This window comes from Rhizobium sp. WSM4643, assembly GCF_025152745.1.
Classification (GTDB): domain Bacteria; phylum Pseudomonadota; class Alphaproteobacteria; order Rhizobiales; family Rhizobiaceae; genus Rhizobium; species Rhizobium leguminosarum_I.
In genome coordinates, this window is record NZ_CP104040.1 from 1228503 (window position 1) to 1687881 (window position 459379).

Here is a 459379-nt window from a genome sequence, read left to right on the forward strand (position 1 = left end):
CAATCCAATGAGAGCAATCGAAATCAGAAGGCAACAAACCTCAATAAAAACAATATCTTGTGTCTCAATTTCGACCTGATCCTTACTTTATGAATTATTCATATATGAAAGATTTAGGGCACGATTCGACATATTCCAAGCAACCTTCGGTGGAATTATGACATTCTCCATGGAAATTTAGCTCAGCCACGGATAAAGGCGAGGGGAGGCGGAATGAAAAACTTGTATTTGCCCGGTTTTAATTGTATCGGGCGTGTTAATCCCGAAATGACGACCGTAAAGGACAGGCAATGGCCCGTGTCACAGTTGAAGATTGCATCGACAAGGTGGAGAACCGCTTCGAGCTGGTTCTGCTCGCCAGCCACCGCGCCCGGCTGATTTCCCAGGGTGCCTCGATCACCATCGATCGCGACAACGACAAGAATCCTGTGGTGGCCCTGCGCGAAATCGCCGACGAGACGCTTTCGCCCGACGACCTCAAGGAAGATCTGATCCATTCGCTGCAGAAGCATGTCGAAGTCGACGAGCCCGAGCCCGATCCGGCAAGCATGATCGCCGCCGGCGGTGCCACTGCGGCCGACAGCGAAGAGCAGGACGACGTGCCGGAGACGATCACTTTCGACCAGATGTCGGAAGAAGAGCTGCTTGCCGGCATCGAAGGCCTCGTGCCGCCGGAAAAGAGCGACGACTACTAAGCGCGCAGGCGGGATCTCCGGTCGCGTCGGTCAGATGCGATCCGGAAAAAGCGGCATGCGACGCAAAAGAGCGACGATTACCAATCGTCAATCTTGCACCTTTATTGCTTAGGCATATTATTGCCCATGTGTGCGCCAATCGTTGATTGGCGCGCTTTTATTTTTATCGGAGTGGCTTTGGAATGATGCGGCAGTACGAGCTCGTGGAGCGGGTTCAGCAATACAAGCCCGATGCCAATGAAGCACTGCTGAACAAAGCCTATGTCTATGCCATGCAGAAGCATGGCCAGCAAAAGCGCGCGAGCGGCGATCCCTATATTTCCCATCCGCTCGAGGTCGCTGCGATTCTCACCGACATGCATCTCGATGAATCGACGATTGCGGTCGCCCTTCTGCACGATACGATCGAGGATACGACGGCGACGCGCGCCGAGATCGACGAGCTGTTCGGCGAGGATATCGGCCGGCTGGTCGAGGGTCTGACGAAGATCAAGAAGCTCGATCTCGTCACCAAAAAGGCCAAGCAGGCGGAAAACCTGCGCAAGCTGCTGCTCGCCATATCAGACGATGTGCGCGTGCTGCTCGTCAAGCTTGCCGATCGCCTGCACAATATGCGCACCCTCGATCACATGTCGGCCGACAAGCGTGCCCGCATCTCCGAGGAGACGATGGAAATCTATGCGCCGCTCGCCGGCCGCATGGGCATGCAGGACATGCGCGAGGAACTCGAGGAACTCTCCTTCCGCCATATGAACCCGGAAGCCTACGAGACCGTCACCAAAAGGCTGGAAGAGCTTTCGAAGCGCAACGAGGGCATCGTCAAGAAGATCGAGGCCGAACTGCGCGACCTTCTGGTCGCAAGCGGCCTGACGAGCGCTTATGTCACGGGCCGGCAGAAGAAGCCCTATTCGGTCTTCCGCAAAATGCAGTCGAAGTCGCTTTCCTTCGAACAGCTTTCCGATGTCTACGGCTTCCGCCTGATCGTCGAGGACATCCCGTCCTGTTACCGGGCGCTCGGCATCGTCCACACGCGCTGGCGCGTCGTGCCCGGCCGCTTCAAGGACTATATCTCGACGCCGAAGCAGAACGATTACCGTTCGCTGCACACCACCATCGTCGGCCCCTCCAGCCAGCGCATCGAACTGCAGATCCGCACCAAGCGCATGCACGAAATCGCCGAATTCGGCATCGCCGCCCACACGCTCTATAAGGACGGCGCCACCAATGCCGATGGCGATATCCTGTCCCGCGAATCCAATGCCTATTCCTGGCTGCGTCATACGATCGAGGCCCTGGCCGAGGGCGACAGCCCGGAAGAGTTCCTCGAACACACCAAGCTCGAACTCTTCCAGGACCAGGTTTTCTGCTTCACGCCGAAGGGCAAGTTGATTGCCCTGCCGCGCGGTGCCACCCCGATCGATTTCGCTTATGCGGTGCACACCAATATCGGCGATACCACGGTGGGCGCCAAGATCAACGGCCGTATCATGCCGCTGGTGACGCGGCTTGCAAATGGGGACGAGGTCGAGATCATCCGCTCCGGCGTGCAGGTTCCGCCCGCCGCCTGGGAGGAGATCGTCGTGACCGGCAAGGCGCGCGCCGCCATCCGCCGCGCCACTCGCATGGCGATCCGCAAGCAATATGCCGGCCTCGGCCACCGCATTCTCGAGCGCACTTTCAATAGGGCCGGCAAGATCTTCTCGCGCGAGGCGATGAAGCCGGCGCTGCCCCGTCTCGGCCAGAAGGATGTCGAGGATGCGATCGCCGCCGTCGGCCGCGGCGAGATGTCCTCGCTCGACGTGTTGCGCGCCGTCTATCCCGATCATCAAGATGAGCGCGTCACCGTGAAGCCGTCGGGCGATGACGGCTGGTTCAACGTTCGCAGCGCCGCCGGCATGATCTTCAAGATCCCCGGCAAGACCAAGACAGGGCACGACGGCGGCCATTCGGAAATCGACGCCGATGCCGATATCGGGCCGATCCGCGGCCTGTCCGGCAATGTCGACGTCAAGTTCGCGCCGACCGGCGCCGTGCCCGGTGATCGCATCGTCGGCATCATGGATCAGGGCAAGGGTATCACCATCTATCCGATCCAGTCGCCGAGCCTGCAGCGCTTCGACGATCAGCCCGACCGCTGGATCGACGTGCGCTGGGACCTCGACGAAGCCAACAAGTCGCGTTTCATGGCGCGCATCATGGTGAATGGGTTGAATGAACCCGGTACGCTTGCCAAGGTCGCACAGACGGTTGCAGGCCTCGACGTCAATATCCGCTTGCTGAATACGGTGCGGGTAGCCGCCGATTTCACCGAAATGATGATCGAGGTCGAGGTCTGGGACCTGCGTCAGCTCAACCAGTTGCTCGCCCAGATGAAGGAACTGGATTGTATCGCCACGGTCCGGCGCCTCTACGAGTAAGCTTTTGTTAAGCCGCCCCAGAGGGTTGGCCGAAAAATTGCACATTTTATAATCGGAGCGGCGCATCAACGGGGCAAGAGATGCGTTGAGTGCATGGCTGCGTCCATGTTGCGGCGGTGGTAATTAACCTCTTTCGGGCCTATCTTCTGGTCATCGAAACGTAAACAGAAGATGAGACAAGATAATGTTTGACCCTATCAAGAAATTCGCACGTGCCTTCCGCGCTCCGACCACACAGGAACGTGAAATGGCTTATTTGAACGGCTCGCTCGATCGTATTGATCTCGAGTTTCGTCAGCGCCAGGTCGACCGCGGTCTGTTCCGCAATCGCTGATACCGAACTTTATACTTGAGACGAGTGAGGGACGTTATGCATAACGGACGCCCCTCGGCATGAAGAAGCTCCTCTTCGCAGAGAGAAATGAGGGGTGGTTTTTTGAGCGGTATAATTTGCCGCTCTTGTCATGGTGGTGTGCGCTGCACTAAATACCGGCCATGTTGTTTCGCCGTCGCAAGCCTGCAGGATTCAAGGAAAAGATGCGGGAGCTTTTATGGCCTCGCAAAGGTTTCCTTCGCCCGATCCGTTACCTGACAATGCGCATCCTGCGCCTGAGCGCTTCGCCGCATGCGGTTGCCGCCGGCGTCGCTGCGGGTGTCTTCGTCTCGTGGACGCCTTTCATCGGCGTGCATTTTGTCATGGCTTTCGTCATCACCTATTTCCTCTCCGGCAGCATGGTGGCCGCCGCCCTCGGTTGCGCCGCTTTCGGCAATCCGCTGACCTATCCCTTCATCTGGGGCATCACCTGGGAAATCGGGCATTTGCTGTTGAACCGCGAGGATCATCTGGCCGGTCAGACGGTGGATCTCGCTGCCCTTTTTCACAAGCTGAACTTCGCTGAGCTGTGGAAGCCGGTGCTGGAGCCGATGCTGGTCGGCGCCATTCCGCCGGCGATGATCACCTCCGTTGCGCTCTATGCGCTGACGTTCTACACCGTGAAGGGTTTTCAGACGCGCCGCCACATACGGCTGATGGAGCGGGCGCGCCTGCGTCTTGCCAGTCCGGCCGGCGACATGCCAAGCGTATGAACCCGATCGAGAATTCTTAAGCGACGGAAGGTTCCGCATGATCATCGGCATTGGCAGCGATCTGATTGACATTCGCCGTGTCGAGAAATCCATCGAGCGCTTCAGCGAGCGCTTCACCCATCGCTGCTTCACCGAGATCGAGCGCGCGCGTTCTGACCGCCGGGCAAATCGTGCCGCATCCTATGCCAAGCGTTTCGCCGCCAAGGAGGCCTGTTCCAAGGCGCTCGGCACCGGCATGGCGCAGGGCGTCTTCTGGAAGGACATGGGCGTCGTCAACCTTCCGAGCGGCAAGCCGACCATGCTTTTATCAGGCGGCGCCGCCCTGATCCTCGAATCGCTGCTGCCCGCGGGCCACAGGCCCGCCATTCATTTGACAATAACGGATGATTATCCCTTGGCGCAGGCCTTCGTCATTATCGAGGCGTTGCCCGAGAGCCTTTGATCGCGACCTCGGGAGCTGTTGATCGCGACCTCTCGTCGCTTTTGGTGTTGTCGCCATTGCCGCAACCGACCGAAGCCGCTAGAGAGAACGACAGAAAGAACTGCGCCGCCGCGGCGTCTTGAAGGAATAAGACTGCGTGTCCGAAAAAGTCGAAGCCAAGCCGAATGCCCTCTGGGAAAATATCAAAGTCATCATCCAGGCGCTGATTTTGGCGATGGTGATCCGTACGGTGCTGTTCCAGCCCTTTACCATTCCCTCCGGTTCGATGATGCCGACGCTGCTCGTCGGCGACTACATCTTCGTCAATAAGTTCGCTTACGGCTATTCGAAATATTCGCTGCCCTTCTCGCCTGACGTCTTCAGCGGCCGCCTGTTCGGCGCCGATCCGAAGCGTGGCGACATCGTCGTCTTCCGCTTCCCGCCAAACCCCGAGATCGATTACATCAAGCGCTGCATCGGCCTGCCGGGTGACCATATCCAGGTTACGGACGGCGTGCTCTACGTTAACGGCAAGCCGGTTCCGAAGGTGGCGGACGGCAGCTTCACCTCGGATTACAAGCTTGATCCGGGCGCAGATGTGCCGGTGTTCCGCGAAACGCTCGACAACGGCAAGACCTATGACACGCTTGATCAGTCTCCGGTATCGCGCGGCGACAATACCCGCGAGTTCATCGTGCCGGAAGGCCACTATTTCATGATGGGCGATAACCGCGACAACTCGCTCGACAGCCGCTTTGACGTCGGCTTCGTGCCTGCGGAAAATCTTGTCGGCCGCGCCAGCGTCATCTTCTTCTCGCTCGGCAACGATACCTCCTTCCGCGAAATCTGGAAGTGGCCGACGAACATGCGTTGGGACCGCCTATTCAAGGTTGTTGAATGAATAAGGCGCAGACGCTTTCTGCGGCGGAACGCGCAAAGCTTGAAGGCCTGATCGGTCATGACTTCGCTGATAAGGAACGCCTGGACCGCGCGCTGACCCATGCCAGCGCCCGCACGGAAAAGGGCAGCAATTACGAACGGCTGGAATTCCTCGGCGACAGGGTCCTCGGGCTCTGCATCGCCGAGCTTCTGTTCCGCACTTTCGGCACGGCGGGAGAAGGCGAGCTCTCGGTTCGCCTCAACCAGCTCGTCAGTGCTGAAACCTGTGCGGCGGTCGCCGACGAGCTCAATCTTCACCTCTATATCCGCACCGGCGCCGATGTGAAGAAATTGACCGGCAAGCGCATGATGAACGTGCGCGCCGACGTCGTCGAAAGCCTGATCGCCGCGATCTATCTCGACGGCGGCCTCGAAGTTGCCCGCCGGTTCATTCTGCGTTACTGGCAGGGCAGGGCGGTGCGGGCCGATGGCGCCAAGCGCGACGCCAAGACCGAGCTGCAGGAATGGTCGCACGCGAAATTCGGCGTCACGCCAATCTACCGGGTTGATGAACGCAGCGGACCGGATCATGATCCGCGCTTCAAGGTGACGGTGGAAGTTGCTGGCATTAAGCCCGAAACCGGCGTAGAGCGGTCGAAGCGTGCCGCCGAACAGGTCGCGGCAACGAAGATGCTTGAGCGCGAAGGCATTTGGCAGCAATCGCCTGCCGGAAACTGACGGGACAATGACACAAGAAGAAGATATCGCGGCCGAAGCTGCCGCAGAAACCAATGGTCCGACGCATTCGGGCTTCGTCGCGCTGATCGGGCCGACCAATGCCGGCAAGTCGACGCTGGTGAACCGCCTCGTCGGCGCCAAGGTCTCGATCGTCAGCCATAAGGTGCAGACGACGCGGGCCATCGTTCGCGGCATCGCGATCCACGACAATGCCCAGATCGTCTTCATGGACACGCCTGGTATCTTCAAGCCGCGCCGCCGGCTTGACCGTGCCATGGTGACCTCGGCCTGGGGCGGTGCGAGGGATGCCGATCTGATCGTGCTGCTGATCGACAGCGAGCGCGGCCTGCGCGGCGATGCAGAAGCCATCCTCGAAGGCCTCAAGGAAGTCCGGCAGCCGAAGATCCTGCTGCTCAACAAGATCGACCGCGTCAACCGTGAGGATCTGCTGGCACTGGCCGCCGCCGCCAACGAGAAGATCGCTTTCGAGCGCACCTTCATGATCTCCGCCGAAAACGGCTCCGGCTGCGACGACGTCATGGACTATCTGGCAAAAACGCTCCCGGAGGGGCCGTGGTATTATCCGGAAGACCAGATCTCCGATCTGCCGATGCGCCAGCTCGCCGCCGAGATCACCCGCGAGAAGCTGTTTCTGCGCCTGCATCAGGAGCTTCCCTATGCCTCGCATGTCGAAACGGAGAAGTGGGAAGAGCGCAAGGACGGCTCGGTGCGGATCGAGCAGGTGATCTATCTTGAGCGCGACAGCCAGAAGAAGATTGCGCTCGGCAAGGGTGGTGAAACCATCAAGGCGATCTCGACTGCGTCCCGCAAGGAATTGTCGGAGATCCTCGAACAGCCTGTCCATCTCTTTCTGTTCGTCAAGGTTCGCGAGAATTGGGGTGATGATCCCGAGCGGTTCCGCGAAATGGGTCTCGATTTCCCGAAATAAGCATGGCAAGGATGTCACCGGGTAGACGCTGGCCCCTGCTGGCGCGCCGGTTTTGCGACGGCAAGGGTACGTATGGCGACGTCGAGACCCATCAATTCGTTCAAAACCCCATGCGAGCAATGTCCTTTGCGGCCGCTGCCGCATTTCAGGGAGTTCAGCCGCGACGAGCTGGAATTCGTCTCGAGCTTCAAAAGGGGTGAGCTTGCCGTCGATGCCGGCTCCACCATTCTCGTCGAGGGAGCCCATAGCGCTCATCTCTTCACGGTGCTCTCCGGCTGGGGCTTCCGCTACAAGATGCTGGAGGACGGGCGTCGCCAGATTCTGAACTATATCATGCCGGGCGACCTGATCGGACTGCAGGGAACCATCGGCGGCGAGATGCAGCATTCCGTCGAAGCGCTTTCACCCGTTTCGCTCTGTGTCTTCGAACGAGACAGGCTGATGACGCTCTACAACAAGCACGCCTCGCTCGCCTTCGACATTACCTGGATCGCCGCGCGCGAGGAGCGCATCCTGGATGAGCATCTCTTGAGCATCGGCCGCCGCACGGCGCTGGAAAGAGCAGCCTACCTGATCGCTTTCCTGTTCGAGCGCGGCCGGAAGCTCAATATTTTCAACGGCCGCAAATTTATCCCCATCACCCAGCAGCACATTGCCGACACGCTCGGTCTCTCCATCGTTCACACCAACAAAACCTTGAAAAAGCTCAGCGAACGTGGGTTGATCCGCTGGCAGGAGCGCGGCTGCGAGGTGCTGAACGGCGAGGAATTGATGGTCATCGCCGGCTGGGAAGGGCTTGGAGAGGGCAAACGCCCGTTCATCTAAAGCGCGTCGCGATCTTTCAGATTCGCTCCTGGCGCTTCAGGTCTTTGTTTTACGCATGTCGTTGTCGCAAGACCGCTGCACGGTTTTGCCCGACATGCTTTAGCCAAGCGGTCTGGTTATGTCTTTTTTAAATGCAGATTAGCAGCAGGGAAAATAAGGTCAGTCGACATCTTTCCTCCGATTTTGATTCTTATCGACCGGGCAGAAAAATGGTTTATTCAGAAAAGGTGGCGGAATTCACCGATAGCGTGCCATGCGGGGCACCGGAGGGCAATGATGTTGGCGAAATGGCCGGGGCGCTGCGACAGGTGCCCGACGAGGGGCATGGAATCATGAGCGCAATCCGTGTTCTGGTTCTTGAAGACAGTCTGATCATCGCGATGGAGGCGGAAGATATTTTGCGCCTGGCAGGCGTCGAGAGCATCGATATCGTCGGCAGTTTGGACCAGGCGAGGGCTGTCATCGCTGCGGAGAAATATGATTTCGCCCTCCTCGACGTCAATCTCGGCGAGGGCATGAGCTTCGGATTTGCCCGCCATCTTCTCGATCTCGGCATCCCCTTCGGCTTCGTCAGCGGCTATTCCGATACCGGCGATTTCCCGTCCGACCTGCAGCACATACCGCTTCTGGTGAAACCTTTCGACGAAACGGCGATGCGTGAATTCCTGCAGAGGCTTTTCCCGACTGTAGCCTGACCCCATCCATGACAGGTGGTCCATGACAGAAGTGGTCCATGACAGAAACCGGGCCTTGGATTAAGATGGATTCGTCAGCCGCAGGGACTTCTTTCGATGCAATGGCAGGATCAGGCGATCATTCTGGGCGTCAAGCGCCACGGCGAGACGAGCGTCATTGCCGAGGTGATGACGCGTGATCGCGGCCGTCATCTCGGCCTGGTGCGTTCCGGCCGCTCGCGCGCCATGCAGCCGGTGCTGCAGGCGGGCAATGCCGTCGAGGTCATCTGGCGTGCCCGGCTTGATGAGCATCTCGGCGAATTCCGCGTCGAACCGGTGACGCTCCGCGCCGCCCGACTGATGGAAACCGCGACCGCCGTCTACGGTGTCCAGGCGATGGGCGCGCTGCTGCGGCTGCTGCCGGAGCGTGACCCGCATCCGCACCTCTTCGATGCGCTGGAGGTCATCCTCGATCACCTGCACAACCCGGCCGATGCCGGCGAACTCTTCGTACGCTTCGAACTTGCGGTGCTGAATGATCTCGGCTTCGGCCTCGATCTTGCCGAATGCGCCGCGACCGGTGTCCGTTCCGATCTCGCCTATGTTTCGCCGAAATCCGGCCGCGCCGTCAGCCGTGCGGCGGGTGCGCCCTGGGCCGACAAAATGCTGCTCCTGCCGCCGTTCCTCAGCGTCGAAGGCAATCATGCGGCCGACTTCGATAGTCTTTCAGCCGCATTCCGTCTGACAGGGTTCTTTCTGCATCGCCATGTCTACGAGCCGCGCGGCATCGAGGCCGCAGCGGCCCGCGACGGCTTCGTTCAGGCGGCGCTCAAGGCGCTTAATCCGGCCTTGCGGACGCTTTCCGGCCCGAATGGTATTTCAGCCTGACCTCGTTTTTTACGGGTGCAAAACATCCTCCGGATTTGGCGGTTTACCTGCCCATGAGCGCTTCCTATGTCTTCACAGGATTGCCAATTAAGGAGGACCTCATGCTGACCAAGACCGCATCACCGACGACGATCACGCTCTGGAACGGCCGCGAAATTCCGCGCCTCGGCATGGGATGCTGGGCGATCGGCGGTCCCTTCTTCGCCGGCGACACCCCGCTCGGCTGGGGCGATGTCGACGACGATGAATCCGTGGAAGCGATCAACCGTGCCATCGAACGCGGCATCCGCTTCTTCGATACGGCCTCGAACTACGGCGCCGGCCACTCGGAGGAAGTGCTCGGCCGGGCGATCGGCAATCGCGACGATATCGTCGTCGCCACCAAGTTCGGCTTCGCCACCGATCCGGAAACCAAGCAGGCAACCGGCGCCTTCGCCGATGAGGCCTTCATCCGCCGTTCGGTCGAGACCTCGTTGCGCCGCCTTAAGCGCGATCGTCTCGATCTCCTGCAGTTCCATCTCAATGATTTTCGGCTGGATCAATCGAATGCCGTCTTCGATACGCTGGAGGCGCTGCGCGCCGAAGGCAAAATCGACGCGTTCGGCTGGAGCACTGATTTTCCCGATCGCGCCGCCCGTCATACCGACCGCCAGGGCTACGTCTCGGTCCAGCATACGATGAACGTCTTCGAGCCGGTGCCGGAGATGATCGCGGTGATCGAGGGGAAGGGGCTTATCTCCATCAATCGCGGTCCGCTGGCCATGGGTCTGCTGACCGGCAAGTTCACCGCTGACAAGGCAGTGGGCGCCAAGGACGTCCGCGGTGCAGCCCTCGACTGGATGGTCTATTTCAAGGATGGCCGCATGGCCCCGGAATTCGCCGCAAGGCTCGATGCCGTCCGCGATCTCCTGACATCAGGTGGCCGCACGCTGACGCAGGGCGCGCTTGCCTGGCTCTGGGCACGCTCGCCGCGCACCCTTCCCATCCCGGGTTTCCGCACCGTCGCCCAGGTGGAGGAAAATGCCGGCGCGCTGGAGAAGGGACCCCTGCCGGCCGATGTCATGGCGGGGATCGATGCCGCGCTCGATCGCGTGTGACGCTCTTCGTTTTCACGCAATTCCGGACGAAAAACCGCTTCGCACTTTTCCTGGAGTTGTTTTTATGCCGCGACACGACGCTTGAGCGCCCAGCCTTCCGGCCTCTCTTCAATGATGCTGACGGTGTCACCGATCGTGATCCTGCCACCGCCGCGTGGCGTGACATTCCAGCCGAAGAGCGGGCCGGGCACGCGCCGGTCGGCCGACATGCGGATGCGGCCCATGGCCGGCATCGGGTTTGGTCCCTCGCGTGAACCGGTCATCTGGTCCTGCGTCGTCATGATGCAGCGGGAGCAGGGTTTGACGAGATCGAAGCGGATACCGGCGATCTCGATCGCCGCCCAGCGGTCCTCCGGCCAGGCTTCGTCGGTATCGATGACGATGTTCGGACGGAAGCGTTCCATGCCGACACTGCCTTCGCCATGGGCGGCGAGGTCGGCATTCAATGCCTTCAGCGAGCCCGTCGTCGTCACCAGGATCTGATAGCCGTCGGTAAAGGTGACGGGCGTGCCTTTGCCGGCCCATTCGGCATTCGCCGTCCGCCGCGCCTGGCCGTCGAAAAAGACTAGGCGCACCTCACGACCAAGCCATTCGGAAAGCTGCCGGTTGCTCTCTGGATCGGCGGCGGCGGCGCTGACGGCGGATTTCCACACGATCACATCCATGCGGGTTTCAGGCTGAGGCGCTGCTACCGATATGTCCGCTTTCCCCTGCATCAGCAGCCGAAAGGCGCTTGCCTCCGGTCGCACCTCGATGCGTGCGAGATCTGGCAGTTCGCGTTGGGTGATGAAGTGACCCTGCGCATCGGTGATCATCGCCCGCCGGTCGCCGGGAAGCCCATAGGCGTCGATGTCGGCGGCCGGCAGCGCAATGCCGCGGGCGCTCTTGAGCGGGTAGATGAAGAGGTCGCTGACACGCATGTTATGCTCCTAGATCTCATCCATGAAGGCCGAGAGGAAGTCGCGCAAGCTTTTGTCACGCGCAGCCGCCAGCCTGCGGCCGGTCTCGGTCTGGAATCCTTCCGCCAGTTTGAACAGCTTCGTCTGGAAATGGTCAATGGCATAACGCTTGTCATCGAGCGGGCGGTCTGCCGCCGCGGGGTCGATCGGATCGTAGAGCCCAGATCCCAGTCGGCCGGCAATATAGAAGCAGCGGGCGACGCCGATCATGCCGATCGCATCCAGCCGGTCGGCATCCTGCAGGATCTTCGCCTCCAGCGTCTGCGGTGCCACCCCGGCCGAGAAACTGTGCGCGGTGATTGCGTGGGCCACGGCTTCGATATCCGTGGCGCTCCAGCCGAGTTTCGCCAGGATCGCCGAAGCCTTCTGCGCCGCCAAAGCCGACGCTTTTGCCCGCAGCGGCGAATTCTTCTCGACGGCGACGCAGTCGTGCAGCAGCACGGAAGCGGCAAGCACCCGCCCGTCGCCGCCTTCTCCCTCATGGATGCGCATGGCATTCCTGAAGACGCGCAGGATATGGGCAAGGTCGTGCGAGCCGTCGTCGCCGTCGGCCGCATGCGCAATCAACGCCGCGGCAAGCGTTTCGTGTGGAGAGAAGGCTTCAGTCTCGAACATTGCGCCACCTGTCATGAGGAAGATCGTTTTTCCGCCGACAGGGCATCGGCGCGGAAGTGGATGTGGGCGGGTAAAAGAATGCGACAACCAGATCTCGGAATCACAGCCGATTTTCTGGAGCATGATGCCGAAAAGTGTGAGCGGTTTTCGGGCGACATCATGCTCTAACTATATATTGTAGAACAGGATTCAGATTGTAGGCCGACTCGGCCTGAAATCATCCTGTTCTAACGGCTTGCCGTGCGAGTCGCAATCGAGGGGGATCTCAGTGCTTGGCTTCAGGAAGACGCATCATGCCGCCGTTCTTCGGCGACAGGGAGAGAAGATGAGGCACGTCATGCGCCGGTCTCGGCGGACTGATGTGATAGCCCTGGATCTCGTCGCATTCCTCGCATTCGAGCAGCGCCAGTTGCGCGGCCGTCTCGACGCCCTCGACGGTGACGCGCATGCCGAGCGCATCGCAAAGCAGGATGATCGCGTGCATGATCGCATGCGCTTCCCTATTGTCGACGATGTCGTTGACGAAGGATTTATCGATCTTGATCTTGTCGAAGGGGAAGCTCGAGAGGTAACTCAATGAGGAATAGCCGGTTCCGAAATCGTCCATCGAGATGCGGATGCCGCGCTCCTTCAGCGCATGCAGGATCGGCAGCACTTCGCTCAGATTTTCCATCAACACGCTCTCGGTGATTTCGAGTTCAAGCCGCGACGGCGACAGCGCGGAGGCGGCAAGCGCCTCGCCGACATCTCGCGTCAGGTCGCTGCTGCTGAATTGGATTGCCGAAACGTTGACGGCGACCTTGATGTCCTGCGGCCATTGCGCTGCATCGTTGCAGGCCCGGCGCAAAACCCAACGGCCGATATCGACGATGAGGCCGACTTCTTCGGCAAGCGGAATGAAATCCATCGGCGGAACGCGGCCTCGAACCGGGTGGTTCCAGCGGATCAAAGCTTCGAAGCCGCAAATGCGCCGCTGCGAGAGGTCATAAAGCGGCTGGTAATGCAGCTCGAATTCCTCGTTCCCTACGGCTGCTCTGAGGTCCGCCTCCAGCGCGTGGCGCAGTTGCATCTGCGCTTCCATCTCGCTGGCGAAGAAACGCTCTTGTTTGCGCCCGTCGGCCTTGGCATGTGACAGCGCCACGCCGGCATTCTTCAGCAGGATATCGGTTTCCTCGCCATCATCAGGGGCGATTGCGATGCCCATGGAAACGCTGAGCTCCACCCGTTTTTCGCCGTGGAGGAATGGTTCGGAAAGCTCACGGCGGATCCGTTCGACAAGCGCCGTCACGTTCCACGGCTGCTGCTTGCCCGCCTGCAAGATGGCGAATTCGTCCGAGCCGAGGCGCGCCAGGGTGTTTTCCGAACCGGCGGCGGCGCGGATGCGCTCGGTGACCTGCTGCAGGATCTTGTCGCCGACCGACACGCCCATCGTGTTGTTGATCGATTTGAACCGGTCGAGATTGAGGTGAACAAGGGCGATCTGCTGATCTGGCCTGCGCTCTGTGAGCGTCGCATCGACCTGCTCGCGGAAATGGATGCGGTTCGGAAGGCCGGTCAGCGGGTCGTGGTGGGCGAGATAGGTGATACGCTCGGCCGCCCTTCGATCCTCGGTAATGTCGGCATGAATGGAAATGTTGCTGCCGTCGGAAAGGATGGTCACCATGCTCTGGATGATGCGGCCATCGTCCATCAACCATTCGCGCCGACGGAGACGACTGCTTCTTGCGGTTGCGGAGGAATGTCGCCCGGTCCGTCGGCGGAGCTTGGCGCTGGCGCTCTCAGTGCCGCGCATTTTGGCCGTGAGATCGGCGATTGTCGCGCCGGCAGTGACATCTTCGTCTGTCAGGTCGAAGAGCTGACGGAAACGGATGTTGGAAAGCGTCAGCCGTTGTTCGGCGTCGAAGACGCTGAGACCGAGCGGCAGGTTGTTGAGAATGATTTCGAAGAGTTTTTTCTGTCCGTCGAATGCCTGACTGAGGGCTGATATATTGCCTCTCAGCACATGGTTTTCCCGCAGCAGCGTTTCCGCGCTTCTCTCGATTTCGTCATAGTCGCTTTCATGGACGCGATAGGTCGCGATCACAAAATCCATCAGGCGCTGCGCATCGATCGATCCATCGTCGGTGACGGCCTGGGTGCATTGCTGCCAGAAAAGCGCCTCAGCTTTCATGTGCACGCATCTTGCGCAGCAATCGCGATCGCAATGACCAAAAGCGTCTTTAGTTGATGCACGTGCCTCACTGCGCCGGACGTGAAAGACCTCTAAAGGAACACAGAAATTGCTTTTTTATAAGCCGGGACCGTCTGGTGGTAGTTGTGTGACGCCCATTTTCTATGGGCCGAATTAATATTCGGTTGCAGTGCAGCAGCGACTTCACTTCGTCAGACAATTGGTTTGTATGTGAAAAATCGCTGAAATATGTGGGAAATCGGCCGGCTGGCGCAGGCGGAAGGTCACTCTCACGGCGCCGCGTTAACTTTTGTCAATCATCGTTAATGAGAAGTTAACAGCTTATTGACGCACTGCGCAAATCAGTTTAACCACCGAGTCAGCACTGATTTTCCACGTTCGTATTGCGTACAAACACCACCGGCAAAAGGCGGTGAATGGAGGTTTGTATGACCAGCACCACATCCGTTTCAGAGACGTCATATGCCTATCTGGCGACGCTTTCGCGGCTCGACGCCAACGGCGATGGCGTCCTCAGCCGCGGCGAACGTGCCGCCGATGAGAAGCCCGGCATCATCAAAGAAATCCTGGAAGACGACACCAGCAGCGACACGCAGCCGAAATTTTCCGGCAGCCTGATTGCTCTGATGATGGACACGCACGATAGCGGCACGGCAAACAGCATCGCCGTTTCCTATCCGTTGCAACAGATCGCGCCGACATCAGGCAATCGGTCCGACGATCTCTACCGCAACACTTACGGCCAGTTCGATTTCGACGCCGTCGCCTGAGCTGCGATTCAATTCGGGTGATCTGCAAGCCGGCCGTTTGGCCGGCTTTTCTCGTTCGATGGTCTCTAATCAGGAACACCTTCCAAGCTGACACGTTCAGAAAGACAATCGGACGGAAGGAGATCTCCATGAAAGCCATGTGCACCATCGCCGCCTTGAGCCTGCTTGCGGTTGCATTGCCGGCAGGCGCTCAGGACAAGCAGACGGCGGTCGCCAATTTCGTCGACAAGGACGGCAAGGAAGATGGCCGCGCGCAGCTGACGGCTGCTGCCAATGGCGGCGTCCTGATCGAAGTCGAGATATCGGGACTGCCGGCGAACAAATGGGTGGCCTTCCACGTTCATGAGACCGGCCGCTGCGACGCCGCGACCCACCTCGAATCGGCGGGCGGTCATTTCAATCCCGGGAAGGCGGAGCATGGCCTCCTTGCCGCCAACGGTCCGCACGCAGGCGATATGCCCAATCAATATGTCGGGCAGGACGGCGTGCTGCGGGCACAGATCTTCAATACCATGGTGACACTCGACGGCAAGACCGACGGCATTCGCGGCCGCGCATTGATGGTGCATGTCAATTCGGATGATTATCGCAGCCAGCCGTCAGGAGATGCTGGTGAACGGCTTGCCTGCGGCGTTGTTCAATAGCTGCCGTCTCACTGCCGCGCCGATGTCGGTTTTTCGGCCGCCGCCCTGCCGTTTTGCTTTTTTTCTGGAGTTGCGTCTGATGCATCCGGCACAGCGGCGGGATTGTCCTTCTCATCGAAGGCGAGTTTCACGCGCTTCACCATGTCACGGCTGACCAGCCACCAATCGCCGGTCTTTGCCCAGTAGCGCAGCGTTACGGAGATCGCGCCGTCACCGAGGCTGTCGATGAAGACGCTGGGTGCCGGTGACATCAGCACTCTGGAATCGGCTTTGGCAAGGCCCATCAGCCTCTCCATCGCCAGATCGATGTCATCCTCATGGGCGACGCTGATTTTCAGCTCGTCCCGCCGCGTGGGCTCGCGGCTGAAATTGGTAATCGGTGTGTTCCAGAGCGTCGAATTCGGCGCCAACCGATAGAGCCCGTCGCCGGTTCTGAGCTCGGTTGCAAACAATCCGATTTCGCGCACCGTGCCGGCCACGCTGCTGGTCTCAATATATTCGCCGACGCGGAAAGGCCTGAGGATCAGCAGCATGATGCCGGCGGCGATATTCTGCAGTGTCCCTTGCAGCGCCAGTCCGATCGCCAGGCCTGCTGCGCCGAGGGCTGCGATGATCGAAGCGGTCTGGACGCCGAATTGACCGAGCACGGTGATGAACACCAGGATGAGCAGGGCGTAGCGCAGCACATTGGTGAAGAATCGCGCCAGCGTCTCGTCGATGCCATGAACGCGCGACAGACCTTCATAGGCCCAGCGGCTGGTAAAACCGGCGAGCGCCCAACCAAGGACGAGCAGGATCACCGCCCCGAGGACGGAGAAGGAATACTGCACCGCAAGCGCACTTGCCTGGCTGAGTGCCGTTTGCGTGGCGAGGAGGACATCGGCTGCCTGTTGTTCCATGATCTGGCCCTGTCGACTGTGCGTGGTCGGGGCCTAAATGGAGCGGCTGGCGGCAGCGTCAACCGCAGGCGGCGTCCCGGATCGCAAGCACGAAGGGCGCGTTGGCGTCGGCATCGGCGCCACGCCCGATTGCCCGTACTGCTGCGACCAGCCGGCCGCTGCGGCCGAGCAGCACGTCACCGATCTCGATCAGCCGAGCATTCGGCGTCGCGAACGGTGAAGCGGCCCGGAGCCGGCCGGCAAGCGTTTCCTCGCTCTGATCGGGTGCCAGCGACAGCGCGACGATGAGGGCTGCGGCCGGCGATCTCGACACGCCCATCCAGCAATGGATGAGCAACGGCGTCTCCTGTCGCCACGAGGCCGCAAAGTCGACAATTGCTCGCACATGCGTCTCGTCAGGCGCCACGAGATCGCCGGTGCCCTTGAAGACGATGTCGTTCATGCCAAGTGTCAGATGACGTTCGGCCGCGATCACGCCCGGTCGGTGAAAGGCCTGCTCCTTGGCGATCAGGCTGATCATATCACGCGCCTTATGGCGCACTGCCATTTCGGCAATGCGCGACAGCGGCGAGACGACGACAAAGGTCACGACACCATCTCCCGCTCGGCCTCGATCGCCGCGAAACGCTCGCAGAACAATCGCTGCGCCTCGATCGCCGGCAGGGGCTCGATCAACAGCATGTCCTTGCTGATTCCGCGCGGCTGGCCGAAGAATTTCTGTGCCTCGGCGGGGGTGAAGCCGGCAAGCACCGTCGCCTCAAAATAGGCGGCGATCGTGTCGGCCTTCTTGATCCGGTCCTTGAGATCACGCGAGGGATGCGGCGGCAGGCCGAAGCGCAGGTGCACGGCAGCTTCCAACCGCTTTTCCACCGTTTTATAGCCGCCGCCGACCACCGATTTGAACGGCGAGATCATGTCGCCGATCACATATTCGGGTGCATCGTGCAGCAGCGCCATCAGGCATTCCTGCGGCCGAGCGTCGTTGAAGCGGCGAAAAATATCCTCGACGACGAGACTGTGCTGGGCCACCGAAAAAGCATGATCGCCGGAGGTCTGGCCGTTCCAGCGGGCGACGCGCGCAAGCCCATGAGCGATGTCGGCGAGTTCGACATCGAGCGGCGAGGGGTCGAGCAGGTCGAGCCTGCGCCCGGACAGCATGCGTTGCCAGGCACGCGGCGCTTTCGTCGTTGTCACGCGCTGGCCTCGTCGGCGCTGGCGGGAAAGACAAGGCCGGACCATGCCGGCAGGGTGAGAGAAACGGGCGTTTCTCCGGCCAGCAGAGGCGTGCCTGCGGCCATCGCCGCGCCGGCGCGGTCGATGCGCACGATCGCAAGTCCACTGCCGCCTTCGACCGAACCGAGCGTTCCCACAGGCTTGCCGCCAGCGGTAATCTCTGTCCCTGTCGCCGGCAAGGCTGTTGCGGCGGACACCGTGACGACGCGCCGGCGCGCGGTGCCGCGGTGCTGCATGCGCGAGACGACCTCCTGGCCAACATAGCAGCCTTTCCTGAAGGAGAGCCCACCGTTGAAATCCATCAGCACGTCATGCGGGAAGGCGTCCTGCAGGGCAAAGTCCGATCCTGACGTGACGATGCCGTGGCTGATGCGCAGCGCGTCGTAGAGCGCTTCTTTGCCATCACCATGTTTGCCGGGCCGGCGGATCAGCGTGACGCCCGCCTTGGCGAAACGGCTGTCTCGGGCGCCCTGGCTGCCCCGGACGCCCTCGGCATCCTCGCCCCAGCAAACGGTGACGCCCTCTTTGGTGCTTGGGGCAAGTGTGACGGCGGCGCGCAGCTTGTACATCGTCAACCGCTTCAGCAGGCTGTCGCGCTGGCCGGCATCGGTTTCGATCATGTAACCGTCGCCGTCCTGCCAGATCATGAAATCGAACAGGATCTTGCCCTGCGGCGTCAAGAGTGCCCCGGGCCGCGCCTCGTCGGGCCCAAGCGAGCTGATATCGGTGGTGATCAGGTTTTGCAGGAAGGATTGGGCGTCCGCGCCGCTGGCGAAGAGCAATGAGCGGTCTTTCAGGAATACGGCTGGCATGGCGGAACCTGTCGCGTTGATCATCGCTCAGAGGTATGTCTTCATGAGCTGGATCGCAAGCGCCATGCGAGACGTGAAAGGCGCAGCCAAGATGAGTGTCAGTCGCCCGCCGTGAAGAATTTCCATTTGCCCTCAGGCGTAATGCCGAGGCGATAGAAATTGTATCCGCCGAATTCCTGCATGTCGGAGAGATCGCCGGCCGTGACGATGCGCAGCAGCTCGACGCGCTCCGGCGGTGTCAGCGACTTCAGGTCTTTCTCGGCAAAATAAGGCCAGACATACATGTCTTCTGCTGTGCCCTGGCCGACATGCACGAAGCCGGTCGAGACAATGTCGAGCATGATGGCAAGGATCTCGTCTCCGTCGGGATCGCCCGAAAGGTCCTTCAGCGTGCCGATAGGATCGTCGGTCGGCTCGCCCACAGTCACCTGCGTCTGGTCGGCGCCGGTGCCCATCAGCGGCCGCAGCCGCTCGAGATCGCCGGAGGCGGCCGCCTCGACGATCTGCTCGCGCAACTTTCGAACCGGCTCTGGCACCTTGCTGATGTCGTAGATCACCTCGACGGGCTTGGAGCTGTCCTGAGCGCCCGGCGTCTTGTCGGCACCCTGATTGTTCTGGCTGTTGACCAGCGGATCGGCCATGGGAACGCCGGGAGTGGTCCCGCCCTGCGGCTGGCTCTGTCCCTGAGCGCTTCCCTGCGCGGGCGGCGTGTCGTTGGCCGCCTGGCCGGGGATCTTGTGCAGTTCGGAAAGCGCATAGGCTGCCGGCGCAAGGAAAATATTGCCGGCGGCGAGGCTGAACGCAAGCAGCACCGGCGCGAGCGGAATTCGCGAAACTTTCTCTCTACCGGTGTGCATCAAGCTCTCTGATAACAATTATTGCAGGGTGCGGTTTGCGGAGAATTCGCCGGCAAGCATGCGCTCACGCAGCGAATCGAGCAGGGCTTCCGCGCTCTTTTCCCCATGCAACCTGATCGTCTCGCGCAACGCATGCGCAATGGCGGCATCAGCGATGATTTCAGGCTCGATACCGTCGGCCATGCCATCGGCCCAAGCCTCGTTCTGGTACTCCAGAGCCGCCTGCATCTTTTCGTGGACGATCATGTCGTCGATGTCGTTGAGGCTTGCTTCCATTGTCTTTTCCTCAGAACTTCTCATGTCTTACTGCACCGTTAACAACACTAACAGCCTTTTCCCAAAACGACACGTCCGCATGCGAAAACAGGTTAATTAAACGTCAATTTCCAAAGCGCGAGGTAATTTCTGTGGCAAGTGTTGCACCTTCGTTACGGTAGCGCTCTTCTGCCACGATGGCCGCCGGGGTGCAATCCGTATAGACCGAGGCGAAGGCGCGATAGCCGCGATTGAAGGCCGCCGTGAGCCTTTCCTTGCGCTGCGGCTCGTTGCCGGTCTCCGAATCGAGCAGCTGCTGCATTCCGTTTCGCCACTCGTCGCCGCCAGGCGCCTTGCAGAGCGTTCTCAGATAATGCACCGAACCCAGCACCTCGGCGAACCGCGCCAGCTTGTCGTCATAGGGAACGCTCACGATCGGCGGCGCAATCTCCTCCTCCTGTGGAGGCGGCGTATTCTTGCCCTGCGCCATCGTAGGGCCGGCGAGCACGAGCAGGGACAGGAAAACGCGTCGAACGGGAATCATGCTCCCAGTTGATACGCTCAGCATGACAGCAACAAGGCGTGCTTCAAAGTTTCCACGTCTATTCGCCGCCCGCCAGCCGCTCTGCGCATTCGAGCACGCTCTGCGGCACGGGCAGTTGCCGGATTTCCTCCACCGTGAACCAGCCGAGGGCTGCCGCGTCGTCGGCGGCTTCCGCCACCGCGTCTTCATCCGCATCGACCCGAAAGACCGACAGCAGGAAATGGCTGTTGACGCTGCCGTCGGCCGCATGCGTCTTCAGCTCGTAGGTCGAAAACAGCCGCGGATTCCATGCCGAAATGCCGGTCTCTTCATGAAATTCGCGCAATGCCGTTTGCTCCGGCGCTTCGCCGGGCTCGGCCCGCCCGCCGGGAAAGGCGTACATGTCGGCGGAAGGCGGATTGCGCCGCAACACGAGCAGGAATCGCCCGTTGCGTTCGAGAATGGCGGAGGAGGCGGCTCTGGCGGTGGAGGTCATCGGGGCCTGCTCTTGCTGTGATCGCCCATCTTATCGGATGAAGAGTGCGGCGGAGATTCGAAAGGTGCTTCCATGACCTACATCATATTTGCGTTTGCCGCTCTCTTCGAGATCGCCGGCTGCTTTGCCTTCTGGACATGGCTGAAGCTCGAAAAGCCCCTCTGGTGGCTGGCACCGGGCATGGTCTCCCTGGCGCTTTTCGCCTGGCTTCTGACGCTGGTGCCGAGCGAGGCCGCCGGCCGCACCTTCGCGGCTTATGGCGGCATTTATATCCTCGCCTCGCTGCTCTGGCTGTGGCTGGTCGAGAGCCGCGTGCCTGATCGTTACGATATCGGCGGCGCGCTGATCTGCCTTGCCGGCGCCAGCCTCATCCTCTTCGCACCGAGAGGCTGAGGCGTCTTGACCGGACATGAGCCGGGTGCAAAGACAGGCCGATGTGTGGACGTTTCGCCCTGACAAGCTCCAGCGCCGACCTGAGCGACGTCTTCTCCGGTCTCGATCTCGACGATTTTCCGGCGCGCTACAACATCGCGCCGACGCAACCGATCCTCGTCGTCATATCCGGCGAGGGCAGGGAGCAAGGCAGCAACTTGGCCGACCGGCGCGCCGTGCTCGTGCGCTGGGGCCTCACGCCGGGCTGGGTCAAGGATCCGAGAGATTTCCCGCTGCTGATCAACGCGCGCTCTGAAACTGCGATTGGCAAGGCCTCTTTCCGCGCCGCCATGCGTCATCGCCGCGTGCTCATTCCTGTCTCCGGTTTCTATGAATGGCATCGCCCGTCGAAGGAAAGCGGCGAGCGGCCGCAGGCCCACTGGATCAGGCCGCGCCAGGGTGGGGTCATCGCCTTTGCAGGGCTGATGGAGACATGGTCCTCGGCCGACGGCTCCGAGGTCGATACCGGCGCGATCCTGACGACATCCGCCAATTCAGCCATATCGGCGATCCACGATCGCATGCCTGTCGTCGTCAGACCTGAGGATTTCTCGCGCTGGCTCGATTGCAAGACGCGGGAGCCGCGCGACGTGGTCGACCTGATGCAGCCCGTTCAGGACGATTTCTTCGAGGCCGTCCCGGTCTCCGACAAGGTCAACAAGGTCGCCAATATGGGTCCCGACCTGCAGGAGCCGGTCGTCGTCGAAAAGCCGCTGAAGGCGCCCGAAAAGCAAAAGCCTGACGACGGCCAGCTCAGCTTCTTCTGAACACTATCCGCCGTACCAGCAAGCCAGTCGGCGGCCTATCGGCGCCGACGTCTCACATAAGCGGCGGCGATGCGTCGCTCGTCCATCAGGTTTTCGGGTTGTGCTTATGTCGCCCGAGCGTTGTCAGGAGACTTCCGGCAATTGCCTCGTCATTCACTTCGTCAGCGGTGCCTAACGCATGTAACCCGAAAGCACGCATGATTCCAATGTGAAGCCTTCCGCCTCAAGCGGATTTCTTGACGCTGGCCGGCTTATGCTTCGCCATCAGCGATGCTGCGGCAACAGCCTTCAGGCCGACGGGGCGATAGTTGGCGGCGAGATCTGGCTTGGCCGCCTGCTGTTCGCCGGTACTGCTCTTCTTCGAAGTCACGATACTCTCCTTACGTGGTTCTTCCCTGGGTATTTTATGGTTTGATGTTTCGTCACGAATAGCGACAAAATGGGGGCGCAGGTGATCAGGATTTGTAAACGCGCACCATAATTCGCGAGGCTTAACTGAAGCCTACGTTGGTTAATACTTACTGAAGAGAGCAGTTCCAATAAAAGTGCGAAAGCGGTTTCTGGGGAAAAGCGCGGAACAGTTTTCACCCGGATAAGCGCACCGTTTCTCCGGGGAAACGCATGCTTTTCCCGGAGGTCCGTCAGAACGAAGGGAGAGAAGCATTTCCGTCATCTAAAGCATGCCGCGCAAAAGTGTGCAGCGGTTTTACGACAACGACATGCGTAAAAACAAAGAGCTAAAGCGCGAGGGTGAATCTGAAAGATCGCGACGCGCTTTAGAGAAATCCGGAAATGCTGGCAGATCAGATGTGCCGGCCGATATCGTCGTCGCCGACGCCGGGTTCCTCGATCGTCAGCGTCCCATATTTCCGCTGCCATTTCCGCGCGCCGAAGGGAAGCGATACGAGGTAGGCGGCAACGGTGAAGACCATCACCTCCCAGGTGTAGCTCATCAGCAGAGCCACATAGAGCACGACGCCGAGCATCATCGGCAGCACGAGATCGCGCCGCAAGCGGTTGCCTTCCGATTTGCCCGACCAGACCGGCAGCCGGCTGATCAGCAGGAAGGCAATAAGCACGGTATAGATCGACGAGAGATAGGCGAAGGTGCGGTCCGTCGCCAGCCCGAGGAAGCCGAGATAGACCGGCAGCAGCACCAGCATGGCGCCGGCCGGCGCCGGCACGCCGACGAAATATTCCGATTGCCAGCTCGCCTTGTTTTCGCGTTCGGCCATGACGTTGAAACGGGCAAGGCGAAGCCCGGCCGCGATCGCATAGATCAGGGCGGCGATCCAGCCGAGTGAGCGTGCCTGGTCGAGCGCGAAGACATAAACGACGAGGGCGGGTGCGACGCCGAAATTGACGATGTCGGCAAGCGAATCCATCTGCGCGCCGAATTTGGAAGTCGCCTTCATCAGCCGCGCCACGCGCCCGTCGATACCGTCGAGGAAGGCGGCGAGCAGCACCATGGAGACGGCGAGCTCGTAACGATTCTCGAAAGCCAGCCGGATGCCGGTCAGCCCGGCGCAGATCGCCAGAATGGTGATGAGGTTCGGAAAGACGAGCCGGAGCGGGATTTCGCGCAGTCGTGGGCCGCGGGCGGAATCATCCGGCCCATTGGGCTCGAAAGGAGGAAAAGGCGTTTCCATATCGCGTTCCAATCGTTCCTAAAGCAATTCCAGCAAAACTGCGCAGCGGTCGCTTCCGTGAATCTGAACCGCTCTAGCTGCGGCGGCTGATGACGGGACCCTTGGCGGAGGCGAATTCGGCGATGACGGTTTCTCCCGCAACCGCCGTCTGGCCGAGCGAGACGCGTGGCGCAGTACCGGCGGGCAGGAATACGTCGAGCCGCGAGCCGAAACGGATCAGCCCGAAGCGCTCGCCGGCATCCACCGGCTCGTTGGGGTTTGCCCAGCAGAGGATACGCCGCGCCACGAGGCCGGCGATCTGCACGACGCCGATCTGGCCGTGGCGGGTTTCGATCACCAGTCCATTGCGCTCATTGTCCTCGCTCGCCTTGTCGAGTTCGGCGTTGACGAAGCTGCCGGAGCGGTAGTTGATGCTGACGATGCGCCCGCGCATCGGCGCCCGGTTCACATGGCAATTGAAGACGTTCATGAAGACCGAGATGCGCAGCATCGGCTCGGAGCCCAGATTGAGCTCTGCCGGAGGGGTCACCATCTGGATCGCCGAGACCTTGCCATCGGCGGGAGAGATCACCAGATCGTCGTCCTGCGGGGTCACGCGCTCGGGATCGCGGAAGAAATAGGCGCACCAGAGCGTGAAGATCATGCCGATCCAGAAGAGCGGTTTGAAGATCCAGCCCAAGACAAGCGACGCGACGAAGAAGGCGGCAACGAAGGGATAACCCTCCTTGTGCACGGGGACGATCGTGTTGCGAACCGTGTTGAACAGGCTCATGGCTGCCGGTCTCCTTGCGTTTTCATTTTTGCTGGTTAGCGAAAAACCGTCTCCGGGGCAATGCTGCGGCCTCGGCCCTGGTTTCCACGCCGGGGTTCTGAACAACAAAAGCCGGCCGGCGTCGGTTTCCCCCTCAGCTTGCCGGAGCAAGCCGACTTATGACCCCCAGCTCGTCGCTTTCGCGCACCTGCTTCAGATGTTCTTCGGCCTGCGTCGCCTCGCGCTGGCGGTTCCACATCGAGGCATAAAGGCCGTTTCTTTCGAGGAGGGCGGCATGTGTTCCGCGCTCGGCAATCTCGCCGCTTTTGAGCACGATGATTTCGTCGGCGCTGATGACCGTCGAAAGCCGGTGGGCGATGACCAGCGTCGTGCGGTTCTTCGAAACCAGGTCGAGTGCCTCCTGGATTTCCCGTTCCGTCGTCGTGTCGAGCGCCGACGTCGCCTCGTCGAGGATCAGGATCGGCGGTGCTTTAAGAATGGTGCGGGCGATCGCCACCCGCTGCTTCTCGCCGCCTGAAAGCTTCAGCCCGCGCTCGCCGACCTTGGTTTCGAACCCCTCGGGCAGCATTTCGATGAAATGCGCAATCTGCGCCACCTCAGCCGCCGCAAAGACCTCGCCCTCGCTGGCCGATGTGCGGCCGTAGCGGATGTTGTAGGCGACGGTATCGTTGAACAGCACGGTATCCTGCGGCACCATGCCGATCACCGAGCGCAGGCTCTTCTGCGTCACCGTGCGGATATCTTGACCGTCGACGGTGATCGCGCCGCTCTGGATATCGTAGAAACGATAGAGCAGGCGCGACAGCGTCGATTTGCCCGCACCCGACGGACCAACGACGGCGACCGTCTTGCCAGCCGGCACCTCAAATGAAATGCCCTTCAGGATCGGGCGGGCCGGATCGTAGGCGAAGTGCACGTCCTTGAAGGAGATCGCGCCCTGGCCGATCCGAAGTTCTGTCGCATCGGGCGCATCGTTGACCTCGGCCTTCACCTCAAGCAGGTCGAACATCTGCTCGATATCGGTCAGCCCCTGGCGGATTTCGCGGTAGACGAAGCCGATGAAGTTCAGCGGTGCGGAAAGCTGCAGCAGCATCGAATTGACGAAGACGAAATCGCCGACCGTCTGCTCGCCGCGCTGCACGGCCAGCGCCGACAGCACCAGCATGATCGTCGTGCCGATGCCGAAGATGACGCCCTGGCCGAAGTTCAGCCAGCCGAGCGAAGTCCAGACGTCGGTCGCCGCCTTCTCGTAGCGTTCCATCGATTTGTCGAAGCGCTTTGCCTCCATCTCCTCATTGCCGAAATATTTGACGGTCTCGAAATTGAGGAGGGAGTCGATCGCCTTGGTGTTGGCGTCGGTATCACTGTCGTTCATCGAGCGGCGGATGGCGATGCGCCAGTCGGATGCACGGATCGTGAACCAGATATAGGCCCAAACGGTAAAGGCGGTAACGGCGAGATAGGAGAAGCCGTAGCCCCACCAGAAGATCACTGCCGTCAGCAGGAATTCGATGACGGTCGGGACCGAATTGAGGATCGTGAAGCGCACGATCGTCTCGATGCCCTTGGTGCCGCGCTCGATGATGCGCGAAAGTCCGCCGGTCTTGCGCTCCAGATGGAAGCGCAGCGACAACTCGTGCATGTGCACGAAGGTTCTGTAGGCAAGCTGGCGAACCGCATGTTGTCCGACGCTGGCAAAGAGCGCGTCGCGCATCTGATTGAGGCCAAGCTGGATCAGCCGGGTGATGTTATAAGCAATCACCAGCGCGATGGCGCCGGCCAGCAGCGGCGGCACGGAGCCGGCAAGATCCATCCTGCCGTTCAGCGCATCGGTCGACCATTTGAAGAAATAGGGAACGAGCAGCAATACGAACTTGGAGATCAGCAGAAAGACCGAGGCCCAGACGACGCGCATCTTGAGGTCGCGCCGGCCGGCCGGCCACATATAGGGCCAGAGGTTGAGAAGCGTCTGCAGCAGGTTGGATTCCGAGACTGTCTTGCCGTTTGCCATGCTTGTCTCCAGCCCGGATGGGCTTGCCGCGATTGCGGCGCTTCGATACCGGCAAAAGCACGGAACCGGGACGTGCCTGAAAGCGCTTCCCACAACCCGCAGCCGCCACCGCCAGATAGGGTGCCAGGCGGACGAATACAACAAATGCAGGGGTAAGGAAACGACGAGGCCGGGCGCCTATCCCACCCGGCCTCGTCGTGTTGTTTTGCAGTTTAGAGATGCTGGCCGGACATGCGCTTGCGGTGCAGCTCTTCGGCATTCGGCAACACATCCTTCGGTAGGCCGAAGATCTGACCGGGCCGGATGCGATCGGGATTGACGATCTTGTCCTCGTTGGCGATGTAGATCGTCGTGTAACGAACACCGAGGCCATAGGTGCGGCGCGAGATCTGCCACAGCGTGTCGCCGCGGCGAATGATGACTGCCGCGTTGTTTGCCGTCAGCGGCGCCTGTTCGATCGTCTTCGGCTGGCTGCTTCCGACATCGTTTGCGGACGGCGCTGCCGGCGCGGGTGCCACGGAGAGTTCGGCGATCATCGCGCCGAGCCTGTCGAGTGCGCTGCCCACGGATTTCGCATCCTTCGGCAGGCCCTGTAGCAGTTTCAGCGCGTTGCCGGCGATCTGAGAGGCGGAGCCTGACGTCTGCTTGAAGACATCAGGCGCATCGGCCGCAGGCCGGAAATCGGCGACGGAGCGAAGAGCGAATTCCGTTCCCGAGCGCGCCGCGGCGAGCTGCTCGGCGCCTGGCAGCTTGCCATCGGCAAAGAGCCCCTTAAGCAGGCCGAAGGCCTTGCCGACTTCGGCTTTGAGTTTGCCGAGTTCGCCTTCATCGAGCGGTACCATCGAGGAAGCGCCGTTCGCATCGGCGGGGACCGATTGCGCGGCGACCCTGACCTGATCGCCGGCCGGGCGATTGAAATTCACCGCCGCGCGCACGATCACCTTGCCTGTGGGATCAACGACATCGACGCGGATCTTGTGGTCGCCGACCGAGAGCGCCACCACGCCGTCGATGACAAAGTGGCCGTCGGAGCCGGCGGTATCCTGGCCGACGAGGCTGTCATCGGCATAACCGATAACCTTGGCGTTGGGGCGCGTCGTGCCGGCAATAAAGATCTTGTTGCCCTCGATTTCGACGGCATTGACCATCACATCGGGCACATTCGTCTTATCCGATGGCGTAGCTGCGCCGCCGGAGGAGGTGTCGCTGAGGTTCGGCGTCTGCAACGCGAGCTCGCCGGTTGGTGCAGCTGTTGCGGCAGGCGCAGCCGAGCTTTCGCCCGTTGCCGGCTTGTCTGCAGGCGGCGCCATCGGATTGGAGGCATCGGCAACTTCGGTTCCGGCCTTCGGCGCGGTGATGATGCGGCTCGCCGTCCCGGGTTTGGAGACCATGGCGAGCAGATTGGCGCCATTGCCGTCCTTCGGCACGGAAATGGTCGCGACTTCTTCGGAAAGCGTGCTCTTGCCGTCCTTGCCCGTGAACTTGAGCACGAGCTGGTGGTCGCCGGCCGGAAGCGGATCGTCGAGAACGGCAGCAAAATCGCCGCTCGCATCGACATTGGCCGTCGTCACCACCTTCTCGCCGTCGAGCACCTCGAGCTTGCCGTTCGGTTCGGCGGAGCCTGCGATCACCGTCGAGCCGTCGGGCTCGACGCGCAATACGTCGAAGGCCGGAAGTTTCGGGCCGGTATTCTCCGCTGTCGTGTTCGCCTCAGGGGCGGTCTCCGGCGCACCGGTCAGAGCAGCCTCTGCCTTGGCGATCGCGGCAAGCGCATCGGCAATGTTCTCAGGCAGCGACTGGACGATGGCCAGCGCCTTTGCGCCGCCGTCCTTGGCCTTGGCGGCAAGGGTCTGGGTCGCGGGATCGAGGCCCTCGGGGATTGTAAAATCGGCAAGCGCGGTCAGCGCGCTGACGGCCTTGGTCTTGGCGGCGGTGAAGACATCGATGGCAGGGCCTTTGCCGTCGGCAAACAGCGCCTTGAGCTGGCTGAGCGACACGCCGGCATCGGCCGATAGGCGGCCCACCTGGTCGGCGACCGCAGCCGCGTCGCCCACAGCGGAGCGTGATGTCTTTGCCGCCTCGTTAACCGTGTTCTTGAGCTCCGTGCTCGCTTGGTTGATGGCGTCGCCGACCTTGGCTGCATCGCCGCCGATGCGCGGCATGACGAAAAACACCATCAGTATGATTGCGATTGCGAGGACTGCAAGAGCCAGCAAGCCGGCACGGTTCTTCATCATTATGTCTCCCAGAGCGGCAATTTGCCGTAATACCCAAAATTGCTAGCGATTCCCGTTGCTTTCCACAAGCATTCAAAGCAATTAGGCAAGCTAGGCACGCTGCTTTTCAGTCAATTTTCTTGACTGCATTGAAATGGAATAGTTGTTTTGCCCTCATGACCGAACAATCTGTATCGATTCGATCCATCTGCGTTTACTGCGGCTCAAGGCCGGGACGCGATCCTTCCCACATGGCGGCCGGGCGTGCTCTCGGAAGAGAGATCGCCGAATACGGCCTGCGCCTCGTCTATGGCGGGGGTACCAAAGGCATCATGGGCGCGGTTGCCAGCGGCGTGCTTTCAGGCGGCGGTCAGGTCACGGGCATCATTCCCGAATTCCTGATCGATATGGAAGCGACTCGCCACTCGCTCGGTCAGCTGAACGAACTCATTGTAACCCCTGACATGCATGCGCGCAAACACACCATGTTCGAGCGCTCCGATGCCTTCGTCGCGCTGCCCGGCGGCATCGGTACGCTGGAGGAGATCGTCGAGATCATGACCTGGGCGCAGCTCGGCCGCCACGAGAAGCCGATGGTCTTTGCCAACGTCAACGGTTTCTGGGATCCGATGATGGAACTGATGCGCCATATGACCGAAGAAGGCTTCCTGCACACCGCCCACCGGGTGCAGCCGCTCGTCGTCGACGAGATCTCCGGCATCATTCCGGCGATCATGGCCCAGGCTGCCCAGCTCGCCGCCGATCGTGACGGCGAGGACGAGGTGATTTCGAAGATGTAGGCGGGGCAGGCGGCCCTGGCGCGGTCAAGCTATTTTGCAAGCAAATTCAGCTATAAGCCGAAACAAGCTGCGTCACCTGAGATCGTATCCATCTATTGGCGGGATCATTGTCGCTTGCTGCCGACCAGACCGTCGATATCGGGCTTACCGTTAAATCGAGGGGAACGTCGGCGACTGCCAAGCCAAACAGGCCGGCATACCGCTTCACAATTCTGGTCGGCAGCGTCGCGATCAAGGGCGCTTCCAGGACAGCCGTCAGCACAGTCAGGAATTCCGGCGCTGCCACCGACACGTCGAGCCGCACGTTGATCCGCTTCAACGCATCATCAATGCAGCCTTCGATGGCATCCTTCTGTGAAACCAGTGCATGCTTCAGCCCGACATAGCTGTCGCGGTCCAATGCTTGGGGAAGATCGAGAAGCTTCGGATTGTAGCAGCACATCAGTGATTGTTCGAACAGCAGGCTGCGCCGATGTCTATTGTTGCCGTCATCGTAGCAGCCGACGCCGAGATCGATGACGTTGTCGTCCAGAAGCTTGTGGACCATCTCGGGATTGACCGCACGGGCGAGCACTCTAATGCCGGGCGCCGTCTCGTTCAACATAGCGGCGAGACGCGGCACGAGCAGCACCTCAAGCTCGCTGGAAAAGCCGATACGGAATATCTGCTCGGCCTTGCCGGGCTCAAAGGCATTAGGCGTTACGATCGCCTGCTGCGTACGGCTGAGTATCTGCTCCACCGCCTCGGCGAAACGCAGCGCGCGATGGGTCGGCTGCATGACCTGGCCGACACGCACGAACAGCTCATCCTGAAGCAGTGTGCGAAGAGTTCCGAGATTGTGGCTCATGGCAGGCTGCTGGATTTTCAGACGAACAGCAGCTTTCGTCACGCTCCGCTCCTTCATGAGCGCATCGAATGCGACGAGCAGGTTCAGGTCAAAGGACCACAAATTGAAATGATCGATGGAGACAATTTCATTCATCGATTTGATCGTTGCACGAAATCTCCCTATTGTCCATAGGCATCAGACAGCGCTGTCCCCGGTTCCAGTTCAACTCGAAAGGAAATTCCATGAGCGATCTTGGAAAGGAATATCGTATTGCCGGCGTGACGGTGAGGAAGGTGCAAGAGCAGTATCTGCACAACGTCCCGCCCTCGTTTCTCTATCCGGCTGCCGCTTCTGAGGAACTTAGGGCGGTCGAGCCGCGGCTTTCCGCTGTCGATATGGAAGAGGGCCGCGATGCCCTTGTGGTGAGTATACATACTTGGCTTGTAAGGACGCCCGACCACATCATCCTCATCGATACCGGCTCGGGCAACGACAAGGAAAGACCGCGTAATCCCAGCTTCCACCATCAGACCATCCCGTTTCTCGACAGGCTGCGCCAGGCGGGTGTCGGGCCGGAAGACGTCGACTTCGTCATCAATACCCATCTCCACGTCGATCATTCCGGCTGGAATACCGTGCTTGAGGACGGAAGATGGATTCCCACCTTCAAAAATGCGCGCTACATCTTCCCCCGCGCCGAGCAGGAATATTACTCGTCAACGGCAAGCCACAACGACGTCAACATTCCCAGTTCCGGCGTCTATGAAGACAGCGTGCGGCCCGTGATCGAGGCGGGGCTTGCTGATTTCATCGACAGCGCAGGCGGTCCTTTCCTGGATCGATTCACCTTCTTGCCGACACCTGGCCACAGCATCGGCCATATGTCCGTTATTCTGGAATCGGACAAGGAAGCGGCGTTTTTTGGCGGCGATGTTATGCACCATCCGATCCAGGTGGAGCGTCCCGACATCAACACGGTGTTCTGCGAATTCCTAGATCAGGCTGCCCAGTCCAGACGGCGTGTCCTCGAGTTCGCAGCCGATAATCGTGCCATTTACTTCTCCACGCATTTCCCCGGCTCGTCTGCTGGTTATGTGACCCGCGACGGCGAAAAATTCAGGTGGTCCTATGTCTGAGAACAAGCTCGCATCTTCAGCTTTTGACGCACGCGAGATCGTATTCGACGAGCATTACGTCGATAGCGGAACCGATGGCATCAAGCTCTATCTCCGCAATAAGCGAAGGAGAGATCACAAAGCCTTTCTCGCGGAGAAAACAATCGTAATGGTGCACGGGGCGACCTTCTCGTCCGGAAGTCTTTACGATGTTCCCTTCAACGGGATGTCTTTCATCGACTTCCTCGCCAATCAAGGCTTCGATGTCTTTGCGGTTGATGTCCGGGGCTATGGAAAGTCGACCCGCCCGCCGGAAATGCAGGCGCAGCCCGATCTCAACCCGCCGCTTGTCGGCACCGACACTGGCGTCGAGGACTTCGCAACGGCTGTCGATTTCGTCCTTCGGCTTCGCGGTCTCAACGCCGTCAGCGTCTTCGCAATGTCCTGGGGCGGCACCGTGGCCGGCGCATATGCTGCGCGCAACGGCGACAAGATCGTCAAGCTGGCACTGCTCGCGCCGCAATGGCTGAGCGACGTTCCCATCCCGATCGATCAGGGTGGGATCCTCGGTTCCTATCGGGTTGTCCCAGTCCATGCGGCCTTGCTGCGTTGGCTGAGCACCGCACCCGAATACGCGCGTGACCGACTTGTGCCGGAGGGCTGGTTCGACCTCTGGGCTAAACTGACCCTTTCGGAAGAGACGTCGCAGGCTGACAGGGAGCAAGGCAAACTTCGGGCCACGAATGGGCCGATCCAGGACATCCGCACCTACTGGCGATCTGGAAATCCCTACTATCGGCCGAGCGAGATTCGCGCCCCGGTGCTGCTGTTGCATGGTGAATGGGACATCGACGTTCCGCCTGATCTGGCGCGGACCTATTTCGAGCAGCTGACCGGCGCCTCCTACAGGCGATGGGTGGAAATCGGGGAGGCGACGCACCTCGCTCTCATGGAGACCAATCGCATGCAGGCCTATTCCGAGGTTCAGCGCTTTTTCGATGAATCCTTCCAACCGGAATAGAATTTGAACGGGCTCCGGGATCGGATTTCGGAGCCCGCTTCCTCCGTTAGTCCGCTGCAAGTCCGGCGCCGCCACCAAGCCACTCGTTCCATGACAATTCTGATCACCGCCATTCTGGATGCCGGGCGAAGTGCCGTCGACATCGCGATATTCACCTTTCTGCCGTTGATGATCGTGACCTTCTCGCTGATGCGCTATCTCGAAGGCATTAGCGCATTGCGATGGATCGCCGGCAAGGCCAATCCGCTCTTCGGATTGTTTGGTCTGGACGGTTTCGGAGCCTTGGCGATTATCCAGCTCAGCCTCGTCAGTTCGGCTGCCCCGGTCTCGGCCCTGTCGCTCATGGCGCACAAGGGGACGTCGGAGAGATGTCGGGCCGCTGCCTTTGCCGCGGTGCTTGCGGCCGCGCCGGCAAATGCCAGTTTTCCGCTCGCAAGTCTCGGTGTCGATCCCGGCTTGATCATCGTGAACGGTATTTGCGGAGCGCTTGTGGCCTCCACTCTTGCCTGCTGGCTGGTTGGGCTCCGTTTCCAGTCTGGACAGATCTGTTCCTGTTACAAGGCGGATGAGCCCGTCGCCGCAAGGCTCGATCTGCTGACGGCGATCAACCGCGGTGGCGCAGACGCCGTTCGGGTCATTTCTGCAATCCTGCCGGTGCTGGTGATCTCACTTCTAATGGTCAGGCTTATCCAAACCACAGGCGCACTTTCGGCCTTCACGTCCGTCGCGCTGCCATTGCTTCAGTTGCTCAGCGCTTCGCAGCAGGATGTCCTGTTCTTCCTCACAAAGTGCCTGGCAGGATCAAGTGCAGCGGTCACCCTGTTACTCGACGTCCACAAGGAGCTACGTCTTCAGCCTGAGAAAATAATTCGCGGATCCGCATTTCTGGTAAACGCTCTCGACCTTCCTGGTCTTTCCATCCTTATCGCTTCGGTGCCAGCGCTCCGGTCGGTGGCAGGCGTTGCCATCGTGAGCGCATTGGCGGGAATCCTTGTCCGCACGGCGCTGGTGTCCTGGCTTTGAGTCAACACGCTCCTGCTTTGATGGATCGTTACGGAGCACCGACTACATGCTTTGGGTGTGGCCAGGAAAAGCCCGCAGCTAACGCCCGCGGCTTCCCTTCAGCATCGACCAGCTATAGAGGAACAACCCCGCCCAGATCAGCGGGAAGGCGATCATGCGCGCCGTGCCGAATGGCTCGTGGAAGACGAAGACCGCGATCAGGAAGATCATCGTCGGCGCGATATACTGCATGATGCCGATCGTCGAGAGTTTCAACAGCTTGGCGCCGTTCGCATAGATCATCAGCGGCACGGCGGTGATGACGCCGCAGCCGAGCAGCAGGGTCGTGTCGGCAAGACCGGTGCGGTAGAGGTGGCCCTGGCCGCCGAATTCGAGATAGAGAATGTAGAGGAGGGCCGGTCCGCTGAGGATCAGCACTTCGAGGAAGAAGCCCTGGTTCGGCCCGAGCGGCAGCGTCTTGCGCAACAGGGCGTAGAACCCCCAGCTGATCGCCAGCGTCAGCGCCACCCACGGGATGCCGCCGCTGTCCAGCGCTAGAATGGCGACGGCAAGCGCCGCAAGCGCGATCGCCGCGATCTGCAGCGGCTGCAGCTTTTCCTTGAGGAACATAGCGCCGAGGAAGATGCTGAACAGCGGATTGATGAAATAGCCGAGTGCTGCATCGAGCGAATGACCGGCGCCGATCGCCCAGACATAGGTGCCCCAGTTGACGGTGATCAGCGACGCCGTCAGCGCCGCCATCGCCAGCATGCGCGGCGAGCCGAGTGCCGTTCGGATGTCTTGCGTGCGACCGAGCACGATCAGCACAATGCCCGCCAGCGGCAGCGACCAGACGATGCGATGGGCGATCACCTCGGCCGGCGAGATATGCGCCACCGCCTTCATGTAGATTGGCAGGAAGCCCCAGAGCAGGTAGGCCGTCAGCGCGAAGGCGAACCCGCGCGGACTGTCTTCGTTCTTGGCCAAAGGAACGGATGCATCGGTCGACATCGGTGTTTCCATCTTTGTTCTTCTTCTGATCCGGCCTAGCTTAAGCGCCGTGAATAGGCCAATTCATTTCGTTGAATGAAGGGTGAGAGGATTTGAAGCGGGAGACGACGCGATGATCCGGCGCCCTGCGGTGGAGGGCGGCGTCCGAAGGAAGCGAATGGTATTCGGGCTGGGGTTTTTACGCCAGACCGACGGAATAGTTTTATTCCGCCGCGATCTTGCCCGCCAACTGCCGGTTCTTCATCAGCTTGTAAATGACCGAATCCATCAAAGCCTGGAACGAAGCGTCGATGATGTTCTCGGAGACGCCGACCGTCCACCAGCGCACGCCGTCGCTGTCGGTGGATTCGATCAGCACGCGGGTGATCGCCTCGGTGCCGCCATTGAGGATACGCACCTTGAAATCGGCGAGCACCAGATCGTCGATCTCGTGCTGGTACTTGCCGAAATCCTTGCGTAGCGCGAGGTCGAGCGCGTTGACCGGGCCTTCGGCATCGGCAACCGACATCAGCGTCTGGCCGTCGATGGTGATCTTGACCACCGCCTCCGAGACGATCTTCACGCGGCCGAGACTGTCGAAGCGGCGCTCGATCATCACGCGGAAGCCTTCGATGGTGAAGAATTCCGGGATCGTGCCGAGCGTGCGGCGGGCCAGCAGTTCGAAGCTCGCATCCGCGCCCTCATAAGCATAGCCGATGGATTCACGTTCCTTGACGATGGAGATCAGCAGGTCGAGCTTCGGATCGTCCTTGGCGACCGCGATACCGCGCCGTTTCAGCGCATTGATGAAGTTCGCCTTGCCGCCCTGGTCGGAGACCATGACCTTGCGGAAGTTGCCGACGGTTTCCGGCGGCACATGTTCGTAGGTCCGTGGGTCCTTGATCAGCGCCGATGCATGGATGCCGGCCTTGGTGGCGAAGGCGGAGGCGCCGACATAGGGCATCTGGTGGTCGGGCGAGCGGTTGAGCAGCTCGTCGAAGGCATGCGAGAGCCGGGTGAGGTTGAGCAGCCGCTCCTCATCGATCGCCGTTTCGAAACGTGTGTTGTAGTCGCTCTTCAGCGCCAGCGTCGGGATCAGCGTCACCAGATTGGCATTGCCGCAGCGCTCGCCGATGCCGTTCAGCGTACCCTGGATCTGCCGGACGCCGGCTTCGACTGCGGCAAGCGAATTGGCAACTGCCTGTCCGGTGTCGTTATGCGCATGGATGCCAAGACAGTGGCCGGGAACGCCTGAGGCGATCACCGCCTCGACGATGGCCCGCACCTCCGGCGGCTGTGTGCCGCCATTGGTGTCGCAGAGCACGACCCAGCGGGCGCCGCTCTCATAGGCCGTCTTGGCGCAGGCGAGCGCATAGGCCGGATTGGCCTTGAAGCCGTCGAAGAAATGCTCGCAATCGACGATCGCCTCCTTGGCCGCGCCAACCGCTGCCTTGACGCTTTCGGCGATGCATTCGAGGTTTTCCTCATTGGTGCAGCCAAGCGCTACCGCGACATGATAATCCCAGCTCTTGGCGACGAAACAGATGGCGTCGGATTTCGCCTGCAGCAGCCCGGCAATGCCGGGATCGTTGGAGACCGAAACGCCCGCCCGCTTCGTCATGCCGAAGGCGACGAAACTGGCTTGGCTGGTGCGTTTCTCGCTGAAGAAGGCGGTATCCGTCGGATTGGCGCCGGGATATCCGCCCTCGACGTAATCGATGCCGAATTCGTCCAGCATGGCGGCGATCGCGATCTTGTCCTCGACGGAAAAATCGATGCCGGGCGTCTGCTGCCCGTCCCGGAGCGTCGTGTCGAAGAGGTAGATTTTTTCCTTAGTCACCACGATGCCTCCCAGGCATTGACTGCTTTTATTCGGGTAGCCACAGCGTGCGACATCAGTCTTTCTTCCCCGCAAACCTATCTGTCGCCCGGATCAGCCGATCGAGAATCCCAGGCTCCGAATAGGCATGGCCCGCGCCCTCGATCAGGTGGAACTCCGCCGTCGGCCAGGCCTTGTGCAGCAGCCAGGCATATTTGGCCGGGCAGGGCATGTCGTAGCGGCCATGCACGATCACGCCGGGAATGTCCCTGAGCCTGCCAGCATCGCGGATCAGCTGTCCCTCGTCCATCCAGCCGGCATGGACGAAGAAATGGTTCTCGATGCGAGCAAATGCATAGGCGAATTCCGGCTCCTCGAATTTGAAGCTCGTCGAAGGTTCCGGCAGCAGCGTGATCGTTTCGCCTTCCCAGATGCTCCAGGCCTGCGCGGCCGCGAGGCGCACATTCTTGTCCTCATGCGTCAGGCGACGATGATAGGCATGCATCATCTCATGCCGCTCTTCCCTAGGAATGGGAGCGATGAACCGCTCCCACTTGTCAGGGAACATTTCCGAGACGCCGAATTGGTAGTACCAGTCGAGCTCGGCCTTGGTCAGCGTATAGATGCCACGCAGGATGAGTTCGGAGACATGCTCCGGATGCGTCTCGGCATAGGCGAGCGCCAGCGTCGAGCCCCAGGAGCCGCCGAACACTTGCCAACTGTCGACGCCTATCATCTCGCGCAGCCGCTCGATATCGGCGACGAGGTGCCAGGTCGTATTGGCACGGAGTTCCGCATGCGGCGTCGACCTGCCGCAACCGCGCTGGTCGAACAGCATGACGTCGTAGAGAGCGGGATCGAAAAGCCGGCGATGGGCGGGCGAGATGCCGCCGCCCGGGCCGCCATGCAGGAAGACGGCGGGCTTGGCGCCAGGCGTTCCCGAGCGCTCCCAATAGATCACATGGCCGTCGCCGACATCGAGATGGCCGGAAGCATAGGGTTCGATTTCGGGATAGAGCGTGCGCAGGATCTCGGTCATATCTTCACGCCTTTCGCGGGCCAGACTTCGGTGTCGTGATCGGGATGCTGGAAGGAGATGATCGCCTCCTGTCGTGAGTAGAAATCCTGATCCTTCAGCACCGGCGCCTCGAAGATTTCCTCGACCCAGGGAAGGCGGGCCTCGTAATTGACCTGGATCAGCGGTGCGAGGTCGCTGCGGTCGTCGAAAGTGCCGATCGCAAGCTCCAGCCCGCCCGGATGACGATAGGTCATCGGCGTGCCGCAATTGCTGCAGAAGCCGCGGTCGATATTGACCGAGGACTGGAAGTAGCTCGGCTCGCCACGTGTCCACTCCATCCCTTCCTCAGGCGCGGTGACGAGCGCCGAGAAGAAGCCGCCGAACTGCTTCTGGCACATGCGGCAATGGCAGATCGAGGGTCGCCCCAGTCTGCCCGAGATGCGGAAGCGCACGGCACCGCACTGGCATCCGCCTGTCTTTATCGTGTCCGTCATGAGGTTTCTCCGAGGGGCCAGCTTTTCGTGTCGTGGTCGGGGTGCTGATGGTTGCTTGCCGCGATCGCGTTCTCGCGATCGCGCGTTTCAGGCTCTGGTTCCAGCGGCAGGCCGTCGAGCGTATGAAACCAGGACATCTTGCGGCCGGTGTTCGATTGCATCACCGGCTTGATCGCATCGGGATCATCCAGTGAGCCGAGCATGATATTGATGAATTCCGCTTCCGGAATGTCATAAAACAGCGGCGTGCCGCAATCGCCGCAGAAGCCGCGCCGCACCAGATCCGAGGACTGAAACCATTTCGGTGCGCCGCGCGTCAGGGTAAAGTCGCTCCGCATCGCGGCGGCAAGCGGCATGAAATAATTACCGGCCGCCTTCTGGCACATGCGGCAATGGCAAAGATGGGGATAGCCGAGTTCGCCTTTGGCGCGGTAGCGCACCGCGCCGCACTGGCACCCGCCGCTTCTGTCTGATTCCGCCGTCATCCGAGCTCCTTGGGTGGCCGTGCCTGCGTCTCGTGATCGGGATGCTGTTGGGAGACGAGCTCAAGCAGGAAGGGAGCAGCCTGCGCATCCTCCTCCGTTCGGTGCCCCGGCAATTCGTGCAGATGATCGACGAAACCGATCTTGCCTTCGATCCCGAATTGGACCACCGGCGGAAATGCCGAGGGATCGTCGAAGGCGCCCGCGGCAATCGCTATTCCATCCGGCGCCTCATAGGTGAGTGGCGTGCCGCAATCGCCGCAAAAGCCGCGCTCGACGAAATTGGAAGAGCGGAATTTTTTCCGCTCTCCACGTATCCATTCGAAATCGGCGCCGCGCACCGAGACCAGCGGTGCATAATAAGCCCCGAACGCCTTCTGGCACATGCGGCAATGACAGATCGACGAATCCTTGATGTCGCCGCTGACGCGAAAACGGATCGCTCCGCATTGGCAGCCGCCTGTATAGGTTGTCATCGAGTATGTCTCCCTTGGGATTTCAGCCTAGGCGCCAAGACCCCTCCCAACCCTCCCCACAAGGGGGAGGGCTCTCTCGTGGCACCGCCTTCGCTTCCGCCTCGAATGTTTGCGGTCGTGGTGATCTCGCATCGGAGCAGCGCGGCACCGTCGCCCCTCCCCCTTGTGGGGAGGGGTCTTATCCCAACACGCCACTCTCACCGTTTGACCTCCCACGTCGTCACCCGCTCGCCGGTCACCGGATCCTTGCCATCCTTCAACTGGATGCCCTTCGCCGTCAGTTCGTCGCGGATCTTGTCAGCCTCGGGGAAGTTCTTCGCCTTCAGCATTTCGAGCCGCATCGCGACGAGCGCATCGACCGCCGATGCGACGGCTTCGTCGATCTCCATCTTTTTCGGCAGCAGGCCCAGAAGGTCGGCCGTTGCGGCAAAGACGGCGCGGGCTGCGGAATCCGCATGGGCAGCCTGCGCCAGCGCATGCAATGCCTGCACCGCCGCGACGGTGTTGAGGTCGTCGGAAAGCGCGTTCAGCACGGTTTCATCGGGCGGCGCATCGCCGGCTTCTGCCGCCGGCCATTTGGCGAGCAGACGTTCGGCTTCTTCCAGTCGCTTGATCGAAAAATCGATCGGCTCGCGGTAATGCGTCATCAGTATGGCAAGGCGCAGCACCTGACCCGGCCATCTGCGACCGCCGAAGATTTCCGTCTGAAGCAACTCGTTGATGGTGATGAAATTGCCTTCGGATTTCGACATCTTGCGGCCTTCGACCTGCAGGAAGCCGTTATGCATCCAGACATTTGCCATCACCTCGGTGCCGTGCGCGCAGCGCGACTGGGCGATCTCGTTTTCATGATGCGGGAAGATCAGGTCCAGCCCGCCGCCATGAATGTCGAAGATATCGCCGAGATAACGCTTGCTCATCGCCGAGCATTCGATGTGCCAACCGGGCCGGCCGCGGCCCCATGGGCTCTCCCAGCCGGGTTCGCTGTGGCTCGACAGCTTCCACAGCACGAAATCACCTGGGTTCCTCTTGTGCGCGTCGACGGCGACGCGGGCGCCGGCCTGCTGCTCGTCGAGCGGACGTTTCGAAAGCTGACCGTAATCCGCCATGGATTTGGTGTCGAACAGCACTTCCCCTGATGCGACATAGGCATGGCCGTTGCCGATCAGCTTCTCGATGATCTCGGTCATCTCAACGATATTGTCGGTGGCGCGCGGCTCGAAGCTCGGCTCCAGGCAGCCGAGTTCGGCGACATCGGCGTGATATTGCGTCTCCGTCTTTTCGGTGACCGCGCGGATCGCTTCATTGAGCGGCAGGCCCGGATGGTCTCGAAGCGCCCGCGCATTGATCTTGTCGTCGACGTCGGTGATGTTGCGGACATAAGTGACGTGGTCTTCGCCATAGACATGGCGCAGCAGCCGGAACAGCATATCGAAGACGATGGCTGGCCGGGCATTGCCGATATGAGCGAAGTCATAGACGGTCGGGCCGCAGACATACATGCGGACATTGTTGGGATCGATCGGCGAAAAGACCGATTTTTCCCGTGTCAGCGTGTTGTACAGCTTCAGTTCCGGCGTCGCGTCCATTTCACTCTCCCAAATGCACGATCAGAAAAATAGTGCGACCGGCGGACCGGGGCGTTTCGCATCTTGACTATTTGGGAGACGAAAACGGCCGGGCCAGCGCTCGCGCTAGCGAATAATCTTCCGGCAGATAATGCAGATAACCGTTTTCATGGCGCGTTTTATGGCCCGGTTCGTGCTTCCGGTCAAGGGGCGAAGAGCGATCCAGCGGCAACGGGATCATCTATCCGGTGAATCGATTGCAGCAACCAACGTCTTTGAAACCGATCAGCGCGCTCCTTGAAATTCGTCCGCCATTTTCGGAGCACAAATCTCGCATAGCCAGTTGAGAAGCTGTTGAAAATAGGGGGAAGGGATGCGGAGACTTGCGCGATCGACGATCGGAGCGACTGCGGTTCTGGTGGTCGCATTCGCTGCATATTTCGCATACGATTTCGGGATGCTTCGCTTCAACAACCCCTCTCTCGGCAACTATCCAATCCAAGGCATCGATGTCAGCCATCACCAGGGCGATATCGATTGGAAGGTTGTTGCCGCGCAGCCGAATGTCCGTTTCGCCTTCATGAAGGCGACCGAAGGCGGAGACCATCGGGATTCCAAGTTCGCCGACAACTGGCAGCGCGCTGGAGATGCTGGAGTGGTCAAGGGCGCCTATCATTTCTTCACCTTCTGCCGCCCGGGCAAGGATCAGGCGCAGAATGTCCTGGCGACCGTGCCGAAGGAGCAGGGAACTCTGCCGATCGCCGTCGATCTGGAGTTTGTCGGCAATTGCAACAAGATCCCGACGCTCGAGGAAATGGTTGCCGAGGTGAACGCCTTTTTCACCGAGCTGAACGGCACTTTTCCGGAAAAGCCTATTTTCTACGTCACGCAGGAGTTCTTCGATCAATATCTGAAAGGCAATGAATCACGCTTCCCCGACCACTATCTGTGGCTGCGCAGCGTGTTCAGAGAGCCGAGGCAGGAAGAGTGCAGTCGTTGGTCGATCTGGCAATTTGCCGATAACGGCACCTTGGACGGCATCCAGGGACCGGTTGACCTGAATGCGCTATGCCCGTCGGAAACGGGCCTGGCGCAGCTGTTCCCAGCCGTTGCAGCGAACTGAACGTCAAGCTTATTCCGGTAGGCGATAATCGACGAGCTTGTTCTCCCGGATGATGAACAGCTTGCCCGTCTCCGTCACACCAGGCCCCAGCAACGGCAGGATTGCCTTTGCGACCTCGGAGGGATGCGGCAGCGTCTGCGGATCTTCGCCCGGCACTGCCTGCGCCCGCATCGCCGTGCGTGTCGCCCCCGGATCGACGCTGGTGACCCGCAGCGGTGTGCTTTGGCTCTCGCCGGCCCATGTGCGTGCCAGCGCTTCGACCGCAGCCTTGGAAGCGGAATAGGCGCCCCAGAAGGGGCGGCACTTGTGGGCAGCACCCGACGAGATGATCACCGCACGGCCGGCATCCGAGCGGGCCAACAACGGGTCAACCGAGCGGATCAGCCGCCATGTCGCGGTGACGTTGATGGTCATCACCTTCTCGAACACTTTCGCTTCGATATGGCCGATCGGCGAAATGACGCCGAGCACGCCGGCATTGGCAACGAGGATGTCGAGCTTGCCCCAGCGCTCGAAGATCGAGCCGCCGAGCGCATCGATCGCATTCATGTCGGCAAGGTCGAAGGGCACGAGTGTTGCCGTGCCCCCGACAGCCTTGATCGCATCGTCGAGTTCCTCGAGCCCGCCGACCGTGCGGGCGCAGGCAATCACATGGGCGCCGGCTTTGGCAAGTTCCAGCGCCGTGAAATAGCCGATGCCGCGCGACGCACCGGTGACGAGTGCGATCTTGCCTTCAAGATTGATATTCATGATGCCGTGTTCCCTCACGAAGGGAGAGGGGTTCGATTGAACCCCTCGGGATGGGACAATGGAAAAGCCGGCGCGCCGTGTCAGCCGTTGCTGGCAAGCATCGAAATCTTGTTGCCCATGGACTCGCCGTTCTTGTCGAGCAGGCGGGTCGGATAGTCGCCGGTAAAATAATGGTCGGTGAACTGCGGCCGGGCCGGGTTGCGGTCCTCGCCGCCAACGGCGCGATAGAGGCCGTCGATCGACAGGAAGGCGAGCGAATCGGCGCCGATATATTTGGCCATGGCTTCGACATCGGCATATTGGTTTGCCAGCAGCTTGTCTGCGTCAGGGGTGTCGATGCCGTAGAAATCCGGGAAGAAGATCATCGGGCTTGCGACGCGGACATGGACTTCGCGCGCGCCGGCTTCGCGGATCATCTGGACGATCTTGAGAGACGTCGTGCCGCGCACGATGGAATCGTCAACCAGCACCACGCGCTTGCCTTCGATCATCGCCCGGTTGGCCGAATGCTTCAGCTTTACGCCGAAGGCGCGGATCTGCTGCGTCGGCTCGATGAAGGTGCGCCCGACATAGTGGTTGCGGATGATGCCGTATTCGAAGGGAATGCCGCTCTGCTGGGCATAGCCGAGCGCTGCCGGCGTCCCACCATCCGGCACCGGCACGATCACGTCGCCATCGACGGGCGATTCCTTGGCGAGGTTCATGCCCATGCTCTTGCGCGTCGTATAGACGTTGCGGCCGCCGACCACCGAGTCCGGGCGAGCGAAATAGACATATTCGAACAGGCAGAGGCGTTCCGGCTGCGGCTTGCTGGGCTTGCGCGCATCGATGCTGATCGAGCCGTCCGGCTGGATTTCACAGATGATGACCTCGCCGTTCTCAACGTCACGGATGAACTTGGCGCCGATGATGTCGAGTGCGCAGGTCTCCGAGCAGAAGATCGGCTTGCCGTCGAATTCCCCCATGACGAGTGGGCGGATGCCGGTCGGGTCGCGCGCGGCAATCAGCTTGGTGCGCGTCATGGCGAGCATCGAATAGCCGCCTTCCATCTGGCGAATGGCGTCGATGAAGCGGTCGGATGTCGAAGCGTGACGGGAGCGGGCGATGAGGTGAAGGACGACCTCAGTGTCGGAGGTCGACTGACAGATGGCGCCGGTCGCGATGATCTGGCGGCGCAGCGTCAGGCCGTTGGTGAAATTGCCGTTATGGGCGATGGCGATGCCGCCTTCTTCCAATTCGGCAAAGAGCGGCTGGACGTTGCGCATGGCCACTTCGCCGGTTGTCGAGTAGCGGGTATGACCGATCGTAATGCTGCCGGGCAGGCGGGCAAGCGTCATCGGATTGGTATAGTGGTCACCGACGAGGCCCATGTGGCGCTCTTGATAAAAGCGCTTGCCGTCGAAGGAGACGATGCCGGCCGCTTCCTGTCCACGGTGCTGCAAGGCATGCAGGCCGAGAGCCGTCAGCGCGGCGGCATCGGGATGTCCCAGAATTCCGAAAACCCCGCATTCTTCATGCAGCGTATCTCCGTCGAGCGGATCGTCGGTCGGGAAGGAATGGGACTGGTTCATTTCTGCGGGCCTCTGCTCTCACAAGAATGGATCGGCATTTCCAGAAACAGCTGAGCCCGGCGGAGCTGGAATGCCCGGCCGGACCCTCATTTCATGTTCCGCTCAAATGGCAACTGCCGGAAGGCGGGTCAAGCTCTTGAACACTGTGTCAATTCGCCGGCTGCTGTGCGCCGCCTGCCGGCGCGGTCGGTGCGTCTTCCGCCGGAGCCTGGTCGCCCGTCGGCGGAGTGGTGCCTCCAGCGCCCTGTGCCGGTGGCTGCAGCTTATCACGGATGCTTTCCGGTATCATCTGGGCAAATTGCTCTGGCAGAACCGATTTCAGCTTCACGACCATCGAATCCAGGAAGGGCTTTGACTTCGCCTCATTGACCCAGGCCGGACGGTGGTCGACATCGACGAGCCAATTCCAGAAGGCGACGGCAACGACCAGGAGCAGCACGCCGCGCGCTGCCCCGAACAGGAAGCCGAGCGTGCGGTCGAGCGCGCCGACACGGCTGTCGATGATGAAATCGGCGACCTTCATCGTGATGAAGGAGATGACGATGAGCGCGATCAGGAAGACGACCGCTGCCGAACCGACGATCGCGATACGGTCGTCATCGGTATATTTCTTCGCATAAGGCAGCAGGTACGGATAAAGGTAATAGGCAGCGGCGGCCGAACCGCCCCAGCTTGCGATCGAAAGGATCTCGCGCGAAAAGCCGCGGACCATCGCCAGCACGGCGGAGAAGAGCACGACGCCGATGACAATACCGTCGAAAATCGTAATGGGCATGTAAATTCAACTCCAGGACTGCCGCTTGGCGGCCGTGTCGTGCCTTATCGTGTGCTCCTATATCATCACCGTTCACGGCAATGAAAGGATCAAACCTCGTCTTCCACACGCAGCGCTCCCTTCGATCCGGCGATGCGCGCGACCAGATCCGGCAGGCTTCCGACTTCGCTCCAGCGCCCGCCGGAGCCTTTCGGCAGTTCGGCGGAGGCGGATGGAAGCAGTGCTGCAGAAAAACCCAGCTTCTCGGCTTCCTTGAGGCGCTGGGCGGTGTGCGCAACCGGCCGGATGGCGCCCGACAGGCTGACTTCGCCGAAATAGACGCAATCGGCGGGAAGGGCAATACCGGCAAGCGAGGAAACGAGCGCCGAGGCGACGGCAAGATCGGCCGCCGGTTCGGAGATGCGGTAACCGCCGGCGACGTTGAGGTAGACGTCGTGCTGGCCGAGCCTGACGCCGCAATGGGCTTCGAGCACCGCCAGGATCATTGACAGCCGGGCCGAGTCCCAACCGACCACGGCGCGCCGCGGCGTGCCGAGTGAGGTCGGCGCTACCAGCGCCTGCACCTCGACGAGAATGGGACGCGTGCCCTCCATGCCGGCGAATACGGCAGCGCCCGGCGATTTCTCGTTGCGTTCGCCAAGGAAGAGTTCCGAGGGGTTGGCGACTTCGCGCAAGCCTTTGTCTGACATTTCGAAGACGCCGATCTCGTCGGTCGGGCCGAAGCGGTTCTTGACCGTGCGCAGAATTCGGTAGTGATGGCCGCGATCGCCTTCGAAATAGAGCACGGCATCGACCATGTGCTCGACGACGCGTGGCCCGGCGATCTGCCCGTCCTTGGTCACGTGGCCGACGAGCACCATGGCTGCCCCCGTCTGCTTGGCGAAACGGATCATTGCCTGGACGCCGGTGCGCACCTGCGTCACCGTTCCCGGCGCGGATTCGGCAAGTTCGCTCCACAGCGTCTGGATGGAATCGATGATGACGAGGTCCGGCCGCTTGCCCTCGGCGAGCGTCGCCAGAATATCCTCGACATTGGTTTCGGCCGCCAGCATCACGTCGGTATCGGCCGCCGCAAGGCGTTGCGCCCGCAGCCGGACCTGCGCCACGGCTTCTTCGCCTGAGACGTAGATGATCTTGTGGCCGCGCCGCGCAAGGGCGGCGGCTGCCTGCATCAACAACGTCGATTTGCCGATGCCGGGATCGCCGCCGATCAGCACCGCCGACCCGCGCACGAAGCCGCCGCCGAGCGCCCGGTCGAGCTCCGGCATGGCGGTATGGATGCGTGGCGCCTCCTCGATTTCGCCGGAGAGCGCCGTCAGCGCCACCGGCCGGCCCTTCTTCGGCGTCTTGCCGGGACCGGAGCCGATCCCGCCCATCGGGTCTTCCTCGACGATGGTGTTCCACTCGCCGCAGTTCTCGCATTTGCCAGCCCAGCGGTTATGAACCGTGCCGCAACTCTGGCAGATGAATTGTGTCCTGGCCTTCGCCATCAATTACTCTTTCAGTCCGGGTTTCCAAGTGAAGCAGACGCGCCGCATCATCGAATCAATATCGCGCTTGAGATAATGGCTGTCGCGACGGATCAAAACTAATGATTTCCCCATCAGCGCACCCGTGCCTATCCTTTGCCTCTGGCGCATCGGGCCGATGCGAGATTGAAAGTGTTACGGCGCCCTTTGCGCGTCTCAAAAGACACGCGGCGCTGTAGTCCGGGAATGGTGAAGATGTTCGATTATTCGTTTGCGCACTGGTTTGCATTTCTGTCGGCGGCAGTTCTGCTCAATCTCTCGCCCGGTCCCGACATCGCCTTCATCCTCGGTCACACGATGAGAAGCGGAAAACGCGCCGGTTTTTCGGCGCTGTTCGGCGTCTGGTCCGGCGCCTGCCTGCATGTGCTGATGGCGGCACTCGGCCTCTCGGCCATACTTGCCGCTTCCGCCGTTGCCTTCTCGACAGTCAAATGGATCGGCGCCGCCTATCTCGTCTGGCTCGGCATTCAGGCTTTGCGCTCCGGTGGCGGCGATGGCCTGATAAAGGCCGTCGGTGAAAGGTTGCCGGTCGCAAGGATCTACCGACAGGGAATTCTGGTGTCGCTGCTCAATCCGAAAGTGGCGATATTCTTCCTGGCCTTCCTGCCGCAATTCGTCGTCGAAGGGGCAGGGCCGGCATGGGCCCAACTCCTGCTGCATGGCGGGCTCATCATCGTCGTTGCCGCCTTCATCGAACCACCGCTCGTCCTTCTCGGAGGGCGCCTTGCTGACGCGATCAGGCATAATCAAAAAATCGGACTTTGGCTCGATCGCGGCCTCGGTGCGCTTTTCCTCGCGCTCGGCGTCCGTCTCGCCCTCAGCAGCCGCTGAACATGGCGGCCGTTATTCCTCGGCCACGTAGCGCCGCTCGTGGCGGAGCCCCATGCTGGTCAGGATCTCGTATCCGATCGTGCCGGATGCCCGCGCGACATCGTCCACCGGCATGTTCTTCCCGAACAGCTCGACATAATCCCCGGCGCGCACGGCATTGTCAGGCAGGTCGGTGATATCGAAGATCGTCAGGTCCATGGTGATCCGGCCGGCAACCGGCACCTTCTGTCCGGCGATGAAACCTTGCCCGCCTTGCGGCACCACCTGGCGCAGCGGCACGCCGCCGCTCGACTGGCTGCGCATGTAGCCGTCGGCATAGCCGGCCGAGGCGATTGCCAGTCGGCTTTCGCGGCGAAGCTGCAGCGCCCGGCCATAGCTGACGGTCTCGCCGGCCTTGACGCTGCGCACCTGAATGATGCGCGCTTCCGCTGTCGCGACCGGCCGCATCGGGTTTGCCATGCCGCTGACCGCTTCGCCGCCATAGAGCGCGATCCCGGGGCGGGTCAGGTCGAAGTGATAATCCTCACCGAGAAAGATGCCGGCCGAGGCGGCAAGACTTGAATCGATGCCTTCATAGGCGGCGCTAACCCTGTGGAATGATTCGAGCTGCTGCCGGTTCATCGCATGGGCGGGATCGTCGGCGCAGGCGAGGTGGCTCATGACAAGCACGGGCGCGAAGCTCGCCGGCCGCGAGACGTCGTCGGCGAGCGCGATCGCATCGTCGATATGCAGTCCAAGCCGATTGAAGCCGGTATCGACATGCAGTGCGCAGGGGTAGTCGCCGTAATCGGCAAGCACCGCCATCCAGAAGGCGAGCTGTTCGTCGGAGGAAATCACCGGCACCAGATCATTGTCGAAGAAGCGCCGCTCGGTGCCCGGCCAGATGCCGGAAAGCACGAAGATGCGCGCCTCGGGCGCATAGAGGCGAAGTGTTACGCCCTCGTCGACGGTCGCGACGAAGAAGTCGCGGGCGCCGGCCATATACAGCGCTTCGCCGGCATCCTCGATGCCCATGCCGTAAGCATCGGCCTTGACGACCGCCGAGGCGCGCGCCGCGCCGGAGCGGCGCGCCATGTCGCGCCAGTTCTCCGTCAGGGCGGTCAGGTCGACGGTCAGCCGCAGGCCTGCCGAGGCAAAATTGTCGTCTTCGGGGGCGTTGAAAAATTCGCTCATGATCCACATCGAAAAGAGGCCGGAGAAGGATTCACCGGCCAGTCTAAAGATCAACTATGTCAAGGGAAAGCCCGGCGCTGCATTGCAGCATCCGCGCGATCAGTGCTCTTCATATTGGATGAAGGAGGGATCGGCGAGATCGGCAAAGCGCGTGAATTCCGCCTGGAAGGCGAGCTTCACCGTGCCCGTCGGCCCGTGGCGCTGCTTGGCGATGATGACGTCGGCCGTGCCCTTCACCTTGTCGAACAGTGCCTCCCACTCCGGATATTTCGGATCGTGGATATCGCGCGGCTCCGAATTCTTGACGTAATATTCCTCACGGAACACGAAGAGTACGACGTCGGCATCCTGCTCGATCGAGCCGGATTCGCGAAGGTCGGACAGCTGCGGCCGTTTGTCGTCGCGGCTTTCGACCTGACGCGAGAGCTGCGACAGCGCGATGATCGGAACGTTGAGCTCCTTGCCGAGCGCCTTGAGGCCGGTGGTGATCTGGGTGATTTCCTGCACGCGGTTGTCGCTGGATTTGCCCGAGCCGGTCATCAGCTGAATGTAGTCGACGACAAGCACGTCGAGGCCGCGCTGGCGCTTCAGACGGCGCGCGCGGGCCGAAAGCTGGGCGATCGAGATACCGCCGGTCTGGTCGATATAGAGCGGCACCTTCTGCATCATCATCGAGCAGGCGACGAGCTTTTCGAAATCGGCATCGTTGATGTCGCCGCGGCGGATCTTCGAGGAGGAGACTTCCGTCTGCTCGGAGATGATACGGGTGGCGAGCTGTTCCGACGACATTTCGAGCGAATAGAAGCCGACAACGCCGCCGTTCTTCGCCTTTGTTGAGCCGTCCGCTTGAATGTCCGGCTCGTAGGCGGCGGCGATATTGTAGGCGATGTTTGTGGCAAGCGAGGTCTTGCCCATGCCGGGGCGTCCGGCAAGCACGATCAAGTCCGACCGCTGCAGGCCGCCCATCTTGGAATCCAGCGAATGGATGCCGGTGGAAATGCCGGAAAGCCCGCCGTCACGTTCCTTGGCGACGGCCGCCATGTCGATCGCCAGCGCAACCGCATCGTTGAAGGCCTGGAAACCGCCATCGTAGCGGCCGTTTTCCGCCAGTTCGAAGAGGCGGCGTTCGGTATCCTCGATCTGCGACTGCGGCGGCATGTCGAGCGGCGCGTCATAAGCAATGTTGACGACGTCCTCGCCAATGGTGATCAGCGCCCGGCGCAGTGCCAGGTCGTAGATCGCCCGGCCGTAATCCTCGGCATTGATGACGGTGACGGCATTGCTGACGAGGCTCGCCAGATATTGCGAAACCGTCATGTCGCCGACCTTCTCGTCGGCCTTCAGGAAGGTCTTGATCGTCACCGGATTGGCGATCTTGCCCATGCGGATGATATCGCCGGCAACCTCGAAGATCTTCCGGTGCAGCGGTTCATAGAGATGGATCGGCTTCAGGAAGTCCGACACCCGGTAATAGGCGTCGTTGTTCATCAGGATCGCACCCAGAAGCGCTTGCTCGGCTTCGATATTGTTGGGTGCTTCGCGATAATGCTGCTCCGCCGGAGCAACGGCTGCAATCTTTCGAGCGGCGTCGTTCATCATCATCCGTTCTGTCTTTTTCCAGCTCCGGAGTTGCAATTCCGGACGCGAAAATCAAGAGGCTACGAAAGGAGCGGGGGCTCGCTTCGCCTAAATCCTGAACGCTGTGCACGTTGTTCGACTTCTCCACAGTCTTGGGCGACACAAAGGAGAAATACTGGCAGTGTCACCCGCACGACACGGTATGGCGGCGACTCAGCCCATCCGTTTCGGAGAATGTTATTTTAGCGTGATGCGATAAGGCACGCAGCAAAAACATCCGGAAAATCCCCTTAAAAAAGCGACCCGATCAGCTGCTCATATCGAAGGGGTGAAAACGAAAAAGCCCGGCGCGGTGGCCGGGCTTTCCTCTCGCGGATCGCTCCGGCGAAATTATGCTTCGTCTTCGTCGACGCCGTCAGCTTCCGGATCGAAGAAGTCTTCCGGACGCAGCGCGTCTTCGTCGACGCCGTAGATCGCGTCGACCGAGGTGAGTTCTTCGCCCTTGGACTGGCGCTCCGCTTCTTCGGCAGAACGGGCAACGTTCAGCTCGACGTGGATTTCGACTTCGGCATGCAGCTGCAGCTCGACCTTGTGCAAGCCGATCGACTTGATCGGCGTGTTGAGATGAACCTGGTTGCGGCCGATGTTGAAGCCTTCGGCGCCGAGAATCTCGACGACGTCACGGGCAGCAACCGAACCGTAGAGCTGGCCGGTCTCGCCGGCGGAACGCACGACGATGAAGGACTTGCCGTCGAGAACGTCGGCGATCTTCTGGGCTTCCGATTTGCGCTCGAGGTTGCGGGCTTCGAGCGTCGCGCGCTCGGCTTCGAAGCGGGTCTTGTTGGCGGCGTTGGCGCGCAGCGCCTTGCCGAGCGGCAGCAGGTAGTTACGGGCAAAGCCGTCGCGAACCTTTACGGTTTCGCCCATCTGGCCGAGCTTGGAGATGCGTTCGAGAAGGATGACTTCCATTTTCTTTTTCCTTTCTTGTGTCTCAGATTTTCGTATCGGATTGGTTAGGGGCATCAGCATCTTTCGTCGGGGTCAGCGCGATCGCCTTCCGCGTATCGCTGAGACCGAGGACGAGGATGAGGAGAGCTGGCAGCAGCATGAGCATCGAGGCCAGGTAGCTGAGGATGAGAGCCGGTATGCGCCAGTCCTTGCCGCGCGTGCGGAAATGCAGCGAGGCGAAACCGGAGAGCATGAAGCCGGCGCCGAAGGTGCCGATCAAGGTCGCACCGACCAGCGCCGGAACGCCGCCGAAAAAGCAGGCGGCAAGCCCGGCCAGGAAGATGAAGATCGAGTTGCGGTTCATCCGCAGCGACGAGGGAATGTCCTCGCGCGGACGAAGGCCGCGGCCGGACGCGGCAACGATGCGCACGGCGAAATAATAGGCGGCAAACAGCATGCTGACCCACATGCCGCCCTGCAGAGCCGGCAGCATCAGCAGGATTAGCGACTTGGTCTGTGCGGTCGCTGCCGGATCGGGCATGAATTCCGGCTGCTGCTGCTTGACCGAGGTGATCAGCAAGTCGACGATCGGATCGGTGATCTCAGGCCCGTAGCCGATGATCACACCGATGACGATGACGGCGAGCGTCACCAGCCCGCAGAGATGCAGCAGGATATCGGAGAGCGGATACCAGGCAAGCAGATGGTCGGGGCCGCCGAGTTCGGAGGCCGGACGCGCCAGATTGGCGAGATGGCTGAGCCAACCGGCCGGCAGAAGCGTCACCAGCGTCATGATCAGCGCGAAGGACGGCGAGATCAAGATCGCGCCGAGTGCTGCAGCGGTGACGACGGCCGAGACCGCGGCGGCATTGCCCCAGCCGAGCCCGACGATCAGGATCGGCAGCGCCGATGCCGTATAGAGGAGCGCGCTGAAAAACGACGGCTGCATGCTCGCGCCCAGCACCAGCAGGGCGGCGGTCAATCCGGCGAGTGCGCCGATCAGCAGCGTTCTAATGTTCGGTCGTTTCAAGGTCGCTGTCCTGCTTCATCAAGCAGTTAGAGGATGTTGCTGAATCAAATTCAGAAACGTCTCAACATGGGTTTTAAGAGTTCCGATCCGCGCCCATCGCGGAAGGGAGAAGGGAAGGCACGAATGCCTTCCCTCAAAGGTGTGGGCGTCGACCGATTAGGCGACGACGTAGGGCAGCAGGCCGAGGAAACGGGCGCGCTTGATCGCCTGGGCGAGTTCGCGCTGCTTCTTCTGGGAAACGGCCGTGATGCGGGACGGGACGATCTTGCCGCGCTCGGAAATGTAGCGCTGCAGCAGGCGGACGTCCTTATAGTCGATCCGCGGCGCGTTGGCGCCGGAGAACGGGCAGGTCTTGCGGCGGCGATGGAACGGGCGGCGGACCGGAGCGGAGGAAGTTTCAGACATATCTCAGATCTCCCTTATACGCGATCTTCGCGCGGACGGCGCGGACGGTCGTCACGGTCGCCGAAGCCACCTTCACGCGGCGGACGCGGACCGCGGTCACGATCGCCGAAGCCGCCTTCACGCGGGCCACGGCCGCCTTCACGCGGACGGTCGTCACGGTCGCGCTTCTGCATCATGGCAGACGGACCTTCTTCATGCTTCTCGACGGCGATCGTCATGTAGCGAAGAACGTCTTCGCTGATGCGCATCTGACGTTCCATTTCCTGGACGGCAGCAGCCGGTGCATCGATGTCCATAAGGGCGTAGTGCGCCTTGCGGTTCTTCTTGATGCGGTAGGTGAGGGACTTGAGGCCCCAGTTCTCGATACGCCCGACTTTGCCGCCATTCGCTTCGATCACACCCTTGTACTGTTCTACGAGGGCATCGACCTGCTGAGCGGAAATATCCTGCCGGGCAAGGAATACATGTTCATAAAGAGCCATGACAGCTTTGCCTTTCTTGCGTTTGGTTCAACCCGATATTCGGCGGCTAAGCCTCAACGACTGCTCCTGATTGGGCGGACCCAGGCAAGAAAGCGTTTCCGAGACGGTCGAGAGCGGAGACACGGGAGGCTGGAACGCTTCCGTTCCGAACGATTTCCATGAGGAAACCGGCCCTCCGTTCAGCCACCAGCCAGAAGACCGGGTTAACGAACAGGGCGGCTTATACGGATTTTTTGGGCAAAGGCAAGCGCAATCGGACACCCGAACCCGATGCCGGCCATGGTCGGCATCGGGCAGGCGCCAAACAAATAGGATCAAAGCGTCAGCGGATACTGCCGGTGCACCTTGGCGATTTCCGCCAGGATCTCGTTCGAAAGCGTAATGTCGGCCGCGCCGATATCGATTTTCAACTGCTCCATCGATGTCGCACCGATGATGACCGAGGCCATGAAGGGACGTGACAGGCAGAAGGCGAGCGCCATGGCTGCCGGGTCGAGACCGTAGGTTGCCGCGATCTCAAGATAGGCTTTGGTCGCCGGCTCCTGAAGCGGCTGCAGACGGCCGCCGATATCGGGATTGATCGAACCGCGCGAACCCTTCGGCCTGCCGCCGTCGATATATTTGCCGGAGAGGATGCCGCCGGCGAGCGGCGAATAGGCGAGCAGCCCGACATCCTCGTGATGCGAGAGCTCGGCGAGATCGAGGTCGAAATGGCGGTAGAGCAGATTATATTCGTTCTGGACGCTGGCAACGCGCGGCAGGCTCTTCTGGTCGGAAAGCGTCAGGAATTTCTGTATGCCCCAGGTGGTTTCGTTGGAAAGGCCGATCGCGCGGATCTTGCCCTCCTTCACCAGCGCGCCGAACGTTTCCAGGATGTCGAGCATATTGGCGACGGCCTTGTCGCGATCCTGGTTGAAGGGATTGTAGCTCCAGTTCTGGCGGAAATGGAAATGGCCGCGGTTCGGCCAGTGGATCTGGTAGAGGTCGACGTAATCGGTCTTTAGCCGCGCCAGGCTGGCCTCGAGCGCCAGGCGGATATTTTTCGCATCGGCACCTTCGCCGCCGCGTATATAGTCGCGGCCGCGGCCTGCGACCTTGGTGGCGAGCACGATATCCCCACGCTTGCCGGTCTTCTTGAACCAGCTGCCGATATAGTCTTCGGTCCAGCCCTGTGTCGCGGCCGAAACCGGGGTGGTTGGATAAAGCTCGGCCGTATCGAAGAAATTGACGCCCTTGTCGACGGCGTAGTCCATCTGCGCATGCGCATCGGCTTCGCTGTTCTGCGAGCCCCAGGTCATGGTGCCAAGGCAGATCTCTGAAACGGAAATCTCGGTGCGGCCTAGTGAATTGTACTTCATGGAAAAACCTTGGGAGAGAGGTGAAAGCCTTGGGGAGGTCCGGGCAAATCTAGGCTGGATTTGGCCGAGCGCAAGAGCAAAAACCGGGCCTTTGCGCCGGTGCGAAAGGCTTTGCGGAGAATGGGCCGCCACTTGACTCTGTCGGAAAGAATGTCAATTGGAGGCAAAACAGCCTTAAGGGGCGCAATCAGGGGCAGGAGCCAGGGACACGAGAATGACCATTGCTTTCACTTTTCCCGGCCAGGGCAGTCAGGTCGTCGGCATGGGCAAGGATCTCGCCGAGAATTTTGCCGAAGCCCGAGCCGTCTTCGAAGAGGTCGATGAGGCGCTCGGTGAAAAGCTTTCGGACGTCATGTTCAACGGTCCCGATGATAGGTTGACATTGACGGCGAACGCCCAGCCGGCGCTGATGGCCGTCTCGATCGCCGTTGTCCGCGTTCTGGAGGCCAAAGGGCTGGATCTGAAGTCGAAGGTCGCTTACGTCGCCGGCCACTCGCTCGGCGAATATTCGGCACTTTGCGCCGCCGGCACCTTTTCGCTCACCGATACCGCGCGGCTGCTGCGCATTCGCGGCAATGCCATGCAGGCGGCTGTTCCTGTCGGCGTCGGCGCCATGGCCGCGATCATCGGCCTCGAACATGCCGACGTCGTTGCCGTCTGCGAGGCAGCCACCGCTGTCGGCGCCTGCCAGATCGCCAACGATAATGGCGGTGGCCAGATCGTCATCTCGGGCGAGAAGGCAGCCGTCGAAAAGGCCGCCGGGCTTGCGACCGATAAGGGCGCCAAGCGTGCCATTCTGCTGCCGGTCTCCGCTCCGTTCCATTCGACACTGATGGCGCCGGCCGCCGACGCCATGCGTGAAGCGCTGGCAACGGTTTCGAAATCCGATCCCATCGTGCCCCTCATTGCAAATGTCCGTGCCGCTCCCGTGACCGGCGCCGACGAGATCGCCAGCCTCCTGGTCGAGCAGGTGACCGGTCAGGTCCGCTGGCGCGAGACGGTGGAGTGGTTCGCTGGAAATGGCGTCACGACGCTTTATGAAGTCGGTTCCGGCAAGGTACTGACCGGCCTTGCCCGCCGCATCGACAAGACGATCAACGGCATCTCCGTCAACGGTCCGGCGGATATCGACGCGGCCGTCGCCGCCCTCATGGCCTGATTGGTATTGCCAGATATAAGGAACGTTTCCATGCTCGATCTCTCCGGCCGCAAGGCTCTCGTCACAGGCGCATCGGGCGGTATTGGCGAGGAAATCGCCCGCCTTCTTCATAAGCAGGGCGCCATCGTCGGCCTGCACGGCACCCGTGTCGAGAAGCTGGAAGCGCTGGCGGCCGAGCTCGGCGAGCGTGTCAAGATCTTCCCGGCCAACCTCTCCGACCGCGATGAGGTCAAGGCGCTCGGCCAGAAGGCCGAGGCCGACCTTGAAGGCGTCGACATCCTCGTCAACAATGCCGGCATCACCCGCGACGGCCTGTTCGTGCGCATGAGCGACGAGGACTGGGACAGCGTCCTCGAAGTGAACCTGACGGCGACCTTCCGCCTGACGCGCGAATTGACGCATCCGATGATGCGCCGCCGCTATGGCCGCATCATCAACATCACCTCCATCGTCGGCGTCACCGGCAATCCGGGCCAGGCCAATTACTGCGCCTCCAAGGCCGGTATGATCGGCTTCACCAAGTCCCTGGCGCAGGAAATTGCCACCCGCAACGTGACGGTCAACTGCGTCGCGCCGGGCTTCATCGAGAGCGCCATGACCGGCAAGCTGAACGACAAGCAGAAGGAAGCGATCATGGGAGCGATCCCGATGAAGCGCATGGGCACGGGCGGCGAGGTCGCTTCGGCGGTTGCTTACCTCGCGTCCTCCGAGGCTGCCTATATGACCGGCCAGACACTGCACGTAAACGGCGGCATGGCGATGATCTGAAACGACAAACCGCTGGCATGGGAATATTTCCGCCAATAGCATGTTGAGCAATCACGAACCGTTGATTTTCTGGCTTTGCGGCAGACTTAAAGCATGTTAAGCGGGCCATGACTGTGAACAGTCGTCCCGAGAAAGCAGACGGACCGGCGGGCTTTTTGCAAGCCTGGAACATCTCTGAAGCCGGGTAAACGAGTTTGCCGAGGATGTCTGAAAACATCGCAGGCTGAAACAGGGTAGGGGTGCCGCAACGGCATTCCGATCAGGACATAAGGTCGAGGAAACCGACATGAGCGATATCGCAGAACGCGTAAAGAAAATTGTTATTGATCATCTTGGCGTCGATGCCGACAAGGTCGTCGAGAGCGCCAGCTTTATCGACGATCTGGGCGCCGACTCGCTCGACACGGTCGAACTTGTCATGGCTTTCGAAGAAGAATTCGGCGTTGAAATTCCTGACGACGCTGCCGACTCGATCCTGACGGTTGGCGATGCCGTGAAGTTCATTGAGAAGGCCCAGGCCTGATCCTGTGAAATTGAGAAAGGGCGGGCCTGGAGTCCGCCCTTTTCTTTTCGGCATATTTCTCCATAGAACATAAGAGACGGGGGAAAGCACGCGATGAGACGTGTCGTCATCACCGGTACCGGCATGGTATCACCCTTGGGATGCGGAACAGAGGTGACGTGGTCGCGGCTGCTTGCCGGCCAGAACGGCGCCCGCCTCGTCACCGAATTCGAGGTCGATGACCTTCCCGCCAAGATCGCCTGCCGTATCCCTGTCGGTGACGGCACCGACGGCACCTTCAATGTCGATCAGTGGATGGAGCCGAAGGAGCAACGCAAGGTCGATCCCTTCATCATCTACGGCATGGCCGCCGCCGACATGGCGCTCGCCGATGCCGGCTGGCATCCCGAAACCGATGAGGACCAGATCGCCACCGGTGTGCTGATCGGCTCCGGCATCGGCGGCATCGAAGGCATTGTCGAGGCGGGTTATACCCTGCGCGACAAAGGCCCGCGCCGCATATCACCCTTCTTCATTCCTGGCCGCCTGATCAACCTCGTCTCCGGCCAGGTCTCGATCCGCCACAAGCTGCGCGGACCCAATCATTCGGTCGTCACCGCCTGCTCGACGGGTGCGCATGCGATCGGCGATGCCGCGCGGATGATCGCGCTCGGCGACGCCGACGTCATGGTCGCCGGCGGCACGGAATCCCCGGTCAGCCGCATTTCGCTGGCAGGTTTTGCCGCCTGCAAGGCGCTGTCGACCCAGCATAACGACGACCCGAAAAAAGCGTCGCGTCCTTATGACCGCGACCGCGACGGCTTCGTCATGGGCGAGGGCGCCGGCATTGTCGTGCTCGAAGAACTGGAGCACGCCAAGGCGCGGGGCGCCAGGATCTATGCCGAAGTCGTCGGCTACGGCCTGTCGGGCGATGCCTATCACATCACCGCACCCTCCGAAGACGGCGAGGGTGCTGGCCGCTGCATGGCGATGGCGCTGAAGCGCGCCGGGCTGACGCCGGCCGATATCGATTACATCAACGCCCACGGTACCTCGACCATGGCCGATACGATCGAACTCGGCGCCGTCGAGCGGCTGGTCGGCAATGCGGCGTCGAAGATCTCGATGTCCTCGACCAAGTCGGCGACAGGACATCTTCTCGGTGCTGCCGGCGCCATCGAGGCAATCTTCACCACGCTCGCCATCCGCGACAATATCGCGCCGCCGACGCTCAACCTTGACAATCCCGAACGTGAGACGGCGATTGATCTTGTTCCGCACAAGGCTCGTGAACGAGACATCAATGTGGCGCTGTCCAACTCGTTCGGATTCGGCGGCACGAACGCGTCTCTCGTGCTGCGCCGTTACGCGCAATAAAAGCCCTGTGCGGTGTAGCGGGTCTCCCTTACATCGCAAACCGGCCGTCCCCTATCTTGCGTAGGAGGGCGTGCGAAAGCATAACGACCGGCAACGGCGTCGTTGAACGGCGGCAGAACCTGCTTTTGCCGCATTGCTTCGCGAAATAGCGAAGTGAGGGTCAAGTTTTAGAGGATTGCCGGTGAGCGATACGACGAACCAGAGCAACGATACCCAGGCGCAGAAGGGACCGATCATCCCGAAGTCGCCGAGCGAAGCCCTGCGTCCTGAGCGCGTTCCGGAGCCGCCGAAGCGGTCCAAGAAAGCCCGCGGCCAGATCGTTCTTTTCCTGAATTTCATCATGACGATGGCGGTTCTGGTCTGCGTCGTCGCCGTCATCGGCTTCTACTACGCCACATCGACCTATCGGAACCCCGGTCCGCTGCAGACCAACACCAATTTCATCGTCCGCAACGGCGCTGGGCTGGCCGAAATCGCCTCGAACCTCGAGCGCAACGCGATCATCAGCGATGCCCGCATCTTCCGCTATCTCACGGCAACGCATCTGTCTGCCGGTGAAAGCCTGAAGGCGGGTGAATACGAGATCAAGGCGAGGGCCTCCATGAGCGATATCATGGAGCTCCTGAAATCGGGCAAGTCCATTCTCTATTCCGTTTCCTTCCCCGAGGGTCTGACGGTCCGCCAGATGTTCGACCGCATGCTGCAGGATACCGTGCTGGAAGGCGACTTGCCGGCCGCATTGCCGACCGAGGGCAGCCTGCGTCCGGATACCTACAAATTCTCGCGCGGCACCAAACGCTCGGAAGTCATCGACCAGATGGCGGCTGCGCAGCAGAAGCTCGTCGATCAGATCTGGGACAAGCGCGATTCCTCGCTGCCGCTGCGATCCAAGGAGGAATTCGTGACACTCGCCTCGATCGTCGAAAAGGAAACTGGCGTTCCCGACGAGCGTGCGCATGTCGCCTCCGTTTTTTTGAACCGGCTCGGCAAGGGCATGCGCCTGCAGTCTGATCCGACGATCATTTACGGCCTCTTCGGCGGCGAAGGCAAACCCGCCGACCGGCCGATCTACCAGTCGGACCTGAAGCGGGACACACCTTACAACACCTATGTCATCAAGGGTCTGCCGCCGACGCCGATCGCCAATCCCGGCAAGGATGCGCTGGAAGCCGTCGCCAATCCCTGGAAGACGCAGGACCTCTATTTCGTCGCCGACGGCTCCGGTGGCCATGTTTTCGCCGCCACGCTCGAGGAGCACAATGCCAACGTCAAGCGCTGGCGCAAGCTCGAAGCCGACAAGGGCTCGGATCCGAACATCGCAGTCGACGGCCAGCCGGAAGAGCAGCCGGCGGATAATGGCGCGACCGTCGCGCCGCAGAAGAAAAAGAAGATCAACTGAGACTTTCGGGAGGCTCGCATGGCTTTGCAGTCCATGACTGGTTTTGCGCGGCGCGAGGGAACGAGCGGCCGCTGGCGCTGGGCATGGGAGCTGCGCTCGGTCAACGGCAAGGGCCTCGACCTGCGCCTGCGTCTGCCGCCCGGGCTTGAACGCATGGAGGCGGACGTCCGCCGCCTCACCGGCGAAAGCTTCAGCCGCGGCAACCTGCAGGCATCGCTGTCCGTGACGGCCGACGAGAACCGCTTCGACGCAGTGCTGAACAAGCAAGCGCTCGCTGCCGTGTTGGCCATGCGCGAGCAACTGGACGGCGTCATCGATCCGGCGCCGCTGAAGCTCGATACGCTGCTTCTGGTGCGCGGCATCGTCGAATTCCGCGAAAGCGAGGATGGCGAGGAGGCGCTTTCCGCCCGCGACGCAGATATCGCTGCCGGCCTGCTGGCCGCGCTTGCCGATCTGAGAGCAATGCGCGAACAGGAAGGGTCGGTGCTGGCCCGCATTCTTCACGACCACGTCACGACGATCGAAGCCCTGACACGGACGATCGAGGCCGATCCGTCGCGCTCGCCGCAGGAGATCGCTGCGCGGCTGGCCGCGCAGGTCGCCTTGTTGATGGATGGCATGGCCGCACTCGACCGCGACAGGCTGCATGCCGAAGCCGCGCTGCTGGCGACCAAGGCGGATCTGCGCGAGGAAATCGATCGTCTGAAGGCTCATATCGCCGCAGCGCGCGATCTCCTGGTGAAGGGTGGCCCCGCCGGGCGCCGGCTTGACTTCCTTGCACAGGAATTTAACCGCGAATCGAATACCATCTGCTCGAAGTCGAATGCTTCGGCGGTTACCGCTGCCGGCATCGAGCTGAAAGTCGTGATCGACCAGTTCCGCGAGCAGGTCCAGAATTTGGAGTAAGACATGAAACCGGCGAAATCCTCGCCCGTGCAGATCGCCCGCCGCGGTCTGATGCTTGTCATCTCGTCGCCGTCGGGCGCCGGCAAGTCCACCATCGCGCGCACGCTGCTGGAGACCGACAGGCAAATCGGCCTTTCCGTCAGCGTCACCACGCGCCAGCGCCGCCCAAGCGAGGTCGAGGCTGTGCACTACCACTTCAAGAGTGTGCGTGAGTTCGAGCGGCTGCGCGATAGCGACGCGCTGCTCGAATGGGCCGAGGTGCACGGCAATTTCTACGGCACGCCGCGAGAGCCGGTCGAGCAGGCCATGGCTGAGGGCCGCGACATGCTCTTCGATATCGACTGGCAGGGCGCCCAGCAATTGCAGGAGAAGATGTCGGCCGACGTCGTGTCGATCTTCGTGCTGCCGCCGACCATGACGGAGCTGCAGTCGCGGCTGCACCGTCGTGCCGAGGATTCCGAAGAGGTCATCCAGACGCGCCTCGCCAACAGCCGCGCCGAGATCGCCCACTGGCGCGAATACGACTACGTCATCATCAATGATGACCTCAACGCTGCCTTCGACGCTGTCCAGTCGATCGTCAAGGCCGAACGCCTGCGCCGCGATCGCCGCCATGGTATGTTCGACTTCGTCCGCGAACTCTTGGAAGAGACGCCGTCGCTTTAAACCGCGATACCGCAACGTGTGCGGTTTCGGATGACGTCATCCTGGATCTAACCCGGAAAGGCTCTAAAGGCAGTTCGCCAACAGGCAGAATTCCTCGACGGAAAGGGTCTCAGCCCGTCGCGCCGGGTCAATCCCGGCCTTGACGAGCAGGCTCTCGCCGCCGAGCGGTTTCAGGCTTTGGCGCAGCATCTTGCGACGCTGGCCGAAAGCGGCCTGCGTCACTTTTTCCAGATTGGCGACAGCGCAGGGGATGGGGTTTTCGCGGGGGACCAGATGCACGACCGTCGACGTCACTTTCGGCGGCGGTGTGAAGGCTTGTGGCGGCACATCGAAAGCCATGCGTGCCTCCGTTCGCCAACCGCAGAGCACGCCGAGACGGCCGTAATGGTCGTCGTCTTCGTTGGCGACGATGCGTTCGCCGACCTCCTTCTGAAACATCAGCGTCAGCGACTGCCAGAACGGCGGCCAGGCTTTCGGCAGCAACCAGTTGACCAAGAGCTGCGTGCCGACATTGTAGGGGAGGTTGGCAATGATCCTGATCGGGCCTTCCGGCGCCAATGTCTCGAAATCCGTCTTCAGCGCATCGCCTTCGATCACTTCCAGCCTGCCGGGATAATGATCGGCGATCTCGGCCAGCGCCGGCAGGCAGCGTGTATCCCGCTCGATGGCGACAACCTTCCTGGCGCCGAGCGCCAGGATCGCGCGCGTCAGTCCGCCGGGGCCGGGGCCGACCTCGAAAACGGTCGCGTCATCGAGTGCCCCCGCTGTGCGGGCGATTTTCTGGGTGAGGTTGAGGTCGAGCAGGAAATTCTGCCCGAGCGCCTTGCGCGCATCGAGGCCGTGACGCTGGATGACGTCACGAAGCGGCGGCAGGCCATCGAGTGCTGCCATCAGCGGCGGCTTTCCGCACTGCGCCCGAGCTGGGCGGCGAGCTTCAGCGCTGCAACGAGGCTCTGCTCGCGCGCCAGTCCCTTGCCGGCGATGCCGAAAGCGGTGCCGTGATCCGGCGAGGTGCGCACGAAGGGAAGCCCGAGCGTCACGTTGACGCTGTCGTCGAAACCGAGTGCCTTGGCTGGGATCAATGCCTGATCATGATACATGCAGACGGCGACGTCGTATCGCGCCCGCGCCTCGTCATGAAACATCGTGTCGGCGGGCAGGGGGCCGATCGCATTGACGCCCTCGTCGCGCAGGCGCTCGATCGCCGGTCGGATGACGTCCTCGTCCTCCTTGCCGATCGCCCCGCCTTCACCCGCATGCGGGTTGAGGCCGGCAACGGCAAGCCGCGGCGCCTCGATGCCGAAGCGATGCCTCAGGTCTTCATGAGCGATCCGGCAGGTTTCCATGATCAGTTCGCCCGTCAGCGCCTGCGGCACATCCCGGACCGGAATGTGGATGGTGACGGGAATGGCCCTGAGTTTCGGTCCGGACAGCATCATGACAGGTGTCACCGGCCGGCCGGTCGCCCTGGCGGCGAGATCGGCGAGAAATTCGGTATGGCCGGGAAACCGGAAACCCGCCTCGTAGAGTACGGCCTTGGCGATCGGGTTGGTAACGACCGCGAGCGCCTCGCCGTTGATGACAAGCGACACGGCTTTTTCGATCGCCATGATCGTACCTTTCGCCGTTGCCGCATGCGGCTCGCCAGCCACGACCTCGATGCCGGCCGGTATGGTCATGACCGGCAGTGCGTCAGCAAACATGCCAGCAGCCTCGCTGGCGCTATCGGTCTCGCGGATCGACACCGCCAGATTAAGCTCCCGGGCTCTCAGCGCCAAGACATCGGGATCGCCAATCAGGAGGAAGGGCGGCAGCCCGAGTTCACGCCGCCGGAGCCAGGCCATCAGAGTAATGTCCGGCCCGATGCCGGCGGGGTCGCCCTGGCTCAGCGCAAGCGGTCGAGAAAACGGTATCGCCATTGTCGGTCAGCGATAGGCGATCTGCGCCTTTTTGCGCAGTTCATCCAGGTATTTCTTGCTGTTTTCGTTTTCCGGGCTGGCGTCCTTGCCGCCCTTGGACTTGTCGAGATCTTCCTGGCGGAAGACCATTTCGGCTGCCTGGTCGTCGGAGACCTGCCGCTGGCTGCAGATTGCCAGATATTCGACACCCTTGTCGGTAACGCGGGTCCCTGTCGTGTTGCCCTTGGTCTGCTCGACCAGCGGCTTCCAATCCGGCGGGATTTCGGGGGCGAGCATGCGGCCGAGATCGCGCACCGAAACGTCGCGCATCGTCGCAGCAAACACCTTTGCCTGATCGCAGCCCGGAAATTTGGAGCGCGACGCCTCGGCCTCGCTCTTGCGCTTGCCGGTGATGGCCCCGCGCTTGGCTTGCGGAATGACGAAGATGATCTGCTGCAGCATATATTCCGTCGTCACCGGCTTCTGCTTGTTGTTTTGCATCATGCGCGACACGAGATCATAGTTAGACAGCCGCGAGGTCGAGCCGTAGCGGGCGTTGACGACACGCGGCCAGCTCATCTGCACGGCGATGAAACCCTTGAAATGGTCGACGCCGACGCCGGCGCGATCGAGGATCTGCGACATCTGCTCGGGGGAAAGCTTATTGCCGCTTGAAAAGCGCGCGAAAGAGGCATCGACGTCCTGCTGCGACACCGACATATGAACGCGGGAGACTTCCTGCCGCTTGAGCGCCTCGTCGATCAATTGCTCCTCGGCGGTCTTGGCGTCGGCCTTCGTATGCTGCAGGCGCAGGAAGGCTTGGCGCTTGGCGACATCGCCGCTGGTGATGGCGGTGCCGTTGACCACGGCCTTGACTTCACTGACCGCGAGCGCTGGTCCGGCAAGGCCTGTCAGCAACGCAAGCGCTGCCCCGGCGAGGAACTTGGTTATGGCTTTTTTCGCGTCAATCATCTGTTGACCTCCCGATAGCGTCGCGAGCCGTTGTTCGCGGCGTTCTTACCACAGTACGAGACACGCAGAAATCGCTTCCCTCACGGCGCGAAACCCCTATGCCTCAGATACCGACTGGCGGCAATGTCCTGCACAGGCTTACGGCGAAAGAATGGCTTCAGGCTCTGTTTGCGCCGATCGCCCGTCATTCGAGGGTGTCGGAACCGATCTTGATGTCGCCGAGCGTGCGGAAGGTCAGCCGTGCGCCGATCGTCCAGTCGCTTCCCGACTCGTCTTCGGAATCTCTGCTGTCCGTATAGGCGATCGTGAAGATCGTGCACTCGTCGTCATAAGAGAGGCCGATCGTCCGCCGGCTGATCACATCGTTGTTCAGATCCCAGGCAATGCCGCCGAAGATCGACCAGTAATCCTTGAATTTGACGCGGCTGTTGGTCTGGATCTCGTCATTGTCCTCGGCAAAGCCATATGCCGGCTGGGCGCTGAGATGGGTGTAGGTCAGTTGCGTCGCGAAGGTGTCGTTCTGGTAGGCCGTCGTCAGATCGCCGCGGCGAAATTCGAAATCTTTTTCGTCGAGCCGGTAGGAGGCTGCGACGGAAACGCCGTACGGTGTCTCGACGCCGCCAAGGCCGACATAATCGGAGCGGTCGGTTTCAAGGCCTGAATCCGCACCGACATTGACGAGGTCATCGGTCGCAAACGAGTTCTGGCCGGCGATCTGATAGGATTGGCCGAAGATGCCATGCAGCTTGTAGCCGCTGTCGAATGAACCGGTGTACTGGATGCCGAGATTGGCGCGGGTCCCCCCTTCGACGCGGTCGTAGCCCGAGAACTTGTCGCGGTCGAACAGCGAGGTGGCGTCGAAGACGAAGCTCTGCGCGTCCTCATTCGGCAGGCGGCCTGCCAACTGCTCGTCGGGGCGGGCATAGATCTGTGCGATCGGCTCGAGGATATGGGTGCTATTGTCCGTCGTCATCAGGATCGGATAACGCATCTCCAGCCCGGCGGTGAACATCGAGCGGGTGGCTGAATTGCCGTCGTCGTAGTTGCCGGCGTAACCTGTGGGGTCGTCCATGTTCAGCGCGAAGGCATCGCCGCGCGCGGCCAGCAGTGGCGTGATCACCAGGCCGGTCGGCGTGACATAAGTGCGCTTCCACTGCAGCTCGGCAGTCAGCCGCGAGGTTTGTCCCTTCAGGCCGCGGAAGCGGTCGAAGCCGTCGACGGTATAGAAGTCGTCATGGGTGCGCGAAATATTCGTCAGGTTGACATCAGCCGAAAGCTCGCCGCCTGCAAGCGGTTGCGGCGCCACGTAATGATAGTCAAGCGACGGATAGACGATCGCCTGCTGTTTTTCGGCTGTGTTCGTCCGGTCGGCATCCTGGACGTCGAAATAGAACGCCCGCATGTCGAAATAATTACGTTTCCCAAGTCCCGTCAAATAGATCTGATTGGTCCGATCCGTACTGGCCAGGCCCCGCAGCTTATATGTTTTCGAGAAATTGTTGTCGCTCTGCATCATGACGTCCCAGCCGAACGTCCAGCGCGGATTGATGCGGAATTCGGCCTTCGATGCCACCATGCCACGCTGGCCGGCTTCGGCGTCGCTGGTGCCGGAGCTGAAGTTGCCCGGCTTTGCCTGGTCGATGCCGGCGACGCGCAGAATATGCGTGCCATTTTCGAAGCGTTGGCGAAATTCGCCCTCGATGAGGAAGCCCTGGGCGGTGTAGCCCGTGGCGGTGACCGTCGCATCCATGCTCGGCGAGATCACATAGTAATAGGGAACGGAAAGACCGAAGCCGAGATTCTGCGACAGGCTCATCGTCGGAAACAGAAAGCCGGACTTGCGTTTCACCGTATTGTCGGGAACTTCGATGAACGGCAGGAAGGCGATCGGATGGCCGAGCAACTCGAAGCGCGCTCTCTCCAGACGGATCGTATGCGTCTCGCCATTCTGGATCACCCGCTGGGCCTTGACCTGCCAGAAAGGGGCGCGCTTCGGATCTTCGGCGCAGGGAAGGCAGGCCGTGTAGACGCCCTTGTTGAGAATCATCTTGGTGCCGCCGACGCGCTCGCCGGTTTCGGCGGCAATACGCGTATTGTCGGCGGTTTCGATCCGCAGCGAGTTTATGAACCCGTCGGCGAAATTGTCCGTCACGTCAAGGTTGTCAGCATAGATACGGTTGCCGTCGGGGCTGACCAGCTCGATATTGCCGATCGCCATCATCCGGCCGGTCTTCTGATTGTACTCGACCTTCTGCGCGACCATCTTGTAGCCGGCATAATTGATCTGAACGCCACCGACCGCCGACACCAGATCGGCGTCACGGTTATAGACCAGTTCATTGGCCGAAAGCAGAAGCTTGGCCCCTTCGGGAATCTTCTTCTCTATATTTTGTTCGGGCGCGCTGGCCTGGCCGAAAGAGGCCGGGGCGCTGCCGAAATAGGAACATAAAGCCGCGCCGACAAGCAGGGCAACCAACTGTTTACTAAAATACTTGCGGTCGCCTGCCGCCACTAGCCGTCCTCCTGATGAAGCAGAATAGTCGCACCCAAGGCCAGCGCGACGACCACCGGTATCCACGTCGCCACGAAGGGGGGCACGACTCCACTGCTTCCGAATGCCTTTACAAGCACGGTGATGACATAAAGCATGAAGCCCGAAAGGATGCCACCCAGAATCACGGAGCGGGATTGGTTGAACCGGCTAAATTTTAGGGACACTGTTGCAGCAATGAAAGTCATGGCTACCAGCAGCAATGGCTGGGACAACAAGGAGTTGAATTGAGTCTCCAATGCCTTGGTCGAGATGCCGAAGGATTTGGCCGCCGCGATCCGATTGGAAAGGTCAAAGAAACCAATTGTTTCCGGCGCTGTCAGCCGCTCCTGGACGAAGTCTTGTTTCAGATTGGTGCGAAGTTGAACCGAAGCTGTGCGCACGGGGATTTCGCCAGGCTTGCGCTCGACAACATTGTTAAGTTGCCAGTAACCATCTTCCAATTTTGCCGTCGCGGCGTCCTGTCTCAGAATGACCTGACCACTTGAATCGAAATGGATCAGCACGGCGTCGATCAGCTTGGTTCCGTTCTCCTGGACCGTATGCGCGCCGATGATGACATCGTCGCGGCCGCTGATCTGGCGCAGCCACGGAATCTGCGGCGCCTTGCGCAAAACCGCGTTCTCGCCGCGCCAGTCGGATTCGACCAGCAGCGCCTGGCGCTGTCCCCAGGCGGCAAGCGGGTTCAACGCCGCCATCGTCAACAGGCCGAGCGCCAGCGAGCCGGCGATGAAGGGGAACATGAACTGCCAGACCGAAATGCCGGCTGCGCGCGTGACGACGAGTTCATATTTGCGGTTGAGCCCGATCAGCACCGTCATGCCGACGAAGAGAGCGATGAACGGCACTGTCTGCTGCAGGATGAGCGGCAGGCGCACCGCAGTCATCAGGACGCCGCCGCCGATCGTGTAGCCGGGAAGGCCGGACATGCGGCCCGCCGTCTCACTGAAATCGAGGAGGAAGGAAATCGCCGAGACGCCGATCAGGAACCAGCCCGTCGTCACCAGGTAGCGGCGAAAGAAATAACGCGACAATGTCCCGAACATCATTGGGCAGCGCCCCCGCCGGTCCTGCCGGTCACGGCAAGCAGCCTTTCCTGCATCCCTCTCCAGAAGGACGAAATCCGGTCCCGAATGAACGAAGGCATGACCAGTCGCTTATGCAGGCCGAGGAAGGCGATCGAGACGACGCTGCTGACGATCGGAATGGCGTAGAGGACGGCGATATATTCAGGGTCGGTGTCGATCTGATTGGCCGCGTAGAAGGCCGCCCACCGCATCGCGAAGGCATAGGCAAGCGCGCTCACCATCGGATGCAGCCGCGCTTCGCGGTGTGAGCGCGCATCGCCGGCGATCGCCAGTGAAAACAGCGCAAAGACGACGGGCAGGATCCAGTCCGTCAGCCGCCGGTGCAGTTCGGCGCGGTAGCTCTGCGGCCGGATCGTATAGTCCTTGTCGGCCGGATCTGGATTGAACAGGAACCACAGGTCGCGGTCACTGGCACGCAGCGTCGCCTGACCGCGATTCTCCGTCATGTCCGAAAGGTCGAAGGAATAGGAATCGAAATTGATGACCGAGACGTTGCCATCGGGCGTTTTGCGGTGGACTTCGCCCTCATGCATGATCAGCGTCGTGCCGGTATCGTCGACGGCGCCTTCCTTCGCATAATAGATCAGTTCGTAGGCCGGGTCGCGCTCGTCGGCGACAAAAAGGCCCTTCAGCATGCGGCCGGCCATCCGCTTCGAGATCTGCACGTAAAGGCCTTCATCAAGCTTGCGGAAGGTCTTTTCCTCGATCACCGAAGAGAGAAGGTCAGCATAGGTCTCGGCGATCATCTGGCGGACGACGGTCTTTGCGCGCGGCTCGACGACGTTGTCGACGAAGAAGGAAAGGGCGCTGATGACGGCGGCAAGCAGCAGGATCGGTCGGATCAGCACGCTGCGCCGCGCCCCGGCCGCGTCGATGACGGTGAGCTCGGAATCGTTGTTCATCGTCGTCAGTGTCTGGGTGATCGCGATAACGAGGGCGAAGGGCAGCACGACGGGGATGATCGACGGCAGGATCATCGTTGCCAGCTTGGCGAACGAGCCGATCGACTGGCCGCTGTCGGTGACCAGATTGATGCGCTGCAGAACCTGTGTCGTCCAAATGATCGCCAGAACGGGCAGGAGCGCCACGAGAAACATCTGGCCGACGCGCCGCAATATGTATGTCTCGAGTAGTTTCATGCCTGCCCTTGAAAGCACCTACACGCCCAAACGGCTTTGCAGGAGAATCCCTCTACGCTCTTTGTCGCGCTTTTGCGACAAGCTGGTGTCAAAAATTCATTCAAATTTCAGAATTTTTTTGATGCTGTTGCGACTCAGTTAACGCCAGCAACGCGGCGAAGACGACAAGCGACGAAAGCCATCCAAGAACGACGTCGGAAAGGTAGTGCGCGCCGAAGGATAGCCGCATCGCCGGGGTGAGGATCGAGATCGCCGCCACAGGCGCCGCCAGCGCATAACGCAGCCGTTTCGGAACGAAGAGCAGAAGGCAGATGAGCCAGCCGGCGCTTGCTGCCTCGCCCGAGATGAACGAACAGTTCGAAACGCATTTGCCGGCAAGCGAACCGGCCTCGACGAAATGCAGCGCACCACCGAATATGTCCGTCTGTATCGGCCGCGGCCGGCCCCAATGTTCCTTCAGGATGACATTGACGAGCAGCACCGGCCCGATCAGCAGCGTTCCGAGCGCGACTTTGAGCTTTTGCGCCCGCTCGGCGTTGAAGGTCGCACCGTGCTGCTGGTAGCATTCGACGAGTTTCCACAGCATCACGATCGCCACCACATAGGGCAGCCGGAAGAAGACGGTACGCAGCAGGTCGAAGGTCGCGACGTCGCGATAGGGAAAGCCGCCGCAGATGCTCCCAGTGGCGGCCGTCGCGTCGCAATCTGCACCCACGAAAAAAAGCTGGGAAAAATAGATGTCTATTCCGGGGAAGGCGCGGAACACCACAAGCAGCGCCCACCACGTCCAAAACAGCAGCATGAAGGCACCGAAAGTCGTTTTCGGCAGGCGGATTGCCAGGTCCGGCCATCGATTTTTCGAAAAAACTGTCAACGCGAATATCTACGAAACTGACGAAAACATGAGGGCCATGATGGCCGCGGGCGACCATAACAATTGTCGCAAGCCATTGACAGACCCGCCAAACGCGAAATTATCCGCGAGGGACGGATTTCAAAGAATCCCAGCGGAGAAGACATGTCAGTAAAGTTGGAAATTTCATTCTCGAAGTCGGCAAAGCTCAATGGCGGCCTGGCGATCCTGTTGAAGACTGCGGAGGCCGACGGCGCTGCCGGCGCCGAAGCGGTCGATCCGGCAGGCGTGATCGCCAAGGCTGCCAGGATCGCCCGGTTCTCCGCGAAATCCATGGGCGCGCTCGATATCGTTGCCCCCGAAGGCGCGCCCGTCGAGCGCATCGTGGTCGTCGGGCTTGGCAAGGCCGCCGAACTCACTGCCCATGACTGGCTGAAGGCCGGTGGTGCTGTGGCATCGAGAATCAAGAATACCGACAAGGCTGCTGTCTTCATCGACGTGCCTGGGCTTGAGACGAACGCGCGGGCAGCCGCCGATTTCGCGCTCGGCATGCTGCTGCGCGCCTATAGCTTCGATACCTACAAGACGAAGAAGGGCGACGAGGAGGAGAAGCCGGCGAAATCCGTCAAGGTGACAATCGTCACCGCCGATCCGGGCGGTGCCAAGAAGGCGTTTTCCGATTCCGAAGCGATTGCCGGCGGCGTCAATCTCGCCCGTGACCTCGTCAACGAACCGCCGAACGTGCTCGGCCCCGTCGAATTCGCCGCCAAGGCGAAGGAACTGGAAAAGCTCGGCGTCGAAGTGGAAATCCTGACGGAGCGGGAGATGCGCCGTCTTGGGATGGGCGCCCTTCTCGGCGTCGCCCAAGGCTCCGTGCGCCCGCCGCGCCTGGCGGTCATGCAGTGGAACGGCGGCAAGGGCAAGGATCGTCCCGTGGCTTTCATCGGCAAGGGCGTCGTCTTCGATACCGGCGGCATTTCGATCAAGCCGGCCGCAGGCATGGAGGACATGAAGGGCGATATGGGCGGTGCGGCAGCCGTCACCGGCCTCATGCATGTGCTCGCCTCCCGCAAGGCCGCCGTCAACGCGGTCGGCATCATCGGCCTGGTCGAGAACATGCCCGACGGTAACGCCCAGCGTCCGGGCGACATCGTTACGTCAATGTCCGGCCAGACGATCGAGGTGATCAACACCGATGCCGAGGGCCGCCTCGTGCTCTGCGATGCGCTCTGGTATTGCAACGACCGCTTCAAGCCGCAGTTCATGATCAATCTCGCCACGCTGACCGGGGCAATCGTCGTCGCGCTCGGCAATGTGCATGCCGGCCTGTTCTCCAATGACGACCAGCTTTCCGCCCAACTGACGGCCGCCGGCCTTTCGAGCAATGAGAAGCTCTGGCGGATGCCGCTCGGCAGGGACTACGACAAGCTGATCGACAGCAAATTCGCTGATATGAAGAACACCGGCGGCCGACAGGCCGGCTCGATTACGGCCGCGCATTTCCTCAAGCGCTTCGTGCAGGAGACGCCGTGGGCGCATCTCGATATTGCCGGCACGGCGATGGGCTCGCCGCAGGACGAGATCAACCAGTCCTGGGGTTCCGGTTTCGGCGTGCGCCTGCTCGACGAGTTCGTTCGCGCCCATTATGAATCCTGATGACGGACGTTCTCTTCTATCATCTGACCGAAACCAGGCTGGAGGACGCGCTTCCGCCGCTCATCGACAAAAGCGTCGGGCGCGGCTGGCGCGTTGTCGTCCAGACGCGCGAGCCGGCGCGGCGCGATGCTCTCGACCAGCATCTCTGGACTTTCCGCGAGGAGAGTTTCCTGCCGCATGGTACCGACGAGGCCGATTTTGCCGAAAGCCAGCCGGTGCTTTTGACGGTGACGCCAGACAATGCCAATGCAGCGACCGTGCGTTTCATCGTCGATGGCGCCGAGCCGCCGCCGGCCGACGCCTATGAGCGCATCGTCTTCATGTTCGACGGTCACGATCAGGAGCAGCTGGAAGCCGCCCGTGCGCAGTGGAAGAAGCTGAAAGGCGAGGGGCATAACCTCACCTATTGGCAGCAGACGTCAGAAGGGCGGTGGGAGAAGAAGGCCTGACCGTTTTGCCACGACACTACAGCATGGCGCGTCTTTTCAGACGCGCCAGGACGCCGTAACGCTTCGAATGCCGCTTGAAATCTTCCAGCTTCGTTGTCGCGCGCCGGCGCCGTTATCTACGACCCTTTGTCCTCGTCGAGGTTCGTCAGGATGTTGAGGGGGACGATCCCTCCCGCACCTTCCGACGGATTAAGCGCTTCCACTGCCAAAACCCGCTTTCCATTCGGACTGACAAAAGCGAAGGCCCACGCCTTGTCGGCAAAGGTGCTGACCGGCATTTCCGCCCAGCCGGCTTGATGGACAAGGCGGTCGGCATAATAGGCCTTGATGGTCTGCGGGTCGGTGGTGCTGGCGAGATTGCGGGCCAGTATCCGCACGGACTTCTCTCCGAACCGCCCTTCCAGTTGGCCCAGCACTTTTCGGGTGGCCTGCCAATCCTGAGCCTGGGTCGCCGATCCGAAGGAATATTCCTCGGATCGGGAAACGCCCGGTGCATCAGGAGGCATGACGTCCAGTTCGCTCGAACATACTGCAAGGCCGAGAAGCGGCACCACAAGGATGCCAATCTTCAACACGCGGAAAAATCGGCCCTTGCGGCGGATTTTGTTGCTCATGAGCGGCTGCCCCCGAACATAATTGCCATAGGCCGGCAAATCTTGCCGGTTTCTATGACGTTATTGCGACGCTCAGTCGTGGAACGCGTCGACGAATTTCCGCTTGCCGAGCATGAAGGCATCGGCGACGTGGCGCAGCGGCGCGAGGTCGACATCCGATTTGCCGGCCTTGATGATTTCGGCGAATCGACGGTAGAGCGAGGGATATTCCTGCTCCGGCTCGGCGAATGTCGGAGCGCCGTCGACCAGAAGCTTGGCGCCGCCCTCGGCGAGCACCATCTGGCCGGCTGCCGTCTCCGCGACGATATCCCAGCTTTGCTTGCCGGTCTGGCGCCAGTCGAATTCGGCGTGAACCGGCAGGCCGTCGGCATTGCGGAAGCGAATGTCGGCCGCGATCGGCGCATCGCGATTCTCGGGAAATTCGAGCACGGCCTCGGTGATGAAGATCGGCCGCGGCAGGATATGGGTGACGATCGACAGCGCGTTGATACCGGGATCGAAAACACCGAGGCCGCCGGCCTGCCAGATCCAATCCTGGTTCGGATGCCAGTGGCGGACATCCTCCTTCCAGATCACATGCGCGCTTTTGATCGTCGTCGAAGCAAGAAATGCCTTGGCGGCCTCGACGGCCGGCGCATAGCGCGAATGCCAGCTGGCAAAGAGCGACGCACCCTGCTTGCTCGCCAGTGCTTCGAGATCGGCCACTTCGCTCAGCGTCGCGCCAGGCGGCTTTTCCAGGAAGACGTGCTTGCCGGCGACGAGCGCCTTATAGGCGGCCTCGTAGCGATATTGCGGCGGCATGCAGAGCGAAACGGCATCGATCGAGGGCTCGGCGTCGAGCATCGCCTCGATCGTCGTATAACTCTTGACGCCTTCGACCGTGCCGTGGCGGCTTGCCGTGGCGACGAGTTTGAAATCCGGGTTCTTGGCGATGGAGGGAAGGTGCTGGTCGCGGACGATCTTGCCGACGCCGACGATGGCGAGGTTGATTGGAGACATGGTGTTTCGCTCGAGCCTGTATGAAAAGTATGATTATTGACTTGGTTTGTATCAGAAAGAGGAGCGCCGACAAGCTCTCCTGCTCCATTCTATCGCATGATGGTTTGGCGAAGGAAGCTGTAACCCATTGCTGCGCGGGCGGCGCGCTCTTCGGAATTGCCGTCGCCGCCATGCCCGCCCGAACCGAATTCATGGAAGAGCGGCCGGTGTCCTTTCTCCTCCAGCAGCGCGGCAAAGCGGCGCGCATGCGAGGGATGCACGCGGTCGTCATTGGCCGAGCTTTCGACGTAGATCGGCGGATAGCTGACCTCGGTCGCCGGCTTGACATTGTGAAGCGGCGAATAGCCGAGCATGAAATCCCGGTCCACGGGCGTCTCCGGGTCGCCGTACTCGTCCATCCAGGCTTGCCCTGCGCTGAACAGGTGGAAGCGTGTCATGTCGAGAACCGGCACCTGGCACCAGACGGCACCGAAATCGTCGGGATAACGCGTCAGCATCACGCCGGTCAGCAGGCCGCCGTTGCTGCCGCCCTGGCAGGCAATCCGCGACGGTACGGTGTAGCCGCGGGCGACGAGATCGCGAGCGATGGCGACGAAATCGGCAAACGCCCGGTCTCGCCCCTGCCGCTTGGCGCTGCGATACCAGTCCGGCCCGAATTCGCCGCCGCCGCGGATATAGGCCTGCACATAGGCACCGCCTTGCTCCAGCCAGCGTCCTGTCACGCCTGAATAGCTCGGCGACAGCGAAACATCGAATCCGCCATAGCCGTACAACAGGACCGGCAGCGCGCCCTTGGTCCACTGCTTCGGCAGGACCAGCCGGTAGGCAACCCTCGTTCCATCCTCGGAAACAGCCTCCAGCAGTTCGGATGACATGTCGGTCGCATCGAAATAGCTTGGCGCCGCGGCGACGAAAATCAGTTCGGCCTGCTTGCTGCGATCCGACAGCTCGAGGCGATAACAGGCGGGAGGCTGCAGGAAGCCCTGGCCGACGATGTGGAGCGTATCGTCGCCAAGATGCAGATCCGCATGGAGCGGCCTGAAGTGAGCCGTCTGCATGTCCGCCGGTAGCGCGATCTCGCGCTGTTCGGCATCGGGCCTCGTCAGGTCGAGCACCATGAGACGCGGACGCAGCCGATCGGAGATGAGGAAGACGCACCATTCGCGCATCAGCATCATTTGCGAAATGGACTGACCCTCGGCAGGCTGAAACAGGATCCGTTCCGGCCCGAGCAGGGCCGTCTCAGAGCCGGGATCGAAGCGTTGCAGCACGAGGCTGCCGGTCGCAACGCGCTCATCGGTCTTTGCCCGCCAAAGGCAATGATCGCGATTGAACTGGAAATCGGCCTCGGCGGGCAGATCGATGCGCCGCCGCGTCCCGTCGCTGGCGATCAGGAAAGCGCTGGCGACGCCGATCTCGTGGGCGGCGACGAAAATGTCGATCAATTCGTGACCCGCCGAAGCGCCTGACAGGGCAGGGTCGATGACGAGATTGAAGCCGTAGACGTCCTCATCTGCTGCTTCGAACATGACGGCGGCATCCTCCGGCCGCTGCCCGCGCTTCAATCGCCGCCCGACCCGCGGCCACCCGGAACGGGTCGCCGAAAACCGGTCGATGGAACCGAAATAGCAGATTTCGTCGCGGCTCAGCCAAGTGGCATGCGATCGTGCAGCCGGGGTGTCGAAGCCGCCCTCGACGATCTGTCTCCGCTCGGCATCGAATTCGAGCAGCCGGAGAAGGTCGGAGCCGCCGTCCGAAAGTGTGAGCAGCACCCGCGTGGGTTCCCACGGGCAGGTGACGGCACCGCGCCAGTTCCAGCGCTTGCCTTCCCTCACGCAGAAGGCGTCGAGATCGAAGGCCGGCTCCCAGGCGGCGTCCGGCAGCGGCTCCTGGTCCGCCGGCAGGCGGAGCCAGATGCCGAGAGGATTGTCCTTGCTCTGGCGGAAATCGAACAGCCACTCGCCTCGGCGCATCGGAACGATCAGCCTGTCCTGCCGCTCGATCAGCGCCTTGATCGCGTCGCGATCCCTCTCGAATTCAGGTGTTCTCAGTGCCGCGTCGGAAACCCGGTTGTGCTCGTCGATGAACTGGCGGGTGCGGGGATCGTCGTCCGTTTCGAGATGAAGGTTCATGTCCGGCCTGCCAGCTTCCGTTGATGTCGGACAGATCTAGGCAGCCGGTCCCGACTTGGCAACCCGCCTTATAGCACCGCGCGTCTCTTCAGATGCGCGAAGGACGCCGTAACACTTTGAATCTAAGCATAGGCCCGAAAATGGATTTCGATTTTCGGGCTCATGCGCTAGCGGGTTGTCACGAAATCGGCCGAGGCGACGACGGTGTTCGGCACCTCGGTCTTCTTGAATTTCAGCGTCACCACCTTGTAGCCTTCGGCTTCGAGTTTCGAGAGCAGGGTTGGCAGCATCGTCGCCGTGCGTTTGTGGATGTCATGCATCAGGATGATGCCGCGGCCGCGCTTGTGCAAGAGGTTCATCGTCCGCTGGGTTATGGAGACCGGCGTCGTGGTGAAGTAGTCCTTGCTGTCGATATCGACATCCATGACCACCATGTCGCGCATGGCGATCGCGGCGCGCAGCCTATGGCTCTCGGCAAGATAAGGGAAGCGGAAGAAGGAGACGTCGGTTCCCGTCGCCTTGGTCACCGCCAATTCGCCCTTGATCACCTCGGCCATCGCCGCGTCGAAACTCAGTGAACTCAGGTTGGCATGGTCATAGGTGTGGCTGCCGATCGTGTTGCCGTCCTGGGCGACCTTGCGGGCGAGTGCCGGATGCATATCGGCCATTTCGCCGACCATCATGAAGGCACCCTTGACGCCGAACTGGTCGAGGATTGCCAGCACCTTGTCGGTCCGGCCAGGGATCGGGCCGTCGTCGAAGCTGAGGATCACTTCCTTGTCCTGCAGCTTGAGATCTGCGAGCGAGGAGACCTCCAGTATCCGTCCGGCCAGATGATGCGGGCCGGCAAGGCGCGGGGTCGCATCGTCGCCGGCATAGGCAAGTTTCCGCTCTTCGGGCGCGATCACCGACGAGGTCTTGATCGTGGTATCGGGAGCGGCTTGTCTGGCGGTGCTGCAGGCGGAGAGGGCGGCCGTGAGGGCCATGCAGGACAGAACGAAAAAACGATACATGGAAAGGGCTCAACAAATCGGTAACGAATGTTGAGACAACCTTTCGGATTATGGTTAACGATCGGTTGAGATCGGCAAAAATTGCGGTGTAGCGCGGCAATTCGCCACGCTTTCCTTAAGACTTGTGGCTATCCCGCCATCGCTTCTTCGTATTCGGCCGATAGCATCAGCCAGTCTTCCTCGGCGGCAGCGAGTTTTGCCGCAGCTTCGCCACGCTGCTTTGCCTTCTCGGCGGCTTTAGTGGGCGTCTTTTCGTAAAGGGCCGGGTCCGCAAGTTCCGCGTCAAGCGCCTGAATCTGTTTCTCCAGCTTCGCCGTCAAGGATTCAATCTCATTGATCTTTTTCCTGAGCGGCGTCAGCGAGGCGCGACGTTCGGCATTGAGCTTGCGCTGGTCGGCCTTCGACGTCGCGTCTTCAGTTAGCTGCGGCTTTTCTTCTTTTTTTTTACCGGAAGTGACGATGAGGTCGCGGTACTCGTCCATATCGCCTTCGAAAGTCGTCACCGTACCGCCATTGACCAGCCACAGCCGATCGACCGTCGCCTCGATCAGATGGCGATCGTGCGAGATCAGGATGACGGCGCCTTCGTAGTCGTTCAGCGCCTCGATCAGCGCGCGGCGGCTGTCGATGTCGAGGTGGTTGGTCGGCTCGTCGAGGATCAGCAGATTGGGCGCATTGAAGGCGGCAAGCCCCATCAGCAAGCGGGCTTTTTCGCCGCCGGAAAGATCCTTGGCGGCCGTCGCCATCTTCTCGGTTGCAAGCCCCATCTGGGCGACGCGGGCGCGCACCTTGGCTTCCGGCGCGCCGGGCATCAGGCGGCGCACATGCTCCACCGACGATTGCTCGGGGATGAGGTCGTCGAGCTGGTGCTGCGCGAAGAAGCCGATCTTCAGGCTCGGCGCGATCTTCACTTCGCCGCTCTCCGGCGCGAGCCGTCCGGAGATGAATTTGGCGAAGGTCGATTTGCCGTTGCCGTTCGAGCCGAGCAGGGCGATGCGGTCGTCATTGTCGACGCGCAGATTGAGGTTCTTCAGGATCGGATTGCCGGGCTCGTAGCCGACGGCGCCGCTCTGGATCGCGACGATCGGCGAAGCCGGCTGCTTTTCCGGCTCGGGAAACGTGATCGGCTGCACATGGTCCTCGATGACAGCGGCGACCGTTCCCATGCGCTCCAGCGCCTTGACGCGCGATTGCGCCTGCCGGGCCTTCGAAGCCTTGGCCTTGAAGCGATCGATGAAGCCCTGCAGATGTTTGCGTGCCGCGTCGTTCTTGGCTTTGGCTTTCGTCTGCAATTCGTCGGCTTCCGCCTTCTGCCGCTCGAACTGATCGTAACCGCCGCGATAGAAGGTGAGTTTCTTCTGGTCGAGATGGACGATCGCATTGACCGCGTTGTTCAACAGGTCGCGATCGTGGCTGATGATGATGACGGTATGCGGGTAGCGCCTGACATAGTCTTCCAGCCACAGCGTGCCTTCGAGGTCGAGATAGTTGGTCGGCTCGTCGAGCAGAAGCAGATCCGGCTCCGAAAACAGCACGGCGGCAAGGGCGACGCGCATGCGCCAGCCGCCGGAGAAGGAGGAGGCGGGGCGGGCCTGCGCCTCTTTGTCGAAGCCGAGGCCGGCAAGAATGCTCGCCGCACGCGCTTCGGCCGAATGCGCGTCGATATCGACGAGGCGCATCTGGATTTCGGCGATGCGGTGCGGATCGGTTGCCGTTTCCGCCTCGGCAACGAGGGCCGTGCGTTCCTTGTCCGCGGCAAGGACGATCTCGATCAGCGCGTCTTCGGTCGCCGGCGCTTCCTGCGCCACCTGGCCGATGCGTGCGGCCTTCGGGATCGACACCGTTCCGCTCTCCGAGCCGAGATCGCCGGTGATGACGCGAAAAAGCGTGGACTTGCCGGCGCCGTTGCGCCCGACGAGCCCAGCCTTCGTGCCTGAAGGCAGCGAAACGCTGGCATTGTCGAGAAGCAGGCGCCCGGCGATGCGGGCGGAAATATCGGTGAGCGTGATCATGGCCGGCGTTTTGGCTGAAAGCGCTCGCCAAGGCAAGAGCGCTTATCCCCGCGGCAAGCTTGCTTGTCCCGCACCAAGCTTGCTTGTGCGCTGACAAGCTTGCTTATCCCGCGGCCAGAACACGTGTCCGCCGCCTCAGCGGCCGAAAGCCTGCACCGGCAGTCGGGGGTTCGACTGCGCGGCGAGAAGCGCCACGCGGGCATTGGCCTGCAACTGCCCTGGCGTTGCCGCATCGGTGCTGAGCGCCACGCCGATCGAGATGGTGAGCCTGCCGCGATCGGTCTTGTCGGATGTGGCGAAGACCAGATTGTCTTCGACGGAGGCGCGCAGGCGCTCGGCAATAGCCATCGCATCCTGCATGCCGACATTGGAAAACAACAGGGCGAATTCGTCACCCTCGGTGCGGGCAATGAAATCGTTTTTCTTGATCGACTTCTGAAGGAGGCCGGCGAGCTTCTTCAGGAGCTTGTTGCCTGCCGGCGTGCCGTATTTGTCGTTGAGATCGGTGAATTTGTCGATATCGATCATGATCAGTGCGCTGCCGGCGGCACCTTCTTCCCGCTCGTAGAGATCGGCGGTCGTCCGGTTCAGCGCAATGCGGTTCGGAAGTCCGGTGATCCTGTCGGCGATGGCGGCCGACTGCATCGCCGAAATGCCGCGCTCCAGCGTTTCCAGCGTTTTGATATCGTCCTGCAGTTTCGCGCCGATTTCCATCTCGGCCGCAAGAACGGTCGAAAGCGACGCAGTGAGATAATCGACCTCGCTGAGGAAAGCGGCAAGGCTCTGGTCGCTCTGGCCGGAAACGGATTTCAGGATAGCGCTGCAGGCGCGCGCAAAGGTATTCTTGTGCTTCAGCCCTTCGGCAAGCCTTTCCGCCACATCGCGCAGCATTCGGCTCGCCTCATTCCGTGAGGTCTCGCCTGCCAGCCCGCAATGGCCGACGAGGCGGTATCTCAGGCCGAGCTCGTCGAGCATGGGCTGTTGCGGCTGCGGTCCGAGTGCTGCGATATCCTGCGCAAGGCCGGCATTCAGCCCGACGATCGCCTCGTGAAAGAGCTCGTAATTGCGCGGCAGCGCGGCGACGTTGAGGCGCGTCATGTACTGGGCGATCTTCTGAATATCCGCCTTCGGCGCCGGGCGCACAGCCTCGCGCGGCACCAATGCGTTTGCGCTTGCATTCTGCATGACGATCCCTCGCGACCCAGCCTCATCTCTCACATCACGTTATGCCCGTAAGCTTTTAAGAGAGGCTGAACTTTCGCCGGGAAAGCCCAGGATTGGCGGCAGAACCGGCAAAGGCAGTTAATTCAGTCTTGATGGCCGGAACATGACGCCGAAAAGTGTGAGCGGTTATCGGATGACATCATGCTCTAATTTTGTAGTTTGGATCGTGCCTCACATCCACTCGCAACCCTCGCTGCGCAGGAAGTAGATGAGATCAAGCGTAAGGCTCGGCTTGCCGAGCGCCGTCAGCGTCATGTGGCACTGGCCGCGATGATGGGTCTGGTGGTTGAAGAGATGCGCAAGCGCTGGAGCCAGCGGCTGGGTGAATTCGCCCGGCTGCGTCACCGGCACATAGGTGAAGTCGGCGGCAAGAGCTGCCTCGTCCAGCGTGTCCATCCAGGCAATGATACGCTCGTCCTCGATTTTGCGTGCGGCGGCAAGCGCATCCAGATCTTCGAAGAGCACGGCATTCAGCGTCGTCGGTGCCTCGCCGGTACCGGTGAAGCGCTTCATCCATATCCGGTCTGCGACGAGCAGATGATTGAGCGTGCGATGCAGCGAGCCGAAGAAGGCGCCGCGGTCGCTGCGGAATTCTGCATCGCTGAGTTCGGCCGCAACCGCATAGACTTGGCGGTTGGCCCAGCGATTATAGGCGGCGAACATCTTGTAATGTCTGAGCATCCTGCCCCTCCCGTGTCGTATCGGCAGTCTAGCCGGTTTCCCCAGAAAGCCGAGTGATGACGCCATGAAATTTCCTGATTTGATCGCAGGCGCTTTCTGTCGTGGAATGGATAGAGCTGCGATCTCGAAAGGACTGTCATGACCAGAGCCCTCTATTCCCTCTGCGGCGCCGACGAGCGGCGCTTCTTTTCGCCCCATTGCTGGAAGGCTGTCATGGCGCTCGCGCACAAGGGGCTCGATTTCGAGGAGATTCCGACCACCTATGCCCGCATCAGCGCGATCGGCGGCGGCGTCTCGTCGATCGTGCCCGTTCTCGACGACAATGGCCGGCTGGTCTCCGACAGCTTCGACATTGCGCTCTATCTGGAGGAGGCCTATCCCGAGCGGCCGTCACTGTTCAACGGCGAAGGCGGCAAGGCGTTGTCGCGGATGGTGGAAGGCTATTCGCAGATGATCATCCATCCGGCGATCATGCGCATCGCCCTTCTCGACATCCATGCGAACCTCGACGAGGGAGACAAGGCTTATTTCCGCGAAAGCCGGGAGGCTCGGCTCGGCAAGCCGTTGGAAATGGTTGCCGCCGATAGCGAGGTGGAGAAGGCCGCCTTCGGCGCCAAGCTGGAGCCGCTCCGGCACATGCTGAAATTCCAACCCTTCATCGGCGGGCAGACACCGCTCTTTGCCGACTATATCGTCTTCGGCGCGCTGCAATGGCTGCGTGTCTCCGCCGGTCTCGCCATGCTGGCTGCCGACGATCCCGTCATGGCCTGGTTCGAACGCTGCCTCGATCTTCACCAAAGCCGCGGCAGGACTGTGACAGCGGCGTGAAATTGCCGCCTACCTCTTGTTTTCGGGCGTTGGGGCGGGTAAAGACCGCCCACTTTTCCCGAGAAAACAGAGGATTTGACTATGGCGATTGAACGCACCTTCTCGATGATCAAGCCTGATGCAACCAAGCGCAACCTGACAGGCGCTATCACCAAGATGCTCGAAGATGCCGGTCTGCGTGTCGTCGCTTCCAAGCGCGTCTGGATGAGCCGTCGCGAAGCCGAAGGCTTCTACGCCGTTCACAAGGACCGTCCCTTCTTCGGTGAACTGGTCGAAGGCATGACCTCCGGCCCGACCGTCGTCCAGGTGCTGGAAGGCGAAGGCGCAATCCTCAAGAACCGCGAGATCATGGGCGCGACCAACCCGGCAAACGCTGACGAAGGCACGATCCGCAAGGTTCACGCTCTGTCGATCGGCGAAAATTCCGTTCACGGCTCGGATGCTCCTGAAACAGCTGCCCAGGAAATCAAGTACTGGTTCTCCGATACCGAAATCGTCGGCTGAGGCCACGCTTCGGCATTCGCCGGCAATGCCTTGAATTGACTCTCGAAAGCCGGGGCCTTGCTCCGGCTTTTTCTATACATTTCTCTATGCCGGGCATTTGTCGGTATTCGAGAAATCGACACTGCCATCAGGCTTGAAGACCTCCGGGTTCTTGTCATAAAGCGCGCCGACGACGAGCGGCTTGCTCGGCAGGACGGTCTGGTCGAGGTCGGACCGGAACTGCGTCTTCAATTCCTGCAGCACCTTGCCGTCTTTGTCGACCAGCCGGACACTGACGGAATAGGGACGGTCCTTGTGCACGCAATGCAGGTTCTCGCTCTGCAGCGCGATCTTGTCGTCGATCGGATAGATCTTCTGGTTCAGCACCAGCGGATCGCCTCCTTGCGGATTTTCGAATTCGGCGATGATGACCGAGCCGTCGGGGATGGGGCCTGTCTTCTTCAGCGTCAGCAGATAGGTGGCGCTCGCCACCCGATAGTTGAAGACGAAGAGATGGCCGGTGACCTCGACCAGGTTTTCCGCCTGTCGCTGGCAGGCGGACAGCAGAAGGGCCGCTGCTGCGACCACTACGATCATATATTTCTTCATGGCGTCTCCTCCTTCTTGCGGCGATAGTGACGGTTCGCCTTGGCGCGGTTGCCGCAGACCGCCATGTCGCACCAGGCCCGGCTCCTGTTCTTGCTGCGGTCTATGAACAGCCAGCCGCAATTGCCGCAGATCTTCATGCGCTCCGGATCGGGCATGGCGATCAGCCGCAGTGCCGAATGGGCGGTCGCCGCGGCTAGGCTGTCGGGGCCCGCGTCGCGCAATGTCTTCGCCAGCGCTTCCAGCAGCCCGGCCAGCAATTGGTCGTCGCCGCCATTCAGTATACGCTCGCGGAAATAGACGTCGATCGCTTCCCGCAGCGCGATGAAATCCGCTTCGCTTTCCGCCGCCACCGGCGCGATATCGCCGAAAAGGGCACGCTCGGCGCAGAATTCGGCGGCGGCGCGCGGAAAGCTCCGCATTTGATCCCTGACCGCGAAGCGGTCGATCCGCCGCGTTGCATCGTGGCGCAGAACGACGCTGTTGACGACATCGAGCGCCAGTGCGCCGCCGGCAAAGCGGTGAGGGGTCCAGGAAAAGCTCATGATGAAATTATAACTAGCGAAATAGGTTTTACCAGTTATAATTTTAATGACGCGGAGTGTCTCGAATGGCCTATCTTCTGCAGCAGCTGGCGAATGCGGTTCCACTTGCTGCCCTCTATGCCGCGCTTGCCTTCGGTTATGCCGTCGCCTTCGGCGTGACGAAGCGGGCCGACATCACCTATGGGGCGATCTTTGCCTTCGCGGGCCAGATCCTGCTGCTCTTCACCGAACTTGCTTTCAACCGCTTCTGGTTGGTGCTGCCGGCCGCCCTTGCCGTCGGCGCCTGTGCTTCCATCGTCTATTCGCTGGGGGCGGGCCTATGGATCGGCCGCTCGATCATGCTGCCGCTGGTCAGCAAATCGCCGAATACGGTCATCGTCGCCGCCCTCGGCATGATGATCGTGCTGATGGAGACTGCCCGGCTTGCCGCCAATACCCGCGCCATCTGGCTGCCGCCATTCCTGAACGACACGGTCGTCTTCTGGAGCGACGGCCCCTTCAAGGTGACGCTCACCCATATCCAGTTGATCGACACGGCGCTGATGTGCGCCATCGTCGCGATCGGTACGCTGATCCTCAGGCGCACGGCCTGGGGCCGCATCTGGCGCGCGGTCACCGATGACCCGCTGGCAGCCGAACTCTGCGGCACCAGCGCCGACCGCGTCTTTCTCGTCGCCTATGCGGCAGCCGCTCTCGTCGCCACGATCTGCGGCATCCTCGCCACCTTCTATTACGGCTCGATGGATTTCGGCTCCGGCCTGATGTTCGGACTGAAGGTGCTGTTGATCGCAGCCGTCGGCGGCTACTCCGATCCGCTGCGCTCGGCCGGCGGCGCGGCCGCGCTTGCCGTCGTCGAAACCATGTGGGGCGCCTATGGCCCCTTCGTCTGGCGGGATCTGGTCATCTTCTCGCTGCTCGTCCTGCTACTGGTCATGAGCCGCAGGGAGCGTGTGGTGCTCTAATTTACTAATTTACTTCCACTTGTCGCGCGCTGCGTCGTCGGCGTCCTTCGCCGCGACCCAGTCGCCGGTGGCACCATCCCTGGCGTGCTCTTTCTTCCAGAAGGGGGCAGCAGTCTTCAGGAAATCCATGACGAAATTGGCGCCGTCGAACGCCGCCTGCCGGTGCGGTGCGGCCGCGACGACGAGCACGATATTCTCGCCGGCGGCGATCTTCCCGTAGCGGTGGATGGCGGTGAGGCCGAGAAGTCCGAACCGCGCGATGGCCAGATCGCCGATGCGCCGCATCTCCGCTTCAGCCATGCCAGGATAATGCTCGAGTTCGAGGGCTGCCAGCGTCCCGCCTTCATCGCGGCAGAGGCCGGAAAAGGTGACGACGGCGCCGATGCCGGATTTGCCCTTGGAGAGGCGATCGACCTCGGCCCGCAGGTCGAAGTCCTCATGCTGAACGCGGATGGCGGGGATGATGGTCAATACAGCCTCCCTCTTCTCCCCAGCGGGGAGAAGATGTCCGAAGGACAGATGAGGGGGGTGAGTGGCGCAAGCCGCGAACGCACTGAGCGCAAGCGAAGGGCAGTACCTGCCGGGGCGGCCCCCTCATCCGCCCTTCGGGCACCTTCTCCCCGAGGGGAGAAGGGAAGGGAATATGCCGCACCGGATCTCATACCAGTCATCCCCCCGTCATCGGCGGAAATATCCCGATCTCTTTCGCCCCTGATATCGGCTCGTCATGCTCGACATGCTCCATGTCGAGCGCCACGCGGATCACGTCGGGATATTGAAGTGCGGTCTCATATTCTTCGCCCAGCGTCTTCAAATGAGTGAGGAGATCGGCAACGGTGACGACGGAGGCGGGGAGGTCGATCTCCTCCTCGCCCTTGCCGATGCGCTCGCGCACCCAAGCGAAATAGATAAGCTTCGTCATTCCTCGTCATCCACGATATGTTTCAGTCCGGCGCGGAAATAATCATAGCCGGTATAGATGGTCAGCAGCGCCGCGATCCACAGCAGCGCGATGCCCATCTGCGTCGTATAAGGGAAAATCTCGTCGCCGGCAGGGCCGGCGAGCAGAAAGGCGATGGCGACGAGCTGCAGCGTCGTCTTCCACTTGGCGATCCGCGTCACGGGTACGCTGACCTTCAGCGCCGCCAGATATTCGCGCAGTCCCGAAACCAGGATCTCGCGGCAGAGAATGGTGATCGCCGCCCAGATCGACCAGCCGGCGATGGTCTTGGTCTGGTCGGCTGCGAGCAGGAGAAGGATCGAGGCGACCAGCAGCTTGTCGGCGATCGGGTCGAGCATGCGGCCGATATTCGACGTCTGGTTCCAGATGCGCGCGAGATAGCCGTCGAGGAAATCGGTGAGCGAGGCGATGACGAAGATCCACAGCGCCACCCAGCGCGCCGTGTTGCTGATCGCCAGTTTACCCTCGAGGAAGAAACACAGAACGATCAGTGGCACGGCGAGAATGCGGCCGTAGGTCAGAAGATTGGGAATGCTGTACGTACGCGATGCCATGGAATCGTTTCTCTGAATTGATGCACCGCTACAGCGCCGCGCGGCTTTTCAGACGCGCAAAGGACACTGTAACACTTTAGAACCTCCGCATCGTGCTCGGGCCGTTGCGGTAGATGACGGCTTTGGCCGCGGACCGTCAACATTCTTTCTGTCTTTTCACCGCCTTTGCGTGGAATTTGCGACGGACGCCGGTTATTTCGCGGCGTCGTCGTGGAAATGGTTATAGACCTGCCTGGCGACGGCTTCCGATATACCTTCCACCGCCATCAGGTCGGACAGGGCGGCGCGCGAAACCGCCTTTGCCGTGCCGAAATGCTGGAGCAGCGCGCGTTTACGCGATGGGCCGATGCCGCCGATCTCGTCGAGCGGGTTCTTGATCATTTCCTTCTTGCGCCGCGCCCGGTGGGAGCCGATCGCGAAACGATGCGCCTCGTCGCGCATCCGCTGAATGAAATAGAGCACCGGATCGCGCGGCGGCAGCGTGAAGCTTTCTCGTCCCGGCGGGAAGAAGCGTTCGCGCCCGGCATCGCGGTCGATGCCCTTGGCGATGCCGATCGCCGTCACGCTCTCGGTGATGCCGAGTTCCGCAAGGATGGCGCGCACTGCCGTCATCTGCCCCTGGCCGCCATCGATGAGGATCACATCGGGCCAGGTGGGGAAGGGCATGTCGGCAGCGTCGGGTGTGGTCGCCGCCTGCGACGCAGTCCGGTCAGGAATACCTTCCTCCTTGATCAGCCGCGAGAAACGCCGCGTCATCACCTCCTTCATCATGCCGAAGTCGTCGCCGGGCGTGATGTCGGTCGATTTGATGTTGAACTTGCGGTACTGGTTCTTGACGAAACCTTCCGGCCCCGCGACCACCATGCCGCCGACGGCATTAGTGCCCATGATATGCGAATTGTCGTAGATCTCGATGCGCTGCGGTGTATAGGCAAGCTTGAACGTTTCCTTGAAACCTTCGAGCAGCCGCGACTGCGACGCCGTCTCGGCGAGCTTTCGCCCATGCGCCTCGCGCGCATTGCCGACGACATGGTCGACGAGATCGCGCTTCTCGCCGCGCTGCGGCACGAGGATGGAAACCTTATGGCCGGCCTTTTCGCTGAGTGCTGCGGCGAGCAGTTCCAGCTCCTCGACCGTCTGCGACAGCATGATCTGCTTCGGCACCGGCTTATCGTCGTAGAACTGTGCGAGGAAGGAATTCAGCACTTCGGCGCTCGAAAGCTGCGGATCGGCCTTCGGGAAATAGGCGCGGTTGCCCCAGTTCTGGCCGGTGCGGAAGAAGAACACCTGGATGCAGGAGATGCCGCCCTCATGATGGATGGCGAAAACGTCAGCCTCCTCGACGCCGGCCGGATTGATGCCCTGATGGCTCTGCACATGCGACAGTGCCGCCAGGCGATCGCGATAGATCGCCGCTCGTTCGAAATCGAGGTCCTCGGCCGCCTGGTTCATCGCCTCGGCCATATGCGACTTCACCTTCTGGCTCTTGCCGGACAGGAAGTCCTTCGCCTCCTGCACCAGTTCGCCGTAACCCTCGTCGCTGACCTCATGCGTGCACGGACCGGAACAGCGCTTGATCTGGTAGAGCAGGCAGGGCCGCGTGCGCGTTTCGAAGACGCTGTCGGTGCAGGTGCGGATCAGGAAGGCGCGCTGCAGCGAGTTGATCGTCCGCCCGACTGCGCCGGCCGAAGCGAAAGGTCCGAAATAGTCGCCCTTTCGCGCTCTCGCACCGCGATGCTTGAAGATCGCCGGCGCCCGGTGGTCGCCGGTAATGAGAATATAGGGAAACGACTTGTCGTCGCGCAAAAGCACGTTAAAGCGCGGCCGCAAGCGCTTGATCAGATTCGCTTCCAGCAGCAGCGCTTCGGTTTCCGTGCGCGTCGTCACAAATTCCATGTTGGCCGTCTGGCGCACCATCTGGGCGATGCGGTTGGAATGCACGCGGCCGACGGCGTAATTGTTGACGCGCTTCTTCAGACTGCGCGCCTTGCCGACATAGAGCACGTCACCCTCGGCGTTGAACATGCGGTAGACGCCGGGGCTGTTGGGGAGCCGCTTGACGAATTCGGCGATCAGTTCCGCGCCGATAAGCCCGGTCTCGTTGAGGCTGCCCGCGTTCCAGTCGACCGCAGCCGCAAGCGGGGCGACGGCGGAAACGTCTCCTTCCACTTCGATATCGTCTTCGCTCTCATCCGTCTCGTCGTAGAGAACGCCGCCATCCGGCAGCTTTCGTCCATTCATTCCGTAATCTCCGCCACATCGGGCGTCTGCCAGGCGAGGTGCTGGCCGCCGTCGAGGGCAATCATCTGGCCGGTGATCGAGGGCGTGTCGTAAAGGAAGCGAATCGTTTGTCCGAATTCCTCCAGCGCCGGCCCTCGCTGCAAGATAAGGGCTGAGACCTGCGCTTGGAAGTCCTCCATCGCCTGCCGCTCGCTCGGCATCGAGGGGCCGGGGCCGATGGCATTGACGCGGATGCGTGGCGCCAACGCCTGTGCAAGCGTCTGCGTCGCCGTCCACAGCGCGGATTTGGAGAGGGTATAGGAATAGAAGCTGGGCCTCAGCGCCCAGACCCGCTGGTCGATGATATTGACGATCAGCCCTGCTGCCTCAGCGGGCATCTGCTGCGCGAAGGCCGCCGCAAGGATAGAGGGCGCGCGGACATGCAGGTCGAAGTGCAATGCCCATGTGGCGGCATTGAAACTACGCGCGGAATCATGCTGGAAGACCGACGCATTATTGACGAGCAGATCGAGCGGTCCGAGCGCTTCCGACGCCTTCGCGACCAATGCGCCCGTTTCGCCGAGATCGCTAAGGTCGGCCTGCAGCGCGATCGCCCTTTGTCCCTTTTGCCGCAATTCCGCCACCAGCTCTTCGGCCTCACCGATGGAGCCGTTCGCGTGGATCGCAACGGAAAAGCCATTTGCGGCAAGGTCTTCGGCGATTGCCCGGCCTATTCTTTTTGCAGCCCCTGTTATAAGGGCCGAGCGAAGTCTTTTGTGGTTCAAAATCTTGCCTTCTGATCCCGCGAGTCTGTCAGCAGACTATATAGGGGCGGGCGGAGATTATATAAATAGGCCGTTGCGGTTGCGTCGGAGAGCCGGATATTCTATGTATTATTTAAGAATGCGATTTCCTAAAATAGGTATTTTAAGTTTAACTCTTCGGTAGGGTTAACAAAGTGTATGTTGCGCCAAAGCAACATCGAATTTCAGCCATGCGGCAGCCACAATGATATCACAATTTGGCTCTTTCAAATCCGCATTTCAGTTCCAATTTCAATCTCGATCCGGAAGGGACATCTGGCAATATCCCGCCAATGCTTCACTGATAGACAGATGGTAAGCGGCGCGGGACTGAAAGGAGACTAAGTATGCGTGTACTCATTGCTGGCCTCATGGCCTCCGTTTTTGCAATTGCGGGCGTCTCGGCAGCTCAGGCGGCCGATGCCGTCGACCAGGTTCCGGAAGCACCGGTCGCCCAGGAAGCTCCGGTCAAGCCGGCTGGCAACTGGGAAGGCTTCTACCTCGGCGGCGCCGGCACCTACAACATGGGTAACTTCGGTTCCGACCGTCACACCTACGGTTTCGGTGGCCAGGTCTTCACCGGCTACAACTGGCAGCAGGGCCAGATCGTTTACGGCGTTGAATCCGATCTCGGCTACAGCGGCGACGATGTCTCCTCAGGCGGCGTCAAGAACAAGTATGGCTGGAACGGCTCCGTCCGTGGCCGCGTCGGTTACGACATGAATCCCTTCCTGCTCTACGGCACAGCTGGTCTTGCCATCGGCGACGTCAAGGTTTCCGACGGTACCTCGGACGAAAGCAAGACGAATTACGGCTATACGGTCGGCGCTGGTGTCGAAGCCTTCGTGACCAACAACATCACGACGCGCTTGGAATATCGCTACACCGACTACCAGAGCAAGGATTACGACCTCGACTCCGGCAGCTTCTCGCGCGGTTACGACGAGAACAGCGTCAAGCTCGGCATCGGCGTCAAGTTCTAAGCGAGTTGAATATTCGAACATGGAAAAGCCGGGCACGTCGCCCGGCTTTTTGCTGTCTGTTTGCTCTTCCCGTCGTTGAGCCCTGGGCTTTGAGCGCTCAGCCCTCAGACTTGAGTTCGCTGTGGGCAGGGAATTTCTTGTCGAACTGCAGCTGCCAGTCGATCAGAGGCGCATGATCGGCTTCCCATTGGTCCTTGAAGCGCAGCTCTAGATAATCGAGCGTCGCGGCCAGCGCGAAATGCCCGCCATTGAGCTTCTTGCCTGTTTTCGGTGGATTGGCGCTGAGATGAGCGAGCCCACTCGTCGCCTTCTTCCACTGCCGGTCTATCCACGGCTGGTGAATTTTTTCCTCGTCGCGGAAGCGCCGCTCGTAGACGATCGCCAGCAGGCAGTCGCAGATGCCGTCGCACAGCGCCTCGAGGATTTCCGCATCCGTGCGCTTGCCTTTCTTCGAAGGGTAGAGCCCACCCTTCGTCAGCCGGTCGAAATAATGCATGATCGCTACGCTGTCGTATATCGAGATCCCGTCATCGTTCAGAAGCGTCGGGATCTTGCCGAGCGGATTGTTGTCCACCAGGATCGCCGGTCCGGTATTGGTGTCGACCCGGATGGCGTTTAACTCCAGCCCCAGAAAATGCGCGGCCATCCGCACCTTGTTGGAATAGGGCGAGGCGGGCGAACAAAGGAGCTTCATGGGACACCTGATGAGATTGTGGAACTGCGGCGCGGACTATTCCTGAAGGCGATTGGCTGGTCAATCGTCCTTGACGGCCTTGTTTTCGCCGCGCAGCCAGAAGGCGCGGTGCGAGGCGAAACGGTCTTGCGCCAGGTGATCCTTCAATGCGGGCAGCAATTGGTGCAACTCGTCCTTCAGCGTGAAGGGCGGGTTGACGATGACGAGGCCTGAGCCCGTCAGCCCCGTAATGCCGCGGTCGCTGCGAACGGCAAGTTCGGCGCAGAGCATTTTCGTGATGTCGAGCGCCTGCAGGGTCTCGTGGAACTCCTTGACCGGCGCGCCCTTCTTCAGCGGATACCACAGGCAATAGGTGCCGCCGGGAAAGCGCCGATAGGCCTTTTCCAGCCCCTCGGCCAGCCGCTGATATTCGTCCTCTTCCTCGAAGGGCGGATCGACGAGCACGATGCCGCGCTTCTCCTTCGGCGGCAGATGCGCGCCGAGCGCCAGCCAGCCGTCAAGCTCGGTGATGCGGGCATGGTGATCACCCTCGAACAGCCGGTGCAGCCGGGCGAAGTCTTCGGGATGCAGTTCCATCGCCGACAGCCGGTCCTGCGGCCGGAACAGCATGCGCGCAAGTTTCGGCGAGCCGGGATAGAAGCGGATGCCGCCCTCAGGATTGAGTTCGCGGATCGCCGAGAGGTAGGGCTCCAGCAGTTCGGAAACTTGAGGGCCGAGGTCCGCCTCCATCAGCTTGCCGATGCCATCGAGCCATTCGCCGGTTTTCTGCGCTTCTTCGGAGGAGAGGTCGTAGAGCCCGATGCCGGCATGCGTGTCGAGCACGCGGAAGCCGCCATCCTTCTTCTGCATGTAGCGGATCAGCCGCGTCAGCACGACATGTTTCAGCACATCGGCAAAGTTGCCCGCGTGATAGATGTGGCGGTAGTTCATTTTTGCTGATGTCCGTATGAATTCGCGTCATGGGGAATTTTTGTGGCTTTTGGCCGTGCAAGCCTTGGAATATACAAATGCCATGAACATTGCGACCCCCATCCACGCCAAATCATCCAAGCCGGAGAATAGGGTAGGCCACACCGCCTGTCCGCATGACTGTCCCTCCACCTGTGCGCTGGAGGTCGATATATCAGAGGATGGGCGCATCGGCCGTGTCCGCGGCGCCAATGACCATTCTTACACGTCGGGTGTCATCTGCGCCAAGGTCGCCCGTTATGCCGAGCGGCTCTACCATTCCGACCGCCTGATGCATCCGCTACGCCGCGCCGGCGCCAAGGGGGCAGGGCAGTGGCAGCAGATTTCCTGGGACGATGCGCTGGATGAGATCGCCGAAGCCTTTGTCAAGTCCGAGGCAAGGGACGGCAGCGAAGCGATCTGGCCCTATTTCTACGCCGGTACCATGGGCTGGGTGCAGCGCGATTCCATCGATCGCCTTCGTCATGCCAAGCGTTACTCCGGCTTCTTCTCCTCGATCTGCACCAACCCCGCCTGGACCGGCTTCACCATGGCGACCGGCACGTTGCGCGGCCCCGATCCGCGCGAGATGGGCCGCACGGATTGCGTCGTCATCTGGGGCACCAACGCGGTCTCCACCCAGGTCAACGTGATGACCCACGCCATCAAGTCGCGCAAGGAGCGCGGCGCGAAGATCGTCGTCATCGACATTTACGACAATCCGACGATAAAGCAGGCCGACATGGCGCTGATTGTCAGGCCAGGCACCGACGCCGCACTCGCCTGCGCCGTCATGCACATCGCCTTCCGCGACGGTTACGCCGACCGTGACTATATGGCGAGATATGCCGATGATCCCGCCGGTCTCGAGGCGCATCTGAAAACCAAGACGCCGCAATGGGCCGCTGCCATCACCGGCCTTTCGGTCGAGGAGATCGAAGCCTTCGCCAGCCTCGTCGGCACGACGAAGAAGACCTTTTTCCGCCTGGGTTATGGCTTCACCCGCCAGCGCAACGGCGCGGTCGCCATGCATGCGGCCGCCTCGATCGCCACCGTTCTCGGTTCCTGGCAATATGAGGGGGGCGGCGCCTTCCATTCGAACAGCGACATCTTCCGCATGAACAGTGCCGAACTGACCGGCCGGTCGATGAAGGATGCGGATGTCCGCATGCTCGATCAATCCCAGATCGGCCGCGTGCTGACCGGCGATCCGGTGGCGCTGCGCCATCGCGGCCCGGTGACGGCGATGCTGATCCAGAACACCAATCCCGCCAATATCGCGCCCGAACAGCGCCTGGTCAGGCGCGGCTTTGCCCGCAACGACCTCTTCGTTGCCGTGCACGAGCAGTTCATGACCGAGACAGCCGAGATCGCCGATATCGTCATACCGGCGACGATGTTCGTCGAGCATGACGATATCTACCGCGCCGGCGGCCAGAACCATATCCTGCTGGGGCCGAAGCTGGTCGAGCCGCCGCCAACCGTGCGCACCAATCTCTTCGTCATCGAGGAATTGGCAAAACGCCTCGGCGTCGCCGATCGCCCCGGCTTCGGCTTCACCGCCCGCGAGATGGTCGACCGCATTCTGGAATCGAGCGGCCTGCCGGATTACGACCATTTCCTCGAACACAAATGGTTCGATCGTCAGCCCGCTTTCGAGGAGGCGCATTATCTGAACGGCTTTGCCCATCCGGATGGCAAGTTCCATTTCCGCCCGGACTGGATCCATCAGCCGGCGCCGAACAAGCCCCCGGCTTCTATCGGCGCGCTCGGTCCGCATGCCGCGCTTCCGGCCTTCCCCGATCAGGTCGATGTCATCGAAGTCGCCGATTACGAACATCCCTTCCGGCTCGCCACGTCGCCGGCGCGCAACTTCCTGAATTCGAGCTTCTCCGAGACCAAGACCTCTCGCCAGAAGGAAGGTCGTCCTGAAGTGATGATCAATCCGGCCGACGCCGAAGCCAATGGCATCGGCCATGGCGATCTCGTCCGTATTGGCAACAGCCGCGGCGATCTGCGCCTCCATGCCCGCATCACCACCGAAGTCAAATCCGGCGTGCTGATCGCCGAGGGGCTCTGGCCGAACAAAGCGCATGTCGACGGCGAGGGCATCAACGTCTTGACCGGTGCCGACCCCGTCGCGCCCTATGGCGGGGCGGCCGTACACGACAACAAGGTCTGGCTTCGCAGGGACGCAGCATGACGCAGCCGAAATCACGCGTGAAGATCGTCAGCGAAGAAATCCTGTCGAATGGGTGGACGCGGCTGAGCAGCTACCTACTCGACTATATCGACCGCAGGGGCGCGACCCAGCGGTTGAAGCGGGAAGTCTATCACCGCACGCCGGCCGCCTGCATCCTGCTTTACGATCCCAGGCGCGACCTCGTCGTTCTCGTCCGCCAATTCCGCCTCGCCGTTCATCTCAACGGCGATCCCGGCTGGATCATCGAGGTGCCTGCCGGCCTTCTCGACGACGACCATCCCGAGGCGGCGATCCGTCGCGAGGCGATGGAGGAGACCGGCTATCGCCTACGCGATGCGCGCTTCCTGTTCAAATCCTATCCCTCGCCGGGCGCCGTCACCGAAGTCGTGCATTTCTTCGCAGCCCTCATCGACATCGCCGACCGCGTGGCGGAAGGCGGCGGCCTGGATGAGGAGCACGAGGACATCGAGGTCCTCGAAATCCCGCTCGACGAAGCGGCGGCGATGATCGAAACCGGCGAGATCTTCGACGTCAAAACGATCGTGCTTCTGCAATGGGCGCTGTTGAACAGGGGAACGCTTTTCTAACCCAGCCCGAAGGTGAGACTTTCCGCAGACGCGGCACGTTCCAGTCTGGCATCCAGCGTCGCAAGCGATACGTTCTCTGCGACCGCAAGCGCCAGATAAGCGGCGTCATAGGCCGATAGCTGATATTTTCCGGCAAGCCGCAAGATCGGAAGATGGTCTTCGCTTGAGACAGTGCGCAGCGGCAGGCTGGTGAGTCGCATGAGACAAGCGAGCACATCCTCGTTGGAGATGCGTTTCCGCCGTTCCGCGGTCAACAGGATGTTGCGTATCTCATGCCAGAAGAGATCGGGCACCAAGGCATCTTCCGTTTCGAGAAACGACAAGGCTTCTTCGGCAGTCCGGCTTTCCTCATCGACAAGCAACCAAGCCGCCGCAACCGAAGCATCAACCACGAACGGCATCAGCGTTGGCCTTCGCGCCGCCAGGCTTGAATTTCGGCCGCGGTTGCTCCGGCGCGTTCTGCCCGTTCGCTGCGGAGTGCACGGATGGCGTCGAGCCTCTGGCGATGGTCATCGATCTTGATCATGCGGGCGACCGCGTTGTTGCCGCGTGATATCACCACATCTTCGCCTGCTTCCACCTTTGTCAGAAGCTCCGAGAGATGCGTTTTTGCCTCTGCCACTTTCACTTTGATCGTCATAGCCACCGTCCATTTGTGTTTAATGTAATGTCACGTCAAAACTTGGTCAACTGATTGGTCAAGTATGGCGAAGCAAGAACGGAAAGAGTAAGAAGTTTGGAAGTTCTTCATGCAGTTGTCACGAAGCAGTTCTATGCGCTGCGGTTTGTCAATCATCGGATGCGGTCAGGAGAAAGCCCATGTGGCTCAGCAATTTCACCCTCGTTCTCCCAAACGAGGTGGTGAGTGAAGGTTCCGTGCGTGTTGAGGATGGCGCCATCGCCGAGATCAGGCCGGAGCCGGTCGCCGGTGCCGCCATCGATGGCGGCGGACGGCTGCTGATGCCCGGATTCGTCGATCTGCACGGCGACATGATCGAACGCGAAATCGCCCCGCGGCCGAACGCAACGATGCCGATCGATTTCGGCATCCACGAACTTGACAAGAAGCTTGCCGCTGCCGGTGTCACGACGGCGTTCGCCGCCGTCTCCTTTGCAACCGAAAGCGTCTACGGTCACGTCCGCTCGCTGGAGACGACATCGGCGGTGATCGAGGGCATCAACCGCCTGCGTGACGATCTGCTGATCGACCACCGCGTCCACGCCCGCTACGAGATCACCAACGTCGGCGCAGCCGCGGCACTCGAGCGCCTGCTGAATGCCGATCAGATCGACATGGTTTCGCTCACCGACCACACGCCGGGCCAGGGCCAGTACAACAACCTCCAAAGCTATATCCTCAGCATTTCCGAGCGCCGCGCCGTCTCCGAGGAAATGGCGGCGGAGATCGTCGCCAAGCGCATCGCCATGCGCAGCAATCCTGACATCGAAGCCAAGCTGAAGGAGATCGTCGCGCTGTCGCTGAAGCACAAGCTGTCGCTTGCCTCGCATGACGATGACAGTGTTGAAAAAGTCGCCGAAATGCACGATCTCGGCGTCACCATCAGCGAGTTTCCGGTCACCGCACCTGCGGCCGAAGAGGCGCGACGTCGCGGTCTCTGGACGTTGATGGGCGCGCCGAACGCACTCCGCGGCCAGTCGATGTCGGGCAATCTCAGCGCGCTCGATGCTGCGAGGGCCGGTCTGCTGAGCGTCATTGCCGCCGATTATCATCCGGCTGCCTTCGTACCCGGCATCTTCAAGCTTGCCGACATGGTGGAGGGCGGCCTGCCAGCCGCCGTTGCCATGGCGACCGGCAACGCGGCCCGTTCCGCAGGCCTATCGGATCGCGGCGAGATCGCCGTCGGCCAACGCGCCGATCTGGTCGTGGTCGAGCCTGGCGATATCAACCGCATCCGCGCCACCTTCCGCGCCGGCCGCTTCGTCTACAGCGACGGCACGCTGCATCCGCTACGGGCTCTGGCGGCTTAATGCATGTCGCCCAAAAAATGCGATTTTTGGGACGACGATATGCATAAAGCAATGAAAGATGGCTGCCCCTCACCCTAGCCCTCTCCCCGTAAACGGGGCGAGGGGACGTGCCATACGACAGGTTGCGGGGAACGGAGAGGTTGCGGCATGGTCCCTTCGTCCCGTTTACGGGGAGAAGGTGGCGGCAGCCGGATGAGGGGCGGCCATTCGAACCAGGCGGCAAGCTGGCCGACTTTGTCACCAGTCTGAAGCGCGTCGTGTGGTGATGCGCTTAGGCGCGGTCGCCGATCAGCGAGATCAGTTGAGCCTCGGCTGCTGCGGTCGAGGCCTCCGCCGCACCGACGGCCCTGCCGCCTTCCATCGTCACGCGGCCTTCGGCAAAGAGCCGCAGCGCTTGCGGATAGATCTGGTGCTCCACGGTGAGCACACGCGCTGCAAGGCTTTCGGCCGTGTCGCCGGAAAGAACGGGTACGGCCGCCTGGCCGATCACCGGCCCCTCATCCATGCCTTCGGTGACGAAATGCACCGTGCAGCCGGCGATCCGCATGCCGGCGTCGATTGCACGTTGATGGGTATGCAGGCCGGGAAATAGCGGCAGCAGGGAAGGGTGTATGTTGAGCATCCGGCCTTCGTAACGCTGGATGAATGTCGGCGTCAGCAGCCGCATGTAGCCTGCGAGGCAGAGAATGTCGGGCGAAAGTTCGTCGAGAGCCGAAAATATCGCCGCCTCATGCGCATCCTTGCTGGCATAGTCCTTGCGGGGGAAGGCGAAGGTGGCGATGCCTTCGGCGGCGGCCTTGGCAAGCCCGCCGGCATCCGCCTTGTCGGAGATGACGCCGACGATCTCGGCCGGGTAGCCGGCTGCCTTTGCCGCCGCAACCAGCGCCATCATGTTGGAGCCGCTGCCTGATATGAAGACGACGGCGCGTTTGCGCGGCGAGCTCATATGGCAAGCGTGCCCTTGTAGACCGTGCCGGCAGCGCCCTCGTCGCGGGCGATCATGCGGCCGAGCGTGACGACAGTCTCGCCCTCGGCTTCGAGTGCGGCGGAAACCGCCGCAACATTCTCGCTGGCGACGACGGCGATCATGCCGACGCCGCAGTTGAAAGTGCGCAGCATTTCCCTGGATTCGACACCGCCCGTCTTGGCGAGCCACGAAAACACCAGCGGCACCTGGACGGCGGCAAGATCGATCTCGGCCGCCAGGTGCTTCGGCAGCACGCGCGGAATATTTTCCGGGAAGCCGCCGCCGGTGATGTGCGCCAGCGCCTTGATGGCGCCGGTCTCGCGGATCGCCTTCAGAAGCGGCTTCACATAGATGCGGGTCGGCTCGAGCAGCGCTTCGCCGAGCTTCTTGCCTTCGGCGAACGGTGCCGGCGCATCCCAATCGAGACCGGACAATTCGACGATCTTGCGCACCAGCGAGAAACCGTTGGAATGGACGCCGGAGGAGGCAAGGCCGAGGATTACGTCACCCTCGGCAATATCGCCTGATGGCAGGAGCTTGCCGCGTTCGGCAGCACCGACGGCAAAGCCGGCGAGGTCGTAGTCGCCGGAGGAATACATCCCGGGCATTTCGGCCGTCTCGCCGCCGATCAGCGCGCAGCCGGCCTCGCGGCAGCCGGCGGCAATGCCGCTGACGATTGCCGCACCCTGATCGGGGTCGAGCTTGCCGGTCGCGAAATAATCGAGGAAGAACAGCGGCTCGGCGCCCTGCACCACGAGATCATTGACACACATGGCGACGAGGTCGATGCCGACCGTGTCGTGATAGTCGGCGTCGATCGCAATCTTCAGTTTGGTGCCGACGCCGTCATTGGCCGCGACGAGAACCGGATCGGTAAAGCCCGCCGCCTTGAGGTCGAACAGCCCGCCGAAGCCGCCGATCTCCCCGTCGGCGCCGGGACGGCGCGTCGAGCGCACCGCCGGCTTGATCTTCTCGACGAGGAGGTTGCCGGCATCGATGTCGACGCCCGCATCGCTATATGTCAGGCCGTTTTTCCCAGACTGGCTCATGCTGGTCTCCGATGGCTATTTCAGGCGGCAAACGTGCCGCGTCATCTGCCGGTCGCAATTGCATGACAGGGGCGTTTATGCAAGCGTTGCATGGCAAAAGCCCCCAATTTCCCGCGTCTTTCCTGAGCCTTTGGGGGATTCGCCGCGGCAGGGTTGACCATCTTTGCGCCTGCATCCTATGTGCTGAATGGCCGCTTCGGATCGGATGCGGCGCCAGGCGGCGGCGAGCGACCAACGGGGAAGGCAATGCCACAGCAAGTCAGTGGAAACATTCTCAAGCGTCAGATATTCTTCTGGCTGGCGGTGCTCGTCTTTTTCATCGTCTTTCTCTATGTCTTCAGCTCGATCCTGCTACCCTTCATCGCCGGCATGGCGATCGCCTATTTCCTCGATCCGGTGGCCGACCGGCTGGAGCGCCTGGGTCTGAGCCGCATGATGGCGACCATCGGTATTCTCGTCGCCTTCGTCATCGTCTTCGCGCTGGCGCTGATGATCCTCATTCCGGTGCTGATCAGCCAGTTCAACGATTTCGCTCAGCGTCTGCCGGGTTATATCAGCCAATTACAGCAGTTCATCGCGCAGGCGCAAAATTCGCTGCTGCCGGACTGGGTCGAGAACCAGATGGGCACGATCAAGGACAATCTCTCGGGCATCCTGTCGGAGGGCATGGGCTTCCTCACCGGGCTCTTTGCGCAGATCTGGAATTCCGGCAAGGCGATCGTCGACGTCATATCGCTGCTCGTGGTCACCCCCGTCGTCGCCTTCTACATCCTGCTCGACTGGGACCGCATGGTTGCCAAGGTCGACCAATGGGTCCCGCGTGATTACGTCCGCGATGTCCGCCAGATCGCCAAGGAGATCGACCAGGCGATTGCCGGTTTCATCCGCGGACAGGGCTCGCTCTGCCTCATCCTCGGCATCTATTATGCCGCCGGCCTCTCTCTCGTCGGGCTGAATTTCGGCCTGCTGATCGGTCTCTTCGCCGGCATGATCAGCTTCATTCCCTATGTCGGCTCGATGGTTGGGCTCGTGCTGGCCGTCGGCGTCGCGCTTGTGCAGTTCTGGCCGGATTATCCGTGGATCGGCCTGGTGCTCGTCGTCTTCTTCAGCGGCCAGTTCCTCGAAGGCAACATTCTGCAGCCGAAGCTGGTCGGCTCGAGCGTCGGCCTGCATCCGGTCTGGCTGATGTTTGCGCTCTTTGCCTTTGGCGCGCTCTTCGGTTTCGTGGGGCTTCTGGTCGCCGTGCCGGCGGCGGCGGCCGTCGGCGTCCTTGTCCGCTTCGCACTTTCACGCTACCTTCAGAGCGATCTTTATTTTGGCGGGTCGCCCAGTAACCGCGCCCGGAAGACGAAATCAGTTCCTAATGAATGACGTGAAGAACGCTGATCCGAAGCGCAAGGCCGGAGAGCAGCTGCCGCTGGTCTTTTCGCACGATGCCGCAAGCGGGCGTGACGACCTCCTGATCTCGGAGCGTCTCGCCGCCGCCGTTTCGATCGTCGACGCCTGGCCGGCATGGCCATCGCCGGTCGTCGTGCTTGCCGGCCCCGTCGGCTCGGGAAAATCGCATCTCGCCCGCATCTGGCGGGAATTGAGCGACGCGGTGAGCATCCATCCCGAGCTTGGCTCGGATGCCGCGGTTGCCGCCGCCGCCGGGCCGGTGCTGTTCGAGGACGCCGACCGTATTGGTTTCGACGACAACGCGCTCTTTCACGTCATTAACAGCGTCCGCGAAAATGGCACCAGCCTGTTGATCACCAGCCGTCTCTGGCCGATGTCGTGGCCGGTTTTGCTGCCCGATCTGCGCTCGCGCCTGAAAGCAGCGACCGTCGTCGAGATCGGCGAACCCGATGAGGCGCTGTTGTCGCAGGTGATCGTCAAGCTCTTCGCCGACCGGCAGCTTTATATAGATGACAAACTCGTGCTCTATATCGTCAACCGGATGGAGCGGTCGCTGAACGCGGCCCAGACGATCGTCGAAAGGCTTGACCGGCTGGCCCTGTCGCGGGGCACGAAAATCACCCGGTCTCTTGCTGCCGAAGTATTGAATGAATTGGGAAATTCGGAACCAGCCGATTGACTGTCACAGTTCCGTCGTCAAACTGATATAATTGCCTTTGGCGATTGAAAACGGGGTAAGCGGACCATGGACAGCGCAGTCGCAGAACATCAGGAACTCACTCCGGAAATCAACGACAACACCCCCCCGCTGGAAGAGCTGCTCAAGAGCCCCGAGCGCTTCATCAATCGAGAATTCTCCTGGCTGCAGTTCAATCGCCGTGTCCTGGAAGAAACGTTGAATACCGAGCATCCGCTGCTCGAGCGCGTCCGTTTCCTGTCGATTTCGGCCGCCAACCTCGATGAATTCTTCATGGTGCGTGTCGCCGGCCTCGAGGGCCAGGTACGCCAGAATATCGCCATCCGCAGCCCCGACGGCAAGACGCCGGCCGAGCAGCTCGATTCGATCCTGCAGGAGATCGACCATCTGCAGATGGAGCAGCAGGCCTCGCTCGCGGTGCTGCAACAATATCTCGCCAAGGAAGACATCTTGATCGTGCGCCCCGGCGCCTTGAGCGATGGCGACCGCCAGTGGCTGGCCGCCGAATTCGAACAGGCGATCTTTCCTGTTTTGACGCCGCTATCGATCGATCCGGCCCATCCGTTCCCCTTCATCCCGAATCTCGGCTTCTCGATCGGTCTGCAGCTCGTCAGCAAGAATGGCCGCGAACCGATGACCGCACTGCTGCGCCTGCCGGTGGCGCTCGACCGCTTCGTCCGCCTGCCGGATGATGGAAACACCATCCGCTACATCACGCTGGAAGATGTCGCCAACATCTTCATCCACCGGCTCTACCCGGGTTACGAGGTGCAGGGCTCCGGTACGTTCCGCGTCATCCGCGACAGCGATATCGAAGTCGAGGAAGAGGCCGAGGATCTCGTCCGCTTCTTCGAAACGGCGCTGAAGCGCCGCCGTCGCGGCAAGGTCATCCGCATCGAGACCGACTCGGAAATGCCGGCCTCGCTGCGCCAGTTCGTCGTCCAGGCGCTGAGTATCCCCGACAACCGCGTCGCCGTTCTGCCGGGTCTTCTGGCGCTGAACACGCTGTCGGAGATTACCAAGGCGCCGCGCGACGATCTCAGGTTTGCCCCCTACAATGCGCGATTTCCCGAGCGCGTCCGCGAGCATGCCGGCGACTGCTTCGCAGCCATCCGGGAAAAGGACATGGTTGTCCATCACCCCTACGAATCTTTCGACGTGGTGGTCCAGTTTCTTCTCCAGGCTGCGCGCGATCCTGACGTCCTGGCGATAAAGCAGACGCTTTACCGCACCTCCAACGACAGCCCGATCGTTCGCGCGCTGATCGATGCCGCCGAAGCCGGCAAGTCGGTGACGGCGCTGGTCGAGCTCAAGGCCCGCTTCGACGAAGAGGCGAACATCCGTTGGGCGCGCGACCTCGAACGTGCCGGCGTCCAGGTCGTCTTCGGTTTCATCGAGCTCAAGACCCACGCCAAGATGTCGCTGGTCGTCCGTCGCGAGGATGGCAAACTGCGCACCTATTGCCATCTTGGCACCGGCAACTATCACCCGATCACCGCGAAGATCTATACCGATCTATCCTACTTCACCTGCAATCCTGTCATCGCCCACGACATGGCGAACATCTTCAACTTCATCACCGGCTATGGTGAGCCGGAACAGGGTATGCAGCTCGCGATCTCGCCCTATACGATGCGCTCGCGCATCCTGCGTCACATCGAGGAAGAGGTCCAGCATGCCAGGAACGGCACGCCGGCAGCGATCTGGATGAAGATGAATTCGCTTGTCGATCCTGACATCATCGATGCGCTCTATCGCGCCAGCCATGCCGGCGTCGAGATCGATCTCGTCGTGCGTGGCATCTGCTGCCTGCGTCCGCAGGTGCCCGGCCTTTCGGAAAAGATTCGCGTCAAGTCGATTGTCGGCCGCTTCCTCGAACACAGCCGCATCTTCTGCTTCGGCAACGGCCACGGCCTGCCGTCCGACAAGGCGCTGGTTTACATCGGCTCGGCCGACATGATGCCGCGAAACCTCGATCGCCGTGTGGAAACGATGGTTCCATTGACGAATCCGACGGTTCACGAGCAGGTCTTGTCACAGATTATGCTCGGCAACGTGATTGACAATCAACAAAGCTACGAGATATTGCCCGACGGTACGTCGCGACGCATGGAAGTGCGCAGGGGCGAAGAACCGTTCAATGCGCAGCAATATTTCATGACCAATCCGAGCCTGTCAGGCCGTGGTGAAGCTCTGAAGTCCAGTGCGCCGAAGCTGATCGCCGGCCTGCTCGAAGGCCGCAACAACAAGTAAAACTGGACCTAAATGGTTGAATCTGAAGCCCAGGGGCGCCTTCCGGGGATCGCCCCGGTCTCCGTCGTCGATATTGGATCGAATTCCATTCGTCTTGTCGTCTACGAAGGCATGTCCCGTTCGCCAACCGTCCTCTTCAACGAAAAGGTCCTCTGCGGCCTGGGCAAAGGCGTCGCCCTTACCGGCAAAATGGACGAAGACAGTGTCGGCCGGGCTCTGGCGGCGCTGCACCGTTTCAAGGCTCTGTCAGATCAGGCGCGCGCCGCTACCATGTATGTGCTGGCGACGGCGGCCGCGCGCGAGGCGAGCAACGGTCCTGATTTCATCCATCAGGCGGAAACCATCCTTAACCGCAAGGTCCGCGTGCTCTCGGGCGAGGAGGAGGCAAAATTCGCCTCGCTCGGCATCATCAGCGGTTTCTATAATCCTGACGGCATTGCCGGCGATCTCGGCGGCGGCTCGCTGGAGTTGATCGATATCAAGGGCAAAGAGGTCGGCAAGGGCATCACGCTGCCGCTCGGCGGCCTGCGCCTGTCGGAATATGCCGGCGGCTCGCTTTCCAAGGCCCAGACCTTTGCCCGCAAGCAGCTGAAGACGGCAAAACTGTTGTCGAAAGGCGAGGGGCGCACCTTCTACGCCGTCGGCGGCACCTGGCGAAACATCGCCAAGCTGCACATGGAAATCACCCATTATCCGCTGCACATGATGCAGGGTTATGAAGTGCCGCTCGAAGGAATGATGCAGTTCCTCGATCAGGTGGTTGCCGCGCGCGATTCCAGGGAGCCGGCGCTGCAGGCCGTTTCCAAGCACCGCCGGTCGCTGCTGCCCTTCGGCGCCGTCGCCATGAAGGAAGTGCTGAGCGCGATGAAGCCGTCGTTGATTTCCTTCTCGGCGCAGGGTGTGCGCGAGGGATATCTTTATTCGCTGCTGTCGGAGGCCGAGCGCCGCCTGGATCCGTTGCTTGCCGCCGCCGGCGAACTGGCGATCCTGCGTGCCCGTTCGCCGGAGCATGCGCGCGAGCTGGCGGAATGGACCGGCCGGATGATGCCCCTCTTCGGCATCCAGGAAACCGAAGAGGAAAGCCGCTACCGTCAGGCCGCCTGTCTGCTTGCCGACATCAGCTGGCGCGCTCATCCTGACTATCGCGGCCTGCAGGCGCTGAACGTCATCGCCCACTCTTCCTTCGTCGGCATCAGTCATCCCGGCCGCGCCTTCATCGCGCTTTCCAATTATTACCGTTTTGAAGGCCTGCATGACGACGGCGCTACCGGTCCGCTGGCGCAGATCGCTACGCCCCAGCTCGTCGAGCGCGCCAAGCTGCTCGGCGGCATGCTGCGCGTCGTCTACCTCTTCTCGGCTTCGATGCCCGGCATCGTCAAGAACCTGACCTTCCGCAAATCATCGAGCCCAGACCTCGACCTCGAATTCGTCGTGCCTCCCGAATATCGCGATTTCGCCGGCGAACGCCTGGACGGCCGCCTGCAGCAGCTGTCGAGGCTGACGAACAAGCGGTTGGCATTTCGGTTCGAATAGGTTTGATTTACAACTCGACTCGTGCCGAGCAGGCCCCCCTCTGCCCTGCCGGCCATCTCCCCCACAGGTGGGGAGATCACAAGTGGCATGACCTTCCCGCATCCTGAACGTCAAGCCGAGCTGAGCCGCTGTTGTTTTGGGCGAGTCGTTGCGCCCAGCCAATCTCCCTACCTGTGGGGGGTCCGAAGGACGGGTCGAGACGCGTGGCTCGACCCTGGGCCCGGCAGGGCAGAGAGGGGCACACACGGCATTCCGCCAAATATCAACCACCAAAAAGGGCGGCGCCCACGCACCGCCCTCTATCTATATCAACCCAAACTACTTCGCGTTCAGGAACTCCCCGACTTCCAGCAGGCTGAACTCGTTATTGTCAGCCTTGTCGACGGCGCGGCCGGCCGAGAAGGGCAGGTTGTTGTCGTTGCCGATGATGATGTGCGTGGCGTCGACGCGGTCGACGTTTTCGATCGTCACGAACGGCATGTCGTAGACGCCGTCCTTGCTGCCGGCCTTCTTCTTGTTGTCGGGGTCCTGGATGTTCAGCAGGTCGATATAGCCGATCTTGCGGACGGCTTTGCCGACATTGGCATCGTTGAACTCGATCTTATAGACCCGCTTCAGCACGGCCGGAGCTTCGAAGCAATCCGGCTTCGGCTGCTTGGGATCGGCGCAGGCCTTGTCCGCGGTACCGGCGCCGTTATCGCGCTCGATGACGAGAGCGGTCGTCTCGTCGAGCATGTTGAAGTCGCCGATCGACACTCCCTTGTCTTCGAACGGATAGAGCCAGCTGCGGCCGGTCCACTTCTTGGAGGCGACATCGAACTCGATGACGCGGACGGCGGTGTGGCCATCGATGGTTTCCACCGTGCCGTCATCCTTGTAGATAGCGCCTTCGAGCAGGCCGTAGAGCTTGGCACCGTCCTTCGACATGGCGAGGCCTTCGAAGCCGCCGGAGCGCTTCAGATTGAAGACCGGCATCTTGGCGGCCGGGTTTGATGGAACCGAGAGAAGCGGATTGTCGGGCGAAAGCACCGGCTTGCCGTCGAGCGTCGTCGCAATGACGTCGGTCAGGCGGCCTGATGTGTCGAACTTCAGGATGTAGGGACCGAATTCGTCTCCAAGCCAGAAGCCGTCGGCAACCGGCTGGATCGATTCGATGTCGAAGTCGGCGCCGGTGAGATAACGCGTGTCGCTGCCTTCAAGCACGATCGGGAACGGGGCGATCTTATTGGGGTCGGAAAGGAAGAGGTTCTTGACGACTTCAGCCTTGTTGCCGGCCCAGTCGAACTTCATCTGGTGCAGGAAGAGCATGGAATCCGACGAGTTGGACTTCGAGCCGAAGCCGTTGTCGGAGAGTGTCCAGAAGGTGCCGTCGGCCATTGTCTTGACGCCCGAGAAACCCTGGATCGGCTGGCCGTCGAAGGGAAGCTTCAGATCGGTGATGCGGGCGCCGTCCTTGCCGGGAACCGTGCCGAGCGCTTCGGTGCGCTTGCGGTCCGGCGTCGTAAACTTGCCGGAATGCTTGAGGAATTCGGGGGCATCGGCCGGTGCCGGAACGACGGTGTTGGCAGGCAGGATCGCCTGGCCGGCGAGCTTGGCCGGGAACTGCTGTTGGTCGGCCGATGCGGAGCCTGCGACCAAGATGAAAAGCGATGCGGAAGCAAAAAGGGCGTTCTTCATAATATCCCCGTGGAACGGATTGCAAAGGCCTTCCGCTTAGCAGGGCTTCCGTGTCAGCGAATTGACGGTTGGGTGAAGCTTTGGTGACGTACTACAGCGCCGCGCGTCTTTCTCAGACGCACAAAGGACGCTGTAACACTTTGAATTTACGCATCAGCCGTGCAGAACGACCGCCGGCGTGTTCAGCACGGTGACCGCGCGCGAGGTAAGCGCCATGACGCCGAGCGCCTGGCCGCGTCCCTTCACAGCATGGGTGCCGAGATCCTCGCAGGTGATGTCGTCGGGAAAATTCATGCGCCGGGCAAGCTCGCTGGAGATCAGAACCGATCGGTTCAGACTGCGGCAGAGCGTCTCCAGCCGGGCGGTGGTGTTCACCGTATCGCCGAAATAGCTGATCTTGTGATGGTCGACGCCGATTTCGGCGGTGATGATCTCGCCGCCGTGAAGGGCGGCGCGGAGCTTTGGCACCTGCCCGTAATTTTTCCGCCAGCCGCCGGCATTGGCTTCGATGTCGGCAAGGATATCGAAGATGCAGCGCACACAACGTGCATCCTTGACGCCGCGGGCAAGCGGCCAGGTGATGATCGCCGCATCGCCGACATAGTCGTTGATCATGCCCTTGTGGCGCCTGACGGGCTCGGCGAAGGTCGCAAACAGCGAGTTCAGCAATTGTTGCGCCCTGAGGTCGCCATGCTTCTCGGCAAAAGCCGTCGAATCGACGAGGTCGATGAACAGGAAGACGCGCTCTTCCTTGACCGGATTGCGGTAGCGGCTGATGAGCATGCTGAGGAAGACTTCACGACCAAGCAGTTCTCGCACGCGCAAGACGAAGATCAGCATCGTGCAGACCGCAAGCGCATACAGGAACACCTCGAACGGCATGATGACGAGGTCGAGGAGCGACGCCGGCTTCAGCATGCCGAGCGACCAGAGCAACAGGCCGGCGCAGGCAAAGCCGATACTCATCAGGATTTCGTAGATCACCAGTTCGGTGATGATGAAGGCGAAGGTCGGCAGCTTTTGGATGCGTCTATAGAGCGCCCGAAATAGCACCTTGCGCTCGAAGGCGAGAATCGGCATGCCGATGAACAGCGCGAAGATCGCCCCGATAACCGGCGTCTGATTGGAGTAGAACATCAGATCATAGACGACGCCGCTGGCCGCGAGGACGATCGCGATGAGGATCCAATTCTGTGTCGGAGATATTTCCCGCATGCCGCCTCTGCGCCGTGAGTTTTCCCGGCCATTGTTTCAGGCCGGAAAAAACCGTCAAGCGAATTCGAAACTACTGCGTCCTTAGCGTGTCTTTTCGAGAGCCGCTAAAGGACGCCGTAGCACTTTGAATTGCCGCACAATTATCCGCAAATCGATTTAGATTTAAGGAATTCTGCAGCCGTCTCAGAGGCTGACGGTTTCGACCTTCCGCCCGACGAAGCGCAGGGCGATCGCGCCCTGGATCAGCTGCAGTGCCGGCTCGCCGAAAAGATCGCGCCGCCAGCCGTGCAGGGCAGCGACTTCCGCCTTCTCGCCCTCGGCGGCGATCTTGTCGAGATCCTCGCTGTTGGCGATCACCTTCGGCGCCACGCCGTGTTTTTCCGAAATCAGCTTCAGCAGCACCTTCAACAATTCGACGGCAGCAGCGGCCCCTTCGGGCGCCTGCGCCTGGCGCGGCACATGCGGCATATCGGCCTTCGGAAGATCAAGAGCGGTGTTGACGGCCTCAATGACCGCAGCGCCGGAGACCGAGCGCTCCCAGCCCTTCGGAATGGTGCGCAGCCGGCCGAGCGCCTCGGTATCCTTGGGCTGCTGCTGGGCGATTTCGTAGATCGCATCGTCCTTCAGCACCCGCGAACGCGGCACGTTGCGGGCCCGCGCCTCGCGTTCGCGCCAGGCGGCGACGTATTTGAGGATCGCCAGCTCCTGCGGCTTGCGCAGGCGCATCTTCAGCCGCTGCCATGCATCGTCGGGATGCATGTCGTAGGTTTCGCGCGACTCGAGAATGTCCATTTCCTCGGAGAGCCAGGAGGTGCGGCCTTCGCGATCAAGTTCCGCCTTCAGCGACAGGTATACGTCGCGCAGGTGGGTGACGTCGGCCAGCGCATAATCCAGCTGTTTGTCCGACAGCGGCCGGCGGCTCCAGTCGGTGAAGCGCGACGACTTGTCGATATGCACGTTCTTGATACGGCTGACCAACTGGTCATAGGAGACGCTGTCGCCGAAGCCGCAGACCATGGCGGCGACCTGCGTGTCGAAGATCGGATGCGGAATGAGATTGCCGCGATTGAAGATGATTTCGATGTCTTGGCGGGCCGCATGAAAGACCTTCAGCACCTTCGTATCGGCCATCAGCTCGAAGAAGGGGGCGAGATCGATGCCCTTGGCCAGCGGATCGACGAGAACTTCCGTCGTCGGGCTTGCCATCTGAATCAGGCAGAGCTCCGGCCAGAAGGTCGTTTCGCGCAGGAATTCGGTGTCGATGGTGATGAAGTCGGACTTGGCCAGCTCTTTGCAGGCGGCCGCCAAATCGGCGGTGGTTTCGATCATATCATTTCATTCGCAAGGAAAAGGTCGGTTAAACCTTCCTTCTCCTTTCGGTTCGATATGTCAATACAACAGCATACGCTTCGAGCATTGCTGGCTAAGAATCACGTCCAAACTGAGGCAAGGCGCCAAGCACAGCCCAACCGCAGTGAAAGCGCACTGCCTCAGCTTACCCTGAGATAGCTCGTCATCCCCGTCTTCTGATGCTCGATGATATGGCAATGCAGCAGCCAGTCGCCGGGATTGTCGGCGACGAAGGCAAGCTGCACCTTCTCGTCCGGCTGGATGAGATAGGTATCTGACACCAGCGGCATTACCTGCCGCGTCGAGGAGGAGATCACCGTGAAGCTCATCCCGTGCAGATGGATCGGATGCGCATGCGGCGTGGTATTTTCGAGATTGAAGACATAGCTCTTGCCGAGCTTCAATTCCGCAAGCGGCGCTGTCGGATCGGGCGTGTCGCCTGGCCACGGCACCTTGTTGATTGCCCAGAAACTGTAGCCGAGCGTGCCGCAGATGCTTTCGACGCTAGCATTCTCGGCAGTGGCGCTCAGTATCAGCGGGATCTGCTCGGCGGCGGTTAGATCGGCCTTCTGGACGGGGTTGTCGACAAGCGGCCCGAGATCGCCGATGGCGCGCTTCAATGATGATCCGACCGCGCGCAGGCTGGCGATCGTCTTCGGCGTCGTGCCGCGGATATCTTCCAGCGTCGCGATCGCGCCTTCGCCGTCGGGCATGCGCACGGCAAGATCGAGCCGCTGGCCCGGTCCGATCTGCAGCAGGTCGAGGGAAAAACGCTTCGGCACCGGATTGCCGTCGATCGCAATCACGGTGGCGTCGGCGCCTTCCATCTTCAGGGAGAAGATCCGCGTTACGTCGGTGACCGCGATGCGCAGCCGAACCAGCCCGCCGGCTGGCGCGTCGTATCGCGGTTCCTGATGCCAGTTGGCGGTGCGCACCGTGCCGTAGGTGCCGGTCTTGGCCGCATCGCGCGGGCGGAAGGGGGCGATGAATTGGCCGTCGCCGCCGAGCCGCCAGTCGCGCAGGTTCAGCACCACCTCCGCATCGAACTCCGGATCGGCCGGGTTCTCGACGACGATGACGCCGGTCATGCCGTGTCCCATCTGCGTCAGCGTGTTACAATGCGGATGATACCAGAAGGTGCCGGCGTCGGGCGGCGTGAAGGCATAATCGAAGCTGTCGCCGGTATAGACGTAGGGCTGCGTCATGAAGGGCACGCCGTCCATTCGGTTGTCGATGCGAAGCCCGTGCCAATGGATCGTTGTCGGCTCGTCGAGCCCGTTGGTCAGCCGTGCCGCATAGGGCCGGCCCTTGGTCATTCTGAGAACCGGCGGCATGCCGTCATTGCCCCAGCTCATGATATCTTTGGTCGGGCCCGCTTCCGTCAGCATGGCCTCGGTTTTCAAGGCTTTCAGCAGCTGCGGCTCCGGTGCCGCCTCCGCAAGCCCGAATCTGCCGGCGATGCCGATGCCCACTCCATAAGCGCCGGCGACGGCGGACGCCTTCAGGAGATTGCGGCGGGTGAGAAGAGGCATGGGATGCTCCGCGGTGACGATGCCGACCCTTTTAAAGTTGACTGGGGCCTTCAGCAATACGCGAAGCGCAGCCAAACTGCAGCAGTGCTCTCCGCCGCAGCCTCGCCATAAACGCCTGCCAAACGTCCGGCCGCGTCCGCCAAGCCTTGACAAATCGGAGCGTCCATGCGCTTTTCCGCCCGATTTTCTTGTCGGCGCTTGAGGGTTCTTGGAACCCTTGCTGCCGTCTCAGCATAGCCCAGGATTTGAGATCATGCATCGCTATCGCAGCCACACATGTGCCGCCCTCCGCAAGTCGGATGTCGGCTCGACCGTCCGTATTTCCGGCTGGGTCCACCGCGTTCGCGACCATGGCGGCGTTCTCTTCATTGACCTTCGCGACCATTACGGCATCACCCAGGTCGTTGCCGATCCCGACAGCCCGGCCTTCAAGATGGCGGAAACTGTGCGTGGCGAATGGGTCATCCGTATCGACGGCCTCGTCAAGGCCCGCACCGAAGATACCGTCAACAAGACCATGGCAACAGGCGAGATCGAGCTCTACGCGCAGGAGATCGAAATCCTCTCCGCCGCCAAGGAATTGCCGCTGCCGGTCTTCGGCGAGCCGGACTATCCCGAAGACGTCCGCCTCAAATATCGCTTCCTCGACCTTCGCCGCGAAACGCTGCATCGGAACATCGTCAAGCGCACCCAGGTCATCTCGGCCATGCGCCGCGAAATGAGCAACGTCGGTTTCACCGAATATACGACGCCGATCCTGACGGCCTCCTCGCCGGAAGGCGCGCGCGACTTCCTGGTGCCGAGCCGCATCCATCCCGGCACCTTCTACGCGCTGCCGCAGGCGCCGCAGCAGTACAAGCAGCTGCTGATGGTGGCGGGTTTCGACCGCTACTTCCAGATTGCGCCGTGCTTCCGCGATGAAGACCCGCGCGCCGACCGCCTGCCGGGCGAATTCTACCAGCTCGACCTTGAAATGAGCTTCGTCACCCAGGAAGACGTCTGGAACACGATCGGTCCGTTGATGACCAACATTTTCGAAGAGTTCGCCGACGGCAAGCCGGTCACCAAGGAATGGCCGCGCATCCCCTATGACGAGGCGATCCGTAAATATGGTTCGGACAAGCCGGACCTGCGCAATCCCATCGTCATGGAAGCTGTGACCGAACATTTCGCCGGCTCCGGCTTCAAGGTCTTCGCCGGCATGATCGCCTCGAACCCGAAGGTCGAGATCTGGGCGATCCCGGCAAAGACCGGCGGTTCCAGAGCGTTCTGCGATCGTATGAATGCCTGGGCGCAGTCGACTGGTCAGCCTGGTCTCGGTTACATCTTCTGGCGCAAGGAAGGTGACAAGCTCGAGGGCGCCGGCCCGCTTGCAAAGAACATCGGTGAGGAGCGCACCGACGCGATCCGTACCCAGCTCGGCCTCGATGACGGTGACGCCTGCTTCTTCGTTGCCGGCGATCCGGCCAAGTTCTACAAGTTTGCCGGTGAAGCCCGCACCAAGGCCGGCGAAGAGCTGAACCTTGTCGACCGCGACCGTTTCGAACTCTGCTGGATCGTCGACTTCCCGTTCTTCGAATGGAGCGAGGAAGAAAAGAAGGTCGATTTCGCCCACAATCCGTTCTCGATGCCGCAGGGCGGCCTCGATGCGCTTCAGAACCAGGATCCGCTGACCATCAAGGCGTTCCAGTATGACGCCGTCTGCAACGGCTTCGAAATCGCCTCGGGGTCGATCCGTAACCAATCGCCGGAAACCATGGTCGCCGCCTTCGAGAAGGTCGGCCTCAGCCAGCAGGATGTCGAGGATCGTTTCGGCGGCCTCTACCGTGCCTTCCAGTATGGCGCGCCCCCGCATGGCGGTGCTGCCTTCGGTATCGACCGTATCATCATGCTGCTCGTCGGCGCGAAGAACTTGCGGGAAATCTCGCTGTTCCCGATGAACCAGCAGGCCCAGGACCTTCTGATGGGTGCGCCGAGCCCGGCAACGCCGACGCAGCTTCGCGAGCTCTCGATCCGGCCGATCCCGCCGGTCAAGAAGGACTGAGATCGCCTGATCCCGAGTGCAAACGCCCGACAATCGCCGGGCTTTTCTTTTGGTTCGGTCGCTCAGGCGCCATCATCCAGGGAATGTCGGTGCAGGCGAGGGACGGAGCATCCCGCGGGCAATTGCTTGATATCGCAGCCATTGCCATTTCTGAAGTCGCCCGCCACCGCGCCTGAATACGAAAAGGCCCGGCAGAAGGACTGCCGGGCCTTTCATCGCAAGATCGAAGCGATCAGTCGTTGGCGGTCACCTTGACGCCAAGCACCTGCGGCAGCGTATTCGGAGCGCCCATGGCGGCGCCCACGATCGTCGGGAACGGCACCGGCTTTTCAGGAGCGGCCTTGACGGTCAGGCTCTTCGGGTCGTCGAGGAAGGTGTTGACGGCAGCCGAAACGGCGTTCTGCAGTTCCGGGATATTGAGCTGCGCCAGCATGATCGGCGTCATCGCCTTCAACGAATCCGCCATCTGCTTGCCCGATATGTTCTGCTGCGAACCGGCATAATCGAGCGCGCGCTTGGTGATCGAGGCATCTTCGAAGCGCACCTGCGCCGCCTCGAAGGACAGCTGCTGCATCAGGCCGAGCATGGCAAGGCCAAGCGCCTGCTGCGACTGTTCCTTGTTCGCACCGGCTTCGGATTGCTTCATCGCATCCTGCATCGATTTCATGAAGGCCATCGTGTAGCCGGAGAATTTGAAGCCGAGGTTCAGCTTGCCGATGTTGGTGAAGTCGAACGCCAACTCAGAAATGTCGATCGTGCCGGGGGCGAGTTCCCAGGCGCCCTTCATGGTGATGTCGCCCTGGATGTGCTGCAGGGCGAGCTTCTCGATCGCGTCCTTGCTCTGCGGATCTTCGGCTTTGCTGAGATCGGCCTTCATGCTTTTGAAGGCGCCGTCAAAATCGAAGCCGGATTCGTCTTCACGCAGTGTCAGATTGACGTCGCTTTCGAGCAGCGAGAACATTTCCTCGCCGTCCTTGACCACCTTCAGTGGGCCGGTATGGGCGGTCTCGTAAAGCATCATGGCATCGAGCGTATCGCCGCCCGCCGTTGCCGGGACCGAGATGCCGCCAAGCGTCAGTCCTTCCGCCGTCACCGTGACGCCGTCTTCCGTCTTGTTGATGTCGGGGAAGGCGGCTTCTTCGATGTAATAGCCGCCATCCTCGTCTTCTTCGACGCCCGATAGGGTGACCTCGCCGATGGGCAGGCTTTCGCCGTTGGCCGGTTTGACGCTGACATTCTTCAATGTCACGGTCGTGCCATCGATATCGACGCCGTCGGCCGAAATCGTTCCGCCCTGCGCGGCATAGGCAGCGTTGATCTTTTTCAGCAGGTCGGCGCTGTCGAGAGCGAAAGCCGAGCCGGCAAGTGAGAAAAAGGCGGCGCCCGACAGCATCAGCCGCGTTGTCCGGTAAAAATTCATGGGGTGATTCCTCTGGTGGCGTGGTGGCGGTTGGAAATCTGCAGTGACGCTACTACGGATTGGGCCCACTTTATATTTGCGGATCTCTAAATTTCTATTGAGAGGAACGGCAAACGAAGTCCAAATTGCGGCGGAGCGTTTGTCTCATCCTTTGATGTCAGTCCCAAGACTTCATCCACAGCTGCAACGGCCCGGTTTCCTTGCCCGCCGGCCGCTTCTGAGCTAGTCAGAACCTATGGGACAAGAGATTTTGCCGCCTTCAGGCGGAGACGACGATCACATCCAACCGGTCGACCTCAAGGCGGCGCTCGAGCAGCGTTACCTTGCCTATGCGCTGTCGACCATCATGCACCGCGCCCTGCCTGATGTGCGCGACGGGCTGAAGCCTGTCCATCGCCGCATCGTCTATGCGATGAACGAGATGGGGCTGAGGCCGAACTCGGCCTTCAGAAAATGCGCCAAGATCGTCGGCGAAGTGATGGGCAATTACCATCCGCACGGCGACCAGTCGATCTACGATGCGCTTGCCCGTCTCGCCCAGGACTTCTCGCAGCGCTACACGCTGGTCAACGGCCAGGGCAATTTCGGCAATATCGACGGCGATAGCCCCGCCGCCATGCGTTACACCGAATCGAAGATGACGGCGGTCTCCGAACTGCTGCTCGAAGGCATCGACCAGGATGCCGTCGATTTCCGCGACACTTACGACGAATCGAATTCCGAGCCGGTTGTCCTTCCCGGCGCCTTCCCGAACCTGCTCGCCAACGGCTCCTCCGGCATTGCCGTCGGCATGGCGACCTCGATCCCGTCGCACAATGCCCACGAGCTTTGCGATGCCGCCCTGCATCTGATCAAGCATCCCGATGCGACCGTCGAAAAGCTCGTCGAATTCATTCCCGGCCCGGATTTCCCCACCGGCGGCATCATTATCGACAGCCGCGACAGCATCATCGAGAGCTACCGCACGGGGCGCGGCGGTTTCCGCGTGCGGGCGAAATGGCAGACGGAAGATCTCGGCCGCGGCGGCTATCACATCGTCATCACCGAAATTCCCTTCCAGGTGCAGAAATCGCGGCTGATTGAGAAGATCGCCGAGCTGCTGATCGCCCGCAAGCTGCCGCTGCTGGAAGATATCCGCGACGAATCGGCCGAAGATATTCGTGTCGTGCTGGTGCCGAAGACCCGCAGCGTCGATCCGACGATCCTGATGGAATCGATGTTCAAGCTGACGGAACTGGAAAGCCGCTTCCCGCTCAACATGAACGTGCTCTCCATGGGCCGCATCCCGCGGGTCATGGCGCTGACCGAGGTGTTGAAGGAGTGGCTGGACCACCGCCGCGAAGTTCTGAAGCGCCGTTCGCGCTTCCGTCTGGCGGCGATCGATAGGCGCCTCGAAATCCTCAGCGGCCTGCTGGTCGCCTACCTCAACATCGATGAGGTCATCCGCATCATCCGCGAGGAGGACGAGCCGAAGCCGGTCATGATGGCGCGCTGGGATCTCACCGACAATCAGGTCGAGGCGATCCTCAATATGCGGTTGCGCGCCTTGCGCAAGCTCGAAGAGTTCGAGATCCGCAAGGAATTCGACGAACTCACCAAGGAGAAGGGCGAGATCGAAGCGTTGCTTTCCTCCGACGACAAGCAGTGGCAGACGGTCGCCTGGGAAATTGGCGAAGTGAAGAAGAAATTCGCCAAGGCGACCGAGGTCGGCCGCCGCCGCACCCAGTTTGCCGACGCGCCCGAGACCGACGAGGAAGCAATCCAGCAGGCGATGATCGAGAAGGAACCGATCACCGTCGTCATTTCCGAGAAGGGCTGGATCCGCGCGTTGAAGGGCCATATCGCCGATACGGCGACGCTGACCTTCAAGGAAGGCGACGGCTTGAAGATCGCCTTCCCGGCGCAGACGACGGACAAGATCCTGATCGTCACCACCGGTGGCAAGGCCTTCACGCTCGGCGGCGACAAGCTGCCGGGCGGTCGCGGTCACGGCGAGCCGCTGCGCATCATCGTCGATATGGACAACGACCAGGCGGTGCTGACCGCTTTCGTCCATGAGCCCTCGCGCAAGCAGCTGATCGTCTCGACCGCCGGCAACGGCTTCGTCGTACCGGAGGCCGAGCTGGTCGCCAATACGCGCAAGGGCAAGCAGATCATGAACGTCGCGCTGCCCGAGGAAACGCAGCTGCTCGTGCCCGTCAGCGGCGACCATGTCGCCGTCGTCGGCGAAAACCGCAAGCTGCTGGTCTTCCCGCTGGCGCAGGTGCCGGAAATGTCGCGCGGCAAGGGCGTGCGTCTGCAGCGTTACAAGGATGGCGGCATTTCCGACGTCCGCTGCTTCGCGATATCGGACGGTCTCGTCTGGGAAGACAGCGCCGGCCGCACCTTCACGAAGAACAAGGACGAGCTCGCCGAATGGCTGGCCGACCGCGCCACCGCCGGCCGCACCGTGCCGAAGGGCTTCCCGCGCAGCGGCAAATTCGCCGGCTGAGGCCTAAAAATTCCGCGCCCGACTCTTGGCGGGCGCGGCAATGCCTCTATTTCTCTCCTGTTACCAAAAATACAAACAGGCCGGCTCCGAGGGCGGACGGAATGGCCGCGGCCCGTGCGCTTGGGGAAGTGCGCGCGCCTTAACGGAGGAAAATCGATGCCCGCCAGCACCATCAAATTGCATGTCACGCACACCTATAAAGCGCCGCCTGCCGTTGTCTATGACGCCTGGCTCAACCCCGAAATAGCCCGCCGTTTCCTGTTTGCTACTGACGAGGGTCATGTCATCCGCGCCGATATCGATCCCCATGTCGGCGGCCGTTTCTTCGTCGTCGACCGCCGCCCGACCGGCGACGCCTTTCACCAGGGCGTCTTCCTAGAGCTGAAGCGCCCGCGACGCATGGTCTTCAGCCTTTCCGTCGAGGAGCACGATCACAATTGCGACCGCGTCGAGATCGACATCGAACCTCTCGGCAGCGGCAGCCGTCTGACGCTGACCCATGAAATGTGCGCCGAATGGGCAGAACACGAGGAAAAGACCCGGAAGGGCTGGGCGCATGTGGTCGAGGGGCTTGGCAGGGAACTGGAGCAGCAGCAGTTCAAGGCGACGGGTTGAGCGGTATGCAGAAATCCCGCAGGAAGCGGGTCGCACCTTCTTCGTCGATTTCGCCGGCGGCGACGGCAAGAACGAAAGCGTAGAGATTGGCATCGGTCGTTTCGATCTCGTAGCCGTTTTCGAGAAGAAACACACCGGCAGTGACGATGGCGATCCGCTTGTTGCCGTCAGCGAATGCGTGGTTGCGGGCAAGACCGAAAAGATAGACGGCGGCGAGCTCAATGACGTCGTCGCAGCCATAATTTGCCTTGTGCATCGGCCGGCCGAGCGCCGATTCCAGCGCGCCTTCGTTACGCAGTCCTGCGAGACCGCCGAAGCGCTCGATCTGCATTTTCTGCAGGCTCTCCACCAATGGTCTCGTCAGGAATTTGAAGGCCATTATTCGGCCAGCTTTTTCAAGGCGACCTTATATTTGTCCATGAAATATCGCGCCGCCTCGAGTTGACGAGACAAATCCTCATCGGCCGGCTTCAAAGTGATGCCGCCGTTTTCCATCTGCAATTCCAATGAATCGCCGGTCTTCAACCCAAGACGGTCGAGGGTTTCCTTAGGGATGATAATACCCTCTGAATTGCCGATCTTGCGGATTGTGACGTTCATCGCTTTGTCCTCTGTGGTAACGGAGTTATAACATGAGGCCGAGCGGGCAACAACGTCCTATCCTGCCATTTGCCTGATGCTTTTCCTCCGCACCATCCAGACCGAGTGCGCCGCGATCGCCGTCACCAGGATACCGCCGCCGACCAGCGTCATCGGCGTCGGCGTTTCCGCAAAGATCAGCCACACCCAGATCGGTGCGAGTACGGTTTCGAGCAGGTAGAACATGCCGACCTCAGGCGCGGAGAGGTAACGCGGCCCGGTCGCCAGGCACCAGAAGGCAAGCGGCATCATGACCGCACCGTTGAAGAGGATCCAGGCGGGATGCTCGATCGAAAAACCGCCAGCCGGCATGACCGACATCAGGCCGACCGCCGCCGGCAGCACCGTCGAAAGCAGCGAGACGAAACCCATCTCCCGGCGGGAGGCGCGGCTGATGGTGATGGCGGCGGCGATGATGAGCGCGGTAAGCAGCGCCATGATATCGCCGAAGACATGGCCGCCCGAAAGCCCGTCCCGCACGATCAGGCCGACGCCGAAGATCATCGCCGCCATGGCGATCAGCGTTGCTGGCGCCGGCCGCTCCTTGAGGAAAATCCAGGAAAGCAGCGCGGCGAACATCGGATTGAAGGCGACTATGAAAACGACATTGGCCGTCGAGGTGTTGAAAACGGCTAGAAGGAAGATCACCGTCGTCAGCCCGTAGAGCAGACCGGTGACGAGGCCCGGCCAGCCTGGCACGAGCACTGGCCATCGCCCCTTGGCGATCCTGAGCGCGGTTGCGACCAGAAGCGTCACGCCAAGGGTCGCTATGCTTCTTACCGCAAGGATCGACCACAGCTCGCCGTCGGCGAGCCTCATCAGCGGGATATCCAGGGAAAGCGCCAGCCCGCCGATTGTCGTCAGCAGCAGGCCCTTCCGATGGTCGGAAAGAGCGGTGGGGAACATTCAGTCGTGGGTGCTCTCGGGCATGGACGAGGGATCGAAGCGTTCCCAGCCGCGCGGGGTCAGGTGCTCCTGCGGCTGAAAGCGCGTCTTGTAATCCATTTTCCGCGACCCTTGAACCCAGTAGCCGAGGTAGACATGCGGCAGTCCCAGCGCTTTCGTGCGCCTGACATGATCGAGAATCATGAAGGTGCCGAGCGAACGGCGCTCGAGTGCCGGATTGAAATAGGAATAGACCATCGACAGCCCGTCGCTCATCGTGTCGGTCAGCGCAGCGCCAAGCAGCTCGCCCTTCGGGCGCTGCTCCAGTCCTGAGCCTTCCTCACGCAGGCGATATTCGATGATTCTCGTATTCACATGCGTGTCTTCCACCATGATTGCATAGTCGAGCACGGTCATGTCGGACATGCCGCCCTGCTGGTGGCGAAAATCGAGATAGCGCCGGAAGAGCGAATATTGCTCGCTGGAAGGCTGGGCCGCGAATTCGGTGGCGATGACGTCGGAATTGGCGGCAAGCACCCGTTTCATCGATTTGGTCGGTTCGAATTCCTGGGCGAGAATTCGCACGGAAACGCACGCGCGACAGGATTCGCAGGCCGGGCGATAAGCGATGTTCTGCGAGCGGCGGAAACCGCCCTGTGTCAGGATGTCGTTCATCTCGGCGGCGCGCGGGCCGACCAGATGGGTGAACACCTTGCGCTCCATCTCATGCGGCAGGTACGGACACGCAGCCGGAGCCGTCAGATAAAACTGCGGGGATGGCGTCGTCTGCGTATTCATTTGTCGCGGAAATTTCCCTGTCGAGACCGTGCCGTTTCCTGACAGCATGACCTAAGAATAAAAAACGTCAACAGCGGGGCGCGTTTCGCCCTTCATATCAGTCTTCTAATTTCAGATATGGAGCGCCTGCACCCATCGGCAAAGGGAGGGCGGAGACTTTATTTGGTCTCCGCCCGGGGTCACAGTTAGGGTCTCAGGCTGTGCGCACCGTCGCCGTGCCCACAAGCAGGTCGTGAACGAGACGGCTGCGTTCGATGAACAGGCCGGCAAGCAGGATCAGCGGCGTCAGCACCGAGTTGAGGATCCAGAACAGTGCCAGATGCACGATCGCTGTCATGAAATCCATCGGCCGTCCGTCGACGCGCACGATTGCGATTCCCATGGCCCGCATGCCGAGCGAGGCCTGGCTCGGCCCGCCCACCGTCAGGCCGAAGTAAATGCCGGCGACGATGACGAAGAGGGCAGGGTAGAGAAAGAAGCCGAGCCCCAGCGTGACGATCGACACGAAGAACAGCACGATCGCCGCGGGAATGCAGAGCAGCGCCACGATGACGTAATCGAGGATGAAGGCGAAGACCCGGCGGCTCAACACGCCGCTATAGGCGCGCCAGTCTTCCGGTGCGGCATAAAGCGGATTGGGGTTGTAGCTCATCTCAATCTCCTCAGGAAAAGCGATGCCGCTGATATGGTATCGGCAGGGCCAAATGCAATAATCTGCCCCAAAATCACCGCTTTGCGAGAATTTTCGCCACTTCGACCGCGAAATAGGTGAGAACACCGTCGCACCCCGCCCGCTTGAACGACAGCAGCGTTTCGAGCATCGCCCGCTCGCCGTCGATCCAGCCGTTCATCGCCGCCGCCTTGATCTGCGTATATTCGCCGGACACCTGGTAGGCGAAGGTCGGCAGGCCAAAGGCCTCCTTCATCCGCCAGCAGATATCGAGATAGGGCAAGCCGGGCTTGACCATCAGCATGTCGGCGCCTTCCTCGACGTCGAGGGCCGCGTCGCGGATTGCCTCGGTGCCGTTGGCGGGGTCGATATAATAGGTCTTCTTATCACCTTTCAGCAGCCCGCCCGTCGAGATCGCCTCGCGATAGGGGCCGTAGAAGGCGGAGGCGAATTTCGTCGCATAGCTCATGATGCCGACGCCCTGGTGGCCGGCCGCATCGAGCGCCATGCGGATCGCGCCGATGCGTCCGTCCATCATCTCCGACGGCGCGATGATGTCGGCGCCCGCATCCGCCTGCATCACGGCGGCGCGTGCCACCTGGTCGACCGTCTCGTCATTGACGATCTCGCCGCCTCTGAGGATGCCGTCATGGCCGTGGCTGGTGAAGGGATCGAGCGCGACGTCGGTGATGATGCCGATATTAGGTACCACCTTCTTGATCGCCGCCGTCGCCCGATTGATCAGGTTGTTGGCTTCGAGGCTGTTCGAGCCGGTCTCGTCACGCAGTTCCATCTCGATATTCGGAAAGGTGGCGAGGGCCGGAATGCCGAGGCCGGCCGCTTCCCGCGCGGCTTCGACAGCCTTGTCGATGCTCATGCGGTTGACGCCGGGCATGGCCGCGATCGGATCGACGATGCCGGAACCCGGCATGATGAAGATCGGCCAGATCAGGTCGTCGACCGTCAGCCGGTTCTCCTGCACCAGCCGGCGTGTCCAATCCGCCTTGCGGTTGCGCCGCATGCGGCGATGACCGGTGATGTCGTCGACGAGATGCGTCCTGTCCTGCATGATATCTGTCCTTGGCCCATTCCATTTATTGGAGCGCTCATTATCATGGCGCCTGGAAAATCCAAACCGGACGATTGGCCGCGGCGGAAAAACCTATTCATGTCGCCCGGAAGCGTGCAGCGGTTCCGGGATAGCGACATGCATAAAAACAAGGTGCTTTTATCGCATAACCTCAAAAATCGGAGTGGATTTTCGGGGGTATGCGCCAACGCAGTGTTATAGAGCGTCTTTGGCGCGTCTTGTCAGGCGCGCGGCGCTTTTGCGAAGATGCAACCCCGAACCGATGTCTGCGCTATGGAAACCGAATCCCCGACGATACCGAAACACACACTGGCGGATATCCTCTTCATTCTCTTCCTGAGACTGGTTGCCGTATCCTGCTTCTGGTTCGGCCTGCAATATTGGGCGATGCTCGTCGGCTACTCGCTGGTCGGTGCCGGCCGCTTCGATCTTTTGAGCCTGCCATGGAAGGTGGCGAGCACCAGCCTCGCCGTGCTCTTCCCCGTCGCCTCCCTCGGCCTCTGGCTCACCGTCTCCTGGGGACCGGTCATCTGGGTGCTGGCCGCCGGCGGGCAGATCCTCATGTATGGCCTGCTGCCGGATATTTTCGGCCCCAACCAACTGATCATCCTGCTGCATGTCATGGTCGCCGTCGTCTACTTGATTTTCCGCCTGCTGCTGTGGCTGGAAAAGCGCCGGCACCGCCGCCAGGTAAGTGTTGATTTACCCTGAGACAACGTGGGGTTACCGGTAAGGCTCCGTTAAGCCTGCGGTTTAAGTCGAATTTTATATGTATTCGATAGGGTCTCACTCAAGGCGGGAAGAAAACACACCGCCAAACAAACAGTGAGGCAGTCAATATGAACACGAAAATCAAGCCGCAGGCGGTATCGACCTTCCGTGACCAGCAGGACCACGACATCCGTGATCTTTACATGGAATCCCTTCATCTCGTTGAACGTCTGCACCGTCGTCTTCTCGACGTCATCAAGGACGAATTCGACCGTCAGGGTCGCAGCGATGTCAACGCCATCCAGGCGCTGCTCCTTTTCAACATCGGCAATTCCGAGCTGACCGCCGGCGAGCTGCGCTCGCGTGGCTACTATCTCGGCTCCAACGTTTCCTACAACGTCAAGAAGCTGGTCGATCTCGGCTTCATCAACCATCAGCGCTCGCGTATCGACCGTCGCTCGGTCCGCATCAGTCTGACCGAAACCGGCCAGGACATCGCCGAAACGGTGGCCAAGCTCTACGAACGCCACATCGCCTCGATCGACAAAGTCGGCGGCATCGGCACCGACGAGTTCACCCAGATGAACAAGCTGCTCCAGCGCCTGGACCGCTTCTGGAACGACCAGATCCTGTATCGCCTGTGATCTGCTAAGCTATCTTCCCCGCTAGCTTACCAGAGCCTCCTAACTGGCGCGACGAGGCGCAACGGTGCTTGAAAAGGTGTACCGTTGTGCCTGTTTGCACGCCAGTTGTACGACAGCGTCAAAAGGGAATATCGTCGTCCAAATCACGCGAGAAGTTGCCGCCCTTCGGCCCTTCAATTTGCTTCCGGGGCGCCTCGATACGCTTCCGGTCCTCCGGAGGGGGCAGTTGGGATTGCTCAGGCTCTTTCGCCTTCTCACCCCCGAGCAGCTCGTTGATGCTGCGCACGAAGTCCGTAGCGGGCTTTATGGCTTCTCCGAACTCCTTGGCGAGATGTGCAACGTCGATGCCCATCAGCATTGCGTTGTCGAAACCGGTACGAGCTTTGTCCACATCGGCCGCGAACGCATTGAGCTTCTTATAAAGAGAATTCTTTTTCCGCTCCTCAAGGCCCGCCTTTTCCACCACTTCACGAATGCGGCCGATGAAAAAATGAATCTGGGTCTTGATGGTGGGTGGAAGCTCGACCGAGTAAACCTTGGCGGCTCTCGATTTCCGGATTTTTAGCCCGGTGAGATATCGCTGGAGCGCGAAAACAAACTCATCGAATTCATCAAAGATGCGGCCACGAGGCGGAACCTCCCACTTCGCGAATGGCTCAATGTTCAACTCGCCTGCCGCCGCAAGAACCTTGTTCATGAACGTGTAGTGGACATAGGTGGTATCGGCTCGCTCGTCCATCTCGGCCATGTTGCGGTCGAATTCGGACTGATACCCCTGAACCAACTCTGCGAAGGCTATCTCATCGTCGGGATGTAGATTTTCGAACTCTTCAAGGACAAAAGACAATTCAGGCTCCTCATCTCCACAACCATAAAATAGATGGAGTATGATTCCGCTACAATGTCGGGAGACGCCTATCCAGCGCGAATTTTGTTCTTTTTCTGTTCCAAGGTCAGTCTTGTAAGGTCAAATCCTCATTCAAGGGTAATGGCGTATGATGCATTCGACGCTCAGACGCGCTTGGATTAATCCACAAGACCTCTGTGCGTTCGAGTGCTCCATCCGCGAAGGTTTTAACTTCGATCCGCTCGCAGTCATCAAGGATGGTATCGTAAATGGCGTTGGCGTAGCCGCTCAAAACGACCATGCCGACCAGACCACGCAAGGCATGTCGGCGCGGTCTCCCCGCTCTTGTGGAAATGCACGTTCATCATATCCCCCGGATTTGGCTGAATCCTCAGAATAAGAGAAATTTACGTCCGGCGGATCCCCCTCTAGCCGGACTCTTTTTGGCACAATTCGAGGTAGTGCAGAACCTGGCTCGACGGTAATGTAGGGCACACAGGCCTCTGTCACTTGCACCCGTGAGGGTGGAAGGGGTGGGCGCGAAGCGCGGGTGCCAATAACTAATTCACATATTCCGGTGGGTCTGGGTCGAAGATAATCCGCCAGTAATCGAGTAGCAGTTGATTGCAATGAACGTGATCGAGATAGAGTTTAGGCTTTTGGTTATCCAACGTAGTGAATTCTCGCGTCAAGTAACTCGATATTTTCTCGGCATTCGCCTTTGAAATTCCGCTGACGGTGCCAAAAATCTCTTTATAGACGGTATTATCTTCCGGAAGAAGCAGTTGCATGTTGAGGTCTTGAAAGGCGAAGCCCATAAAGACGAGCCGTTCTGCCTCGGCCACAAGCCTGCGCACCCGGTGAAGAATAGCCTTCTCTGTCGCCTGCTCAGTGAAGGTGTGAAGCGTGCTCATCGCCGTCGCAACGCTCTCGCCGCTGGTAAGCTGACCGAATGGCACCTGTTGCTGCCCCGTTGCGCGCCAAGGGAGATGCCCCAACTGTCCGTAGAGATGCACGACCGTAAGCCTTCGCGCCAACTCGTAGGCTTCTTCTATCGGCTTGACGTAGTAAGTTGCTAGATGGTGGGCGAGATAGTGCTCGATGCATCGGTCATAATTGAAGGTGATGATGGCGACGTTATCGAAAATGTCCTCAAAATCCCCGTCCTGAACCTCCTCCGTGAGAAATCTGCAGAAGCTGTTTAACCAGTAGTTCTCAGTCTTGATGAGGTCAATTCTGTTATTCTCCAATCTCAGATCGCTTGTGTATTCCGCGTCCAAAAGAGTTGCCGCGATGGCGAGTTTGCCCATGGTAACGACTTGGGGCTTCTTGGCGTGAGTAAACAGGAAGTGATCGATGGAGTGGGAGACAGGCATTGCATTTGCAATGTATTCGGCTGCCTCAATATATGGGCCAGTCTCAATTCGCTCCCGATTTCGCTGGAGGTGGGAAACCAGGCCATCGCGAATATTGTAGTTGTTAAAATTGTAATTCGAGGTCCCCAGATACTCCCGAATTTTCGTCTTGAGCTGAGCACCTGTTGGCAACCCCACGTCCACGCTAGCACCTGCGCCAACGATAAAAACCGTCTTGGTGTTAAACATCCCGACCTCGCGTGTGCTGCCACTGCTACTAAACGCTGAGTCGCACGCATGGAAAAGCCCTCCGAAGCAGAGGCAACCCGCCATGTGAGTGGGGAGACTACCCGCGAGACGAACATGGGTCGGATTCAAACCGCGTCGCCACAGTCTGGCGGGGCTTCGAACGCTACTGGAATAGCCCTGATTGCCGAAAACCCCTCAAGCGAGACTGGTTGGGCACTTGGCAGAATTGGTGCGATCGAGAGGCCCAGAACGGCAGACGAGGCGGTGGCGCTGGCGGAGCGGCTGGGGGGACTTGCTGCCGCCATCCATGGTTTCGTGGCTCGCGGCGACAGAAAACGGAAATCAGGACGGGCATGCAGCCGTTCCCACGGGTGGTGGAACCGGAACGAATGCAGGAGATGATGGCCGCCGTTACGATGGCACTGAAATCCCTTTCTGAGGTTCTGGAGCCAGCTGCCAAGCGCCGGCCGGAACTGGCGGTGGAGATCGCTAATCTGTTTGCCGCCTTCAACCTCTACACCGGCGATGCTGCCAAATCCGCCGCCCAGGTCGAGGTGTGGGGGGAGCAGTTGGGCGAGTTTCCGCTGTTTGCGATCCGGAAGGCCTATCGCTGGGCGGTGAGGGTGAGGGGAAGATGCCATCGCTGGCATCCTTCATTGCGGACATCAGGATTGCGCAAGATATGCGCGTAGGTAATAGAAGGCTATTGCTGGAGCGCTGGATGCGCGGTGCCTGATGCAGGCGGTTTGCGAGGGGTGGGATGGAAAAATATCGATGGAGGTCACAATATCCGGTCCTACCGTCCTTGCCATGTCCACGCTGCAAGGGAACCGTCAGCCTCGCCAAGGATAGCCTCAGTCTTCGCGAGCCTCAGTATTCCCAGTCAGCGCGATATAAGGAGAATTGGCACTACTACGATGTCGATCAACGGTTTACCTGCTTTCTGGTGTGTGACCAAAGATTTTGCGGAGAAGCCGTAGCTGTTTCGGGAGTGGTCGGCCACGATGTCGAGATTGTGGACGGCGAATATGGGCCTGAGACCGAATACCCCAGCTTCTATTACCCTAAATCGATGGTGCCAGCGCCAAGGCCATTCACGGTGTCGAAAAAGCTGAGCGACGAATGCAAGGCAGACCTTTACAATGCCTTCACACTCATCTGGGTCGATGCGGCTGCATGCGCAAACCGGCTGAGGAGTTTCGTTGAGCACCTGCTCGATCAGCTTGGGGTTCCGAGAAAGGTTCCGAAAACGCGCTCCACGCTTGATGACCGTATCAAGCTGTTCGGTGCGCAGCATCCCGACCATCTCGAAATTATGCAGGCACTCAGGGAGGTCGGCAACGCAGGGAGCCACGGCGGGCGGTCGGCCTTCGACGACATCATCGAATGCTTCGTACTTGCGGAGTGGCTCATCAAGAACCTCATCGAACGGGAAATCGATGAGATCACTGCCATTGCGCGAAAGCTAAGCCAAAAGCACGGTCGGAAGGGTGTTGACAAAAAGGAACAGAAATAGAACATGCGCCCATGTCCCGACGCAAAGGTGAACTCACTCCAGCCGGAATCGACCGTGGCTGGCTTTTCCAAATAGCCCTTCCGGGCGAGCTGTCCCTCGGGAAGCTGGGCGAAGAGCAGGATACATCCTGCGCCAAGCTGATGCGCTGCACCCGATATTACTCGGTGTTTCATGAGGACAAACACTACCTCGTCCACTGCTTCGCGACTAAGGCGGGTGCCGAGGCGTTCCGCGCGAACGGGGCAGGGGTGTGAACTGGAGCCGTTGGAATAGGGGTTCAGCGAGCGCGAAACCCCCGCACAATCCATAGGACGAGGAATCCGAGCGCGAAAAGGATCGCGGGCGGAACGAGGGCCAACCATGCCGCGCCCTTCAGCGCCTCTGTCCGCTTCTTGGTGATGACCAGATTGCGGACCTTCGACGCCAGCTCATAGACCTCCTTGGCCTGCTGGGTCTTCACTGCCTCAGGCTCGCTCTTGCCAACAAACAGAACGGTGTCCGGCACACCCACGTCAATCTGCTCGCTGACCCCACCACGGGTTATGCCTTCTTCAAGGGTGCGGTAGGCATCGGAGTAGCGCTCCACCACGATCGGTTCTTTGACGAAGTTTATGGTCCCGATAGCTGCGAGTACGCGATTGGCCGCGTCCTCTCCGGATGAACCGGTCATCGAGTAGACGAACCCGTCAGGCGTGTTAATCGCGTAGTTGGACCAGGCTGTACTCGCGCGGCTCTTTTCCAATTCGGCCTGCTGGCGCGCAGGCGATATGTCCTTGCGGAAATAGTAGCCCGTTCCCGTAGCGTAGGGTTTGGCGACATCGTCGTACACCAGTAGGCCAACGATAATCACCCACAAGCCGCCCGTAACGACCCACAGCCTTACCAAACCACGCGTTATATTCATGAAGACGCCCCAACCAGAGGCCACATTATGCACTACGCCGGTTAAACGTCCAGATTGACGCATTGCGTGGCTTCCCCTCAATATCAGGGGGTGAAAGCTTCCGATCGCGCCCACCTTTCCCGCGTCGCCGCACTCGGCTGCATCGTGGTGTTCCCGGATTCGGGCGAGCGCTGTTGTACCCCGGCCGAGATCCATCATCCGCGTGACGGGCAGGGTATGGGGCAGCGTGCCGACCATTCTCAGGCCATTCCGCTGTGTTTCAACCACCATTCCGCTCAATCCCCGCTGCCGTACGGTCATGCCATTCATAAGGGCACGAAGACATTTGAGACGACGTATGGGACGGAGGCGGAACTGTGGGCGCGAACGCGGCAGTTGTTAGGTCTAGAGTGAGGCCAATCCCTCAGTCGCATATCCCTCGGCCAGGACACGGGTCTCTTCGTAGAAAAGGACGACCTTTGGTGGCGGATTCCAGGACGAAAGGAGCGAATCAATTGTCGTGAACGCGCCGAAGGTAACCGCAATCATGCTAATGACTAACGGCAACAAGGATTGCAGCAGGGTAAAGACACGCTTCCGTGGGTTTTGGCCTGCCAGTTGTTGTGCTGAATTATCGTCCACGCTGTCCCCTCCAAGTTGCAACAACGGTCTAGCAGATTCTATCGGCTAGTTGCGAGGACGGAGCCTTACGAAGCTCGAAGCCGCTATTCCAAATGTTCGCACCTACCGTGTGGGAGGATTTTTGTAAATTCGGCGACCTTCGAGCCATTCACCTTTGACAGCCATGTCACCAATTATCTCGCTCGCTTTCGTTGGCGTAAGCGCTTCTTCACGAAATAAATTCCAGTAACGCCTCTTACAGCTATAATATACCCAAAAGAACTCAGCGACTGTGTATATCGCCGTGAGTTTCATAAAGAACGCGAAAGCTCTAACGTATATATCGGGTTTAGCGTAGGAGAGACTAATACCAAATTCGTTGAAGAAATCTAGAAGAGGGAAGCTTATAAGTTTTTCGAAGCAAAATATAAGAGTATCCACTATACCAGTCGTGTTTAGGTGCGAAGGAAACCAGGCATAAATCACGATACAACTGCTGACATAGAAAACGACAGACCAAATGCCTGCGGCGAGGGCCCAAAGTTTGTAGTCCATGAATGTCATGGCGTAATCAGTCCGCCGGATGAGGTGTCTGGGTGGCAGTGGCATGTTCTGAATCGTTGGATGTGGTATATTATAGAGCGGCAATAGAGCTCGTCGCCTCATGCAGAACATAAGGAATTGTTTGGAACCTGTTCCAAAAGCGAGTGCGGTTGTTGTCAGGGTCATTGCGACAAGACATACCAAAATCACCACGTGACCGCTTCTGGGATATATTAGTGTTTCAGCGAAAAGATAAGAGATTACGGCAATAGGACCAAACCATTGCATGCAAATCATAAATGTAACTGACAGAGTAGATGGAAGCTGGATGTAGAAATCAAACATGGGAATGGTTTTCTTCATGAAATCCCCGCGCATCCCAATCGCCAAACTTCAATACTGATGAGATTCCGCTAAAATTGCAATCTTAACTTTGGTGTGCCACGATTCCACTATGGCTAACAGCGGCAAAGCAGCGGCCCGGCGTCCCGATGGGATGCAGGTGGGCATGGCGAACGATCCTTGCCGCAGCAACGCTTAGAGGCGGAGACTTAGTCGTCCAGCAGCAATGCCCTTCGGGTTGAAGAATTCGCGTACCGCTCTTCGCGGGCTCTCTCAGCGGTTACGCGATCCTCGGTGACGGTCACGCTCACTACACCGGCTGTGAACTTGGCGATTTCCCCCATGATGGTGCCGATGGGCGTACTGGCGGGAAACGTCCATGTCTCGCGGCTTGGGTAAGAACGGTATAGCGGCGACCCGTCCTGCGGGTCTTGGCCATCCTGCTCCCGGTTCATGATGCTGCGGTGATCACGTAAAGCACTTCAGTCAAGACATCTCCTCGGCCGCTTCGCTCGACGCAGCGAGAATAGAGAACAAAAGGTGATTTCGGCAATGGCTCTGGATCGAACCAGCCAATGATATGCGGATTCGGTTGGTTCCCTGCGTTCAGAGGTAAGGTCGATCATCCGGATTCTTGGTTTTGTTCCACCAAGGCAGGATTTCGCCAACGTCCAAAGGGAAGCGCCTGCGTACCAGCGGTACGCCGCACTGTCGCGTTAGTTCAAGCAGGCCATAACCTTCATATCTCTCGTCCACGGCATGCTTAAGCACCTCCATGAAGGTATCGGTCTCGGTCTGAGCGAAACAGTCGTTCAGCTCTTGTATCGAAGCGAAAATAACCATCCGCATATCTGCCTCGATGATATCGGGGTCGGAAGCGGCCAACTGCCTGGCCTGCTCAAGCGCCAAACGCCTCAGCTTCGTAGCCATCTGCATCCAGCCATCCATCGTAAGAACGATTCCGTATGCGGCGGGGGACACGGTGTTGGCTGAGTAAATTCCTCGACGCGCATGCGAGAAGAACCGCCACAGCTGAAAGATTCCTTTGGCAACCTGATCAAAACCCTGCTTTGCCGCAATCGTTGGGTTGTCCGAAAACTGGGCTTCAAAAGTAAGCTTGGTCGCTTTGCACTCAATCGCTGCCGTGATCTCCGTTCCGTCCTTGATAAGGCAATCCGGAGGATCGATAAGCGTAGCCTTGCTGCGCCCGTATGGCAGGCCTTTTAGGGCGTGGAAGCGCGGATGATAGGCCACGACGAGCTTTCGAATGTAGTCTTCGAAACGAGCATTGGCATCGGTTAATAGGCGAGTTGGACCTTGTTTGATGTCGTAGTAGAGACCGGAAGTAGCTCGGTTCATGATGAGCGGCGGTAGGGGCGCTATGTATATCAAATGTCGATGCTTGACGCAGATGATTGGATGCTGGCGGAGGACGCTTGGCATGTAAGCCGTTCTGAGAGGTGCCCCAAGAACTCTTACTGCATCTGCGTTCATCCTTGCTGCCTTGGCGCGGGCCTCAGAAAGCCCAATGCTATGAAGAGCAAGCGTTTTTGCCATGTCTGATTGGGGTAAGCCGAGTGAAGATGTGTCGGGTTCGGTGGTCCACGGCTTTTCGGGAGTGAGTCCAAAAAGGGCGAGGCTCAAAAACAGGAAGTTGGCAACTGATATTCCATTCCTCTCTTCGAAGAATGCCCCGCACTCGCCTAGTCCGTAGACATACGCGTAGCGATATAGCTGCTCGGCGTTGTAGCCGCGTTGCCATGCGAACTGCCTCTGGCCAATCCGGTACATTTCTTCCCAGATATTGTCGGCCGTTCCGGTCATCGCGTATTCGCCATTCTCCATCTCCCTCAAGAGGTTGACCAGGGCGCCCAAAGACCCGAATTTCGTAAGGTTTGTGTATTTGTAGCGACCGTTGCGGTGTTTATCCTTCGAAGTTGTCAGCAGAGACGTAACGATTGTCTCTAGTTCCCATTTATAAATGGCATATTGGTCGACCATATTGTCGATCACTGCCTCTTTGGGAAACGCGATGTACCGAGCCGCTAGCTTTGCTTTTCCGGATTGCACCGCATTAACGGCCCAAATCAGGGCAAGTGCGTCGACGTCATTCGCGCGTTCTAGCCACTCCCGGTAGCGTTTTTTGACGATCGTCAGTTTAAAGCGAGAGGTCGTGTTTTCCATCCCCTATGCATACCAGAAGTAGTTGCCAAGATTCGAGGGGTGGGTCATCGTTATCCCGTGAGTAATTCCGTAGGCCGCCCATCCACCTTCCAACCTGAGTATGTAGATCAGGTGGAGCGGCTGCCGAACCGGTGCCATCGACACCGATATCGCCGAATTCTTCAACGTTGCCGTTTCCACGGTCTATGAGTGGAAGAATGCTTATCCGGAATTTTCGGAGGCCATTAAACGCGGGAAGGCCAAAGTTGACCGCGAAGTGGCCGATAAGCTGATTGATCGGGCCATGGGGGCGAAGTTCGTCATCCAGAAGGAAGTGAAGCTCAAGTCCGTCGGGTGAATACCTGCGATCGCCAACATTTTTCCCGCGTCGCAGCCCTCGGCTGCATCGTAGTGTTTCCGGATTCCGGCGAACGCTGCTGCTCACCAGCCGAAATCCATCATCCACGAGACGGGCAGGGACTGGGGCAGCGTGCCGACCACTCTCAAGCCATTCCGCTGTGTTTCAACCATCATTCTGCCCAGTCGCCCCCGCCATACGGGCATGCTATCCATAAGGGGACGAAGACGTTTGAGGCGAGGTATGGAACGGAAGCGGAGCTGTTAGAGCGAACGCGGGAACTTCTTTGAGAGGCTGATTGAAGCACCATTACATCCCGCAGTTCTATCTGAAGCAGTGGGAAGGCAAAGACCGAAAGCTACAAGTCTATTGTCGGCGGGGCGACGGCCTCCTGACCACGACCCGCCTTGCCCGTAAGGCGACCGGCTATGAAGTCGATCTGTACAAGCTGCCGGGGGCGACTCCCGAGCGAGAGCACGAAGTCGAGCGGATGTTTATGGCGCTGGTAGATGATGAGGCCGTGCGCGTCAGGGATGGCATGCTGACTTCAGTGCTGCCGAAAGACCAACGGAAGCGCTTTGCGTGGGCGCGGTTTGTCCTCTCGCTGGTTGTCCGCAATCCCGAAGAGCTGAAGCGCTTCAAAGTCGATTACGCAAGACATCTGTTGATGCCGGCGCCTGAGTTTCAGACGCGCTATGCGGCGATGCGGAAAGAGGGTGATCCCGAGCTGTTTGAAGAGTGGATGGTACAGATGGACCCGACCTATGGGGAGCGTCAGGCGGTTGTCACACTGACGAAGCTCATCGAAAACCATAGTGTTCTGAGGCTGCTCCGTACAATGCATTGGCGTGTCATTGATACCAGCCGGGCCTCGCGTCGGCTGCTGACATCTGACCGGCCGGTGGTGGTGACGAACGGGATGGTTCACTACAACGGGCATTATGCACTTCCTCTTAGCCCGACGCGCCTGTTCTTGGCTACGACGGCAATCCAGTTCGCGGACGAGTTCTGTGCGCTACCAGCGAGCAAGATTGCGCGGGAAGTGAATCGACTGGTGATCGGGCAGGCGCGACGGTTCGTCTATTCTCTCGATGACCGGAACCTGGCGGAGGTGAGACGTGGATTTGGAAAGTTGGAACCACCCTCTTTGCTTCCGAGCATGAAGCCAAAATAACTCGTCCGGCGTCACTGGATATGTGTGGAGGAAGATTGCTGCGGGGCTAGGCCGCGAAGAACATCATTCAAGACCAGATTCTGTACCGTCTCTAAGACCCCTGACCTCCTTTCAGGGTTGCAGAAAATCGGACGTGTCCCTGCACGTCCGATTTGCCGTTTAATCTGCGTGGCATCTTTGCAACGCATTGCAGGCAAACGCAAAGCCCGGTATTCAAGCCGTTTTTTAGCCGTTATTAACCGGCACGCTTTACCCCGTCATATGGTTCGTTGCGTCGTGTTTCCGGTAGCCGGCAGCCCTTCTACCCACCCGGCAACACGAATTGGCCATATTGGTGTGGCAGCGGAAGGCTTAACAACCGGCGCTTTCAATAGACCGATCAGGAATGTTCAGGCTGCCGCATCGCAATCTTGTGATGAGGCAAGTGGAATTTTTCGGTGCGCCGGGACAACGAATGGACTGGGATCTGCGTTGAAGCGCAGTGATATCGCAAAGAGCCGCAGATTCTCTTTAATAGCGGCATTCAGTGGTTGGGACTATGTCGAAGAAAAACGGAATTGAAGCTCTCTCGCGCCGCGCTTTCCTGGCGTCCGCGGCAACGATTGGCGCCGGCGCGCTTGCCGCGCCGGCATTCGCGCAATCGGCGCTCGATACGCTGATCAATGCGCCGCGCCGCGGCAACTGGGACGACCAGTTCGACGCCAAGGCGGCGTCGCGCACGGCGACCGCCATGGTTTCCAACACGCCGATTCTCGGACCCCAATCGGTCGCAAGCGCGCAGCAGGCGATCATGCAGTATCAGCAGATTGCCGCAGCCGGTGGCTGGCCTGAGGTCAATCCCGGTGACCAGCGTCTGCAGCTCGGCGTCAACTCTCCCGCCGTCCAGGCGCTGCGCCAGCGCCTGGCGATCACCGGTGATCTGCCGCGCGAGGCCGGCCTGTCCAATGCCTTCGATTCCTATGTCGATGGTGCGGTCAAGCGCTTCCAGGCCCGCCACGGTCTGCCGTCCGATGGCGTTCTCGGCGAATTCACGCTGAAGGCGATGAACATTCCTGCCGATGTCCGCCTGCAGCAGCTGAACACCAATCTGATTCGCCTGCAGACCTTCCCCGAAGACATGGGCCGCCGTCACCTGATGGTCAACATCCCGGCCGCCTATGTGGAGGCTGTCGAAGACGGCAGTGTCGCGACGCGCCACACCGCGGTTGTCGGCCGTCTCAGCCGCCCGACGCATCTCGTCAATTCGAAGATTTACGAGGTCATCCTCAATCCTTATTGGACGGCGCCGCGCTCGATCGTCGAGAAAGACATCATGCCGCTGATGCGCAAGGATCCGACCTATCTCGAAAAGAACGCCATCCGCCTGATCGACGGCAAGGGCAATGAAGTCGCCCCCGAGACCGTCGATTGGAACGGCGAAGCACCGAACCTGATGTTCCGTCAGGACCCCGGCAAGATCAACGCCATGGCGTCGACAAAGATCAATTTCTACAACAAGAACGGCGAGTATATGCACGACACGCCGCAGCAGGGCCTGTTCAACAAGCTGATGCGCTTCGAATCGTCGGGCTGCGTCCGCGTCCAGAACGTCCGCGACTTGTCGAACTGGCTGTTGCGCGAGACCCCCGGCTGGAACCGCCAGCAGATGGAGCAGGTGATCGCAACCGGCGTCAACACACCGGTCAAGCTCGCCACGGAAGTTCCGGTCTATTTCGTCTACATCTCCGCCTGGGGCATGCCCGACGGCATTGTCCAGTTCCGCGACGACATCTATCAGATGGACGGCAATGCCGAGCTGGCGCTCGACACCACGGCCGGTATGGAACAGCCGGTCCAGTAAGCGGCGACTCTGCATCGTGATTTGAGAACCGCGCTTTTGAACTGACCTCCGAAAGTTGGACATCCAACCTCGGGGGTCAGTTCATTTCGGGCGTGTTTTTTTATGTCCGAGGAGACGCTCCTTGATGCGGTCGCCAAGGATCGGCGCGGCGCGGCCGCAAAAGAGCGCGAGCGCGCGCTTTGCTCAGCAAATGTCGTTCTCCGTATTGCTCTCGCCACAGCGGAAGGCTAATACCTCAGCGCATTCCAGTTGAGGAGCCCGCCCATGACCAATGCTTCCACCGAATCCTTCTTCAATCGCTCGCTTGCGGACGTCGATCCGGACATTTTCGGCGCGATCGGAAAGGAACTCGGTCGCCAACGGCACGAGATCGAACTGATCGCTTCTGAGAACATCGTCTCCCGCGCCGTGCTGGAAGCCCAGGGCTCCATCATGACCAACAAATATGCCGAGGGTTATCCCGGCAAGCGTTATTACGGCGGCTGCCAATTCGTCGATATCGCCGAGGAACTGGCAATCGAGCGCGCCAAGAAGCTGTTCGGCGTCAATTTCGCCAACGTCCAGCCGAATTCCGGTTCGCAGATGAACCAGGCCGTGTTCCTGGCGCTGCTACAGCCCGGCGACACCTTCATGGGTCTCGACCTGAATTCGGGCGGCCACCTCACGCATGGTTCGCCGGTCAACATGTCCGGCAAGTGGTTCAACGTCGTCTCCTATGGCGTGCGCGAAGGCGACAACCTGCTCGACATGGATGAAGTTGCCCGCAAGGCCGAGGAAACCAAGCCGAAGCTCATCATCGCCGGCGGCACTGCCTATTCCCGTATCTGGGACTGGAAGCGCTTCCGCGAGATCGCCGACTCGGTTGGCGCCTATCTCATGGTCGACATGGCCCACATCGCCGGCCTTGTCGCCGGTGGCGTTCATCCGTCGCCATTCCCGCATTGCCATGTCGCCACCACGACGACCCACAAGTCGCTGCGCGGCCCGCGCGGCGGCGTCATCCTCACCAATGACGAGGATCTGGCGAAGAAGTTCAATTCGGCCGTTTTCCCGGGTCTGCAGGGCGGCCCGCTGATGCACATCATCGCCGCCAAGGCTGTGGCCTTCGGCGAGGCGCTGCAGCCGGAATTCAAGGATTATGCCGCCCAGGTCGTCAAGAACGCCAAGGCGCTGGCCGAAACGCTGATATCGGGTGGCCTCGACGTCGTCTCCGGCGGCACCGACAACCACCTGATGCTGGTCGACCTTCGCAAGAAGAACGCCACCGGCAAGCGCGCCGAGGCAGCGCTTGGCCGCGCCTACGTCACCTGCAACAAGAACGGCATTCCCTTCGATCCGGAAAAGCCCTTCGTCACCTCGGGCGTGCGCCTCGGCGCACCGGCCGGCACGACCCGCGGCTTCAAGGAAGCCGAATTCCGCGAGATCGGCAATCTGATCGTCGAGGTCCTCGACGGCCTGAAGGTCGCCAATTCCGATGAAGGCAACGCTGCCGTCGAAGCCGCGGTGCGCGGCAAGGTGGTCAACCTCACCGACCGCTTCCCCATGTATGATTACTTGGGATAAGGAGTAGGGATGCGCTGCCCCTATTGCGGTTCGGAAGATACTCAGGTCAAGGATTCGCGCCCGGCGGAGGACAACACGTCCATCCGCCGGCGGCGCATCTGTCCGGATTGCGGCGGCCGCTTCACGACGTTCGAGCGCGTGCAGTTGCGCGAGCTGATGGTCATCAAGAAGACCGGCCGCAAAGTGCCCTTCGACCGCGACAAGCTGGTGCGCTCCTTCGAAGTGGCGTTGCGCAAGCGCCCCGTCGAGCGGGACCGCATAGAGCGCGCCGTCTCAGGCATCGTCCGCCGGCTTGAAAGCTCCGGCGAGACCGAGATCTCCTCCGAGCAGATCGGCCTGCAGGTGCTGGAAGCCATGAAGAGCCTCGATGATGTCGGCTTCGTGCGCTACGCCTCGGTCTACCGGGATTTCTCGCTTGCCGAGGATTTCGAGAAGGTCATTTCCGAGATCAACGCCAAGATTGCCCGCGACCCGCTGGACAGGTGAGCCATGAGCATCACGCCGCATGACGAACGTTTCATGGCGGCGGCGATCCGCCTGTCGCGTTGGCATCTCGGCCGCACCGCCACCAACCCCTCCGTCGGCTGCCTGATCGTCAGGGATGGCGTCATCGTCGGCCGTGCGGTGACGGCGCTCAGTGGCCGCCCGCATGCCGAGACGCAGGCACTCGCTGAAGCCGGCGCGCTCGCCCGCGGCGCCACCGCCTATGTGACGCTCGAACCCTGCTCGCATCATGGTAAGACGCCGCCGTGTTCCGAGGCGCTGATCGACTATGGCGTTGCCCGCGTCGTCATCAGCGTCACCGATCCCGATCCGCGGGTTTCAGGCCGCGGTATCGCCATGCTGCGTGAAGCCGGCATAGAGGTGGATGCCGGCGTGCTGGAGGCGGAGGGCCGGCAGTCGCTCGCCGCCTATCTTACCCGCCAGACGAAGAACCGGCCCTATGTGACCGTCAAACTTGCCGTTTCCGCCGATGGCATGATCGGCCGCGAGGGGGAGGGGCAGGTGGCGATAACAGGCCCGGAGGCCCGCGCCCAGGTGCAGGCGCTGCGCGCCGAAACCGATGCCATCCTGGTCGGCATCGGTACCGCGATTGCGGATGATCCGCTGCTGACGGTACGGACGCCAGGTCTTCAACCGCAATCGCCGATCCGCATCGTGCTTGATCCGTTTCTCGCATTGCCGCTGACCAGCAAGCTTGTCGAGACGGCGCGGGAAGTGCCTGTTATCGTGGTGGCGAGTGAGGAAGTGTGGCCGTTGTCATCGGATGCGGAGGGATTACCCCCCTCTGCCCTGCCGGGCATCTCCCCCACAGGGGGGGAGATCGGCAAGAGGCGCGATCCGAATTCTCAAGCTGGCTCGTCATCACCAGCGACGGGAGATATAGGACGGGGAGGAAGCCCCGAGCTAATCTCCCCACCTGTGGGGGAGATGCCCGGCAGGGCAGAGGGGGGTAACGCACCCACAGACGCCACCGAGATGGACTCCCGCCGTGCCGCGCTAGAAGCCGCCGGCGTCGAGGTCGTCCATTGCAATCCCTATCATCCGGAAGTCCTGCTGCCCGCGCTTGCGACGCGCGGTATTTCTTCGCTTCTGGTCGAGGGCGGCGCTAAGACGGCGCGGCTTTTCCTCGAGGCTGGCCTCGTTGACCGCATCCAGCTTTATCAGGCGCCTGTCGTCATCGGCGAGCGCGGTATTGAATCGCCGCTGACGAGATCCGACATACCATCGGGTTTTGCCCATACGGGTACGCTGATGTTCGGCGGCGATCGCCTGGACGAATACGAAAGAGGGCTTTGATGTTCACTGGAATAGTCACCGATGTCGGCACGGTTGAATCCGTTTCTCCCCTGAAGGAAGGCATCCGCCTGCGGGTCGCGACCGCCTATGATCCCTCAACCATCGACATGGGTGCCTCGATCTCCCATGCCGGCATCTGCCTCACCGTCACCGGCCTGCCGCAGCAAGGCAGCAATGGCCGCTGGTTCGAGGTTGAGGCCTGGGAAGAGGCGCTGCGGCTGACGACGATCGCCACCTGGCAGGAAGGCAGCCGCATCAATCTCGAACGGTCGCTGAAGATCGGTGATGAACTCGGTGGCCACATCGTTTCCGGCCATGTCGACGGCAAGGCGGAAATCCTCTCGGTGACAGCAGAGGGCGACGCCACCCGCTACCGCCTGCGCGCGCCCGAACATCTGGCGAAATTCGTCGCCCCCAAGGGTTCGATTGCACTCGACGGTACTTCGTTGACGGTCAATGCGGTCGACGGCACGGATTTCGACGTGCTGCTCATCCGCCACACGCTCGAAGTCACCACCTGGGGCGAGCGCAAGGCCGGTGATTTCGTCAATTTCGAAGTCGACACCATGGCGCGCTACGCCGCCCGGCTGGCGGAATTCCCTGCTGGATAACGCCGCCAACCGGAATTGGACGCGGCGCTCTAACACGTAAATCGAATGATCTCGCCGTTGTACTGCGCCGGCCGGATAGCTCACCAATCCGGGGACAGCTTCGTCAGATACTGGCCGTAGGCGCTCTTACCGAGCTTCTCGGCGAGCTTGGCGAGGTCGTCCTGCGAGATGTAGCCCATGCGCCAGGCGACTTCTTCAGGGCAGGCGATCTTGAAGCCCTGGCGTTTCTCCAGCGTGCTGACGAAACCTGCGGCATCGAGCAGGCTGTCCGGCGTGCCGGTATCGAGCCAGGCATAGCCCCGGCCCATCAGCTCTACAAAAAGCTGGCCGCGCTCGAGATAGGTGCGGTTGACGTCGGTGATTTCCAATTCGCCGCGCGGTGATGGCTTCAGGTTGGCGGCGATATCGACCACCTGCTGGTCGTAGAAATAGAGGCCGGTCACCGCCCAGTTCGATTTTGGCTCCTTCGGTTTCTCCTCGATCGACAGCGCATTCATTTTTTCGTCAAAGCCGACAACGCCATAGCGTTCCGGATCGGTGACGTGATAGGCGAATACCGTCGCGCCTTCCCGCCGACTCGTGCCGGATTTCATGATTTCCGGCAGTCCGTGCCCGTAGAAGATGTTGTCGCCGAGAACGAGTGCCGAGCTGTCGCCGTGCAAGAAGTCGGCGCCGATGATGAAGGCCTGGGCGAGGCCGTCCGGGCTCGGCTGTACGGCATAGGTCAGCGAAATTCCCCATTGCGAGCCGTCGCCGAGAAGGCGCTTGAAGGCTTCGATGTCGTGAGGCGTAGTGATGATCAGCAACTCCCTGATGCCGGCGAGCATCAGCGTCGTCAGCGGATAGTAGATCATCGGCTTGTCGTAGACCGGCATCAACTGTTTCGAGACGGCCTGCGTGATCGGATGCAGACGCGTGCCCGTTCCGCCGGCGAGAATAATTCCCTTCATACCCATCTCCCTAAAGACCTTTATTCAAGAGGTCTTGCATGACAATCTTCATAGACTGCTTCCACCCCGGCAGCCGGATTCCATATGTTCTGGCGAGCTTGTCACCGTTGAGACGTGAATTGGCGGGACGCTTGGCCGGTGTCGGATAGTCCGCGGTCGGGATGCGCTCGACGCCGACGTTTCTGCCTCCGGATTGGGAAAGCTCCGTGAATATCTCTTCGGCGAAATCAGCCCAGCTTGCTTCGCCGCTGCCGGTCAGGTGAAAAGTGCCGCGGAGCGATGGCTCAGGGTCCGCTACAACTCGGGTTGCGATCGCAACAATCGCATCGGCGATGTCGAGTGCCGAGGTCGGGCATCCTGTCTGATCGGCGACAACGCGAAGATGATCGCGCGTCTCGGAAAGCCGCAGCATTGTTTTCAGGAAATTGGTGCCAAAGGGCGAGTAGACCCAGGCGGTGCGCAAGATGACGTGGTTCGGGTTCGCCGCCGCGACGGCCTTCTCGCCTGCGAGCTTCGAACGCCCATAGACGGAGATCGGCGCCGTCGTATCCTCTTCGGAATACGCAGAGGTCTTGTCGCCGCTGAAGACGTAGTCGGTCGAAATGTGGATGACCGGGGCCCCGATCCGCGCGGCAGCCTCGGCAACCGCCCCGGCGCCTGCTGCGTTGACGGAAAAAGCAAGCTCGGGTTCGCTCTCGGCCTTGTCGACCGCCGTATAGGCGGCGGCGGAGACGATCACATCCGGCCGCAGAGCCGAGAAGGCGGCTGCGATGCTTGCAGGATCCGCGAGGTCCATTTCCGGGCGCCCGACCGCGCTGATTTCGACGCCCATTTCGGCGCCACGTCTGAGCAGCGACTGAACGACCTGGCCCTGTTTGCCGGTGACGGCAATGCGCATCGCTTATCGTCCCTTGAAAACGCCGAGGCGTTCGCCGGCGTAGACGTTTTCGCGTAGCGGCCTCCACCACCATTCGTTTTCCAAGTACCAGTGCACGGTCTTCTCGATGCCAGTTTCGAAGGTCTCTTGCGCCTTCCAGCCGAGTTCGCTTTCGAGTTTGGAGGCATCGATCGCATAGCGTGCGTCGTGTCCGGGGCGATCGGTGACGTTGTTGATCAGACGTTTATGCGGTCCCTTGTCACTGTAGACGTCGTCGAGAATAGCGCAGATGCGATGAACGACATCGATGTTCCTGCGCTCATTGCGACCGCCCACATTGTATTTTTCGCCGGGGCGCCCTCTGGATGCGATCGTGAACAGCGCGCGGGCGTGGTCTTCGACATAGAGCCAGTCGCGGACATTCGCGCCATTGCCGTAAACCGGAAGAGGCTTGCCCTCCAGTGCGTTCAGGATCATCAGCGGAATGAGCTTTTCGGGGAAGTGGAACGGGCCGTAGTTGTTGGAGCAATTGGAGACGACGACGGGCATGCCGTAGGTTCGGTGCCAAGCGATCGCCAGATGGTCGCTCGCGGCCTTGGAGGCGGAATAGGGCGAGGACGGATCGTAAGGCGTCGTTTCCTCGAAGAGGCCCTCGTCGCCGAGCGAGCCGTAGACCTCATCGGTCGACACCTGCAGAAAGCGGAAGGCACTCTTGCGGCCAGCCTCAAGCCCATCCCAATAGTGCCGTGCGGCATCCAGCAGACTGAATGTGCCGACGATGTTGGTCTGAATGAAATCGTCCGCGCCCGAGATCGAGCGGTCGACATGGCTCTCGGCCGCGAGATGCATGACGGTATCAGGGCGGAAGGACGCGAATGCTTCCTGCATCCTGGCGCGGTCGCAGATGTCGGCGTGCAGGAATTGATAGTTCGGCGCCGATTCGACGGATTTCAGCGATGCCAGATTGCCGGCATAGGTCAGCGCGTCGACATTCAGCACCTCGGCGCCGATCCCGCTGACGAGATGGCGCACCAATGCCGATCCGATGAAGCCGGCTCCGCCGGTGACGAGTATGCGCATCGGCGATCAATCCTCGGCTTGCTGTGCTGAATAGGAAAAAGGACTTGGCAGTTCGGCGAGCCGCGGCAGCGTCTTGTCCTTGTCGGACGATACCATATCTCGCTCATTGAAGGGCCAGCGAATGCCGATCATCGGATCGTTCCACGCGATGCCCCGATCATGCTGCGGGCTGTAGGGTGCGGTTACCTTGTAGCTGATGACGCTGTTCGGCTCGATCGTTGCAAACCCGTGTGCGAAACCGGCCGGTATCCAGAGCTGTTTGCCGGTTTCCGGCGAGAGCTCCTGAGAGAGCCATTTGCCGAAGCTCGGCGATCCCTCGCGAATATCGACGACGACATCCATGATCCGGCCGGCAAGGCAGCGCACCAGCTTGCCCTGTGCGAGGGGCGGTATCTGGAAATGCAGCCCCCGAACGGTACCCGCCTGCGCCGAAAGCGATTCATTGTCCTGGATGAACGTGACGTCAGCCACATTTTCCCGGAACCAAGCATCCTTGAATACCTCGGAGAAGTAGCCGCGGTGATCGCCGAAGCGTGGCGGCGTGATCGCAATGATGCCCTCGATGACCGTGGTCTCAATACGCATGATTTACCTTTTCTGCGGCCTTCATCAAGCGTCCGCCCTCATGACGCTCATCAGCATGTCCGCCTGCGAGCGGCTCTGCATAGCCGCAAAGCCCTTCGCGGCAATGGCATGGCGCTCGTCGGCATCTGCGACCAGCTTGTAGCAGCGCTCGATCATGTCGCCATAGGGCTCAATTGCCAAGCCGCCGATGAAGGGCTGAAGGTCCGGATCGCGGATGTTGCCTTCCGTCAGCACGCAAACGCGATTGGCGAGCAGATAGGAAATGCGCACGATCTCGAAGACGCCGCTCGCATAATGATGGATGTTGATCACGATCTTGGCGCGCGCAATCGCCGCATCGCGTTCCGCGCCATAGATGTTGAAGAGATGCGCGACCTCGAGCCCGCCGTCCTTCAGCGTCTTCAGGATATGGTGGCGGCGTTCGTTCATCGAGCCGTAGAAGAGCACGTCGATATCTTTGACGGCGGCGTGCTGTATCTGGCTGAGGCAGCGGCTATAGCCGATTTCGAGCACGCCGGCGTGATCAATGCCCTTGGCGGCGAGATTTTCCCGGTTGCGCGGGCTGTAGTCGAGAACCGGAAACGACTTCAGGATCGAGGTGTAGCGCGAATTGATCCAGATGCTTTCTTCGGACACCTGCTCGAGATTGATGACGACACTGTCCTTCGGCAGATGGCTGACGATTTCGGCCGGGAGAAGATTGCCGCCATAGATGATCGGCGCACGACCGGCGAATGCGTTCATGTCCCGGGTGATCGGTGCCGAGCCGCCGAGTTCCTCGAAGGCGCCCTGTAGGCCAAGCGCGACTTCGTCGAAGGCGTGGCTGTGATTGTAGTTGTCGGGCGTCACGATCCAGATGCAATGACGGTCCCTGTGTGCCTGCCATCCGCCGGCAAAGGGCTGCAAAAGGTTGCGGAGCGGCTGCTCGATCTTCGGCGCGGCTGGTATCGCGGGCCTTTCCGTCCGCACCGGCTGCTGCGGTATCGGGGAAGCGCCTGAGGCCTGCTGGGCATAGGCGCGCATCAATTCGCGGCCGCCAATAAATTGGCCGCGCGGCATCCAGCCTGGCGGATCATCAGCTCCCCAGATCAGGTGCGGCTGCTTGATGAGGGGCTGGCGGCCTTGCTGCCACGAGGTCAGGAGAGCCTCCTCACGGCTCCGCAGAAAAGCTTCCTTGGCGGCGAAGAGGCCATGTAGCATTCGGCCGAGGCGGACACCGAACTTCCATTCGAAATCGGCAACGGTTGGTACGAAGGCGGCGATCTTCAGTCCGGATGCGATAGCCTGCTGGACATAAAGTCCGAGCAGACGCTCGATCACGAAGGGGCGCATCTGCGCGCTGGCATCGCGGGAATAGTGAGCTGAACCGGCATAGGCGGCGCCCGCCGCCGTGCCGGCGCGGGCTTGGTTTTCCAGCGATTCCAGAATGCGTTCGCAAAAGGCGAAATACCCCGACCAGAATTTGCGGTTGCCGCAGAAATAGTTGCAGAACATGAAGGCAGTCTTGTCCTGCGGCGGTGCGATCGGATAGCCGAGCTCCTGAATATGCAGAAAGATCGGCTCCATGCCGGGGTGACCGCCAAGCAGTGAATGCTCCCAGACGTTGCTGTAGATCGCCGCGTGGCCGATCAGCGGGTTGTAAAGATAGGCGTCAGCACCTTCTGCCCTGGCCTTTTCCGCCTCCGTGACAAAAGATGGAAAGCTCGTCACCGACTTCATCTCGAATTTGCTGGAGAGCAGCCCCCAAAACACGTCGTCACCGAGGCCGATCGCCTCGTGATGCTGATGCAGGGTGAGGAAGAGTTCATATTCGCGGGTCGTAGCCTGCGTATTGAACGAGATGTCGAGCGGCATGGCAGCCGCATCGAGCTGGCTGCGCTGCGAAAGATCGAGATAAGGCTGATAGACAATGACGGATCCCGTGCCCGCAGCCTTCTCCGTGAGAAGCGCCAGGTCAGGAAGACCGGCCGGCAAAGAAGAAATGGGCTGATTGATCGTCAAGGTATGTCCTTTGCGAAGAGCGGCCGTCTGCATGGGAAATCCGCAGAACGGCAATTCGAGCCTGTTTGATGCCTACTATTTGAGATGAAGCTTGCGCCACACTGTTCGCAGAACTTTTCGCTGGTCAGCATGGAGCGGGTGTGGGCGCTCGACTTCCGTGCTCAGTTTTCTCTAGCCAGCTTTATTGGCTCAGCCGCTTCTGCTGCCAGTATCGCAAAGAACTGCGATGGCACGTTTGGAATTGGGCCGCCTCGGATTATACGCCGCTTTTGTAGACCCCATCATTCGACACGGTAGCCAATTCTCATTCCCTACCGCGAAAACTGGATGATCTCGCCGTTGTACTGCGTGCGCGCCGTCTCGCGGAATCCGAGCTTGGTTGCGACCCGTAGCGACGCCTGGTTCTCGGGACTGATGATGCAACTCATTTGTTTTTCGGGAAAATGCGTTTCCGCCCAGCCGATCAGGACTTTCAGCGCCTCAATGGCATAACCGCGGCCATGCGCCGAGGGCATCAGCGCCCAGCCGACCTCCATCGTCCCCTCGATCGACGGTTCCAGCTCGCGCCGGGATTCCTGGAAGCCCGCTTCACCGATGAACCGGCCGCTCTCCTTTTCGACGATCGCGAGAAAGCCGAAGCCCATGTGATGCCACATGCCGGCGACGCGCAGCATGCGGCTCCAGCTCTGCTCGCGCGTCGACGGCACGCCGGTGATGAAGCGCACGACATCCTCGTCCGCCCACAGTGCCGCATGTGCGTCGAAATCGTCGAGGCGGTGAGGGCGAAGCGTCAGCCGCTCCGTTTCGAGGATTGGAATGTCGGTCACATCGGTCCTTAAAAAAACACGTCCTCAGGCGCCGGGCTCGCCGTCCCAATAGTCGAGATCGCCTTCCGGCCGTCCGATATGACGAAAGCGCTTGTTTTCTGCACCGTCCCTATTCGTCTTGGCAAGGAATTTTCCGGAATCGGGATATTCGACGATCTCGGTCTTCGCCATCGTCGAAATGCCGAGATAGACGAGTGTGGCCATGCCGGTATTGATGATCTGGTGCGCCGTTTCAGGCCCGCCGGCCGGCGCGCCGAGTACGTCGCCCGCCTTGATCGCATGGCGCGCGTCGCCGAAGCGGTATTCGCCGGTACCCGCGATCACATAGAAGAGCTCGTCTTCGACGTGGTGGTTGTGGAAGGGGCAGCCCGATTTGCCCGGCGGCACCTCGTTGTAGCTGACGCCGAGGCCGACAAGGCCGATAAGCGTGCTGAAAGAGGTGTCGGTGCTTTCATAGAGCTCGCCCTGTTTCCAGTGGTCGAGCTTGAGATCGGCGGTATTGATCACCGCCTTCGATTCCGTCATGACGTCCTCCCGTTTCAGCAAGAGAAGCCGTCATCCCAGGAAAATTCAATGATTATCTGGGCCCATCTCCGATATCCCCAGCATGGGCGGAGAGGAGACCGCGCCCATGCTTTGAGAGCCGTGCGTCGAATGGAAACGCGAGGGACGCTCGATCACTCAACCCACGCATACCCCCGATGATCGATTCCGGCCTCGGGTGGTATGCGCTGGCGCGTCAGCGGACGTAGAAGGTCAAGCTTCCGTCGGCTGCCTGCTCGGCGTTGACGATGTTGCGGACGTCGACGCCTTCGTTGTTAAGCCTGTGGGCAAGCGACCTGTTGGCGTCGATCGAGGCCTGGATGCCGTGGACGGCCTGGCTGGAACGTTCCGGTGCCGAGCGCGGACCGGTCGTCTCGTCATCGAGATTGCGCCAGTTATGGACCTGCTCGACATTGAAGTCATTGCCCTGGAAGGTCCTGAGTGTCCGCTCGATGCCCTGGGCCGTGTTCATCCCAAGGCTTTCGGCCCGGCTGACGCCGGCAAATGCGAGAGAGGAGAGGGCTGCAGCGATAGTAATGGTGACAACGCGGTTCATGATGGTATCCTTTCATCTGCTTAGACGGTCGGCTGTCGTTGCAGGGATCGTCTGCGTCACGACATGGAATTGGCTCTCTCCGTTCCGCGATTCAATGGGTTAAGCCACTGAAAACCCATTAAGAATTGTTCATGAAAGCCGCCTTCGAATTGTCGCTTTCGAGGCGTCGGAGAAAGCTGATTTCAGAGGCTTGCCCAGCTGTGCATCTGTGGTGCTGCTATCCCCTTGCAGATATTTCCTCTTTCCTGTTGCGGCATCGGGCGAAATTGCTTGCCATTCGGACGAAGGCATGTTTTGACCGCGGGCTGCCGCGTGGGTAAATGTCCCGCCAACCGAAGGTGAACCATGCCGAGAGAGACCGCTCCCCATATTTTGATCGTTGAGGCCCGCTTCTACGACGACATGGCCGACGCCCTGCTCGAAGGCGCGACCTTCGCATTGACAGAGGCCGGCGCTACATTCGAGGTCGTCACCGTTCCCGGCGCACTGGAAATTCCGGCGGCGATTGCCATGTCGCTCGATGGAGAGGACAATGGCGGAACGCATTATGACGGCTACGTCGCCCTCGGCATGGTCATTCGCGGCGAGACCTATCACTTCGATATCGTCTCGAACGAATCCTCGCGCGCCTTGATGGATCTCGCGATCAGCGAGTCCCTTGCCATCGGCAATGGTATCCTGACCGTCGAAAACGACGAACAGGCTTGGGTGCGCGTGCGCCGCTCGGAAAAGGACAAGGGCGGATTTGCCGCTCGTGCAGCTTTGACCATGATCGAGCTGAAGCAGAAACTGGGTGCATAACGAATGAACGACGACAAGACGGAACGGCCGGTCAAGACTGCGAACCAGCGGGGCGCTGCCCGTCTTGCTGCCGTTCAGGCCCTGTATCAGATGGATGTCGGCGGTACCGGCGTTCTGGAGATCGTGGCTGAATACGAGGCGCATCGGCTTGGTCAGGAAATCGATGGCGCGACCTATCTGAAGGCCGATGCCGCCTGGTTCCGTTCCATCGTCTCCGGTGTCGTGCGCGATCAGGTTCGTCTCGATCCGCTGATTGCCGCAGCCCTGCAGGATGATTGGGCCTTGTCACGCCTCGACAGCACCGTGCGCGCCATCCTGCGTGCCGGCGTCTTCGAGATCACCGACCGCAAGGACGTTCCGGTGGCGGTCATCGTCACCGAATATGTCGAGATTGCCCAGGCCTTCTTCGATGACGATGAGCCGAAGCTCGTCAACGCCGTGCTCGACCGCATCGCAAAGCAGGTCCGCGGCGAGGCGAAGAAATAAGTCTTTAGTCGCCAAACAATCCGCCTGCGTCTTTCTTCGCACCGCAATAGTTTTCGCCCGTTGCGGTCTTGACGCCACGTGATCGACCACGCAATCTCCGCACCGCTTAGCTGTGGCATTTCTGTGGAGAGGAAGGCGATTCGGCGGCGTATCTGCCGGAGAAGGAGTGAGCTCCGGCCTTTGGGAGGAAAGAGCGAAATGACGATTCTTTTATGCGTAATCGCATGCGGTCTGCTCTCGGTGGTTTATGCCGCCTGGGCAACCCGGTCGGTGCTTGCTGCCGATCAGGGCAATAGCCGCATGCAGGAGATCGCGGGCTATATCCGCGAAGGCGCTCAAGCCTATCTGACGCGCCAGTACAGAACCATTGCCATTGTCGGCGTTGTCGTTTTCATCTTAGCCTGGCTGCTTCTTTCCGCCGAGGCCGCGATCGGCTTCCTGATCGGTGCCCTGCTTTCCGGTGCTGCCGGTTTCATCGGCATGCACGTCTCCGTCCGCGCCAATGTGCGCACCGCCCAGGCGGCTTCCGTCAGCCTTTCCGCCGGCCTTGACATCGCCTTCAAGTCGGGTGCGATCACCGGCATGCTGGTGGCCGGCTTGGCGCTGCTCGGCGTCTCCATCTACTATACGGTATTGACCGTCGGGCTCGGCCATGAGAGCGGCTCGCGCGAAGTCATCGATGCGCTGGTGGCGCTCGGCTTCGGCGCTTCGCTGATTTCGATCTTCGCCCGTCTCGGCGGCGGCATCTTCACCAAGGGCGCCGATGTCGGCGGCGATCTCGTCGGCAAGGTGGAAGCCGGCATTCCCGAAGACGATCCGCGCAACCCCGCAACCATCGCCGATAACGTCGGCGACAACGTCGGCGACTGTGCCGGCATGGCCGCCGACCTTTTCGAGACCTATGCGGTTTCGGTCGTCGCCACCATGGTTCTCGCCTCGATCTTTTTTGCCGGCGCGCCGATCCTCCAGTCTGCGATGGTCTATCCGCTGGCGATCTGCGGTGCCTGCATCATCACCTCGATCATCGGCACCTTCTTCGTCAAGCTTGGCGCGAACGGCTCGATCATGGGCGCTCTCTACAAAGGCCTCATCGTCACCGGACTGCTGTCGATCGTCGGCCTTGGCGCTGCTACCTCGCTCACCATCGGCTGGGGATCGATCGGCTCTGTCGGAGGCGCCGATATATCAGGCGCGCACCTCTTCTTCTGCGGCATCATCGGCCTCGTCGTCACCGCGCTGATCGTGGTGATCACTGAATATTATACCGGCACAGGCAAGCGCCCGGTCGTCTCGATCGCCCAGGCATCGGTCACCGGTCATGGCACCAATGTCATCCAGGGTCTCGCCGTCTCGCTGGAATCGACGGCACTGCCGGCGATTGTCATCGTTGGTGGCATTCTCGCCACCTACCAGTTCGGCGGCCTGTTCGGCACCGGCATTGCGGTCACGGCGATGCTCGGCATCGCCGGAATGATCGTCGCGCTCGACGCGTTCGGACCCGTGACGGACAATGCCGGCGGTATCGCTGAAATGGCGCACCTGCCGCCGGAGGTGCGCAAATCCACCGATGCGCTCGATGCCGTCGGCAACACGACCAAGGCCGTCACCAAGGGATATGCCATCGGTTCCGCCGGTCTCGGCGCACTGGTTCTCTTTGCAGCCTACTCCTACGACCTCAAATATTTTGCGGCGAATGGCGACAAGTTCCCTTATTTTGCCGGCATCGGCGAAATTTCCTTCGATCTTTCCAACCCTTACGTGGTGGCTGGATTGATTTTCGGAGGTCTCATTCCCTACCTCTTCGGCGGCATCGCCATGACCGCCGTCGGCCGGGCGGCCGGCGCGATCGTCGAGGAAGTACGTCGTCAGTTCAAGGAAAAACCCGGCATCATGCAGGGCACGGAAAAGCCGGATTACGGCAGGGCGGTCGACCTTCTGACCAAGGCCGCCATCCGCGAGATGATCGTGCCGTCGCTGTTGCCGGTGCTGGCGCCTATCGTCGTCTATTTCGGCGTGCTGCTCATCTCCGGCTCCAAGGCCTCCGCCTTTGCCGCCCTCGGCGCATCGCTGCTCGGCGTCATCATCAACGGCCTCTTCGTCGCCATCTCGATGACCTCGGGCGGCGGTGCCTGGGACAACGCCAAGAAGAGCTTCGAGGACGGTTTCGTCGACAAGGACGGCTTGCGCCACATGAAGGGTTCGGATGCGCACAAGGCTTCCGTCACGGGCGATACAGTCGGCGATCCCTACAAGGATACTGCCGGCCCGGCCGTCAACCCGGCGATCAAGATCACCAACATCGTCGCGCTGCTGCTGCTCGCCGTTCTCGCCGGATGAGGCATGCCGCCCGGCTCGGCGCGGCAAACTGGAACAGCGACTATCAAAAAACCCCGCCGGAGCGATCCGGCGGGGTTTTCGTATAAGGCGTATCGGATATCAGCGCAGGCTGCTTGGGTTCTGCGGCGTGCCGCCGGCACCACCGCCGAACAGGCTGCGGGCAGCACTCGCGGCGCTGCCGCCGGAAAGCATCTGCTGCAGGAAGGTGAGTTCCTTGCCGCCGGTCGGTGTGACCCGCCCGATCGTGTCGAACACCTTGCCGTCCTGCAGTGTATAGTTGGCGCGGCGGCTGACGACGCCGTCCTTGTCGAAATAGATGGCCAGAACGCTCTGATCGACGACCTTCAGTTTCTGGAAGGCGACGGCACGCGTGCGCCGCTGCGAGATGTAATAGAAGACTTCGCCATCGAATGTTGCCGTCGTCGACGGGGTGCCGAGCGAAAGCAGCACCTGCTCGCGGCTGGAGCCTTCCGGAACGAGGTTCAGCGACTGCTGGTCGGCGACGTAGCCGCCATTGAGCACGGTGCTGGTCTGGCAACCGGAAAGAGCTGATGTGGAGGCGATTATGAAGGCAATGGCCGCACTGCTGAAGAATTTCACGTCAGACTTGAAATACCGTTTATTCAACGACATCTACTCCCTTGAGTGTCGATAGCAGCCATTTGGGGCCTTGCACGCTTTCCTCCTGCAAAACCATTGTGGCCATTCCGGGTCGAATGCCCCGAATTCGCTTCGCTGACGCATCGAAGGCGTCGTCCCGAAACTGGCCATGATCGGCATTGCAATTCGCGCCTGCTTCGGTAAACCAGCTTTCGAAATCATGCAACAAGGCCAGGCGCCAGCCGGCATGAAGAATGAGGCATTTCCGGAAAAAACAATGATCTTCGGGCTCTTCCGCAAGAAAAACAACAACCAGGCGATCGTCGATCGGCAATATGCGGCGTTAGCGGCGGCTGCGCGCATGCCGGAACTCTACGAGCGGCTCAATGTGCCGGATACGGTCATGGGCCGTTTCGAGATGCTGTCGATAGCCATGATTCTGTTTTTTCGCCGCACACGTGCTTCGACCACCAGCGGCCAGGAGATCGCCCAGGAGATCGTCGATGCTTTCTTCCAGGATATCGACTATTCGATCCGCGAACTCGGCATCGGCGACAACAGCGTGCCCAAGCGCATGAAGAAGCTCGCCGGTATGTTTTACGGCCGGCTTGAAGCCTATTCGAAGGCGATGGACACAGGCGATGCCGAAGCGCTCGCTCTCGCTCTTCAGCGCAATATCTACCCCGAAACCTCGGCGCCTGCAGATATGTCCGGCCTCGCCGGATGGATGATGGCCGCAGAATCGCATCTGTCTGCCGTCCCCGAAGAGGTGATCGCTACCGGTTCGGCGACGCTCCCGCCGGTCGCCCACCCACCGGTCACCTGAAGGAGGAAACGATGAAGAACGATCGGGACGGTGTTCCCTTCTCCTATTACGTCAAGGTCGGCCACATCTCGGCCAACCCCGTCGAGGTTCATGTGGAGGCCGACACCAGCGAACTGAAGGCGCTTGCCGAGACCTGGAACGTCGTCTCCGTGGATGATTTGCGCGCCGATCTGCAGATTGCCCGCTGGAAGCGCGACGGCGTGCGCATCAAGGGCCGCGTGCAGGCGAAGATCGTCCAGTCCTGCGTCGTGACGCTGGAACCGGTCGAATCAGCCATCGACGAGAGCTTCGAGCAGATCTTCGTGCCGGAGGGCTCCAAGCTTGCCCGCCAGGCGGGTAACGACGCCGGCGAGATGCTGCTTGATCCGGATGGTCCCGATCTGCCCGAGACCTTCGTCGGCGATACGATCGACGCCGGCGAGGTGGTTGCCGAATTCGCCGCTCTCGCAATCGATCCCTATCCGCGCAAGCAGGGCATCGAATTCGCCGGCCATGTCGAGGACAGCGGCGAGGACGACAAAAAGCCCTCCGCTTTCGCAGCCCTCAAGGACTGGAAAAAGGACTGAAGCCCCGCTGGCATTTGACACAATTCAGTTGTAAGCGACGCCAAAACCGGTATTTTGGCCGAAATTTCGCCCTCGGCGAAAAGAAGGATCAGGGACGCGTGATCAGAATATCTCTCGACCTCATGGGTGGCGACTTTGGTCCCCAGGTTGTCATCCCCGGGGCCGCCAAGGCGCTGGATCGGCATCCTGATATGTCCTTCGTTCTCTATGGTCTCAAGGAACAGTGCGATCCGGTTCTCGCCAAGTTTCCGAAGCTCAAGGAAAAGTCGCTCTTTCACGACTGCGAGCTTGCCGTCGCCATGGATGAGAAGCCGAGCCAGGCGCTGCGCCGTGGCCGTTATATCTCCACCATGTGGCGTTCGATCGAGGCGGTGAAGACGGGTGACGCCGATGTCGCCGTCTCGGCAGGCAATACCGGGGCGCTGATGGCAATGGCGAAGTTCTGTCTGCGCACCATGGCCAATATCGAGCGTCCGGCGATTGCTGCGATCTGGCCGACGCTGAAGGGTGAGAGCATCGTGCTCGATGTCGGTGCAACGATCGGCGCCGATGCACAGCAGCTGATGGATTTTGCCCTGATGGGCGGCGCCATGGCGCGCGCGCTTTTCGAGGTCGAACGTCCGACGGTCGGCCTTCTGAACGTCGGCGTCGAGGAGATGAAAGGCCAGGAGGAAGTCAAGGAGGCCGGCCGGCTGTTGCGCGAGGCGAACATCGATTCGCTCGAATATTCCGGCTTCGTCGAGGGCAACGACCTTGGCAAGGGCACGGTCGACGTCGTCGTCACCGAAGGGTTTTCCGGCAATATCGCCCTCAAGACGGCCGAAGGCACCGCCAAGCAGATCGGCGAATATCTGCGTGCCGCCATGTCGCGCACGCTGCTGGCCCGCATCGGCTATCTCTTTGCCAAAAGCGCCTTTGATATGCTTCGCGAGAAGCTCGATCCGAGCAAGGTCAATGGCGGCGTGTTTCTCGGCCTGAACGGCATCGTCATCAAGAGCCATGGCGGGGCGAATGCCGAAGGCATCGCAGCCGCCATCGAAGTCGGCTACGACATGGCCAAGAACGGCCTCAATCAGAAAATAGAAAACGATCTTAAGAAATACCATGCCAAGCGGCTGCCCCCGATGGGCCCGGAAGCGGCATGAGCGATAGGGTTCAATCAAAGATGATCCGTTCAGTGGTTCGCGGGTTCGGAGCCGCACTTCCGAAGCGCGTGATGACCAATCGTGACATGGAGGCCATCGTCGACACATCAGACGAATGGATTGTCCAGCGCACCGGCATCCGCCAGCGTTATGTCGCCGGCGATGACGAAACGACGGCGTCGCTGGGCGAGGCCGCCGCACGCGCAGCCCTTGCCAATGGCGGCCTGACGCCTGCCGATATCGATCTTGTCATCTGTGCCACCTCGACGCCGGATAACACCTTTCCGGCAACGTCGGTCAACATCCAGAACCGCCTCGGCATGAGCCACGGCTTCGCCTTCGACGTCCAGGCCGTCTGCACCGGTTTCGTCTACGCGGTGACGACCGCCGATGCCTATATCCGTGGCGGGCTTGCCAAGCGCGTTCTCGTCATCGGCGCCGAAACTTTTTCGCGCATTCTCGACTGGAACGACCGCACCACCTGCGTGCTTTTCGGCGACGGCGCCGGCGCGATCATACTCGAAGCGACCGAAGGCGAGGGCACAGTTGCCGATCGCGGTGTGCTGACCGCGCATCTGCGCTCCGACGGCTCGCACAAGGAAAAGCTCTATGTCGATGGCGGACCGTCGACGACGGGCACTGTCGGAAAGCTGCGCATGGAAGGCCGCGAGGTCTTCAAATACGCCGTGGGCATGATCACCGATGTCATTCAGGCGGCTTTCGATGCGACCGGGACCACCGCCGATGATCTCGACTGGTTGGTACCGCATCAGGCCAATCGCCGCATCATCGACGGTTCGGCGAAAAAGCTGAACATCGATGCGGCGAAGGTCGTCATCACCGTCGACCTGCACGGCAATACGTCGGCCGCCTCGATCCCGCTGGCACTTGCCACCGCTGCCGGCGACGGCCGCATCAAGAAGGGCGACCTGGTGATGCTCGAAGCGATGGGCGGCGGTTTTACCTGGGGTGCGGTTCTGCTGCGCTGGTAGGCACGAATCCTAAAAAACTGGCGGCGAACAAGAGCTTGACCGTAAGGCGCAAGACAAATACTCTTCGTGCGATTTCACAAAATATTTTGTATGGGCGGGGAAACCATGACCGGAAAAACAGTGACGCGAGCAGACCTGGCGGAATCCGTTTTCCGAAAGGTTGGGCTGTCCCGGACCGAATCTGCCGAACTGGTCGAAACTGTCATCGACGAGATCTGCAACGCGATCGTGCGTGGTGAAACCGTCAAGCTTTCCTCCTTCGCCACCTTCCAGGTGCGCGACAAGAATGAACGAATCGGCCGCAACCCTAAGACTGGCGAGGAGGTTCCGATTTCCCCCCGCCGGGTCATGACCTTCAAAGCGTCGAACGTGCTGAAGACGCGGATCCTCAAGGCGCATGTCGCTCGCAAGATCAAGCTGAAGCCGCTGAATCCGTCTCCTTGATAATCGGCTTCCCGTTTCGAAACGGCTTTTTTCTCTCTCGCACTGACCATCCTTGTGCGCAACGTCGAGACATGACTTGAATTGTCGGCGCCAAACCGTTGAAATATGATGAGTCGCCGTAGGATCGAGCCGCGAGGTCGCGTAGCAGTATGACGTTGGACAAGAGCCCCGATGCCTTTCGCACCATCAGCGAAGTCGCAGACGATCTTGATCTGCCGCAGCATGTGCTGCGCTTCTGGGAGACGCGTTTTCCCCAGATAAAGCCGATGAAGCGCGGCGGCGGCCGTCGCTACTACCGGCCGGAGGATGTGGATCTCCTCAAGGGCATCCGGCATCTGCTCTATGATCACGGCTATACGATCAAGGGTGTGCAGAAGCTTCTGAAGACCAACGGCAACAAGTTTGTCATATCAGTCGGCCACGGCGATCTCGCCAGCGTCGAGGCGCTTGCGTCGGGCGTGCAGGAGGTGGGTGCCGGGGAACCGCGCGTCGGCATGGCTGATGAAGACCAGATTGTCGGCCGCGCCAAACCGCCGATCACCCGCAGGTTCTTCAACTTCGTCGCTGGAGACGACGAGCAGGAAGTCTCGATCGGCAAATCGAGCGTTGGCAAGGAAGACCGAGCGCTGCTGCAGGAGGCGCTCTACGACCTTCTGGAATGCAAGCGTCTGCTTGATCAGGTGCGTTGAACAGGAACTCAAGTTTCAGTAAGCCGCTTCATCGCCTGTTCGAGTTCGCTGAGCTGGAAGGGTTTTTGCAGCACGGGCAGCATGCTTGGGCCGCTGCCATCAGGCGGCGCGCCATATCCCGTTGCATAGAGATAGGGTTTTCCGCGTTCGTCGAGCAGCTTTGCGACCGGCAGCGAGCTCTGCCCGGCAAGCGAGACGTCGAGGATGGCAGCGTCGAACTCCGTATCCCTGGCGGTTGCAAGCGCCCGTTCCAGATCGGGCGCGCTTGCGCAGACCCGGTAACCCAAATCGGCGAGCATGTCCTCAAGCAGCATGGCAATCAGCGTGTCGTCTTCGACGATGAATATGTCTTTCATGATCCCGTCCACCCATTGCCCCCTTGCTAAAGCATGTCGCGCAAAAGTGTGCCGCGGTTTTGCGCTAACGACATGCGTAAAAACAAAGACCTAAAGCGCGAGGAGCGAATCTGAAAGATCGCGACGCGCTTTAGGCACGGAGATTTATGTGGACTGCCTGCACGGCTCGTCAAGACGTTGTGCCCGCCAGTACGAGAAACAGCATATTGCCGGTTGAAATTCGATGTGCAAAAGCTGGGATGCCGTTTTCCGCAACGGCTCCTGCATAATTCCTTAAACCGGCATCGATTCGAGGAATAAAATTATGCAGCAATTCAAAGCGTTACAGCGTCATTTGCGCGTCTGAAAAGACATGGCGGCGCCGTAAGAAGGGGTGTCGAATGGATTTGCTGAGTGCCACGGATTGGCTGCGTCACAGGCCGGGTTATACATATCCGCTGGCCATTGCCTTCGTTGGCCTGACGTTTCTTCTAAGGCTTGCCGCCAGCGACACTCTCTCCGGCTTTCCCTTCCTAAGCTTTCTTCCGGCGATATTGCTCGCCAGTTTCATAGGTGGCGTGGGGCCGGGCCTTGTCGCGGCCTTGGTTGCCGGTTTCATAGTCCAGCAGTTTTTCGTCGAGCCGCACAATGTCTTCTGGCCGGTCAGCGCCAGCCAATGGGTCGGCCTTTCCACTTATTTCATCAATGCCGCGATCATCGTCGGCCTGATGGAGATGATCATTATCGCACATGAGCGACAGAGCCGCCTTCGCAGCGAACTCAACAGCTTCAACACGCGCCTCGAAGAGACAGTGGTTCAGCGCACTGCTGAGCTCAGGCATGAGATGGAAGAGAATGCTGCCGCTCAGGCGCAGGTCCGCCAGTTGCAGAAGATGGAGACGATCGGCCAGCTGACCGGCGGCGTCGCCCATGATTTTAACAACATGCTGGCGATCATCATCGGCAACCTCGATCTCGCGCAGCGGCGCCTGAGCGGCAGCGAGGATCCCCGCCTGCCATACTCCATCCAGAATGCCAAAGACGGTGCGCAGAGGGCGGCGGTACTGACCGCGCGTCTTCTTGCTTTCTCGCGCCAGCAGCCGCTCGCCCCAGAGGTGATCGACCTCAACAAGCTGGTCGGCGGCATGTCTGAGCTCTTGCGGCGCACGCTCGGCGAGCAGATCCGGATCGAGACCGTGCTTGCCGGCGGTCTCTGGCCGAGCTTTGCCGATTTGAGCCAGCTCGAAAATGCCATCTTGAACCTTGCCGTCAACGCCCGCGATGCTATGCCGGGCGGCGGAAATCTGACGATCGAGACAGCCAATACCGAACTCGACGAGCGATATTCGCGCATGCATTCGGAGGTCGAGGCAGGCCAATATGTGATGGTCAGCATGACGGACACCGGCACCGGCATGTCGCCGGAAGTGATCGAGCGCGCCTTCGACCCGTTCTATACGACCAAGGGACCCGGCAAAGGCACCGGTCTCGGTCTCAGCCAAGTCTATGGCTACATCAAGCAGAGCGGCGGCCACATCAAGATCTATTCGGAGATCGACAGGGGCACGACGGTGAAGATCTATCTTCCCCGTCGTGTCGCCATAACGGACGCCCGGTCGGGCGCGGCCGGCGCCCAGCCGATTCCTCACGGCAGTGTCAATGATACGATCCTGGTGGTGGAGGACGATGAGCACGTCCGCACCATGACCGCCGAAAGCCTGCATGAACTCGGTTACACCGTATTGCAGGCGGCAAGCGGCATCGAGGCGCTTCTGTTGCTCGAAGAAAATCCGGCAGTCGACTTGATCTTCACTGATATCGTCATGCCGCAGATGAGCGGACGTCAGCTTGCCGATGTCGTCCAGGAGAAATGGCCGACGATCCGGATCCTTTACACGACGGGTTACACCCGTAATGCCATCGTCCACAATGGTGTGCTCGATCACGGCGTTTCCCTGCTCGCCAAGCCCTTCAGTCTGGAGCAGCTCGCCCACAAGATCCGCGAACTTCTGAATGTACCGGCGAGGGTGGGAGACGATCGGACGTGAAGCCGGAATACGGCCGCACGTCCACAATTCCCGATCGCGTTATTCCAGGACCTGGATAATGCGGTGCGTCTTCGGCTCGACAATCACGCGCCGCTCATTGACGACGGCATAGCCGTAGCCGTCGTTATTTGGCACGGTGTGCACTTCGACGGTATCGGGCAGCGTCGTGCCGACCGCGATATCGCCGTCATAGGCGACGGACGGTGTGTTTTGCTCCATCACGTAGGTGCGCACCTCGCCGGGCAATACGACGGAGCCGGTCGCGGCGGGATCGGTGACGATGACAGTGCTCTGCGCGAAGGCGGCGGAGCTGATGGTCAGTATGGCGGCCGCAGCCAGCATGGTCTTGCGCATGGGATTTACTCCTTTTTCTACCCCAGACATCAAGGCAACGCCGGCCATGCGGCATGGTTCCCCGCGAGCTCTTCGCAGCAGCGGAAGACAGATGCAATGAGAGTAATTAAGTTGTTACTAAATTAATTTGTGCGTCATACGGTTGAGCTGTCTGAACAAAGTTCGAAAAGACTCCAGCCGATGATGTTAGAGCCCGCTTGTTTACTTTTCGCTAACCATGTTGGACGTTTATTCTGAACGGACGGCCAACCGGTCGTTGATTCGACGATCCGTCGCGTTTCGGCTTGCGAATGGATCTCTAGAGAGACGATTGCGGCGGCTCGAGACATGCGCTTGCGGAAGACCATATTGCTGTTGGCCGTGGCGGGCGTGATGGCCGGCTGCACATCGACAGGCGGCGTACGCCAGCTTTCCGGGCCAGAGACGGTGGCGCCTGAAAAGGCGCTGGTCCTGCCGCCGCCGGGCGGCCCGTCGATCGTCAGCGTCATCGAGCGCAAGCGCGGCAACGGCGTCGAGCAGACGATCTCGCTGTTTACCTCATCCTCCGTGCCCGGCCAGAATTTCCTGAAGGTCCAGTTCTTAGGCGCTTCCGGAGCCAATCCCGGTGCCGGCAATGCCGGCTTCAGCATGATCAACGAGAGCGGTATCAGCCGCGAGGTGGCCCGTTCGGCGCCCGGCGTGCGGATGGCGACGTCGGCGACCTTCTTGCAGAACGCCTATGGCCCCTTCGGTTATGCCTCCGGCCGCAGCCGTGCCGGCGACACCTGCGTCTATGCCTGGCAGCAGATCCGCTCCAGCACCGCTGCCAATACCCAGGCGCGCAATTTCGGCATGATCCAGCTGCGCCTGCGCCTTTGCGATGCCAGAGCGAGCGAGCGCCAGTTGCTCGGCATCGTCTATGGCTACACCGTCACCGGCACCTTCGAGGGCGAGGTCTGGAACGCTTACGGCAATCCGCCGCCCGCCGACGCAGCACTCGGGCGCACCGGAGAGCCGATCTATCCGGACGAGGGTGGTTACCGCGCCAGCCCGATGCCGATCGGTTACGAGCCGGCGCCTGCCTTCGTCAGCCGGCCGCGGGCCGCTGCCGTTGGCAGCGCTGCGACCTCGCAACCGGCTCAAGGCGCCGCATCGGTGCCTGCACCCATCGGCCCGCGCGTGCCGCTGCCGGGCGAGGCGCCGCAGACGAGCGCAAGGCCGAATGCGGCCGCTGCGCCAATCGAACAATCGGTAAGGGCAATCGGCGTCACCGTGCCTTCGCCGGACTGCATAGGCGACGCGGCCATGACGGCCGCCTGCCGGAGATAATGAGCATGCCCGCGGGCGCCCTTTGGTGCCCCGGTTGAGCAATTTCGAAGGAACGTCGATGCGCAAAGCCCGCAGTGTCATCATATGGGCCGTGGTTTCGCTCTGCATGATCGTGCTGATCACGCTGCCGGTCAACCTGCAGACCCAGCTCATCACCAGCATCACGGTCGTGACCGTCATGGCGCTGATCAAAGTTTTCAAGGGTGAGGGGACGTGGCGCCTGGTGGGGCTCGCCTTCGGCACGTCGATCGTGCTGCGCTATGTCTACTGGCGCACCACCAATACGCTGCCGCCTCTGAATCAGTTGGAAAACTTCATTCCCGGCCTGCTGCTCTATCTGGCCGAAATGTATAGCGTCGCGATGCTGGCGCTCAGCCTGTTCATCGTCGCCACCCCGCTGCCGTCGCGCCCCTCGCGTGCCGCCAATCCCGGGCGCCTTCCTCATGTCGACGTCTTCGTGCCATCCTACAATGAGGATGCCGGTCTTCTCGGAAACACGCTGGCCGCCGCCAAGGCCATGGACTATCCGGCCGAGAAACTGCATGTCTGGCTGCTCGACGACGGCGGCACCCTGCAGAAGCGCAATTCCGGCAAGCTGCTCGAAGCCCAGGCGGCGGCTGCCCGACATATCGAGCTGAAGCAGCTCTGCGACGATCTCGATGTCCACTACCTCACGCGCGACCGTAACGAGCACGCCAAGGCGGGCAATCTCAACAACGGCATGAAACATTCGACCGGCGAACTTATCGCCGTCTTCGATGCCGACCACGCGCCGGCCCGCGATTTCCTGCTCGAGACCGTCGGTTACTTCGAAGACGATCCGAAGCTCTTCCTCGTCCAGACCCCGCACTTCTTCATCAATCCCGATCCGCTGGAGCGCAACCTTCGTACCTTCGACAAGATGCCGAGCGAGAATGAGATGTTCTACGGCATCATCCAGCGCGGCCTCGATAAATGGAACGCGGCCTTCTTTTGCGGCTCGGCTGCGGTTTTGAGCCGTAAGGCGCTCGAATCCCAGAATGGGTTTTCCGGAATCAGCATCACCGAGGATTGCGAGACGGCGCTGGCGCTCCATGGCAGCGGCTGGAACAGCATCTATGTCGACAAGCCGCTGATCGCCGGCCTGCAGCCAGCCACCTTCGCAAGCTTCATCGGCCAGCGCAGTCGCTGGGCGCAGGGCATGATGCAGATCCTGCGCTTCCGCTTTCCGCTTCTGAAGCGCGGCCTGACGATCCCGCAGCGCTTCTGCTACATGTCCTCCACGCTGTTCTGGCTCTTCCCGTTCCCGCGCACGATCTTTCTGTTTGCGCCGCTCTTTTATCTGTTCTTCGATCTGGAAATCTTCACCGCCTCGGGCGGCGAGTTCCTCGCCTATACGCTTGCCTATATGCTCGTGAATCTGATGATGCAGAACTACCTCTATGGGTCATTCCGCTGGCCCTGGATTTCCGAGCTCTACGAATATGTCCAGACCGTACATCTGCTGCCGGCTGTCGTCTCCGTCATGCTCAATCCGAGGAAGCCGACCTTCAAGGTCACCGCCAAGGACGAATCGATCGCCGTCAGCCGTCTGTCGGAGATCAGCCGCCCGTTCTTCGTCATCTTTGCGGTGCAGATCGTCGCGCTCGTCATCACCATCTACAAGATCTATGCCGAGCCCTATAAGGCCGACGTCACGCTCGTCGTCGGCGGATGGAATGTCATCAACCTGATCATGGCCGGCTGCGCGCTTGGAGTCGTATCGGAGCGCGGCGAGCGCGCCTCCTCCCGTCGCGTCCGCGTCAACCGGCGCTGCGAATTCGGCGCCAACGGCAAGTGGTACACGGCCTCGATCGAGGACGTCTCCGTGCATGGCGCGAGGCTGCACATCTTCAACAAGCATCTCGACGAGATGCTGGTCGGCGCCGTCGGCGAAATCCGCTTCCGGCCCTATAGCGGCGCGGATCTGGAAACCCTGCCGCTCATCGTCCGCAACATCGAGCCGTCGGGCGACATCAGCAATGTCGGCTGCCAATACGTGCCGAAAAGCGCGCTCGACCATCGCCTGATCGCCGATCTGATGTTTGCCAATTCCGACCAGTGGACCCAGTTTCAGGCCTCGCGCCGCCGCAATCCGGGCCTGATCCGCGGCACCATCTGGTTTCTCGGCATGGCGTTCTACCAGACGAGCCGAGGCCTCGTTTACTTCTTCCGCAGCATGCGGCCGGAGCGGGAAGCCCAGCAGCAGGCGGCAAAGGTCAACGCCGGATGAGAAGGATCGTCGTCGCCTCGCTTTTCCTGCTGAATGCCTCCGCCTTCGCCCAGGCGCAGACGGCGCCCTTCGACATGTCCGGCGAGCGGCCGCCCGGTGCGTCCGTTACCCCGAGGTTGACGCCGCCCACACAGGCCGCGCCGCCTGCGGTCATTGCGCCCGTTCCCCTCACGCCTCCAGTTCCCGTCGTACCCGCGCCTGCAACCCCGGGTGCTCCCCCTCCTGCAACCCCGGCTGCTCCCCCTCCTGTTACTTCGCCGGTTGCCACTCAGGCGCAGCCGGCGATGCCTGCGCCCCGGCCTGCCGCAGCCGCAAACAGCGTTGCGCCGCTGAATACAGGCGATGTCCGTCGCTTTGTCGTGCCCTTTTCGAAACTTGGCCTTGGCGGCGAATACGATCGCCGGTCATGGACTGTTTATCTGACACCGGAGCAGGCGAGGGCCAAGGCAAGCTTCACCTTCGCCTACCAGAATTCGATCGTCGTTGCGCCCGAGGCCTCCGCGCTGACCGTCTATCTCAACAATCGCCCGATCGGCCAGCAGCGCGTCGGCTCGCCGGATGGCTCTTCGGCCGTCACCTTCGAGGTTCCGCCCGGTTTGCTGCAGCCGGGCGCCAACCTCGTCACGTTCGAAGCCGATCAGCGGCATCGCACCGATTGCAGCATCCAATCCACTTATGAACTGTGGTCGAATATCGATCCCGCCGGAACCTATCTGAGCTTTGCCGGCAGGGACGCCGCCCAGCTATCGAGCGCCGATGCAATCCGCGCCATCGGCGTCAACGGCGCTGGCAAGACGGAGTTCGACTTCGTTGTCCCGGCACTGGAGCAGCCGGGAACCACCAAGCCGCTGCTACGGCTGGCGCAGGGCCTGTCGGTGCTGAGCAGTATGCCGAACCAGATTTTTGCCTTCAGCACCGCGTCGCTTCCGGCCGCCGGGCCTGGTAAGCTCAGCGTGCTCGTCGGCACCGCGGCAGAACTGCGGCCGCTCTTTCCCGACCTGCCACCCGGCGCCGAAAGTGCGGCACTCGCCGCTTTCGTCACCGACCCGCGCAGCGGCTCGCCGATCCTTCTGATCAGCGGCCCCTCCTGGCAGGCGGTCTCCTCGGCGATCGACACCATCGTTTCACCGACAGACCGGTCCTCGGATGTTCGCCGCGACGTGCTGACCACCGAGCGCTGGAGCGCGCCGAACGCGCCGCTGGTCTTTTCCGATACAAACATCGCCTTGTCTCAGCTCGGTGTGAAGACCACCGAATTCTCCGGCCGGCGGTTGCGGACGAGTTTCAATATCGCTGTGCCGGCCGATTTTTATGCCAATGCCTATGGCGAGGCGAAGGTGCTGCTCGACGCCGCCTATACCGATAGCGTGATGCCCGGCAGCCACATCGATATCTACGTCAACGACAACATCGCCTCCACCGTCCCGATCACCACGACATCAGGCGGCATTCTGCGTCATCTGCCGATCCGCGTGACGATGCGGCACTTCAAGCCAGGTCTCAATTCGGTGGCGATCGAAGCGATCCTGATGACCAAGGACGATGCCGTCTGCGCGCCGGGCGCGGCTACCGGCACCACCCCGCGTTTTGCCCTGTTCGATACCTCCGAGCTGCAGATTCCGGATTTCGCCCGCGTCGGTCAGCGTCCGAATCTGGCGGCAATGGCCGGCACTGCCTATCCCTATGGTCGGGTCACGGAACCGACGCCGCTCTTCATCGACCGCGTCGATGCCGATACGCTTTCGGCCGCCGCCACGCTGCTCGGCCAGATGGCGATCACCGCCGGCCATCCGATCGTCGTCGAAACCGTCGCCTCGCCGAATGCGATCGGCGATCGTGACGCAATCTTCATCGGCTCCATCTCGCAGATGCCGACAACGGCGCTGTCACAGACCAACATCTCCACGGCGAGCCAAGCCTCGTGGCGTTCGGTGGTGGATACGCAGGTGGGCGTCGTCGATACCGGTACGGCCTTCGAGGAATGGAATTCCAAGATCAGCGGCGGTGTCTTGCGCAGCCGGATCACGGCTATCCGCGAGTGGCTGTCGCGCAATTTCGATATCTCCCGCAGTTCGCTGCAATTCATCCCGGGCGCCGAGCAGATTTTCACGCCGGCCAACGCCGACACGCTGCTGGTTGCCCAGGGCTCCAGCCCCGCAGGGTCCGGCGCCTGGACCGTGGTGGCGGCGCCGTCGGCAAAGGACCTGCGCGAAGGGCTCGAGGTTTTGACCGCGCAACTGAACTGGCCGCAGATATCGGGCCACATCACTACCTATTCGAGCAAGACAGGCAAGATCGAAACCCTGCCCGTTACCCGTTTCGATTTCGTGCCGTCCACCCCCTGGTCGATCGCCAATTACCGTCTGATTGCCGCCAACTGGCTATCGACGAATATCCTCTCCTACTCCTTCCTGCTGGTCGTCTTCGTGCTGCTTATCGGGATCACCACCTCGAGCATGCTCAGAAAACTGGGCCGGTCCAAATGAGGCAGTGGCGCGCGCTCCTGATGGCGGCAACGGTCGCGCTTGCCCCGGCAGGCCCGCCCGCTGTTGCGCAGCAAGCGATGATCAATGCCGGCGCATGGTCGGCCTACAAGGCGAAGTTTCTCGATGCGACCGGCCGCATCATCGATAACGGCAACGGCAATATCAGCCACAGCGAAGGGCAGGGCTATGGCATGCTGCTCGCCTATCTCTCAGCCAGCCCCGCCGATTTCGAACAGATCTGGTATTTTACCCGCACGGAGCTGCTGCTGCGCGACGATGGCCTGGCCGTGTGGAAATGGGATCCGAACGGCAAGCCGCACGTCACCGACGCTAACAACGCCTCGGACGGCGACATGCTGATCGCCTATGCGCTGGCGCTTGCCGGCACGGCGTGGAAACGCAACGACTATATCCTCGCCGCCTCCCGAATGGCGCAGGCGTTGCTTGCCGAAACCGTCGTGCACTCGGCCGGCCACACACTCCTGTTGCCGGGGAGCCAGGGTTTCGCCGCTACCGACCGTGAGGATGGCCCCGTCGTCAACCCGTCCTACTGGATTTACGAGGCGATCCCGGTGATGGCGGTGCTCGCTCCGTCGGACGCCTGGCAAAAACTGTCGGATGGTGGCCTAACGCTGTTGAAGACGATGCAGTTCGGCCCGCGCAAACTTCCCGCCGAATGGGTGAGTCTCAGCGGTCAGCCGCAGCCGGCGCAGGGTTTCGACGCCGAATTTGGCTATAACGCCATCCGCATCCCGCTCTATCTTGTTCGTGGCGGCGTCACCGACAAGGCGCTGTTGACCCGTCTGCAGCAGGGGATGTCGCAAGACGGCGTTCCCGCCACCATCGATCTGACCACCGGCCGGACGAAGACCGTGTTGCCGGACCCAGGTTATCGAATTGTTAATGATGTTGTGGCCTGTGTGGTCGATGGGACCAAGTTGCCGGTCTCGGCCCTGCAATTTGCGCCCGCACTCTATTATCCGTCCACGCTTCAACTGCTGGGGCTGGCCTATATTGGGGAGAAGCATCCGGAGTGTCTGTGAAGTCTTCTCTCGTGGCGGTTTCAGCGGCAGTCGTGGTGGCAACCCTCGTCACCGGATTGAAAGATCGTGTCGCTCTGCAGGAAAAGTTCGGCCTTGAGTCTGCCGGCAAGCCGGCACCGGAGCTGATGATGATGGGCCGCATCAAGCCGACTGATGCTTCCGCCGGCAATCCTGAATTCAATGCGCAGCTGGTGGCCGACAAGATCGAGGCGATCACATCTCCGTCGCCGCCAGCACCGGACGTGCGCGAGCCGGATGCCGCAGCACCGCAACCGGCGGCACCGCCCGCGACACCTCAGACGGTCGCCCAGCCGGCGCCGGTCACGCCGCCCATCGTTTCCGCGCCGCCAGCACCGCAACAGGCGGCCGCGCCTGCGCAGCCTGCCGTCGATGAAAGTGCGCTTCGTTATTTCGCCAGCCGCGGCGACAAGGTGCGCCTGCAGGCCGAAATCTCCCGCCTTCAGGCGCTCTACCCAAACTGGGTTCCGCCGGCCGATCCGCTCGCCGTGCCGCAGAATGGCGACAAAAGGCTTGAGGCCATGTGGCAGCTCTATTCCGATGGCCGCTATGCGGAGTTGCGCAAGGCCGTCGCCGACCGCCAGGCAGCCGATGCCGGATGGCAGCCGCCGGCCGATCTGCTCGACCGGCTCGACGTCGCCGAGGCCCGTGCCCGTCTCGTCAATGCCTCGGACCTCAAGCAACATGCGACGGTCGTCGATATCGCTGCTGCAACACCGAGCCTGCTCACCTGTAGCGAGATCGATGTCCTCTGGCGTGTCGCCGAAGCCTTCATCCGGACGGAGAGGGTGCAGCGCGGCCAGGATGCCTACGCTTATATCCTGAAGAACTGCACCAATCCCGCCGAGCGGCAGGCGACGGTCGAAAAAGCCTCGACGCTGCTTGGCTACCAGCCGATGCAGGCATTGCTCACGCTGGAGAGGCCTGCTGCCGACGGCAGCAAGGAATTCGATGCGATCCGCGGCAATCTCACCCGACGCTTCGTGGCCGAGGGCAATGACGATCTGAAGCTTGTTATCGCACCCGACTACATCGCCCGTCTCGAAAAACTCGCCGAGACCGAGGGGCTCGCCTCCGACGCGCTGCTGCTCGGCTGGTATCAGCTTCGCCGCAACAACGATGCCGATGCCGAGAAGTGGTTCCGCGCTGCCCGAGCCAAGCAAGATTCGGCGGCCGCTTCGCAGGGGCTGGCGCTGGCGCTGATTGCCCGCAAGGCGCCTGAGGAAGCCGAGGACGTGATGTTCCGCTGGCGCGCCGATTCCGAGGATGCGACATCAACCTATCTCGCCGCCACCGCCAACCTGATGGCGTTACAGCCGCCGGCCGATCTGGCCGAAGACGTGCTGCACCGCATCGCCACCGAGGTCATCGCCCGGAAATATGTGCCGACGGCGCAGCAGTTCGGCTGGTATGCCCGCTCCCTCAACCAGTTCCAGACCGCCGCGCGTTGGTTCGAGACGGCGCTTGCCTGGAAACCTGATGACGAACCGTCCGCCTATGGCCTTGTCGTCACCCGCGAGCAACTGAGCGACCGCAAGGGCGTGCTCGACCTTCAGCGCGCCTGGGCCGGCCGGTCGAGCCGGATCACCAATCTCGAAGACACGTCCTCCCTAATGCCGAATGCCGTCACGCCGCCGCCGGAGAAGGGCGGGCTTGCCGCACAGCAACCGGCGCAGCCGACGCAGCGTCCCCCGACCGAGCCGCTTCCGGCCGATCGCCGCATCACCCTGCAGCCGGGGTCGGAAGTGGTCGTTCGCGCGGCGAGGCCGGCGATGGAGACGGTGACCGTCCCGCGCGGTCCGCGCCAGACGCGCGGCTGCTCGACGACAATCGATGCGGCGCAGCTTGAGCCGGCCGATGCGCTGTCGCGCGGCTGGTGCCTGATGGATATCAACCGGCCGATGGAGGCAATCTCGGCGTTCGAGGCGGCATTGCAGAGCCCCGCGCGCAAGGTCCGCGAAGACGCAGCCTACGGCCAGAGCCTTGCCTATCTCCGCGCCGGCCTTTCCACCAATGCCGCCGTCGCGGCCAGCAAGGCGCCGCAGAACCGGCAGCGCGCCGCCGAACTCCAGGTGGCGATCCTCGCCGACCGTGCGCTTTCAGCCTTCGACGCCGGGCGTTACCGCGAAACCCTCATCTATCTCGATCAGCGCGCCCAGCTGCAGCAGGAACGCATCGACCTGATGGTTCTGCGCGGCTACTGCTACCTCAATCTCAAAATGTACGGCGATGCGACCCGCATCTTTGAGGCCGCTGCGGCGACCGGCAGCCGCGATGCTGCCCGCGGTCTTGCAGACGTTAGAAATGTCACGCATCCCGACGTCAACGACTGACGTTGACGCCGCCGCCGCTCTCCGCTACTCGCCTGCGCAGGGGCGCGCCTTGGCCTCATGCCCAAAGGAAACATCCGTGTCCGCTCTCCATAACATCCTCGACAGGTCCTATGACGCCTTCCTTTTCGACATGGACGGAACGCTGCTGAATTCCATCGCCGTCGTCGAACGCGTCTGGAGCGAATGGGCAAGACGCCACGGCTTCGAGCCGGAGGTCTTCCTGAAGACGATCCATGGCATCCGCGCCTCCGACGTGATCCGCGGGCTCGGCCTGCCCGGCGTCGATCCCGCCCATGAGGCGGATCTGCTGCTCGTCGAGGAGATGGAGGATGTCTCCGGCATCGTCGAGATCCCCGGCGCCGTCCGCTTCCTCTCCGCCATTGCTGAGGGCAGATGGGCAATCGTCACTTCGGCGCCAATCGAGCTCGCCAGGCGCCGCATGGCCGCCGCCGGCATCCCGATGCCGAGGGTCATCGTCAGCGGCCAGGAGGTCAAATCAGGCAAGCCCAGCCCCGAAGGTTATCTGCTCGGCGCAAGCCGCCTCGGCGTCGATCCGAAAAAATGCCTGGTCTTCGAAGATGCCGTCGCCGGCATTCTCGCCGGCGAAGCCGCCGGCGCCGATGTTACCGTCATCACCGAAACCCATGCCACGCCCTTCGAAACACCACATTTTTCGATCGTCAACTACCAGACATGGCAGCCCCGCCAGACCGCCGAAGGCCAGTTGGCGCTGGCTGCGATCTGACCATTCGGGCAAACCGCTGCCTTTTTGTTGGAGGCAAGATTTTTCCGCTCGCCTTGCACGCGCTGAAAAACTAAAGCGCAGCCCAGTAGCGCACTTGACTGGGGGAACGACACCCTTAGTCCCGGCTCTTCTTTCTTTCGAGGCTGACAGAGAGCCAGCCATTGAACTGTGATATCTCGACTTTATTGCGGGTTTCAGGTGCAGTCTGTGAAAAGACGTAACGCAGCTGGGCTGCAAGCGGTCGACGGTCCCAATTTGGGGGCCGGAGGACGGCCAAGAATGGGCGCTGAAGCTGAAAAGGGGCCTGCCCGGCGGCTGAATGTTGGACCGCCGGGCCGGGTCCTGCTACTTGACGACATTCACATTTATGATGGTCTCGTCGACCCTCCCATTTCCGGAGGGAGATCTGACAACGACTTTGTCGCTGCCGATGTAGCCTGGTTCCGAAATATAGTAACCAACCTCGCCTTGCACCTTGACCGTTCGGCATTTCGCAAGCTCTCCCTTTTCGTAGGGAAAGACCGGCTCGCGGACGAGCTGGAAACGCCCGTGCTTGGGTTGTTCGATGACGTGAGTAGGCAGATAATCGACAAAGCTGCAGTCTTTGTTGACATGCCAGGTCTGGCCCAACTTCGTCTTCTCACCGGTGAGCACCGTTTTGGATACGGACTTCTGCCGAAAGCTGTCGGAGGTTGTGGTGCAGCCACAAAGTGCAATCATCGCCCCTGCAATTAAATAGGAAAAAATACTTTTCACTTTATACCTCAATTTTTGCGTGAAGAAACATTGAATTTCTCGGGAAGTCAAGCAGAGTACAGGCTCTGAATTGAACCTTGTTTCGCTTCCAGGAACTATTGGGACGAAGGCAATGCTATAAATGCGGAACACCGCTCAACGGTCTCCCGGGGCGGTCCGACGCTGCTTATGGTGTCGCCATTCCCCATTTTGACGGAGAGGAAGCCGAAAGTATGCAGCAGCTCAGTCAAAAACAAGAGGTGGCGTATGCGGCAGTGCAGGAATATGCCGCGCAGATGGAGATTACGACCCGCGTGCTGCAGAAGTGCGCGCGTTAACGGTAAGCTGCGTCATGCTCCCACAAGGGACTGCGGGAGGCGAAGGATGAGGCCGTGCTCAGCGAGCGAGCATATCGTTGTTCTCTAGCATCCTGACTAGCTCTTGTTGGAATTCGTCTTGATTCATTCGTGCCACTAGAAGACGGAGACCTGTTGCTGACGTGCGCCGCCCAGAGAACGCAGCGGCAACATCGCGTGGGGCTTCGGTGGGACTCTTTGCACCGAACCGTGCATAACTGCCCCTTCCGTTCCATTTTTATTCTCGCGACCCTCATTTTCCCCTTGCGCTCTCAAAGCCGATTTCATAAAGCAATCAAGCCGTTTCGGCAGGTCGGGGCGTAGCGCAGCCCGGTAGCGCACTTGACTGGGGGTCAAGGGGTCGCTGGTTCGAGTCCAGTCGCCCCGACCATTTATCCCCTTGAAGTCCCAGTCAGAATGTCACTTTCTTCGTCCCGCTGGCGGCGGAAAACGGAACGAGACATCGGCGGAAATGCTGAAACGGGAACTGAGAGTCCCGAACGAAAATGTCATTTGTTCATGTTGCGGGCGAGGCTATAGCGCCGCCATTGCAAAGAACGGTGAGCCTTCGACCGCCTTCAGTGCGGTTTCTGAGCGATCGCGATCATCGATTTCGCCAGCAGTGGAATTCTCCCGACATATTCGAAGTCGACGTCTTCGAAGCCTGTTTCAACCAGGAGCGTGCTGAGCGTTCCGGGAGACCAGAATTTGATATGGCCATGGTCCTTCAGAGGCATAAAATGGTCGTCCATCTTTCCGCTCACGGCCAGAGCCAGATTTTTCCAGTAGCCGTGGAAAGGCGTCGATACGACCGCGATGCCGCCGGGCTTCACCAGATCGTAAATGGTCGTCGAGAAGGCCTTGGGATCATAGATATGTTCCACCACTTCAAGACTGATCACCGCGTCGAAGGTCCCATACCGGCTGGAAAGATCCTCGTAGCCGGAACCGATTTCCAGCGGAAGATCGGGGTGGGCCGTTCTCGCTTTCGCGATGCCGTCCTTCGACGGATCGACACCGACGACGTCATAGCCTTTTTCTGCAAGCACAGCTGCAGCACCGCCGGTGCCGCAACCGAGGTCGAAGACAGCCGTTTCATTTGCCTCCTGGAAACTGTTCTCGAGAACATCGACAACGGCCGGCAAAATATAGGAATGGGCAGTCGCCGGCTTGGCGTGTACATAGGTAGTAGCGTCTAGTTCGATAGACATTTTACCTCCTGAAAAGCTGAAGAAGTGAGCTGCCAATGGTACGGCGGACTTTGACCGGAGTGTGGTGCCGTTGTGGTATTAAGGTGATTAAGGCCGAAGGTATTCGCGGGAGGCCAGCCGCCGATTGGCTGTATCGACCATGCGAGACATCCTCCAGTGTGCCCAACGCTCGCCCTGGAGAAGATCCCGAAGCTGATTGACAGGGTGCCGAGAAGATGCTGAAAACGGGCCGCGTCCGGGTCTACCGTATTCTCGTCAGTCAATGGGCCGCTGCATCGGCTCCGGGCGCTTCGACCATTTAAACTAAATAAAGCGATGAAATACCCTTTGAAGGTGCGTCGCAAATAAATCCTTTAGTTCTTTTTGGTGCTCCCTTAGTTGGGATAGACGGTATTTGTCGATTTTTGTTAAGGTTATACAAAGATTAGAAGTGAATAAACTAATTTTGAATTGAAACAAATCCGAAACCTCTTCGCATTCTCGCGAACTTGTGTAGATTAACATTATCCCTGTCACAGATAGCCTAGTGCGAGCGCATGGCGGATATGAAGCACAATCTAACTTGCAGACAGAGTCTCGCCAACGCGTTCCAGGCTCTGTCGGACGAGGCCGTCAAAGCCGGCTGGTCGGAGGGCGATGTCGCCCTCGCCCTCGCGCTCGCCGAACTCGCCGAGGAGCGGGTGATCGAAGTGACCGCCAAGGTGATCATGGAAGGTTTCATCCATCCCCAGCGCATCGCCGCCGGCGGTCGTAACGGCTAACCGATCTTAAACCAGCAATCCTGCGGTTTTCGCTGCCGTGACGAAGGAAGCCTGCGCTGCACGCGGGCTGCGCAGTCCGTCGAGCGCATCCAGGCAGTGCTGGCGCGCAATGCGATAGTCGCGCCCACGCTTGCTCGGCCACCTTTTCAGATATTCGACTGCCTCCCAGACAGTCGAAACGATCAGGCTGCTGTTTGGAGAAAGGACCCGGACGGGGGAGGGAAAGCGTTTTTCACTCACGTCTGCACTCACTGATTCCTGCCACAAAACGCGCTCACAACGCGCAGGACAAAATTTTGTTCCATAATTTTGTCCCGCTGAAATTTGCGCGGTTGCTAAAGTTCAGGCCCTCGCGCATAATGGCTTTATGACGGTTGCGGAGGGCGGCCGGCGATGCAAGCGTGGATGCGTTTGCCCTCGGAGGATATGCGGCGTGATGTTACGATCATCAATTCATCCGCATGATTTACCGCTATTTTCGGAAGATCTCGATCTGCTTTCGCAGGTGCTCGACAAGGTCTGCGACGAACGCGGCCTCGTCAAAACGACGCCGGAGGCCGAGCGGATCGGTGCGGTCATCATTCAGCTCTACAGGCAGGGCGTGAAGGATGGCGGCAAACTCGCGGATCTTGCAAAAACTTATCTTTGACGATTAGTTCTGCTCGATCGAGACACCGTTCTTGCCGATGACCCCCGATATATTATGGGACAGCGAAACGCCCGGGCGCCCGATTAGCTCCGTCAATCGTCGTTGGCGGCGTTGAGGTTTTCGGGCCGGATGCCGTCATCGCTGAAGGTGCGGGCGCGTAAGCGGATGCCGGGTCCGCCTTCATCCTGATTACCGCTCGACAGGAAGATGATGCCGTTGGCCTCGAGCGTGCTGCGCACATCGAACAGCGCATGTGGCTCGCCGGCGAATTCGCCGTTTTCCAGCGCTCTCACAGTCTCGACCGGCAGGCCGCTGGCGGCCGCGAGCTCTTCGATGCTCATTCCGATCATGGCGCGCGCGCCGCGTATCTGCGTTGCTGTTATCATGATGGAAATCTAGCGCATTTCCAGCACTTCTCAAGTGGCCGCGCTCTCACGTTGGGCGGTTTCGGTGCCGAAGGCACTCGCTCTTCAAACTTCCCTCAATTTTACACCAAAAAGATCGTCATGCATGCGTTCGACCGCGATCCCCATTCCTCCCATCAGGGCGGCCCGGTTCCCAAAGCGACTGATCTCGATGCGCGGCGGATAAGGCGTACAGCGCGGCAGGAAACCACGGATGGCGTTTGCGAGTTCCGGTCTTGCTCCGATGCTGCCACCGGTGATCACCAGTTCAGGATCGAGAGCCGCTCCGATTGCCGCAATGGCGACCGCGACCAGCCTTGCCGTCTCTTCGATTGCAGCCGCGGCGCTTGTCTCTCCTGCACTAAACGCGGCGAAGAGATCGGCCACGGTGGATGCGTTGCGCCCGCCGAAACCGACGTAGCGGCGCAACATCGCGGCGCTGCCGACCGCACTCTCAAAGGTTCCAAGCGTAAATCCGCCAGGATCAAAAACGTCTCCGCCGATCGGAAGATAGGCGATTTCGCCGGCCGCCCCACGCGCGCCGCGCAACAGAGTTCCGTTGGCGATGATGCCCATGCCGACGCCCGTTCCGAGAGCAACGAAAGCAAAATTGCTGGTTTCGATACCGTGTCCCCGCCATCTCTCCCCTTGCGCGGCCAGGTTGACATCATTTTCAACGATCACGGGTATACCCATTCGGTCGCTGAAGACTTGCCGCAGATTGATTGCGTCGATGCCGGGGATGCTTGGCGCTACGTTGATATGTCCGGTGGCCGGATCGAGCACACCGGGACTGCCTAGAACGATGAGGCGCAGTTTGTCGGCACTCGTCCCGGCCGCAGACGCGAGTTCCACGATAAGATCGCTGAACTGATTGACGAGATGCATTCCGCCGCGCGGGTCGGTGGATACTTTGGTTTCAGCAACCACATTCCCCAACAGATCGCAAATAGCCGCAGCAATCTTGGTGCTCCCGAGATCTATAGAGACGGCCAGTCCCGCCCTGGCATTGATTTCATAGGTGATCGCATTCCGGCCCGGGCGGCCATCAGTCTGCCCGACTGGTTTCAGCCAGCCGTCATCCTCAAGGTCGCGCACGACATCGGAAATCGTCTGCTTTGACAAGCCGGTTAGCTTGGCAATATCGGCGCGAGAGATCGACCCGTTCGCGAACACGGTTCGGATGACGGCATTGGTTGAAATTTTTCGTGCGATCGGAGTCTGTGCGACAGAAGATGTCATTGCCATCCGGCTAGCTCAGTCCAATTAGTTCGGAGCACATACTTAATGGGGCGATATTGAGTTCACAACTATCGCGGCCAACCGGATTTCAATACATCGAAGCAGGCAATTTGTCTATGTCCTTGACAAATGGGAGGCCAGCTGTAGGCTTTGGATTAACGTGCGATGAAAATGCGCGATGAAATAAAGAGGGTCGAGTAGAAGTATGCGCCATACGTATCGTCTGGTTAGCCGTGCGCCCGTCAAGATAGCTCGAAGAGGAACTGGCCTAGGCCTACCTGGCTATTTCCTTATTTGCGTTCCGCCGACTCCTTGAACCTAGCTGCCGAGGATTTGCTCATGATGAAGCCCTCGATTGATAGAGCCGAGAAACCTGTTTTACTGCCGATAACGGCGCCACGCCTTCTGGCGGACGTTCATCCAGACGGGTCCGCTGATCTCGCCTTGTGCGGGGCAAGCAGCTTTGGCCGTGTGAGATTTTCGCCAATCAAGGGTTCTCGTACCTACGAGCCAGGGCCTTTCCATGCCTCGGAGAAACCAGGAAATGCTTCAACCCAATCCCTGATCAATCCGCATAGCAAAGGCGACGGAGCCGTCCCGCTCGAATTCGGAAAAGCCCAGGTGACGGTAAAAACCCTTGGCGCGTTCGTTGTTTGGGTCGACCCCGAGATGCACGGCTCCGACCCCGTGATTCCGAAGCGCTTGAAGCTCCGTGTCGATCATCCTGCGCCCCCAACCGCTTGCCTGAAGTCCGGGAAGAATGTTGATGTGAAGATGCGCCGGGTACTGGTCTTGAAGCCACGCCGTTCCGCTGCGCGGATTTTGAATTCGTTCCATCACGTCGGCGTCGCGCGGACGGGTGGGTGCCAGTCCCGCAATCTGCTGGCGGACGAACGGCCACCAGTTTGTTTGCAAGTCTCTGTCGAACCCGCCGGTGTCCGGCACCCCTACAACGTAGCCGACCGGCCGGCCGTCCTGAACGAGAACAAAGGCAAAGTCTTTGGCGAATTTGAGGTAGGGTACCGACCAGATGTAGCCGGGCAGATGCGGGTCGCTATAAAGCACGCTGGCATCCTGACCGCCATTCGCGGTTTTCAGGCAGATGTCGAAAAGAGCGTCGATATCCGCTTCAATCGCGGGGCGGATGAAGCAGCTGGTGTCCATCACTTTGCCACCTCCTGCGTGGCGCTTGGTCATTTTAGGTCGCGAGAGGAGCCGATGCATTGACGATTACCTCAGATTCGCCAGCCAGGCAAAGCTCTGGGGGAAGAAAACGTTCGGCCGGTGCCTAGCACAAGGCCTGGGCGGAGAGTGGAGAATAAACCAGATGAGGTGGAGCAGATGAACAGAACCGTGAAATCGATCAGCATACTGCCGGCATACCGATTGAAAGCAGCTGTCGCGCTTGCTGGCGCGGCGCTTTTGAGTTTTGGCCTTTCGGCAGCCGCGCGTGCTGACGACCTGGCTGTGTGGGACGACCAAACCTATGAAGGCCAGAGTGCGGTCATAGAGCAACTTAACAAGGAGTTCGAAGCTGCCCACCCCGGCGTCACGATCAAACGCACCGCCCGCACCTTTGATGACATGAAGTTGACGTTGAAGCTTGCGGTTTCGGCAGGTGATGGCCCGGTCATCACGAAGGTCAACCAGGGTGCTGGTGACATGGGGGCAATGGTCAAGGAGGGATTGCTCCTGCCGGTCGACGACTACATCAAACAATATGGCTGGGATAAGCTCCAGTCGGATTCCGTGCTTGCTCGAGACCGCTGGGAGGATGGAAAATTTGGGGTCGGTAAGACCTACGGCATATCGGGCCTCGGCGAGATCGTTGGCCTCTACTACAATAAAAAGATCCTCGGCGATGCGGGAGTAGCGCTGCCGCAAACCTTCGAGGAGCTTCTAGCCGATCTCGACAAGCTGAAGGAAAAGGGCATTGCGCCCTTCATGATGGGCTCGGCAAAGCAGCATCTGGCCTTGCACATGATCGGCGCCATCGACCAAGCGCATATCCACGCGAGCAATCGCGCCGAGCTTGACGACCTGATTTACGGCCGTGGCGGCTCCTGGAACACCAAGGGAAACATCGAATCCGCCAAACTCGTGCAGCAGTGGGCACAGGGCGGTTATTTTTTCCCCGGTTTCGAAGGCATCTCAGGTGACGACGCCGTCCAGCTTTTCATTTCCGGGCAGGGCGCGTTCCTGATCTCCGGGACCTGGTATTTCGGTGACATGCAGCACAATCCGGATATCGGCTTTATGGCCATTCCCGCCCCGAAAGGCATTTCCAAGCCCATGAGTGTCGGGGGCGTGGATCTTGCCTGGGCGATAACGAGCCTTGCCAAAACGAAGCCGACACAGGACCTAGCCGGCGCATATATCGACTATATGGTCTCAGAAAAGGCTGCTGAAACCTGGGCCAATGCTGGCTATCTCCCGGCAACTTCGCTCGCGGCTGACGCAAAGCCAAAGCTCACGCCGCTCCTCAGCTCCGGCATCGAAATGTGGAAGACACTCAACGCAAATGACGCTCTCGGCCATTACCCCGATTGGTCGAGCCCAACGATGCTGAAGACAATAGACGACAACACGCCGCTTCTCCTGTCCGGCAATATCACGCCCGAAGCCTTTGTCGATGCTATGGACAAGGATTATCAGGCCTACCTGAAGGATAAGAAATAAAGATTGCGACGCAGGTCACGGCCGTCCCCTGCGGTCGTGACCTCAGTCTCGTCGATCGAGATAAATGAACATTGCGATCGGCTTGCTGCGCGATGACCACAGCTTTGGCTTTATGGAGTACTGGATGAAACGCTCCGCACTTGATGGCTCGCAACATGCCAATTTTATCTATTTATTGCCTGGATTGCTGTTCTACGCGGCTTTTGTCTTTGGACCGATCCTCGCGGCTTTGGGTTTGAGCCTGACCAGCTGGGACGGCTTGGCCATGCCCAAATGGGTTGGTTTGGGCAATTACGCCGATCTCTTTTCTGACAGTCGTTTTTATACTGCCTTGCGTAACAATGCCGAGCTTATGATCTTCTACTGTGTCCTGCCGCTCGTGCTCGGTATCGCTCTTGCTGCTTGCGTCTGGAATCTGAAGCAACGCGAACAACTCGCCCTGCGCACATTCTTGTTCCTGCCTTATATCATGCCGACTGCCGTGTTGGGCATCATCTGGGCATGGCTCTACAATCCTGCATTCGGCCCATTCAATCAGTTTCTCAGAGCAGTCGGGTTGGGCGCCTTCGCACTCCCGTGGCTGGGAGATTTCAATTTTGTTCTTCCCGCGGTCGGGATCGTTGCCACTTGGTATTTCTTTGGTTTTTGCATGGTCATTTTCCTGACCGGAATCCAGCGCATCGACCCGTCTCTTTTCGACGCTGCCAAGGTCGATGGTGCTTCGGCGCGAAAAACTTTTTTCTGGATAACGCTGCCGCTTCTATTGCCTGAAATAAGGGTGGTTTTGCTTTTGACGGTCATAGCGTCGATCAAAAGCTTCGACCTGATTTTTACAATGACCCGGGGCGGACCCGCCAACGCTACGCTCGTGCCGAACATCTACATGTATCAGCTCGGCTTCGAGCTCAATCGGTTCGGCGCCGCGGCGGCCATCGCCATTGTCGGCGCGATACTGACATTCGTAATCAACTATGCGATTCACCGATTTGTAGGATCGCAGCATAAAGGATTGGCTTGATGAGCCGTTCATTTAACATTTCTTCCGGTCCGCTATTCCTCCGCATTGTCCTCTGGCTTCTTGCTTTCGTCACGATCATCCCCTTCCTGCTCCTGCTTCTAACCTCAATAAAGAGCAAGGCCGACGTTCTGCAGGGTGCATTCGCATTGCCGGCATATCCACATTTCGAAAATTACGTCGATGCTTGGAATGCCGGACATTTCAACATTTACTTCTGGAATTCGATCATCGTTGTCATACCCGTCGTTGCTGCAAGCGTCATTTTAGGCCTGCTGACCGGTTTTGCCTTCGCATACCTGTCATTTCCGCTGCGGCGTACGCTGTTCGCCATCCTGACGCTCGGCATGATGGTGCCGGCGGAAGCCTTCATCATTCCGCTTTATTATGAAATGCGGTATCTCGGACTGATCAATACCTATGCGGCTCTCATTGTGCCGCAGATCGCGATGTCGATACCATTCTCGACGATCTTCCTCGCCAGCGCGATGCAGCAACTGCCGGAAGAAGTTCTCGAAGCGGCAGTTCTCGATGGCGCCGGACGCTTCTATATCCTGCGCAAGATCGTTATCCCGCTCATGGTGCCGGCGATGTCGACGCTGGCGCTGTTTCTGTTCATATGGACCTGGAATGAGTTTCTCATTCCGTTCATTCTGGTCAATGACGACGCTTATCGGACGCTGCCCCTCGGCATGCTGTTTTTCCAGGGGCGTTATACCGTCAACACACCGGTTCTGACCGCCGGTGCGGTGATCGTGATTTTCCCGCTCATCCTGACTTATCTGGTTTTCCAGCGACGGTTCATTGCCGGCCTGACGGCAGGAGCGACAAAATAAACAGCCATATGCGAAGGTGTCGTTTCGGAGCCACACGCCTACTTGGACAGCAAGACGTCACGCTTCCCTTCGTCTTTGTTCGCGCTTGTGGCGCACTTCCAGCGCCGCGCAGCCCCAGACCGTGCCAAGAAGCAGATAGACATGGCGCCAGTGGTCGATATCGATGACGTTGCCGATTGTCGCATGGCCGAGAACCGAGATCCAGGCGATCATCAGGAAGGGCTGCCACGGCCGGTCGAGCAGCAACTTTCGGAAGCCGAGAGCCAGCGTCCAGAGAAGCATGCCGACATAGCTGACGAAGCCGAGCCAACCATAAGAAGTGAGCGATTTCAGCCAGATATTGTGCTCGTCCTCGGGAAACATCGTGCCGAACACCAGCGGCCCGATGCCGAGCGGGCGCTCCATCATCATGGTGAAGCCGATCCGGTGGCGCTCGAAGCGGCCGAGATGTTCGCCGTCATATTGCTGCACCAGCTGGGCGCGCGCCGAAAACAGTTCGGCGACCTTGGGGATCTGCAGCGCCACCAGCAGCGAGGCGACCAACATGATGATCGCCGCCAGCGACAGGACCAGAACCCGCAGGCGAAAAGCGCCACTGCGCTCCTTCAGCAGCATGATGAAGATCAGCAGCACCACGCCAAGCGCGAAGAGCCCCCAGGCGGCGCGGGAAAAGGAGAGGAAGATGCCGAGCGCAAGCATGAGCAGGGCGGCAGCCTTCAGCGGCGATTTCTTCAGGTCGCCGGCCAGGATGCCGTGGACGAGATAGAGCGATGGCGGCACCAGGAAGGGACCGAAGACGTTGGGATCCTGGAAGGCGCCCTTGGCGCGGTCGTAGAGCGTGAAAATTTCCGCGCCCGGAAAGGCATGGAAATAGCCGAGTGTGCCGAGCGCGGAGGTGGCGACAGCGGCAAAGGTCCAGGCGTTGAAGATCAGCGGCAGCCGCTTGTGGCTGTCCTCGATGATTGCCGCGTAGAAGACCGCCGTCAGCGCCAGAAAGGTCGACACTGCGATATACATCGGCGCCGTTGCCAGGTCCTTCATCTGCGTCAGCGACAGCATGCCGCCGATATTGAAGGTCAGCAGCAGGGCGAGCAGTGGTGCTACGCCGCGCGAAATCCGGAGGCCCAGGATGAACCAGAGGCCGATCAGCCCGGCCATCCAGAGTTCATAGGGCGCCGGCTCGTCGATCACGAAACCGGAGAGGAAGACGCCGAAGGCGACGAAGGCCGAGCCGATCAGGCGCAGCGTCATCCGCTGCGGTTGGGCGACACGGGGATATGTCGCCTCGATCGCGCTCAATAGGCGTTTTCCGTGTTGAGCAGCCGGATCGGCGTCAGGAACAGGATCTTGAGATCGAACCAGAGCGACCAGTTCTCGATGTAATAGAGGTCGTAGGCCGTGCGGAACTTGATCTTCTCGTCATTGTCCACTTCGCCGCGCCAGCCGTTGATCTGGGCCCAGCCGGTGACGCCGGGCTTGACGCGGTGGCGGGCGAAATAACCCTCGACGACATCGCCGAAGGCGCGGTCGCGCGCCTGGGCGAGAACGGCATGCGGACGCGGGCCGACGAGCGAGAGATCGCCCCTCAGTACGTTGAAAAGCTGCGGTAGTTCATCGATCGAGGTCTTGCGGATGAAGCGGCCGACGCGGGTGACGCGCGGATCGCCCTTGGTCACCGCGGCCTTGCCTGTGGGGTCGGCCATGTCGGTGTACATCGAGCGAAACTTGAAGACGTTGATGATTTCATTGTTGAAGCCGTGGCGCTTCTGCATGAAGAAGACCGGGCCTGTGGAGGTCGCCTTGATGGCGATCGCGGTTGCGAGCATGATCGGCCAGAGCAGCGCCAGTGCGACGATCGTGAAGAAGATGTCGAAGCCGCGCTTGGCAACGGAATCCCAGTCGCGGATCGGCTTCTTGAAAATGTCGAGCATCGGCACCGAGCCGACATGCGAATAGGCGCGCGGCCGGAAGCGCAGCCGGTTGGCATGCGCGGCAAGACGGATATCGACCGGCAGAACCCAGAGCTTTTTCAAAAGATCGTAGATACGGGCCTCGGCCGACAGCGGCAGGGCGATGATCAGCATGTCGATGCGTGTCAGCCGTACGAATTCGACGAGTTCGGCGACAGTGCCGAGTTTCGGATAACCGGCGACCATGATCGGCGAGCGGTTCTCGCCGCGGTCGTCGAAGATGCCGCAGATGCGGATGTCATTGTCGGCCTGCTGTTCGAGGACGCGGATCAGGTCCTTGGCCGGCTCGCCGCCACCGACGATGACGGCGCGGCGTTCCATGATGCCGTTGCGCGCCCAGTTGCGGATGGCGTAGGCGACGACAAAGCGTTCGGCTGCAAGGAAGAGCGCGCCTGCGACGAACCAAGGGATGTAGGCGTCGACCATCGCCCACGTGGTGCCGCGAATGAGCCCGAACAGGCCGACGCTCAGGAGAAGCGCGATCGTCCAAGCGGCGACGATGCGCGGCATCAGCCGCAGCTTCGCCCGAAGTGCGGGAATGGTGTAGGTGTCGGCAAGCTGCAGGCCGATAACGGTCAAGGCCGAAGCGATCACCGCCACGCCCGCCCGCACCAGCATGGAATCGTTGCCCTCGCCGGGCCAGAAATAGTGAATGGTCAGCGCAATCGCAAAGAGTGCCAGGAATTCCAGCAGCCGCAATTGCCCGATGATGATCGCGGGCGAATGAGTTCCGTCGCGGAACTGTTCGGCGATCTGGCGGGCATAGGGATTAATTTCGGTCGGGTTGGAGGAATTCTCCTGAACCGCGTCGCCGCGAACCTCGATGTCGGAGACCTGCTTGCGCAGTGCTTCCACGTCGAATTGATCGCCTTTTTCCAGCTTGTTCATGGGGCCAGTTTGTTCATGGGGCATTGTCGCTCGTTGTCACCGAGCGAAATACCAGAAAGCCCCTAAGAAATATTTACGAGGCGGCGGGCATAGCTTGGCCGGCAGCCGGGTTGACGAGCTCATGGTACAATTTCAGGACATCACGCGCCATGACGGCGGACGAAAACACCGCCTTCACCGCTTCGGGCTTCGGCATCGTCCTGGCGTGCCAGTCGGGTGTGCTCAGCGTTTCCGCCATGACGCGGGCGAGGTCGTCGGAATTGCCGGGCTCCACAAGCGCCGCGCTGTCGGCGCCGAGCACCTCGGGAATGCCGCCGACACGGCTTGCGATGATCGTCTTGCCGGCGCCGAGCCCTTCGAGCACGATATAGGGCATGGCTTCGGCGCGCGAGGGAACGACAAGGTTCTGCGCCATGGAGAAGGCTTCGTGGACCCGCATTGCCGGCAGCATGCCGATGCGTTTGCCAAGGCCGCGTTCGACCATCATCTCGCGGTAGCGGTCGCGATCCGGCCCGTCGCCGATCATCAGCGCCGATAGTGGCCTGCCGAGCAGCCGCTCGGTCTTGGCGAAGGCATCGACAAACAGATCGGGACCCTTGAGGTCCCGCAGCATTCCCACATAGATGAAATGCACGGCATCCGAGCGGGTCGGGATCGTCTCGAAATCGCGCTCGCTGATACCGTTGTAGATCAGCCTCGTCTTCGTCCGCGGTCGACCGACCTTGCGCGCATAGGTATCGCGCTCATATTCGCAGATGAAGACCAGCGCATCGGTGAAATATTCCTGCAGGCGCTCCATCCTGAGGACGAACTGTCCGCTGAGCGAGGAGCGCGAATAATGCAGGCTTCCACCATGCGCGGTATAGAGGCGGGCTATGCGATACCTGTTCACCCGCAACGCTGAGCCGGCAAGTCGCGCGAGCACGCCGCCCTTGGCGCCGTGTCCGTGCAGCACATCCGGCCGCAAACTTTTGATTTTCTTGTATGTATCCCACATCGTCGCAATATCGGACGGACTGATCGAGCGCCGGATCGGCACGCGTGTCAGGCCGAGCGAGAGATACGGACGGATATCGTCGAACAGGCTGTCCTCGTACTCGCCGCCGGTCGAGCTGTCGCAGAGGATGCCGATGTCGTGGCCGGCCTTGCTATGCTCCTCGACGAGATCGCGGACATGGCGGAAAATTCCGCCGACCGGCGACCTGAAGCAATGGAGGATGCGGAGCGGCTGCTGTGCCATCACTCAGAAAAGCCGTTCGCGAACGTAGATCGTGTCACCTGCGATGATCGGCCCTGATATGTTGATGCGGCCGGTCAGCACCTGTCCATTGATCTTGCGGGTGACATCGACCACGCGCTGGTTGGCGCGGCTGGTGAAGCCGCCGGCAACCGCGATGGCATTCTGCACTGTCATGCCGGGAACATAGGCATACTGGCCGGGCTGGCCCACTTCACCCATGATGAAGACCGAACGGTAGCGATCGACATCGATCGTGACGTCGGGATCGCGAAGATAGCCCTGCTGCAGTTTTTGGGCGATCTGCCCCGAGAGTTGCTGCAGGGTTCGTCCGCGGGCAGGGACCTGGCCGATGAGCGGGAAGGCGACATAGCCGGCCTGATCTACCGTATAGGTGTTGGTCAGGCTCTGCTGGTCGAAGACGGTGATGCGCAGTCGATCGCCGCTGTCCAGCGTATAAGGCTGAATGGTCGCCTCGTTGAAGGCCTTCGGCGCAGGCTTGTACGTCGTGCAGCCGCCCAATGCTGCGGTCATGGCTGCAAGGCTCAGGGCCAAAAGGATCTTGGGCTGGACGACAGACATCCGCTTGTGCTCACAAAAATGAAGTCGGTGCAGTCGTTATCGATCCGTTAGGGTTAATGCCCGGTAAAGGGCGCTTGCAATTTCCCGGTTTCCTTCATCGATCATCGGTCATTTTCTTGGCGAGCTTGTCATTAACCGTTGAGTTACCATGGTCGTTTACGCTTACGGCACCTTTGTTGTGGAGTAAGAGCATGTCCGGCGTAGCTCGTGATCAGGATGTGGACATAGACCTTGGCCAGTTGGTCCGTGCGGTCTGGGCGCGCCGTCTGCGGATTCTGACAATCACCCTCGTGGGGGCGGGCGTCGCCTTTGCCGGCGCCAAGATCATGTCGCCGCAATATCGCAGCGAAACACGCATCCTCATCGAACCCCGTGCGCCGGCCTTCGCCAGCACGCAGCAGATCAATGACGCCAGCGCCGGTCCGCTGATGGACGAACTGAACATCGCCAGCCAGGTGCAGCTTCTGCAATCGGCCGATCTCCTCAAGAAGGTCATCAACGACCTGAAGCTTTATAACCTGCCGGAATTCGACGATGCCGCCAGCGGCTCGGCGATGAGCAGTATCCTGGTGAAGCTGCATCTGAAGAAGAACCCGCTGGAGAACCCGCCGGAAGAGCGCGTCATCGACGCCTTCGTCGAACGCTTGCAGGTCTATCAGGTGCCGGGTTCGCGCGTCATCGGCATCAATTTCACCTCCAAGGACCCGAAGCTCGCGGCCGCCATCCCGAATGCCATGGCGAATGTCTATCTTTCGACCCAAAGCGGCGCCAAGCTCGATTCCAACTCCGAGGCGACCCGCTGGCTGGAGCCGGAGATCGAGGGCTTGCGCCAGAAGGTCAGCGAAGCCGAGAAGAAGGTCGCCGAATATCGCACGTCGCACGGGCTGTTGCAGACGAACGGCACGACCACTTTTCCGGCCCAACAATTGAACGATATCTCCGCCGAGCTGACCCGCGTGCGGGGCGATAAGGCCAATGCCGAGGCGCGGGCGCAGGCGGTGCGAAACGCACTGTCCTCGGGCGAGGCCTTCGATACGCTGCCCGACATCATGTCCTCACAGGCGATCCAGCGGCTGAAGGGCACGGAATCCGGCCTGCAGTCGCAGATCTCCGATCTGCAGACCAGCCTTCTCAACAACCATCCGCGGCTGAAAAGCCTGCGCGCTCAGCTCTCCGATATCCGCACCCAGATCCGCCAGGAGACGCAGAAGATACTGGCGAGCATCGAGAATGAATCCAAGGTTGCGGATCTGAGGGCGAACGAACTGGAGCGCCAGTCCGACACTGCGCAAGCCAACAGCGCCCGTGCCGGCGAGGACGAGGTCGGCCTGAATGCGCTGGAGCGCGAGGCGAACGCCCAGCGCCAGTTGCTCGAAACCTATCTGGTGCGCTACCGTGAGGCCGCCTCCCGCGCCGACAGCAATTCGAGCCCGGCGGATGCCCGTATCGTTTCCAAGGCCATCGAGCCGGTCGATCCCTATTTCCCGAAAGTGGTGCCGATCGTCGTCGTCGCTGCCGTCGCGACGCTGATCATCAGCGCCATCGCCATCATGCTGTCCGAACTCTTCAGCGGCCGGGCACTCCGCCCGACAGATGCGGCTCCGGAGACAATCGAGGCAGAAGCGTTCGCCGAGGAGAAGCATGTGCCGCAGGCCGCTCCGACCGTCGCTGCCGCCAAAAAGCCCGTCCAGCCGAGCATGCTTGCCGTGGTCGCGGACGAAGAGGATGTGATCGAGCACGTGAAGGCCGCCGAGGACGAGCCAGAGGACGAGCCAGAGGACGAGAATGAATTCTCCGTCGCCTCAGTTGCAGACTATCTCACTGGCAGCCGCGCACCACTTGCTATCGCGATATCTCCGACCGGTGACAATGGCTCGGCGGCGACGGTTTCGCTGACCCGCATGCTCGCCGACGCCGGCCGTCGCGTCATCCTGATCGACATGACCGGTTCCGGCTACCCCACAGAACTGATGGCCGAGGACCGGGCCGCTCTCGGTGTCACCGATCTGCTTTGCGGCGAGGCCGCCTTCGGCGATACGATCCACGGCGACCGCCTTTCCGATGCCCATCTCATCCCTCAAGGCCAGAGCGATGTGCGCCGCGCCATGCGCGGCGTCGACCGGCTGTCGTTGCTGCTCGATGCACTCGCCGCCGCCTATGACCTCGTGGTGGTCGAATGCGGTTCGGCCGATGTCGCCGGCGTCTCGCGGCTGACGCGCAGCCGGGACGTCGAGATCATCCTCTCGCTGCCTGAGGTCGAGGAAACCGTCTTTGTGGCTCTGATGACGGAATTCCAGGCTGCAGGCTATGAGCGCGTCGTGCTGATGTCCGGCGGCGAAGGGGCCGAGCAGACGCTCGGCCGGGCTGCTTGAACGGTTAGCCGATCCGTGCCCGAATGCCTTGGGCGAATTTATAGAGCTTCGGGCGCGCCTTGATGTGTGCCTTGCCGCGGGTGACGATCCGGTGTGCGGCGCCGGCGATCACACCGAACGGCGAAACCGGCAGCACCACGTCGTAGTGTGCGGTCTCGACCGGCGCCCAGGAACGCTTGTAGGTCTGGTCGCCGAGGCCGAAATCGAACAGCGCCACACCCTTGCCATGCAATCCCGAGATAGTCTGCCAATAGAGGAATTCGCCGGGGCTCGTATCCGGCACGAGCTCTTCATCGATCGCCCCGAACTGGCAGATGATGTGGTCACCCTTGCGCGAAATGCCTGAAATCGCGGCGATCTTACCCTCAAGCTCGCCCTTGAGCCGGAGCATATGCATCTGCAGCCCGAAGTACTGCCTGGTGTCATCCCGCTTGTCGATGAGACCGTGTAGGAAGGCCTGCGTTTTCCTTTCGGCGAAGACGTCGGGAAGGCCGAGGCTGGCGAAGCGGGCGCTCTTCAGCCGGAAGAAGATATCGAGCAGGCTATGCTGTTCTTCTGGTGTCTCGGGAATGACGTATTCGAACCCGCCGGCCGCCTCGAAGCGCTTCGACTGAACGCGGAATTTCTTGCGCCGGTTCTTGGCATTGAGTTGCTTCAGCGTGTCCTCGAAAGCGGGAAGGAACGGCAGCTGATAGGCGTGATTCTGGTTGTGCACCATCGGCAGCCCCGCGAGCGGGCTCTCGCGCCCGCGCCATTCCACCGGAATGTTCTGCAGCAGCAGGAGATCGGCGCGGCCCTTCAGTGCACGCTGGAGCTGGCCGGCGAACTCATGGGAGTCGATGGTTCTGCCGGCTTCGGCAAAGCTTTCTGCGAACAGGCCGGTATTGATATTGCTGTGATCGGCGGCGATGAATTTCGCTGTCGTGAGCCCGCGAGACTTGACGATCTCGACCGGCAGAATGAAGGCAGTCTGGCCGGCGTGGACGCCTTTGAGGATCGCAAGCGGCCGCTGGAAAGCGCTCACCCAGGCGGCGCACCAGTCGTAGCTCTGATGGAGTGATTGGAGATTGTCGCGCTCCAGCGCCCGCCATTCATCCTCAAGCAGCGGCATCGTGTCGAAGACTTCGATGTTGATTTCAGCCATGGCGAGTTTCATGCTCAGCTGGCGCAGGCGCGAAATGGCCATGTCGGCCAGCGCCTTGTCGGATGGCTGTTCATGGACGTCGAGCTTTTGCGTCTGCACGGTTTTCTCCGGTCAAGAATGCTGAACGGGAAGGTAGATACGGCAGACGTATATTTGGTTTAACCGCACGCGATGGGCGAGGTTTTCCGCAGATCACGGTTATTCGGCCGTTAATGCCCCTGAAGTATGCGCGCAAAAGCGTGCAGCGGTTTTTGCGACAACGACATGCGTAAAAGCAAAGACCTGAAGCGCAACAAGCGAATCTGAAAGATCGCGACGCGCTTTAGCGCAGCGGGGGGCCGGCCATCCATTTGATGATCACCATCGCCGGCAACACCCATAGCAGTCCGGTGAGCAGGAAGTAGAGGAGATGTCCCCACCACGGCGCGCTGCCGAGCGTTGCCACCGCGATCGTATTCGCCACCAGCGCATAGACGAGCACGAGCACGATGATGAGGATCGTGCCGATGAATTTGCGGAGGCGGACGGGCATCGGTTATCTCTCGGCATGGACGGGTCGAACCGGCGCGACGGCATGCCGCAAAGGTTCGGGGCTTGTTTTGCATGAGCCGGTGGGGCAAATCAACTGCCGGATAGAAGGAGACATCATGGCCGTCGCAAACCTGACCACGGAACAGGCGATCCTGAGCGAAGTGCGCAAGCAGAACCGCGACCGCCGCGCCTTGCGCCTCTGGCTCGGTTTCGTGATTTTGGCGCTGTTCTGTCTCGTGCTCGTCGGCGGTGCCACGCGGCTGACCAATTCCGGCCTGTCGATCACGGAATGGAAGCCGATCCACGGCGTCATCCCGCCGCTGTCGGCTGCCGAATGGGAGGAGGAATTCCGTCTCTACCAGCGCATTCCTGAATTTCAGCAGCTGAACAACTCCATGACTGTCGATGAGTTCAAAGGCATCTTCTGGTGGGAATGGGCGCACCGGCTGATCGCCCGCGGTATCGGCGTGATCTTCGCGCTGCCGCTCATCTATTTCTGGCTGACGGGGCGGATCGAAAAACGTCTGCGCTGGCCGCTCGTCGGCATCCTGGCACTCGGCGGCCTGCAGGGTTTTATCGGTTGGTGGATGGTGTCCTCGGGCCTGTCCGTCCGCACCGACGTCAGCCAGTACAGGCTGGCGACGCATCTCGTCATGGCCTGCCTGATCTTTGCCGGCTGCATGTGGATCATGCGTGGTCTCTCCAGACATTCCGACGATCCGGCGCCGACACGAAGCTCGCGCGGTTTTGCCGCCGCGATCGCCATTTTTGCGCTGTTCCAGATCTATCTCGGCGCGCTGGTGGCGGGCCTCGACGCCGGTTTTTCCTACAATACCTGGCCGCTGATGGATGGCGCCGTCATTCCCTCCGATCTGCTGATCCAGCAGCCCTTCTGGATCAATGCCTTCGAGAACCCGAAGACGGTGCAGTTCATCCACCGCATCGGCGCCTATACGCTGTTCGCACTGACGCTGATCAACATGGTAATCGCCCTTCGCGCAGCACCTTGGACCACCCATGCACGTCGCGCCGTCCTGCTCTTCGTGCTGGTGACGCTGCAGGCAGCGATCGGCATCGCGACGCTGCTGATGCAGGTGCCGCTTCACTGGGGCCTGCTGCACCAGGCCGGTGCGCTTGTGGTTTTCGGCTTCGCCGTCGCCAACTGGCGCGGCTTTTACGGCGAATATCCGCATGGAACGATGATCGCCGAACGCGACTGAAGCGAGCGGCGTTCTCGGGGCGGATCTACCGCAGCACGCCGTCGAGCAGCGGCATGCCGATGATCGCGGCGGCGGCGATCAGGATGTAGCAGGCGATGCGGAAGGTCTGCTCCTCGGCAAGCCCGAACAGTTTCGAGCCGCCGTAAAGCCCGACCGCATAACTCGGCAGGATGACGGCGGTGAGCGCAAAGACGGCAGGTACGAACAGTCCGCCGACATAATAGCTGATGGCGCTGAAAACGGACGAGATCGAGAAGTAGAGCACGACATTCGCCCTGACGCGGGTAAAGTCGCTTTTGCCGCCGAGCCAATAGGCGACGACCGGCGGTCCGCCGAGCTGCGCGGTGCCGCTGAAAAGCCCGGCGATCAGGCCGATGCCGCAGGTCAGCGGCGCGGACGCCTCCCCGTGATAGCGCCATCCCGATACCAGTAGCGCAAGCAGGCAGATGGCTATGATCGTGATACTCCAGCGCAAGAGCAGCGGGTCGAGCAACGCCAGTATCGCCGTGCCGGCCGGCACGCCGAGGGCGGCCCCCGCCGCCATGACGAAGACCTCGGGTCGGTTGGCGCCGCGCCAGGCGGAAGGGATCATCCCAAGCGCCGCAATGCCGTCGATGACGAGCAGGATCGGCGAGATCAGCTTCGGCCCAACGATCGCGCCACCGAGCGGAATGAAGATCAATGCGGCGCCGAAGCCCGAAAAGCCGCGGGCAAGCCCGGCGATGAAGGCAAACGCCATCAGCGCATAGATGCCATGATCGAGCAGGGCGGTGGCAAACCATGCGCCTACGCCAGCGATAAGCGCATCGAGCGTCATGACGTCAGGCTCCGTGATTCGGGATTGGTAGCGAGGAAGGGTCCGGTTTCATAACCCAATCGTCATCGATGATCGAGCGCGAAAGCGATGCTGCGACCGCCGATGCGAGCGGCCGCGGGAAAGGTCATGATGAAGAAATCGACACAAAGCTCGAGCGGCATCCATGTCGCCGCCGATCGCGCATTACGAGGCGAGCATCAGGTCCATGTTCTGCACAGCAGCGCCCGAGGCACCCTTGCCGAGATTGTCGAGCAGCGCCACGAGGTTCACCTGCGAAGCACCTGGCGTACCGAAGACGAAGAGCTTCATCGTGTCCTTGCCTTCGAGCTCGACGGCGTTGACCCGGGGCAGGGCCTTGCTTTCGGCCAGCGGCACGACACTGACGATATCCTGGCCGGCATAATGGGCGACGAGTGCGGTATGAATGCTCTCCATCGTCGTGCCCTCGGCGAGATCGTCGAGATGCAGCGGCACCTGCACGATCATGCCCTGGGCGAACTTGCCGACCGACGGCGAGAAGATCGGTGCGCGATCGAGCAAGCCGTGCACGGTCATCTCGGGCACGTGTTTATGGGTGAGCGGCAGGCCGTAGAGGAAATGCGGCGCGGTGATCGCATCCGGGTGATCCGGGTTTTCCATCTGCGCGATCATCTGCTTGCCGCCGCCGGTATAGCCCGAAACCGCGTTGACCGTAACCGGATAGCCGTCCGGCAGAATGCCGGCGGCGCGCAGCGGCCGAATGAGGCCGATCGCTCCGGTGGGATAACAGCCGGGATTGGCGACGAAACGGGCGGCTCTGATTCTGTCGGCCTGTGCGCCGTCCATTTCGGCAAAGCCATAGGCCCAGCCGGGATTGACGCGAAAGGCGGTCGAGGTGTCGATGACGCGCACATTGTTGTTGGCCGAAACCATCTGCACGGCTTCCTTCGACGCGTCGTCGGGCAGGCAGAGGATGGCGATATCGGCGCTGTTCAGCATGTCCTCGCGCATCGCGGCGTTGCGCCGCTCTGCTTCGGGAATTGACAGAAGCTCGACATCGCGGCGGCCGGCCATACGGGTGCGGATCTGCAGACCCGTCGTGCCGTGTTCGCCGTCGATGAAGATTTTCGGTGCCATGTTAAACCTGCGCTTTCAATGGGTTCTGAAGGTTTCCGGATTCAGTTTGAGGATGATAAGTCAGCCTTGTGACACGGCGATGGCGCGTCGCTCGGCATGAAGCCCCAGCATATACATCGCCACCGTTGCCCCCGCAATGGCGGTAATATCGGCATGATCATAGGGCGGCGACACCTCGACGACATCGGCGCCGCGGATATCGAGCTGGTGCAGACGCTGCAGCACCGAGAGGATCTTGGCGCTCGACGGCCCGCCTGAAACCGGCGTGCCGGTGCCCGGCGCAAAGGCAGGATCGAGGCAATCGATATCGAAGGTGAGATAGGCCGGCGCCCCCCGCGTATGGGAGATGATCGCCGAGGCGATATCGCTGGCGCTCATCTCCTCGACCTGATGACCGTAGAGAATATTGACGCCGCAATCCTCAGGCGCGTGGGTGCGGATGCCGATCTGAATGGAGCGGTCGGGATCGATGATGCCTTCGCGGGCGGCCCGCGCCACGAAAGAGCCATGGTCGATGCGCCGTTCCTCGTCGAACCAGGTGTCCTGATGCGCGTCGAACTGCACGAGCGCCAGCGGCCCATGTTTTGCTACATGGGCTTTCAGCAGCGGCCAGGTGACGTAATGATCGCCGCCGAGCGTCAGCAGGAAGGCGCCGCTGTCGAGGATGACATTTGCCTGGCGTTCGATAGCGGCTGGCGTGTCTTGATGATTGCCATAATCGAGCAGGCAGTCGCCATAGTCGATCACGGCCATTTCGGCGAAGAGGTCGCGGTTGAAGGGATATTGCGCATCATTGTCGAAGATCGCCGAGGCGCGCCGGATCGCCTGCGGCCCGAAACGTGTGCCCGGCCTGTTCGATGTCGCGGCATCGAAGGGAATGCCCCAGACGGCGACGTCGACGCCGGCGAGCTCCTTGGTGAAGCGGCGGCGCATGAAGGACAGCGCGCCGGCAAAGGTCGGGTCGCTGGCAGCGGAGGTGAGGCTGGTCGCCGTGAAGGCGTGGTCAATCGATCTGTTCGCCAAGTCATGCTCCTTTTTCGGCCGCAAAACCATAGTCGCGTTCGATGCGGACTCTGCATTGCAGGATTGCCGTTCGACGCGAGGTGTCGGCGGCGGGTCTCTCGCGAAGGAATTGGCCGATCCTCTGCGCGCAGAAAGGGGTAGGCGAGGTGCGGACGGATTTCAAGCAATCGTTCGGACGACGGCCGCTCGTGATCGTCGAGCGACCGTCATTCGCCCGCTGCCTATCGGGCCGGCTCCCACAGGCACCACAATCCAGCCAGCGTCGTCAGCGCGGTCGCTGAGATATAGCCCGCGAGCGGCCAGGCATTGTCGCCGCCGAGCAGAATCACAAAGAAGGTTCCGGCAAAGCCGACGATGATGCTCTGGACGCAGAAATAGAACGCGACCGCCGTTCCCGCCGTGTCGCCAAAGGCGGCGAGCGCGCCGTTGGCCGTGACCGCCGTTGCAAGGACGATGCCGATTGCGATGATCCACATCGGCACGACGAAGCTGACCAGGGAAGGCTGCAGAAACAACTCTCCGAAGACAAGCAGCGCGGCGCCGAGAAGCAGCACTGCCATGCCTCTGGCAAGGCTGCCTGCAATGCCTCAGCGCATCACGAAGCCTTTGGCGAAACGCGCCATCACGATCATCACCAGCGCCACCGTAGCAAAGACGAAGCTGAAGCCGATGCCGGAGAAGCCGGCTTCGTCGATCAAGATACGAGGTGCCGTCGAGAAGAAGACGAAGAAGGCGCCCATCGCCGTGCTGAAGCCGCCCGTATAAACCCAGAAGGGAAGGCTTGTAAGGATCGGGCGGACATCGATCTTCGCGGTAACGGCAGGGCGGGTTTCGTGCCACCGCATGCTGGCGTTGAAAAGCGCGGTGATGGAAAGGAGACCGATGACGAGGAAGATGGCGCGCCAGCCGAAGCGATCCGATATCAGAGCTCCAGCGATCGGACCCAATGCGGGCACGAACGAGAGAATGGAGCCGAGAAGGCTATAGATCGTGCTGCTTTCGGGACGCCCGCCGTAGACGTCACGCACAGTTGCGAAAGTTGCGACGAGGGTCGCCGACGCGCCGACTGCCTGCAGCAATCTCAAGACCACGAAGAGCGGCGCCGACGAGGAGCCAGCAAGCAGAAAGGATGAAGCGGCAAAGAGTGCAGCACCTCCAAGCAGGACAGGCCGTCGTCCGATAATATCGGAAATTGGGCCGAAGACGATCTGGCCGACACCGAGCACGATCATGTAGAGGCTGAGGGTCAGTTGGATGATGGCCGGCGAAGTGCCGAGTTTCTCCGGCATCATCGGCACGATCGGCAGATAGATATCCATGGCGAACGAGGCCAGGATGTCGAACGGTGCCATCAGCAGCAAGGCTGCCGGCAGGGAATAGGTCCAGTGCTGGATTTTGGGATAAGACATGGGAAAGAACCCGCTCAAATGATTTCATTCGGCGGCGATCTGTCTCTTCATCGGTATCGGGATTGACCGGACAGACGCCGCAACAACAGGACAAAGTTGTTGCGGCCTATTTGTCTGCGGACTTGGTTGTTCCCATCATGCGCCCCTGACTGCGGCTCCGCTCATTCCCGAAGCGCTTTCCATCTGATTAGCAATGTAGCTGGGGTTCGGCAACAGTGCCTCTTCCTCTTGCGCGGCAATCTGGTGAAATCAGTGGTTTAGTCGAAATTTTTCTAAAAGTTATACTTGTATAAAATTCCGCGACTGCCTATGCGAGGTGGGGTTGCAGATTCGCTCCTTATAGCCGGCAAGAACATTATACTTTTGGGAATATTTAAGTGATTTACCGAAGAGAGATTGACGGCCTGCGGGCGGCCGCGGTGATGCCCGTCATTCTTTTTCATGCGGGCTTCAGTTTCTTCAGCGGCGGCTTCATCGGAGTCGACGTTTTCTTCGTGATCAGCGGCTTTCTGATCACCTCGATCATTCTTGAGGAGATGCGCAACGGCACCTTCTCGCTGGCGGCATTCTATGAGCGCCGCGCCCGCCGGCTGCTGCCGGCCCTATTTCTCGTCATCCTGTGCTGTCTCCCCTTCGCCTGGTTCTGGGTCATGCCGGAGGAATTTCGTGCCTTCTCCGACAGCCTGATCGCCACCAGTCTTTCCGGCGCCAATTTCCTGTTCTGGTTCGAGAGCGGCTATTTTGCGCCGGAGGCCGGAGGGGTGCCGCTGCTCCACCTCTGGAGCCTCGCCGTCGAAGAGCAATATTATATGTTCTTTCCGCTGCTTGTCATGTTCATGTGCAAGCGCCGGCGGAACTGGCTGTTCGCGGCCCTGGTTGTAATCGCCTGTGCCAGCCTTGCCTATAGCGAGTGGGCGTCGCGCGCCTTTCCCTCGGCCAATTTTTATTTGCTGCCGTCGCGGGCCTGGGAATTTCTGGTCGGATCGATCTGCAGCTTGCTAGAGATGAAGGGGCAAAAGCGCGGCAGCAATCCGCTGTCGCTCCTCGGCTTCTGCATGATCGCCTTCTCCGTCTTCTATTTCGACGAGACTTCGGCCATTCCGTCCACGCTCGCCCTGGTTCCTGTGGTGGGCACGATGTTCGTGCTGCTTTTTGCGCAACAGGGAACCTTGGTGGCGGCACTGCTTTCGACCCGTGTTTTCATCACGGTCGGGAAGATCAGCTACAGCGTCTATCTCTGGCACCAGCCGCTTTTTGCCTTTGCGCGTATCCGCAGCATCGATCCGCCGCCGATCACCGAGATGGCCGTGTTGGCCTGCTTTTCTCTCGTGCTCGGCTATTTATCGTGGCGTTTTGTCGAGCAGCCGTTCCGCAGGAGCAGGCACCGATTGCTGCCGTCCCGCCGCGGCCTGGCCGCATCGGCATCGGTGATTCTTGCGGCCCTTACCGCCTTCGGGCTTTACGGCCATGATACGCGCGGTATCCCCTGGCGGCTTCCGGAACCGATCAAGAAATTTATCGCCGAGAGCGAATGGAGCAAGAACTGTCTTATCGAGAGCGGCTCGGGTTGGGATGAGATGCCGATCAAGAGTTGCATATTCAATGGCGGCCACGCGCAGACATACGCAATCCTCGGAGATTCTCTGGCATCGGCGCTGACGCCCGCGCTCACCAGCCGCCTGGACGGTATGGATATCGGTCTGCAGCAGATTACGCATAGCTTCTGTGCGCCGGTCGTCGATGTTTCGATGGTTCCCCGGTCGGCGCGCGAATGCGGTGCCTTCAACGCCGCGGCCATCGATTATCTCATCAACAGCAAGGTGAAAACGGTCTTTCTCGCCGCTTCCTGGCAGGTCTTTTTCGAGCAATCGAGATACGTGTTCAAGGGCGAGGAAGTCGCGACGTCCGACGTAAGTCAGAGGTTGAGGGATGCTTTCGACAAAACCGTCGGTCAGCTCACATCGGCCGGAATCCGCGTCGTCATCATCTATCCTCATCCGCGAGGCGACACAGAGATCGCGGCCAAGGTCGCCAAATTGATGCACAAGGGCTTGCCGGCACCGACCGTCACGATCGCGGAGGATGAATTTCGCCAGCAATCATCGCCCTCCTACGCCTATCTCGACGATCCCAAAGACAGGGAGATCCTGCGCGTCGATCCGGCCAGGATCTTTTGCGGGATAGAGGCGGGGCGATGCGATTTGGCGCGGGACGGCAGGGCTTTCATTTTCGACAAGGTGCATTTCACCCCGGCAGGAGCGGACGCCGTCGCCGACGAAATTCTGATCGCCCTCAAGCGAGACGATATGGCGGCTGAGCCCGGCGTGGCGGCGCTCTCTTCCGGCCATTTCCAATAGAGAAACTCAACGGGCTGTTGCAGGCGTCCTTTGCGCGTCTGAGAAGGCGAGCTGCGCCGCAGGAGTTGGGTAAAAGACAAAAGGCCGGCGCTGTTTAGCGCTTCCTTGAAAAGCTGAACCGCGCCAACAGCACAAAACAAAAAGGCCGGGTTGCCCCGGCCTTCGTAAATCCCATCTGTCCGAAGCGATTAACGCTTGGAGAACTGGAACGAGCGGCGGGCCTTTGCCTTGCCGTACTTCTTGCGTTCGACGACGCGGCTGTCGCGGGTCAGGAAGCCGCCCTTCTTCAGCACCGCGCGCAGGCCCGGTTCGAAGTAGGTGAGCGCCTTGGACACGCCATGGCGAACGGCACCGGCCTGGCCGGAGAGGCCGCCGCCGGCAACGGTTGCGACGATGTCGAACTGGCCGTCACGGGCAGCCGCGACGATCGGCTGGCGCAGGATCATCTGCAGCACCGGACGTGCGAAATATTCCGCGAATTCCTTGCCGTTGACGGTGATCTTGCCGGAGCCCGGCTTGACCCAGACGCGGGCGACGGCGTTCTTGCGCTTGCCGGTCGCGTAGGAGCGGCCGAGCGAATCGACCTTGCGGACGTGGGCCGGAGCAGCAGCTTCGGAAGCCGTGCCGAGATCCTTCAGGGAGGAGAGGTCAGCCATATCAGGCGCTCCTTACGTTCTTTTTGTTGAGCGCGGCAACGTCGAGGGCGACCGGCTGCTGGGCTTCATGGGGATGGTTGGAGCCGGCGTAAACGCGCAGGTTCTTCATCTGGCGACGGCCGAGCGGGCCACGCGGAACCATGCGTTCGACGGCCTTTTCGAGGACGCGCTCCGGGAAGCGGCCTTCGATGATCTGGCGTGCACTGCGTTCCTTGATGCCGCCGGCATAACCGGTGTGCCAGTAGTAGACCTTGTCGGAATACTTCTTGCCGGTGAAAACGACCTTTTCGGCATTGATGACGATGACGTTGTCGCCGTCGTCAACGTGAGGCGTGAAGGTTGCCTTGTGCTTGCCGCGCAGGCGCATAGCGATGATGGAAGCGAGACGGCCAACGACCAGCCCTTCGGCGTCGATGATCACCCACTTCTTCTCCACCTCTGCAGGCTTCTGGGAGAAGGTTGCCATAGTGAATACTCTCTTTTGGGACCCTTGGCCCGAAGGCTTGAAGGGCGTTTCTTGTTGCTTGGATTGGCAGGCTTGAGGCATGCCAAAAAGAAAGCAGCCCGGATAGGCTGCGTTCTGGCGCGGTGTATAAAGGGAATGTGATATTCGGTCAATATCGACTTTCTGAGGGATCGGAAAAAAGAATAGGTGAAAACAATGAGTTATGTAGATGGTATTATAATACCTCACATTTGTCGGCCGCAGATCTGCCGTGTTTGGCCTTTTCCGCGTCGCTTTCGGCCGAAGGCCGTTTTAATCCTCGAACTCGCGCAGGCATTTGATCATTTCGCGAAGGCCGCGGGTCAGATGTTTGTCGCGGCGCAGAACCATGCCGAGGCGGCGCGTGAGCCGCGGGTTCAGCGATGAGGTCGTCACGAGGCCGGCGCGGTCGCGCTTCAGCGCCAGCCCCGGCAGGATCGACCAGCCGAGCCCCACGGCCACCAGTTCCTTGATCGCCTCGATGCTGCCGAACTCCATCGCAGGTCGGATCCTGGTATCCGGTGCAGCCAGCCACGCGTCGATTGCCCGCCTGGTATTGCCGCCCTCATAAAGCAGCAGCGTCCGGTCGCGCATGAAGGCGGCGTCCGGTCCGCCGTCGGGCATGAGACTGCCCGCGGGGGCAACGGCCAGCAATTCCTCCTCGTAGAACGGTTCGATCTCGAAGTTGCGTCCCGATGCCGGCAGGGCGACGACGGCGATATCGAGGCTATTGGCCTCCAGATCGCGCAGAATATCGTCGGCATCGCCGATGCGCACGGTGATTTCGAGGCCGGGCATGGATTTTCTGGCAACGGCGATGGCGCGAGGAAGCAGATGGATCGACGCCGTGCCGCCACTGCCGATGCGCACGCGGCCGCTGGCTCCATCTCTGTACGGCATCATCGCTTCTTCCGCGGCGGCCGATTCCTGGAGCAGCCGCTTTGCATGCACGAGCAGGTCGAGGCCTGCCGCGGTCGGCTGCGCCCGCCGCCCGACACGCTCGATCAGCCGGACGCCGAGCCGCTGTTCGAGCCCCTTGACCTGCAGGCTGACGGCCGGTTGCGTCAGGCCTTCCTTATCGGCCGCAGCCGTAAAGCTTCCGAGATCGGCGACGTTGACGAAGGCGGCAAGCTGATCGAGGTGGAGAGGCATACAAAAGAATTCCTTATGCATATCATAATATCCATAAGCTTCTTTCGCGGCATCTTCCAGCGCATCTTTCATCCGTTGAAGAAAGGAAGAAGAGATGGCCCTGGAATTGAGCGGGATCCTTGACACACCTCGCGATATCGTTCGGTCGAGACTTCGCGGCATGGCGCGCTGGAGCCTGCGGCTGCTGATGACGATCGAACATCACCTCGAAAGGCGCCGCAGCCGCGGCACGCTCTTAGAACTCACCGACGATCAGCTTTGCGATGTCGGTCTGACCCGTGCGCAGGCGCGGGCCGAGACATCGAAGTCATGGTTCTGGTCCTGACGGCAGCGGCCCATGCGTGAAGAGCGGATCCTGCTCGAAATTGCCGGCGCCTTGTGGCAAAACGTCTGACTGGAATCGAGCGCAGGGAGCAGCATCATGGCCGAAATCGTATCCTTCCCGGACGCAGCCGGAGCGGAGGGGGGCGGACTGCTGACCCGCTCTCTGCGCGACGGCGTGCTGCGGCTCGTGCTCGATAACCCGCCGGCCAATGTGCTTTCGATCGCTCTTCTCGAAGCGCTGATGGAAGAGCTCGATACGGCCGGAGCGGAGCCTGATGTGCGTGTCGTCGTCATCGCCTCGACCGGCAACGTCTTTTCCGCCGGACATGATCTGAAAGAGCTGACGGCCCATCGCGGCGATGAAGATCAGGGTGCCGGTTTCTTCGAAAAGACCTTCCGGCTCTGCGCCGATCTGATGCTGAAGATCGCCCATCTGCCGAAGCCCGTCATTGCCGAGATCGATGGGCTGGCGACGGCTGCAGGCTGCCAGCTCGTTGTCTCCTGCGATCTGGCGATCTGCACGGACAGTTCGACATTCTGCACGCCGGGAGTCAACATCGGCCTGTTCTGTTCGACGCCGATGGTGGCCGTTTCCCGCGCCGCGCACCGCAAGCAGGCAATGGAGATGCTGCTGACCGGCGAGACGATCGACGCCTCGACCGCCAAGGATTTCGGCCTCGTCAACCGTATCGTGCCGAAGCAGTATCTGGCGCAGGTGGTTTCCAAATATGCGGCTGTGATCGCCAGCAAATCGCCGCTGACGCTGAAGATCGGCAAGGAAGCCTTCAACCGGCAGCTCGAACTGCCGGTGGAGGCGGCATATGATTATACCGCCGGGGTGATGGTCGAGAACATGCTGACGCAGGATGCGCAGGAAGGGATCGGCGCCTTCCTCGGCAAGCGCAAGGCCGAATGGACCGGTGAGTGATCACGCCAGTTTCAGAACCAGCCCACCGATGGCGATGACGACGCCGGCGACGTAGCGCCAGATGCTGGCTTTTTCCTTGAAGACGGTGATCGAGATCACCAGCGCAAAAAGGATCGCGGTTTCGCGCAGGGCTGCAACGGTCGCGACCGGGGCTTTCGTCATTGCCCAGAGTGCGAGCCCATAGGAAGCGATCGAGCCGGCGCCGCCGATGAGACCGCGCCACCAGTTGCGGCGAACGTGACGCACGACTGCGAAAGCGCCGCGCTGCGACACCGCCCAGGAAAACAGCAGTACCGGCGGCAGCAGGGACATCCACAAAGTGTAGGAAACGGCATTGCCGGAGATGCGCGCGCCGACGCCGTCGACATAGGTGTAGCTGGCGATGACGCAGGCATTGGCAAGCGAGAGGACGACGGCGCGGCGGCTGCCGCGTCGCGCCTCCAGGGCGAGCGTCAGCACACCGGCGCAGATTGTCATTGTGCCGGCAAGAGCGCCGCCGGAAAGATTTTCCTTGAGGATGAAACCGCTTGTCGCGGCGATCAGGAGAGGAGCACAGCCACGCATCAGCGGATAGACGAGGCCGATATCGCCTGCCCGATAGGCGGCGGCGACCAGCTGGAAATAAGCGAATTGCAGGATGGCCGAGGCGCCGATGAACGGCCATGCTGAGGCGTGTGGCAGCGGCAGGAACGCCAGGAACGGCAGTGCCGAAACGGCGCCGCCGGCAGAGATCAGCGCCGCATCCAGGGATTTATCGCTCCCTGCCTTGACGATGGCGTTCCATGTCGCGTGCAGCAGTGCGCCGAAGAGAACGAGCAGGATAACGTCGAGAGGCAAGGGAGTAAGTCCGGAGAGGATGAGAGGAAGCGGAATACGCCTCGCCTTCGGCGTCTCAAATTTCTGAAAAGACAACTGGGATTTGCACGAAAACGTGCGGCTGCGGTCGCTTATGCGTTCATATGTCGAATAGCATCCTTTCAGGATGTGAACAATGGTGGAGCATTGCGGCAATTTTTGCGTGCGCGCGATATACGTTCAATCCACGCGATGCTTTCAACTATGAGATGTTTCTAATGGATGAGGGAACAAATGGCGGAATTACCGCGAACAGAAAGAGAAAATATCTTCGGGAATTCGGGAGGCGGTTATTCTATGCTGCTGAAATATAGACATTATTCTATAGCTTTGACATACAGGAAAATTAAAGCCTTTGGTTGTGCAATCTTCAAGAAATCGCAGCGCGGAATTGAGCTCAGGCCTTTCGCAAGCGCGAAAGACATACAGTTTAGGCGACTGTCACGACGGCGAAAAAATCAAAGCTGATGATGCGGAACGAAGAGCATCCCGTCAAGGTTGTCTATGCTCTGGCAGTTCAGTACCTGGCAGCGGGGATTGTCTTTCGAGGGGATATGCGTCCATTCGGCATAATCGGTCGCGTCGCAATAATTGCTGTTGCGGACATAGCGATCAAAGAGCGGCAAGCCACGCGAGGACTGATAGCGGAAGATGACGGCGCCTTGATTATGGATGGCAGCGCGCACGCTGGCACAGATCATGGCGAGCGGATTGTAACGCAAGATGGCCAGCGCCGGCGATGCGGCTAGCACGAGCATGAGGGCAAGAGCGATTTTTTTCATCGAATCATCCTCAGGGAGTAGCCAACTCATATATACGAAAGAGACACACCGCCGGTTTCATGAAAAGGCAAAAAAACATGTCGGCTGTGCCGAAGGGCTTTCGGGAATGGAGAAGCGGACATGAATCACGACGCCTACACGGATGAATACCTCGCCGGAATTCTGCATTCGGTAAAAACCATCGCGCTGACCGGCGCTTCGCCCAATCCGGCCCGGCCGAGCAACGGCGTCATGGGCTATCTGCTGTCGCGTGGATACGAGGTCATTCCTGTCAATCCGGGGCAGGCGGGCAAACAGATCCAGGGCCGTACCGTTTATGCCCGGCTCGCCGATATTCCCGTGCCGATTGACATGGTCGACGTATTTCGCGCCTCCGAATATCTGGATGGTGTCGTCGAGGAGGCGCTGGTGCTGAAGCCGCTGCCGAAGATCATCTGGGCCCAGCTTGGCGTCCGCGACGATGCGGCTGCGGCAAAGGCGGAGGCTGCCGGCATCCAGGTCGTGATGAACCGCTGCCCTGCGATCGAGTATCCTCGTCTTATTGCCTGAGTTGCGGTCTGCTGAGATGGATTTTCCACCGAACGCCCATGGGTTGAAACGGATCGCGGTTAACTTTCGTAAGCGACAGGCTATGATCCCGCCCGTCAGCAACAACGGGAGGACGACATGGCCAAAAATGATCCGGGATTCAACACGTTGGCGATTCATGCCGGCGCACAGCCCGACCCGACGACCGGGGCGCGGGTAACGCCGATCTACCAGACGACCGCTTTCATCTTCAATGATTCCGATCATGCCGCCGCCCTCTTCGGTCTGCAGGCCTTCGGCAACATCTACACCCGCATCATGAACCCGACGCAGGCCGTGCTTGAGGAGCGCGTCGCAGCGCTAGAGGGCGGCACGGCAGCCCTTGCCGTCGCTTCCGGCCATGCGGCACAGGTGATCGTCTTCCACAACATCATGCGCCCCGGCGAGAATTTCATCGCTGCCCGCCAGCTCTATGGCGGCTCGGTCAATCAGTTCGGCCATGCCTTCGAGAATTTTGGCTGGCAGGTGCGTTGGGCCGATGCCGCCGATCCGACAAGCTTCGAAAGCCAGATCGACGACAAGACACGCGGCATCTTCATCGAAAGCCTGGCCAATCCCGGCGGCACCTTCGTTGATATCGCGGCGATTGCCGACGTCGCACATCGCCACGGCCTGCCGCTGATCGTCGACAATACGATGGCGACACCCTATCTCATCCGCCCGATCGAGCACGGTGCCGACATCGTCGTGCATTCACTGACCAAGTTTCTCGGCGGCCACGGCAATTCCATGGGCGGCCTCATCGTCGACGGCGGCACCTTCGACTGGTCGAAATCCGGCAATTACCCGATGCTGTCGAGCCCGCGGCCGGAATATAACGGCATGGTGCTACACGCGACCTTCGGCAATTTCGCCTTCGCGATCGCTGCACGCGTGCTTGGCCTGCGCGACCTCGGGCCGGCGATCTCGCCCTTCAATGCCTTCCTGATCCTGACCGGCATCGAGACGCTGCCGCTCAGAATGCAGCGCCACAGCGACAATGCGACCGCCGTCGCCAAATGGCTGAAGGCACACAGCAAGATCGCCTGGGTGAATTATGCCGGCCTCGACGACGACCCGAACCACGCCCTGCAGCAGCGCTACTCGCCGAAGGGCGCCGGCTCCGTCTTCACCTTCGGCCTCAAGGGCGGCTACGAGGCGGGCAAGACGCTGGTCGAGGGGCTGGAGCTCTTCTCCCATCTTGCCAATATCGGCGATACCCGTTCGCTCGTCATTCATCCGGCCTCGACGACGCACCGGCAGTTAACCGACGAGCAGAGGATCGCTGCCGGCGCCGGGCCAGACGTCGTGCGCCTCTCCGTCGGCATCGAGGACGTCAAGGACATCATAGCCGATCTCGAACAGGCATTGTCCAAGATCTGAGATCAGAGGGATCTACGGCGACCATGACAAATTTCATCACCTTCGATATCGACGGCGTCGAACCCGAGTTCGGCGCCCCGGAGCCCGGCCGGATCATTTCCGGCGATCCGCATTTCCGCACATGGAATCTGGAGGAAGCCGAAGGCGGCCTCTATTCCGGCATTTGGGAGGCGACGCCGGGCAAGTGGCGGATCACCTACGAGGAATGGGAATATTTCAGTCTGCTGTCCGGCCATTCGATCGTGACGGAGGATGGCGGTGAACCGGTTCATCTGAAGACGGGCGACCGGATGATCCTCAAGCCCGGCTTCAAGGGAACGTGGGAAGTCGTTGAAACGACTCGCAAGGATTATGTGATCAAGGTTTGAGCGGAGGGCGAACGAAGCCGAGCCTGTCCCGTTTTCGGCTTCGCCTTTGTCGTCACTTTCACGGCGGTGCTCCGCAACGGCAAGCGGGCAACGACGGTGTTCGTGACGCGTTATCCCGGATTGAAATGCTTTTAACCAATCCCATTAATCGCGCCTACATCGACAAATGCTAAACCTTATCTGCAGCGCATTGCGGACATGATGTCTCCTGCCGTCCCACAGACATGGCCTTGCAATTAATCTTTCCGGAATTTGCATGTCGTCGAATCTTGCAGGTAGGTACGTTCGCACCCAGACGTCTTCCATCATCGCAACAACGGTCTTCTTCCTTGTCGTCGCCCTCGTACTGACCGGCCTGGTGGCACATGTCGTCGTTACGATGACCCGGTCTGCGAACGAAATCGATGATGCCAGGGCCAATCGCGCCGCCCGCGCGGCAATCGGTGCGTTTGTCAGTCGCCTGAGCGCGACAACGACGGATAATGCCGTATGGGATGATGCCTATAGCGCTGTCTCATCTTCGGCTGCCGCGGATTGGGCCTATGAGAATTGGGGGAAAACCAGCGAGGATTACGCGCTCTATGATGGCGCGATCGTGATTGGCCCTGATCGGTCTTCGATCGTCTCGGCCTATGCCAAAGGCAAGCCCTTCCAGCCGAGCGCGTTTTTCGGGCAAGGTTTTTATCAGCAGATCAATGTGGCTGCCGATCCGGAGCGGGCGCCAGTGATCAATTTCATCAAGACCGAAAACGGTATCGCTCTGATCGCATCGCAGGCAATCCAGCCTTTCCAAGCGACCGCGGAGCTTCCGAAGCTTAGCACGCTGAGTTTCTACAAGGAATTTACATCGGAAGTTATCGACACGCTTTCGAATGAACATGAACTTGAAGGCTTGCGACTTGAGACGACGCCGAAGCCTGAGTTCCTGAACACGCCGATCACCGACATGAAGGGGGCCGTCATCGGCTATCTCGTCTGGCCCAGCAAAGCGCCGGGAAGCGCCGTGTTTCATCAGGTGTACCCCTATGTTGCAGCCGCTATCGTCATCCTCGCGCTGTTTCTAATCGGCGTTCTGCTGGTTGGCGCCTCCGAGGCGCGGCGCCTGCGCCAATTGGCGCAAACAGCGATTTTCGAAGCCGACCACGATAGCCTGAGCGGTCTGTTGAACAGACACGGGCTTCTCAACCTGTTGGAAGGGCTGGAAAATTCGGCCTCTTCGCCACATCGGCTCTATCTGGTCGACCTTGATGGCTTCAAGGCCGTCAACGATGCCTGGGGCCATGCGGTGGGGGACGATTTGATCCGGCTGGTCTCGAAGGCGCTAGCCGCCTGCCACCCCGAGATCATTGCCACGGCGCGGCTCGGGGGCGATGAATTTGCGCTGGTGCACGTCGGTTCTGCCACGCGCGGAGAGATGGAAAAGACCATTCTGGCGCTGTTTGCCGAGCCCTTCAAAATCGACGGACGAACGATCGAGGTTGGCGCAAGCATCGGCGCTGCTGCCCGCAGCGGCGACGTCCCGCCCTTGGAGCTGCTCCGCAGAGCGGACATGGCCCTCTATCGTGCCAAGGCAAATGGTCGGGGCCAGGCGATCGAATACGACCCCGAACTGGACCGGGAACGCCAACGGGTCGCCGAACTGGAAGGCCTGTTGAAGAGCGCCATCAGCAGTGGCGCAATCGAAGCCGTTTTCCAACCTCTCGTCTCTGCTTCGACCGGCGCTGTGACCGGTCTTGAAGCACTGGCGCGCTGGCGAACTGCAACCGGAAATATCAGCCCGGAGATTTTCATCCCTCTTGCCGAGAGGTGCGGCCTCATCGATGCGCTCGGCGTTCATATGCTGAGAACATCGATCGAGCACGCCAAGAGCTGGCCCGATCTGGCATTGTCGGTGAACGTTTCGCCAATCCAGCTCTGCAATCCGGAATTTGCCGCTGAAGTGATCTCGGTCCTGCAGGAGCTCGATTTTAATCCCAACCGCCTGACATTGGAAATCACCGAAGGCGTTCTGATGACAAATCCGGATCAGGCCCGGCGGTCGATAGACCAGCTCAAGCATGTCGGCATCAAGTTCGCGCTTGATGACTTTGGCTGCGGCTACGCAAGCATTGGCGCATTGCGGCAGTTCGGGTTCGATCGCATGAAGATCGACCGCTCGCTCGTGTCTGCTCTCGACGAAGACTCAAATGGCGCCGATGTTCTGCGGGCAACCATCTCGCTCGCGACCGCGCTGCGGGTTCCCGTGACCGCGGAAGGGATCGAGACTGCTCGCCAGGCGGCGATCTTGCGCGATGCCGGCTGCGATCAGCTTCAAGGATATCTGATGGGAAAGCCTATGTCGGCATATGACATATCCAGCAGGCTGTTAGAAGAGTCAGCCGCATGATGCCGCCAAGGTCGTGGCATAGACTCGGTGTTGATGGCTCGTTACCGGCGTTCCAGCAGAGCGGTGACCGCTGAACGTGACTCCCTTTCACTCGCTGCCGGACGTCTTCACCGTTAACCGGTAACATTTGTCCTGCTGCCAGTCGCTGAAGGTCAAGCGCACGGAAGACTATACCGGCCGTTACGGCTGATCCGCAATCCCGGGATCGCTTCAGCGATGCCCGAAGGAGGAATCGATCACCATTGCAGATCCAGCCGGTCTAGCCCGTGGAAATGGTAGACGTCCTTGACCACGGGTGTCTTTGCCAGCTTGAGTCCGGCCAGCCGTTCGAACAGGATCGGCAGCACGACGTTGAGCTCCAGCCGTGCCAACGGCGCGCCGATGCAGAAATGGATGCCGGCGCCGAAGGAGAGGTTCGCCGCTTCGTTACGACCAGGCAGGAAGGTCAGCGGATCGGTGAATTTCGTCGGGTCGAGATTGGCGGCGGCGAGGATGAGGCTCACCTTGTCGCCGCGCTTGAAGGAGACCCCGTCGATTTCGGCTGGCTCCAGCGCCCAGCGCTGGAAGATGTGGACCGGCGCGCAGATGCGCAAGGTTTCCTCTACGGTGCGCTCCGTCGTCGCCTCGTCACGGAAGAGTTCCGCCGGATCGCAGCCGCTGTCGAGGATGGTGCGTACGGAATTGCCGATCTGGTGCACGGTCGCCTCATGCCCGGCATTGAGCAGCACGATCGTTGTCGAGACGAGCTCCTCTTCGGTCAGATACTGACCCTTGTGCTCGGTATGGATCATGTGGGTCAGCAGGTCGTCGCGCGGTTCGGTGCGGCGTTCTGTGATGACCGTTTTGACGTAGTCGGAAAATTCCTTCGCCGCCCGTTCGGCCTCGTCCTCCTGCTCGCGCGTACGGCCGAACATGTACATGCGGACATAGGCGTGCGACCAGGCGAGAAGTTGCGGTCCCATCTCTTCGGGAATACCGATCATCCGGGCAATCATCGTCACCGGGATGATGTCGGCAAAGGCCGAGAGCAGCTCGACCTCACGCTTCTCCGCGAAACCGTCGATCAGCCGATTGGCGAGTTCGGCAAGCTCCGGTTTCATCTTCTCGACATGGCGGGAAACGAAGGCGCGGTTGACGAGCGTACGCAGCCGCGTGTGCTCCGGCGGTTCGAGTTCGAGCAGGGAATAACGTTCCGAGAGATCGAAACTGGCAAGATGCGGCATCGGCTCGGCAAGGCAGAGCTCCTCGCGGCTGGCGATATGCAGGATCTGCCGGCCAAAGCGGCGGTCGCGCAGCAGACCGTTCACATGGTCGTAACCCGTGAAGAACCACTGCTTCTGCTCAAGCCAGTAGAAGGTCGGGCAATGGGCGTGAAGGGCCGCATAGACGGCATTCGGGTTACTGTAGAAGGCCGGGTTGCGGCCGTCCAGAGAGACATGACGGTTGGCGCGGTCGATCGAGAGAAAGGATGGGATCATCATGCCCCGAGGCTTAGCGGATTTGGTAAGCCTCGAAAAGATGTGGGGAGAGGGATCCCGGACTACCCGGCCCGCGACAGTGTGCCCATGCGTCGCAGCGCCTCGACCTGGTCGTCGACCGTCGGTACGAGTTCGCCGGCGGTGCTTGGCGGCGCAGCCGGGGCAGGGGCCGCGGCCTCCGCTTCGCCGAAGGTGACCGTGCAGTTGCGGCCGGCGGCCTTCGCCGCATAGAGCGCCCGGTCGGCAGCCGAGATCAGCTTGTCGATATTGGCTTCGATCGAGGAGGCGAGCGCGATGCCGATGCTGACCGTGACCGGAACGATAGCTTCGCCGGTGCTGACGGGAAGACTGCAGAATTCGGTGCGGATCGCTTCGGCGATCGCCTCGGCTTCCGTCTGGTCCGTGACCGCGGCGAAGGCGGCGAATTCCTCGCCGCCCATGCGGCCGAAGATGTTGTTTGGAATATACTGGCGGGCCATCCGCGCGAATGCGGTCAGCACCGCGTCGCCGGACTGGTGGCCGAAACGGTCGTTGACCCGCTTGAAATGGTCGAGATCGAAAAGCATGACCGCGACCTGGCGCCGGTCGTCATGGGCCTTTTCCTGGGTGGCGTCGAAATAGCCGAGCAGGCCGCGGCGGTTGAGCACGCCGGTCAGCGAATCGGTCAGGGTGAGCGCACGCAGGTGCCGTTCGGAACGCTCCATGATCAGCCGGCAGGTGAACGCGAACGCGATGGTGAGCAGGAAGGCGCTGGCCATGGCGGAAACGCCGCCGAGATTCGTCGCTTCGATATCGCTTGGCATCGTCAGCGCCATCATCAGCGCCGAGCCGAAGCACAGGCAGCCCTGGAGGACGAACACGCCCATCAGCTTACGGCGGGTACGCTCGCGGCGCATGTCGCCGGCGGCGACCGCCATTGCAAGTGCCGTCGCACCCGTCGCCGAAGCAAGGTTATAGAGCACCACCCGGTTTGAATAATCGCTGTTGACCCAGGGCAGGAAGACCCCGGCGAGCCAGATTGCCGGCGGCAGCAGCGCCCACCATTCGATCCGCTTGCGGTCGAGCGCCAGAAAACCCGCCACCCAGGCGCTCTGGCCGAGCAAGGCGATGGCGTTGCCCGCCTCTACGGAAAGCACGCTGGGGATTTCGCCGCGCAGCGCGACCATCGCAAAGCCAATGCCGGTCAGGAGGAAGCCCAAGCCCCAATAGAGATAGGCCTCGTTCCTGACGTTGTGGCGCCAGGCGACGAACAGCACCAAAGCGAGCGTCATGGCCTCTGAACACCAGATGGCGAGACCTGTAGCAATATTGAACACGGCAGCAACCCCTTGTCTGTCCGCTCTTTTCTGTTGGCTTGCATCCTTGCCGAGGAAGCTCGCCACTTCCTTAATGTCGCTGCGCTGCGGCATTGTTTTGGGCCGATATCTGCCGGTAGGCTTTCCGTTGGGTAAACGTGCATGAGTATTATCGAATAGAGTAAGCCTTCCTTCATCCTGCCATGGAGAAAAGATGGGGGAGATCAGGCCGAGGGCTCGCCGTTAACAGGCGTTTGGGGGAAAGAGGCTACCAGGAGCCGAAACTTAATGCATGTCGGTCGGAAGTGTGCAGCGGTTCCGGGATAGCGACATGCATGAAGAAGGCGCTAAAGCCGCTTGGCCCCGCCTTCTTAACGTTATCCTCATGCGTGTCTTGAAGAGGAGGGCCGGGACACTCTATGTAGGGGTAAGATATTTTTCTTTGATTCCCGGCGCCGGCCGGCGAGACGCTGACAAAGGACGCACATGAGAAACCCAGTCGATACCGCAATGGCCCTCGTGCCGATGGTCGTGGAACAGACCAACCGCGGTGAACGCTCCTACGACATCTATTCCCGTCTGTTGAAGGAACGCATCATCTTCCTTACGGGTGCCGTCGAAGACCATATGGCAACGCTCGTCTGCGCCCAGCTGCTCTTCCTCGAGGCCGAAAACCCGAAGAAGGAAATCGCCCTCTACATCAATTCGCCCGGTGGCGTCGTCACCGCCGGCATGGCGATCTACGATACGATGCAGTTCATCAAGCCCGCGGTTTCGACGCTCTGCATCGGCCAGGCCGCATCCATGGGCTCGCTGCTGCTGGCGGCCGGCCACCAGGACATGCGCTTTGCGACGCCGAATTCCCGCATCATGGTGCACCAGCCCTCGGGCGGCTTCCAGGGGCAGGCCTCGGACATCGAGCGGCACGCCCGCGACATCCTCAAAATGAAGCGCCGCCTGAACGAGGTCTACGTCAAGCACACCGGCCGGACCTACGAGGAAGTTGAAAAGACGCTCGATCGTGACCATTTCATGGATGCGGACGAAGCGCAGAGCTGGGGCGTGATCGACAAGGTTCTGACGTCGCGCCTCGAAATGGAAGGCGAACAGGCCTAGTAATTAATAGGGATGGTGTTTTCCTCGCCACAGTTCTATCCCATTTGTGATTGAACAAGGGCTTTCATCCGGCGACGAAGACGCTAATAGTAACTATTAATGCTATGTTGAATTTTTATGACATAGCATTCGGTATTCGAAGGGGAATTCGTTGCCGCCGGAACCCGGACATGATTGGTTGGGGCCGGTTCGTACCCCCTGAAGCCCTTCTCGGCAAAGGCTCCGGAAACGGAGTGCCGCCAGGAGCTGATAGAGTGGACCGCGATTTCGCCTTGAAATGCGGCGTGCTGGAAGGAAAATGATATGAGCAAGGTCAGCGGCAGCAACGGCGGCGACTCCAAGAACACTCTCTATTGTTCGTTCTGCGGAAAGAGCCAGCACGAAGTCCGGAAACTGATTGCCGGACCGACCGTCTTCATCTGCGATGAATGCGTCGAATTGTGCATGGACATCATCCGCGAGGAGAACAAATCCTCGATGGTCAAGTCCCGCGACGGCGTTCCGACGCCCCAGGACATCATCAAGGTCCTCGACGAATACGTCATCGGCCAGCGGCAGGCGAAGAAGATCTTGTCGGTTGCCGTTCACAACCACTACAAGCGCCTGGCGCACGCCTCCAAGAACGGCGAAGTCGAATTGGCGAAGTCGAACATCATGCTCGTCGGTCCGACCGGCTGCGGCAAGACCTATCTTGCCCAGACGCTCGCCCGTATTATCGACGTTCCCTTCACGATGGCCGATGCGACGACGCTGACCGAGGCCGGTTATGTTGGCGAGGATGTCGAAAACATCATCCTGAAGCTCCTTCAGTCGGCCGACTACAATGTCGAGCGTGCGCAGCGCGGCATCGTCTACATCGACGAAGTCGACAAGATTTCGCGCAAGTCTGACAACCCGTCGATCACCCGCGACGTCTCGGGCGAGGGCGTGCAGCAGGCGCTGCTGAAGATAATGGAAGGCACGGTTGCTTCCGTTCCGCCGCAGGGCGGCCGCAAGCACCCGCAGCAGGAATTCCTGCAGGTCGACACAACAAACATTCTGTTCATCTGTGGCGGCGCCTTCGCTGGCCTCGACAAGATCATTTCGGCTCGCGGCGAGAAGACCTCGATCGGCTTTGGCGCCACCGTCAAGTCCCAGGACGACCGTCGCGTCGGCGAGGTCCTGCGCGAACTGGAGCCGGAAGATCTGGTCAAGTTCGGCCTCATCCCGGAATTCATCGGCCGTCTGCCGGTTCTGGCGACGCTCGAGGACCTCGACGAGGACGCACTGATCCAGATCCTGTCCGAGCCGAAGAACGCGCTGATCAAGCAGTATCAGCGGCTGTTCGAGATGGAGGATGTGGAACTGAACTTCCATGAGGACGCTCTGCGTGAAATCGCCCGTAAGGCGATCGTGCGCAAGACCGGCGCCCGCGGCCTTCGCTCGATCATGGAGAAGATCCTGCTCGACACGATGTTCGAACTGCCGACGCTGGAAGGCGTGCGCGAGGTCGTCATATCAGAGGAAGTGGTGCGCGGTTCGGCCCGTCCGCTTTACATCTATGCCGATCGCCAGGAAGAAAAGGCAAACGCTTCGGCGTGAGCTTGATGGCTTTCGTGTGATTATTTTGGGGGCTTGCCATAGGCAGGCCCCTTTCTATTTGAAAAACCATGCGAGGCGCTGTTAGTATTTGCCGGTGGGAACCGAAGTTGCTTTTGCCGATGTTGCGCAAGGTTCGTGCCTGGCAATGATGCAATGATCCGTAAGTCTCTTGCTGGCGTTTGCATTTAGCCGGGTCGGAAGTGGTAAGCGCCGGTCCAGCCACACGCGTCATAGTGTTGGCGTTCCGTTGTAATAAAGCTGTCACATCCGAGGGACGCGGGCGTTGGCGTGCTTGAAAAGCGTAGTCAGAACCTCCACTTGTAGGAACAAGTGAGATTGCCGGCCGGTCCCAAGCGGCCGTGCAGAGAGCCCGGCAACGGGACGATGGAAAGGACATAAAATGACGAAGAAAACGTCTGTAGCGACCAGCACTGCCTACCCTGTTCTGCCCCTGCGCGACATCGTGGTTTTCCCGCATATGATCGTGCCGCTATTCGTGGGACGGGAAAAGTCGATCCGTGCGCTCGAAGAGGTCATGGGTTCCGACAAGCAGATCATGCTGGTGACACAGATCAACGCCAGCGACGACGATCCGGATCCTTCCGCGATCCACAATGTCGGCACCGTGGCGAACGTGTTGCAGCTCTTGAAGCTGCCCGACGGCACCGTGAAGGTTCTGGTGGAGGGCCGCGCCCGCGCCGAGATCGACACCTATACCAGCCGCGAGGATTTCTATGAGGCGCTCGGCCATGTGCTCGAGGAGCCGCATGACGATCCGGTCGAGCTGGAAGCCCTGTCGCGTTCGGTCGTCTCCGAATTCGAGAGCTACGTGAAGCTCAACAAGAAGATTTCACCTGAAGTGGTCGGCGCCGCCAGCCAGATCGACGACTATTCCAAGCTCGCCGATACGGTCGCTTCGCATCTGTCGATCAAGATCACCGAGAAGCAGGAGATGCTGGAGACCACCAGCGTCAAGCAGCGCCTCGAAAAAGCCCTCGGCTTCATGGAAGGCGAGATCTCGGTCCTGCAGGTCGAAAAGCGGATCCGCTCGCGCGTCAAGCGCCAGATGGAGAAGACCCAGCGCGAATACTACCTCAATGAACAGATGAAGGCGATCCAGAAGGAACTCGGCGACGGCGAGGAAGGCCGCGACGAGATGAGCGAACTGGAAGAGCGCATCTCCAAGACCAAGCTGTCCAAGGAAGCCCGTGAAAAGGCCGATGCGGAGCTGAAGAAGCTGCGCCAGATGAGCCCGATGTCGGCGGAAGCCACCGTCGTGCGCAATTATCTGGACTGGCTGCTCGGCATTCCCTGGGGCAAGAAGTCGAAGATCAAGGCCGATCTCAACAATGCCGAGAAGATCCTCGAAGCCGATCACTTCGGTCTCGATAAGGTCAAGGAGCGCATCGTCGAATATCTGGCCGTGCAGGCCCGTGCCACCAAGATCAAAGGCCCGATCCTCTGCCTCGTCGGTCCTCCGGGTGTCGGCAAGACTTCGCTTGCCCAGTCGATTGCCAAGGCGACCGGCCGTGAGTATGTCCGCATGGCACTTGGCGGCGTTCGTGACGAAGCCGAAATCCGCGGTCACCGCCGCACCTATATCGGCTCGATGCCTGGCAAGGTCATCCAGTCGATGAAGAAGGCGAAGAAGTCCAACCCGCTCTTCCTGCTCGACGAGATCGACAAGCTCGGCCAGGACTATCGCGGCGATCCGTCCTCGGCCCTGCTCGAAGTGCTCGATCCGGCACAGAACATGACCTTCATGGACCACTATCTGGAAGTCGAATACGACCTGTCGGATGTGATGTTCATCACGACGGCGAATACGCTGAATATTCCAGCGCCCCTGATGGACCGCATGGAGATCATCCGTATCGCCGGCTACACCGAGGATGAAAAGCGCGAAATCGCCAAGCGGCATCTGCTGCCGAAGGCCATCAAGGAACATGCGTTGCAGCCGGAAGAATTCTCGGTCAGCGACGACGCCCTGATGGCGATCAGCCAGCAGTACACCCGCGAAGCCGGCGTCCGCAACTTCGAACGCGAACTGATGAAACTCGCCCGCAAGGCGGTCACCGAGATCATCAAGGGCAAGACGAAGTCCGTTCATGTGACGGCTGCCAACATCTCCGACTATCTGGGCGTCCCGCGCTTCCGCCATGGCGAAGCCGAGGGCGAGGATCAGGTCGGCGTCGTGACCGGTCTTGCCTGGACGGAAGTCGGTGGCGAACTGCTGACCATCGAAGGCGTGATGATGCCGGGCAAGGGCCGCATGACGGTCACCGGCAATCTGAAGGAAGTCATGAAGGAATCGATCTCAGCAGCGGCCTCCTATGTCCGCTCGCGCGCTGTCGATTTCGGCATCGAGCCGCCGCGCTTCGACAAGAGCGACATCCACGTGCACGTGCCGGAAGGCGCGACGCCGAAGGATGGCCCCTCGGCCGGCGTCGCCATGGCAACCGCGATCGTCTCGATCATGACCGGCATTCCGGTGGACAGGCATGTGGCCATGACTGGTGAAATCACCCTTCGTGGCCGTGTGCTGCCGATCGGTGGTCTCAAGGAAAAGCTGCTCGCAGCGCTTCGCGGCGGCATCAAGAAGGTGCTGATTCCGGAGGAAAACGCCAAGGACCTGGCGGAGATTCCTGATAACGTGAAGAACAACATGGAGATCATCCCGGTATCCCGCATGGGCGAGGTGATCAAGCATGCGCTGATCCGGCGGCCGGAGCCGATCGAATGGGATGGTACGGTGGAAACGCCGGTCATCGCAACGGTCGAAGGCCTCGATGAGACAGGCGCAACCATAGCGCATTGAGTGGCCTTTGCCACATTTATGCCCCATTGGGACAAAACACGGAAAAAGGCTGGCGGAAACGCCAGCCTTTTTTGTGAAAACGTCATGTAGACGCTTGCTTTTCCTTGATTTGCAGGGCTTTTGGGTTTTCGGCGGGCCTGATGAAACCTATTCTGCGCCTAGCTTACTTTTGAGTCGTTTCATACCATTTAGAAAGGGGTGGAAACATGAACAAGAATGAACTCGTGTCCGCAGTAGCCGAAAAGGCAGGACTGACGAAGTCTGACGCGGCTTCCGCTGTTGACGCGGTTTTCGACGTTGTCCAGGCTGAGCTCAAGAACAAGGGCGACATCCGCCTCGCGGGTTTCGGCAGCTTCACCGTTTCTCATCGTGCCGCAACGAAGGGCCGTAATCCGTCAACGGGCGCTGAAGTCGACATTCCGGCTCGCAACGTGCCGAAATTCACGCCCGGCAAGGGCCTGAAGGACGCCGTCAACGGCTGATCTGAGATTATCCACCAGTCGGAAACGAGACCGGCTGTGCAGGATTTGAGAGGGGTTCGGCTTTGCCGGACCCCTTTTGCTTGGCGGTCGGTGCGAAGCGAGCGGACAATCGCCTGACGTGATCAGGTGCAAAATGCCGCATCTGTCATGCCTGTGTCATGCCGCTCCCCCAGAAGACCTATGTTTCGAATGTTCGATACATGGGGGATTTCATGACAATTTCATCGCGCAAGGCAGCGCTTGCTGCCGTGCTTCTCGCATCCGTTGCTTTTCCGGCCGCGGCCGAACCGGTTTTCAACCGCATCGCCTCCTTTCCGGTTGCGGCGAACCTGCCGGCCGACAAGGACAAGCTGTCGGCGAGCTCCGCAGAAATCATCACCGCGACCGGCGACGGCAACACGCTGATCTATAGCGACAGCCCGCTCGGCGCGATCGGCTTCATCGACATTACCGACGCCAAGGCACCGAAGGCCGGCGGCGCGGTGATGATGGACGGCGAGCCGACATCGGTCACCTCCAGCGCCGGCAAGGCGCTCGTTGCTGTCAACACCTCCGAAAGCAAGGCGAAGCCCTCGGGCCGTCTCGCGATCGTCGACGTGGCGACCAAGAAGATCGAGAGCACCTGCGATCTCGGCGGCCAGCCGGATTCGATCGCCCTCAACAAGGACAAGACGCTCGGCGCCATCGCAATCGAAAACGAGCGCGACGAAGACGTCAATGACGGCAAGATCCCGCAAATGCCGGCCGGCGACCTCGTCGTCTTCCAGGTCAAGAACGGCACCGTCGACTGCGGCACCATCAAGCACGTGGCGCTGACCGGGCTTACTGGCGTCGCCCCTGAAGATCCGGAGCCGGAATTCGTCGCCTTCAACGGCCTGAACGAAATTGCCCTGACGCTGCAGGAGAACAATGAGATCGTCATCATCGACGCCAACACGGCTGACGTGAAGACGCATTTTTCCGCCGGCAGCGTCGATCTCTCCGGTATCGACACCAAGCGTGACGGCGCCCTGAAATTCTCGGGCGAAGCCAAGGGCGTGCTGCGCGAGCCCGACGCCGTGAAGTGGCTGGACGACAACCGCCTCGTCGTCGCCAATGAAGGCGACTACCAGGGCGGCTCGCGCGGTTTCACCATCTTCGACAAGACGGGCAAGCTTCTCTACGAATCAGGCGCATCTTTCGAACGCGCCGTTGCCCATATCGGCCACTATCCGGAAAGCCGTTCGGGATCGAAGGGCGTCGAGCCCGAAGGCCTTGAAGCCGCCAAGTTCGGCGATGAGCAGTATTTCTTTCTGCTCGCCGAGCGTGCCTCGGTCGTCGGCGTCTACAAAGATACCGGCGCTGATCCCGAACTCGTCCAGCTCCTGCCGTCCGGCATTTCGCCGGAAGGTGCGATCGCCATTCCCGCGCGTAATCTTCTTGCGACCGCCAACGAACTCGACCTCGGCAAGGACGGCGGCGCGCGTTCGCATGTGATGATCTACGAGCGCTCGGAAGGCGAGAAGGCCTATCCGCAGATCGTCTCTGCCGAAAAGGACGGCAATCCGATCGGCTTCGCAGCCCTTTCGGGTCTCGCCGCCGTTCCGGGCAAGCCGGGCATGCTCTACGCGGTAAGCGACAGCGTTCTGGGCTCGCAGCCGACGATCTACACGATCGACGCCAGCGAGAAGCCGGCCGTCATCACCGACGCCCTCGTCGTCAAGCGTGACGGTGCCCCAGCCCAGAAGCTCGACATCGAAGGCATCGCGGCTGCCGCCGATGGCTCCTTCTGGCTCGCCTCGGAAGGCTACAGCGAGCGTCTCGTTCCGCACGCGCTCTATAACGTCAATGCCAAGGGTGACATCAAGGCCGAGATCGCCCTGCCGAAGGAGCTCGTCGCCAACGAAATCCGCTACGGCTTCGAAGGCGTGACCATTATCGGCACCGGCGACGACACCACGCTCTGGATGGCGGTCCAGCGCGAGTGGAGCGACGATGAGAAGGGCTTCGTCAAGCTCATCTCCTACAATCCGAAGAAGAAGGAATGGGGTGCCGTTCGCTATCCGCTCGACGAGACGGAAAGCGGCTGGGTCGGCCTGTCGGAAATCTCGGCTCAAGGCGACAGCGTCTACATCATCGAGCGCGACAACCTCGTCGGCGATGCCGCCAGGCTGAAGAAGCTCTACAAGATCGCGATATCGGACCTGAAGCCCGCCAAGCTCGGCGGTGAGTTGCCGGTCGTCAAGAAGACCGAAGCGCACGACTTCCTCGGCGAGCTGAAGTCTGCCACCAACGGCTATGTGCTGGACAAGCTTGAAGGCTTCACTTTCGACGCGTCGGGCAAGCCCTACGCGGTCACCGACAATGACGGCGTCAGCGACTCCTCCGGCGAGACCCTGTTCTTCCCGGTCGATCTGACCGCGACAAACTGAAAGCCGCCCCTCACCCTAGCCCTCTCCCCGTAAAAACGGGGAGAGGGGACGTGCCATGCGAAAGCTCGGCGTGGGACGGAGAGGTCGCGGCTCAGTCCCTTCGCCCCGCGAGCGGGGGTCCGAAGGACGGGTCGAGACCTGTGGCTCGACCCCGGTCAGTGGCGGCAGCCGGATGAGGGGCCATCTGGCCTCCCCAGCAAAGAACCAGCGTTCCATCCCTACCAGCGCTGATGCACATGCGGCGCGATCAGCCGCTCGTAGATCTCGCGCGTTGCTGCCATGACATCGGCCGACAGCGGCGCAAGGTCAGCGGCCGCCGCGTTGGCCCTGGCTTGCTCGCCATTGCGGGCACCGGGGATGACGACGGTGACCGCATCACTCATCAGGATCCAGCGGAGCGCGAAGGCGGCCATGGTCGCGCCCGCGGGTACCAGCTTGCGCACCTCTTCCACCGCCTGCAGGCCGACCTCGAACGGCACGCCGGCAAAGGTCTCGCCGACATCGAAGGCTTCGCCATTGCGGTTGAAATTGCGGTGGTCGTCGCTGGCAAAGTGCGTGTCCCGGGTGATCTTGCCGGAGAGAAGACCGCTTGCGAGCGGGACGCGGGCGATGATTGCCACATTCCTGCGGCGCGCTTCCTGGAAGAACAAATGGTCGGGGCGCTGGCGGAAGATGTTGTAGATGATCTGGATGCTGACGACGCCGGGATATTCGATCGCCTTCAGCCCGTCTTCGACCTTTTCGACGCTGACGCCGTAACCCTTGATCTTGCCGGCCTTCTGCAGTGCGTTCAGGCCCTCGAAGACCTCTGGTTGGTAAAGCACCTCGCGCGGCGGGCAGTGGAGCTGCACGAGGTCGAGGCTGTCGACGGCAAGATTCGTCAGGCTGCGGTCGATGAAGCCTTCGAGATTAGCCTTGGTGTAGCCTTCGGCGACATGCGGGTTGAGGCGACGGCCCGCCTTGGTGGCAACCATCGGCCGTTCGCCGCCGCGCGTCTTCAACACGTCGGCAATGATTTTTTCCGAGCGGCCGTCGCCATAGACATCCGCCGTGTCGATGAATGTCATGCCGGCATCGAGCGCGGCATTCAGCGCCGCGCGTCCGTCGGCCTCGCTGATGTCGCCCCAGGAGCCGCCGATCTGCCAGGCGCCGAAGCCGACGTTGGTGACGGTGAAGGACATGCGGCCAAAAGCATGGTGTTTCATGAAAAAATCCTCCCTACTGCATGTCGCCGGAAGTGCGGGGACAACGACATGCATAAAACAAAGAGCCAAAGCGCGTCGCATGATTCAAGCAGGATGCAACGCGCTGATGAAAGACACTGGCACTATCAGCCGGGCGACTCCGCGGCAATTGCCGATCAGGCTTTGATTGGTCGCCCCGATGAAATATCGTTCTGCTACAAGGCTTCAACCGCATGGATGGAAAAGGACAGATCATGGAGATCAAACCCGCCGGCTCTCGCCCCTCGACGAAGCCACCGGCCGACTATTTCACCGGCGCCGTTCGTCAGGATCCGCTGATGGAGACGCCGGCGCCTGCACGGGCGAGGGCGGTCTCCGTCACCTTCGAACCCAGCGCCCGCACGGCCTGGCATATACATCCGCTCGGCCAGACGCTGATCGTGACATCAGGCAAGGGCCTCGCCCAGAGCTGGGGTGGGGAGATCCGCGAGATCCGCGCCGGCGATACCGTCTGGTTCGCGCCGGGCGAAAAACATTGGCATGGTGCTGCCCCGGACACGGCGATGACGCACATCGCCATTCATGAGGCGCTGGACGGCAATCACGTCGACTGGATGGAAAAGGTCAGCGACGAGCAATATTCCGGCAAGGCCTGATTAGAGCCGCTTCAGGCAATAGGAAAAATGCGCGTGCGATTCGACCGTCAGGAACTCGAATTGCCAGCCGTAATCCTTGCAGAATTTGGTGACCGCCTCGACGACGCCATAGACGATCGGCTTAACCGTATTGCCGGTGCAGAAATCATGCCCGGCAATACGCCCCGTGCGCTTCACCTTCTTTTCGCAGAGCAGCAATTCCTGCCAGGTCAGCTCGAAGGAATGATCGGTATCGATATAGGCCCAGTCGAGGAAATCGTCCGCGAATTCGGCAAGCTTCTCAAGCGATGTACCTTGCATCAAATGCAGTCGGCCGGCCTCAATCTCGGCCGCGAAATTCGTGTGGATCGCGTCGAGCCCGGAGCTGTAGCGATCCATCGACCAGGGATCGATGAGGTAGAGCTCTGCCGGGCGATTCTTTTCCAGGATCTCCACCGTATATTCGCCGAAGGCTGCTCCCACCTCGACGCCGATGCCGCCGTTCGGAATCCGATAGAGCAGTTCGCCACGATCCGGCAGCAGCCGGGCGTTTTCCATGTGGTGGGCGCTGAGCGGGGTGCGCGGCATGCTCGCCCGGAGCGCCTGCCTTTCTTCACGTGTCTTCATCTTGATCCCGGGATTGCGGGCGACTGACGGCCCTGATGCGGTTTGACGGGAAGGTAGGAGCAGCTGGCACCGATGACAACCGCATGACAGAATTTGCTTCTTTCGAACAAACCGCTAAGTTCCATCTGTGAACTGACGAAAAAGCCTCGGGAGGAGCGATTTCATGAGACGCATGTGGCCTGAAGAATTCAACGCCATCATCAGCGGAGCTGAGGAGGTGATGTTGGAAACACCAGCCGAAGCCGGCGAAGCGCCGCTGCAGCGCAAGGCGCTGAAGGCGCGAATCAGCATGCAGGATTACGAGCGGATCTGGCCGCTCGCCGAGATGCGCTTCCGGCTTGGCGAAAGAGATGGCAAGGCCATCACGCTGATTACCACCAACCCCCACTATCACCCCTGGCACCCGAAGGACGGCGGCAGCGTCGATTCCGTGTCGGAAAGTGGCCGCCATTACAAGACGGATTATCTCGTCGTGCACTTCCTGCTCGACGACGTGAAGGAAACGTCTCCCGCCTGAGGTGCTGAGGCCCGGTGCGGCCGTAAGCCGCACCGGCGTCCTGTGGAAGCCAAGTTGATCCCGACGCTGATGACAACAGCGGCGATATCGCTAAGCTTGGCGAAACATATCCTTACGAAATTGGAGGTTCCCGTGACGGGCAATGTGCTGGATATCCCGGTCAAGACTGTGGATGGTCGTGAGACCACGCTCAACGAATACAAGGGCAGGGTGCTCTTGGTGGTCAATGTCGCCTCGAAATGCGGTCTCACGCCACAATATGAGGGGCTGGAAAAGCTCTATGGGGAAAAGCGCGAGCGCGGCTTCGTCATCGCCGCCTTTCCCGCTAACGACTTCAAGGGTCAGGAGCCCGGCACCGACGCCGAGATCCTCGATTTCTGCACCAGCACCTACGACGTCACCTTCCCGATCTTCTCGAAGATCTCGGTCAAGGGCGAAGCCCAGCATCCGCTTTACCGGCAACTGACCAAGTCGGGTGTCGCGACAACGGGTGACGGCCCGATGCGAGAACGCCTGAAATCCCATGGGCTGACAGGCGGAGATGAGGACGACATCCTCTGGAACTTCGAAAAATTCCTGATCGGCCGCGACGGCAAAGTCGCCGCCCGCTTCGCGCCTGACGTGACGGCGGATGATTCGCGGCTGGTTTCGGCGGTGGAGAAAGAACTGGCGAAGAGATGAAAATGGTGGGCGATGAGTGCCCGTTGACGGCGAGGCATGCCCACCGCCCAAATCACGCTATCACTTCTGCGTTAGTGAAAATGAGAAAGCGCATCGGGCGCCATTCACAAATGAAACGCGGTTTTGGAAAAACGAAAACGTATATTTATCACCGCTTTGACCGCTGTCTCTGAAAGATGCGGGGAATCGGCTGATTGTGCTTAAGACGCCGCGCTGGCTGGTTTTCTTGATTTCCAGGCTGCAGGCTGAATTGTCGGCATCGACGGAAAAAATAATCGGCAGATCTGACGGCATTCTCAGGAGATAGGTCCTGGCTTCACGCGCCGGGGTTTCTCCCGAGGTCTTGATCTTCTGGTCCCCGGCAGACAGGAAAACCTCTTGCGCCGGCTCTTTGGCAATGCACGGCGGCGCAGCCACGCCGGCGAGAAGCAGCGTAGAGATAATGGCAACGGTTTTCATGAGATGTCTCCTGACAAAACACCTTGCGCAGATCGTGACCGGATTAGCGAACTAATTCGGAAGCCCAATCTGATGAACAAGCTCCAGGAAATTTCAGAAATGGTGGGCGATGACGGACTCGAACCGCCGACATCCTCGGTGTAAACGAGGCGCTCTACCAACTGAGCTAATCGCCCATCGCAAACGAAGCCGGATCGGCCTGCCGCGTTGGTGGCCGTGATCTATGCGGATCGAGGCAAAACCGCAAGAGTGTTTGTGAAGATTTTTTGATTTTTTTGGTGGTGGTCCCATGTCTTGCAATGCTGCTTAGGCTGGGCTCGGCTGTGGAAAAGTGAGGGGAGGGCGGCGAGCACCCCCGTTACGAAGGCGTTGCGGCTGCGGCTGAGCATCGCTGCGGAAGACCGAAGCGCCGACTTTTGTTCGTCTGGCACCCAACCCGCCGAAACAATTCACGGACTGTCATTGTTTTGTCTCCAAACCTGCTTGACACTAAAAGGCGAACCCCGTAGTTAGCCGCTCATCGAAACGGGCAGCCGTTTTGGAGAGGGTGCGAAGGCATCCGGACTGCTTGAAATGAATTGCGGGTGTAGCTCAGTTGGTTAGAGTGCCGGCCTGTCACGCCGGAGGTCGCGGGTTCGAGCCCCGTCACTCGCGCCATTTCAAGTCTTGTAAAACGCAAATGCGATTTGTCGTTTGTCCGGATTTCCTAATCCTCGCGGCCGTAAAATGGCCGATCAATGCGCGGGTGTAGCTCAGTCGGTTAGAGTGCCGGCCTGTCACGCCGGAGGTCGCGGGTTCGAGCCCCGTCACTCGCGCCATTTCTTCCGAAAGCCATGCAGTTTCCAGTGGTCAGCCATGCGCGCTGAAGCGGCTTGCACGGATTTGTCGCGACATCGTTGCACCTGCTTGATAATGTCCGCGCGACACGCGTCGAATTGCCTCCGTAAAAGTCTTGCGCCGAGGCCTCGGCTGCGCTAACCACGGCTTGTTGCAACGCACATTCGCTTGCCGGGCATTTGCCCAAATGCGCCGCCTGGCGTCACCGGCAAGCAGGGATGAACATGATGACTGAACTGCTCAGTTCTTATATTCCGATCGCTATCTTCATTGCTATTGCGCTCGTTATCGGCCTGGCGCTGCTCATTGCGCCGTTCGCCGTGGCGTTCAAAGCGCCCGATTCGGAAAAGCTCTCGGCTTACGAGTGCGGCTTCAACGCTTTCGACGACGCCCGCATGAAGTTCGACATCCGTTTCTACCTCGTGTCGATCCTCTTCATCATCTTCGACCTCGAAGTCGCCTTCCTCTTTCCCTGGGCCGTGTCTTTCGGCGCCATCGGCTGGTTCGGCTTCTGGTCCATGATGGTCTTCCTTCTCGTGCTGACCATCGGCTTTATCTATGAATGGAAGAAGGGAGCCCTGGAATGGGAGTAGCCCCTGTGAGCAATCAGCCGCTTGTGGCACAGCAGCCGAAGGGGATCATTGATCCCTCGACCGGCAAGCCGATCGGCAGCAACGACCCGTTTTTTGGCGAGATCAACAACGAGCTTGCTGACAAGGGGTTTCTCGTCACCTCGACCGACGAACTGATCAACTGGGCCCGCACCGGCTCGCTGATGTGGATGACCTTCGGCCTTGCCTGTTGCGCCGTCGAGATGATGCAACTGTCGATGCCGCGTTATGACGTCGAGCGCTTCGGTTTTGCGCCGCGCGCCTCGCCGCGCCAGTCCGACGTGATGATCGTCGCCGGCACGCTGACCAACAAGATGGCGCCGGCGCTACGCAAGGTCTACGACCAGATGCCCGAGCCGCGTTATGTCATCTCGATGGGCTCCTGCGCCAATGGCGGCGGCTATTATCACTATTCCTATTCGGTGGTGCGCGGCTGCGACCGCATCGTACCGATCGACATCTACGTGCCGGGCTGTCCCCCCACGGCAGAGGCGCTGCTTTATGGCGTGCTTCTGCTGCAGAAGAAGATCCGGCGTACCGGCACGATCGAACGCTAAGGGTTAAGGACAAGGCATATGAGTGAAGCCCTGACTGAGCTTGCGTCCTACCTTGGCGAAGCGCGCGGCAACCTGATCGCCGCATCGCAGATGAAGTATGGCGAACTGACGCTGACGACGACGGGTGAGAACCTGATCGCCCTGCTGACCTTCCTGCGCGACGACGCCAAATGCGGTTTCGTCAACCTGATCGATATTTGCGGGGTCGATTGGCCGCAGCGCGAGCTGCGTTTCGACGTCGTCTATCACCTGCTGTCGCCGAAGAAGAACCTGCGCATCCGCGTCAAGGTCGCGACCGACGAGGATACGCCGGTTCCGTCGGCCTGCCCGGTCTATCCGGGCGCCGACTGGTTCGAACGCGAGACCTGGGACATGTATGGCGTGCTCTTCACCGGCCATCCGGACCTGCGCCGCATCCTGACCGACTACGGATTCGAAGGCCACCCGCTGCGCAAGGACTTCCCGACGACCGGTTTCGTCGAGGTTCGCTATGACGATGCGGCAAAGCGCGTCGTTTACGAGCCGGTCGAACTGAAACAGGAATTCCGCAATTTCGACTTCATGTCTCCCTGGGAAGGAACGGAATATGTGCTGCCGGGCGATGAGAAGGCGAAGCCGTAGCGGCGAATAGTGAGTAGCGAATAGCGAATAGTTGGAAGGGGCGGGCAGACGATAAACTCCTACAAGGATCTTAAGGTCTGGCAGATTGCGATCGATCTCGCGGTGGATTGTTATCAACTGACCAGAATATTTCCCAGGGAGGAGGTTTACGGTCTGACAGCTCAGATACGCAGGGCGGCGAGTTCGATCGCAGCCAATATTGCTGAAGGACACGGACGTGAGGTCACGGGAAGTTTCATTCAGTTTCTGCGTATCTCTCAAGGTTCGTTGAAGGAATTGGAAACGCATATGCTCATTTCTCATCGCATCGGCCTGATCGACGAGAGTGAGTTTAGGTAGATGACCGGAAAGTGCGACGAGATCGGACGAATGATTCGGGGCGCTGATACGGAGTCTCCAGGAGAAGTAATGAGACCGAACGAAACTATTCGCTATTCGCCATTCGCTATTCGCTTGATTGGCAACGCGTTTGGCATGGAGCACGCAGCATGACCGAACATAACGTCCGCAACTTCAACATCAACTTCGGACCGCAGCATCCGGCGGCGCACGGCGTTCTTCGTCTTGTCCTGGAGCTTGACGGCGAAATTGTGGAGCGTGTCGATCCGCATATCGGCCTTTTGCATCGCGGCACCGAGAAGCTGATCGAGACCAAGACTTATCTTCAGGCCGTGCCCTATTTCGATCGGCTCGATTACGTCGCGCCGATGAACCAGGAACATGCCTATGCGATGGCTGTCGAAAAGCTGCTCGGCATCGAGATCCCGATTCGCGGCCAGCTGATCCGCGTTCTCTATTCGGAAATCGGCCGCATCCTCTCGCACCTTCTGAACGTCACGACGCAGGCCATGGACGTTGGCGCGCTGACGCCGCCGCTCTGGGGCTTCGAAGAGCGTGAAAAGCTGATGGTGTTCTACGAGCGCGCCAGCGGCTCACGCATGCACGCCGCCTATTTCCGTCCAGGCGGCGTCCACCAGGATCTGCCCGAACAGCTTGTGCAGGATATCGGTAACTGGTGCGACCCGTTCCTGAAGGCGCTCGACGACATCGACAACCTATTGACCGGCAACCGCATCTTCAAGCAGCGCAACGTCGATATCGGCGTCGTCTCGCTGCAGGAATGCTGGGCCTGGGGCTTCTCCGGCGTCATGGTGCGTGGTTCGGGTGCGGCCTGGGATCTGCGTCGCGCCCAGCCCTATGAATGTTATTCCGATCTCGAATTCGACATCCCGATCGGCAAGAATGGCGACAACTACGACCGATATCTGATCCGCATGATCGAGATGCGCGAATCGGTCCGCATCATGAAGCAATGCGTCAACCGCCTGCTCTCGGATGCGAAGACCGGTCCCTTCTCGTCGATCGACGGCAAGGTCGTACCGCCGAAGCGCGGCGAGATGAAGCGCTCGATGGAAGCGCTAATCCACCACTTCAAACTCTATACCGAAGGCTACCATGTGCCGGCCGGCGAGGTTTATGCCGCCGTCGAGGCGCCGAAAGGTGAGTTCGGCGTCTATCTCGTCTCCGACGGCACCAACAAGCCCTATCGCTGCAAGATCCGCGCGCCGGGTTACGCCCATCTGCAGGCGATGGACTTCATGTGCCGCGGTCACCAGCTTGCCGACGTCGCGGCCGTGCTCGGCTCGCTCGACATCGTCTTCGGCGAGGTGGACCGCTGATGCAGCTTCTGCTGGCCATCGCAATTCTTCTTTCGGCATCCGGGGTTTCGGCTCAGGACTCCGATAGTCTCGGCACGCCGCTGGGCCGTAAGGAAGAGACGCCGCCGGCGCAGCAATCGTCCATGGGCGAGCTTTTGTCCAAGGGCTATCAGATCAAGGCTGCCATTCCGAACGGCAGCAAATTCGTAGTGTTTTTGCAAAAAGACCAGTCGGCCTATGCCTGCGAAATGCAGTCTTTGACCGCTTCGCGGTGTGGAACCCTAAACTGACAAGGCGTGAGGAAGAATGTCCGTTCGTCGATTAGCCGAAGATCAATTCCAGCCTGCCGCATTCGCATTCAGCGATGAGAACGCGGTCTGGGCGGACAAGACGATCCAGAAATACCCCGCCGGCCGCCAGCAATCGGCGGTCATTCCGCTGTTGATGCGGGCGCAGGAGCAGGACGGCTGGGTCACGCGCGCGGCGATCGAAAAGATCGCCGACATGCTCGACATGGCCTATATAAGAGTGCTCGAGGTCGCGACCTTCTATACGCAGTTCCAGCTGCATCCGGTCGGCACGCGCGCCCATGTCCAGGTGTGCGGCACGACGCCCTGCATGCTGCGCGGCTCCGAAGCGCTGATGTCGGTCTGCAAGAGCAAGATCCATGCCCATGCCTTCGAGCGCAATGCCGAAGGCACGCTGTCCTGGGAAGAGGTCGAATGTCTCGGGGCCTGCGTCAACGCGCCGATGGTGATGATCGGCAAGGACACCTATGAAGACCTGACGCCCGAGCGTCTCGAAGAGATCATCGACATCTTTGCCGCCGGCAATGGCGCCAGCATCAAGCCCGGCACCCAGATCGATCGGGTGTTTTCGGCGCCCGAAGGCGGCCTGACCTCGCTGACGACCGAAGAGCCGAAGGCAAGGACGCGCGCCAAGAAGGCCGACGTCGAAACCGTGTCGGCTCCGGTCGACCGCGCTCCCGTTCCGCCCTCCGAGGCCGGCCGCGCGAAAAGCACCGATGCCGAAACCAATGCCGCCCTGAAGACGCCGGCAACGGCGCCGAAGGCGGCTGCGAAAAACTCAAAGGCAGCCGAGCAGCAGCCGATATCGGGCACTGGGGCTGCCGAACCGGCGCCGAAAGCTGCCGTCAAAGCGGAAGCTCCCCCCGCGGCAAAGCCCGCTCTGACCGACAAGAATCGGCCGGCCGGCATCGAAAAGCCCGCCGCACCGGATGATTTGAAGATGATCTCGGGTGTCGGCCCGAAGATCGAGGCGACGTTGAACGAAATCGGCATCTTCACCTTCGCGCAGGTCGCAGGCTGGAAGAAGGCCGAACGCGAATGGGTCGACGGCTATCTGAATTTCCGCGGCCGCATCGAGCGCGACGACTGGGTCAAGCAGGCCAAGGCGCTCGCCAAGGGCGGGGAAGCGGAATATATCAAGGTCTTCGGCAAGAAGCCGCGGTAAGAGGTGAAGCATGTTACAAGATAAAGACCGCATCTTTACCAACATCTACGGCCTCAAGGACAAATCCCTGAAGGGCGCGATGAGCCGCGGCCATTGGGACGGCACCAAGCAGATCCTCGAAAAGGGTCGCGACTGGATCATCAACGAGATGAAGGCGTCAGGCCTTCGCGGTCGTGGCGGCGCCGGTTTCCCCACAGGCCTCAAATGGTCCTTCATGCCGAAAGAAAGCGACGGCCGCCCGCACTACCTCGTGGTCAACGCCGACGAGTCCGAGCCCGGCACCTGCAAAGACCGCGACATCATGCGCCACGATCCGCATACGCTGATCGAAGGCTGCGTCGTTGCGAGCTTCGCGATGGGCGCCAATGCGGCCTATATCTATGTGCGTGGCGAATATATCCGCGAGCGTGAAGCGCTGCAGGCGGCGATCGACGAATGCTATGATTATGGCCTGCTCGGCAAGAACAACAAGCTCGGCTGGGACATGGATATCTTCGTCCATCACGGCGCCGGCGCCTATATCTGCGGCGAAGAAACCGCGCTGCTTGAAAGCCTCGAAGGCAAGAAGGGCCAGCCGCGCCTGAAGCCGCCGTTCCCGGCCAATATGGGCCTCTACGGCTGCCCGACGACGGTCAACAATGTCGAATCGATCGCTGTCGCGCCGACGATCCTGCGCCGCGGCGCCGGCTGGTTCTCGGCCATCGGCCGTCCGAACAATGTCGGCACCAAGCTGTTCATGCTCTCCGGCCACGTCAACAAGCCGTGCACGGTCGAAGAGGAAATGGGCATCACCTTCCGCGAACTGGTCGACCGCCATGCCGGCGGCATCCGCGGCGGCTGGGACAACCTGCTCGCCGTCATTCCGGGCGGCGCATCCTGCCCGATCGTTCCGGCCAAGGACATCATCGACTGCCCGATGGATTTCGACGGCCTGCGCGGCGTCGGCTCTTCCTTCGGTACGGCCGCCGCGATCGTCATGGATAAGTCCACCGACGTCATCAAGGCGATCGCCCGTATCTCCGCCTTCTTCAAGCATGAGAGCTGCGGCCAGTGCACGCCCTGCCGCGAAGGCACCGGCTGGATGTGGCGCGTGATGGAGCGCATGGCCAAGGGCAATGCCCAGAAGCGCGAAATCGACATGCTGTTCCAGGTGACGAAGCAGATTGAAGGCCACACTATCTGTGCGCTGGGCGATGCCGCCGCATGGCCGGTGCAGGGTCTGATCCGTAACTTCCGTCCCGAGATCGAAAAGCGTATCGACCAGTATACGGCAAGCGCGCTTGATCACGGTGCGGTTCTGGAGGCGGCTGAATAATCATGGCGGACAACGCATCCAAGGATGGGAAGAAGGAAGAAGTCGCCGATTTCGCGGCCGGTTTCGGCCGTCTAGCCGCCGAGATGCTGGAAAATGCACGGGCGATGCCGGTGCATCCGCTGATGGCGCAGCCCGCGGCAGCCTTTGCCGCCGCAACGGCGATCGGATTCGGTATCTCGACCCAGATGGCCGGCGCTTTCTTCGGTGCCTGGCACAGCGCCCTGGAAACCACCGGCAAGGTCGCGGCCGCACTCGATGACACGCCGCCAGACGAGCCGATGCCCGATGTCGATATCCGGCCGGAGAATATTCGCTCGCAGGTCAAGGCTTTCACCAAGCCGCCGGCCGAGAAGAAGGCAAAGCCGACACTGACTGTTGTCAGGTCGATCAGCGCGCCGATATCCGTCAGCCAGCCAAAGCCGGCAGTGAAGGCAAAACCGGTTGCGCGGGCAGGAAAGGCAGACGATCTCAAGCTGATCGCCGGAATCGGCCCGAAGCTGGAGCAGGTGCTGAACGCCAAGGGCATTCGTAGCTTCGCCGAGATTGCCGCCTGGACCGACGAGGAAATCGCCCGGCTCGACGTCGAACTCGGCTTCAACGGCCGCATCGGCCGTGACGACTGGACCGGTCAAGCAAAAGTTCTGGCAGGGCGGGGCCGCAGGAAGAAATGAACTGTCCGGCCGTGTCGATCGGCCGGAAAGATGGGCAGGTCGGCGGACGGGCGGGGGCCTCAAGATGCCGGTGCGGGTTCCGGATCTGGAACGCGCGACAGAGAATTTGAGCGACATCAGCTGCCGGCAGGACGAAAGATCCGGCTTGGCAATGAGAGTGCTGCAAAAATAGGTTTGTTTGCCGTCATCAGGCAAACGGGAAACAGGACTGAGCGACGATGGCAAAACTGAAGATTGACGGCAACGAGATCGAAGTTCCGGATCATTACACGCTATTGCAGGCGTGCGAGGATGCTGGTGCCGAGGTTCCGCGCTTCTGCTTCCATGAGCGCCTGTCGGTTGCCGGCAACTGCCGCATGTGCCTTGTCGAGGTGAAGGGCGGCCCGCCGAAGCCGCAGGCTTCCTGCGCCATGAGCGTGCGCGATATCCGCGGCGGCCCGAACGGCGAACTGCCCGAGGTTTTCACAAACACCCCGATGGTCAAGAAGGCCCGCGAAGGTGTGATGGAATTCCTGCTGATCAACCATCCACTGGATTGCCCGATCTGCGACCAGGGCGGCGAATGCGACCTGCAAGACCAGGCGATGGCCTTCGGCATCGACACCTCGCGCTATCAGGAAGACAAGCGCGCCGTCGAGGACAAGTATATCGGCCCGCTCGTCAAGACGGTAATGAACCGCTGCATCCACTGCACGCGCTGCGTCCGCTTCACCACCGAGGTCGCCGGCATTTCCGAACTCGGCCTGATCGGCCGCGGCGAGGATGCAGAGATCACCACCTATCTCGAACAGGCGATGACCTCCGAGCTGCAGGGCAACGTCGTCGACCTTTGCCCGGTCGGCGCGCTCACCTCGAAGCCCTTCGCCTTCACCGCACGCCCGTGGGAGCTGAACAAGACCGAATCGATCGACGTCATGGATGCCGTCGGTTCGGCCATCCGCGTCGACACCCGCGGCCGCGAAGTCATGCGCATCCTGCCGCGCGTCAATGAGGCGATCAACGAGGAGTGGATTTCCGACAAGAGCCGCTTCATCTGGGACGGCCTGAAGACCCAGCGCCTCGACCGGCCCTATGTTCGCCGCGACGGCCGCCTGCAGCCTGCCACTTGGGCCGAAGCCTTCGGCGCCATCAAGGCCGCCGTCGGCGCCACCTCGGGCGACAAGATCGGCGCGATATCAGGCGACCTCGCTTCCGTCGAGGAAATGTATGCGCTCTCCGAACTGGTGAAGTCGCTGGGGTCGGCCAATCTCGACTGTCGCCAGGATGGGGCGGCACTCGATCCGTCGCTCGGCCGTGCAAGCTATCTCTTCAACCCGACCATATCCGGCATCGACCAGGCCGATGCGCTATTGATCATCGGCGCCAATCCGCGCTTCGAGGCGGCCATCCTCAACGCCCGCATCCGCAAGCGCTGGCGCCGCGGCAAGTTCCCGATCGGCGTGATCGGCGAGCGTGCTGAACTGCGCTACAGCTATGATTACCTCGGCGGCGGTCCCGACACGCTGAAGGATCTGGTCGACGGCACCCACGCCTTCGCGGACGTGCTGAAGAACGCCGCCAAGCCGATGATCATCATCGGCCAGGGCGCGCTGTCGCGCACCGATGGCCCCGGCGTTCTCGCCAGTGCTGCCAAGCTCGCCGGCTCGGTCGGCGCGGTCGTCGAAGGCTGGAACGGCTTTGCCGTCCTCCATACTGCTGCCGCGCGTGTCGGCGGCCTCGATCTCGGCTTCGTGCCGGGCGCCAAGGGTGTCAATGCCGCCGAGATGCTGACGGCGATGGACGTGCTCTTCCTGCTCGGCGCCGACGAGCTCGACTTCACCGCCAAGAAGGCCAAGCTCACCATCTATATCGGCTCGCATGGTGATAATGGCGCGCATCATGCCGACGTCATCCTGCCGGCGGCAGCCTATACCGAAAAGTCCGGCACCTGGGTCAATACCGAAGGCCGCGTCCAGATGGGCAACCGCGCAGGTTTTGCGCCGGGTGACGCCCGCGAGGACTGGGCGATCATCCGTGCCCTTTCCGATGTGCTCGGCAAGAAGCTTCCCTTCGATTCGCTCAGCGAATTGCGTGTCCGGCTCTATACCGCTTTCCCGCATTTCGCCGCCATCGACGAGATCGCCGAAACCAATAGCGCCCAAATTGCCGCAGTTGCGAAAAAAGCCGGCAAGATGAACAAATCCGGGTTTGCGTCGCCGGTGAAAGACTTCTATTTGACGAACCCGATAGCGCGTGCCTCGGCTGTCATGGCGGAGTGCTCGGCATTGGCCCGCAACAACTTCAAAGTCGCGGCAGAGTAAGGGCAGGGGACTATGGATTCTTTCTTTTCAAGCTATGTCTTGCCGACGATCATCATGGTCGGCCAGTCGCTGCTGCTTCTCGTCTGCCTGCTCGTCTTCATCGCCTATGTGCTCCTCGCCGACCGCAAGATCTGGGCGGCCGTTCAGCTGCGCCGCGGCCCGAACGTCGTCGGTCCCTTCGGCCTGTTCCAGTCCTTCGCCGACCTTTTGAAGTTCGTCTTCAAGGAGCCGATCATTCCGGCCGGCGCCAACAAGGCGGTCTTCCTGCTTGCTCCGCTGGTGACGGTGCTTCTGGCTCTGTCCACCTGGGCGGTGGTGCCGCTGGCCGACGGATGGGTGATCGCCAACATCAATGTCGGCATCCTCTATATTTTCGCGATCTCTTCGCTTGAGGTTTACGGCATCATCATGGGCGGCTGGGCTTCGAACTCGAAGTATCCGTTCCTCGGCGCGCTGCGCTCGGCGGCACAGATGGTGTCCTATGAAGTCTCGATCGGCTTCGTCATCGTCACCGTGCTTCTCTGCGTCGGCTCGCTGAACCTGACCGATATCGTCAATGCGCAGCATACCGGCCTCGGCACCATGCTCGGCCTGCCGGCGTCGTTCCTCGACTGGCACTGGCTGTCGCTCTTCCCGATGTTCATCATCTTCTTCATCTCGGCACTTGCCGAGACAAACCGCCCGCCCTTCGATCTTCCGGAAGCCGAATCGGAACTCGTCGCCGGCTTCATGGTCGAATACGGCTCGTCGCCATACATGATGTTCATGCTCGGCGAATATGCGGCGGTCTGCCTGATGTGCGCGCTGACGACGATCCTCTTCCTTGGCGGCTGGCTGCCCCCGGTTGATATCTGGATCCTCAACTGGGTCCCAGGCATCATCTGGTTCACGCTGAAGGCCTGCCTGGTGTTCTTCATGTTCGCGATGGTCAAGGCCTTCGTTCCGCGCTACCGCTACGACCAGCTCATGCGCCTCGGCTGGAAGGTCTTCCTGCCGCTGTCGCTCGCCATGGTCGTCATCGTTGCATTCGTGCTGAAACTGATGGGTTGGGCATGATGGTGCCCGCTCTCGTTTCCGGCAAAATTGGAGGTTGAAGATGGCAAGCATGTCCGGCTCCATCAGCTCGCTGTTTCTCAAGGAATTCGTCGGCGCGTTCTTTCTGTCGATGCGCTATTTCTTCCGCCAGAAGGCGACGATCAACTATCCCTTCGAAAAGGGCCCAGTTTCCCCGCGTTTCCGCGGCGAGCATGCGCTGCGCCGTTATCCGAACGGCGAGGAACGCTGCATCGCCTGCAAGCTTTGCGAGGCGATCTGTCCTGCCCAGGCAATCACCATCGAGGCGGGGCCGCGCCGCAATGACGGCACGCGCCGCACGGTCCGTTATGACATCGACATGGTGAAGTGCATCTATTGCGGCTTCTGCCAGGAAGCCTGCCCGGTCGATGCGATTGTCGAAGGCCCGAATTTCGAATTTGCGACGGAAACCCGCGAAGAGCTCTATTTCGACAAGGCGCGGCTTCTGGACAACGGAGACCGGTGGGAGCGCGAAATCGCCCGCAACATCGCGATCGACTCGCCGTACCGCTGATTGAGATTTTGAAATGCCGCGATGGAGCTTATGCGCTCCTGTCGTGGTCAAACATGCACAGGAGCTTTGCCGGTTAGCACCAGCGAAAGCTCCATCGGGCAGGGAAACTCCCGGCTGCCCGGGGGAAGATGAAAAAGGCACCAACATGGGTCTGCAGGCTCTATTTTTCTATCTTTTCGCCTTTGTCGCGGTGGCGTCGGCGTTCATGGTCATCTGGGCGAAGAACCCGGTTCACTCGGTTCTCTTCCTGATCCTGGTGTTCTTCAACGCGGCCGGCCTCTTCCTGCTGGCCGGTGCCGAATTCCTGGCGATGATCCTGCTCGTCGTCTATGTCGGCGCCGTCGCCGTTCTCTTCCTCTTCGTGGTGATGATGCTCGATATCGACTTCACCGAACTGAGGGCCGGCGTTCTCGATTATGCGCCGATCGGCGGGTTGATCGGGGTGATCCTGGCGGCCGAACTGATCGTCGTCATCGGCGGCAGCGTCATCTCGCCTGAGATCGCCAAATCAGTCGCCATGCCGATCCCGGCACTCACCGAGCGCACCAATACCGCCGCTCTCGGCGACGTGCTCTACACCAACTACATCTATTTCTTCCAGATCGCCGGTCTGGTGCTCCTGGTCGCGATGATCGGCGCGATCGTGCTGACGTTGAGACACCGCACCAACATCAAGCGGCAGAATATTCCGAGGCAAGTTGCCCGCACGCCCGCCACCGCCGTCGAGGTTGTTTCGGTCAAGCCCGGGCAGGGCGTCTAAAGGCAGGTCAAGGAACAAAGAACATGATCATCGGACTTTCCCACTACCTGACGGTCAGCGCCATCCTCTTCACGCTCGGCGTCTTCGGCATCTTCCTGAACCGGAAGAACGTTATCGTCATCCTGATGTCGATCGAACTGATCCTGCTTGCCGTCAACATCAACATGGTCGCCTTCTCCCACTTCCTGAACGACATCGTCGGCCAGGTCTTCGCGCTGTTCATCCTGACAGTCGCGGCTGCCGAAGCGGCGATCGGTCTTGCAATTCTCGTTGTCTTCTACCGCAACCGCGGCTCGATCGCGGTCGAAGACGTCAATATGATGAAGGGCTGAGTGGCTCATGTTCCTCTATAAGGCTATCGTCTTTCTTCCCTTGATCGGTGCGATCGTCGCCGGCCTGTTCGGCCGCGCGATCGGCGCCAAGGCTTCGGAATATGTCACCAGCGGCCTGATGATCATCGCCGCCATCCTGTCCTGGGTCGTCTTCTTCACCGTTGGCATGGGTCATGCCGAAGGCGGCCCGATCAAGGTCGAGGTGCTGCGCTGGATCCAGTCCGGCGGCATCGACGTCTCCTGGTCGCTGCGTGTGGATACGCTGACGTCAGTCATGCTGATCGTCGTCAACACGGTTTCGACGCTGGTGCACGTCTATTCGATCGGCTACATGCATACCGATCCGCATCGTCCGCGCTTCTTCGCCTATCTCTCGCTCTTCACCTTCGCCATGCTGATGCTGGTGACCGCTGACAATCTCGCCCAGATGTTCTTCGGCTGGGAAGGCGTCGGTCTCGCCTCCTATCTGCTGATCGGCTTCTGGTTCAAGAAGCCGTCGGCGACGGCTGCGGCGATGAAGGCCTTCATCGTCAACCGCGTCGGCGACTTCGGCTTCGTGCTCGGCATTGCCGGCGTCTTCGTGCTGTTCGGCTCGATCAACCTCGACACGATCTTCGCCAATGCCTCGAATTTCGCCCCGCATGAAGGCGGCGGCGAAGCGGGTGAGGTGATCCTCAATCTCTTCGGCATGCAACTCGACAAGGCGCATGCACTGACCGGCATCTGCCTGCTGCTCTTCATGGGCGCGATGGGCAAGTCGGCGCAGTTCCTGCTGCACACCTGGCTGCCGGACGCGATGGAAGGCCCGACTCCGGTCTCGGCCCTTATCCATGCCGCCACCATGGTCACCGCCGGCGTCTTTCTCGTCGCCCGCATGTCGCCGCTTTTCGAACTGTCGCCGGATGCGCTGGTTGTCGTCACCGTCATCGGCGCGATCACCGCCTTCTTTGCGGCAACCGTCGCTCTCGTGCAGAACGACATCAAGCGTGTCATCGCCTATTCCACCTGCTCGCAGCTCGGCTATATGTTCGTGGCACTGGGAGCCGGAGCCTATGGCGCAGCGATCTTCCATCTCTTCACGCACGCCTTCTTCAAGGCGCTACTCTTCCTCTGCGCCGGCTCGGTTATCCATGCCGTCGATGGCGAGCAAGACATGCGCTACATGGGCGGCCTGTGGCCGCATATTAAAGTTACCGCCGTGCTGATGATCATCGGCACGCTGGCAATCACCGGTTTTGGCATTCCCTTCACGCCGATCGGTTTTGCCGGATTCTTCTCCAAGGACGTGATCATCGAGGCGACCTATGCATCGCATTCGCCGGTCGCGGGCTTCGCCTTCGCGTTGCTGGTCATCGCGGCTCTCTTTACGAGCTTCTATTCCTGGCGCCTGATTTTCATGACCTTCTTCGGCAAGCCGCGCGCCTCGCACGAGGTGATGCACCACGTCCACGAGTCGCCGCAGGTCATGCTGGTGCCGCTCTATCTTCTGGCGATCGGCGCGGTAGTTGCCGGCGTGATCTTCGAAGGCCGGTTCTACGGCGAGGAATATGCCGAGTTCTGGAAGGGGGCGCTCTTCACAGGCGCAGAGAACGAACTCGTCGAAGAGTTCCACCATGTTCCGGCGCTCGTCGGCTTGAGCCCCTTCATCGCCATGGTTCTCGGCTTCGTCACCGCCTGGTACATGTATATCCGCTCGCCGCAGACGCCGCGCATCCTCGCGCAGCAGCACCGCGTGCTCTACCAGTTCCTGTTGAACAAGTGGTATTTCGACGAACTCTATGATTTCCTCTTCGTCCGCTCCGCCAAGGCGCTCGGTCGCTTCCTGTGGAAGAAGGGGGATGTCGGCGTCATCGACACCTACGGCCCGAACGGCGTCGCCGCTCGCGTTGTCGCCGTCACCGATCGCGTGGTTCGCCTGCAGACCGGTTACCTCTATCACTACGCCTTCGCCATGCTGATCGGCATTGCGGCGCTCGTTACCTGGATGATGCTCGGGAGTTCCTTCTGATGACCGATTGGCCTATTCTTTCAACGGTCACCTTCCTGCCGCTGGTCGGCGTGGTGCTCCTGCTATTGATGAACGGCGAGAGCGAAAGCGGTCGCAAGAACGTGCTGTGGATCTCGCTGATCACCACCGTCTTCACCTTCGTCGTTTCGCTCTTCGTCTGGACCAGGTTCGACAATGCCAATCCAGGCTTCCAGATGCTCGAGAAGCATGACTGGCTCGGCACCGGCATCGGCTACCACCTCGGCGTCGACGGCATCTCGATGCTGTTCGTCATCCTCTCGACCTTCCTCATGCCCTTCTGCGTGCTGGCGAGCTGGCTCTCGATCGAGAAGCGCCTGAAGGAATACATGATCGCCTTCCTCATCCTCGAAACGATGATGGTCGGCGTCTTCGTCTCGCTCGATATCGTGCTGTTCTACGTCTTCTTCGAGGCGGGCCTCATTCCGATGTTCCTGATCATCGGCGTCTGGGGCGGCAAGGACCGCGTCTATGCGAGCTACAAGTTCTTTCTCTATACGCTGCTCGGCTCGGTGCTGATGCTGCTCGCCATCATGGCGATGTACTGGCAGGCTGGCACGACCGATATCACCGCGCTGCTCGACCACAAGTTCCCACCTGCGCTGCAGACCTGGTTATGGCTTGCCTTCTTCGCCTCCTTTGCGGTGAAGATGCCGATGTGGCCGGTCCATACCTGGCTTCCCGATGCCCACGTTCAGGCGCCGACGGCAGGCTCGGTGATCCTGGCCGGCGTGCTGCTGAAGCTCGGCGGCTACGGTCTCATCCGCTTCTCGCTCGGCATGTTCCCGGTCGCGTCCGATTATTTCGCGCCGCTCGTCTTCGCCATGTCCGTCATCGCCATCATCTACACCTCCCTGGTGGCGATGATGCAGGACGATATCAAAAAGCTGATCGCCTATTCCTCCGTGGCCCACATGGGCTACGTCACCATGGGCATCTTTGCCGCCAACATGCAGGGTGTTCAGGGGTCGATCTTCCAGATGCTGTCGCACGGCATCGTCTCCGGCGCGCTCTTCCTCTGCGTCGGCGTGGTCTACGACCGTACCCACACCCGCGAGATCAACGCCTATGGCGGCCTCGTCAACAATATGCCGAAATATGCCGTGGCGATGATGGTCTTCACCATGGCCAATGTCGGGCTTCCCGGCACGTCGGGGTTCATCGGCGAATTCCTGACGCTGATCGGCGTCTTCCGAGTCAACACCTGGGTAGCGCTCTTTGCCGCCACCGGCGTCATCCTCTCAGCCGCCTACGCGCTCTGGCTTTATCGCCGGGTGATCTTCGGCGCGCTGGAGAAGGAAAAGCTGAAGGCGCTGCTCGACCTTTCCAGGCGCGAACAGCTGATCCTCTACCCATTGGTCGCGCTGACCATCTTCTTCGGCGTTTATCCGGCTCCGGTCTTCGATGCGACGGCCGCCTCGGTGGATCTGCTGGTCAACAATTACACGGCCGCCGTGCACGCAGCGCAGAATGTTGCGCTGTCTATGAAATGATGACGGGACTTATTGGACATGACCGCTGAAACAATTCTCCTCAGTCTGCATCTTTCCGCGCCGGAGCTCATCCTCGCGGTCGGCGCCCTTGTCCTGTTGATGGTCGGCGTCTTCTCCGGCGAGCGGTCGGGCCTTGTCGTCACCGGCTTGGCGATCGTCCTGCTCCTGGCCTCCGGCCTGTGGCTGCTCTTCGTGCCGGCAGAAGGCCTTGCCTATGGCGGCGTCTACATGGCCGACGGCTTCTCGCGCTTCATGAAGCTGGTGGCGTTGATCGGTTCGCTGGTCGCCATATTCATGTCGATCGGCCACGCCCGCGAAAATCAGCTCGACAAGTTCGAGTTCCCGGTTCTGCTGGTGCTCGCGACCCTCGGCATCCTGCTGATGATCTCGGCCAACGACCTGATCTCGCTCTATCTCGCGCTGGAACTGCAGTCGCTGGCGCTCTATGTCGTCGCGGCGATCAACCGTGACAGCCTGAAGTCGACCGAAGCCGGCCTGAAATATTTCGTCCTTGGCGCGCTTTCTTCCGGCATGCTGCTCTACGGCATGTCGCTGGTCTATGGCTTCACCGGCCACACCCACTTCTCTGAAATCGCCCAGGCGCTGTCCGTCGAAGGTGCACGTTCGCTCGGCCTGATCTTCGGCCTGGTCTTCATCCTCGCCGGCATCGCCTTCAAGATCTCCGCCGTTCCCTTCCATATGTGGACGCCGGACGTTTATGAAGGCGCGCCGACGCCGGTGACCGCCTTCCTCGCCGCAGCCCCCAAGGTTGCCGCCATGGCGATGATGACCCGCATCGTCATCACCGCCTTCCAGCCGGTTCTGGCGGATTGGCAGCAGGTCGTCGTCTTCATCTCGATCGCCTCGATGCTGCTCGGCTCGTTTGCCGCGATCGGCCAGAAGAACATCAAGCGGCTGATGGCCTATTCCTCGATCGGCCACATGGGTTATGCCCTGGTCGGCCTTGCCGCCGGCAACCAGACCGGCGTCACCGGTGTCATGCTTTACATGGTCATCTACATGGTCATGACGCTCGGCAGCTTTGCGATCATCATGTCAATGCGCCGCAAGGACGGCACCGTCGTCGAAAATGTCGATGATCTCGCCGGCCTCTCCACAACGAACCCGTTCATGGCCGTGGTTCTGACGGCGCTGATGTTCTCGCTTGCCGGCATCCCGCCGCTCGCCGGCTTCTTCGCGAAGTATTTCGTCTTCGTCGCCGCTATCGAAGCCAAGCTCTATGCGCTCGCCATCATCGGCGTTCTCGCCTCGGTCGTCGGCGCTTACTATTATCTGCGTGTCATCAAGCTGATGTGGTTCGATGAGGCCACCGGCGAATTCGCCCGTGTCTCCGGAGCGCTGCGTCTGGTCTTCGGTCTCTCCGGTCTCTTCGTCACCGCCTATGTGCTCATCGGCGGCCCGATCGGCGGCGCTGCAGAGCTTGCCGCCGCGACGCTCTTTTGATGGCTGCCGACGGACGGCGCCGGATATCGCTCGGCGATTTCAGGCACGAGGCTCTGTCGGAAACATCGTCTACCAACAGCGAATGCCTCGCCCGGGCTCGGGCGGGCGATGGCGGCAATCTCTGGGTGACCGCCGAAAAGCAGACGGGCGGCCGCGGCCGCCGCGGCAGGCTCTGGGTTTCGGAGCGCGGCAATCTCTACGCTTCTCTTCTTCTGATCGACCCCGCCCCGATGGAGCGCCTTGGCTCCCTGCCGTTGGCGATCGCCGTTGCCGTGCACCAGGCGATCCGCAGGGTGCTGCCGCTCGGTGCCGAACCGCTCGAGGTCAAATGGCCGAACGATATTCTCATCGGCCGAAAGAAGACCTGCGGCATTCTCGTCGAAGGCGAGGGGCTGCCGGACGGACGTTACGCGCTGATCGTCGGCATCGGCATCAATATCTCTGTGATGCCGGACAATCCGCTCTACCCCGCCACCTGCCTGCGCCAGCAGGGAAGTGCGGCTTCGCCGGAGGAGCTCTTCGCGCATCTCTTCGCCGCCACGGCGGAAGTGCTTGAAATATGGGACCAGGGCCGCGGCATCGGCGAGATCACGGCGCTCTGGCGCGCGATCGCCTGCGGCATCGGCGAAAAGATTACGGTGAATTTGCCGGACCGATCGATTTCCGGACAATTCGGCGGAATTGATGATAATGGCTTGTTGATGCTCGATACCGGCACTGGCAGGATAATGCCCATTGCTGCCGGTGATGTGTTTTTTGGATAGCGGAAAAAACAAAAATTATGGCGAAACAGGACGAACTGGTATTCCTGCCTCTGGGCGGTGTCGGTGAGATTGGCATGAATCTCGCTCTCTATGGCTACGGCCCGCCCGAGCATCGCCAGTGGATCATGGTCGATTGCGGCGTCACTTTTCCGGGGCCGGACCTGCCGGGCGTCGACCTCGTATTGCCCGATATCCGCTTCCTCGCCAGCGAGCGAAAGAACCTCAAGGCGATCATCATCACCCATGCGCATGAAGACCATTATGGTGCGCTCGCCGACCTTTGGCCCGGCCTCAACGTGCCGGTCTATGCCTCTGGTTTTACATCAGGTCTGCTCGAAGCCAAGCGCAATTTCGAGAAGGCCAAGATCGGCGAAGTGCCGGTGACGCCGTTCAAAGCCGGCGATACGATCAATGTCGGCCCCTTCAGCATCGAAGGCGTCGCCGTCAACCATTCGATCCCCGAGCCGATGTCGCTGATGATCCGCACGCCGGTCGGCAATGTCATCCATACCGGTGACTGGAAGATCGACCACGAGCCTTCGCTTGGACCCCTGACCGACGAGACACGTTTCCGCCAGCTCGGCGACGAGGGCGTTCTGGCGCTGATGTGCGATTCCACCAATGCGCTGCGCGACGGCGTCTCGCCCTCCGAAAAGGATGTGTCCGAAAGCCTGCGCAAGATCATCGAGGATGCCGAGGGCAGGGTGGCGATCACCACCTTCTCGTCGAATGTCGGGCGTATCCGCACCGTAGCCGAGGCTGCCGAGGCGGCAGGCCGCGAAGTGCTGCTGCTCGGCAGTTCGCTGAAGCGCGTCGTCGACGTCGCCCAGGATGTCGGCCTGATGGAAGGGGTGAAGCCCTTCATCTCCGAGGAGGAATACGGCTATATCCCGCGTGACAAGGTCGTCGTCATTCTCACCGGCAGCCAGGGCGAGGCGCGGGCAGCTCTTGCCAAGCTCTCCCGCGACGAGATGCGTAATGTGGCCTTTGCGGCGGGCGATATCGTCGTCTTTTCCTCGCGCGCCATTCCCGGCAACGAGAAGGCGATCCAGGACATCAAGAACGGCCTCGTCGAGCAAGGCGTGCACATCATCACGGATACCGAGGCGCTGGTCCACGTTTCCGGCCATCCGCGGCGCAACGAGCTGCAGCGGATGTATGAATGGACGCGGCCGAAGATCGTCGTGCCGGTGCATGGCGAGGCGATACATCTGACGGCCCACAAGGAGCTTGCCGAGCAATCCGGCATCGCGCTGGTGCCGCGGGTGCGCAACGGCGACATCCTGCGGCTGGCGCCCGGTCCGGTCGAGGTGATCGGCGAGGCGCCGCATGGTCGCATCTACAAGGACGGCACGCTGATCGGTGATTTCGACGAGATGGGGATCGGCGAGCGCAAGAAGCTCTCCTATGTCGGCCATGTCGCTGTTAACGTCGTGCTCGACGCCCGCTATGACATCGTCGGCGAACCCGACCTCATTTCGATCGGCCTGCCGACCTACGATGATGAGGGAGAGGATATGGAGGATATGCTCTTCGACGCGGCGGTCAGCGCCATCGAGAGCATTCCGCGCGCCCGCCGCAAGGACATCGACATGCTGCAGGAGGCCGTGCGCCGCGCCATCCGCTCGGCCGCGAACAACATCTGGGGCAAGAAACCTCTTGTCACCGCCTTCGTTACCAAGGTCTGACCGTGCTCGGCCGGGTCAACCATATCGCTATCGCCGTGCCCGATCTGGCCGTGGCGACGGCGGCCTATCGCGATACGCTGGGTGCTGCCGTATCGCAGCCGCAGGCTCTGCCGGAACACGGCGTCACCGTGGTTTTCGTCGAATTGCCGAACACCAAGGTCGAATTGCTGCAGCCGCTCGGGGCTACCTCGCCGATCGCCGCCTTCCTCGAAAAGAACCCGTCCGGCGGCATGCACCACATCTGCTACGAGGTGGACGATATCCTTCTCGCCCGTGACCGGCTGGTCGATGCGGGCGCAAGGGTGCTCGGCGACGGCCGGCCGAAGACCGGCGCGCACGGCAAGCCGGTGCTCTTTCTGCACCCCAAGGATTTCTTCGGCACGCTGATCGAACTCGAACAGGCCTGAGCCCTACAACGGCAGAATGATAGCCCTGCTGCGGCAGAGTGACCCGAGGACGGCTAAACCTTTCGTTCGCTTTGAGTTGGTCGCGATTCCGCCGTATAACGACGCGATATCAGCGCGGCATCAACGGGAACCATAATGCTCCAGATCTTTCTTCAGGGATTTGCCGTCTACTTCGTCATCTGGTGGATGACGCTTTTTGCCGTCCTGCCAATCGGCCTGCGCACCCAGGCGGACGACAATGATGTCGTGCTCGGCACCGTCCCGAGCGCGCCCACCCGGTTTCGCGCCGCTTTCGTGTTTTCGCTGACGACGCTGATTTCGGCCTTGGTCTATGGCCTCTGGTACGTCTGCGACACCTATTTCGGCTGGGGCTTCGACGCCCTGCCGCAACTCGGTCCTAGCTTCTATTGAATCGTAGCTTTTGCTCAAACTTTGAGCAGATGCAACCTATTGAAGGCGAGTTTCGTCATACCAGCGTCACGCTGTTGCGGCAAAGAGCTCGCCTAACGGAATGACGGCTATTCCCTTACGGAAGTCGGTCGGGTTTTTGGATGGGATGGATGACGAAAAGCCAAAAAAAAACAAGGCTAAAAGCCTTGTTTTAAGTATCGCGTGATCTGTAACCGTTGCCGGGGCTGCGACGAGCGCGCCTAAGATCTGATCCTCCCAAGACTTGACCGCGAATTCGACAAGAATTTAACTTCCTGCCTGTTTTGTGAGCTAAAACTAGCTCAAACATTGGGCTTTGTCATCAGCTTTTTTTGCATTTTTGCTACACTCTAGTAAAATTTTTCTGTTGACAAGATTTTCGTTCAAGTCCTTATAAACACGCGCTTTTTCATGCCCTTTTATTTTGCGGGTGCGAACATGCGCTTCCGGGAGGTTGCCGCCATCCGTTGCGGGTTTCCTTCCTGCCGCGAAGCGGCTATGAACGCTCCCGACATTAACAATGGTCTTTCGATTCCGCCTGCTGCGGGATCTCAACTGCTCCGGAATCCGCCATGCGTCTGTCCCGTTATTTCATGCCCATCCTTAAGGAAAACCCCAAGGAGGCGGAAATCGTCTCCCACCGGCTGATGCTGCGTGCCGGCATGATCCGCCAGCAATCGCAGGGCATTTATTCCTGGCTGCCGCTGGGCAAGCGCGTGCTCGACAAGGTCAACGCCATTATCCGCGACGAGCAGAACCGCGCCGGCGCCATTGAGCTGTCGATGCCGACACTGCAATCGGCCGAACTCTGGCAGGAAAGCGGCCGCTACGACGCCTACGGCAAGGAGATGCTGCGCATCAAGGACCGTCAGGATCGGCCGATGCTCTACGGCCCAACCAACGAAGAGATGGTGACGGATATTTTCCGCTCCTCCGTCAAGTCCTACAAGGACCTGCCGCTTAATCTCTATCATATTCAGCTGAAGTTCCGTGACGAGATCCGTCCGCGCTTCGGTACCATGCGATCGCGTGAATTCATGATGAAGGATGCCTATTCCTTCGATCTGACGCGCGAAGCGGCGGAGCATTCCTATAACAAGATGTTCGCCGCCTATCTCAGAACCTTCGACCGGCTCGGCCTGCGCGCTATCCCGATGCGCGCCGATACCGGCCCGATCGGCGGCAAGCTCAGCCATGAATTCATCATCCTCGCCGACACCGGCGAATCCGAAGTCTTCTGCCACAAGGATTTCGTCGATTTCGATATTCCCGGTGCACACACCGATTTCGACAGTGTCGAGGGCCTGCAGGCTATCTTCGACAAATGGACCTCGCTCTATGCCGCGACCTCGGAAATGCACGACGAGGCGGCCTTCAACGCCGTTCCCGAAGGCGACCGCCTGTCGGCACGCGGCATCGAGGTCGGCCACATCTTCTATTTCGGCACGAAATATTCCGAGCCGATGGGCGCGAAAGTGCAGGGACCTGACGGCAAGGAACACTTCGTTCATATGGGTTCCTACGGTATCGGCCCGACACGCCTTGTTCCCGCCATCATCGAAGCATCGCATGATGATAACGGAATCATCTGGCCGGCATCCGTCGCGCCCTTCGATATCGTTGTGATCAACATGAAGGCGGGCGATCAGGCCTGTGACGATACCTGCGAACTGATCTATGCCGCGCTGAGCAAGGCCGGCAAGGATGTGCTCTATGACGATACCGACGATCGGGCCGGCACGAAATTCGCGACCGCCGACCTGATCGGTGTACCCGTCCAGATCATCGCCGGCCCGCGCGCGGTCGCAAACGGCGAAGTGGAAGTGAAGGACCGCAAGACCGGCGCCCGCGAAACGATGACCATCGAAGCGGCGATCAATCGGTTCGTGGCTTAAGGAAACGGAGGCGAAATGGCAGAGGCAGCAGTGGACCGGAGTTCAAAATCCGGCTTGGGTCCGGCTGGCAAGCCATTTTCCACCTTTGAACGCCTCGTGGCGTGGCGTTATCTGCGCGCCCGCCGCAAGGAGGCCTTCATCTCGGTGATCGCCGGCTTCTCCTTCGTCGGCATCATGCTGGGCGTTGCGACGCTGATCATCGTCATGGCCGTCATGAACGGCTTCCGAACCGAGCTCGTCTCGCGCATCCTCGGCATCAACGGCCACATGATCGTCCAGCCGTCCGATGGCCCTTTCACCGATTATGCCGACCTCGCCAGCAGGCTTGCCGCCGTGCCTGGCGTCAAGATGGCGCTGCCGTTGGTGGAGGGCCAGGTACTTGCCTCCGCCCAGGCGGGCGGCAGCACGGGCGCGCTGGTGCGCGGCGTCCGCGCGGAGGACCTGACCAAGCTCAAAGCGGTTTCTGAGAATATCAAACCGGGAGACATGGTAGGCTTTGCCTCCGGCCAGGGCGTGCTGATCGGCACGCGCATGGCCGATCAGTTGGGTCTTAGCGTCGGCGACCTTATTACGCTGACGTCGCCAGATGGTGACATTACGCCAATGGGCGTCAGCCCGCGCGTCAAGTCCTACAAGATTTCCGGCCTCTTCGAGATCGGCATGTCGGAATACGACTCCTCTATCATCTTCATGCCGCTGGAGGAGGCGCAGCTCTATTTCAACGCCGAGGGGCTGGTGCAGTCGATCGAACTCTTCGTAGACAACCCCGACGATATAGACAATCTGAAGCCTAAGGTAGTGGAGGCGGCCGGCCGCCAGATCAACCTCACCGACTGGCGCCAGCGCAACCAGACTTTTTTCTCGGCGCTACAGGTCGAGCGTAACGTCATGTTCATGATCCTGACGCTGATCGTGCTCGTGGCCGCGCTGAATATCATCTCCGGCCTCATCATGCTGGTAAAGGACAAGGGCAGCGATATCGCCATTCTGCGCACCATGGGCGCCAGCGCCGGTGCGATCATGCGCATCTTCTTCATGACTGGAGCGGCGATCGGCATCGTTGGCACCATTGCCGGTGTGCTGCTCGGCGTTCTCGTCTGCGTCAACATCGAATCCGTCCGCCAGTTCTTCTCCTGGCTTTCAGGCACCGTGCTCTTCAATCCGCAGGTCTATTTCCTCAGCCAGCTGCCGGCCGAGATGGATCTCAGCGAAACGATCTCGATCGTCGTCATGGCGCTGACGCTCTCCTTCATTGCGACCATCTTCCCGGCCTGGCGTGCCTCCAGGCTCGATCCTGTGCAGGCCCTGCGCTACGAATAAGGAATGCCGCCTTCATGAAACGCAACGTCGTTCTCAAGCTTACCGGCGTCGAGCGCCATTATGGGCAGGGCGGTACGCTGCTCTCGATCCTGAAGGGCGCGGACTTTTCGATATCGAAGGGGGAGATTGTCGCTCTCGTCGCCCCTTCCGGTACCGGCAAGTCGACACTGCTGCATGTCGCCGGCCTGTTGGAGCATCCGGACGGCGGTGAAGTCAACATCAACGGCCATGCCTGTGACGGCTTGAGCGATGAGAAACGCACCGCAATCCGCCGCAGCGAAATCGGCTTCGTCTACCAGTTCCACCACTTGCTGCCGGAATTCTCGGCGCTCGAAAATATCATGATGCCGCAGCTGATCGCCGGGCTGTCCTGGAAGGAAGCCGGAGAGCGGGCCGGCCAGCTTCTCGATTATATGCGTATCGGCCATCGCGGCTCGCATCGCCCGGGCGAGCTTTCCGGCGGCGAGCAGCAGCGCGTTGCGATTGCCCGCGCCGTCGCCAATGCGCCGACCCTGCTTCTTGCCGACGAGCCGACCGGCAATCTCGACCCTGAAACGGCAAGCTACGTCTTCGACGCGCTGGAAGCGCTGGTGCGCCAGTCCGGCCTTGCGGCTCTCATCGCCACCCATAATCACGAGCTCGCCCGCCGCATGGATCGGCGCGTGACGATCTCCGACGGCAAGATCGTCGATTTCTGAGGCCCAGATCGATCAAGGGATGATCAGTCCGCCGCGATAGTCGAGCATATAGGCCTTCTGGCTGTCGACCATGATGCATTCGTGCCCGGCGAACCGCGCGTAGTCGCCTTCGCTGCGATCGATATAGCGGCCGAACGGATGGTCGAATTCCATTCCGCCGAGAAACCGGCCCTCTCGATACATCGCCGAAAGGGCCGCCTTGATCACCGTTCCGGCTGCTGCACCGTCGATGAGATCAGGCGCAATGACGCAGCCGAAATAATTCATCGCCCAGACGGGCTCGTCGGCAAACCATACCACTTCCTGTCCGGCGAAATCGGTGCCGCCGAAATAGCTGTCGAGATAGCGCCAGTTGCCGCGTTCGTATCCGATGTCCTGGGAGCTTGGCCGGCAGGGCGGGCGCGCCACGCCGCCGCCGACATAGGTTGCAGCCTTCGCCTCCACCACGAATGCGTTCAGCATCGCAATATCCAACATGCCATTCTCCTCTCCGCTAGATGCTGGCAAATACGCTGCGAAGTGTAAAGAACAAAAAGGGAACTATGGCCGGAATTAGACGGACGGCCGAGGAGGCTGGCCGTCTAGGCGCCGTGAGGATCCGGGACGGGCCGAGAAGGGGCAACCTGCTGGCCGTCACATTGGGCACTGGCTCGCAGCGATTCACAGGTGCACATCCCGGCATTTTTCCAACACAAGAAAGAAGGAAAAGATTCCTGTTGACAACAGAACATACATAGAACAAACTGAAAACATAACGAGTAAAGGAGAGCCCGATGACTGACATGATCCGTGATATCGCAGCATTCACCTCCATCGCAATGTTCGTTGCCAGCTTCTCGCTCATCGTCATGGCGTTCTAAAGTTTTCAGGGGATCGCATGGCAATCATGCGGTCCGGACGCGGGACTTCTTCTGGACATCATCGCCCTCTATGCCCGACAATGCGTCCGATTCATTCGGGTGATTGGGAAGGCATGTCATGGCGGATACGGCAAAGGGTTCAACGGGTGAGGCGACCGGCACGCCGGGCTTCATCCACCTGAGGGTCCATTCCGCCTATTCGCTTCTCGAGGGCGCCCTGCCGCTGAAGAAGATCCTCTACAAGGCGACCGGCGATAGCCAGCCGGCGATCGCGATTACCGACACCAACAATCTGTTCGTCGCCCTCGAATTCTCCCAGAAGGCGATGGAGGACGGCCTGCAGCCGATCATCGGCTGCCAGGTCTCGATCGACATGGGAGACGGGTTGGAAACCGAAAAGCGCGGCGGCCAGCAGGCTCTGGTCAAGCTGCCGTCGATCGTTCTTCTTGCCGCGACGGATGCCGGTTACGAACGGCTGGTCGATCTCGTCAGCCGGGCCTATCTCGGCGGCGAGAGCAACCAGGCTGTTCATATCAGCACCTCCTGGCTGGAGGAGGCAGGCACGGAAGGACTGATCGCATTGAGCGGCGCCTTGACCGGGCCGGTCGACGTGGCGATCAAGGAAGGCCATCCCGCCCAGGCGGAAGCCCGGCTGCTCACGCTGAAGCGTCTCTTCGGCGACAGGCTCTATGTCGAACTGCAGCGACACGGCACTTACGACAAGCGGCACGAGCAGAAGATTATCGGGCTCGCCTATGCCCACGACCTGCCGCTGGTTGCGACCAACGAGGCCTTCTTTCCGACACGCGACGATTACGACGCCCATGATGCGCTGATGGCGGTCGCGCACAACGCCATCGTCTCCGACGACAGCCGCTTTCGCCTGACGCCGGATCACTATCTGAAGAGCCGGGCCGAAATGGCCAAGCTCTTCGCCGACCTGCCGGAAGCGCTGGAAAATACCATCGAGATCGCCAGGCGCTGCTCCTTCGTGCTGAAGACCAGAAAGCCGATTCTGCCGCGCTTCACCGGTGCGACCAACGATGCCGAGGAGGCCGAACGCGCCGAGGCGAGCGAGCTGCGCCGCCAAGCGGTCGAAGGGCTGGACATGCGGCTTGCGACGCTCGGCATGTCGCCGGGTTACGAGGAAAAGGATTATCGCGAACGGCTGGATTTCGAACTCAGCGTCATCGAGCGCATGCGTTTTCCCGGCTACTTCCTGATCGTTGCCGACTTCATCAAATGGGCCAAGCAGCATGACATTCCGGTCGGCCCCGGCCGTGGTTCGGGCGCCGGTTCGCTGGTCGCCTATGCCTTGACGATCACCGACGTCGATCCCTTGCGTTTTTCGCTGCTCTTCGAGCGCTTCCTCAATCCGGAACGCGTCTCGATGCCGGACTTCGACATCGACTTCTGCCAGGACCGCCGCGAAGAGGTGATCCGCTACGTCCAGGCCAAATATGGCCGCGAGCAGGTGGCGCAGATCATCACCTTCGGTTCGCTGCAGGCACGCGCCGCCCTTCGCGACGTCGGCCGCGTGCTTGAGATGCCCTACGGCCAGGTCGACAAAATCTGCAAACTCGTGCCGAACAACCCCGCCAATCCGACGCCGCTGTCCAAGGCGATCGAGGAGGAGCCGAAGCTGCAGGAGGAGGCGGCGAAGGAACCTGTTGTCGCGCGGCTGCTCGACATCGCCCAGAAGATCGAGGGGCTTTACCGCCACGCCTCGACCCATGCCGCCGGCATCGTCATCGGCGACCGGCCGCTTTCCAAGCTGGTGCCGATGTATCGCGATCCGCGCTCCGATATGCCGGTTACTCAGTTCAACATGAAATGGGTCGAGCAGGCAGGCTTGGTCAAATTCGACTTCCTCGGCCTGAAGACCCTGACCGTGCTGAAGGTCGCGGTCGATTTCGTCGCCAAGCTCGGCATCAAGGTCGATCTCGCGGCCATTCCTCTCGACGATACCAAGACCTACGAGATGCTGTCGCGCGGCGAGACGGTCGGTGTGTTCCAGGTGGAAAGTGCCGGCATGCGCAAGGCGCTGATCGGCATGAAGCCGGACTGCATCGAGGACATCATCGCGCTGGTGGCGCTCTATCGTCCGGGCCCGATGGAGAACATCCCGACCTACAATGCCCGCAAGCACGGCGACGAAGAGCTGGAATCGATCCATCCGATGATCGACCACCTGCTCAAGGAAACGCAAGGGGTCATCGTCTACCAGGAACAGGTGATGCAGATCGCGCAGGTGCTGTCCGGCTATTCGCTGGGGGAGGCCGACCTTCTGCGCCGCGCCATGGGTAAGAAGATCAAGGCCGAGATGGACCAGCAGCGCGAGCGCTTCGTCGTTGGCGCCGTCAGGAATGGCGTATCGAAGCCGCAGGCCGACAATATCTTCGAACTGCTGGCGAAGTTCGCCAATTACGGCTTCAACAAATCGCATGCCGCCGCCTATGCCATCGTCTCTTACCAGACGGCCTACATGAAGGCGCATTACCCGGTCGAATTCCTCGCCGCTTCGATGACGCTCGACATGTCCAACACGGAAAAGGTCAATGATTTCCGTCAGGATGCCAAGCGCCTCGGCATCGAGGTGATCGCACCCTCAGTGCAGAGCTCCTTCCGTCATTTCGAGACCGGCGACAACCGCATCTACTACGCGCTCGCCGCCCTCAAGGGCGTCGGCGAATCCGCCGTCGACCATATTGTCGGGGTGCGTGGCGACAAGCCCTTTGCGAGCATCGAGGACTTCTGCCTGCGCATCGATCCGCGTCAGGTCAATCGTCGCGTGCTCGAAAGCCTGATCTATGCCGGCGCCTTCGATTGTTTCGACATGGACCGCGCCCAGCTGGCAGCCGGCCTTGATCGCATTCTCGGTTATGCCCAACGCGCCCAGGAGAACAAGCTGAGCGGCCAGTCGGACATCTTCGGCAGTACGTTGACGTCGGGGCCTGAGAAAATCTCACTGCCGCCGTTCTCGCCCTGGCTCCCCTCCGAGCGGCTGCTCAAGGAGTTCCAGGTGCTGGGCTTCTATCTCACAGCCCACCCGCTCGATTCCTACAACAGTATCCTGCAGAAGATGCGGGTGCAGACCTTTGCCGAATTTTCCGCCGCCATCAAACAGGGCGCGGCCAATGCGCGCCTTGCCGGTACCGTCATCTCGAAGCAGGAGCGCAAGACCCGCACCGGCAACAAGATGGGCATCATCGTCTTCTCCGATTCTTCGGGCCAGTTCGAAGCGGTGCTGTTTTCGGAAATGCTGAACCAGTATCGCGATGTGCTGGAGTCAGGCAAATCCTTCGTGCTGACCGCGACCGGCGAGGAGCGGCCGGAGGGCATTGGCCTGCGCATCCAGACGATCCAGTCGCTGGAGGAAAAGTCGCTGCAGATGCAGAAGGCGCTACGCGTTTATGTCCGCGATTCCGGACCGCTGAGAATGGTTGCCGGCCATTTGAACGCCAAGGGCGATGGCCTCGTCTCCTTCATCGTCATCAAGGAGGAGGGCAAACGCGAGGTGGAAGTGGCGCTACCGGAGAAATACCGCATCACGCCGGAGATCGCCGCCGCCCTTCGCGCCGCCCCCGGCGTCGTCGACGTCGAGCTTGTCTGATTAATGCATGTCGCTCGGAAGTGTGCGGCGGTTCCGGGATACGACATGCATAAAACAAAGAGCGTGATGGCCATCACCCGCGGGTGATCGTGATGAAATCCGTGCCTTCGCCGGTCTCTCGGCCGAGGCCGGTATCGGAGATCGTCAGCGTCGAGCCGGGCGCGATGAGGGCGTCGATCTTGCGGCGGGTCTCATCGGGGATGGTGATCCGGCTGAGCGAACGGGCGATCGGCTTGCCTGTAATGATCGAGCTTTCCTGATTGGTGATGCCGAGCCGCTTCATCGTCTCGCGGGAGAGATTGTTCTCGAGCGTTATGCCGAGCCAGTCGGCCGTGCCGGCCTTTTCATCGACCGCATGCAGCGTGAAGAAATGTGTGCCGAGCGCCAGTCCCGGATCGGCGATCGTCACCGGCGCTTCGAAGACCGGCTTGAAGGCCTGCCGCACCATGATGACGCCGTTCGGCGGCTCGCCCTTGCCAGCCGCGGCATAGACTTCTCTGAGCAGCGTGTCGGAAACCAGGCTCCTGTCGGCGGCAAATTCCGCCGGCCGCAGCGTCTTGAAGGTCTTGATCGCCTGCACGGTCGACGGACCGAGCAAGCCGTCCGGATTGCCCGCGGAAAAACCGAGCTGGTTGAGCAGGCTCTGGATGTCGATCACCGTCTCGCGCAACGTCCGGCGCGTAATCAGCATGCTGATCGGCTCGGACGGCGGCTTGGGTTCGGGCGCTGCAATCGGCTGCACTGCCGGCATCGGCATCGCAGCGGTATCGTTCATCGCCACCTGCACCGGCTTCTCAGGGCTGTCGGGCATGGAGGGCCGCAGTTCCACATCCGAAAGTAGCGGCATCGCCGCCGGTGCATCCGGATCGAAAAGAGTCGGATGATCGATCGGTTGCGGCACCAGTTCACCATCGCTGATAATGACGGGGACACCGGGATCGGTCATCCCATAGAGCATTTTTGCGAAGGCGCTGGGCATGCGCACGCAGCCATGCGAGGCCGGATAACGCGGCACCGAATTGGATTCGTGCAGCGCGATGCCGGACCAGGTCAGCCTTTGCATGAACGGCATCGGCGCCGCCGAATAGAGATTGGATTCGTGATATTTCTGCTTTTCCAGCACCGAGAAGATGCCGCTCGGCGTCGTGTGGCCGTCCTTGCCGGTCGAGACCTTCGAGGTCGCGACGACCTCGGTGCCGTCATAGAGCACGAGCGACTGCTTGTCCTTCGAGACGAAGATCTGCAGCGTGCGCGCATCCGCGGCAAGAGCGGGGTGCACGAGTGCGGTGGCCGACAGCAAGCCGAGGCCGAAGACGAGACGCGAGAACATGAGACCCAACCATACGCAATACTTGCCCGGCACATTATGAGACGAAGTTTAAGGAAGATTTTATAGGCCGGATCGCCGGCTGCCCTCACGCGTTAGTGATCGCGCTTGCCGCTGCCGAAGGTGTAGCCGGTCTCGACCGTTTTCTCGCCAAACTTGTCACGCAGCTTGTCCATCGCCGCTTCGGCTGCCGCCCGCCGGCCCGATTGCCGGTCGATGAGATCGGGCGGATCGGCGCGGGCGGCATCGCCGAGATCGGTGACGCCGATGCCGATCAGGCGGAACTTCGTACCGTCTGTCTCTTTTTCGAGAAGCTCGAGCCCGGTGCGGAAGATCTTGTCGGCAAGCTGGGTCGGCTCTTCAAGCTTGCGGTTGCGGGTGCGCGATTTGAAATCGGCGCTCTTCAGCTTCAGAACCACGGTCTGGCCGGCAATGCCGCTTTTCTTCAGCCGCCAGGAGACCTTTTCGGAGAGGTTGCGCAGGATCGGCACCAGATCGTCATAACGCGAGATGTCATCGAAGAAGGTGGTCTCGGACGACACGCTCTTGGCGGCATCATTGAGATGCACTTCGCGATCGTCGATGCCGCGCGACAGCCGCGCGAGCCGTTGGCCGATGCTGCCGTAGCGGCGCATCAGATCGTTTTCCTCCATCTGCTGCAATTGGCTGATGGTGCGGATGCCGTCCGCCTCCAGCGTTGCCGCAAAGGCCTTGCCGACGCCCCAGATCGTAGTGACGGGACGCGGCGCCAGGAACTCGACAGCTTCCTCGCGGCCGATGACCGAAAAGCCGCGCGGCTTCTGCAGGTCGGAGGCGACCTTGGCGAGAAATTTGCAATAGGAAAGCCCGACCGAAACGGTGATGCCGATCTCCCTTTCGATGCGGCGGGCAAATTTGGCCAGCGTGCGCGCCGGCGGATCGTGATGCAGCCTCTCGGTGCCGCCGAGTTCCAGGAAGGCCTCGTCGATCGATAGCGGCTGCACCAGCGGCGTCAGATCCTGCATCATGGCGCGCACCTGCCGTCCGACCCGGACATATTTCTCCATGTCCGGACGGATGACGATCGCTTGAGGGCATGCCTCCAGCGCCTTGAACATCGGCATGGCCGAACGCACGCCGTGGATGCGGGCGATATAGCAGGCGGTGGAAACCACACCGCGTTTGCCGCCGCCGATGATGACAGGCTTGTCGGCAAGCTCCGGATTGTCGCGTTTCTCCACCGCGGCGTAGAAGGCGTCGCAATCGATATGCGCAAGCGTTAATGCGTAGAGTTCGCGATGGCGCACGAGGCGCGGGCTGCCGCAGGAAACGCAACGGCGCGTCTCGCCTTTCTGCTCGGCAAGGCAGTCGCGACAGAAGCCGGGTGTCTTGTCAGGCGCGGGTATCATGATGAGAACAAAGATTGAACGTCGCGAGGTTACGCCTTATGCTTCCGAGTCTCAAGAGAGGGCGGGAGCTTTGCCTTTGGATAACGATCTTCGTTTCGAGCCGGTGACAGCAGAACGCTGGGACGATTTCGAAATCGTGTTCGGGCCGCAGGGTGCCTTCTATAATTGCTGGTGCGTCGCGCTGCGCCTGCCGCATGCGGTCAGGACGAAGATGGCGGCCGACGAGCGCAAGGCGCATATGCGGGGGAGGATCAAGTTGGGTCCGCCGCCTGGTATCCTCGGTTATGCTGACGGCGTGCCGGTCGCCTGGGTGCAGGTCGGGCCGCGCCACGACGTGCCGCAGTTCAATTCGCCGCGCACCGTCTCGCGACCGCTGGAGGAGGGCGACGCGCATGATCCATCCATCTGGGCCGTCAGTTGCTTCTTCCTGCTGGCCAAGCTACGCGGCAAGGGAATGAGCCACCGTCTGCTCGCCGGCGCAATCGATCATGCCCGGCGCCAGGGAGCACGGATGCTCGAAGCCTGTCCGATCGATCATGTCAAGCAGTCGAAATCAGTGACGCTCTGCGTCGGCTCGACCGCAGTTTTCGAAGCCGCCGGTTTCGAGACTGTGGCACGGCGCAAGGACGGCCGTCCGCTCATGCGGCTGGAACTGCGCGCCTGACAGTGCCGGAGACAAAATGCGCCTCGATGAGAGCGGCGGCATGCGTCCAATCGCTGGCGCGCGTGATGTCGTCAGCTGCTGCCGGTGCGAAGCGATGAACGGGCGAGTTCGGAATCAGGTGAATCAGCAGGCAATCGGCGACGTGATCCCTGACGGAATGCAGATTGCGCGCCATATCATCGATGAAGACGACGGGAAGGGAGCGGCTGGCATGCAATGCGTGAACGATCGGCCCCTTGGGTTGTTCGGTGGCAAGCAGCGGAAAGAGCAGGCCCATCCTGTCGAGCAGGCGACGGCGCTGGTCTTGGAACCGCGGCGGCATGGCTGTCAGGAAAAGGATATCGGCCTCTTCCGAAAGCCGGTCGAGCGTTTCGACGACGCGGTCGAGCGGCGTCTGCCACAGTTCTTGGGCCTCGAAGAATTCCTCGATCAGCCGGCTGACCTCTTGATCCTCGATCTCCGCGCCGTCGGCTTGCGAGACGATGTTGCCGTGAAGCCGGAACGATCGCGGCAGAAACGCGTGGCCCTGGCTCTGAAGGAAAAGCTGGAAGGGACCGATGAACTGCAGCACGACGTCGTCGACGTCGCAGACGATCAACGGCCGCCCGCCGAGGCGGATATGCGAGATGTCGAATTCCCCGGAGGTCACGGTCAGTACTCTCCGGAATCGAGGCCCGGCGACGAGAAATGCTGCCAGGCCGCCGTCACCGTCTCCGGGCTGATCCCGCTCGCCGCGCAGAAGGCCATCGCCGTTGGTTCATGGTTCATCAGGAAATCCATCATGCCGGCGAGGAATCCCGGATCGTTGACGGCGTTGCGCACCTGGCCGGGCGCCACACCCGTCAGGGCGAGAAAGCGGCCGAACATGTCGGGATCACCGGCAAGCCAGCCAAGCACGGCGATCGCCGTCTCGTGCGGGTCGGCAGCCTGTTGTTTCGAAGTCTTGAAGTTGCTTTGCATTTCGCGGGGTAAGTTACCTTTTCTTCAACCAAATACCGGTAGCGTGCGCTATCGGTTTCACGCAGCTTTTGTCCGCATGTGCCTTTCTCATGGGACGAACCGCTGCGCGAACGGACGTAGGGACAGCATGCCATGCCCAAACAGGTGATGATTGTAGAAGATAACGAGCTCAACATGAAGCTCTTTCGCGACCTCATCGAGGCGTCCGGCTATACGACGATCCAGACCAGAAACGGCATGGAGGCGCTCGATCTGGCGCGCAAGCATCGCCCCGACCTCATCCTTATGGATATTCAGCTTCCCGAGGTCTCAGGCCTCGAAGTTACGAAATGGCTGAAGGAAGATGACGAGCTGCACGTGATTCCCGTCATCGCCGTTACGGCTTTCGCGATGAAGGGCGACGAGGAGCGGATCCGCCAGGGCGGCTGCGAGGCCTATGTTTCCAAGCCGATCTCGGTTCCGAAATTCATCGAGACGATCAAGACCTATCTGGGCGATGCCTGACGCATCGGAAAGACGCTGATGACTGCGCGAATACTGGTGGTTGACGATATTCCGGCCAACGTGAAGCTGCTCGAGGCGCGGCTGCTTGCGGAGTACTTCGACGTGATGACCGCAGCGGACGGCTACACGGCACTGGCGATCTGCGAGCGCAACCAGGTCGATCTCATCCTGCTCGACATCATGATGCCCGGCATAGACGGTTTCGAGGTCTGCGAACGGCTGAAGGCCAGCCAGAAGACCGCCCATATTCCAGTCGTCATGGTCACCGCGCTCGACCAGCCGACCGATCGCGTACGGGGCCTGAAGGCCGGCGCCGACGATTTTCTCACCAAGCCGGTCAACGATCTGCAACTGATCTCCCGGGTGAAGAGCCTGCTGCGGCTGAAGACGTTGAGCGATGAGCTGCGCATCCGCGCCGACACCGCCCATACGATGGGTATCGACGACCTGACGCGGGCAGGCGAGGGCCGCGCCGACGAAACCGCTCAAGTCCTGCTCGTCGACGGCCGTGCCAATTCGCAGGAGCGCATCATCAAGGCGTTGAAGCCCGTCGCCGACGTGCTTGCCCTCTCAGATCCGCAGGCCGCCCTGTTCGAGGCGGCCGAAAGCGCGTTCGATCTCGTCATTGTCAACGCCAATTTCGATGATTACGATCCGCTTCGCCTCTGCTCGCAGCTGCGCTCGCTGGAGCGCACGCGCTTCCTGCCGATCCTGATCATCACCGAGCAGGGCGCTGACGACATGGTCGTGCGCGCACTCGATCTCGGCGTCAACGACTACATCATCCGCCCGGTCGATGCCAACGAACTGGTCGCCCGCAGCCTGACGCAGATCCGCCGCAAGCGCTATAACGACCGGCTGCGCGCCAGCGTCAAGCAGACGATCGAGCTTGCCGTGACCGATCCGCTGACCGGCCTTTATAACCGGCGCTATCTCGACAATCACCTGAACGTGCTCTTCAACCGTTCGATGGCGCGTGGCCGGCCGCTTTCGGTGCTGATCACCGATATCGACCGCTTCAAGCATGTGAACGACACCTACGGCCATGACGGCGGCGACGAGGTGTTGCGGGAATTTTCAAATCGCGTCCGTTCGACCATCCGCGGTGCCGATCTCGCCTGCCGCTACGGTGGAGAGGAATTCGTCGTCGTGATGCCCGACACCTCGCCGGAAATTGCCGCCGCCGTCGCCGAGCGCCTGCGCGCGGCGATCGAAGGCGCTCCCTTCATGCTGAAACACTCCGGGGAAGCGCTGAATGTCACTGCTTCCTTCGGCATCGCCTCGCGTATTGCGTCGGTGCTGACCCCGGGCCAGCTGATGAAACAGGCGGATCTGGCGCTTTACGAGGCCAAGAATACCGGCCGCAACCGCGTGGTCGCCGCGGCCGCGTGACGAATCACCTGCCGCCATATGTGCCATTTGCGAGTTTTCCACTGCGGTAAGCGAATTGTTACCGATTTTTAATCTTCGCCTGGGCAATGCGGGGCGAAAATTTCGCAACTCAATAGCCCAAAAATGGACTCGCCGCGTTGCTGCGGAGATGTGCGACGCGATAGTCTTGCGAGCATCAGGCCGTAGCTCAGAGTGAAATGGAGACTATAAAAAATGCCTGCCGCCGACAGTGTCAAATAGATTGCGGCGACGTCACCTCACGTAAGGGGAGGGGAGGCGTAAGTTGTTAAGCTATATTGTCGAATTTCTTCGAAGGGCGAGGCGCTACGCTTCAAGCTCAAGCAGAGCCGATCAATCTTTGTATGTCCCAAATCTGGACTTTTAACCATAGAATCAAGATAAGAAAATTCATCATTAAGAATTTGTTGATTTTCTTTCATTTTTGCGCAAATTATCGGCTCATAAGAGAAGCGCTCCCGTTGAGGAGTTGTCGATACCCCATGATGCTCAGGTCCGCCGCATCTCCTGGGTCGTGGGGTCGGTCGGCTAGTAGGCAAGTTATAGCGGTTCCTCGTGCCGTTTTGCATGCTGGCCGACCCCCTTTCAAGAAAACGCCGCCACTTCCCGAAGATGGAAGGGCGGCGTTTTGTCTGTTTGCGCTATCATTTTTCAAAGACCACAAACCGGAAATAAAAAACGCGCACCGAAGGCGCGCGCTTTTTTGAAATCCGTCAAGTGATTACTTGATCTTGGTTTCCTTGAACTCGACATGCTTCTTTGCAACCGGGTCGTACTTCGTCTTCGTCATCTTGTCCGTCATCGTACGGCTGTTTTTCGTCGTGACGTAGAAGAAACCGGTGTCGGCTGTCGACAGCAGCTTGATCTTGATTGTTGTAGCCTTGGCCATGGTCGTCCTGCCTTTAAGAAAATGAAAGCCGTGGAAGCCGGAGGGCTCCACGGCAAATTCTGGCGCGAAACTACGAATCCCGCCTGAAAAGTCAAGTCCGTTTTCGAATGAACATCAGTCTGATGCCGGAAAGTAGGGCGTAGAGACCGAAGAAAGCGGCAATCGCCCAGGCAAAACCGTTATTTCCAGCGACATCGATCGCCGCGCCGATCGCCTGCGGCCCGGCTACGGTTCCCATCGCATAACAGAAGACGAAGGCAGCATTGGCCGCCGCAAGATCGGAACCCGTCAACCGCGAGCCGAGATGGCTGAGGCCGACCGTATAGAGGCCTGAGACGCAGCCGCCCCAGAAAAGCAGGAGCCCGGCCATCAGCAGCCAATTGTCGAGCAGTAGCGGCAACATCATCGAGCCGATGAAGCCCATCAGCGCCATGCCGGCCAGAAGCGGCCGCTTATCGGCGATGCGGTCGGAAAGCAGGCCGAGCGGGATCTGAAAGATGACGTTGCCGACGCCCATCATGGTGAGCAGCAGTGCGGCCTGCGATTCGGTGAAATGGGCGCGCACGGCAAAGATCGGGAAAAGCGACAGCCCGCCCGCTTCGACCGCGCCGAAAATGAAGACCGCCGCCGTCGCCGTCGGCACCAGGAAGACGTAGCGCATGAAATGCAGCTCCGGTTTTTCCTCGAGCACCGGGCTCTCGTCGCGGGCGATGAAGATCGGGATGGCCGCCAGCAGGATGGCGGCGGCGCCGATCAGGAAGGGAAAGATGCCCTCGCTGCCGAGGATGGAAAAGAGCAATGGTCCGGCCGCGAAGCCAAGGGAAAGCACCGTCGCATAGATGCCGAGCACGAAACCGCGTTTGGACGGCGGCGAAGCGGCGTTGATCCAGAATTCGGAGAGGATGAAGAGCGTCGTCGTCGCGCCATGGAAGGCGAAACGCAGCGGAAACCACATCCAGAAATCTTGGGCGTAATAGAAACCGAGCGCGCTCAGCGCCGAAATCAGCACGGCCCAGAGCATTGTCGGCGCCACGCCGTATTTATGGGCAAGCTTGGTGGTGATCGGTGCGGCGGCCATCGCCGCGACGCCAGCCATCGCCGTGTTGAGCCCGATCAGGGTGGATGAGATGCCGCGTTTTTCGAGGATGATGCTGAGGAGGGGCAGACCGAGGCCGATTGCTATGCCGACGGCTGATATGGACGAGATGGCTGCCACCAGAGAAGGCCAATGGATTTCTTCGACATCGCCCGGTGTGCCGTTTCTCGGCTGAGACATTTATGCATCCTTAGAAAGCTGTGCGAGCGAATCGGCCGGTCACCTCGCATAGAAAGACACAGGCGTGCCAAATCCAGGTGACGGACAGCGTTTCGCAGTATTTCCGATGTGAGTGACCACCTGCGGAATGTAAAGCCTGTTCAGACAAGAAAAGCTTACCATGTCAAGTCGTTGAGGATCGCCGGCTACCCCGGTGGGTCGGTGGAGGGCTGGCACTACACGTTAAATATGTCTGGAAGGTGAAGGCGCTCAATCAGGCCGTTCGGGAATGTCATAATCGTCCGGGCCATCACTCTCGCCACCGAAGCCGTGCATGCGCAGCGCCCATTGCAGGCCGATGACCCCGCCCTTGATCGGCTGGATCGAGGCGAGCGCGGTGATGACGGTGATCGGCGCCCAGATGGCAAGATGGACCCAGACCGGTAGCACGAAGGTCATGTCGGTCAGCATATAGCCGCCGACCACGACGTGTCCGAGGACGAGGATGACGATATAGGGCGGCAGGTCGTCCGCGCGCTGGTGATGCATCGCCTCGCCGCAGGCCGCGCAATGATCAACCGACTTCAGGAAGGCGCGAAAGAGTTTGCCGCTGCCGCAGGCCGGGCAACGATTCATCAGCCCGCGCATGATGGAGCGCCCAACTGGGCGCTCGACCTCGGGCGTGTCCCCGTAGCGGAGGGCCGGATCGGTCGGTGTGCTCATCGCATGTTCCTCTTCGGATCTAGTGCCGTCCGCGTGGCGGCCTTGTTCCAGGCTTCTTGCGGACCTGGCCCCTGTCGCGGCGACCTGCCTTGTGGAAGGAGCGCACTGCCGCCGGCATCTCGCGGCCCTCGCTGACCATTTCGAAGCGCAGCGCGCCGGCAAGCGGGATCGCTTCGGCAAGTTTCACAGTGACGCTGTCGCCCAAGCGATAGCCGAGCCCCGTTCGTTCACCCGAGAGCGCTTGATGTGCCTCGTCGTAAATGAAGTAATCGGTGCCGAGCGTAGATATGGGGACGAAACCGTCGGCACCATAGTCCGGCAGGGCGACAAAAAGCCCCGATTTTGTCACGCCCGAGACCCGTCCGGCAAATTCCTCGCCGACCCGGCCGCTGAGGTGATGGGCGATCAGCCGATCGACCGTCTCGCGCTCGGCTGCCATGGCTCGGCGCTCGAAGGTCGAGATTTCGGCGGCGATATCGTCGAGCGCCGCCTCTTCGTCGGGCGTGATGCCGCCTTCGCCGAAGCCGAGCGAGCCGACGAGGGCGCGATGCACGATGAGGTCGGCATAACGGCGGATCGGCGAGGTGAAGTGGGCGTATTTCATCAGGTTGAGGCCGAAATGGCCAATATTCTCCGGACCGTAGATCGCCTGGCTCTGCGAACGCAGCACCATCTCGCTCACCATGGTCTGATGCGGCGTGCCATCCGCCTTCGCCAGGATGCCGTTGAAGTTGTTGGCGCGCATGTTGCCGCCCTTGGCAAGCGAGATTCCCAGCGTGGCCAGAAACTCCCGCAGGATCTCCTGCTTGGCAAGCGTCGGGCCGTCATGAATGCGGTAGATCAGCGGTTGGCGTTTCTTTTCCAGGGTCTCGGCCGCGCAAACGTTCGCCTGGATCATCATCTCTTCGATCAGCTTATGCGCGTCGAGCCGTGGCGGCACGACGACCCGGTCGACCGTGCCGTCGGGCTTCAGCAGGATCTTGCGCTCCGGCATGTCGAGTTCCAGCGGCTGGCGCCGGTCGCGTCCGCGCTTCATCACCTCATAGGCGTGCCAGAGCGGCTTCAGGATCGGCTCGAGCATCGGTCCGGTCTGATCGTCCGGTTTGCCGTCGATCGCCGCCTGCGCCTGCTGGTAGGACAGCTTGGCCGCGCTCTTCATCATGATGCGATGAAAGATGTGGCCGATCTTGCGGCCTTCGCCGGAAAAGCTCATGCGCACGGCGAGCGCCGGGCGGTCGACGCCCTCTTTCAGCGAGCAGAGATCGTTGGAGATGCGCTCGGGCAGCATCGGCACGACACGATCGGGGAAATAGACAGAGTTGCCGCGCTTCAGCGCCTCGCGGTCGAGCGGCGAATTCGGGCGGACATACCAGGAGACGTCGGCAATCGCGACGGTGACGATGACGCCGCCGGGATTGTCGGGCGAGGGATCGAGTTCGGCATAAACCGCGTCGTCATGGTCCTTGGCATCGGCCGGGTCGATGGTGATCAGCGGCACGTCGCGCCAGTCCTCGCGATGCGACATGGTGGCGGGCTTTGCGGCCTCCGCCTCGGCGATGACGGCAGGCGGGAAGACATGCGGGATGCCGTGCGCATGGATGGCGATCATCGAGATCGCCTTTTCCGAACCGACGGAACCGACGATGGAAAGCACCTTGGCGCGCGGCAGGCCGAAACGGCCGAGACGGGCGATTTCGACTTCGACCAGATCGCCGTCCGTGGCGCCGCCGGTGAAATCGGGATCGATCACCATCTCCTCGCCGCGCCGTTCGATCGGCAGCAGCCGCCCGCCGCCGCCCGGCGCAGTGCGGAAAACGCCCATCGAGGCGCCGCGGCGCCTGTCGATCACCTTGATGATCCGTGCCGTATAGGCCGGCCCACCGCGATCGACAGCCGGGAAGATCTTCGCCAGGATGCGATCGCCGAGGCCTGCGACCGGCGCCTTACCCTTGCCCTGGCGGCCTGCCGGCGATTGCTGGCGGATGGCGACGGCGGGTGCCACGCCCTGGTCCTCCGGCCACTCTGCCGGCCGGCCGATCAGATCGCCGTCCTTGTCGCGCGTCGTGATGTCGAGAACGGTGACGGGCGGCAGCGCACCGGGCCGGATCAGCGACTTGCGGTTCTTCTGCAGCATGCCTTCCTGCTCGAGCTCCTGCAGCATCTGCTTGAGCTCGACGCGGCTATCGCCTTTCAGGCCGAACGCCTTGGCGAGTTCACGCTTGGACGCTTTCTGCGGATGATCGGCGATGAAGCGCAGGATCACCTCGCGCGAAGGCAGCGCGCCGTGGACGATGTTCAGCGGCTCGACGGCGGGAGCATCCTTGCCGGCGCGGCCGGTCTTGCCCGGGCGCTTGCCCGCAGGGTTCGTTCTCTCGCGCGGTATTCTGCTCACGTCAGCCCTTTTTCGATTTCGCGGGCGCTTTCGCCTTCGTTATCTTCGGTTTGGCGGCCGTCTTGGTGCTCTTGGCTTCGGCGGCTGCGGCCTTTGGCTTGGCTTTCGCCTTGGCCGCCTTGCCCGCAGGGGCCTTGCCGGCCTTCTCGGCGATCAGCGCAAGCGCCTCTTCGACGGTGATCGCCTGCGGATCCTTGCCCTTCGGCAGCGTGGCGTTGACCTTGCCCCAGTTGACATAGGGGCCGTACTTACCGTCGCGAACGGTGATGGCGCCGCCACCAGGATGATCGCCGAGCGTCTTCAGCGCTGCCGGTGTCCCGCGCGAACCTCGGCCCGGGGCCTGGTTCGCCTTTTCGGCGATAACAGTCACGGCACGGTTGAGACCGACCGAAAACACGTCTTCGACGGTTTCCAGATTGGCATAGGAACCGTCATGCAGGAGGAACGGTCCGTAGCGGCCGATGCCCGACGAGATCATCTTGCCCGATTCAGGATGTTTGCCGATATCGCGCGGCAGCGAGATCAGCGCCATCGCTTTTTCATAATCGATGTCCTCAGGCTTCCAGCCCTTCGGCAGCGAAGCGCGTTTGGCTTCCTTGCCGTCGCCGCGCTGGATATAGGGGCCGAAGCGGCCGGAACGCAGCGTCAGCTCCTCGCCGGTCGTCGGATCGGTGCCGAGGTTCTTCGGCTCGTTGAGCGCAGCACCGTCCGCTTCTCCGCCGTTTTCGGAGGAGAGTTGGCGGGTGTAGTTGCAGTCCGGATAGTTCGAGCAGCCGACGAAGGCACCGTATTTGCCGAGCTTCAGCGACAGGTTGCCGGTGCCGCAGACTTGACAGATGCGCGGATCGCTACCGTCCTCCCGTTTCGGGAAGACGAGCGGTGCCAGCGCCTCGTTCAGCGAATCGAGCACATTGGTGACACGCAGTTCTTTGGTGTCCTCGATCTGGGCGAAGAAATCCTTCCAGAAATCGCGCAGCACCTGCTTCCAGTTCAACTCGCCGGCGGAAATCCGGTCAAGCTTCTCTTCGAGATCGGCGGTGAAGTCGTATTCGACGTATTTGGTGAAGAAGCTCTCGAGGAAAGCCGTCACCAGCCGGCCCTTGGCCTGCGGGATCAGCTTGCGTTTGTCGATCGTTACATAGTCGCGGTCGCGCAGCGTCGCGAGCGTCGCGGCATAGGTGGAGGGGCGGCCGATGCCGAGCTCTTCCATCTTCTTGATCAGCGAGGCTTCCGAATAGCGCGGCGGCGGTTCGGTGAAATGCTGCGTCGAATTGATCTTCTGCCTGGCGAGCGCCTCGCGCGCATTGATCTCCGGCAGGCGGCCATCCTCCTCGCCGTCATCGCTCTGTTCGCCATCCTCTTTCTGGTCGGTATAGGCGGCGATGAAGCCGTCGAAGCGGATGACCGAACCGACGGCGCGAAGCCCCGCCTTCTCGCCCTTGTTGTCGGCGGTGATTTCAGCCGTCGTGCGCTCGATCTCGGCCGATGCCATCTGGCTGGCGATGCCGCGCTTCCAGATCAGCTCGTAGAGCCGGATCTGGTCGGCATCGAGGAATTTGCGTACGCGGTCGGGCGAACGATAGAAATCGGTCGGCCGGATCGCCTCGTGCGCCTCCTGGGCGTTCTTCGCCTTGGTCGAGTAGAGGCGCGGCTTTTCCGGCATGTAGCGCTCGCCGAACTGGTCGACGATGGCGCTACGCGCAGCATCGATCGCCTCGGGCGCCATCTGCACGCCGTCGGTTCGCATATAGGTGATGAGACCAACCGTCTCGCCGCCGATATCGACGCCCTCATAGAGCCTTTGCGCGATCTGCATGGTGCGCGAAGCGGAGAAGCCGAGATTGGAGGAGGCGGCCTGCTGCAGCGTCGAGGTCGTAAACGGCGGTCCCGGGTTGCGCTTGACCGGTTTCGCCTCGACCGTGTCGACCACATAGCTCGCACCTTCGAGCAATGCCTTCAGCCGGCCGGCATCTTCGCCGTTGCCGATTGCGCGCGGCTGCAGCCGTTTGCCGCTCGCCGAAACCAGTCTTGCCTCGAACTCGTCGCCGCGCGGCGTCTTCAGCAGCGCCGAGATGTTCCAGTACTCTTCCGAAATGAAGCGCTCGATCTCGGATTCGCGGTCGCAGACCAGGCGAAGCGCCACTGACTGAACGCGGCCGGCCGAACGCGCGCCGGGCAGCTTGCGCCACAGCACCGGCGAGAGATTGAAGCCGACGAGATAGTCGAGCGCGCGGCGCGCGAGATAGGCATCGACCAGCGGCACGTCGATGTCGCGCGGATCGGCCATCGCGTCGAGCACCGCTTTCTTGGTGATCGCATTGAAGACGACGCGCTTGACCGGCTTGCCGGTCAGCACCCGCTTCTTGTTCAGCATGTCGAGAACGTGCCAGGAAATCGCTTCGCCTTCGCGATCCGGGTCGGTCGCGAGAAACAGGCCATCGGCGGACTTCACCGCGTCGGCGATGTCCTTCATCCGCTTGGCGGAGGCGCTATCGACCTCCCAAAGCATTTCGAAATCCTGATCAGGAAGCACTGAGCCGTCCTTGGCAGGCAGATCGCGCACATGGCCGAAGGAGGCGAGCACTTTGTATCCGGGACCCAGATACTTATTGATCGTCTTGGCCTTGGCAGGCGATTCCACCACTACAACATTCATGATGATTCTCTTAAAAGGAAACGACGCCAGCGTTGAAGCCAGCGCGACACACACCGCAACATGGATATCGGCCCTCCGACATGGACAGGGAAATCGCCGCGGTCAAGGGGTTTGCTACAATTTTACCTCTTGTGTCTGTTGCAAGCAAAAGGAGGCAATCAGGAAAACACAATTACAGATATGCTGTCCCAAGGTTTTCGACTCAGCATTCGACAATTCGAAAAGCCGCCACTCGATGTCGTACCCAGGTTCAATCGGAAAGCGAGACGAGGCCGCCCTGATGCCGGTGCAGCCGGCCTGATATATCGAGTTCCAGAAGGATGAGATAGACCGCGGATGCCGACAGGTCGGTATGGCGGATGACGTCGTCGATCTCGACCGGCGTCGGCCCGAGCGCGTCGATAATGCGGTTTCGATCGGAATCGCCGGGTGGCACCGACATTGCTTTGCCGTCAGGCGCCGGCTCCTCCGCCATCGATGACGGGAACAGCTCGAATTGCGCAAGCGGCGCCAGGGCCTCGACGACATCGGCGGGTGCGGTGACGATCGAAGCTCCGTCCTTCAGCAGGCCGTTGGTACCATGGCAGCGCGGATCGAGCGGTGAGCCGGGCACGGCGAACACCAGGCGGCCGAAGTCGCCAGCCAGCCGTGCGGTGATCAGCGAGCCCGAACGCGCCGCCGCTTCGATGACGACGAGGCCGAGGCCGATGCCGGCGATCAGCCGGTTCCGGCGCGGGAAGTCGCGGGCGCGGGGCTCCCAGCCGAAGGGCATCTCGCTTACCGCCAAGCCGTTGCCGCCGGTTATCTCTTCGAGCAGGCCGATATTCTCCGGCGGGTAGGGTTGGTCGAGGCCGCCGGCGAGCGCCGCGATCGTGCCTGTGCCGAGGCTTGCCCGGTGGGCAGCGGTGTCTATGCCGCGCGCCAGGCCGGAGACCACGGTATATCCAGCCCGGCCGCAGTCGCGTGCCACCATCGCCGCGAATTTCGCGCCCGCGATCGAGGCGTTGCGCGAGCCGACGATGCCGACAGCCGGTCGTTTGGCAGCGGCAAGCGCGCCCTTGACGGCGAGAAGCGGCGGCGCCCCGTCGATCTGCTTCAGCGCTTGCGGATAATCCGGCTCGCCGATGCCGACGAAGCGGGCGCCGAAGCGGTGCGCCGCCTCCAGTTCCCGATGCGCCTCGGCCTCGCTGGCGATGCGGATTGCCCGCGTGGCGCCGCCGCGCGCCGAAAGCTCCGGCAGTGCGGCAATCGCTGCCTCGGCCGAGCCGAAATGATTGATGAGGTCGCGAAAGGTGGCAGGGCCGATATTGTCGGAACGGATAAGGCGCAGCCAGGCAATTCTTTGCCGTTCGGTCAGCACGACGCCTTTTGGTCCGGCGCTCAGCGCATCCATTATCCCTTTGCCCCGATCTTGCTTTCCGTCCCGCTCATCAGGCGGGAAATATTCGCCTTGTGCTTCCAGTAGGAGATGAGGGTCATGATCGCCATGACAGCCGCAACCTTTTCGTTACCCAGTATCCACAGCGCAACCGGAATGACAAGCATGGCGACAAGCGCCGATAGCGAGGAGTAGCGGGTGGTGAAGGCGACCGCCAGCCAGACGGCGGCGAAGAGCACGACCATGATCGGCGCGACGCCGAGCAGGGTGCCGATGTAGGTGGCGACACCCTTGCCACCCTTGAAGCCGATCCAGACCGGGAAGAGATGGCCGATGAAGGCGAAGAAGCCGGCGATGATCGCGGCCTCCTCACCAAGGAAATAGCCGACGATCCAGGCCGCCGCCGACGCCTTCAGCGCATCGAGCAGCAGCGTCGCCGCGGCGAGCGATCGGTTTCCTGTTCTGAGTACATTGGTCGCGCCGATATTGCCGGAGCCAATGCTGCGCACGTCGCCGAGGCCGGCGGCACGCGTCAGGATCAGGCCGAACGGGATCGAGCCGAAGAGATAACCGATAACGGCGGCAGCAAGCGCGATCGGCAGCGTGATCTGCCATGACATGAGATTGGATAACATATGTCCCCTCAGCCCCTCCGTGGCCTATCCTCGAGTCAGCCTTCTCCCGCTGCGGGATGGACGGTGAGGTCGATCCTAAATTGCGTGGACAAGCTTTCCCGAGACGTATGTCGCGACCGCCCGCCCGCTGAAGCGCGCATCCTCGAACGGCGTATTCTTCGAGCGGGAGAGAAGCATGTCTTTGGCGACAAGCCAAGGCTCATCGAGATCGATCAGTGCGATGTCGGCCGCAGCGCCCGGCTTCAACGTGCCGGCCGCGAGGCCGAAGATTTGCGCGGGGCGGGTGGACATGGCATCGATCAGGCGCATCAGGCTCACCTGGCCGCCATGGTGAAGCCTGAGGGCTGCCGCCAGCAGGGTTTCGAGGCCGATCGCGCCATCCTCCGCCTCGCTGAAGGGCAGGCGCTTCGTATCGACATCCTGCGGGTCGTGTGAGGAAACGATGATATCGATCGCGCCGCTGGCAAGGGCGTCGGCCATGGCCACCCTGTCATCTTCCGGGCGCAGCGGGGGATACAGCTTGAAAAAGGTGCGGTATTCGCCGATGTCGTTTTCGTTGAGCGCCAGATTGTTGATCGAGATGCCGCAGGTGACCTTGGCGCCGCGGCTGCGGGCGCGTTCGATCGCCTCGACCGATTCCGGCACCGAGATCATCGCGGCATGATAACGGCCGCGCGTCAGCTGCGCGATCCTGAGATCTCGCTCGAGCGGGATGAGCTCGGCTTCCTTTGGAATGCCGGAAAGCCCGAGCCAGCTGGCGAAAAGCCCCTCATGCATGACGCCGTTGGCGCCGAGATATTTGTCGCGCGTTTCGCAGCAGACGACGGCCCCGAATTCACGCGCATAGGTCATGATCCGGCGCAGCACCTGCGTGTCGTGGACGCTGGAATGGGCATCGGTGAAGGCGACGGCGCCTGCCTGCATCAACAGCCCGATTTCCGTCATCTCCTCGCCGGCAAGGCCCTTGGTGATGGCGGCTGCCGGATAGACGTTGACGGCGGCCGTGTCCCGCGCCGTCTTCTTGACGAATTCGACGAGCGCGATGTCGTCGATAACAGGATTAGTGTCCGGCATCATGATGATTGAGGTGACGCCGCCGGCCGCCGCCGCCCGGCTCGCCGAGGCGATCGTCTCACGGTGTTCGCCGCCGGGTTCGCCGACATGGACGCGCGCATCGACGAGCCCGGGCGTCGCGACAAGGCCCGTGCAGTCGCGGATGACGGCGCCATCAGGCGCGCCCTGGTTCTGCGCTTTTTGGCCGGCGGCGATGATCACGCCGTTTTCGGCGATGATCGTCCCCACCTCGTCGAGATTGCGCGACGGGTCGATGATGCGGACGTTCTTGAGGACGATCGGGTTGCTCATGCCATCATTCCATCGCTTCGGGGACCCTGGTTCTGCGAGACGAGCAGCGTCTCCATCACAGCCATGCGCACCGCGACTCCCATTTCCACCTGTTCGGCGATCACGCTCTGCGGCCCGTCAGCCACTTCCGAGGCAATCTCGACGCCGCGGTTCATCGGGCCGGGATGCATGACCAGGGCATCGTCCTTCGCCGCTTTCAGCGTTTCGGCGTCAAGACCGTAAAAATGAAAGTATTCGCGCACCGAAGGCACGAAGGCGCCGGACATGCGCTCGCGCTGCAGCCGCAGCATCATCACGACGTCGGCGTCCTTCAGCCCTTCCTGCATCGAATGGAAGACCTCGACGCCCATCTCGGCGATGCCGGCGGGCAGGAGGGTCGCCGGCGCGACGACACGCACGCGGGCGCCCATCGCGTTGAGCAGCAGGATATTGGAGCGCGCCACCCGCGAATGCAGCACGTCGCCGCAGATCGCCACGATGATGCGCGAAAGCTTGCCCTTGGCGCGGCGGATCGTCAGCGCGTCGAGCAGCGCCTGGGTCGGATGTTCATGCTGCCCATCACCGGCATTGACGACAGAGCAGGAGACCTTCTGGGCGAGAAGGGCGGCCGCACCGGCGCTCGAATGGCGGATTACCAGCACGTCGGGGCGCATCGCATTCAGCGTCATCGCCGTGTCAATCAGCGTTTCGCCTTTCTTCACCGAGGAATTGCCAACCGACATGTTCATGACGTCGGCACCGAGCCGCTTGCCGGCAAGCTCGAAGGAGGCCTGCGTGCGGGTCGATGCCTCGAAGAAGAGGTTGATCTGCGTCAATCCGCGCAGCGTCGACGTCTTCTTTTCTCTCTGGCGGCTGATCTTGACGGCCTCGTCCGCCTTGTCGAGAAGATAGGTGATATCCTGCTCGGTGAGGCCCTTGATGCCGATGAGGTGGCGGTGGGGGAAAAAGACCATGACCCTGCCTCTTGCTGTCTCTGGCGGTCTATAAAGAGTGCGGCCCGCCGGGGCAAGCATGCGCTGTGGGCAAAGGCTTATGTCCCCATGCATTTTTGCCCGAATTCCGATAGAGCAGAATGAACCGAATCATAACTTCCGGTTTCCCTTTGCCGGGTTCTTACACTAGAAGCGAATTATGACCTCCGCCAACCGGATTGACGACAAACTCGCAGAACTCAACCAGCCGAGCCTGTGGTCCGGCATCAACGCCTATCGATCCGATCCGCTGATCGTCGATCTGACGGCGGCTCTGCCGCGCGGCATCCGCGAAGACCTGGAAAATATGGGCCGCTACGTCACCTCGCCGGAGGCGCAGGAGATGGCGCGCATGGCAAACCAGGGGGTGCCGCAGCTGCGCACTCATGGTCCACGCGGTGAGCGCCTCGACGTCGTCGAGTTTCACCCCGCCTGGCATGCATTGATGCGCCGCTCCATGTCGGTCGGCCTGCATTCCTCCGTCTGGGACCCCCAGGCCGATACCGAGGCCAAGGACGAGGCCCATAGAGTTCGCGCCGCGCGGTTTTACCTGACGTCGCAGTTGGAGTCCGGCCATCTCTGCCCGTTGACGATGACGAGCGCCTCCGTCGCGGCGCTCTCGGCCTCGCCCGCGGTCCAGAAGGACTGGGCGCCGAAAATTCTCTCGCGCAAATATGATTCGTCGAACAAGCCGGCCATGCAGAAATCGGCCGTGACCATCGGCATGGGCATGACGGAAAAGCAGGGCGGCACGGATGTGCGCGCCAACAGGAGCGCTGCCGAAAAGGTCAGCGAGGGCATCTACCGGCTGTCCGGGCACAAGTGGTTCATGTCCGCGCCGATGAGCGATGCCTTCATCATGCTGGCGCAGACGAAAGAGGGGATGGGCTGCTTTCTCGTGCCGCGCCTTCTGGAGGATGGTTCCGCCAACGGGCTGCAGTTCCAGCGGCTGAAGGACAAGGTCGGCAACCGCTCCAACGCCTCGGCCGAGGTCGAGTTCACCGATACGTTTGGTTTCCTGCTCGGTGGTCCGGATGCCGGCATCCGCACGATCCTCGACATGGTGACGCTGACCCGGCTCGACTGCGCGCTGGCCTCCTCAGGCATGATGCGCGCCTCGCTCGCCGAAGCCGTGCACCACACCCGCGGCCGCAGCGTCTTCGGCAAGATGCTCGTCAACCAGCCGATCATGACGCGCGTGCTCGCCGACATGGCGCTCGACGTCGCCGCCGCGACGGCGCTGTCCTTCCGTCTGGCCGACGCCTTCGACAAGGCGCGCGGCAACGCCGAGCAAGCGGCCTATGCCCGCGTCATGACGCCGGTCGCCAAATACTGGTGCTGCAAGATCGCGCCCGCGCTGATCTACGAGGCGATGGAATGTATCGGCGGCAATGGCTACATCGAAGAACGCCCGATCGCCCGCCATTACCGCGAGGCTCCTGTCAACGCCATCTGGGAAGGCTCCGGCAACGTCATGGCGCTCGACGTGCTGCGCGTGCTCAACCGCGGCAAGGATCTGTTCGAAACGGTCTTCGCCGGCCTTGCCCGCGATCTCGGCCCTGCCGGCAAGAAGACGATCGACGTGCTGCGCGCCGCAATCGCGCTGTGCGAACAGGATGAGGGCGCCGCGCGCCTGCTCGTCGAACAGCTGGCGCTCGCCGCCGGTGCCGCCGAACTCTATCGCCTTGGGGCAGGGCGCATTGCCGATGCCTTCATCGAGACGCGTCTTGCCGGCGGCTGGCGCTCCACCTACGGCATGCTCGATTCCCGCTTCGACGCCAGCTACATCGTCGACCTGCTCTATCCCCCGGCCGCCTGATCATAAGCGGGGTCAGGCGATCCCGAGCACCGAGACGCTGAACTGTCGACGACGATCACTTTGTATCTTCAGACCGGTCGTGACGCCTCTCGTTGAGGTCGCCTTCCCAGCCTATCCGCGCGCGATCGCATTTTTCCGCCGGTATTTCTCGACAAGATTTCGCAAAGCCTGCTCGAACAGTGTCTTTTTTCGTCGCCAATCGCGCGGTGGTCATTGCCGCGTCGAGCAAGACGTCATCGATATCGATATCGTCCGCATGATCGCGCCCAATTTGTGATTATCATCAGAGATACACATCCACCTCACGACGGTTCAAGTTTGGCAACGATCTCCATCGGCATAAACAAAAATCCGGCCGCGTCGCCACGGCCGGATTTCAGTGTTTACGTCCGAAAATCAGCGTTCAGAAGAAGCCACGGCGCTGCCACCAGCCGGCTTTCTTCGGCTTGCCGTCATCGCCTTCGCCATTCTCGACGCGGGTGGATTTCACCGTCGGCTCGGAGGAGGAGATGTTGGATTCACGGTTGGCGCGAAGCGGCTTTGCCTCTTCCTGGACTGGCGGTGCGAGATCGGCGGAGGCTTCCACCAATTCCGGTTCGGCCTCGACCGCAGGTACCGTCTCTGCAATCGGTTCCTCGACCGGCGATGCGGCCGGTTTGCGGCGGCCGCGACTGCGGGCGGGCTTCACCTCTTCGGTTATGATAGGTGCGCTCTCGATGGCTGCCATTGCGGGCTGGCCTTCGTCGGCCTGTTCGGCAATCGCCTCGACCGCCACGGCTTCGCTCGGAGCCCCCTCGTTCGAAACGTCGTCGCCTTCGTCCTCGTCGCCGCCATTGTCTTCACCGGCTTCACCGGCTTCGCCGGCCGTCAGTTCGGAACCATCTTCGGCGCGATTGCGGCGGCCGCCACGCTTGCCGCGACGGCGCCGCTTGCGGCGCTGCGATTCCTCGCTTTCAGCCCGTGTCTCAGGCGTAGCTTCGGCGTTTTCATCACCTTCGCTGCCCTCGTCGTCACTGTCCTCATCCTCGTCACCGGCTTCGCCTGCTGCCGATGCCGGCTGCTCGGCAGTGCCGTTGCGGCCACGGCGGCGCCTGCGGCGCTTGCGCTTGCGGTTGCCGTCAGCTTCGCCTTCCGAGCGTGCTGCGACGGGCCGTTCGGCAACGGCCGGCTTTTCCTCGAGTTCCTCGTCTTCCTCCTCATCCACTTCGATGACGATATCGTCGTCGTCATCCTCGGGAATGGCTGCGAAGTTGAAGAGCGTTTCGATCTTGACCGGGTTTTCCACCGGATCGCCGCGATCGATCGCGAAATGCTGTGCGCCGACCGAACCGTCTGCATCGATGACGATAGCGACGCCGAAACGGCTTTCGTAATCGATGATCGTCTGGCGCTTGTGGTTGAGCAGGTAGAGCGCGATGTCAGGCGTGGTGCGCACAGTGATGTTGTGCGTGGTGTTCTTCAGCAGATATTCCTCGATGCCGCGCAGGACATGCAGGGCGACGGAGGACTGCGAGCGCACATGGCCGGTGCCGCCGCAATGCGAGCAGACCTGCGTGGTCGATTCGAGAACCGACGCGCGGATACGCTGTCGCGACATTTCGAGCAGGCCGAAATGCGAGATCCGGCCGACCTGGATGCGGGCGCGGTCGTTCTTCAGGCATTCCTTCAGCTTCTTCTCGACGGCGCGGTTGTTGCGCTTCTCTTCCATGTCGATGAAGTCGATGACGATCAGGCCGGCAAGGTCGCGAAGGCGAAGCTGGCGGGCGACTTCGTCTGCAGCCTCGAGATTCGTCTGCAGCGCGGTGTCTTCGATCGAATGTTCGCGGGTCGAGCGGCCGGAGTTGACGTCGATCGAAACCAGCGCTTCGGTCTGGTTCATGATCAGGTAGCCTCCGGACTTCAGCGTCACCTGCGGCTGCAGCATGCGGTCGAGCTGAGCCTCGATGCCGGAACGCGAAAAGATCGGATGGATGTCGCGGTACGGCTGAACCACCTTGGCATGGCTCGGCATCAGCATCTTCATGAAGTCTTTCGCTTCACGATAGCCTTCTTCACCTGAAACGATGACTTCGCTGATATCCTTGTTGTAGAGGTCGCGGATCGAGCGCTTGATCAGCGAGCCTTCCTCATAGACGAGGCAGGGTGCCGTGGATGCCAGCGTCAGGGTGCGCACATTCTCCCACAGGCGCATCAGATATTCGAAGTCACGCTTGACTTCGACCTTGGTGCGATTGGCACCGGCGGTGCGAAGGATGACGCCCATGCCCTGCGGCACCTCGAGCAGGCGCGCGATTTCCTTCAGGCGCTTGCGATCGGCGGGATTGGTGATCTTGCGGGAAATGCCGCCGCCGCGCGCCGTGTTCGGCATCAGGACGGAATAGCGTCCGGCGAGCGAGAGATAGGTGGTAAGGGCTGCGCCCTTGTTGCCGCGCTCTTCCTTGGCGACCTGCACGAGCAGGATCTGGCGGCGCTTGATGACTTCCTGGATGCGGTACTGCTTGCGCGGCTTGCGCTGCACGCGGTCCGGCACTTCTTCCATCGCGTCTTCGGCGCCGACGGATTCGATGATTTCCTCTTCGCCGTGATCGTCATCATCGTCGTCATCGTCGTTGCGACGCTTGCTGGTATCGACGTCTTCGGAGATCGAGTCGGTTTCTACCATCGCGGCCATTGCGCCGCCGGTCGAGCCGTCATCCTCATTGTCGACGGTTGAAGCGCCTTCGGCTTCAACGTCTGTGGGAACAGCGTCTTCGGTCTCGGTCGTTTCGGCGGCCGGTTCTACGACCTTCTTGCGGCTGCGGCGCGGCCTTGCTTTCTTCGCAGGCGCTTCCTCGGCGGCCGCGGGCGACGCCGCGGTCTCTACCACTGCCGTCTCTTCCGTTGCGGCATCGGTTTCCGGCGCCTCTGCCGGAACGATGCCGACATCCGGCTGATCCTGCTTGGAAAGATCGACCATCGGCGCGGTTTCGACATGCTCGACGTCTTCGTCGCGGCGATGCTCTTCGGCTTCGGCCCGAAGCAGCGCCTGACGGTCGGCAAGCGGTATCTGATAATAATCGGGATGGATTTCGGCGAAGGCCAGGAAGCCGTGCCGGTTGCCGCCGTAATCGACGAAGGCGGCTTGCAGCGAGGGCTCGACCCTCGTTACCTTTGCAAGATAGATGTTGCCGCGGATCTGCTTCTTGTGCTGGGACTCGAAGTCAAATTCTTCTATGCGGTTCCCGCGAACGACAACGACGCGCGTCTCTTCCTCGTGAGACGCATCGATAAGCATTTTGTCTGCCATGTAAGCTGTGCTCCTCGGCGTGGCCGCGAGAGCGCATTCCCGACTGCTGTTGAGACAGAAAGAATGCGGTCCGCAGTGGCCGCGCCGGATAATGAAAGTCGCGCCTGATGCGAGGGGGAGGGCAGCAGCCAGACCGCAGCCGGAACCATTTCGGTCCGGGGCCTGTACACTTCAGATAAAACCTGCTGCGAAACCATCAACAACCAAGCGTGATCGACAAATGTGAAGACCCGTTCGGGTCCGATGAGTTTGCTCCCTGAGAGCGTGGTGGCTGATCCACCAATGAATTCCGACAATAAGCCGGAAAATCAGGATCCAGTTCTAGGGATTAAGCGCATGAGACGGCGGACGATGACCGGTGTGGCGCCAGGTCCTGATCTGGCTGGCAGCCTTTGCGGCGACTCTATCCCGTCAACACTTTACCCTGAAATTCGTTGTATGTTTTCTGTGTCACAATAGCAAGGGAAAAGCCAAATGTGCCATAATATTGATGGATTTCGCAACGCATAGAAGCTGGGGATAAAGTGATCGCGATTCGGCAGGCTGCAGCGGGTGTTTCGTCACGCCGACGTTCACTGCTGCGGCGTCGGGTCCATCGCAATATAAATAGGGTGTGGCGGTTTATTGTTTAAGAGGGCTCGGATCGCGGCGAAATCCGCAGCGCGGCGATCGATAATCGCAAGGCGGGTTCTGGCGGCGCTTTTGGCCGCCAGTCTCCTGCCGGTCGCTGCGAACTCCGTCGAGGCCAGGGATCCGCTGCTTGCCTACGGCGCGCGCATCGTCGGCGACGACGCAAGGACCCGCATCGTCATCGATTTCGATCGCGAGCCGCGTTTCTCGGTCCACTATATCGCCAATCCGGAACGCATCGTCGTCGACCTGCCGGCGACCGCCTTCGGTTTTCCGGCGAAGGATCTTGCCGCCCGCGGTCTGTTCAAGGATATCCGCTACGGCAAGATGGACGAAGAGAGCGCCCGCATCGTGCTGACGACCGTAGGGCCGGTGAAGCTGGCGCTTGCCAAGGTGCAAGTCGATGAGACGGGCAACGGCCATCGCCTCGTGCTCGATGCGGAGATGATCGACAAGAAGGCCTTTGCCGAACTGGTAAAGACGCAATCCTGGAGCGATCCGACTGAGGCGGCGCAGACGACGAGCGCCATTCCGGCACCGGAAAAAGCTGCCCCCGGCGATTTTGTCATCGCCGTCGACGCCGGCCACGGCGGCATCGATACCGGCGCCATCGGCGTCGATACCAAGACCGAGGAAAAGCAGGTGACGCTTGCTTTCGCCAAGGCTTTGACCGACCGGCTGAACAAGGAGCCGGGCATCAAGGCTTTCCTGACGCGCGAGGATGACGAGTTCCTGTCGCTTTCGCAGCGCGTGCTGATCGCCCGCCAGAACCATGCCGGCCTCTTCATTTCGCTGCATGCCGACACGCTGAAGCAGAAGGATATCCGCGGCGCCACCGTCTACACGATCTCCGACAAGGCATCCGACAAGCTCGCCGCCGATCTTGCCGAACGTGAAAACCTCTCGGATCAGATCGCCGGCAAGGAGACGGTTGCCGAGCCGCCCGAGGTCGCCGACATCCTGCTCGATCTGACACGGCGCGAGACGCAGGCGTTCTCGATCTCGCTGGCCGAGAGTGTGCTGAGTTCCTTCAAGGATCAGGTCGGCACCATCAACAATCCGCACCGTCATGCCGGCTTCCGCGTGCTGCAGGCCCCCGACGTGCCGTCGATCCTTCTCGAGATCGGGTTCCTCTCGAATGCCGAAGACGAGAAACTGCTGCTCGACGAGGCCTGGCGCGGCAAGATCGCCGGTCTCTTGACCGACGCAGTGAAGCGATACCGAGCCGCCGTCATGGCGAATGGCGGCTGACAGCCGCCGCCCAAAAATCTGTAGCGGTTGCGGCACGGCGGCCCGCATAAAAACAAAGATTCATAAAAACAAAGATTTAAGTCCGCCGCATGAATCAAATTCTGAGCAGGATACCCAGATCGGCAGTTGGGACGGCGTTGCTTGGATGTGACAGTCCTAATGAAACGCGGCCGCAGCGGTGAATGCGGCGCAGACAGCCCTATTTTGCTCACATTCGCGCCGTTACTCCGGCTTATGTTTCGCAGCCTGAGGCGCGAAATCGGCTTGTGGCGGTAGCGCTCATAGAGTAAGCCGCGCAACGTGCAAATTGCCTTGATCTGTGCAATCGTTGCGGCTGCGCCGATTGAAGATCGAAGAGACCGGTAGCTGAAATATGGTTAGACTTTTTGGATATTTCTTCGGAATGGCCTGCGTCCTGTTTCTGGTCGCGGCGGCGGGTGTTGCCATCTATCTCGCCAATGTCGCGAAGGATCTCCCGGATTATGCCGTTCTGAACAGCTACGCGCCGCCGGTGACGACCCGCGTCCATGCCGGCAATGGCGCGCTTATGGCCGAATACGCCAAGGAAAAGCGTCTCTTCCTGCCGATCCAGGCCATTCCCGACCGCGTGAAGGCCGCTTTCCTGTCGGCCGAAGACAAGAATTTCTACAATCATCCGGGCGTTGATCTCACCGGCCTTGGCCGTGCAATCCTCGTCAACCTGCAGAATTTCGGTTCCGGCCGCCGCCCGGTCGGTGCCTCGACGATCACCCAGCAGGTGGCCAAAAACTTCCTTTTGAGTTCGGACCAGACGATCGACCGCAAGATCAAGGAAGCAATCCTCTCCTTTCGCATCGAGCAGGCCTACAGCAAGGACAAGATCCTCGAACTCTACCTGAACGAGATTTTCTTCGGTCTGAATTCCTACGGCATCGCTGGCGCGGCACTCACCTATTTCAACAAATCCGTCACCGAACTGACCGTCGCCGAAGCCGCCTATCTGGCATCGCTGCCGAAGGGACCTGCCAATTATCATCCTTTCCGCCATCCGGAAGCTGCGCTCGAGCGCCGCAACTGGGTGATCGACCGGATGGTCGAGAACGGCTATGTCAGCCAGCCTGACGGCGAGGAAGCCAAGAAACAGCCGCTTGGCGTCACCGCCCGCACCACCGGCCCCTCGCTCTTTGCTTCGGATTATTTCGCCGAAGCCGTGCGCCGCCAGTTGATCGACCAGTACGGGGAAAAAGTCCTCTATGAGGGCGGCCTTTCGGTACGGACGTCGCTCGATCCGCAGATGCAGCTCGCTGCCCGCAAGGCGCTGCAGGACGGTCTGGTTACCTATGACGAGCGCCGCGGTTTCCACGGCCCGATCAAGCAGATCGATGCAAGCGGCGATTGGGGTAAGGCGCTTGCCGATATCCCCGCACTGTCCGACGTACCGGAATGGCGGCTTGCCGTCGTACTCGCAGTTTCCGACTCGACCGTCGACATCGGCCTGCAGCCGGCCAAGGATGGAAGCGGCAAGGTTGCGGCCGACCGTCAACGCGGCACGATCGACGCCAAGAATATGCAATGGGCCTTCCGTTCGGCCGACGGCGCCCGCAAGTCCACGAAATCGCCGGTCGGCGCAGTAGCGCCCGGTGACGTCGTTTATGTCGAGAAGCTCGGCGATAACACCTCGACCTCCTATCGCCTGCAGCAGCCCCCGAAGGTGCAGGGTGGTCTCGTCGCGATGGACCCGAAGACGGGCCGCGTGCTCGCCATGGTCGGCGGCTTCTCCTACGGCCAGTCCGAATTCAACCGCGCCACTCAGGCGATGCGCCAGCCGGGCTCCTCCTTCAAGCCCTTCGTCTATGCGGCGGCGATGGACAATGGCTATACCCCGGCCTCGGTTATCATGGACGCTCCGATCGAAATCGTCTCGGGCGGCCAGGTCTGGAGGCCGGAAAACTACGGCGGCGAAGTCAGCGGCCCGTCGACGCTGCGCTCGGGCATCGAGCATTCGCGCAACCTGATGACGGTGCGCCTTGCCAACGATCTCGGCATGAACATCGTCGCCGAATATGCCGAGCGCTTCGGCATTTACGATCACATGCTGCCGGTTCTCTCCATGTCGCTCGGCGCCGGCGACACGACCGTGCTGCGGATGGTCTCGGCCTATTCGGTTATTGCCAATGGCGGCAAGCAGATCAAGCCGACATTGATCGACCGCATCCAGGACCGCTACGGCAAGACCATCTTTAGGCATGAGGAGCGTCTCTGCGAGGGCTGCAATGCCGGCGACTGGCAGAACCAGGAAGAGCCGAATATCGTCGACAACCGCGAAACCGTGCTCGACCCGATGACCGCCTACCAGATCACCTCGATGATGCAGGGTGTCATCCAGCGCGGCACCGCCGCCGGCAAGGTCGATCTCGGGGGTCGCGATGTCGCCGGAAAGACCGGCACCACCAACGACGAGAAAGATGCCTGGTTCGTCGGCTTCACGCCGGATCTGGTCGCCGGCCTCTATATGGGCTTCGATACGCCGGCCCCGCTCGGCCGCGGCGGCACCGGCGGTGTTCTCTCTGCGCCGATCTTCAACGAATTCATGCAGGCGGCCGTCAAGGACATGCCGGAATCGAAATTCGTCATTCCATCAGGCATGAATCTGATCCCGATCGACCGCAAGACCGGCATGGCGGCCGTCGACGGCGATCCGAACACCATCATCGAGGCCTTCAAGCCCGGCACCGGCCCGGCCGACAGCTTCTCGGTCATCGGCATGGACAGCACCATGGCGCCTGAAGAAATCCTGAAGACCTCGCCGCAGGCCAACCAGGCCGTCCAGACCGGCACACCCGGCCTGTTCTGATCGAGGCCCGAATTTTTGAACGCCCGCCGCGGCCCTTTACATCCGCGGCGGGCGTCTCTATGTCACCAGCACTTGAGAAGACCGAGATAGAGAAGCAGGATAATGCGAGCGGAAATCGAAAACGTGGTCGATGAAACCAAGCAGGCTATCACCCTGCTGAGGAGGCATCTTTGACTGGGACCAGGCGATAAGACGGCTGGACTGGTTGAACAACAAGGCTGAGGATCCGAACCTCTGGAACGACGCTTCCGAAGCGCAGAAGCTGATGCGCGAGCGCCAGCAGCTCGATGACGGCATCAATGGCGTCAAGCAGCTCGAACAGCAGCTGAACGACAATATCGAGCTGATCGAGCTTGGCGAGGAAGAGGGCGACCAGAGCGTCGTCAAGGAAGCCGAGGATACGCTGAAGGCCTTGAAGGCCGAGGCCGCGCGCCGCCAGGTGGAAGCCATGCTCTCCGGCGAGGCTGACGGCAACGACACCTATCTCGAAGTCCATTCCGGCGCCGGTGGCACCGAAAGCCAGGACTGGGCGAACATGCTGCTGCGCATGTACACCCGCTGGGCCGAGCGCCAGCGTTTCAAGGTCGAGCTTCTCGAAGTCCATGACGGCGAAGAAGCCGGCATCAAGTCCGCGACCTTGCTCGTCAAGGGCCACAATGCCTACGGCTGGCTGAAGACGGAATCGGGCGTGCACCGCTTGGTGCGCATCTCGCCCTACGACAGCAACGCGCGCCGCCACACCTCCTTTTCGTCGATCTGGGTCTACCCCGTTGTCGACGACTCGATCCAGATCGAGATCAACGAAAGCGACTGCCGCATCGACACCTACCGTTCCTCGGGTGCCGGCGGCCAGCACGTCAACACCACCGACTCGGCCGTGCGCATCACGCATATTCCGACGGGCATCGTCGTGCAGTGCCAGCAGGAGCGCTCGCAGCACAAGAACCGCGCCAAGGCGTGGGACATGCTGCGCGCCCGCATGTACGAAGCGGAATTGAAGAAGCGTGAGGATGCCGCCAGCGCCGAAGCCGCTTCCAAGACCGAGATCGGCTGGGGCCACCAGATTCGCTCCTATGTGTTGCAGCCCTATCAGATGGTCAAAGACTTGCGCACCGGCGTCGCCAGCAGCGCGCCGGATGATGTGCTCGACGGCGACCTGAACGAGTTCATGGAAGCAGCACTCGCTCACCGCATCAGCGGCGCCGCCGACGCGGTCGTCGAGGATGTCGACTGATCGGATTGACGATGGATTGAGACAACAAAAGCTCCGGAGACGGGGTTTTTGTTTTGTTCAAGCCATCGCGGTTTTATCGACGTTTTGAAACAGCGCTGCCGAAAGATCGGCAATCTCTTCATGAACGGCTGCGCGTTCGATGCCCGGGGGATCGGTAAAGAGTTCTGCCGCAAAGGCGAGGCCGAGCGCTGTGCCCTCTGGCACGAAGACATAATGTCCGAGGCCGCCGCCGAAGATTTTAAGGGCGCTGCGCCGGAGCCGCGCATGCAGCCACGACGAACATTCTTCGGCCGGAGCGGCCCTGTCGGCATCACCGACCAGGATAAGGGCAGGCGCATCGACGGCTTTCAGGCTTTCCTCGCTGAACCCGAGAACGGATCGGCCCGGCGCGCAGATGAGTGCGGCCTTGATTCTGTCATCTCGGTAGTACTTCGACATCCGGGACCACGAATCGCGAAATACATCGCTGGTGCGCAGCAATGCCGGGATATGATCGGCAAGGTCGGGAAACTCCCGTGGTCCGCGCGCGCCACCCGTTTTCAGCCTCGACGGTTCGAACTGCGAGAACTGGGCGACAGCCCCAAGCAGCAGCATCACGCTATAGGCTCCGGCCGAAAATCCGGCTGCGAAGACACTGTTCGTATCGATATGGCCTGAGAGATCGCTGAGCCAGTCGTCGCAATGGTCGAGCATGTAGCTTAGATCCGGCGCCCGCTCCCAAAGGCAGGCAAAGCCTTCAGCGCGATAGGGCTCGATGCCGGTATTGCCGTGATGGCTGACGCCGAGCGCTGCAAATCCGCGATCGACCAGGCGTCGCGCCAGCCACTCCAGTCCGGCCGCGGATCCGCCAGTGCCATGCGACAGAAGAACAAGGGGATAGGGCACGGCCTGCGGTCGGATCGCGGCATCGCGGGCGACGGCCGCTTTCTGGAACCAGCTTCTTTCCGGCATTTCGCTTTCTCGCGCGTCATCGGCGGCGGGATACCAGAGGGACCAACTGATGGGTCTGGGGCCGGCTGCGTCCCAGTTCGACCTTTTCTCGTCGGAGAGGACGCCGTCACGAAAGCCCAGTTTCATCTCTTGGATGCCTCGCTGAACACTTCCAAGCCCGTCAATTCGTCGCTTTCTCCACGGTGATGTCGCCGAATTCGTCGATTAGCACGGTCCAGCCATCCGGCTCGGCCGCAGGGTCGGTCTTCAGATAGACCGTGGCGAAGAGCCCTGGTTCCTTGATGATGCCGTTCGAATTCTCAGGGCGGATATCGGTCACGTAAGGCTTCAGTTCGCTGAACTCCTGCAGCTCGATGGTCGAGGCGATCACCGGGCCGGTCTCTGTCTGGGCAATCTGCTGCAGATAAACCTTCGAAGTCCTGTCCGGCTGGCGCACGGCAAAGAGTTTGTAATAGCCGTGGCGCTGCGCGGCCTTTCCTTCGGGGTCGGCAACGCTCTCGGCGCCCGTCGGCGCGCGCTCAATCGCCGGTGCGTTGCCGTCATCCTCCCAGTAGCCGGTGCTGGTCGCGAAAATCACCGATGCCGGCAGAATGGCATCCTGGAGGGACGCGGCCTCCGCTGCAATGCTCCATCCCGCAAGCAGGAGGCTCGTCATTAATACCCGTCGCATTGCCATCGTCTCAATCCTTGAACTGCTCGGCGAGGATACGGTCGGACCAGGAGCGGTCGGGATCAGAAAGGATGCGTGCCGTCATATGCTCCGACTGGGCGATGCGGACATGCAGCACCGATTTGACCTCGGTATTGTCGGCCACTGCATTCACCGGCCGCTTCACCGGCTCGAGGACGTCGATATCGACGGTCACCTTATTTGGAAGCAGTGCGCCCCTCCAGCGCCGTGGCCTGAAAGCGCTCACCGGCGTCATGGCGAGCAGTGGCGCCTCGAGCGGCAGGATCGGGCCATGGGCGGAAAGATTATAGGCCGTCGATCCGGCAGGGGTCGCCACCATCAACCCATCGCAGATGAGTTCCTCCAGGCGAACACGCCCGTCTACCGTGACCCTCAGATTCGCCGCCTGATAGGATTGGCGGAAAAGATAGACCTCGTTGATGGCGAGCGCCGTCGAGTTGGTCCCGTCGGCATTGGCCGTCGTCATTTGCAATGGCCGGAAGACGTTTTCGACGGCGGCGCAGATGCGCTCCTGAAGTCGTTCGCTGCGATAGTCGTTCATCAGGAAGCCGACCGAGCCGCGGTTCATGCCGTAGACCAGCTTGCCCGAGTTCATGGTGTTGTGCAGCGTCTGCAGCATGAAACCGTCACCGCCGAGCGCGACGATGACGTCGGCTTCGTCAGCCGGGACGTCACCATAGATGCCAATCAACTCCTCGCGCGCGGCAAGCGCCTCCGTCGTTGGTGAGGCGAGAAAGGAAAGCGTCTGAAATGAACGGCCCATGCAATGCCCTTTATGATGCTGTCCTAGCTAAAGGATAAAGGCCTTGCGCGACAAGGACGTTTTCTATCGCGAAGCGTTTTGAGCTGCAGCATACCTGTCCGCGCGACCGCGGATTTCCCTTTACAGAATCACAGAATCTGCTAGTTGGGGCAACTATCGCCCTTGTAGCTCAGTTGGTAGAGCACCTGATTTGTAATCAGGGGGTCGCGGGTTCGAACCCTGCCGGGGGCACCATTCTTTTCCGGGCGATACGGCCTGCCAACTCATGGCGTTGGTTCGACGCTGCTTCGCTCAATCTCGCACCGGCAGATCTTTTCAGATGGCACGCATCGCTTGATGAACCGCGCGTGAAGGGCTGCTTCAGCGCCAATTCACGCGCGCCCGCATATCTTCGCCTCATCATCAATGAGGAAACAGCCATGAAGCTCGCTCATCTCTTTCTCGCCGCAACAATTTCCGTCGGTGCGGCTTTCGCGTCCGTCGCACCGGCAGCCGCCATGCCGGCCGAGCGGCCGGCGGTGACGGCGCGGGGCGATATCGTTCAAATCCGTGATGGCTGGCAAGGTGATCGCGACGGTGACGATCGTGGCTGGCGACATGATCGCGACCGTGACTATCGTGACGACCGTGGCTGGCGCGATGAGCGCGACTGGCGCCGCTCCGACTGGCGCGATGATCGCCGTCACTGGCGGCGGTGGCGTGCCGAGCGTTGGCAGGAGCGCCGCGAGTGGCGCGATCGCGATCGCGGCATGCCGTTCTGGCTCTACCGCAGCTGACGATAACGGCCCGGGTAATCCGGGCCTCTAGTCATTGAGTGATGGGTTCGTTGACGCTCGCCTCGATCCTTGTCGCCATTGCCGGCCTGTCCGGCGCGAGAGGGCGACATCATCGCGATGCTGGGCACGGAGGCGGCCATGAGGGCGACGACGGCTATCATTATGCGCATAAGCGTTCAATCCTCGTTCGATTCCGGGATTAACGCATGATCGCGGTCCGCTTTCCTGCCAGTAATTATTGTACCTGTCCCGGCGTCGCGGGGCCGGGCGCCGTCGGCGACAGAGGATCGGGCTGGTGGATGGGGTGTGACGTGTCCACCCAGATGATGCTGATGATAATCACGACGAAGACCGCGATGAAGAGGATACCGAAAATCAGTGGTCGAATGGCCATGATAGGGATCGTTCCTTCTTGCTTCTGGGCCGGTTGCGGCAACCGATCATTGCTCGATCATAGTGCTCCGGGGCGTCATTCCAAGGCAAAAGTGGATTTTTCTGGCATCGGAGCCGACTGACTATGGGTTAGTGGCGAACGAGTGAAAGCGGCTTGCCGCCTTCCTCCTTCGATTTGTCGAAATTGCCGTCAGCGCGCATGTCGAAGCCAAGCGACGAACCGTCAAGGCTCATCAGCGTCAGCCCGAAACCCTCAATATGCCAGAGGGCGAGCTTCAGTCTGGCGACGTTGGCAGCGCAGTCTCCCGAAAGGGACAGCGGCGCGTTGCCCTCCGCATCGACGCGGCCGTTGAGCGTCACGCCGCAAAGCCTTTCGCCGTCCGGTCTTTGCATCGCCCATGTCCCGGCAAGACTGGCGACAGTCGGCAGGCGATCGACGCCGTCAGGTGCGGCGATCAGCAACAGCGGCGCGCCATCCTCAGTCTTCATCGGCTGCCCTTCGTTCTCGCCGAAACGGGCGAGCACCTTGCGTGTCGCATCGATCAGGATGACGCCGCCATTGCCGTCGAAATTCCAGGAGTAGGCTTCGGCAAGTGCCGGCAGCGGCATGATGCAGGAGTCCTGACCGGAGACCGAATGGCCGCCGATCGCTTCGCCGGTTTCCAGCGTCAACCGACATCCGGTCGCACCGTCTTCCGGGGCAACGAGATAGGTTCCGGCCTGTGCTTTGAGAATATCGGGATCGATACCCTGTCCATATGCAAGTCCACAGACAAGCAGCGCCGCTGCCGGAGCCACCAGTCTAGGGAGGAAACGGACCATGACAATTACCCTTTGCCCGCAGCCAGCCTATACCTTCAAGCGGAGCCGCGCCGCATAAAGCGCGATCGCCGCCGCATTCGAGACGTTGAGCGATTTGATCGCGCCCGGCATGTCGAGACGGGCAAGTGCGTTCACGGTTTCCCGCGTCTTCTGCCGAAGCCCCTTGCCTTCGGATCCCAGCACCAGCGCCACTTTCTCGCCGGAGAAGGTGCCTTCGAGCGGCGCCGGCCCTTCCGAATCGAGGCCGATGGTGGAGAAACCGAGCTTGTGCAATTCGCCGAGCGCATCGGCGAGATTGGTGACCTGTATATAAGGTATCAGCTCCAGCGCGCCCGACGCGGACTTGGCGAGCACGCCCGATTCGGTCGGGCTGTGTCGCTGCGTGGTAATGACCGCACCCGCGTTGAAGGCGACGGCCGAGCGCATGATCGCGCCGACATTGTGCGGATCGGTCACCTGATCGAGGACGAGCAGGAGAGGGCTGTCCTTCAGCGCTTCGAGCCGGCGTACCGGAAGCGGCCTTGTTTCCAGCATAACGCCCTGATGGATCGCCTCGGGGCCGAGCACCTTGTCGATCTCCTGCGGCGAGACGATCTCGAAGGGAATGCCGAGCGCCTCGACATCGACTTCGAGGCGCGCGAGCGCATTCTGCGTCACGAACAGCTTGATCTTCTTGCGTTCGGAATTGTCGAGGGCCGCGCGCACCGTATGCAGGCCATAGAGATGCACCTGGTCGGGCGCAAGCGCCGGCGGCTTCCAGTCTTCGCCGCCGCGCTTGCGCTTCTGCGGCTGGGGCGTCGGAATCTCGCCGCGTTCGCGCTTGGCGTCACGGTGGGCGCGCCGCAGAGTGGCGTAATGCGTATCCTTGGCGGATGGGTCTGTCGCGGTCTTGCCGCCGGATTTGTTGTCTTTGCTCATGCAGCTTTATAGCCATGGCGCTCGCCGCCGCATAGGCTTTCTTTCATATGCCGGCTTTCGGTGGCGAATGAAATTTTTCGTGTTTTTTCCGTTGTCATCGTGTTGACAGACTGAAATGCTCCGGTCATATACGCGGCGCAGACGACGGGCGGCAACGCTTCGAAGTCTGACGAACTTGGTCTTGCGATCCGGACGAAAACTGGAGAGATGCCCGAGTGGTTAAAGGGGACGGACTGTAAATCCGTTGGCTCAGCCTACGTTGGTTCAAATCCAACTCTCTCCACCATTCGTCATCGGATCGGACCACCCCGCGGGTATAGCTCAATGGTAGAGCAGCAGCCTTCCAAGCTGAATACGCGGGTTCGATTCCCGCTACCCGCTCCATTTTCCGTTAAGCCACTTCATACGACCGCTGCCGCGGTCATCTCAAGATGTCTCCGGCGCTGGCGGAGACGCTGATGATTGCGGTTATCGGCTGGCAGGGAAGGGCGCTCGACGCCGAACGTCTATGGCGCGTCCTCGGTGGTCAATGCGATTTTCTTTAAGATTTCAGCGATTTTCGAGGGGGCTTTGGCGAATCGCCTTGCAGGCGGCGAATTGTCTCCCATATGCGCTCTCAGGCCAAGAATGGCGTCTGCAATTAAGTCTTGCGCAATCTCGCCGAAAGCCTTAAACGGCGGCACTAAACCGGTTCGCCGGGGCCACCATTTTCGTTCACAGGAAGCATTCAAATGGGAAAGAGTAAGTTTGAGCGCAACAAGCCGCACGTCAACATTGGCACGATTGGCCACGTTGACCACGGCAAGACGTCTCTGACGGCAGCGATCACGAAGTACTTCGGTGAGTACAAGGCGTACGACCAGATCGACGCGGCTCCGGAAGAAAAGGCCCGCGGCATCACGATTTCGACGGCGCACGTCGAGTATGAGACGCCGGCGCGCCACTATGCGCACGTCGACTGCCCCGGCCACGCCGACTACGTCAAGAACATGATCACCGGTGCTGCCCAGATGGACGGCGCGATCCTGGTGTGCTCGGCCGCTGACGGTCCGATGCCGCAGACGCGCGAACACATTCTGCTCGCCCGCCAGGTCGGCGTTCCGGCAATCGTGGTGTTCCTGAACAAGGTCGACCAGGTTGACGACGCCGAGCTTCTCGAACTGGTCGAGCTCGAAGTGCGCGAACTGCTGTCGTCCTACGACTTCCCGGGCGACGAAATCCCGATCGTCAAGGGTTCGGCGCTGGCTGCTCTTGAAGATTCCGACAAGAAGATCGGCGAAGACGCGATCCGCGAGCTGATGGCTGCGGTTGACGCCTACATCCCGACGCCTGAGCGTCCGATCAACCTGCCCTTCCTGCTGCCGATCGAAGACGTGTTCTCGATCTCCGGCCGCGGCACGGTTGTGACCGGCCGCGTCGAGCGTGGCATCGTCAAGGTTGGCGAAGAAGTCGAGATCGTCGGCATCCGCCCGACGACGAAGACGACGGTGACCGGCGTTGAAATGTTCCGCAAGCTGCTCGACCAGGGCCAGGCTGGCGACAACATCGGTGCGCTGATCCGCGGCGTCACCCGTGACGGCGTTGAGCGTGGCCAGATTCTGTGCAAGCCGGGTTCGGTCAAGCCGCACAAGAAGTTCATGGCTGAAGCCTACATCCTGACGAAGGAAGAGGGTGGCCGTCATACGCCGTTCTTCACCAACTACCGTCCGCAGTTCTACTTCCGCACGACCGATGTGACCGGCATCGTGACGCTGCCGGAAGGCACCGAGATGGTGATGCCGGGCGACAACGTCACGGTATCGGTCGAACTGATCGTTCCGATCGCGATGGAAGAAAAGCTGCGCTTCGCTATCCGCGAAGGCGGCCGCACCGTCGGCGCCGGTATCGTCGCCTCGATCGTCGAGTAACTTTCGAGTTATCCGCAATTATGAAGACCCCGCTGGAAACAGCGGGGTTTTTGATTTTCATGGCTTCTTGTAGGTTTAACAGGTGTTGTAAAAATATCGTTAAATATGCCTGTCACAGTATTTTGTTCATCTCACGTTCAGAAACCGGTTTGTGATTGGACCATTTTAGTCCAGACTCCTCCTTGCAAAGAGGAGAGCCCGGATGATTCCCAAGGCCACATTCGCTGCGACGATATTCGCGATGTATGTTTTTACGATGTTTTTCATCGCTGCAATTCCGCAAGAGGTTGTTCAGTCAGCCGGAGTGCAGATCGATGAGGTAAGTGTCGTCAAGTAACGACCCTTACAGGCCATCGCAGGGTTCTGCGGTGACCGGAAATGATTGGCCAGGTGCTCCCGGATAGGATGCTCCTGGCGACGCGGGGGTGAACCCCTGCCGGACGCTCGCTTGCTCTTCGCGCGGAAGCGTCTATCTATGCCTCCGATTTCATGACGCGGAGGATATTCCATGAAGAGACGTATTCTGTTCACGGGCGGTTCGGGCAAGGCAGGTCGCCATGCTGTGCCATGGCTCGTCAAATCAGGTTACGAGGTTCACAACCTCGATCTCGTGCCGCTGGATAGCCCCGGCGTCACCAATCTCATCGCCGACATCACCGATAGCGGTCAGGTCTTCAACGCGCTTTCGATGCATCGCGATTTTCCCGATCTCGACGCGGGCAGGGGCGTGCAGCCCTTCGACGCCGTCGTGCATTTCGCCGCCATCCCGCGCATCCTGATCAAGCCCGACAACGAAACCTTCCGCATCAACACGATGGGCACCTATAATGTCATCGAGGCGGCGGTGAAGCTCGGCATCCGGAAGATTATCGTGGCATCGAGCGAGACGACTTATGGAGTCTGCTTTGCCGAAGGCCATCGCGATTTCCACCAGTTCCCGCTGGAGGAGGACTACGACGTCAATCCGATGGATTCCTACGGCCTTTCGAAGGTGGTCAACGAAAAGACGGCGCGCGCCTTTGCCGAGCGTTCGGGCTTCGACATCTATGCGCTGCGCATCGGCAACGTCATCGAGCCTGACGAATACGAGAAGTTCCCGACCTATTTCGCCCATCCCGAGATGCGCAAGCGTATCGCCTGGAGCTATATCGACGCCCGCGACCTCGGGCAGATCTGCCATCTTTGCGTCGAGAAGGACGGTCTCGGCTACCAGGTGTTCAATGCCGCCAACGACACCGTCTCGGCCAATACGCCATCGAAGGAGCTCGCAAAGCGATTCTTCCCGAACGTGCCCTTCACCCGCGAGATCGGCGAATATGAGGGCCTGCTCTCCAACCGCAAGATCCGCGAGGTGCTTGGCTTTAAGGAAGAGCACGATTGGCGGAAATATGTGAAGGTCTGAACCGACCTTGGTCGCCGATTGAAAAGCCGATCGTTCGCATATCAGGAGAATGGCTTTGAAAATCGAAAATCGTGCTTGCCAATCCCTTGTCGCCGTCTTAAAGGGAGCGCCATGCTTTTCAGCAGCGATTTGCGGGCCTTGGCTCAGGCGCTGAATGATCGGTATGAAGGGGTATAGCTCAGTTGGTAGAGCGGCGGTCTCCAAAACCGCAGGTCGTAGGTTCGAGCCCTACTGCCCCTGCCATTTTCCTGGATGCGGGACAGCGCGCACATGCTCGCGGCATTTCCGGCCGGGGATCGATTGGTGGTAAGTAATTTCGTTAAACTTCGGTTTCCCTCTTGTGTATTCGGAAATCGGTGTTTATTTAGGGTTCAACAGACACGCGGTGCGTGGGGCTGATAGTTTCAGCTTTACGCGCCGTAATTGCGTGGGCAGTCGATGGCATCCAAATCCAATCCGTTTGCGTTTCTGCAGCAGGTTCGCTCCGAGACGTCGAAAGTTACATGGCCGTCGCGCCGCGAGACCATGATCTCGACGGTCATGGTGCTGGTGATGGTGGTTTTCGCCGCGCTGTTTTTCTTTGCCGCTGACCAGCTGATCGGCTGGGCTCTGAGCTTCGTGCTGAATACCGGCAACTGATACGGGTGGAGATGAAAATGGCGGCACGTTGGTACATCGTCCACGCATATTCCAATTTTGAAAAGAAGGTGGCTGAAGACATCGAGAACAAGGCTCGCCAGAAAGGGCTTGAGCACCTGTTCGAGAAGATCCTCGTGCCGACCGAAAAGGTGGTGGAAGTGCGTCGCGGCCGCAAGGTCGATTCCGAGCGCAAGTTTTTCCCGGGCTACGTCATGGTTCGTGCCAATCTGACGGACGAAGCCTACCATCTGATCAAGAATACGCCGAAGGTCACAGGTTTCCTCGGCTCCGACAATAAGCCCGTTCCGATTCCGGATTATGAAGCCGAGCGCATTCTCGGCCAGGTCCAGGAAGGTGTCGAGCGGCCGAAGGCCTCCATTACCTTCGAGATCGGCGAGCAGGTCCGCGTTTCCGACGGCCCGTTCGCTTCGTTCAACGGCACGGTTCAGGATGTGGACGAAGAGCGTTCGCGCCTGAAGGTGGAAGTGTCGATCTTCGGCCGAGCGACGCCAGTCGAGCTGGAATACGCTCAGGTCGAGAAGGTCTGATTGCAGAAATTGGAGGCTGGCTCTTGCGGCCTGTTTCCTGCGGACGTTGTCCGCACCCGCGTGGAAGGTGAGGGGTCTTAGCCGGACCCTAATGATCCGCACCACGCAACCGCAGCCGCCGGAGAGATCCGGCATCACGGGCCGGGCGACCGGCCGTTCATGAAAGGCAGAGAGATATGGCTAAGAAAGTTGCAGGCCAGCTCAAGCTTCAGGTCAAGGCAGGATCGGCAAACCCGTCCCCGCCGATTGGTCCGGCGCTTGGTCAGCGTGGCATTAACATCATGGAATTCTGCAAGGCGTTCAATGCCGCCACGCAGGAAATGGAAAAGGGCATGCCGATCCCGGTCGTCATCACCTATTACCAGGACAAGTCCTTCACATTCGCGATGAAGCAGCCGCCGGTCAGCTACTGGCTGAAGAAGGAAGCGAAGATCACATCCGGTTCCAAGACGCCCGGCAAGGGCGCCAAGGCCGGCTCCCTCACCAAGGCTCAGATCAAGTCGATCGCAGAAGCCAAGATGAAGGATCTGAACGCAGCGGATATCGAAGGTGCAATGGCGATGATCGAGGGCTCCGCCCGCGCCATGGGCCTGGAAGTGGTGGGTTAAGATCATGGCTGGTAAGCGCACGCAGAAGATCAACGAAGGTGTTGATCCCACCAAGCTCTACGCTCTCACCCTGGCCATTGGTATGGTCAAGGAACGGGCTGTCGCCAAGTTCGACGAAACCATCGAAGTCTCGATGAACCTCGGCGTCGACCCGCGCCATGCGGACCAGATGGTTCGCGGCGTCGTCAACCTGCCGAATGGCACGGGCCGTACGGTTCGCGTTGCCGTCTTCGCTCGTGGCGCCAAGGCTGACGAAGCCAAGGCCGCTGGTGCCGATATCGTTGGTGCCGAAGACCTCGTCGAAATCGTCCAGGGCGGCAAGATCGAATTCGATCGCTGCATTGCCACCCCCGATATGATGCCGCTCGTCGGCCGTCTTGGTAAGGTTCTTGGCCCCCGCGGCATGATGCCGAACCCGAAGGTCGGCACCGTTACGATGGATGTCGCTGGTGCCGTCAAGGCTTCCAAGGGCGGCGCTGTCGAGTTCCGCGTCGAGAAGGCTGGCATCGTCCACGCCGGTATCGGCAAGGCCTCGTTCGAAGCCAAGGCTCTGGAAGAAAACATCCGCGCCTTTGCTGACGCCGTCATCAAGGCGAAGCCGGCTGGCGCCAAGGGCAACTACGTCAAGCGCGTGGCGATTTCGTCGACCATGGGCCCGGGCGTCAAGATCGAGCCCGGCTCCGTCACCGGAGCGCCGACCGCATAAGTTTATGCCGGGCTTTAAGTCCGGCGACTGAATTTCCGGCCTCGCAAGGGGCCGGAATATTCCGGAGAAATCCGGAATCCTGTCCGAGATTGCAGGTGGTTTTCCCTTAATCACTTAGCCTGCATGAGACGGGTAAGACCCGAATTGCAAGAAGTTCGCTTCTAGGAACTCGGTTCGAGCCTTGGATGCCTTGTGCCTCTTTAGCCTTGATTGGCGCGAGAGCGCGGGGGGACAGGATCCTCAAGCGTCGCTTGGGATCTCGCTTGATCCCAGGAGGCAAAAGGCAACCGGCGGGCCCATTTTCGGTCCCGCCAACTGGAGATAGGCAGTGGAAAGAGCGGAAAAACGCGAATTCGTCACGGAACTGAACGAAGTCTTCAAGGCTTCGGGCTCAGTTGTCGTGGCCCACTATGCTGGTGCCACAGTCGCGCAGATGAACGATTTTCGTTCGAAGATGCGCGCAGCTGGCGGCACCGTCAAAGTCGCGAAGAACCGCCTGGCCAAGATTGCCCTTCAGGGTACGGAAGCGGAAGGGATGTCCAATCTCTTCAAGGGTCAGACGCTGATTGCATACAGCACCGATCCGATCACCGCTCCGAAGGTCGTCATGGATTTCGCCAAGACCAATGACAAGATCATTGTTCTGGGCGGCGCCATGGGAACAACCACGCTCAACGCCGATGCAGTCAAGTCGCTTGCGACCCTGCCTTCGCTCGATGAGTTGCGTGCGAAGCTGCTGGGCATGATCCAGACACCGGCTACCCGCATCGCTGGGGTTGTTGCAGCACCGGCAAGCCAGCTTGCTCGCGTGTTTGCGGCCTACGCCAAGAAGGACGAAGCCGCGTAAGGCGGTTTTTCGCTGTTTATAATCAACCGGTTCGAACCGAACAAAAGGAACTAGTAAAATGGCTGATCTCGCAAAGATCGTTGACGACCTCTCCTCGCTGACCGTTCTGGAAGCTGCAGAACTGTCGAAGCTTCTCGAAGAAAAGTGGGGCGTTTCCGCCGCTGCTCCGGTAGCTGTTGCTGCCGTTGGTGGCGGTGCTGCTGCTGCTGTCGTTGAAGAAGAAAAGACCGAATTCGACGTCATCCTCACGGATGTCGGCGCCAACAAGATCAACGTCATCAAGGAAGTCCGCGCCATCACCGGTCTCGGCCTCAAGGAAGCCAAGGATCTCGTTGAAGCCGCTCCGAAGGCTGTCAAGGAAGGCGTCAACAAGGCTGAAGCCGCTGACATCAAGAAGAAGCTTGAAGACGCTGGCGCCAAGGCCGACGTCAAGTAATCTTGAACTGCTTTTGGGAGGCAGTATTTCTACTGCCTCCCATTTGCCGTTTTTCTGAACGAATTACCCAAAAGCCGCGTCGAAACGGCTTTTGGGTAATGGGTTCTTCAAAAGGATGGTCTCCCACCGAGGGCAGCACAGCAATCCGAGCTGAGCGTTTTCCGGGGTCGGACGAGATTGAACTACTCATTGATTGACGGGATCGACTGGCCATCGGTTCCCGTCCGTTGCAGGCCCGGGTGCAAGATTTTGAAGGAGCGACGATGGCTCAGACCCTTTCGTTCAACGGTCGCAGGCGCGTACGCAAGTTTTTTGGTAAGATCCCCGAAGTCGCAGAAATGCCGAACCTCATCGAGGTTCAGAAGGCGTCCTACGACCAGTTTCTGATGGTTGAAGAGCCGAAGGGCGGCCGGCCCGATGAGGGTCTTCAGGCCGTCTTCAAGTCGGTTTTCCCGATCACCGATTTCTCCGGCGCATCGATGCTGGAATTCGTGTCCTACGAATTCGAACCGCCGAAGTTCGACGTTGACGAATGCCGTCAGCGCGACCTGACCTATGCGGCGCCGCTGAAGGTGACTCTGCGCCTCATCGTGTTCGATATAGACGAGGATACCGGCGCGAAGTCGATCAAGGACATCAAGGAACAGTCCGTCTACATGGGCGACATGCCGCTCATGACCAACAACGGCACGTTCATCGTCAACGGTACCGAGCGCGTCATCGTCTCTCAGATGCACCGTTCGCCGGGCGTCTTCTTCGACCACGACAAGGGCAAGAGCCATTCGTCCGGCAAGCTGCTCTTTGCTGCGCGCGTCATCCCTTATCGCGGTTCCTGGCTCGATATCGAATTCGACGCCAAGGACATCGTCTACGCCCGTATCGACCGCCGCCGCAAGATCCCTGTGACGTCGCTGCTGATGGCGCTCGGCATGGACGGCGAGGAAATCCTCGACACTTTCTACACGAAGTCGCTCTACAAGCGCGACGGCGAAGGCTGGCGTATTCCCTTCAAGCCGGAAACGCTGAAGGGTGCCAAGGCGATCACCGAGATGGTCGACGCCGATACCGGCGAAGTCGTCGTGGAAGCCGGCAAGAAGCTGACCCCGCGCCTGCTGCGCCAGCTTTCCGACAAGGGCCTGAAGGCACTCAAGGCCGCCGACGACGATCTTTACGGCAACTACCTTGCCGGTGACATCGTCAACTACTCGACGGGTGAAATCTACCTCGAGGCTGGCGACGAAATCGACGAGAAGACGCTTGGCATCATCCTGGCGAACGGCTTCGACGAGATCCCGGTTCTCGGCATCGACCACATCAATGTCGGCGCCTATATCCGCAACACACTGACAGCCGACAAGAACGAGAACCGTCAGGACGCTCTGTTCGACATCTACCGCGTCATGCGTCCGGGTGAGCCGCCGACCATGGAATCGGCGGAAGCCATGTTCAACTCGCTGTTCTTCGATGCGGAGCGTTACGACCTCTCCGCCGTCGGCCGCGTCAAGATGAACATGCGCCTCGACCTGACCGTCGAAGACACCGTCCGCATCCTGCGCAAGGACGACATCCTGGCCGTGGTCAGGATGCTGGTCGAACTGCGCGATGGCAAGGGTGAGATCGACGACATCGACAACCTCGGCAACCGCCGCGTCCGTTCGGTCGGCGAGCTGATGGAAAACCAGTACCGTCTCGGCCTGCTGCGTATGGAGCGCGCGATCAAGGAACGTATGTCCTCGATCGAGATCGACACGGTCATGCCGCAGGATCTGATCAACGCCAAGCCGGCAGCCGCCGCCGTGCGCGAATTCTTCGGTTCCTCGCAGCTCTCGCAGTTCATGGACCAGGTCAACCCGCTCTCGGAAATCACCCACAAGCGCCGTCTTTCGGCTCTTGGCCCGGGAGGTCTGACCCGTGAGCGCGCCGGCTTCGAAGTCCGCGACGTGCATCCGACCCACTATGGCCGCATTTGCCCGATCGAAACGCCGGAAGGCCCGAACATCGGTCTGATCAACTCGCTTGCGACCTTTGCCCGCGTCAACAAGTACGGCTTCATCGAAAGCCCGTACCGCCGGATCGTCGACGGCAAGGTGACGAGCGACGTGCTCTACCTCTCCGCCATGGAAGAGGCGAAGTACTACGTCGCCCAGGCCAACGCCGAGATGAACGCTGACGGGTCCTTCGTCGATGAATTCGTCGTCTGCCGTCATGCCGGTGAAGTTATGCTCGCTCCGCGCGACAGCATGAACCTGATGGACGTCTCGCCGAAGCAGGTTGTTTCGGTCGCAGCCGCGCTCATCCCGTTCCTGGAAAACGACGACGCCAACCGCGCGCTGATGGGCTCGAACATGCAGCGTCAGGCAGTGCCGCTGCTGCGTGCCGAAGCTCCGTTCGTCGGGACCGGCATGGAGCCGGTCGTCGCCCGTGACTCGGGTGCTGCCATCGGCGCCCGCCGTGGCGGCGTGGTCGACCAGGTCGACGCGACGCGTATCGTTATCCGGGCTACGGAAGACCTCGAAGCCGGCAAGTCCGGCGTCGATATCTACCGTCTGCAGAAGTTCCAGCGTTCGAACCAGAACACCTGCGTCAACCAGCGCCCGCTGGTCACCGTCGGTGACGAGGTCAACCGCGGCGACATCCTCGCCGACGGCCCATCGACCGATCTCGGCGACCTGGCGCTCGGCCGCAACGCGCTCGTCGCGTTCATGCCCTGGAACGGCTACAATTACGAAGACTCGATCCTGCTCTCCGAGCGTATCGTTGCCGACGACGTGTTCACCTCCATTCACATCGAGGAATTCGAAGTGATGGCACGCGACACCAAGCTTGGTCCTGAGGAAATCACCCGCGATATTCCGAACGTTTCGGAAGAAGCGCTGAAAAACCTCGACGAAGCCGGCATCGTCTATATCGGCGCCGAAGTTCAGCCGGGCGATATCCTCGTTGGCAAGATCACGCCGAAGGGCGAAAGCCCGATGACGCCGGAAGAAAAGCTTCTGCGCGCCATCTTCGGCGAAAAGGCCTCCGACGTGCGCGACACCTCCATGCGCATGCCGCCTGGCACCTACGGCACCATCGTCGAAGTTCGCGTCTTCAATCGCCACGGCGTTGAAAAGGACGAGCGCGCGATGGCGATCGAGCGCGAAGAGATCGAGCGTCTGGCAAAGGACCGTGACGACGAGCAGGCGATCCTCGACCGTAACGTCTACGGCCGTCTGATCGAAATGCTGCGCGGCCAGGCCTCTATTGCTGGCCCGAAGGGCTTCAAGAAGGGCAGCGAGCTTTCGAACGCCGTCGTCTCCGAATATCCCCGCTCGCAGTGGTGGATGTTCGCGGTCGAAGACGAAAAGGTCCAGAGCGAGCTCGAAGCGCTTCGCGGTCAGTACGACGAATCCAAGTCGCGCCTTGAACAGCGCTTCATGGACAAGGTCGAAAAGGTCCAGCGCGGCGATGAAATGCCCCCTGGCGTCATGAAGATGGTCAAGGTCTTCGTCGCCGTAAAGCGCAAGATCCAGCCTGGCGACAAGATGGCCGGCCGTCACGGGAACAAGGGCGTCGTCTCGCGCATTGTGCCGGTGGAGGACATGCCGTTCCTCGAAGACGGCACGCATGTCGACGTCGTTCTGAACCCGCTCGGCGTGCCTTCGCGTATGAACGTCGGCCAGATCCTGGAAACCCATCTGGGTTGGGCTTGCGCCGGCATGGGTCGCCAGATCGGCGAACTGATCGACGCATACAAGGCCAATGGGAACATCGAGCCGCTGCGCAAGACCATCGGCGATGTTGTCGGAGATGGCCCCAAGGCCGAACAGGTCCACGAGTTCGACGACGACTCGGTTCTGCGTCTCGCCGACCAGTGGAAGCGCGGCGTTTCGATTGCGACGCCTGTTTTCGACGGTGCGAACGAAGCCGACGTCAACGACATGCTGCGTTTGGCAGGTCTTAAGGATAGCGGTCAGTCGACGCTCTATGACGGCCGTACCGGCGAGCAGTTCGACCGCCAGGTGACGGTGGGCTACATCTACATGCTGAAGCTCAACCATCTGGTCGACGACAAGATCCATGCTCGTTCGATCGGTCCTTACTCGCTCGTGACCCAGCAGCCGCTGGGCGGCAAGGCGCAGTTCGGCGGCCAGCGCTTCGGCGAAATGGAAGTCTGGGCGCTCGAAGCATACGGCGCGGCCTACACGCTGCAGGAAATGCTGACGGTGAAGTCGGATGACGTCGCCGGCCGCACCAAGGTCTACGAAGCCATCGTCCGCGGAGACGACACGTTCGAAGCCGGTATTCCGGAAAGCTTCAACGTGCTCGTCAAGGAAATGCGCTCGCTGGGCCTCAGCGTCGAGCTCGAGAACACCAAGCTTGACGAGGCGCAGGCAGCTCAGCTGCCCGACGCGGCCGAGTAAGCACTTGATAGGGCGTGCGCTGCCAATGCGGCGCACGCCGGTCCCACCGGGCGCCGTATCCGTGTCGGCCCGGAAGGGAAGTTTCGCCGCATCCAGCGGTTATTCTCGTTTAAGCGAGGGAGGCGGCTCCCGGGAATTTGCCGCCGACCATCGCATTTTGAGGGCGCTTTAGCCCATGAAGGAGACAGGCATGAACCAAGAGGTCATGAATCTTTTCAATCCGCAGGTGCCTGCACAGAATTTCGATTCCATTCGGATTTCGATCGCGTCTCCGGAGAAGATCCTCTCCTGGTCTTACGGTGAGATCAAGAAGCCGGAAACCATCAACTACCGTACGTTCAAGCCGGAACGCGACGGTCTGTTCTGCGCGCGCATCTTCGGGCCGATCAAGGACTACGAATGCTTGTGCGGCAAGTACAAGCGTATGAAGTACAAGGGCATCATCTGCGAAAAGTGCGGCGTCGAAGTCACGCTGTCGCGCGTTCGCCGTGAGCGCATGGGCCATATCGAGCTCGCAGCTCCCGTTGCCCACATCTGGTTCCTGAAGTCGCTGCCATCACGCATTTCGACGCTGCTCGACATGACGCTGAAGGATGTCGAGCGCGTCCTCTACTTCGAAAACTACATCGTCACCGAGCCGGGCCTGACCGCCTTGAAGGAGCACCAGCTCCTCTCGGAAGAAGAGTACATGCTCGCTGTCGACGAATACGGCGAAGACCAGTTCACCGCGATGATCGGCGCTGAGGCGATCTACGAGATGCTGGCCTCGATGAATCTCGAAAAGATCGCTGGCGACCTGCGCGCAGAGCTTGCCGACACCACGTCGGATCTCAAGCAGAAGAAGCTGATGAAGCGCCTGAAGATCGTCGAGAACTTCATGGAGTCGGGCAACCGTCCGGAATGGATGATCATGAAGGTCGTTCCGGTCATCCCGCCGGATCTGCGCCCGCTGGTTCCGCTCGACGGCGGCCGTTTCGCGACGTCGGATCTGAACGATCTCTACCGCCGCGTCATCAACCGTAACAACCGTCTGAAGCGCCTGATCGAGCTTCGTGCGCCTGGCATCATCATCCGCAACGAAAAGCGTATGCTGCAGGAATCCGTTGACGCGCTGTTCGACAACGGCCGTCGCGGCCGTGTCATCACCGGCGCCAACAAGCGTCCGCTGAAGTCGCTCTCCGACATGCTGAAGGGCAAGCAGGGCCGCTTCCGCCAGAACCTGCTCGGCAAGCGCGTCGATTATTCCGGCCGTTCGGTCATCGTCACCGGTCCGGAACTGAAGCTGCACCAGTGCGGCCTGCCGAAGAAGATGGCGCTCGAGCTCTTCAAGCCGTTCATCTATGCCCGCCTCGACGCCAAGGGTTACTCCTCGACCGTCAAGCAGGCCAAGAAGCTGGTCGAGAAGGAAAAGCCGGAAGTCTGGGATATCCTCGACGAGGTCATTCGCGAGCATCCGGTTCTCTTGAACCGCGCACCGACGCTGCACCGCCTGGGCATCCAGGCCTTCGAACCTATCCTGGTCGAAGGCAAGGCAATCCAGTTGCATCCGCTCGTCTGCACGGCCTTCAACGCCGACTTCGACGGTGACCAGATGGCCGTTCACGTACCGCTGTCGCTCGAAGCCCAGCTCGAAGCCCGCGTGCTGATGATGTCGACCAACAACATCCTGCACCCGGCCAACGGCGCGCCGATCATCGTTCCCTCGCAGGACATGGTTCTCGGCCTCTACTATCTGTCGATCCTCAACCAGAACGAGCCGGGCGAAGGCATGGCCTTCTCCGATCTCGGCGAGCTGCATCACGCCCTCGAAAGCAAGGTCGTGACGCTGCACACCAAGATCCGTGGCCGCTTCAAGTCGATCGACGAGGATGGCAAGCCTTACTCGAAGATCCATGAGACGACGCCTGGCCGTCTGCTCATCGGTGAACTGCTGCCGAAGAACGGCAAGGTGCCCTTCGATATCTGCAACCAGGAAATGACCAAGAAGAACATCTCGAAGATGATCGACACGGTCTACCGCCACTGCGGCCAGAAGGATACGGTCATCTTCTGCGACCGCATCATGCAGCTCGGCTTTTCCCATGCCTGCCGCGCCGGCATCTCGTTCGGCAAGGACGATATGGTCATTCCGGACGCCAAGGCCAAGATCGTTGCCGACACCGAAAACCTGGTGAAGGAATACGAGCAGCAGTACAATGACGGCCTCATCACCCAGGGCGAGAAGTACAACAAGGTTGTCGACGCCTGGGGCAAGGCGACCGAAAAGGTCGCCGAAGAGATGATGGCCCGCATTAAGGCGGTCGAATTCGACGAGAAGACCGGTCGCCAGAAGCCGATGAACTCGATCTACATGATGAGCCACTCCGGTGCCCGCGGTTCTCCGAACCAGATGCGCCAGCTGGGCGGCATGCGTGGCCTCATGGCCAAGCCGTCGGGCGAAATCATCGAGACCCCGATCATCTCGAACTTCAAGGAAGGCCTGACCGTCAACGAGTATTTCAACTCGACCCACGGCGCCCGCAAGGGTCTGGCAGACACCGCCCTGAAGACCGCCAACTCCGGCTACCTGACCCGCCGTCTCGTCGACGTCGCGCAGGATTGCATCGTCACGCACGTCGATTGCGGAACGCAGACGGGCCTCACCATGACCGCCATCGTCGATGCCGGCCAGGTGGTTGCCTCGATCGGCGCCCGCATCCTCGGCCGCACGGCGCTCGACGACATCGATCATCCGGTCACGGGTGAGCGGATCGTCGATGCGGGCAGGATGATTCTCGAGCCCGACGTCGTCGAAATCGAGAAGGCCGGCATCCAGTCGATCCGCATCCGCTCGGCGCTGACCTGCGAAATCCAGACGGGCGTCTGCTCGGTCTGCTACGGTCGCGACCTCGCGCGCGGTACGCCGGTGAATATGGGCGAAGCCGTCGGCGTCATCGCTGCTCAGTCGATCGGCGAGCCGGGTACCCAGCTCACCATGCGTACCTTCCACCTTGGCGGTACGGCAACCGTGGTCGACCAGTCGTTCCTCGAAGCCTCGTACGAAGGTACGGTGCAGATCAAGAACCGCAACATCCTCCGCAACTCCGATGGCAACCTCGTTGCCATGGGCCGCAACATGACCGTCCAGATCCTGGACGAACGTGGTGTCGAGCGGTCGTCGCAGCGTGTGGCCTACGGTTCGAAACTGCATGTCGACGAAGGCGACAAGGTCAAGCGCGGCCAGCGCCTGGCAGAGTGGGACCCCTACACCCGTCCGATGATGACGGAAGTGGCCGGTACCGTTCAGTTTGAAGATCTGGTCGACGGTCTCTCCGTTCTGGAAGCGACCGACGAATCGACCGGCATCACCAAGCGTCAGGTTATCGATTGGCGTTCGACCCCGCGCGGCTCGGACCTCAAGCCGGCGATCGTCATCAAGGATGCTAGCGGCAATATCGCGAAGCTGTCCCGTGGTGGTGACGCCCGCTTCTTCCTCTCGGTCGATGCGATTCTGTCGGTCGAGCCGGGCACGAAGGTCTCCCAGGGTGACGTTCTCGCCCGTTCGCCGCTCGAAAGCGCCAAGACCAAGGACATCACCGGCGGTCTGCCGCGTGTTGCCGAGCTGTTCGAAGCCCGCCGTCCGAAGGACCACGCCATCATCGCAGAGATCGATGGTACGATCCGCCTCGGCCGCGACTACAAGAACAAGCGTCGCGTCATCATCGAGCCGGCGGAAGACGGTGTCGAGCCTGTCGAATACCTGATCCCGAAGGGCAAGCCCTTCCACCTTCAGGAAGGCGACTATATCGAAAAGGGTGACTACATCCTCGACGGTAACCCGGCTCCGCACGACATCCTGGCGATCAAGGGTGTGGAGGCTCTGGCCTCCTACCTCGTCAACGAGATCCAGGAAGTCTACCGCCTGCAGGGCGTCGTCATCAACGACAAGCACATCGAGGTGATTGTCCGTCAGATGCTGCAGAAGGTGGAAATCACCGATGCAGGCGACTCGACCTATATCGTCGGCGACAATGTCGACCGGATCGAGCTCGAAGACGTCAACGATCACCTGATCGAGCAGGGCAAGAAGCCAGCCTATGGCGATCCGGTTCTTCTCGGCATCACCAAGGCGTCGCTGCAGACCCCGTCCTTCATCTCGGCCGCGTCCTTCCAGGAAACGACGAAGGTGCTGACGGAAGCTGCGATCGCCGGCAAGACCGACGGCCTGCAGGGTCTGAAGGAAAACGTCATCGTTGGTCGCCTCATCCCGGCCGGTACCGGCGGCACCATGACCCAGATCCGCCGCATCGCCACGTCGCGCGACGAGATGATCCTCGAAGAGCGCCGCAAGGGCACGGGTGCTGCCGTCGCCACGCCGATGCTGCAGGACATGGCCGAAAAGGCTCCGGCTGCGGAATAATCCGCGGCTGAAGTCGACGAATTGAAAAACCGCCCGGAGCGATCCGGGCGGTTTCTTTATTTTTAGTTTGCGCTGATTGGGCGGGCGGGGAGGGAAGCTGCTTTCGCTTATGCTGCCTTGACTGCGTAAGCGGCGGCTCCCTTCAGTTGAACCGGATGATCGCGACTTCGCCTTCGACGGCTCCCTGGTAGGCAGAGGCGTGCGGCTCTTCGGCCGGGACCTCGGTCAGCATGCCGATCTGGTCGAGATCGGCCTCGATAAAGCCTTCCTCGGCAAGGGCGTTCAAGGCCTCGCGTACGGCAGTGTCGTCGTCAGGCGCCTTCAGCATGATGTGCAGGTCGATACCTTCGCTGGCGTCGGACTCGTAGCCCTTGCCGATGATGATGAAGATCATCGGGCCGTCGAAATTATTGTCGTTATCAGGTGTCGTGATCATCGCCTGTCCTTCGGCTCTTTGACGATTCGGTCGCTCGAATCCCGCTGTGAGGGCCGAACGTCGCAATTGCTGATTCCTTAACTGCTTTTGCTGCAATGCCCAAGTTTTTATGTTCGAGCACGGCCGTGATTTCGTCTAGAAGGATGAAACAGGGCGTTCGGCCGGCATATCAAGGCGATACGGCGAGTTTATTTCTTAACCGGCCTTGACGAGACGGGTGGAAACCAGTAGTACCCCGGCCATCAGATCCCATGTGAGGCTTGGCTGTTCGGGGCGACTCGCCCTGAAGTTCACCTCAAACAAGGTTCTAAACGCACGTTGAAGTCATGATGCTGCACGCACGACGCATGTTCTATGCGTCCTCTGCTCCTTGTGGTCCATCTGCGGAAGCGGATCGGGCCATATTTTGCGCATTGACGGAAAGCGTACGTCACTGCCGGAGACGGCGCGAGTTCAAGCCCGCAAGGGTACTGAGATAAAACGTAAGGGATGGTTGAATGCCTACCGTAAACCAGCTGATCCGCAAGCCTCGCCAGGCGAACGTAAAGCGTAACAAGGTTCCCGCACTCCAGGAGAACCCGCAGAAGCGCGGCGTTTGCACGCGCGTCTACACGACGACGCCGAAGAAGCCGAACTCGGCTCTGCGTAAGGTCGCAAAGATCCGCCTGACCAACGGCTTCGAAGTCATTGGTTACATCCCCGGCGAAGGTCACAACCTTCAGGAGCACTCTGTCGTCATGATCCGTGGCGGCCGCGTCAAGGACCTTCCGGGTGTCCGTTATCATATCATCCGCGGCGTTCTCGATACCCAGGGTGTCAAGAACCGCAAGCAGCGCCGCTCCAAGTACGGCGCGAAGCGTCCGAAGTAATTCGGGTTTTGAATAATCCGGCGCTGCGCGAGGTCCTCCGCGTCATGAAGCGCCTTAACGGTTGAAGAGACAAAAGTATGTCCAGACGTCATAAAGCAGAAAAGCGCGAGATCAATCCGGACCCGAAGTTCGGCGATCTCGTCGTCACCAAGTTCATGAATGCCATCATGCTCGACGGCAAGAAGTCCGTTGCTGAAAACATCGTCTACGGTGCGTTCGACGTTGTCCACGGCAAGTCCAAGCAGGAGCCGCTCACGGTATTCCATTCTGCACTTGAGAACATTGCCCCGCACGTTGAAGTTCGCTCGCGTCGTGTCGGTGGTGCGACCTATCAGGTCCCCGTCGATGTTCGTCCGGAGCGCCGCCAGGCTCTTGCTATTCGCTGGCTGATCGCTGCTGCCCGCAAGCGCAATGAAACGACTATGGTTGACCGCCTTTCCGGCGAGCTGCTCGATGCGTCCAACAACCGCGGCTCCGCCGTCAAGAAGCGCGAAGACACGCACAAGATGGCTGATGCCAACCGCGCGTTCTCGCACTATCGCTGGTAATTCCGAACGGTATCGAAAGGCAGTCCACAATGGCTCGCGAATATAAAATCGAAGACTACCGCAATTTCGGTATCATGGCGCATATCGACGCCGGCAAGACCACGACCACCGAGCGTATTCTTTATTACACCGGCAAGTCGCACAAGATCGGCGAAGTCCACGACGGCGCAGCCACCATGGACTGGATGGAGCAGGAGCAGGAGCGTGGCATCACGATCACCTCTGCTGCCACCACGACCTACTGGAAGGGCCGTGACGGCAAAATGCGCCGCTTCAACATCATCGACACTCCCGGCCACGTCGACTTCACCATTGAAGTCGAGCGTTCGCTGCGCGTTCTCGACGGCGCCATCGCGCTGCTCGACGCTAACGCCGGTGTTGAGCCGCAGACGGAAACCGTCTGGCGTCAGGCCGAGAAGTACAATGTCCCGCGGATGATCTTCTGCAACAAGATGGACAAGACCGGTGCGGACTTCTACCGCTCCGTCGAGATGATCAAGACCCGTCTCGGTGCAACGGCTGTCGTTATGCAGCTGCCGATCGGTGCGGAGACCGAATTCAAGGGCGTCATCGACCTGGTCGAGATGAACGCACTCATCTGGCGCGACGAGTCGCTCGGCGCCCAGTGGGATGTCGTCGAGATCCCCGAGGACATGAAGGCCAAGGCTGAGGAATATCGCGAAAAGCTGATCGAGACGGTCGTCGACATCGACGAAGCCGCCACCGAAGCTTACCTCGAAGGCATTCTGCCGGACAACGATCAGATCCGTGCGCTGGTTCGCCGCGGCACGATCGACGTCAAGTTCCACCCGATGTTCTGCGGCACCGCCTTCAAGAACAAGGGCGTGCAGCCGCTGCTCGACGCCGTCGTCGACTACCTGCCGTCGCCGATGGACATCCCGGCAATCAAGGGCATCGACTTCAAGACGGAAGCCGAAATCGAGCGTCATGCCGACGACAGCGAGCCGCTTTCCATGCTCGCCTTTAAGATCATGAACGACCCCTTCGTCGGTTCGCTGACCTTCGCCCGCATCTACTCCGGCAAGCTCGAAAAGGGCGCGTCGGTCATCAACACGGTCAAGGACAAGCGCGAGCGCGTCGGCCGCATGCTGCAGATGCACTCCAACTCGCGTGAAGACATTGAAGAAGCCTTCGCAGGCGACATCGTGGCTCTCGCCGGCCTCAAGGAAACCACGACGGGCGACACGCTCTGCGATCCGCTGAAGCCGGTTATCCTCGAGCGCATGGAATTCCCGGAGCCGGTCATCCAGATTGCCATCGAGCCGAAGACCAAGGGCGACCAGGAAAAGATGGGCCTTGCGCTCAACCGTCTGGCTGCTGAAGATCCGTCCTTCCGTGTCAAGACCGACCAGGAATCAGGCCAGACCATCATCGCCGGCATGGGCGAACTGCATCTCGACATCATCGTCGACCGCATGCGTCGTGAATTCAAGGTCGAAGCAACCGTCGGCGCGCCGCAGGTTGCCTACCGTGAAACCATCACCCGGAGGCATGAAGAAGACTACACCCACAAGAAGCAGTCCGGTGGTACCGGCCAGTTCGCGCGCGTCAAGATCGTCTTCGAACCGAACCCGGAAGGCGATGAATTCAAGTTCGAATCGAAGATCGTCGGCGGTTCCGTTCCGAAGGAATACATCCCCGGCGTTCAGAAGGGCATCGAAAGCGTTCTGTCTTCGGGTCCGCTCGCAGGCTTCCCGATGCTCGGCGTCAAGGCAACCCTCATCGATGGCGCCTTCCACGACGTCGACTCTTCGGTTCTCGCCTTCGAAATCGCATCGCGTGCTTGCTTCCGTGAAGCAGCCAAAAAGGCCGGCGCTCAGCTGCTCGAGCCGATGATGAGGGTCGAAGTCGTCACCCCGGAAGATTATGTCGGCGACGTTATCGGCGACCTGAACTCCCGTCGCGGTCAGATCCAGGGCCAGGAAAGCCGCGGTATCGCCGTTGTCATCAATGCGAACGTTCCTCTCGCGAACATGTTCAAGTACGTCGACAACCTGCGCTCCATGTCCCAGGGCCGCGCCCAGTACACGATGACCTTCGATCACTATTCGCCGGTACCGTCGAACGTCGCAACTGAAATCCAGGCAAAGTATTCCGGTCAGAAGTGACCGGAATACCAATTGACCGATAACAAGAATTAGATCCCTTCGGGGACTAGCAAAACGGAGACCCGAAAATGGGAAAGAGTAAGTTTGAGCGCAACAAGCCGCACGTCAACATTGGCACGATTGGCCACGTTGACCACGGCAAGACGTCTCTGACGGCAGCGATCACGAAGTACTTCGGTGAGTACAAGGCGTACGACCAGATCGACGCGGCTCCGGAAGAAAAGGCCCGCGGCATCACGATTTCGACGGCGCACGTCGAGTATGAGACGCCGGCGCGCCACTATGCGCACGTCGACTGCCCCGGCCACGCCGACTACGTCAAGAACATGATCACCGGTGCTGCCCAGATGGACGGCGCGATCCTGGTGTGCTCGGCCGCTGACGGTCCGATGCCGCAGACGCGCGAACACATTCTGCTCGCCCGCCAGGTCGGCGTTCCGGCAATCGTGGTGTTCCTGAACAAGGTCGACCAGGTTGACGACGCCGAGCTTCTCGAACTGGTCGAGCTCGAAGTGCGCGAACTGCTGTCGTCCTACGACTTCCCGGGCGACGAAATCCCGATCGTCAAGGGTTCGGCGCTGGCTGCTCTTGAAGATTCCGACAAGAAGATCGGCGAAGACGCGATCCGCGAGCTGATGGCTGCGGTTGACGCCTACATCCCGACGCCTGAGCGTCCGATCAACCTGCCCTTCCTGCTGCCGATCGAAGACGTGTTCTCGATCTCCGGCCGCGGCACGGTTGTGACCGGCCGCGTCGAGCGTGGCATCGTCAAGGTTGGCGAAGAAGTCGAGATCGTCGGCATCCGCCCGACGACGAAGACGACGGTGACCGGCGTTGAAATGTTCCGCAAGCTGCTCGACCAGGGCCAGGCTGGCGACAACATCGGTGCGCTGATCCGCGGCGTCACCCGTGACGGCGTTGAGCGTGGCCAGATTCTGTGCAAGCCGGGTTCGGTCAAGCCGCACAAGAAGTTCATGGCTGAAGCCTACATCCTGACGAAGGAAGAGGGTGGCCGTCATACGCCGTTCTTCACCAACTACCGTCCGCAGTTCTACTTCCGCACGACCGATGTGACCGGCATCGTGACGCTGCCGGAAGGCACCGAGATGGTGATGCCGGGCGACAACGTCACGGTATCGGTCGAGCTGATCGTTCCGATCGCGATGGAAGAAAAGCTGCGCTTCGCCATCCGCGAAGGCGGCCGCACCGTCGGCGCCGGCATCGTCGCCTCAATCGTCGAGTAATTAGCGGCTGGGCCACCTGGCCCAAGGAAAGGATAGGGACGCCGATCTCGGTGTCCCTCTCGATCTTTGAAACCGGTGGCCCGCTAACGTAACTGAAGGTAAGTCGTGTCCCTAAGTGGTGACACGCGGATAACAGACACAAGGATAAAGTCGAATGAACGGCCAGAATATCCGCATCCGCCTGAAGGCGTTCGATCACCGGATTCTCGATGCCTCCACGCGCGAGATCGTATCGACGGCTAAGCGCACCGGTGCAAGCGTCCGGGGCCCCGTTCCGCTTCCGACCCGCATCGAGAAGTTTACGGTCAACCGGTCCCCGCACATCGACAAGAAGAGCCGCGAACAGTTCGAGATGCGCACGCATAAGCGCCTTCTCGATATCGTTGACCCGACCCCGCAGACGGTAGACGCGCTGATGAAGCTCGATCTCGCCGCCGGTGTCGATGTTGAGATCAAGCTCTGAGACCTCGGGTCTTCGGGCTGAGTGAGAAGGATTGAACCGATGCGTTCAGGTGTGATTGCACAGAAGGTGGGAATGACCCGCGTCTATAACGACGCCGGCGAGCATGTCCCGGTAACGGTACTGCGTATGGAAGGCTGCCAGGTCGTCGCTACGCGCACTGTCGAAAAGAATGGCTATACCGCAGTTCAGCTCGGTGCCGGCCAGGCGAAGGTGAAGAACACGTCGAAGGCGATGCGTGGCAACTTTGCCATTGCCAACGTCGAGCCGAAGGCCAAGCTGACGGAATTCCGCGTGTCGGAAGATCAGCTGCTCGAGATCGGCACTGAGATCAAGGCGGGTCACTTTGCAGCCGGTCAGCTCGTCGACGTGACGGGCACGACGATCGGTAAGGGTTTTGCCGGCGCCATGAAGCGCCACGGTTTCGGCGGTCTGCGTGCCACGCACGGTGTGTCGGTGTCTCACCGTTCGCACGGTTCGACCGGCTCGCGCCAGGATCCGGGCAAGGTTTTCAAGAACAAGAAGATGGCTGGTCACATGGGCCAGACGCGCGTCACGACGCAGAACCTGGAAGTGGTTTCGACCGACGAAGATCGTGGTCTGATCCTGATCAAGGGTGCTGTTCCTGGTTCCAAGGGTGCTTGGATCATCGTGCGCGACGCCGTCAAGTCGGCCGCGAAGTAAGGGAGCCAGATCAATGGAATTCAACGTCAAGACCCTCGAGGGAAAAGACGCCGGGAAGGTTTCCCTTTCGGACGCGATTTTCGGCCTCGAGCCCCGCGAAGACATTCTCGCCCGCGTCATCCGCTGGCAGCTTGCCAAGAAGCAGCAGGGCACGCACAAGGCTAAGGGCCGCGCGGAAGTTTCGCGCACCGGCGCCAAGATGTACAAGCAGAAGGGTACGGGCCGCGCCCGCCACCATTCGGCTCGCGCTCCGCAGTTCCGCGGCGGCGGCAAGGCTCATGGCCCGGTCGTCCGCAGCCACGAGCACGATCTTCCGAAGAAGGTTCGTGCACTCGGCCTTCGCCACGCCCTTTCGGCCAAGATCAAGGCCGATGACGTCATCGTCATCGACAACCTGATTGCCACCGAAGCCAAGACCAAGGCTCTCGCGTCCGTTTTCGAGACGCTCGGCCTGACCAACGCCCTCTTCATCGGCGGCGCAGAGCTTGACGGCAACTTCAAGCTCGCAGCTCAGAACATCCCGAACATCGATGTTCTGCCGATCCAGGGCATCAACGTTTACGACATCGTGCGCCGCGGCAAGCTCGTGCTTTCCAAGGCCGCGGTTGAAGCGCTAGAGGAGCGATTCAAGTGACCGATCTTCGCCACTACGATGTGATCGTCTCTCCGGCGATCACCGAAAAGTCCACGCTGGTATCCGAAAACAACCAGGTTGTTTTCAATGTCGCCAAGCAGGCGACGAAGCCGGAAATCAAGGCTGCGGTCGAGGCGCTGTTCGGCGTCAAGGTCACGGCTGTCAACACTCTGCTGCGCAAGGGCAAAACCAAGCGGTTCCGCGGTTTCGTCGGCAAGCAGAAGGACGTGAAGAAGGCTGTTGTGACGCTGGCTGAAGGCCAGACGATCGACGTCTCCACCGGTCTCTGAGGTATAAGAAAATGGCATTGAAAACTTTCAATCCGATCACCCCGAGCCAGCGCCAGCTGGTCATCGTCGACCGCTCGGCCCTCTACAAGGGCAAGCCGGTCAAGGCGCTGACGGAAGGTCTGACCAAGAGCGGCGGTCGTAACAACCTCGGCCGCATCACCGCCCGCTTCATCGGCGGTGGTCACAAGCGCACCTACCGTCTGATTGACTTCAAGCGTCGCAAGTTCGACGTCGAAGGCACGGTCGAGCGTATCGAATACGATCCGAACCGCACGGCTTTCATCGCGCTGGTGAACTATGCTGACGGCGAGAAGGCTTATATCCTCGCTCCCCAGCGTCTCGCTGCCGGTGACAAGGTTATCGCTTCCGAGAAGGCTGTCGACGTCAAGCCCGGCAACACCATGCCGCTGCAGTTCATCCCGGTCGGCTCCATCATCCACAACGTGGAAATGAAGCCGGGCAAGGGTGGTCAGATCGCTCGCTCCGCCGGTGGCTACGCACAGCTCGTCGGCCGCGACCAGGGCATGGCGATCCTTCGCCTGAACTCCGGTGAACAGCGTCTCGTTCATGGCTCTTGCCTTGCTTCGATCGGCGCCGTCTCCAACCCTGATCACGCCAACATCAACGACGGCAAGGCCGGTCGTACCGTTTGGCGCGGCAAGCGTCCGCATAACCGCGGTGTCGTCATGAACCCGGTCGACCATCCGCACGGCGGTGGCGAAGGCCGCACCTCCGGTGGTCGCCATCCGGTGACACCGTGGGGCAAGCCGACCAAGGGCAAGCGCACCCGGTCGAACAAGTCGACCGACAAGATGATCATGCGCTCGCGTCATCAGCGTAAGAAGTAAGAGAGGAAGTCTCCAATGGCTCGTTCAGTATGGAAAGGTCCGTTCGTTGACGGCTATCTTCTCAAGAAGGCTGAGAAGGTTCGTGAAGGCGGTCGCAGTGAAGTGATCAAGATCTGGAGCCGTCGCTCCACGATCCTGCCGCAGTTCGTCGGTCTCACCTTCGGCGTCTACAACGGTAGCAAGCATATCCCGGTCAGCGTCAATGAAGACATGGTCGGTCACAAATTCGGTGAATTCTCTCCGACCCGCACCTACTACGGTCACGGCGCGGACAAGAAGGCGAAGAGGAAGTAACAATGGGCAAGGCAAAAGCCGAACGCCGGCTGAAGGACAACGAGGCGCAAGCAGTCGCCCGCACGCTCCGCGTCAGCCCGCAGAAGCTCAACCTGGTTGCTGCGGCTATCCGCGGCAAGAAGGTCGAGCGCGCACTCGCTGAGCTGGAGTTCTCCCGCAAGCGCATCGCGGGCGCCGTCAAGAAGACGCTCGAATCTGCGATCGCCAACGCCGAGAACAACCACGATCTCGACGTCGACTCGCTGGTTGTCGCCGAGGCCTATGTCGGCAAGTCGATCGTCATGAAGCGTTTCCACGCTCGTGGCCGCGGTCGCGCGTCGCGCATCGAAAAGCCCTTCGCGCACCTGACGATCGTCGTTCGTGAAGTGCAGGCAGCAGAGGAGGCCGCATAATGGGTCAGAAAATCAATCCAATCGGTTTCCGTCTCGGAATCAACCGTACCTGGGATAGCCGCTGGTTTGCGGACAATGCCGAGTACGGCCAGCTGCTGCACGAAGACCTGAAGATGCGCAAGTTCGTCATGAGCGAACTGAAGCAGGCCGGGATCTCCAAGGTGGTCATCGAGCGTCCGCACAAGAAGTGCCGCGTCACGATCCACTCGGCACGTCCGGGCCTGATCATCGGCCGCAAGGGCGCAGACATCGACAAGCTCCGCAAGAAGCTGTCGGAGATGACGAATTCGGAAACGCACCTCAACATCGTCGAAGTGCGCAAGCCCGAAGTCGATGCGACGCTGGTCGCTCAGTCGATCGCCCAGCAGCTCGAGCGTCGCGTGGCTTTCCGCCGCGCCATGAAGCGCGCCGTCCAGTCGGCGATGCGTCTTGGCGCCGAAGGCATCAAGATCACCTGCGCCGGCCGTCTCGGCGGCGCTGAAATCGCCCGTACGGAATGGTACCGCGAAGGTCGTGTGCCGTTGCACACGCTGCGCGCCGACATCGACTACGGCACGGCTGAAGCAGAAACCGCATTCGGCATCTGCGGCATCAAGGTCTGGATCTTCAAGGGCGAAATCCTTGAGCATGATCCGATGGCTTCCGAGCGCCGCGCGATGGAAGGTGACGCCCAGGGTCCGGCAAGCCGTGATCGTGACCGCGACAGAGACCGTCGCCGCGACAACGCTTGATAGCGCGCGTGGCAGAGAAGTTCGGAGAATAAGAAAATGTTGCAGCCAAAGCGTACCAAGTACCGCAAGCAGTTCAAGGGCCGCATCAAGGGCGTCGCCAAGGGCGGTTCTGACCTGGCATTCGGCGAATTCGGCCTGAAGGCACAGGAACCCAACCGCGTCAATGCGCGTGAGATCGAAGCGGCCCGCCGCGCGATCACGCGTTATATGAAGCGCGCCGGCCGTGTATGGATCCGCGTGTTCCCGGACGTTCCGGTAACCAAAAAGCCGACCGAAGTCCGTATGGGTAAGGGTAAGGGCTCCGTTGAATACTGGGCATGCAAGGTCAAGCCCGGCCGTATGATGTTCGAGATCGACGGTGTCAGCGAAGAAATCGCCCGTGAGGCGCTTCGCCTCGGCTCTGCCAAGCTCTCGGTCAAGACGCGCTTCGTTCAGCGCATTGCAGAGTAAGGAATTGAGCTCATGAAAGCCTCAGATGTTCGCGCGTTCACCGCCGACCAACTCAAGGACGAGCTTGCCAAGCTGAAGAAGGAGCAGTTCAACCTGCGCTTTCAGAAGGCGACCGGCCAGCTCGAAAAGTCCTCGCGCATCAACGAAGTCCGCAAGGACATCGCCCGCGTGAAAACCATTGCCCGCCAGAAGGCGGCAGAAGTTAAGGCCTAAAGGAAGAAAAATATGCCGAAGCGCATCCTGCAGGGCGTCGTCGTTGGCGACAAGAACGAGAAGACGGTAGTGGTTCGCGTCGAGCGTCGTTTCGCTCACCCGCTGCTCCAGAAGACCGTTCGTCGTTCCAAGAAGTACAAGGCCCACGACGAGAATAACCAGTACAAGATCGGCGATACCGTATCCATCGAGGAATGCGCGCCGATCTCCAAGGACAAGCGCTGGACGGTGATTTCCGCCCAGGGCAAGTAACAGAATTTTGCGCGAGGCCTTGCGTCTCGCCGAAATATCTGTATGAAGCAGCGTCAGAACGCTCGAATGCCGGGCGTTCTTTTGCTTTGAGCGCACGGAAGGTCCCGTTCGGGAAACCACCCTGGCACGATCGACCCCGCGCTATTCAGCTATTGCCGCGTCTGTGCTGCCTCACGGCAGCTCGGCCGGCGAAAATTTTCATAAGCCGGAGTAGGGGGCTAGCCCAACCATTCCGGTAAACCAAGAAGGCGACCTGATATGATTCAGATGCAAACAAACCTCGACGTCGCGGATAATTCCGGCGCGCGTCGTGTCATGTGCATCAAGGTGCTGGGCGGCTCGAAGCGCAAGTATGCCTCGATCGGCGACGTCATCGTCGTTTCGATCAAGGAAGCGATCCCGCGCGGCCGTGTGAAGAAGGGTGACGTGATGAAGGCGGTTGTTGTTCGCACCGCCAAAGACATCCGTCGTGCAGATGGCTCCGTCATCCGCTTCGACACCAATGCAGCAGTCCTCATCGACAACAAGAAAGAGCCGATCGGCACCCGTATCTTCGGACCGGTTCCGCGCGAACTTCGCGCCAAGAACCACATGAAGATCATCTCGCTGGCTCCCGAAGTACTGTAAGGAGCGAAGCGATGCAGAAGATTCGTAAGGGCGACAAGGTCGTCATGCTCGCTGGCAAGGACAAGGGCCGTACCGGCGAAGTTGTTCAGGTCATGCCGAAGGAAGATCGTGCCGTTGTTCGTGGCGTCAACGTCGTCAAGCGCCACCAGCGCCAGACGCAGACCCAGGAAGCCGGCATCATCAACAAGGAAGCCCCGGTTCACCTGTCCAACGTTGCAATCATCGACAAGGACGGCAAGCCGACCCGCGTCGGTTTCAAGGTTGTTGACGGCAAGAAGGTCCGTGTGGCCAAGCGTTCTGGAGAAGTGATCGATGGCTGAGGCAAAATATGAGCCGCGGCTCAAGAAGGAATATGTCGAGCGCATCCGCAAGGCGTTGCAGGAGCAGTTCTCCTACGCCAACGAGATGATGATTCCAAAGCTCGACAAGATCGTGATCAACATGGGTGTCGGCGAAGCGACCGCTGACTCGAAGAAGCCGACGGTAGCTGCCGCCGACCTCGCAGCGATCGCCGGCCAGAAGCCGGTCATCACCCGCGCACGCAACTCTATCGCAGGCTTCAAGGTCCGCGAACAGATGCCGATCGGCGCGAAGGTTACCCTGCGCGGCGCCCGCATGTATGAGTTCATGGACCGTCTCGTGAACATCGCGCTCCCGCGCGTTCGCGACTTCCGCGGCCTGAACCCGAAAAGCTTTGACGGCCGTGGCAACTTCGCCATGGGCATCAAGGAGCACATTGTGTTCCCTGAGATCAACTACGACAAGGTTGATCAGATGTGGGGCATGGACATCATCGTTTGCACGACGGCGACGACCGACGACGAAGCACGGGCTCTTCTGAAAGAGTTCAGCTTCCCGTTCCGTCAATAACCGTAACGACGAGCGTAGAAAAGGAACCTGACATGGCGAAGACAAGCGCAGTTGAAAAGAACAAGCGCCGCCGTACTACGGTCGCTAACCAGGCCGCTAAGCGGGCTGGGTTGAAGGCGATCATCATGAACCAGGCTCTTCCGATCGAAGAGCGGTTCAAGGCCTCGATCAAGCTGGCATCCCTGCCGCGTGATGGATCGAAGACCCGTATTCGCAACCGTTGCGAAGTTTCGGGGCGTCCGCGCGCATATTACCGCAAACTGCGCATGTCGCGTATTGCGCTGCGTGAACTCGGCAATCTCGGCAAGGTGCCGGGTATCGTCAAGTCGAGCTGGTAAGGAGCAGGTTACATGACAATGACTGATCCGTTGGGCGATATGCTCACTCGCATCCGTAACGGCGCTTCCCGCCGCAAGTCGTCGGTCTCGACGCCTGCTTCGAAGCTCCGTGCACGTGTTCTCGATGTTCTGCAGTCCGAAGGCTACATCCGTGGCTACTCCGTTGTCGATTTCGGCAATGGCAAGTCGGAACTCAGCATCGAGCTGAAATACTATGAAGGCGCATCGGTGATCCGTGAGATCGGCCGTGTGTCCAAGCCGGGCCGCCGGGTTTATGTCTCGGTCAAGTCCATTCCGCAGGTCGCGAACGGTCTCGGCATCACCATCCTTTCGACTCCGAAGGGTGTGATGGCCGATCACCAGGCTCGCGAACAGAACGTTGGTGGTGAGGTTCTTTGCTCGGTCTTCTAAGATCGGGCAGGGATCTCCATAGCGAACAGACAGGATTGAAACATGTCTCGTATCGGTAAAAAGCCCGTTCAGGTGCCTGCTGGGATCACGGCTACGGTCGATGGCCAGAAGGTGACTGCAAAGGGCCCGAAGGGCGAGCTGTTTTTCGTTGCTAACGACGAAATCAGCCTCAAGCTTGAAAATAACGCCGTCGTCGTGACGCCGGTGAACCAGACCAAGGATGCGCGCGCAAAGTGGGGCATGTCCCGCACGATGATCGAAGGCATCTTCAAGGGCGTCAAGGACGGTTTCGAGCGCAAGCTTGAAATCAATGGCGTCGGTTACCGCGCCGCCATGCAGGGCAAGAACCTGCAACTGGCCCTCGGTTTCAGCCATGACGTGATCTACGAGCCGCCGGTCGGTATCTCGATCGTTGTTCCGAAGCCGACGGAAATCGTCGTCAGCGGCATCAACAAGCAGCAGGTCGGTCAGGTTGCCGCCGAAATCCGCGAATATCGCGGTCCTGAGCCCTACAAGGGCAAGGGCGTCAAGTACGCTGACGAGCGGATCGTCCGCAAAGAAGGCAAGAAGAAGTAAGGATCACGCGAAATGGCTAGCAGGAAAGAAGCACTTGCACGTCGTGCCAACCGCGTGCGCCGTCATCTCAAGTCGGTGGCCAACGGCCGTCCGCGCCTGTCGGTTCATCGCTCCTCGAAGAACATCTACGCCCAGGTCATCGATGACGTGGCCGGCAAGACGCTTGCGTCTGCCTCCACCCTCGAGAAGGATCTGCGCGGTTCTCTGAAGACCGGTGCCGATACCGCCGCCGCTACCGTTGTGGGCAAGCTCCTCGCGGAGCGCGCCTCCAAGGCCGGTGTTACGGAAGTCGTGTTCGACCGTGGCGCCTTCATCTATCACGGCCGCATCAAGGCTCTCGCCGAAGCGGCCCGCGAAGGCGGTCTCACCTTCTGATCAGTTTCCGGCCGGATGCCTCAGGCGCCGGCCGGATTTTCGCCGGACCGCAGGCGCTCTCCGAAAGGGGAGGCTGATGCGGTCCACATTTGTTTGCCGATTGCACCCGGAAAAGAAAAAGGAAGAGGACAATGGCACAGGAAAGAAGGCCGCAGCGGGACGACCGCCAGAGCCGCGAAGAGCGCGATAGCGAATTCGTCGACAAGCTTGTCGCGATCAACCGCGTCGCCAAAGTCGTCAAGGGCGGCCGTCGTTTTGGTTTCGCAGCACTCGTCGTCGTCGGCGACCAGAAGGGCCGCGTCGGCTTCGGCCATGGCAAGGCACGTGAAGTGCCGGAAGCCATCCGCAAGGCAACCGAAGCCGCCAAGCGCGAACTGATCTTCGTACCGCTGCGTGACGGCCGTACGCTGCATCACGACGTCCATGGCCGCCATGGCGCCGGCAAGGTTCTGCTGCGCTCGGCCAAGGTTGGTACCGGCATCATCGCCGGTGGTCCGATGCGCGCCGTATTCGAGACGCTCGGCATGCATGACGTCGTCGCCAAGTCGACCGGTTCGTCGAACCCCTATAACATGGTTCGCGCCACCTTCGACGCTCTGAAGCACCAGGTTCACCCGAAGGACATCGCAGCTCAGCGCGGCATCAAGTATGCAACGCTGCAGGCTCGTCGTGGCGCCTCCGGCAACGCCTCTGAAGAATAAGAGGAGTTTGACAGATGGCCAAGGCTACTAAGAAGGCTGAAGCGAAGACTGTCACGATCGAACAGATCGGCAGCCCGATCCGCCGTCCGGATGTCCAGCAGCGCACGCTGATCGGTCTCGGACTGAACAAGATGCACCGTCGCCGCACGCTGGAGGATACCCCTTCCGTTCGTGGCATGATCCGTGCTGTCCAGCATCTCGTTCGCGTCGTCGACGAGAAGTGAGACGGAGGAAACGCTCATGAAACTCAATGAAATCAAGGACAATGAAGGCTCGACCCACAGCCGCAAGCGCCTCGGCCGCGGTATCGGCTCGGGCTCGGGCAAGACTGGTGGTCGCGGCGTGAAGGGTCAGAAGTCCCGTTCGGGCGTCGCCATCAATGGCTTCGAAGGCGGCCAGATGCCGATCTACCGTCGCCTGCCGAAGCGCGGCTTCAACAACATTTTCGCTTCCGATTTTGTCGTCGTGTCGCTGGCCCGTATCCAGACGGCGATCGACGCCGGCAAGCTCGATGCCAAGACGACCGTTGACGCAGCTGCGCTCAAGGCTGCTGGTGTCATCCGCCGCGTCAAGGATGGTGTTCGCGTTCTCGCCGACGGCGAGATCAAGGCCAAGATCACCATCGTCGTTGCAGGCGCCTCCAAGCCTGCCGTCGAGAAGATCGAAAAGGCCGGTGGCACCGTGACGCTGCTTTCGGCTCCGGCTGCAGCCGAATAATAATCTGATGATATATCGCCCGGGGTGCTTCACACCGGGCGATTTTGCTCCCATATGTGGGCCTCACAAAAACTTGGCTGGCGCGCCCGCGTCATGCCGGTAAGACTCGAAAACAAGGGTGAGGCATGGGGTTGCGCCGCAATCCGTCCTGAGCCCGGTTTTGAATAATTTCATACTGATTCCGGGTCCGGTCTGTCCCTCAGAGACGGCGGAATTGGTAGCGCGGAGAAACGCATGGCTTCTGCAGCGGAACAATTGGCATCCAACCTCAATTTTTCGACCTTCGCCAAAGCCGAGGATCTGAAGAAGCGCTTGTGGTTCACACTGGCCGCTCTCCTCGTCTACCGACTTGGCACGCATATTCCGCTTCCGGGTCTCAATCCCGAAGCCTATGCCCAGGCTTTCCGCGGCCAGGCAGGTGGCATTCTCGGCCTTTTCAACATGTTCTCGGGCGGCGCTGTTCAGCGCATGGCGATCTTCGCGCTCGGCATCATGCCCTATATCTCCGCTTCGATCATCGTGCAGCTCATGACCTCGGTCGTGCCGGCGCTCGAAAACCTCAAGAAGGAAGGCGAGCAGGGCCGTAAGATCATCAACCAGTATACCCGCTATGGTACCGTCATCCTCGGTGCGCTCCAGGCCTATGGCATTGCCGCCGGCCTTGAGAGTGGCCAGGGCCTCGTCGTCGAGCCGGGCTGGTTCTTCCGTGTTTCCACCGTTCTGACGCTGCTCGGCGGCACGATGTTCCTGATGTGGCTCGGCGAGCAGATCACCTCGCGCGGCATCGGCAACGGCATCTCGCTGATCATTTTCGCCGGCATCGCCGCCGGCCTTCCCACAGCTCTTGCCGGCACGCTCGAACTCGGCCGCACCGGTGCGCTGTCGACCTTCCTCATCCTGCTCGTGATCATCGTCGCGATCGCCGTCATCGGCATCATCGTCTTCGTCGAGCGCGCCCAGCGCCGGCTGCTGATTCAGTATCCGAAGCGCCAGGTTGGTAATCGCATGTTCCAGGGCGATACTTCGCACCTGCCGCTCAAGCTCAACACATCGGGTGTCATTCCGGCGATCTTCGCATCGTCGCTGCTGCTGCTGCCGGCAACGGTCGCGGGTTTCGCCAACACCTCGGCAATGCCCTCCTGGGTGACGTCGATCGTCGCGGCTCTCGGTCACGGTCAGCCTCTCTACATGGTGCTGTACGGCGCGCTGATCGCCTTCTTCGCCTTCTTCTATACGGCCATCGTCTTCAATCCGAAGGACACGGCCGACAATCTGAAGAAGCATGGCGGCTTCATTCCCGGCATCCGTCCGGGCGAGCGCACCGCCGAATATATCGACTACGTGCTGACCCGCATCACGGTGATCGGCGCAATCTATCTCGTCTTCGTCTGCATCCTTCCGGAGATCTTGGTGTCGCAAACCGGCATCCCGTTATCCCTTGGTGGGACTTCGCTTTTGATCGTGGTTAGCGTAACTCTTGATACGGTTGCACAGATCCAGGGTCACCTGATCGCGCAGCAATACGAAGGCCTGATCAAGAAATCGAAGTTGCGTGGAGGAAAGAGGGGGCGATGAGACTTATCCTTTTGGGGCCGCCGGGCGCGGGTAAGGGAACCCAGGCCCAGCGGATCGTGGAAAAGCACGGCATTCCGCAGCTTTCCACGGGGGACATGCTGCGTGCAGCGGTCAACGCCGGCACGGATGTCGGCAAGCGCGCGAAGGCGGTCATGGACGCCGGCAAGCTCGTCTCGGATGAGATCGTCATTGCCATTGTTTCCGAGCGTATCGATCAACCCGATTGCGCCAACGGCTTCATTCTCGACGGCTTCCCCAGGACGCTCGTCCAGGCTGATGCTACCGAGGCGATGCTGAAGGCAAAGGGTCTCGGCCTCTCCGTCGTCATTGAATTCCGTGTCGATGATGATGAGTTGATTCGACGTGTTGCCGGTCGCTATTCCTGTGCACAGTGTGGCAGCGTCTATCACGATACCGATAAGGTTCCGGCTGCTGAGGGCGTGTGCGACAAGTGCGGTTCGACGCACTTCAAGCGCCGTCCTGATGACACTCCGGAGACCATGACGGCCCGGCTGCAGGTCTACTACAAGGAAACCTCGCCGCTGATCGGCTATTACCATGCCAAGGGCAAACTGAAGTCCGTGGACGGCATGGCCGAGATCGATCAGGTGACGGCCGAGGTCGAAAGCATTCTTTCCAAGCTTTAAGGCTTTGAAAATAAACTTGGCGGAACGGTTGCTTTTCAGCAGTGATTCCGCTAAACACCGCGCCAACTCGCGACATTCCATGCGATCGGCGCGGATTTCCCAAGGAAGTCCGGGTGCGGTCGTTTTGACATGTTACGGACGTAAATCTGAACGGGCGGTTCTCAAGAGCCGCATAACGAAGCCCACTTGCCGGATGGCAACTGGAATGCAAGGAGAACAGGCGTGGCACGTATCGCTGGCGTCAACATCCCGACTGCGAAGCGCGTTGTTATCGCGCTGACCTACATTCACGGGATTGGTCCGAAATTCGCACAGGAAATCGTCGAAAAGGTCGGTATCCCGGCCGAACGTCGTGTGCATCAGCTGACGGACGCGGAAGTCCTTCAGATCCGCGAAGCCATCGACCGCGACTATCAGGTCGAAGGCGATCTTCGTCGCGATACCGCGATGAACATCAAGCGCCTGATGGACCTCGGCTGCTACCGCGGCCTGCGTCATCGCCGCGGCCTTCCGGTCCGCGGTCAGCGCACGCACACCAATGCCCGCACCCGCAAGGGCCCGGCAAAGGCAATCGCTGGTAAGAAGAAGTAATTACCGGGAAACCGGGGTAGGGAGGCTGGCGGTCTGCGCCGGCCTCTTTTGAGTTTGGAGCGGGACCATATAGGCGCCGTTCCGGTGTAGCCGCTGGCATTACGGCGGTGAAGAGATCAACGAAAGGAATACCATGGCTAAGGAAGCCGTCCGCGTTCGCCGTCGCGAGCGCAAGAATATCTCGTCGGGTGTCGCTCATGTCAACTCGACCTTCAACAACACGATGATCACCATCACCGATGCGCAGGGCAATGCGATCGCCTGGTCGTCGGCTGGCGCCAAGGGCTTCAAGGGCTCGCGCAAGTCGACCCCGTTCGCTGCCCAGATCGCTGCCGAAGACTGCGCCAAGAAGGCCCAGGAGCACGGCATGAAGTCGCTGGAAGTCGAAGTCTGCGGTCCGGGTTCGGGTCGTGAATCGGCTCTGCGCGCGCTCCAGGCTGCAGGTTTCATGATCACGTCCATCCGCGACGTGACCCCGATCCCGCACAATGGCTGCCGTCCGCGCAAGAAGCGCCGCGTCTGATCATCGCTCTCGTCACCGGTGAGCGCTTGCGCGCTTCCGGTGGTTTTCAAGCTCGGTTGCCACGATTGGATGGTGGCAACGAACGGAAGGCAAACTCATGATTCAGAAGAACTGGCAGGAACTGATCAAGCCGAACAAGGTGGAGTTCTCCTCGAGCTCGCGCACCAGGGCGACGCTTGTTGCCGAACCGCTGGAGCGCGGCTTCGGCCTCACCCTCGGCAACGCGCTTCGTCGCGTTCTGCTCTCCTCGCTGCGCGGTGCTGCCGTCACGGCGGTGCAGATCGATGGCGTGCTGCATGAATTCTCCTCGATTCCGGGCGTCCGCGAAGACGTGACGGACATCGTGCTCAACATCAAGGAAATCGCCATCAAGATGGATGGCGACGACGCGAAGCGCATGGTCGTGCGTAAGCAGGGCCCGGGCGTTGTCACGGCTGGCGACATTCAGACGGTCGGCGATATCGAAATCCTCAACCCCGAGCATGTCATTTGCACGCTCGACGAGGGTGCCGAGATCCGCATGGAATTCACCGTCAACAACGGCAAGGGCTACGTTCCGGCCGAACGCAATCGTGCGGAAGATGCTCCGATCGGTCTCATCCCGGTCGACAGCCTCTATTCGCCGGTCAAGAAGGTGTCCTACAAGGTTGAAAATACCCGCGAAGGACAGGTTCTCGACTACGACAAGCTGAACATGACCATCGAAACCGATGGCTCGATCACCGGCGAAGACGCCGTCGCTTTTGCGGCGCGCATCCTCCAGGATCAGCTTGGCGTCTTCGTCAACTTCGACGAGCCGCAGAAGGAAACCGAAGAGGAAGCAGTCACCGAACTCGCTTTCAACCCGGCTCTCCTGAAGAAGGTGGACGAACTCGAACTGTCGGTCCGTTCGGCAAACTGCCTGAAGAACGACAACATCGTCTACATCGGCGACCTCATTCAGAAGACCGAAGCAGAAATGCTCCGCACGCCGAATTTTGGTCGCAAGTCGCTGAACGAAATCAAGGAAGTTCTCGCTTCCATGGGCCTGCACCTCGGCATGGAAGTGCCGGCATGGCCGCCCGAGAACATCGAAGATCTCGCCAAGCGTTACGAAGACCAGTACTGAGCGGCGTGAGGAAAAGTGTAAAGCGGTTTTCCGCCCGCACGCCGATCGCAAGAATATAACAAAAGGCAGGCTCTTTCGGCTGCCTTTCCCCGTCAAACAGCAGGCCGATCGCCTGCATGTGCCAGGAAACGGCAGGCCCACTTAGTGTCAAGGGCACCTGCATTAAAGGAGAATAGCAATGCGCCATGGTAAAGCCGGCCGCAAGCTGAATAGAACTGCAAGCCACCGCAAGGCGATGTTCGCCAACATGGCGGCTTCGCTGATTACCCACGAGCAGATCGTCACGACCCTGCCGAAGGCCAAGGAAATCCGTCCGATCGTCGAGAAGCTCGTCACGCTCGGCAAGCGCGGCGACCTGCATGCTCGCCGTCAGGCGATCTCGCAGATCCGCGATGCTGCCGTCGTTTCGAAGCTGTTCGACACGATCGCAACGCGCTACGCCACCCGCAACGGCGGCTATCTGCGCATCATGAAGGCCGGCTTCCGCCAGGGCGACAATGCCGCCATGGCTGTGATCGAATTCGTTGACCGCGATGCCTATGCCAAGGGCGCAGCCGACAAGGCCCGCGTCGCTGCCGAAGAGCAGGCCGTCGCCGCTTAAGTCTTCCGCTTCGGCGGAAACAAAACAGCCGGGCTGCAAAGCCCGGCTGTTTTTGTTTCCGATATAGTGACGGGACCGGCTCCATTGCGCAAAATCATTCAGGCTCGCTCACCGCAGTTCCTTCGTCTTGCCGCCCTGTTTCTTGTCATCGTTCTCGGGCTGGTGCTCCGCCGGTTTGGCTATGCAGCCGATCTGCCCTTCATTGTCGTCAAATATGGTGGATCGGCACTCTGGGGAGCGATGGTCTATCTGCTCGTGGCGCTCTTTGTCGCAAAGTCACGACCGGCAGCAATTGCTGTCACGGCGCTGTTCATAGCGATCTCAGTGGAATTGTTCCGGCTCTATCACACGCCCTGGCTCGACGCGTTTCGGCTGACCACGGCCGGTGCGCTGCTGCTTGGGCGCGTGTTTTCGCTTTGGAACATGCTGGCTTATGCAATCGGCATAGCTGCGGCCTGCGCCTTCGATCCGGCACGCCGGACCGCGTTGCGTCCTCGTTAGAGCGCCGCGCGTCTTTTCAGACGCGCTAAGGACGCTCTATCACTTTGAATCTGCGCCTAATCCTTCCCGAAAATCGATTCCGATTTTCGGGGTTATGCGCTAAGCCTGCCGTCTCACGAAACCGGCGCCATTGCCCGATTGCGCGTCCGCCCTTTGCCCTTCTGCCTGTTGCGTGCGATCGGCCGGTAGGAGCGATAGAGGATGAGCGCGATGATCAGCCCGACATAGATATATTGCTCGAGGTCGAGGATCTTGGTCGAGAGCGCGAAGTGCAGCGCCCCGCAGGCGGCGATGATGTAGACGAGGCGGTGCAGCCAGATCCAGTTCTTGCCGAGCCGGCGGATCGAGAAATTGTTGGATGTCGCCGCCAGCGGAATGAGCATCGCAAGCCCGGCCATGCCGAACATGATGAAGGGGCGCTTCAGCACGTCGTTGATGACGGCGGAAATATCCATCGCCTGGTCGAGGACCATGTAGACGGTGAAATGCATCAGCGCATAGTAGAAGGTCAGCAGGCCAAGCGCGCGGCGATAGCGCAGATAGTTCCAGCCGAAGAGCTCACGGGCAGGGGAAACGGCAAGTGTTGCGATCAGGAAACGGATCGTCCAAAGCCCAAGGAAACGCTCGAAGGTCTTGACCGGATCGGCGCCGAGCTGATCGGTCGCGCCGAGATAGAACGTCCAGGCCGCAGGCAAGAGTCCAACGACATAAAGCAGCCAGACGGAGGCGGGTTGCCAGCGCTTCGGGATGGCGAGCGACAGTTCCGCCATCAGAAATTCGCCTTCAGGTCCATGCCGGCATAAAGGCTTGCCACTTCGTCGGCATAGCCGTTGAAGGGCAGGGTGGGGTGGCGGCTCGCGCCGAAGAAGCCGCTCTCGCCGATGCGCCGTTCGCTGGCCTGGCTCCAGCGCGGATGGTAGACCGCTGGGTTGACGTTCGCGTAGAAGCCATACTCCTGCGCGTTGGTGACCTGCCAGGTATTCTTCGGCTGCTGGTCCGTGAGCGTGATCCTAACGATCGACTTGATGCCCTTGAAGCCGTATTTCCACGGCACGACGAGGCGGATCGGCGCGCCGTTCTGGTTCGGCAGCGTTTCGCCATAGAGCCCGACGGCCAGCAGCGTCAGCGGATGGCGCGCCTCATCCAGGCGCAGACCCTCGACATAGGGCCAGTCGAGCGACTGGAAGAAACCCTTCTGCCCCGGCATCTCGTCCGGCCGCACCACGGTTTCGAAGGCGACGTATTTGGCGCTGCCGAGCGGCTCGACCTTGTCGAGCAGCGACGCCAGCGGAAAGCCGTCCCAGGGGATAACCATCGACCAGGCCTCGACGCAGCGCATCCGGTAGGTGCGCTCCTCGATCGGGAATTCCTTCATCAGCGCCTCGAGGTCGAAGGTGCCTGGCTTGTTGACCATGCCGTCGACCTTGATCGTCCAGGGCAGCGGCTTGAAATCGCCGGAAAGAGCTGCGGGATCGCCCTTGTCGAGGCCGAACTCATAGAAGTTGTTGTAAGTCGTGACGTCCTTGATCGGCGTCGCCTTCTCGTCGACCTTATACTTGCTCTCAACGGCGGAGAGGGCTGCGGCACTCGCCCTGCCGGCGCCGTAGAGCGCCATGGCGCCAAGCGCTGCCGCGCCCAGGAATTCACGGCGGCGCACATAGATCTGGCGCGGCGTGATCTCCGACGACGCGATCTTGGGTGGGCGATAGCTTGGCATGTCGAACCTCCTCGGCGGATATCCTGAAATATAGCCCTTAAACGAACCGCCGGCATGTCTATATTGCTGCATAATTCCTAATCAGAATCGATTTAGGAATTATGCAGCAATTCAAAGTGCTACTGCGTCCTGTGCGCATCTGAAACGATGTGCGGCGCTATAGTGTCTAAGCCTTGAAGATCGCTGACGGGAAGCCAATTTTTTGTGTTCGGTCGTGATGGAATAGGCTGTAACAAAACGCCGTGTCGAAGCGTATATGATCGATGGGTCTTATGGCGCTTCTCCCCGGCGTACCGGATTTGGGCTTCCCGGTAGTGACAGCCCCTGTCGATTGGATTAGGACAATTCCAAAAAGCAGCGTTTGCTCGGCCCGCAGGCTCCATGCCGCCCGGCTTCGCCTGATAATTCCGACACGTTGAGGAAGACACCGATGCCAGCTTACCGTTCCAGAACCACGACCCATGGCCGCAACATGGCAGGCGCCCGCGGCCTTTGGCGCGCCACGGGCATGAAGGATTCGGATTTCGGCAAGCCGATCATTGCCGTGGTGAATTCCTTCACCCAGTTCGTGCCCGGCCACGTGCACCTGAAGGACCTTGGCCAGCTCGTTGCCCGCGAAATCGAGGCGGCCGGCGGTGTCGCCAAGGAATTCAACACGATCGCCGTTGATGACGGCATCGCCATGGGCCATGACGGTATGCTTTATTCGCTGCCTTCGCGTGAGCTCATCGCCGACAGCGTCGAATACATGGTCAATGCCCATTGCGCCGACGCCATGGTCTGCATCTCCAACTGCGACAAGATCACCCCCGGTATGCTGATGGCGTCGCTGCGCCTCAATATCCCGACGGTGTTCGTTTCGGGCGGTCCGATGGAAGCCGGCAAGGTCGTGCTGCATGGCAAGACGCATGCGCTCGACCTCGTCGATGCCATGGTCGCCGCAGCCGATGACAAGATCAGCGACGAGGACGTCCAGACCATCGAACGCTCGGCCTGTCCGACCTGCGGCTCCTGCTCCGGCATGTTCACCGCCAATTCGATGAACTGCCTGACGGAAGCGCTCGGCCTGTCGCTGCCTGGCAACGGCTCGACGCTTGCCACCCACGCCGACCGCAAGCGCCTCTTCGTCGAGGCCGGCCATCTGATCGTCGATCTCGCCCGCCGTTACTACGAGCAGGACGACGTCAAGGCGCTGCCGCGCACTATCGCCTCCAAGCAGGCCTTCGAGAATGCCATGGCGCTCGACATCGCCATGGGCGGCTCGACCAATACGGTCCTGCACATCCTTGCTGCCGCGCACGAAGGCGAGATCGATTTCACCATGACCGATATCGATGCGCTATCGCGTCGGGTGCCGTGCCTGTCGAAGGTCGCTCCCGCCAAGAGTGATGTGCATATGGAAGACGTCCACCGCGCCGGCGGCATCATGTCGATCCTCGGCGAACTCGACAAAGGCGGTCTCTTGAACCGCGATTGCCCGACCGTCCATGCCGAGACGCTGGGCGATGCGATCGAGCGCTGGGATATCACCCGCACCAACAGCGAAACCGTCCGCAACTTCTATCGTGCCGCTCCTGGCGGCATCCCGACCCAGGTCGCCTTCAGCCAGGAAGCCCGTTGGGACGATCTCGACACCGACCGCGAAAACGGCGTCATCCGCTCGGTCGAGCATCCCTTCTCCAAGGATGGTGGCCTTGCCGTGCTCAAGGGCAACCTTGCGATTGACGGCTGCATCGTCAAGACGGCCGGCGTCGATGAATCGATCCTGAAATTCTCCGGCCCCGCCCGCGTCTTCGAAAGCCAGGATTCCTCGGTCAAGGCGATCCTTGCCAACGAAGTCAAGGCCGGCGACGTCGTCGTCATCCGCTACGAAGGCCCGAAGGGCGGCCCCGGCATGCAGGAAATGCTCTATCCGACGAGCTATCTGAAGTCGAAGGGCCTCGGCAAGGCCTGTGCGCTCATCACCGACGGCCGCTTCTCCGGCGGCACTTCCGGCCTCTCGATCGGCCACGCCTCGCCGGAAGCGGCAAATGGCGGCACGATCGGCCTGGTGCGCGAAGGCGACATGATCGACATCGACATCCCCAACCGCACGATCAGCCTGCGTGTCAGCGAGACCGAACTCGCCGCCCGCCGCGCCGAGCAGGATGCCAAGGGCTGGTATCCCACAGAAGTCCGCAAGCGCAACGTCACCACCGCCCTGAAGGCCTATGCGGCCTTCGCAACGAGCGCCGATCGCGGCGCCGTGCGCGATCTGAACGCGCGGTAGGTCATCCACCTACGACCCGCTGATGAAGAGTCAGTTGCTCTTCCAATCGGTCGCTTTCAAAGCGGCCGGTTGATGTTTTTATAGGTCTCGCCGAGTTGCTTCAGCCGCTCGTCATAGGCAGCCTTGATGCAGACCGCATCCGCCCCGCATTCCTGCCGTTTCTTCAGCCAGGCCGTCTGTTCGTCCTGCAATGTTCCGCGCGAACCCATCGCCAGCAGGCCGGAGAGCAGCTCGAAGGTCGTCACCATCTTCACGTCGGCGTCGTTGAGCGCACGGTTGTCGCAGATCGCTTTCTCATCCGGCTTCAATTCTTTCGCGTCGCAATCGAAGCTTGCTGCCTGTGCCAGGTCCGATGCGATGAGCAGGATCGCAAAGCCGAGGGCCGCTATCGTCGTTCTTGTCGTGATCATTCATATGGTCCTATTGCCGTCGGTCAGGCGAGCTTGCGCAGTGCCAGAGCCAGAAAGATGACGCAGATCAGCCAGACGGCAAGGATGAAGATCAGTCCGACCCGGCTGGAGGGACGCTCGATGCGCCTTGTCGACTCCATACGAAGCTCGTTCATCACCTCTACTGGCACGAGCTGGATCGCCAGCATGATGCCGAGCGGAACGATCAGGAGATCGTCGAGATAGCCGAGGATGGGGATGAAATCGGGGATGAGATCGATAGGCGACAGCGCGTAGGCGGCAACGCCGCCAGCCACCGCTTTGGCATACCATGGCACGCGCGGATCACGCGCGGCAAGCCACAGGGCCACGATGTCACGCTTCAGTGACTTCGCCCAGCTTTTGGCTTTTGATATCAGTCGCATGGCCAATCTTCCTGACTCAAATTCACAACGACTTCAACTTGTTTCCAAGACGTCCACTTGCCTTATTCTTCCATGCTTCCGCCCTCTTTCCTTTCTAGCGTCGGGCCGCAGAACAGGATGATTTTAGGCCGGTTCGGCCTAAAGTCTGAATCCTGTTCGCAATTAAATAGTTAGACCATGATGTCGTCCGAAAACCGCTCACACTTTTCGGCATCATGCTCTAAAACGTTCCTCAAGAGGATTCAAAAGGAATACCCATGCAAGGCTTCTTTAAGCGCGCGTCCGTCTCGCTGTTCGCTCTGATGCTCGTACTGCCGGCTGTCGCCCATGCGCAGACGGCAAAGACAGTGCCCGAAAGCCAGATGCAGATGCAGCTTTCCTTCGCGCCGCTCGTCAAACAGACGGCAGGCGCCGTCGTCAATGTCTATGCGGAGAAGACCGTCCAGCGCCAGTCGCCCTTTGCCGGCGACCCCTTCTTCGAGCAGTTTTTCGGCCAGCAGATGCCGAACCGTTCGGAAAAGCAGTCTTCGCTCGGTTCCGGCGTCATCGTCGAGGCGAACGGCACTGTCGTGACCAACAATCACGTCATCGAGGGCGCCGATGACATCAAGATTGCGCTGTCGGATGGCCGCGAATTCCCCTGCAAGGTGGTGCTGCGCGACGACCGAGTCGATCTTGCCGTGCTGAAGATCGACACCAAGGAGAGCTTTCCGACATTGCCGATCGGCAATTCCGACGCGGTCGAGGTCGGCGATCTCGTGCTGGCGATCGGCAACCCCTTCGGCGTCGGCCAGACGGTGACCAGCGGCATCGTCTCAGCACTTGCCCGCAACCAGGTGGTCAGGAACGAATTCGGCTTCTTCATCCAGACCGATGCCTCGATCAATCCCGGCAATTCCGGCGGCGCCTTGATGAACATGAAGGGCGAACTGATCGGCATCAACACGGCGATCTTCTCGCGCGGCGGCGGCTCGAACGGTATCGGTTTCGCCATCCCTGCCAATCTGGTCAAGGTCTTCCTCACCTCTGCCGATGCCGGCGTCAAATCCTTCGAACGGCCCTATGTCGGCGCGAGCTTCGATGCCGTGACCTCGGAAGTGGCTGAGGCGCTGGGGCTAAACAAGGCCCGCGGCGCACTCATCGTCAAGGTCTCGGAAGGCGGGCCGGCGGCCAAGGCCGGGCTGAAGGCTGGCGAAATCGTCACCGCCGTCGACGGAATTTCCGTTGAGCATCCGGATGCGCTGCTCTACCGGCTGACGACGGCCGGTCTCGGCAAATCGGTCAACCTCACCGTCATCGAGAACGGCCGCGAGGAGCAATTGCCGCTGACGCTCGACCGCGCCCCCGAAACTTCGCCACGCGACCAGCGCACGATCGGCGGCCACACACCCTTCACGGGCGCTGTCGTCGAGAACCTGTCGCCGCGGGTCGCCGACGAGCTGCGCATGCCATCGGAATCGGCAGGCGTCGTCGTCTCCGAGGTGAAGGACGATTCGCCTGCTGCCCGTCTCGGTTTCGAACCGAAGGATATCATCGTTTCGATCAATGGCACGGATGTGAAGTCGACCAGCGAATTGTCCGAAATCGCCGATAGCGACCCCGGCCTCTGGCGGGTCGAGATAGAGCGCGACGGCCAGCGCATCCGGCAATTCTTCCGATGAGCAACGATCTCTTCGCGCCGCGTGTTCCGGAAGAGGTCGCTGCCAGGCGGCCGCTTGCCGACCGGCTGCGGCCGAAGACGCTTGCCGAAGTCACCGGTCAGGAACACCTGACCGGTGAGGATGGCGTGCTGAAAAGGATGATCGAAAGCGGCTCGCTCGGCTCGATGATCTTCTGGGGTCCGCCCGGCACCGGCAAAACGACGGTGGCACGGCTGCTTTCGGGCGAGGCGGGCCTCGCCTTCGAGCAGATATCGGCGATCTTCTCCGGCGTCGCCGATCTGAAGAAGGTGTTCGAGACAGCCCGCTTGCGGCGTATGGACGGCCGTCAGACGCTGCTCTTCGTCGACGAGATCCATCGTTTCAACCGCGCCCAGCAGGACAGTTTCCTGCCCGTCATGGAGGATGGCACCGTCATCCTCGTCGGCGCCACCACCGAAAACCCATCCTTTGAGCTCAACGCCGCTCTGCTGTCGCGAGCCCGTGTGCTGACCTTCAAGTCGCATGACGAGGAGAGCCTTGAGGAACTGCTGAAGCGTGCTGAGGCGATCGAGCAGAAGCCGCTGCCGCTGACGGAGGATGCCCGCGTCAGCCTGATCCGCATGGCCGACGGCGACGGCCGCGCGGTGCTGACGCTCGCCGAAGAAGTCTGGCGGGCGGCGCGCGAAGGCGAGAGCTTCGATACCGAAGGCCTGACACGCATCGTCCAGCGCCGTGCTCCGGTCTACGACAAGGCGCAGGACGGCCACTACAACCTGATCTCGGCGCTGCATAAATCCGTACGCGGCTCGGATCCCGATGCCGCGCTCTATTATCTCGCCCGCATGTTCGATGCCGGCGAGGATCCGCTCTATCTCGGCCGGCGGCTGGTGCGCATGGCGGTGGAGGATATCGGTCTTGCGGATCCGCAGGCGCTGGTGATCTGTAACGCCGCCAAGGATGCCTATGAGTATCTCGGCTCGCCGGAAGGCGAGCTGGCGCTGGCGCAGGCCTGCGTCTATCTCGCCACCGCCCCGAAATCGAATGCCGTCTACACCGCCTTCAAGGCGGCAAGCCAGGCGGCAAAGCAGAACGGCTCGCTGTTGCCGCCGAAGCATATCCTCAACGCGCCGACCAAGCTGATGAAGGGCGAGGGTTACGGCGACGGCTACCGATATGACCACGACGAGCCGGATGCCTTTTCCGGCCAGGACTATTTCCCGGAGAAGATGGGTCGCCAGATCTTCTACGATCCGCCGGAGCGCGGCTTCGAGCGCGATATCCGCAAGCGGCTGGAGTGGTGGGCAAAGCTTCGCAAGGAGCGCAATCCGCGCTGAAGCCCGGCGAACTCAGGAGGCGCGCGGCGTCTTTTGATTTGCCGGCGCGGCAATCACCTTGACGGACGATTCCGCAAGCCCGTGATGCCCTTCCATATCGACGATGACATGCCAGTGGCCGCTTTCCGGAACGGCGATCTTGATCGGCGATTTGCGCGCCACGCCGCCGATATATTTGAAATCGAGAACCTCGGTGAACCGCTGGAAATTCGGCGCCGTCATTAGGCGGACATTGTTCACCGCATTCAACGACACCTCGATGATCGTTCCGGCGCGTTGTTCCTTAAGATCGTAATGGGTGAAGCGGAAATTCGGTTTCATCGGTCTCGTGGCGTCTGAAGTCTCTGCGACGCGATTTTACCAGTATGTCGGTTAAGGAAAAGTTGGAACTCGGCCTTTCAGCTCACGTCTTCGCGCTCCGCCTCAGAGCACGCCGAAAATGACGTAGAGTTCGACACAGGCGAGCACTACGCCAAAGACGAGCAGCGCCTGGGCGGTGCGTTTCTCGCGCATCTGCTTACTACCGCGGGTGATCCTGTGTGGGCGAGGGAACTGAAAACTGGAAGACCTGACATCTCGCATGGCATTTGACCTTTGCAGTGATGGCGAAAGTCTACTGCTGCGGCCGATAGGAAATCCATTCGGAGCGGGGCACGAAAATATAGAAATGGCATAAAGGCCGATGCGAGAAATTTCGAAGCGTGATGTCGGAAAGACATGAGCGCCGCCGTCCTTGCGGCATCGATGCAAACATGGAGCAAGGACATGTCGAAGATGACGCTGATTTCGATGATCGCAACCACTGCCGCATTCTTGGCCGTGCCCGATATGGCGGGTGCCGGCGGTGCCGCGCCTGTCACCGAGGAGAAGAAGGCCGCCGCGCCGATCGTCAGGAAAGGCAGCGTGCCGGTCAACGGTATCGACTATTATTACGAGATCCGTGGCGAGGGTGAACCGCTGCTGCTGCACGGCGGCCTCGGGCAGATCGAGATGTTCGCGCCGGTCATGCCTGTTTTCACCGACCACCGGCAGGTGATCGCCGTCGATCTGCAGGGCCATGGCCGCACGCCCCTCGGCAAACGGCCGATCGAGCTTCCGGCCATCGGCGCCGATCTCGCGATCCTGGTGAAGCAGCTCGGTTACGACAGGGTCGACGTCTTCGGCTATTCATTCGGCGGCGGGGTAGCGTTGAACATGGCGGCGAACGCGCCCGACCAGGTGCGTCGGCTGGTGATACTGTCGGCGCCTTATGCGCAGAACGGCTTCTTCCCGGAAATGCTGCCGCAGCAGGCGGCCGTCGGCGCCGGTATGGCCGACATGATGAAGGACACGCCGATGTTCCTCTCCTACAAGGCGGTAGCGCCTGACGTTTCCGAATTTCCGAAGCTGCTCGATGCCATGGGCGCCCTGATGCGCGAACCTATCGACTATAGCGATGCCGTCGCCAAGCTCACCATGCCGGTTATGCTGATCTACGGCGATGCCGACATGATCCGGCCCGAGCATATGATCGACTTCTACCACAAGCTCGGCGGCGGTCTGCGCGATGCGGGCTGGATGCGGGAAAACATGTCGAAGAACCGGCTGGCGATCCTGCCCGATCTCACCCACTACGAGACCTTCGCCTCTCCCCTGATGGCGAATATGGCAATGACCTTCCTCGATGGCGGCGGCAAGGCGCCGAACTGGGCCGAGCAGGTCGGAAAGTAAGTGAAGACGGCGGGGCTCTCCCCGGCCGCCTTTCCCTCTGCGATCAGCTGCCGCGCTGGTTTTCCCGATCCAATTGCGTCACCAGCGCCAGGATCGTTTCCGAGACCGGGGTCGGCACGGCAGCAAGGCGTCCGAGCGCCACCACCATGCCGACCAGCGGCGTGATTTCGAGCGCCTTGCCGCCGATCAGATCCTGCAGCATCGACGTGCGCACGGCGCCGATATGGCGCGATTGTTCGAGCCGCTGCTCGACGGTCATGCTGAAACGCGCGCCCAAGGCCTCGCCGACGGCGCGGACCTCGTTCATCACCTTGCCGACTGTGGTCGAAAGTGCGGGATCTGCCATGATGTCGGTCATCAGCGCCCTGGTCAGCGCACTGATCGGGTTGAAGGCGGCGTTGCCCATCAGCTTGCTCCAGATCTCGTCGCGAATAACAGGCGTCGTCGTGATGTTGAGGCCGGCGTCGGTCAGCACCGCGGCGATCGCCTCGAGATCGGGCGAGATGTCGCCCGAAGGCTCGCCGAGCACGAAGCGGCCGTTGTTGGCAAGCTGGATCTCGCCGGGATTGATCACCTCTGCGCCCTGGTAAGCGACGCAGCCGATGACCCGTTCCGGCCCGATCAGCCGCCACAGCCTGCCGCCGGGATCGAGTTCGTCGAACTGCAGCTCGGCATGCCGGCTCTGGGTATCGCGGTGAAAATACCACCACGGAATGCCGTTGAGGATCATGACGACGCGTGTGCGCTCCTTGAGGAGGCCTGCAATGCCTTCGGCAGCAGGCGCCAGCTGATGCCCCTTAAGACCGGTGATGACGAGATCCTGCGGTGGCAATGTGCTGGGATCGTCGGTCGCAGTCAGGCGGACATTGAGCGGCCTTTCTGCATCGGCTTCGCGCAGCCTGAGACCGTTGTCACGGATGGCGTCGAGATGGGCTCCACGCGCGACGACGGAGATGGTGGCGGCGTTTGCGGCTTGGCTTGCAAGCTTGGCGGCGATAGCCCCGCCGAGTGCGCCAGCGCCATAGATGCAGATGGACTTGATGGACATGCTCGCCTCTTTACGGTGATGATCGAACCTAGATCTAGGTCATTCCAGACGTGAGGCGAATGCTAATTTGCCGCATGATGCGCTTTCCTGCGGTCACAGCGGCGCTGCCCGCCGGATCCCCGAGATCTGGGGATGCGACGGGCAATGCCGGTCTTCAGGCCGAGGTCGTTGCATCGCTCGGAAAATCGGGATTCGTATCCGTGACCCTTTTGACTCCGACGCCTGAACTGGCCAAAGATGCCCCCATGGCCACCACGCCAACATCATCGGGAGAGGTTGATGAACAGTCGGATTTTGCCAACTGCCAATCGAAGAGGACCAAAGTGGCTCAGCGGTCTGTTTTCCGCGTTGGCTGCGCTGATGCTGCTCGCCTCGTCGGCGGTCGGGCGGGACATTGGACCGCAAAGCCCAGCCTCGCGCGAACAGGTCGAAAAACTCGTCGGCCTCTGGAAAGATCACTTTGCCGGCGCCGATAGCCTGCAGGAGCGGCGGACTGCTTTCAGGGCGCTGATGGAGGCGATGCCGGGGCCGACGCGCATCCAGGTTCGGCAGGTCGACGCCGACGGCGTCGATGCTGAGCTGATGTGGCCCGCTCGTCTTCATCATCCGATCGGCCAAAGGGTGATCCTCTATATTCATGGCGGCGGCTTTTCCAGTGGCTCGATCCGCACGCACAGCCTGCTTGCCGGCTCGCTCGCCAAAGCCGCATCCAGCGACGTTTTTCTCATCGATTATCGGCTGATGCCCGAATATGGCTATCCCTCGCAGATCAACGACGCGCTGACGGCCTATCGCTGGCTTCTCGACAATGGCTATAGGAGCGAGAACGTGGTCGTGGCGGGAGACGGCGCCGGCGGCAACATCGCGATCGAGACGGTGCTGCGGCAGATTCAGGCGGCAAAGCCGTTGCCGGCGGCTGTGATTGCTCTCAGCCCAATCACCGATCTTGCCGCGACGGGCGGATCGATGACGACAAATGCCGAAAGCGATCCGCTGGTCGACAAGGCTTGGATCGAGACCTTGCGCAAGACCTATCTCGGCAGCCGGTCTCCGGCCGATCCCCGGGTATCGCCGCTCTATGCCGACATGACCGGCTTTCCGCCGCTGCTGCTGCAGGTCGGCTCCGGCGAAGTCCTGCTGGACGACACGCTGCGGCTCGCCGACAAGGCGCGCCAGGCGGGCGTGGATGTCACCACCGAGGTCTGGCCGGGCATGCCCCATCAGTGGCAGCTGTTTCCGTCGCTGCTCGACGATGCCGATCGGTCGAGCCAGAATATCGCCGAGTTTGCGATCCGGCATTTTGCCGACAAACCGCAGGAGTAGAGGCGGAGAAGTAGAAGTCGTAAGAGCAGCCCCCGGACATCCTCCGTCATCACATCATTGCTGTGTGCCGCGGGACGGTGAGGGCGCCAGAGGCCGCTCGACCTCTCGGCCGACGCTGAGCGCCTTTCGCACGTTCGGCTCCAGCCGTTCGATATAGGCGTGGTCGGGTGCAGCGCCCAGCGCATCCAGCATTTTCGAGAAGAAACATCGGGCCGCTGCCGCTGCAGTGACGTCGAAGATCTCGGCATCGCTCAGCCCCTGTTTCTTCAGCCCGTCTATATCCTGCTGCGTGACCGACGTCGCATCGCGCGTCACCTTGGCGGCAAAAGCCATGATCGCGCGTTCGCCGGCATCGATCGGCGCCTTCTCCGTCTCGTTGACAACAGCCGTCAACCCATCGCCGGTGAAACCCTCGCGCAACAGCACCGAGCCGTGCGCCAGCATGCAATATGAGGATTTCAGCTCCTTGGCCGCGGCCAGCGTCACCAGTTCGTAGCGCCTGAGGCTCATATGGCCGCGAATGCTCGAAAGCAGCGCCGCCCAGCTCTCCATCACCTCAGGCCGGTGGCCGAAGGCTCGATACATGTTCGGCAGATAACCATAATTCGCCTCGGCCGACGCATACATCGCTGTCGTCTTCTCGCTGGCGGATGCATTGGGGGTGTGAATGAAAGCCATGGTGTGATCCTCCTCTGTCGTAAGAAGGATAGGGTAGATATGCAGGACAGCAATCCTGAAACATCAGGCGGCGTTATTGGCCGCGGAAGCGTCGCCGTTTCTCTTGATTGGAAGCGTTACGGTGAATGTCGATCCGCATCCTCTTGCGCTTCGAACCTCTATCGAGCCGTTGTGCAGTTCGATGATCTGCTTCACCAGATTGAGGCCGATCCCGGTTCCGGCAATCCCGGTCGAAGTCCGGGCCCGAAAATAGCGCTGGAACAGCCGCGGCACGTCTTCGGCATCGATCCCCACTCCATCGTCGCTGATCGAAACTTTGACGTTTCCCGGCTCTGCCCATGCCGTGACGCGAATTTCGGAGGTTCCGGGCGCGTATTTGACGGCATTGGAAAGCAGGTTGGTAAAGACCTGTGCCAACGTCCGAGGATCGGCATCGATGAACTCCGGCAGCCCATCGATATTCAACACAAAGCTGTGCGATTTTGCGATCGTCGACTGCCGCTCGCAACAGGTTTTTATCAATGATCTCAATGCGCAGGCGTCGTAATTGATATCGATCTTGCCGGTATCGAGGCGTCCGGCTGACAGGATGCTCTCCATGAGATCGACAATCCGGGTCACCGACGCGCGGATTTGATCGACCTTGTCGCTGAGAAATTCGGGCTCGACCGCCCCTCTTTTTCGCAGCAGCCGCTGGGCAGCAGCGTCGATGATTGCAAGCGGCGTCCTGAATTCATGGGATGCCATCGCCACGAACTGCCGCTGCAGTTCGTTGATGTTCCGCTCCTGCGCCAGCATTCGCTCGAGTTCGCGCGCCTGCCGCTCGACTTCAGCCGTGCGGCTCTTCACCGTCGCTTCGAGCTGATCGTGATGTCGGCGCAGCTCTTCGGCCAGCCGGACGGTCTTGGTGACGTCCTCATGGGTGGCCACGTATCCACCGTTTTGCATCGGATTGTGAGTGATCTTGATAACGCGCCCATCGGCCAGGACGATGTTCTGGCTGGCCGGCGCACCGCGGGTTGTCGCTTCGAAGACTACATCAAAATAGGTCGTGGTATCGGCCGGGCCATTTCCCTCCCGGCTGCGATAGGCCAGGATATCCACAAGTGGCGTTCCCGGTTGCGTGAGAAGGTCCGGCAGATTGTACATCCGTGCATAGGAGGCGTTGCACAGGATGAGATTCTTTGTCGAATCGAACATGCACAGCCCATGCGGCATATTGCTGAAGGCTGCGTCGAACCGGCGATGTTGCTCGGTCAGGCTGTCTTCCACGCGAATGAGAGTCGAGATGTCTTCATAGCTGAGGATCCAGCCCCCATCCCTCGACGGGGCACAGGTCAGTGAGACCATCCCTCCGTCGGAAAGGGCAAACTGAGACGTGGGCGGTCCACCGACCATCGACCGGCGGGATGCCACTGCACGGCAGTCTGCAGTGCCCGGCAATCCGTCGATATTCATGCCTTCGCGGATTGCTCCTTGCGGAAGGCCGAGAATGTCCAACGTGCGTGAATTGAAAGCCGTCACTGTACCGGCAGGATCAAGCAGAACAATGCCCTGAGGCAGGCTCTCCAGAATGGATTCAAACGAGTGTGACATCATCCGGCCCTGCTTGAGTTCTGGCGGGTTGCACGTATCCGTAGCATTCGTCACAAACGATAAAGTTTCGCTAATGTCGATCGTCGGGAATTCCTCGACGGAAACCTGGAGGAGAGCGGTAGCCGCCACATCGCCCGCAGAAATGGCCTGCGCTGGCACTTGAGGAATGGCTCATGTTAGATTGCCGCTGATAGCGCCTGACAATGATCGTGTGGAGCGAAACCTCGAAATTCCAATAGGATGATCGCTATGAGCAGTATGGAGACGAAAGAATTTGTTCTGGCCGGCGTGGTTATGAAACGCCTGCTGTCCGGCCAACAGACCAACGGTCAATTCTGCCTCTTCGAAAACATCAGCGCCGGAAACACGAAGACACCGATCCATGTCCACGCCGAGGACGACGAAACCATCTACGTCATGGAGGGCGCCCTGACCGCCGTGGTCAACGGAGAAGGGCACAGATTGACCGCTGGTCAGAGCATTTTTCTCGAGCGCGGGGTGCCGCATCAACTGATGAATATGAGCGGCCGGCCGGCACGCTATATCCTGATCGATACGCCGGCTCTCTTCGACAAATTCCTGGAAGAAGCCGGCCACGAACTCCGGCACGGCGAAATGGCCGGACCGCCGACACCCGAGGAGGTTGACCGCCTCAGGACGGCTTCCGCGAAATTTGGCATCACCCTGCTACCTGACTGGCCCGCTTAAATTGACTATCGCGATCGTATTGCGATAGCCGACTCAGGGTTCAATGAAGAAGGTGTTTTGCTTGCTCCGGCAGGCTGCTGCGAAGCAACTGGCCGTCCTTGCTGCCAACGCATCTGTCGGTCGTGCATCACGTACAATTTTGCAATAAAACATCGACATAGGCTTCAGCCAAGGTCAGTCTTTAGATCGTTCCAATTTTTAAGATCAGATTTCGGCCGTCGTAAAAGGCTGCCGCCATGGCCCAAAGAATAATGATCCGTACAAATTCCTCTTGACATATTTGGAACGTTCCAAATATTTAAGCAATCATTCGACATTGGCGTCGGGAGGAAGACGTGACAAAGACGCGGGTAACCGTCATCGACATTGCGAAGGCCGCCGGCGTCTCGAAATCGACGGTTTCGCTGGTGCTTCAGGGCTCCTCCCTGGTCAATGAGGGGACGCGTGCCAAGGTCAATTCCGTGATGCGCGAGCTGGGCTACGTCTACAATCGCGGCGCAGCCAATCTTCGGCAGGCTGCCGCTAAATCGCGGATCATCGGGGTCGTCGTGAATGACTTGACGAATAGCTTCTTCGCGGAACTGGCGGTCGGCGTCGATATGGTCGTTCAGTCGGCCGGGTTCGTGCAATTCCTGTCGAACACCAGCGAGAGCATCGACAGGCAGCGCGAGGTTGTCGCATCGATGCGGGAACATGGCATTTCGGGGCTCATCGTGTCGCCGGCGCGCGCCACCGATGCCGCTGACTTCAAGCCGCTTGTCGCCGCAGGGATTCCGGTGGTGGTCGTCGTGCGAAACCTGCCTGGCGCCAAAGTCTCGTCCGTCGTCTCCGACAACCAGGCTGGCATGATGTCCGCGGTCAAGCACCTGACGGAGCTCGGTCACCAGCGCATCGCTTTTCTCGGCGGCTTCCCAGATACCGCCGTCTTCGACGACCGCCTTGCCGGTTACCGAAGCGGCATAGAGGCAGCCGGGCTCGTCTATCACCAAGACCTTGTCATCTCGTCCGCGCCTTCGCGCGCCGGCGGGGTAGAGGCGATCGGAAAAGCACTCGTTCTTGCCGACAAACCTACGGCAGCCGTCTGCTTCAACGATGCCGTCGCCTTCGGTGTTTGCGACGGATTGCGCGCGCGCCGTCTGGAACCCGGCTCCGACTTCGCGATCGTGGGTTTCGACGACGTCATCGAGGCTCAGGCGGCGGTTCCCGCGCTCACGACGGTCTCGGTCGATCCGCAGGGCATCGGGCGCCGCGGCGCGCAGCTGCTTCTGAAGCAGATCAATGCGGGCAAGGCCGAGGCGGAGACGGTGACCACAGCCGTGCGGCTGGTTGTTCGCGAGAGCTGCGGAGCCCGCAGGAGCGTAAAAATTGAAACAGGACTCTGAGTAGCGCTGATGAAGAAGCATCTTACCCCCACCGAAGCGGCCGCGCTGATCCCGGATGGCGCTGTTGTAACGGTGTCTTCCTCGAGCGGTCTCGGTTGCCCGGACCTCATGCTGAAGGCGATTGGCGAACGTTTCGATGCGACCGGCCATCCCCGGGATATTACGACCCTTCATCCTATCGCTGCCGGCGACATGAGCGGCATCAAGGGCGTCGATTACATCGCCAAGAAGGGTCTGCTCAAGCGCATCGTCGGTGGTTCCTATCCGTCCGGGCCGTCGTCGTCAGAGCCGCCGCTGATCTGGCAGATGATCACCAACAACGAAATCCCGGCCTACAACATTCCCTCGGGCATCCTCTTCGATATTCACCGCGAGGCCGCCGCGAAGCGGCCGGGCGTTCTGACCAAGATCGGCATCGACACATTCGTCGATCCAGAGCGGCAGGGTTGCGCGATGAACGGCCTGGCTTCAGAGCATCCGGTGGTCAAGCGCGTGCGCTTCGAGGGCGATGACTGGCTGTTCTTTCCCTCGATCGTCCCTGAGGTCGCCATCATCCGCGCTACCACCGCCGACGAGCGCGGCAACCTGACATACGAACATGAAGGCGCCTATCTCGGCGGCCTCGATCAGGCGCTGGCGGCGCGCAACAACGGCGGCATTGTCATCGCGCAGGTCAAACGGATCACCAAGGAGGGTTCGCTGAAGCCCCATGACGTCCGGGTGCCTGGAATGTTGGTCGATTATGTGGTCGTCGATCCGGAACAGAAGCAGACGACGCAGACGGGGTACGATCCGGCAATTTCCGGGGAGATCTTCCGCCCGCTCGATAGCTTCAGCGTTCCGGAATTCAATGTCCAAAAAGTCATCGCGCGTCGCGTCGCGCAGGAACTGCAAGCGGGAAGCTGCGTCAATCTCGGCTTCGGCATATCGGCCAACGTTCCGCGCATCCTGCTGGAGGAAGGGCTTCACGGCGCGGTCACCTGGGTCATCGAGCAGGGCGCCGTCGGTGGCGTGCCGCTACTCGACTTCGCCTTTGGCTGCGCCTCGAACGCCGACGCCTACATGCCGTCTCCCTATCAGTTCACCTATTTCCAGGGTGCAGGCTTCGATGCGTCGCTGCTCTCCTTCCTCGAGATCGGCAAAGACGGTTCGGTCAACGTCTCCAAGCTTTCCTTCCGGCCGCATGTAACGGCTGGCGCCGGAGGTTTCGTCGACATCACCGCGCGCGCGAAGAAGATCGTCTTCTCCGGCATGTTCAATGCCGGAGCGAAGCTTTCGATCGCCGATGGAGCTCTTCTGATCGAGAAGGAAGGCAAGCTGAAGAAACTCGTGAACGAGGTCGAACACGTCACCTTCAGCGGCAGGCGCGCGATCGAGCAGGGGCAGGAGATCGCCTATGTCACCGAGCGGTGCGTGATGAAGCTGACGCCCGATGGCGTCGTCCTCACCGAGATCGCCCCAGGCGTCGATCTCCAGTCCCACATCCTCGATCAGTCGGAGTTTCCGCTGATCGTGGCGCCCGACCTGAAGGTCATGGACACGGCGCTCTTCGCGGAGGCAGCGATCGGCCTGTCGCTTCCAGAAAAAAAGGCACGGACGCTGGAGGGCAGCTTCCATGGCTAGCGGAACGGTCAGAATTGACGTCGATGGACATGTTGCGACGCTGACGATTTCTCGTCCGGAGAAGCTGAACGCGCTCGACCTGGACATGCTGAAAGCGCTGGCGGACGCAGCCGACGAGGTGGAGGCGAACGCCAATGTGCGCGCTGCCATTCTCACCGGCGAAGGAAAGGGCTTTTCCGCCGGCGGCGATATCAAGGCCTGGGGCGGAATGTTGCCTCAGGAGTTCGGTCATCTCTGGGTTCGCCACGGCCACCGTATCTTCGAAAGACTGGCGACGCTCCGGATGCCGCTGATCGCGGCTCTGAATGGCCATGCGCTCGGGGGAGGGCTTGAACTTGCAGGGGTCGCTGACATTCGCCTCGCTGAGCAGCACATCAAGATCGGCCTGCCCGAGACCGGCCTTGGCATGGTGCCGGGCTGGTCCGGGACCCAGCGTCTTGTCCGCCGGTTCGGGGCGCAGACCGTCCGGCGAATGGCCTTGGGCGGCGAGATATTCACCGCCGAGGAGGCACGCCTTCTCGGGATCGTCGACGCGGTTGTTCCCACAGGGAACGCGCTCACTGCTGCCAGAGAATATGCTGGGCGGATTGCTGCAAGGGGGCCGGCTGCCACTGAGATCGCGAAGTTGATGATCGCATCGGCAAACGGCGAAGACAATGGAACCGCGGTCGAAGCCCTGGGCTCGATCCTCGCCGCCAAGACCGGCGATCTGAAAGAGGGCGTCGCATCATTCAGCGAGAAGCGCCCGGCAACGTTCAAGGGAGAATGGTAATGACGGTTCTCGTCAACCCCACCGCGCTCAGCGACCACAAAGCGCGTGATTTCAAGATGCTCATCGATGGTAAATGGGAGGCTGGCCGCTCCGATCCGATCGAGCGTGTCGCGCCAAGCCATGGTGTCGTGGTCAGCCGGTTTCCGACCGGCAGCAGGAAGGACGCCGAGCGTGCGATTTCCGCGGCACGCAGGGCGTTCGATCTCGGACCGTGGCCCCGAATGACCGCTGCCGAACGTTCAGTCATCCTGCTCAAGGCTGCCGATCTGATCGTGGCGCGCGCAGAGGAACTGGCATTTCTCGATGCGATCGAGGCGGGAAAGCCGATCACCCAGGTGCGGGGAGAAATTGCAGGCTCCGTCGACATATGGCGCTATGCGGCGGCGCTTGCCCGTGACCTCCACGGAGAGAGCTACAACACGCTCGGCGATGGCACGCTCGGCGTCGTCCTGCGCGAAGCGATCGGCGTGGTGTCGATCATCACGCCTTGGAATTTTCCGTTCCTGATCGTCGGCCAGAAGCTGCCATTCGCCTTGGCCGCTGGCTGCACGACCGTCGTCAAGCCTTCGGAGCTGACCTCAGGATCGACGCTGGTGCTGGGAGAGATCCTGCAGGAAGCAGGCATTCCGGATGGCGTCGTCAATATTGTCACCGGTACGGGACCTGAGGTCGGCGCGGTCATGACGTCCCATCCCGACGTTGACATGGTGTCCTTCACCGGCTCGACCGGCGTCGGAAAACTGACGATGTCGAATGCCGCACAGACGCTAAAGAAAGTCTCGTTGGAATTGGGCGGGAAGAACCCGCAGATCGTGTTTCCGGATGCCGATCTCGATGCCTTCATCGATGCCGCGGTCTTTGGCGCATATTTCAATGCCGGCGAGTGCTGCAATGCAGGCTCCCGGCTGATCCTTCACAAATCAATCGCTTCCCATGTCGTCGAGCGGATCGCCGAGTTGTCGAAGGTGGTGAAGGTCGGCGACCCGCTCGATCCTTCGACGCAGGTCGGCGCCATCATCACGCCGCAGCATCTGGAGAAGATATCAGGATACGTCGCCGTCGCGAGGGGCAGCGGCGCCCGGATCGCGCATGGCGGCGAGACGCTCGATCTCGGAATGGGGCAGTTCATGTCGCCGACGATCCTCGAAGCGGTCACCCCCGATATGGCCGTGGCGCGCGAGGAAGTCTTTGGGCCGGTGCTTTCGGTCCTGACATTCGAGACATCTGCCGAAGCGATCAGGATTGCAAATTCCATCGACTACGGCCTGTCGGCCGGTGTCTGGAGCCGCGATTTCGACACCTGTCTGACGATCGGCCGGTCGGTGCGGGCAGGGACGGTTTGGATGAACACCTTCATGGACGGTGCTTCGGAACTTCCCTTTGGCGGTTACAAGCAAAGCGGTCTCGGCCGCGAGCTCGGCCGCCATGCGGTCGAAGATTACACGGAGACCAAGACGCTCAACATGCATATCGGCAAACGCACGAATTGGTGGATGCCGCAGACCGAAAAGCCGGCTTAGTCGGCGGCCAAACTACGCTCGATGAGGGCGGGTGATTGATGCGGGAATGGGTCCCACATCTTCCAAACTTAAAACTGGGAGGTTTTTCGATGAACAGGTTATTGACCACGACTGCAATGATCGCATTGGCCCTGGCCGGCGCCAGCGTGTCCGCACGTGCCGCCGATGTCAAGGAAGTACAGATGCTGCACTGGTGGACGTCGGGCGGCGAGGCAGCGGCGCTGAACGTTCTGAAGCAGGATCTTTCGAAGGAAGGGTATGCCTGGAAGGACGTGCCGGTGGCCGGCGGTGGCGGCGATGCGGCGATGACGGCGCTGAAGGCGATGGTGGCGGCCGGCACCTATCCGACGGCCTCGCAGATGCTCGGCTATACCGTGCTCGATTATGCCCAGGCCGGCGTCATGGGCGATCTGACGGAGACGGCCAAGAAGGAAGGCTGGGACAAGTCGGTTCCGGCGGCCCTGCAGAAGTTCTCGGTCTATGACGGCAAGTGGGTCGCAGCCCCCGTCAACGTCCATTCGGTCAACTGGCTGTGGATCAACAAGGCTGTCATGGACAAGATCGGCGGCACCCAGCCGAAGACCTTCGACGAACTGATCGCACTGCTCGACAAGGCTAAGGCCGCGCGTCATCCCGCTGGCGCTTGGCGGCCAGAATTGGCAGGAGGCGACGATGTTCGATTCCATCGTGCTGTCGACCGGCGGGCCTGAGTTCTACAAGAAGGCCTTCAACGACCTCGACGAGGAATCGCTGAAGTCCGACACGATGAAGAAGTCCTTCGATAACCTGGCCACGATCATCAAATATGTCGACCCGAACTTCTCGGGCCGCGACTGGAACCTGGCGACCGCCATGGTCATCAAGGGTGACGCGCTGGTGCAGGTGATGGGCGACTGGGCCAAGGGCGAATTCGTCGCCGCCAAGAAGAAGCCTAACACCGACTTCCTGTGCTACCGCTTCCCCGGCACCGACGGCAGCGTGGTCTACAACTCCGACATGTTCGGCATGTTCAACGTTCCCGACGACCGCAAGGCGGCGCAGGTGGCGCTGGCGAAGGCAACGCTGTCGAAGAGCTTCCAGTCGGCCTTCAACGTCGTCAAGGGTTCGGTGCCGGCTCGTACCGACGTTCCCGATACCGACTTCGACGCTTGCGGCAAGAAGGGCATCGCCGATCTGAAGGCAGCCAACGAGGGCGGCACGCTGTTCGGCTCGCTGGCGCAAGGCTACGGCGCCCCGCCGGCGATTGCCAATGCCTACAAGGATGTCGTCTCGAAGTTCGTCCACGGTCAGATCAAGACCTCCGACGAAGCCGTCAAGCAGCTCGTCCAGGCGATCGACGACGCCCGCTGAGACCAGGTGTGATGACAATGCTTCCCCGCATCTCGCGGGGAAGCTTCAGACCCCAACGATCCTATGACGGCGATCACATCGTGACCGATCAGGCGGGGGCGGTCGGCAAAGCCGATCATGCGGGAAGGGAGGAGATTTTATGAGCACCGTTGCGACCACCGATCCGGTTCTGACGCCGCGGCAATCGACGGCGATCTCGTTGCGGGGCCGGCTGCAGGATGCGCTGCCGAAGATCGTCTTGGCGCCGAGCTTCGTCATCACCATCATCTTCGTCTACGGCTTCATCGTCTGGACGGCCTATCTGTCGTTCACCAATTCCAAGACCTTTCCCTCCTATGCGCTGACCGGCGCACGCGCCTATCAGCGGCTGTGGCGCTGGACCTTCGAGAGCGATCCGCCGTCGTCCTGGTACACCTCGATCACCAACATGGCGATCTTCGGCTTCCTCTATATCGGCATCTGCCTGGCGCTCGGCCTGTTTCTCGCCATCCTGCTCGACCAGAAGATCCGCGGCGAGGGTCTGCTCCGACCGATCTTCCTCTATCCGATGGCGCTTTCGTTCATCGTCACCGGCGTTGCCTGGAAATGGTTCCTCGATCCCGGCCTCGGGCTGGAACAGACGCTGCACCATTTCGGCTGGACCAGTTTCCACTTCGACTGGATCAAGAACAAGGACTTCGTCATCTATACCGTCGTCATTGCCGGCGTCTGGCAGGCGTCGGGCTTCGTCATGGCGATGTTCCTGGCGGGCTTACGCGGTATCGACGGCGAGATCATGAAGGCCGCCCAGATCGATGGCGCCTCGCCATTCCAGCTTTATCGGCGCATCGTCATTCCGCTGCTGCGGCCGATCTTTCTCTCGGCCTTCATCGTGCTCGCCCATATGGCGATCAAGTCCTACGACCTGGTGGTGGCGCTGACCTCCGGCGGTCCCGGCGGCTCGGCCTGGCTGCCGTCCAACTTCATGTATGAATACACCTTCAAGCGCAACGAAATGGCCGTCGGCTCGGCCAGCGCCATCATCATGCTGATGACCATCTCGGCGATCATCGTTCCCTATCTCTATTCCGAACTGAAGGAGAAGGCGCGATGAGCAGCGTGACCTCTTCAACCCAGACCTTGGCAGCAACCTCGACTGCAACGCTGCCACAGGCCCGCGACAACAGGAATGACAACACCCGCTGGATCGGCCGCACCGTCATCTACGGCCTGCTGCTGATCTTCGCCGTCCTCTATCTGATGCCGCTCTTCGTCATGCTGACGACCTCGTTCAAGACCATGGACGAGATCCAGAACGGCAACATGCTGGCGCTGCCGCAAGCGCCGACCTTCGATCCCTGGATCAAGGCCTGGGGCGAGACCTGCGTCGGGCTGACCTGCGCCGGCATCAAGGGCTACTTCTGGAACTCGATCAAGATGGTGGTGCCGCGGGTCGCGATCTCCACCATCATGGGGGCGCTGAACGGTTATGTGCTGACCAAATGGCGCTTTCCCGGCCACACGCTGGTGTTCGGGCTGATGCTGTTTGCCTGCTTCATTCCGTTCCAGTCGGTGCTGCTGCCGATGGCAACGATCCTCGGCTCGCTCGGCCGCTTCGGCGCCACACTGCAGAACGCCACGGGTTTGAGCTTCGGCTTCGGCAATCCGACGGTCAATCTGGTCTTCGTCCATGTCGTCTATGGCCTCGGCTTCACGACGCTGTTCTTCCGCAATTTCTACGAGGCCTTTCCGACCGAGCTGGTCCGGGCCGCCCAGGTCGATGGCGCCAGCTTCTTCCAGATCTTCCGCCGCATCATGCTGCCGAACTCGCTGCCGATCATCGTCGTCACGGTGATCTACCAGTTCACCAATATCTGGAACGACTTCCTGTTTGCCTCGGCTTACGCCGGCACCGGCGAATCCATGCCGATGACGGTGGCGCTGAACAATGTCGTCAACACCTCGACGGGCGTCGTCGAATACAATGTCAACATGGCGGCGGCGATGATTGCCGCCGTGCCGACGCTCATCGTCTATATCCTCGCCGGCCGCTACTTCGTGCGCGGTCTGATGGCGGGCGCTGTCAAAGGGTAATCCATGGCCTTCCTCGAAATCTCCGGTCTCAAAAAGCGCTTCGGCGCCGTCGACATTCTCAAGGGGATCGACCTCGAACTCGAAAAGGGCGGCTTTCTCGTGCTGGTCGGCCCGTCCGGCTGCGGCAAGTCCACCCTGCTCAACACCATTGCCGGGCTGGAGACGATCACCTCCGGCGATATCAGGATCGACGGGCGCGACATCAGCGGTCTGCATCCTTCCAAGCGCGACATCGCCATGGTGTTCCAGTCCTATGCGCTCTATCCGAACATGACGGTGGCGGGCAACATCGCCTTCGGCATGGAGATCCGCGGCGTGCCGAAGGAGGAGCGGGCCAGGGCGATCGCCCAGGTCTCCGACATGCTGCAGATCGGCCATCTGCTCGACCGCAAGCCGAGCCAGCTCTCCGGCGGCCAGCGCCAGCGTGTCGCCATGGGAAGGGCGCTGGTGCGCAATCCGCAGGTCTTCCTGTTCGACGAGCCGCTCTCCAATCTCGACGCCAAGCTGCGCGTCGACATGCGCACCGAGATCAAGCGGCTGCATCAGCGCATGGGCACCACCTTCGTCTATGTCACCCATGACCAGATCGAGGCGATGACGCTGGCGACCAAGATCGCCGTGTTGAAGGACGGCGTGCTGCAGCAGTTCGGCACGCCGGCCGAGATCTATAACAGCCCCTCCAACATCTTCGTTGCCGACTTCATGGGATCGCCGGCGATGAACCTCTTGACCGCCACCGTCGAAAACGGCGCCGGCGGTCTCGAAGTCTCGCTGGAGCGGCCGAATGCCGCCCCGCTCAGGCTCCCGGTCATCTCAGGCAATCACGGCCTGACCGCCTATACCGGCAGACAGGTGATCTTCGGCATCCGCCCCGAGGCCTTGACCGATCCCGATGGCGCCGACCGCAAGGCGCGCGCGCTGACCGAGGGCGATTGCCTGATCGAGGTGGTCGAACCGGCCGGCTCCGACACCTTCGCCGTCACCAAGCTCGGCGGCAAATCCGTCGTCGCCCGCCTGCGCGCCGATACCGGCATCGCTCCCGGACAACAAACCCGCCTGGCCTTCAATCTCGACAAGGCCGTGTTCTTCGATCCAGCGAGCCAGGTCCGGATTGGGTGAGGGTCAGGCGCTAAGATGAGCAATTCACCGGACATCGTCATCATCGGTTCAGGCGTCGGCGGCGCCACGGTCGCGGGCGGCCTGGCTGCGACCGGTGCAGAGATATTGATCCTCGAAGCCGGCGATCATATCGCCGATCTCCCCGTCAATCGCGACCAGCGAGCCATCTTCCAGCGCGGACATTTCCGACCGAAAGAAATCTGGTACGAGGCGAACGGTAGGGCCTTCAACCCCGGCAATTATTACAATGTCGGCGGCAATTCGAAATTCTACGGCGCCGTCTTGTCGCGCTATCGTAAGGAAGATTTCGATGTCATCGAACATCGGGAAGGCGTGTCGCCGGCCTGGCCCTTTCCCTATGAAGAGCTGGAGCCATGGTATTCGAAGGCGGAGCTGATGTATCAAGTCCGCGGCAGTCTTGGCGAAGATCCGACCGAACCGTATCACTCGGTTGCCTACCAATTCCCGCCCGTGCCCGACGAGGCGCCGATCGCCGAAGTCAGGGCACGCCTCAAGGCGAAAGGCCTGCATCCTTTTTCGCTGCCGCTCGGCCTGGATCTCGACGCTTGGCTTTCCAAGGCGAGCACGCCCTGGGATGCTCATCCGAATTCACGGGACGGCAAGATGGATGCCGAGACCGCAGCGCTCGCGGTGGCGCTGAGGCACGAGAACGTGCGGCTCGAAACCAATGCGCGCGTGACGAGGCTCGACACGGGAGCGGCGAGCCGAATCGACCGGGTGACCTATGTCAAGAATGGGCAGACGGTGACTGTTTCACCTGAGATCGTGATCCTTTCTGCCGGGGCGGTCCAATCGTCCGTGCTTTTGCTGCGTTCGAAAAACGACCGCTTCCCAAGGGGCCTGGCGAATTCTTCCGACCAGGTGGGCCGCAACTTCATGAACCACAATGCCTCCGCCGTCATCGGGGTCTCGCCGCGATTCAGGAACACCTCCATCTACCAGAAGACCTTTGCCTTTAACGATTTCTATCTCTCCGACGGGGAGGGAGGGCCGCCCCTCGGCAACGTGCAACTCCTGGGGCGCATCTCCGAAAAGATTCTCAAGGGCTCTCTGCCGCGGGCTCCGGAGTGGCTTCTCCGTTTCATGACGGACCATGCCATCGACTTCTACGCGATGAGCGAGGACGTTCCCAATCCCGAAAGCCGGGTCATGGTCGATGGCGATAGAATCGTTCTCAAATGGCAGCGAACCAACTGGGACGCTCATCTCGCACTTGTCGCCCGGCTGAAAACTATCCTGCGATCGATTGGATTTCCGGTTGTGCTGTCGAGGCCGTTCGACAAACGCACGCCCTCTCATCAGTGCGGAACGATCCGCATCGGAAACGATCCCGCGACTGCGCCGTTGGACCCGTACTGCCGTTCCTACGATCACGAAAACCTCTTCGTCGTCGACGCCAGTTTCCTCCCCACATCGGCCGCGGTCAATCCTGCGCTCACCGTCGCCGCCCAGGCACTGAGAGTGGCAGATCACATAGCGTCGAAGGACTTTGCAGGCATGACACAGGCGCTGGCGGTTGCCAGGCCGGATGCAACAGGACAGTAAAATGGGATTCGATTACATCATCACCGGCGCCGGTCCGGCCGGATGCGTCCTGGCAAGCCGGCTGAGCGAAGATCCCGATGTCAGCGTACTCCTGCTCGAAGCGGGCGGAGGCGACTGGAATCCGCTTTTTCACATGCCCGCGGGCTTCGCCAAGATGACCAAAGGCGTCGCCAGTTGGGGATGGGATACCGTTCCCCAGAAACACATGAAAGGCCGGGTGCTTCGTTATACGCAAGCGAAAGTCATCGGTGGCGGCTCGTCCATCAACGCGCAGCTCTATACGCGCGGAAACGCGGTGGATTATGACCTTTGGGCGCGTGAAGACGGTTGCGAGGGCTGGGACTACCGGTCGATCCTGCCCTATTTCAAACGTGCCGAAGATAACCAGCGCTTCGCGGACGACTATCACGCCTATGGTGGTCCGCTTGGTGTATCGATGCCTGCTGCGCCGCTGCCGATCTGTGACGCCTATATCCGTGCAGGGCAGGAGCTCGGCATTCCCTATAATCACGACTTCAACGGACGCCAGCAGGCGGGGGTCGGATTTTATCAGCTGACGCAGCGCGACCGCCGCCGGTCGTCGGCATCGCTCGCCTATCTCTCGCCGATCAAAGACCGCAAGAACCTCACGGTTCGGACCGGCGCCCGTGTCGCGCGTGTCATCGTGGAAGGAGGCCGTGCGACAGGCGTCGAGATCGTGACCTCGCACGGCTTGGAGATCGTCCGCGCCGACCGCGAAGTATTGGTTTCCTCCGGCGCCATCGGATCGCCGAAGCTGCTTTTGCAGTCCGGCATAGGACCGGCCGACCATCTCAAGTCGGTGGGCGTCAAGGTGCTCCACGATCTGCCGGGTGTCGGCGGCAACCTCCAGGATCATCTGGATCTTTTCGTCATTGCCGAATGCACCGGCGATCACACTTATGACGGCGTTGCAAAACTCCACCGCACGCTTTGGGCCGGGATACAATATGTCCTGTTCCGCACAGGACCGGTCGCCTCGTCGCTCTTCGAGACCGGCGGCTTCTGGTATGCCGATCCCGAGGCTCGTTCTCCTGATATCCAGTTCCACCTCGGCCTCGGATCGGGCATCGAAGCGGGTGTCGAGCGGCTCAAGAATGCCGGCGTGACCCTTAACTCCGCCTATCTGCATCCACGCTCGCGGGGGACAGTGCGTCTGTCATCCTCCGACTCGGCTGCCGCTCCATTGATCGATCCCAACTACTGGTCCGATCCCCATGACCGGACGATGTCCCTGGAAGGGCTGAAGATCGCGCGCGAGATCATGCAGCAGGCGGCGCTGAAGCCCTATGTCATGGCCGAAAGGCTTCCCGGACCGAAGGTCATGACCGACGATCAGCTTTTCGACTACGGCTGCGCCAACGCAAAGACCGACCATCATCCGGTGGGCACCTGCAAGATGGGGACAGGGCCAAACGCGGTTGTCGGGCTTGATCTCAAGGTCCATGGCCTGGAAGGCCTTAGGGTCTGCGATTCATCCGTCATGCCGCGCGTGCCGTCATGCAATACCAACGCTCCGACGATCATGGTCGGCGAAAAAGGCTCGGACCTCGTCCGGGGTTTGCCGGCACTTGCCCCCACCATCTTCGCCTACGAACGCAACGATGCGAGGCCCAGGGCCCGCACAGAAATCCGGTAAGTCCTGTCGAGAGGAGAGACGACAATGTCTGAAGTCAGAGTTGCAGTGCTTGGCGCCTCGGGCTGGATGGGAAAGGTCCATACGATGGCCTATCAGACCTTTCCGCATTTCTTCGGCGTGTCGGACGGAACGGCGAGGATCGTCGCTCTCGTCGAAGGCCCCTCGAAGGCAGCCGGGGATCTTGCCCACAGGGCGCCGGGTGCAAGAATTCTTCAGGATTGGAATCTGGCTGTCGCTGATCCTGAGGTCGATCTGATCGATATCTGCCTGCCTGACCACCTCCACTACCAGGTAGCCAAGGCGGCCTTGCTGGCCGGCAAACATGTCTACTGTGAGAAGCCATTGGCAAACACCGCCGCCGAAGCGCGGGAACTGGCCGAGATCGCCAGGGAAAAGGGTGTCATTACCCGCGTCGGACACGCCTTTCCGCGGAACCCCGTCCATGATCTGGCGAAAGACATCATTCAATCCGGCGAAATCGGCGAGATCAAGCTGTTCCGCGGCTGCCAGCACGTCGACATGTATGGCGATCCGAACGCGCCCTTCATGTGGCGGGCCGACGGAAAGCTTGCGCCGACCGGGATTGTCGGTGACACCGGATCGCACATCTTCAGCTTCATGGATTTCCTGGTTGGCCGCGTCAGCTCCCTGATCGCCGACAATCTCATCGTCACGCCGCGCCGGCCTGTCGTCGAGGGCCTTGCCTATGGCGAACAGGTGAAACTGTCAGGCAATGAGTCCTGGGCTGATATCACCAACCCCGATGCAACGAACCTGCTGTGCCGGTTCGAGAACGGTGCCGGCGGGATCGTCGATTTCAGCCGTGTCGCGACCGGCCGCAAGTTCATGCAGACCTATGAAATCTATGGGACGAAAGGCAGCATCGCCTATACCTATGACGAGATAAACCGGCTGCGCTTCTACTCCGACGACGACCGGACGGGGCGGCGCGGCTTTCGGGAGATCGACGTGGGTCCAGAGAATCCCACCTTCAGGGCTTTCCTTCCTCTGCCGAATTTCGGCCTGGGCTACAATGAAAGCAAGATCATCGACGTAGCCGAGGTGATCCGCTCGATCGTTACCAACAGACCGATGTGGCCGACATTCGATACCGGCCACCATATCTGCCAGATCGTTGACGCCTGCATGGAGTCCTCCCGCCAGCAGCGCTGGGTCGACATCCCGCTGGATTGAACGCCGATGGCCATAGATGTTCCCCAGGAAATTCTTGACGCGCTGACCGATATCGACATGCCACGGCTCCCACCTGAGGCCGCCCCCTCGGAAGTGATCGGGCTCGCCGGCGTCGAGGTGCCGATCTATCGATCCGGCTGCGTCGTCGTCGGATCCGGCGCGGCGGGTCTTCGGGCGGCAGTGGAATTGAAACGGCGCGGCGACGACGTCGTCATTATCAGCCAAAGCGCGTGGGGCGGAACCTCGGCCTGTTCTGGATCCGACAAGCAGACCCTTCACACGGCAAACACGGCCGATCAGGGCGACAATTACAAGGCAATGGCCCGAGCCATCCGCAGCGGCGGCGCCATGGACGAGGACACGGCTTATGTCGAGGCGGTGGGCTCGTCACGGATGATGGCGTCGCTCCAGTTCTTAGGCCTGCCGCTGCCTCAGGATCCGCTCGGCGGGACGCTCAGATATCAGACCGACCATGACGAGGTCGGCCGCGCCACCAGCTGCGGCCCGCGCACCTCGCGCCTGATGGTCAAGGTGTTGGCCGAGGAGGCGATCCGGCTCGGAGTGCCGTTTTACAACCAGACGACCGCGATAAAGATCCTCACCGAGGGCGATGGCGCTGACCGCCACGTCGTCGGGATAGTCGCCATGCGCGCCAGCGACCGCACGGAGGAGAACCCGCTGGGCATCGCGCTGTTCGTCAGTGGGGTGATCGTGCTCGCCGCCGGCGGGCCGGGCGAACTCTATCGCGACAGCGTTTATCCCAACGGCTGCTTCGGCTCTCTCGGATTGGCGCTGGAAGCAGGCGTCGAGCTCGTCAACCTGACCGAAAGCCAGTTTGGCATCGGAACACGCAGGGAAGGGTTCCCATGGAATCTGTCGGGCACATACGTCCAGGCGATCCCGCATATCTACTCACTCGATTCCGAAGGCGCCGAGCACCATTTCCTGGCAGAATACTACCGCAGCACGCAGGAGCTGGCTTCGAACGTCTTTCGCAAGGGCTATCAGTGGCCATTTCACGCGACGCGCATGCTCGATTTCGGCTCGAGCCTGGTCGATCTGGCCATCTTCAGGGAGACCGCCGAGGGACGGCGCGTCTTCATGGACTTCAATCGCAATCCGCTGCCTGTGCCGGGGGACCTTTCGTTCAGCCTGGAAAGACTGGATGACGACGTCCGTCTCTATCTCGGCAAGGCCGGCGCCGGCCAGGACATGCCGATCGATCGGTTGAAGCATATGAACCCGCTCGCGATCGAGCTCTACCGCCGCTACAAGATCGATATCGCCGAGGAGCCGCTGGAATTCGCCGTCAACAATCAGCACATGAACGGCGGCATCATGGTTGACATCTGGGGCCGTAGCAATCTTAAGGGCTGCTACGCGGTCGGAGAAGCAGCGGGCACACATGGCGTGACGAGGCCAGGCGGAGCAGCGCTCAATGCCGGGCAGGTCTTCGGCACCCGAGCGGCCGAGCACATCGGCGCGAGCGGTCGGGCGAAGAGGGCCGCCACCGAGGATATAGGCGCCATGGCAGAGGCAGGCATTGCCGAAATCCTTGCCGGCCTTCGGACCGAGAGCCCGCTGACCGTCAAATCGATCCGTTCGCAAGTGCAGGCGCGAATGAGCGACAAGGCTGGCATCCTCTGTGATCAAGAAAGCGTAGGCCGGGGCTTGATCGAAGCGCGCAAGCTGAATGCTGAAATTCGCGATAACGGCGTCGCCTACGGTCGAGCAGCGGAGGCGGTTCGCGGCGTGCAGTGGCGGCATATGGCGCTTGCTTCGGAAGCGGTGCTCAGCGCGCTCGATTTCTTCATTCGCAATGGCGGCGGCAGCCGCGGGGCTCGGGCGATATGCGATCGGGAAGGCGAATCTCTTCCGATGGCGCGCTCAGGGCCGTTACAGGACTATCGCTTCCGAAAGGAACGTCAGGCACACCGGGAAGAGCAGATTATCGTCCGGCTGAATGGCAGTGAGATCAGGCTTTCCACACGTCCAAACCGCAGCTTCGACGAGAACGCCAGATCCTTCTTCGAGCGGGACTGGCCAGCCTGGTTGACCGGCCGCATCTACGACCGCGGCACGGATGGATAAGGTTGTGCATCACCTTCGCGGGGTGTGTTGATCAATCGGGATTCGGCACCGGCGGCGGAACCCGGATACGTTCGGTGTCGTCGGAACCTTCGGCGACGGCTTCCTCGCTTTTGCGCACGTGCCGCGGCGGGTCCTTTCCCTCGACCGGCTTCGGCGACAACTGGTCGTCGGCCTGGATCTCGTCGGTGTTCAGGTAATTCTTGCTCTCGTTCATGGGAGTCACTTGCGATTGAAGAATTGCGGGGCAGGGATGCGGTCCTTCCGATCGGCGCGGCCTGTTTCCGGATCGGTATCGGTGACGCCGTCGCCCGCCTCGCGGCTGTTGCCCATGCTGATTGGCGGCTTACGCTGGTCATCCACATTGGTCTCGGGCAGTTCGTCGTCCTGGGTGTCCTCATTCAGTGACTTCGGCGGAAGCTTTGCGGAATTGGGAATGGAATTCGTAGGCATTGGACAGTCTCCTTTACCAGCTAACTCCGACCGACATTCCAGGTTCCGTGGTGCCTCTGAGATCGACATCGCGGCTTACAGATTTGCTCCAGCTTCCGAAACGTCGAGTTCTATCATGACGGGCGCGTGGTCGCTCGTATGCTCCCAGCTGCGCGGCTTTCTCCTGACGGTTGCCGATCGAAGCAACGGGGCGACTGCCGGACTGAGCAGGAAGTGGTCGATCCGAAGCCCTGCATCACGTTCGAAGCTGTTCCGCCAGTATTTCCAGAAGGTGTAGATACGCTCTCCCGGATGCAGATGCCTGAGGGCATCGGTCCAGCCCTGGGCGACGAGATGAGCATAGGCCTCGCGCACTTCCGGCCTGAAGAGGGCGTCGTCCAGCCAGCGTTCGGGCTTGTAGACGTCGATCTCCGTCGGCATGACGTTGAAGTCGCCGGCCAGGATCGAAGGCACTTCGAGTTCGAGGAGTTCGGCGGCGTAATCCTGCAGACGGCGGAACCAGCGCAGCTTGTAATCGAACTTTGCTCCCGGAAACGGATTGCCGTTGGGAAGATACAGGCATCCGACCAGGATGCCGTCGACGGCAGCTTCGATATACCGGCTATGGTTATCATCGGGATCGCCCGGAAGACCGCGACGCGTCAGGATCGGTGTCTTGCCCTTCGCCAGGATGGCCACCCCGTTCCAGGATCTCTGTCCGTGCCAGATCGCGCCGTAGCCGGCCCGCTCGATCTCCTTTCGCGGAAACCTGGCATCGTCTGTCTTCAGTTCCTGGAGGCAGACCACATCGGGCGCGTCCTCCCTGAGCCAGCGCAGCAGAATATCGAGCCGGCCATTGATCCCGTTGACGTTGTAGGTTGCGATTTTCATGAGGCTCCCGAAAGTCGAGGCACTGTCAGCGGCTTGGCGCCCTAGAAACGCTCTTGTGTCTCTTCCTCCGGAAGCCCGCGACCGCAATCGGCCCAATGAAGGCGGCTCTCCACACCATAATGCCCCGCCGGCCGGATTCTCTCGGGGTGATCGAGCGAGCCGACCGTTACGTGGATCAGTTCGTCGCCGTCATATTGCAGATAGAGCGGCGTCCCGCATTTGCCGCAGAAGCCGCGAGTCGCGATCGGCGACGATCGGTATGAGGTGGGCGTGCCAGCCGTCTAGGCAAGATCGTCGATCCTGGCCTGGACCAGAACCGCGAAAGGGCCTCCGGTCGCTTTCTTACACATGTTGCAGTGGCAGTACCCCGAATGCGGCGGATCACTGTCGACTTCGTACCGGCAGGATCCGCAAAGACAGCCGCCAGTCCATCGCGCTGCCATAACAGGCTCCTCAACGCGTCGCACCGAAGACGAAGGCGAGGCCTGCAACGATCGCGACGGCTGTCAGTGGCTGCCGGCGTATGCGATCCTCGAGATCATGGACGAACGTACGGGCTTCCGCCTTTGCCAAGCGAGCCGATCCGGATGCCAGTTCAGATGCGGACTCGGCCACGCGGCTTGCTTCTCTCTGAAGAGATCGCATTCCTTGGCGATCGACATCGGAGGCTTCCGAGGAGCGGACGGTGTCGCCGGTCGAGCGTAGAGCTTGATCGACAAAAGGATATTGCTCGTCAAGCCTAGTGGGATCCGGCTCCCGCTTGACACGTTCAGCCGCCTCGACGTCGCTGCGGCCGGCCGGAATAGAAGTGTGAGTGGCAGACACGGGGTCGGACGCAGGAAAAGTATCCTCGATTGCTTTGTCGAGTTCGCCTTTTCGCGCCTGCTTCCGCTGCTCTGCCTGTTCTTTTCGCATGGACTGGACTGCTGGGGATTCGTTTGGATCTGCCATGGAAGTTTCCTCTGTTGCACCTTGAACAAACAAAGCGGCGAAAAGCGGAGAAGTTCCATAGAATGCTTCCGCGCTTAGCAGCGATGCACGAACAGCCTCTCGCAGAGGTACGTTTGAGGTCACCATGCGACGTTTTTCCGATGAAAAGCATTGCAATCTGCGTGGGGCGGACCAAAGTCTTGCCGCGCCTACTACCTAGGTCGGTTGCATTCTTTACTCGGAACAGCGAAAAGTCTCGTAGGTCGTATTGCATGGGAAGCGAAACGGACGAACGAGGCTGCGGTATGAGTATCCGGAAACGCGATTTTCTGAGATTGGGCGGCGGCGCGGCCGTCGCCCTCATCGCTGCCGCATTGCCAGCCAGTTTGAATTTCGGCAGTTCCGTTCCTGTTCTGGCGGTGGACTTTGCGGAGGCAAAGGACGGCAATAACGGGAATGGTAATGGGAATGGTGGAGGAAATGGGAATGGTGGAGGGAATGGCAACGGCGGCGGTAATGGCAATGGCAACGGGGGAGGGAATGGCAACGGTGGCGGCAACGGCAACAGCGGATCCGGGAATTCCTCCGGTGGGAATTCCTCCGGCGGCGGAGGGTCTTCTTCCTCGAGCACAGGATCGTCGGTAGGATCTGGAACGAAAGCGACAGCAGCGTCCGATGGCTCGATCGACGTCCGTCATTCAAATGGTATCACTGAAGTCCTGCAGCGCGGTCGCTACATTATGAAGGACTCGAAGGGTCGGACGATCATAAATCGGCTGGCGACGGCTAACGATGCCCGCAGGCTGAGCCGCTTTCTTCGTTGAAGTGGTAGTCGGACAATAAACTCTTTCAGCGCCGTTCGCGCCATTGTAGAGCCGCCTCAGTCCTATTCGAAGCGCCGAGCTTGCTCAGAATCTGGGTCATATGGTGCTTCACGGTCTTTTCCTGCAGGTCGAGACGCAGACCGATATGTTTGTTTGACAGGCCTTGAGCGACAAGATCCATCACCTCGCGTTCCCGTGGCGTCAGACTGTTTTTGTCGGAGGTTCCGCCATTCAAGGAATTTTCCATGACTTTCGCCGACATGGTCGGCGAGATATATCGTGAGCCACGCAGGACGGTTTGGATTGCTTCGGCGAGGCCACGCGAACCTACGCCTTTTAGAACATAACCCATCGCGCCCCGTTGCAGAGCTCCCAGTAAAGTGTCCACCTCCTCGGATACCGTCAACATCAGCACTTTTGTTGCGGGGCTACGCGCCAGGACGTCTTCGATCGCAGACAGTCCGCCGCCGGGCATCGAGACATCGAGGAGCATGATGTCGGGGCGATTGTCCGCAGCGATCATGGCGGCGTCGTCGCTGCTGGCGCCTTCACCGACGACGACGAAGTCGCTCATCTCCGATAGGCTGCGCGTGACGCCCTCGCGAAAAAGCGGATGATCGTCCACAACGCCGATGGTGATTGCTGTCATCCTACTCTCCCACTTCCATTGGCTCGAAGATCATGGTCACGGTCGTTCCTTCTTCGCCTGTCTTGATGTCGAAAGATCCTCCCAGGCTGTCGATCCGCTCCCGCAACCCCACGAGGCCGAGGCTCGTTGGCCTCACCTCGGTCGGATCGAAGCCGTCGCCGTGATCGCTGACCTCGATACGAACATGGCCGTCGCGTGAGACAGCCTTTACGGCCTGCTGAACGCCGCCGCCGTGGCGGTAAGCGTTATTCAACGCCTCTTGAATGAAGCGATAGATACAGATCTTCACGGCCGGGGCAAGATCCGGTCCATCCTCGTCGACGATCGTTTCGACATGGCTTTCGGTCTTGTGCTGATGCGCTTCGACAACCCGCGTGACGATCTCCGTGATCGAGGACTTCTCGATCTGCGGCAGCACCAGTCCTCTGCAGATATTGCGGATCTCCGTCATCGCTTCGGCCAGGCTCGAACGTATCCAGGCAAGTTCCTTCTCGCGCGCTTCGGGCTGGGTGGACGCATTGATCAACAGGTCGCTGTCCAGTCGCAGTGAGGCGTAGGCAATGTGCTGGGCCGGACCGTCGTGAAGATCGGCGCCGATGCTGCGCAGATATGTTTCGTTCAGCGCTGCCGCACGCTGGGAGGCGCGCTGCAGGCGTCGCTGGAGACCGCGGTTTTCCGCCAGCAGCGCAGACAGTTCGGTGACCCGTTCTTTGAGGTCCCTCCGCTGCGCCTCGATCGTGCGGCTACCCCGGAACACCAGAACGGAGAGAACAAGGAAAAAAGTCGCCGTGAGGGCGGCGACGGCGCCCCAGCTCCGGAGCCTTGCATGCGCCAGACTATCGCCCAGTCCTTCCGCTGTCTCGTAGAACTCAAGGACGGCGACCGCCTGGCCGGACCATGGCTGGAGCACCGGGTTATAGATCTCCATGAGCGGCTTGCCGAGCGCGCGCTCCTTGTCGCTTTCCGGATCGCTGGCGATTTCGTAGCGGGCGACAAGAGACCCTGCGAATGCTCTCTGCAGCTTGTCGTTGACCGCGAACTTCCTGCCCACCAGTTCCTTCTCGTTCGAATAGAGGATGGTGCCGTCGCTCCGCCACAGCTTGAACGAAACAAGCCGCTTGCCAAGCGCACCCTGCCCGAGTGTCTCGTCCAGAGCCTGAGTGCTCGCGTCATCCAGCAGCGACTCTGTTTGCATATCGGGAAGCAGCGGCGCGATCACGCTGTCCACATAAAGCGCCGTCGCTGCGCCCGAATTGTGGATGACGGTCTCGTCTATGAGATGGCTTACAAACAAGCCCACCACGAACATGGCAGCAATCGAAATGAGCCCACCCGCGATAAAGAACTGGGAGGCGAGTGAGCGGGCATTCCAGCGGCGAAGCCAATTCATTTTTTGATACCGTAAGAGACTGCCTGAATAACCTACCGCGTCTTTAGCGATTTCCAAACAGGATCAGGGCACATTCCTGGTGTCGAACACCTCGGCGCCTCTTATGCTTTGGGTTAACCCGACGGTATCGCCGGACATTGCTGCGCCGAAGACGTAGAGAAGGGCGGCCAGAACGATAACAAGTGCGAAGACGGACGCGTTGCAGGCGTCATTCACTCGGGATCTATGACTCTGGTGCATGTTCGGATCTCCTTCAATCTCCTTCGAAACGGCGGGAGTGCGACGCGCGTTCCACTCCGGGGACTTCGGTCGGAGAAGGTTGGGACCAAGGTCTGACCCCTGTAGACGTCAGCAGATTCAGGCATATTTCCTGGCCGACGAACCCAGGTTTGGAGGCTTGTGAGTGACTATTTCCATGGATATCGAAAGCGGCGTCCGCGCCGCATCGGCCTCTTCTCTCGCGCCCCTCGAGGAAGGCGTCGTCGAATTTTACGACAGCCTTCTCGTGCCGATCCTCTTCGAGCCCTATGCTTCGGAGATGGCCATCGTCGCCGAGCGATTGAAGCCGGGCAGCGTTCTCGAGGTCGCTGCGGGGACCGGCGCATTGACACGCGCTCTGCGGGCGACACTCGATCATGAAACAGAACTAGTTGCCACCGACCTCAGCCAGGCGATGATCGACGTCGGCGCACCGTCGCTGACGCTGTCGCGGACCCACTGGATGCACGCCGATGCGCAAAATCTGCCGTTCGCGCCTTCGATGTTCGACCTCGTCGTCTGCCAATTCGGCGTGATGTTCTTTCCGGATAAGCTGAAGGCCTATAGCGAGGCTGCAAGAGTGTTGCGGAGCGGAGGTCGCTTTTTGTTTTCGACGTGGGACTCACTCTCGGCCAATGACTTCGCAAGATCTGTGGACGAATGTCTGGCAAACCTTTTTCCTTTCGATCCACCGGATTTTCTCAGGCGCCTGCCATATTCCTACTTTGATATACCCTTGATCAAGGCACAGGTGTCTTCGGCCGGATTCGACGCAGTTTCTTGCGATCGGATCGAGTTGACCTCCGTTGCAGCCGCCCATGACATCGCAGTGGCCTTCTGCCAGGGCACTCCGCTCAGGGAAGAGATCGAAAGGCGGGCGCCGGCGCGCATCTCAGAAGTAGTCGATGCCGTGACTGAGCAATTGGAATCACGCCACGGGGTTCGTCCGTGCGGCGGCATGAGCGCGTTCGTCGTCGTCGGTCGCGTTTGATAGCGCCCTTTGGCGTAGGCTGTCGTGGCAATCACGTGATTCCTCTGGATCGAATGTCCAAAAGCTTTGTCCGCCAAGATGTACCAGCTTGCAGACTTAGCGAGTGCGCTGCGCGAAGGAAGGTTCCTGCATTGCGCGGATGACGTGTTGTTCGATCTCGAAGCAGGTCTCGTCGTATTCCCGCACCAGGTTCGAATTGAACGGCTGCCCTCGGACAGTATCGCACGCTTCGACTGCCATCTGGTAGGCTTCGAAGAGTTCAAGCTGCAACGGGTCGCACGCTGCCATGATCAGCTTCCGCATATGCGGTAAACGCATCGCCAAGCGCCGGCGTCCAGCTTCCCGACGGTTGGATCGTGCCATCTCCTTCAGTCTCCCTGCCTATGGCCGTGTGTGCCGGGCCTTTTGATCGTGAACTAGCGCCGGCAACGGACATTAACATGGTTTTAGGGACCAAAGGCCGGGGTCTGTCGGACTGAGGTCCGGGCCGTGGAACGACCCCGTCTCCAGCTAGTTGGTTTGGCAGCGGTCACGAAGGCCGCCTCAAAACAGAAGGAGTAGAAAATGATCTCCAAGCTTGTCGTCGGTGCGGCAACTGCCGCGACCCTCATGTCGGGCGTCGCATTCGCCCAGTCCTCGACGGTCAATGGTGCAGCCGGCGGAGCTGTGACCGGTGCGATTGTCGGCGGCCCCGTTGGTGCTGCTGTCGGCGGCGTTGCCGGCGCAGTCGTTGGCACGGCGATCGATCCGCCGCCGCAAAAGGTCGTCACCTATGTCCGCGAGGCTCCGGCACCATCGGCGCGCGTGGTCGTGAAGGAGAAGGTTGTCGTCGGCCAGCCCCTGCCGGAGACGGTCGTCGTGACGCCTGTTCCGGATGACCCGACCTATGCTTACGCGGTGGTCAATGATGAACGTGTCATCGTCGAGCCGTCGTCCCGCAAGGTGATCCAGGTTATCAAGTGACCTGATCCTACGCGGTCTCTGCCGCGTCTTGCCCTCAATATCACCGTTAAAACCAGAGAACCGCCGCACGACGGACGACAGCGTCGTGCGGCCGAAAAAGCAGAGAGATTGTTACGAAGACCAAGACACTCGCCGTGCTGAAGGCTCTAGCCGGCGCCCCGACGGCTCGGCGCCGTCGGGACAGAGGAGAGGAACATGATCTATTCCGAAGAGAAATCCGGTGGTCTGGCTTTGCCGCTGATCGTCATCCTGCTGGCAATCGCCGGCATTCTCGCCGTGCTTGTCGCCACCGGCGGCCGAGATAGCAGCACTGCCGGTCGCGTCTGGGTTCCACAGGCTTACCAGCAGGAGTCGCGGCAATGAAAGCCATCGCATCCCTTGCCTTTGGCATCTTAAGCTCGGTCGGGGCTTGCATGGCGGCTGCATCTGTCGCCTCCCACGTGGTGGCGGATTCGAAATCTCATACCTTCAATGACCTTGCATCGCGCGATCTCTGGACCACGACGCCGGTGAAAGTCGATCTTCGGCAGCAGCACTATGAACGAATTCCGCCTCTCTACTCCAGCTATGTGACCGAAGCGCCGACGTTCGCGACGTCAAAGGCGACACCGGATTCTGGTCGCCCGTCGACCAAAGTTCAGACGCCACAGCCAAGAGTCTCGGCCGAGCATCTTGCTTGGTGTGCGGACCGCTACCGCTCCTTTGATCCCGCGACCAACAGCTATCGATCCTATGGCGGCGAGACTCGCGAGTGCATTTCGCCGTTTCAACGGATCGTCGCCGAGGCCGATGAGGGCGTCGGCACGAAAGTGAATGCACAGGCGGCAGCCTGGTGCGCCGCTCGCTACAAGTCGTATCGACCGGAAGACAATACGTATCAACCATGGGAAGGACCGCGCCGTAGCTGCGACGTGTCGCATCTCGTTGCGACAAGCTACTGATGTGGTCGCACGCTACGTCCCCAATTGCATGACCTGGCCACGGACTAAAGTCCGTGTTGCAAACGCTACGGTTGTGATACCTGGTTGCATTCAGAGCTTGGAGATCGGGGATGGCAACGACGCTGATAACGGAAATCCAGCAGGCGCAGACGAGGCTTCCGCTCTTGAGCCGAGCGGACCGGGGAGCCCTCGTCGTTCGCATCCTGCGCGAGCTGAAGACGCATCGGCGGGAGGTTTTCGCAAATGTGCCCGCCGAGCGCTGTGTTTGGATCGACAGGCTCATCGCGTCCGTGTCCTCGACGATATCCGAAATCATCAACATGCAGGACGCCGAGTTCAATCGTGTCTTGAACGAGTTCGAAAAGCTTATCGCGACGCTCGATGGCATTTCGCATGCGGAGAACCCCTCGAAGACAATTCACTGAGAAGGTCGCCAGTGGGCAGCCAAATGAGCGCCTCAGCGGAAACCGATCGCTGCGCGTCAGCGTTTCCTTCCATGACCGAAACGAAATCCTCCGCCGATCAGGATGCGACGCCGCCCGGTGAAGACGGTTCGAAGCCCGGCGCGGACATTTCTTTCCCCTACGACAGGATGACCGTCGAGCAATTCCGAAGACGCTTCCCCCGTGCCCGCTGGAGCGATGCCCGCAAGGCCTGGTTCGTTCCCGGACGGACGGCGTCCCGTCGCATCGGGCGATGGCTTGCCGAGATCGAGGCCGAAGCCGACGCCCATGCGGATGCGAAGGGACGCGACGCCTTCGCCTTCGATCCCATCGACAGTCCGTATCTTGAACTCGGCAAGGCAGGCTTTCGAATCCGCACGCCATATTCGAAAACCGTCGTCGACGAATTGCACGAGGTGCCATTCTCACGCTGGGACGGCGATCTCAGGATCTGGCACGTTCCCTTCCGGTCCTATGAGGAACTCCGACGCAGATGGCCAGATATCGAGGCGGCGGCTCGCAGAAACGAGCCGGAAGAGAGACGACGTCGCGCTGAGGAGCGGAAGGGGACCGAACTGGATCTGCGCAACAAGCGCCGCTCTGCGGAACGAAAGCGTCATCGTTACGCGCTTCAGAGCGACGACTTGCCGCCGATCGGGCGTCCGGTGGCCACGATCTATGGAATCGTCGTCTTTACCGACATCTCAGGCGAACTGGTCGACCCGGACGTTGTTGGGGACTTCTATCCCGGTGTGGCCGAGGATCATGTCTGGGGATATTGGCGGGTGCCCACACCTGAAGAACTCGTCCGCACCTGGCCCGCGAAAACGCTGCCGGTTGAGAACGCCGAGTGGTGGCTGCCGACGATCGAAGAACTGAGGCCGGCCCGTCGCACGGCAAGATCGCGTGAGGCCAGGAGATACGCGAAGACGCCGTGACCGCTGCTTGCCGTAGAAAAGAGGATGACTATGCCGGATTCCGATCGTCAGGCGCGGTGGCGCAGCGCGTCCACCAACGCCACGAAAGCCGGAGAGGACTGCCTTCTGCTGGCATAGTAGAGATGGTAGCCATCCCAGTATGGCGAAAAGGTTTCCAGGACGCGTCTCAGACGGCCTTCCGCGATATAGGGAAGAGCAACGTCTTCCGGTATGTAAGCCAATCCAAGCCCTTCCAGAGCCCCTTCCACGCCTTGATAGGAGTTGTTGAAGGCAAGCTGTCCCTCGACCCGGATTTTAATCTCTTTCCCGTTGTCTTCGAACTCCCATGCCCAGAAGCCCCCATAGGTGGGCAGGCGCTCATTGATGCAGTTGTGGCGGACAAGGTCCTGTGGACGCTCGGGAATCTCTTTGCCATCGAAATATGAGGGTGCGCCGACGACGGCAAAACGGAAATCAGGTCCGATGCGAGTCGAGATCATGTCTTTCGCCACCTGCTCGCCCATCCGGACGCCCCCGTCGAAGCGCTCCGTCACGATGTCGGACAGCCCGTTTTCGCGGATCAACTCCACCTTGATGTCAGGGTTGTTCCGTAGGAAACGTTGGAGCTTCGGCCAGATGATCCACCTTATTGCGTGGTCTGATGCTGTGATGCGGATGTTCCCGGCTGGCTTTTCCCTGAACTCGGTGAGGGTTTCGAGTTGCGCCTCGATCTCGTCGAAGTGAGGCCCCACGCCTTGGAACAATCGTTCTCCAGCGTCGGTGAGCGAAACGGCCCGCGTGGTACGGGTCAGCAGCCGGATTCCGAGCCGGGTTTCGAGCTGGCGGACAATATGGCTGAGCGCCGATTGAGATACGCCCAGCTTTGCCGCCGCCCGCGTAAAACTCTTCTCTCGGGCGACCGCCAGAAAGGCCATGAGGTCATTGACGCTCTCGCGCGGCATTCACGAGCTCCTCCGGATCAAATGGCGGTTGTACTGAATTTGCTGAGCTTGGACATTGAAATCATCGTGAACGGAAGCCGGCGGATTCGCTGAAGACGTAGCTGGCGCCGAAATTCTCCAGCCGCTCTCGCGCGGTGGAACAAGTTCCCGCTTTGGCCATTTGTCGTCCATGAAAACAGTCCTGCCGATGTCGCTGCTCGCTCTGGCCCTTTCCGTTGGCGGCGCCTCCGCGCGGGAATTCCGGCCTGAAGAAATCAACACCGCGTCGATCGCCTCCATTGGGACTGAGAAGCCTGCGCCGGGAGATCCAGACCCGGCGATCGTCCGCCTTCAGGTCCTGCTCGACCGTGCGGGCTCGTCTCCCGGCGTGATCGATGGCCACTACGGGGAGAACGTCAACAAGGCCGTGGCCGGCTTCGAGGCAATGAACAATCTGCCTGTGGATGGGAGGCTGGATCCGGAAGTCGTCTCCCGCCTGGAAGGCAATGCCCCGATCGTTGCCCCGATCGTTGAAAGCCATGTGGTCTCGGCGGATGATGCCGCGGATCTCGTTGGTAATATCCCCGAAGATTATGGCGAGAAGGCAAAGATGCAGAGCTTGGGATATACGAGCGTTGCCGAGAAGTTATCCGAGCGGTTTCACATGGGGATCGATCTCGTGCATGCGCTTAACCCAGCTTCGCAGTTTGCTCCTGGCGATACGGTGTGGGTCGTGGAACCCGGCCCTCCAAGGCAAGGAAAGGTCAAGAGGATCGAGGCTGACAGGAAGACGGGACAGGTTCTCGCCTATGCCGCGGATGGATCGCTGCTTGCAGTCTATCCTGCAACGATCGGAAGCCAAGACAATCCGGCGCCGTCAGGCAAGCACAAGGTCAAGGGCGTGGCCCGGATGCCGGTCTACAGATATGACCCGAAGCGCAACTTCAAGCAGGGAAAGAACGACAAGGTCCTGACAATTCCAAAGGGACCAAATGGTCCGGTCGGCACGGTCTGGATCGACCTGACCGAGCCGACTTATGGAATCCATGGGACGCCGGAGCCGAAGCTCATCGATAAGGTAGGATCGCATGGCTGTGTGCGGCTGACGAACTGGGATGCCGAAGAGTTGGCTGGCATGGTCAAGCCAGGGGTCTTCGTGGACTTCGTCACAGGCAGCCCCGCCGCCCCGAAGTGAGGCGGAATTATTTCTGTTCGGATCCCTTCTCGTGCTTGCTGCCGATAGGATGTCGGGCGCTTCCCGGCATCCCGGCTATCTGTCAGGCCGCAAACTAATGCAGGGATCCCACACCGATATCGAGCTTCGCTGCCATATTCACCAGATGCGGCAACGTTCGGGCGTTCATCTTCCTCATGACCTGACCGCGATGAGCCTTCACTGTGATCTCGCTAATCTTCAGTTTGAACGCCACCTGCTTGTTCAGGAGCCCTTCTGCCACGAACTTCATGACTTCTCGTTCCCGCGGCGTGAGCGTCCGGTAGTTTCCCTCCAGGCGACCTATCTCCATCGTGGCCTGAATGGCCGCGTGGATCTTCTCCATCAGAGCGTTTAAGTCGAAGGGCTGGGGTATGAAGCTGACATGAAATTTCGTTGCGTTCACGGTCATCGCTTGCCCGCCATGGCCGGTGAGGACGATCACCGGGCAACGGATTGCATGCGAACATATCAGATGTGTCAGATCAGACGCGGTCAGATCGGGGAGTCTCGCATCAAGAACAACGCAACCGAGAACATCCGCCTCGGGGCATGTCAGAAATTCCGTTCTGGATTTATAAAGGTGCGGCCGCCAACCCTGTAAGCAGATGTTTGCGTTCAACGCCGAGGAAATAGTATCGTCGTCACTCAAGATGACGACTATTGCGTCTTCTGGTGAGAGTTTCTGCGCTCTGCGCGTTGTTGCATGCGCGTTGCCAGTGTACATTGCCATTCTCCTTTAAATCGTGTCGAGAATTCTGCGGGCAAAGATATTGGAAATGAATTGTACTCGCGTCCGAGTGTTGATTGTCGCGATCGCTGCTGGAATTTCTTTTAGCGGATAGCGATTCAAAATGGCACTTAAGTGCTATGAGAGTTTCTGAAAAAATCTGAATCGCTGCTTTGGAGCGCGGCCCTGTGCCCTTGGAATAGGGGGCGTTCCTGTGGCTTTATGGTCCTAAATACCATTGCCTGGATGGATGAGAGAGCGCTTTGGGACAGATCGAGCTAGGCCTTTTCGAGTTCTGCGGTTGGGAGCTTGACCTCGCGAAGCGAGAGCTGCGTGCCATGGGAGCGCCAGTACCCATTGGCAGTCGGGCCTTCGAAATCCTGGAAACACTTGTGGTTTCGGAAGGCGATATTGTATCCAAAGACGACCTTATGAAGCGTGTCTGGCCCGGACTCATCGTCGAAGACAATACGATTCAAGTTCACATATCGGCAATTCGCAAGGCGCTCGGAAAAGATAGGAATTTGCTGAAGACCATTTCTGGTCGAGGCTATCGTATCCTTGGCGAGTGGACGTGCCATCGTAAACCGGCACACGCGCCGATGCCGACGCCCGCTATCCAACCGCGGTCGACTGAGAATTCGTTCTTTACGAATATTCCGGCCTCGACGTCTGATCTGGTAGGCCGCGAGACGACGATTACCCAAGTCCTGAACCTGACTTCTGCCTACCGAGTTGTGACGCTGACCGGCCCCGGCGGTATCGGAAAGACCGTACTTGCATCGGAAATCGCCCGTCGTTTGCTGCCATCGCTGGACGGCAACGCCTTCTTCGTCGAACTTGTGTCCCTGTCGGATCCGGGCCTCGTTCCCACAACGCTGGCTCAAGCCCTCGATTTGCATCTTCAGGGAGACGACATTTCCGCAGAGCTGGTGGCCCGCGCCATCGGCACAAAGAAGATGTTGTTGGTGATCGACAATTGCGAACACGTCATCGACGCCGCCGCCGCTATGGTCGAGGCGATCGTGCGTGCTTGCCAGAACGTATCGGTGCTCGCGACAAGCCGAGAGCTTCTCCGTATCGAGGGCGAATTCGCTTATCGCGTGCCCCCGCTCGAGGTTCCGGCGAGCGAGGATCTCGGCAACGCTCTGGAACATAGTGCGGTCCAGCTCTTCATTGCTCGCACCCGGGCCTTACTATGGGATTTTTCGCCAAGCCAGGAAAGGCTGTCTGCCATCGCGTCGATATGTCGGCATCTGGATGGAATTCCCCTTGCCATCGAATTTGCCGCAGCTCGCGCTGCGACCTTGGGCCTCCAACAGATCGCTGGTCGGTTGGATGACCGCTTTGTACTTCTCACCGGCGGACGTAGGACCGCTCTGCCTCGCCATCAGACACTCCGCGCGGCGCTGGACTGGAGCTATGAATTGCTGCCGGAAGCCGAACGCCAGCTGCTTTGCAATCTGGCGATCTTCCCGGCCGGCTTTACACTGGATGCCGCCGTGGCGGTGAGTGGGGAAACCGAGGCGGAAACGGCTCTGGCTATTTCTAATCTCGTCTCGAAGTCTCTGGTGACATTCGAAGGAGCGGAAACAGGTCCTCGCTGGCGTCTCCTCGAAACCGTGCGAGTCTACGCGCGCGAAAAGCTCGGGGTCCGCGACCACTACCAACGCGCCATGCGTCGGCTGGCGAAGTACTTTCTGTCGTTCTTTCAGCCGTTTTCAGAGGAAAGCCATCTTCAGGCTGCGATCGAAGATATTGCTCGCTATCGCCGGGAGATCGACAATCTGCGTGCCGCGCTGAGATGGGCTCTCTCGCCCGATGGGGACGGAATTCTGGGCGCAAGGCTCGCCGCCACCACGAGCGACTTCTGGACTGCCATGTCGCTCGTTTCCGAGGCGGGCGACTGGGCGGAAATAGCGCTCGAACAGATCGGCGAGGAGAGCGGAAGCCGCACCGAGATGGTCCTGCGATGCGCTCTCGGATTCGCGCTGATTTACACCCGGGGCATGAGCCATCGCGGCAGGGACGTGCTGACCGGTGCCTTGTCGCTGGCAAAGGCATTCGATGACTTTGATTACCAGCAGCGCGTGACATGCGCACTTTGGCTGTTCTCCGCCCGATCGATGGAATTGGAAGACGCGCTGGTGTTTGCGCGTGAATACGAGCACGTCGTCAAGGGACGAGACATACAGTCCCGGGCTACGGCCGCATGGCTGGTGGGAATCCCTCAAACTTATCAGGCGGAGCACCAGGAAGCTGGCGAACGGCTTGATTGGGCGGCGAGGCATTTCCCCTTCGACAATCGCCGCAAAGATATGCTGAGGCTGGGTGCCGACGTTCGGACGTCCGCCATGGCCCACAACACGGTGAACCTGATCTCACGCGGTCAGCTGGACGCGGCGGTTCGAACGGCTGAGGAGTCGATCCGGGAAGCACGCGAAACAAGGCAGCCATTCGTCGCATGTGTTGCTCTCGCGTGGTCGGCTGCCTTCGTTTCACTAAGCCTTGACGAGGTGCATCGAGCCAAGGAATACGGCGAAGAGTTGCTCGACCACGCGTTGCAGCATGGCCTGCGCCCTTTTCACGCGGTTGGCCTATGCGTGAAGGGAAGTCTGGCGGCTCGATCGGGCGATCCTATGAATGGAATCGACGCGCTTCGATCCGGCATTGGTGAAATGCGTGAAGCCGCCTACCTGCTTTTTTATCCTTTTTTCTTATGCGAGCTGGCGTCTGCGTTGCAGGCAGCCGGTCGTTTCAATGAGGCGCTTCAGGAAATCGGAAATGCTCTGCATTTTTCAGAGCAAAAAGGCTATCGGTGGATGGTGCCCGAGATTTTGAGAAAGAAGGGCGAGATATTAGCCACCCAGGATATCAGCAACGCCTCTGATGTCCAAAGCTTGTACCAACAGGCAATGCACCAGGCCTCTGCGCAAGGCGGAATTTACTGGCAAATTTCAGCAGGAACCAGCCTGGTCGAGTTCCTCGATCGCAATGGTGGAGGTGGATCGGCTCGCAATATCCTCCTTCCGATCTACCAGCAGTTCACGGAAGGATTTTCCAGCATCAAACTGTTACGCGCAAAGATGCTGATCGAAGGTCTAGGCTGAAACGAAAGCCGAAAGTCGCTGCGCGACAGCCCCTACGTCGCAACCGAAATCAGATTTGGCCCACGTCCATGTTCAACACATGGAGCAAGGCCGCCGGAAAACCGGCGACCAGGCACGCGTCTGAAATGCGTTTACGATCTGACTGAACGGAACGCAGTGCGGAGCTCTTCGCAGAACACCGCCGTCTGCTCCCAAGCTGCGAAGTGCCCGCCCTTCGCGAGCCTGTTGTAGTGTATCAGGTTCGGGTAGGCCCGCTCGGTCCAGCTCCGGGGCGCTGCATAGATTTCGTCGGGAAATACGCTGACCGCAACCGGAATCCTAACATTCTTCACAGCGAAGAATTCAAGCTTGTTCTCCCAGTAAAGGCGTGCCGACGAGACGGCCGTGTTCGTGAGCCAGTAGAGTGTGACGTTGTCAAGGATATCCTCTTGTGTCAGGCCTTCCGTCTCGCCGTCGAAGACGCGGGCGATCAGCTCGTAGCTCCTGACGTCGTGATCGATCATCCACGCGGCAAGGCCAACGGGTGAATCCGCGATCCCGACCAAGGTCTGCGGACGGTTTGCCATTTCGATCGCGTAGCCGAGCCCATGCTTGTAGAAGTCATCGAGCTGGTTGTAGGCGTGTTCCTCGTCGCCCGACAGTCCTGCAGGCTTGGTGCCGCCCGGCCGCAGCGCGGCGGCGATGTCGTCCGGAACGGTGGCCGGCATATTGACGTGGATGCCGACCAGTTCCGGCGGGGCGATCAGTGCCATCTGCTCAGTCACGGCGTCGCCCCAGTCGCCGCCCTGAGCGACATATTTCGAGTAGCCGAGGCGTTTCATGAGTTCGATCCAGGCATGCGCGATCCGGATGGGATCCCAGCCCCTTTCGGTCGGCTTTCCGGAAAAGCCGTAGCCCGGAATTGAAGGGATGACGACGTCGAAAGCGTCCGACGCCGAGCCGCCGTGTGCAGTCGGATTGGTAAGGGGCTCGATGATCTTCATCTGCTCGATGATCGACCCCGGCCATCCATGTGTCACTATGATGGGCAAGGCGCCGTCGCGCTTGGCCTTCACATGGATGAAGTGGATGTCCACTCCGTCGATCTTGGTGGTGAACTGGGGCAGGGTGTTCAGCCTGGCTTCCACCTTTCGCCAGTCATAGTCCTTGGCCCAATACCTGGCGAGCTTTTCGATGGTCGCGGACTGAACGCCCTGGGTATTGTCATCGACGATCTCGCGCTCCGGAAAGCGCGTTGCTTCGATGCGGCGACGGAGATCGTCGAGTTGGGCATCGGTTGCCTTGTATGTGAAGGGACGAATTTCCTCTCCACCGGCCTTGGCTAGGGCGATCGAGGCTGGAAGGATGCTGAGCGCGCCCGCGGCCGCGGCGGTTGCCAAAAGAGTGCGGCGAGTGACTGGGGATGAGATGGATGACATGGGGGTCTCCTGGGTTCGGAATTTCGACGCGCCAAAGCTCTCATGTGCGGAAGTGAGGTTCTATTGCACCAAGGTGTTGCCGATACCATTGGATCGGTTCCGAATACGGATGGCAAAAAGGGCCTTTGGAGCGTGTCGAACAGGCCGACATTGGGAGCAACGAGGCTCGTTGATGTCGTCATCAAAGCGGGCATCTCTCGCTCGTCCGGTCGGCTAAAATTCGAGCGAACTGGGCGAGGCCGCGCCCGATGTTCCATTGGAAGGGGGAGTTCGAACATGGCAAAAGAAAAGGCCGCCATCATCGCAGATGGCGGCCCCAATCCAGGTTCGATCGCAACAGTTGCTGCGGCCTTGCTCTCAGCAGCCGGAAGCACTCTTCGAACGCTCCCATGGCACATGTCGGCAGTACAAAATGAGCCATCAGTCGGGCAACGGCCGTCCTGAGCGCTCGGCGATCATGTACTGCGCATACCAGTCCGGCCAGTTCTCATCATGATTGCCGCCGGTGCGCTTCTCGTGTTCGCCGTGGGCAGCCGCGGCACGGCGCAAGGCGCTTGCAAGGTCGCTCTCCGATGAGAATGCCGCGCCGGTGGCGTCGATGCGCCCTGGCAGCCTGGCCGTCACCTCCTGGAAGAGCCAGCCGTTTCCATCGGGATCGCTGAACGATGCGAAAGATGAGTAGCTCCCGCGAGTTGGATGCGGTCCGGCAAGACGACCCTCGTCGTCCTGATGATGGAAAACGCCGCCGACATCATGAAAGACACCGCTCATCGCGGCACCTCGGGCGGCCAGCGCCGCGTGAGCCATCTCGATGTCGGAAACGATCAGATGAAGGCCTTGCGCGGAACCCGGCTTGGCGGAGGTGACGCCGCTGCCGAAGATCACCGAGCACGGCGAGCCAGGCGGCGTCACCTGAACCACCCGGAACCCGCTCGCGCCGGAAACGTCGGCGTCCAGCCTCCAGCCAAGCCCGGTGTAGAAGGCCTTTGCGCTATCGACGTCGGAAACCGGAATAACCACGACTTCGAGCTTCATGTCGACGTCATGCACCTTCTCTGCGGCAGTCCTGTTGGGTTCCTGGATGGACATTTTCAATTCTCCCGTAATGAGCGTGATGGGCATTGCCCTTGACGCAGCGAACGATGCGTCAGCCCAGTGCGGCCGTCCATTGTCCCATGGTGTCGGTTCGATCGTTGCTGCGATAATCGGCGATGGTCGATGAAGGCCGTGCCGAACGCCTGTGATGTCCGCACGCAAGAAACGCCTTCGTTTGTCCGACAGAACAGACCAAGCGCCTTTGTTCACACTTAAGGCGTGCGCTCGCCCTCGGCGGAGTGTGTCCGCAGAGGGCCGCTTTGGCGCCGCGCGACGTGCCTGTCACGCTGCAAGCGCTTCAACAACATCGCTCGTATTCACGATGGCGCTGGCGTAGTTGGGCATGTTGATTTCCAACGCCGCGTGCATCATTTCGTGCGAGTAGTCGGCAACGGCGTCCCTTACCACCGTGACGTCGTAGCCGAGTTCGGCGGCAAAGCGGACAGTGGCTTCGATGCAGGTGTGAGCGACCAGCCCGATGACGATGATCCTCTCGATGCCGTGTCGCTTCAGCTGCAAATCGAGATCGGTGTTGGCAAATCCGCTTGAACACCAGTGCTCCGAGGCGACGATCTCGCCTTTGGCCGGAACGAACTCGGCACGGAATTCTCCGCCCCAGGTCCCTAGCTCGAAACTTTTACGGTGCCACGCAGCGCGCTGGATCGGCGCCACGAATTTCCAGTTCTCATAATCGCCTTCCCGGTACCGGTGATGCATGGCGAAAAAGATGCGAAGCTTCGCAGCACGCGCTGCGGACAGGACCTGCTGCATGTGTGGCACGCAGTTGTTCGCTTCCGCCACGTCCTTGATCCGAGGCCAGATCTTTCCGCCCTCGGAAATGAAGTCATTGTAGGGGTCGACGACCACGAGGCCGGTATTATTTGGATCATATGATAGAGGTTTCATGGTGCTCTCCGTGCGGCAACTGGATTTAGGTGATCAGTCGTTGCGAAGCGCGGCGCGCTCTATGCTTGCGGCGAAAAGCGGCGTCTCGCCCTTGTTATGGGCAATGGACATCGGCTGGCGTTGCGTCCGGAAGATGTCGAATGGAATCCCCTGGCGGTCGAGGAAGGCAAGCATCTCGTCAGTAGCGTAGGACCTGACGCGGTTGGTGAACTCGCATTTCGCGTCGTCGAGCCTCTTGGCGCTTAGTTCCCAGGTCACATGGATGGTTGTACGTCCCGACGGTGTGAACACGTCCGAGTCGGAGTCGAGGATCAGATGATCCCTCTCGCCGAGCGTCTCGACATAATGCTGGACCATCAGACTGCCGCCGATGGTCTCGACATTGATCGACATCCGTCTGCCGTCCGGCGTCGTGGTGAAGCCAGCCGTGATGTGGGCTGGAGAGCAACCCTGATAGTCCTTCTCGGATAAGGCGAAGCACCATTGAGGAATGTCGATCTTCTCGATCGGGGCATTGATGATGGCGGAAAAGCTTGAATCGACGATCTGGTTCTCAACGCTGCGCATGTCATTTCTCCGTTGTTCATGGTGATGTGCAGGCTCGCGAGCCAAGGCCTGCGATGCCCGTGAAGTGGATTCTGTGGCATCACAGGGACACCGTTACCGAATATTGCGGTCTCTTCAGCCTACTTGTCGGCCAAAGTCTGCGTGTAATGGCCGAGCCTGGACTCGACGTCGGGGTTCGTCTGCAGGCCCATCTCCATCAACCTGCCGATGTTCTTTTGCGCGATGGGGCGCTGGACCGAAGAAATGAAGGCGTCCCAGCCGGCACCGATTTCCGGGTCGGTCGGCAGGCTGGCGAAATCGACCAGCCGTTTCGTATCCGCGATGGCTCCCCGGTCAAATCCAGAGATGCGCGCTGCAAGCGAGTTGACGAAGGGATCGAGCTTGTCGTCTGCGAACGAGCGGTTCACGTAACCATACTGCTCGGCCAGTTCGCCGTTGATGTCGTCGGATCCGAGCAGGACTTCAAGCGCGCGCCCTCGGCCCATCAGCCTGGGAAGCCGTGCCATGGGGCCGCCGCCCGGGACGAAGCCGGCGCCGACCTCCCATTGTGATAGAATGGCCTTTTCCCGGCTCGCAAAGCGCATGTCGCTTGCCAGGGCGAGCTCGCTTCCGACCCCGGTGGCGCGCCCACGGATCAAAGCGATCGATACGACCGGCGCCTTGCTCAATCGCACCAGCATGTCGGGAAGCGGATGAAGGCCGGTGCGCCCTGAGGGAAGGCTCGTCGACTCCTCCAGAGGCGGCGTGAAATTGTAATGGGTCAGAAAAAAGCCCGGCACGTCGCTGTCGAACACGACGACCCTGAGTTTCGGATCGGTCTCGATGTCGGCGATAACCTTCTCGAGCTGCGGAATGGTCTCCGGACCGAATATATTGAACGGAGGGTTGTCGAATGTCACCCGCCAATAGGCAGGCGTCCGCCTGTCCACTTTGATCTGGGATTTGTGTGGTGTTTCGGACCCGGGCTTTGATTGTAGCGTGCTGTCCGGCTTGAGTGGCGACTGGCCGGAGAGCGCAAGCGCCGGCAGCATCAGGACTGCCGAGGCTGTCAGAAACGTGGATGACGCGGCGACGACGGCGAGAGCGCGTCGGGGCCGCAACCTTTTCGATGATGTGAGTGTCATGATTGTCTCCATGTCTGGGCTTGGTCAGCGAATTCCTCCGCTAGGGCTCAATTTCAAGAATGAGTTCGATTTCGACGGGCATTCCGAGCGGGATGCTGGTGACGCCGAGAACGATACGCGGCGGAATCCTTTCCGCTCCGAAGATGTCGAGCAGAAGCTCGGAGGCGCCGTCTGCCACCTTCGGATGTTCGCGGAACGCGTGGGATGTCGCGATATAGACGCCGAGCTTGGAAATACGACGAACCGAGTTCAACGATCCCAGGTGCGACCTCGCGGCCGCGATGCCGCTGAGGCAGGCGGTGCGCGCGGCATCATAGCCTTGAAGGGTCGATAGCTCCTCGCCGACCCGCCCGAAGTAGACGGGATCGTGGCCAATCACCGGAAGCATGCCGCTCAGGAACAGCAGCGGCCCTGACTGGATCGCCTCGACATAGGCGCCGAAAGGCGTCGGCGGGGGAGGCAGCACGATCCCCAGTTCCTGCAGGCGCCCCTCCGGGTCGCGGCCTACCATTTTCCCAAATGTGCGCCGTTGTCGACGTGCAGCACCTCCCCAGTGATATTCGCTGACTCGGTCAGATACACGACGCCGTCGACGATCTCCTGGACGGCCGTGATCGTTCCCATCGGCGAAAGCGATTTGAGATAATCTTTTGGGTTCGTCGCATGCAGCGGCGTATCGACCACACCCGGCGACACCGCATTGACCCGGATGTTATCTCTGGCAAATTCCAGCGCCAGGCTCTTGGTGATGGCATTGAGGCCGCCTTTCGTGATCATCGGCACGGACGCCGTCACGCCGGCGATCGGATGATCCGTCAACGACGACGTGATGGTGACGACGCTTCCTCCCGACTTCTGACGAAGCATCTGCCTGACAGCGGACTTGGTGAAGTGAAGGAAGCCTTCGACGTTGGTCGCTGTGAGGCGCCGAAAGTCATCGATCGTGTAGTCGAGGAAAGGCTTGGTGACGAAGATGCCGGCGTTATTGACCAGCGCGTCGATCGACCCGAACCGCTCGACGGCCCGCTGCGCCACACGCTCGGCGGTCTCCGGATCGGCGACATCGCCGTCGATCAACGCCAGCCTGTCATTGCGCTCCAACGCGCTCGTCTCGCTGATGCGTCTCGACGTCCCGACGACATTGTATCCCTTATCGAGGAAGGTCTTCACGAGGCCGGCGCCGATCCCTTGGGATGCGCCGGTGATCACCACTGTCTTGTGCAGGCTCATTTTCGCCTCCGTTACTGGGCGCATCGATCAGCCGCCCACCACCAATGGCCGGGCGCTGCCTCGATCGCGAGTTGTGTGCTGATCCGGCCTTCAGCCGGGAACGGTTTCGACGTCTCCGTTGCCGTTCTGCCAGGAGCATCTCGCCAAAAACGGTCGCCGCCTATTGTACCAAGGTGTCGCCGATACCTTTGGGTGGGATGGCGAGACCGAGCGCTGATCACCGGAGGAAACCGACTCCGCGCGTTGACGACACCATCGTCTAATGGAATCCGCTTTTTTCTTTCCGCATCCTCAGCAAGCCAGCCCAGGCCGGCGCTCCTTTGAAACCAAACGGAAAGAGGTTCTGACATGCAGAGGCATCTTCGAGAGATAACGGGAAACGAGGCGAAGACCGGCGACGGTTCTCTAGACGCGCTCATAGAGTTCTACAGGGCGTTCAACGCTGCCGACATGAGGGCGCTGGAAGCCGTCTGGGTCGAGGGCGAAGCTCCGAGCATGGACAATCCCATCGGCGGAATCCGACACGGCTGGGGCGCGATTGCCGAGGGGTATTCCAGGCTCTTTCAAGGTCAGGCGAAGGTGCAGGTGGTATTCCACGACTTCACGAGCCAGGGCGGAGAAGACTGGCACCTCTTTGTCGGCCGAGAAAGAGGCCGATGCGACACACCCGAGGAGGGGCTCGATGTCGCCTTTCGCACGACACGCTGGTTCGTTCGAAGGAACGACGTCTGGCGGCAACTCCACCACCACGGTTCGGTCGAAGACCCCAAGATGCTTGCCGACTACCAACGCTTGATTTTTGGGGGCAGGGCGAAGGGAAGCCAATACCAAAGTATCGCCGATACCAAGGTGTAACTGTTGTACGAGCGGAAACTTGCCATACTTCTCCTCACGCAGCCGGTTCTGACTGCGGTCGAACAAGAAGGAGTCGACAGATGAAGATCCTGATGGTGTTTACGTCCCATGACATTCTTGGCAGCACCGGCCGAAAGACGGGCTTCTGGCTCGAAGAAGGAGCTGCACCCTACTATGTCTTTCGCGATGCCGGCGTTGAACTCGTCCTCGCCTCGCCCAAAGCCGGTCAGCCGCCGGTCGATCCGAAGAGCGATCTGCCGGAAAACCAGACGGAGGCGATGACTCGCTTCAAGCAGGACGCAGCGGCGCAGAAGGATTTCGCCAACACCTTGAAGCTGGCGGACATGCGCTCGGAGGACTTCGACGCGGTATTCTATCCGGGCGGCCACGGACCGATGTGGGATCTGGTCGACAACCCGGATTCGATCTGCCTGATCGAGTCCTTCTATAATTCCGGTAAGCCGGTTGCCGCCGTCTGCCATGCACCTGGGGTGCTGCATCGGGTGACATATAACGGCGCGCCGATCGTCAAAGGTAAACGCGTCACAGGGTTTGCGAACAGCGAAGAGGAAGAGGTTCAACTCACCGACGTTGTGCCGTTCCTGGTCGAAGATGAATTGAAGCGGCTCGGCGGACTCTATGAAAAAGCGCCGAACTGGCAGAGCTTCGCCATTACGGACGGCCGGTTGATCACCGGACAGAACCCGGCTTCTTCGACTGCCGGGGCGCAGGCCCTGGTCAAACTACTCGCCAAGCAGTCTACGGCCGGTTCGAATGCTGCGTGAGTGACGACTGAGGTGGCCAGGCTGACAAATTCAGGTCGTGGTCGCAAGCCCTTTGATTTGCGACCACGAAACGCTTCTTATGTAGGGATCCCGGCCTATCATCCGAACTCACGACGCTTTGGCTTCAAAAGCGGGGGCGAAATCACCCAGCGATTTTGCCTTGAGGACGGTGGCCTCGATATCCTGCTCCACGATCGCTTCAAGATCGGCGAAGCCGTCGATTACATAATAGATCGGCTGGAGGATATCGATCCGGTAGGGCGTCCGGAGCACGCTCAGCAGATCGAACGGCCGGAATTCGCATGCCTTGCCGTCCATGGCCGCCTTCGCTTCGCTAGGAGATGAGACGATGCCTGCGCCGAAGCAGCGGCGGCCCTGCGGCGTGTTGATCAGGCCGAATTCGACGGTGAACCAGAAGATGCGGAACAGATGCCAGGAACAGCCCTTGCCGAGGCGGACGGCCGTTTCCCCAAAATGCCGGACGAAATTGGCATAGCTCTGGTTGGTCAGCATGGGGCAGTGGCCGAAAACCTCGTGGAACAGGTCCGGTTCCTCGATATAGTCGATATGCTCGCGACGGCGCAGGAAGGTTGCGAGCGGGAATTTGCCTTGCGACAGAAGCTCATAAAAGCGCGAGGGCGGAATGAGCGCCGGCACGCCTTCGACGCCGAAGCCGGTGGTCTCGTTTAGGCGCCTGTTCACGTCGAGAAGCTGAGGCACCTTGTCGGGCTTCAGCCCCAGCATTTTGACGCCGTCCAGATATTCGCGGCAGGCGGTATCGGAAAGCAGCGTCATTTGACGCCGGTAGAGTTCGCCCCAGATCGCATCTTCATCCGGTGTGTAGTCATACAAACCGTCCGGGCCGGGCAGTTTGGCGGTGTAGCTGCTTTCCTTGGTCATGCGCTGATCCTCCTATGCACGGCGCTATTGCTGCCATTATGATCCGAGTTTGGAGGATTTTCTTTCCTTTCATGCTGGCTATCGCCATAATGGTGGCAAATATTCCCGAACGAGGTGCAGAAAATGAAAGAACCTGGGAATTTTCGCCGCAAGCTTCTGCAACTCGTCCAGGCCGACGGCAGCCTGTCGCTGGCCGACCTGGCGGAAAAGGCCGGCATGTCGCAGAGTTCGGCCTGGCGGAAGATCCAGGAGCTGGAGGCCGACGGCGTCATCCGCAAGCGGGTGACGCTGCTCGATCCTGGAAAACTCGATCTCAAACTCTGCGTCATCGCGCATGTGACGCTGGAGGATCACCACGAAGAGGCGGTCGCCTCTTTCGCTTCGATGGTGCTGGAGCGGCCGGAGATCATGGAGTGCTACGCCTTGTCCGGCGCCTTCGACTACATGCTGAAGATAAGGGCAAGCGATGTGGAAAGCTACGAAGCCTTCATGACCCGCTATCTCATGCGCAACCCGCATGTGCGCACGGTGGTCTCGAGCTTCGTGCTGCGCGAGCTGAAATTCTCGACCGAACTGCCGCTCTGATTTAGATATTTACGCAGGGCGATGCCGTCGACATCAATTTCGTGTTGTCGCCATCAATGTCCCGGCATCAGCACCGGAAAGCCCTCGAATGTCTTCAGCGTGTCGAGCACGATCGATGTCTTCACGTGCTGCACCGACTCGTGCGGCAACAGCACGTCGTTGACGAATTTCGAGAGGTCGGCGAGGCCGCGGGTCGCCACCGTCAGGTGATAATCCATTTCACCGGTCAGCGCATAGGCCTCAAGAACTTCCGGCAGTCCATTGATCAGCTGCGAAAATCGGCGGGCATTGTCTCTGTTGTGGGTCGCAAGCGTCACGGAAATGACCACCAGCATATCGAGTCCCAGCCTCTGCCGATCAAGGTAGGCGCGGTAGCTGCGGATATATCCTTCAGCCTCCAATCTTGTGCGCCGGCGCGAGCATTGCGACGGTGAAAGCGCAATCCGCTCTCCTAGCTCGTTGTTCGTCAGCCTGCCGTCCTTTTGAAGTTCCTGAAGCAGGCGCAGGTCCAATCTGTCGAGCGGTTCATCCATTGCGCGAAATCCCAAAAACACTCACGGATCGTGCAGAATATCTTCCTGGAGCATGAAGAATGCAAGAACTTTGCACGCGTTTTGGGCCACACTTTGCATATCAAATGCCATCTCCTCTGGAGGAAAGAAAATGGGTCCTTTCCCGCATGATGCGCCGCCCTCGGAAATCACCGCCGACAATCCGGCCGGCACCGACGGCTTCGAATTTGTCGAATTCGCCCATCCCGAGCCCGAGACGCTGCGCGAGCTCTTCACACGCATGGGCTACGTTGCCGTTGCCAAACACAAGACGAAAGACATCACCGTCTGGCGACAGGGTGACATCAACTATATCCTGAACGCCGAACCCGACAGTCATGCCGCGCGTTTCGTCGCAAATCATGGTCCCTGCGCCCCATCGATGGCCTGGCGTGTCGTCGACGCCCAGCACGCTTTCGACCATGCGGTGTCAAAGGGCGCCGTTCCCTATGACGGGCACGACAAGACGCTCGACGTCCCGGCGATCGTCGGCATCGGCGGCTCGCTGCTCTATTTCGTCGGGACCCATGGTGCCAAGGGATCGGCTTACGAGGCCGAGTTCGATTGGCTCGGCGAGCGCAACCCGCATCCTGAAGGCATCGGCTTCTATTATCTCGACCATCTGACGCACAACGTCTTCCGCGGCAACATGGACAAGTGGTGGGATTTTTACCGCAACCTGTTCAATTTCAAGCAGATCCACTTCTTCGATATCGATGGCCGCATCACCGGTCTGGTGAGCCGCGCCATCACCTCGCCCTGTGGCAAAATCCGCATTCCGCTGAATGAATCGAAGGACGACACCAGCCAGATCGAGGAATATCTGAGGAAGTACAAGGGCGAGGGCATCCAGCACATCGCCGTTGGAACGGAGGACATTTACGACGCCACCGACAGGCTGGCCGACAACGGCCTGCGCTTCATGCCGGGTCCTCCGGAGACCTATTACGACATGTCCTATGAACGCGTGAACGGCCATAGTGAACCTGTCGAGCGCATGAAGAAACACGGCATCTTGATCGATGGCGAAGGTGTGGTGAATGGCGGTATGACGAAAATCCTGCTGCAGATTTTCTCCAAGACGGTCATCGGCCCGATCTTCTTCGAATTCATCCAGCGCAAAGGCGACGAAGGCTTCGGTGAAGGCAATTTCCGGGCTCTTTTCGAGTCGATCGAGGCCGATCAGATCAAGCGTGGTGTCATCGGGACCGCAGCGGAGTAAACTCTAAAGCGTTGCGCGCCTTGTCAGACGTGCAGCGCTGCGGGTTGTCGGGGAGGAGTGAGCATGGACCAGACATCGATCCAGACGTCGGATGGTGAGGCCGCGGCGGCAAACACGCTGAAATATATGCCGGGGTTCGGCAATGACTTCGAAACCGAGTCGCTCCCCGGCGCCTTGCCGCAGGGCCAGAACAGCCCGCAGAAATGCAACTATGGTCTCTATGCCGAGCAGCTTTCCGGCTCGCCGTTTACCGCGCCGCGCGGGACCAACGAAAGGTCCTGGCTTTACCGCATCCGCCCGAGCGTGCGTCACACCCGCCGCTTCTCCAACGCGTCCTATCCGCTTTGGAAAACCGCGCCGTGTCTCGACGAACATTCGCTCCCGCTCGGCCAGCTTCGCTGGGATCCCATTCCCGCACCCGCGGAGAGACTGACATTCCTCGAAGGGGTGCGGACCATCACGACGGCAGGCGATGCCACCACCCAAGTCGGCATGTCAGCCCATGCCTATGTCTTCAATGAGGACATGGTCGACGACTACTTCTTCAATGCCGATGGTGAATTGCTGATCGTGCCGCAGCTCGGCGCCATCAGAGTGTTCACCGAAATGGGCATCATGGATGTCGAGCCCCTGGAAATATGCCTCATCCCGCGCGGCATGATGTTCAAGATTTTGAAGGGCGGCGAGCAGACTGTCTGGCGTGGCTATATCTGCGAGAACTACGGCGCGAAATTCACTCTACCGGACCGCGGACCGATCGGCGCCAACTGCCTGGCAAACCCGCGCGATTTCAAGACACCTGTCGCCGCGTTCGAGGACAAGGAAACGCCCTGCCGCGTGCATGTGAAGTGGTGCGGAAAATTCTATGTCACGGATATCGGCCATTCGCCGCTGGATGTGGTGGCCTGGCACGGCAACTACGCCCCGTTCAAATACGACCTGCGGACATTTTCTCCAGTCGGCGCGATCCGCTTCGATCATCCCGATCCGTCGATCTTTTCGGTTCTGACCGCGCCGACCGAAGATGCGGGCACCGCGAATGTCGATTTCGTGATTTTTCCGCCGCGCTGGCTGGTCGCCGAACACACCTTCCGTCCGCCCTGGTACCATCGCAACATCATGAGCGAGTTCATGGGCCTGATCCATGGCCAGTATGACGCCAAGGAGGAGGGCTTCGTGCCGGGCGGCATGAGCCTGCACAACATGATGCTTCCCCACGGGCCGGACGCGCTCGCCTTCGAAAAGGCATCCAATACCGAGCTCAAACCCGTGAAACTCGATCACACCATGGCCTTCATGTTCGAGACCCGGTACCCGCAGCAACTGACGAAATATGCAGCCGAGCTCGAAACGCTGCAGGATAATTACCTGGAATGCTGGGATGGCCTGCAACGCAAGTTCGACGGAACGCCCGGTATCAAGTGAAGTCATCCTCCGGCACGGGATTTCGGACATGAAGCTTGCGACGTTAAAAGACTCCACGCGGGACGGCCGGCTGGTCGTCGTTTCCCGCGACCTGACCCGCTGTTCCGAAGTCGGCCACATCGCCCGCACATTGCAGGCGGCACTCGACGACTGGGAGCATGTGGCTCCGAGACTCCAGCTCATTGCCGAAGGCGTCGAGACCGGCGCCCAGCCGACGATCCGGTTTCACGAACATGACGCTACGTCACCTTTGCCGCGGGCCTATCAATGGGCCGATGGCTCCGCTTACGTCAACCATGTCGAGCTGGTGCGCAAGGCGCGCGGCGCCGAGATGCCGGCGAGCTTCTGGACCGATCCGCTGATCTATCAGGGCGGGTCAGACGCTTTCCTTGCGCCGCGCGACCCGATTCTGGCGGCTGACGAGGCTTACGGGATCGACATGGAGGGCGAGGTCGCCGTCATCACCGGCGACGTTGCAATGGGTTCCAGCCCGGAAGCGGCGCTCGACGCCATCCGGCTGGTGATGCTTGTCAACGACGTGTCGCTGCGCGGTCTGATCCCGGGCGAACTGGCCAAGGGATTCGGTTTCTTCCAGTCGAAGCCGGCATCGGCATTTTCTCCGGTCGCGGTAACGCCGGACGAGCTCGGAGATGCCTGGAACGGTGGCAAGCTGCATCTTCCGCTGCTCGTCAGCCTGAACGGCAAGCCGTTCGGCAAAGCCGACGCTGGCATCGACATGACGTTCGATTTTGGCCAACTGGTCGCCCATGCCGCCAAAACCCGTAACCTCCTGGCCGGAACGATTATCGGCTCGGGAACAGTGTCCAACAAGCTCGACGGCGGCCCGGGCAAGCCGGTGGAAGAGGGAGGAAACGGCTACTCCTGCATTGCCGAAATCAGGATGATCGAGACGATCGAGAGCGGATCGCCGAAGACCGGCTTCATGAAGTTCGGGGATCAGGTCCGCATCGAGATGAAGGATCATGCCGGCCATTCGATCTTCGGGGCGATCGAGCAGACGGTCGAAAAATACCAAAGGGCCGACCCGCAATGAACGAGGTCGTCCTATACGACTACTGGCGATCATCGGCGAGCTATCGCGTCCGCATCGCGCTCAATCTCCTGGGCGTCGATTATCAGACAGTGTCCATCAACATGTTGGAGGGCGCGCACAGGACGCCGGACTATCTGGCCCTCAACCCGCAGGGGCTGGTGCCGACATTGGTGATCGACGGAAAAACACTGACGCAGTCGCTGGCGATCGTCGAATATCTCGCCGAGACCCGGCCGGAATGTGGATTGCTGCCATCGGATATTGCCGATCGCCAGAAAGTCCGCGCCCTTGCCTATGCGATCGCTATGGACATCCATCCGATCTGCAACCTGCATGTCGTGTCGCATCTGATGAGCATGACGGATAAGCCCGATGCCCGCGAGGAATGGATGAAACATTTCATCTCCGACGGACTGGGGAAACTGGAAGCGATGATCGGCGAAGCCGATGGCGCGTTCAGCTTTGGGGACGCGCCGACGATGGCCGACCTCTGTCTCGTTCCCCAGGTCTACAACGCCCGCCGCTGGGGAGTGGAGTTGACCGCTTTCAAGCGCATCGTCGACATCGATAGCAAATGCGCCGAACTGCCGGCCTTCCAGGTGGCGCATCCTGACCGCGTCAGACCGTAGCGGCAGACCAGCCGGGACAAAATCCGAAGACTCACTGCCTTTCCTGCAACTCTCGCATCAATTGCCGGCACGTATCGGATCGCGTGGACGGTGGCCTCACGATCGCGGCGAGGAACCGCCGTTTACCTTGTATCATCACTTCTGATTGTGCCGCTTGCCAGAAGATTGGTCCTTGTGCATTGATTATATGCTGTTGGGGTAGGTCTGAAATGTTCTCGTCAAAGCTGTCGATCTTCAACTCGTGATGGACACGGGTTTGGTCGCATTGAAAGCTGACGGTCTCATCGCAAGAATTCGATGATCGCCCGGCAATAGGTGGGCAAGATATGCTGCGAGTGACGACGGGAGAGATACACGTGCTCGAAGGCTGGAGAAGAATGCGGAAATCCGTCTCGTTCATATCGATGCTGCTGGCGTTCGTCGCCCTTGCCGCGGAGGCACATGCGGCCATTTCCTACCAACGTCTGGACGGCGCGCCGGGAGAGCGCGCCCTGGCGATAAAAGGCGTGTTCGAGAGTTCCGACGATCCGATGACGCTTGTCGACGAATATACGCAGTACCAGCCGAACTATGTCACCTTTGACTCGCCCGGCGGAAACGTGGTCGCCGCGATCAGGTTCGGTCGGGCCCTCCGCCTGCTGAATGCAAGAACGTTCCAGATCAGAGCCGCCGAGTGCGCATCGGCTTGCGCCTTCGCCTTCGTCGGTGGCGTTGAAAGGTTTGCCGAGCCGGGCTCCATCGGCGTGCATCGGGTTTCGTTATCCGAAGATGCCGGCATGGACAACAAATTGGTAGTCTCGTCGGTTCAATCGCTGACCGGCGAGATCATCGGATATCTCACCGATATGGGGGTAAGCCCCAATCTGCTGCAGCTCAGCCTGTCGATCGACAGCACCGATATACGGTATCTCACCGCTGCCGAAATGCGGGACTGGAACATCATCACGCCCGAGAACATGCCCTCGCCACCGGCAAGCACGTCACCACAGCCGGACGCCGCGCCAGAGCTGAGCGCAACACCCGCCATCATGCCATCGGACCCAAGCGCTTCCGAGGAGGCCACCGCATCCGCACCCGGCGACCTGACCACGGAGGCGCTTGATTTCGCCAACCGATACAATGACGAATGGTCGAAAGACAGTGCCTCGGCGTTGGCCTTTATGAAGGGCGTCTATGCCGACGAGGTCTCCTTCTTCGGGACCTTGGTCGACAAAGACGTCATCTTAAAGGACAAGGCGGCCTTCGCCCAACGCTGGCCGGAGCGCATATACAGCGTCAAACCCGGCTCCGTGACTGCCAGCTGCGCCGGAAAATGCGAAATGTCGGGAATTGTCGAGTGGTTTGCCGGAAACAGGGACACGGGTAAGACGTCCTCCGGGATGGCGGAATTCTCTTTCGTGTGGAACACGGCCTCTCTGCAGATCGAGTCCGAGACCGGAAAGGTGCTCGCCACCGACAAGGGGGCCAAGGCACCGGATCGGTTGATTACTCAGTGGATAGGACTGGACGACATCTGCCGCGGCAGCACAGATCGCTACGGCATCGAGACGGAGCGGGCCTGCAAACGGCGCGATCAGATCGGTCCGCTGCTCAATCGCGCGGACTGGTGTTATGGCCATGAGGAAGAAGCCGGAATGGACTGGAAATGGCACAAATGCGACGCCAACTCCCGTAGGTATGGAGATTAAGGATCGCCGGTCCGCAGACGAGGTGCGGCAATTGTCTGGGCGAGGCGGTCATCGCGGTGACCGTCGTAAAGCGACGGCGCTCTAACACTTTCAATCGACACGTCCTGCTTTCCGAAAATCGATTCCGATTTCGGGCCGATGCGTTAGCAGCCGTCAAGCACCTTGATCCTCGAGACCAGGGTCTTGCCGAACACGTAGGTGGTCTGGACATCGGCGCGACCCTCGCAGCGACGGCCGTCACTGGTGACGTATTGGTACGAAACCCTGACATCATCATTGCCGCGTAGCGCCGTGCCTGTGAGTTTGAGCGGCTGCGACATCGCGCCGAAGAAGGCGTGGATCGACGCTTCGTTGAAGGGGCCTTGGCCACGCTTTTCCGGAATGACCAGCGCCGAGGCGGTTTCACCATCGGCTGCGGCGAGCGCGGAGTAGAAGGCCGTCACCGTACCCATCGGATCGTGCGGAAACGTCTTGCCCGCTTCGGACGCCGGATCAGGTCCGTCCTCGTCAATCGCGTCGTAAGTGATGCCCACGGTCTGCGCCTTGGCGGCCGTCAGCCACGCGATGCCTTCAGGTGGTGCCGACGTCACGTAGGCGATGGCAGTCTCGGACAATCCCAACTGGTTGAGATAAGCTCCGACCAGCGCATTGGCGACGCCGCTCTCGCTGGCCTTGCCGTCCACTACGCGATAGGCGGCATGGAAGCCGATATTGGATTCAGGTTGAAGAAACCGGGGCGACCCGGCAAGCCAGGTGAGGGCGCAAGCTGACGCACACAAGGTCCCCGGCGGGGTGGCCGTCGCAAAGCCTCGAAGGCGGATGGCACGCCCGATCTCGATCCCGGCTTTGAGATCCCCGCCCTCGCTGTTCAGAAAAACAAGGGCCTTGCTGGAGGCCGTGGCCAGGTTTCTGAAGATGATTTCGTCACCGTCATTCAAGACGCCCGTGACGGAGATCAGGTCCGTATCATTCTCCAACGGCTGTCGCGTGATCTCTGCCGCAGACAGAGGAAATGCACATAGAAACAGCAACCCAGCAACGATGTAACGCATCGATTCCCCCGCGTTCGTGATCGCTATTCAACATTGCGACGAATGTTCTTGCAAGCCTGGGCTGACCACCGAGGTACGTGACCACCTGCGGGAGATTGGCGTCGTGCCGTCAGCGTAATCGCCCCCGAGGCGGGAGAAAGATGCTGCAATACAAGAAGCGCGCTCCATACGGGCTGTAGGTGTCGATGATTGCTCCCTGGCTCTAGTGGTTGCCCATACCTATCGCTGAGCGTGGCGCGTCATCGAGGATACGTTGGCATTTCAAAATGCTACTCTGCCGACCTCGACAGCGTGCGACGGGCGTCGCAGTGAGCTGGCGGCTCCTGCGATGTTTAGGTTGCGTCTCTTCGCCTCGTCGGTCGTTGATCCTGCGAGGAACCTCTCGATCTCACGCAGATGCTTTGGCTTGACGGCGTCATCCTCGCATTGGCCATGGTGCCCCTTCCAGATATTCGCGGCGATTGGGCTGTTCACTGCCTCGGTGATCGCCTGTTTCGCAACGTCGTTCTCGGAAACGAGGTTTTTCGTCATCAAGGTGTGGATCGCTTCGCCAAGAACGACGGCCGAATCGTGGAAGTTGATATGCTCGACCGCAGTGTAGATTGGATCTCGTCGTCCGTCATCGAGGCAATGGTGCGCGGTGAAAATCCAATCATGGATCATGTAGGCAGGTGCATAGCCCCACGGATTGAAGCCCTTGAACGGCTGAACGATCTTTGGCACGGAGCCGCCGTCGGTGTACATGACGCTTGGAACGATTGGAGCTGAATTGACGCCTGGGCGACGAAACGTCAACGGGGCATGAGGGTCGGGCACGAATACGAATTTCCCGTCACCGGCCCTGTCGCCTTCTCCGACCCACATGACGATCAACGTTCCAGAGAAGGTGCCAGGCTGCAGATCGCCAAAATCGATGGTCGTGCAGCTCGCAAGCACGGACGCCATTGATGCGGCGATTAGCATTACCGACCTCTTTCGTCGGCTTGGCCTTCGGCCAATCGAGTTTGCAATCCCAGCCAGGTTCGCCATCAGTGAGTCGTTTCCCCTCTCACGTTGACAATTTCCAGGCACCTTGAGTGCCTGGAAAATCTGCGTTTTTATATGCCTGTTGGGCTTGGTCAGTTCTTGCTTTGGTTTTTCACTCCAGAACTAAAGAGCAACAAGCCTACTCAGCTGCACCCGCTCGTCGCACCGCACGTATCGCACTTCTCGCAAGTCCCATTCCGCACCATCGTAAAGTTCTGGCACTCCGAGCACATGTTGCCGGTATAGCCCTGCATGATCGAGCGCTGGCGGCGTTCGGCTTCCCGCTTCTTGGCCTCCGATTTCGCCGTTGCCGCGTCCGCTGCCGCCTTGTCGGAGAACAGGGCCGTTGCGTCGCTGGTGAGTTCTTCGGTCACCTCCTCGGCGATTTCTTCCGCCAATTCCTTGGCGCGCTCCTCGTAATCGCGCTTGAAGGCGACGATTTCGGAGTTGGCGATGGCAACCGTCGGCTCCAGCTTGCGGGCAGCCGCGCCTGCAAAGGCAGTCACGGTGCCGGTGGAAGCGGCGCGGGCAGGGGCGGCGGTGGCCGCACCCTTGGGCTCGGCCGCCGCCTGGCGTTCGCCGCCGGTGCCGGGCACCAGCGTCGGCTTGTAGCCGCGGGTCCAGCCGGTGGAGAGCAGGTTGGTCTTGCCTTCCTGGATGCCCTTGCCAAGCGCGGTGTTCGAGAAATCAGACGTATCGACATGCGCAAGGTCATGGCGGCCGAGATAGGAGACGGCAAGTTCGCGGAAGACATAGTCGAGGATCGAGGTGGCGTTCTTGATCGCGTCATTGCCGATGACCATGCCGGCCGGCTCGAACTTGGTGAAGGTGAAGGCCTCGACATATTCCTCGAGCGGCACGCCATATTGCAGGCCGAGCGAGATGGCGATGGCGAAATTGTTCATCATCGCGCGGAAGGCAGCACCCTCCTTGTGCATGTCGATGAAGATCTCGCCGAGGCGACCGTCGCCGAATTCGCCGGTGCGCAGATAGACCTTATGTCCGCCGACGGCGGCCTTCTGGGTATAGCCCTGGCGGCGGTTCGGCAGCTTCTCGCGTTCGCGCGAAACTCGCTCGATCACCCGCTCGATGATCTTTTCGGTGATGGTGACGGCCTGGGCGGCCAGCGGCGCCTGCAGCAGTTCCTCCAGCGCATCCTCGTCGTCCTCGTCTTCGATCAGCGAGGAATTGAGCGGCTGCGACAGCTTTGAGCCATCGCGATAGAGCGCGTTGGCCTTGAGGCCAAGCTTCCAGGAGAGCATGTAGGCGTTCTTGCAATCCTCGACGGTCGCCTCGTTCGGCATGTTGATCGTCTTGGAAATCGCACCCGAGATGAAGGGCTGGGCCGCCGCCATCATGCGGATGTGGCTTTCCACCGAGAGGTAGCGCTTGCCGATCTTCCCGCAGGGATTGGCGCAATCGAAGACCGGCAGATGTTCATTCTTGAGGAAGGGCGCGCCTTCCAGCGTCATCGCGCCGCAGACATGGATGTTGGCGGCTTCGATGTCCTTCTTCGAAAAGCCGATATGGTCGAGCAGGCTGAAGCTCATGTCGGCCAGCTGTTCGTCGGAAACCTTCAGCGTCTCCTTGAGGAAGTCGGCGCCGAGCGTCCACTGGTTGAAGACGAACTTGATGTCAAAGGCACTCTTCAGCGCGGCGTTGACGGCTTCCACCTTCTCGTCGGTGAAGCCCTTGCTCTTCAACGATGGCGGATTGATCGCCGGTGCCTGGTTCAGGTTGCCGTGGCCGACGGCATAGGCCTCGATCTCGGCGATCTGGCTTTCCGAATAGCCGAGCGTGCGCAGCGCGTCGGGTACGGCACGGTTGATGATCTTGAAGTAGCCGCCGCCGGCGAGCTTCTTGAACTTGACGAGGGCGAAGTCGGGCTCGATGCCTGTCGTGTCGCAATCCATGACGAGACCGATCGTGCCTGTGGGCGCGATGACCGAGACCTGGGCATTGCGGTAGCCATGCTGTTCACCGAGCTCGAGCGCCTTGTCCCAGGCCGATTTGGCGTGGGCGACAAGATCCTGGTCCGGGTTTTCCGAATGGATCAGCGCGACCGGGTTGATCGACAGCGCTTCATAGCCGGAGCTCTCGCCATGCGCCGCACGGCGATGGTTGCGAATGACCTTGAGCATGCTCTCGCGGTTCGGCGCGAAGTTCGGGAACGGGCCGAGCTCGGCAGCCATTTCGGCCGAGGTCGCATAGCAGATGCCGGTCATGATCGCGGTCAGCGAGCCTGCGATGGCGCGGGCTTCTGCGGAGTCATAGGGAATGCCCGACGACATCAGCAGGCCGCCGATATTGGCGTAGCCGAGGCCGAGCGTGCGGTATTCGTAGGAGAGTTCGGCAATGCGCTTCGACGGGAACTGCGCCATCATCACCGAGACTTCGAGCACGACGGTCCACAGGCGAACCGCATGTTCGTAATCGGCGATGTTGATGCGCTTGGTGGCCTTGTCCTTGAACTGCAGCAGGTTCAGCGAGGCAAGGTTGCAGGCGGTGTCGTCGAGGAACATGTATTCCGAGCACGGGTTCGAGCCGCGGATCGGGCCGCCGGCCGGCGAGGTGTGCCAGTCGTTCATCGTCGTGTTGAAATGGATGCCCGGATCGGCCGAAGCCCAGGCGGCGTAGGAAATAGTTTCCCAGAGATCGCGGGCCTTCAGCGTCTTCATCACCCTGCCGTCCTTGCGGGCGGTCAGGTGCCATTCGCCATCATTTTCGACGGCGCGCAGGAAGTCGTCCTTGATCGAGACGGAGTTGTTGGAGTTCTGGCCGGAGACCGTGAGGTAGGCTTCCGAATCCCAATCGGTGTCATAGGTCTTGAATTGGAGATCCTTGTAGCCCTGGCGGGCAAACTGAATGACGCGCTGGACGTAGTTCTCGGGAACCTGATCCTTCTTGGCGGCGCGGATTTCGCGCTTCAGGGCAGGGTTCTTGTTGGGGTCGTAGCAATCGCCATTATCGCCGCCTTCGCAATTGAAGCAGGCCTTCATGATCGCCTTCAAATGCCTGGCGACGACCTTCGAGCCGGTGACGAGCGCTGCAACCTTCTGCTCTTCCTTGACCTTCCAGTTGATGTATTCCTCGATATCGGGATGGTCGATATCGACGACTACCATCTTGGCGGCGCGGCGCGTCGTGCCGCCCGATTTGATGGCGCCGGCGGCGCGGTCGCCGATCTTCAGGAAGCTCATCAAGCCGGAGGAGCGGCCGCCGCCGGAAAGCTTTTCGCCTTCGCCGCGCAGCATCGAGAAGTTGGAGCCGGTGCCGGAGCCATATTTGAACAGGCGCGCCTCACGCACCCAGAGATCCATGATGCCGCCTTCGTTGACGAGATCGTCCTCGACCGACTGGATGAAGCAGGCATGCGGCTGCGGGTGTTCGTAGGCCGACTTGGATTTGGTCAGCTTGCCGGTGAAGGGGTCGACGTAGAAATGGCCCTGGCCGGGACCGTCGATGCCATAGGCCCAGTGCAGGCCGGTGTTGAACCACTGCGGCGAGTTCGGGGCGACGCGCTGGGTGGCGAGCATATAGGCAAGCTCGTCCTTGAAGGCCGAGGCATCTTCCTCGGAGGAGAAATAGCCGCCCTTCCAGCCCCAATAGGTCCAGGTGCCGGCAAGACGGTCGAAGACCTGGCGCGCATCGATTTCGGAGCCGGTCTGCTCATCCTTCGGCAGGGTCTTCAGCGCAGCATCGTCGGGAACGGAGCGCCACAGGAAGGAAGGAACATCGTTTTCCTCGACCTTCTTCAGCCGGGTGGGAACGCCGGCCTTGCGGAAATACTTCTGCGCCAGCACGTCGGTCGCGACCTGGGAGAACTGCGCGGGAACGTCGATGTTCTCGAGGCGGAACACGATCGAACCGTCAGGGTTCTTGATCTCGCTCGTCGCCTTGCGGAATTCGATATCCGCATAGGCGCCTTGGCCGGCCTTCGTGAAACGACGTTCGATGCGCATAGTCTTGACCTCGCGTTGGCGCCCGGTCCCCGCGACCTCGGCGCAAAATTCCTATCCGGCGGCACTTTGTCGTCGCGCAGCCAGTCTCGTTTCCGTATTGTGACAGGGTGTCATCCGGAGATGTCCTTCCTGTATCTTGTGGTAATGGTGGCTGCAAACGCTAAATATAGTATTAACAGCTTATTATCGCCAGTCCCGATGTCACTTTTTTTGGAGGCTGAAAATCGCACAGAAATCCTGTCAGGCCCGAACCGGTTCCGGTCGATCGCCCTGATTCCGCGTCCTAATTTTCAAAAGGGAACCGGGCTCGTTACCTCCGGTCCTGTCGCCGCCGCAACATCAGGATCAGTAAAGTTTGAAACAGCTGATTCCGTCAAGGGCTGGCTTTTAATTGATTGCTAACCACAACATGTTGTGGATGCGCCTGTGGAGATTGGGGAAAGCCGGGGAGCGCTGATATTACAATGGCTTGCAGGCGTTGCCGGCTAAGGAAAACCTCTGAATGGCAAAAAACAGTCCTGCGGCAAATCTTATGATGGCATTTCCGGCGCAAATGAGCATGCCGATTCGCCGGTGAAATCAGCGCTCTTGTTCTTAGTCATGTCGTTGTCGCAAACCGCTGCACAGTTTTGCGCGACACGCTTTTAAAGCGCATCGATGGCGATGGTGACGATGGCGACGCCGATCGGCCTATTCTCTTCGTCCATGACGACAAAGCTCGCCTGCGTCTCGAGATTCTGGGTGGATTCATTGCGTTCCGCCCGGTCGATGAAGATCTCGCGGGAACCGTTAGCGAAGGTTTGGAGATATTTCTCCTCGTCGCCCTGCCAGAAGTCGGCGGTGATGGTGCTCTGCCCGACATTCAGCCCGTGGCTGTCGGTGACGAAAAATTCGATGATCACCCCTTGCGAGGCGTCCTGCTCGGCTTTGAGGTAATGCGATATGGATTTATCGAGCAGCAGCTTGACCATCTGCAGGTGGTGCTGATCGACCTCCGACCGGTAGGTCTCGTCCAGAACCCGCATATCCATTTCGCTGACATCGCCGAATTTCGCGTTTTGCTCGGCAATAGCTTTCAGCACCAAGGGCGTTTCCACCATCGGCCGGATCCGCTTCTCGACGTAATCGCGCACGAGGGGAACATAGGCAGGCTCAGCGCGGACGGGCGCCAGCGGCAACAGAAAGGCCGCCAGCCCGACGATCACAGCCGCTCTTATATGCCCCCGTCGAGCCATCGTGCTTCCCTATACGCATTGTTCGCTGCACGCTTTGGGCGCAACCCGACACGATTCGCATCCGTCGAGTTTATGAGCAAAAGATAAAATAGATGTGCAGATCCCGATAGCGGATTCTGAAAACCTCGCCGACAAAATCTGGAACAATTTCAAGTGGTAAATGCGATGGTTGCGCGCTTTGATCAGTGGCGATCAGCCCGCGCCCTTGGCGATCGGCTCCTGATAGGTGAAGCCCATGTCCCAGGGGAAATAGATCCAGGTATCCTGGCTTACCTCGGTGATAAAGGTGTCGACCGTCGGCACGCCCTTCGGCTTGGCGTAGACGCAGGCGAAATGTGCTCTCGGCAGCATGGCGCGCACCTGTGCGGCGGTCTTGCCGGTATCGGTCAGATCGTCAACGACGAGCACGCTTTCGCCGCCATTTTCCATAAGTTCGGGTGCTATTCCCTTGAGCAGCACCATGTCGCCCTGGTTCACATAGTCATGATAGGAAGCGACGCAGACGGTCTCGATCAGCCGGATATTCAGTTCGCGCGAAATGATCGCAGCCGGAACCAGGCCGCCGCGGGTAATGCAGACGATCGCCTTGAATGTTTGATCAAGACCGGCAAGCCGCCAGGCAAGGGCGCGCGCATCGCGGTGGAACTGATCCCAGGAAACGGGAAAGGCTTTATCGGGAAGGGACATCGGGCTGCTCCGCGGCATGAAAAAACGACACGCCGTTTGTCGGCGACCGGACGGGCTTGAAGCGGCGATCGGCAAAACGCAAACCGCGCAGCCGGAACTGCGCGAGATGGGCCGAGCTCGAAGCTGTCATCGGTCGCCGCAATTAGCGGGATTTGCCGGCAAAAGGCAAGAGCAGCCAATCAACGTGACAGCAGGGTCAGCGCCGTCATCGATTGCAGCAGGGTCTTGGTCGTGCCGCCGAAGATCATCTGCCAGAGCCAGGAATGGGTATAGGCGCCCATGACGAGAAGATCGATGCTGCTGTCCGAAAGCCGGTTCTCGATGACATGCGATGCGCTCTTGTCCGCACTTTGTGCCGTCGAAAGCGTCGTCTTCACGCCATGACGTGCCAACGTCGCGGCGATGTCGGCGCCAGCCGTCAGCGGCGATTGCAGCGCCGTGTCGGCCGGATCGACCGAAAAGATCTCCACCTCGTCGGCGGCTTTGAGGATAGGCAGCGCGTCGAAGGTCGCGCGCGCCGCCTCCTTCGAACCGTTCCAGGCGATCAGCACGCGCTTGATCGGCTTCGGCTGGCGGATGATATAGGGGATCATCAGCACCGGCCGGCCGCTTTCGAAGAGAAAGCTGTCGACGTCGACGTGGCTGTCGGAAGGTCTGGCCGGGTCGGCCTGTGAGGCGATCAACAGGTCGGCGCTGCGGGCACTTTCGATCAGCGGCGCGGAGCCGTATCCGGTGGATGTGGCAAAGCTGCGCCACTCGGAGGAGGAGCCTGATGCCTCCGCTTTCGCCCTGAAGATGCGCTCAACCGCAATCGTTTCGCTGTGCGCCATGTCCTGCAGCGCCTGCACGGCGACGGGATCGGGGATCTCCATCGGTGCCACCAGCGGTACGGCGGAGATGATTTCGGCATGCAGGCCGATCACATGGGCGCCGCTCTGAGCAGCAATGGCAAAGGCGAAATCGGCAACCGCAGCACTATTGTCTGATGTATCGAGAATGGCGAGAATGGTTTTGTAAGACATGTCAATTCTCCTTGCGCTGAAATGGCGTGCGCGAGGGAAGGAATGCGCCGAGCCGTTCTCCTGTTCCTTGATAGGGATCAAGGATGGCCTTTGAGTTCCGGCGTTTCCCTCATGCCTCCGCGGAATGGTTTTCGGCGATGTCCTTCTTTTGGCGGATGGCGTCGATCATCGCCTGCACCTCGGCGCCGGCTGCATCGATTGCCGCCTGCGAGCGGCCGCGTACGACGATCTCCGTCGAGAATTTCTGGCCGATATAGCGCGGGTAGGAACCGATGCTGGTTTCCGGATGTGCTTTCTGAATAGCGGTCAAGGGCGTGCCGATCTCGCCTTCGCCGTAAGGGCAGGCGATGGCGAGCGAGAGCACCGGCGTGCCGGTTCGAAGCGTCGGCAGCACATTGTCGACCATCGCCTGGAAGACCTGCGGCACGCCGGCCATGACATGGACGTTGCCAATGATGAAGCCGGGCGCGGTCGAGACCGGATTGGCGATATGCACAGCCCCGCGCGGCATGCGCGCCATGCGCTGGCGCGCCTCGGTGAATTCCATCTCTCGGCGTCGGTACATCTCGGCAAGCAGTGTCATTGCCGTCTCGTCATATTCGCAGGGCACGCCGAAAGCCTTGGAGATGGCATCGGCAGTGATGTCGTCATGCGTCGGCCCGATACCGCCCGAGGTGAAGACGTAATCATATTTGCGGCGAAGCGCGTTCAGCGCCTCGACAATCGCCTCCTCGTCGTCGGCGACGATGCGCACCTCCTTGAGGTCGATGCCGGAAAGTGTCAGCAAATCGGCGAGGTGGCCGATATTTTTATCCTTGGTGCGGCCGGAAAGAAGTTCGTCGCCGATGGCGAGCATGGCGGCGGTGACGACGATGTCTTGGCTCATGGGGTGTTCCGTGATCTGAGGCTGGTGAATAGGTAGTGCCGTTCGGCCGCTTTGCAAACAGTCAGAGCATGATGCCGAAAAGTGCAAGCGGTTTTCGGACGACATCATGCTCTCACTATTGATTGCGAAGAGCATTCGGATTTTAGGCCGAGCCAGCCTGAAATCTGAATGCTGTTCGGCGCATACGTTCGTTTTTGCTGAAATGAAAACGCAAGTGAATTTTCGTCTACGGATGTTGAACACTGAGTTCTTCAAGGCATGGCTGTGTTCCGAAACTGGCGCTGATAGAACTCCCTCAGGAAATTCAACCAATGCTCCAAGGGAGATTGAAGATGGCGAAGGTTCTTGTCCTTTATTATTCGGCTTACGGCCATATCGAAACCATGGCCTATGCCGTTGCCGAAGGCGCGAAGTCGGCCGGTGCCGACGTCACCGTCAAGCGCGTTCCGGAACTGGTTCCGGAAGATGTCGCCAAAGCTTCCTACTACAAGGTCGACCAGGCGGCTCCGATCGCCACCGTCGACGAGCTGGCCGATTATGATGCGATCATCGTCGGTGCCGGCACCCGCTTCGGCACGGTCGCCTCGCAGATGCGCAATTTCTGGGATCAGACGGGTGGCCTCTGGTTCGCCGGCAAACTCGTCGGCAAGCTCGGTTCGGTCTTCACCTCTTCGGCAACCCAGCACGGCGGCCAGGAGACGACCATCCTCGGCTTCATCCCCACCTTCCTGCACCAAGGCATGGTTGTTGCAGGGTTGCCTTATGCCTTCCAGGGCCAGATGGGCACCGAGGAAGTCAAGGGCGGCTCGCCTTACGGCGCCTCCACCATCACCAATAGCGACGGCTCGCGCCAGCCTTCCGAGATCGAGCTGGAAGGCGCGAAATACCAGGGCGCCCACATCGCCAAGCTTGCTGCCAAGCTCGCCTGATCTTTGACGCTGAAATGATAAAGGCGCGGCAGGCGTGAGCTCGCCGCGTCCTTTCCGTTTCTCCCGCGACAGACCGAGTGCCCCTTGATCGGCCGTGGTTTTTGGGCGGAAAATGTGTGACGGATCATTCGGCGGTGCAACTGTCAAAACAGGCGTGATTTTTACGGCTTGCGGCTCTTCCCATCGCCCACGACGCAAGATATTGAAAACGCCGCAAGCGGGCGTGGCGAAACTGGTAGACGCAAGGGACTTAAAATCCCTCGGCCTTGGCTGTACGGGTTCGACCCCCGTCGCCCGCACCACCTTCATAATCCCGTTCGAATATGCTTGTATTATGCGTGTATATTGTGGATAAAAGCGCACTATTGCTTGCATATGACATTTTCGGTGCAAGGATTGCGCCGCGGCGGTTGAGTAAGTGTTGTCTTGTGGGAGTAAGACGATGGTTTACGATTGGAGTGGGGCAAGGACTAGGCGCATCCGCGTCTTCAAGACCAGTCTCGCGCTTGTTCTCGCAACTGCGATGGCCGCGATACCACTGTTCTTCTGGGCCGTGCAGTTGGGCGATTTCTAATTCGAGATAATCAGCGTTCTGCGAACGGAAGGGCGTTTGGCGCCTTCGTATCGCGCCATTTGTTGATCACCCAGCCGGCAAGCAGCCCGAGGGCTGTACCCATCGCCTTGACGCTCGCGTCATGCAGGCGCGGATGGCGGGTCGGCGCGAAATATTGCAGCCCTTCGATGGCGAATGCGCCGAGGATCAGCAGCACGGCCACCGTTTTCCATTGTTTCGGATAGGCAAGCGCGAAGGCGAGGCCGAGAAGTAGATAGGCAACCGCGCGGTCAACATCGACCATCGTGACTGTATTCGGCCTCTCTCCGATCGGCGAAACCGTGACGAAGATGATGAAGGCGAGCAGCAGCCAGGCGAGCGGTTTTGCGAATTTAAAGATCATCATGACTTCATATAAGTGGCCGCCCTTTTCATTGACAGTTAAAATCAGTTCATGTGCCGCCAATTTCGCGATTGGCTTAAGAAAGCCTTCCTCGGAGCGAACCGGTATGGGAGCGAACCGGAAACGGCCGAAACGGGCTTTCTTTTGCCGGCCGGCCTGTGCAATAGCGGCGGTGGCTAGTTGAGAGAATGGACCACGCCCGTGACGAGACTTGATGTCGAAAGCGCCGAAGAGGCGATGCGCAGCCTTTTTCCGGCAACGCCGCTGCAGCTCAATGATCACCTTTCGGCCCGCTATGGGGCCGATATCTGGCTGAAGCGCGAGGACCTGTCGCCGGTGCGCTCCTACAAGATCCGCGGCGCCTTCAATTTCTTCCGCAAGGCGATCGGGCAGGGTGCTGCCGGCAAGACCTTCGTCTGCGCCTCGGCTGGCAATCACGCCCAGGGCTTTGCCTTCGTCTGCCGCCATTTCGGCGTGCCGGGCGTCGTTTTCATGCCGGTGACGACACCGCAGCAGAAGATCGACAAGACCCGTATGTTCGGCGCCGAATTCATCACCATCCGGCTGTTCGGCGACTTCTTCGACCAATGCTACCAAGCCGCCCGCGAACACGTGGAGGCGGTCGGTGGAGTCATGGTGCCGCCCTTCGACCACGCCGACATCATCGAGGGGCAGGCGACCGTCGCCGCCGAAATCATGCAGCAGCTGCCGGAAGGAACGGTGCCCGACATTGTCGTCCTGCCGGTTGGCGGCGGCGGACTGGCCGCCGGCATCACCGGCTATCTCGACGGCACGGTGCCGAAATCGGCTTTCGTCTTCATTGAGCCGGCCGGTGCGCCGAGTCTCAAGCGCAGCATCGAGGCGGGCAAGGTGACGACGCTTCCCAAGGTCGACAATTTCGTCGATGGCGCTGCAGTGGCGCGCATCGGCGACCTGAATTTCGCGGCTCTTCGCGATTTTCCGGCAAGCCAAGTGCAACTCATGCCGGAGAACGCCATCTGCGTCACCATTCAGGAGATGCTGAATGTCGAGGGCGTCGTACTGGAGCCGGCCGGCGCCCTGTCGCTGACGGCGATCGCCGCGATGGACTGCCAAGCGATCCGCGGCAAGACCATCGTTGCCGTCGTCTCCGGCGGTAATTTCGATTTCGAGCGTCTACCTGACGTAAAGGAAAGAGCCATGCGCTACGCAGGGCTGAAGAAATACTTCATCCTGCGGCTCGCCCAGCGCCCTGGTGCGCTCCGGGATTTCCTCAATCTGCTTGGCCCCGACGACGATATCGCCCGCTTCGAATATCTGAAGAAATCGGCGCGCAACTTCGGTTCCATCCTGATCGGCATTGAAACCAAAGCGCCTGAGAATTTCGCCCGGCTGATCGGAAATTTCGAAGCAGCCGGCATGGGTTACGAGGATATCACCGAAAACGAGATCCTCGCCAACCTGATCATTTGACTTGGCGACAGCGATATCGCCGTGCTAAAGGCGGAGCATGGCTTCGTTCTTATCAAATATCTTTTCGATGTTCTCCGGCGGCGGCAAACCGGCGACGGAGGCGGCAGGTCCTTCGGGCGAGCCGCAGCTTTACGGCGACTGCACGATCTATGCCGAGCCGCGTAAGGAAGGTGGCCAGTATCGCCTTGCCGGCCGCATCGAAAAGAAGGTCGGCGACGAGGTGCTGGTGCGCAATTTCATCCGCGCCGATCTGTTTTCCTCCTCCGATGATGCGATCGAATGCACGGTGCGCAAGGCGCAGCAGATCATCGATCAGCATGGTTCGTCGCTCTTTGGTGACGGCGAGAAGCTTCGTCAGGTCTGAATCGGGATCCGGCATAGCTCCTAAATACCGGCTGCAACTATTCCTGTGTATGACCGGTGTGCGCTCCAGCGAGCGCCTTCTCACTCACGCAATCTTAAAGGATTGCGGTGAAAGGTATCGCCTGCAGAATTTGCAGGACACCCCCTCGTGTTTGACTGTTTCGGACGATTGACCAGAAGATTCGCTGTCGTGATCGCCGCGCCAGCCGGAGGCCGAGCGTCCGGAGCCGAGGTCTCATGATGGAGACACTCAACCTCGTTCTCTTCGTCGTCGAAGCCATTGCCTATTTCGTGCTGATGGTGACGCTTCTGCATTTCCGTCATCGGCTTGGTCTCGGGGTTTTCCTGACGGCGCTCGGCGTCATGCATTTCATGGAGACCTATCTGGCGGCGGTCTTCTACGTCTCGCTGCCGTTCGGAGATGTGTCGCCGGGCTCATCCATCTTCTTCTCCGGCAAGCTGATGATGATCCTGATGCTTTACCTGCAGGAAGATGCCGCGACGGTGCGCCAACCGATCTACGGCCTGTTCCTCGGCAACCTGCTCACCGTCGCTATTGCCTGGGTGCTGCAGTTGCACCAGCCGCTGCAGATATCGACCAACCACACACCCGACGTCGATTTCCTCAAGGAGATGGGCTGGCTGATGGTCTGGGGCACGGCACTGCTCTATGTCGATTCGCTCGGCATCATCCTGCTTTACGAAAAACTCGGCGATATCTTTCGCCGCCGCGTCGTCCTGCGCTTCCTGATTTCGGGCTTCGTGCTGCTGACCTTCGACCAGATCGGCTTCTTCGCCGCACTGCATTACTTCCTCGATGTGCCGATCGCCGCATTCTGGGCCGGATGGAAGGCGAAAATGCTTGCCGTCTGCCTCTACGCGGCGATGTTCGCATTCTATGAATATCGTATTCGCCGCGTCGGTGCGGGCGGATCCGTACGCTCCATCAGCGACGTGTTCGGCGACCTGACGTTCCGCGAGCGTTACAACGATCTTCTGGAGCGCACCGGCCGCGACATGCTCACTGGCGTCTACGATCGGACGCGCATGGAAATGGAAGCGCCGTTGATGCTGCTCGATGCACTGAAGCAGGGGTCATTCGCCACCGTCCTCATTATCGACGCCGATCACTTCAAGGATGTCAATGACGGCTACGGCCATCTCCAGGGCGACGAGGTACTGAAGGCGATCGCCGCCCGATTGGGCACGACGTTGCGCTCGAGTGATCGTGTCTTCCGTTTCGGCGGCGAGGAATTCGTGGCCGTCTGTCCAGGCACCGATCACGAAGAAGGTCTGCTGCTTGCCGAGCGCCTGCGCTGGACGATCGCAACCAGCGTCAAGACGCCGGATGACAGGCCGATCACGGTCAGCATCGGCGTTGCGACTGCCGACGAGGACGGCGTCGATTTCACCGCCGTGCTGACGGCTGCCGACGGCAGGCTCTACGCGGCCAAGAAGAGCGGCCGCAACTGCGTCGTCGGCCGCTCCGGTGTGGTGAAACTCAGTTAGCCGGTGGCTCTGGCATCCAGACCATGCTCTGTGTCTTGCTCCTGCTTGCCGTCCTGAATTTGGCAATTGTCCTATTTCGTGTTGCCCACCGTGCAACGCAAGAACGAAAGAAAGCGTCCGTAGGAGACAATAGCGACGGGACGGGCTTAGGCGTAATTTCGCGTCATTGGCGAGCAAGGTTACGGGAGCGGACGAAGGAGAAAGACGTCGCAAGGCGATCATGGCCTTCGCGATGATGGCCGGCGGCGTCGGCCTTGCCGGGATTTCGTCCGATGAAGAACTCTCGGCCGAAATCCTGGCGAGGTCCGGGGTCTCGCCGCCGATATCAACAAATGAAAAACGGCCGGTAAAAGCCGGCCGTTCCATCGAGCGTCGAAGAGCCGATCAGGCGGCCAGTGCGATTTCCTGGACGCGCGACTTGGCGGCGTCGATGGCCTTTTCGGCAGCTTCCGGACCGAAGGCCAGACCTTCGACATAGATGGTCTCGATATCGCTGATGCCGAGGAAGCCGAGAACCGACTTCAGGTACGGCACGGCATGGTTCAAGGCGGCGGCCGGGCCCTGCGAGTAGACGCCACCCGAGGCGAGCACCACATAGACCTTCTTGCCGGTTGCGAGGCCGACCGGGCCGCTTTCGGTGTACTTGAAGGTCAGGCCGGCGCGAGCGACGTTGTCGATCCAGGTCTTCAGCGACGAATAGATGTTGAAATTGATGAGGCCGGTGCTGATGACGATCTTGTCGGCGGCGAGCAGTTCGTTGACAAGCTCGTCGGAGGTCTTGACGGCCGCGGCTTCCTCAGCGGTGCGGGCCTCGGCCGGCTTGCGGATCGCGCCGGTGAAGAGGTCATCGATGTGCGGCAGCGGGTTGGCGGCAAGGTCGCGGCGAACGACGACGCTGCCCGGGTTCTGGCTTTTCAGCTTTTCGGCGAGATCGACGGCGATCGGCGTCGAGAGCGATTCGGCACGCGGGCTGGACGTCAGAAGAAGGATGGACGACATGGTGCATTTCCTTTCGAATGGGATTTGACGGCCCCTTGCTGGGAGGTGAGCCGCAGTCTCGATGAGGAAAATAGGTCTGGCCTGCTATCGAAAAAACGGTGATAATGTCGATCGAAACTATCGATGGAATGGATAGAAGATGCTGCCCAACCCAACTCTGGACCAATTGCAGGTGTTTTTGACCGTTGCCGAGACCGGCAGCTTTTCGGCCGCCTCGCGGGCGCTGAACCGTGCACAGTCAGTCGTGAGCTATACGATCGCCAATCTCGAAGCGCAGCTCGAAGTGCCGCTTTTCGAGCGCTTCGGCGCACGCCAGCCAAAGCTGACGGAGGCGGGCAAGGCGATGCTGGAGGATGCGCGGCGCATTCTCGGCGACCTGCAGGTTATGCGGGCGCGCGTCAAGAGCCTGAGGGAAGGGCTCGAAGCGGAGGTTTCCGTCGCCATCAGCGTCATGGTGCCTTCGCGAGCCCTGGTGGAGGTTCTGCGCGAATTTCGCGAGATGTTTCCATCCGTTTCGTTGAGCCTCAACGTCGGCGAGCTCGGAATGGTCATGGATCTCGTCCTGAGCGGCAAGGCGACCGTCGGAATTGGTGGCGCGGTCGTCAAGCAGGACGATTCGATCGTCACGGAACGGATCGGTCATTCCTTCATGTTGCCCGTTGCCGCGCGCAACCACCCGCTTGCCGGGATCGGTCGGCCGCTGACGCTGGGCGACGTGCGCGAGGAAGTGCAACTCGTCGTCACCGATGCGTCGGGCCGGACGAAGGGGCGCGATTTCAACGTTCTGTCCTACAAGACATGGCGCGTCAGCGATATTGCAACGAAGCACCAGCTCATCAAGGCCGGCCTTGGCTGGGGCGGCCTTCCGGCTTCTGTGATCCATGACGATCTCGTCAGTGGCACGCTCGTCCATCTCGATCTGGATGCCTACGAACAGGGGGAGTATCCGATATATTCTGTGCGCCAACTCTCCAACCCGCCCGGACCAGCCGCCACCTGGATGATCGACGCATTCCGCACGCGGCTTTCCGCCTGCCCGAGCCAGGCCGATTTCCATGCTCGGATGGCGGAACTGTCTGAACCCGCTACGCCGCTTGCGGCAGAATGACGAAGGCGCGGGTGCCGCGCCTTCGCTGATATTGTCTTCAATTTAGAGCGGTTCCGCTTTTCCTGGAAATTGCTCTAAAGAACCAGCCTGAACTTCGAGAAACCGTCGGCCCCTTCGCCGGCATCCTCGATCTTCACGCTTTTGACCTCGGCGAGGAACTGCTTCGCCTTCGGGCCGCTTTCGAAGGTTGCGGTCGTACCCGGGAGCGGCTTGAAGGTCCAGTTTGCGTCGGCCGACGGATTGATCGTGCCCTGATCATGGATATAGCGGACGATGACGTCGCGGTTGGTATCAGGCGCCTGGAAGATTACCTTGTCCGCCTTGATCTCAGGGAAATTGCCGCCGCCGCCGGCGCGGTAGTTGTTCGAGACGACGACGAACTTCTGAGCCGGATCGATCGGCTTGCCGTTGAAGGCCAGGTTCTGGATGCGGTTGGCGTCCGGATGGATCGGTTTGCCTGATGAATCATATTTCGGCGGCTGCGACAGGTCGATCTGGTAGGTGACGCCGTCGATCACGTCGAAATTGTAGGACGGGAAATCGGTGTTGAGAAGCGCCGCATCCTTCGAGCCGGCCTCGATGTGATTGAACATGCCGGCCGACATTTCGAGCCAGTTCTTCACCTGGGCGCCGGTGACGGCAACGGCCTGCACCGTGTTCGGGTAGAGATAGAGGTCGGCGACGTTCTTGATGGCGATGTCGCCGGCCGGAACGTCGGTGTAATAGTCGGCGCCACCGCGACCGCCGGCCTTGAAGGGGGCCGCCGCCGAAAGCACCGGCAGGTCCTTGAACTCGGTATCGGCGAGCATCTGCCTGATGTACCAGGTCTGGGCCTGGCTGACGACCTGCACTGAGGGATCGTCGGCAACCAGCGCGAAATAGGAATAGAGCGGCGCGGACGTCTTGCCGACCGGGGTGCGGACATAGGCAAGTGTCGCCTCGTGCTCGGCCTTGGCGGCTTCGATCACGTCCTTCTTGTCGGCGTAGTCGGCAACCACCTTCTTCTTGTCGTCGCGATGATAGATCGGCCGTGCTTCCGAGGTGAAATCGACGATCTTCCAGCTGTTGCCGTCCTTTTCGAGCAGCAGGTCGATAAGACCGAGATGCGAGCCCCAGAAGCCGGCCATCACGGCGGGCTTGCCGTGCAGCGTGCCCTTGACGGGGTCGGCATTGGCCACGCCGTCCCAGCTCTTCGGGCCGGGGAAGACGAGATGCTGGTGGCCGGTGAAGATCGCGTCGATCCCGTCGACGGCGGCGAGATGCAGCGAGGCGTTCTCCATCCTTTCGGACGGTGCGCTGCCGTCGATGCCGGAATGCGAGAGCGCAATGACGATATCGGCGCCGGCTTCCTTCATGGCGGGAACCCAGGCCTTGGCGGCCTCGACGATATCGCGCGTCTGCGCCCTGCCTTCGAGGTTCTTGATGTCCCAGAGCATGATCTGCGGCGGTACGAAGCCGATGAAGCCGATCTTGACGGGGCTCTCATTGCCGGCGCCGTCTTTGATCTGCTTTTCCAGAATGATGTAGGGCTTGAAGAAGAGATCGTCCTGCTTGGGGTCCGAGGCGAGCTGACCCTTGGTCAGGTTGGCGCAGACGAAGGGGAAGTTCGCACCTGCCAGGACCTTGAACATGAAGTCGAGGCCGTAGTTGAACTCATGATTGCCGAGCGTGCCCACCGTATAGCCGAGCGTGTTCATCGCCTTGATCACCGGATGGACGTCGCCGTCCTTCATGCCGTGCTGATAGGCCATGTAGTCGCCCATTGGATTGCCTTGCAGCACGTCGCCATTGTCGATCAGCAGCGAGTTGACGGCCTCTGCACGGATCGTGTCGATGATCGTCCCGGTGCGCGACAGGCCCATCGTGTCGTTCGGCTTGTCGGCATAATAGTCATAGGGGAAGACGTTGACGTGAATGTCGGTCGTTTCCATGAGCCTCAGATGCGCCTGGTTGGCGCTGGCGCGGGCGCTGAAAGGGTGCAGCAGCACCAGGGCTGAAGTGGCGGCGAGGCCGCCGAGCAGGGAACGGCGGCTCATCACGCCAACATCGAAAATGGAAGACATGGAAACTCTCCTTTAAAGATCATGCATCGTCCGGCCCGTCAGAGTTAGGACGATTTGGCGAGGAGTACACTGCGAAAATGACAGGACGTCAAAACAATCCGCCGGAAAAGCATCATGGCTCCAAAATGCAATTTATGGTGCAGTCACCCAGCGTCAGGTGCCGCAAACGCAAGGCGAGGTCATCCTCGGCGTCAGTGTCAACCGCAGCCGCTGGAGCGATCTCAGCCGCTCCTTCGACGCAAAGGCCGGGCAACCTTACGAGTTTGGCGTCGATGTTGTTAACTGAGGCGTCCGCTCGACGTTGACGGCGGTTCTAACCAGCGGGCGTACTGCCAATACCGGCCGCATCTCCTTATGGAAAAAGCGGAAATAGGAGGAGATCTGCGCCCGCGCATTCGAATTCACGTCGAACTGGATGCCGACGCGGCCATTGTGCTTCCAGCGGATGATGCCTTCGAGCAGCCCGAGGTTGTCGGCCTCGATGCGCACCTTGCTGCCGGAAGCGGCGTGGAGCGGCCCCTTCATCTCCAGGGCCGCACCGGTAGGCGATAGGTTGAGGATGCGGGCATCCACCTGGCTGTTCAGGTATTTGACATGGCCGAACACGCGGCAGTTTTTCCGGTCGGCCTTCCGGGCCGTGATTTTCGAGTTGCGGGTCATACTGTCTCCCTTGGTATTGCCGGGGAGCATAGCGCCGGAAAATTGAAATGGTTTTAGGGGCTTGGCTAAAATTGCAGTGAAACGTCAATTGGCAGCCGGGGCTCTGCGTCCCACCACATGTTCGCGCCAGACCGTAAAGATGCCGGCGGCGACCACGATCGCCGAGCCGACGATCATGTTGAAGCTGAGCGTTTCGCCATAGATCACCATGCCGAAGATAGAAGCGTAGACAAGTGACAGATAGGTCAGCGGCTGGACGGCGGCGGCATCGAGAACATCGTAGGCGCGGATCAGGAAATAATGGCTGGAAATGCTGGTCATGCAGACGAGCGCCATCCAGCCCCAGTCGCCCGGCGCCATCCAGCTCCAGTAGAACGGTCCGACCAGCGTCATCGTGACGCCGCCGACGACGCCGGTATAGAAGAAGCTGGTCATCGACGAATCGTCGCGGCTGACCAGACGGGTGGCGATGACGTAGAAGGCGAAGTTGAAGCAGGAAATGACGGCGAGAAGCAGCTTCACGTCGAAAAATTCGCCTTCCGGCTTCAGGATCAGCAGCACCCCGAACAGTCCGGCGCCGATCGCTGACCACCGCCGCCAGCCGACCCGCTCGCCGAGGATCGGCATCGCCAGCAGCGCGATCAGGATCGGCGTCGCGGAAAAGATCGCTTGTGAACGGGCAAGGCCGATTACGGCAAAGCAGGTGATGGCGAGAACCACCTGGACTGCAAGCAGAACGCCGCGCGTCACCTGCAGGAAGGGGCGTTTGGTGCGGGCCGTCGCCTTGATACCGCCGCGCATTTTCGACGCGAGGATGATCGTGAAAAGCGCAAAGGCCCAATAGCGGATCATCGTCACGAAGATCGGCGGGTAGGCTGTCGCCAGATGTTTCGAGATGGCGTCCTGCAGTGAAAAGATGGTGAGCGCCAGCAGAACGAAAATATAGCCTTGGGTCTTCGATGTCATGACTTGCCATTACCGTGTAATTTCACCCTTACATCGATTCCGATGTAAGGGTGAAATTTCACAGAAGTCCAAAGTGTTACAGCGTCCTCTGCGCGTCTGAAAAGACGCGCAGCGCTGTAGCGGGAAACGCCCGCGAGCGTGACAAGTCTGGGCAGGCTTTCGGCGAAGATGCAAGGCCTCAAAGGCCGACATTCGGCTTGTCGATGATTTCTCTGAGCGCGAAGCTGGAATTGATCTTCACGACGTGGGGCAGGGCCGACAGCCAGTCGCGGTGGATGCGCTCATAGTCCTCGAGATCGCGGGCGGCGACGCGCAAGATATAGTCGTATTCGCCCGACATCAGGTAACAGACGAGCACGTTCGGGCAGAGTTTCACTGCTGCCTCGAATTCCGCCAGCGTCTTGGCGAACTGGCCGGAGAGCGAGATATGCACGATGGCGATCATCTTGTAGTCGAGCGCCTTGTGTGAAAGCCGCGCATGGTAGCCGCCGATGACGCCGCTTCTTTCCAAGATGTCGAGCCGGCGCGAACAGGCCGAAGGCGACAATCCGATCCTTTCGGCAAGCTCGGCATTGGTGATGCGGGCATTGGTCTGCAATGCCCGCAGAATCGCAAGATCGATGGTGTCGAGATCAGCCATTCGAAGAACCTTCGAAAAAAGATAGGATGAATGCAATAATCGCCGAAAAATCGCGTCTTCGCAAATCGTCTTTGCAAGGACATTTCACTGTCTTGATGGTTGGATTCCTCATCTGAAAAAATCCGCGGCCGCGGAGATAAAATGAGAGGAACGCGCATGCGTGTCGGTTGCCCGAAGGAAATCAAGAATCATGAATATCGCGTCGGCCTGACGCCGGCTTCGGTGCGAGAATATGTTGCCCACGGCCACGAGGTCTGGGTGGAGACCAAGGCAGGCGTCGGTATCGGCGCTGATGATGCTGCGTATGCCGCGGCCGGCGCGAAGATCGCCGCCTCCGCCAAGGATATCTTCGAAAAGTGCGACATGATCGTCAAGGTGAAGGAGCCGCAGCCTGGCGAATGGGCGCAGCTCCGTGACGGCCAGCTCCTCTACACCTATCTGCATTTGGCGCCGGATCCCGAACAGACCAAGGGTCTCATCGCCTCCGGCGTCACCGCGATCGCCTATGAGACGGTGACTGACGAGCGCGGCGGCCTGCCGTTGCTGGCGCCGATGTCGGAGGTCGCCGGACGCCTGTCGATCCAGGCGGGAGCGACCGCGCTGCAGAAGGCCAATGGCGGCCTCGGCGTCCTGCTCGGCGGCGTACCCGGCGTGTTGCCGGCCAAGGTCGCAGTCATCGGCGGTGGCGTCGTCGGCCTGCATGCCGCCAGGATGGCCGCCGGCCTCGGAGCCGATGTCAGCATCCTCGACAAGTCGCTGCCGCGCCTGCGCCAGCTTGACGATATCTTCGCAGGCCGCATTCACACCCGTTATTCCAGCATCCAGGCGCTGGAGGAGGAAGTCTTCTCGGCCGATCTCATTATCGGCGCCGTGCTGATTCCAGGCGCTGCCGCTCCGAAGCTCGTCACCCGCGAGATGCTTTCCGGCATGAAGAAGGGCTCCGTCATCGTCGACGTCGCCATCGACCAGGGCGGCTGCTTCGAGACCTCGCATGCGACGACCCATTCCGATCCGACTTACGAAGTCGACGGCGTCGTGCATTATTGCGTTGCCAATATGCCGGGCGCTGTACCGGTCACCTCGGCGCACGCGCTCAACAACGCCACATTGGTTCATGGCCTGGCGCTTGCCGACCGCGGCCTGCGCGCCATTGCCGAAGACAGGCATCTGAGGAACGGCCTCAACGTGCACAAGGGTCGCATCACCAGCAAGCCGGTCGCCGAAGCGCTAGGCTACGAGGCCTTCGCGCCGGAGAGCGTGCTGAACGTAGCGTAAGTACCTGGCTATAGGTCAGAAGGCGCCGTTCTCCGCTAGGGCCGGCGCCTTTACCTTGTCGATCCGGCACTGGAAACAGTTGTTGCGTGCAGAGCGCACATGCACATAGGCGATATCAGGCCGGGCCAGCAGCTCCTCGCCATAGGCTGGAATATCGCCGATCTCAGTCACCGCGCCGGTGCCGTAGACGATGCGGTCGTTCTCGCTATAGCCGCGGACGATGAAGTCGCGGCTCGTCGTCAACACCGGCGGTATGATCTCTTCGGCGCCGTAGCGTGCGCAACGCTGCTTGTGCAGGAAGACCGGGCCGGTTTCGGCATAGGGCTGCAGCTCCGGGAAGGGCCGGTAGGCGAAGACCAGCAACTCCTCGCCGGCATCGATATTCTGAAGGCAATGGCGGCAGGGATGACCGGGACCATCGGAGACGATCGTCTCGGGCAGCCTGTCATAGGCGTCGCGGCCGCCGCTCCAGAGGTGTTCGGCGTCGGTCGTCGGCATGGCAACAAAACGAATGGCGGTCATGATAGATCTCCTTTGTATTGCCATGAAATGCACTTGGACGAGCGCGCGAGCCACCCGATTCTTGCCTGCTTCTCGATATGAGATCGCCGAAGAGCGAAAATCCAGGTATCTTCTGTGCGAACGCTGCAGGCGAAAGGAGAAGCCCCTTGGCCGACGTCGATCTCGCGCTGCTGGCGCAACAGAATGCGGAAATACTGGAAGAGCTCAGGGCTCTGCGGCGGGACGTGGCGGAACTGAAGGAACAGTCGGGCCGCACGCTCGATTTCGAGCGCCGCAGCGACCCGCGCCGCCCGAACAGCCTGACGCAGCGTTAGTCGTCTCCACTTACGTCGGGAAAAAGCCGTCAGCTTTTCCGCGCAATCTCCAGAAGCTCCTTGTCGCTGAGAGGCCGGACGATGCCGGTGCCGGTCGAGACGGGGGAGAAGCCGTACATCTGGTAGAGCTGCAGCGCGCGCGGATGGTCGAGATTGTTGGTGGTGGTTGTGACCCGCTTCGGATTGAGCGACCAGATGGCATAGAGCGCCTGCAGCAGGAACCATTTGCCGATGCCCAGACCGAGCGCATGTTCGATCAGCCCGAAATGGCTGAGCTCGATCATATCCTCGTCTTCGCAGAAATATTCGTAGAAGCCGGCGGGCGCGCCGTTCACGTAGAGAACGCTGATATTGTTGCGCTTGTCGTTCAGTGTCTCGGCAAGCTGCTCGTCGCTCATGCGCAACCGATCCACCCATTGCCATCGCGCACCCACCTGCCGGTAGAGATAGCGGTAGAAGGGCAATGGGATCTCGGGAGCGCGCATGATCGCCGTCTGGATGTTAACGGGCACCGGCATGCTCGCCTTCGGCGGCGCCGTCATTTCGAGCCGGGTGATGTGAGCTTTCAGCGAAGCGGGTGTCTTCCCCATGGCGATCAGGCTTTGACCGGCGTCGGCGGACCGGTGACGATGGGCGTATCGTCACGGCTGCCCCATTCGCTCCACGAGCCGTCATAAAGCTTGTTATCGTGATGGCCGAGCGATTCTAGCGCCAGCGTGATGATCGCGGCGGTGATTCCCGAGCCGCAGGAGGTGACGACAGGCTTGGAAAGATCAATGCCGGCATCCTCGATCGTCTGCTTGAGTTCGGGCAGCGACTTGAAACGGCCCTGGCTGGCAAAGACGCCGGAGGGCAGGCTGCGGGCGCCGGGCATATGGCCGGAACGCATGCCGGCGCGCGGCTCGGGTTCGACGGCGGCGAAGCGGCCGGCGCTGCGGGCATCGGCGATCTGCATCGCGCCGCTGGAGACGATATCGCGCATCCTATCGAGCGTCACCACGCGGCTTTCGTCGAAATTCGGCGTAAAGGTCGCCGATGCAAGATTGGGTGCTGCGGTTTCCAGCGGACGGCCCTCGGCCTTCCATCCGTCGAGACCGCCATCGAGCACGAAGACATTTTTCGCGCCCATCACCTGGAACAGCCACCAGACGCGCGGCGAGGCGAACAGGCCGATGCCGTCATAGACGACGATCCGATCATTCTCGCTGATGCCGAGCCGGCCGACTTCGGCGGCGAAATAATCGGGCGAGGGGATCGTGTGCGGCAGCGATGTGGAATGGTCGGCGATCTTGTCCTGATCGAAGCGGATGGCGCCGGGAATATGGCCGGCCGCATATTCGGCATCCGCATCGCGCTTCTGCGCCGGCAGATAGAAGGAGGCGTCCAGCACGCGCAGGTCGGCTTTGCCGAGTTCGGACTGCAGCCAGTCGGCCGAAACGACGAAACGGCTCTTGGTCTCACTCATGATGGTCTCCCTTGATGGTCAGGCTTCGTCGCCGGGCGCGCCGAAGCGGATGCGGAAGCGCCGGTTCTCTTTGCCCTTCTTCTCGATTTTGGCGATATGGATCTGGCCGACTTCCTGAGTCTCGGAAACATGTGTGCCGCCGCAGGGTTGGCTGTCAATCGAGGAGTTCTCGCCGATGCAGACGAGGCTGACGCGTCCAAGGCCCATCGGCGGGCGCACGTTCTTCGATTTGACGATGTCGGGATTGGCCACGAGCTCCTCGTCGGTGATCCATTGCAGAGTGACCGGATGGTTCTGCTCGACCAGTTCCATCAGCTTGGCCGTCACCGCGTCCTTGTCGATCGTCTCGATCATGTCGAAGTCGACGCGGCTTTCCTCCTCGCCGACAGCAGCCCCGGTGATCGGATAGGAGCAGACGACGGAAAGCAGGTGGCAGGCCGTGTGCATGCGCATCAGCCTGTAGCGGCGCGGCCAGTCGACGTGCAGCACCAGCGCCTCGCCGACCACGGGCCGCGGCTCGTTTTCGAGTGGCACATGGATGATGACATCTTTGCTTGGACCATGCTTCGTCTGGCCGAGCGCGATCTTGGTGCCGTCGGCCCGTTCGAGCAGGCCGGTGTCGCCAGGTTGGCCGCCCGATGTCGCATAGAAGCAGGTCTGGTCCAGTTCGATGCCCCCGTCTTCGTGAACGGCGATGACGATCGCTTCGCACGTCGAGAGATAGAAGTCGTCGCGGTAGAGGGCATTGACGGGCATAGGGTCTCACACGGGCTCGTAGGGAACGTGGATATCGGGCGACTTGGCCATCCAGCCCGGAACGGGCAGTCCCTTCGACGCCAGGAAATCAGGGTTAAAGAGTTTTGACTGATAGCGATTGCCGTAATCGCAGAGGATCGTCACCACCGTGTGACCAGGTCCGAGATCCCGGGCGAGATTGACCGCGCCGGCAATGTTGATCGCTGTCGAGCCGCCGAGGCAGAGGCCCTCGTTCTCGACGAGGTCGAAGAGATAGGGAAGCGCTTCGGCATCCGGGATCCGGTAGGCATAGTCAGGCGTGAAACCCTCGAGATTGGCGGTGATGCGACCCTGGCCGATGCCCTCGGTGATCGAGGATCCCTCGGATTTCAGCGTGCCGTTCTGGTAGAATTCGTAGAGTGCGGCGCCGTCGGGATCGGCGATGCCGATTTTGACGTCTGCCTTGAAAGCCTTGAGGCCGGCAGCCACTCCTGCCAGCGTGCCGCCGGAGCCGACGGAGCAGATGAACCCGTCGACCTTGCCGTCGGTGTCTTTCCAGATTTCTCTGGCGGTCGTTTCGACATGCGCCTGACGGTTGGCGACGTTGTCGAACTGGTTTGCCCAGATCGCCCCGTTCGGCTCGGTCTTCGCCAGCTGCTCTGCCAGCCGCCCGGATACCTTCACGTAGTTGTTCGGGTTCTTGTAGGGAACGGCGGGCACTTCGACGAGTTCGGCGCCGAGCAGCTTCAGGGCGTCTTTCTTTTCCTGGCTCTGCGTTTCCGGGATGACGATGACGGTGCGATAACCGAGCGCCTTGGCGACCAGCGTCAGCCCGATGCCGGTATTGCCGGCCGTACCCTCGACGATGACGCCGCCCGGGCGAAGCAATCCCTTCCGCTCTGCGTCCCGAATGATGTAGAGCGCGGCGCGATCCTTTACCGACTGGCCGGGGTTCAGGAACTCCGCCTTGCCGAGAATGGTGCAGCCGGTCATCTCTGAGGCGCCCTTGAGTTTGATCAGGGGCGTGTTGCCGATGGCTTCGAGGACGGAAGGGTGGAAGGTCATGGAATCTGCCTCTATTCGAACTCTTACTTTAGGAACGGTCTTTTCCCTTCACAAGGCTGAGTTGGCAAGAAATGCTATTCCACGCCTCTGGCGGACACGATAAAATTTGCTTTCCTCCCCCGAAATGACGCACAGCCCGCAATCCCGTCGTGTGAGGGGTGATCCGAAGATTGACTTTCCCCGTACGGATGACGACAAAGCGAAAACGGAGCGCGGCAACAGGGCGTGACCGAAACCGACATGGTTCACGAGCAAATCGACACGATTGATGCATTGATGGCGCATTATGTTGCCGGCTCCTTGCCCGAGCCGGCGCGTGTGCTGGTCCAGGCTCATCTCGAAATGAAACCGGACAATCGCAGCCTGGTGAACAGCCTCGAGCTGCTGGCAGGCGAAGCTCTGGAAAACGCGCCCGAAGCCGCCATTGCCGATCGCGAGGGGCGGCTTGCGGCGATCTTTTCCCCTGCGTCTTCCATCCCGGCGCCACGGACGGCCGCGCGACCGGAAAACGCGCTGTTTCCGCAAGCGTTGCGCGCCCTCTTGGGTTTCGAGGCCGAGGATGTGCCCTGGCGCCGGCGGTTGCCCGGTTTTAAGGAATATTCGCTCGACATGGACGGCTGCGAGGTCAGCCTGATGTGGATCCGGCCTGGCCGCGCCTTGCCGGCGCACACCCATAAAGGCATGGAACTGATCCTCATTCTCGACGGCGCCTTCAACGATGAACGCGGCCATTTCGGTCCCGGCGACATCTCCATCGCCGACGAGATGGTCGACCACCGGCCGATTGCCGAAAAGGACAGGCCGTGCATCGCCTTTGCGGTCTCGGACGGACCGGTCAAGCTCACCGGATCCTTTCGTCAGATGATCGGCGACCTGATCGGCTGAAAGCAGCCACAATGATGTGATAGAGCCGTAAATCCGGAGGGGTTGAGGAACTTCCGGACCTGTTTTCGCATTGATCAGGCAGCCCGGAGGAACATGTCATGCGTGATTTCATTGCCCATCCCGAACATGGAATCGTCTGGCTTTCGGGCGCAAGTTCAGGCATCGGCAGGGCGCTTGCGTTAAAGCTCGCCGGCGAAGGATACAAAGTCGCCGTCACCGCCAGAAGCCACGAAAAGCTGGTCGAACTGCAAGCCGAGGCCAATGGCCTTTCGGGCAGTATCATTGTGCTCGACGGCGACGTCACCGATGCCGAGGACATGGAACATGTCATGGCCTCGATCGAATACGAGCACGGCACGCTCGCCATGGCGATCCTCAATGCCGACGTCTACCTGCCTGTTCATGCCGAGGATCTGAACCGCGCCGATTTCGAGAAGAGCTTTGCCGTCAACCTCTCCGGCGTCGTCAACTGCCTGCTGCCGGCGATCCACCATATGAAGGCGAAAGGGCAGGGACAGATCGCCATCGTTTCCTCCGTCACCGGCTATGGCGGCTTGCCGACGGGGGCCGCCTATGGCGCGACCAAGGCGGCGCTGATCAACATGGCCGAAAGCCTGAAATTCGATCTCGACAAGATGGGCATCCGCATCCAGCTCGTCAGTCCGGGCTTCATCGACACGCCGGCGACGCGTAGGAATGCCTTTCCGATGCCGGCTCTGGTATCGGTGGAGGAGGCCGCCCGGGAGATTGCCGCCGGGTTGAAATCTCAGGCCTTCGAGATCACGTTTCCGAAGCGCTTCACCACCATGCTCAAGCTGGCGCGCCTGCTCCCCTATGGCGCTTATTTCACGCTGGTGAACCGCGTGACCGGCTGGCGGGAGCGGCCGTCATTGGCGGGTCGCCATCCGGTGACACCGCATGCGGCGGAATGATCAACGGCGCGAGAATACGACCTGGCGCACATCGATATTGCGGGCACGGAAGCCGGCCTCGTTTCCTCCGGCGGGTGTCGGCGACATGAAAAAGGCCGGCGTGAACCGGCCTTTTCTGAGAGCGGCAGTCTGTCGCTAGTTGTCGTATTCGCGGCAGGCTTCGCTGATCGATGCGCCGCTCTGGCCGCCGCGCGTGTCGACACCGGACATCTGTTGCGGCATGCCGGGGCATTCCATCGTCTGCGGTCGTCCAATGCTCTGTGTCGTCATTGGATCGACCGGCGAGACAGGTACCGGACGAAAGCCGTTGTCATCGTTGGTGTAGTCGGATGAATAGGTACCCGATCTCGGATCGGTCGAGCCGCCATTCGTCGGCCCGATTGGATCGGGGTTCGACTGGGCAAAGGCTGACGACGCCATGCCGATCGCAAGCAGCGAAACGGCGATAAGGGACTTAGACATGGGATATCCTCCTTGGATTTTCATCTTGGATGACCCAGGGGTAACTGCCTGATGGAATCATTGTTCCGAAAAAACCTGCATTCAAGCCTCGCGGCATACCAGCATGGTTATGCGTAAACCTTAACGGGCGATGTCGCTGGATCGGCGCCAGCGCATGTCTTACTTGCATGCGGAGATACTAAAAAACCGTGGCATGAGGCCGCTATGTTCATCTCCTTTCGCGAAGCCGCAGATCTCGGTTTCCAGATCGTACTTGCACTCACCTTGACGATGAGTGGCATTGTGGTCTCCTCCTACGCCGTCAGGAATGACAAGGCTAAAATTTCAGCGCTCGACGTCAGCCGTCCCTCGCTCTGGACCGCGGCTCCGATGCACGTCGATCCGGCTACGCAGGCCTACGTGCGCTCCGATGCTTCGGCCGCACTGGAACTCGCCGATGGTGCTGATGACCTGTGCAACGACCCGATCGGCCTCCGGCTTTCCTGCGACTTGATCGTCACCTCCGGTACTGCGGCTTTCTAGGCAAAGGCGATCGGGAGGCGTCATCGCCATTCCCGAAAGCTTGCAAAACCCAATGATTTGCCGTCTCATCGCGATAGCGACCACCGTCCGACTCTTTCCCTGAAGGATTCAGCCTTTTGCCTATGCCGATGCCCCGCGGCTTCGAGAAGCCCTCTGCCGCCTTCCTGTTCGATATGGACGGCACTATCCTCAATTCGATCCTTGCAGCCGAGCGCGTTTGGAGCGACTGGGCAAGGCGTCATGGGCTCGACGTCGCCACTTTTTTGCCGAAGATGCATGGATCGCGCGGCATTGACACGATCGCCCGGCTGAACCTGCCGGGAGTTGATCCCGAACATGAATCGAAGCTGGTGACCGAGGCCGAAATCGCCGATGTCAGCGACGTCGTGGCCATTCCCGGCGCCGCGACGTTCCTGAGCTCGCTGCCCCCGGATCGCTGGGCGATCGTCACCTCCTCGCCGTTGCGCCTTGCTCGCCGGCGGCTGGAGGCGGCAGGCCTGCCGGTGCCGAGATTCATGGTAACGGCGGAGGACGTGAAGGTCGGAAAACCCGACCCGCAATGTTATATTCTGGGCGCCGAGCGCCTCGGCGTCAGCACGCAGGATTGCCTGGTGTTCGAGGATGTTGCAGCCGGCATCACTGCGGGCGAGGCGGCGGGTGCCGATGTCATGGTCATCACGGCAACACATCACCAAAAAATGGAGACGCCGCACCCGACCCTCTCATCCTATGACGAGATCTCGGTCCGCATCTCCTCCGATCACAGGATGCTGATCGTCCCGAACGCGGCCTGAAGGTGCCCCGATCGCGTCCTGCTTGCTTTGCGCGGTTCACTCCGCGGCTGCGGCAAGACAGCGATCGATGATGCTGCCGATTTCGCTGCGGCAGGAGCCGCAATTGGTTCCAGCGCTGGTTTCCTTGCCGACCGCCTCGACGCTATGACATCCGCCGCGCACGGCAGCGGCGATCTGGTTGACCCCGACACTGAAGCAGGAGCAGACGGTGGCGCCTGGATCCGGCCTGCCTGCGCCGGGACGACCCGCAACGAGCGCAAAGCGCTTCCTGAGGTCGCCATGCGAGGCGGAAAGCTGCGAGATCGCCCAGTTGCGCGCGACGGCAACGGGCTGGCGTGCCAGAAATAGCGCCGCAAGCAGGACCTCGCCATCGAAGAAGGCGAGCCTGAGGTCGCCGGATCGCCGGTCGGCATAACCAAGCGGTTCGATCTCGGCCGGAATGGCGAAAACGGCGCGGCACCAGGCCGTCCAGTCTTCGACGTTTTCGCCGAAGCCAAGCTCCAGCCGCCAGCCGCCGGCGGCTTTTGCCAGCGCCCAATAGGCGGCGTCAGGTGTGGCAGGTTTTGTGGCGGAGACGGCGAAACCGTAATGGGTGGCGCGAAACGGCCGGACGGCGACGGCAACGTTCTTCGACGCCGGTTGACCGGAAATCGGGTCCGTTACCGGCGCGACCACGGCGTCGATCCGTGCTCTTGCGGCGAACTGGTCGTTCCAGTGCATCGGCGCAAAGATGCCGCCGCGGGCCTGGCGATCGGTGACCAGCGCCCTGACGATTACCTTGCCGTGTGGGCTGTCGATCTCGACGAGGCCCGCACTTGATATACCGGTCTCGATCGCGTCGCGCGGATGGATTTCGGCAAAGGGTTCGGCGATATGGGCGGAAAGCCGCGCGCTCTTTCCGGTTCGCGTCATCGTGTGCCACTGGTCGCGGATGCGCCCGGTATTCAGCGTAAAGGGGTACTCGGCATTGGTGCGATCGGTTGCGGGCGGTTTGACCGCGACGAAGCGTGCCTTGCGATCGGGGTAGAAAAAACCACCTTCGGCGAAGAAGCGGGTGATGCTTGGTTCTGTCCCTGCCGCCTGTGGCCACTGAAAGGGCGACAGTTCGTCATAGGCGCCGCCGCTCATGCCGGCGCACGCGCCGATGTCGAAATCGCGGCTGCCGTTATTTTCGAAGGCGGAAAGCGCGGCGTGTTCGTCGAAGATTGCGGCCGGCGCATCAAAATCGAAGGCCTCGGCAAATCCCATGCGGCGTCCGACTTCCGCAAGCTGCCACCAGTCGGCCCTTGCATCGCCGGGGATGTCGAGAAACGGTCGTTGCCTTGAAATGCGCCGTTCGGAATTGGTGACGGTACCGTCCTTCTCGCCCCAGCCGAGTGAGGGCAGAAGCACATCTGCGTGCCGGGTCGTATCCGTCTCTTTCAGGATGTCGGAGACGACGACGAAGGGACAGGCGGCGATCGCGCTTTCGACGCTGTCGGCATCCGGCATCGAGACGACGGGATTGGTCGCCATGATCCAGAGCGCCTTGATGCGTCCGTCGGCCACGGCTTGGAACATGTCGACCGCCTTCAGGCCGGGCTTCGCGGCGATGACGGGCGAGTTCCAGAAGCGCTGCACGCGATCCCGGTCTTCGGCATTCTCGATCGCCATATGCGCGGCAAGCATATTGGCAAGACCGCCGACCTCGCGCCCGCCCATGGCGTTCGGCTGACCGGTCAGCGAAAACGGTCCCATGCCGGGGCGGCCGATGCGGCCGGTCGCCAGGTGGCAGTTGAGGATGGCATTGACCTTGTCTGTGCCGGAGGAGGATTGGTTGACGCCCTGGCTGTAGCAGGTCACGACCTTCGGCGTCGTCTCGAACAGGCGGAAGAACTCCCTGATCTGCATGGCCGGCAGGCCGGTCCGTTCCAGAAGATCGTTGATATCAAGCGCGGCGGCGGCCGCAAAAGCGTCGCCGAAACCTTCGGTATGGGCGCCGATATAATTCTGGTCGATTGCCGGACTGGTCGCGAGATGGGCAAGCAGTCCCATGAACAGCGCAACGTCGCCGTCCGGACGGATGGCGAGATGCAGGTCGGCGATATCGCAGGTCATCGTCCGGCGCGGATCGATGACGACGATCCGCATGTTTGGCCGTGCCGTCTTTGCGGCGGCAAGCCGCTGGTAGATGACGGGATGACACCAGGCGAGGTTGGAGCCGGTCAGGACCACCAGATCCGCAAGTTCGATATCCTCATAGGTCCCGGGCACCGTATCGGCGCCAAAGGCGCGGCGATGCCCCGCCACGGAAGACGACATGCAGAGCCTTGAATTGGTGTCGATATTGCCGGAGCCGATGAAGCCCTTCATCAGCTTGTTGGCGACATAGTAATCCTCGGTCAGCAACTGGCCGGAGACGTAGAAGGCAACGGCGTCAGGCCCGTGTTCGGCGATCGTTTCAGAAAAACGGCGGGCGACCAGATCAAGCGCCTCGTCCCAGCCGCTCCGTTCGCCTTCGATTTCGGGATGGAGAAGCCGGCCATCGAGATCGATGGTTTCGGCGAGGGCTGAACCCTTCGAGCAGAGCCGGCCGAAATTCGACGGATGCTCCGGATCTCCTTTGACGCTGACTGCGCCTGCCTCGTCGACCGAGGCGAGAACGCCGCAGCCGACACCGCAATAGGGACAGGTGGTCTTGACCTCAACCGCCATCTATTCCGCCGCCATCATCAGGCTTTCCACGGCGATGAACAGCCTGCCGTCTTCGTTCAGCACCGGTATCGTCCGGACTTCGCCTTCGTCGGCGCCGAGCGCTTTGCCGGTTTCCAGTGAGATCACCCAGTTGTGCAGCGGGCAGGTAACTGACTTGGCATGGACGATGCCCTGGGAGAGCGGGCCGCCCTTGTGCGGGCAATGATCCTCGATGGCGAAGACCTCGTTTTCGGCCGTGCGGAAGACGGCGATCTTGCCCTGCGGCGTCTTCACGCAGCGCGCCCCGCGCAGCGGGATGTCGGAGATGTCACCGATTGGATGCCAGTTTTCATTGGGCCAGTTCATGTCCATCTCCTTATTCTGCAGCCTGGGGATAGCCGATTGTCGCCATCGGCTTGAACTCATGCTTGTCCTTGCCGGAAACACGCTCCGACCAGGGATCGACCTGGGCAAATTTCTGGGAGAAGACGAAGCGGTCGTAATAGGCTTTGCGCTTTTCGGCATCCCCCATGATCTGGCGGCGAATTTCTTCCAGGCCGATGCGCTTTGCCCATTTGTAGATGCGCTCGAGATAACGGGCCTGCTCGCGGTACATTTGCGTCAGGGCCACGATATGCTCCAGTGCCTCATCCTCGGTTCGGACAAGCCCAAGGACCTCCGTGCCCTTGATGTCGAGACCGGCCGCGCCGGCGAAATGGATCTCGAAGCCGGAATCCACGCAGATCACGCCGATGTCCTTGCAGGTTGCTTCCGCGCAGTTGCGCGGGCAGCCGGAGACGGCCATCTTCAACTTGGCCGGCGTCCAGGAGCCCCACATGAACCTTTCGATCCGGATACCGAGGCCGGTGGAATCCTGCGTGCCGAAGCGACACCAGTCCGAGCCGACACAGGTCTTCACGGTCCGCAGACCCTTGGCATAAGCCTGGCCGGAGACGAAGCCGGCCTTGCCGAGGTCGGCCCAGACGGCGGGTAGGTCTTCCTTTTCGATGCCGAGCAGGTCAATGCGCTGGCCGCCGGTGACCTTCACCATTGGGATCTCGAACTTGTCGACGACATCGGCGATGGCGCGCAGCTCGTTCGAATTGGTGACGCCGCCCCACATGCGTGGAACGACGGAGTAGGTACCGTCCTTCTGGATGTTGGCGTGCACGCGCTCATTGATGAACCGCGACTGGTAGTCGTCGGCATATTCATCCGGCCAGTCGCAGACGAGGTAATAGTTGAGCGCCGGCCGACATTTGGCGCAGCCGCAGGAGGTCTTCCACTCGAGCTCCTGCATGACGGCAGGGATGCTTTTCAGGCCCTTGGCCTTGATCAGCCGGCGAACGTCGTCATGACCGAGTTCGGTGCAGGTGCACATCGGCTGGACCGCAGCCGGATTGTAGCTGTCGCCGAGCGTCAGCGCCATGAGTTGTTCGACGAGGCCGGTGCAGGAGCCGCAGGAGGCGGATGCCTTCGTGTGGGCGCGCACGTCGTCGAGCGAGGTCAACCCCTTGCCTGAAATCGTCGAGGTAATTTTGCCCTTGCATACGCCGTTGCAGCCACAGATCTCCGCGTCATCCGGCAAGGCTGCAACGGCCGCCATAGGGTCCAGCGGCGACCCTCCCTGATAGGCCTGTCCGAAGATCAGCGTCTCGCGCATCTCCGAAATATCGGTTGCCTTCTTTTTCAGGTCATTGAACCAGGCGCCGTCGGCGGTCTCGCCGTAAAGCACGGTGCCGATGATCTTGTTGTCTTTCAGCACCAAGCGCTTGTAGACGCCGGCGCTGGCATCGCGCAGCACGATCTCCTCGCGGTCGTCGCCGTCGGCGAAATCGCCGAGTGAATAAAGCTCGATGCCGGTGACCTTGAGCTTGGTCGGCGTATCCGCATGAACGAAGGAAGGCGAGCGATCGCCGGAGAGATGCGAGGCGGCGATACGGGCCATTTCATAGAGCGGCGCAACAAGGCCATAGACCATGCCGCCGACTTCGGCGCACTCGCCGAGTGCAAGAATATCGCCATCCGAGGTCTGCATGCCGGAATCGACGACGATGCCGCGGTTGACGGCAAGGCCGGCGTCTTTCGCCAGACCGACGCTGGGGCGAATGCCGACGGCCATCACGACCAGCGTTGCCGGGATGATGCGGCCGTCGTCAAGTTCGATGCCCTCGACCTTGCCATTCCCGACGATCGCCTTGGTATTGGCCTTGCAGATGACCTTGATGCCGCGCTCCTCGACTGCCTTCTGCAGCAGATAGCCGGCGGCGGGGTCGAGCTGGCGCTCCATCAGTGTCGGCATGACATGCAGCACGGTGACGTCCATGCCGCGCTGGGCAAGGCCGGCCGCTGCTTCGAGGCCAAGCAGGCCGCCGCCGATGACGACAGCCTTTTCGCGCGACTGAGCGGCAAGCAGCATCGCCTGCACGTCGTCGAGATCGCGATAGGTGATGACGCCGGGCAGATCCTTGCCGGGAACGGGAATGATGAAGGGCACGGAACCGGTTGCGATCACCAGCTTGTCGTAGCTTTCGGTGACGCCGTGGTCGGAGGTCACGGTCTTTGCGGCGCGATCGATGTTGACGATCTTGTGGCCCTTGTAGAGCATGATGCCATGCTTGATGTACCAGCCGTCGCCGTGAATGATGATCTGCTCGTAGTCCTTTTCTCCTGAGAGAACCGGCGACAGCATGATGCGGTCGTAATTGACGCGCGGCTCGGCATTGAAGATCGTAACTTCATAGCGACCCGGCGCCTGCTCGAAGAGGTGCTCCAGCATGCGCCCGGGCGCCATGCCATTGCCGATGATGACAAGTTTTTCGGTCATATTTCCAGGTCCTTGGATCAGGTTGCAGCCACGGGCGCCGAGTGCCCTTGGCGCGACAGTTGCTTGACGGACAGGTGCATCCAGATGAGAGAGATCACAACGATTGCAAAGAGCAGCAGGAAACAGCTGGACCAAAGGCCGGTCATGTCCTTGAGGAGGCCAAAGGCGATCGGAAGGATGAAGCCGCCAAGACCGCCCATCATCCCGACGATGCCGCCGACGGCGCCGACGTTTTCGGGGTAGTAGGCCGGAATGTGCTTGTAGACGGCAGCCTTGCCGAGGCTCATGAAGAATCCGAGCACGAAGATGACGACGATGAAGATGACGGGGGTGATGCCGAACGCGGGACTCGTCCCGGTCCCAGAAGCAGCCGGCAGCGAAAGAATGAGGGTGGCGACGGCCGACACGGCAAGCATCGTGTACATCACGCTGCGGGCGCCTTTCTTGTCCGACAGTACGCCGCCGAAGGCGCGGAAGATGCTGCCCGGGATGGAGTAGGCGGCCGCGATCATGCCGGCAGTTTCCAGGTTGAAGCCATAGACGCCGACCAGGTAGCGCGGCAGCCACAGCGACAGGGCGACGAAGCCTCCGAAGGCGAAGAAATAGTAGAGTGAAAAGCGCCAGACCTGAACGTTCTGCAGCGGCGCGAATTCCTCGGCAAAACTCTTGGTGGCGGCGCGGCGTTCGCGGCGGAGACGGTAGGCCGGATCATCGGTCGTGGTGAACCAGAAGACGATTGCCATCAGTGCCAGACAGACGGCCCAGATCTCGGCAACCGCCTGCCAGCCCCATGCGAGCAACACGAAGGGGGCGGCGAATTTGGTCACAGCCGCGCCGACATTGCCGGCACCGAAGATGCCGAGCGCGGTTCCCTGCTTTTCCGCGGGGAAGAAAGGCGAGACATAGGCGACACCGACCGCAAAGGAGCCGCCGGCGAGGCCGACGCCGAGCCCGGCGATCAACATTTGCGTATAAGTCTGGGCGTAGGAGAGCAGGAAGGTCGCCAATGCGGCGGCCAGCATGGTGAGCGTGTAAACGAGACGGCCGCCGTAGCGCCCGGTCCAGATGCCAAGAACGATGCGCACGAGCGAACCGGTAAGGACGGGGGTGCCGACCAGCAACCCGAACTCGGCCTCGTTCAGCCCGAGATCCTGCTTGATGCGAATGCCGATGATCGCGAAGATCGTCCACACGGCAAAACAGAGGGTGAAGGCTACAGTGGAGATCCACAATGCCTTGGCTGGTTCGCCGGCCGACATGGGTTGTGCTTTCTCGATGACAGACATAACTTCTCCGGGGCCCGACAAGGTCGTGCCGATCCATCGCTGAGGGTTAAAACAAAAAGCCGCTGGTCAGGACGCGCATACACGAGGTGCGCGAAATATCCTGATCAGCGGCTTTGCTGGTGGCGCCCGCCGTTGGACGCCGAATATGTGGCCTTCTGGCCCATTTGCCTGGACGCAATCCTTAGGCCAGATTGCTCAGGCTAAAACCTACCTCTTCAATCTGAAGAGTAATCTCTGTGTCTTCCGTGAGCGTCTATTGCACACTCTTGCTGCGCTGATCGCCATTGACCGGTGCAATAAAGGCGATGCAAACTGCGTGCCAGTTTGGTGTCAATCATGCAAGCCACTGAATATAAATGACGTTTTATGAAATACGTCGGCTGCTTGTTTTTCGGGCCGCCGCCCAGCCATGCAAATATTTTGTGCGCTTGTCGTGAGGCGGGCAGATGCGTGCTGGCGTTTTGTGCAGGCCGGCATCGGTTATACCTCGTCGTTACAAACGAAGGGGAGGGCGCTTTTGACGGCAAAACCTGCGACATAGTCCGGCAGCCTCGCGGGGTCGAAGACGTGGCCGTCCATGAAACGGTCGCCCTCGTCACCGCCTTCGATGCGGATATCGGCATCTTCGGGTGCGTTGTCGTCACCGAGAGCCGTGCGATAGAGATCCGGGCGGTAGGCGGATGCTGCGGCCCTTGCCATGTTGAGGCTGACCTCGGCCTGTCCCCAGCGGATCATCTGGCTGTAAATCCACAGCGCATGGCTTGGCCGGGGATAATTGGCGAAGCCGGAATGGAACATGAAATAATCGGTGATGATGCGGCGGTTGCCTTTTGCGTCGAGGCTGAATTCGCCGGCGAGTACACGGCGAATGATCTCGACGGGGGCAGCGATATAGCGCGGGTCGGCAAGAGCTGCCGCCAGCGCGTCGTGATTTTCCGGCCGGTCGCACCAGCGGGCTGCCGCGTCGAGTGCCACGATCAGCCGGGAAACGGTTTCCGGATGGCTTTCCGCCCAGTCCGGCCGCATGCCGATTACCTTTTCCGGCGCCGACGGCCAGATGTCCTGCTTGGCGGCGACGATGCGGCCGACGCCGCGCTCCGAAGCGACCATGTTCCACGGCGCGCCGACGCAGAAACCGTCGATCGCACCGGCTGCAAGTGCATCCGAAGTCATGGGCGGCGGCACCACGACAAGCTTGACGTCCTTGTCGGGATCGATGCCGCCGGCTGCCAGCCAGTAGCGGAATTCGTAATTGTGCGAGGAGAAGGGATAGGTGACCCCGAAAGTCGGCAGCGGCTCGCCGCGCGCCCTCATTGCCGCCAATGTTTTTGCCAGGGCGCGGGCATTGTCGAGCGCGCTTGCCGTTTCCTGCAATTCCGCGTCATCGCGCATCCTGTCGAAGAGCCGCGTCGACAGCGTAATCGCATTGCCGCCGCGCCCCAGCGAAAACGGCGTGATCGTCGGCGAGGGATTGGAGCCGAGACCGAGCATGGAGGCCACCGGCATCGGCGACAGCATGTGGGCAATGTCGAACTGGCGGAATGCCAGGCGGTCGCGCACATTCGCCCAGGAGACGTCCTTGACGAGATCGAGCGTCAGGCCTTCCTTCCGCGCGAAGCCGAATTCCGCCGCCGCAATCAGCACCGATGCATCGACGAGCGGAATGAAACCGGCCCGCAGTACTTTCGGCCCTTCGTTGTTCACCCGCACGGGCGAGGGCATGTCGCCGCCGGAGCTGGAGGTCGTTGTCATCATGTCCACTCCGGTTTCCTCCGGAAATTCATCAGGTCGGCCATTACATCAACAGCCCCGCGGCAGTGACGACGCTCTGGGCGATTTCCGACATCTTCTTCTTTTCGTTCATCGCTGTCTGGCGCAGCAGGGCGAAAGCCTCTTCCTCCGACAGGCCGCGCATCTTCATCAATATGCCCTTGGCGCGCTCGATGAGCTTGCGTTCCTCGAGCGCGGAGCGGGCATCGGCAAGCTCCCGCCGTAGCCGGTTGAAGGCATTGAAGCGGCTGACGGCCATGTCGAGGATTGGTTTGACGCGTTCCTTCTTCAATCCGTCGACGATATAGGCCGAGACGCCGGCATCGACAGCTGCCTCGATCGAGGCTGTGTCGGAGCGATCGACGAACATGGCGATCGGACGGCTGACCGTGCGCGTCAGCTGGAACAGGTGCTCCATCATGTCGCGGTTGGGATTTTCGATATCGATGATGATCACGTCGGGCATCAGCGTTTCGATGATTCGCGCGATGCCGTTGACCTCATGGACCACGGTGACGCGCGTATGCCCTGCCTCGCGCAGTCCTTCTTCGATGATGGAGGCGCGAATGGCATTTTCGTCGATCACCAGAATTGTCAGATCGAGATGCGTCATTGTTCTATTCATGACGCACTGCAGCAATTTTGGCAAGCGCGCCAGCCTGATAAGTGTGCAAAAACTAAGTATGCACAATATATGATCAGATTGCCGTGCTTTCGCGCGGAATCAAGGCAAAGCCGAGGTCGATCTGCTCGGACCTCGATACCACGGAGGAATTCAACGCGGCAAGCACCCTTTCGGCCGCGAGTTTTCCGGTTTCGAAACGCCTAGTCGCGATCGAGGAGAGGGAGGGTGCGGCGCAGGCGGCGAATTCCAGGTCGTGAAATCCGATGATCGAGATGTCATCGGGCACACGGATGCCGCGTTTGCGGCATTCCTGCATGGCACCGAGCGCCAGATTGTCGTCAGTGCAGAAGATCGCCTCTGGCAGGTCGCCACGTTCATGCGTCATGGCGAAGAGGTCGGAGCCGAGTGCCACGTAGCTATGGCGTGGCCTCTCGGCGATGATCTCCAGATTCAGCAGCTCCGCCTCCTGCATCGCCAGCCGGTAGCCGTCGAAACGCGACTGGGCGCGGTGGTCGAGATTGCCGGTCAGGAAGGCGATCCGGCGGAAACCCCGTTCGATCAGGTGCTGCGTCGCCGTCTGCCCGGCATGCTCCTGCGACATGCCGATGTTGAGGTCGATCGGGTTTGGAGAAAGCTCGAAGGTCTCGACAACGGGCAGACGAGCCTGGGCGAGAAGCTGACGCGAGAGCGGCGTGTGATGAGTGCCGGCGATGATGATCGCCTCCACCCTTTGCCCGAGTAATGCCTTGATGGCGTTTTCCTCCTCGATCTCGGAATAGCGGCTGTTGACGACGATCACCTGGAAGCCGGCGGCGACCAGCACCTCGTGAAGCGCAAACAGATATTCCGCGAAGATAACGTTGTAGAGGGTCGGAACGATGACGCCGATCGCATGCGTGCGCGAGGAGGCGAGGCGGCTCGCGGCAATATTCGGCACATAGCCGAGTTCCTTGACGGCGGCATCGACGCGCAGCCGCAGGCCTGGCGAGACCGCATCGGGCTTGCGCAGCACCCTCGAAACCGTGATCGGGCTGACCCCGGCAAGATTTGCCACGTCATCAAGTGTTATCCGCCGCATGCAAGCCCCGCCATTCGTCCCAGAATATTAATTTGTCGTATTCTTTAAAAATAGAGAATATTTGCTCATTGCTGTAGTTGACAGCGCTAGAAGATACGATTTGACAGCGCTGTCAACTATGTTAACCTAAAATTGTACCGGAAAGGGACGGGTGGAGCCTTCCGGGACCAAGTGCAAATCAAAGCATAGGAGAGGCGGCTCGGTCCGCCTGAGGAGGAGAACATTCATGTTTAAGGTGAAAGAAGCCAAATTGGCTCGCATTGCCGCGTTTTCCGTGTCCGCGCTTGCCCTGCTCTGCGGCGCGGCCAGCGCGGAACCGAAGGTCGTGTCCGGCCCGGCCGCCGAGCCCGGCTGCATGGTGCCTTGGGCCGCCGACACGCAGTTCCTGCAATATCCAAAGAAGGACGGCCCCTATCGCATCGCGCTCGCCAACGGTTACATCGCCAATACCTGGCGAATCCAGATGGTGCAGACAGCCAAGGCCTACGCCGCCCAGCCCGACGTCGCAGCCAAGCTGAAGGAGTTCAAGGTCGTCTCGACAGGCGAGGATGTGCCGGCGCAGATTTCCGCCATCAACAACTTCATCGATGCCGGTTATGATGCCATCGTCGTCAATGCGCAGAACCCGACAGCTTTCGGGCCGGTGATCAAGCGCGCCAAGGAGGCCGGTGTCATTCTCGTCGCCTTCGACAACATCCTCGATACCAAGGACGCGATCAACGTCAACGTCGACCAGAAGGGTCTCGGCGTCCTCTGGGCCGACTGGCTGGTGAAACATCTGCCGAGCGGCGGCAAGGTGCTGGAAGTGCGTGGCGTCGCCGGTACGTCGGTCGATACGGATCGCCACAACGGCATCCACGAAACCCTGGACGCCTCGGGCAAGAAGTTCACGGTAACCGAGGTCGTCGGAAAATGGGATGACGGTGTTGCCCAGAAGGCGACGGCTGACGCGATCGCCACCAACGGCCCGTTCGATGGCATCACTGCGCAGGGCGGCGATACCGGCGTCGTGCAGGCGATGATCGATGCCAAACATCCCTTCGTGCCCTTCGGCGGTGAGACGGAAAATGGCTTCCGCAAATTCTGCGCTGCCCATGCCGCCGACGGCCTGAAGTGCTCGTCCGCCGGCACTGGCCCGGCCCAGGTCGCCGTCGCCATCAAGACGGCGATCGCAGCACTCGAGGGTCAGGTCGTGCCGCAGGCAGTCAAGCTGCCGACCGCGATTGTTTCGGATCCTGATTTCAAGGAAGGCGAGGATTACTATCCCACCCAGTCCGACAACTTCTTCGTCGGCAATTCCTTCCCGACCTGCGGCATCAATTTCAGCGCTCAGGAAATCATGGGGCAGTCCAAAGAGAACCAATAGCAGCCGTCCTCCGGATCTGATTGCGGGTGTTTGCACCCGCAATCTCGAAGGTGATAGACCGAATGGAGGCTGGACGCATGACCTTGTCCGAACCGCTTTTCCGCACGGAAGGCATATCGAAGCGCTATGGCGGTGCTGTCGCGCTTAAGGATGCCGATATCGCCATCCGGCCAGGAGCGATCCATGCCGTCCTTGGCGAGAACGGCGCCGGCAAATCGACGCTGATCAAGATCATGGCGGGCGTCGTGGCGCCAGATGAAGGACGCATGCTGCTCGACGGCAAGGAGATCGCCTTCGCCTCGCCGGCCGCCGCCAATGCGGCGGGCATCGTCTGCGTCTTCCAGGAGCTTTCGCTGATCCCCGACCTCTCCGTCGCCGACAACATCGTCATCAGCAATCCGCCGCTGAGATTCGGCATGATAGACCGGCGCCGGCAACGGCGGATCGCCGAGGAAGCGCTGGCGCGCGCCGGTGCCTCCGACATTCATCCGTCCGCCTTGGTCAAGGATCTACCCCTGTCCCGGCGGCAGATGGTCGAGATTGCCAAGGCGCTTGCCCGCAAGCCACGGCTGATGATCCTCGACGAGGCGACCTCGGCGCTGACGCAATCGGATGTCGAAAAGGTCTTTGCCGTGTTGAAGCGCCTGCGCGCCGAGGGAATGGCGCTGATCTACATCTCCCACCGCATGCACGAAATTGCCCAGCTGGCGGATGAGTGCACGGTCTTCCGCAACGGCCGCAGCATCGAATCCTATCCGGCCGGCACGAAGACCGACCAGCAGGTGGTTGAACTGATGATCGGCCGCGAATACAGCAATGTCTTTCCGCCGAAGCCGGCCCATCGCGGAGAGCAAAAACCGGTCCTTTCCTGCCTCGACCTTTCCTGGGGTGACCGGCTTTCTGGCATCACATTCGATATCAGGCCCGGCGAGATCATCGGCGTCGGCGGGCTAGACGGGCAGGGGCAGCGCGAATTGCTGCTGGCCCTCTTCGGCGTGCTGCGCGACGTGAAGGGCGAAGTCGCGATCGACGGCAGGCCGGTGACGCTGAAAAGCCCCCGTGATGCCAAGTCCGGCGGCATATCCATGGCGCTGATCCCCGAGGACCGGAAGACCGAGGGGCTGATGCTGCCGATGACGGTGCGCGAGAACCTATCGATTGCAGCCCTCGACCGCGTCTCGCGCAACGGCGTCATCGATCGGGCGGCCGAACGACGCGAGATCGACGATCTGTTCAAGCTGTTGGCGATCAAGGCCGTGACGATCGACATGCCCGTTGCCGCACTATCCGGCGGTAACCAGCAGAAGGTGGTTATCGCCAAATGGTTGATGAACCGGCCGCGTATCATCCTGCTCAACGATCCGACGCGCGGCATCGACGTCGGCACCAAGCAGGAAATCTATCTGCTGCTGCACAAGCTTGCCGATGCGGGCGCGGCGATCATCTTCTATTCCACCGACTACGATGAACTGATCGGCTGCTGCGACCGCGTGCTCGTCATGTATGACGGCCGCATCATCCGCGAGCTCGAAGGCGCCGAGATCAACGAGCACGAACTGATCGGCGCAGCTCTCAACATCGCCGGCGACCACGTAGCGCAAAGGATTGCCCCATGAACAAGCATGCTTCCGGCGACCGGCGGTTCTGGTATGCGCAGCAGAAGGGAACGCTGTTTGCAGCACTCCTCTTCGTCGCCATGTTCGCCCTCTACGTCTCGAACCACCCGGCGGGCTTCACGCCCAACGTCGTGCAGACGGCTTCGAACAAGGCGACGCTGCTCGCCTTCGTCGCCATGGCGCAGTGCTTGGTCGTCATCACCGCCGGCATCGATCTCTCAGCCGGCATGGTTCTTGTGCTCTGCAATTGCCTTGCATCCTGGCTGGTCGTTGGCACGCCGTTGCAAACTGGAGCGGGTGTCGTCGTCGTGCTGCTCGCCGGGCTCGGCTGCGGCATGCTGAACGGGCTCATCATCATCTTCGGCCGGCTGCAGCCTATCGTGGCGACGATCGCGACCAGCGCGATCTTCTACGGGCTGGCGCTCCTGCTGCGACCGACACCCGGCGGTTCTGTCAACGAGGATCTGGCCGATGCCTTCACCTCGAAACTCCTAGGGGTCGTTCCGGCAAGCCTCGTCATGCTTCTCGCCGTGATTGTCGTCATCTGGGTGCCGTTCAGCCGCTCGGCGATCGGCAGGGCGGCCTATGCGGTGGGGTCGGCTGAGAACGCCGCCTATATGTCGGCAATGCCCGTCAAGCGGGCGAAATTGACAGCCTATGCGCTGGGCGGACTACTTTCGGCGATCGGCGGGCTCTATCTCACCTTTTTCTCCTACACCGGCGAAGCGGCGTTTGCGAGCGGCAACGCCTACACGCTCTATTCGATCGCGGCGGTGGTGCTCGGCGGCGTTTCCCTTGCGGGGGGCAGGGGAAGCGCCGTCGGCGCTGTCTTCGGAGCTTTGGCCTTTCGTACGATCGGCGATCTGCTCTTCGTCTTCGATTTCGATCCGCTTTGGCAGCCGCTGTTCCAGGGTGTGGTTTTGATGCTGGCGATCGGCATCGGCTGCATCGGTCTTTCCAGGGTCCGCAATCGATTGGAGTGGTTTCAATGAGCGAGGACGCATCCTCCATGCGGCAGCTTCGAATTCCCACGCGCCTGCGCGGCGTCGATCCGGCGGTGGCGACCGCCTTCGGATGCATCATCCTGCTTCTGCTCGCCGGATCGATCTATTCGCCGAATTTCCTGTCGCCGGATTATCTGCTGCAGCAGCTGAAGGTGGCCTCGTTCCTCGGCGTCATCGCCACCGGCATGATGGCGGTCATCCTGCTCGGCCAGATCGACCTGTCGGTGCCTTGGGTAGTGACGTCAGGCGCGATGATGGCCTGCGCCGCGACCGCTTACGGCACGACCGGCTCGGTTCTGGCGATCCCCTTCGGCATTTTCTGCGGCGCTGCGATCGGTCTCGTCAACGGCCTGGCGGTCGCCTATCTCCGCATTCCCTCGATGATCATCACGTTGGCGACCAATGCCGTCGCGCAAGGACTGATGGTCGTCTACACCGGCGGCTTCTCCCCGCAAGATTCGGCCTCGCCGGCCATGCGGTTCCTGGCCACCGGCTACACCATTCCGGGACTTCCGAACGGCGTTCTCGTCTGGCTCTGCGTCGGCTTGGCTGCGGTCTTCATGTTGACGCGCACGACCTTCGGCCGATCCCTTTACGCCATCGGAAACCGCGAGCGCGCCGCCTACATGTCCGGTATCGACACCCGCCGGATCACACTTCTGGCCTTCGTCATCTCAGGAGGGTTGAGCGCGCTCGGCGGCGTTCTGTTGGCGGGTTATGCGTCGAAGGCATCGCAGTCCATGGGCGACGCCTATCTGCTGCCGTCGATCGCGGCCGTCGTTCTCGGTGGCACGCATGTGCTCGGCGGCAAGGGTTCCTACCTCGGAACGGTTGCGGGCGTCATCCTGATCACGCTGCTGCAATCCATCCTCTCGGTGATGCAGATCGAGGAGGCCGGCCGCCAGCTCATCTACGGCGCCGTCATCATCGGCATGCTCCTGCTCTATGGCCGCCAGAAGCCGGCCTGATCGGCCGTTGTCGATACTTTCATCTTTTCCAGCATCCGCTGCTTGAGGAAACCTATCGTTTCGGCGAAAAGGAGCTGCCGCGGCTCGATGTCAGCAGGGAAGTCAGAAGGTACGTTTTGTGGCCACCAGCGAATTTCATCCGATCGAACGGACTGCTCTGGATGACGGACTTGCCGCGAGCGCCTTGAGGGTGATCGAAGCGGTTCTCGGCATTGCCGCGGCACTCGTTCTCGCGGTGCTGCTCTTCATGGTGCTCGTCACCGTCTGCCTGCGTTATTTTTTCAGCGCCGGCTTCATCGGCGCCGAGGATCTCGGTATCTGGCTGCATGTGGGTCTGATCGCGCTCGGCGCGCCGCTCAGCCTCAACAGCGCGCTTGCCATGCGCCTCGACGTCTTCGTCAAGATGCTGCCGGAGAGCCTGCAGAAGATCACGCCGATCGGCGCCGATGTGTTCACCGTGCTTTCGGCGCTGATCCTGAGCTTCGGCGGCAGCGAGATCATGACGATGCTTGGCGGCGTCTCGCCGACGCTCGGCGTGCCGGAATGGATCCGCTTCGGTTTCCTCGGCGTCGGCGGCGCGCTGATCCTCGTCGTGCTGCTTCTGCAGCGCATCGCGGAAGGCAAGATCCTGGCAGTTTTGCTCTCGCTTGCCGTCGGTGTCGCGCTCTATGCCGGCATTCCGCATGTCGCGCTCGATCTCGACTGGCCGCCGAGCATTTTTCTCGGACTGATCGCCGCGGTCGGCCTCGTGCTTGCTGCGCCGCTGCCGCACGCCTTTCTTGCCGCAGCCTATGTCGTCATCGCCTTCGGCAGCAGCCTGCCGGAGCCGGCGATCGTTTCCGCGACCGTCACCGGCATCTCGAAATTCCTGCTGCTTGCCATTCCCTTCTTCCTGCTCGCCGGCGGCCTGCTGACGGCCTCCGGAGTCGCCAACCAGCTCGTGCGCTTCGCCGCCGCCATGGTCGGCCATCGCCGGGCCGGACTGGCGCAGACGACACTTTTGACCAGCGTTCTCTTTTCCGGCGCCTCCGGCTCGTCGGTTGCAAATGCCGCTTTCGGCGCATCGACCTTCCAGCCCGAGCTGGTCAAGCACGGCTATCCCAAGGCGCAGGCAGCGGCGATCATTGCCTCGACATCGGTTCTCGACAATGTCATCCCGCCGTCGATCGCCTTTCTCATTCTTGCGACGGCCACCAATCTTTCGGTCGGCTCGCTGCTCGTCGGCGGTTTCTTTGCCGGCGGCCTGATGGCCATATGCCTGGCGGTCGCTATCCATCTGACCGTGCGTGAGCGGGTGCCTTTGCCGCGCGCAAATGCGAAACAGCGCTGGCAATCGGCTGTCCAGGCGATTCCGGCTTTCGGGCTCGGCGTCATCGTTGTCGTTGGCATCCGCATCGGTATCGTCACCACCACCGAAGCCGCCGCTGTTGCTGCTTTCTACACGTTGCTGCTCGGCATCGGTGCGCGGCTCGGCATTCTCTCGCTCTATGCCGCCTTTCGCCAGGCGGCCGTTGAAGCGGCGGCGATCGGTCTCCTCATCGGCACAGCCGGCCCCTTTGCCTTCCTGCTGGCGGTCGACGACGTGTCGGGGCTGATCTCGCATCTGACGACGGCGCTCGGCGGCAGCGCGCTAGCGGTCATCCTGCTGTCGAACGTCATCCTGCTGGTCGTTGGCCTGATTCTCGACATCGGCGCCGCGATCCTGCTCTTCGGTCCGATCCTGCTGCCGGCAGCGGTTGCCGCCGGCATCGATCCCATTCAGTTCGGGGTGATCATCGTCGTCAACCTGATGATCCACGGACTGACGCCGCCGCTTGGCATGCTGATCTTCGTCGTCAGCGGCGTCACGCGCGTTCCCGCCTCGGAGCTCTTTCGGGCGGTGGTTCCCTATCTGCTCGCTCTCCTGGTCTCGCTCGCAACCCTCTGCGTCTGGGCCATCATCTTCTCGTAAACGGGACAACCCCATGGACAATCTCAACCGACGCAATTTCCTGAAGACCGCAGCTCTCGCCGGAACGGCGCTTGCAGCCCCCGTCTTCGTCCGCACGGCTGCCGCCCGCACGACGACGATCACGATCGCTTCGCTGCTCGGCGACGACAAGCCGGAAACGAAAATCTGGGTGAAGATCGGCGAATTGGTCGAAGCGAAGCTTCCCGGCCAGTTCAAGTTCAATATTGTCAGGAACGGTGCGCTCGGCGGCGAGAAGGAGGTGGCCGAAGGCGTGCGTCTCGGTTCCATCCAGGCCAGCCTTTCCACGGTCTCGTCGCTCTCCGGCTGGGCGCCCGAGCTGCAGATCCTCGATCTGCCCTTTCTCTTCCGCGATGCCAACCATGTCCGCAAAACCGTCGCCGGCGATGTCGGCGCCGATCTCAAGCAAAAACTGCAGGCGCAGAATTTCGTCGTCGGCGATTTCATCAATTACGGCGCCCGCCATCTCCTGACCAAGGAACCAGTGACGCGGCCAGAGCAGCTCAAGGGCAAGCGCATCCGTGTCATCCAGAGCCCGCTGCACACCAAGCTCTGGAGCGCATTCGGCACGACTCCGATCGGCATTCCGATCACCGAGACTTATAATGCGCTCGCAACCGGTGTCGCCGACGCGATGGATCTGACCAAATCGGCCTATGCCGGCTTCAAGCTCTACGAGGTCGTGCCAGACATGACCGAGACCGGCCACATCTGGGCGTCAGGCGTCATCTATTATGCCTCGACCTTCTGGGCCGGCCTTAACGACGAGCAGAAGGCGGTATTCCAGCAGGCTTCCAGCGAAGGGGCTGCCTATTTCAACCAGTTGATCGTCGACGACGAATCCAAATCCGTCGAGACGGCCCTTGGCCATGGCGGAAAGCTCTTGCAGCCGGAGGCCTTCGACGAATGGCAGAAGGGCGCGCAGGGCGTATGGGCCGACTTCGCGCCAATCGTCGGCGGCATCGACAAGATCAAATCCGTTCAGGCAGCCTGAGCCAAGGGCAGGCGGTTACTTCAGCAGGTTGACGGGAACCGATGGCAAAAAATCGGTCTTTTCACCGCGCCGGCCTTCCGGAAAAATAATGCCGGAGCAGGAGGCAAAATCGAAAGAGCATGCCTTCGGTTCTCGTGGTATATGGCTTAAAGAAATGCGACGAAAATCTTGGGATGGGAGGCTTTCTGTTCTCAGCCGTCACGACCCGGACTTTTGAATGTCCGGTAGGCGGCTCCCATGACGACGATCTGCATTAATGACATTCAACATCAGGCTTTGGAGGGCCGACCATGAGTTTACGTATCAACGACATTGCCCCCGATTTCACTGCCGACACCACACAGGGACCGATCAGCTTCCATGATTGGATCGGCAACGGCTGGGCCGTATTGTTCTCGCATCCAAAGAATTTCACGCCAGTTTGCACGACCGAACTCGGCGCCATGGCCGGCCTTGCAGGGGAGTTTTCCAAGCGCGGCGCCAAGATCATCGGCATCTCCGTCGATCCTGTGGAAAGCCATGCCAAGTGGAAGAACGACATCAAGACCGCCACCGGCTTCGACGTCGAATATCCTTTGATCGGCGACAAGGACCTCAAGGTCGCCAAGCTCTACGACATGCTGCCGGCCGGCGCCGGCGAGAGCTCGGAAGGCCGCACGCCTGCCGACAACGCGACGGTGCGTTCGGTCTTCATCATCGGTCCCGATAAGAAGATCAAGCTGATCCTGACCTATCCGATGACGACGGGCCGCAATTTCAATGAGATCCTGCGCGCCATCGATTCCATCCAACTGACGGCCAAGCACCAGGTGGCGACACCGGCGAACTGGAACCAGGGCGAGGACGTCATCATCACTGCCGCGGTTTCCAACGAAGACGCGATCACGCGTTTCGGTTCCTTCGATACGGTTCTGCCCTATCTCAGAAAGACCAAGCAGCCGACGGCCTGACGACTGCTTTCAAGCCATCCCCAAGCCGCCGCGAAAGCACTTCGCGGCGGCTTTTTACTGATCAGACTAGGCGATGGCTTGATGGGCTCTCACCGCATCGCCGAATGCTTGAAACAGCGCACGATTAACAGGGTTGGTTTGCGGATCGTATTCGGCATGCCATTGCACACCCAGAGCAAATCCCGGCGCGTCCTTGAACCGTATCGCCTCGATCGTCCCGTCCTCGGCAATGCCTTCGGCAACGACCCTCTCGCCGAGTTCGAGGATGCCCTGTCCATGCAGGGAATTCACCCGGATCGTCTCCCGGCCGAGGATACGCGCAAACATCCCATCCGCAACGAGCTGAACGTCGTGTCGATCGCCGAAAACGATGGCTGGGTCGGGATGGATCTCACCTGTTTCCAGGCGCGGCATTCGGTGGTTCATGCGTCCGGGCAATTCCCGGATTTCGGGATGCAGCGAGCCGCCGGCGGCGACATTCATTTCCTGAAAACCGCGGCATATGCCGAAAACAGGAACGCCTTGCGCAACACAGGCTTCGATCAATGGCAGCGCCAGCCCGTCACGATCCTCATCATATGGCTCATGCTTGGGATCCGGCACCATGTTGAATCGGCTGGGATGGACATTGGCTCTGGCACCCGTCAGCAGAATGCCGTCGACGACAGCCAGCAGATCCGCGATATCGGCCAGTTTAGGATTGCCGGCAAACATCAGCGGCAACGCTTCGGCGACATCGGCCACGGCTCGCAAATTGTTTTCTCCGACAAGCTGGGTCGAGAAGCGGCTTTCGACGATGCGGGCGTTCCCGATGATGCCGATTACAGGTCTTGCCATTGCTTGTCACACCCCAAGTCGCAACGCCAGCTACTGCCCAAGCCGCCTGGCCCTCGGGCAGGTGATTTGCAACGCCGCGAAACCGGAACCGGCCTCGGACTGACTGCCGGCTCGGTTGTCACCATATGGTTATCCTTGGTCGCGATGCAGGTGCAAGAGCTTTTGCGACCGCCAAGGCATCTGGGCCGGTGCTCAATCCGGAACGGGAAGGGCGCGCTGGTTGTAGAGGATCTTGCGGATGCGCGCCTGTTCCTCTTCGGAGAGCTTGCTGTTGTCGGTGCCGAGATCGGCGCCGACCGCAAGGCCGCGCTGGACGCCGGGCCTTGCGCCGACTTCCTCGAACCATCGCTTGAAATGCTTGAACTCGTCGATGTCCTGACCCTGTGCCTGCCAGCTGACGGTCCAGGGATAGCTGGCGATGTCGGCGATGGTGAATTCGTCACCGGCAAGGTAGCGCCGGTCGCGAAGCCGCATGTTGAGAACGCCGTAGAGGCGGTTGGCTTCGTCGGTGAAACGCCGCACCGCATAGGACTGATCGCCTTCGCGATCGCCAAGGCGACGGAAATGACCGGCCTCGCCGAGTTTCGGCCCTTGGTTCGCCATCTGCCAGATCACCCATTGCGTGACCTCGTATTTGCCACGCAGATCCTGCGGCCAGAATTTTCCGGTCTTCTCGGCGAGGTAGAAGAGGATCGCGCCGGATTCGAAGACGCTCAACGGACCGCCGCCGTCGGCAGGCGCGTGATCGACGATGGCAGGCATGCGGTGATTGGGGTTGAGTTTGAGATAATCAGGCTTGAACTGGTCGCCACGGCCGATATTAACCGGCACCAGCCGGTAGGGCGTGCCCGTTTCCTCCAGGAAGATCGAAACCTTCTTGCCGTTCGGCGTCGGCCAGTAGTGGAGATCAATCATCTGCTTATCCTCGTTCGCTCGGGATTTCCTGGCAAACAGGATGACGCTACGACCATGGCAGGTCGAATATGTTTGTTCCAAAATCGGTAGCGAAATTAGAAACCTGTGACCGTCCCCGGCACCAATTCGGGTGCAGGTATGGAAATGGGGGAGGCGTCGCGCCTTCATCAATGGTATCTAAAATCCAGCGTCGCGATGGAAGTTCGAACCCGCCGAGATCCGATGATACGTCGAAAGCGTCAGTCCGACATTGCGAGGAGATCGACGAAGGCCATGCTTTCGCTCTGTCTTCTGTTTCCCGCCGTGGACACAATAAAGGCCCAGCCTGAAGGGAGCGCCGGGTCGCCGGCCTGCTTGTATTCGGGACCTTCGGCGGCGGGATCGGGTGAGACGCTCTGCATCCGGAAAGACAGTTTCAACTACGACCTTTGCGTCGCGATCGAGCATTTCGCCAGCGCCAACCAATTGCCGGCGGATTATTTCGCCCGTCTCATCTGGCGAGAAAGCACCTTTCGCCCCGACGCAGTCAGCTTCAAGGGAGCCCAGGGGATTGCGCAGTTCATGCCCGGAACGGCCAAACTGCGCGGTCTCGAAGACAGCTACCAGGTGTTGGAAGCCCTGCGGAAATCGGCGCAGTATCTCGAAGAATTGCGCAATCGTTTCGGCAATCTCGGCCTTGCCGCCGCCGCCTATAATGCCGGGGAAAACGGCCTTGCCACTTACCTTGCGTCAGGCAGATTACCTTACGAGACGCGCAGCTATGTGATGGCAATCACCGCGCATACGGTCGAGGAATGGAAGGATAACCCACCTGAAGATGCGGCCGCCCCGCTCGACAAGGACAAGTCCTTCCTCGATGGCTGCGTGGCGCTTGCGGAGAGACGGACGTTGAAGGATACGCCCTGGCGGCAGGAGGGTGAATGGGCGCCCTGGGGCGTCCAGCTTGCGGCGAATGCAAATGTCACGGTCGCCCGGCGCATGTTTCTCGATGCCGTGCAGGATCTGCCTGCGCCCCTGAATGCGGAGCAGCCGCTGATCCTGCGCCAGCGCGATCGCAGCTTCGGTTTTCGGCCGCGTTATGCTGTTCGCATCGGCCGGCAGACGCGCATGGAAGCCAACGACCTCTGCAACCAGATTCGCAAACACGGCGGCACCTGTCTGGTTTTCAAGAATCGATAGCAGCCCCGGTCCAGCCTCTTGATCACGAAAAGTCTGCTTGCAGGATCACCTGAACGCAACATATTCGACACGGAAATGCCAAGGGAGGAACGATAATGCGGGTTTTGGTAATCGGGGCAACGGGCCATGTCGGGACCTATCTCGTCCCCCGTCTGGTGGAAGCCGGTCACGACGTCGTCACGATCAGCCGCGGCACGGCAAAGCCTTATACGGCAAACCACGCCTGGGCTGCCGTCGATCAGCGTCAGATGGATCGGGCAGCCATGGAGCGGACGGGTGATTTCGGCCCGGCCGTGCGTACATTGGAAGCCGACATCGTCATCGACATGATTTGCTTCACGCTGGAAAGTGCCGAGCATCTGGTGACGGCGCTGTCGGGGCATGTCGGTCACTTCCTGCATACCGGCACGATCTGGACGCATGGCCATTCGACGGTCGTACCCACGCTGGAGGAGACGCCGAAATTTCCCTTCGGCGACTATGGGACGCAGAAGGCGGCAATCGAAACCTATCTGCTGCAGCAGGCAAGGCTTCGCGGATTTCCGGCAACCATCATCCATCCCGGGCACATTGTCGGTCCCGGTTGGGCGCCGCTCAATCCGGCCGGCAATTTCAACCTGCAGGCCTTTTCAACCCTTGCCCGCGGAGAGACCCTGGCGCTGCCCCATTTCGGCTTGGAGACCGTTCATCACGTCCATGCCGATGACGTGGCGGCGATGTTCATGGATGCGATCGCCAACCGGAATGCGTCGACCGGCGAAAGTTTCCACGCGGTTTCGGAGCAGGCATTGACCCTTCGCGGTTATGCCGAATCCATGTCTCGTTGGTTCGGGCATGAGCCGAAGCTCAGCTTCGCCCCATTCGACGCCTGGGCCGAAAGTCAGACGGCTGAGGATGCGAAGGCGACCTGGGAACATATTGCCCGCAGCCCGAATTGCTCGATCGCCAAAGCCAAACGCCTGCTCGGTTACACTCCGAGATACACCTCCCTGCAGGCGGTGCAGGAATCCGTGGGTTGGCTGGTCGGGCAGGGGCGGATCGAGACCTGATCCGCCAGCCCCGCGCGTAGCGGTCGGCTGCTTTTGTTTTACGCAATTCCGGACGGAAAACCGCTTCGCACTTTTCCTGAAATTGCTCTAACGGATCAGGATCGCCCTGAAATCATTGACATTGGTTCCGGTCGGGCCGGTTTCGAAGAGATCGCTGGTGGCCGCAAAGCCCGAATAGCTGTCATTACCGTCGAGCAGCCGGCGCGGATCGAGCCCGGCGGCGCGCAAGCGCCTCACCGTGCCGCCATCGGCAAAGGCGCCGGCATTATCCTCCGAGCCGTCGATCCCGTCGGTATCGGCAGCGAGGACATGAATGCCCTCCTGTCCGTCGATCGCAAGCGCCATGGCGAGCGCGAATTCGCCGTTGCGTCCGCCCTTGCCACCCTTGGTTCTCAGCGTCACCGTCGTCTCGCCGCCGGAAAGGATGACGACCGGCTTCGGAAACGGCCTGTTCCGGCCCGACACTTCGCGGGCGATGGCCGCATGCACCAGCGCCACGTCGCGCGATTCTCCCTCGATCGCATCGGAAAGGATCGCCGGCTCGATCCCCTGCGACGTCGCCAGGGCAGCGGCCGCCGCCAGCGAAACGCCGGCGGAGGCGATGATGTGATGCGCGTGGCGCAAGAAGACCGGATCATCCGGCCGCGGTGCATCGGCCTTCGGCGAGTCCAGATGGCCGAGTGCTGCCTGCGGCAGCTGTAATCCGTATTGCCTGATGATCTCGAGCGCATCATGTCGTGTCGAACCATCAGGCACTGTCGGCCCGGAGGCGACATGGGCCGGGTTGTCGCCGGGAATATCGGAGACGATCAGACTGACGACTCTCGCTTCGGTCGCTGCCGCAAGTCTTCCGCCCTTGATGGTGGAGAGATGTTTGCGCACGACATTCATCGCCGAAATCGGCGCGCCAGACGCAAGCAGCATTTCGTTGAGCGCGATCTCGTCTTCAAGGGTCAGCCCGTCCGGTGGGGCAGGCAGCAGCGCCGAGCCGCCGCCGCAGATCAGCGCGATCACCAGATCGTCTTCCGTCAGCCCGTTCACCGTCTCCATCAGCCGCTTTGCGGCGGCAAGGCCAGCCGCATCCGGCACCGGATGCGCTGCCTCGATGATCTCGATGCCGCGTGTCTCGCAGCCATAACCGTAACGGGTGACCACCACACCTTCGAGCGGTCCGTCCCAGACGCTTTCGAGTGCCCGCGCCATCTGCGCCGCGCCCTTGCCGGCGCCGATCACCACGGTCCTTCCCTTCGGCCTTTCAGGCAGATGCGCCTTGATGCCGGTCAGCGGATCGGCGGCGCGAACCGCCGCGTCGAACAGGCCTTTCAGGAAATCGCGGGGAGCGGTTATCGTCATCGGTGGTCTCTACTGCCTCGGTATCGATGGTAATGTGGGGCGCTTGCTGCGCCATAGCCTACTGCATAATGCAGCAATTCAAAGTGTTACAGCGCCCGAAAAGCTGCCCGGCGCGGCACACTCGCGTCAGTCGGCGAGGGCCGCCAGGATGCGGACCCAGGATCGTATGCCTTTATGAAAGCTGGAGAGATCGTATTTTTCGTTCGGGCTATGGACGCGGTTGTCGAAGCGGGCGAAGCCGACCAGCAGGGCATCGCATCCGAGCCGGCGTTTGAATTCCCCGATGATGGGGATCGAGCCTCCGGTGCCGGCAAGGGCCGCTTCGCATTGCCATTCTGTCGAAAGCGCCTGAAGCGTTCTGGTGAGAAACGGACTGTCGATCGGCATGACCGTTGCCGGCGAGAGCCCGTAATCCCTGAAGCTGACCGAACAATCCTGAGGGATACATGCGCGCACGTGCCGCTGGAAGGCATCGCGGATCGCCTGGGGATCCTGTCCTTCCACCAGGCGAAACGAAATCTTGGCGCTCGCCTTGGCCGGAATGACCGTCTTGAAGCCTTCGCCCGTATAGCCGCCGCTCATGCCGTTGATCTCGCAGCTCGGCCGCGCCCAGATCTGTTCGAGGACGGAACGGCCTGCCTCGCCGGCCGGATCTCTGAGGCCGATATCGCCGAGAAAGGCCGCCTCATCGAAGGGCAGCCTTTTCCACAGCGCCTTGATGGCGTCCGGGAGCTCTTTGACGCCATCATAAAAACCCTCGACCGCGACGCCGCCATCGGCGCGCCGCAGGCTCGAAACCACGTCTGACAGCACCTGCAGCGGATTGCGCGCGGCATTGCCGAACATGCCGGAATGCAGGTCTTGATCGGCGCAGATGACCTCGATTTCCGTACTAAAGATACCGCGCAGCATCGTCGTGACGGCAGGCGTTTCGCGATCCCACATATCCGTGTCGCAGACGAAAACCGCATCGGCCTTCAACTCGTCTGCCGTGGCATCCAGAAAGGGTGCGAGGCTCGGGCTGCCGGCCTCTTCCTCGCCTTCGAACAGCACGCTTATCTGCACCGGCAGTTTTCCGGTGACGCTCCTCCAGGCGCGACAGGCTTCGACGAAAGTCATCAACTGTCCCTTGTCGTCGGACGCGCCGCGCGCCACGATCGCGGTATCGCCGTTCGGCAAGGCTTCCATGCGCGGCTCGAACGGATCGCTCGTCCACAGCGCCAGCGGATCGACCGGCTGGACATCGTAATGGCCGTAAAACAGCAGATGCGGTCCGGATGCAGCCTTTTCATGGGCGACGACCATTGGATGGCCGGTCGTTTTGCGCACCGATGCTTCGAAGCCGATCGCAGCCAGATCCCGGCTCAGCCATTCGGCAGCAGCGCGGCAGTGATCGCGATAGGCCGGGTCGGTCGAGATGCTCGGAATGCGGATCAACTCGAACAGCCGCGCCAAGCTGCCATCGAGGCTTTTGTCCACATAGGCGAGAACGGCATCGATATCTTGGTCCATGGCACTATTCATCGTCTCTCCTCAGCGTTTCAATCTTCCGGATCGAGAATGCAGCATTGCTCTGCTAGAGGCGTCAGCACCGCGGACGCCCCTGGTTCCATCGGATTGGACAACGCCCCATTGGCGGTAATCTCTCCCGCTGATGTCATGCATTTGTACTGATAGGCCCGGCCGAGATAGGTGCGCGTGCCGAGCACGGCCGCGATGCCATCGCCGTCACGGCTGACGGCAAGACCGTCTGCGCGGCAGGCCAGCACGAAGTCATCCTTGATCGGCCCGAATGTGTCCTGTGACAGCTGCAGGCTGGCTCCGCCCGTTGTTTCGGTGGTCACAAGCGCGCCGTTGCGCGCGGTCACCTTCATACGGATCAGGTTCTCGAAGCCGACGAAACGGGCGACGAAGGCGTTGGCCGGCTGACGATACAGCACCTCCGGCGCGTCGAGCTGCATGATGCGCCCGGCATTCATGATCGCCACTCTGTCGGAGATCGAGAATGCCTCCTCCTGGTCGTGGGTGACGTAAAGTGATGTCGTGCCATTGGCGCGCTGGAGCTGCCTGATCTCGACGCGCATGTCGATCCTGAGCTTTGCATCCAGATTGGAAAGCGGCTCGTCGAACATCAGAAGCGGTGGCTCGATGACCAAGGCCCGGGCGAGAGCCACGCGCTGTTTCTGACCGCCTGACAGAGCCGACGGCAGGCGGTCGGCGAGGGCGGAAAGGCCGACACGCTCCAGCATGGCCATCGTTCTTTTCGTCAGTTCCGGCTGAGGAATACGACGCTGCCTCAGGCCGAAGGCGACATTGTCCTGTACGCTCAGGTGAGGAAAAAGCGCGTAGTTCTGAAAGACCAGGCCGATGTCGCGCGCATGTGCGGGAAGGCCGGTCAGGTCGCGCTCGCCGAGCTTGATGCTGCCGCTGCTCGGTTGCAGAAAACCGGCCACGAGGCGCAATGTCGTCGTCTTGCCGCAGCCGCTGGAGCCGAGCAAGGAGACCAGTTCCCCGGCCATGATTGAGATCGACAGGTCCTTGAGCACCTGCGTGCTGCCGTAATGGGCGGAGATGGAATCGATGGTGAGGGATACGGTCAAGAGTGTTCTACTTTGTCAGGAAGGTGAGGCCGAGCGTGGCCTCGACGACGGCCATGACGCCGACTGTCACGAACATCAGCAGCACCGAGACCGATGCGATCGTCGGATCGAAGAACTGTTCCATATGCGCGAGTATCTGGATCGGCAGCGTCGAGATGCCCGGCCCCGTCAGGAAGACCGAAACCGACACGTCGTTGATCGAGGTGATGAAGGCGAGGATGAAGGCCGCAATGACCCCGGCGCGGATGTTCGGCAGGACCACGGTCAGGAAGGTTTTCAGCGGCGGGCAACCCAGGCTGATCGCCGCCTCCTCGACGGAAAAATCGAAGGCCGCCATGCTGGCGCCGACGACACGCACCGAATAGGGCAGGATCAGCAGGGCATGGCCGACCAGCAGGCTGATAAAGATCGGCATTCCGAGGCCGATCGTGACCGATTTCATCAGCGAGAAGCCGAAGACGATCTCCGGCACCAGGATCGGCAGCACGAAAATGGTGGAAAGCCAGCGCGGCAATTCCACCCGGTAGCGGTTGATCGCATAGGCTGCCGGGACACCAATCAGCAGGGAGAGCGCCGTGCCGAGAAAGGCAACCTGCAGGCTGGTGATCGCGGTCGTGCGGAAGGCCTCGATCTGGAAGATATTGACGAACCAGCGCAATGTCAGGCCCTGCGGCGGGAAGGTCAGATAGGTCGTGTCGCTGACGGCCGCACCGATGATAATGACGAGCGGTGCGAGCAGGAAGAAGAAAACGCAGGCCGCAAAGGCCGCGAGGATCGGGTGAACGCGCCGGTCCATCACACCGCCATCGGATTGAGCCCGCGTGCGATGCGGCTCATGATGAGGACGACGCCGAGCGTCAGCACCACCATGATGGCGGCAATCGTCGATGCACCGACCCAATCGAAGGTCACCATGGCGCGCTGGTAGAGGAATGTTCCCATCATCATCTGCTTTTCTCCGCCGAGCAGTTGCGGTGTCGCATAGGAGGTGAAGCTGCCGGTGAAGACCAGGACCGCGCCGACGATGAGGCCGGGTGTCGCAAGCGGCAAGATCACCTGAAAGAATGTCATCAGCGGTTTCGCGCCGAGCGACGCGGCCGCATCGATCAGATCGCGCGGGATGCCTTCAAGCACCCCGACGAGCGTCAGGATCATCAGGGGAACGAAGAGATAGACCATGGCAACGATCACCGAACCTTCGGTATAGAGCATCGAAAGCGGTTCACTGAGGATGCCGGTCGAGATCAGCATGGCGTTCAGAATGCCGTTCTTTCCGAGAATGATCAGCCATGCGAAGGACCGGACGACGACACCTGTCAGCAGCGGAAAAACCGCTGCGATGATCATGACGCTCTTTGCGCGACCGGGCATCTGCGCGATCACATAGGCGGTGATGAAACCGACGGTGAGCGAAATCGCCGTCGTGATCAGGGCGATTTCCAACGTGCGATAGAGAACCGCCCGCCGAAAACCGCTGTTGAAGAACGTCACATAGGGAGCAAACACACCCTTCGGTTCCGCAAACGTCGCCGCAATGGTGATGGCGACCGGAATGATGAGAAGCACAATGACGGCAATCGTCGCCGGCATCGTCAATCCCCATCTGGCAAAATGCTTCATCTCAAAACTCGTGGCATGTCCTGATATCACGGCGCCGCATCTCGGATTCGAATGTGCGGCGCTTCCATGTCTGGCAGTCAACCGGCTTCAGGTCAGGCCGGGATATCGGGCACCTTACTGACCGAAGACTTCGTTCCAGCGGTCGATCCAGTCGGCCTTGGCAGCATTCATCTTGGCATAGTCGATGCGGGTGAGGCTGGCGACCATATCCGGGCCATAGGTCCAGATCTTCGCCTGGTCCGGCGTCAGGCTGACCTTTGTCGAGATCGGCGCATCGACGCCTTGTTCCGCTTCGGCCTGCTGGACGTCCTTGGACAGGATGAAGTTGATGAACTGATGCGCGAGTTCGACATTTTCCGCACCCTTCGGGATGTTCACGGTGTTCAGCGTCGCGATGTCGCCGTCCGTAAGCTTGGCCCATGTCATCGTCGGAACGGCCGCCTGCATCGACGCCAGGGTAAAGTCCTGGGCCAGCGCAACGCGCACTTCGCCTGTTGATATCAGGTTCACCAACTCCGAGCCGGTGTTGTAGTTCTTGACGACGTTGGGCTTCAACGCCTCGATTTCCGAGAAGGCCTTGTCGGTGTCTTCATAGGCATCTGCGCCACCATGCTTGCCGGCTTCCAGAACGACCAGCGGGCCGGCCGTAGTGGTGATTCCGGGCAAGGAGACGGAGCTTTTCAGATCGTCGCGCCACAGGTCGCCCCAGGCGGTGATCGGCGGGTTGACCTTGGCGGAATCATAGACGATGCCGACGCGCCCTATCGTATAGGCAGGGCCGTATTTGCCCTGAGGCGCCTTGCCCAGTTCGTAGATATCCGCGAGGTTGGGAATCTTCGACGCATCGATCTCCTGGAACAGCCCCTGCTCGATGCCGAGCTGCGAGAAGCTGTCTGTGAGATAGATGACATCGACGCCCTTGCCATCGCGCAATTTCAGCTTGTTGAGCCGGTCGGCATTGTTGCCGGTTTCGAACACGATCTCGCAGCCGCAGATCTTCTTGAACGGCGTGATGATGTTCGCATTCATCTTCTCGCCATTATAGCCCCACCAAGAGATGGTCAGCGTCTTCGATTGCGCATGTGCCGCTGCGGTGCTGCCGACGGCGGCAAGCAGCGCCAGAGACAGGATTCGGGCAAAACGTCTGGCCTTCATGAGCAATGTCCTTCTGTGAAAAGCGGCGTTGGCAATCGGGATGATACCCCCAGGATTTGGGGGATACTATTTTTTGATCGATCAGCTCGCAAGCTCAATAATTGAGCAAATACGCTCTTGTGCGAGGAATTTTCCAAGACCGGAGCATCGCTTTACACATCGGCGTGTGGTCTTTACGGTCCGGCGGTTCCAGCTTCTCACGGGCATTTCATTCATGGCCACTTCGCGCACTGCTCTTCCCGACGATCTGCTGATCAACGCGTCCGACGAGGTTCTGACGCGCCAGGATCTCGTGCTGACGGCGCTCGGACGCCGGCCCGCCGACAGGCTGTTGCGGGTCGGCAGGTTGCTCGATGTCCATTCGAGGACATGGCTCGACGATCAGGAGATCGTCATCAAGGGCCGCCGCATCGCCTATGTCGGCCCCGCCGGCAGTTACGCAGGCGAGGTGAACGAGCGGTTCTCCGAGCCGGATCTTGCGGCCGTGCCGGGCTTCGGCGAGGCGCACAAACATATCGAAAGCTCCCATCTGACGCCGGAATGGGAGGCGGCTTTGGTGATGCCGCATGGCGTGACCTGGACATGCGAGGCGAGCCACGAATTTTCCAACGTCAACGGCGCCCGCAATCTGGAATTCTGGCTGGAAGCGCGCCGGCGCGGATCGCCGATGAAAATCTTTCCCCTGCCTGGCTCAGCCGTCCCGCCGACCGCCTATGAATGGGGTGGCGGCTGGTTCGGCTATGACGAGCAGAAGGCCTTCCTTTCCGAAAGCCTGATGGTCGCCGGGCTCGACGAGGTCATGGACTGGCCGTCCATTTCAGATCCCGGCAATCCTTCCTACGATCGGCTGTGGGGCATGATCGGCGCGACCTTCGAGCAGCGCGGCGTGGTCGAAGGCCACGGTGCTGGACTGCGCGACATGGCCTCGATCAATGCCTTTGCCGCGGCAGGTCTCGCCTCCGATCACGAAGGCTGGTTTCTCGATGAGATCTGGCAGAAACTCCTCCACGGTCTTTTCATCGAGCTCAGGCCGCATTCCCTGCCGGAGGTCATCCGCGGACTGATCGACAAGGGGCTGACGGATTGGTCGCAGATCGCGCTGGTCACCGACGACCGCAGCGCCTCGGACACGCTGAAAATCGGTGCGACCGACCACAATGTCCGCCTCGCCATTGAAAACGGCCTTGCGCCGGAGATCGCCATCCAGTGCGTCACCCTCAATCCGGCACGCCATATGCGGCTGACGCCTTGGGTCGGATCGATCGCGCCGGGCCGCTTCGCCGATTTCGTTCTTCTCAGCGACATCGCCAGCCTGTCGATCGAAAGAGTGTGGGCGGACGGGCGTCCCGTGTCCGAGGGTGCGACATTCATTGGCGTGCGCCCTGAAATCGATTGGCCGCAATGGGCGACGCGGACCGTGAAAATAGACCGGACGGTGACATCCGACGATTTCCGCATCGAGGCGCCGCCGAACCGGGCCACGGTCAATGCTGCACTTTTGCGGCCGTTTCACTGGCACGACGATTTCATCACCATGGAATTGCCGGTGGAAGAGGGCGCCGTGCAGCGGGATGCCGCGCGTAATGTCACCAAATTCGCAATTGTCGACCGGTTTTCCGGGGAGGCGAAGGTCTCCAGGATGTTCTGGCTGGGCACCGGACCGCGCACGCCGGAGACGGCACTCGCCTCCACGCTGGGGCACGACAAGCACAATATCTGGACGGTCGGCTCATCCGACGAGGCGATGGCGATATCAGTCAATGCCCTGAACGAGCAGCAGGGCGGCTGGGTGCTGGTATCCGGCGGCAAGATTCTCGCCCGCGTCCGCTACGAGATCGGCGGCTTGATGACGGCGCGTTCGGCCGAAGTGCTCGATGCGGAGATGCAGGCTCTTTATGCCGCTGGCGCCGGGATCGACTGGATGTACGAGCCGACCTTTTCGCCTCGATGGTGGCCGGGATTTCCCGAACGCCTGTCGTTTGCGACGTTGACCTGCTCGCCCTGGCGCTGGGTCCTGGTCGCGCCGTCGGAACTGGCGCCGGAGGGGTTCGTGAACGTGCTCACCGGCAAGACCCATCCGATTGTCTGGTGACGTTGCGGCCCGCCAAAATTCCACCTGATTGATCTTCTTACTGCAGCAAATAGAAAGCATTAACCATAGTCCCGTAGACAACGAACAGGATCAAAGGAACCTGTGTTCGATGGCTACTGAAATGACCCGCCGGCCTGCCGGCGACAATGAAGGCAGGATTATTGCCTTCCCCGCTGGAACCGGAACTGCCAATGTCGAGCGTTGCGCTCGCGAACTCGGCCGGCGGCATGGCGCAGATGCGATAGAATTCTGGAAGGCCGAATGCCGCAGGATTGCCGATCAGCTTTTGGCGGCAGGTATGCCGGAGAGCGATGTCGGTCAGCGGGTGCTGCAGTTTCAGCAAGACGTCCAGAGCGAACTCGTCTTCAGCCATCAAAACGGACCATTGCCCAAGTCTCAAAACCGATAGCGGCGATCTCGCGGGTTCTGACGGCCGTCATATGCCTTGCGACTATCGCAGCAGTCCGGCGGACCGAAGGGCGTCTTCAATGATTTTTTGGATGCCGCCACGATCGCTACCTGTGCCGTATGGATCTGCCGCGCTTTCCGGTTGAGCAGCAGAGACTTTCGCGTTGCGCCGTTTTTCAAACGAGGGGACGAGACCCCAGGACCTGGCAATTTCGACGGTCGAGGAAATTCCGACGTCAAGCATGAAGGGACCGCTTGCCCCATAGCCGGTGCCGACATCAAGCGGCGTGCCATGACCCATCCCGGCAATCGTATAGAGCTCGATCACCTCGACGCCGTCAGCGTCGGTCCAGACCTTTCGCTGATGCTGTCCGATCTCTTCGACACGCGCCGGGAATGCGTCGACGCCGTGGACATGTGTCCATTGCTCGACCATCGTATTTGCGTTGGACGGCACGACGGTTCTGTCTGCGCTTCCCTGCCAGATCGATAATGTCGGCCACGGTCCGTTGTGCTCTGAAGCATTTCTCAACCGCTGTTGAAGCTCTTTGCTGGTCGGACCGCCCTGGCCGCGCATTCGGTCGAACGCCTCGGGAATGGTTGCGGCACTGGCATATGGCAGGCCTGCGATGATTGCGCCGCCGGCAAAGACCTCGGGATAGGTGGCGAGCATGGCGGCGGCCATCGCACCGCCAGCCGAAAGTCCGGTCACGAACACGCGCCTGCCGTCGATGCTGTGTTCCGCAACCACCTTCGCAATCATCTGACGAATGGAAAAGACCTCGCCGTGATCCCGGCTTATGTCCTCCGGGTTAAACCAATTGAAGCAGAGGTTTGGATTGTTTGCCCGCCGTTGCTCGGGAAACAGCAGTGCGAAGCCGTAGTCCTCGGCCAATCGCGACCAGCCGGACCCGATATCATAGCCGGCGGCAGTCTGGGTGCAGCCATGCAGGACGACGACCAGGGCCATGTTCTTCCCGTGCTGTGACGGCAGATACGTATAGCCTCCCAAAGCCCCGGGATTAGAACCGAACGTTTCCAGGGAGACGAGGTCGGTGTTGTCCTGCGTGGGGCGGGTGCGAAGCATTCCTCGCAGCGCAGCAAGGCGTGCAAGCGTGTCTGACATGGATCTCATGAAAATTCTCCGCCAATCAGCAGCCGGGACGGCGGTGATGCTTACATAAACGCGTCAGTGAGCGAATGGTTGCTGCAGTGCACAATATTCTGGGGTGGCTGCACTTCCAAGCGCGTGGGCATGGTGCGCCGGCTCCCGCGACGAACCGGCTCCGGGCAAGTTCCATGACGTAGGCTCAAACCTACGGCAAACCACTCTCTCACCGAGTGACGAGGAAAACGGTCAATTCAATTTGACCGATGGCTCCCGGCCCCAGACACGCAGTTTGCCAAGCGCCTTGATAAAAGCTGTAACGTCCTTCGTCGCTCCGAGCGCAATCACGCCTCATCGGGTGAATTGGCGATTCCGGCCTTCTGCATCAGCGCCTGTGCTGATTCCACATAGCCGATGAACTTGCAGTGCACGAAGGCATCCGCCACGAAATCGCGGGCCGTTGCCTCCTTTAGCAAGTCGCCGGTTCCCTCGGCCGAGGGGAGGAGTGCGGTCCGCCGTACTCCGGTGAGATTTTGACCTCACCGAAGCATCACCACGGCCGCATGTTCCGCTCGATGCAAAATAAATCGCCAATTGGGAAAGAGGCTGGCGGCGGAGAGCCGCGATGGCGCCGGTTAAAAGGGGACGCGTTGCCCTTCGACCCCGCGCCCGGTTTCCGTCGATTCTTAAATCCGAGGTGTGACGAGGAGATCCTCCTCTTCATCGCGCTGCGACCCACCGAACGCTGCGGCGGCAGAGGCGATGAAAGCCCCGATCAGAAGCGACAACGCGCCGAGCAATGCCGTGGTGGAGGCCGCCTTGCGTGCCTTATCGGCGGCTTTCTGGGCGGCGACCTTGGCGTCGTCGATCCGCTTCAGAACGGTGTCGACGCGGGTACGCGCATCGGCTTCGGAAAGACCGGTCCGCGCAGAGACGATGGTGGCGAGATAGGCCTTGTCATCATCAGGAATTTGGCCTTCAGCGGCGCCGTTCAGGAGGATGCGGGATACTTCCGCCGTTGCCGCGGCGTCATTCGACGGTGCCGCTGCGCGAGTCTGATCAGGACGCAGCAACGCGTCGGTAAAATAGGCAGTGGGCAAATCCATCGGCGATGCTGTCGACGATGCGGCTGCCGTGCCGGCTGCAGTGGCGGTCGAACCCACAGCTTGTGCGGCGGAGCCTACGGCTTGTGCGCCTGCGCCGGCAAGCGAAGTCAGCGACGACGCCAGAAATCCGGCGACGAAGATCGTAGCCAGCGCCCAGCTGATGAAGCCATGCGCCGTATCGCGGAAGAACACCTCGTCGGTGTGGACGGCCGCCCACTTCGTGCGCAGCCGGCCGGTGATGTAGCCTCCGAGCCCGGAGGAGAGCCATTGCACGACAACGAGCCAGATCGCTGCCGTCACCCCCACCGTGCCGAGCGAACTGCTTTGCCCCGACCAGGGCGACACCATCGTCAACCCAACCCCGGATCCAAGCAACAGAAGAATGAGCGTCACCCCGATGGCAGCCGCGGCGCCTGCGAAGATAGGCCCCCATGTGATGGCGGATTTGGACGATTCGACCGGAGTAGCAATCTCTCCGGAACCTGTCATTGAAACCGACATGATCTGTTCCTATCGCATAAACAGAGCAAGAAGGATGATGATCGGCAGTGGAACACCAAGCAGCCAAAGAAGAATACCGCGACCCATGAGAGACCTCCTGTCAGGAACTGACGTTACGTGGTTGATGCCACTCAACTTTTATCCACGGCGTTTGTTCCCGGCCGGCTTCTCTCGCGCGAGTTCAGCCGAAACCCGACATGATCTGCCGCGCAATCTCTTCAATCACGCGGCAGCTTATAAAGTAACAACAGATTGTCGGATCGGTTGCCGCATCCTTGATATTTGAGGCGCTTGGCAACCTCGGCGAGAGATATGTCACGGCCGCAACGGCGAGCAATCTCCCGCCGGTCGATGGATGTTTCGTGATGGCATATGCGGCAACGGGCATGGAGGACGTACCACTGCGGCAAGGTCGCCAGCGTTTCTTTTTCGATTTCGACGGCATGGCGACCAGGAGATGCGAGTTCAATACTGCGGCGATGTTTCATGCCCGTTCAACGCTCTGTGTCCGTCCACGTGTCATGTCGCAACCCATCCCTCTTTCCGCGAAGGCAAGCTGAAGTCGCAGGTGATGGCAGTCCAGCAGCAATGTCGTGATGGCGGCACGGACGTCACCATCATGAAAGGCGACAACTGCGTCGACTTCTCTTCTCAGCGCTTCTTCTGCCAGCTTTTCAGCTATCTGCGGACGCACGACCTCGATCTCCTTCAGAGTTCCACCGCAAGTTTTCAGATTGGCGGCCATTACGCCGATGTTCCTATTATGTTCCCATGGGCTGACGAGTCAAGAGAGGTCGACGCTGAGGTTTCCGTAGCTTTCGAACGGAAACAATCTCAAGAGCCCCTGGTTGACGTTGCAGAGCTTACGGAGGTCGCAAGAGAATCTTGCGCGTTCGGAGCTAACGCCAATCGAGGAGTGCGCCTATATCTCAAGATGATCTGGAAGGAGATGAGTTCTGGGAAAATTTCTCCCAGTATTCCAAAAAGGGGAGAGGCTCTCATCGCTTCGTAAACTGGAGAAGCATCGATGAACAGACTTCACGCATTTGTAGCAGCCGCGGCAATCAGCCTTGCCGCCATGACCTCGGCCTGCTCGACACCACCGAATTCATATGGCTCTGCATCAGGATATCAGCCGGGCGATTCAATGAACCCGGCCTGTGCGGATGGATTTCGGCCAGGCGACGGCCGTTCATGCAGCTATTAGAGCCAGGCGTCTAAAGGCGGGCGTCTCTTTGTCAGTACAACAGGCGGTGGCTGGCCGCTTCAGCGCTAGGTTCCTGGAGCGCCAACCGGCACCGTGGCGGACTATTTCGCCGGCCGGCCGGCTGCAATACAAGCGCGCCGTCAGGTCGCTTTTATCGAGCATGCTTACTTGTTTGTGCGGCCGCGCTGTTTAGGGTTTATGCCGCCAAATCTGTTGGTGTCGTTGGCCACATCGCCTTCTTCGGTGTTCTCCCCGGCAATATCGTCGGCGCCCGTGTCACGATGCAGCCCCTTCGATTGTCCGATACCCGGATCTCGCTCGAGATCTGCGTCGGTAGGGCGAGATGACTTGGGATGTTTGGAAGTCATGATTTTCCTCCGTTTCGTTGGCTAAATGCAAAACAGCGGTCGGCTGCGAGAGTTCCAGTGAAAACGGGATTAAGCGGGCATATTGGTGCTTTAATCAGAACACGTAGGGGCGGCTGATCGCCTCCTTGACGGCGTCGCCCTTGCCGGGGGCGGCGACCGCTCCAAATCAGGTGCCAATGTTGTCAGAGGCGGAACGATGCTCATTCAGCCAATTGATTACTTTCTGCTTGTTTGGTTTGCACTTGCCCTTGCGTCCACCTTGTACGTTGCTTGGGACCAGTACACCAACAATCCCGAACCGGTGGTGATGAAGTGGGGCTTCATCCTCGTCACGCTCTACCTCGGTCCCTTCGGGTTGCTGATCTATGTGCTCGCCGACAAGGAGCCGCGGCCGGGCACGCACGAAGAGTTCGTCAAACCGCTATGGAAGCAGGGCATCGGCTCCACGATCCACTGTGTGGCGGGAGATGCTACCGGTATCATCATCGCCGCGGTGATCGTCGCGCTACTGGGTCTGCCAATGTGGCTCGACCTGATCGTCGAGTACATCGCCGGGTTCGTGGTCGGCCTCTTCATCTTCCAGTCCCTCTTCATGAAGAACATGATGGGCGGCACCTACCAAGAGAACGTTCGCAAGTCCTTCCTGCCTGAGTTCATCTCCATGAATTTCATGATGGCCGGCATGGCGCCTGTCATGAGCTTCCTGATGATGGGCCGCGATATGCGCGCCATGGAACCGACCGAACTGCTATTCTGGGGCGTCATGTCGTTGGGCGTCATGGTCGGGTTCGCGCTCGCCTATCCGTCCAATGTCTGGATGGTCGCCCATGGTCTCAAGCACGGTTTGATGACCGACCGCGGAGACACTGACCATGCCGAGCGTGCGCACGAAAGCCGTTCGGAGCCCTCGCCACCAGCGCATGAGCACAAGGAAAACCATCGACACGCCGTGATGGAAGCTCCGCGGTCGCCGCGTCGCGGGAGCGCGCTCCATCATGATGGCCGCGGTTCCGGCCACGACATGGCCCCGGATACGCCTGTGCCACAGCTCGCTGCCGTTGGTGGCATCTCACTGATGTTGTTGCTGTTCGGCATGGTCGCCCCTGCCAACTGGGTCAATATGACGTTGAGCGCGCGCGATGTCGAGGGCGCCATCATGCCGCCGGGCATGATCATGGATCGCGACACTCCGGCCGAGGCGATGCTGGATATGGCGGCGATCCATCCACGCTATATCACCGCTACCTATGGCCTCGACACGCGCGGCGACCGTGTGCTCGAACCTCGCATCGAGGGCGGCGTCAAGGTCTTCGACATGGAGACCAAGGTCGTTCGCTGGACGATTCTGCCAGGAATCACGGTCGACGCCTACACTTTCAATGGTCAGCTACCCGGTCCGCGGCTTCAGATCCGTGAAGGTGATCGCGTCCGCATCAAGGTGAAAAACAGCCTGCCCGAAAGCACGTCAGTGCATTGGCACGGTTTGGTCCTTCCCAACGAGATGGACGGACCGGCAGAAATTACCCAGCCGCCGATCAATCCGGGCGAGACCTACGTGTACGAATTTACTGCGGGGCAGTCGGGTTCATATTTCTATCACTCGCACGACCACGTCGACCGGCAGCAGGCTCTGGGCCTCTATGGCGCGTTGATGATCGATCCGGCGCAAGCCGATCCGACCACGATCGCAGACCACGAGTATGTCATTCTCTTGCAGGAGTGGCTGAAGCGCGAGGGCCTCACCTATCCAGCCATGCCGATGGATGGCGGGCAGCCCAACTACTTTACCATCAACGGCCGTGCCTATCCCGAGACAGACACCATCAAAATGAAGGTCGGCGAAACCCTGAAGGTGCGCTTTGTCGGGTCGAACAATGGCTTCATCCATCCCATGCACATTCATGGTGGACCATTTACCGTCGTTGCCCGTGACGGCATCAATCTCTCGCCAACAGCGCGCTTTCAGGCGGACACTGTCAATGTCGGCCCAGGACAGCGCTACGACGTTATCTGGAAGGCGCTCAATCCCGGCAAATGGCTCATTCACTGCCACATCGGGCACCACACGACCAACAATAATACCGAAACCGAAGGGGGCGGCGGCCTGATGATGGTCATCGAGGTTGAGGTCTAACAAACACCGCCGCAAATCACACCGCGTCGGTCACCCCGTTGCCAACACCAGCAGCGAGCTGGTTGGTTGGTTTGACTGCCAATTCACTTCGCTACCGCTTTTTCCGGAGGTCACCGGGCAAAGCGTCAATAAGTTGATGCACTTTTCCGGTGGCGAAGGCGATGTCTTCGCGCGGCAGATGGACTGTTATCTCGATCTCTTGCCACCTGCCGCCATGGCCTTTTGCGAACCTGACGGCGGCTTCCAAAGAGGTGAATTGCACCGCCGGTGCATTGGCGGTCCAGAACTGCACGCTGCAGTCCGCCGTACTGTAATCTAAGAATGCTTTTTCGGGATCTAGCGCCATGGCATTTGCTGTACACCGCCGGCAGTTTTTTGGCCAGCGGTTACCTGCTCGCAGTAAAAAGCGCGTTGTCAGCCAGCAGAATTTTACTACCGAAGCCATCACAAGGGCGCCGCCGGTCTCACCAACCGGCGGGCCGTCGTGCTGCAAAGCGGGGAGGGAAGTGAGAAGAAAGCGCCTGCGTTCGGAGTTATCAACGGAGCAGGCGCTTAACTTGAAAAATGGCTCCCCTAATGGAGATCTGACGTTCCACAAGAACGCATCAGCTTTCGCCAGCCGCGCTCACGCTATCGAGTTCTTCGGAGCATATCGCGGGTCGGACCTGCTCGGCGTCGATGCGTTCAGGCGCGTGATTCTCCCGTGGGGGATTATCTAAAGTGAGCGGCCACGGCACTGCGCTAACAAGTGCCGTGGCCTGAACTGTCAAGTGCTCTCTGGTAGAAGCAGGGCTGATGTGACAACGCGCTTCTTCCACACTCGACTGACGCGTTCGCGAAGAAAGTCATGGGATGGCCTGTCGAAGACATAGTAGCAGAGCAGGCCGACCGCCATTGAAGCCAAAAAGGTGAAAGCGGCTAAGAGTAGCTGCTGGCTCAATGGAACACCCCATCGCTCAAGACCGATCTTCGAGAAGAGATATTTACAAACACCGATCGTGATCAAGTGGGATAGATAAATGGCATAAGAGGCATCGCCGAGCGTCTTCAGAAACTCGATATGTCTGACGCTGCCGTTTCTCTCGTAGGACAATGATCCGACTAGAACGACGGCTGCAGGTAATCCCCACATGACCACGCGCGCGAAACCGCCTTCTGGTGGCGCGATGAAGGACAGCGCTATGCCAGCAATGCCGAGGGCGATCAACAATAGGTCAACGCCGCTTTGAAGCCTGCGGCCCGACCTATACCAAGCCGCGATCGAAATGCCTGCGGCGAATTCGAGAAGCATCGGCGAAGTGAAAAGTCCGAATGGTGCATTGTGGAACGGGAGTTCTCTGGCCAGGACGAAAGAAATCAGGGCCACCAGGATGCATGGCAGGCGATAACGCTCGCGAACCAGCAGAGACAGCGCAAAAATCAAGTAGAAAAACATCTCGTAGTTGAGCGTCCAACCCACCCCCAGAGCCGGTTCCATGTCGCCGTTTCGACCATAGTAAGGGATGAACAGCAACGACATCACGATCTGAAGAGGTGTCGACAAGAAATTTCCAAATGAGCCCGGCGACACTTCTGAGGCAATAACAAATATCACAGTAAAGAGCCAATAAAGCGGAACGATTTTTATTAATCGATGAGTCAAAAACGTTCCAAATTTCATGTCCTTGCCCGCAGTTACCGACCACATAATGAAGCCGCTGATCAGGAAGAACAAATCGACTCCTGCGGCTAAAGGCCTCCACTCGCACCCAAAAATATAGCCTACATGCATTACGACCACCGCCGTTGCGGCAAGCGCTCTTAAGTATTGAATTGAGTAAATCACCGACGACCCCCAGTTGAGTGGCGGCCACTAAACATGCGCAGTTGCCGGTGTCAATGATTGCAACCTTCGACCGTGGAATTTCCTAGCCTATAACCTCAATATGCTCTGCGAGGGATTTATCCTGCACCGAAATCCATTTAGTAACATCGCGATCCATGACGAAAGTAGGTGTCTTTCTCTCTCGTCTGTAATCGTCAGGCTTTGTAAATACTGAAGCGGCCTCGGTTGTCTCAATAAGCTCGTCGAGTTGATGCATTGCAACATGCTCTAGCGTCGTTTGCTTCAAATCAAACGGTCCGTTCAAGCGGGCAAATACATCAGGCAAACTGCTGACGCCTTTGACCACTTTGATATCGGAGTAAGAAACGTCCGCACGATAAAGCGCTTGGCTCCGATCATCCCGGCGATCTTTTGCGTAAATTCAGTCACCCTATTAATGCGCAAAAGCCGACTGCCGAACTTGGCATGAAGAAAGTCTCTCCCGATATCTGGCGCGTCACATGAAGTGCATATAGCCAGGGCGTTGAACCCCGACATCAACAGCATGTTAGCAAACCTTGTAGAGGATTCGAGATGGACCATTCCTAAGCCCTCACGAACGTCGATTGCGTGCTGATTTTCGATCGTATGGTAGAAATTGATGGGATTAAGGCGGATGTTTCCGTCGATCCAAAATTTAACCGCCGTGTCGTCTGTGAACATGTAAGCAACGTCTTCGTCGGCAGAGGAGGTTTGGCAGGCGTTATGATAACGCGCGCGTAAGGAATAGCGGAGGGAGCCACTTGAGCCGCGAAACGGCGGCATTCAAGGGCCGCTAACACTTGGAAACAAGCGCGGGTCTTTTGAGGGTTCATCGTAAGATGCGCGTCTCCTCACCTTGATAGCAATGGAGATGCATCCACTTCCCAAAAAACTGAAAGGCTTCGACGACCTTGGAAATGGTAAATATGCAGATTCTCTCATCCGCCGGTGGCTTGCAACACGAGTGGAATAAGAGAACGCGCAAAGAATCGACTTTGCTGAGATATCTGCTTACTTCCGCTTTCACAGCAGCCGGCGGAATCGCGATGTGATCTGATCGCTCATAAGTTCGTTCCAGACGGCTTACACGCCCTTCCAGGTCGATGAGGAGATTGCGAAGTCCGGCTTGATGCATTTCCCGCCGCCATTGCACGCGACGGACTATATCGCTGGCGCTAGAGGATAGGGAATAAGCTATTCACAGGCAGCTAAAAGCGGGAGGGAAAGTGGGAAGTTAGTACCTGTTTCGGATTTCTCAACAAAAACAGGTACTTATTTCCTAAAATGGCTCCCCGGGCCGGATTCGAACCGGCGACCTGTCGATTAACAGTCGAATGCTCTACCGCTGAGCTACCAGGGATCACTGCTTGGCGCGGTGTGAGTGCGCTAATACAAACGCTTTCCCGATTTGCCAAGCGGTTTTTTCAAAAAAATGAAATGAACTTGTATTTGGGTTGTCTGCGCCCATCTCTGGGCAATGACAAATGTGAATGATCGCAGTGAGACAAACAGCGGCGAAAAGCGCAAGGCACGGGCAGGGCGCTTCGGCATCGATCATGCAAGCGGCAGGCTTGTGCTCGGCTCCTTCAGCATCGGCATGCCGCGCTCGCGCATCGCGCGGATGGCGCTCGGCGCAGCCCTCATTTTCTGCGGATTACTGGGTTTCCTGCCCATCCTGGGCTTCTGGATGCTGCCGCTCGGTTTCCTCGTGCTCTCACACGATCTGCCGTTCGCGCGCCGGCTGCGACGGCGTCTGGCGGTCTGGTGGCACAGACACCGGAGACCCGCTGACTGACGGCCACCCCGGAACGGGTCTTGTAGAACAGTGGATCGCCTTTCGCATTCGTGGTTTATGGAACGTAAAATCCGAAAACGCGCCACAATGATGCAGGTGAGGAAATGAAGGCATTTTTTGTTGTCGTCCTGTCGGCAACTGTCCTCTCAGGCATTTCCGCCGAGGCCCAAGTAGACAGCCGCGGCTTTGACGCTCGTGGCATCTGTCGCCGTCCTGAAGGCTGCGTGGTCGACCAAGGTCAAGGCGGCAGCTACAACGGACCGCGCAACTATCGCAATTTTAACGGCCGGAACGAGCGTGATGGGAGGAACGACCGCGAGCGGAACGATCGCCGCTACCGTTCTCAGAACAGAAGTGACAATTTCAATGCGGGAACCGCGTTGGCGCAAGCCCTGTGATTGAGCTGGGCGTGCAGCCTATGCACATCTAGTTCGATCTGAGTTCGCTTTCCTCGAAAGTCCCGCCATGGTCCGGATCAAGACCTGTCGCCAGCAACAAGCTGCAGGCGGCAAGGAGGAGGACGAGCTTGACTGCATAGGATGCCACGGAGACCGGTTGTCGACGGCCCTGTGATACGCGACACGGCGCTATATAATATTTGTAATAGAAGTGCGGATCATCGGTTTCCAGCAGGTTCTGGTAGACGTGCAACGGAATATCCGCATGCTTCAAAGGCGGAGAACCGGGGAACTTTACATAGAGATCCCGGGTTTCGGCGTCGTATGCCGCATGTACGTGCTTCGATTTGAGGGCAGCCCAATCCATCGCAAGCTCCTATACCCTCCCGAAAATAATTGAGTCCCGGAGGAGGATCGAAGTCAAGTCAAGAATTTGTTTCAAATGCCATTATTGGCAGGAAATGGGGCATCGTCATGGCCATGGAAATTCCGGCCGGCGCGCGTGCCGTTTCGGGATGACAAAATGGTCGTTTCGGCAGCAGCGGAATGGCGTTTTTCCGAAATGCCCTCTTGCGATTTCCTTACGATCATTCTAAACGCTCGCCACGGCTCAGATAACGAGCGCGTGAGGCCTCGTGGCGGAGTGGTGACGCAGAGGACTGCAAATCCTTGTACCCCGGTTCAATTCCGGGCGAGGCCTCCATACTTTTTCACCATTGAAAACAAACGGTTGCCGCTTTCGAAGGCGGTTTCGCGCCGCCCGCCATGTCGCATTCACGTTGCCGGCAATTCCCCTGCAATTCCGGGTATTCCTCTGGGCTACCGGCAAATCCACGCGAATGAAACGCGATGGAATGACCTCTATGGGTTTTTCGGGGCGCGGGAGGAATAAATGGTACGAGCGTCACGAGGGGAGTCGAGAGCGTCGTCGTTGCGCGAATCGATTCCGCTGATATGAATATTCTACTTTAGATTTCCTGAAGGCACGTCGGGTTTTCGGCGCGGTGTTCACTCGCTCATCTCAAAAGCGAGGCCCCGGCAACGGGAGACAGCTAAAGGTCCGGTTTCGTCACCCGGAAACCAGAGGTCACTCCTCTGCACCCTTCATCGCGATTGCAATCGATTGGCTTAACCGCCGGTGTACATCGGCCTCCTGTATGGAGCCGGAATGAACATTACGTTCATCTGGAAGACGGGCGTAAAGGTGACGATAACCGCCAAATTCGTTTGGACGTTGTTCCTGATCTACGCCATGCTTCCCTAACTCGCGCTGGGGGACCGACGTCAAGTCGGCCCCCCAGCTTCAGAAAGTCACCCTGAAACCCTACCAAACCCGCTGGCTCGGCGAAAAATCGAACCGTGACGGATTGATTCCCGTGAGGCGGTAGAGCGCCTTCAGGCCGCCCTTGCGAATTTGAGCCTGATATTCCAGATCGCTCAATTCAGGCCCGTCATCGATTTCGGGGCCGGCGCCAAGCAGCCGCCGCATGCCCTGCGGCGAAATGCAGGTGAAGCTGCGAATGTCGCCGCTGCTGTATTTGATCAGCAGCAGGCGGGCATCGGCGTTGTAGTGAAGCGCTTCTATGTAGCGCGATTGGATCAGGAAGGTTTGCATGCGCACACCCATAGCGGAAGGCGAGGGCGGTGCGACAAAATGGTTGACGTAACGTTAATGCGCATGCGGCTGTCGGTGCTGGATTTCAAAAGAAACAGACGCATATCAGGCCTGCGCCCGCCGGCATGAGATTGCCGCAGACGCCATGCAGAGAGATATCTCCGAGCTCGCTTCGGCGCCCTATCGTCTCCAGGTCGTTTCGCCGTCCAGCAACCCGCAGCAGAATACGCCGATAAGCGCTGCGACGATGAAGAAATCGAACAGCGTGAAATATTCGAAAATCGCAGACATGGCCTGCTCCTCCTATTTCCTCCGATGCAGATCATAACATGAAGGGGCGGAACGTTCCACGCTGGGGTTGCAGCGTCCATCCTGCCCCTGTGGCGCGGATGAGGCGCCGGCCGGATTCTTTTCGCCGGCGGCTGCCAAGCCTTGAAAGCATCCGTGGCGGAGATTAAGAGACGAGGGACAGGAACCGCTTTTTAAGAGCGAGAGGACATGATGGATTTCGAAGCAGCGCGCGCAAAGATGGTCGATACCCAGGTTCGCACGACGGACGTTACCTCGCATTCCGTGCTGACGGCGTTTCTCACGGTGCCGCGTGAGGCTTTTGTGCCGGAGAAGGCGAAACTGCTGGCTTATATCGATAACGATGTCGAGATCTCCGCAGCCGCACCGGGAAAGCCGGCCCGCTTCCTGATGGAAGCGTCGCCGCTCGCCAAGCTGCTGCAGCTGGCCGCGATCACCAAGGATGATTTCGTGCTCGAAGTCGGTTGCGGCACCGGTTACACATCGGCGCTGCTATCGATCATTGCCGGCTCCGTCATCGCGCTTGAATGTGACGAGACGCTAGCCACTGAAGCGAAGGCGCAGCTGGCTGGTTACGCCAAAGTCGAAGTCGTGACCGGCCCGCTCGAACAGGGCTACGCTGCCGGCGCTCCCTATGATCTGATCTTCATCAACGGCGCAGTCGAAGAGGTTCCGGCCGCCCTTCTCGGGCAATTGCGTGATGGTGGCCGTCTGGTCACCGTCGAAGGTTACGGCAACGCCGCCCGCGCCAAGGTCTTCGTCGCCGAGCGCGGCGCCATTTCGGAAAACGTCTTCTTCAATGCCTCGGTCAAGCCACTGCCGGGCTTCGCCAAGGCGCGCGAATTCGTTTTCTGACATCGTTCTTGTCGATGACATTCAGCGACGGGCGCCATCGGCGCCCGTTTTTATCAGCGCCGCTGGAAAGCCTTCACAAACATCATCTACCCTGACGCCGCCACGGCCGATCGGACGGATGTTATGCGCTTCAAATTCTTTTTCATCGGATGTCGCCGCCGCAAAATTGCAACAGGCTTTGCGGGTGGCAAAGATCAGGTAACAAAACTGTGCATGGCCGCATTCATTTGATTCGCGATGATTTTTTTCACGCCTGGGGTATTCTAAGGTCGTGGTGATTCGGATGAACGCTCCACACCATCCGGTCGTTGTTTTGGAATAACGGGGATAGAAATGGCTCAGCCAAGTGTAGCGCGTGAACCGTCCATGGAAGAAATTCTGGCGTCCATCCGTCAGATCATCGAAAGCAATGAGCCTGGCGGCGGCAAGGCGATTTCCGCATCCCTGCCACCGGTCTACGGCGCCGACGAGGATGACAACAGCTCCGAAATTCATCTGACGGTCGACGACACCTATGCCGGCGTGGAGTTCCCCGAACCGGTCATGCGCTCCTCCGATCCGCGTTTCGTCGCCGCCAATTCGGCAGGTACCGCTCCCGAAGCAGAAGTGCCGGCGCGCGCGCTGTCGCTTGCCGATGTCGCCGCCCGCGTGCGCGCTGCCTCCGAGCGTAGCGCCGTGCAAGCCGGTCAGGCGCTGCGCGAAATTCCGAGCGGTTTCCGCCAGCCCGAACCGCAGCCGGCCGTGACGCCTGAAGCGCCGCGCGCCGCGGCACCACAGCCGCAGCAGTCGCAGCCTGTTTTCGCGGCTGCCGCAGCGCCCGTTCAGCCTGTTGCAATCCAGCAGCCGGCCGAGCCGGTTGTTATGGAAACGCCTGAGGTGGCCGTCGCCGAGCCAGCGCCTGCTATCGAAACAGTGCCGCCGGCCATGGCGCCCGCTCAATCGTCGACGGACCGTTTCCTGCCGAGCGTTATGGACGAGGTCCAGCCGACGCTGCTTTCGGAGGATGCCGGCCTGCAGATCAGCCGCTCTTTCGAGGAGCTCGCCGCCGCGATCGACGGTGCCGAGCGCCGCTCGCTGGACGAGATCGCGGAGGACATGCTGCGCCCGATGCTGCGCGAGTGGCTGGATGATAATCTGCCGACACTGGTCGAACGGTTGGTGCGCGAGGAAATCGAGCGCGTGGCCCGCGGCCCGCGCCGCTGATCGGATTGCTTTTTCCTGAAAAGCCGCTCCGGTCTCCGGGGCGGCTTTTTTATTGACTTGGCCGAGACCATCCTATTTACAAACGCCCATCCTCGAACCTCGAAATTGGTCAGAAAATGCTCGACAAGACCTATGATTCCGCCGCCGTCGAACCGAAAATCGCCGCGATATGGGATGAGGCGGACGCTTTCCGCGCCGGCGCGAACGCCAAAGCCGGGGCCGAGACCTTCACCATCGTGATCCCGCCGCCGAATGTCACCGGTTCGCTGCACATGGGCCATGCGCTGAACAACACGCTGCAGGACATCCTGGTGCGCTTCGAGCGCATGCGCGGCAAGGACGTGCTCTGGCAGCCGGGCATGGACCACGCCGGCATCGCCACGCAGATGGTCGTCGAGCGCAAGCTGATGGAACAGCAGCTGCCGGGACGCCGCGACATGGGCCGCGAAGCCTTCATCGACAAGATCTGGGAATGGAAGGCTGAATCGGGCGGCCTGATCTTCAACCAGCTGAAACGCCTGGGTGCGTCGTGCGACTGGTCGCGCGAACGTTTCACCATGGACGAGGGCCTGTCGAAGGCCGTTCTCGAGGTTTTCGTCACGCTCTACAAGCAGGGCCTGATCTATCGC

At 60.5% G+C, this 459379-nt stretch carries 444 protein-coding genes, 11 tRNA genes and 8 pseudogenes (1 of these 463 running past the window's edge); 249 read left to right on the top strand and 214 right to left on the bottom strand.

Annotated features, from left to right (window positions below; all coding sequences use genetic code 11):
* Positions 1–290: 290 nt before the first annotated feature.
* From rpoZ to N1937_RS06355, 12 genes are all read left to right on the top strand, one after another.
* Positions 291–695: a DNA-directed RNA polymerase subunit omega gene (rpoZ, locus tag N1937_RS06300; RefSeq protein WP_017959757.1), complete on the top strand. Its 405-nt coding sequence runs from the start codon at positions 291–293 to the stop codon at positions 693–695.
* A gap of 182 nt (positions 696–877) precedes the next feature.
* On the top strand, positions 878–3112 hold the full coding sequence (locus N1937_RS06305) for a RelA/SpoT family protein (protein WP_017963662.1): 2235 nt from the start codon (positions 878–880) through the stop codon (positions 3110–3112).
* Positions 3113–3296: 184 nt separating this feature from the next.
* On the top strand, positions 3297–3446 hold the full coding sequence (locus N1937_RS06310; protein ID WP_003558084.1) for a DUF3563 family protein: 150 nt from the start codon (positions 3297–3299) through the stop codon (positions 3444–3446).
* 161 nt (positions 3447–3607) lie between these two features.
* On the top strand, positions 3608–4198 hold the full coding sequence (locus N1937_RS06315) for a DUF2062 domain-containing protein (protein ID WP_017963663.1): 591 nt from the start codon (positions 3608–3610) through the stop codon (positions 4196–4198).
* 37 nt (positions 4199–4235) lie between these two features.
* Positions 4236–4640 carry a holo-ACP synthase gene (gene acpS, locus N1937_RS06320; RefSeq protein ID WP_170261300.1) on the top strand — a complete coding sequence of 135 codons (405 nt, stop codon included), beginning with the start codon at positions 4236–4238 and terminating at the stop codon, positions 4638–4640.
* 136 nt (positions 4641–4776) lie between these two features.
* The gene (gene lepB / locus N1937_RS06325; protein ID WP_131702305.1) at positions 4777–5520 is read left to right on the top strand and encodes a signal peptidase I; all 744 of its coding nucleotides are present in this window, start codon (positions 4777–4779) and stop codon (positions 5518–5520) included.
* A complete protein-coding gene (rnc, locus tag N1937_RS06330; RefSeq protein WP_260057942.1) occupies positions 5517–6236 on the top strand; it encodes a ribonuclease III in 720 nt (239 codons plus the stop codon). The genes lepB and rnc overlap by 4 nt, the downstream gene beginning before the upstream one ends.
* Before the next feature lie 7 nt (positions 6237–6243).
* A complete protein-coding gene (era, locus tag N1937_RS06335) occupies positions 6244–7185 on the top strand; it encodes a GTPase Era (protein ID WP_017963666.1) in 942 nt (313 codons plus the stop codon).
* Between the two features lie 72 nt (positions 7186–7257).
* A complete protein-coding gene (locus N1937_RS06340; RefSeq protein ID WP_017963667.1) occupies positions 7258–8010 on the top strand; it encodes a Crp/Fnr family transcriptional regulator in 753 nt (250 codons plus the stop codon).
* A gap of 209 nt (positions 8011–8219) precedes the next feature.
* The gene (locus N1937_RS06345; protein ID WP_260057943.1) at positions 8220–8705 is read left to right on the top strand and encodes a hypothetical protein; all 486 of its coding nucleotides are present in this window, start codon (positions 8220–8222) and stop codon (positions 8703–8705) included.
* 96 nt (positions 8706–8801) lie between these two features.
* The gene (gene recO, locus N1937_RS06350; RefSeq protein ID WP_017963669.1) at positions 8802–9572 is read left to right on the top strand and encodes a DNA repair protein RecO; all 771 of its coding nucleotides are present in this window, start codon (positions 8802–8804) and stop codon (positions 9570–9572) included.
* 101 nt (positions 9573–9673) lie between these two features.
* Positions 9674–10669, top strand: a complete 996-nt coding sequence (locus tag N1937_RS06355; RefSeq protein ID WP_260057945.1) for an aldo/keto reductase — start codon at positions 9674–9676, stop codon at positions 10667–10669.
* A gap of 62 nt (positions 10670–10731) precedes the next feature.
* On the opposite strand, the gene N1937_RS06360 is transcribed toward N1937_RS06355, so the two are convergent.
* From N1937_RS06360 to N1937_RS06370, 3 genes are all read right to left on the bottom strand, one after another.
* Positions 10732–11589, bottom strand: coding sequence for an MOSC domain-containing protein (locus N1937_RS06360; protein ID WP_222293237.1), 858 nt, complete (start codon positions 11587–11589; stop codon positions 10732–10734).
* Between the two features lie 9 nt (positions 11590–11598).
* Positions 11599–12243, bottom strand: coding sequence for an HD domain-containing protein (locus N1937_RS06365; protein WP_441005657.1), 645 nt, complete (start codon positions 12241–12243; stop codon positions 11599–11601).
* Positions 12244–12508: 265 nt separating this feature from the next.
* Positions 12509–14413 (bottom strand): putative bifunctional diguanylate cyclase/phosphodiesterase, encoded by a 1905-nt coding sequence (locus tag N1937_RS06370; protein WP_260057947.1) that lies wholly within the window; start codon positions 14411–14413, stop codon positions 12509–12511.
* Positions 14414–14850: 437 nt separating this feature from the next.
* Between N1937_RS06370 and N1937_RS06375 the strand changes: the two genes are divergently transcribed.
* Together N1937_RS06375 and N1937_RS06380 are read left to right on the top strand one after the other, a co-directional pair.
* Positions 14851–15204: a hypothetical protein gene (locus tag N1937_RS06375; RefSeq protein WP_170257615.1), complete on the top strand. Its 354-nt coding sequence runs from the start codon at positions 14851–14853 to the stop codon at positions 15202–15204.
* Between the two features lie 128 nt (positions 15205–15332).
* Complete coding sequence (locus tag N1937_RS06380) at positions 15333–15848, top strand: superoxide dismutase family protein (protein ID WP_162118517.1); 516 nt, start codon at positions 15333–15335, stop codon at positions 15846–15848.
* A gap of 8 nt (positions 15849–15856) precedes the next feature.
* On the opposite strand, the gene N1937_RS06385 is transcribed toward N1937_RS06380, so the two are convergent.
* The 8 genes from N1937_RS06385 to N1937_RS06420 all read right to left on the bottom strand — a co-directional run bounded on the left by N1937_RS06385 (position 15857) and on the right by N1937_RS06420 (position 20923).
* Positions 15857–16747 carry a mechanosensitive ion channel family protein gene (locus N1937_RS06385; RefSeq protein ID WP_260057948.1) on the bottom strand — a complete coding sequence of 297 codons (891 nt, stop codon included), beginning with the start codon at positions 16745–16747 and terminating at the stop codon, positions 15857–15859.
* Positions 16748–16805: 58 nt separating this feature from the next.
* Positions 16806–17336 carry a tyrosine phosphatase family protein gene (locus N1937_RS06390; protein ID WP_222293244.1) on the bottom strand — a complete coding sequence of 177 codons (531 nt, stop codon included), beginning with the start codon at positions 17334–17336 and terminating at the stop codon, positions 16806–16808.
* Positions 17333–17941 (bottom strand): YfbR-like 5'-deoxynucleotidase, encoded by a 609-nt coding sequence (locus N1937_RS06395; RefSeq protein ID WP_017963677.1) that lies wholly within the window; start codon positions 17939–17941, stop codon positions 17333–17335. The genes N1937_RS06390 and N1937_RS06395 overlap by 4 nt, the downstream gene beginning before the upstream one ends.
* The gene (gene ygfZ / locus N1937_RS06400) at positions 17938–18792 is read right to left on the bottom strand and encodes a CAF17-like 4Fe-4S cluster assembly/insertion protein YgfZ (protein WP_260057951.1); all 855 of its coding nucleotides are present in this window, start codon (positions 18790–18792) and stop codon (positions 17938–17940) included. The genes N1937_RS06395 and ygfZ overlap by 4 nt, the downstream gene beginning before the upstream one ends.
* A 98-nt stretch (positions 18793–18890) precedes the next feature.
* A complete protein-coding gene (locus N1937_RS06405; RefSeq protein ID WP_260057952.1) occupies positions 18891–19649 on the bottom strand; it encodes a hypothetical protein in 759 nt (252 codons plus the stop codon).
* A gap of 18 nt (positions 19650–19667) precedes the next feature.
* A complete protein-coding gene (locus tag N1937_RS06410) occupies positions 19668–19925 on the bottom strand; it encodes a hypothetical protein (protein WP_003546972.1) in 258 nt (85 codons plus the stop codon).
* A 103-nt stretch (positions 19926–20028) separates the two neighbouring features.
* Complete coding sequence (locus tag N1937_RS06415; RefSeq protein WP_017963680.1) at positions 20029–20472, bottom strand: TIGR02301 family protein; 444 nt, start codon at positions 20470–20472, stop codon at positions 20029–20031.
* A gap of 34 nt (positions 20473–20506) precedes the next feature.
* Entirely contained in the window at positions 20507–20923 is a 417-nt protein-coding gene (locus tag N1937_RS06420) for an NUDIX hydrolase (protein WP_017963681.1), read from the bottom strand.
* 72 nt (positions 20924–20995) lie between these two features.
* Between N1937_RS06420 and N1937_RS06425 the strand changes: the two genes are divergently transcribed.
* Together N1937_RS06425 and N1937_RS06430 are read left to right on the top strand one after the other, a co-directional pair.
* A complete protein-coding gene (locus N1937_RS06425; protein WP_260057954.1) occupies positions 20996–21316 on the top strand; it encodes a YnfA family protein in 321 nt (106 codons plus the stop codon).
* Between the two features lie 41 nt (positions 21317–21357).
* Positions 21358–22122 (top strand): SOS response-associated peptidase, encoded by a 765-nt coding sequence (locus tag N1937_RS06430; RefSeq protein ID WP_260057956.1) that lies wholly within the window; start codon positions 21358–21360, stop codon positions 22120–22122.
* A gap of 223 nt (positions 22123–22345) precedes the next feature.
* Here N1937_RS06430 and N1937_RS06435 read toward each other — a convergent pair whose 3' ends face one another.
* The 5 genes from N1937_RS06435 to N1937_RS06455 form a co-directional block, all read right to left on the bottom strand.
* Positions 22346–22492, bottom strand: a complete 147-nt coding sequence (locus tag N1937_RS06435; RefSeq protein ID WP_170280042.1) for a hypothetical protein — start codon at positions 22490–22492, stop codon at positions 22346–22348.
* 433 nt (positions 22493–22925) lie between these two features.
* Positions 22926–23771 carry a CDP-diacylglycerol--serine O-phosphatidyltransferase gene (pssA, locus tag N1937_RS06440; RefSeq protein ID WP_026154087.1) on the bottom strand — a complete coding sequence of 282 codons (846 nt, stop codon included), beginning with the start codon at positions 23769–23771 and terminating at the stop codon, positions 22926–22928.
* Positions 23772–23844: 73 nt separating this feature from the next.
* On the bottom strand, positions 23845–24543 hold the full coding sequence (locus N1937_RS06445) for a phosphatidylserine decarboxylase (protein WP_260057957.1): 699 nt from the start codon (positions 24541–24543) through the stop codon (positions 23845–23847).
* A gap of 133 nt (positions 24544–24676) precedes the next feature.
* Positions 24677–26554, bottom strand: coding sequence for an ABCB family ABC transporter ATP-binding protein/permease (locus N1937_RS06450; protein ID WP_260057959.1), 1878 nt, complete (start codon positions 26552–26554; stop codon positions 24677–24679).
* Between the two features lie 212 nt (positions 26555–26766).
* Positions 26767–28791, bottom strand: a complete 2025-nt coding sequence (locus N1937_RS06455; RefSeq protein WP_260057960.1) for a LysM peptidoglycan-binding domain-containing protein — start codon at positions 28789–28791, stop codon at positions 26767–26769.
* 155 nt (positions 28792–28946) lie between these two features.
* Between N1937_RS06455 and N1937_RS06460 the strand changes: the two genes are divergently transcribed.
* On the top strand, positions 28947–29570 hold the full coding sequence (locus tag N1937_RS06460) for a TIGR00730 family Rossman fold protein (protein ID WP_003558142.1): 624 nt from the start codon (positions 28947–28949) through the stop codon (positions 29568–29570).
* Positions 29571–29616: 46 nt separating this feature from the next.
* On the opposite strand, the gene N1937_RS06465 is transcribed toward N1937_RS06460, so the two are convergent.
* On the bottom strand, positions 29617–30552 hold the full coding sequence (locus tag N1937_RS06465) for a LysR family transcriptional regulator (protein WP_311202838.1): 936 nt from the start codon (positions 30550–30552) through the stop codon (positions 29617–29619).
* A gap of 11 nt (positions 30553–30563) precedes the next feature.
* Between N1937_RS06465 and N1937_RS06470 the strand changes: the two genes are divergently transcribed.
* From N1937_RS06470 to N1937_RS06480, 3 genes are all read left to right on the top strand, one after another.
* Entirely contained in the window at positions 30564–31535 is a 972-nt protein-coding gene (locus N1937_RS06470; protein WP_260057963.1) for an MBL fold metallo-hydrolase, read from the top strand.
* Positions 31528–32535, top strand: coding sequence for an alpha/beta hydrolase (locus tag N1937_RS06475; protein ID WP_260057965.1), 1008 nt, complete (start codon positions 31528–31530; stop codon positions 32533–32535). The genes N1937_RS06470 and N1937_RS06475 overlap by 8 nt, the downstream gene beginning before the upstream one ends.
* A 90-nt stretch (positions 32536–32625) precedes the next feature.
* Complete coding sequence (locus tag N1937_RS06480) at positions 32626–33558, top strand: hypothetical protein (RefSeq protein WP_260057966.1); 933 nt, start codon at positions 32626–32628, stop codon at positions 33556–33558.
* 78 nt (positions 33559–33636) lie between these two features.
* Here N1937_RS06480 and rarD read toward each other — a convergent pair whose 3' ends face one another.
* The 7 genes from rarD to cysS form a co-directional block, all read right to left on the bottom strand.
* Complete coding sequence (gene rarD, locus N1937_RS06485; RefSeq protein WP_026154088.1) at positions 33637–34548, bottom strand: EamA family transporter RarD; 912 nt, start codon at positions 34546–34548, stop codon at positions 33637–33639.
* A gap of 202 nt (positions 34549–34750) precedes the next feature.
* On the bottom strand, positions 34751–36367 hold the full coding sequence (cimA, locus tag N1937_RS06490; RefSeq protein WP_260057968.1) for a citramalate synthase: 1617 nt from the start codon (positions 36365–36367) through the stop codon (positions 34751–34753).
* 55 nt (positions 36368–36422) lie between these two features.
* Positions 36423–37385 carry a prolyl aminopeptidase gene (gene pip / locus N1937_RS06495; protein WP_222293261.1) on the bottom strand — a complete coding sequence of 321 codons (963 nt, stop codon included), beginning with the start codon at positions 37383–37385 and terminating at the stop codon, positions 36423–36425.
* The gene (locus N1937_RS06500; protein ID WP_017963695.1) at positions 37382–37858 is read right to left on the bottom strand and encodes a GFA family protein; all 477 of its coding nucleotides are present in this window, start codon (positions 37856–37858) and stop codon (positions 37382–37384) included. Before N1937_RS06500 ends, pip begins: the two co-directional genes overlap by 4 nt.
* Positions 37855–38343 (bottom strand): GFA family protein, encoded by a 489-nt coding sequence (locus N1937_RS06505; RefSeq protein ID WP_260057971.1) that lies wholly within the window; start codon positions 38341–38343, stop codon positions 37855–37857. Before N1937_RS06505 ends, N1937_RS06500 begins: the two co-directional genes overlap by 4 nt.
* Positions 38340–38816, bottom strand: a complete 477-nt coding sequence (locus N1937_RS06510) for a GFA family protein (protein ID WP_260057973.1) — start codon at positions 38814–38816, stop codon at positions 38340–38342. Before N1937_RS06510 ends, N1937_RS06505 begins: the two co-directional genes overlap by 4 nt.
* A 197-nt stretch (positions 38817–39013) precedes the next feature.
* Positions 39014–40405: a cysteine--tRNA ligase gene (cysS, locus tag N1937_RS06515; protein WP_170261230.1), complete on the bottom strand. Its 1392-nt coding sequence runs from the start codon at positions 40403–40405 to the stop codon at positions 39014–39016.
* A gap of 352 nt (positions 40406–40757) precedes the next feature.
* Between cysS and N1937_RS06520 the strand changes: the two genes are divergently transcribed.
* On the top strand, positions 40758–41507 hold the full coding sequence (locus tag N1937_RS06520; protein ID WP_260057976.1) for a glycoside hydrolase family 25 protein: 750 nt from the start codon (positions 40758–40760) through the stop codon (positions 41505–41507).
* 9 nt (positions 41508–41516) lie between these two features.
* Here N1937_RS06520 and N1937_RS06525 read toward each other — a convergent pair whose 3' ends face one another.
* The 4 genes from N1937_RS06525 to radA form a co-directional block, all read right to left on the bottom strand.
* Positions 41517–42257 (bottom strand): SDR family NAD(P)-dependent oxidoreductase, encoded by a 741-nt coding sequence (locus tag N1937_RS06525; protein ID WP_260057977.1) that lies wholly within the window; start codon positions 42255–42257, stop codon positions 41517–41519.
* Between the two features lie 80 nt (positions 42258–42337).
* On the bottom strand, positions 42338–43828 hold the full coding sequence (gene purF, locus N1937_RS06530) for an amidophosphoribosyltransferase (protein WP_029872970.1): 1491 nt from the start codon (positions 43826–43828) through the stop codon (positions 42338–42340).
* A gap of 148 nt (positions 43829–43976) precedes the next feature.
* Positions 43977–44603 carry a CvpA family protein gene (locus N1937_RS06535; RefSeq protein WP_260057980.1) on the bottom strand — a complete coding sequence of 209 codons (627 nt, stop codon included), beginning with the start codon at positions 44601–44603 and terminating at the stop codon, positions 43977–43979.
* Between the two features lie 89 nt (positions 44604–44692).
* Complete coding sequence (radA, locus tag N1937_RS06540; protein WP_026154090.1) at positions 44693–46093, bottom strand: DNA repair protein RadA; 1401 nt, start codon at positions 46091–46093, stop codon at positions 44693–44695.
* A gap of 234 nt (positions 46094–46327) precedes the next feature.
* Between radA and N1937_RS06545 the strand changes: the two genes are divergently transcribed.
* Positions 46328–46963, top strand: coding sequence for a LysE family translocator (locus N1937_RS06545; protein ID WP_026154091.1), 636 nt, complete (start codon positions 46328–46330; stop codon positions 46961–46963).
* Positions 46964–46975: 12 nt separating this feature from the next.
* Here N1937_RS06545 and alr read toward each other — a convergent pair whose 3' ends face one another.
* The 7 genes from alr to N1937_RS06580 form a co-directional block, all read right to left on the bottom strand.
* Positions 46976–48145, bottom strand: a complete 1170-nt coding sequence (gene alr / locus N1937_RS06550) for an alanine racemase (RefSeq protein WP_260059067.1) — start codon at positions 48143–48145, stop codon at positions 46976–46978.
* A 90-nt stretch (positions 48146–48235) separates the two neighbouring features.
* Positions 48236–49732: a replicative DNA helicase gene (locus tag N1937_RS06555; RefSeq protein WP_260059069.1), complete on the bottom strand. Its 1497-nt coding sequence runs from the start codon at positions 49730–49732 to the stop codon at positions 48236–48238.
* A 372-nt stretch (positions 49733–50104) separates the two neighbouring features.
* A complete protein-coding gene (gene rplI / locus N1937_RS06560; protein ID WP_162118496.1) occupies positions 50105–50683 on the bottom strand; it encodes a 50S ribosomal protein L9 in 579 nt (192 codons plus the stop codon).
* Between the two features lie 22 nt (positions 50684–50705).
* The gene (locus N1937_RS06565; RefSeq protein WP_017963712.1) at positions 50706–51692 is read right to left on the bottom strand and encodes a DUF2232 domain-containing protein; all 987 of its coding nucleotides are present in this window, start codon (positions 51690–51692) and stop codon (positions 50706–50708) included.
* Between the two features lie 156 nt (positions 51693–51848).
* Positions 51849–52097 (bottom strand): 30S ribosomal protein S18, encoded by a 249-nt coding sequence (gene rpsR / locus N1937_RS06570; protein WP_003547038.1) that lies wholly within the window; start codon positions 52095–52097, stop codon positions 51849–51851.
* A gap of 14 nt (positions 52098–52111) precedes the next feature.
* On the bottom strand, positions 52112–52579 hold the full coding sequence (rpsF, locus tag N1937_RS06575; RefSeq protein WP_003547040.1) for a 30S ribosomal protein S6: 468 nt from the start codon (positions 52577–52579) through the stop codon (positions 52112–52114).
* A 314-nt stretch (positions 52580–52893) separates the two neighbouring features.
* Entirely contained in the window at positions 52894–53937 is a 1044-nt protein-coding gene (locus N1937_RS06580) for an aldo/keto reductase (RefSeq protein WP_222293278.1), read from the bottom strand.
* A 214-nt stretch (positions 53938–54151) separates the two neighbouring features.
* On the opposite strand from N1937_RS06580, the gene fabD reads away from it, so the two are divergent.
* The 7 genes from fabD to gmk all read left to right on the top strand — a co-directional run bounded on the left by fabD (position 54152) and on the right by gmk (position 60714).
* Positions 54152–55096 carry an ACP S-malonyltransferase gene (fabD, locus tag N1937_RS06585; protein ID WP_162118494.1) on the top strand — a complete coding sequence of 315 codons (945 nt, stop codon included), beginning with the start codon at positions 54152–54154 and terminating at the stop codon, positions 55094–55096.
* Between the two features lie 30 nt (positions 55097–55126).
* Positions 55127–55864, top strand: a complete 738-nt coding sequence (fabG, locus tag N1937_RS06590; protein ID WP_017963715.1) for a 3-oxoacyl-[acyl-carrier-protein] reductase — start codon at positions 55127–55129, stop codon at positions 55862–55864.
* Positions 55865–56150: 286 nt separating this feature from the next.
* Positions 56151–56387: an acyl carrier protein gene (locus N1937_RS06595; protein WP_003547058.1), complete on the top strand. Its 237-nt coding sequence runs from the start codon at positions 56151–56153 to the stop codon at positions 56385–56387.
* A gap of 93 nt (positions 56388–56480) precedes the next feature.
* Positions 56481–57743 (top strand): beta-ketoacyl-ACP synthase II, encoded by a 1263-nt coding sequence (gene fabF / locus N1937_RS06600; protein ID WP_017963716.1) that lies wholly within the window; start codon positions 56481–56483, stop codon positions 57741–57743.
* Between the two features lie 181 nt (positions 57744–57924).
* Complete coding sequence (gene mltG / locus N1937_RS06605; protein ID WP_020486067.1) at positions 57925–59142, top strand: endolytic transglycosylase MltG; 1218 nt, start codon at positions 57925–57927, stop codon at positions 59140–59142.
* An 18-nt stretch (positions 59143–59160) separates the two neighbouring features.
* Positions 59161–60048, top strand: a complete 888-nt coding sequence (locus N1937_RS06610; RefSeq protein ID WP_222293280.1) for a YicC/YloC family endoribonuclease — start codon at positions 59161–59163, stop codon at positions 60046–60048.
* 3 nt (positions 60049–60051) lie between these two features.
* Positions 60052–60714 (top strand): guanylate kinase, encoded by a 663-nt coding sequence (gmk, locus tag N1937_RS06615; RefSeq protein WP_017963719.1) that lies wholly within the window; start codon positions 60052–60054, stop codon positions 60712–60714.
* Between the two features lie 63 nt (positions 60715–60777).
* On the opposite strand, the gene rsmA is transcribed toward gmk, so the two are convergent.
* The 7 genes from rsmA to N1937_RS06650 all read right to left on the bottom strand — a co-directional run bounded on the left by rsmA (position 60778) and on the right by N1937_RS06650 (position 69236).
* Positions 60778–61605: a 16S rRNA (adenine(1518)-N(6)/adenine(1519)-N(6))-dimethyltransferase RsmA gene (gene rsmA / locus N1937_RS06620; protein ID WP_017963720.1), complete on the bottom strand. Its 828-nt coding sequence runs from the start codon at positions 61603–61605 to the stop codon at positions 60778–60780.
* Positions 61605–62633 (bottom strand): 4-hydroxythreonine-4-phosphate dehydrogenase PdxA, encoded by a 1029-nt coding sequence (gene pdxA, locus N1937_RS06625; protein ID WP_260057994.1) that lies wholly within the window; start codon positions 62631–62633, stop codon positions 61605–61607. The genes rsmA and pdxA overlap by 1 nt, the downstream gene beginning before the upstream one ends.
* A 6-nt stretch (positions 62634–62639) precedes the next feature.
* Entirely contained in the window at positions 62640–63584 is a 945-nt protein-coding gene (locus N1937_RS06630) for a peptidylprolyl isomerase (RefSeq protein ID WP_222293286.1), read from the bottom strand.
* A 184-nt stretch (positions 63585–63768) separates the two neighbouring features.
* Positions 63769–66096, bottom strand: a complete 2328-nt coding sequence (locus N1937_RS06635) for an LPS-assembly protein LptD (protein ID WP_260057997.1) — start codon at positions 66094–66096, stop codon at positions 63769–63771.
* The gene (gene lptG / locus N1937_RS06640; protein ID WP_260057999.1) at positions 66096–67184 is read right to left on the bottom strand and encodes an LPS export ABC transporter permease LptG; all 1089 of its coding nucleotides are present in this window, start codon (positions 67182–67184) and stop codon (positions 66096–66098) included. The genes N1937_RS06635 and lptG overlap by 1 nt, the downstream gene beginning before the upstream one ends.
* Entirely contained in the window at positions 67181–68362 is a 1182-nt protein-coding gene (gene lptF / locus N1937_RS06645) for an LPS export ABC transporter permease LptF (protein WP_017963725.1), read from the bottom strand. The genes lptG and lptF overlap by 4 nt, the downstream gene beginning before the upstream one ends.
* A gap of 100 nt (positions 68363–68462) precedes the next feature.
* Positions 68463–69236 carry a phosphatase PAP2 family protein gene (locus N1937_RS06650; protein WP_162118489.1) on the bottom strand — a complete coding sequence of 258 codons (774 nt, stop codon included), beginning with the start codon at positions 69234–69236 and terminating at the stop codon, positions 68463–68465.
* Between the two features lie 144 nt (positions 69237–69380).
* Here N1937_RS06650 and N1937_RS06655 point away from each other — a divergent pair, with 144 nt between their 5' ends.
* Entirely contained in the window at positions 69381–70871 is a 1491-nt protein-coding gene (locus N1937_RS06655) for a leucyl aminopeptidase (protein WP_260058000.1), read from the top strand.
* The gene (locus tag N1937_RS06660; RefSeq protein ID WP_162118487.1) at positions 70871–71320 is read left to right on the top strand and encodes a DNA polymerase III subunit chi; all 450 of its coding nucleotides are present in this window, start codon (positions 70871–70873) and stop codon (positions 71318–71320) included. The genes N1937_RS06655 and N1937_RS06660 overlap by 1 nt, the downstream gene beginning before the upstream one ends.
* A gap of 116 nt (positions 71321–71436) precedes the next feature.
* On the opposite strand, the gene N1937_RS06665 is transcribed toward N1937_RS06660, so the two are convergent.
* The 7 genes from N1937_RS06665 to N1937_RS06695 all read right to left on the bottom strand — a co-directional run bounded on the left by N1937_RS06665 (position 71437) and on the right by N1937_RS06695 (position 79995).
* On the bottom strand, positions 71437–71934 hold the full coding sequence (locus tag N1937_RS06665; RefSeq protein WP_026154093.1) for a hypothetical protein: 498 nt from the start codon (positions 71932–71934) through the stop codon (positions 71437–71439).
* A gap of 72 nt (positions 71935–72006) precedes the next feature.
* A complete protein-coding gene (locus N1937_RS06670) occupies positions 72007–72933 on the bottom strand; it encodes a Gfo/Idh/MocA family protein (protein ID WP_222293294.1) in 927 nt (308 codons plus the stop codon).
* 89 nt (positions 72934–73022) lie between these two features.
* Positions 73023–75065 (bottom strand): prolyl oligopeptidase family serine peptidase, encoded by a 2043-nt coding sequence (locus N1937_RS06675; protein ID WP_222293297.1) that lies wholly within the window; start codon positions 75063–75065, stop codon positions 73023–73025.
* Between the two features lie 167 nt (positions 75066–75232).
* Entirely contained in the window at positions 75233–76078 is an 846-nt protein-coding gene (locus N1937_RS06680; protein ID WP_222293300.1) for a polysaccharide deacetylase family protein, read from the bottom strand.
* Between the two features lie 128 nt (positions 76079–76206).
* Positions 76207–78090, bottom strand: coding sequence for an ABC-F family ATP-binding cassette domain-containing protein (locus N1937_RS06685; RefSeq protein ID WP_260058004.1), 1884 nt, complete (start codon positions 78088–78090; stop codon positions 76207–76209).
* A gap of 135 nt (positions 78091–78225) precedes the next feature.
* On the bottom strand, positions 78226–79275 hold the full coding sequence (locus tag N1937_RS06690; protein ID WP_260058005.1) for a GGDEF domain-containing protein: 1050 nt from the start codon (positions 79273–79275) through the stop codon (positions 78226–78228).
* A gap of 210 nt (positions 79276–79485) precedes the next feature.
* The gene (locus tag N1937_RS06695; protein WP_017963735.1) at positions 79486–79995 is read right to left on the bottom strand and encodes a DinB family protein; all 510 of its coding nucleotides are present in this window, start codon (positions 79993–79995) and stop codon (positions 79486–79488) included.
* Positions 79996–80133: 138 nt separating this feature from the next.
* Here N1937_RS06695 and N1937_RS06700 point away from each other — a divergent pair, with 138 nt between their 5' ends.
* Together N1937_RS06700 and ndk are read left to right on the top strand one after the other, a co-directional pair.
* Positions 80134–80823: a glutathione S-transferase family protein gene (locus tag N1937_RS06700; protein ID WP_017963736.1), complete on the top strand. Its 690-nt coding sequence runs from the start codon at positions 80134–80136 to the stop codon at positions 80821–80823.
* Between the two features lie 81 nt (positions 80824–80904).
* On the top strand, positions 80905–81327 hold the full coding sequence (gene ndk / locus N1937_RS06705; RefSeq protein ID WP_004680549.1) for a nucleoside-diphosphate kinase: 423 nt from the start codon (positions 80905–80907) through the stop codon (positions 81325–81327).
* An 84-nt stretch (positions 81328–81411) separates the two neighbouring features.
* On the opposite strand, the gene N1937_RS06710 is transcribed toward ndk, so the two are convergent.
* Positions 81412–81915 (bottom strand): hypothetical protein, encoded by a 504-nt coding sequence (locus tag N1937_RS06710; RefSeq protein ID WP_260058006.1) that lies wholly within the window; start codon positions 81913–81915, stop codon positions 81412–81414.
* A complete protein-coding gene (locus N1937_RS06715) occupies positions 81912–82457 on the bottom strand; it encodes a CGNR zinc finger domain-containing protein (protein WP_170280071.1) in 546 nt (181 codons plus the stop codon). The genes N1937_RS06710 and N1937_RS06715 overlap by 4 nt, the downstream gene beginning before the upstream one ends.
* Before the next feature lie 65 nt (positions 82458–82522).
* On the opposite strand from N1937_RS06715, the gene N1937_RS06720 reads away from it, so the two are divergent.
* The gene (locus N1937_RS06720) at positions 82523–83419 is read left to right on the top strand and encodes a branched-chain amino acid ABC transporter permease (RefSeq protein ID WP_162118479.1); all 897 of its coding nucleotides are present in this window, start codon (positions 82523–82525) and stop codon (positions 83417–83419) included.
* Positions 83420–83428: 9 nt separating this feature from the next.
* On the opposite strand, the gene N1937_RS06725 is transcribed toward N1937_RS06720, so the two are convergent.
* The 5 genes from N1937_RS06725 to N1937_RS06745 all read right to left on the bottom strand — a co-directional run bounded on the left by N1937_RS06725 (position 83429) and on the right by N1937_RS06745 (position 87939).
* Positions 83429–83890, bottom strand: coding sequence for a molybdenum cofactor biosynthesis protein MoaE (locus tag N1937_RS06725; protein ID WP_260058009.1), 462 nt, complete (start codon positions 83888–83890; stop codon positions 83429–83431).
* 196 nt (positions 83891–84086) lie between these two features.
* Complete coding sequence (moaD, locus tag N1937_RS06730) at positions 84087–84341, bottom strand: molybdopterin converting factor subunit 1 (protein ID WP_260058011.1); 255 nt, start codon at positions 84339–84341, stop codon at positions 84087–84089.
* Positions 84338–84934 (bottom strand): CDP-diacylglycerol--glycerol-3-phosphate 3-phosphatidyltransferase, encoded by a 597-nt coding sequence (pgsA, locus tag N1937_RS06735; RefSeq protein ID WP_260058013.1) that lies wholly within the window; start codon positions 84932–84934, stop codon positions 84338–84340. The genes moaD and pgsA overlap by 4 nt, the downstream gene beginning before the upstream one ends.
* A gap of 192 nt (positions 84935–85126) precedes the next feature.
* A complete protein-coding gene (gene uvrC / locus N1937_RS06740) occupies positions 85127–87175 on the bottom strand; it encodes an excinuclease ABC subunit UvrC (protein ID WP_260058015.1) in 2049 nt (682 codons plus the stop codon).
* Positions 87172–87939, bottom strand: a complete 768-nt coding sequence (locus N1937_RS06745; protein ID WP_017963744.1) for an SDR family oxidoreductase — start codon at positions 87937–87939, stop codon at positions 87172–87174. The genes uvrC and N1937_RS06745 overlap by 4 nt, the downstream gene beginning before the upstream one ends.
* Positions 87940–88304: 365 nt before the next feature.
* Here N1937_RS06745 and N1937_RS06750 point away from each other — a divergent pair, with 365 nt between their 5' ends.
* Complete coding sequence (locus N1937_RS06750) at positions 88305–88940, top strand: outer membrane protein (protein WP_260058017.1); 636 nt, start codon at positions 88305–88307, stop codon at positions 88938–88940.
* A 97-nt stretch (positions 88941–89037) separates the two neighbouring features.
* Here the strand turns inward: N1937_RS06750 and N1937_RS06755 are convergent, their stop codons facing one another.
* Entirely contained in the window at positions 89038–89634 is a 597-nt protein-coding gene (locus N1937_RS06755) for a glutathione S-transferase (RefSeq protein WP_260058020.1), read from the bottom strand.
* Positions 89635–89694: 60 nt separating this feature from the next.
* Complete coding sequence (locus N1937_RS06760; RefSeq protein ID WP_260058022.1) at positions 89695–90564, bottom strand: 23S rRNA (adenine(2030)-N(6))-methyltransferase RlmJ; 870 nt, start codon at positions 90562–90564, stop codon at positions 89695–89697.
* A 16-nt stretch (positions 90565–90580) separates the two neighbouring features.
* Here N1937_RS06760 and N1937_RS06765 point away from each other — a divergent pair, with 16 nt between their 5' ends.
* Together N1937_RS06765 and N1937_RS06770 are read left to right on the top strand one after the other, a co-directional pair.
* Positions 90581–92785: a molybdopterin oxidoreductase family protein gene (locus N1937_RS06765; RefSeq protein ID WP_260058024.1), complete on the top strand. Its 2205-nt coding sequence runs from the start codon at positions 90581–90583 to the stop codon at positions 92783–92785.
* Positions 92782–93372, top strand: a complete 591-nt coding sequence (locus N1937_RS06770; protein WP_017963749.1) for an NUDIX domain-containing protein — start codon at positions 92782–92784, stop codon at positions 93370–93372. The genes N1937_RS06765 and N1937_RS06770 overlap by 4 nt, the downstream gene beginning before the upstream one ends.
* On the opposite strand, the gene N1937_RS06775 is transcribed toward N1937_RS06770, so the two are convergent.
* Positions 93369–93773 (bottom strand): type II toxin-antitoxin system VapC family toxin, encoded by a 405-nt coding sequence (locus N1937_RS06775; RefSeq protein ID WP_017963750.1) that lies wholly within the window; start codon positions 93771–93773, stop codon positions 93369–93371. The genes N1937_RS06770 and N1937_RS06775 overlap by 4 nt on opposite strands.
* Entirely contained in the window at positions 93773–94012 is a 240-nt protein-coding gene (locus tag N1937_RS06780) for a type II toxin-antitoxin system Phd/YefM family antitoxin (protein WP_017963751.1), read from the bottom strand. Before N1937_RS06780 ends, N1937_RS06775 begins: the two co-directional genes overlap by 1 nt.
* Positions 94013–94191: 179 nt before the next feature.
* Between N1937_RS06780 and N1937_RS06785 the strand changes: the two genes are divergently transcribed.
* Positions 94192–95361, top strand: a complete 1170-nt coding sequence (locus tag N1937_RS06785) for an alpha-D-ribose 1-methylphosphonate 5-triphosphate diphosphatase (RefSeq protein WP_170280077.1) — start codon at positions 94192–94194, stop codon at positions 95359–95361.
* A gap of 271 nt (positions 95362–95632) precedes the next feature.
* Here N1937_RS06785 and purN read toward each other — a convergent pair whose 3' ends face one another.
* Both purN and purM read right to left on the bottom strand, forming a co-directional pair.
* Positions 95633–96307 (bottom strand): phosphoribosylglycinamide formyltransferase, encoded by a 675-nt coding sequence (gene purN / locus N1937_RS06790; RefSeq protein ID WP_260058029.1) that lies wholly within the window; start codon positions 96305–96307, stop codon positions 95633–95635.
* Positions 96304–97377 (bottom strand): phosphoribosylformylglycinamidine cyclo-ligase, encoded by a 1074-nt coding sequence (gene purM / locus N1937_RS06795; protein WP_260058030.1) that lies wholly within the window; start codon positions 97375–97377, stop codon positions 96304–96306. Before purM ends, purN begins: the two co-directional genes overlap by 4 nt.
* Positions 97378–97623: 246 nt before the next feature.
* Between purM and N1937_RS06800 the strand changes: the two genes are divergently transcribed.
* The 4 genes from N1937_RS06800 to ppx all read left to right on the top strand — a co-directional run bounded on the left by N1937_RS06800 (position 97624) and on the right by ppx (position 103258).
* On the top strand, positions 97624–98748 hold the full coding sequence (locus N1937_RS06800) for an AI-2E family transporter (RefSeq protein ID WP_026154094.1): 1125 nt from the start codon (positions 97624–97626) through the stop codon (positions 98746–98748).
* Positions 98741–99454, top strand: a complete 714-nt coding sequence (gene hdaA, locus N1937_RS06805) for a DnaA regulatory inactivator HdaA (protein WP_260058032.1) — start codon at positions 98741–98743, stop codon at positions 99452–99454. The genes N1937_RS06800 and hdaA overlap by 8 nt, the downstream gene beginning before the upstream one ends.
* 108 nt (positions 99455–99562) lie before the next feature.
* The gene (locus N1937_RS06810; RefSeq protein WP_441005667.1) at positions 99563–101725 is read left to right on the top strand and encodes an RNA degradosome polyphosphate kinase; all 2163 of its coding nucleotides are present in this window, start codon (positions 99563–99565) and stop codon (positions 101723–101725) included.
* A 12-nt stretch (positions 101726–101737) separates the two neighbouring features.
* A complete protein-coding gene (gene ppx, locus N1937_RS06815; protein WP_260058033.1) occupies positions 101738–103258 on the top strand; it encodes an exopolyphosphatase in 1521 nt (506 codons plus the stop codon).
* Positions 103259–103576: 318 nt separating this feature from the next.
* On the opposite strand, the gene N1937_RS06820 is transcribed toward ppx, so the two are convergent.
* From N1937_RS06820 to N1937_RS06835, 4 genes are all read right to left on the bottom strand, one after another.
* Complete coding sequence (locus N1937_RS06820) at positions 103577–104935, bottom strand: esterase-like activity of phytase family protein (RefSeq protein WP_260058034.1); 1359 nt, start codon at positions 104933–104935, stop codon at positions 103577–103579.
* Positions 104936–105088: 153 nt separating this feature from the next.
* Complete coding sequence (locus N1937_RS06825; RefSeq protein WP_260058035.1) at positions 105089–106150, bottom strand: adenylate/guanylate cyclase domain-containing protein; 1062 nt, start codon at positions 106148–106150, stop codon at positions 105089–105091.
* A gap of 183 nt (positions 106151–106333) precedes the next feature.
* The gene (rnd, locus tag N1937_RS06830) at positions 106334–107479 is read right to left on the bottom strand and encodes a ribonuclease D (protein ID WP_162117182.1); all 1146 of its coding nucleotides are present in this window, start codon (positions 107477–107479) and stop codon (positions 106334–106336) included.
* A 161-nt stretch (positions 107480–107640) separates the two neighbouring features.
* Positions 107641–109032: a multicopper oxidase family protein gene (locus tag N1937_RS06835; protein WP_170278479.1), complete on the bottom strand. Its 1392-nt coding sequence runs from the start codon at positions 109030–109032 to the stop codon at positions 107641–107643.
* Between the two features lie 253 nt (positions 109033–109285).
* Between N1937_RS06835 and aspS the strand changes: the two genes are divergently transcribed.
* A complete protein-coding gene (gene aspS / locus N1937_RS06840) occupies positions 109286–111076 on the top strand; it encodes an aspartate--tRNA ligase (protein WP_170280083.1) in 1791 nt (596 codons plus the stop codon).
* A gap of 65 nt (positions 111077–111141) precedes the next feature.
* Positions 111142–111252 (top strand): annotated as a pseudogene (locus N1937_RS06845) (TetR/AcrR family transcriptional regulator); the annotation flags it as partial.
* A 56-nt stretch (positions 111253–111308) separates the two neighbouring features.
* Here N1937_RS06845 and N1937_RS06850 read toward each other — a convergent pair.
* The gene (locus tag N1937_RS06850; protein WP_260058038.1) at positions 111309–112496 is read right to left on the bottom strand and encodes a YdgA family protein; all 1188 of its coding nucleotides are present in this window, start codon (positions 112494–112496) and stop codon (positions 111309–111311) included.
* 235 nt (positions 112497–112731) lie between these two features.
* Here N1937_RS06850 and parC point away from each other — a divergent pair, with 235 nt between their 5' ends.
* Both parC and N1937_RS06860 read left to right on the top strand, forming a co-directional pair.
* The gene (gene parC, locus N1937_RS06855) at positions 112732–114987 is read left to right on the top strand and encodes a DNA topoisomerase IV subunit A (protein ID WP_260058039.1); all 2256 of its coding nucleotides are present in this window, start codon (positions 112732–112734) and stop codon (positions 114985–114987) included.
* Positions 114988–115143: 156 nt separating this feature from the next.
* The gene (locus N1937_RS06860; RefSeq protein ID WP_017963768.1) at positions 115144–115602 is read left to right on the top strand and encodes an SRPBCC family protein; all 459 of its coding nucleotides are present in this window, start codon (positions 115144–115146) and stop codon (positions 115600–115602) included.
* Here the strand turns inward: N1937_RS06860 and N1937_RS06865 are convergent.
* From N1937_RS06865 to hemB, 6 genes are all read right to left on the bottom strand, one after another.
* On the bottom strand, positions 115586–115981 hold the full coding sequence (locus N1937_RS06865) for a type II toxin-antitoxin system death-on-curing family toxin (RefSeq protein ID WP_260058042.1): 396 nt from the start codon (positions 115979–115981) through the stop codon (positions 115586–115588). The genes N1937_RS06860 and N1937_RS06865 overlap by 17 nt on opposite strands.
* Complete coding sequence (locus N1937_RS06870) at positions 115981–116202, bottom strand: AbrB/MazE/SpoVT family DNA-binding domain-containing protein (RefSeq protein WP_003547144.1); 222 nt, start codon at positions 116200–116202, stop codon at positions 115981–115983. The genes N1937_RS06865 and N1937_RS06870 overlap by 1 nt, the downstream gene beginning before the upstream one ends.
* A gap of 57 nt (positions 116203–116259) precedes the next feature.
* Positions 116260–117147 carry a DMT family transporter gene (locus N1937_RS06875; protein WP_260058043.1) on the bottom strand — a complete coding sequence of 296 codons (888 nt, stop codon included), beginning with the start codon at positions 117145–117147 and terminating at the stop codon, positions 116260–116262.
* Positions 117148–117924 (bottom strand): arginyltransferase, encoded by a 777-nt coding sequence (locus N1937_RS06880; protein ID WP_017959862.1) that lies wholly within the window; start codon positions 117922–117924, stop codon positions 117148–117150.
* Positions 117925–118117: 193 nt separating this feature from the next.
* On the bottom strand, positions 118118–118576 hold the full coding sequence (locus tag N1937_RS06885; protein WP_017963772.1) for an RDD family protein: 459 nt from the start codon (positions 118574–118576) through the stop codon (positions 118118–118120).
* Between the two features lie 73 nt (positions 118577–118649).
* Positions 118650–119663, bottom strand: a complete 1014-nt coding sequence (hemB, locus tag N1937_RS06890) for a porphobilinogen synthase (protein ID WP_260058046.1) — start codon at positions 119661–119663, stop codon at positions 118650–118652.
* 294 nt (positions 119664–119957) lie between these two features.
* Between hemB and N1937_RS06895 the strand changes: the two genes are divergently transcribed.
* Together N1937_RS06895 and ldtR are read left to right on the top strand one after the other, a co-directional pair.
* Complete coding sequence (locus N1937_RS06895) at positions 119958–120395, top strand: DUF6163 family protein (protein ID WP_162117187.1); 438 nt, start codon at positions 119958–119960, stop codon at positions 120393–120395.
* Between the two features lie 128 nt (positions 120396–120523).
* Positions 120524–121039 (top strand): transcriptional regulator LdtR, encoded by a 516-nt coding sequence (gene ldtR / locus N1937_RS06900; protein ID WP_003547156.1) that lies wholly within the window; start codon positions 120524–120526, stop codon positions 121037–121039.
* 118 nt (positions 121040–121157) lie between these two features.
* On the opposite strand, the gene N1937_RS06905 is transcribed toward ldtR, so the two are convergent.
* Positions 121158–121886: a hypothetical protein gene (locus N1937_RS06905; RefSeq protein ID WP_260058048.1), complete on the bottom strand. Its 729-nt coding sequence runs from the start codon at positions 121884–121886 to the stop codon at positions 121158–121160.
* Positions 121887–122446: 560 nt separating this feature from the next.
* Positions 122447–123490, bottom strand: a complete 1044-nt coding sequence (locus N1937_RS06910; protein WP_260058049.1) for an SIR2 family protein — start codon at positions 123488–123490, stop codon at positions 122447–122449.
* A gap of 401 nt (positions 123491–123891) precedes the next feature.
* Here N1937_RS06910 and N1937_RS06915 point away from each other — a divergent pair, with 401 nt between their 5' ends.
* The 3 genes from N1937_RS06915 to N1937_RS06925 all read left to right on the top strand — a co-directional run bounded on the left by N1937_RS06915 (position 123892) and on the right by N1937_RS06925 (position 125260).
* Positions 123892–124182 (top strand): hypothetical protein, encoded by a 291-nt coding sequence (locus tag N1937_RS06915; protein ID WP_260058051.1) that lies wholly within the window; start codon positions 123892–123894, stop codon positions 124180–124182.
* A gap of 68 nt (positions 124183–124250) precedes the next feature.
* Complete coding sequence (locus tag N1937_RS06920) at positions 124251–125006, top strand: DUF4145 domain-containing protein (protein ID WP_260058053.1); 756 nt, start codon at positions 124251–124253, stop codon at positions 125004–125006.
* An 11-nt stretch (positions 125007–125017) separates the two neighbouring features.
* Positions 125018–125260, top strand: coding sequence for a hypothetical protein (locus N1937_RS06925; protein WP_260058054.1), 243 nt, complete (start codon positions 125018–125020; stop codon positions 125258–125260).
* A 23-nt stretch (positions 125261–125283) separates the two neighbouring features.
* On the opposite strand, the gene N1937_RS06930 is transcribed toward N1937_RS06925, so the two are convergent.
* Positions 125284–125910 (bottom strand): hypothetical protein, encoded by a 627-nt coding sequence (locus tag N1937_RS06930; protein ID WP_441005658.1) that lies wholly within the window; start codon positions 125908–125910, stop codon positions 125284–125286.
* A gap of 147 nt (positions 125911–126057) precedes the next feature.
* Here N1937_RS06930 and N1937_RS31530 point away from each other — a divergent pair, with 147 nt between their 5' ends.
* Entirely contained in the window at positions 126058–126303 is a 246-nt protein-coding gene (locus tag N1937_RS31530) for a Ref family recombination enhancement nuclease (RefSeq protein WP_441005668.1), read from the top strand.
* Here N1937_RS31530 and N1937_RS06935 read toward each other — a convergent pair.
* The 3 genes from N1937_RS06935 to N1937_RS06945 form a co-directional block, all read right to left on the bottom strand.
* Positions 126295–126531, bottom strand: coding sequence for a hypothetical protein (locus tag N1937_RS06935; RefSeq protein ID WP_260058056.1), 237 nt, complete (start codon positions 126529–126531; stop codon positions 126295–126297). The genes N1937_RS31530 and N1937_RS06935 overlap by 9 nt on opposite strands.
* 102 nt (positions 126532–126633) lie before the next feature.
* Positions 126634–127416: a hypothetical protein gene (locus N1937_RS06940; protein ID WP_260058057.1), complete on the bottom strand. Its 783-nt coding sequence runs from the start codon at positions 127414–127416 to the stop codon at positions 126634–126636.
* 585 nt (positions 127417–128001) lie between these two features.
* On the bottom strand, positions 128002–129579 hold the full coding sequence (locus tag N1937_RS06945) for a hypothetical protein (protein ID WP_260058058.1): 1578 nt from the start codon (positions 129577–129579) through the stop codon (positions 128002–128004).
* 390 nt (positions 129580–129969) lie between these two features.
* Here N1937_RS06945 and N1937_RS31535 point away from each other — a divergent pair, with 390 nt between their 5' ends.
* From N1937_RS31535 to N1937_RS06975, 7 genes are all read left to right on the top strand, one after another.
* Positions 129970–130206, top strand: coding sequence for a Ref family recombination enhancement nuclease (locus N1937_RS31535; protein WP_441005669.1), 237 nt, complete (start codon positions 129970–129972; stop codon positions 130204–130206).
* An 8-nt stretch (positions 130207–130214) separates the two neighbouring features.
* A complete protein-coding gene (locus N1937_RS06950) occupies positions 130215–131090 on the top strand; it encodes a DUF4238 domain-containing protein (protein WP_260058059.1) in 876 nt (291 codons plus the stop codon).
* Positions 131091–131628: 538 nt separating this feature from the next.
* Positions 131629–132930, top strand: coding sequence for a L,D-transpeptidase family protein (locus tag N1937_RS06955; protein WP_162117188.1), 1302 nt, complete (start codon positions 131629–131631; stop codon positions 132928–132930).
* Positions 132931–133194: 264 nt separating this feature from the next.
* A complete protein-coding gene (glyA, locus tag N1937_RS06960) occupies positions 133195–134493 on the top strand; it encodes a serine hydroxymethyltransferase (RefSeq protein ID WP_162117189.1) in 1299 nt (432 codons plus the stop codon).
* A gap of 9 nt (positions 134494–134502) precedes the next feature.
* On the top strand, positions 134503–134979 hold the full coding sequence (gene nrdR / locus N1937_RS06965) for a transcriptional regulator NrdR (protein ID WP_003547190.1): 477 nt from the start codon (positions 134503–134505) through the stop codon (positions 134977–134979).
* A gap of 3 nt (positions 134980–134982) precedes the next feature.
* Positions 134983–136293, top strand: a complete 1311-nt coding sequence (ribD, locus tag N1937_RS06970) for a bifunctional diaminohydroxyphosphoribosylaminopyrimidine deaminase/5-amino-6-(5-phosphoribosylamino)uracil reductase RibD (protein ID WP_260058061.1) — start codon at positions 134983–134985, stop codon at positions 136291–136293.
* Positions 136293–136904: a riboflavin synthase gene (locus N1937_RS06975; RefSeq protein WP_162117191.1), complete on the top strand. Its 612-nt coding sequence runs from the start codon at positions 136293–136295 to the stop codon at positions 136902–136904. Before ribD ends, N1937_RS06975 begins: the two co-directional genes overlap by 1 nt.
* 80 nt (positions 136905–136984) lie before the next feature.
* Here the strand turns inward: N1937_RS06975 and rfbA are convergent, their stop codons facing one another.
* The 8 genes from rfbA to N1937_RS07015 form a co-directional block, all read right to left on the bottom strand.
* Entirely contained in the window at positions 136985–137854 is an 870-nt protein-coding gene (gene rfbA, locus N1937_RS06980; protein WP_026154098.1) for a glucose-1-phosphate thymidylyltransferase RfbA, read from the bottom strand.
* A 10-nt stretch (positions 137855–137864) separates the two neighbouring features.
* On the bottom strand, positions 137865–138752 hold the full coding sequence (gene rfbD, locus N1937_RS06985) for a dTDP-4-dehydrorhamnose reductase (RefSeq protein ID WP_260058064.1): 888 nt from the start codon (positions 138750–138752) through the stop codon (positions 137865–137867).
* A gap of 3 nt (positions 138753–138755) precedes the next feature.
* Complete coding sequence (gene rfbB / locus N1937_RS06990) at positions 138756–139811, bottom strand: dTDP-glucose 4,6-dehydratase (protein WP_260058065.1); 1056 nt, start codon at positions 139809–139811, stop codon at positions 138756–138758.
* A gap of 6 nt (positions 139812–139817) precedes the next feature.
* Entirely contained in the window at positions 139818–140396 is a 579-nt protein-coding gene (gene rfbC, locus N1937_RS06995; protein WP_170261190.1) for a dTDP-4-dehydrorhamnose 3,5-epimerase, read from the bottom strand.
* A gap of 24 nt (positions 140397–140420) precedes the next feature.
* The gene (locus N1937_RS07000; protein ID WP_441005659.1) at positions 140421–142397 is read right to left on the bottom strand and encodes a glycosyltransferase family 1 protein; all 1977 of its coding nucleotides are present in this window, start codon (positions 142395–142397) and stop codon (positions 140421–140423) included.
* Between the two features lie 311 nt (positions 142398–142708).
* Positions 142709–143224 (bottom strand): GNAT family N-acetyltransferase, encoded by a 516-nt coding sequence (locus N1937_RS07005; protein ID WP_222281016.1) that lies wholly within the window; start codon positions 143222–143224, stop codon positions 142709–142711.
* Between the two features lie 24 nt (positions 143225–143248).
* Positions 143249–143749 carry a cupin domain-containing protein gene (locus N1937_RS07010; protein WP_222281015.1) on the bottom strand — a complete coding sequence of 167 codons (501 nt, stop codon included), beginning with the start codon at positions 143747–143749 and terminating at the stop codon, positions 143249–143251.
* A 214-nt stretch (positions 143750–143963) separates the two neighbouring features.
* Positions 143964–144323, bottom strand: a complete 360-nt coding sequence (locus N1937_RS07015) for a hypothetical protein (protein WP_162117198.1) — start codon at positions 144321–144323, stop codon at positions 143964–143966.
* 345 nt (positions 144324–144668) lie between these two features.
* On the opposite strand from N1937_RS07015, the gene ribH reads away from it, so the two are divergent.
* The 3 genes from ribH (at position 144669) to N1937_RS07030 (ending at position 147947) form a co-directional block, all read left to right on the top strand.
* A complete protein-coding gene (gene ribH / locus N1937_RS07020) occupies positions 144669–145124 on the top strand; it encodes a 6,7-dimethyl-8-ribityllumazine synthase (protein WP_017963787.1) in 456 nt (151 codons plus the stop codon).
* Between the two features lie 3 nt (positions 145125–145127).
* Complete coding sequence (nusB, locus tag N1937_RS07025; protein ID WP_017959878.1) at positions 145128–145610, top strand: transcription antitermination factor NusB; 483 nt, start codon at positions 145128–145130, stop codon at positions 145608–145610.
* 198 nt (positions 145611–145808) lie between these two features.
* Entirely contained in the window at positions 145809–147947 is a 2139-nt protein-coding gene (locus N1937_RS07030; protein ID WP_260058068.1) for a sodium-translocating pyrophosphatase, read from the top strand.
* A gap of 99 nt (positions 147948–148046) precedes the next feature.
* On the opposite strand, the gene N1937_RS07035 is transcribed toward N1937_RS07030, so the two are convergent.
* Positions 148047–148580, bottom strand: a complete 534-nt coding sequence (locus N1937_RS07035) for an outer membrane protein assembly factor BamE (RefSeq protein WP_017963789.1) — start codon at positions 148578–148580, stop codon at positions 148047–148049.
* A gap of 136 nt (positions 148581–148716) precedes the next feature.
* Here N1937_RS07035 and N1937_RS07040 point away from each other — a divergent pair, with 136 nt between their 5' ends.
* The 6 genes from N1937_RS07040 to N1937_RS07065 all read left to right on the top strand — a co-directional run bounded on the left by N1937_RS07040 (position 148717) and on the right by N1937_RS07065 (position 153209).
* On the top strand, positions 148717–149373 hold the full coding sequence (locus tag N1937_RS07040; RefSeq protein ID WP_017963790.1) for a ubiquinol-cytochrome C chaperone family protein: 657 nt from the start codon (positions 148717–148719) through the stop codon (positions 149371–149373).
* 11 nt (positions 149374–149384) lie between these two features.
* Complete coding sequence (locus N1937_RS07045; protein WP_260058069.1) at positions 149385–149939, top strand: YceD family protein; 555 nt, start codon at positions 149385–149387, stop codon at positions 149937–149939.
* A gap of 98 nt (positions 149940–150037) precedes the next feature.
* Positions 150038–151084 carry a phosphate acyltransferase PlsX gene (plsX, locus tag N1937_RS07050; protein WP_026154101.1) on the top strand — a complete coding sequence of 349 codons (1047 nt, stop codon included), beginning with the start codon at positions 150038–150040 and terminating at the stop codon, positions 151082–151084.
* A 20-nt stretch (positions 151085–151104) separates the two neighbouring features.
* A complete protein-coding gene (locus N1937_RS07055) occupies positions 151105–152076 on the top strand; it encodes a beta-ketoacyl-ACP synthase III (protein ID WP_026154102.1) in 972 nt (323 codons plus the stop codon).
* A gap of 105 nt (positions 152077–152181) precedes the next feature.
* Positions 152182–152520: an integration host factor subunit alpha gene (locus tag N1937_RS07060; protein ID WP_017963794.1), complete on the top strand. Its 339-nt coding sequence runs from the start codon at positions 152182–152184 to the stop codon at positions 152518–152520.
* 149 nt (positions 152521–152669) lie between these two features.
* Positions 152670–153209: a MerR family transcriptional regulator gene (locus N1937_RS07065; protein WP_017963795.1), complete on the top strand. Its 540-nt coding sequence runs from the start codon at positions 152670–152672 to the stop codon at positions 153207–153209.
* Between the two features lie 8 nt (positions 153210–153217).
* On the opposite strand, the gene N1937_RS07070 is transcribed toward N1937_RS07065, so the two are convergent.
* Positions 153218–153565, bottom strand: a complete 348-nt coding sequence (locus tag N1937_RS07070) for a response regulator (RefSeq protein WP_170256774.1) — start codon at positions 153563–153565, stop codon at positions 153218–153220.
* A gap of 380 nt (positions 153566–153945) precedes the next feature.
* On the opposite strand from N1937_RS07070, the gene N1937_RS07075 reads away from it, so the two are divergent.
* On the top strand, positions 153946–155592 hold the full coding sequence (locus N1937_RS07075; protein ID WP_260058071.1) for an ATP-binding protein: 1647 nt from the start codon (positions 153946–153948) through the stop codon (positions 155590–155592).
* A gap of 39 nt (positions 155593–155631) precedes the next feature.
* Here N1937_RS07075 and N1937_RS07080 read toward each other — a convergent pair whose 3' ends face one another.
* Entirely contained in the window at positions 155632–155946 is a 315-nt protein-coding gene (locus tag N1937_RS07080; protein WP_222384738.1) for a DUF1236 domain-containing protein, read from the bottom strand.
* 327 nt (positions 155947–156273) lie between these two features.
* On the opposite strand from N1937_RS07080, the gene bcsN reads away from it, so the two are divergent.
* The 6 genes from bcsN to N1937_RS07110 all read left to right on the top strand — a co-directional run bounded on the left by bcsN (position 156274) and on the right by N1937_RS07110 (position 166130).
* Positions 156274–157254: a cellulose biosynthesis protein BcsN gene (gene bcsN / locus N1937_RS07085; RefSeq protein WP_260058073.1), complete on the top strand. Its 981-nt coding sequence runs from the start codon at positions 156274–156276 to the stop codon at positions 157252–157254.
* Positions 157255–157312: 58 nt separating this feature from the next.
* Positions 157313–159505: a UDP-forming cellulose synthase catalytic subunit gene (bcsA, locus tag N1937_RS07090; protein WP_260058074.1), complete on the top strand. Its 2193-nt coding sequence runs from the start codon at positions 157313–157315 to the stop codon at positions 159503–159505.
* Positions 159502–161991, top strand: coding sequence for a cellulose biosynthesis cyclic di-GMP-binding regulatory protein BcsB (locus tag N1937_RS07095; protein ID WP_260058075.1), 2490 nt, complete (start codon positions 159502–159504; stop codon positions 161989–161991). The genes bcsA and N1937_RS07095 overlap by 4 nt, the downstream gene beginning before the upstream one ends.
* Entirely contained in the window at positions 161988–163034 is a 1047-nt protein-coding gene (locus N1937_RS07100) for a glycosyl hydrolase family 8 (RefSeq protein WP_170280102.1), read from the top strand. The genes N1937_RS07095 and N1937_RS07100 overlap by 4 nt, the downstream gene beginning before the upstream one ends.
* Positions 163031–165385, top strand: coding sequence for a cellulose synthase (locus N1937_RS07105; RefSeq protein ID WP_260058077.1), 2355 nt, complete (start codon positions 163031–163033; stop codon positions 165383–165385). The genes N1937_RS07100 and N1937_RS07105 overlap by 4 nt, the downstream gene beginning before the upstream one ends.
* Positions 165386–165461: 76 nt before the next feature.
* A complete protein-coding gene (locus tag N1937_RS07110; RefSeq protein WP_162117208.1) occupies positions 165462–166130 on the top strand; it encodes an HAD family hydrolase in 669 nt (222 codons plus the stop codon).
* 345 nt (positions 166131–166475) lie between these two features.
* Here N1937_RS07110 and N1937_RS07115 read toward each other — a convergent pair whose 3' ends face one another.
* Entirely contained in the window at positions 166476–166886 is a 411-nt protein-coding gene (locus tag N1937_RS07115; RefSeq protein ID WP_162117209.1) for a hypothetical protein, read from the bottom strand.
* 649 nt (positions 166887–167535) lie between these two features.
* Here N1937_RS07115 and N1937_RS07120 point away from each other — a divergent pair.
* Positions 167536–167612 (top strand) — tRNA-Pro (locus N1937_RS07120).
* Positions 167613–167799: 187 nt separating this feature from the next.
* Here the strand turns inward: N1937_RS07120 and N1937_RS07125 are convergent.
* Positions 167800–168432, bottom strand: coding sequence for a class I SAM-dependent methyltransferase (locus tag N1937_RS07125; protein WP_260058078.1), 633 nt, complete (start codon positions 168430–168432; stop codon positions 167800–167802).
* A 536-nt stretch (positions 168433–168968) separates the two neighbouring features.
* Here N1937_RS07125 and N1937_RS07130 point away from each other — a divergent pair.
* Positions 168969–169193 carry a hypothetical protein gene (locus N1937_RS07130; protein ID WP_260058079.1) on the top strand — a complete coding sequence of 75 codons (225 nt, stop codon included), beginning with the start codon at positions 168969–168971 and terminating at the stop codon, positions 169191–169193.
* A 6-nt stretch (positions 169194–169199) separates the two neighbouring features.
* Here N1937_RS07130 and N1937_RS07135 read toward each other — a convergent pair whose 3' ends face one another.
* The gene (locus N1937_RS07135; protein WP_026154105.1) at positions 169200–169433 is read right to left on the bottom strand and encodes a DUF982 domain-containing protein; all 234 of its coding nucleotides are present in this window, start codon (positions 169431–169433) and stop codon (positions 169200–169202) included.
* Positions 169434–169629: 196 nt separating this feature from the next.
* On the opposite strand from N1937_RS07135, the gene N1937_RS07140 reads away from it, so the two are divergent.
* Positions 169630–169842: a hypothetical protein gene (locus N1937_RS07140; RefSeq protein ID WP_003558379.1), complete on the top strand. Its 213-nt coding sequence runs from the start codon at positions 169630–169632 to the stop codon at positions 169840–169842.
* A 92-nt stretch (positions 169843–169934) separates the two neighbouring features.
* Here N1937_RS07140 and N1937_RS07145 read toward each other — a convergent pair whose 3' ends face one another.
* From N1937_RS07145 to N1937_RS07155, 3 genes are all read right to left on the bottom strand, one after another.
* Positions 169935–170228, bottom strand: a complete 294-nt coding sequence (locus N1937_RS07145) for a helix-turn-helix domain-containing protein (protein WP_017963809.1) — start codon at positions 170226–170228, stop codon at positions 169935–169937.
* Between the two features lie 84 nt (positions 170229–170312).
* Entirely contained in the window at positions 170313–171494 is a 1182-nt protein-coding gene (locus N1937_RS07150; RefSeq protein ID WP_260058081.1) for an ROK family transcriptional regulator, read from the bottom strand.
* A gap of 543 nt (positions 171495–172037) precedes the next feature.
* Complete coding sequence (locus tag N1937_RS07155; RefSeq protein WP_260059070.1) at positions 172038–172652, bottom strand: GNAT family N-acetyltransferase; 615 nt, start codon at positions 172650–172652, stop codon at positions 172038–172040.
* 177 nt (positions 172653–172829) lie between these two features.
* Between N1937_RS07155 and N1937_RS07160 the strand changes: the two genes are divergently transcribed.
* The 3 genes from N1937_RS07160 to N1937_RS07170 all read left to right on the top strand — a co-directional run bounded on the left by N1937_RS07160 (position 172830) and on the right by N1937_RS07170 (position 176018).
* Positions 172830–174167 (top strand): extracellular solute-binding protein, encoded by a 1338-nt coding sequence (locus N1937_RS07160; RefSeq protein ID WP_260058083.1) that lies wholly within the window; start codon positions 172830–172832, stop codon positions 174165–174167.
* 124 nt (positions 174168–174291) lie between these two features.
* A complete protein-coding gene (locus N1937_RS07165; protein ID WP_170280159.1) occupies positions 174292–175185 on the top strand; it encodes a carbohydrate ABC transporter permease in 894 nt (297 codons plus the stop codon).
* Positions 175185–176018: a carbohydrate ABC transporter permease gene (locus tag N1937_RS07170; protein ID WP_020486073.1), complete on the top strand. Its 834-nt coding sequence runs from the start codon at positions 175185–175187 to the stop codon at positions 176016–176018. The genes N1937_RS07165 and N1937_RS07170 overlap by 1 nt, the downstream gene beginning before the upstream one ends.
* Before the next feature lie 57 nt (positions 176019–176075).
* Here N1937_RS07170 and N1937_RS07175 read toward each other — a convergent pair whose 3' ends face one another.
* From N1937_RS07175 to N1937_RS07190, 4 genes are all read right to left on the bottom strand, one after another.
* Positions 176076–177317 (bottom strand): O-antigen ligase family protein, encoded by a 1242-nt coding sequence (locus tag N1937_RS07175; RefSeq protein WP_260058085.1) that lies wholly within the window; start codon positions 177315–177317, stop codon positions 176076–176078.
* A complete protein-coding gene (locus tag N1937_RS07180; protein WP_260058087.1) occupies positions 177314–178876 on the bottom strand; it encodes an undecaprenyl-phosphate glucose phosphotransferase in 1563 nt (520 codons plus the stop codon). The genes N1937_RS07175 and N1937_RS07180 overlap by 4 nt, the downstream gene beginning before the upstream one ends.
* A gap of 73 nt (positions 178877–178949) precedes the next feature.
* The gene (locus N1937_RS07185) at positions 178950–180119 is read right to left on the bottom strand and encodes a glycosyltransferase family 4 protein (RefSeq protein ID WP_260058090.1); all 1170 of its coding nucleotides are present in this window, start codon (positions 180117–180119) and stop codon (positions 178950–178952) included.
* Positions 180120–180695: a polysaccharide biosynthesis/export family protein gene (locus N1937_RS07190; RefSeq protein WP_017963818.1), complete on the bottom strand. Its 576-nt coding sequence runs from the start codon at positions 180693–180695 to the stop codon at positions 180120–180122.
* Positions 180696–180886: 191 nt separating this feature from the next.
* Here N1937_RS07190 and N1937_RS07195 point away from each other — a divergent pair, with 191 nt between their 5' ends.
* Positions 180887–183067 carry a GumC family protein gene (locus tag N1937_RS07195; protein ID WP_260058092.1) on the top strand — a complete coding sequence of 727 codons (2181 nt, stop codon included), beginning with the start codon at positions 180887–180889 and terminating at the stop codon, positions 183065–183067.
* A 4-nt stretch (positions 183068–183071) separates the two neighbouring features.
* On the opposite strand, the gene N1937_RS07200 is transcribed toward N1937_RS07195, so the two are convergent.
* Together N1937_RS07200 and N1937_RS07205 are read right to left on the bottom strand one after the other, a co-directional pair.
* Positions 183072–184310: a GNAT family N-acetyltransferase gene (locus N1937_RS07200; RefSeq protein ID WP_170256787.1), complete on the bottom strand. Its 1239-nt coding sequence runs from the start codon at positions 184308–184310 to the stop codon at positions 183072–183074.
* A gap of 223 nt (positions 184311–184533) precedes the next feature.
* Positions 184534–184743, bottom strand: coding sequence for a DUF2842 domain-containing protein (locus N1937_RS07205; protein ID WP_170261173.1), 210 nt, complete (start codon positions 184741–184743; stop codon positions 184534–184536).
* Between the two features lie 115 nt (positions 184744–184858).
* On the opposite strand from N1937_RS07205, the gene N1937_RS07210 reads away from it, so the two are divergent.
* Positions 184859–185962 (top strand): COX15/CtaA family protein, encoded by a 1104-nt coding sequence (locus N1937_RS07210; protein ID WP_260058094.1) that lies wholly within the window; start codon positions 184859–184861, stop codon positions 185960–185962.
* Between the two features lie 25 nt (positions 185963–185987).
* Here N1937_RS07210 and N1937_RS07215 read toward each other — a convergent pair whose 3' ends face one another.
* From N1937_RS07215 to cml, 4 genes and pseudogenes are all read right to left on the bottom strand, one after another.
* A complete protein-coding gene (locus N1937_RS07215; protein ID WP_260058095.1) occupies positions 185988–186779 on the bottom strand; it encodes a sulfite exporter TauE/SafE family protein in 792 nt (263 codons plus the stop codon).
* A gap of 183 nt (positions 186780–186962) precedes the next feature.
* Positions 186963–187895, bottom strand: a complete 933-nt coding sequence (gene argC / locus N1937_RS07220) for an N-acetyl-gamma-glutamyl-phosphate reductase (RefSeq protein WP_260058096.1) — start codon at positions 187893–187895, stop codon at positions 186963–186965.
* A 60-nt stretch (positions 187896–187955) separates the two neighbouring features.
* On the bottom strand, positions 187956–188918 hold the full coding sequence (gene speB, locus N1937_RS07225; RefSeq protein ID WP_018494132.1) for an agmatinase: 963 nt from the start codon (positions 188916–188918) through the stop codon (positions 187956–187958).
* 221 nt (positions 188919–189139) lie between these two features.
* Positions 189140–190327, bottom strand: a pseudogene (gene cml / locus N1937_RS07230) (CmlA/FloR family chloramphenicol efflux MFS transporter).
* A gap of 377 nt (positions 190328–190704) precedes the next feature.
* On the opposite strand from cml, the gene N1937_RS07235 reads away from it, so the two are divergent.
* Entirely contained in the window at positions 190705–192684 is a 1980-nt protein-coding gene (locus tag N1937_RS07235) for an acyltransferase family protein (protein WP_260058097.1), read from the top strand.
* A gap of 188 nt (positions 192685–192872) precedes the next feature.
* Here N1937_RS07235 and rpsI read toward each other — a convergent pair whose 3' ends face one another.
* The 3 genes from rpsI to N1937_RS07250 all read right to left on the bottom strand — a co-directional run bounded on the left by rpsI (position 192873) and on the right by N1937_RS07250 (position 194997).
* Positions 192873–193340 carry a 30S ribosomal protein S9 gene (gene rpsI / locus N1937_RS07240; protein ID WP_017963826.1) on the bottom strand — a complete coding sequence of 156 codons (468 nt, stop codon included), beginning with the start codon at positions 193338–193340 and terminating at the stop codon, positions 192873–192875.
* A 1-nt stretch (position 193341) separates the two neighbouring features.
* Entirely contained in the window at positions 193342–193806 is a 465-nt protein-coding gene (gene rplM / locus N1937_RS07245; protein WP_003558420.1) for a 50S ribosomal protein L13, read from the bottom strand.
* 291 nt (positions 193807–194097) lie between these two features.
* Positions 194098–194997: a LysR family transcriptional regulator gene (locus N1937_RS07250; protein WP_260058098.1), complete on the bottom strand. Its 900-nt coding sequence runs from the start codon at positions 194995–194997 to the stop codon at positions 194098–194100.
* A gap of 73 nt (positions 194998–195070) precedes the next feature.
* Between N1937_RS07250 and N1937_RS07255 the strand changes: the two genes are divergently transcribed.
* Entirely contained in the window at positions 195071–195301 is a 231-nt protein-coding gene (locus N1937_RS07255) for a DUF1127 domain-containing protein (RefSeq protein ID WP_260058099.1), read from the top strand.
* Positions 195302–195397: 96 nt separating this feature from the next.
* On the top strand, positions 195398–196228 hold the full coding sequence (locus N1937_RS07260) for an enoyl-CoA hydratase (RefSeq protein WP_026154109.1): 831 nt from the start codon (positions 195398–195400) through the stop codon (positions 196226–196228).
* Here the strand turns inward: N1937_RS07260 and N1937_RS07265 are convergent, their stop codons facing one another.
* Both N1937_RS07265 and N1937_RS07270 read right to left on the bottom strand, forming a co-directional pair.
* Entirely contained in the window at positions 196229–197065 is an 837-nt protein-coding gene (locus N1937_RS07265) for a DMT family transporter (RefSeq protein ID WP_260058100.1), read from the bottom strand. It abuts the gene before it with no gap.
* Between the two features lie 476 nt (positions 197066–197541).
* Positions 197542–197865 carry a hypothetical protein gene (locus N1937_RS07270; RefSeq protein WP_260058101.1) on the bottom strand — a complete coding sequence of 108 codons (324 nt, stop codon included), beginning with the start codon at positions 197863–197865 and terminating at the stop codon, positions 197542–197544.
* Positions 197866–197985: 120 nt separating this feature from the next.
* On the opposite strand from N1937_RS07270, the gene N1937_RS07275 reads away from it, so the two are divergent.
* The 4 genes from N1937_RS07275 to N1937_RS07290 all read left to right on the top strand — a co-directional run bounded on the left by N1937_RS07275 (position 197986) and on the right by N1937_RS07290 (position 202569).
* Complete coding sequence (locus tag N1937_RS07275) at positions 197986–198414, top strand: CoA-binding protein (protein ID WP_170280119.1); 429 nt, start codon at positions 197986–197988, stop codon at positions 198412–198414.
* A gap of 117 nt (positions 198415–198531) precedes the next feature.
* On the top strand, positions 198532–199815 hold the full coding sequence (locus N1937_RS07280) for an O-acetylhomoserine aminocarboxypropyltransferase (RefSeq protein ID WP_260058102.1): 1284 nt from the start codon (positions 198532–198534) through the stop codon (positions 199813–199815).
* 23 nt (positions 199816–199838) lie between these two features.
* Complete coding sequence (locus tag N1937_RS07285) at positions 199839–200183, top strand: cupin domain-containing protein (protein WP_162117228.1); 345 nt, start codon at positions 199839–199841, stop codon at positions 200181–200183.
* A 256-nt stretch (positions 200184–200439) separates the two neighbouring features.
* Positions 200440–202569 carry a bifunctional diguanylate cyclase/phosphodiesterase gene (locus N1937_RS07290; RefSeq protein WP_260058103.1) on the top strand — a complete coding sequence of 710 codons (2130 nt, stop codon included), beginning with the start codon at positions 200440–200442 and terminating at the stop codon, positions 202567–202569.
* Between the two features lie 236 nt (positions 202570–202805).
* Here the strand turns inward: N1937_RS07290 and N1937_RS07295 are convergent, their stop codons facing one another.
* The gene (locus tag N1937_RS07295) at positions 202806–204050 is read right to left on the bottom strand and encodes a cytochrome P450 (protein WP_260058104.1); all 1245 of its coding nucleotides are present in this window, start codon (positions 204048–204050) and stop codon (positions 202806–202808) included.
* Positions 204051–204109: 59 nt separating this feature from the next.
* Positions 204110–205363 (bottom strand): sensor domain-containing diguanylate cyclase, encoded by a 1254-nt coding sequence (locus N1937_RS07300; RefSeq protein ID WP_260058105.1) that lies wholly within the window; start codon positions 205361–205363, stop codon positions 204110–204112.
* A 465-nt stretch (positions 205364–205828) separates the two neighbouring features.
* On the opposite strand from N1937_RS07300, the gene clpP reads away from it, so the two are divergent.
* The 5 genes from clpP (at position 205829) to N1937_RS07325 (ending at position 213750) form a co-directional block, all read left to right on the top strand.
* The gene (gene clpP, locus N1937_RS07305; protein ID WP_017963838.1) at positions 205829–206458 is read left to right on the top strand and encodes an ATP-dependent Clp endopeptidase proteolytic subunit ClpP; all 630 of its coding nucleotides are present in this window, start codon (positions 205829–205831) and stop codon (positions 206456–206458) included.
* Positions 206459–206761: 303 nt separating this feature from the next.
* Positions 206762–208039, top strand: a complete 1278-nt coding sequence (gene clpX, locus N1937_RS07310) for an ATP-dependent Clp protease ATP-binding subunit ClpX (protein ID WP_017963839.1) — start codon at positions 206762–206764, stop codon at positions 208037–208039.
* 400 nt (positions 208040–208439) lie between these two features.
* Positions 208440–210857 (top strand): endopeptidase La, encoded by a 2418-nt coding sequence (gene lon / locus N1937_RS07315; protein ID WP_170256797.1) that lies wholly within the window; start codon positions 208440–208442, stop codon positions 210855–210857.
* A 206-nt stretch (positions 210858–211063) separates the two neighbouring features.
* The gene (gene hupB, locus N1937_RS07320) at positions 211064–211339 is read left to right on the top strand and encodes a DNA-binding protein HupB (RefSeq protein WP_003558438.1); all 276 of its coding nucleotides are present in this window, start codon (positions 211064–211066) and stop codon (positions 211337–211339) included.
* 212 nt (positions 211340–211551) lie between these two features.
* Positions 211552–213750 (top strand): esterase-like activity of phytase family protein, encoded by a 2199-nt coding sequence (locus tag N1937_RS07325; RefSeq protein ID WP_260058106.1) that lies wholly within the window; start codon positions 211552–211554, stop codon positions 213748–213750.
* Between the two features lie 218 nt (positions 213751–213968).
* On the opposite strand, the gene N1937_RS07330 is transcribed toward N1937_RS07325, so the two are convergent.
* Positions 213969–214955 (bottom strand): aldo/keto reductase, encoded by a 987-nt coding sequence (locus N1937_RS07330; protein ID WP_260058107.1) that lies wholly within the window; start codon positions 214953–214955, stop codon positions 213969–213971.
* A gap of 233 nt (positions 214956–215188) precedes the next feature.
* Here N1937_RS07330 and N1937_RS07335 point away from each other — a divergent pair, with 233 nt between their 5' ends.
* On the top strand, positions 215189–215590 hold the full coding sequence (locus tag N1937_RS07335; RefSeq protein ID WP_260058108.1) for a (R)-mandelonitrile lyase: 402 nt from the start codon (positions 215189–215191) through the stop codon (positions 215588–215590).
* Here the strand turns inward: N1937_RS07335 and N1937_RS07340 are convergent, their stop codons facing one another.
* Positions 215591–216196, bottom strand: a complete 606-nt coding sequence (locus tag N1937_RS07340; RefSeq protein ID WP_260058109.1) for a class I SAM-dependent methyltransferase — start codon at positions 216194–216196, stop codon at positions 215591–215593.
* 163 nt (positions 216197–216359) lie between these two features.
* Between N1937_RS07340 and N1937_RS07345 the strand changes: the two genes are divergently transcribed.
* Positions 216360–216713: a hypothetical protein gene (locus N1937_RS07345; protein ID WP_222384764.1), complete on the top strand. Its 354-nt coding sequence runs from the start codon at positions 216360–216362 to the stop codon at positions 216711–216713.
* Between the two features lie 132 nt (positions 216714–216845).
* Entirely contained in the window at positions 216846–217394 is a 549-nt protein-coding gene (locus N1937_RS07350; protein ID WP_026154112.1) for a glutathione peroxidase, read from the top strand.
* A 60-nt stretch (positions 217395–217454) separates the two neighbouring features.
* Here the strand turns inward: N1937_RS07350 and N1937_RS07355 are convergent, their stop codons facing one another.
* Together N1937_RS07355 and N1937_RS07360 are read right to left on the bottom strand one after the other, a co-directional pair.
* Complete coding sequence (locus N1937_RS07355; protein WP_260058110.1) at positions 217455–217853, bottom strand: hypothetical protein; 399 nt, start codon at positions 217851–217853, stop codon at positions 217455–217457.
* A gap of 100 nt (positions 217854–217953) precedes the next feature.
* Positions 217954–218029: transfer RNA gene (locus N1937_RS07360), tRNA-Val, on the bottom strand.
* A 404-nt stretch (positions 218030–218433) separates the two neighbouring features.
* Here N1937_RS07360 and N1937_RS07365 point away from each other — a divergent pair.
* From N1937_RS07365 to N1937_RS07490, 26 genes and pseudogenes are all read left to right on the top strand, one after another.
* Positions 218434–218510 (top strand) — tRNA-Asp (locus N1937_RS07365).
* Positions 218511–218594: 84 nt separating this feature from the next.
* A tRNA-Asp gene (locus N1937_RS07370) sits at positions 218595–218671 on the top strand.
* Positions 218672–218917: 246 nt separating this feature from the next.
* A complete protein-coding gene (locus N1937_RS07375) occupies positions 218918–219283 on the top strand; it encodes an NADH-quinone oxidoreductase subunit A (RefSeq protein WP_010055493.1) in 366 nt (121 codons plus the stop codon).
* Complete coding sequence (locus tag N1937_RS07380; RefSeq protein WP_003547368.1) at positions 219274–219858, top strand: NuoB/complex I 20 kDa subunit family protein; 585 nt, start codon at positions 219274–219276, stop codon at positions 219856–219858. Before N1937_RS07375 ends, N1937_RS07380 begins: the two co-directional genes overlap by 10 nt.
* 18 nt (positions 219859–219876) lie before the next feature.
* The gene (locus N1937_RS07385; protein WP_017963848.1) at positions 219877–220479 is read left to right on the top strand and encodes an NADH-quinone oxidoreductase subunit C; all 603 of its coding nucleotides are present in this window, start codon (positions 219877–219879) and stop codon (positions 220477–220479) included.
* An 84-nt stretch (positions 220480–220563) separates the two neighbouring features.
* Positions 220564–220888, top strand: a pseudogene (locus N1937_RS07390) (four helix bundle protein).
* 79 nt (positions 220889–220967) lie between these two features.
* Positions 220968–222158, top strand: a complete 1191-nt coding sequence (locus tag N1937_RS07395) for an NADH-quinone oxidoreductase subunit D (protein WP_017963849.1) — start codon at positions 220968–220970, stop codon at positions 222156–222158.
* Positions 222158–222427 carry a hypothetical protein gene (locus N1937_RS07400; RefSeq protein WP_017963850.1) on the top strand — a complete coding sequence of 90 codons (270 nt, stop codon included), beginning with the start codon at positions 222158–222160 and terminating at the stop codon, positions 222425–222427. Before N1937_RS07395 ends, N1937_RS07400 begins: the two co-directional genes overlap by 1 nt.
* Before the next feature lie 16 nt (positions 222428–222443).
* A complete protein-coding gene (locus tag N1937_RS07405; RefSeq protein ID WP_260058111.1) occupies positions 222444–223610 on the top strand; it encodes an NADH-quinone oxidoreductase subunit E in 1167 nt (388 codons plus the stop codon).
* 10 nt (positions 223611–223620) lie between these two features.
* On the top strand, positions 223621–224925 hold the full coding sequence (nuoF, locus tag N1937_RS07410) for an NADH-quinone oxidoreductase subunit NuoF (RefSeq protein ID WP_003558451.1): 1305 nt from the start codon (positions 223621–223623) through the stop codon (positions 224923–224925).
* Between the two features lie 2 nt (positions 224926–224927).
* Entirely contained in the window at positions 224928–225596 is a 669-nt protein-coding gene (locus tag N1937_RS07415; protein WP_017963852.1) for a 5' DNA nuclease, read from the top strand.
* A gap of 218 nt (positions 225597–225814) precedes the next feature.
* Complete coding sequence (gene nuoG, locus N1937_RS07420) at positions 225815–227896, top strand: NADH-quinone oxidoreductase subunit NuoG (protein ID WP_017963853.1); 2082 nt, start codon at positions 225815–225817, stop codon at positions 227894–227896.
* 12 nt (positions 227897–227908) lie between these two features.
* Complete coding sequence (nuoH, locus tag N1937_RS07425) at positions 227909–228952, top strand: NADH-quinone oxidoreductase subunit NuoH (RefSeq protein ID WP_017963854.1); 1044 nt, start codon at positions 227909–227911, stop codon at positions 228950–228952.
* Positions 228953–228992: 40 nt separating this feature from the next.
* A complete protein-coding gene (gene nuoI, locus N1937_RS07430) occupies positions 228993–229484 on the top strand; it encodes an NADH-quinone oxidoreductase subunit NuoI (protein ID WP_017963855.1) in 492 nt (163 codons plus the stop codon).
* Between the two features lie 145 nt (positions 229485–229629).
* Positions 229630–230244, top strand: a complete 615-nt coding sequence (locus N1937_RS07435; RefSeq protein ID WP_170280135.1) for an NADH-quinone oxidoreductase subunit J — start codon at positions 229630–229632, stop codon at positions 230242–230244.
* A gap of 23 nt (positions 230245–230267) precedes the next feature.
* On the top strand, positions 230268–230576 hold the full coding sequence (gene nuoK / locus N1937_RS07440; RefSeq protein ID WP_017963857.1) for an NADH-quinone oxidoreductase subunit NuoK: 309 nt from the start codon (positions 230268–230270) through the stop codon (positions 230574–230576).
* A gap of 7 nt (positions 230577–230583) precedes the next feature.
* Positions 230584–232584, top strand: a complete 2001-nt coding sequence (nuoL, locus tag N1937_RS07445) for an NADH-quinone oxidoreductase subunit L (RefSeq protein WP_260058114.1) — start codon at positions 230584–230586, stop codon at positions 232582–232584.
* Positions 232584–234095 carry an NADH-quinone oxidoreductase subunit M gene (locus N1937_RS07450; protein ID WP_017963859.1) on the top strand — a complete coding sequence of 504 codons (1512 nt, stop codon included), beginning with the start codon at positions 232584–232586 and terminating at the stop codon, positions 234093–234095. Before nuoL ends, N1937_RS07450 begins: the two co-directional genes overlap by 1 nt.
* Before the next feature lie 18 nt (positions 234096–234113).
* Positions 234114–235559 carry an NADH-quinone oxidoreductase subunit NuoN gene (nuoN, locus tag N1937_RS07455; protein ID WP_018484027.1) on the top strand — a complete coding sequence of 482 codons (1446 nt, stop codon included), beginning with the start codon at positions 234114–234116 and terminating at the stop codon, positions 235557–235559.
* Positions 235559–236323, top strand: a complete 765-nt coding sequence (locus N1937_RS07460) for a biotin--[acetyl-CoA-carboxylase] ligase (protein WP_260058115.1) — start codon at positions 235559–235561, stop codon at positions 236321–236323. Before nuoN ends, N1937_RS07460 begins: the two co-directional genes overlap by 1 nt.
* A 17-nt stretch (positions 236324–236340) precedes the next feature.
* The gene (locus N1937_RS07465; protein WP_260058116.1) at positions 236341–238011 is read left to right on the top strand and encodes a ribonuclease J; all 1671 of its coding nucleotides are present in this window, start codon (positions 236341–236343) and stop codon (positions 238009–238011) included.
* Between the two features lie 2 nt (positions 238012–238013).
* Complete coding sequence (gene mce, locus N1937_RS07470; protein ID WP_017963863.1) at positions 238014–238418, top strand: methylmalonyl-CoA epimerase; 405 nt, start codon at positions 238014–238016, stop codon at positions 238416–238418.
* A 135-nt stretch (positions 238419–238553) separates the two neighbouring features.
* Complete coding sequence (locus tag N1937_RS07475; protein ID WP_170256814.1) at positions 238554–238829, top strand: DUF1467 family protein; 276 nt, start codon at positions 238554–238556, stop codon at positions 238827–238829.
* A gap of 590 nt (positions 238830–239419) precedes the next feature.
* Positions 239420–240742 carry a proline--tRNA ligase gene (gene proS, locus N1937_RS07480; protein WP_170256815.1) on the top strand — a complete coding sequence of 441 codons (1323 nt, stop codon included), beginning with the start codon at positions 239420–239422 and terminating at the stop codon, positions 240740–240742.
* A gap of 15 nt (positions 240743–240757) precedes the next feature.
* Positions 240758–242062, top strand: a complete 1305-nt coding sequence (locus N1937_RS07485) for a lipoprotein-releasing ABC transporter permease subunit (protein WP_260058117.1) — start codon at positions 240758–240760, stop codon at positions 242060–242062.
* A gap of 14 nt (positions 242063–242076) precedes the next feature.
* The gene (locus tag N1937_RS07490; RefSeq protein ID WP_017963867.1) at positions 242077–242760 is read left to right on the top strand and encodes an ABC transporter ATP-binding protein; all 684 of its coding nucleotides are present in this window, start codon (positions 242077–242079) and stop codon (positions 242758–242760) included.
* Positions 242761–242772: 12 nt separating this feature from the next.
* On the opposite strand, the gene N1937_RS07495 is transcribed toward N1937_RS07490, so the two are convergent.
* Positions 242773–243237 carry a DUF5680 domain-containing protein gene (locus tag N1937_RS07495; RefSeq protein ID WP_260058118.1) on the bottom strand — a complete coding sequence of 155 codons (465 nt, stop codon included), beginning with the start codon at positions 243235–243237 and terminating at the stop codon, positions 242773–242775.
* Between the two features lie 501 nt (positions 243238–243738).
* Between N1937_RS07495 and dnaE the strand changes: the two genes are divergently transcribed.
* On the top strand, positions 243739–247233 hold the full coding sequence (dnaE, locus tag N1937_RS07500; RefSeq protein WP_260058119.1) for a DNA polymerase III subunit alpha: 3495 nt from the start codon (positions 243739–243741) through the stop codon (positions 247231–247233).
* A gap of 73 nt (positions 247234–247306) precedes the next feature.
* On the opposite strand, the gene N1937_RS07505 is transcribed toward dnaE, so the two are convergent.
* Together N1937_RS07505 and N1937_RS07510 are read right to left on the bottom strand one after the other, a co-directional pair.
* Positions 247307–248563 carry a L,D-transpeptidase family protein gene (locus N1937_RS07505; protein WP_222384777.1) on the bottom strand — a complete coding sequence of 419 codons (1257 nt, stop codon included), beginning with the start codon at positions 248561–248563 and terminating at the stop codon, positions 247307–247309.
* Between the two features lie 92 nt (positions 248564–248655).
* Positions 248656–249948: a DNA polymerase IV gene (locus N1937_RS07510; protein WP_260058120.1), complete on the bottom strand. Its 1293-nt coding sequence runs from the start codon at positions 249946–249948 to the stop codon at positions 248656–248658.
* Positions 249949–250024: 76 nt separating this feature from the next.
* Between N1937_RS07510 and N1937_RS07515 the strand changes: the two genes are divergently transcribed.
* The gene (locus N1937_RS07515) at positions 250025–250612 is read left to right on the top strand and encodes an N-acetyltransferase (RefSeq protein WP_260058121.1); all 588 of its coding nucleotides are present in this window, start codon (positions 250025–250027) and stop codon (positions 250610–250612) included.
* Here the strand turns inward: N1937_RS07515 and N1937_RS07520 are convergent.
* Positions 250587–251261: a hypothetical protein gene (locus N1937_RS07520; protein ID WP_260058123.1), complete on the bottom strand. Its 675-nt coding sequence runs from the start codon at positions 251259–251261 to the stop codon at positions 250587–250589. The two genes, N1937_RS07515 and N1937_RS07520, sit on opposite strands and share 26 nt — an antisense overlap.
* Positions 251262–251263: 2 nt before the next feature.
* Positions 251264–251572 carry a DUF3572 domain-containing protein gene (locus tag N1937_RS07525; RefSeq protein WP_017963875.1) on the bottom strand — a complete coding sequence of 103 codons (309 nt, stop codon included), beginning with the start codon at positions 251570–251572 and terminating at the stop codon, positions 251264–251266.
* Positions 251573–251704: 132 nt separating this feature from the next.
* Between N1937_RS07525 and N1937_RS07530 the strand changes: the two genes are divergently transcribed.
* Positions 251705–252076: a response regulator gene (locus N1937_RS07530; RefSeq protein ID WP_003547430.1), complete on the top strand. Its 372-nt coding sequence runs from the start codon at positions 251705–251707 to the stop codon at positions 252074–252076.
* An 18-nt stretch (positions 252077–252094) separates the two neighbouring features.
* Positions 252095–253468 carry a PleD family two-component system response regulator gene (locus N1937_RS07535; protein WP_260058124.1) on the top strand — a complete coding sequence of 458 codons (1374 nt, stop codon included), beginning with the start codon at positions 252095–252097 and terminating at the stop codon, positions 253466–253468.
* Positions 253469–254207: 739 nt separating this feature from the next.
* Here the strand turns inward: N1937_RS07535 and rpmG are convergent.
* The 9 genes from rpmG to N1937_RS07580 form a co-directional block, all read right to left on the bottom strand.
* On the bottom strand, positions 254208–254375 hold the full coding sequence (gene rpmG, locus N1937_RS07540) for a 50S ribosomal protein L33 (RefSeq protein WP_003547442.1): 168 nt from the start codon (positions 254373–254375) through the stop codon (positions 254208–254210).
* 91 nt (positions 254376–254466) lie between these two features.
* On the bottom strand, positions 254467–255651 hold the full coding sequence (locus tag N1937_RS07545; protein ID WP_017963877.1) for an MFS transporter: 1185 nt from the start codon (positions 255649–255651) through the stop codon (positions 254467–254469).
* Positions 255652–255900: 249 nt separating this feature from the next.
* Positions 255901–256353, bottom strand: coding sequence for a DUF983 domain-containing protein (locus tag N1937_RS07550; protein WP_260058125.1), 453 nt, complete (start codon positions 256351–256353; stop codon positions 255901–255903).
* Between the two features lie 19 nt (positions 256354–256372).
* The gene (gene rnr, locus N1937_RS07555; RefSeq protein WP_170256824.1) at positions 256373–258745 is read right to left on the bottom strand and encodes a ribonuclease R; all 2373 of its coding nucleotides are present in this window, start codon (positions 258743–258745) and stop codon (positions 256373–256375) included.
* 1 nt (position 258746) lies between these two features.
* Entirely contained in the window at positions 258747–261401 is a 2655-nt protein-coding gene (gene topA, locus N1937_RS07560) for a type I DNA topoisomerase (RefSeq protein ID WP_260058128.1), read from the bottom strand.
* A gap of 250 nt (positions 261402–261651) precedes the next feature.
* A complete protein-coding gene (gene dprA, locus N1937_RS07565; protein WP_260058129.1) occupies positions 261652–262794 on the bottom strand; it encodes a DNA-processing protein DprA in 1143 nt (380 codons plus the stop codon).
* On the bottom strand, positions 262794–263414 hold the full coding sequence (gene plsY / locus N1937_RS07570; RefSeq protein WP_017963882.1) for a glycerol-3-phosphate 1-O-acyltransferase PlsY: 621 nt from the start codon (positions 263412–263414) through the stop codon (positions 262794–262796). The genes dprA and plsY overlap by 1 nt, the downstream gene beginning before the upstream one ends.
* A 75-nt stretch (positions 263415–263489) precedes the next feature.
* Positions 263490–264779: a dihydroorotase gene (locus tag N1937_RS07575; protein ID WP_260058130.1), complete on the bottom strand. Its 1290-nt coding sequence runs from the start codon at positions 264777–264779 to the stop codon at positions 263490–263492.
* Positions 264776–265732 (bottom strand): aspartate carbamoyltransferase catalytic subunit, encoded by a 957-nt coding sequence (locus tag N1937_RS07580; protein ID WP_017963884.1) that lies wholly within the window; start codon positions 265730–265732, stop codon positions 264776–264778. The genes N1937_RS07575 and N1937_RS07580 overlap by 4 nt, the downstream gene beginning before the upstream one ends.
* A gap of 178 nt (positions 265733–265910) precedes the next feature.
* Between N1937_RS07580 and N1937_RS07585 the strand changes: the two genes are divergently transcribed.
* Positions 265911–267569, top strand: a complete 1659-nt coding sequence (locus N1937_RS07585) for an acyl-CoA dehydrogenase family protein (RefSeq protein ID WP_017963885.1) — start codon at positions 265911–265913, stop codon at positions 267567–267569.
* A 55-nt stretch (positions 267570–267624) separates the two neighbouring features.
* On the opposite strand, the gene N1937_RS31540 is transcribed toward N1937_RS07585, so the two are convergent.
* Positions 267625–267783, bottom strand: coding sequence for a type II toxin-antitoxin system VapB family antitoxin (locus N1937_RS31540; RefSeq protein WP_441005670.1), 159 nt, complete (start codon positions 267781–267783; stop codon positions 267625–267627).
* Positions 267784–267972: 189 nt separating this feature from the next.
* Positions 267973–270855: a ribonuclease E/G gene (locus N1937_RS07590; RefSeq protein WP_260058132.1), complete on the bottom strand. Its 2883-nt coding sequence runs from the start codon at positions 270853–270855 to the stop codon at positions 267973–267975.
* A gap of 624 nt (positions 270856–271479) precedes the next feature.
* On the opposite strand from N1937_RS07590, the gene N1937_RS07595 reads away from it, so the two are divergent.
* The 3 genes from N1937_RS07595 to prfB all read left to right on the top strand — a co-directional run bounded on the left by N1937_RS07595 (position 271480) and on the right by prfB (position 276803).
* The gene (locus N1937_RS07595) at positions 271480–272736 is read left to right on the top strand and encodes an N-acetylmuramoyl-L-alanine amidase (protein WP_260058133.1); all 1257 of its coding nucleotides are present in this window, start codon (positions 271480–271482) and stop codon (positions 272734–272736) included.
* A 373-nt stretch (positions 272737–273109) separates the two neighbouring features.
* A complete protein-coding gene (locus tag N1937_RS07600; protein ID WP_017963888.1) occupies positions 273110–275569 on the top strand; it encodes a penicillin-binding protein 1A in 2460 nt (819 codons plus the stop codon).
* 102 nt (positions 275570–275671) lie between these two features.
* A protein-coding gene (gene prfB, locus N1937_RS07605; RefSeq protein WP_012756997.1) for a peptide chain release factor 2 occupies positions 275672–276803 on the top strand; the annotation gives its coding sequence in 2 pieces (ribosomal slippage) (positions 275672–275740 and positions 275742–276803; 1131 coding nt in all).
* 57 nt (positions 276804–276860) lie between these two features.
* On the opposite strand, the gene N1937_RS07610 is transcribed toward prfB, so the two are convergent.
* The 3 genes from N1937_RS07610 to N1937_RS07620 are packed head-to-tail and all read right to left on the bottom strand — an operon-like array spanning position 276861 to position 279208.
* Complete coding sequence (locus tag N1937_RS07610; RefSeq protein ID WP_017963890.1) at positions 276861–277880, bottom strand: alpha/beta hydrolase family protein; 1020 nt, start codon at positions 277878–277880, stop codon at positions 276861–276863.
* Between the two features lie 34 nt (positions 277881–277914).
* Positions 277915–278430 carry a hypothetical protein gene (locus N1937_RS07615; protein ID WP_017963891.1) on the bottom strand — a complete coding sequence of 172 codons (516 nt, stop codon included), beginning with the start codon at positions 278428–278430 and terminating at the stop codon, positions 277915–277917.
* A 4-nt stretch (positions 278431–278434) separates the two neighbouring features.
* A complete protein-coding gene (locus N1937_RS07620; RefSeq protein WP_170256828.1) occupies positions 278435–279208 on the bottom strand; it encodes an NAD kinase in 774 nt (257 codons plus the stop codon).
* 158 nt (positions 279209–279366) lie between these two features.
* On the opposite strand from N1937_RS07620, the gene N1937_RS07625 reads away from it, so the two are divergent.
* Positions 279367–279442, top strand: a tRNA-Thr gene (locus N1937_RS07625).
* A gap of 185 nt (positions 279443–279627) precedes the next feature.
* The gene (locus N1937_RS07630) at positions 279628–279984 is read left to right on the top strand and encodes a hypothetical protein (protein WP_162117272.1); all 357 of its coding nucleotides are present in this window, start codon (positions 279628–279630) and stop codon (positions 279982–279984) included.
* A gap of 235 nt (positions 279985–280219) precedes the next feature.
* Here the strand turns inward: N1937_RS07630 and N1937_RS07635 are convergent, their stop codons facing one another.
* The 3 genes from N1937_RS07635 to rlmB form a co-directional block, all read right to left on the bottom strand.
* Positions 280220–280378: a hypothetical protein gene (locus tag N1937_RS07635; protein WP_003558513.1), complete on the bottom strand. Its 159-nt coding sequence runs from the start codon at positions 280376–280378 to the stop codon at positions 280220–280222.
* Between the two features lie 128 nt (positions 280379–280506).
* Positions 280507–281199 carry a protease inhibitor Inh/omp19 family protein gene (locus N1937_RS07640; RefSeq protein ID WP_260058137.1) on the bottom strand — a complete coding sequence of 231 codons (693 nt, stop codon included), beginning with the start codon at positions 281197–281199 and terminating at the stop codon, positions 280507–280509.
* 27 nt (positions 281200–281226) lie between these two features.
* Complete coding sequence (rlmB, locus tag N1937_RS07645; RefSeq protein WP_260058138.1) at positions 281227–282117, bottom strand: 23S rRNA (guanosine(2251)-2'-O)-methyltransferase RlmB; 891 nt, start codon at positions 282115–282117, stop codon at positions 281227–281229.
* Between the two features lie 201 nt (positions 282118–282318).
* Between rlmB and N1937_RS07650 the strand changes: the two genes are divergently transcribed.
* From N1937_RS07650 to rpoC, 14 genes are all read left to right on the top strand, one after another.
* Positions 282319–282403 (top strand) — tRNA-Tyr (locus N1937_RS07650).
* A 24-nt stretch (positions 282404–282427) separates the two neighbouring features.
* Positions 282428–282501: transfer RNA gene (locus N1937_RS07655), tRNA-Gly, on the top strand.
* A 347-nt stretch (positions 282502–282848) separates the two neighbouring features.
* Entirely contained in the window at positions 282849–284024 is a 1176-nt protein-coding gene (tuf, locus tag N1937_RS07660) for an elongation factor Tu (protein WP_017963897.1), read from the top strand.
* A 202-nt stretch (positions 284025–284226) separates the two neighbouring features.
* A complete protein-coding gene (locus N1937_RS07665) occupies positions 284227–284361 on the top strand; it encodes a hypothetical protein (RefSeq protein ID WP_017963898.1) in 135 nt (44 codons plus the stop codon).
* Positions 284362–284532: 171 nt separating this feature from the next.
* Positions 284533–285426 (top strand): NAD-dependent epimerase/dehydratase family protein, encoded by an 894-nt coding sequence (locus tag N1937_RS07670; protein ID WP_170283009.1) that lies wholly within the window; start codon positions 284533–284535, stop codon positions 285424–285426.
* 167 nt (positions 285427–285593) lie between these two features.
* Positions 285594–285669 (top strand) — tRNA-Trp (locus tag N1937_RS07675).
* A 195-nt stretch (positions 285670–285864) separates the two neighbouring features.
* A complete protein-coding gene (secE, locus tag N1937_RS07680; RefSeq protein ID WP_003547514.1) occupies positions 285865–286065 on the top strand; it encodes a preprotein translocase subunit SecE in 201 nt (66 codons plus the stop codon).
* A 17-nt stretch (positions 286066–286082) separates the two neighbouring features.
* Positions 286083–286613 carry a transcription termination/antitermination protein NusG gene (gene nusG / locus N1937_RS07685; RefSeq protein WP_003547516.1) on the top strand — a complete coding sequence of 177 codons (531 nt, stop codon included), beginning with the start codon at positions 286083–286085 and terminating at the stop codon, positions 286611–286613.
* Positions 286614–286789: 176 nt separating this feature from the next.
* Complete coding sequence (gene rplK / locus N1937_RS07690; protein WP_003547518.1) at positions 286790–287221, top strand: 50S ribosomal protein L11; 432 nt, start codon at positions 286790–286792, stop codon at positions 287219–287221.
* A gap of 4 nt (positions 287222–287225) precedes the next feature.
* The gene (gene rplA, locus N1937_RS07695; protein ID WP_017963901.1) at positions 287226–287927 is read left to right on the top strand and encodes a 50S ribosomal protein L1; all 702 of its coding nucleotides are present in this window, start codon (positions 287226–287228) and stop codon (positions 287925–287927) included.
* Positions 287928–288255: 328 nt separating this feature from the next.
* The gene (rplJ, locus tag N1937_RS07700; RefSeq protein WP_003547522.1) at positions 288256–288774 is read left to right on the top strand and encodes a 50S ribosomal protein L10; all 519 of its coding nucleotides are present in this window, start codon (positions 288256–288258) and stop codon (positions 288772–288774) included.
* A gap of 58 nt (positions 288775–288832) precedes the next feature.
* Complete coding sequence (rplL, locus tag N1937_RS07705; RefSeq protein WP_017963902.1) at positions 288833–289210, top strand: 50S ribosomal protein L7/L12; 378 nt, start codon at positions 288833–288835, stop codon at positions 289208–289210.
* A 263-nt stretch (positions 289211–289473) separates the two neighbouring features.
* Positions 289474–293613 (top strand): DNA-directed RNA polymerase subunit beta, encoded by a 4140-nt coding sequence (gene rpoB, locus N1937_RS07710; protein ID WP_170278542.1) that lies wholly within the window; start codon positions 289474–289476, stop codon positions 293611–293613.
* A 190-nt stretch (positions 293614–293803) separates the two neighbouring features.
* Positions 293804–298012 carry a DNA-directed RNA polymerase subunit beta' gene (gene rpoC / locus N1937_RS07715; RefSeq protein ID WP_260058142.1) on the top strand — a complete coding sequence of 1403 codons (4209 nt, stop codon included), beginning with the start codon at positions 293804–293806 and terminating at the stop codon, positions 298010–298012.
* A 142-nt stretch (positions 298013–298154) separates the two neighbouring features.
* On the opposite strand, the gene N1937_RS07720 is transcribed toward rpoC, so the two are convergent.
* Complete coding sequence (locus N1937_RS07720; RefSeq protein WP_003547528.1) at positions 298155–298448, bottom strand: hypothetical protein; 294 nt, start codon at positions 298446–298448, stop codon at positions 298155–298157.
* A gap of 497 nt (positions 298449–298945) precedes the next feature.
* Here N1937_RS07720 and rpsL point away from each other — a divergent pair, with 497 nt between their 5' ends.
* The 32 genes from rpsL (at position 298946) to N1937_RS07880 (ending at position 318647) form a co-directional block, all read left to right on the top strand.
* A complete protein-coding gene (rpsL, locus tag N1937_RS07725) occupies positions 298946–299317 on the top strand; it encodes a 30S ribosomal protein S12 (RefSeq protein WP_003547537.1) in 372 nt (123 codons plus the stop codon).
* A 77-nt stretch (positions 299318–299394) separates the two neighbouring features.
* Positions 299395–299865 carry a 30S ribosomal protein S7 gene (rpsG, locus tag N1937_RS07730; RefSeq protein WP_003547538.1) on the top strand — a complete coding sequence of 157 codons (471 nt, stop codon included), beginning with the start codon at positions 299395–299397 and terminating at the stop codon, positions 299863–299865.
* 29 nt (positions 299866–299894) lie between these two features.
* Positions 299895–301994, top strand: coding sequence for an elongation factor G (fusA, locus tag N1937_RS07735; protein WP_017963905.1), 2100 nt, complete (start codon positions 299895–299897; stop codon positions 301992–301994).
* A 68-nt stretch (positions 301995–302062) separates the two neighbouring features.
* Positions 302063–303238, top strand: coding sequence for an elongation factor Tu (gene tuf / locus N1937_RS07740; RefSeq protein ID WP_017963897.1), 1176 nt, complete (start codon positions 302063–302065; stop codon positions 303236–303238).
* A gap of 154 nt (positions 303239–303392) precedes the next feature.
* On the top strand, positions 303393–303701 hold the full coding sequence (rpsJ, locus tag N1937_RS07745; RefSeq protein WP_003547547.1) for a 30S ribosomal protein S10: 309 nt from the start codon (positions 303393–303395) through the stop codon (positions 303699–303701).
* 39 nt (positions 303702–303740) lie between these two features.
* Positions 303741–304382 (top strand): 50S ribosomal protein L3, encoded by a 642-nt coding sequence (gene rplC, locus N1937_RS07750; protein ID WP_018067989.1) that lies wholly within the window; start codon positions 303741–303743, stop codon positions 304380–304382.
* 13 nt (positions 304383–304395) lie between these two features.
* A complete protein-coding gene (gene rplD, locus N1937_RS07755; protein ID WP_017963906.1) occupies positions 304396–305016 on the top strand; it encodes a 50S ribosomal protein L4 in 621 nt (206 codons plus the stop codon).
* Positions 305013–305306: a 50S ribosomal protein L23 gene (locus N1937_RS07760; RefSeq protein WP_003547550.1), complete on the top strand. Its 294-nt coding sequence runs from the start codon at positions 305013–305015 to the stop codon at positions 305304–305306. Before rplD ends, N1937_RS07760 begins: the two co-directional genes overlap by 4 nt.
* Before the next feature lie 11 nt (positions 305307–305317).
* Positions 305318–306154 carry a 50S ribosomal protein L2 gene (gene rplB / locus N1937_RS07765; protein ID WP_003547551.1) on the top strand — a complete coding sequence of 279 codons (837 nt, stop codon included), beginning with the start codon at positions 305318–305320 and terminating at the stop codon, positions 306152–306154.
* Between the two features lie 15 nt (positions 306155–306169).
* Positions 306170–306448: a 30S ribosomal protein S19 gene (gene rpsS, locus N1937_RS07770; protein WP_003547552.1), complete on the top strand. Its 279-nt coding sequence runs from the start codon at positions 306170–306172 to the stop codon at positions 306446–306448.
* Positions 306449–306450: 2 nt separating this feature from the next.
* Positions 306451–306840: a 50S ribosomal protein L22 gene (rplV, locus tag N1937_RS07775; RefSeq protein ID WP_003547553.1), complete on the top strand. Its 390-nt coding sequence runs from the start codon at positions 306451–306453 to the stop codon at positions 306838–306840.
* Complete coding sequence (gene rpsC / locus N1937_RS07780; RefSeq protein ID WP_003547554.1) at positions 306840–307571, top strand: 30S ribosomal protein S3; 732 nt, start codon at positions 306840–306842, stop codon at positions 307569–307571. The genes rplV and rpsC overlap by 1 nt, the downstream gene beginning before the upstream one ends.
* 36 nt (positions 307572–307607) lie before the next feature.
* Positions 307608–308021, top strand: coding sequence for a 50S ribosomal protein L16 (gene rplP / locus N1937_RS07785; RefSeq protein ID WP_003547555.1), 414 nt, complete (start codon positions 307608–307610; stop codon positions 308019–308021).
* A gap of 12 nt (positions 308022–308033) precedes the next feature.
* Positions 308034–308234, top strand: coding sequence for a 50S ribosomal protein L29 (gene rpmC / locus N1937_RS07790; RefSeq protein ID WP_003558545.1), 201 nt, complete (start codon positions 308034–308036; stop codon positions 308232–308234).
* Positions 308235–308246: 12 nt separating this feature from the next.
* Positions 308247–308486: a 30S ribosomal protein S17 gene (gene rpsQ, locus N1937_RS07795; RefSeq protein WP_003547557.1), complete on the top strand. Its 240-nt coding sequence runs from the start codon at positions 308247–308249 to the stop codon at positions 308484–308486.
* Between the two features lie 258 nt (positions 308487–308744).
* Positions 308745–309113, top strand: coding sequence for a 50S ribosomal protein L14 (gene rplN, locus N1937_RS07800; RefSeq protein WP_003547558.1), 369 nt, complete (start codon positions 308745–308747; stop codon positions 309111–309113).
* A gap of 11 nt (positions 309114–309124) precedes the next feature.
* Positions 309125–309433, top strand: a complete 309-nt coding sequence (gene rplX, locus N1937_RS07805; protein ID WP_003547559.1) for a 50S ribosomal protein L24 — start codon at positions 309125–309127, stop codon at positions 309431–309433.
* Entirely contained in the window at positions 309426–309983 is a 558-nt protein-coding gene (gene rplE / locus N1937_RS07810) for a 50S ribosomal protein L5 (protein ID WP_003547560.1), read from the top strand. Before rplX ends, rplE begins: the two co-directional genes overlap by 8 nt.
* Positions 309984–310015: 32 nt before the next feature.
* Positions 310016–310321: a 30S ribosomal protein S14 gene (gene rpsN, locus N1937_RS07815; RefSeq protein WP_003547561.1), complete on the top strand. Its 306-nt coding sequence runs from the start codon at positions 310016–310018 to the stop codon at positions 310319–310321.
* Between the two features lie 12 nt (positions 310322–310333).
* Complete coding sequence (rpsH, locus tag N1937_RS07820) at positions 310334–310732, top strand: 30S ribosomal protein S8 (RefSeq protein WP_003547562.1); 399 nt, start codon at positions 310334–310336, stop codon at positions 310730–310732.
* Positions 310733–310774: 42 nt separating this feature from the next.
* Positions 310775–311308 carry a 50S ribosomal protein L6 gene (gene rplF, locus N1937_RS07825; protein ID WP_017963907.1) on the top strand — a complete coding sequence of 178 codons (534 nt, stop codon included), beginning with the start codon at positions 310775–310777 and terminating at the stop codon, positions 311306–311308.
* A 12-nt stretch (positions 311309–311320) separates the two neighbouring features.
* Positions 311321–311683 (top strand): 50S ribosomal protein L18, encoded by a 363-nt coding sequence (gene rplR, locus N1937_RS07830; RefSeq protein WP_003547564.1) that lies wholly within the window; start codon positions 311321–311323, stop codon positions 311681–311683.
* A gap of 131 nt (positions 311684–311814) precedes the next feature.
* Positions 311815–312384 carry a 30S ribosomal protein S5 gene (gene rpsE, locus N1937_RS07835; RefSeq protein ID WP_017963908.1) on the top strand — a complete coding sequence of 190 codons (570 nt, stop codon included), beginning with the start codon at positions 311815–311817 and terminating at the stop codon, positions 312382–312384.
* 14 nt (positions 312385–312398) lie between these two features.
* Positions 312399–312608 carry a 50S ribosomal protein L30 gene (gene rpmD, locus N1937_RS07840; protein ID WP_003547566.1) on the top strand — a complete coding sequence of 70 codons (210 nt, stop codon included), beginning with the start codon at positions 312399–312401 and terminating at the stop codon, positions 312606–312608.
* A 16-nt stretch (positions 312609–312624) separates the two neighbouring features.
* Positions 312625–313101 (top strand): 50S ribosomal protein L15, encoded by a 477-nt coding sequence (rplO, locus tag N1937_RS07845; protein WP_003547567.1) that lies wholly within the window; start codon positions 312625–312627, stop codon positions 313099–313101.
* Positions 313102–313335: 234 nt separating this feature from the next.
* Positions 313336–314676 carry a preprotein translocase subunit SecY gene (secY, locus tag N1937_RS07850; protein WP_018067985.1) on the top strand — a complete coding sequence of 447 codons (1341 nt, stop codon included), beginning with the start codon at positions 313336–313338 and terminating at the stop codon, positions 314674–314676.
* Positions 314673–315323 (top strand): adenylate kinase, encoded by a 651-nt coding sequence (locus N1937_RS07855; protein ID WP_017963910.1) that lies wholly within the window; start codon positions 314673–314675, stop codon positions 315321–315323. Before secY ends, N1937_RS07855 begins: the two co-directional genes overlap by 4 nt.
* 222 nt (positions 315324–315545) lie before the next feature.
* Positions 315546–315914: a 30S ribosomal protein S13 gene (rpsM, locus tag N1937_RS07860; protein WP_003573772.1), complete on the top strand. Its 369-nt coding sequence runs from the start codon at positions 315546–315548 to the stop codon at positions 315912–315914.
* 133 nt (positions 315915–316047) lie between these two features.
* A complete protein-coding gene (gene rpsK / locus N1937_RS07865) occupies positions 316048–316437 on the top strand; it encodes a 30S ribosomal protein S11 (RefSeq protein ID WP_003547577.1) in 390 nt (129 codons plus the stop codon).
* 97 nt (positions 316438–316534) lie between these two features.
* A complete protein-coding gene (locus tag N1937_RS07870; RefSeq protein ID WP_003547579.1) occupies positions 316535–317545 on the top strand; it encodes a DNA-directed RNA polymerase subunit alpha in 1011 nt (336 codons plus the stop codon).
* Between the two features lie 178 nt (positions 317546–317723).
* Positions 317724–318146: a 50S ribosomal protein L17 gene (rplQ, locus tag N1937_RS07875; protein WP_003558556.1), complete on the top strand. Its 423-nt coding sequence runs from the start codon at positions 317724–317726 to the stop codon at positions 318144–318146.
* 84 nt (positions 318147–318230) lie between these two features.
* Positions 318231–318647: a DUF2809 domain-containing protein gene (locus N1937_RS07880; RefSeq protein WP_260058157.1), complete on the top strand. Its 417-nt coding sequence runs from the start codon at positions 318231–318233 to the stop codon at positions 318645–318647.
* Between the two features lie 113 nt (positions 318648–318760).
* Here N1937_RS07880 and msrQ read toward each other — a convergent pair whose 3' ends face one another.
* On the bottom strand, positions 318761–319417 hold the full coding sequence (msrQ, locus tag N1937_RS07885; RefSeq protein ID WP_260058158.1) for a protein-methionine-sulfoxide reductase heme-binding subunit MsrQ: 657 nt from the start codon (positions 319415–319417) through the stop codon (positions 318761–318763).
* A complete protein-coding gene (gene msrP, locus N1937_RS07890; RefSeq protein ID WP_260058159.1) occupies positions 319417–320364 on the bottom strand; it encodes a protein-methionine-sulfoxide reductase catalytic subunit MsrP in 948 nt (315 codons plus the stop codon). Before msrP ends, msrQ begins: the two co-directional genes overlap by 1 nt.
* 430 nt (positions 320365–320794) lie before the next feature.
* Between msrP and ilvD the strand changes: the two genes are divergently transcribed.
* Positions 320795–322633: a dihydroxy-acid dehydratase gene (gene ilvD / locus N1937_RS07895; RefSeq protein WP_260058162.1), complete on the top strand. Its 1839-nt coding sequence runs from the start codon at positions 320795–320797 to the stop codon at positions 322631–322633.
* Positions 322634–322689: 56 nt separating this feature from the next.
* Here ilvD and N1937_RS07900 read toward each other — a convergent pair whose 3' ends face one another.
* Positions 322690–323043: a lysozyme inhibitor LprI family protein gene (locus N1937_RS07900; protein WP_170262710.1), complete on the bottom strand. Its 354-nt coding sequence runs from the start codon at positions 323041–323043 to the stop codon at positions 322690–322692.
* Positions 323044–323066: 23 nt separating this feature from the next.
* Positions 323067–323447: a YkvA family protein gene (locus N1937_RS07905; RefSeq protein WP_260058164.1), complete on the bottom strand. Its 381-nt coding sequence runs from the start codon at positions 323445–323447 to the stop codon at positions 323067–323069.
* A 257-nt stretch (positions 323448–323704) separates the two neighbouring features.
* On the opposite strand from N1937_RS07905, the gene N1937_RS07910 reads away from it, so the two are divergent.
* Together N1937_RS07910 and N1937_RS07915 are read left to right on the top strand one after the other, a co-directional pair.
* Complete coding sequence (locus N1937_RS07910) at positions 323705–325108, top strand: DegQ family serine endoprotease (protein ID WP_017963917.1); 1404 nt, start codon at positions 323705–323707, stop codon at positions 325106–325108.
* The gene (locus N1937_RS07915) at positions 325105–326421 is read left to right on the top strand and encodes a replication-associated recombination protein A (RefSeq protein WP_017963918.1); all 1317 of its coding nucleotides are present in this window, start codon (positions 325105–325107) and stop codon (positions 326419–326421) included. Before N1937_RS07910 ends, N1937_RS07915 begins: the two co-directional genes overlap by 4 nt.
* 12 nt (positions 326422–326433) lie before the next feature.
* Here the strand turns inward: N1937_RS07915 and N1937_RS07920 are convergent, their stop codons facing one another.
* Entirely contained in the window at positions 326434–326742 is a 309-nt protein-coding gene (locus N1937_RS07920) for a DUF1883 domain-containing protein (RefSeq protein WP_017963919.1), read from the bottom strand.
* Positions 326743–327138: 396 nt separating this feature from the next.
* Here N1937_RS07920 and N1937_RS07925 point away from each other — a divergent pair, with 396 nt between their 5' ends.
* Positions 327139–328131, top strand: coding sequence for an alpha/beta fold hydrolase (locus N1937_RS07925; RefSeq protein WP_260058167.1), 993 nt, complete (start codon positions 327139–327141; stop codon positions 328129–328131).
* 43 nt (positions 328132–328174) lie between these two features.
* Here the strand turns inward: N1937_RS07925 and N1937_RS07930 are convergent, their stop codons facing one another.
* Positions 328175–329179, bottom strand: a complete 1005-nt coding sequence (locus N1937_RS07930) for a ketopantoate reductase family protein (protein ID WP_260058169.1) — start codon at positions 329177–329179, stop codon at positions 328175–328177.
* 348 nt (positions 329180–329527) lie between these two features.
* Between N1937_RS07930 and N1937_RS07935 the strand changes: the two genes are divergently transcribed.
* Positions 329528–330502 (top strand): alpha/beta hydrolase, encoded by a 975-nt coding sequence (locus N1937_RS07935; RefSeq protein WP_017963923.1) that lies wholly within the window; start codon positions 329528–329530, stop codon positions 330500–330502.
* A 54-nt stretch (positions 330503–330556) separates the two neighbouring features.
* On the opposite strand, the gene N1937_RS07940 is transcribed toward N1937_RS07935, so the two are convergent.
* Positions 330557–331180, bottom strand: coding sequence for a carboxymuconolactone decarboxylase family protein (locus N1937_RS07940; protein WP_170258705.1), 624 nt, complete (start codon positions 331178–331180; stop codon positions 330557–330559).
* 63 nt (positions 331181–331243) lie between these two features.
* Positions 331244–332779, bottom strand: a complete 1536-nt coding sequence (locus N1937_RS07945; RefSeq protein WP_260059072.1) for a sensor histidine kinase — start codon at positions 332777–332779, stop codon at positions 331244–331246.
* A gap of 237 nt (positions 332780–333016) precedes the next feature.
* On the opposite strand from N1937_RS07945, the gene N1937_RS07950 reads away from it, so the two are divergent.
* From N1937_RS07950 to N1937_RS08010, 13 genes and pseudogenes are all read left to right on the top strand, one after another.
* Positions 333017–333484, top strand: a complete 468-nt coding sequence (locus tag N1937_RS07950; protein WP_260058171.1) for a cupin domain-containing protein — start codon at positions 333017–333019, stop codon at positions 333482–333484.
* 335 nt (positions 333485–333819) lie between these two features.
* On the top strand, positions 333820–334866 hold the full coding sequence (locus tag N1937_RS07955; protein ID WP_260058172.1) for a LacI family DNA-binding transcriptional regulator: 1047 nt from the start codon (positions 333820–333822) through the stop codon (positions 334864–334866).
* A 9-nt stretch (positions 334867–334875) separates the two neighbouring features.
* Complete coding sequence (locus tag N1937_RS07960) at positions 334876–336489, top strand: acyl CoA:acetate/3-ketoacid CoA transferase (protein WP_222296076.1); 1614 nt, start codon at positions 334876–334878, stop codon at positions 336487–336489.
* Positions 336482–337261, top strand: a complete 780-nt coding sequence (locus N1937_RS07965; protein WP_222296074.1) for an enoyl-CoA hydratase/isomerase family protein — start codon at positions 336482–336484, stop codon at positions 337259–337261. Before N1937_RS07960 ends, N1937_RS07965 begins: the two co-directional genes overlap by 8 nt.
* Complete coding sequence (locus N1937_RS07970; RefSeq protein WP_222296072.1) at positions 337261–338781, top strand: aldehyde dehydrogenase family protein; 1521 nt, start codon at positions 337261–337263, stop codon at positions 338779–338781. Before N1937_RS07965 ends, N1937_RS07970 begins: the two co-directional genes overlap by 1 nt.
* Positions 338782–338870: 89 nt before the next feature.
* A pseudogene (locus N1937_RS07975) lies at positions 338871–340131 on the top strand (ABC transporter substrate-binding protein).
* A 139-nt stretch (positions 340132–340270) separates the two neighbouring features.
* Positions 340271–341224, top strand: coding sequence for a carbohydrate ABC transporter permease (locus N1937_RS07980; protein ID WP_130771960.1), 954 nt, complete (start codon positions 340271–340273; stop codon positions 341222–341224).
* On the top strand, positions 341221–342204 hold the full coding sequence (locus N1937_RS07985) for a carbohydrate ABC transporter permease (RefSeq protein WP_260058174.1): 984 nt from the start codon (positions 341221–341223) through the stop codon (positions 342202–342204). The genes N1937_RS07980 and N1937_RS07985 overlap by 4 nt, the downstream gene beginning before the upstream one ends.
* A gap of 3 nt (positions 342205–342207) precedes the next feature.
* Complete coding sequence (locus N1937_RS07990; RefSeq protein ID WP_017968014.1) at positions 342208–343323, top strand: ABC transporter ATP-binding protein; 1116 nt, start codon at positions 342208–342210, stop codon at positions 343321–343323.
* Between the two features lie 15 nt (positions 343324–343338).
* Complete coding sequence (locus N1937_RS07995; protein ID WP_162118381.1) at positions 343339–344889, top strand: GMC oxidoreductase; 1551 nt, start codon at positions 343339–343341, stop codon at positions 344887–344889.
* A gap of 1 nt (position 344890) precedes the next feature.
* On the top strand, positions 344891–346546 hold the full coding sequence (locus tag N1937_RS08000; RefSeq protein ID WP_222290431.1) for a GMC family oxidoreductase: 1656 nt from the start codon (positions 344891–344893) through the stop codon (positions 346544–346546).
* A gap of 24 nt (positions 346547–346570) precedes the next feature.
* Entirely contained in the window at positions 346571–347740 is a 1170-nt protein-coding gene (locus N1937_RS08005) for a Gfo/Idh/MocA family protein (RefSeq protein WP_260058177.1), read from the top strand.
* Between the two features lie 6 nt (positions 347741–347746).
* Positions 347747–349831 (top strand): FAD-dependent oxidoreductase, encoded by a 2085-nt coding sequence (locus tag N1937_RS08010; protein ID WP_260058178.1) that lies wholly within the window; start codon positions 347747–347749, stop codon positions 349829–349831.
* Positions 349832–349862: 31 nt separating this feature from the next.
* Here N1937_RS08010 and N1937_RS08015 read toward each other — a convergent pair whose 3' ends face one another.
* From N1937_RS08015 to N1937_RS08035, 5 genes and pseudogenes are all read right to left on the bottom strand, one after another.
* Positions 349863–350045, bottom strand: coding sequence for a hypothetical protein (locus N1937_RS08015; RefSeq protein WP_017963940.1), 183 nt, complete (start codon positions 350043–350045; stop codon positions 349863–349865).
* Positions 350046–350050: 5 nt separating this feature from the next.
* Positions 350051–350281 (bottom strand): hypothetical protein, encoded by a 231-nt coding sequence (locus N1937_RS08020; protein ID WP_017963941.1) that lies wholly within the window; start codon positions 350279–350281, stop codon positions 350051–350053.
* Between the two features lie 75 nt (positions 350282–350356).
* A complete protein-coding gene (gene xth / locus N1937_RS08025) occupies positions 350357–351151 on the bottom strand; it encodes an exodeoxyribonuclease III (protein WP_017963942.1) in 795 nt (264 codons plus the stop codon).
* 41 nt (positions 351152–351192) lie between these two features.
* Positions 351193–351594, bottom strand: a pseudogene (locus tag N1937_RS31545) (GFA family protein).
* A 10-nt stretch (positions 351595–351604) separates the two neighbouring features.
* On the bottom strand, positions 351605–352102 hold the full coding sequence (locus N1937_RS08035; RefSeq protein ID WP_017963944.1) for a hypothetical protein: 498 nt from the start codon (positions 352100–352102) through the stop codon (positions 351605–351607).
* A gap of 284 nt (positions 352103–352386) precedes the next feature.
* On the opposite strand from N1937_RS08035, the gene N1937_RS08040 reads away from it, so the two are divergent.
* Positions 352387–352905 carry a hypothetical protein gene (locus N1937_RS08040; protein ID WP_017963945.1) on the top strand — a complete coding sequence of 173 codons (519 nt, stop codon included), beginning with the start codon at positions 352387–352389 and terminating at the stop codon, positions 352903–352905.
* A gap of 25 nt (positions 352906–352930) precedes the next feature.
* Here N1937_RS08040 and N1937_RS08045 read toward each other — a convergent pair whose 3' ends face one another.
* The 3 genes from N1937_RS08045 to N1937_RS08055 all read right to left on the bottom strand — a co-directional run bounded on the left by N1937_RS08045 (position 352931) and on the right by N1937_RS08055 (position 355184).
* Positions 352931–353554, bottom strand: a complete 624-nt coding sequence (locus tag N1937_RS08045; RefSeq protein WP_017963946.1) for a response regulator — start codon at positions 353552–353554, stop codon at positions 352931–352933.
* A 1-nt stretch (position 353555) separates the two neighbouring features.
* Positions 353556–354944 carry a sensor histidine kinase gene (locus tag N1937_RS08050; RefSeq protein ID WP_017963947.1) on the bottom strand — a complete coding sequence of 463 codons (1389 nt, stop codon included), beginning with the start codon at positions 354942–354944 and terminating at the stop codon, positions 353556–353558.
* Between the two features lie 63 nt (positions 354945–355007).
* Complete coding sequence (locus tag N1937_RS08055) at positions 355008–355184, bottom strand: hypothetical protein (RefSeq protein WP_017963948.1); 177 nt, start codon at positions 355182–355184, stop codon at positions 355008–355010.
* 175 nt (positions 355185–355359) lie between these two features.
* On the opposite strand from N1937_RS08055, the gene N1937_RS08060 reads away from it, so the two are divergent.
* On the top strand, positions 355360–356193 hold the full coding sequence (locus tag N1937_RS08060) for a class I SAM-dependent methyltransferase (RefSeq protein ID WP_260059075.1): 834 nt from the start codon (positions 355360–355362) through the stop codon (positions 356191–356193).
* Positions 356194–356289: 96 nt separating this feature from the next.
* On the opposite strand, the gene N1937_RS08065 is transcribed toward N1937_RS08060, so the two are convergent.
* A complete protein-coding gene (locus N1937_RS08065; protein ID WP_222290456.1) occupies positions 356290–356556 on the bottom strand; it encodes a hypothetical protein in 267 nt (88 codons plus the stop codon).
* Positions 356557–356757: 201 nt separating this feature from the next.
* Between N1937_RS08065 and N1937_RS08070 the strand changes: the two genes are divergently transcribed.
* The 5 genes from N1937_RS08070 (at position 356758) to N1937_RS08090 (ending at position 359478) form a co-directional block, all read left to right on the top strand.
* Complete coding sequence (locus N1937_RS08070) at positions 356758–357156, top strand: DUF1236 domain-containing protein (RefSeq protein WP_162118389.1); 399 nt, start codon at positions 356758–356760, stop codon at positions 357154–357156.
* A 195-nt stretch (positions 357157–357351) separates the two neighbouring features.
* Positions 357352–357519: a hypothetical protein gene (locus N1937_RS08075; protein ID WP_017963952.1), complete on the top strand. Its 168-nt coding sequence runs from the start codon at positions 357352–357354 to the stop codon at positions 357517–357519.
* Positions 357516–358097 carry a BA14K family protein gene (locus tag N1937_RS08080; protein WP_162118390.1) on the top strand — a complete coding sequence of 194 codons (582 nt, stop codon included), beginning with the start codon at positions 357516–357518 and terminating at the stop codon, positions 358095–358097. The genes N1937_RS08075 and N1937_RS08080 overlap by 4 nt, the downstream gene beginning before the upstream one ends.
* Before the next feature lie 110 nt (positions 358098–358207).
* Entirely contained in the window at positions 358208–358522 is a 315-nt protein-coding gene (locus tag N1937_RS08085; protein WP_017963954.1) for a hypothetical protein, read from the top strand.
* A 71-nt stretch (positions 358523–358593) separates the two neighbouring features.
* Entirely contained in the window at positions 358594–359478 is an 885-nt protein-coding gene (locus N1937_RS08090; protein WP_260058186.1) for a hypothetical protein, read from the top strand.
* A 47-nt stretch (positions 359479–359525) separates the two neighbouring features.
* Here N1937_RS08090 and N1937_RS08095 read toward each other — a convergent pair whose 3' ends face one another.
* Positions 359526–360419, bottom strand: coding sequence for a LysR family transcriptional regulator (locus N1937_RS08095; RefSeq protein WP_222290458.1), 894 nt, complete (start codon positions 360417–360419; stop codon positions 359526–359528).
* A 160-nt stretch (positions 360420–360579) separates the two neighbouring features.
* Between N1937_RS08095 and N1937_RS08100 the strand changes: the two genes are divergently transcribed.
* Positions 360580–361593, top strand: a complete 1014-nt coding sequence (locus N1937_RS08100) for a L,D-transpeptidase family protein (protein ID WP_222290460.1) — start codon at positions 360580–360582, stop codon at positions 361591–361593.
* A gap of 94 nt (positions 361594–361687) precedes the next feature.
* Here N1937_RS08100 and N1937_RS08105 read toward each other — a convergent pair whose 3' ends face one another.
* Positions 361688–362338 (bottom strand): response regulator transcription factor, encoded by a 651-nt coding sequence (locus N1937_RS08105; protein ID WP_170280491.1) that lies wholly within the window; start codon positions 362336–362338, stop codon positions 361688–361690.
* A 266-nt stretch (positions 362339–362604) separates the two neighbouring features.
* On the opposite strand from N1937_RS08105, the gene N1937_RS08110 reads away from it, so the two are divergent.
* Complete coding sequence (locus N1937_RS08110) at positions 362605–365451, top strand: ATP-binding protein (RefSeq protein WP_222290464.1); 2847 nt, start codon at positions 362605–362607, stop codon at positions 365449–365451.
* A gap of 131 nt (positions 365452–365582) precedes the next feature.
* Here the strand turns inward: N1937_RS08110 and N1937_RS08115 are convergent, their stop codons facing one another.
* From N1937_RS08115 to N1937_RS08145, 7 genes are all read right to left on the bottom strand, one after another.
* Positions 365583–366869: an epoxide hydrolase family protein gene (locus N1937_RS08115; protein WP_260058190.1), complete on the bottom strand. Its 1287-nt coding sequence runs from the start codon at positions 366867–366869 to the stop codon at positions 365583–365585.
* Between the two features lie 420 nt (positions 366870–367289).
* A complete protein-coding gene (locus N1937_RS08120) occupies positions 367290–367958 on the bottom strand; it encodes a VOC family protein (RefSeq protein ID WP_170258122.1) in 669 nt (222 codons plus the stop codon).
* A gap of 288 nt (positions 367959–368246) precedes the next feature.
* Positions 368247–368870 carry an isochorismatase family cysteine hydrolase gene (locus tag N1937_RS08125; RefSeq protein ID WP_222290474.1) on the bottom strand — a complete coding sequence of 208 codons (624 nt, stop codon included), beginning with the start codon at positions 368868–368870 and terminating at the stop codon, positions 368247–368249.
* Between the two features lie 33 nt (positions 368871–368903).
* Positions 368904–369437 carry a hypothetical protein gene (locus N1937_RS08130; protein WP_162118399.1) on the bottom strand — a complete coding sequence of 178 codons (534 nt, stop codon included), beginning with the start codon at positions 369435–369437 and terminating at the stop codon, positions 368904–368906.
* A 119-nt stretch (positions 369438–369556) separates the two neighbouring features.
* Positions 369557–370561, bottom strand: coding sequence for an enoyl-CoA hydratase/isomerase family protein (locus N1937_RS08135; RefSeq protein ID WP_260058193.1), 1005 nt, complete (start codon positions 370559–370561; stop codon positions 369557–369559).
* 40 nt (positions 370562–370601) lie between these two features.
* On the bottom strand, positions 370602–371072 hold the full coding sequence (locus N1937_RS08140) for a RidA family protein (RefSeq protein WP_162118401.1): 471 nt from the start codon (positions 371070–371072) through the stop codon (positions 370602–370604).
* Positions 371066–371791 carry an SDR family NAD(P)-dependent oxidoreductase gene (locus N1937_RS08145; protein ID WP_170258123.1) on the bottom strand — a complete coding sequence of 242 codons (726 nt, stop codon included), beginning with the start codon at positions 371789–371791 and terminating at the stop codon, positions 371066–371068. The genes N1937_RS08140 and N1937_RS08145 overlap by 7 nt, the downstream gene beginning before the upstream one ends.
* Before the next feature lie 348 nt (positions 371792–372139).
* Here N1937_RS08145 and N1937_RS08150 point away from each other — a divergent pair, with 348 nt between their 5' ends.
* Positions 372140–372646: a YybH family protein gene (locus tag N1937_RS08150; protein ID WP_260058195.1), complete on the top strand. Its 507-nt coding sequence runs from the start codon at positions 372140–372142 to the stop codon at positions 372644–372646.
* Positions 372647–372726: 80 nt separating this feature from the next.
* Positions 372727–373431 (top strand): type 1 glutamine amidotransferase domain-containing protein, encoded by a 705-nt coding sequence (locus N1937_RS08155; protein WP_260058197.1) that lies wholly within the window; start codon positions 372727–372729, stop codon positions 373429–373431.
* A 108-nt stretch (positions 373432–373539) separates the two neighbouring features.
* Here N1937_RS08155 and N1937_RS08160 read toward each other — a convergent pair whose 3' ends face one another.
* Positions 373540–374331, bottom strand: coding sequence for a phenylalanine 4-monooxygenase (locus N1937_RS08160; protein WP_260058198.1), 792 nt, complete (start codon positions 374329–374331; stop codon positions 373540–373542).
* 123 nt (positions 374332–374454) lie between these two features.
* Here N1937_RS08160 and N1937_RS08165 point away from each other — a divergent pair, with 123 nt between their 5' ends.
* Positions 374455–374916 carry an Lrp/AsnC family transcriptional regulator gene (locus tag N1937_RS08165; RefSeq protein ID WP_012757075.1) on the top strand — a complete coding sequence of 154 codons (462 nt, stop codon included), beginning with the start codon at positions 374455–374457 and terminating at the stop codon, positions 374914–374916.
* A gap of 53 nt (positions 374917–374969) precedes the next feature.
* On the opposite strand, the gene N1937_RS08170 is transcribed toward N1937_RS08165, so the two are convergent.
* Positions 374970–375449, bottom strand: a complete 480-nt coding sequence (locus N1937_RS08170) for an Lrp/AsnC family transcriptional regulator (protein WP_162118406.1) — start codon at positions 375447–375449, stop codon at positions 374970–374972.
* Positions 375450–375579: 130 nt separating this feature from the next.
* Between N1937_RS08170 and hppD the strand changes: the two genes are divergently transcribed.
* The 5 genes from hppD to N1937_RS08195 all read left to right on the top strand — a co-directional run bounded on the left by hppD (position 375580) and on the right by N1937_RS08195 (position 381485).
* Positions 375580–376689, top strand: coding sequence for a 4-hydroxyphenylpyruvate dioxygenase (gene hppD, locus N1937_RS08175; protein ID WP_260058202.1), 1110 nt, complete (start codon positions 375580–375582; stop codon positions 376687–376689).
* A 63-nt stretch (positions 376690–376752) separates the two neighbouring features.
* Positions 376753–378114, top strand: a complete 1362-nt coding sequence (hmgA, locus tag N1937_RS08180) for a homogentisate 1,2-dioxygenase (protein WP_260058203.1) — start codon at positions 376753–376755, stop codon at positions 378112–378114.
* 28 nt (positions 378115–378142) lie between these two features.
* A complete protein-coding gene (locus N1937_RS08185; RefSeq protein ID WP_017963964.1) occupies positions 378143–379168 on the top strand; it encodes a fumarylacetoacetate hydrolase family protein in 1026 nt (341 codons plus the stop codon).
* Positions 379165–379797, top strand: coding sequence for a maleylacetoacetate isomerase (gene maiA, locus N1937_RS08190; RefSeq protein ID WP_260058205.1), 633 nt, complete (start codon positions 379165–379167; stop codon positions 379795–379797). Before N1937_RS08185 ends, maiA begins: the two co-directional genes overlap by 4 nt.
* A gap of 356 nt (positions 379798–380153) precedes the next feature.
* The gene (locus N1937_RS08195) at positions 380154–381485 is read left to right on the top strand and encodes a hypothetical protein (protein ID WP_260059077.1); all 1332 of its coding nucleotides are present in this window, start codon (positions 380154–380156) and stop codon (positions 381483–381485) included.
* Positions 381486–381628: 143 nt separating this feature from the next.
* Here N1937_RS08195 and N1937_RS08200 read toward each other — a convergent pair whose 3' ends face one another.
* The 7 genes from N1937_RS08200 to N1937_RS08230 form a co-directional block, all read right to left on the bottom strand.
* A complete protein-coding gene (locus tag N1937_RS08200; RefSeq protein WP_260058206.1) occupies positions 381629–382537 on the bottom strand; it encodes a hypothetical protein in 909 nt (302 codons plus the stop codon).
* Between the two features lie 261 nt (positions 382538–382798).
* The gene (locus N1937_RS08205; RefSeq protein WP_260058207.1) at positions 382799–383566 is read right to left on the bottom strand and encodes a DUF1353 domain-containing protein; all 768 of its coding nucleotides are present in this window, start codon (positions 383564–383566) and stop codon (positions 382799–382801) included.
* Positions 383567–383706: 140 nt separating this feature from the next.
* Positions 383707–387525, bottom strand: coding sequence for a vitamin B12-dependent ribonucleotide reductase (locus N1937_RS08210; RefSeq protein ID WP_260058208.1), 3819 nt, complete (start codon positions 387523–387525; stop codon positions 383707–383709).
* Between the two features lie 644 nt (positions 387526–388169).
* Positions 388170–388760, bottom strand: coding sequence for a hypothetical protein (locus N1937_RS08215; RefSeq protein ID WP_260058209.1), 591 nt, complete (start codon positions 388758–388760; stop codon positions 388170–388172).
* Between the two features lie 192 nt (positions 388761–388952).
* Positions 388953–389447, bottom strand: coding sequence for a xanthine phosphoribosyltransferase (gpt, locus tag N1937_RS08220; protein ID WP_260058211.1), 495 nt, complete (start codon positions 389445–389447; stop codon positions 388953–388955).
* Positions 389448–389626: 179 nt separating this feature from the next.
* Positions 389627–390469 carry a universal stress protein gene (locus N1937_RS08225; RefSeq protein WP_017963973.1) on the bottom strand — a complete coding sequence of 281 codons (843 nt, stop codon included), beginning with the start codon at positions 390467–390469 and terminating at the stop codon, positions 389627–389629.
* A gap of 109 nt (positions 390470–390578) precedes the next feature.
* Entirely contained in the window at positions 390579–391355 is a 777-nt protein-coding gene (locus tag N1937_RS08230; RefSeq protein WP_260058214.1) for a competence/damage-inducible protein A, read from the bottom strand.
* A gap of 332 nt (positions 391356–391687) precedes the next feature.
* On the opposite strand from N1937_RS08230, the gene wrbA reads away from it, so the two are divergent.
* The 3 genes from wrbA (at position 391688) to N1937_RS08245 (ending at position 392858) form a co-directional block, all read left to right on the top strand.
* Positions 391688–392284, top strand: a complete 597-nt coding sequence (gene wrbA, locus N1937_RS08235; RefSeq protein ID WP_017963975.1) for an NAD(P)H:quinone oxidoreductase type IV — start codon at positions 391688–391690, stop codon at positions 392282–392284.
* A 217-nt stretch (positions 392285–392501) separates the two neighbouring features.
* A tRNA-Leu gene (locus N1937_RS08240) sits at positions 392502–392586 on the top strand.
* 140 nt (positions 392587–392726) lie between these two features.
* Complete coding sequence (locus N1937_RS08245; RefSeq protein ID WP_017963977.1) at positions 392727–392858, top strand: hypothetical protein; 132 nt, start codon at positions 392727–392729, stop codon at positions 392856–392858.
* A 10-nt stretch (positions 392859–392868) separates the two neighbouring features.
* On the opposite strand, the gene N1937_RS08250 is transcribed toward N1937_RS08245, so the two are convergent.
* On the bottom strand, positions 392869–393303 hold the full coding sequence (locus N1937_RS08250; protein WP_260058217.1) for a VanZ family protein: 435 nt from the start codon (positions 393301–393303) through the stop codon (positions 392869–392871).
* A 138-nt stretch (positions 393304–393441) separates the two neighbouring features.
* On the opposite strand from N1937_RS08250, the gene ilvA reads away from it, so the two are divergent.
* The 4 genes and pseudogenes from ilvA to N1937_RS08270 form a co-directional block, all read left to right on the top strand.
* Positions 393442–394692, top strand: coding sequence for a threonine ammonia-lyase (gene ilvA / locus N1937_RS08255; RefSeq protein ID WP_260058219.1), 1251 nt, complete (start codon positions 393442–393444; stop codon positions 394690–394692).
* A 37-nt stretch (positions 394693–394729) separates the two neighbouring features.
* Positions 394730–395056 carry an HlyU family transcriptional regulator gene (locus tag N1937_RS08260; RefSeq protein WP_017963980.1) on the top strand — a complete coding sequence of 109 codons (327 nt, stop codon included), beginning with the start codon at positions 394730–394732 and terminating at the stop codon, positions 395054–395056.
* A 236-nt stretch (positions 395057–395292) separates the two neighbouring features.
* Positions 395293–396564, top strand: a complete 1272-nt coding sequence (locus N1937_RS08265) for a GGDEF domain-containing protein (RefSeq protein ID WP_260058222.1) — start codon at positions 395293–395295, stop codon at positions 396562–396564.
* Between the two features lie 145 nt (positions 396565–396709).
* Positions 396710–396900 (top strand): annotated as a pseudogene (locus N1937_RS08270) (TetR/AcrR family transcriptional regulator); the annotation flags it as partial.
* 48 nt (positions 396901–396948) lie between these two features.
* Here N1937_RS08270 and N1937_RS08275 read toward each other — a convergent pair.
* Positions 396949–397563 carry an FMN-dependent NADH-azoreductase gene (locus N1937_RS08275; RefSeq protein ID WP_162118421.1) on the bottom strand — a complete coding sequence of 205 codons (615 nt, stop codon included), beginning with the start codon at positions 397561–397563 and terminating at the stop codon, positions 396949–396951.
* 139 nt (positions 397564–397702) lie between these two features.
* Here N1937_RS08275 and N1937_RS08280 point away from each other — a divergent pair, with 139 nt between their 5' ends.
* On the top strand, positions 397703–398671 hold the full coding sequence (locus N1937_RS08280) for a LysR family transcriptional regulator (RefSeq protein ID WP_260058224.1): 969 nt from the start codon (positions 397703–397705) through the stop codon (positions 398669–398671).
* 74 nt (positions 398672–398745) lie between these two features.
* On the opposite strand, the gene N1937_RS08285 is transcribed toward N1937_RS08280, so the two are convergent.
* The 4 genes from N1937_RS08285 to N1937_RS08300 all read right to left on the bottom strand — a co-directional run bounded on the left by N1937_RS08285 (position 398746) and on the right by N1937_RS08300 (position 403000).
* On the bottom strand, positions 398746–400734 hold the full coding sequence (locus N1937_RS08285; protein WP_260058226.1) for a bifunctional 2',3'-cyclic-nucleotide 2'-phosphodiesterase/3'-nucleotidase: 1989 nt from the start codon (positions 400732–400734) through the stop codon (positions 398746–398748).
* A 255-nt stretch (positions 400735–400989) separates the two neighbouring features.
* Complete coding sequence (locus N1937_RS08290; RefSeq protein WP_260058228.1) at positions 400990–401394, bottom strand: PilZ domain-containing protein; 405 nt, start codon at positions 401392–401394, stop codon at positions 400990–400992.
* Positions 401395–401478: 84 nt separating this feature from the next.
* On the bottom strand, positions 401479–402360 hold the full coding sequence (locus tag N1937_RS08295) for a DMT family transporter (protein ID WP_222290514.1): 882 nt from the start codon (positions 402358–402360) through the stop codon (positions 401479–401481).
* Between the two features lie 178 nt (positions 402361–402538).
* Entirely contained in the window at positions 402539–403000 is a 462-nt protein-coding gene (locus tag N1937_RS08300; protein ID WP_017963987.1) for an Lrp/AsnC family transcriptional regulator, read from the bottom strand.
* Positions 403001–403156: 156 nt separating this feature from the next.
* Here N1937_RS08300 and ald point away from each other — a divergent pair, with 156 nt between their 5' ends.
* Positions 403157–404275, top strand: a complete 1119-nt coding sequence (ald, locus tag N1937_RS08305; RefSeq protein WP_162118467.1) for an alanine dehydrogenase — start codon at positions 403157–403159, stop codon at positions 404273–404275.
* 15 nt (positions 404276–404290) lie between these two features.
* Here ald and N1937_RS08310 read toward each other — a convergent pair whose 3' ends face one another.
* Positions 404291–404797 (bottom strand): DUF1203 domain-containing protein, encoded by a 507-nt coding sequence (locus N1937_RS08310; protein WP_170277903.1) that lies wholly within the window; start codon positions 404795–404797, stop codon positions 404291–404293.
* 77 nt (positions 404798–404874) lie between these two features.
* Between N1937_RS08310 and N1937_RS08315 the strand changes: the two genes are divergently transcribed.
* Positions 404875–405111: a hypothetical protein gene (locus N1937_RS08315; RefSeq protein WP_311202840.1), complete on the top strand. Its 237-nt coding sequence runs from the start codon at positions 404875–404877 to the stop codon at positions 405109–405111.
* Positions 405112–405140: 29 nt separating this feature from the next.
* On the opposite strand, the gene N1937_RS08320 is transcribed toward N1937_RS08315, so the two are convergent.
* From N1937_RS08320 to N1937_RS08335, 4 genes are read right to left on the bottom strand one after another with little or no spacing between them, the layout of a single operon-like run.
* Positions 405141–405701: a GNAT family N-acetyltransferase gene (locus N1937_RS08320; protein ID WP_017963991.1), complete on the bottom strand. Its 561-nt coding sequence runs from the start codon at positions 405699–405701 to the stop codon at positions 405141–405143.
* A 5-nt stretch (positions 405702–405706) separates the two neighbouring features.
* Entirely contained in the window at positions 405707–406576 is an 870-nt protein-coding gene (gene sseA / locus N1937_RS08325) for a 3-mercaptopyruvate sulfurtransferase (protein WP_260058233.1), read from the bottom strand.
* An 18-nt stretch (positions 406577–406594) separates the two neighbouring features.
* Positions 406595–407332, bottom strand: a complete 738-nt coding sequence (locus tag N1937_RS08330; RefSeq protein WP_260058234.1) for an alanyl-tRNA editing protein — start codon at positions 407330–407332, stop codon at positions 406595–406597.
* 6 nt (positions 407333–407338) lie between these two features.
* Positions 407339–408376 (bottom strand): cysteine synthase A, encoded by a 1038-nt coding sequence (locus N1937_RS08335; RefSeq protein WP_162118428.1) that lies wholly within the window; start codon positions 408374–408376, stop codon positions 407339–407341.
* A 225-nt stretch (positions 408377–408601) separates the two neighbouring features.
* Between N1937_RS08335 and N1937_RS08340 the strand changes: the two genes are divergently transcribed.
* Both N1937_RS08340 and N1937_RS08345 read left to right on the top strand, forming a co-directional pair.
* Positions 408602–409261 (top strand): ChrR family anti-sigma-E factor, encoded by a 660-nt coding sequence (locus N1937_RS08340; protein WP_260058236.1) that lies wholly within the window; start codon positions 408602–408604, stop codon positions 409259–409261.
* 98 nt (positions 409262–409359) lie between these two features.
* Entirely contained in the window at positions 409360–410193 is an 834-nt protein-coding gene (locus N1937_RS08345) for an SDR family NAD(P)-dependent oxidoreductase (protein WP_170261347.1), read from the top strand.
* Between the two features lie 135 nt (positions 410194–410328).
* Here N1937_RS08345 and N1937_RS08350 read toward each other — a convergent pair whose 3' ends face one another.
* On the bottom strand, positions 410329–410655 hold the full coding sequence (locus N1937_RS08350) for a hypothetical protein (protein WP_017963997.1): 327 nt from the start codon (positions 410653–410655) through the stop codon (positions 410329–410331).
* A 204-nt stretch (positions 410656–410859) separates the two neighbouring features.
* Here N1937_RS08350 and N1937_RS08355 point away from each other — a divergent pair, with 204 nt between their 5' ends.
* Both N1937_RS08355 and N1937_RS08360 read left to right on the top strand, forming a co-directional pair.
* Positions 410860–411177, top strand: coding sequence for a hypothetical protein (locus tag N1937_RS08355; protein WP_260058237.1), 318 nt, complete (start codon positions 410860–410862; stop codon positions 411175–411177).
* Between the two features lie 116 nt (positions 411178–411293).
* A complete protein-coding gene (locus N1937_RS08360) occupies positions 411294–411971 on the top strand; it encodes an HAD family hydrolase (protein ID WP_260058238.1) in 678 nt (225 codons plus the stop codon).
* 36 nt (positions 411972–412007) lie between these two features.
* Here the strand turns inward: N1937_RS08360 and N1937_RS08365 are convergent, their stop codons facing one another.
* The 7 genes from N1937_RS08365 to N1937_RS08395 all read right to left on the bottom strand — a co-directional run bounded on the left by N1937_RS08365 (position 412008) and on the right by N1937_RS08395 (position 422230).
* Positions 412008–414665 carry a nitrate reductase gene (locus tag N1937_RS08365; RefSeq protein WP_260058240.1) on the bottom strand — a complete coding sequence of 886 codons (2658 nt, stop codon included), beginning with the start codon at positions 414663–414665 and terminating at the stop codon, positions 412008–412010.
* Positions 414666–415016 (bottom strand): nitrite reductase small subunit NirD, encoded by a 351-nt coding sequence (gene nirD, locus N1937_RS08370; protein ID WP_026154121.1) that lies wholly within the window; start codon positions 415014–415016, stop codon positions 414666–414668.
* A 4-nt stretch (positions 415017–415020) separates the two neighbouring features.
* Positions 415021–417471 carry a nitrite reductase large subunit NirB gene (gene nirB, locus N1937_RS08375; protein WP_162118434.1) on the bottom strand — a complete coding sequence of 817 codons (2451 nt, stop codon included), beginning with the start codon at positions 417469–417471 and terminating at the stop codon, positions 415021–415023.
* A 17-nt stretch (positions 417472–417488) separates the two neighbouring features.
* Positions 417489–418757 (bottom strand): MFS transporter, encoded by a 1269-nt coding sequence (locus N1937_RS08380; RefSeq protein WP_162118435.1) that lies wholly within the window; start codon positions 418755–418757, stop codon positions 417489–417491.
* A 480-nt stretch (positions 418758–419237) separates the two neighbouring features.
* Positions 419238–420518: a CmpA/NrtA family ABC transporter substrate-binding protein gene (locus N1937_RS08385; protein WP_260058242.1), complete on the bottom strand. Its 1281-nt coding sequence runs from the start codon at positions 420516–420518 to the stop codon at positions 419238–419240.
* Between the two features lie 34 nt (positions 420519–420552).
* The gene (locus N1937_RS08390; protein WP_162118469.1) at positions 420553–421140 is read right to left on the bottom strand and encodes an ANTAR domain-containing response regulator; all 588 of its coding nucleotides are present in this window, start codon (positions 421138–421140) and stop codon (positions 420553–420555) included.
* Between the two features lie 85 nt (positions 421141–421225).
* A complete protein-coding gene (locus N1937_RS08395; RefSeq protein ID WP_170277914.1) occupies positions 421226–422230 on the bottom strand; it encodes a LacI family DNA-binding transcriptional regulator in 1005 nt (334 codons plus the stop codon).
* A gap of 226 nt (positions 422231–422456) precedes the next feature.
* Here N1937_RS08395 and N1937_RS08400 point away from each other — a divergent pair, with 226 nt between their 5' ends.
* The 7 genes from N1937_RS08400 (at position 422457) to N1937_RS08430 (ending at position 431097) form a co-directional block, all read left to right on the top strand.
* Positions 422457–423596 (top strand): sugar ABC transporter substrate-binding protein, encoded by a 1140-nt coding sequence (locus N1937_RS08400; protein ID WP_162118437.1) that lies wholly within the window; start codon positions 422457–422459, stop codon positions 423594–423596.
* Positions 423597–423673: 77 nt separating this feature from the next.
* Entirely contained in the window at positions 423674–425212 is a 1539-nt protein-coding gene (locus tag N1937_RS08405) for a sugar ABC transporter ATP-binding protein (RefSeq protein ID WP_260058244.1), read from the top strand.
* A complete protein-coding gene (locus N1937_RS08410; RefSeq protein ID WP_260058245.1) occupies positions 425209–426204 on the top strand; it encodes an ABC transporter permease in 996 nt (331 codons plus the stop codon). Before N1937_RS08405 ends, N1937_RS08410 begins: the two co-directional genes overlap by 4 nt.
* Positions 426201–427184 (top strand): ABC transporter permease, encoded by a 984-nt coding sequence (locus tag N1937_RS08415; RefSeq protein WP_064251195.1) that lies wholly within the window; start codon positions 426201–426203, stop codon positions 427182–427184. Before N1937_RS08410 ends, N1937_RS08415 begins: the two co-directional genes overlap by 4 nt.
* Before the next feature lie 118 nt (positions 427185–427302).
* Positions 427303–429135, top strand: a complete 1833-nt coding sequence (locus tag N1937_RS08420; RefSeq protein WP_260058250.1) for a TRAP transporter large permease — start codon at positions 427303–427305, stop codon at positions 429133–429135.
* Positions 429136–429148: 13 nt separating this feature from the next.
* Entirely contained in the window at positions 429149–430147 is a 999-nt protein-coding gene (locus N1937_RS08425) for a TRAP transporter substrate-binding protein (protein WP_260058251.1), read from the top strand.
* Between the two features lie 290 nt (positions 430148–430437).
* Positions 430438–431097 carry a peroxiredoxin gene (locus N1937_RS08430; protein ID WP_017964008.1) on the top strand — a complete coding sequence of 220 codons (660 nt, stop codon included), beginning with the start codon at positions 430438–430440 and terminating at the stop codon, positions 431095–431097.
* A 66-nt stretch (positions 431098–431163) separates the two neighbouring features.
* Here the strand turns inward: N1937_RS08430 and N1937_RS08435 are convergent, their stop codons facing one another.
* On the bottom strand, positions 431164–431934 hold the full coding sequence (locus N1937_RS08435) for a gamma-glutamyl-gamma-aminobutyrate hydrolase family protein (RefSeq protein ID WP_222252827.1): 771 nt from the start codon (positions 431932–431934) through the stop codon (positions 431164–431166).
* A 192-nt stretch (positions 431935–432126) separates the two neighbouring features.
* Positions 432127–432849 (bottom strand): glutathione binding-like protein, encoded by a 723-nt coding sequence (locus N1937_RS08440; RefSeq protein ID WP_260058259.1) that lies wholly within the window; start codon positions 432847–432849, stop codon positions 432127–432129.
* Between the two features lie 195 nt (positions 432850–433044).
* On the opposite strand from N1937_RS08440, the gene N1937_RS08445 reads away from it, so the two are divergent.
* Entirely contained in the window at positions 433045–434028 is a 984-nt protein-coding gene (locus N1937_RS08445; RefSeq protein WP_222383793.1) for a lytic transglycosylase domain-containing protein, read from the top strand.
* Between the two features lie 95 nt (positions 434029–434123).
* Positions 434124–435077, top strand: a complete 954-nt coding sequence (locus N1937_RS08450) for an NAD-dependent epimerase/dehydratase family protein (protein WP_260058262.1) — start codon at positions 434124–434126, stop codon at positions 435075–435077.
* A gap of 87 nt (positions 435078–435164) precedes the next feature.
* Here the strand turns inward: N1937_RS08450 and N1937_RS08455 are convergent, their stop codons facing one another.
* The 6 genes from N1937_RS08455 to N1937_RS08480 all read right to left on the bottom strand — a co-directional run bounded on the left by N1937_RS08455 (position 435165) and on the right by N1937_RS08480 (position 441805).
* Positions 435165–436430 (bottom strand): glycerate kinase type-2 family protein, encoded by a 1266-nt coding sequence (locus N1937_RS08455; protein ID WP_260058263.1) that lies wholly within the window; start codon positions 436428–436430, stop codon positions 435165–435167.
* 126 nt (positions 436431–436556) lie between these two features.
* On the bottom strand, positions 436557–437954 hold the full coding sequence (locus tag N1937_RS08460) for a dipeptidase (RefSeq protein ID WP_260058265.1): 1398 nt from the start codon (positions 437952–437954) through the stop codon (positions 436557–436559).
* 17 nt (positions 437955–437971) lie between these two features.
* On the bottom strand, positions 437972–439030 hold the full coding sequence (locus N1937_RS08465) for an ABC transporter ATP-binding protein (protein ID WP_260058266.1): 1059 nt from the start codon (positions 439028–439030) through the stop codon (positions 437972–437974).
* Between the two features lie 7 nt (positions 439031–439037).
* Positions 439038–439829 (bottom strand): ABC transporter permease, encoded by a 792-nt coding sequence (locus N1937_RS08470; RefSeq protein WP_260058267.1) that lies wholly within the window; start codon positions 439827–439829, stop codon positions 439038–439040.
* A complete protein-coding gene (locus N1937_RS08475) occupies positions 439826–440650 on the bottom strand; it encodes an ABC transporter permease (RefSeq protein WP_162118450.1) in 825 nt (274 codons plus the stop codon). The genes N1937_RS08470 and N1937_RS08475 overlap by 4 nt, the downstream gene beginning before the upstream one ends.
* 114 nt (positions 440651–440764) lie before the next feature.
* Positions 440765–441805: an ABC transporter substrate-binding protein gene (locus tag N1937_RS08480; protein ID WP_260058270.1), complete on the bottom strand. Its 1041-nt coding sequence runs from the start codon at positions 441803–441805 to the stop codon at positions 440765–440767.
* A 73-nt stretch (positions 441806–441878) separates the two neighbouring features.
* On the opposite strand from N1937_RS08480, the gene N1937_RS08485 reads away from it, so the two are divergent.
* Together N1937_RS08485 and N1937_RS08490 are read left to right on the top strand one after the other, a co-directional pair.
* Positions 441879–443897, top strand: a complete 2019-nt coding sequence (locus N1937_RS08485; RefSeq protein WP_260058271.1) for an adenine deaminase — start codon at positions 441879–441881, stop codon at positions 443895–443897.
* Between the two features lie 109 nt (positions 443898–444006).
* Positions 444007–444306 carry a DUF6074 family protein gene (locus N1937_RS08490; RefSeq protein WP_017964020.1) on the top strand — a complete coding sequence of 100 codons (300 nt, stop codon included), beginning with the start codon at positions 444007–444009 and terminating at the stop codon, positions 444304–444306.
* A 42-nt stretch (positions 444307–444348) separates the two neighbouring features.
* Here N1937_RS08490 and N1937_RS08495 read toward each other — a convergent pair whose 3' ends face one another.
* From N1937_RS08495 to N1937_RS08515, 5 genes and pseudogenes are all read right to left on the bottom strand, one after another.
* Positions 444349–445440, bottom strand: a complete 1092-nt coding sequence (locus N1937_RS08495; protein ID WP_260058273.1) for an extracellular catalytic domain type 1 short-chain-length polyhydroxyalkanoate depolymerase — start codon at positions 445438–445440, stop codon at positions 444349–444351.
* Positions 445441–445662: 222 nt separating this feature from the next.
* Positions 445663–445922, bottom strand: a pseudogene (locus tag N1937_RS08500) (catalase HPII); the annotation flags it as partial.
* Positions 445923–446099: 177 nt separating this feature from the next.
* Positions 446100–447020, bottom strand: coding sequence for a hypothetical protein (locus N1937_RS08505; RefSeq protein WP_162118453.1), 921 nt, complete (start codon positions 447018–447020; stop codon positions 446100–446102).
* Positions 447021–447238: 218 nt separating this feature from the next.
* On the bottom strand, positions 447239–447508 hold the full coding sequence (locus N1937_RS08510; RefSeq protein ID WP_260058274.1) for a hypothetical protein: 270 nt from the start codon (positions 447506–447508) through the stop codon (positions 447239–447241).
* The gene (locus tag N1937_RS08515) at positions 447505–447765 is read right to left on the bottom strand and encodes a hypothetical protein (RefSeq protein ID WP_260058275.1); all 261 of its coding nucleotides are present in this window, start codon (positions 447763–447765) and stop codon (positions 447505–447507) included. Before N1937_RS08515 ends, N1937_RS08510 begins: the two co-directional genes overlap by 4 nt.
* Positions 447766–448047: 282 nt before the next feature.
* Between N1937_RS08515 and N1937_RS08520 the strand changes: the two genes are divergently transcribed.
* Positions 448048–448227 (top strand): hypothetical protein, encoded by a 180-nt coding sequence (locus N1937_RS08520; RefSeq protein ID WP_260058276.1) that lies wholly within the window; start codon positions 448048–448050, stop codon positions 448225–448227.
* Positions 448228–448391: 164 nt separating this feature from the next.
* Here the strand turns inward: N1937_RS08520 and N1937_RS08525 are convergent, their stop codons facing one another.
* A complete protein-coding gene (locus N1937_RS08525; protein WP_162118455.1) occupies positions 448392–448595 on the bottom strand; it encodes a hypothetical protein in 204 nt (67 codons plus the stop codon).
* Positions 448596–448791: 196 nt separating this feature from the next.
* On the opposite strand from N1937_RS08525, the gene N1937_RS08530 reads away from it, so the two are divergent.
* Positions 448792–450729, top strand: coding sequence for a DUF4396 domain-containing protein (locus N1937_RS08530; RefSeq protein WP_260058278.1), 1938 nt, complete (start codon positions 448792–448794; stop codon positions 450727–450729).
* A 91-nt stretch (positions 450730–450820) separates the two neighbouring features.
* Here the strand turns inward: N1937_RS08530 and N1937_RS08535 are convergent, their stop codons facing one another.
* Positions 450821–451075, bottom strand: a complete 255-nt coding sequence (locus tag N1937_RS08535) for a hypothetical protein (RefSeq protein ID WP_260058280.1) — start codon at positions 451073–451075, stop codon at positions 450821–450823.
* Here N1937_RS08535 and N1937_RS08540 point away from each other — a divergent pair.
* Entirely contained in the window at positions 451074–451448 is a 375-nt protein-coding gene (locus N1937_RS08540) for a hypothetical protein (RefSeq protein ID WP_260058281.1), read from the top strand. The two genes, N1937_RS08535 and N1937_RS08540, sit on opposite strands and share 2 nt — an antisense overlap.
* 47 nt (positions 451449–451495) lie before the next feature.
* Here the strand turns inward: N1937_RS08540 and N1937_RS08545 are convergent, their stop codons facing one another.
* From N1937_RS08545 to N1937_RS08555, 3 genes are all read right to left on the bottom strand, one after another.
* Entirely contained in the window at positions 451496–452500 is a 1005-nt protein-coding gene (locus N1937_RS08545) for an acyltransferase family protein (RefSeq protein ID WP_260059078.1), read from the bottom strand.
* 354 nt (positions 452501–452854) lie between these two features.
* Positions 452855–453256: a hypothetical protein gene (locus N1937_RS08550; RefSeq protein ID WP_260058282.1), complete on the bottom strand. Its 402-nt coding sequence runs from the start codon at positions 453254–453256 to the stop codon at positions 452855–452857.
* A gap of 604 nt (positions 453257–453860) precedes the next feature.
* Positions 453861–453935: transfer RNA gene (locus N1937_RS08555), tRNA-Asn, on the bottom strand.
* 117 nt (positions 453936–454052) lie between these two features.
* Here N1937_RS08555 and N1937_RS08560 point away from each other — a divergent pair.
* Together N1937_RS08560 and N1937_RS08565 are read left to right on the top strand one after the other, a co-directional pair.
* On the top strand, positions 454053–454370 hold the full coding sequence (locus tag N1937_RS08560) for a hypothetical protein (RefSeq protein WP_260058283.1): 318 nt from the start codon (positions 454053–454055) through the stop codon (positions 454368–454370).
* A 104-nt stretch (positions 454371–454474) separates the two neighbouring features.
* Positions 454475–454800, top strand: a pseudogene (locus N1937_RS08565) (hypothetical protein).
* Here N1937_RS08565 and N1937_RS08570 read toward each other — a convergent pair.
* Entirely contained in the window at positions 454797–455135 is a 339-nt protein-coding gene (locus tag N1937_RS08570; protein WP_260058285.1) for a KTSC domain-containing protein, read from the bottom strand. The pseudogene N1937_RS08565 and the gene N1937_RS08570 overlap by 4 nt on opposite strands.
* Positions 455136–455397: 262 nt before the next feature.
* On the opposite strand from N1937_RS08570, the gene N1937_RS08575 reads away from it, so the two are divergent.
* Positions 455398–455471: transfer RNA gene (locus N1937_RS08575), tRNA-Cys, on the top strand.
* Between the two features lie 621 nt (positions 455472–456092).
* Here N1937_RS08575 and N1937_RS08580 read toward each other — a convergent pair.
* A complete protein-coding gene (locus N1937_RS08580) occupies positions 456093–456395 on the bottom strand; it encodes a hypothetical protein (protein WP_260058286.1) in 303 nt (100 codons plus the stop codon).
* Positions 456396–456881: 486 nt separating this feature from the next.
* Here N1937_RS08580 and N1937_RS08585 point away from each other — a divergent pair, with 486 nt between their 5' ends.
* From N1937_RS08585 to N1937_RS08595, 3 genes are all read left to right on the top strand, one after another.
* Positions 456882–457547, top strand: coding sequence for a protein-L-isoaspartate O-methyltransferase family protein (locus N1937_RS08585; protein ID WP_017964041.1), 666 nt, complete (start codon positions 456882–456884; stop codon positions 457545–457547).
* Between the two features lie 333 nt (positions 457548–457880).
* Complete coding sequence (locus N1937_RS08590; RefSeq protein ID WP_260058287.1) at positions 457881–458750, top strand: PopZ family protein; 870 nt, start codon at positions 457881–457883, stop codon at positions 458748–458750.
* 116 nt (positions 458751–458866) lie between these two features.
* Positions 458867–459379, top strand: the 5' end (the start) of a protein-coding gene (locus tag N1937_RS08595; protein ID WP_260058289.1) for a valine--tRNA ligase. 2331 nt of this gene lie beyond the right edge of the window; the window shows 513 of its 2844 coding nt (coding positions 1–513); the start codon lies at positions 458867–458869; its stop codon lies off the right edge, out of view.

Bases quoted from the DNA above. Each gene is read 5' to 3' on its own strand.
- rpoZ (WP_017959757.1), top strand. From the start codon at position 291: ATGGCCCGTGTCACAGTTGAAGATTGCATCGACAAGGTGGAGAACCGC.
- N1937_RS06305 (WP_017963662.1), top strand. From the start codon at position 878: ATGATGCGGCAGTACGAGCTCGTGGAGCGGGTTCAGCAATACAAGCCC.
- N1937_RS06310 (WP_003558084.1), top strand. From the start codon at position 3,297: ATGTTTGACCCTATCAAGAAATTCGCACGTGCCTTCCGCGCTCCGACC.
- N1937_RS06315 (WP_017963663.1), top strand. From the start codon at position 3,608: ATGTTGTTTCGCCGTCGCAAGCCTGCAGGATTCAAGGAAAAGATGCGG.
- acpS (WP_170261300.1), top strand. From the start codon at position 4,236: ATGATCATCGGCATTGGCAGCGATCTGATTGACATTCGCCGTGTCGAG.
- rnc (WP_260057942.1), top strand. From the start codon at position 5,517: ATGAATAAGGCGCAGACGCTTTCTGCGGCGGAACGCGCAAAGCTTGAA.
- era (WP_017963666.1), top strand. From the start codon at position 6,244: ATGACACAAGAAGAAGATATCGCGGCCGAAGCTGCCGCAGAAACCAAT.
- N1937_RS06340 (WP_017963667.1), top strand. From the start codon at position 7,258: ATGGCGACGTCGAGACCCATCAATTCGTTCAAAACCCCATGCGAGCAA.
- N1937_RS06345 (WP_260057943.1), top strand. From the start codon at position 8,220: ATGGTTTATTCAGAAAAGGTGGCGGAATTCACCGATAGCGTGCCATGC.
- recO (WP_017963669.1), top strand. From the start codon at position 8,802: ATGCAATGGCAGGATCAGGCGATCATTCTGGGCGTCAAGCGCCACGGC.
- N1937_RS06355 (WP_260057945.1), top strand. From the start codon at position 9,674: ATGCTGACCAAGACCGCATCACCGACGACGATCACGCTCTGGAACGGC.
- N1937_RS06360 (WP_222293237.1), bottom strand. From the start codon at position 11,589: ATGCGTGTCAGCGACCTCTTCATCTACCCGCTCAAGAGCGCCCGCGGC.
- N1937_RS06365 (WP_441005657.1), bottom strand. From the start codon at position 12,243: ATGTTCGAGACTGAAGCCTTCTCTCCACACGAAACGCTTGCCGCGGCG.
- N1937_RS06370 (WP_260057947.1), bottom strand. From the start codon at position 14,413: ATGAAAGCTGAGGCGCTTTTCTGGCAGCAATGCACCCAGGCCGTCACC.
- N1937_RS06375 (WP_170257615.1), top strand. From the start codon at position 14,851: ATGGAGGTTTGTATGACCAGCACCACATCCGTTTCAGAGACGTCATAT.
- N1937_RS06380 (WP_162118517.1), top strand. From the start codon at position 15,333: ATGAAAGCCATGTGCACCATCGCCGCCTTGAGCCTGCTTGCGGTTGCA.
- N1937_RS06385 (WP_260057948.1), bottom strand. From the start codon at position 16,747: ATGGAACAACAGGCAGCCGATGTCCTCCTCGCCACGCAAACGGCACTC.
- ygfZ (WP_260057951.1), bottom strand. From the start codon at position 18,792: ATGCCAGCCGTATTCCTGAAAGACCGCTCATTGCTCTTCGCCAGCGGC.
- N1937_RS06405 (WP_260057952.1), bottom strand. From the start codon at position 19,649: ATGCACACCGGTAGAGAGAAAGTTTCGCGAATTCCGCTCGCGCCGGTG.
- N1937_RS06410 (WP_003546972.1), bottom strand. From the start codon at position 19,925: ATGGAAGCAAGCCTCAACGACATCGACGACATGATCGTCCACGAAAAG.
- N1937_RS06415 (WP_017963680.1), bottom strand. From the start codon at position 20,472: ATGCTGAGCGTATCAACTGGGAGCATGATTCCCGTTCGACGCGTTTTC.
- N1937_RS06420 (WP_017963681.1), bottom strand. From the start codon at position 20,923: ATGACCTCCACCGCCAGAGCCGCCTCCTCCGCCATTCTCGAACGCAAC.
- N1937_RS06425 (WP_260057954.1), top strand. From the start codon at position 20,996: ATGACCTACATCATATTTGCGTTTGCCGCTCTCTTCGAGATCGCCGGC.
- N1937_RS06430 (WP_260057956.1), top strand. From the start codon at position 21,358: ATGTGTGGACGTTTCGCCCTGACAAGCTCCAGCGCCGACCTGAGCGAC.
- pssA (WP_026154087.1), bottom strand. From the start codon at position 23,771: ATGGAAACGCCTTTTCCTCCTTTCGAGCCCAATGGGCCGGATGATTCC.
- N1937_RS06445 (WP_260057957.1), bottom strand. From the start codon at position 24,543: ATGAGCCTGTTCAACACGGTTCGCAACACGATCGTCCCCGTGCACAAG.
- N1937_RS06450 (WP_260057959.1), bottom strand. From the start codon at position 26,554: ATGGCAAACGGCAAGACAGTCTCGGAATCCAACCTGCTGCAGACGCTT.
- N1937_RS06455 (WP_260057960.1), bottom strand. From the start codon at position 28,791: ATGATGAAGAACCGTGCCGGCTTGCTGGCTCTTGCAGTCCTCGCAATC.
- N1937_RS06460 (WP_003558142.1), top strand. From the start codon at position 28,947: ATGACCGAACAATCTGTATCGATTCGATCCATCTGCGTTTACTGCGGC.
- N1937_RS06465 (WP_311202838.1), bottom strand. From the start codon at position 30,552: ATGAATGAAATTGTCTCCATCGATCATTTCAATTTGTGGTCCTTTGAC.
- N1937_RS06475 (WP_260057965.1), top strand. From the start codon at position 31,528: ATGTCTGAGAACAAGCTCGCATCTTCAGCTTTTGACGCACGCGAGATC.
- N1937_RS06480 (WP_260057966.1), top strand. From the start codon at position 32,626: ATGACAATTCTGATCACCGCCATTCTGGATGCCGGGCGAAGTGCCGTC.
- rarD (WP_026154088.1), bottom strand. From the start codon at position 34,548: ATGTCGACCGATGCATCCGTTCCTTTGGCCAAGAACGAAGACAGTCCG.
- pip (WP_222293261.1), bottom strand. From the start codon at position 37,385: ATGACCGAGATCCTGCGCACGCTCTATCCCGAAATCGAACCCTATGCT.
- N1937_RS06500 (WP_017963695.1), bottom strand. From the start codon at position 37,858: ATGACGGACACGATAAAGACAGGCGGATGCCAGTGCGGTGCCGTGCGC.
- N1937_RS06505 (WP_260057971.1), bottom strand. From the start codon at position 38,343: ATGACGGCGGAATCAGACAGAAGCGGCGGGTGCCAGTGCGGCGCGGTG.
- N1937_RS06510 (WP_260057973.1), bottom strand. From the start codon at position 38,816: ATGACAACCTATACAGGCGGCTGCCAATGCGGAGCGATCCGTTTTCGC.
- cysS (WP_170261230.1), bottom strand. From the start codon at position 40,405: ATGGACGCGACGCCGGAACTGAAGCTGTACAACACGCTGACACGGGAA.
- N1937_RS06520 (WP_260057976.1), top strand. From the start codon at position 40,758: ATGCGGAGACTTGCGCGATCGACGATCGGAGCGACTGCGGTTCTGGTG.
- N1937_RS06525 (WP_260057977.1), bottom strand. From the start codon at position 42,257: ATGAATATCAATCTTGAAGGCAAGATCGCACTCGTCACCGGTGCGTCG.
- purF (WP_029872970.1), bottom strand. From the start codon at position 43,828: ATGAACCAGTCCCATTCCTTCCCGACCGACGATCCGCTCGACGGAGAT.
- N1937_RS06535 (WP_260057980.1), bottom strand. From the start codon at position 44,603: ATGCCCATTACGATTTTCGACGGTATTGTCATCGGCGTCGTGCTCTTC.
- radA (WP_026154090.1), bottom strand. From the start codon at position 46,093: ATGGCGAAGGCCAGGACACAATTCATCTGCCAGAGTTGCGGCACGGTT.
- N1937_RS06545 (WP_026154091.1), top strand. From the start codon at position 46,328: ATGTTCGATTATTCGTTTGCGCACTGGTTTGCATTTCTGTCGGCGGCA.
- alr (WP_260059067.1), bottom strand. From the start codon at position 48,145: ATGTGGATCATGAGCGAATTTTTCAACGCCCCCGAAGACGACAATTTT.
- N1937_RS06555 (WP_260059069.1), bottom strand. From the start codon at position 49,732: ATGAACGACGCCGCTCGAAAGATTGCAGCCGTTGCTCCGGCGGAGCAG.
- rplI (WP_162118496.1), bottom strand. From the start codon at position 50,683: ATGGAAGTCATCCTTCTCGAACGCATCTCCAAGCTCGGCCAGATGGGC.
- rpsR (WP_003547038.1), bottom strand. From the start codon at position 52,097: ATGTCTGAAACTTCCTCCGCTCCGGTCCGCCGCCCGTTCCATCGCCGC.
- rpsF (WP_003547040.1), bottom strand. From the start codon at position 52,579: ATGGCTCTTTATGAACATGTATTCCTTGCCCGGCAGGATATTTCCGCT.
- N1937_RS06580 (WP_222293278.1), bottom strand. From the start codon at position 53,937: ATGAAGTACAATTCACTAGGCCGCACCGAGATTTCCGTTTCAGAGATC.
- fabD (WP_162118494.1), top strand. From the start codon at position 54,152: ATGACCATTGCTTTCACTTTTCCCGGCCAGGGCAGTCAGGTCGTCGGC.
- fabG (WP_017963715.1), top strand. From the start codon at position 55,127: ATGCTCGATCTCTCCGGCCGCAAGGCTCTCGTCACAGGCGCATCGGGC.
- N1937_RS06595 (WP_003547058.1), top strand. From the start codon at position 56,151: ATGAGCGATATCGCAGAACGCGTAAAGAAAATTGTTATTGATCATCTT.
- fabF (WP_017963716.1), top strand. From the start codon at position 56,481: ATGAGACGTGTCGTCATCACCGGTACCGGCATGGTATCACCCTTGGGA.
- N1937_RS06610 (WP_222293280.1), top strand. From the start codon at position 59,161: ATGGCTTTGCAGTCCATGACTGGTTTTGCGCGGCGCGAGGGAACGAGC.
- gmk (WP_017963719.1), top strand. From the start codon at position 60,052: ATGAAACCGGCGAAATCCTCGCCCGTGCAGATCGCCCGCCGCGGTCTG.
- rsmA (WP_017963720.1), bottom strand. From the start codon at position 61,605: ATGGCAGCACTCGATGGCCTGCCGCCGCTTCGTGACGTCATCCAGCGT.
- pdxA (WP_260057994.1), bottom strand. From the start codon at position 62,633: ATGGCGATACCGTTTTCTCGACCGCTTGCGCTGAGCCAGGGCGACCCC.
- N1937_RS06630 (WP_222293286.1), bottom strand. From the start codon at position 63,584: ATGATTGACGCGAAAAAAGCCATAACCAAGTTCCTCGCCGGGGCAGCG.
- lptG (WP_260057999.1), bottom strand. From the start codon at position 67,184: ATGATGTTCGGGACATTGTCGCGTTATTTCTTTCGCCGCTACCTGGTG.
- lptF (WP_017963725.1), bottom strand. From the start codon at position 68,362: ATGAAACTACTCGAGACATACATATTGCGGCGCGTCGGCCAGATGTTT.
- N1937_RS06655 (WP_260058000.1), top strand. From the start codon at position 69,381: ATGTCAGTAAAGTTGGAAATTTCATTCTCGAAGTCGGCAAAGCTCAAT.
- N1937_RS06660 (WP_162118487.1), top strand. From the start codon at position 70,871: ATGACGGACGTTCTCTTCTATCATCTGACCGAAACCAGGCTGGAGGAC.
- N1937_RS06665 (WP_026154093.1), bottom strand. From the start codon at position 71,934: ATGAGCAACAAAATCCGCCGCAAGGGCCGATTTTTCCGCGTGTTGAAG.
- N1937_RS06670 (WP_222293294.1), bottom strand. From the start codon at position 72,933: ATGTCTCCAATCAACCTCGCCATCGTCGGCGTCGGCAAGATCGTCCGC.
- N1937_RS06675 (WP_222293297.1), bottom strand. From the start codon at position 75,065: ATGAACCTTCATCTCGAAACGGACGACGATCCCCGCACCCGCCAGTTC.
- N1937_RS06680 (WP_222293300.1), bottom strand. From the start codon at position 76,078: ATGTATCGTTTTTTCGTTCTGTCCTGCATGGCCCTCACGGCCGCCCTC.
- N1937_RS06685 (WP_260058004.1), bottom strand. From the start codon at position 78,090: ATGATCACGCTCACCGATATTTCCGCCCGCATCGCCGGGCGCCTGCTT.
- N1937_RS06690 (WP_260058005.1), bottom strand. From the start codon at position 79,275: ATGCAGAATGCAAGCGCAAACGCATTGGTGCCGCGCGAGGCTGTGCGC.
- N1937_RS06695 (WP_017963735.1), bottom strand. From the start codon at position 79,995: ATGCTCAGACATTACAAGATGTTCGCCGCCTATAATCGCTGGGCCAAC.
- N1937_RS06700 (WP_017963736.1), top strand. From the start codon at position 80,134: ATGACCAGAGCCCTCTATTCCCTCTGCGGCGCCGACGAGCGGCGCTTC.
- ndk (WP_004680549.1), top strand. From the start codon at position 80,905: ATGGCGATTGAACGCACCTTCTCGATGATCAAGCCTGATGCAACCAAG.
- N1937_RS06710 (WP_260058006.1), bottom strand. From the start codon at position 81,915: ATGAAGAAATATATGATCGTAGTGGTCGCAGCAGCGGCCCTTCTGCTG.
- N1937_RS06715 (WP_170280071.1), bottom strand. From the start codon at position 82,457: ATGAGCTTTTCCTGGACCCCTCACCGCTTTGCCGGCGGCGCACTGGCG.
- N1937_RS06720 (WP_162118479.1), top strand. From the start codon at position 82,523: ATGGCCTATCTTCTGCAGCAGCTGGCGAATGCGGTTCCACTTGCTGCC.
- moaD (WP_260058011.1), bottom strand. From the start codon at position 84,341: ATGACGAAGCTTATCTATTTCGCTTGGGTGCGCGAGCGCATCGGCAAG.
- pgsA (WP_260058013.1), bottom strand. From the start codon at position 84,934: ATGGCATCGCGTACGTACAGCATTCCCAATCTTCTGACCTACGGCCGC.
- uvrC (WP_260058015.1), bottom strand. From the start codon at position 87,175: ATGAATGGACGAAAGCTGCCGGATGGCGGCGTTCTCTACGACGAGACG.
- N1937_RS06750 (WP_260058017.1), top strand. From the start codon at position 88,305: ATGCGTGTACTCATTGCTGGCCTCATGGCCTCCGTTTTTGCAATTGCG.
- N1937_RS06755 (WP_260058020.1), bottom strand. From the start codon at position 89,634: ATGAAGCTCCTTTGTTCGCCCGCCTCGCCCTATTCCAACAAGGTGCGG.
- N1937_RS06760 (WP_260058022.1), bottom strand. From the start codon at position 90,564: ATGAACTACCGCCACATCTATCACGCGGGCAACTTTGCCGATGTGCTG.
- N1937_RS06765 (WP_260058024.1), top strand. From the start codon at position 90,581: ATGAATTCGCGTCATGGGGAATTTTTGTGGCTTTTGGCCGTGCAAGCC.
- N1937_RS06770 (WP_017963749.1), top strand. From the start codon at position 92,782: ATGACGCAGCCGAAATCACGCGTGAAGATCGTCAGCGAAGAAATCCTG.
- N1937_RS06775 (WP_017963750.1), bottom strand. From the start codon at position 93,773: ATGCCGTTCGTGGTTGATGCTTCGGTTGCGGCGGCTTGGTTGCTTGTC.
- N1937_RS06780 (WP_017963751.1), bottom strand. From the start codon at position 94,012: ATGACGATCAAAGTGAAAGTGGCAGAGGCAAAAACGCATCTCTCGGAG.
- N1937_RS06785 (WP_170280077.1), top strand. From the start codon at position 94,192: ATGTGGCTCAGCAATTTCACCCTCGTTCTCCCAAACGAGGTGGTGAGT.
- purN (WP_260058029.1), bottom strand. From the start codon at position 96,307: ATGAGCTCGCCGCGCAAACGCGCCGTCGTCTTCATATCAGGCAGCGGC.
- purM (WP_260058030.1), bottom strand. From the start codon at position 97,377: ATGAGCCAGTCTGGGAAAAACGGCCTGACATATAGCGATGCGGGCGTC.
- N1937_RS06800 (WP_026154094.1), top strand. From the start codon at position 97,624: ATGCCACAGCAAGTCAGTGGAAACATTCTCAAGCGTCAGATATTCTTC.
- hdaA (WP_260058032.1), top strand. From the start codon at position 98,741: ATGAATGACGTGAAGAACGCTGATCCGAAGCGCAAGGCCGGAGAGCAG.
- ppx (WP_260058033.1), top strand. From the start codon at position 101,738: ATGGTTGAATCTGAAGCCCAGGGGCGCCTTCCGGGGATCGCCCCGGTC.
- N1937_RS06820 (WP_260058034.1), bottom strand. From the start codon at position 104,935: ATGAAGAACGCCCTTTTTGCTTCCGCATCGCTTTTCATCTTGGTCGCA.
- N1937_RS06825 (WP_260058035.1), bottom strand. From the start codon at position 106,150: ATGCGGGAAATATCTCCGACACAGAATTGGATCCTCATCGCGATCGTC.
- rnd (WP_162117182.1), bottom strand. From the start codon at position 107,479: ATGATCGAAACCACCGCCGATTTGGCGGCCGCCTGCAAAGAGCTGGCC.
- N1937_RS06835 (WP_170278479.1), bottom strand. From the start codon at position 109,032: ATGCCTCTTCTCACCCGCCGCAATCTCCTGAAGGCGTCCGCCGTCGCC.
- aspS (WP_170280083.1), top strand. From the start codon at position 109,286: ATGCATCGCTATCGCAGCCACACATGTGCCGCCCTCCGCAAGTCGGAT.
- N1937_RS06850 (WP_260058038.1), bottom strand. From the start codon at position 112,496: ATGAATTTTTACCGGACAACGCGGCTGATGCTGTCGGGCGCCGCCTTT.
- parC (WP_260058039.1), top strand. From the start codon at position 112,732: ATGGGACAAGAGATTTTGCCGCCTTCAGGCGGAGACGACGATCACATC.
- N1937_RS06860 (WP_017963768.1), top strand. From the start codon at position 115,144: ATGCCCGCCAGCACCATCAAATTGCATGTCACGCACACCTATAAAGCG.
- N1937_RS06865 (WP_260058042.1), bottom strand. From the start codon at position 115,981: ATGGCCTTCAAATTCCTGACGAGACCATTGGTGGAGAGCCTGCAGAAA.
- N1937_RS06870 (WP_003547144.1), bottom strand. From the start codon at position 116,202: ATGAACGTCACAATCCGCAAGATCGGCAATTCAGAGGGTATTATCATC.
- N1937_RS06875 (WP_260058043.1), bottom strand. From the start codon at position 117,147: ATGTTCCCCACCGCTCTTTCCGACCATCGGAAGGGCCTGCTGCTGACG.
- N1937_RS06880 (WP_017959862.1), bottom strand. From the start codon at position 117,924: ATGAATACGCAGACGACGCCATCCCCGCAGTTTTATCTGACGGCTCCG.
- N1937_RS06885 (WP_017963772.1), bottom strand. From the start codon at position 118,576: ATGAGCTACAACCCCAATCCGCTTTATGCCGCACCGGAAGACTGGCGC.
- hemB (WP_260058046.1), bottom strand. From the start codon at position 119,663: ATGCAGGACAGGACGCATCTCGTCGACGACATCACCGGTCATCGCCGC.
- N1937_RS06895 (WP_162117187.1), top strand. From the start codon at position 119,958: ATGGAAACCGAATCCCCGACGATACCGAAACACACACTGGCGGATATC.
- ldtR (WP_003547156.1), top strand. From the start codon at position 120,524: ATGAACACGAAAATCAAGCCGCAGGCGGTATCGACCTTCCGTGACCAG.
- N1937_RS06910 (WP_260058049.1), bottom strand. From the start codon at position 123,490: ATGTTTAACACCAAGACGGTTTTTATCGTTGGCGCAGGTGCTAGCGTG.
- N1937_RS06915 (WP_260058051.1), top strand. From the start codon at position 123,892: ATGGCCGCCGTTACGATGGCACTGAAATCCCTTTCTGAGGTTCTGGAG.
- N1937_RS06920 (WP_260058053.1), top strand. From the start codon at position 124,251: ATGGAAAAATATCGATGGAGGTCACAATATCCGGTCCTACCGTCCTTG.
- N1937_RS06925 (WP_260058054.1), top strand. From the start codon at position 125,018: ATGTCCCGACGCAAAGGTGAACTCACTCCAGCCGGAATCGACCGTGGC.
- N1937_RS06930 (WP_441005658.1), bottom strand. From the start codon at position 125,910: ATGAATATAACGCGTGGTTTGGTAAGGCTGTGGGTCGTTACGGGCGGC.
- N1937_RS06940 (WP_260058057.1), bottom strand. From the start codon at position 127,416: ATGAAGAAAACCATTCCCATGTTTGATTTCTACATCCAGCTTCCATCT.
- N1937_RS06945 (WP_260058058.1), bottom strand. From the start codon at position 129,579: ATGGAAAACACGACCTCTCGCTTTAAACTGACGATCGTCAAAAAACGC.
- N1937_RS06955 (WP_162117188.1), top strand. From the start codon at position 131,629: ATGTCGAAGAAAAACGGAATTGAAGCTCTCTCGCGCCGCGCTTTCCTG.
- glyA (WP_162117189.1), top strand. From the start codon at position 133,195: ATGACCAATGCTTCCACCGAATCCTTCTTCAATCGCTCGCTTGCGGAC.
- nrdR (WP_003547190.1), top strand. From the start codon at position 134,503: ATGCGCTGCCCCTATTGCGGTTCGGAAGATACTCAGGTCAAGGATTCG.
- ribD (WP_260058061.1), top strand. From the start codon at position 134,983: ATGAGCATCACGCCGCATGACGAACGTTTCATGGCGGCGGCGATCCGC.
- N1937_RS06975 (WP_162117191.1), top strand. From the start codon at position 136,293: ATGTTCACTGGAATAGTCACCGATGTCGGCACGGTTGAATCCGTTTCT.
- rfbA (WP_026154098.1), bottom strand. From the start codon at position 137,854: ATGAAGGGAATTATTCTCGCCGGCGGAACGGGCACGCGTCTGCATCCG.
- rfbD (WP_260058064.1), bottom strand. From the start codon at position 138,752: ATGCGCATTGCCGTCACCGGCAAACAGGGCCAGGTCGTTCAGTCGCTG.
- rfbB (WP_260058065.1), bottom strand. From the start codon at position 139,811: ATGCGCATACTCGTCACCGGCGGAGCCGGCTTCATCGGATCGGCATTG.
- rfbC (WP_170261190.1), bottom strand. From the start codon at position 140,396: ATGCGTATTGAGACCACGGTCATCGAGGGCATCATTGCGATCACGCCG.
- N1937_RS07010 (WP_222281015.1), bottom strand. From the start codon at position 143,749: ATGACGGAATCGAAGGCGGTGATCAATACCGCCGATCTCAAGCTCGAC.
- N1937_RS07015 (WP_162117198.1), bottom strand. From the start codon at position 144,323: ATGAACCGCGTTGTCACCATTACTATCGCTGCAGCCCTCTCCTCTCTC.
- ribH (WP_017963787.1), top strand. From the start codon at position 144,669: ATGCCGAGAGAGACCGCTCCCCATATTTTGATCGTTGAGGCCCGCTTC.
- nusB (WP_017959878.1), top strand. From the start codon at position 145,128: ATGAACGACGACAAGACGGAACGGCCGGTCAAGACTGCGAACCAGCGG.
- N1937_RS07030 (WP_260058068.1), top strand. From the start codon at position 145,809: ATGACGATTCTTTTATGCGTAATCGCATGCGGTCTGCTCTCGGTGGTT.
- N1937_RS07035 (WP_017963789.1), bottom strand. From the start codon at position 148,580: ATGTCGTTGAATAAACGGTATTTCAAGTCTGACGTGAAATTCTTCAGC.
- N1937_RS07040 (WP_017963790.1), top strand. From the start codon at position 148,717: ATGATCGGCATTGCAATTCGCGCCTGCTTCGGTAAACCAGCTTTCGAA.
- N1937_RS07045 (WP_260058069.1), top strand. From the start codon at position 149,385: ATGAAGAACGATCGGGACGGTGTTCCCTTCTCCTATTACGTCAAGGTC.
- N1937_RS07055 (WP_026154102.1), top strand. From the start codon at position 151,105: ATGATCCGTTCAGTGGTTCGCGGGTTCGGAGCCGCACTTCCGAAGCGC.
- N1937_RS07060 (WP_017963794.1), top strand. From the start codon at position 152,182: ATGACCGGAAAAACAGTGACGCGAGCAGACCTGGCGGAATCCGTTTTC.
- N1937_RS07065 (WP_017963795.1), top strand. From the start codon at position 152,670: ATGACGTTGGACAAGAGCCCCGATGCCTTTCGCACCATCAGCGAAGTC.
- N1937_RS07070 (WP_170256774.1), bottom strand. From the start codon at position 153,565: ATGAAAGACATATTCATCGTCGAAGACGACACGCTGATTGCCATGCTG.
- N1937_RS07075 (WP_260058071.1), top strand. From the start codon at position 153,946: ATGGATTTGCTGAGTGCCACGGATTGGCTGCGTCACAGGCCGGGTTAT.
- N1937_RS07080 (WP_222384738.1), bottom strand. From the start codon at position 155,946: ATGCGCAAGACCATGCTGGCTGCGGCCGCCATACTGACCATCAGCTCC.
- bcsN (WP_260058073.1), top strand. From the start codon at position 156,274: ATGCGCTTGCGGAAGACCATATTGCTGTTGGCCGTGGCGGGCGTGATG.
- bcsA (WP_260058074.1), top strand. From the start codon at position 157,313: ATGCGCAAAGCCCGCAGTGTCATCATATGGGCCGTGGTTTCGCTCTGC.
- N1937_RS07095 (WP_260058075.1), top strand. From the start codon at position 159,502: ATGAGAAGGATCGTCGTCGCCTCGCTTTTCCTGCTGAATGCCTCCGCC.
- N1937_RS07100 (WP_170280102.1), top strand. From the start codon at position 161,988: ATGAGGCAGTGGCGCGCGCTCCTGATGGCGGCAACGGTCGCGCTTGCC.
- N1937_RS07125 (WP_260058078.1), bottom strand. From the start codon at position 168,432: ATGTCTATCGAACTAGACGCTACTACCTATGTACACGCCAAGCCGGCG.
- N1937_RS07130 (WP_260058079.1), top strand. From the start codon at position 168,969: ATGGCGGATATGAAGCACAATCTAACTTGCAGACAGAGTCTCGCCAAC.
- N1937_RS07140 (WP_003558379.1), top strand. From the start codon at position 169,630: ATGTTACGATCATCAATTCATCCGCATGATTTACCGCTATTTTCGGAA.
- N1937_RS07145 (WP_017963809.1), bottom strand. From the start codon at position 170,228: ATGATAACAGCAACGCAGATACGCGGCGCGCGCGCCATGATCGGAATG.
- N1937_RS07150 (WP_260058081.1), bottom strand. From the start codon at position 171,494: ATGGCAATGACATCTTCTGTCGCACAGACTCCGATCGCACGAAAAATT.
- N1937_RS07155 (WP_260059070.1), bottom strand. From the start codon at position 172,652: ATGGACACCAGCTGCTTCATCCGCCCCGCGATTGAAGCGGATATCGAC.
- N1937_RS07160 (WP_260058083.1), top strand. From the start codon at position 172,830: ATGAACAGAACCGTGAAATCGATCAGCATACTGCCGGCATACCGATTG.
- N1937_RS07165 (WP_170280159.1), top strand. From the start codon at position 174,292: ATGAAACGCTCCGCACTTGATGGCTCGCAACATGCCAATTTTATCTAT.
- N1937_RS07170 (WP_020486073.1), top strand. From the start codon at position 175,185: ATGAGCCGTTCATTTAACATTTCTTCCGGTCCGCTATTCCTCCGCATT.
- N1937_RS07180 (WP_260058087.1), bottom strand. From the start codon at position 178,876: ATGAACAAGCTGGAAAAAGGCGATCAATTCGACGTGGAAGCACTGCGC.
- N1937_RS07190 (WP_017963818.1), bottom strand. From the start codon at position 180,695: ATGTCTGTCGTCCAGCCCAAGATCCTTTTGGCCCTGAGCCTTGCAGCC.
- N1937_RS07195 (WP_260058092.1), top strand. From the start codon at position 180,887: ATGTCCGGCGTAGCTCGTGATCAGGATGTGGACATAGACCTTGGCCAG.
- N1937_RS07205 (WP_170261173.1), bottom strand. From the start codon at position 184,743: ATGCCCGTCCGCCTCCGCAAATTCATCGGCACGATCCTCATCATCGTG.
- N1937_RS07210 (WP_260058094.1), top strand. From the start codon at position 184,859: ATGGCCGTCGCAAACCTGACCACGGAACAGGCGATCCTGAGCGAAGTG.
- N1937_RS07215 (WP_260058095.1), bottom strand. From the start codon at position 186,779: ATGACGCTCGATGCGCTTATCGCTGGCGTAGGCGCATGGTTTGCCACC.
- argC (WP_260058096.1), bottom strand. From the start codon at position 187,895: ATGGCACCGAAAATCTTCATCGACGGCGAACACGGCACGACGGGTCTG.
- rpsI (WP_017963826.1), bottom strand. From the start codon at position 193,340: ATGGCTGACCTCTCCTCCCTGAAGGATCTCGGCACGGCTTCCGAAGCT.
- rplM (WP_003558420.1), bottom strand. From the start codon at position 193,806: ATGGCAACCTTCTCCCAGAAGCCTGCAGAGGTGGAGAAGAAGTGGGTG.
- N1937_RS07250 (WP_260058098.1), bottom strand. From the start codon at position 194,997: ATGCATAAGGAATTCTTTTGTATGCCTCTCCACCTCGATCAGCTTGCC.
- N1937_RS07255 (WP_260058099.1), top strand. From the start codon at position 195,071: ATGGCCCTGGAATTGAGCGGGATCCTTGACACACCTCGCGATATCGTT.
- N1937_RS07260 (WP_026154109.1), top strand. From the start codon at position 195,398: ATGGCCGAAATCGTATCCTTCCCGGACGCAGCCGGAGCGGAGGGGGGC.
- N1937_RS07270 (WP_260058101.1), bottom strand. From the start codon at position 197,865: ATGAAAAAAATCGCTCTTGCCCTCATGCTCGTGCTAGCCGCATCGCCG.
- N1937_RS07275 (WP_170280119.1), top strand. From the start codon at position 197,986: ATGAATCACGACGCCTACACGGATGAATACCTCGCCGGAATTCTGCAT.
- N1937_RS07280 (WP_260058102.1), top strand. From the start codon at position 198,532: ATGGCCAAAAATGATCCGGGATTCAACACGTTGGCGATTCATGCCGGC.
- N1937_RS07285 (WP_162117228.1), top strand. From the start codon at position 199,839: ATGACAAATTTCATCACCTTCGATATCGACGGCGTCGAACCCGAGTTC.
- N1937_RS07290 (WP_260058103.1), top strand. From the start codon at position 200,440: ATGTCGTCGAATCTTGCAGGTAGGTACGTTCGCACCCAGACGTCTTCC.
- N1937_RS07295 (WP_260058104.1), bottom strand. From the start codon at position 204,050: ATGATGATCCCATCCTTTCTCTCGATCGACCGCGCCAACCGTCATGTC.
- clpP (WP_017963838.1), top strand. From the start codon at position 205,829: ATGAGAAACCCAGTCGATACCGCAATGGCCCTCGTGCCGATGGTCGTG.
- clpX (WP_017963839.1), top strand. From the start codon at position 206,762: ATGAGCAAGGTCAGCGGCAGCAACGGCGGCGACTCCAAGAACACTCTC.
- lon (WP_170256797.1), top strand. From the start codon at position 208,440: ATGACGAAGAAAACGTCTGTAGCGACCAGCACTGCCTACCCTGTTCTG.
- hupB (WP_003558438.1), top strand. From the start codon at position 211,064: ATGAACAAGAATGAACTCGTGTCCGCAGTAGCCGAAAAGGCAGGACTG.
- N1937_RS07325 (WP_260058106.1), top strand. From the start codon at position 211,552: ATGACAATTTCATCGCGCAAGGCAGCGCTTGCTGCCGTGCTTCTCGCA.
- N1937_RS07330 (WP_260058107.1), bottom strand. From the start codon at position 214,955: ATGAAACACCATGCTTTTGGCCGCATGTCCTTCACCGTCACCAACGTC.
- N1937_RS07335 (WP_260058108.1), top strand. From the start codon at position 215,189: ATGGAGATCAAACCCGCCGGCTCTCGCCCCTCGACGAAGCCACCGGCC.
- N1937_RS07340 (WP_260058109.1), bottom strand. From the start codon at position 216,196: ATGAAGACACGTGAAGAAAGGCAGGCGCTCCGGGCGAGCATGCCGCGC.
- N1937_RS07345 (WP_222384764.1), top strand. From the start codon at position 216,360: ATGAGACGCATGTGGCCTGAAGAATTCAACGCCATCATCAGCGGAGCT.
- N1937_RS07355 (WP_260058110.1), bottom strand. From the start codon at position 217,853: ATGAAAACCGTTGCCATTATCTCTACGCTGCTTCTCGCCGGCGTGGCT.
- N1937_RS07375 (WP_010055493.1), top strand. From the start codon at position 218,918: ATGACTGAACTGCTCAGTTCTTATATTCCGATCGCTATCTTCATTGCT.
- N1937_RS07380 (WP_003547368.1), top strand. From the start codon at position 219,274: ATGGGAGTAGCCCCTGTGAGCAATCAGCCGCTTGTGGCACAGCAGCCG.
- N1937_RS07385 (WP_017963848.1), top strand. From the start codon at position 219,877: ATGAGTGAAGCCCTGACTGAGCTTGCGTCCTACCTTGGCGAAGCGCGC.
- N1937_RS07395 (WP_017963849.1), top strand. From the start codon at position 220,968: ATGACCGAACATAACGTCCGCAACTTCAACATCAACTTCGGACCGCAG.
- N1937_RS07400 (WP_017963850.1), top strand. From the start codon at position 222,158: ATGCAGCTTCTGCTGGCCATCGCAATTCTTCTTTCGGCATCCGGGGTT.
- N1937_RS07405 (WP_260058111.1), top strand. From the start codon at position 222,444: ATGTCCGTTCGTCGATTAGCCGAAGATCAATTCCAGCCTGCCGCATTC.
- nuoF (WP_003558451.1), top strand. From the start codon at position 223,621: ATGTTACAAGATAAAGACCGCATCTTTACCAACATCTACGGCCTCAAG.
- N1937_RS07415 (WP_017963852.1), top strand. From the start codon at position 224,928: ATGGCGGACAACGCATCCAAGGATGGGAAGAAGGAAGAAGTCGCCGAT.
- nuoG (WP_017963853.1), top strand. From the start codon at position 225,815: ATGGCAAAACTGAAGATTGACGGCAACGAGATCGAAGTTCCGGATCAT.
- nuoH (WP_017963854.1), top strand. From the start codon at position 227,909: ATGGATTCTTTCTTTTCAAGCTATGTCTTGCCGACGATCATCATGGTC.
- nuoI (WP_017963855.1), top strand. From the start codon at position 228,993: ATGGCAAGCATGTCCGGCTCCATCAGCTCGCTGTTTCTCAAGGAATTC.
- N1937_RS07435 (WP_170280135.1), top strand. From the start codon at position 229,630: ATGGGTCTGCAGGCTCTATTTTTCTATCTTTTCGCCTTTGTCGCGGTG.
- nuoK (WP_017963857.1), top strand. From the start codon at position 230,268: ATGATCATCGGACTTTCCCACTACCTGACGGTCAGCGCCATCCTCTTC.
- nuoL (WP_260058114.1), top strand. From the start codon at position 230,584: ATGTTCCTCTATAAGGCTATCGTCTTTCTTCCCTTGATCGGTGCGATC.
- N1937_RS07450 (WP_017963859.1), top strand. From the start codon at position 232,584: ATGACCGATTGGCCTATTCTTTCAACGGTCACCTTCCTGCCGCTGGTC.
- nuoN (WP_018484027.1), top strand. From the start codon at position 234,114: ATGACCGCTGAAACAATTCTCCTCAGTCTGCATCTTTCCGCGCCGGAG.
- N1937_RS07460 (WP_260058115.1), top strand. From the start codon at position 235,559: ATGGCTGCCGACGGACGGCGCCGGATATCGCTCGGCGATTTCAGGCAC.
- N1937_RS07465 (WP_260058116.1), top strand. From the start codon at position 236,341: ATGGCGAAACAGGACGAACTGGTATTCCTGCCTCTGGGCGGTGTCGGT.
- N1937_RS07475 (WP_170256814.1), top strand. From the start codon at position 238,554: ATGCTCCAGATCTTTCTTCAGGGATTTGCCGTCTACTTCGTCATCTGG.
- proS (WP_170256815.1), top strand. From the start codon at position 239,420: ATGCGTCTGTCCCGTTATTTCATGCCCATCCTTAAGGAAAACCCCAAG.
- N1937_RS07485 (WP_260058117.1), top strand. From the start codon at position 240,758: ATGGCAGAGGCAGCAGTGGACCGGAGTTCAAAATCCGGCTTGGGTCCG.
- N1937_RS07490 (WP_017963867.1), top strand. From the start codon at position 242,077: ATGAAACGCAACGTCGTTCTCAAGCTTACCGGCGTCGAGCGCCATTAT.
- N1937_RS07495 (WP_260058118.1), bottom strand. From the start codon at position 243,237: ATGTTGGATATTGCGATGCTGAACGCATTCGTGGTGGAGGCGAAGGCT.
- dnaE (WP_260058119.1), top strand. From the start codon at position 243,739: ATGGCGGATACGGCAAAGGGTTCAACGGGTGAGGCGACCGGCACGCCG.
- N1937_RS07505 (WP_222384777.1), bottom strand. From the start codon at position 248,563: ATGTTCTCGCGTCTCGTCTTCGGCCTCGGCTTGCTGTCGGCCACCGCA.
- N1937_RS07510 (WP_260058120.1), bottom strand. From the start codon at position 249,948: ATGATACCCGCGCCTGACAAGACACCCGGCTTCTGTCGCGACTGCCTT.
- N1937_RS07525 (WP_017963875.1), bottom strand. From the start codon at position 251,572: ATGCAAAGCAACTTCAAGACTTCGAAACAACAGGCTGCCGACCCGCAC.
- N1937_RS07530 (WP_003547430.1), top strand. From the start codon at position 251,705: ATGCCCAAACAGGTGATGATTGTAGAAGATAACGAGCTCAACATGAAG.
- N1937_RS07535 (WP_260058124.1), top strand. From the start codon at position 252,095: ATGACTGCGCGAATACTGGTGGTTGACGATATTCCGGCCAACGTGAAG.
- rpmG (WP_003547442.1), bottom strand. From the start codon at position 254,375: ATGGCCAAGGCTACAACAATCAAGATCAAGCTGCTGTCGACAGCCGAC.
- N1937_RS07545 (WP_017963877.1), bottom strand. From the start codon at position 255,651: ATGTCTCAGCCGAGAAACGGCACACCGGGCGATGTCGAAGAAATCCAT.
- N1937_RS07550 (WP_260058125.1), bottom strand. From the start codon at position 256,353: ATGAGCACACCGACCGATCCGGCCCTCCGCTACGGGGACACGCCCGAG.
- topA (WP_260058128.1), bottom strand. From the start codon at position 261,401: ATGAATGTTGTAGTGGTGGAATCGCCTGCCAAGGCCAAGACGATCAAT.
- dprA (WP_260058129.1), bottom strand. From the start codon at position 262,794: ATGGATGCGCTGAGCGCCGGACCAAAAGGCGTCGTGCTGACCGAACGG.
- plsY (WP_017963882.1), bottom strand. From the start codon at position 263,414: ATGTTATCCAATCTCATGTCATGGCAGATCACGCTGCCGATCGCGCTT.
- N1937_RS07575 (WP_260058130.1), bottom strand. From the start codon at position 264,779: ATGAGCAACCCGATCGTCCTCAAGAACGTCCGCATCATCGACCCGTCG.
- N1937_RS07580 (WP_017963884.1), bottom strand. From the start codon at position 265,732: ATGGTCTTTTTCCCCCACCGCCACCTCATCGGCATCAAGGGCCTCACC.
- N1937_RS07585 (WP_017963885.1), top strand. From the start codon at position 265,911: ATGACCTCCGCCAACCGGATTGACGACAAACTCGCAGAACTCAACCAG.
- N1937_RS31540 (WP_441005670.1), bottom strand. From the start codon at position 267,783: ATGACCACCGCGCGATTGGCGACGAAAAAAGACACTGTTCGAGCAGGC.
- N1937_RS07590 (WP_260058132.1), bottom strand. From the start codon at position 270,855: ATGGCAGACAAAATGCTTATCGATGCGTCTCACGAGGAAGAGACGCGC.
- N1937_RS07600 (WP_017963888.1), top strand. From the start codon at position 273,110: ATGGTTAGACTTTTTGGATATTTCTTCGGAATGGCCTGCGTCCTGTTT.
- N1937_RS07610 (WP_017963890.1), bottom strand. From the start codon at position 277,880: ATGAAACTGGGCTTTCGTGACGGCGTCCTCTCCGACGAGAAAAGGTCG.
- N1937_RS07615 (WP_017963891.1), bottom strand. From the start codon at position 278,430: ATGGCAATGCGACGGGTATTAATGACGAGCCTCCTGCTTGCGGGATGG.
- N1937_RS07620 (WP_170256828.1), bottom strand. From the start codon at position 279,208: ATGGGCCGTTCATTTCAGACGCTTTCCTTTCTCGCCTCACCAACGACG.
- N1937_RS07630 (WP_162117272.1), top strand. From the start codon at position 279,628: ATGAAGCTCGCTCATCTCTTTCTCGCCGCAACAATTTCCGTCGGTGCG.
- N1937_RS07635 (WP_003558513.1), bottom strand. From the start codon at position 280,378: ATGGCCATTCGACCACTGATTTTCGGTATCCTCTTCATCGCGGTCTTC.
- N1937_RS07640 (WP_260058137.1), bottom strand. From the start codon at position 281,199: ATGGTCCGTTTCCTCCCTAGACTGGTGGCTCCGGCAGCGGCGCTGCTT.
- rlmB (WP_260058138.1), bottom strand. From the start codon at position 282,117: ATGAGCAAAGACAACAAATCCGGCGGCAAGACCGCGACAGACCCATCC.
- tuf (WP_017963897.1), top strand. From the start codon at position 282,849: ATGGGAAAGAGTAAGTTTGAGCGCAACAAGCCGCACGTCAACATTGGC.
- N1937_RS07665 (WP_017963898.1), top strand. From the start codon at position 284,227: ATGATTCCCAAGGCCACATTCGCTGCGACGATATTCGCGATGTATGTT.
- N1937_RS07670 (WP_170283009.1), top strand. From the start codon at position 284,533: ATGAAGAGACGTATTCTGTTCACGGGCGGTTCGGGCAAGGCAGGTCGC.
- secE (WP_003547514.1), top strand. From the start codon at position 285,865: ATGGCATCCAAATCCAATCCGTTTGCGTTTCTGCAGCAGGTTCGCTCC.
- nusG (WP_003547516.1), top strand. From the start codon at position 286,083: ATGGCGGCACGTTGGTACATCGTCCACGCATATTCCAATTTTGAAAAG.
- rplK (WP_003547518.1), top strand. From the start codon at position 286,790: ATGGCTAAGAAAGTTGCAGGCCAGCTCAAGCTTCAGGTCAAGGCAGGA.
- rplA (WP_017963901.1), top strand. From the start codon at position 287,226: ATGGCTGGTAAGCGCACGCAGAAGATCAACGAAGGTGTTGATCCCACC.
- rplL (WP_017963902.1), top strand. From the start codon at position 288,833: ATGGCTGATCTCGCAAAGATCGTTGACGACCTCTCCTCGCTGACCGTT.
- rpoB (WP_170278542.1), top strand. From the start codon at position 289,474: ATGGCTCAGACCCTTTCGTTCAACGGTCGCAGGCGCGTACGCAAGTTT.
- rpoC (WP_260058142.1), top strand. From the start codon at position 293,804: ATGAACCAAGAGGTCATGAATCTTTTCAATCCGCAGGTGCCTGCACAG.
- N1937_RS07720 (WP_003547528.1), bottom strand. From the start codon at position 298,448: ATGATCACGACACCTGATAACGACAATAATTTCGACGGCCCGATGATC.
- rpsL (WP_003547537.1), top strand. From the start codon at position 298,946: ATGCCTACCGTAAACCAGCTGATCCGCAAGCCTCGCCAGGCGAACGTA.
- rpsG (WP_003547538.1), top strand. From the start codon at position 299,395: ATGTCCAGACGTCATAAAGCAGAAAAGCGCGAGATCAATCCGGACCCG.
- fusA (WP_017963905.1), top strand. From the start codon at position 299,895: ATGGCTCGCGAATATAAAATCGAAGACTACCGCAATTTCGGTATCATG.
- tuf (WP_017963897.1), top strand. From the start codon at position 302,063: ATGGGAAAGAGTAAGTTTGAGCGCAACAAGCCGCACGTCAACATTGGC.
- rpsJ (WP_003547547.1), top strand. From the start codon at position 303,393: ATGAACGGCCAGAATATCCGCATCCGCCTGAAGGCGTTCGATCACCGG.
- rplC (WP_018067989.1), top strand. From the start codon at position 303,741: ATGCGTTCAGGTGTGATTGCACAGAAGGTGGGAATGACCCGCGTCTAT.
- rplD (WP_017963906.1), top strand. From the start codon at position 304,396: ATGGAATTCAACGTCAAGACCCTCGAGGGAAAAGACGCCGGGAAGGTT.
- rplB (WP_003547551.1), top strand. From the start codon at position 305,318: ATGGCATTGAAAACTTTCAATCCGATCACCCCGAGCCAGCGCCAGCTG.
- rpsS (WP_003547552.1), top strand. From the start codon at position 306,170: ATGGCTCGTTCAGTATGGAAAGGTCCGTTCGTTGACGGCTATCTTCTC.
- rplV (WP_003547553.1), top strand. From the start codon at position 306,451: ATGGGCAAGGCAAAAGCCGAACGCCGGCTGAAGGACAACGAGGCGCAA.
- rpsC (WP_003547554.1), top strand. From the start codon at position 306,840: ATGGGTCAGAAAATCAATCCAATCGGTTTCCGTCTCGGAATCAACCGT.
- rplP (WP_003547555.1), top strand. From the start codon at position 307,608: ATGTTGCAGCCAAAGCGTACCAAGTACCGCAAGCAGTTCAAGGGCCGC.
- rpmC (WP_003558545.1), top strand. From the start codon at position 308,034: ATGAAAGCCTCAGATGTTCGCGCGTTCACCGCCGACCAACTCAAGGAC.
- rpsQ (WP_003547557.1), top strand. From the start codon at position 308,247: ATGCCGAAGCGCATCCTGCAGGGCGTCGTCGTTGGCGACAAGAACGAG.
- rplN (WP_003547558.1), top strand. From the start codon at position 308,745: ATGATTCAGATGCAAACAAACCTCGACGTCGCGGATAATTCCGGCGCG.
- rplX (WP_003547559.1), top strand. From the start codon at position 309,125: ATGCAGAAGATTCGTAAGGGCGACAAGGTCGTCATGCTCGCTGGCAAG.
- rplE (WP_003547560.1), top strand. From the start codon at position 309,426: ATGGCTGAGGCAAAATATGAGCCGCGGCTCAAGAAGGAATATGTCGAG.
- rpsN (WP_003547561.1), top strand. From the start codon at position 310,016: ATGGCGAAGACAAGCGCAGTTGAAAAGAACAAGCGCCGCCGTACTACG.
- rpsH (WP_003547562.1), top strand. From the start codon at position 310,334: ATGACAATGACTGATCCGTTGGGCGATATGCTCACTCGCATCCGTAAC.
- rplF (WP_017963907.1), top strand. From the start codon at position 310,775: ATGTCTCGTATCGGTAAAAAGCCCGTTCAGGTGCCTGCTGGGATCACG.
- rplR (WP_003547564.1), top strand. From the start codon at position 311,321: ATGGCTAGCAGGAAAGAAGCACTTGCACGTCGTGCCAACCGCGTGCGC.
- rpsE (WP_017963908.1), top strand. From the start codon at position 311,815: ATGGCACAGGAAAGAAGGCCGCAGCGGGACGACCGCCAGAGCCGCGAA.
- rpmD (WP_003547566.1), top strand. From the start codon at position 312,399: ATGGCCAAGGCTACTAAGAAGGCTGAAGCGAAGACTGTCACGATCGAA.
- rplO (WP_003547567.1), top strand. From the start codon at position 312,625: ATGAAACTCAATGAAATCAAGGACAATGAAGGCTCGACCCACAGCCGC.
- secY (WP_018067985.1), top strand. From the start codon at position 313,336: ATGGCTTCTGCAGCGGAACAATTGGCATCCAACCTCAATTTTTCGACC.
- N1937_RS07855 (WP_017963910.1), top strand. From the start codon at position 314,673: ATGAGACTTATCCTTTTGGGGCCGCCGGGCGCGGGTAAGGGAACCCAG.
- rpsK (WP_003547577.1), top strand. From the start codon at position 316,048: ATGGCTAAGGAAGCCGTCCGCGTTCGCCGTCGCGAGCGCAAGAATATC.
- N1937_RS07870 (WP_003547579.1), top strand. From the start codon at position 316,535: ATGATTCAGAAGAACTGGCAGGAACTGATCAAGCCGAACAAGGTGGAG.
- rplQ (WP_003558556.1), top strand. From the start codon at position 317,724: ATGCGCCATGGTAAAGCCGGCCGCAAGCTGAATAGAACTGCAAGCCAC.
- msrQ (WP_260058158.1), bottom strand. From the start codon at position 319,417: ATGGCGGAACTGTCGCTCGCCATCCCGAAGCGCTGGCAACCCGCCTCC.
- msrP (WP_260058159.1), bottom strand. From the start codon at position 320,364: ATGCCAAGCTATCGCCCACCCAAGATCGCGTCGTCGGAGATCACGCCG.
- ilvD (WP_260058162.1), top strand. From the start codon at position 320,795: ATGCCAGCTTACCGTTCCAGAACCACGACCCATGGCCGCAACATGGCA.
- N1937_RS07900 (WP_170262710.1), bottom strand. From the start codon at position 323,043: ATGATCACGACAAGAACGACGATAGCGGCCCTCGGCTTTGCGATCCTG.
- N1937_RS07905 (WP_260058164.1), bottom strand. From the start codon at position 323,447: ATGCGACTGATATCAAAAGCCAAAAGCTGGGCGAAGTCACTGAAGCGT.
- N1937_RS07910 (WP_017963917.1), top strand. From the start codon at position 323,705: ATGCAAGGCTTCTTTAAGCGCGCGTCCGTCTCGCTGTTCGCTCTGATG.
- N1937_RS07915 (WP_017963918.1), top strand. From the start codon at position 325,105: ATGAGCAACGATCTCTTCGCGCCGCGTGTTCCGGAAGAGGTCGCTGCC.
- N1937_RS07920 (WP_017963919.1), bottom strand. From the start codon at position 326,742: ATGAAACCGAATTTCCGCTTCACCCATTACGATCTTAAGGAACAACGC.
- N1937_RS07925 (WP_260058167.1), top strand. From the start codon at position 327,139: ATGAGCGCCGCCGTCCTTGCGGCATCGATGCAAACATGGAGCAAGGAC.
- N1937_RS07930 (WP_260058169.1), bottom strand. From the start codon at position 329,179: ATGTCCATCAAGTCCATCTGCATCTATGGCGCTGGCGCACTCGGCGGG.
- N1937_RS07940 (WP_170258705.1), bottom strand. From the start codon at position 331,180: ATGGCTTTCATTCACACCCCCAATGCATCCGCCAGCGAGAAGACGACA.
- N1937_RS07945 (WP_260059072.1), bottom strand. From the start codon at position 332,779: ATGATGTCACACTCGTTTGAATCCATTCTGGAGAGCCTGCCTCAGGGC.
- N1937_RS07950 (WP_260058171.1), top strand. From the start codon at position 333,017: ATGATCGCTATGAGCAGTATGGAGACGAAAGAATTTGTTCTGGCCGGC.
- N1937_RS07960 (WP_222296076.1), top strand. From the start codon at position 334,876: ATGAAGAAGCATCTTACCCCCACCGAAGCGGCCGCGCTGATCCCGGAT.
- N1937_RS07965 (WP_222296074.1), top strand. From the start codon at position 336,482: ATGGCTAGCGGAACGGTCAGAATTGACGTCGATGGACATGTTGCGACG.
- N1937_RS07970 (WP_222296072.1), top strand. From the start codon at position 337,261: ATGACGGTTCTCGTCAACCCCACCGCGCTCAGCGACCACAAAGCGCGT.
- N1937_RS07980 (WP_130771960.1), top strand. From the start codon at position 340,271: ATGAGCACCGTTGCGACCACCGATCCGGTTCTGACGCCGCGGCAATCG.
- N1937_RS07985 (WP_260058174.1), top strand. From the start codon at position 341,221: ATGAGCAGCGTGACCTCTTCAACCCAGACCTTGGCAGCAACCTCGACT.
- N1937_RS07990 (WP_017968014.1), top strand. From the start codon at position 342,208: ATGGCCTTCCTCGAAATCTCCGGTCTCAAAAAGCGCTTCGGCGCCGTC.
- N1937_RS07995 (WP_162118381.1), top strand. From the start codon at position 343,339: ATGAGCAATTCACCGGACATCGTCATCATCGGTTCAGGCGTCGGCGGC.
- N1937_RS08000 (WP_222290431.1), top strand. From the start codon at position 344,891: ATGGGATTCGATTACATCATCACCGGCGCCGGTCCGGCCGGATGCGTC.
- N1937_RS08005 (WP_260058177.1), top strand. From the start codon at position 346,571: ATGTCTGAAGTCAGAGTTGCAGTGCTTGGCGCCTCGGGCTGGATGGGA.
- N1937_RS08010 (WP_260058178.1), top strand. From the start codon at position 347,747: ATGGCCATAGATGTTCCCCAGGAAATTCTTGACGCGCTGACCGATATC.
- N1937_RS08015 (WP_017963940.1), bottom strand. From the start codon at position 350,045: ATGAACGAGAGCAAGAATTACCTGAACACCGACGAGATCCAGGCCGAC.
- N1937_RS08020 (WP_017963941.1), bottom strand. From the start codon at position 350,281: ATGCCTACGAATTCCATTCCCAATTCCGCAAAGCTTCCGCCGAAGTCA.
- xth (WP_017963942.1), bottom strand. From the start codon at position 351,151: ATGAAAATCGCAACCTACAACGTCAACGGGATCAATGGCCGGCTCGAT.
- N1937_RS08035 (WP_017963944.1), bottom strand. From the start codon at position 352,102: ATGGCAGATCCAAACGAATCCCCAGCAGTCCAGTCCATGCGAAAAGAA.
- N1937_RS08040 (WP_017963945.1), top strand. From the start codon at position 352,387: ATGAGTATCCGGAAACGCGATTTTCTGAGATTGGGCGGCGGCGCGGCC.
- N1937_RS08045 (WP_017963946.1), bottom strand. From the start codon at position 353,554: ATGACAGCAATCACCATCGGCGTTGTGGACGATCATCCGCTTTTTCGC.
- N1937_RS08050 (WP_017963947.1), bottom strand. From the start codon at position 354,944: ATGAATTGGCTTCGCCGCTGGAATGCCCGCTCACTCGCCTCCCAGTTC.
- N1937_RS08055 (WP_017963948.1), bottom strand. From the start codon at position 355,184: ATGCACCAGAGTCATAGATCCCGAGTGAATGACGCCTGCAACGCGTCC.
- N1937_RS08060 (WP_260059075.1), top strand. From the start codon at position 355,360: ATGGATATCGAAAGCGGCGTCCGCGCCGCATCGGCCTCTTCTCTCGCG.
- N1937_RS08065 (WP_222290456.1), bottom strand. From the start codon at position 356,556: ATGGCACGATCCAACCGTCGGGAAGCTGGACGCCGGCGCTTGGCGATG.
- N1937_RS08070 (WP_162118389.1), top strand. From the start codon at position 356,758: ATGATCTCCAAGCTTGTCGTCGGTGCGGCAACTGCCGCGACCCTCATG.
- N1937_RS08075 (WP_017963952.1), top strand. From the start codon at position 357,352: ATGATCTATTCCGAAGAGAAATCCGGTGGTCTGGCTTTGCCGCTGATC.
- N1937_RS08080 (WP_162118390.1), top strand. From the start codon at position 357,516: ATGAAAGCCATCGCATCCCTTGCCTTTGGCATCTTAAGCTCGGTCGGG.
- N1937_RS08085 (WP_017963954.1), top strand. From the start codon at position 358,208: ATGGCAACGACGCTGATAACGGAAATCCAGCAGGCGCAGACGAGGCTT.
- N1937_RS08090 (WP_260058186.1), top strand. From the start codon at position 358,594: ATGACCGAAACGAAATCCTCCGCCGATCAGGATGCGACGCCGCCCGGT.
- N1937_RS08095 (WP_222290458.1), bottom strand. From the start codon at position 360,419: ATGCCGCGCGAGAGCGTCAATGACCTCATGGCCTTTCTGGCGGTCGCC.
- N1937_RS08105 (WP_170280491.1), bottom strand. From the start codon at position 362,338: ATGTACACTGGCAACGCGCATGCAACAACGCGCAGAGCGCAGAAACTC.
- N1937_RS08115 (WP_260058190.1), bottom strand. From the start codon at position 366,869: ATGTCATCCATCTCATCCCCAGTCACTCGCCGCACTCTTTTGGCAACC.
- N1937_RS08120 (WP_170258122.1), bottom strand. From the start codon at position 367,958: ATGTCCATCCAGGAACCCAACAGGACTGCCGCAGAGAAGGTGCATGAC.
- N1937_RS08125 (WP_222290474.1), bottom strand. From the start codon at position 368,870: ATGAAACCTCTATCATATGATCCAAATAATACCGGCCTCGTGGTCGTC.
- N1937_RS08130 (WP_162118399.1), bottom strand. From the start codon at position 369,437: ATGCGCAGCGTTGAGAACCAGATCGTCGATTCAAGCTTTTCCGCCATC.
- N1937_RS08135 (WP_260058193.1), bottom strand. From the start codon at position 370,561: ATGACACTCACATCATCGAAAAGGTTGCGGCCCCGACGCGCTCTCGCC.
- N1937_RS08140 (WP_162118401.1), bottom strand. From the start codon at position 371,072: ATGGTAGGCCGCGACCCGGAGGGGCGCCTGCAGGAACTGGGGATCGTG.
- N1937_RS08145 (WP_170258123.1), bottom strand. From the start codon at position 371,791: ATGAGCCTGCACAAGACAGTGGTGATCACCGGCGCATCCCAAGGGATC.
- N1937_RS08150 (WP_260058195.1), top strand. From the start codon at position 372,140: ATGCAGAGGCATCTTCGAGAGATAACGGGAAACGAGGCGAAGACCGGC.
- N1937_RS08155 (WP_260058197.1), top strand. From the start codon at position 372,727: ATGAAGATCCTGATGGTGTTTACGTCCCATGACATTCTTGGCAGCACC.
- N1937_RS08160 (WP_260058198.1), bottom strand. From the start codon at position 374,331: ATGACCAAGGAAAGCAGCTACACCGCCAAACTGCCCGGCCCGGACGGT.
- N1937_RS08165 (WP_012757075.1), top strand. From the start codon at position 374,455: ATGAAAGAACCTGGGAATTTTCGCCGCAAGCTTCTGCAACTCGTCCAG.
- N1937_RS08170 (WP_162118406.1), bottom strand. From the start codon at position 375,449: ATGGATGAACCGCTCGACAGATTGGACCTGCGCCTGCTTCAGGAACTT.
- hppD (WP_260058202.1), top strand. From the start codon at position 375,580: ATGGGTCCTTTCCCGCATGATGCGCCGCCCTCGGAAATCACCGCCGAC.
- hmgA (WP_260058203.1), top strand. From the start codon at position 376,753: ATGGACCAGACATCGATCCAGACGTCGGATGGTGAGGCCGCGGCGGCA.
- N1937_RS08185 (WP_017963964.1), top strand. From the start codon at position 378,143: ATGAAGCTTGCGACGTTAAAAGACTCCACGCGGGACGGCCGGCTGGTC.
- maiA (WP_260058205.1), top strand. From the start codon at position 379,165: ATGAACGAGGTCGTCCTATACGACTACTGGCGATCATCGGCGAGCTAT.
- N1937_RS08200 (WP_260058206.1), bottom strand. From the start codon at position 382,537: ATGCGTTACATCGTTGCTGGGTTGCTGTTTCTATGTGCATTTCCTCTG.
- N1937_RS08205 (WP_260058207.1), bottom strand. From the start codon at position 383,566: ATGGCGAACCTGGCTGGGATTGCAAACTCGATTGGCCGAAGGCCAAGC.
- N1937_RS08210 (WP_260058208.1), bottom strand. From the start codon at position 387,525: ATGCGCATCGAACGTCGTTTCACGAAGGCCGGCCAAGGCGCCTATGCG.
- N1937_RS08215 (WP_260058209.1), bottom strand. From the start codon at position 388,760: ATGGCTCGACGGGGGCATATAAGAGCGGCTGTGATCGTCGGGCTGGCG.
- gpt (WP_260058211.1), bottom strand. From the start codon at position 389,447: ATGTCCCTTCCCGATAAAGCCTTTCCCGTTTCCTGGGATCAGTTCCAC.
- N1937_RS08225 (WP_017963973.1), bottom strand. From the start codon at position 390,469: ATGTCTTACAAAACCATTCTCGCCATTCTCGATACATCAGACAATAGT.
- N1937_RS08230 (WP_260058214.1), bottom strand. From the start codon at position 391,355: ATGAGCCAAGACATCGTCGTCACCGCCGCCATGCTCGCCATCGGCGAC.
- wrbA (WP_017963975.1), top strand. From the start codon at position 391,688: ATGGCGAAGGTTCTTGTCCTTTATTATTCGGCTTACGGCCATATCGAA.
- N1937_RS08245 (WP_017963977.1), top strand. From the start codon at position 392,727: ATGGTTTACGATTGGAGTGGGGCAAGGACTAGGCGCATCCGCGTCTTC.
- N1937_RS08260 (WP_017963980.1), top strand. From the start codon at position 394,730: ATGGCTTCGTTCTTATCAAATATCTTTTCGATGTTCTCCGGCGGCGGC.
- N1937_RS08265 (WP_260058222.1), top strand. From the start codon at position 395,293: ATGATGGAGACACTCAACCTCGTTCTCTTCGTCGTCGAAGCCATTGCC.
- N1937_RS08275 (WP_162118421.1), bottom strand. From the start codon at position 397,563: ATGTCGTCCATCCTTCTTCTGACGTCCAGCCCGCGTGCCGAATCGCTC.
- N1937_RS08280 (WP_260058224.1), top strand. From the start codon at position 397,703: ATGCTGCCCAACCCAACTCTGGACCAATTGCAGGTGTTTTTGACCGTT.
- N1937_RS08285 (WP_260058226.1), bottom strand. From the start codon at position 400,734: ATGTCTTCCATTTTCGATGTTGGCGTGATGAGCCGCCGTTCCCTGCTC.
- N1937_RS08290 (WP_260058228.1), bottom strand. From the start codon at position 401,394: ATGACCCGCAACTCGAAAATCACGGCCCGGAAGGCCGACCGGAAAAAC.
- N1937_RS08295 (WP_222290514.1), bottom strand. From the start codon at position 402,360: ATGACATCGAAGACCCAAGGCTATATTTTCGTTCTGCTGGCGCTCACC.
- N1937_RS08300 (WP_017963987.1), bottom strand. From the start codon at position 403,000: ATGGCTGATCTCGACACCATCGATCTTGCGATTCTGCGGGCATTGCAG.
- ald (WP_162118467.1), top strand. From the start codon at position 403,157: ATGCGTGTCGGTTGCCCGAAGGAAATCAAGAATCATGAATATCGCGTC.
- N1937_RS08310 (WP_170277903.1), bottom strand. From the start codon at position 404,797: ATGACCGCCATTCGTTTTGTTGCCATGCCGACGACCGACGCCGAACAC.
- N1937_RS08315 (WP_311202840.1), top strand. From the start codon at position 404,875: ATGAGATCGCCGAAGAGCGAAAATCCAGGTATCTTCTGTGCGAACGCT.
- N1937_RS08320 (WP_017963991.1), bottom strand. From the start codon at position 405,701: ATGGGGAAGACACCCGCTTCGCTGAAAGCTCACATCACCCGGCTCGAA.
- sseA (WP_260058233.1), bottom strand. From the start codon at position 406,576: ATGAGTGAGACCAAGAGCCGTTTCGTCGTTTCGGCCGACTGGCTGCAG.
- N1937_RS08330 (WP_260058234.1), bottom strand. From the start codon at position 407,332: ATGCCCGTCAATGCCCTCTACCGCGACGACTTCTATCTCTCGACGTGC.
- N1937_RS08335 (WP_162118428.1), bottom strand. From the start codon at position 408,376: ATGACCTTCCACCCTTCCGTCCTCGAAGCCATCGGCAACACGCCCCTG.
- N1937_RS08345 (WP_170261347.1), top strand. From the start codon at position 409,360: ATGCGTGATTTCATTGCCCATCCCGAACATGGAATCGTCTGGCTTTCG.
- N1937_RS08350 (WP_017963997.1), bottom strand. From the start codon at position 410,655: ATGTCTAAGTCCCTTATCGCCGTTTCGCTGCTTGCGATCGGCATGGCG.
- N1937_RS08355 (WP_260058237.1), top strand. From the start codon at position 410,860: ATGTTCATCTCCTTTCGCGAAGCCGCAGATCTCGGTTTCCAGATCGTA.
- N1937_RS08365 (WP_260058240.1), bottom strand. From the start codon at position 414,665: ATGGCGGTTGAGGTCAAGACCACCTGTCCCTATTGCGGTGTCGGCTGC.
- nirD (WP_026154121.1), bottom strand. From the start codon at position 415,016: ATGGACATGAACTGGCCCAATGAAAACTGGCATCCAATCGGTGACATC.
- nirB (WP_162118434.1), bottom strand. From the start codon at position 417,471: ATGACCGAAAAACTTGTCATCATCGGCAATGGCATGGCGCCCGGGCGC.
- N1937_RS08380 (WP_162118435.1), bottom strand. From the start codon at position 418,757: ATGTCTGTCATCGAGAAAGCACAACCCATGTCGGCCGGCGAACCAGCC.
- N1937_RS08390 (WP_162118469.1), bottom strand. From the start codon at position 421,140: ATGACGCATCTCGATCTGACAATTCTGGTGATCGACGAAAATGCCATT.
- N1937_RS08395 (WP_170277914.1), bottom strand. From the start codon at position 422,230: ATGCGGCGGATAACACTTGATGACGTGGCAAATCTTGCCGGGGTCAGC.
- N1937_RS08400 (WP_162118437.1), top strand. From the start codon at position 422,457: ATGTTTAAGGTGAAAGAAGCCAAATTGGCTCGCATTGCCGCGTTTTCC.
- N1937_RS08405 (WP_260058244.1), top strand. From the start codon at position 423,674: ATGACCTTGTCCGAACCGCTTTTCCGCACGGAAGGCATATCGAAGCGC.
- N1937_RS08410 (WP_260058245.1), top strand. From the start codon at position 425,209: ATGAACAAGCATGCTTCCGGCGACCGGCGGTTCTGGTATGCGCAGCAG.
- N1937_RS08415 (WP_064251195.1), top strand. From the start codon at position 426,201: ATGAGCGAGGACGCATCCTCCATGCGGCAGCTTCGAATTCCCACGCGC.
- N1937_RS08425 (WP_260058251.1), top strand. From the start codon at position 429,149: ATGGACAATCTCAACCGACGCAATTTCCTGAAGACCGCAGCTCTCGCC.
- N1937_RS08430 (WP_017964008.1), top strand. From the start codon at position 430,438: ATGAGTTTACGTATCAACGACATTGCCCCCGATTTCACTGCCGACACC.
- N1937_RS08435 (WP_222252827.1), bottom strand. From the start codon at position 431,934: ATGGCAAGACCTGTAATCGGCATCATCGGGAACGCCCGCATCGTCGAA.
- N1937_RS08440 (WP_260058259.1), bottom strand. From the start codon at position 432,849: ATGATTGATCTCCACTACTGGCCGACGCCGAACGGCAAGAAGGTTTCG.
- N1937_RS08445 (WP_222383793.1), top strand. From the start codon at position 433,045: ATGGAAGTTCGAACCCGCCGAGATCCGATGATACGTCGAAAGCGTCAG.
- N1937_RS08450 (WP_260058262.1), top strand. From the start codon at position 434,124: ATGCGGGTTTTGGTAATCGGGGCAACGGGCCATGTCGGGACCTATCTC.
- N1937_RS08455 (WP_260058263.1), bottom strand. From the start codon at position 436,430: ATGACGATAACCGCTCCCCGCGATTTCCTGAAAGGCCTGTTCGACGCG.
- N1937_RS08460 (WP_260058265.1), bottom strand. From the start codon at position 437,954: ATGAATAGTGCCATGGACCAAGATATCGATGCCGTTCTCGCCTATGTG.
- N1937_RS08475 (WP_162118450.1), bottom strand. From the start codon at position 440,650: ATGAAGCATTTTGCCAGATGGGGATTGACGATGCCGGCGACGATTGCC.
- N1937_RS08480 (WP_260058270.1), bottom strand. From the start codon at position 441,805: ATGAAGGCCAGACGTTTTGCCCGAATCCTGTCTCTGGCGCTGCTTGCC.
- N1937_RS08490 (WP_017964020.1), top strand. From the start codon at position 444,007: ATGGCTACTGAAATGACCCGCCGGCCTGCCGGCGACAATGAAGGCAGG.
- N1937_RS08495 (WP_260058273.1), bottom strand. From the start codon at position 445,440: ATGAGATCCATGTCAGACACGCTTGCACGCCTTGCTGCGCTGCGAGGA.
- N1937_RS08505 (WP_162118453.1), bottom strand. From the start codon at position 447,020: ATGTCGGTTTCAATGACAGGTTCCGGAGAGATTGCTACTCCGGTCGAA.
- N1937_RS08510 (WP_260058274.1), bottom strand. From the start codon at position 447,508: ATGAAACATCGCCGCAGTATTGAACTCGCATCTCCTGGTCGCCATGCC.
- N1937_RS08515 (WP_260058275.1), bottom strand. From the start codon at position 447,765: ATGGCCGCCAATCTGAAAACTTGCGGTGGAACTCTGAAGGAGATCGAG.
- N1937_RS08520 (WP_260058276.1), top strand. From the start codon at position 448,048: ATGAACAGACTTCACGCATTTGTAGCAGCCGCGGCAATCAGCCTTGCC.
- N1937_RS08525 (WP_162118455.1), bottom strand. From the start codon at position 448,595: ATGACTTCCAAACATCCCAAGTCATCTCGCCCTACCGACGCAGATCTC.
- N1937_RS08530 (WP_260058278.1), top strand. From the start codon at position 448,792: ATGCTCATTCAGCCAATTGATTACTTTCTGCTTGTTTGGTTTGCACTT.
- N1937_RS08540 (WP_260058281.1), top strand. From the start codon at position 451,074: ATGGCATTTGCTGTACACCGCCGGCAGTTTTTTGGCCAGCGGTTACCT.
- N1937_RS08535 (WP_260058280.1), bottom strand. From the start codon at position 451,075: ATGGCGCTAGATCCCGAAAAAGCATTCTTAGATTACAGTACGGCGGAC.
- N1937_RS08545 (WP_260059078.1), bottom strand. From the start codon at position 452,500: ATGCATGTAGGCTATATTTTTGGGTGCGAGTGGAGGCCTTTAGCCGCA.
- N1937_RS08550 (WP_260058282.1), bottom strand. From the start codon at position 453,256: ATGTTCACAGACGACACGGCGGTTAAATTTTGGATCGACGGAAACATC.
- N1937_RS08560 (WP_260058283.1), top strand. From the start codon at position 454,053: ATGACAAATGTGAATGATCGCAGTGAGACAAACAGCGGCGAAAAGCGC.
- N1937_RS08570 (WP_260058285.1), bottom strand. From the start codon at position 455,135: ATGGATTGGGCTGCCCTCAAATCGAAGCACGTACATGCGGCATACGAC.
- N1937_RS08580 (WP_260058286.1), bottom strand. From the start codon at position 456,395: ATGGGTGTGCGCATGCAAACCTTCCTGATCCAATCGCGCTACATAGAA.
- N1937_RS08585 (WP_017964041.1), top strand. From the start codon at position 456,882: ATGATGGATTTCGAAGCAGCGCGCGCAAAGATGGTCGATACCCAGGTT.
- N1937_RS08590 (WP_260058287.1), top strand. From the start codon at position 457,881: ATGGCTCAGCCAAGTGTAGCGCGTGAACCGTCCATGGAAGAAATTCTG.